Raw genomic sequence first — 461,373 nt, 5'->3', positions numbered from 1 at the left:
GGGGCGGTAGCTGCGCTGATCATTATCATATTGGCGGTGTTTCTTGTCATGTCCGCCAGAGACGTCGTGGACCGGTTCAATCCGCTGGTCCCTCAGGAAGACGTCTTTGTCCGGATCGATAAGCCGGCAGAGAACGATAATGGCCGATATAAGTATGAGCTCACCGGCTACAATTCGGAGGGCAAGAAGAAAAAGGTTATTTTCACATCAAGCACACAGCTTCCGGAGGGAACTTATTTAAAGGTATCGGCCAAAGGAGCTTACACAGAGAGCTATACGAAGGTGAAGGAAGAAGACGTTCCTAGGAACATCACTTGGTGACTAGTCAATGTAGATATAGGATAGCGGGACGCTCACTTGGATGAAGTGGGCGTCCTTTAGCGTCGTCAAAACGATATAGGCGATACCAACAACGACCACCCATATGACATAAAATGAGGAATATAAACGAGGGTCTGGACGGCACGCTCGAATCTGCTGCTTTATGCCGTGAACGGGTGGATCTGCAGCGAATAGTCATCTGTTGCGCTCGTTGTTTCAGGTTGCGGTAACCTGCCAAAACGAAAAAAATCCCGTACAGTCGAATGACTGCACGGGATCGTTGTGCTCCTCCTGCAGGATGCTTACAGTGCGCGAGTTTGCGTTTTCCCCGATTCTTCCCGCCGGATGCGCAGCTGCGTGCGGCGGCCAAGCAGGAGTCCGACCAGAGACGCCATCATCTGCTGGAAGACCATGCCCAGAACGACGGGAACGGCGACCGGTGCGGGAAAATAGGAGACGGCCAGGACGGCGCCCGCGCTGATGTTGCGCATCCCGCCGTTGAAGACGAGGGCGACCTGCTCCGGCTCGCCCCAGCCCATCAGGGCGGAGATCGCAAAGCTCAGCAGGTACCCGGCCGCGGCCAAAAAGACGATAACCGCAGCGATGCCGACCAGCCGGGGGCTGATGTCGGACAGATAGGGGGCGACCACGGAGCCGTTGATCATGATGACCAGCGCCATGGCCAGTTTGGAGAACGGATTGAGGCGCGGTCCCCAGACCGGAACGATGGCGCCTTTGCTCCATTCGTTCAAGGCCATGCCGAGCAGGGAAGGGACTACGATCATGCCGAACAGGCTGCTGATCATCGGCAGGATGTCCATATGAACGCTCGTTCCAATCAGCAGCGACAGGATGCCGGGAACGGCGAAAGGCGCGATCAGCGTGTCGACCAGGATGATGGACAATGTCAGCGCGATATGGCCCTTGTACAGGCTTACCCATACGAAGCTGCTGACCCCCGTTGGGATGACGGCGGCAAGCACAAGCCCGGTGATCGTATAAGCGTCGAGCGGGAATAGAACCTTGCCCGTGCCGAGGGCGATCAGCGGCATGATCACATGCAAAACCAGCAGGCAGGCAAAGAGCGGAAGCGGCCTTTTCATGACACTGAGAAAATCCTTGAAGCTTAAGCTGATGCTTCCGGCAAATGTCATAAAAGCAAACAGCCAGGGAGACATGAACGTATACGAAGACAGCAAACCTCCGCATAAGACGCCGATGACGATGCTGGCTGGCGTAATCAAAGGCATGATTCGGTTGAGTCGGGCATTCAGTGATTGCAGCATAAGCAGTCCGTCCTTATGTTTTAGTATTCATACATTATACATGGCATGGCAGTATTGAAAAAGGCTGAATCTGCCAGTTGGGCACAGGCGAGCTGTTTGATTTCGGCATCAGGTCTGCTGATCAAGGGCATACCGCGGACGGCGTTCTCTATGAAAATATGGAGCTTCAGCCAACCATGTAATTGGAATTGGCCTTGAAATCTATGATAAAATGAAAGATAAACCCAATTGTACGGTGTAAAGGAGGGGCCTATTATATGAGACCCATACAGTTCGTGGCCAAGACGGCCGGCGTGTCCGTTGCGACCGTGTCCCGGGTGCTGAACAACAGTCCCCTCGTCAAGGAATCGACGCGCAAGAAAGTGATGGAAACGATCAAAGCGCTGGAGTATGAGCCCAATTCCCTCGGCAGGGAATTAAGAAGAGCGGAGACGCGCCGCATTATGGTGCTGACTCCGAGCCTCGTCTTTCCAATTATGGCGGACGTGTATAAGGGCATACAGGATGTAGCTCAGAAGAACGGATACCAGGTGCTGGTCTGCGCCTCTGAGGACGACCATGATAAGGAAGAAGAGCTGCTGCAGATGCTCAAGAAAAAAATCGTCGACGGCGTCATCATTGTGGCCTCCACCTTGAGCGCGGAGGAGCTGGATCAGCTGGCGAAAGATTACAGCATCGTGCAGTGCTCGGAATATGAGCAGGTGCAGCACGCTTACAGCGTTTCGGTCGATAATGAGCAGGCAGCCTTTGATGCGGTGTCCCACCTCCTGTCTTTGGGTCACCGGCGAATTGCCATGGTTAAAGGGGGAAACGCGAAGAGTTCTTCCGCCGCCCGGGAGCAGGGGTACCGGCGAGCGCTGGAATCGGCGGGGATCAAGGTGCGCCAGGAGTGGATCAGGGAGAGCGACTACGAGTACCAGAACGGGTACGACCTTGCCGTCGAATGGCTCCAAGCTGCGGAGCATCCGACCGCCATTTTCTGCTCCAGCGACGCTACAGCCATCGGCTGTGTCAACGGGGCGATATCGCTGGGCAAATCGGTGCCGGATGACGTCGCCGTCGTCGGATTCGACGATACGGTGGAATCGCTGATGAGCCGGCCGCCTATCACGACGGTACGCCAGCCCAAGTATGATCTCGGCCGTGCCGCGATGGAGGCGCTCCTGCAAAGCTTGCGCGGAGAAGCGGGCGAGAACAAGACGATCCTGCTGCCCCATGAAATCGTCATCCGGGAGTCGACGGCAAAGCGCTCCCGCTGACAGGTGAAAAATGGGGGTTGCGCTCTTCATAGAAATCGCTTACAATATCGCTTAAAGAAACGGTTACCAAGCAGCCGTTTTTTTAAAACCGCTGAAATGTAATGCGTTACATTTCTGGATCCGGATTCGCGCGAATCAAAGGTACCGCTTAGTAAAACCAACCAGCAAGGGCAATATCTCTTTTTCATACCTTAAAATGTAACGCATTACATTTTGCCGGAGGAAGGGTGACTTTCCGGATTCACCCGGGGGAAGAAAAGCAAGCATGTTCATCAGGATAGGAAACCGAGAAACCGCATTGTAAAACACAAAAAGTGGTGATGAGACATGGCTCAAGCGGCGGGAAAGCTGTCCTTAAGCGAAAAAATCAGTTACGGCTTTGGAGATTTGGCGTCCAACTTCGTCTGGGGGATGACGACAAGCTATCTGCTCTACTTTTACACGAATGTGTACGGCCTGGCCGCCACGGCCATCGGCACCTTGTTTCTGATTACAAGAATTCTTGACGCGGTGATCGACCCGGTGATCGGGGTCATGATCGACAAGACCAGCAGCCGGTTCGGCAAGGCGCGGCCGTTCATTCTCTTTTTGACGATCCCGTTCGCGATCTTCAGCGTCTTAACGTTCATTACGCCGGATTGGTCGGAAGGCGGGAAGCTGATCTACGCCTATTTGACCTACCTGATTCTTGGGATCCTGTATTCCGGCGTCAACCTTCCTTACGGCGCACTGATGCCGATGATGACCAAGGATCCGGAGGAGAAAAACCAGCTCAGCAGCTTCCGGATCATGGGGATGGCCATTGGGGCTATCGCGGTATCGGCGCTCACCAACCCGCTGGTGAAATGGATCGGCGGCGGGAACGACCGCTTGGGGTTCCCGGTTACGATGGGCATTTTCACAGTCGTCGCCGTCGTGATGTTTTATGTGGTGTTTCTCAAATGTAAAGAACGGTTCTCGGAGAGCGCCGAGAAAACCAAAGAGTTTAACACGCTCACATCGGCCAAGCATATGTTTGGCAATCAGCCTTGGGTGATGATCGCCCTGAACTCCCTCTTCATGTTTCTGCGGATCGGCGTCGTGTTCGGCGTGCTGGTGTATTTCGTTCAGTACGTTCTGGGCCAGCCCGAAATGATCCCGCTGTACCTGACACTCGCGAATGTCGCCAACTTTGCCGGAGGCGCACTCGCCCCGTTTGTACTCAGAAGGCTTGGTAAGCGTAACGGCAGCATCTTGGCCTTGACCGGCGCCGTGCTGCTGTACGGATTGCTGTTTTTCCTGGAGAGCAGTCCGCCATTTCTGTATCTCGTCATTTTCTTTATTGCCAACATAGGCATCGGCATTAACAGTCCGGCCAACTTCTCCATGCTCGCCGATACGGTGGATTACCATGAATGGAAGTTCGGCCACCGGTCCGAAGGCATGCTGTATTCGGCTTACAGCTTCGCCACCAAGTTCGGCATTGCCGTCGGCGGCTCCGTTGTCGCTTATGCACTTGGTTTCGCCGGATATGATCCCGATGCGGTTACGCCGCAGGCGACCGATATGATCCGCGTCCTGTTCTACCTGGGACCGATCCTGCTCACCATTCTGCAAATCGGTTGTCTGGTGCTGTATAAGCTCGACAAGGAGCATAAGCAGATTGTTCAAGATTTGGACCTGCGCACATCGTCGGTCAAAGCCTAAATTTTATAGAGGAGTGATTTTACATGATTCAAATTCCAGTCGGTCTGCAGCTGTTTTCGGTACGGGAAGCGCTGGCTAAAGATTTCGCCGGGACGCTGCAAAGCATAGCGGATATCGGATACAAAAACATCGAGTTCGCGTTTCATAACATCCGGGAAGACGGCACGTTCGAAGTCGACTACACGGCGGCGGAGCTGAAGGCCATGATGGACAAGCTGGGCCTGCAGGTGGTTACGAGCCACGTGGCCTATCATCCGAATCTGGATCTGGATGCGGTCATCCGCTATAACGCGGAGATCGGAAGCAAGGGCATCGTTATGCCATGCGCCTTTTTCCGTGACCGGGAGGATGCGGTGGAATTGGCCAAATGGCTCAATGCGTCCGGACGCAAGTCCAAAGAAGCAGGTATCCAGTTCTACTTCCATAACCATTTTCATGAGTTCCAGCAGTTTGACGGCCAGACCGTTATGGACATTCTGCTGGAGCATACCGATCCGGAGCTGGTTCAGATTGAATTCGACACGTTCTGGGCGCTGCGCGGCGGCGTGGATCCGATCGCTTTTATGGACAAGTACGGCAGCCGGATCGGGCTTCTTCACCAGAAGGATCTTGCCCCGTCGGCCAATCCGGTGAATCTGCTGGAGAAGGTTTCAGGGCATCTTACCGATGAAGTGGTGTTCTCAGCCGCAAACCAGGAGGATTTCACCGAGATCGGCGCAGGCGTCATGGACATTCCGTCGATTCTGAAAAAAGCGGAAGAGCTCGGAACGGTTCAATACATTATCGTGGAGCAGGATCAGACCGTAAAAGGCGAGCTGGCCAGCGTGAAGGAAAGCTTCGACAACATCCAGCGGCTGCTGGCACAGTAAGGCAGAACTTCGGATAGACATCCAACCGGGAGGGAACCAGATGACTACTTTGAAAATCGGCATTATCGGATGCGGCGGGATCGCTAAGGGCAAGCATTTGCCCGCGCTGGCCAAGCAGCGGCACAAGGCGGAAATGACGGCATTTTGCGACATCGAGCTGGATCGCGCGGAGCTTGCGGCCAAGGAGTATGGAACGGAAGAAGCCAAGGTATATACGGATTACAAGGAGCTGCTCAAGGACCCGTCGATCGACGTGGTGCATGTGCTTACCCCGAACAGCACGCATGCCGTCATTACGGTCGCCGCGCTGGAAGCCGGCAAGCATGTCATGTGCGAAAAACCGATGGCGATGAATACCGCCGAGGCGCAGCAAATGCTGGATGCGGCAAAACGCACGGGCAAAAAACTGACGATCGGCTACCAGAACCGGTTCCGTTCGGATTCGAGAGCGCTGTATGCGGCATGTGAACAAGGGGATCTTGGCGAGGTTTATTTTGCGAAGGCGCATGCCATCCGCAGACGCGGAGTTCCGACATGGGGCGTGTTTATGGATATCGAAAAGCAGGGCGGCGGCCCGTTGATCGACATCGGCACGCATGCCTTGGATCTGGCCCTGTGGACCATGGACAATTATAAGCCGAAGCTCGTCGTCGGGTCCGCGTTCCATAAGCTGAAGGATAAGATGGACGGCAACATGTTCGGTCCGTGGAATCCGGAGGAGTTCAAGGTGGAGGATTCGGCCTTTGGCTTCATTAAGATGGAAAATGGAGCGACGATTACGCTGGAAGCTTCGTGGGCGCTGAACATGATCAACGCGAAAGAAGCGCAGGTCACCCTGTGCGGTACCGAGGGAGGGGCCGAAATGTTCGGCGACGCCTGGGATAACAAGGGCACGGTGACGTTTAACCATACCCGGTATGGGCAGCTGGTCGAAACAAGCACTTCTGTAGGGGGCGGCATCGCCTTTTATGAAGGAGAATCGCTGAACGCCGGCGAACTCGAGGCGAAGCAGTGGATCGATGCCATTCTGGAAGATCGGGAGCCGCTGGTTAAGCCGGAGCAGGCGCTTGTGGTGACGCAGATCCTCGAGGCCATCTACAAATCGTCGGAAACCGGCAATGCGGTCGCATTGTAATCATCTATATATATGAAGAGAACTGCCTGTTCCCCGTGATGTGGACAGGCAGTTCTTCGTTTCGGGCAGGGACGTCAGATTAACATGCCTCCGGAAACCTCGATCCGCTGCGCGTTCACCCAGCGGTTGTCTTCGGAGAGGAGGGAAGCAATCATCGGCCCGATGTCATCCGGAAGTCCGGCACGTCCAAGCGCCGTCATGCCGGCGATCTGCTGATTCAGCTCGGCGTTGTCGCGCACCATGCCGCCGCTGAAGTCGGTCGCGATCGCTCCAGGTGCCACCGTATTGACGGCGATGCGGCGTTCGCCGAGCTCCTTGGCCAGGTACCGGGTAAGCACCTCGACCGCGCCCTTCATTGAAGCATAAGCGGCGCTTCCCGGGATGCTCATGCGCGTCAGCCCCGAGGAGATGTTCACGATGCGCCCGCCATCGTTGATGAGGGGGAGCAGCTTTTGCGTCAGGAAAAAGACGCCCTTAAAGTGGACGTTGTACAGCTGGTCCAGTTCTTCTTCGGTTGTCTGCTCGATGGAGTTGTGATGCGAGGTTCCGGCATTGTTAACCAGGTAATCGAACCGCTTCGCCCCAAGCTCTGCTAAAACTTGGCGGACGTTCTGGACGAAACCGTCAAAGGAAGAGGTGTCTGCCGTGTTCAGCTGCAGGGCGACAGCTTCCCGCCCCAGATCCCGGACGGACTGGACGACTTGCTGCGCTTCGGATTCATTGGTGTGATAGGTAAAGATCGAATCAACGCCGCGCTTGGCAAGCTGAAGAATCGTATTGCGGCCCAGACCGCGGCTTCCGCCGGTCACGAGTGCGATTTTTCGATCAGAGGTTTGTAAAGTCATTCAAAGGACCTTCTTTCCATTGATTTTTCCAGTGACGAGGTTTACTAACTAACTGGTTAGTTCATAATATATAACTAACTAACCGGTTTGTCAATGGCTTAAAAATCGTGATATAGTAAATCCTATGCAAAAACACGGGAGGAACCACTATGCGTAACGCCGAAGCTACGAAAGAGAAAATACTGGAGGCGGCCATGGCCGAGTTCTCCGCCTACGGAATTGCCGGCGCCCGGGTGGACCGGATCGCCAAGATGGCGAAGTGCAACAAGAACATGATTTATATTTATTTTGAAAATAAAGAGCAGCTCTTCTCGACCGTGCTGGAAATGCATTTGACGAGAGTGTACGAGGAGTTTGCCTTTACTCCGGAAGATCTTCCCGGGTATGCCGCACGGGTTTTTGATTTTATGATGGCCAATCCCGACCTGATGCGGCTGATGACATGGTTTACGCTGGAGCAGAAGACGGAGCAGCTGGATCAGAGGAAGGAAGCCCATAACCGCAAGATTGCGGAGCTGGCGAAAGCACAGGAGGCCGGGCACATCGGAACGGATTTTTCCCCTGCGTTTCTTCTGACCAGCATCATGGTTCTGGCCACGGCCTGGATGCCGACCAATCCGTTTGGTCCATCGATCGATCCGGCTAGTAGCGGCAAAACCGATGAGCTGCGGGAAGCGATCATGAGGGCGGTCGGACGGTTGGCAGGCGAACCTGCATCTAAGGAAAATCGCTGATCCAGGAAAAATGGGAACCCTCATTAGATATGTCCGAAAGGGAGGTTTTTGGATGAAGATCATGGCAGACTGCGTGCAGGGCTATAAAGACAGGAAAATATCTTATACCTTATTGTCTAAAGCAGAATCCAACTCCAGCGGCTTGGCGATCATTTTTCCGGGACAGGGGTACACCGCACAGGCACCTCTTTTGTACTACTCCATGGGGATTTATCTAAACCAAAATTACGACGTGCTGCAGGTGAACTATCAGTATAATGATCCGTTCTACCGGGAGTTCGGCTTTGATGAGATGGCCGAAGCGATCCGCATCGATGTCGGCGCCGTGATCGACCATGTACTGCAGAACGCATCCTACGACGACTACATTCTGATCGGCAAGTCCATTGGAACGATTGCGCTTGGGTTTGAGGTGCAGCGTGATCTGTTCCAAAAGGCCAAGGTCATCTGGTTTACTCCCCTGCTGGGCAGAGATTTCGTCTGGAACGCGATGATGCACAGTAAGCAGAGGAGCCTATGCTTCATCGGCGACAACGACAGCTGCTATATCGAGGAGAGATTTCAGCAGCTCCGGGCAAATCCGAATCTGCTGCTGCGCTTGATCCCCGGCGTGAATCACGGTCTGGAATACGAAACCGATCTTTTTGCGTCGATGGACGTGTTAAAACAGGTGATGAAGGAAGTCGAAGCATTTTAGTCCGGTATTTCATTCAAGCCCGCTCTAGGAGCGGGTTTTTTTGTAACGACTCCGGATTTATTGGCCCGCTGGTGGGGGCCTCACGGGTTCACGAATACGTTCCATGAAATCGACATCACGCCGGGCGGAGCCTGAAAATTCACCATGCACGGACCGGATGGCCGGGATTATCCAAACGAGAGCGTTTTGTAGAAATTGTCCCTATGGAGCGGGTCGTCCTGGAACATCTCTCCGAGCCCCAGTTCCGTGTTACGGCGACGTTTGAAGAAGAAAAGGGCTGGACTAAAGTTGTTTTTCGCCAGACGTTCAAAAAGGAAAAGCAGTTTGAGCAGATCAAACAAATGTGTATCAACGGCAATGAGGAAAATTTCGACCGGTTCGGCCAACTGCTGGAGGAAATGAAGTCCGGCACCGCGGGTTAAGCGCAGCTTAAGGGGAGCGGGATGTGACAGTCAAGGCAGGTGGCATTCACGATGTTACTGCCGTAATAAAAAAGGCCCAGGGGCATGATCCCTTGGGCCTATGTACGTTGAAATCAAATGGCAAATACATGACGTCCGATATTTACGGTACGGGCGCGCGTCCAAATCCACTTGTTCGTTGCCGTTTTCGGGTTATAGTAGTAGAGCGAGTTATTGGTCGGGTCCCATCCGCGCACCGCGTCGATGGCGGCACGGTAGGCAGTCCGGTTCGGCTTCATGCCGTACTGGCCGTCGCTGACGGCGGTGAATGCGTTCTTCTGAAAGACGACGCCTTGAATCGTGTCCGGGAACTCGTCCGACTGAATCCGGTTCATGATGACGGCACCGACGGCTACCTGTCCTTTATAGGACTCGCCGCGGGCTTCAGCGTAAATGATTTTCGCCATAATCTCCATATCGTTTTTGCTTAAGGTGTACTTCCGGAGCTGTCTCCATGTAGCGGGACCGACCGTGCCATCCGCAGCGGCGCCGTACTCCCTCTGGAATTCCTTGACGCTGGCTTCCGTGCCGGGGCCGTATTTTCCGTCAAGCGCACCGTCATAGAGACCGAGCACCTGCAGCCGGTACTGTAAATCAGAAACTTTGGGATCCTCGCTCCCTAATTTAAGGACGGGAGCCGCTTCGGCATGATCAGCCTTCCACGCGAAGCTTTGAATGACTAAGAGGACGACGAGGATCGAGGTAACTGCCCATTTTTTGGTTGTCATCGAAATCATCTCCTTCACGAGGCATTATAACGGGAGGAGGACGGACAAGGCAAAGCCATAAACTGGAAAATATGTGGTAAAACCTTGCGGCTCTAAGCGAAATTTTGGAAAATCGGCGGGATTAAAATGATGGTGTGGGGTCGTTTTTTTACACGTTATGCATTTGGAACTAATGAATTCGGGGCCGAGGGATGCTATAATTGAACAAAATTGAAAGCGTTTTACTAGAGTGGGAGACAGGAGCTTTAGGAGCCTTACATAAGGAGTGCAAGAACGGATGGGGAAACGGAATTGGTTTTACCGCCAGCTTTTTTCATATATGCCGGCTTTCTTAATCGTCATTTCGTTTATTTTTTTCGTTTTCTTTCAAATGCTGGGGGATCAGAGCCGCAAGGAAGCCGTAAAAGCCAATGAGACGCTGATGCTGCAGGCGATGAGCTCCATTGACTCTTCCCTGAAAACGATCGAGCAGATGCTGATGACGGAACTGCTGAATAATCCGGATTTGTCGACTTTTTACAAGAGCGGAACCGAAAACGACTATTACCTGAACATCCGCATCGTCAAGTTTATGAATAACTTCAGAAATGCGTATCCCTTGGTGGATTCCATTTATCTCGTCCGGTCCAGCGACGGATTTGTGCTGAGCAATGCGACCAGCTCCGGCCTGGAAGATTATCCGGATGCGCCTTTTATCAAGCCGTATATCGAGCAGGCGAAGAAGGATGAGGGCTGGAGTGGTGTCCGCCCTTTCGAGGAGTTCAGCATCAAAGGGCCGAAGCGGGTCGTGAGCCTTGCGCTGAAGGCGCCTTTCCTGAAGACCGGGCAGGGATTCCTGGTTGTGAACGTAACGGCGGATGGGCTGAGCCAGTTGATCGAAGGTATGTACAGCCGGGATGTCAGCTACATCCATATCATCGACAAATCGGGGGCAGACGTGCTTCCGAACGGTACATCGGAGCAGGAGCGCAGCATCGTGTCGAGCGCGATTTCGCCCGTGACCGGCTGGGATTACCAAAGCGGACTGATTAACGGAAAATGGGTGGACGTAGCCAGCCAGCTCTATAACGTCTGGTTCATCCTCGGTATCGTTATGATCGCCGCAGGCGGCTTGTGGATCGTCTATGCCGCACGGAAAAATTACAAGCCGATCGAAAGGATCGTCACCCAGGTTCAGAAGTTATCCCAGACGAAGGCGGCGGCCTTGATGCAGGGCAGCGGCCAGGACGAGTTTACCTTTTTACAGTCCGCCATTAACCAGATGCTGGAGCAGTCCAACACCTATCAGCGCCAGTTCCGCGAGGATCTGCACGTCAAGAAGGCGTATTTGTTCCAGCAGCTGGTCGAAGGGCAGCATTTACCGAAATCCGAAGAATGGGAAGCCCTGCGGGACACGATGCAGCTCAACGATCTCGACATGCCGCAGGTCTTGTGCGTCGTAGAAATCGACAAGTTTGCTTCGTTCTGCAGCCAGTTCACCCAAGAGGACCAGTACTTGATGAAGTTCGCCCTGAAGAGCGTTATCCAGGAAACCGCCCAGGAGCACGGAGGGATCGTGTGGACGGAATGGATTTCCGGCGACGGGCTAGGAGTGCTGGTGCAGATCGAGGAGACGGACGATCCCCGCGGCCGGGTCACGGATATGCTGGACCATGCAAGGAGATGGGTGCAGGAGCATTTGAAGCTTACCGTTACGGTCGGTGCGGGGGCGGCAGCCCGGTGCCCGGCGGAAATTCCGGAATCTTACGCCCAAGCCCAGCAGGCTCTGAAATATAAAATGGTTCTCGGCAGCAACCGGATCATTTTCTACGATTCGCTGGCCAAAGAGGATCAGGGAGCCATGTTCGACTATTTTCAGCTGGTCCACTCGATCGCCCAATCGTTCCGGCTCGGCAAGCCGGACTGGAAGGACAAGTACGGCCAGTTGATTCAAGGCATCGGGCAGCATCTGCTGAGCCGCGACCATATCGTCAGCCTGGCGGATTATTTGATCTATTCCATCGGGCGGGAAATGGGCAAATTGACGAAGGAATACCAGGAGCTGTGGGAGGAGACCGGGCACCGTCCCCTGCAGCAGGCGCTGCACGCGTCCGATACCTTTGAGCAGGTGGAAGAGAGCTTCATGAAGACGCTGGAACGGTGTTATGAACAGCTGCTGCAAATTCAGGTCACCCGAAATCATTCGGATACGATCCGCAAGGTCCGCGAAACGATGGAGCGGGAATTCGCCAATCCGGATTTGTCGCTTGATTTTCTCAGTGAACGGTTCGATCTTCCCTCCAAAACGCTCAGCAAATTGTTCAAGGAGGAAACCGGGCAGAAGTTCGTGGACTATCTGATCGAGCTTCGGGTCGGCCGCGCGCGGACGCTGCTGGAGAATACGGACCATGCCGTCCAGGAAATCGCCGAAGAGGTCGGGTATGTGAACGTTATTTCGTTTGGTCGGATGTTTAAAAAAATCGTGGGCCTGTCCCCGGGGGAATACCGTGAACACATCACCCGGGCAGAGCGGGATTCAGCCGCTCTCTGACAGGCCGTTTGCGCCGGTTCCTCAAGGTGCCGTATCCCGCCGGGACAGATCCCTGCGGGATTTTTTGTGGGTATGGACCAAGCCGGAAAGAAAAAAGTTGCACGGAGAAAAAGGTTTAGCCCTTCAGATTGTTCCTATGGGAACGCCGATTCAGTAACATGGCGGAAATAAGTTGACCGGGCGAAAGTTGTATATTGAACGCATCCGTGCCGTGCCGATAACATGAAGGCAACACAAGCGCAAAGGAGAGTCGGCAGGTATGGAAGCAACTCGCAGCAAGGCGGCTTCGCCGCATCCCCCCGGATTGGCCGCCCGCCGGAAGAGGGCGGGGTCACAGGCCGGCCGGAAAATCAGGAAGCACTGGCAGTTTTATTTGCTCGTCTTTCTTCCTCTGCTTTATATCGTCATTTTCAAGTACGTGCCGATGTTCGGCGTCATCATCGCATTTAAGGAGTACAACGTCGTACAGGGCATCCTCGGCAGCCCGTGGGCCGGGCTGAAGTACTTCAAGCAGCTGTTCGATACCCCGTTCTTCTGGCAGTACTTTAAGAACACGCTCGAAATTTCGCTGTACGGCATGGCGATCGGATTTCCGGCGCCGATCATTCTGGCGCTGGCGCTGAACGAAATTCGCAACGGCTTGTTCAAGAAATCGGTCCAAATGATTACCTATGCCCCTTACTTCATATCAACGGTCGTGATCGTCTCGATTCTGATCGTCAACTTGTCGCCAAACGTCGGGCTCCTCAGCAACATCTTCAGGTCGCTCGGGATGGAGCCGATCGATTTTATGGGCAAGGCGGGGTACTTCAAAACGATTTACGTCCTCTCGGATGTGTGGCAGTTCACCGGCTACGGGGCCATCATTTATATCGCGGCGCTGTCCGGGGTCAATCCCGATTTATACGAGGCTGCCAAGGTGGACGGAGCTTCCCGGTTTCAGAAAATTGTCCATATCGACCTTCCCAGCCTCGTTCCGGTCATCGTCATTATGCTGATTCTGAACCTGGGACAGATCATGGGACTGGGCTTCGAGAAGATCTACTTAATGCAAAATCCGTTGAACCTGAACACGTCGGAGGTCATTTCGACTTACGTCTACAAGATCGGCTTGCTGGGTGCCAATTTCAGCTTCTCGGCCGCGATCGGGCTGTTCAACTCGGTCATTAACTTTGTGCTGCTGATCCTTGTCAATTTCATCGCCAAAAAGATCTCGTCCAACAGTTTATGGTAGGAGGTGCGAAAACCGTGCAATCAACGAAAATACGCGAAGCGGTAGCGGACCGGCTGTTTCTGGGCATCGTCTACCTGTTTTTATCGCTGGTGCTGATCGTCATTTTATTTCCATTGCTGCATGTGCTGAGCGCATCCTTCAGCTCGCCGGCGGCGGTGACGTCCGGGAAGGTGTGGCTCTGGCCCGTGAATTTCAGCCTGGTCGGCTACAAGGCGGTATTCCAAAATTCCGATATTTTGATCGGATTCGGCAATTCGCTTTTTTATTCGGTCGTGGGTACGCTCATTAACGTTTCGTTCACGGTGATGCTGGCCTATCCGCTGGCACGCAAAACGTTTTACGGCCGCGGGCTGATTATGGTGCTGATCGTGTTTACGATGTTTTTCGACGGCGGGCTGATTCCGAACTATCTGCTCGTCAAATCCCTGGGTATGGTCAATACGAGATGGGCTATGATCATCCCTGGCGCGCTGGCCGTGTTTCAGGTCATTATCGCCAGGACGTTCTTCCAGTCGCTTCCCGACGAGCTGGCCGAGGCCGCTGAAATGGACGGGTGCAGTGACATGAGATTTTTTCTGCAGGTTGTACTGCCGTTATCCAAGCCCATCCTTGCGGTATTGTTCCTGATGTATGCCATCGGGCATTGGAACGCTTACTTTAATGCACTCATTTACCTGAAGGACAACAGTATGTTCCCTCTGCAAATCTTCCTGCGGAACATTCTCATCCTGAACTCGGAAAATTCCGACATGATGACCAATGTGAACAGCCTGCTCGTGCAGCAGGGGCTGAAGGATTTGCTGAAATATTCGCTTATCGTCGTCTCCAGCGCGCCGGTGCTGATCATTTATCCGTTTGTCCAGAAGCATTTTGTTAAAGGAGTCATGATCGGATCGCTGAAGGGATGATGGCGGTGAACGGAATTTCGTAAGGGGGGTGTGACCGGGTTAACGCTGCAGGATGTTTTGAAGTGGTCATTTGTAAGGGGGCATGGATATGAGCCATTCAACCAAAGGAGGAGTTTCTTTGAAAAAACGGGCATTTATCGGCTTAAGCGTGTTGTTGGTATTATCCCTTCTGCTGTCGGCATGCGGAGGCTCCAAGCAGGAGCAGAATGACGCAGGGGCTGCCGCCTCGGATCCCAGTAAACCGGTGGAGCTGTCGGTATTCGCGCCGCAGCAGGCGGGGATCGAAAACATGGACGTCAACAAGTTCTCCAAGTACATCGAGGACAAGCTCGGCATCAAGTTTAATTGGAGCACGGTGCCGGACGCCGGCTTCAGCGACAAAAAGCTGCTGCTTCTGGCGAGCGGCGACTACCCGGCTGTCATTATGAACGCGGGCATATCCAAAGCGGACCAAATCAAATATGGCCAGCAGGGAGCCTTCATCCCGCTGAACGATCTGATCGACCAGTACGCCCCCAACATTAAAAAGGCGATGGAGGACGTGTCTTACCTGAAGCAGGGCATGGTCGCCCCGGACGGCAAAATTTACGCGCTGCCGAAGCTGAACGAATGCCTGCACTGCACCTATGGGCAGCGGATGTGGATCAATACTTCCTGGCTGGAGAAGCTGGGCCTGTCGATGCCGACGACGACCGATGAGTTTTACAACGTGCTGAAGGCATTTAAGGAGAAAGACCCGAACGGCAACGGCAAAGCCGACGAAATTCCGTTCACCACCTCGTCCGATGGCGTGTGGGGGGGCGGCGTGGATTCGTTCCTGATGAACGCTTTTATCTATGACAACACCTCGGATTACTTAAGCATCAAAGACGGCCAGGTTATCTATTCACCGGCGCAGCCCGAATGGAAGGAAGGCCTGAAGTATTTGCGGAAGCTGTTTGCCGAAGGCTTGATGGATAAAGCCGTTTTTACGCAGAACAACGATGCGGTGAAGCAGCTGGCCAACAAGCCGGACGCCGCCGTGGGCACTGTAGGTTACGCGCTGCTTAGCAGTGCCTTCAGCGTGGACGACTCGAACCCGAGACATAAAGATTACGACGTCGTTCCGCCGCTGAAAGGACCAAACGGAGTCCAGCTGACAGGCTACAGCATTGGCGCGGGCGACGGATCGTTTGTGATCACGAACAAGGCGACGAAAGAAGAGCAGGTCGCTGCCATCAAACTGGCGGACTACCTCTGGTCCGAAGAAGGAACGGTCATGACCTCCTGGGGCTTTGAAGGGGAAGGCTGGAAAAAAGCCGACAGCGGCAAGCTGGATTACAACGGCAAACCGGCGAAGTATGATGTGGTTCCGAAGGCTCCGTCCGCGAACGGGGAAACGACGCTGGACAATTTCTGGTGGCAGCTCGGCACGATGCAGATGCTGAACTCCATCCGCGAATCCTTTGCCGCTCCAAGCGATCCGCTGGGCAACGGTGCCTATGAATACCGCTTATGGCTGGCCGCCAAAAAATACGAGCCTTTCGCCAAGCCGGAAGTCGTCTATCCTGCGGATACGTTCATTGACCCGGCGGACGCCATGACGGTTGCGCAAATGCAGAAGTCGCTGACCGATTATGTGAAATCGAGCCTGGCGCAGTTCGTGACGGGCAACAAAGACATCGACAAGGATTGGGACAGCTACATCGCCGGCTTCAAGGGATTGCAGCTGGATCAATACTTGGCGATCTACCAAAAAGCGTTAAAGAAATAAGGGACGGCAGCCGGATATCTGATGTGTAAAGCAGGTATCCGGCTTTTACAAGGAGAACAAGGTAGGCATACCTGTAATCAAAACCAGGATGGAGGGCATTTCATGATGATAACGACCGAAAGGATCCGCTACGCCGCACAGGTTCAGCCGACCGAACGGCAGCTGGCCGTGCAGGAGATGGAGTTCTACGCGTTCATTCATTTTACGGTCAATACGTTTACGGACCGGGAGTGGGGGGACGGGAAGGAGGATCCGGCTATCTTTAATCCGGCGGAGCTGGATGCCGGCCAATGGGTGGCGGCGATCAAGTCAGCCGGGATGAAGGGGCTGATTCTGACCTGCAAGCACCACGACGGTTTCTGCCTCTGGCCGAGCCGGTATACGGAGCACTCGGTCAAGAACAGCCCGTGGAAGGACGGGCAGGGCGATGTGGTCCGGGAAGTGTCGGAGGCGTGTCGGAGGGAAGGGATCCGCTTCGGCATTTACCTGTCCCCCTGGGACCGGCATGAGCCTACATACGGCGATTCACCGGCGTATAACGAATATTTTACCAATCAGCTGAGAGAACTGCTGACCAATTACGGCGACGTGTTTTGCGTCTGGTTCGACGGCGCCTGCGGTGAAGGGCCGAACGGCAAGCGCCAGGTGTACGACTGGGACGCTTACTACGCGCTGATTCGCGAGCTGCAGCCGGAGGCGGCGATTTCGGTCTGCGGTCCGGACATCCGCTGGTGCGGCAACGAAGCCGGCCACTGCCGGGAATCGGAGTGGAGCGTCGTGCCTGCGTCGCTGCGGGATAACGAGAAGATCCAGGCAAAATCCCAGCAGGAGGACGATCCGTCGTTTGCCCGGAGCTACCGGTCGGAGGACGAGGACTTGGGCAGCCGGGCGGTCATCGAGCACGAGCAGGATCTGGTCTGGTACCCGGCGGAGGTCAACACGTCGATCCGTCCGGGCTGGTTCTACCACGCCTCCGAAGATGACAAGGTCAAATCGCTGGATGAGCTGATGAACGTATATTATGGATCGGTCGGCGGCAACGCGACCTTCCTTCTTAACCTTCCGCCGGACCGGCGCGGCCTCATTCATGAGCGGGACGTCCAGCGCCTGCAGGAGCTGGGGGACCGGATCCGCAGCACGTTTGGCACCGACTTGGCTGAAGGGGCCGCGGTAGAGGCATCCGTCCAGGCAGAAGGCCATCAAGCAGACCATGTTCTTGACGGACAACCGGACACGTACTGGGCGCCGCCCGAAGGCACGGAGCAGGCTTCACTCACGCTGGATCTGCAGAGGGAGACCGCCTTTGACCACGTCGTGCTGCAGGAATACCGGTACAGCCAGCGGGTAGAGCGCTTTGAGCTCGAGTATCTGGATGGGGACACGTGGAAAACAGCTTACACGGGTACGGTGATCGGCCACAAGCGGATCTGCCGTTTTCCCGCCGTCAAGAGCCGTTATATCCGGCTTCAAATCCGGGAGTCCCGGTGGTGTCCGCAGATTTCCTCCATTCGGATTTATCTGCAGCCATAGAGCGGAACCATTATAGCTTCTTTTCAATTGTATACTATGCACACTTATTAAACTCCTCGCTGAGGCGGCCCGTTTAGGGTCTGTCCATCGGGGAGTTTTTTTGCGGTTATCCGACATTCCCGCCTCAGTATAATGTTAATGAACTTCGAACCAACAATTTCAAATTATGGAAGGTGGGATATTCGTATTGGATAGATCTTCACTGTACACCGATCTCGTAACGTACCCTTCCGGATGGAAAATGGGCACGCATGTGCATCCCCATTTCGAAATCTGCGTGGTCACTTTCGGACGAGGTGAGTTCTATGCTGAAGACCAGGTCTTTTCGATTCAGGAGGGGGATGTCATCCTGATCACCCCCGGCGTACCCCACGACTACAGCTCCGTTACACCGATCCGCTTCGCCGTCCTGCAGGTTGACCATTTGTCGCATGAGTTAGAACGGTTATTTTTTCAAATGACAAATGAAGAGTCGCTGCACCTGTTTCCCCTGGCCCATTATGCATTGGAGCGTTTTGAGAAGTTGTTCAGCGTGTGGCTCCACATGACCTCCGTCCGTCCGAATCAGCTGTTTAACCGGTTGTTAAAAACGTGGGTCGAGTTATTTATGCTGTTTTTATTGGACCGTATCGAACAACAGGATTCCAGAATTACCTTGGATGCCATAGCCGAGTATATCCGCACCAACCTGGACAAAGAAATGAGGGTGACCGATCTGGCGCGGATGATCCGCATGTCGGAGAGCGGGCTGCGCTCCTGTTTCAAAAAGACTTACGGTCTCTCACCCAAGCAATATCTGCAGCAGTACCGGATGTCCGAGGCCAAAATGCTGCTTACCTTCTCCGACAAGACGGTTCAGCAAATCGCGAGCGGGGTCGGATTCCCCAATATTCATGCCTTCTCCGCCTGGTTTCAAAAACAGACGGGGATGTCTCCCACCGCCTGGAGGAAAGAGCAGCGAAGAAGGGGCGGGTGAGAAGTCGAAGGCTGTCTTCGGAAAATGTTCAGCGATAATCGTAAAACTTGTGAAGTTTTTTATAAATACAGCGAAGGCGTCCCTTTATAAAATAGGCTTGCACGTTTAAGAAAACGCTGTCAAAGGAGGGGGAATCTGCTAAGTCCGCAAAAATCGGCTAGGAGGTGTCTGCTTGTCCCGTTCAAGTGCAGAGGTTGGGCCGTCTGTTCAGGTCCGTTCATCCAAGGGAACCATGAGCAAAATCGCAAAAGTGAATCTTCGGAACGGTCTGCTGTTCGTTTCACCCTGGCTGGCAGGGTTTGCCGCCTTTTCGCTGCTGCCGTTTCTGCTATCCCTGTATTACAGCTTTACGACCTACGATGTGGTCAGTTCGCCCGTATGGGTAGGGTTGGATAATTTTGTGCAGTTATTCAAAGACCCGTTATTCTGGAAATCGATTACCAACACGATGTACTATACATTATTTTCGGTTCCGCTCGGCATCGTCTTCGGCGTGGCTCTGGCGCTGCTGCTGAACATGAAGGTCAAAGGAATGGCTTTGTACCGGACGATTTTTTACCTGCCCAGCATCGTTCCGGTTGTGGCGTCTTCCGTACTGTGGCTGTGGCTGTTCGACCCGCAGTTCGGACTGATCAACGGCCTGCTGGATGCCATCGGCATTGCAGGTCCCGGGTGGCTGGTCGACCCGGCATGGTCGAAACCTGCCCTGATCGTGATGGGACTGTGGGGCGTCGGCGGCGCGATGATCATCTACCTCGCAGGGCTGCAGGATATTCCGCAGGAAATGTACGAGTCGGCGCAGATCGACGGGGCGGTATGGTGGCAAAAAATCGTCTATATTACACTGCCGATGCTGAGTCCGGTCATTTTCTTCAATTTAATTATGGGCCTGATCGGTTCCTTTCAGTATTTCACGCAGGCCTACATTATTACGTCCGGCGGACCCAACGATTCTACGCTGTTCTATTCGCTGTATCTGTACAAGAACGCCTTTTCTTACTTCCATATGGGGTATGCCTCGGCTATGGCATGGATTTTGTTCCTGCTGATTATGGCCGTCACGCTGCTGGTATTTAAGAGCTCCGCACGATGGGTTTTCTACGGCGGGGAAAGGTAAAACGATATCGGAGGTGCATGGAATGAAGTCAACGCTCAAACCGTTCTTATCGATGGTGCTGATCATGCTGATGCTTGCCGGCCTAATAGCATGTTCCTCACCGGGTACTCCGGCGGCCGGGCAGGATGGCAAGAAGGAAGATACGTCCGCCCCGTCTTCCGATTCCGGAAAGAAAGGCGACGGAAAAGCCGTAGAAGTTACATATTGGCATATGTGGACGAGTGACTGGAAGAAGCTGATCGACAGCCTGGTCGATGAGTTCAATCAGACGCATCCCGGCATTCACGTGACCGCGCTCTCCATTACCGGCGATGCCAACGCCAAATTTTTGACGGCACAGGCCGGCGGGGATCCGCCCGACGTTATGACGCAGTGGAACCAGATCATTCCCTCGTGGGCGGAAAAGGGAGCCATCGCTTCACTGGACCCGTACATCCAGGCCGACGCGCCGGATTTGGGCGAGTGGATGTACCCTACGGTAAAAGAAATCGGAACTTACAAGGGAAAAATGTATGCGATCCCATTTTCGATGAATACGCTGGCGATGTATTACAACAAAGATATTTTGAAAGAGGAAGGGTTCGATCCGGAAAAACCGCCCACCACGATCCAGGAGCTGGATGCAATGCAGGACAAATTGTGGAAACTGGATAAACGCGGATTCATCCAGCGGGTCGGCTATATGCCGAGCGGGCTTACCCAGTGGAGCACCGCTTTCGGCGGAAAATGGGCGGATGAGGACGGCAAGCCGACGGCAACCGATCCGAACAACCTTGCAACATTGGAATGGTTTCAGTCTTACGCGAAAAAATACGATCCGACCAAAGTCGCCGCTTTTAACAAAAGCATGTCTTCCAACGTGAACTCGGCGTGGTCTTTCCTCAGCGGCAAGCAGGTGTTCGCGATGGACGGCATGTGGAGGCTGGAGGACCTGAAAAATTATGCTCCGGACCTTCAGTATGGCGTCATGACGCTGCCCTACCCGGAAGGAACCGGAAAACCGGACGCGACCTGGGTCAATGGAAACTTTAACATTATTCCGGAAAAAGCCAAGCATCCGAAAGAGGCGTGGGAATTCATCCTGTGGCTGACCGGCTATCATAACGAAGATTGGGCGGCGCAAATGCTGACCAAGGGCGGATGGATCCCGCCATCGCCAAAGATTACGGAGAAGCAGGCTTACCAGGACTTCATGAATGAAATTCCGGCCAGAAAAACGTTCGTCGACCTGCTCGGCAGCCCCAATGCGAAGATCACACCTGTCATTCCGGTGCAGCAGTATTATTGGGACCGGGCGGCAAAAGCCGAAGAGTCGGTCATGACGGGGAACAAAGATCCGAAGCAGGCCTTAGAAAACTTGCAGAAAGAAGTCGAAGAAGAGATCGCCAAAGCCGGAGGCAAATAACGGATAAGGGCAGGGAGGAAAGGAATCCAAATCGGTTACCCCTTCCTCCTGCCTTCATAACCGTGAAAGGAGAGGCCCAAGATGCTTGAAATCAAGACTCAGTCTACCACGAAATTAAGCAGAACAAAGAAAGGCGTGTTTCAACAGCTGATCGCCCATGTTTGCTTGATCTTGCTGGGCATCACCTTTCTTTTTCCTTTTGTCTGGATGCTGTCCACCGCGCTCAAACCGGAGGCGCAAATTTTCAAATGGCCGCCGGAGTGGATTCCGGATCAGTTCCTATGGTCGAACTTTCCGGAGGCGCTGACGTTTGTCCCGTTCGGTACTTACGTCCTCAATACGTTAACGATTTGCATATGGGCAATGGTCGGCACCTGCGTTTCCTCCGCCCTCGTGGCTTACGGGTTTGCCAAAATCCAATGGCCGGGACGGAACGTACTGTTCATGATTATGCTCAGCACAATGATGCTGCCTTCCCAGGTCACGATGATTCCGATTTTCGTCATTTTCAAAAAGATCGGCTGGGTGGGAAGCTACAAACCGCTCATTATCCCGGCATTTTTAGGCGGTGCGTTTTTTATTTTTCTGCTGAGGCAGTTTTTTCTGACGATTCCGCAGGAACTATCCGAGGCAGCCAAGATCGACGGCTGTTCGGAATTCCGGACCTTCTGGCAGATTATCCTCCCGCTCGCCCGTCCGGCATTCGCCACAGTGGCGTTATTTACGTTCATGAACAACTGGAATGACTTCATGGGACCGTTAATTTATTTGAGCGACGAGAAAATGTACACCGTATCGCTGGGGTTGCAGCAGTTTATCGGTCAATACGGCACGCGCTGGGGGATGCTGATGGCGGCTTCCACCGTTGCGACGCTGCCTATTATCATTTTGTTCTTTTTTGCCCAAAAGACCTTTATTCAGGGGATTTCGACGACAGGCATCAAAGGCTGACAGCTGACTGGCCGGGGTTTCGGCCGCACGCAGCTTGATCAAAGGGAGGAATTCGGCAGTGAAGAAGATCGTATTTATCGGGGCAGGCAGTCTCGTGTTCACCAAAAACCTCGTTCGCGACCTGCTTACGTTCCCTGCGCTCGCTGACAGCATCATCGCTTTGGTTGACATTGACGAGGAGCGCCTCGGATTTGCGAAGAAGACGGTGGAGAAAATCATTTCGGCCGGAGGCTATCCGGCGAAAGTCGAGGCGCATACCGACAGGACCAGAGCGCTCGACGGGGCGGACGGAGTCGTCTGCACGATCTTGGCGGGAAGCCTGGACGTATGGCGGAAAGACATCGAGATTCCGAAACAATACGGCGTGGACATTAATGTTGGAGATACGCGCGGGCCATCCGGCATATTCAGGGCGCTCCGCACGATTCCGGTGATGCTGGACATTTGCCGCGATATCGAGCGGTACTGTCCACAGGCGGTATTTCTGAATTATACGAACCCGATGGCGATGCTGTGCAGGGCGATGCAGAGCGAAACGAACGTGATCGTGACAGGTCTGTGCCACAGCGTGCAGGGAACGGCATCGATGCTGGCCCGGTGGATCGGGGCGCCTAAAGACGAGATCACGTATCTCTGCGCAGGCATCAATCATCAGGCGTTCTACCTGGATTTTCGCTGGAACGGCCAAGACGCGTATCCGCTCATTCGGGAGGCGATGAATCATCCGGATATTTACAACGAGGAGCAGGTCCGAAATGAAATGTTCCTTCATCTGGATTATTACGTCACGGAATCCAGCGGCCATAACTCTGAATACAATGCCTGGTTCCGAAAGCGGCCGGATTTGATTGAAAAGTACTGCACGAACGGCACGGGCTGGAATCCCGGTGAATACGCGTATATTATCAAAGGCTACGAACAGAGGCAGGGCAGCTGGAAGGAACAGATGCGGCGCTGGATGGAAGAGCCTGTCGATTTAAACCGGGGCGAAGAGTACGCTGCGTATATCTTTAACGCCACGATCGGGGACGGTACCCTGTTTAAATTCAACGGCAACGTCCGTAATCATGGCCTTATCGATAATTTGCCGGACGGCTGCTGCGTTGAAGTCCCGGTATTGGCTTCGAAAAGAGGGCTGGAGCCGATTCATGTGGGAGCCTTGCCGGATCAGCTGGCGGCCCTGACCAATATAAGCGCCCGCTGCGAAGAAATGGCTGTGGAAGGCGCGCTTACTGGCGATCCGCGGAAAGTATTCCATGCGGTATGCTTCGATCCGCTGACTTCCGCGGTCCTTAGCCTGGCTGAGATCAAATCGATGGTTGATGAGATGTTTGAAGCCAATCGCGAATATTTGCCGCAGTTTAAACATTTCAAATCATAGCTTATCGTTTCCTGGATGAAACTTTTTCCATCCTGATTTCGTTTAACAGGGTGGAGGCGATAATACAAGATGAAACTTAATCGAAAAATTGGATTTACACTAGCAACCGGTTTGATGGGAGCAAGTCTGCTGGCCGCTGCGGCCGGAGCGGCTCCGGCGGGGAGCGTGACTGCTCCGGCGCAGGTGCCGGCACAAACGGTAGAGAAGGTTGTCGTGACCGACGCGACCAAGATCAGCAAGCTGAACCATACCAGCGTGGCGCCATTAATCATAGAAGCCGAAAAGCGGTATTTTTATGCCCTGGGCGGCGGCAAGGGATTAGGGGACACATTCGAGGTCGGTGGCCGGCAGTATCGGTACTTATCCGATGATATAGGAACCCGGGAGAAGCTGATGAACTATTTGAAGTCTGTGTATACGGAGAAGGCAGCTGCCTATTTTGTGGACAAATATTTCATTTCTCATGATGGTCGTTTGGCCCAGCTGAACGCCGACGGCGGCAACATTCTGGAGTTCGACAAGGCGACGGCCAAACTGCTCAGCATGACGGATACGCAGCGCGTGTATAAGCTGAGCGTTCCTTACCCGGAGCATCTTCAGGGTCCGGCATACGTGACGGTCAAGTTTGAGAAAGTCGGGCAATTTTGGAGAGTGGGCACCGCCCCGCATGCGATTTTCTAGTAGGGATTCCTACTTCTGCAGCTTCTCGGATCGCCGGGCAGATGCGCTTGAAAACCGAAAAGCATATGGGCAAAAGCTGCGTATTTTTACGCAGCTTTTTTATTTGCGATTCGGGAATCGCGGCCCATCGATCCACCTCCTGAGCCATCTCCTTGAAATCGGGTCAATGCCGCCCGGTTGAAAATGGCATTTTTATAAATCCGATTGGCGTTTTTGTTCATATTCAAACCGGGTCTGGCGTCTTTACAATCAAAGAGAAAGATGCAGCGCATCTTGCTTAAATACCTTGAATGGAGGGAGGTTGGACTGAATCTTGTAACCGCTGTCAAAATAAAAGTTCATCAAAGGAGGATGTTGAAGTGATGCGCAAGAAGCTGCCCGTTATCCTATTGGCCGTTACGATGATGCTAGGAGGCGCCGCGCCGGGAATGGACACCGTCAGGGCCGCCGCCAAGGAGCCCCAAACGCTGAATCCTGCGGATGAATATCTGCCGCTGAGTCCGGATGGACGAAGCCGCCTGTACCCGAAGGATTGGTTCCCGGGTTACCAGGATGAGCAGGGGAGATACGTACACGATTTTTCCTATGCGGGTTATCACCGCGGGTTGGAGGATATTCCTTCCGTAAAGAAAAACAAAAGTATTGATGTTACGAAGGCGCCATATCACGCCGACTCCACAGGAAACACGGATGCGACGGCTGCCATTCAGCAGGCCATCGACGATGCGGCTTCCAGGGGAGGGGGCGTCGTCTATCTTCCGAAGGGAACCTATCGGGTGGCGCCGCAGGCAGGCAAGGATTATGCCTTGAACATCCACGCGAGCCGCATCGTGCTGAAAGGCGACGGCATAGACAAGACCCAGATATATAACGCCCAGGAAAACATGAAGAACAAGGATATTATCCGGGTCGGCGGCGGAGATTGGAAAAAGACCGATGTCTCCACTGCCTTAACGAAGTCGGTTTCCGAACCGACCGTGCTGTTTCCTGTAGCGGATGCAAGCAGGTTTGCCGTTGGCGACTATGTAGTCATTTCGTTCGAGACGACGGAAGGATTTCTGAAAGAGCTGGGTATGCAAAATAAATGGTCGTCCCGTCTGGGCAAGGTGGAGCCGCTGTTCTACCGGCAGATCGTCGGAGTGGATCCGGTTCACCATACATTAACGCTTGATATTCCTACCCGATATCCTATGAAGCTGAGGGACCATATCACGATTGCGAAGACCGCACGTCCGATGGAAGAGATCGGGCTGGAAGACTTTTCCATTGCCAACGTGCAAAACTCCAAATCCGGTCTGGGCGAAGACGATTTTAAAGTGGTCGGCACAGCCGGCTATGAAAGCGATAACGCCAAGGCTGTCAATATGGTGGCCGTCGCCAACAGCTGGATCCGCAACATCAGCACTTATAAACCGCCGGGGAATCAGGATTACCATATTTTATCCAAAGGCATTATTCTCGATCGAACCAAAAATGTTACCGTTGAGAATGTCTCAATGCAGTATCCGCAGTACCGGGGGGCGAACGGCAACGGATATTTGTACCAGCTGATCGGAAACGACAATCTGATCGTGGACAGCAAGGCTGTGGGAGCAAGGCACAGCTATACCTTCGCCAATTTTTCTTCCAACGGAAACGTGCTTTACCGGGATTACTCGGAGAATCCGTCGCTGCTCACGGATTTCCACATGTATTTAAGCATGGCCAACCTGATTGACAATCTCGTAGTCAACGGGGACACCATTTCCGCCATTACCCGGGATTACGGTTCGTCGCCTACCAACCGTCACGGTGTCGTGACCACCGAAAGCGTGTTCTGGAACACGACCGGAGAAGCGTCGCATCCCAGCAAGCCCGGTGTGATCGTGGAATCGGAACAATTCGGGAACGGATACGTGATTGGCACCCAGGGGAAGGACAATGGGGTCAATGTACATATCACCGGATCGATTCCCGATGCGAACACGCAGCCTTTTGACATGGCCGAAGGGATCGGCGAAGGAAAGCGGCTGTCGCCCCAAAGCTTGTACGCCGACCAGAGCAAGCGCCGGCTGCAGCGTCTGGGCGCCGGACTCAAGTCGCTTCTGATCGAAGGGCAGCCGATTGCCGGCATGCAGTTTTTAAGAACGGAATACGACTATACGCTGCCATATGGGACGACGAAACCTCCGGTTATGACGGCCGAACCGTTGGAAAATGGTGCGAAAGTATCCGTGTCCCAGCCCCAGGATGTCAACGGTACAGGGGAGATCAAGGTGTCTTACCGCGGTAACGTCCAGAACATCCGGGTTCGTTTTCATGTCGCTGACACGCCGGTTCTTCCCGAAAATATAACGGTCACGGCGGATAAAAGTGTTCCGGGCTGGAGAGTGACCGGCAATGCGATCAGCGCTGGCAGAAGCGGACAGCTTGCCTCGTACCTGACGCTGGACAATGGCGATATGGTCAATGTCAATGACTTGAACGTTCCCGTCAGCTACTGGGTGAGCGATGACACCGTAGGGATGGTGGTAGGGAACACCTTCCATGCCTTGAAGCCCGGAACGGTGGATATTATCGCGAGCTGCGTTTTCGAAGGGGTGACCGTAGAGGCCAGGGAGACATTTGTGGTCAAGGATGCCATTCAGGAGCCGCCGGGGGAACTGGCAGAAATTGTAAAGGTTACAGCCAGCGCCGATGACGGAAATGTTCCGGTCAACACCATCGACCGGGACCCGGATTCCAGATGGTCGGCAGACGGCAAAGGTCAGTACCTGCAGCTGGAGCTTGCCAAGGAAACGCAGATCGATCAGGTTAACATTTGGTTCTATAACGGCCATACCCGGTCCAATGATTTCGATCTGGAGGTTTCGGTGGACGGCATTCATTATGAGAAGGTTCTAAGCGGCATATCCAGCCAAAAGCTTGCCGGATACGAAACGTTCGCGTTTCCGCCGGTTCAGGCGAAGTATGTCCGCTATGTCGGACAAGGAAATGAGCTGAATACCTGGAACAGCATCACGGAGTTTTGGGTACATGCATCTTAAAAAGCCGGCTGAAAGAAAGAGCGATATGGATTCTCGGTGAGAAAAAACCAGCCTGGACCATCTGTCCAGGCTGGTTTTCGACTTTTCTATTCATTTTTTCACGTGAACTTCGTTCGAGCATTCGATATCCGTTGTCTCAGGGACATCATCCGGCTCTCCATCCCTTGTATGATGTTGATCCGTATCGGAGCGCCCGGATGACCATTAAAACGTTGGACGGTCGTATGTACCTCCAGTTACCCGAATGATGTATGGACGCTTCGTTCGACGATTTCCCTTAGTTCAGCCTTGTGCGCCGAATATTGATCGATGCTGATGCTTCCTTTGCGAAGGCGCTCATCCAGCTGGCGGGTCAGCTGCGATACTTGCAGATCGATGACTCTCTGGATGTCCGCTCCTTGATCAGCAGCGATGTCATGAAGGGACTTGCCCTCATACAACGCTTCATACAGTTCCTCGTCGGAGTCCTGATGGAGAGCTTCCAGCAGTTCGTCTTTATCCTTTACGCCGGTGGCGGCCCATTTGGCTGCCGGGCTTGCGCTTGTGATGGAGGCGCTTAACGCGGTGCTTCCAAAGGACATGATCACGACCATCGTTCCGACAATCATCACTCGCTTTATGTTCATGGTTAAAAATCCTCTTTTCGTGTATTTTGTTACGGGTCATCTGTGTGAACAGGATGTGGTATGTGAGATCTTCAGCCTAAGGTCATTATAGACAGCAAACCTGAGGAAAACCTTAAAGATTCTATAACCGTACCTAAAGTTTTACGGATTCATTGCGGTTCAGGTTTCATTTATCGGAATTAATAAAAAAACAACGGAAAGCTCAAGGGCTCTCCGTTGTTTTCTTTGTTAAACGATAACTGGTGGTTCCGAGTATGCTTCGGCATTGAAGCTTTCCGGACCGGTCCGCGTCGGGAACACGATGACGGTTGCAGGCACGCTGATGATCGCTTGATACACGATGAATCCCGGGTTTGTTGGATGGTAGTCGATGCCGACTCCAGACAAAACCGTGGTTGTCAGCACGCCAGCCACAAGCGGCAACGTTTCCGTTACGGAATAAATCGTAGTGGCTACGCCATCGATAACCCGGTTAACCGTAACTGTGACGGGCGTCAGAACCGTTACCAAAGAGCTGAGCGTTACCGTGTAATCGAACACGACACGCAGATCGGGTCCGGCTGTGGACGTATTCAGTCCAAGCGTACCGAACAGCGCAGATGCAGGCGGAGCAAGGATGTTAAGAACAGGACCCAGTGGAACGGCAATGGCTCCCGCCGTACTGGCATTTTGGGAGACCTGTGTGTCAACTAAAAATTCTGGCATCTGTAAAAACCTCCTTCTTAAAAAGATAATAAAGGATATGCCTGAGGTGAAAGATAAGATTGGACGGGCTTGGGTTTCTACCGCGGTCTGTAAGAAAAAAGGCGAATATATTAATTTTCAAGAACGACCACATTTGAAAAGCGCAACGTCGCCCTTTTAAGGCGGGTCATGTCCTTGGTTTGCCGGAAGTTGCAGTGTTCCTATTAAATAGATACATGAGAGCGAATCGGATATTGGCAAGTTCTTTCGCTTCCCAAAAATCTGCCTTGTGCTATAATGTAACCGATTCCATAGAGTTCAGCAGACTGTGACAAGGGGAAACGCAGATGAAAAAGATGATGATGGTTTACCTGGTACTAATCATTGCGTTTGGCGTCTATGTATTTATGTACCGGATGGATGACAAGCGTTCTTCTGCATGGCCGGACGGCGGGCTGCACGGCAGCATCGGGGAGAACTATGTGATGGTGACCTTCCAATCCGGAATGGAATATTGGAAAAACATTGTGAAAGGCTTCGAGGATGGAGGCGACGCCCTCGGCGTGTCCGTCGAATACCACGGAGCCACTCAGTACGACGTGCAGGAGCAGATCACCGTGCTTGAGCAGGTCATTGCCAAAAAGCCTGCCGGCATCGCACTGTCGGCCATCGATTCCGACGCTTTGACCGCAACGATCAACAAGGCGGTGGACGCAGGCATTCCTGTCGTCCTGTTCGACTCGGATGCTCCGGACAGCAAGGCGTACTCTTTTCTTGCGACCAATAACTACGATGCGGGTGTGGCGGCTGCCGATAAAATGGCGCAAATCGTCGGCCGGCAGGGCGAGGTCGGCATCATCACGCAGTCCGGCCAGCAAAACCACAGCGACCGCACATCAGGGTTCAAGGAAACGATCGCGAGCCGGTATCCGGCGATGTCGGTGGTTGAGGTGAAGGAAGGAAAAGGCGACGCTATGATCGCCAAAGCCGCGGCCGCGGACATGCTGGGCAAGCATCCGGCCCTTAAAGGCATTTTCGTGACGGAAGCCAGCGGCGGCACAGGGGCAGCGGATGCGGTGATCGCTGCGAATCGGACCGGGAAGGTGAAGATCATCGGGTTTGATACCAATAAAGAGACGCTGGACCGGATATCCGACGGCACGATTTCAGCGACGATCGCGCAGGGGACGTGGAACATGGGCTACTGGTCGCTGCAGTATTTATTCCACCTTCATCACGGGCTGACCGTTCCCGCACCGACGCTGGGCAACGACGTATCCCCGCTGCCGCCGCGGGTGGATACCGGTATTACAATCGTTACCCGTGAGAATGTGAAGGATTATTATGCGAAATAAGCTGCGTAACAATTGGCGGCAGCGTTTGCTGCAGTGGACCCGGTTCGGTGATCTGCCGCTGCGGTACAAGCTGATCATCCTTTTTCTGATGGTAGGCATCCTTCCGTCGATTGCGCTCGGCGCATTGGTCAACTGGACGGTCAATCGGATCGTCGACGGGCAGGTCACGGCGAACACGGTGCAGCTCATCGGCAAAGTCAATCAGACGCTTGATAACGATATGGAAAACTTGCAGAACATTACGTATTTGATCGGCTTCGACCCGGCCATTAACAAGTTCCTGAATGGGCAGATTGCCGCTGAAGGGGCGGGTGCCGCCGGAGGAGTTGCCGGACAAGCGCAGCGCCCACAGATTAATGACCAAAACGGGGAAGTGTACGCCTTGAAGAAGTATCTGCAGGGCTTTACGACGCTGTATCCGGAAATTGCCGCCATCCTGGTCGTGAACCAGAACGGCGATTACATCAGCAACGAAATGTATGCCCGGACGCCGGGCAATTTGACCCGGGATTCGTGGTATGAGGAGGCTGCGGGACACGAAGGGATTTTTACAGTGCTGGGGCATCCTTCTGAGCGAAACGTCACGACGCATGTGCATTATGCCAACGATGAGCTGATCTCGGTCGTGCGGTCCTTTGTCGATCCGGATACGCGTAAAGTCACCGGAGCTGTGCTGATCGACTTGAAGCTGCGGGCGGTGGCCAGCACAGTCCGAAACGTCACCCTTGGTAAAAACGGGTATTTGATGGTAACCGATGCCGGCGGCTCGGCCATTTACACCCCGGATGAACCGTTGGTTCGGGACATTCCTTCATCCTGGATTCCCCGGGAAGACAGCGGCATGTTCAGGCATGAGGTCGACGGCAGGCGGCTGCAGTTTATTTACGGCACCTCGTCTTTTACAGGCTGGCGGACCATTGGCGTGTTCGACAGCGGCGAAGCGGTCCGCGAAGTGCGGGAGATCCGCTTCTATGTGATCTGCTTCCTGTTTGTCGTCTGCATGTTCGGCCTGACGGCCTCGTATACGCTGTCGCAGTCCGTGTCCCGGCCGATCCGCCAGCTGATGGCCTTCATGCAGAAGGCCGAATCCGGGGATTTGACGATCCGGTATTGGGGCGGAAGGCAGGACGAGGTTGGCATGCTGGGCCGCAGCTTTAACCGGATGCTGGCCGAAATCCGCAAGCTGCTGAAGCTGAGCGAGCTTCGGGAACGGCAGAAGCGCGAAGCGGAGCTGCGCAGCCTGCAGGCGCATATCAAGCCGCATTTTTTATACAATACCCTGGATACGATCCATTGGATGGCTAAGAAAAAAGGGGCCGACGATGTGTCCGATATGGTAGAGTCGCTGTCCAGGCTGTTCCGGATCGGGCTCAGCAAAGGGGATGACATTATTCCGATGACCGACGAATGGACGCATATCTCCAGCTATTTGCAGATTCAGAAGACGCGCTACCGGGACCGGCTCACCTACGAGCTGGATCTGCCCAAGGAAGCGGAAGGGCTGTACGTTTTAAAGCTTGTGCTTCAGCCAATCGTTGAAAATGCCATCTATCATGGCATTAAGGCACGCCGAGGCCCGGGCATCATACGGGTGTACGCTGAGGTGGAGGGCGGCGTCCTGCGCCTCCTTGTTAAGGACAACGGGGCGGGGATGTCCCAGGAGCGGCTAGATGCGCTCCGCCGCCAGCTTCAAGATCCTTTGGCGGCCATGGATCATCCACCGGAAGAAGGCGGACCGGCCAGCCGCAGCTACGGCATGCTGAACGTCCAGGCGCGGCTTGCACTGACTTTTGGGGAAAAATACGGAATTAGCATCGAGAGTACGGAAGGCACGGGCACGAGCGTGATGATCGAGCATCCGCTGCTGCATTCGGTCCCGGCGCAACGTGTACAAGATGGGAGAGATCGTTAATGAAGAAGCGATATCAGGTACTGATTGCGGACGATGAACCGATTATCCGGGAAGGCATCATGGATTCGGTGGACTGGGAGACGCTTGGCATGGAGGTCGCCGGCGAAGCGGAGGACGGGGAGCAAGCGCTTGAGTTCGCCCTGCGCGAAGCGGTCGACATCGTTCTGGTCGATATGAACATGCCGATCATGGACGGCTTGACGCTGATGAAGCGGTTGAAGGCCGAACGCCCGGCGTGCCGGTTTGTCATCATTACCGGGCATGACGAATTTGCCTATGCACAGGAAGCGATCCGCCTCGGCGTCAAGGATTATATTTTGAAGCCGGTCAACAGCGGCCATTTGCAAGAGGTGCTGCAGAGCGTCAAGCAGGAGCTCGATGAGCAGCAGGTGCAGAGCCACTATTTGAAGCAGGCGTCGGAGCAGATTGAGCGGAACATCCCGCTCCTGCGGCAGCGCTTCTGTCAGGAGTGGATTCAGGGGCTGGTGGATGACGGGAACGCGCTCGAGCAGCTGGAGTTTCTCGGCCTGCCTGCCGGTTTCCCGGTAGAGCTGGGGATTGTCAGATGGCCGGAGACGGCCTCCAACCAGACGCTGATGAAAGAGAGCGAGAGGCAGCTGTATTTGTTCGCGATCGAGAACATCGTCTCGGAGCTGCTGCAGCATACGCCCCATCAGGTATTCCGCGAACATACGGAATTAATCGGTATCTGCTTGTGGAATAACGCGCCGCTGGAAATGGCCGCGAATATTGAATCGGCGGTGCAGAAATATTTGAAAATCACCGTCCACTGCCAGATCGAGGCGGTGCCGGAAGGCCTGGGTGCTATGGCGGCCGCGTATGACGCCTGCCGGGAGGCGGTGTTCCGGGACGCGCAGCTGTCCCCGCTGGTGCGGCGGGCCCGGCAGCTCATCCACGACAATTACGACCGGCCGGAACTTACGCTGGAGTCGTTTGCGGAGAGCCTGCAGGTATCGCCGGTTTATTTGAGCCGGATGCTGAAAAAAGAGCTGGGGACTTCCTTCGTCGGGTTCCTGACGCAGACGAGGATCCGCAAAGCGATCCAGCTGCTGAACGCGACGAACCTGACCATCTACGAAATTGCCGAGCAGGTCGGCTACGACAGCCAGCATTACTTCAGCACAGCGTTCAAGAAGGTGATGGGCGTCTCTCCCAACCGGTACCGGCGCGGCGACGCGTATCAGGAAGTGTAGAGGCGGCATCATAATAAACCTAACGACCGACGACCGAAATCTTTCGGTCGTTTTTTATTTGCTCTCATAGCCATCCCCCACGTCTTACCCAAGCATGACCCTCCGGCAACGATCCCAACAAAGGTTTGAAATTTATAAAAAAGGTTCGATCCGTGGAAAGACCCCGGCCTGGGTCAGCATGTATCCTTTGAAGTACAGAGAGGCTTTACGATCCATTGGATGTAAGCGCTCTCGACCTTGGGCATACCGGAAAGGAGAACGTACCGATGAAGAAAGCAATGTTAGCGCTCCTGATGGTCGCGATGCTGATGGCCCTGACGGCCTGCAATCTGGCCGAGAGCGGAGCCGGTGATAAAAGCAAGGGCTATGTCGGGCTGGCGATGCCGACCAAATCGTCCGAGCGCTGGGTAAACGACGGCAAAAACATGGAGCGGCTGTTCCAGGAAAAAGGCTACAAGACCGATTTGCAGTTTGCGGAGGATGTGGTCGAGAACCAGATTTCGCAAATCGAGAACATGATTACCAAGGGGGTTGACGTCATTGTCGTCGCCTCGATTGACGGAAACACGCTGACCGACGTCATCAAGAAGGCGCATGATCAGGGGATTAAAGTCATCTCCTATGACCGGCTGATCCGGAACACGCCGTATTTGTCCTACTACGCGACGTTCGACAATTTCAAAGTCGGCGTGCTGCAGGCTTCTTACATCGAGCAGAAGCTCGGTCTTAAGGAAGGCAAAGGCCCCTTCAATATCGAGCTGTTCGGCGGATCGCCGGACGATAACAACTCTTACTTCTTCTTCGACGGCGCGATGTCGATTTTGAAGCCGTATATCGACTCCGGCAAGCTGGTCGTCCGCAGCAAGCAGACGACGATGGCCCAGATCGCCACCCTCCGCTGGGACGGCGCCTTGGCGCAATCCCGGATGGATAACCTGCTCAGCGCGAACTACTCGAACGCGAATCTGGACGCGGTGCTGTCGCCATACGACGGCATCAGCATCGGGATCATTTCTTCGCTGAAGGGCGTCGGCTACGGCACGGCCAAAAAGCCGATGCCGATCATCACCGGCCAGGATGGGGAGCTTGCTTCCATCAAGTCCATCGTCGCCGGGGAGCAGACGCAGACGGTGTTTAAAGATACCCGTAAGCTGGCGGAGCAGGCGGTTAAGATGGCCGAGAGCATCCTGAAGGGCCAGGAGGCGGAAGTCAACGATACGAAGTCTTACGATAACGGCATCAAAGTCGTGCCGGCCTATCTGCTGCCGCCGGTATCGGTCGATGCGACGAACGTCGAGAAAGAGATGGTGGAATCCGGTTATTATACCAAGGCGGAAATCGGCCTGAAGTAGTCCGAAGTTCGGAATCAACATAAGCGAAGCGAGGGGAAGGTGAAGCTCACATGTCGGAATACATTTTGGAAATGCGGAACATTACGAAGGAGTTTCCCGGCGTCAAGGCGCTGAGCAACGTGAACCTTAAAATCCGGGAAGGCGAAATTCACTCCCTGTGCGGGGAGAACGGGGCGGGCAAATCGACGCTGATGAAGGTGCTGAGCGGGGTCTATCCGCACGGTACCTATGACGGAGAGATTTTATTCAAAGGGAAAACCTGCGAATTTAAAAATATCAAGCACAGCGAGGAGCTCGGTATCGTTATCATCCACCAGGAGCTCGCGCTGATCCCGTATCTGTCGATTGCAGAAAATATATTCCTCGGCAATGAACGGTCGAGCCGCGGCATCATGAACTGGAATGAAACGATCACGGGAGCGAAAGAGCTGCTGGACAAAGTCGGACTGAAGGAAAACCCGAACACGCCTGTGGGCAATATCGGGGTCGGCAAGCAGCAGCTGGTCGAAATAGCGAAAGCGCTCTCCAAAAAGGTGAAGCTGCTCATCCTAGATGAGCCGACCGCGGCCCTGAACGAGGACGACAGCGAAAACCTGCTTCAGCTGATGCTGGAATTCAAGCGGCAGGGCATCTCCTGTATTCTCATCTCCCACAAGCTGAACGAGGTGTCGAAAGTATCCGATTCGATCACGATTTTGCGCGACGGCCAAACGATCGAGACGCTTGACATGAAGGGCGGGGACGTGAACGAGGACCGGATTATCCGCGGCATGGTCGGACGGGACTTGACGAACCGTTATCCGGAGCGCACGCCGAAGATCGGCGATACGATTCTGGAGGTCAAGGACTGGACCGTGTACGACGAACAGCGGAGCGACCGCAAAATGCTGGACCAGGTCAATCTTCATATCCGGCGCGGGGAGATCGTCGGCATTGCCGGGCTGATGGGGGCCGGGCGGACGGAGCTGGCGATGAGCATTTTCGGCAAAGCTTATGGGCGCAACATCTCCGGAACGCTGATCAAGGACGGAAAGCCGATCCAGAACAACACGATCACGCAGGCGATCGACAACGGCTTTGCGTACGTGACAGAGGACCGCAAGCATTACGGCCTGATCCTGATCGACGATATCAAGCGCAACATTTCGCTGACGGGGCTGCCCAAGCTGGCCAAGGGCACGGTGATCGACGACAAGCAGGAGGTTCTGGTGGCGGAGGAAATGCGGAAGAAGCTGAAAATCAAGACGCCGAACATTTTGCAGAAAACGGGGAATCTCAGCGGAGGCAACCAACAGAAGGTGGTGCTGAGCAAATGGATTTTTTCCGAGCCGGATATCCTCATTCTCGACGAACCGACGCGCGGAATCGACGTGGGAGCCAAATACGAAATTTATACGATTATCAATCAGCTGGCCGATGAGGGCAAAGGCGTCCTCGTAATTTCTTCCGAGCTCCCGGAAATTCTAGGGATCTGCGACCGCATTTATGTGATGAACGCTGGCCGGATCACGGGCGAAGTGAGCCGTGAAGAAGCTTCGCAGGAGACGCTGATGAGATATATGACCAAGACTGGAGGGGCCAAGCATGGAAACGTTGGTTAAACTGTTTAAAAATAATATCCGGCAGTACGGGATGATCATTGCCCTTGTCGTCATCATGATTTTGTTCGAAATTATAACGGGCGGCCTGCTGCTCAAGCCGATTAACATTACCAATCTCATTTTGCAAAACAGCTACATTCTCGTCCTGGCGATCGGGATGGTGCTGGTCATTATTACCGGGCATATCGACCTGTCGGTCGGCTCGATCGCCGCATTCGTCGGTGCGGTGGCCGCCATTATGATGGTGGACCTGCACTGGCATCCGGTTGTCGCCGTGATCGCCTCCCTGGTTGTCGGTGCGCTGATCGGCGCCTGGCAGGGCTTTTGGGTCGCTTATGTAAAAATCCCGGCATTTATCGTTACGCTGGCCGGCATGCTGCTGTTCCGCGGTCTGACGATGATCGTGCTGAAAGGGCAGTCCATCGCGCCGTTTCCGAACGGATTTCAGAAGATCAGCTCCGGCTTCATTCCGGATTTCGGCAGCGCCGGAACGAATATCGTGGCGGTGCTGGCGGGAATTCTTTTCACCGTCATCTATATCGTCAATGAGCTTCGTGACCGCAGAGCACAAAAGAAATATAACTTTGAAGTGGTTTCCGGCGGACTGTTCATCCTGAAGCTCGTCGTCATTGCGGCCATTATCAACGCATTTACCTTTATGCTTGCGATCTACGCCGGGCTGCCGAACATTCTGATTCTGCTGCTGGTGCTCATTATCATCTACTCGTTCGTCATGAACAAAACTGTGATGGGACGCCATATTTACGCTCTCGGCGGCAACGAAAAAGCGGCGGACCTGTCCGGCGTGAAGACGAAAAAGGTGACGTTCTGGGTCTTCGTCAACATGGGCGTGCTGGCCGCCATCTCGGGCCTCATCTTTGCGGCACGCCTGAACGCGGCCACGCCTAGAGCCGGCACCAACTTTGAGCTGGACGCGATCGCCGCAAGCTTCATCGGCGGGGCATCGGCGACGGGTGGTATCGGAACGGTCTTCGGCGCCATTATCGGCGGCCTCGTCATGGGCGTGCTCAACAACGGGATGTCGCTCATCGGTCTGGGGGTCGACTGGCAGCAGGGGATTAAGGGTCTTGTCCTTTTGGCGGCCGTAGCCTTCGATATATATAATAAGAAGAAAGTGACTTTTCTGAAGTGATCGTTTTGAAGCAGCTTAACGGAAAAGGCTGGCATCCCCCGGATGCCAGCCTTTTTTAATAGCGGTTCATTTACTTCCATGCAGAATACACATTTTCGGTATACTTTGAAATGGCTTCGTCATAATCGGGATACGGATATCCGAGACGGCTAGACACCGCTTTGGAATATTTTCTGAACAGCTCGTAACAGGTGAATAAAGACTTCCACATGTGCCCGTACCCGTTCTCCGCGTAGGTTGACAGCAGAGTCTCCCAATCTTCATCGGGAAGGTAACGGTCGATAAATTTATAATTTTTTCCTACGCTAAAGGTAAACCCGTGCTCAGAGCCAATTTTCCAAGCCATCATTCTCAGCAGATTGGGCCGGGCGATCTCGTTCAAGTGGTCGATGGCAAACAGAATTTCTTTTCGCGCCAATCCCTTCACTACGTAAGTGGATACCATCCAGAACTCATTGCAGCAATCGTCGAATTCCCTGGCCGTAGGCTTCTTAATCCAATACTGGCGGTCATCCGCGATCACCTCATTTGTCATGACAGCATCCTTATCCAGCAACACCTCGACCAAACCGTCGCTTTGGGTGAAATAATTCTCCACCTCATTGATTGGAATAAGGGTCAAGTCGACTTTGTTGCCGTCTTCCAGGTGAATTAGATAGGAAAACCAATTGCCCAGTTCCGGCGGAAACAGCTCCATATCCTCAGGTTTTTGCATCATGATGCGCTTCCCTAAAAAGTCGAGCCACCCGTCATGCTCCTTGAACGAATCCATTTCGGTTACAAAATAAGAAATGTCATAATCCTGAAATGCATCCGGAGGGATATTTTTGTTGGTGCGCGATCCTTCCAGGGTCACCAATCGAATGCGCTCATCGTGTTTTGCATAATCCAAAAGCAGTCTCATCATTTCTTGCTCACTTCGCATTTTGCCTTCAACCTCCCTCTTTTCTAGGTCTGCAATTGTCATTCCTTGAAGGAAGGCGGTCCGCGAATCCGAAGGAAACAGCGTTCCCGGCCTGAGGCACGTTATAACTTATCCAGCCGCTTTTCCATAAGTCATAGCCCTCCGTTTCTTGAACGATAATGTTTTATTTTACCATAAATAAAAGGCATGCCTCAGCAAAAAACATAACGTTTGCACTCCGGGAGGCGTTTATAATAATAGACGAGTCGAAGGAGGCGGGAGAATGGCCTTATTACGAGACAGTTCGCAGCGAGAAGAGCTAAAAGAGCAATATGATCGTCTTTGGATCGAATTTCAGCATATGGAGGATCGAAAGGTAGAGGCACTTTTAAACGAGGTAGAGTACAAGCTGTTATCTAGGAAAGAGAAGCTGTTTGACATGCTGCAGCCTTTTAGAACGCACACGATCTGGGTGATTCCAGTCAGTGTCATTTCCGTAATGGTCACGCTGTATTCCTTGTTTATCTGGGCTGCGTTATGGGTTGAATAATGTGGAAGGAAGTGAACGGATGTTTTACCGCAGAAAATATTACATTGTGAAAAATGAATTCGTGGACGTTTTCAACCGCCATTTTAATGAAACCAATTTACCGAATCAAATGAAGCACGGCACCCGCCTGATCGGAAGATGGATGGTGCCTCGTGATGAATCCACAACCGAAATTTTTGCGATTTGGGAATATGACAGCCGCGATCAATATGAGGAAATTGAGGCTAAAATAAGAAGCGACAAGGAACACGTACAGCGGATACAGGATTGGTACGACCAGTATGGCGGAAGGGACCGCGTGTATAAGGAGTATCTGTTAGAGGTCCGAAATGAAGAGCTGTTATCTACGGTTGAACATGACGGATTGGAGGATTCGAAATCGGCCGGGCGGCAGCAGGAAAGAGCGACATGAGGAAAGTACCATTACCGATGGCATCGTTGTTGTTATTCGGTTTCCTGCTCGCCTGTAATCAGAGCGACGCTTGTGTATTCGGAAATAGAGCCTTCTCCGCACATCGAAAACGACCGCTTGGTGGTCCATCCCCCGATCGTAGCCGGGACTCCCGAAGAAGACACCCGCGACGTGTTATACCGGTTGGATTTGGCCAATAAGCGGTTAGTGGCCATCGATAATAAAAATTAATTATAGCGATGCTGTACATTGCCGCCCCCTTCCCGAGGTGATACGCTGAAGATGTTAAATCCAGGAAGGCGGTGCTTCCATTGGTAAGAGTATGAGGTTGCTGACAACAGAATACAAATATTCGATCCATGGAGGCTTTAGGATGCCAAACATAGAGCAAATAACGAAGCGGCTGGACCAGCTGCTGAATGATTATATCGCGCAGGATGGCGCGGCGGCGGGCATGGCTGTAGGCATCGTGTACAATCGCGAGCCTGTCTACGCCAAAGGATTTGGTGTGAAAAGTAAGGAGACCGGAGACCCGGTGGATGAGAACACGCTGTTTCACATGGCCTCGATTTCCAAAACCTATGTGGCTACGGCGGTTATGCAGCTCGTGGAACGCGGACAAATCATGCTGGATGAGAAAGTGACGGCGTACCTGCCTTACTTCAGGCTGGAGGACACGCGTTATCGGGATATCACGATCAGGCACATGCTCACCCATACCTCCGGCATGCCGGATGAGGATGATTATGAATGGGATCGGCCTCAGTTGGATGCAGGAGCGCTGGAGCGTTAAGTTCGCAGCGTATCGAACCGAGAGCTGTTATGGGAACCCGGTCAGGGAACATATGCTTACAGCAACATAGCTTTTGAGGTTCTCGGTGATGTCATCGCGAAGGTCTCGGGGGTTTCCTTTGAACAGTACATGCAGGAGCATATTTTGGATGTGCTTGGCATGGAAACGAGCACCTATACGATGCCGGAGGCAGACCAGGGCCGGCTTGCCGCCCCGCACATTATGGGGACGGGCTCTTCCTTTGGAGCGAAGGTCAGTCGCATCTATCCGTATAACCGGGCGCATGGGCCAAGCTCCACCTTGCTGACGAGTGCGGCGGAATCGTGCAGCTACGCGGCGGCTTACTTAAACGGGGGAAAATGGGGCACTGCACCTGTTCTGCAGCCGTCCAGCATTGAGGAGCTGTGGCAAAGCCATGCACCGGCTGACGATTTTGGTTATTACCGGAACATTGGCCTGGGCTGGTTCATGGGACCGTATAAGGGGCTGGAAGCGAAAGCGCATGGCGGATCGGACACGGGATTTCGTTCCAATCTGGTCGTCTTGCCCGAACCGGGTATCGCGGTAACTCTCATGTTCAATACCGATTACCTTGGACTCCATCAGGTCAACAACGCCATCTTGGATGTGCTGCTTGGGGAGCAGGTCGAAGTGATTCCGCGTTCGCTGACGATGCATGCAGCCGGCATATTGGCCACGAAAGGAATAGACTCGGCCCTGAGTGTATACAAGGCGGGCAGCGAGCAGCGCTCCAAGCTCGGTTATGTACCGTACGAGTTCGACTTCGGCTTTCAGGGCATTGCCGGCAGACTGCTTCGAGGCGGGGAACCGGACGGAGCCGCGGCCATCGTTAATTTGGCGTTAGCACTGGATCCGGACGATGAAGAGCTGCGTTTGATGAAGGATCAGCTTGCCGATTCTATTGCGCGATCCTGATCGTCAGCGCGGCCGCGGCCGCCATCAGGTTTTGAACACAAGCCGGCGAAACAGGAACGCAGCGGCGGCCGAAATCACGAGAGAGATCAACCACACCGTTATTTTTTGCGGCGTAATCCACGGACGGTCGGACCCGAATTCAACCGTGGACGGCAGGGGTTCCGCACCGTTTGGATCATAGGCTTCCATCATGTTCGCCGCATGTTTTTGGGTCATATATATGCCGAGGCCTGTCTGAATGCCGGTTTGAATAAGAACAAAACAAACGGCAAAGATGATAGGTAAAGCGATGTACTTTAGCATAGATTGGTGAAATCCTCCGATTCTATTTTTGTTAAATGTTACCACAATTAAACTAGAATTGTCTCTAGTTCGATAAGCCTTTAACAAGCAAAAATCTGCTGAACCTGTGAAACCTGAGGGAGCAGTGGATAAAAAGATCCTGGCGATCATGCCAAGGATCTTTTTAGTGCTTATGCCGGCAATACGGCGGCCGTTCGGGGGCAAAGCTGATAGGATCGATTTTTTTCATAGATTCCGTGTGCCATAGAGCTCGTCTACGATTATAATAGTTTCAAGATGGCGGCTTGCAGCCGTCACAGACGTTAACCTTTCGTAAATGGAGAGTAGTCATGATCCCAAAAGTCTTTACCTTGATACTGATTTGCGCCCTTTGGCTTCCGGCAAACTCGGAGGCGGTTCAAGCTTCGGGGTTATCGTCATGGGAAGGGCCTATACTTACGAAACGCGAACTCATATCCGTTGTCACAAGCCCGGCTGTATCCCCCAAGCTTTCAAATGAGAAAGCGAAGCGGCTGAGGGAGGCCTACGGTCTCGAGCAGCCCGGAATGGAGCCGCGGCAGAGCATCGGCGATTTCGGCGCCAGCTTCCGTATTCAAGAGCTGTTGGCATGGATATGCATTTTATTCCCGGGTTGGGTGTAATTTGGACATACATGATTTACGATCTAAAAATGACAACTCTGTCGAAAAGCCCAGGGAAACTCCAATTCCCCGGGCTCTTGCATTTTACGGGAAGCTGACTTCTACCGGATCCGCATTCATGCGATTGCCGGCGGAACGAATGACAAATTCGTAATTGCCGGATGCCTTGATATTGCTGACTGTCAGGCTGTACTCTGTCTTACCGGGCTGGGCGGTCACATAAGCGTTCCAGTACGGCTTGATTTTGCCGTTCTTCTCATAGATCCAAAAACCTTTGACGGGCTCGCCGCTTCCAGCCGGCATGTTCCAGCGGATAACCGCTTTGCCGCCGCTGGCCTGAACGCTCGCGTCTTCGACCCTCGAAGGCTTGGTGTCCGTGCGCTTGATGCTGTATTGGTCGTAGAGCTTGACGCCGCTGCCCCCGGAGGCTTCGTCTTTTTTGGCTGCGGTATAAGCCTTGATCTGAAGAACATCGGACGAGACCGACACATCAGTAAACATTTTTTTGTTCGGCTGGGTATTTTTTGCCGCAAAATAGTCGTTGTACCCCGGATATTTCGTATAGAACTTATCCCCGAAAGCGTTGGACATCAGGTAGACCGTTCCTTTGGGATTGACCGCGTTCCCTTGCTCATCATAGGTGATCTGGCTTGCTGGGACGACTTTGTCGTTCAGCATTTGGTAGGACCTCATGTACATATGGTCATGCGCTTCGAAAACCATGTCGATTCCCATTTGATCGAAGGCGGGAACGAGGACCTTTTTGTAAAATTGGACCCGGTCGTCCTCCCATTCCCCCGCATTGTCCCCGGCGGAATAGGGGCCTTTATGGAAAGCGACGAATTTCCACTTGGCGTCGCTTTGGGCCACAACATATTTCATCCATTCCACCTGTTCGGCAAACTGCTGATCCTGCTCCTTAATGCTGCCGCTGCTTGTCAGTTCCCCGGCGTACTGGGAGTTGAAGATGAGGAAAAGGGCATTTCCGTACTCAAAAGAGTACACCGACCCGTCATGCGTATTGGCGACCACCTGTTTCGGCAGATGGAAATGATAATAGAAGTTGGAGTTCGGCGTCGTCTCGTCGCCGTCATAATCCTGAACCTCATGTCCGCCGACGACAGGCACGATCGGAACATGGAGCAGTTGATCCTGCGCAAGTCCGAGCATCCATTGCCACTGCTCTTCGAGGTCGCCGTTATCCACAAGATCCCCGGCATTGATCAGAAACTTCGGATCGCCGATCGTCTGAACAGCTTTTTTGAAAGTATCCGCCCAAGGTTCAAAATCCCCCTTGCTGGAGGCCTGGGAATCCGATCCGGCGATAAAATGGAACGGCTGATTCCCTGCATCCGTCGTGAAACTTCCAACAGAACTCCAGCTGTCCGCTGAGCCGCTGCCGACCCGATATTGATAGGATGTTCCCGGAAGCAGTCCGGTCGCCGTCACTTTATGGCTGTAAAATTTCTTTTTCTTGTTCGCTTTCCGGTCCCCTTTGGTGACATAAGTTTGGATTTCTTCCGTCGTGCCCTGGAAGGTCATCGTCCCGCTTACCGGAAAAGGACCTCCCGATCCATTGGAGCCTTCAGCAATCTGCACGACGGACGGGGACGGAGCATCCGTATACCATGCAAACGACCGGGTAGTTTTGGTATCGCCCGTCAAAGTCATATTGATCAGCTTCGGAACGGTAGGGGTGTCTTGGGGATTCCGGACGGTAAAGCTCCAGGAGATGTCCTGTCCCAGCGGGACCCGATCGTCCCTGCCCGTTATGAGCTCTTTGGGCACGCGTACCGTATAGGTCTTGCCGCCTGACAATGCCGGATGCTTGATGCTCAGCGTGACGGGGTCAAGGACTTCCGCCGCGACGGATCCGACCGGCGTTCCCTGAGGATCCGTCAAAATGACGGAGAGGTCCGGGTTGATCAAGACGGGCTTGTTGAACGTTACGCTGATTAAAGCCGAAGGGTCTACCCCGACGGCACCCGGCTGAGGGGAAACGGACCGCATTTCTGTGGGCGTTTCGACCGGGCCGCCGCCGTCCATGGGGAACCCCGTGATCCGAATATCCTTGATCAAGCTCGAGCCTGTGCTGCCGATTCCTTGAGTTCCCTTGGTATTTGTGTTGGAATTGACGATCCAACGGATATACAGGACATCCTGATCATTCGCTGCCTCGGGAAGGGGAGCATCCGTCAGCTTGCATGCATCTGCAGGGCAGTTGAAACGGTTTAAAGTCATTTTAAGCTCAGCTCCCGGAACATCCTCCCAGTGCTGATTGTCGCTGCTGAGTTGAACCTTGAAATCACGAGGTCCCGTGCCGGTGGAGGTCTGCTCCGATGACAGCGCAATGTGTTTGTATCCTTTCGTTGACAAGACAGCGTGCCAATATTTTTTTCCGCTGCCGCTGTCCCAGCCCTGATAGCTCAAGGAATGCTGCCCGCTGTCATAATCTTCGAAGTAGCCGCCGACGTTCCGGAAGCTGGAAACGGTCTGAAATAGGCCGCCCGTAGCCGGAAATACGCCGCTATCTCCTGAATCATCAAAAATCCATTCCGACAGAACGACGGAGTCGTGAGCGGGTTGCTCTGCCCGGACCGTCCCATAAAAAGGAAACATCAGCACGATAAAGAACAGCGGCCAAATCCATGAGGGAAATTTCCTCTTGCCTAAAATTGCAGCCATGTAACTCTCCTTTCGGAACTAAAAATTAAAGCGTTTTAACTTTTGGGTGAGCCATCATGAAGGCGGCCGGCCTGCCATTCCCTGTAAATATACGGAAAGGATATCGGAAACAGAACTTAAAAATGCGGTCTGATCAATAAGCGCGATCAAACGGCAAATGACTGTAGATCTTTCCGTATTGGCTGTGATGCAGATTACAGAAGCTGATCCAGCCCTGTGCTATGATGGGTTCGGTAAAGTTAGTGATTGTTTTCACAAAACGGACGGGGGAGATTGGACATGGCTCTGGCTCATCTATCGCTGATAGGCATTTTGCTGCGGTTCCTTCTGGGAGGCGCAGCTGTGGTGGCGGCATCGCTTATTGCCAAACGCGCGGGAGGAGCTGTCGGTGGTATTTTTGCCGCGTTTCCCGCCGTTTTTCTGGCGGCGCTGCTGACGATGAGGTTTGATTACGGGGCCCGAGAACTGGTCGCCCATTCGATTGATTTGTCCCAAGGCGCTTTGATCGGTATGGCGATTAATGTAGCGTGCGCCGCGGCGGCAGGTTACTTGTGCACCAGCAGAGGATGGAAGAAGGGGCTGACCTTGTCCGTAGGCGGCTGGCTGCTCGTTTCGTTCACGATATCCTATGTGCTGTTCAGCTTGTAAAGGGGGAAACAGGAAATGAAATTACGGGAGCTGCTGCTTCGGTTCGTGTTGGGCGGCCTGGCGGTCGTATTGAGCTATATGGCGTCGGTCCTGCTGCCGTGGAAGGCGCTTGGCGGGATTTTTGCGGCGTTTCCCGCGGTGATGGTCGTCGCCGTGCTGATGATCGGCCTCAGCCAGGGCTCGGAAAAGGCGGCCGCGGTTGCCAGAGGTTCGGTATACGGGATGACCGGCTGCGCTGTCTGCGTCGTGACGGTCTGGTATGCCCTGAAAATAACCGGCGCCTGGTGGCCCAGCCTGATGCTGGGACTTATAGGCTGGTTTGCCGGCTCGTTTGCGCTGCTGAAGGTGAAGGAGAAAGTGCAAAAAATCCAGCACATGCACCGGCTGCCGCGAAAACAGACCAAGCATGTGTAAATGGCCAACTTGCGTCAAGGATCAGTCATGCGCCGGGATGCATGACGTTTCCGGGTTGGTGTGATATTTTTCACAGCGCAGAGTGCCCAGCTGTTTTACAATAAAGTCATGCAAGAGTCCTTTCCCGTTGAAGGAGGCAGATCCCATGGCTACACACATTTATGGCAAACATTTTGAAGTGACACCGGCACTCCAGGCGTATGCCGAGCAGAAGATCGGTTCGGCCCAATCCTGGTTTGACGAGACGGTGACCATCCATGTTACCCTGCTGCTGCAGGCCCGAAAACAGGAGCATGTCGTTGAAGCTACCATTCCCTATCACGGCATGGTCTTTCGGGTCGAAGTGAAGGATGCGGACATGTATGCCGCCATTGACCAGGCCGCGGATAAGCTGGACCGCAAGCTCCGTAAGTACAAGGAGCGGGCGCGCCGCAAGCTGCGCAGCCAAGGCCGCGCGGTCGGCCCCGGCATTCAGGACGGCGGACAGCCGGAACTGGAAGCGCCGGAGGAAGCCTTTGTCATTGCAAAAGAAAAGCGGCTCGTGATGAAGCCGGTGGATCTGCAGGAGGCCGTGCTGCAGATGAATTTGCTGGACCACAGCTTCCATCTGTTCTTGAACCGGGATACCAACCGTGAGGAAGTCGTTTACCGCAGGGCGGACGGCACTTACGGGCACCTCTTTGCTGATTAAGCCAGGTTTGTTGTCTTCAAGTCTTGATGACTCCTAACTGCTATTCCTTTGCGCCGAATGGAGAGCCATAGCTCCATTCGGTATTTTTTTGTTTAGACGATAGAATTTCGGAAAAAGCGCCTAAGCACCGCATTTTTCGGACCTTAAAAATTTTATAGTTCGATGTGAGTAATGTCATAGTTAGCCCCCTGGGGTTCCAGTAGGATGAACTCATCAAGGAGATGAGGGACCGGCAAAGGTCTCCAAGGAGGAGAAAACGATGGCTGTTAAAGAAAGCAAGCTGGAAACAAAGAACTCCGCCCAAGAAGAAGTGAACCGATTGGTCGCCCGCGCCAGGAAGGCGCAGGAAGCGTACCTGAACATGAATCAAGAGGAAATTGACGAAATCGTACAGGCGATGGCTTTGGCCGGTTTGGACCGGCACATGCCGCTCGCGAAGATGGCGGTCGAGGAGACCGGCCGGGGCGTCTACGAGGACAAAATCACCAAGAATATATTCGCGACGGAATACATCTATCACAGCATCAAGCATGACAAGACGGTCGGCGTTATCGAGGAAAACGCGTTTGAGAGCTACAAGAAGGTCGCCGAGCCGGTCGGCATCATCGCCGGTGTTACACCGGTGACGAACCCGACGTCCACGACCATGTTCAAGACGCTGATCGCAACGAAGACGCGCAATCCGATCATCTTTGCCTTCCACCCTTCCGCCCAAAAGTGCAGCGCAGTAGCAGCCCGCACGCTGCGTGACGCCGGAATGGCGGCCGGCGCGCCGGAGCACTGCGTGCAGTGGATTGAAACGCCGTCCCTGGAAGCGACGCAGCTGCTGATGAACCACCCCGACGTGGCGCTCGTGCTGGCAACCGGAGGCTCGGCGATGGTGAAATCCGCCTACAGCACGGGCAAACCCGCGCTTGGCGTCGGACCGGGCAACGTTCCATGCTTCATTGAGCAGTCTGCGGATTTGAAGCAGGCCGTGACCGACTTGATTCTCTCGAAGACGTTCGACAACGGCATGATCTGCGCTTCCGAGCAGGCCGTCATTATCGAGGAGCAGGTGTACGACCAGGTCCGGAAGCTGATGAAGGACAGCGGCTGCTACTTCCTGAACAAGGCCGAAACCGAGGCCGTGTCCAAGCTGGTCATCAACAGCGAGAAGTGCGCGGTGAACGGGGTCATCGTCGGCCAGTCGGCGGTAAAAATCGCCGAAATGTCCGGCATTCAGGTGCCGCAGGACACCAAGATCCTCGTGGCCGAGCTGGCGGGCGTCGGTCCGGCCTACCCGCTGTCCGCTGAGAAGCTGAGCCCGGTGCTGGCCTGCTATAAGGTCAAGACGGCGGCGCAGGGCATCGAGCGCGCGGCCGAAGTGGTCCAATTCGGCGGCATGGGACACTCGTCCGTCATCCATTCGAACGATGACGCCGTCATCCAGGCGTTCGCCAACCGCCTGCAGACCGGGCGCGTGATCGTCAACTCGCCTTCGACGCACGGGGCGATCGGCGACATCTACAACACGAACCTGCCGTCGCTGACGCTCGGCTGCGGTTCGTACGGACACAACTCGACGACGTCCAATGTCACGTCGGTGAATCTGATCAATGTGAAGCGCGTGGCCTACCGGACGGTCAACATGCAGTGGTTCAAGGTTCCGCCGAAGGTCTATTTTGAGAAGGGCGCGACGCAGTACCTTGAGAAAATGCCGAACATTTCCCGTGTGCTGGTCGTCACCGACGAGATGATGGTCAAGCTGGGATACGTCGAAAAGGTGGAGTACTACCTGCGCAAACGCGTCAACCCGGTAGCGATCGAAGTGTTCTCCGACGTGGAGCCGGATCCGTCCGTCGAGACGGTAGAGCGAGGCACGAAGCTGATGGAGAGCTTTAAGCCCGACTGCATTATCGCACTTGGCGGCGGCTCCCCGATGGATGCGGCCAAGGCGATGTGGCTCTTCTACGAATATCCGGACACCAGCTTCCATTCGCTGAAGCAGAAGTTCATGGATATCCGCAAGCGGGTTTATAAGTATCCGCGGCTTGGCGAAAAGGCCCAGTTTGTCGCCATCCCGACCACTTCGGGCACCGGCTCGGAAGTAACCTCTTTTGCGGTCATCACGGACAAGAAGGAAGGGAATACGAAGTATCCGCTCGCCGATTACGAGCTGACGCCGGACGTGGCGATCATCGACCCGGAATTCGTGTACAGCCTGCCGAAAACGGCCGTGGCCGACACCGGAATGGACGTCCTCACGCATGCCATCGAGGCGTACGTTTCCGTCATGGCGAGTGATTATACCGACGGGCTTGCGCTTCATGCGATCCGGCTGGTGTTTGAAAATCTGGAAAAGTCCTTCCACACGGCGGATCCGATGGCCAGGGAGAAGATGCATAACGCGTCGACGATTGCCGGCATGGCGTTTGCCAACGCCTTCCTCGGCATCAACCACAGCCTGGCCCACAAGTGGGGCGGCCAGTATCATACGGCCCACGGGCGGACGAATGCGATCCTGATGCCGCATGTCATCCGGTACAATGCGCAGAAACCGACGAAGTTCGCATCGTTTCCAAAATACAACCATTTCGTGGCCGACTTGCGCTATGCGGAAATCGCCCGGATGCTCGGCCTACCGTCCCGGAATACAGAGGAAGGCGTCAACAGCCTGATCGAGGCGGTGCGCAAGCTGAACCAGTCGCTGGGCATTCCGGAGAAATTCCAGGATCTCGGCTTTGATCCGGCCGATTTCGAGGCCAAAGTGGATTATTTGGCCGACCGTGCGTTCGAAGACCAGTGCACGACGGCCAACCCGCGGATGCCGCTAGTCAGTGAACTGGCGGACGTTTACCGGAACGCCTTCTACGGCAAATTCTAGGAGCTGCGCCGCATGATCCAGCCGGCTGCCGACCGAAAGCGTCGGCAGCCTTCTTGTCTCAGAATCGTGATGTGCGTTGATCGCAGTGGAAAGGAGTGATTCATATGCTGTCCGGCGTTATTTTGGCAGGCGGCAATCATGGTTCTACGGAAGGCGCATCTACCCTATTCCGGATGATTCAAGGAGAAACGCTGCTGCAGCGGCAGATCCGTGAAATGCGAAAGTGCTGTGGCGAGATTACGATCGTGACGGACGATCCCCGGCCGCTGCTTCGCCAGGTGGACCGGGATATCCGGATCATTACGGATTATTATGTCGGAAAAGGATTGCTCGGCGGCATGCACGCGGGCCTCTCCCTGTCTAAACACCGGGCCGTGTGGATCATCGGGTGTCACATGCCGTATCCCTCGGCCGACGCCGCTGAGCTGATGGCGCTGAGGCTGGAGGACGGGCTCGACGCCGTCCTGCCGATGATCGGCGGCAGGCTCCATCCGCTTCACGGTATTTATGAACGCTCCTGCGCCGTGTATTTTGGGCAGTTTCTGGAGAGCGGCCATACGGAAGCTGATGGTCTGGTTCAACAGCTTCGTTATCTGACGGTTGCGGAAACGGATTTCGGATATCAAGGCATGGACGGCGGCTTTGTTCGCACACTTGAAGATGCTTGGGGAGATGCGCTGACCGAATTTTTGGCTGACGAAGGGAAAGCATCAAAATCGTTCAAATAAAAATAAGTGGCAGCGAAGATGGTGAGAAAAGTGAAAAGAGTGAGAAAAATCACTGTCTTTAACCTGTGAAAAAAGTAACATGAAAGCATAGAAAACGGAGGTGCTTGATCATGGCGATGAAAGAGAGCGAAGTAAAGAACCGGGCTGGATTCGAGGAGGCATGGCGCGGTTTTGCGGGAGGCAGCTGGCAGAAAAATATTGACGTCAATTCATTTATCGGGCGCAACCTCACACCGTATGAGGGCGATGAGCAGTTCCTTGCGCCGCCAACGGAGAACACGCTGGAGCTGTGGAAGCAGGTCAGCCAGCTGTTGAAGGAAGAGCGGGACCGGGGCGGCGTTCACGACGTGGACGTGAACACGGTCTCCACCATAACCTCGCATGCACCGGGATACATCGACCAAGACAAGGAAACCATCGTCGGATTGCAGACCGACGCACCGCTTAAGCGTGCCGTTCAGCCGTTCGGCGGTATCCGGATGGTCGTCGATGCCTGCAATGCGTACGGGTATCAATTGAACCCGGAGCTGGAGCGCATTTTTACCGATCTGCGCAAGACGCATAACCAAGGCGTGTTTGACGCCTATACGTCCGAGATGCGAGCAGCCCGCAAGGCCGGCATCATCACGGGCCTTCCGGATGCCTACGGACGGGGCCGGATTATCGGCGACTACCGCCGCGTGGCGCTGTACGGTGTCGACCGCCTCATCCAGGGCAAGAAGGAGGAGCTGCTCCAGCTCGAAGTCGACGCGATGAGCGAAGACGTCATCCGGCTGCGCGAAGAGCTGTCCGAACAGATCCGAAGCCTCGGCGAGCTGAAGGCGATGGCGGCATCTTACGGACATGATATCTCGAGACCCGCGATGAACGCCAAAGAGGCGGTGCAGTGGCTCTACTTCGCTTATCTGGCAGCCATTAAGGAGCAGAACGGAGCGGCGATGAGCCTTGGCCGGGTATCCAGCTTCCTGGACATTTATATCGAGCGCGACCTCGAGGAAGGCACGCTGACGGAGAGCCTGGCGCAGGAGATCGTCGACCATTTCGTCATGAAGCTGCGGATCGTCAAATTTTTGCGCACACCTGACTACAACGAGCTGTTCAGCGGCGATCCGACATGGGTGACCGAGTCGGTCGGCGGCATGGGGCTTGACGGCAAGACGCGCGTGACGCGGAACTCCTTCCGCTTCCTGCATACCCTCTACAACCTGGGACCTGCGCCCGAGCCGAACCTGACGGTGCTGTGGTCGACGCAGCTGCCGGAGAACTTCAAGAAGTTCTGCGCCAAAGTGTCGGCTGAGACCAGCTCGATCCAGTACGAGAACGACGACCTGATGCGTCCGCACTTCGGCGACGATTACGGCATCGCCTGCTGCGTATCCGCGATGCGGATCGGCAAGCAGATGCAGTTCTTCGGAGCCCGGGCCAATCTGGCCAAGGCGCTCTTGTACGCCGTCAACGGCGGCGTCGACGAGAAGAGCGGCGCCCAGGTCGGACCGGCCATCGCGCCAATCACGTCCGAGGTGCTGGACTATGAGGAAGTGAAAGCGAAGTTCGACGTCATCCAGGATTGGCTGGCGAAATTGTATATCAACACGCTGAACGTGATCCATTACATGCATGACAAATACTGCTACGAGCGCATCGAAATGGCCCTTCATGACCGGGATATTGTCCGGACGATGGCCTGCGGTATTGCCGGCCTGTCGGTCGTAGCCGACAGCCTGAGCGCCATTCGTTACGCGAAGGTTCGCCCGATCCGCAATGAAAAAGGGATCGCGGTTGATTTTGAAATCGAAGGCGAGTATCCGCAATACGGCAACAACGACGACCGGGTCGACCAGCTCGCCGTGGAGCTGGCGGAAGGGTTCATGAACCGGCTGCGCAAGCATAAAACGTACCGCGGCGCGATTCCGACCATGTCGGTTCTGACGATTACGTCAAACGTCGTATACGGCAAGAAGACGGGCAGCACGCCGGACGGCCGTAAGGCGGGACAGCCGTTTGCACCGGGGGCGAACCCGATGCACGGACGCGACCGCAAAGGCGCGCTCGCTTCGCTGGCTTCGGTCGCCAAAATCCCTTACGAGCACAGCCTGGACGGCATTTCCAATACATTCTCGATCATTCCGAAGGCGCTCGGCAAAGAGGACGCAGCCAGACACAGCAACCTGGCGGCGCTGCTGGACGGCTATACCGCAAGCGGCGGACATCATCTGAACGTCAACGTCTTTAACCGCGAGCAACTGCTGGATGCAATGGAGCATCCGGAGAACTATCCGCAGCTGACCATCCGGGTATCCGGGTATGCGGTCAACTTCATCAAGCTGACGCGGGAGCAGCAGCTGGATGTCATCAGCCGCACGTTCCACGGAGAGATCTGAACGTTACCGTTACGATTCGCAAAGCAATAAAGCAATGAAATCAAAAGTTGTCATCAAGAGAGGAGCGTGGCCCGCATGAAAGGCAGAATACATTCCATGGACACCTTCGGTACGGTGGACGGACCGGGCATCCGCTTCGTCCTGTTCATGCAGGGCTGCGCGCTGCAGTGCCAATTTTGCCATAACCCCGATACATGGGATACGAAGGGAGGACGCCAAGTTACCGTCGAGGAGGTTCTCCGGGAAATCGAGCCCTATGTGACTTACTATAAAAGCTCGGGTGGCGGCATCACGGTGACGGGAGGCGAACCGACGCTTCAGGCGCCTTTTGTGGCGCAGCTGTTCAAGGCTTGCAAAGAGCGGTTCGGCCTGCATACGGCGCTCGACAGCTCGGGTTTCTGCGAACCGTCTCATGCAGGCGAGCTGATGCAGTATACGGATCTGGTCCTGCTCGATCTGAAGCAGCTGAACAACGAGAAGCATGAGCGGCTGACCTCGCAGCCGAATGACCGGATCCTGAAATTTGCGGCATGGCTGTCCGCCATCGTGAAGCCGGTATGGATCAGGCACGTGCTGATTCCCGGGATCACTGATCAGGCAGGAGATCTGACGCTGCTTGGGGAATTTATCGGACACCTGCGCAATGTGGAGCGAGTCGAGCTGCTGCCCTATCACCGGATGGGTGTATACAAATGGCAGCAGTTAGGCCGCCCGTACGCGCTGGAAGGCGTGCCTACTCCAACGGACCGCGAGGTGGAGCGCGCAAGAGAGCTGATCGAAGCGGCGCGGAGGGCTGCGGCGTCCCAGCCATAATAGCGAGAAGCGTGTCGGGGATAGGATGCGGCAGCCCATAGCCCCGGCGCTATCGCCGAATCGTTCGCCGGAATTCTCTCTGCCCCTCGGTTCCATCCGAATCCGTCCGGGTATTTCCTGAGCACTGCTTCGTTCCTTTTAAGGGACTGACCTAAGGGATTTACCACGGTAGGTGTGATTTTTCTCATAGGATCAGGGGGTCACCCCTATGAAAAATCAGTGCATCCCCCGATAGGTTAATCCATCCTGAAGGGTTATGATAAAGGCAAAGATGTGCGGAAGGGGAAATGAACGATGGGGCAGACCGTGACGGGGACACAGGCGAAGCATCGCCGGGAGGGCTTGGAGCCGCTGCTGTCGCAAGAAAGCTTCGAGAAGCTGGAGAGCATCATGTATAAGCGCAGCGCGGAAAAGGGCAGCTGCCTGTTCTGGGAAGGTGATCCGGCCGACAAGCTGTATTTCATCATCGAGGGCCGGGTCAGAACGACGAAGACCTCGGACAGCGGGCGGGCTTTGATGCTGTACCTGCATCATGAAGGGGATCTGGTCGGACAGATGGATCCGTTTCAGGATTCGGTGCACAGCTTCAGCGCCGAGGTCATGGAGGATGCCAAGGTCGGGGTCATTCAGCGCAAAGACCTTGAGGTTCTGCTCTGGCAGCACGGCGATCTGGCCGTCGAGTTCATGAAATGGATGGGCCTGATGCATCGTTTGACGCAAACCAAATTCCGCGATCTGATGATGTTCGGCAAGACGGGAGCGCTCTGTTCGCTGTTGATTCGGCTTGGGAATTCGTATGGAACGGAGCGGGAAGAAGGCGTCTATATCGATTTGAAAATCAACAATTCCGAAATGGCCGACATGATCGGGGCCACGCGCGAAAGCGTGAACCGGATGCTGAGCGATTTGAAAAAGGAAGACGTGATCGAAACAGTGGACGGCCATATCATCATCAAGGACCTTCACTATCTGCGGGATATTTGCCGGTGCGAGAACTGTCCGAAAGAAATATGCCGTATGTAATCCGGACCGGCGTGGGGAAGACCGGGCAGCTGCTGCCTGGTCTTCCTTTTGCTGCGCAGCAGGCATTCCGTACGGAGTGAGCCCACATTACAAACCAAGCTGGCCGTTTTGCATATATAGGTGGCAGCTCCCTGAGCGGGGAATCGGGGGATCCCCTTACATCAAACAGGCGGGGTTTTTTAGAAATCAGAAAATATAAACGGACGAGGCTAAACATCCGGATCTCGCAAAAAAACTTCAACTAAACGCGGTCCGGATTCATAGAATGTACGTCGCTAGACGTTTCTATTTTCAATAGAACTATTGGGAAAATAAGAATAACGATGTTCATGAAGCGCACGACTCGATAGAGGGGGATATGCATGGAAAGGGCAGTGACAGACGACGAATTCGACCGCCGGCTGGAATGGATTCGCCTGAAAAGCGGAAGCGATTTCATCGCTTATGCGCAGCCGGCCGGCAGCTCCCGCAGGATGGGATGGGACCGCGTCCTGGGGGGCAGCAATGTCCGGGTGCGGCAGATGATGATCAAGCCCGGCGTTGGTTTGGGCGGCATGGTGATGCGCCATGGCACGGTATATACGGCTCACGAAGGGGAGAACCCGTTCATGCGTGAAGAATGTCCGGTCATGCTCGCCGAAAAGCTGCTCTCCGGTATGGCATTTCCGGTAACCACTGGCCATTCCACTGCAAGCAGCGGTATTCTATTGCTAGGGAGACGGGATGGCAGGGCATATGCCAAGACGGAGACGGCATGGATCAAGTCCGCGTTATCCGGAAGAAGCGCCTGTGAACCCGGCAAGAAATGATATGATTAGATCATAAAAGCAAAAGGAGGACGCCATGATCAAAATTATCATTGTGGACGACCATGCCATGGTCCGGTCCGGGCTTCGCATGCTGCTGAGCGCGGCGCCCGACATTGAGGTGGCGGCTGAAGCATCCGAAGGGGATGAAGGCATCCGCATGGCCCTTGAGCATCAGCCGAACGTTGTCCTGATGGACTTAAGCATGCCTCACGGGAAGGACGGATTAACAGCGGCGACCGAGCTGAAGCAGCAGCTGCCGGACGTGGCGGTTCTCATTCTGACCATGCATGACGACGACGAATACTTGTTCCGGGCGATTCATGCCGGTGCCGCGGGATATGTGCTCAAGAGCGCGCCCCATGAAGAGCTGCTTACCGCGATCCGCACGGTCGCCGGAGGCGACGCCTATTTGTACCCGACGGCGACGAAGCGGCTGATGAACGAGTATGTGGATCAGATGCGGAGGGGCGAGAGCACCGATTTGTTCGACGGCCTTTCGGAACGCGAGAAGGAGGTCTTGTCGCTGACGGCGATGGGTTATGCCAACAAAGAAATCGCCGAGCAGCTCGTGATCAGCGTCAAAACCGTCGAGACGCATAAGAGCAATCTGATGGAAAAGCTGGGGCTGAAAACCCGGCCGGAGCTGATTAAATACGCCATGAAGAAGGGGCTGCTGCAATTTGAGTAAACTACCTGAACCCGGCAGGAAGATTATCGCCGAGCATGTCGAGTCGCTTCTGTCCCAGCTCGATGAGCAGCTCCCGGAATCCCGGTTCCGCACCGACTTAAGGGAATCGCTGAAACAGCTGGCGGACGTCAAATTCGCCCTGGACGAGTCTTCGATCGTGGCGGTGACCGACCGCCGGGGGAAGATCCAATACGTCAACGATAAATTTTGTGAAATCTCAAAATACGACCGCTCCGAGCTCTTGGGCCAAGACCATCGGATCATCAACTCAGGGACGCATTCCAAAGCGTTTATGCGTGACTTGTGGAGCACCATCTCCTCCGGGCGGGTCTGGACCGGAGATATCCGGAACCGGGCCAAAGACGGGACTTATTATTGGGTGAATACGACGATCGTCCCGTTCATAGGCGAGGACGGGAAGCCTTATCAATATTTGGCCATCCGCAACGAAGTCACCCGCCTGAAGAAGGTGGAGGAAGAGCTGCAGGAGACGCTTGCCAAGGTTATGACCATTCAGGAAGAAGAGCGGCGCAAATTTTCGCGCGAGCTCCATGACGGCATCGGGCAGAGCTTATTTTCCCTGTTGATCCAGCTGGACCGGGCTATTACCTCCCCTGAGCCTGAGAAAGAAGACCTTCGCGGGATCCGCGAGCATGTCGCGGGGGTGATCGAGGAAGTCCGGGGGCTCGCCTGGGAACTGCGGCCGTCCGTTTTGGATGACCTCGGCATCGTCCCTGCGATCCGTACTTATATCGAAAACTATGCATCCCATTATGGGATCAAGGTTGCGTTTGAATGCAATTTGCGGAAGCGTCTGGATATCCAGAAGGAAACCGTGATCTACCGGGTCATTCAGGAGGCGCTGACCAATATCGCCAAATATGCCGACGTTTCCGAGGCTGAGGTGGAGATCAGGGAGCAAGAAGAGGAGGTTGCCGTGCGCATCAGCGACCAGGGGGCCGGTTTCGAGCCGTCTCTGCCAACCCAAGGGGTGGGACGTTTCAGTATGGCAGAGCGGGCCCGGATTGCCGGCGGCCGTCTCCGGATCGACTCCGCGCCGGGAAGCGGGACGGCGGTAACGTTGACACTGCCGAAATCAACGGCGAAACTGTGAGAAAGCTCACTTCTTTTTTTCGGCCTAACCCGTAAGATGGGGGCAAGAAGGAGATGACAACGATGAGCGAAAAAGCATTCGTCATGATTAAACCCGACGGCGTCCGGCGGGGGCTGGTCGGCGAAATCGTCAGCCGCTTTGAGAAGAAGGGACTCCGTCTGCTGCGCGGCGAAATCATGGAAATTTCCCGGGAAACGGCGCGCGTGCATTACGGCCATCTTCAGGACAAGCCATTCTTTGAAGAACTGGTCGATTACATTACGTCCGGACCGGTTTTTGCCATGATCGTGGAAGGGAAGGAAGCGGTGGCTAACGCGCGTTCCCTCATCGGTCCCACCAATCCGGCTGAGGCGCCTCCCGGCACGATCCGCGGCGACTTCGGGCTGGCCGTTGAAGAGAATGTCATCCACGGATCCGATTCGCCGGAGCACGCGCGCAGGGAAATCCGGTTATTTTTCGAAAAATAGCGTTTGATCGCCGCAAGTGTAAAATAGGTCACAGTTTCAGCTCATGTTCGGATATATAATGAAACTGCAGGGGGAAGCCGAAAAGAGCATGGTATGCCGGACTTTCAAGCATTGTAACTTTGGAGGCCCGGCCTCTTCCGCCCGATGATGTGAAGTGTTTCACAACTCTGGCAGTCTTTCGCATCATGACCTGGATGAGCAGTCCTATCACGAGAAGAGGTGAACGGTGATGACCGAGATCAATCGACTCCGCGACCTGACGACGTTTATGATCCACTGCTGCTATACTTGTCCGAAAGCTTACGAGTGCACGACCGAAGAGCAATGCCTGGCCTGCTGGAAGGCGCAGCATACGGGTGTTGAAGAGAAGCCGGATGCCGAAACGACGGAAAAGCTTTTGAAGGAATACGCACTTTAGGCCGAGCATGGCGGGTGAACACCCTGAGAAAGCTATTGCTCTAAAATTAAGGTTTATCCCAAATAGGCTAGATCATTGGGTCGTCGTTTTCGGCGGCCTTTTTTTGTTTGGATTTAAATTTTGCATGCGCGAATTGGATTTTTCTATTACACAAGCCGCTGGAGTTCCCCTATATTTATAATTACTACTTTTCTTATAGGATTTATAGAAAATTCCGTTGGTGGCATGGCGGAAAAAATCAGTGGGAGGCGAAGTCCAATATGGCTGATCTGAATGAGTATTTGAAGCAAAAGAGGAATGCGCTGCTGCTCCGGCGAGCAAAGGCCGAAGCGGAGCCGGCGCAGGCCGTCAACACGCTGCGTGCCAAAGTGTCGGCCAAGGGAAGAAGCGGGGTGCGCGAAATCCGGATCCGGGATTACCGGGTGATCAGCGACAGTCCGCCTGACTTCGCCGGCTATGACCTGGGGCCTTCGTCACCTGAGCTTCAGCTCGGCGTGCTCGGCAGCTGCCTGACGCATATTACGCTCATTCAAGCCGCGGAACGCGAGGTGTCCCTGCACAGCCTGGAAGTTGAAGTGGAGGCGCAGATGCATCCGCTGGCGGGAAGACCCGGATACGAGCATATTCCTATCTACCCGCATGACATCCGCTACCGGCTGATCATTGAATCGGACGAAAGCGAGGAGACGCTGCAGGCGCTGCACGAGGCTGTCGAACGGGTCTGCCCGATTTTCAATTTGCTCCGCGATCCCCAGGCGATCGAAGGCGAGCTGGTCCTCAGCCGGCCGGAGGAGGCTGTACGATGACCAAAAGGCAATTAAAGCTGGGTGCAAATCTCAATGGTGTCGGCAACAGCATTTCTTTCTGGAGGCATCCCTCTATCCCCACCGATGCGAGCGTAAGCCTGGAGTTTTACAAGCAGCAGGCGCTGAAGGCGGAAGAGGGGAAATTCGATTTGCTGTTCATCGCAGACGGTTTGTACATTAACGAGAAATCCAATCCTCATTTTCTGAACCGGTTCGAGCCGCTGACCCTGTTGTCCGCCCTGTCGGCCGTGACGACGAATATCGGCCTCGTAGCCACCCTGTCCACGTCCTACAGCGAGCCGTTTACCGTAGCCCGGCAGTTCGCTTCCATCGATAAATTAAGCGGGGGTAGAGCGGGTTGGAATGTGGTCACCTCGCCGCTGGAGGGCTCTGCGCTCAATTTCGGCAAGGGAGAGCACCCCCAGCATTCCCTGCGGTACGAAATCGCCGAGGAACATGTGGAGGTCGTCAAAGGGCTGTGGGATTCCTGGGAGGATGACGCGTTTGTCGGGGATAAGGCGGCAGGGGTATTTTTCGACCCGTCCAAGCTGCATACGCTGCACCATCAAGGCAAGCACTTTTCCGTGCAGGGGCCGCTCAACATCGCACGGTCAAAGCAGGGGCATCCGGTCATCTTTCAAGCCGGATCCTCCGAGTCCGGCAGGGATTTGGCGGCCCGCACAGCGGATGCGATTTATACCGCGCACGAGACGCTGGAGGAGGCACGCGCTTTCTACCAGGACGTCAAAGGGCGAGCCGCATCGTACGGCCGCAAGCCGGAGGAGCTGCTGATCTTCCCGGGAATCGGGCCGATCGTCGGCCGCACTGAGGAGGAGGCGGAGCGGAAATACCGCGAGATTGCGGAGCTCGTTTCGATCGATCAGGCGCTGAATTACTTGGGACGTTATTTCGACCATTTCGACTTTTCGCAATTCCCCTTGGACGAGCCGTTCCCGGACATCGGCGATTTGGGCAGCAACAGCTTCCGCAGCACGACGGACAAAATCAAGCTAGAAGCCAGGGAGCAGGGGCTCACGCTCCGCGAAGTGGCGCTGCGGGCTTCGACCCCGCGCACCTCGTTTATCGGTACGCCGGAGCGGGTCGCCGACCTGATTCAGGAATGGTTTGAAGAAGGGGCGGCCGACGGCTTCAATGTCCGAACCGTCGTACCGAACGGATTGGCCGATTTCGTCGATCTCGTGGTGCCGATCCTTCAAGCGCGGGGGCTGTACCGGACGGAGTACGAAAGCGATACGCTGCGCGGGAATCTCGGACTGCCTGTCCCGGCCAACCGGTACGCGGCTCAAAACCTCGCCAAGGCAGTCCACGAAGATTAGTCGTCATTGCACACCGCTAGGCTTGACTGCCATTTGCGCACTGATAGTACCTTCCACCGTTTGCAGCCGTTTCATTGCAGGATATCTACTGCCGATTCGTTCGGTTCACCGCCATGGGCTTAGGAGAAGAAGATGCTTTCTTCTCCTTTTTTGCCGTTCCTTCTAAATCCATAACAAAACACCTGTATCGTCCCCAGAAGCGGGTTTATGCTATTAAACGAACCTTAAACCTACGGATGAAGGGGGATGAGCATGGATCCGAATCACCAGCAATTCATGAGCCGGCAGCTGGCCCAGCTGCGCGTTCAGCTGCTCCTTGCCAAGAGGTCCGTCTGCCATGCCGGTTGGCAGCGGCTCCGGTTTACCCCAACGTACGACAAGCTGTATTACATATGCGACGGGGAAGGGTGGCTTCAGGTCGGCCGCAAGCAGCTTCGGCCCAAGCCGGGGGAGCTGGTGCTGATCCCGGGCGGATTGGAACAATCGTATTCGGTGACCGCCGGACCGCCGTATACGAAGTATTGGTGCCATTTTCGGTCTAATGTCCCTTTGAGGCGGTTGTTCCATTTGTACGGCCTTCCGCATGCCGTTTGGGCAGGGGATTCCGCCGATCTGAGCAGCAGCTTCCAAGAGCTGGTAGAGCACCGGGCGAATCCTGGACCCGCCGGGCCTCTCCGGATTCAATCCGCACTGCTGGCGATCATCGCCTTCTTTATGGAACGGGCCCTGCGGTTTCAGCGGGCGAAATACGCCTCCGTCTCGCCAAGGGAACTGATGGAGACGCTCCATTTTATCGACCAGCATCTGTCGGGGGAGCTTACGATCGACGAGCTGTCCCGCCAGGCGCATTTCCACCCCAACTACTTTATCCGGATGTTCAAAAGGCACCTCGGCATGACGCCGATGCGCTATATTCAGGAGCGAAGGCTGGAGCATGCGCAGCAGCTGCTGGAGACGCACGATTTGGCGATTACCAAAATCGCCGGCCTGAGCGGCTTTAAGGACTTGTCCCACTTCTCCGCGGCCTTCAAAAAAAAGTACGGCGCTTCCCCTACCGAATACCGGAATCTGCTGATGAACGGCCATGCCGACCTCATGCCTGCAGGACAGTCTGACGTGCCCGAACCAAGTTGTTTGTTTGAGAACAATTCAGGTTAGGCTGATCCCTTTCGGCTCCTCTTGTAAGCGCTGTATGATGAGGAGAACCGCCGGCAACCGGCGGAATCCGGGCAAATGTGAGGTGGAGTTCATGAGAATGGTCGCCGGCTTGAAAATGTTGATGGCGATTGGCGTGATGTTCGGCAGCGGCGTGTCTGTTCCTTTGGTACATACAGCAGCTGCCCCTGCTCCTGCGAAGCATCCGGCCATGCTGTATGTGGCCAAAAATGGCAGCGATGCCAATGACGGATCGAAGCAGAAGCCTTTTGCGACACTGGAAAAAGCCAGGGATGTCATCCGCGGAATGATCCGGAATCACACGCTCCCCGCAGGCGGGGCTTCTGTCCTGATCCGCGGCGGAGAGTACCGTCTCAGCCAGACGTTTGAGCTGAACGAGCAGGATTCGGGCACGACGGATGGGCCGATTACGTACCAGGCCTACAATGGTGAGAAGGTGAGCCTCGTCGGCGGGGATACGCTGAATCCGTCGCAGTTCCGCCCGGTATCCGATCCTGAGGTGCTGGGCAGAATTCCGCAGGAGGGCCGGGGCAAAATCGTCCAGCTGGACCTGAAGTCCCTTGGCATTACGGATTACGGTGAGCTGGGGAACAATCTGGCCGTCGCCCCGGAATTATGGGTGAACGGCAATGCCATGACGCTGGCGCGGTGGCCGAACGCGGGTTTCACAACAGTCGATCAGGTCGTCGGCAAAGCGGACGAAGCGGCCGGCAAGGGCTACACCTTTACGTTCAAGGATGAGATGCCGCATGCCTGGCAGTCGTTCCGGGATGCCTGGATGCTTGGGTATTGGGGGAATGACTGGTTCACCAACGACCTGCAGATCAAATTGATCGACCAGGCGCAGAAGCGGATCGAAACGTTCAAGGGCAGCAGCTATGCGATGAAAGCCGGACAGCGTTTCTATTTCTACAACGTCCTCGAAGAGCTCGACCGCCCGGGTGAGTGGTATTTGAACCGGGAGATCGGCATGCTGTACTTGTATCCGCCGGCCCCGCTGAATAGCATCAAAATCCAGCTGTCCGCTTTCACGCAGGATATGATCCGGATGGATCACGTATCGAACGTGACGTTAAAAGGGATGACTCTGGAAGTAAGCCGGGGCAACGCGATCACGATGACCGGCGGCGGCAGCAACCTCATCTCTCATATGGAAATCAGCAAAATGGGCGGCTACGCAGTCAAAATCGACGGCGGGCAAAATAACGGCGTATCCGGCTGCAGCATTTACAGCATGGGGAACGGGGGCGTCATCCTGAACGGGGGAGATGCCGCCACGTTGACGGCTGCCGGGAATTACGCGGACAACAACGACATCAGCAACTATGCGCGGATCAAATTGACGTACGCCTCGGCCGTGGAAATCAACGGGGTCGGCAACCGCGTGACGCATAACAAGATGCATAATGCTCCCCATTTTGCCATTCAGTTCCGGGGGAACGACCATACGATCGCGTACAATGAGATTTACGACGTGGTCAAGGAAACGGCCGACGCCTCAGCCATCTACTCGGGCAGAAGCTTTGTATGGCGCGGCAATGCCATCAATTACAATTACATCCACGACATCAAGGCCAGCAATCTGCGGGTGTCCACCGCGGCCATTTATCTGGACGACTATATGAGCGGTGTGGAAATGCGCGGCAACGTCATCGCCGATATCGGCAAGCAGGCGTTCAAGCTGGCCAATGGGCGGGAAAACGTCGTTGAAAACAACCTTGTCATCAACGCCGGAAATGCGATTGCATTTATGGCGCGGAACTATAAGCCGGGAGAAAAGAATTACGACTCGCTGATGGGCAAGTTCGATCAGGTCCCTTATCAAGGCGAGATCTGGAGCAAACGCTACCCGACGCTCCCGGACATCTTGAACGATGAGCCGCTCCTTCCGAAGCGGAACGTGGTGCGGAATAATGTTTTTGTGGGCAGTGGGCCAATCACGGGAGAGGTCGAGCAGAACATGGCACTGGGGACATTTGAGAACAACATCTCAGTTGGCAAGCTGACTGAACTGGTTCCGGTGGACGGAACGGCAGGCGGCCTGCAGCTGAAGCGGAATGCCGAGACGCTCAGTCGGATTCCGGAGCTTAAAAGCATTCCATTCAGCGAAATGGGGCTTCAGGCATCAGGCCTGCCTCCGGCGCAGTCGGCTGTATCGGCAGCGACCGCGGCTTACGTCCGGGGCGGAGACCAGGCTGAATTTCAGATGAGCCTGAACGGCAACCGGCTGGTATCGGTCCAGGATGAATCCGGGAAGTTACGTAAAGGGACGGATTACACACTTGAAGGATCTGCCCTTGTGCTGCAAAAGGCTTATCTGTCGCAGATTCCCGACGGACCGCAGCCGCTCCGGCTGACCTTCAGCGCAGGCAACGATGCGTTTGTGACGGTGGACGTCCACCCGCAGCCGTGAGGCATTCCAAGAGAATGCAGAAATGAACTGCTGAATCCTTTTGCACATTCCCTGAGGTTTATCATGCGATGGAAAGCCCTCCACATGGAGGGCTTTCGGCATGTTACGGCAGGGTAGGCTTCCCGGAAGGGGACCCGGGAAGCCTGCGCCGGCGCTTATGGTTTGCATGCCTGCCGGTTTGCTTGATCGACGACCGCGATCTCCTTTTCGCTAAAGAGCTTCGCGGGACGGCGGTTTTTTTAAGCGGGGCTGCGGATGAAACTCCGTCATCGGATAAAACGGGGCGCTCCCTCACGGCGTTAAAATTCACCGGTTCAATGGAACAGGCTTGCATCGTCCAAGCAATTTCGGGATTGGTAAATACCCGAAGCTCGCGCTCCCGGATCTCTGTCCATTCGGACAAGCCCCGCAGTACGTCATCCACGTAACCGGGATGACACATAATCTCGGTAATCCCATCCGGAGCAGAGCGGATATAGCGCAGCAGCCGCTGCAGGCCTTCGCTGTCGCCATAGGTGTCCAGGAGGACCCGGTCTGTCATCTTCAGAGCAGGCGGGGAAAGATGAGGATGTTCAATCTGCGATCTCCGGAGCGGGATCCGGTGCCTGCACGCCAGCTCAGCCATCACTCGGTAGATCACAGGGTCGTCCTGATGCAGCAGCTGATGTGAATCCAGGTGTGTGGGGAACAGGGACGTCTCCAGGAACCGGTTCCACTGGGCATCCAGTTCGGCGGCAACATCGGCGGCATTCCGGCTGCGTCTGATTTTACCGTCAAGAAATACCCCATTCTCTCTCACCAGCGAAGGGACGGCAGCCGGGTCCGACAAGGGCCGTCCATATGTCAGGTTAAAATGCAGCCCGACGCCGAGACCGGGCAGCGAGCGTGCTGCATGCACAGCGTCCGCCAAACCGGGCATATTGACCATCATCGAGGTGCTGGTGATTCCACCGGCCCGGTATGCCTCAATAATGCCGCGGTTCACGGCAGGTGACAGGCCAAAATCGTCCGCATTGATAATGACTTGCCGGTTCATCGCAGCGCACTCCCTCCATCGTTCATAGAATCTGGCCATAAATAACCGATGATACAGCTTAATGCGGTACGCAGGCGTTTGGAAACGTACGGACGCCCGGCCGGGAAGGTTTTCCCGCATCGTGCCGGGACAGCGGTGACCGGGAGCATTTTTATACTTTTTTTAGATTTGGTTTAGAGGCGTTTTAGAGACGGGGGATAAGATGGTGATTAGAGGGCCAGGGCGAGTCCGCTCCGAAGGCGGACGGCAGCTGCCATCCCGGGACCTGGGCTTTCTAATTCTTGAAACATTGGAGGATATGATGAGAAAAAAATGGTTGTCGGCTGGAGCGGTTGTCGGGCTGGGCGCGGTTATGCTGTTCGCAAGCGGGTATTCCGTCATGGCGAACACATCCGGATATGAAGCTTACAAATCAGCGTTTACGCATACGAAGGGCGCTGACAGCATGGCTTCCCATGTCGTATGGAGTTTGAGCGATAACGGTACGGAGGTGCTGTCCGGTACGGCGGACATGAAGATCAATCACGCCAAGCAGGCGATGAGCATGACGGCGGTGGTAAACGACGGTACACGGACACATACGATGCAGACTTACAGACAGGACGGCAAGATGATTCTAAAGAGCAGTGATTCGGAAGTATATCGGGTGATGGACCAGGCGCCAGAGTGGCAGCATGACGGTAAAGCGGCCCAAATGCCGCAAGCCGCGGAGCAGGTAATGGAAGCGCTGATGGGGAACATCAAGGATTTGGCGACAGTGGAGACGGGCAGCGACGGTACGAAGGAGGCGGAGCTCCATTTATCGGGCAGCCAGATTCCGGCCGTGGTGAATGCCGTAGGCTCACTCATCGCTTCCAAGGCCGGCAGCGCGGATGGCTGGAATCACGGTGCGGCGGTTCAGGGTCATCTGCCGGCCGGAAATTCGGAATGGAAGGTGAATCTGCCGAAGCTGACGGATGAGATCAAGGTGGAGCAGGTCGATCTGGATGCCAAAATCGGCAAAAACGCTGCCTTGGAAAACCAATCGGCGGAAATCCGGGTTACGGGGAAGGATGCGGCAGGAGCAGCGCATGTGCTTACCTTCCAGCTGAACGCAGGCTTCTCGGGGTATGACGCAACGACGCCCGACCGGGTCGATCTCGCGGGTAAACAGACCGAGAAGGTCGATAACCGTTGGGAACGAAACGGCTGGCATCGTCACTAAGCAGGAAGGCGGCCGGACAGGAGAAGGTCCGGCCGCCCTTTTTTAGAAGGAGGGATTGAACGCATGAACAGCGTACTTGAAGTGGAGGGAATCACCAAGCTTTTCCGTAACCACCGCGGGGTCAAGGATGTGTCATTTACCGCCTCGGAGGGCGAAGTATTCGGATTCATCGGACCCAACGGCGCGGGTAAGACGACGGTGCTCAAAATCATCACGGGCTTAATCCAACCGGATCGGGGAAACGTCCGGATCATGGGGTATGATATCGCGGAGCGTTTTGAACAGGCCGTCAGCCATGCCGGGTGTATCATTGAGACCCCGGAAGCTTATGAATACATGAGCGCCCGCGATAATTTGAAGCTGTCGGCACGGTTTTACAGGGATCTGCCGGCAAACCGGATTGACGAAGTATTGGAGAAGGTCGGTCTCAAGCCATACCGCCATGAACGGGTGCGCGGCTTTTCGCTGGGAATGAAGCAGCGGCTGGGGCTGGCTTCGGCGCTGCTGTCCGCTCCGCGGCTGGTGCTGCTTGACGAACCGACGAACGGTCTGGATATCGAAGGGATGGCCGATTTTCGCAGCACGGTCCGGCAGCTGGCAGACCAAGGAATCACCTTCCTCATTTCCAGCCACCTGATCCACGATCTGAGCTTGATCGCGGACCGCGTCGGCGTGATGCGTGAGGGTCATCTGATCAGCCTGGGAAGGGAAGACGAGTGGAACGGGGCAGGCCTGTCGCTGGAACAATACGTCACCTTTAAATTGCTGGAGTCCAAGGAGGGGGAGCGCGATGCACAGCTTATACGCCAATCTGCTGAATGAAACGGAGAAGCTCTGGCGGCAGCGCCGGACGAAGGGTTTCCTGCTGTTGGCTTTGATCCTTCCGGTCGTTACTGTGCTGCTGTCCAGCCTTCTGAAAATGAGGGCGGGCATGCTGTTTGGACTGGAGGGAAGCCTCCCGGTGGCCATGCTTCACTTGTTCACCTTTGCGATCATTCCGCTCTACATGGCGGCTGCGGCGGCCCACTCGTTTGCCGGGGAGGTGGCGGCCCGCACGATGAAGCTGGTTCTGCTGCGGCCCGTTACGCGTGCCCGGGCGTACGCGTCTAAAGTGATCGCCATCGCGGTGTTTGCCGCCCTATGCCTTGGCGTGCTCTGGATCGCCTCAACCGTATCGGCGTGGGCGGTCGGGGGAACGGCAGGCGGCATGGCGGACAGCCTGAAGGCGTACGCCGCTTCCTTTGTGCCGATGATGGCCATCGGCCTGGTGTGCGTATTTATTGCGCAGCTGTTTTCGTCCGGAACCAGCGCCTTAATGACCATCGTGCTGATCTATGCCGCGGCCAAAGCACTGCCTTTGCTGCTGCCACAGCTGTCTGCCTGGTCCGTCTTTTCCTACACACGCTGGGATGTGCTGTGGACCGGCAGCGGGGCGCCGGCGGGTATATTGCTCAATACGTTTCTCCTGCTGCTGTCTTATATTATAATGGCTTATGCGGCGGGACTCATGATGTTCGCGAGAAAACAGCTCTAAGGAGATTGGCCCATGTCCATCAAAACAAGACTTTTGCTTTCTTATATTGCGATGACCTTCATCCCGGTCTTTCTGTTCGCTGTGATTGCCGGAGGGCTGTATACGGTATTGTTCAAAAACATCGGGGAAGGCCGCGGCACCCCTGCCATTTGGGAAAAGGCAAGCCTTCGCGGCGAAATGGCCGCCGGCCTCAAGTTTATGATCCAGACCGAACCCGATCGGTTCGCCGATCCTTCCTTCGTAGCCAAAGCGGACGAACAGCTGACCCGATTGGATGCGGGAATCGTCGTAACGGAAGACGGCCGGATCACATATGCCTCCGATCTGCTCCGCGGCGTCGATGTGGAGAAGGAAATCCAGAAGTGGCAGCCGGCGATGTCCTGGCACCGCTGGGGAGCGAAAGGAAGCGGCCGGTTCTCCGTGGAGAAATTCGATGTCGCGTTCAGCGGCCAGCATACGGGAGCGGTCTACGTCTTGACGGATATGAGCACATTTTTTGCGGAAGCCAAAAAGTTATTCCCGCTGATGATGCTAACCCTGCTTCTGGTCATCGGATTGACCAACGGGCTTCTGACCTACTCGGTCTCCCGGAGCCTGATCAAGCCGCTGTATGCATTAAAGCATGCCGCAGAGCAGATCAAGGACGGGGATCTGAGCCACGAAATCGCGCTGAAGCGCAAGGATGAGATCGGGGAGCTGGGGGAGGCGTTTGAAGAAATGCGAAGCCGTCTGAGCGAATCAATCCGCCTTCAGCTGCAGTACGAGGATAACCGCAAGGAACTGATCGCGAGCATCTCCCATGACCTGAAGACGCCGATTACCGGCATCAAGGCTTGCGTGGAGGGCCTTCAGGACGGGATTGCCGATACCGACGCGATGCGGGATAAGTATATGGGGATGATCGCGAAAAAGACGGAGGATATGGACCGGCTGATTGAAGAACTGCTGCTGTTCTCGAAGCTGGATCTGAAGAAGCTGCCTTTTCATATGGAGCCGACCGATCTGAAGGGATATGTTACGGACTGTGTTCAGGAGCTGCGGCTCGATCCCCGGATGTCCGGCGTGAAGATCGAGTGTGAGCTGCCTGATAGGGAGCACGTTCAGGTGAAGGCGGACCGCGAGAAGCTGCGCAGAGTGATCCTGAATATTATCGATAACAGCCTGAAGTATTTGGATAAGGCGGACAAGGAGCTGTCCGTAAACCTGAGCGACGGGCCGGATGAGGCTGTGATCCGGATCAAGGATAACGGCTCCGGGATTGATGAAGCGGCGCTGCCGCATATTTTCGACCGTTTCTACCGCGCCGAGCCGTCGCGAAATACGGATACCGGCGGGAGCGGCCTCGGACTTGCGATCGTTAAGCAAATGGTCGAGGGCATGGGAGGCAGAGTCTGGGCAGAGAGCCGTACCGGCGAAGGAACGAGCATTTATTTTGCGTTGCCAAAGATGACAAGAGATGGCGGTGAGCGGGCGTGAAGCGCATTTTGATCATTGAGGATGAGCTGGTCATTGCGGAAGTGGAAAAGGATTATTTGGAGGCGGGCGGATATGCCGTCGACGTCGCGGCAAGCGGGGATACCGGCCTGAAGATGGCGCTGGAAGAGGAGTACGATTTGATCATCCTCGATTTGATGCTGCCGAAGGTGGACGGATTCGAAATCTGCCGCCAGGTCCGCGAGGCGAGGAACATTCCGATCCTGATGGTGACCGCCCGCAAGGAGGATATCGATAAAATCCGGGGACTCGGCCTCGGTGCGGACGATTATATTACGAAGCCCTTCAGCGTAGGCGAGCTTGTGGCACGCGTCAAAGCGCATTTGTCCCGCTATGACCGGCTGACGTCGGAGCACCGGCGGGAGCCGAAGAGCGAGCTGCGGCTGCGGGGAATCCGGATCGACCAGCTGTCCCGCAAGGTGTTCGTGAACGAACAGGAAGTGCTGCTGACCTCCAAAGAGTATGATCTTCTGCTGTTCCTGTGCAACCACCCGAACCGGGTATTCAGCAAGGACGATCTGTTCGAACGAATTTGGGGACTGGATGCGATGGGGGATAACGCCACCGTCACGGTGTATATCAGCAAATTAAGGGAGAAAATCGAAGCGAACCCCTCCAAGCCGCAATATATCGAGACGATTTGGGGCGTGGGTTACCGCTTTAATGTATAGATGAAGATGCGCAATGGACCCTAATAACGCGTTTTGGGAAGGCCTTTACTATCGGTAAAGGTCTTTTTGCGTTTTCGAAGCCTGGAGAACCGAGCGCGTTTTTATACTTTTTTTAGATTCGGTTTAGAGCCGGTTTAGAAACAGGATCTATGCTGAAGAAGGAGGTGAATCGGATGAAAAAAATGACGGTGAAGCAGCGGAAATGGCTGCTGACCCTGCACTTGCTGTTTTCGGCCGTCATGCTGGGCACGGCTGTTATTTTCTTGTTCTTGAGCATTACGGCAGCCGTCACAGAGGATGAGGGCATATTTCGCGCATGCTACAGCATCATGCATCGGCTGTCCGAAAAAACAGTGCGCGTATCCACGATCGCAACGCTCGTAACCGGCATCATGCTGTCGGTCTGGACGCCGTGGGGATTGTTCAAATATTACTGGATCATCGTCAAGGAAATCCTGACGCTGCTTCTGGTCATCCTCGGCCCCGTCGGCATGTATTTCTGGACGCTGCAAGCGGTCCAATACGTCTCCGAGCCGGGAATGCAGGGTATCCCCAGCCCGGAATTTACGGTGAACAACGTACAGCTGTGGACCGGGATCATTCTGCAGATCGTTTCGCTGGCAGGGTTATTTATCATTTCGGTATTCAAACCGTGGGGAGCAAGGCGGGACAGAGCGAGACTCAATTTTAAAAGATGAAAGGGAGCGGTAAGGAATGGGTGGCAGGAACGAAAAGCAGGGGGATAATGAAGCAAAAGGAGGATTCGGCCCTAAGTCAGAGCCTGTGCGGCAGTTCAACTCCGGTGATGCAGGAGCTGCAACGATGCCGGTCCGGATCCGAACCGTAAGGTGGATTTACGGATTGTTGGCGGCGGGTTACCTCGCTTGTGTTGTTGTGCAGGTGTTTTTCGCCGGCCTCGGCATTTTGGTGGATCCCGGCGACTTGCAGCTGCATCGTGTCTTTGCGAACGTTTTTGAGTTTGTTCCTATTGTAATGTTTGTCCTGTCCTTCCTGGGGGATATCCGGGGTGGTCTAAGATGGTGGCCGCTCGCGCTGTTCGCCTTGACTGCGCTGCAGCACATCACCATTCAAAATGTGACAGGTTCGCTGCGTGCGCTTCACGCGGTGGATGCGCTGCTGCTGTTCGGATTGTCGGTGCATTTGGCCAGACGTTCCTGGCCTTGGCTGCTGGGTACGAACCGAGCCGGGAAGGCCAGTGCGGCAAGGTCTGAAGATATGAAAGGCTAGTATATGTGATGTTTTCTGACGCAATAAAAAATATTAAGCGCTTGCATGAACTTGGTATTTACAAAAATGTGGATCCCTTGTTAGAATAAATAACAAACCAGCTTGTCCTTGCGGCTTATAGGTCGTCCGATGCCGCCCATCGAACATCCCTATGGGTTCAGCAGGAGAGCGAGGAGACGGGGGATGCGTCAATTGTACGATAAAGACACGATCTACATCGTCGGCGATGCACAGACCTCGGTGAATAATCCGATAACCCAGCAGTACAGCGCCTTTTTTATCGGACTGGTCGTGGACACCGTCAGCCACAAAATCGTGGATGCCGCCTGTTCCTCCACGATTCCACTCACGTCGCAGTTTGTACGCTCCATCTTTCTCGGGAAGAGCATGCTTTCCCTTGAGCCGGTAGCGGAAGAGATCCGGACGAGGTATTACGGCTCTTCGCAGAAGGCGATCATCGTGGCGTTCAAGGATGCGCAGAAGAAGTACAAATCGGCGCTTTCGTCGAGGGAAACTTCGCCGGATTCATGAACAGAGCTATTCAGAACGATTCATTACCGTGTTTTTCCGTGATCCACCAATTGCATACCGCTGCTTTGTTTATCAGTATGGCGACATACGCGTAAATAAAACCCAGCAAATGACATATGCACGCCCGGGCAGCGCAGGCATATGACGTTTGCCGGGTTTTTTTCATAATATCAGAAAGTATAAACCCCAGAGCCGAAGCTTCCTGATATTGCAAGAAAAATTACCTTTAAACGCGGTCTGTCTTCTGTGAAGGTACGTCGATAGATCGTTTTCTTATAATATCAGAAAGTATTAACTCCAGAGCTATAGCTTCCTGATATTGCAAGAAAAATTACCTTGAAACGCGGTCTGTCCTCTGTGAAGGTACGTCGATCGACGTTTTTCTTATAATATCAGAAAGTATTAACTCCAGAGCCGAAGCTTCCTGATATTGCAAGAAAAATTACCTTTAAACGCGGTCTGTCTTCTTTGAAGTTACGTCGATAGACGTTTTTCTAATACCCAAATACGACAATCGGAGGGACTTGAAGATGAAATTGTACATATCCATTGATATGGAGGGCATAACCGGTCTGGTGGACGCGACATTCGTCGATTCCAGCCGCTACAACTACACCCGGGGCCAGCATATCATGACGGCCGAGGCGAATCACGTCATCGAAACCGCTTTTGAAGAAGGGTTCAGCGAGGTGATCGTCAATGACAGCCACTCGAAAATGAACAACCTGATCATCGAAAATCTCCACCCGGACAGCAAATTGATTTCCGGCGACGTCAAACCGTTTTCGATGATGCAGGGGCTTGACGGAAGTTATGCGGGAGCCGTCTTTCTCGGCTATCACGCGATGGCGGCCCGAAAGGGCGTCCTCAGCCATACGATGATTTTCGGCGTCCGGAACATGTATATCAACGACGTCTCCGTAGGCGAATTGGGATTTAACGCTTACGTGGCGGGACATTACGGCGTGCCGGTACTGATGGTGGCCGGTGACGACGAGACGGCTATCGAGGCTGAAAGTCTGCTGCCCGGCGTGACGACGGCGATCGTCAAGGAGCGTATTTCCCGCACGTCGGCGCTGTGCCTGTCACCGGAGAAGAGCGGACGGCTGCTCCGGCAGAAGATGGCTGAAGCCATTGCCGGCCGAGACCGCGTCAAGCCGCTCGTTCCGCCGGAACGCCCGCAGCTGACGATCGAATTCGCGAATTACGGGCAGGCGGAATGGGCCCATCTGATGCCAGGCACCACGATCGAACAGGGATCGCCTGTCGTCTCGTTCCAGGCCAAAGATATTCTTGAAGCGTACCAGGCTATGCTGGTCATGACCGAGTTGGCTATGCGAACATCCTTCTGCTGACGAAGGCCGCCTGTTTTCCGAAAATACGCTGTCAGGTTTATCCGAGGTAGATGGGCCCGAAAGAATGCACCATATGCCGAGTAAAGAGAGGGTGAGATTCATGGCGCAATACATTTTGAAGCGTTTCTTATCCATGCTGGTCACGCTGTGGCTGATCGTCACGGTCACCTTTTTCCTGATGCACTCGATTCCCGGCTCTCCGTTTGACCGCGACGGGAAGGAAGCAAGCGCAGCGGTCGTGCAGAACATGATGTCGTTCTACCATCTGGACAAGCCGCTGGGCGTCCAGTATTTGCTGTATCTCAAATCGCTGCTGACCTTCGATCTCGGGCCATCGATATCCCATTACCCGACAACGGTGAACACGATGATCGACCGCGGCTTCCCGGTATCCTTCCAGCTCGGCGCGGCGGCCATTCTGCTGGCGATTGCAGCCGGAATAGCGCTGGGTACGGTGGCCGCCCTGAAGCAGAACGGCATCATCGACTATATCGCCATGGTGCTGGCCGTCATCGGCATCGCGGTGCCAAGCTTCGTTATCGCTCCGCTCCTGATCAAGTATGTCGCCGTCAAATGGGGGCTGCTGCCGGTCGCTTCGTGGGGAACGTGGAAGCATGTCGTGCTTCCGGCTTTTGCTCTCTCGGTTGGGCCCATCGCCACGATCGCGCGTCTGACCCGGGCCAACCTGATTGAGGTGCTGACCCAGGACTATATGGAGACGGCTCGCTCCAAAGGGCTGTCGCCGGCGAGGATGATCGTCAAGCATGCGCTGCGCAATGCGGTGCTGCCCGTGGTGACGCTGCTCGGCGCGCTGCTGGCCAACGTGCTGACGGGGAGCTTCGTCATCGAGAAAATCTTCGCGATCCCCGGCATGGGGAAATACTTCGTGGACGGCATCAACAACCGGGATTACGCCGTCATCATGGGCACGACGGTCTTTTACAGCGCACTCCTCATCTTCATGATGTTTATTGTGGATATCGTGTACGGATTCATCGATCCCCGTATCAAGCTGCATAGAAAGGGGGCCTGACGCATGCAGGTACCGGACCATTTGTTTACCCCGATGTACAGAACGGCCGGAGAACAGGAGCGGATCGTCAGGCCGCGCCAGTCGTTATGGCAGCAGGCCGTCCGCAGCTTGCTCCGCAACAAGCTGGCCTGCTGCGGACTCTTCCTGATCGTGCTGCTGGCACTGCTGGCCGTGTTCGGCCCGCTTCTGACGGATCAGAGCTACTCCAGCCAGAATCTGCTCAGCGCGAACCAGCCTCCGTCCGGCGCGCACTGGTTCGGAACGGATGACCTTGGGCGGGACGTCTTCGCCCGGATTTTGTACGGTTCGCGCATCTCGCTTACGGTCGGTTTGGCCGCCGCCTTGATCGATTTTTTCATCGGTATCATTTACGGCGGCATCGCCGGATATTTCGGCGGGCGTGTCGATAACGCGATGATGCGTTTCGTAGATATGCTGTACGGCATACCTTATCTGCTCGTGGTCATTCTGCTCATGGTCGTAATGGGCCCCGGGCTGCTGACCATTATTCTGGCCTTGACGGCAACGGGGTGGATCGGGATGGCGCGGATTGTCCGCGGGCAGGTGCTTCAGCTGAAATCGTCGGAGTACGTCCTGGCCGCCCGGACCTTAGGGGCGGGGTCATGGTACATCATCCGCAGGCATATGCTTCCCAACGCCGTCGGGGTCATCATCGTGCAGGTGACGTTTTCCGTGCCGTCGGCCATTTTCGCCGAAGCGTTCCTCAGCTTCCTCGGTCTCGGCATCCAGCCGCCGCTGGCGAGCTGGGGAACGATGGCCAACGATGCCCTGCCGACCATTCTGTCCGGCAACTGGTGGCGGCTGTTCTTCCCGGCCTTTTTCATTTCGGTGACGATGCTCGCCTTCAACCTGTTGGGAGATGGACTCTTGAACGCCTTTAATCCGAAGCAAAGGAGGTAACGGAAGATGAACAACGACGCGCTGCTCGAAGTGGACAATTTGCATGTTTCGTTCTCCACCTACGGAGGGGAGGTGAAGGCCGTCAGGGGCGTCAGCCTCCGCCTGCACCGGGGAGAGACACTGGCGATCGTCGGCGAATCCGGCTGCGGCAAAAGCGTCACCGCCCGCAGCATCATGCGACTCCTGCCCAAGAACAACTCGAAAATTACGGAGGGCAGCATCCGTTTTAACGGACGCGAGCTGACGCGTTTGAGCGAAAAGCAGATGCGCGACGTGCGCGGCTCGGACATCGCGATCATCTTTCAGGACGCGATGACCGCGCTGAATCCGACGATGACGATCGGGGAGCAGCTGATGGAGGGCGTCATCCGCCACCAGCGGCTGTCCCGGACGGAGGCGAGGAAGCGGGCGGTCGAGATGCTGCAGTTTGTGGGCATCCGCGACCCGGAGCTCCGGCTGAAGCAGCACCTGCATCAGTTCAGCGGGGGCATGAGGCAGCGGATCATGATCGCGATGGCGGCGATCTGCAGTCCCGCCGTCCTGATCGCGGACGAACCGACCACCGCGCTGGACGTCACGATCCAGGCGCAAATCCTGGATTTGTTCCGCATGCTGCAGCGCACGACCCAGGCTTCGCTGATCATGATTACGCACGACCTCGGCGTCGTCGCCAGCATCGCCGACCGCGTCAATGTCATGTATGCCGGTCAGGTCGTGGAATCCGCACCGGTCAAGGAGCTGTTCCGGAATCCGCAGCATCCGTATACGCGGGGGCTGCTCGATTCCATCCCGCGCCTGGACCGGCCAAGAGGGGCGAAGCTCGACGCGATCCCGGGCACGCCGCCGGACCTGTTCGCACCTCCGAAGGGATGTGCGTTTGCCGCCCGGTGTCCTCACGCGATGGAGGTATGCGGCCTGTTCCCGCCGGACAGCGTGAAGCTGGACGGAGAGCACACCGTAGCTTGCTGGCTGCAGGACGCCCGGGCCAGAACGATGCCGCCGCGAGGGCCGGCGCAGGTTGAAACCGCATCGGCCAGCCAGGGATAAGGCATGGAGAGCATAGTTTTATCATTTTGCGGGAACAGGATCCTGCTTCAGGTTTGCTCTGCAAGCCGTGGGACTTGACCATAGATTAGCGTCTTGAATAGCGCAAGCTCATGAATAACGGAATAGCTTGTATTTGCAGCAACCAACCAATTCGGGATTAAGGGAGAGGGTCTCATGGAAAAGGCTGTCGTGAACAAGGCTGTGAAAAGAAGGTTAATACTGGTGCTGCTGACGTGCATGCTGCTCAGTCTGCTGCTGGCCGCATGCGGCGGCGGAACCGAAGGAGCAAGCGGCGGTGGAGGAGATACGGGAAGTAAAATCCTCCTGTACAACAACGTTCGCGAGCCCACTTCACTCGATCCGCCGATCGGCTTTGACCAGGTTTCCTATGACATTTTGAACAATGCGATGGAGGGCATGACGCGTCTCGGCAAGGACCAGTCTCCGGAGCCGGCCGTGGCGTCCGAGTGGAAGGTATCCGAAGACGGACTCAAATACACGTTCACGCTGCGCGACGGCGTACAGTGGAGCAATGGCGAGCCGGTAAAGGCGAGCGACTTCGAGTTTGCCTGGAAAAGAATGCTCGATCCGAAAACGGCGTCTTCGGCCGCGACGCTGGCCTATGTGTTCAAAGGAGCGGAGGCTTTTAACTCCGGCAAAGGGACGGCGGACGATGTGCAGGTCAAAGCCGCTGACGACAAGACGCTGGAAGTGACGTTGGCCCAGCCGGCCCCCTGGCTGCTGAGCATGCTGGCGAATCCGGCCTTCTTCCCGGTGCCGCAAAAGACCGTGGAGTCCAATCCGAACTGGACGGCGGAGGCCGATACGTTCGTCAGCAACGGCCCGTTCCGCATCTCCCAGTGGAATCACGATTCCGAGCTGAAAATGGTGAAGAACGATAAATATTGGGATGCGGCGAACGTGAAGCTGGACGGCGTCACGTTCAAAATGATCAACGATTCCAACACGGAATACCAGCTGTACCAAAGCGGCGAGCTGCACATTGCCGGGGTTCCCGCCGATATGAGCGACCAGCTGTTTTCGGAAGGCAAGGTGAACGTTCAGGATTCGGCAGGTACGTATTTTTACCGCTTCAATACGACCATGAAGCCGTTCGACAACGCCAAAATCCGCAAAGCCTTTGCGCTAGCGGTGGACCGTCAGAAAATCGTGGACCTGGTGGTCAAGCAGAAGCAAAAGCCGGCCGGGGGTTTCGTATCCTACGGACTCAAGGAGCCGGACGGACGCGATTTCCGCGAGGTGGGCGGCGACCTGATTACATTTGACGCGGCGCAGGCCAAGAGCCTGCTTGCGGAAGGCATGAAAGAAGCGGGATACAGCACGCTGCCCGAAGTGACGCTGACCTACAACACGAACGATTTGCATCAGAAAATCGCCGAAACGCTGCAGGCCATGTTCAAGGAAAACCTGGGTGTCGACGTCAAGCTCGCGGGCAAAGAAGGCAAAGTCCTCACCGCGGAGCAGAAGCAGCTTCAGCTGCAGTTTTCCCGGTCGTCCTGGCTGCCGGATTTCGCCGATCCGATCAACTTCCTGGACATCTTCCAAAGCAAAAGTCCGAACAACCGTACGGGCTGGAGCAATGCCGAATACGACAAGCTGATCCAGGCCGCTTACCAAGAGACGGACGAGGCGAAGCGCTATGACCTGATGCACCAGGCCGAAAAAATTCTGATGGACGAGGCGCCGATCATGCCGATGTATTTCTATGATTCCGCTTATCTGCAAAGCGACAAGCTCGTCGACGTGGTACGCCATCCATACGGCTACATGGACTTTAAGTGGGCTGATTTGAAATGAGAAGGCTGAGACCGTTCATGCATGCTGCCGATTCGGGCATCGAAGGGGCGCAGGCCGGTGCCGGGAGAAGGCCGATCCGGCCGGCCCGGTTGAATCCGGGGGACACGGTGGGCATCACCGCCCCGGCGAGCCGCGGGGACGCGGAGGCGATCCGCCGTTCGGCCGAAGTGTTTGAAGAGCTTGGCCTGAAGGTCCGGTTTGGCGATTCGCTGAACCGCAGCCACGGCTACCTCGCCGGAACCGACGCCGAGCGGGCCGCCGAGCTGAACGCCATGTTTGCGGATCCCGGCATTCAGGCCATCGTTTGCGCCCGGGGAGGCTATGGCACCGCCAGGATTGCGGAGAAGCTCGATTACGATCAGATCCGCCGGCATCCCAAAATTTTGTGGGGGTACAGCGACATCACCTTCCTGCACGCCGCCATCTGGAAGATGACCGGATTGATCACGGTGCATGGGCCGATGATGATTTGCCTGGGAGACAAGGATGTGCACCCGTTGACCCGGCAGAGCTTCGCCCAACTGGTCCGGCCCGAACCGTTCCGCTACACCGGGGACATCACCCCGCTGCATATCTTGGTGGAAGGCAAAGCCAAGGGCCCGCTCGTCGGAGGCAACCTGACTTTGCTGACGAGTACGCTCGGTACACCTTACGAGATCGATACCAGGGGCTGCCTTCTGTTTATCGAGGATATCGGAGAGGAGCCATACCGGATCGACCGTATGCTGAATCAGCTGCGGATGGCGGGCAAGCTGGAGCAGGCGGCCGGTATCCTGGTGGGCGACTTCCGCGATTGCGAGCCGGTCAAGCGCCCAGTCTCCTTTACCTTAGTGGAGGTCATCCAACACTATGTGACCGAAGCGGGCAGACCTTCCCTGATGGGCTTCGGGATCGGGCACGGCTCGCCCAACGTCGCGGTTCCGCACGGGATGGAAGCCGAGCTGAGCACGGCTGACAAAAAGGTGGAAGCGCTGGAGTCAGCCATTATATAGAGGAGGCAACCGGCAAATGCGAATACATGATATCGAAGTGCTGCGCAAGTACACGCCGCTGACCAAACCGTTCAAGACGGCGCTGCGCACGGTTCATCAAGCCGAATCGATTGTGGTGAAAATGACGGCCGACGACGGAAAAGTGGGCTGGGGCGAGGCGCCGGCCACTGTCGTCATCACAGGCGACAGCCTTGAGGCGATCCAGTCCGCCATTGTGCATACATTCAGGCCGCTTCTGATCGGCCAAAGCCTGCTCGCCTACGAGCAGATCCTGCAGTCGGTCCACCAGGCCATGGTCGGCTGTACCAGTGCCAAAGCGGCCATCGACATGGCCGTGTACGACTTGGTTGCCCAGCACGGGCGGATGCCGCTGTACCAATTTCTCGGCGGGTACCGCGACCGGATCGAAACGGATTTTACGGTCAGCGTCAACTCGCCTGAGGAAATGGGAGAAGACGCGGCCCAATACGTTCAGGCGGGATTTACCGTGCTGAAGATCAAGGTCGGCAAGGATGACATCGAGCATGATATCCGCCGCATCCGGGAAATCCGCCAGCGCATCGGCAGCGACGTCAAGATCCGGCTGGACGCCAATCAGGGCTGGCAGGCCAAGGAGGCGATCCGCTCCATTCGGAAGATGGAGGACATGGGGTTGAACATCGAACTGGTGGAGCAGCCGGTCCGGGCCGGGGATATTTACGGGCTGCAGCAGGTGACCGCCGCGGTGGATACGTTGATTATGGCCGACGAAAGCGTCTTTTCTCCGGTGCAGGCGCTGGAGGTGCTGCAGCGGCACGCGGCCGACCTGATCAACATCAAGCTGATGAAGGCAGGCGGCATTTACAAGGCGCAGCTGATTAACCAGCTGGCTGAAGAATACGGCGTCGAGTGCATGGTGGGCAGCATGATCGAATCCCGATTGGCAGTGACCGCCGCTGCCCATTTCGCCGCCAGCAAAAAGAACGTCACCCGCTACGACTTCGACGCGCCGTTGATGCTGCATCAGGATGATGTCGTCGGCGGTGTAATGTACGACGGCCGGGTGATGACCTTCTCGGATGCGCCGGGTCTGGGCATAACCGACGTGCGCACGACGGACGAAGTGGGGGTATGGTGATGGCGGATCGAGACAATCTGGCCGTATCCCCGGCATGGCGGGTGGTCAGCGTTCCGGTAGCCACCGTCTGGACCAGCCCGTCCTCACCGCGGGCGCTGGACGCGCCGGCACTGGCCGGGTTCGCCCCTAGCGAACCTGGAGGTGGCAAGCGGGAGGCCATGGGCCAATCTGACTCGGGGAATGCGTTGGAGATGGAAAACGATCCGGGGATTGCGCGGGGGAGCGGTATCGAGGCATGGCTCGCCGCCATGACGGTACCGGATAAGCTCGACCTGTGCGCGGGCAACCGTGTGCAGACCCAGGCGCTGTACGGCACGCCCGTCCTTGCCTACGAAGAGCAGGACGGCTGGAGCCGGGTCGCCATTCCGGGCCAGCTCTCGCCCAAGGATGAGAATGGATACCCCGGCTGGATTCCGACGGAGCAGCTGCTGCCATTGAGTGAGGAGCAAGCGCTTCGGCTGCTGGACAGCGGCGGAAGCGTTCCCGGCGCCGCTGCTGTTTCAGCTTCTGTAATCGTTACGGCACCTATGACGGACTTGGAGCTGTTGTCCTCATCGGCGAAAATGCGTATCAGCTTCCTGACAAGGCTGCCGCTGGCAACCGAGGAAGAGCGGGGTACGGTGCTTGAGGTAGAATCCGGCGATGAAGCTCAAGCCGAAACGGATTTTCAAGCCGAATCGGTAGCGGGACCCGATGCTGGAGCATTTCCCCAAGCAGGGAGTGTTCCGATAGATGGCTTTGGGGCAGGGGCAAATTCTCGTGGGGATTCCTTTGTCGTTGTACAGACCCCGCACGGTCTTGCCCGGATCAGACGGGCAGACGTACAGGTGGTGGCTGAGCCAGGGGAATACCCGGCGGTTCATCCGGATGGGCAGAATAAGGGCCAGGCCATCGTGGCGCAGGCCAAGCGCTTTCTGGGACTGCCTTACTTGTGGGGGGGCATGTCCGCCTGGGGCTACGACTGCTCCGGGTTTGCCCACTCCATGCATCTCGCCTGCGGCATCGTCATCCCAAGGGACGCCTCTGCCCAGGCGCTGCACGGAGCCAGCATCCCGCCGGAGGAGCTGCAGCCGGGGGATCTGCTGTTCTTTGCCTATGAGCAGGGCAAGGGACGAGTCCATCATGTCGGCATCTACGCCGGGGACGGGCACATGATCCATTCGCCGGATTCGGCCAGCTCTGTGGAGCTGATTCCACTGAAAGGGTATAAGCTTGCTGACGAGCACTGCGTCTCCCGCCGTTATTGGACGTAACGAGGCAAGGCTTTGCCCGGGCATCGCATTCAAATCGAAAAGTTCTGTAAGCTGCTCCCAGTTTACAGATTCCAGAGAATCACAATGAACACATTACCGCAGCAAAAACTCCCGGCTGGTTCTATGACGCCGGGAGTTTTTGCTGATATCCCCCGAATGGAGCAGAGGCCGTGCAGGCTCATTCAGGTATATTTTAATGGGAACCACCCATATTAAGGGAATCAAGCGCAGAAGCTGCTCGCAGGGTGGGGGAATGATGACTGTGGAAAGGCATGAGGAAAAGCATTTTAACGCACCGGATTTGATCAGGGATATTGTGATCGGAATGTCGGACGGTTTAACGGTTCCGTTTGCCCTTGCCGCCGGCTTGTCCGGGACCGTACCAAATACGAGCCTGGTCGTTGTGGCGGGGATGGCTGAAATCGCTGCGGGTGCTATCGCGATGGGGCTCGGCGGATATCTTGCCGCCCGGACGGACCGGGAGCATTATGCATCCGAACTCGTGCGGGAGCAGGAGGAAATCAGGGAAATACCGGATCAGGAAAGGGAGGAAGTGGCCGATATCCTGAGAGAGTGGCATTTTCCCGAAGAAATTGTGGAATCGGCGGTGGATGCCATCTGCCAGGACTCGGACCGATGGGTTCAATTTATGATGAAATATGAACTCGGGCTCGAAGAGCCCGAGCCTAAGAGGGCGCGCAACAGCTCGCTCACGATCGGACTGTCCTACATTATAGGAGGTGTGATTCCGCTGTCCCCTTACATGCTGATCAGGCAGTCGGACACAGCTTTATCCGTTTCGGTGATCGTCACGCTGATTGCCTTATTCGTGTTTGGCTACGTAAAAGGAAGGTTCACCGGTACCCGTCCGTTCCGTAGTGCCTGGCAAACAACCATTGTAGGCGGAGCGGCCGCCGGAATCGCATTTTTCATTGCGAGACTGATCTCTTAAAGGATTACTCGTCAATGACTGTTTTCAGCGGATGAATCCGAGATGTTCTCTAGTAAAACGACAAATACTTCATCACATTTTCCACCTTATCCTTACCCAGCAGCTGCACCAGCTTCGGCCTGACTTCCTCCACAAAGGCAGCCTCGATTTCAAACGTTTCTTCGTTGGTTACGTTCCCCTCCATTGCGAAAGCGGCTTCGATCAAGAGGGCCAGGGCCGAAAAAAAGTCGGCCAGCGAGTCTGCAAGGAGGAATGCTTCAGATCCATCGATCCGCCCATACACCGGGGACGCCGGCGAGGCGGTGTCGACGATCAGCGGGTCGTCGTTGTAATTGGCAATGACCACATGCTCCGGAGGCCAGGAAGGGGATGCTTGATACGGCTCCCCCGTTCCCAGCCAACGGTATCCCAGCTGCTGGCGAAACAAATGCTCCGGCTTCGGAAAGAAAAGAACGGCCGCATCTCCGATTTCCACGGCGGCGCTTTTCATTCCGAGCGATGTTTTATGATCAGCACCACTTCTTATTTCATACCTGGTGTAAAAATGCTGCAGTTCCGGCGAAAGCGGAATACGTATATCCACGCCGGGGTCACAGAACTCCGCCAACGGGCGGATGTCCTGCTCTTTGAAAAGTCCACATGCCTCGTTATATTGATCCTGCCATTTTAGAAAAGATGCCATGGCTTGGTCCAGCACGTCCATCAAAGTTTCACTCCCCATAGATTCTTTAATAAAAATCGAAGTAGCCGCGCCAGGTGCCGTTCTTTTTATGCTTGGCAAAATAAAAATTGCCGTCATCCACGATGTTGAGCCCGGCTTTGGCGTCTGAGGCGATTTGGAAGACAAAAGCGTATCCATCTCCAAAGTCAACGCCAGGCTGGGTGAAGGCGGCATATCCGCCAAGCTTGTGGACACGATATATTTTCCCGGCAATATCCTCGAAATAATTCAGCCCTTCCAGCTCTTCCAGTCGGAGAATCTCTTGTCTGTATGCTTCGGGTATATCATCGCTGTCCCATTGCGGGGAGTCATCTTGACAAAGCTCTGGGAACAGCGGGAAAGGTTTGATCGACATAAAGGCAGGCCCGAAGTCTTTCAAGATCAATTTTCCGGTATCGCTGTACTCTCGGATGCACATATATCCGCTCATATCATCGTGATCCAGGACGTTAGGTGACAAAAATACGGTCAGCAGTTCGGTTTCCTTCAGTTCGTCCGGAACATAGGGCAGCGCGGGCAGATATAGCTGAAGGATGGGAGCCATCGCCTCTCCGTCCACATCGACGGGCAGTTCCTCATTGGGCAATGCCAGGTTGACTTGTCCGATCCAGCACTGCTCCACCGAGGGGCTAGGCCTGCTTCCACCTGTTTGAAAAAGGGTCGCCGTGCGCTGCAGGGCACTTTGAAGCTCTACGATCCGTTCGTTACTCATTTTTGCCTCCTTCTTGAAGGGTTCACCCGCAGGTCACCCTTGCGTCAATCTTAAAAAACGAAGATCATCCATATATCATCCTGTATGTAGACGAAGCATCTTTGCCGCTTCTTTACAAACCCTCCTCGAGTAGGTCTTTGTTCGATCCCCTCTGCTTAACGCTCGGCAAATATGCCGTTGTTCGGATCCCGCTGCCTACCCTCTCGGAAAGTAGTAACCCATATTCCTTTCACCCTACGTATCCGTCCGCACATCGTCCCATTCCTGGCCCATATATCCGGTCAGCCAGTTCAAGGCACGGTGACGCTCATACACGACGCCTGCGTTCAGGCCGCCGGGAGCCGGCTGTCCTTGAATCCGGCTGTCGACGCAGAGCCAGTCGTACCGGTAGATCAAATCGGCGGCGTCGAGAATTTCCATACTGCTCCGCAGCCGTGAGCCCGCTAAAAAGGCATCAAACGAATCATACTGCTGCAGCTTGGAGACAGCTTCGGGGACATCGCAAATATCTGTCGGGCTCCCCAAGGCGTCCACATGGCCCAAGGCCCACAGCAGCACCCAAAAGCCTTCATACCGCCAGGAGAACGGGACCGCTTCGGATTCATCCGCTTGGCCGTTTTGGATAAATGCCTTCTCCTCGGGGGAAAAGAACCCGTCCGCCCCGTACTGGGCCGTAATTCTCGAGATCAGCTCCCGGGTATCCTCGGGGCTTTCGCCCGCACCGATGCATTCGCCCTTGACGGCCGTAATGCAGAGGGCGACGGCGCGCTGCGCGGTTTCCGCAAGCGTCCGGATTCGTCCCGCGGCTTCATCGCCGAGCTGTCCGGGCATTGGCGGCATCTTCTGGAAGCCTTGCGCCGACAGAATCGCTTCGGAACGCCCTTTGCGCTCTGTCCCGGACGCTGTCTCCGGCTCTTCGCCATGGAGAAAGCTAGTATGGGCGGTGACAGTATAATCTTCCACTTCCGAGCGGCCGTCCGTACCCAGCAGCAGCCGTCCTTCCGGGTTCAGCAGCTGCCCGCCGCCCCAGAACATCAGCCCGTCCAGCGGCCGGATAATCGACAGCAGCTGGGTGAACAAGGATTCCGAAATGTCATCCTCCGTTTCGACGCCGATGACCATATTGAGCGTGCTGATCTTGATCAGCAGCTTTTGCTGCAGCGGCTCGTTCTCCGCCGGGATCTGGGCAAAAAATTGCTCCATGCCGCTTCGCATGCTTGCAAACTCATCCGGGTGCGTTTTGCTGGTCATGATGTTAAAAGCGGTAGCCTTTCGGCGAAGCCAGCTCTTGCTGACGATTTCAATCCGGGTTTTGCTTTCATTGACGCTCATTTTTCCATTCGGGTCGACCGCCTTCATCAGGTCCACGATCTGATCCAGATCGAAGGTTGAGCTGTACAGCGCACAATTCTTCACAACGATTCTCCTCCCACGTGTAAAAAAACAACCAGTAACAGTGTACAAAAAGCACACATCAACCATTTTATACCGAATTCGTGCATGACTTCCAGGCTTGAACTCAATCAGCAGCAATGTCCTCGAAAACCTCCCACCTTCGGCTTGAAAAATGTACACCAACAACCTTCGGCAGATGGTGCTGTACATGAGCTATAACGTCAACTCGGCGCTGATCAAATACGACGACATTTCCAAGCTGATGTACACCGGCCCGGTTTGATGTACATCGATAGACCTTTTTTACTGAGGTTGTGCGATAAACCCGAATACTAGGGACAATGCATTTCCCATATAAATAGGAAGTAGAGGATGTGCATCTATCACAACTATAGGGATGAAAGGAGGGAGCCGAAATCGCCTCGTCCATCGGAAAAGAAGTTCTGAGAAAGGAATCCGGGCAGAAAGTGACCGGGGCGGCCCGTTACACGGGAGATACCTCGAAGCCGGGTCTGCTTCACGCCGCCTTGGCTGTCAGCTCGCATGCCCATGCCCGGATGCTGTCGATCGATACCTCCGCGGCCCGGAGTATTCCGGGCGTCCGTGCGGTCATCACAGGAGAGGATTTCCCGGTGCTCACCGGTTCTCCGCTGGAAGACCGGCCGCCGCTGGCCTTAGAAAAGGTGAGATATTTCGGCGAGCCGGTCGCCGTGGTGGTGGCGGATGCGGAATATATCGCGGAAATGGCGGCGCTGCAGGTCCGCGTGGAATACGAGACGCTGCCGCTTGTTCAGTCCCCGCTTGAGGCCTATAAGCCGGGCGCACCGCTCATTCATGAACGTCTGGCCGAGTATAAGCACTATGAAGAGGTGTATCCGGAGCCAGGCACCAACGTTGCAAGCCGCAACCGGATCCGCAAAGGAAACATGGAGGAAGGATGGAGCCGCAGCGTCCACACGATCGAGGTCCGGGTGAGCATGCCGCAATCCGACCATGCCGCGATGGAACCGCGCTGCAGTACGGCGGAGCTGCTGCCGGACGGCAAAGTCGTCATCCATTCCGCGTCGCAGTCCCCCTACATCATCCGCAGCCAAATCAACAGATACTTTCATATCCCGCTGCAGCAAATCATCGTTCACACCCCGCTCGTTGGCGGTGGGTTTGGCGGGAAGGCGGCCGTTCAGCTGGAATTTCTCGCTTTTCTGGCTTCCCGGGCCGTAGGGGGAAAAGCGGTCAAGCTGGTCAATTCAAGGGAGCGGGACATGGTCTCTTCCCCGGTGCATATCGGGCTGGAGTCGAGAGTCAAGCTGGGCTGTACCACCGATGGAAAAATCGCTGCCGCGGAAATTACGCACTGGTTTGACGGGGGAGCCTACTCGGACCGGGGACCGATCATGAGCAAGGCGGGAGCCAGCGACTGCTCGGGTCCGTACCGAATCGACAATCTGCAGTGCGATTCGCTCTGCATGTATACGAATCATCCGTATTCCACTTCATTTCGCGGGTTTGGACATCCCGAGCTGACGTTTGCCATAGAGCGGGCAATGGATGTCATGGCCGCACGCCTCAGCATGGATCCGCTGGAGTTCCGCTTTCTGAATGCTATCGGGCCCGGTGACACGACGCCGACGCAAACGCTGCTGGACCGGAGTACGGTAGGCAATCTCCCGATGTGTATCGCTAAGCTGAAAGATATGATCCGATGGGATGAGCAGCCCTTGATTGAAGCAAAAGGCCACTTTGTCAAAGCCAGAGGCGTTTGCTGTATGTGGAAAAATTCCAATACCCCAGCCGATGCTGGTGCGGGGGCGGTCATCATTTTCAATGCCGATGGCAGCGTGAATTTGCTCTGCGGCGCTGTGGAGATCGGGCAGGGCACGCGGACGTCCCTCACTCAAATGGTAGCCGAGCTGCTCCGAATGGATGTGCACAAAGTATCGATCAGCACTGACGTCAATACAGAGACCGAGCCGCAGCTGTGGAAAACCGTCGCAAGCCGCAGTACTTTTCTGGTCGGCAACGCGATTCGGGCGGCGGCGCACGATGCCATCGTACAGCTGAAGAACACGGCCGCCTGGGTACTTCAGCTTCCGCCGGCCGAGCTGGAAATCGGAGGCGGAAGGGTTTACAGCAAGCGGGATCCGGGGATCGGCATAGAGATCACCAAGATTGCCCTTGGATACAAACTTCCGGAAGGGGGAACGATCGGAAGCCAGGTCATCGGCCGGGGCAGCTACGCGATGCGGGATATTAAGGAGCTGGATCCGATGACCGGCAAAGGAAAACCGGGCCCGGAATGGACAGTCGGCGCACAGATGGTGGAAGTGGAGCTGGATACGAGAGATTTTAGCTACCGAATCCTGCAGGCGGCAACCGTTATTGATGCCGGGAGGGTGATCAATCCCGTTTTCGCCCGCGGCCAAATCACCGGAGGCATGAGCATGGGGCTGGGCCTTGCCAGCAGGGAGGCCTTTGCGTTCAATGAAGAGGCCCGGGTGCTGAATCCGCAGTTCCGGACTTATCACATGTTGCGATACGGAGAGCAGCCAGCGTATTTCGTCGATTTCGTCGAAACGCCGAACGCGGAGGCGCCCTTCGGCCTGCGGGGCATCGGCGAGCATGGCGTGATCGGCATGCCTGCTGCTCTGGCAAACGCTTTGTCGGCAGCAACGGGCATCGCGCTAAATCGGCTTCCGCTTACCCCGGAGCGGATCTGGAGGACGGCCCATGATACCCTTTGACTTTGATTATTACCGGCCGTCTTCGGTGAAAGAGGCGGTCAACGCCTTTCAGGCGCTGCAAGCCCAGGGCAAGCATCCGATGTATTGGTCCGGAGGGACGGAAATCATTACGATGGCCAGGCTGAACAAGGATCGCCCGGGTGCGGTCGTCGATTTAAAAGCGATCCCTGAATGCAATGTGATGGAGTTCCGCGAAAATGACCTGATCATCGGCGGCTGTGTCACGTTGTCCGCCGTTACTGGCGCGAACCTCTTCCCGCTGCTCGGCAGGGCGGCCCAGGGCGTCGCCGACCAGACGTCCCGCAACAAAATTACGCTCGGCGGCAACCTGTGCGGCCGGATCTATTACAGGGAAGCGGTACTCCCGCTGCTTGTGGCCGACAGCCGCCTGGTCATCGCAGGGAAAGGCGGAGTCAGGGAGGCTGCGATCCACGAAGTCTTCCGCGGGCAGATCCGTCTGGAGCCCGGAGAATTTCTGCTGCAGACCGTGACGGACAGTGGATTCGTATCTTTGCCGTCCGTCCATGTGAAGAAGCGGCAGATCGGTAATGTCGGTTACCCCTTGGTGACCTTGGTCGCCGTGAGAAAGGGAAGCCGCATCCGAGCGGCATTCAGCGGGGTCTGCGGGTTCCCGTTCCGTTCAGCCGCCATCGAGCAGGTGCTGAACACCCCCGGGCTTTCTGCGGAAGAGCGGGCACGCCAGGCAGCGGGACAGCTCCCGGCCCCGCCGCTGACCAATACGGAAGGCACGGCCGATTACCGGCTCTTTTTATTTAAGCAAACCGTCAAAGACGCCATTCATGCTTTGGAAGGAAGGTGAACGTCCTGGAAAGCGCAAGCTCGAACTCGAATGCGATCTATCCGCTGGAGCTGGAGGTCAACGGGGAGCGCAGGTGGCTCTGGGTCCGTGCGGCGGAGACGCTGCTGCTTACCCTCCGGGACCACCTTGGCTTAACCGGGTGCAAGCCAGGCTGCGAGAATGGGGACTGCGGCGCCTGTACCGTTATCCTGAACGGGCTGCCGATGAAGTCCTGCCTGATGCTCGCCGTTGAGGCGGACGGACAGCGCATCACCACGATCGAAGGGTTGAAGCATTCGCCGGTCCAGGAACAATTTGTCCTGAAGCAGGCGTTTCAATGCGGCTACTGCACGTCGGGATTTATCATGAACGGTCACGGGCTGCTGAGCGCCCATCCGGACGCGGATCCGGAGACTATCCGGCTGTGGCTGGAATCGAACATATGCCGCTGCACCTCGTATGAAGAAATTCACGGGGCGATCATGGCGGCGCTGGCAGCGAACAAGGAAGGCGGCCCGGCAGCCGGCAGCAGCTAAAAGGAGGAACGCGCTTGGAAGACATTCATCGGATTCTGGAAGCACTTCAGCAGTGCAGAGAGCGCAGCGTGCTGGCGACCATTACCCGGGTGGAGGGCAGCGCCTACCGTAAAGAGGGCGCATCCATGCTGCTGTTCGAGAACGGAACGCAGGTCGGCGTGCTGAGCGCCGGCTGCATGGAAGCGGATATCGCTGCCCGCGTCCCAGAGCTTTTGGCAGCCGAGGGACCGCGCACCTATACTTTCGACCTGGATGCTGCCGATCCGCTGTCCTGGGGGGAAGGACCGGGCTGTGGAGGCGTGATCCAGGTTACGGCTGTGGCCGTCGGCGACTCGCTGCGGAGGCATCTGCTGATGCTGAAGGATTATTTGGACGATCAGACCGAAGTCATGCTGATTCTAAAAAATAGCGCGGACCCCCTGGCTGTGGGATACAGCTTTGTCACCAGCTCCAGGCACCGGTTCGGCGAATGGCCGGGAGCGTTTCCCGAGGCTCTACTGGATTGGGCCGCTGCCCGGATGGGGCGGCGGAGCGGGATGCAGATCGTGCCGGGAGAGACGGAGGAAGTATTCGTCCACACGTATTTCCCCAAACCCCGGCTGACCCTGTTCGGTGCCGGGCCGGATGCCAGGCCATTGGCCTCCTTTGCGGCCGCTGCCGGATTCACGGTCGCCGTCGCCGATTGGAGGGCAGCCCTGTGCGACCGAAGCTTTTTTCCGGATGCCCACACGCTGCTTGACGGCTTCCCGGAGGAAACGGCCGGGCGGATGCAGTGGACGCCAAACGATTACGTGGTCATCATGACGCATCACTTCCGGAGGGACCGGGAGCTCATCCGGATCCTCTCCAGCCATAACCTGGCTTATGTCGGTCTCCTGGGCTCGAAACGCAGAACAGAGCGGATTCTCGAAGGCGGCTCCCTGCCGGAACATTGGCACGCCCCCGTAGGTTTGCCGATCGGAGCAGAAGGTCCGGAAGAGATCGCCTTCAGCATCGTGGCTGAATTAATTCAGGTGTACCGAACTTCCCGAAAGAGGCGCTTATCTTATGAAGCAACATAGCATCCAAGGCATTTATTTGGCGGCGGGACAAAGCAGCCGGATGGGAACGAATAAGCTTGGTCTGCCGCTGAGGGGGATTGCGCTTGGCAATCATGCTCTGCTTGCCGCCCTGCAGGCCGGTTTGGCGCATGTATGGATCGTGACCGCTGAAGGGAAGGCGGATTGGTTGGGCGCAGCCCTTGGCAGTGACAGCTTTCGAGCGAAATGGACGCTTGTCCGCTGTCCGGATGCGCATTCAGGACAGGCGCATTCGATCCGGTGCGGAGTGGAGGCGGCGATGACCGCGGGGGCCGAAGCGGTTATGATCTTGCTCGCCGACCAGCCCTTCGTTACGGCTGCAATGATCAACGAACTGCTCTGCCGCTACGATCAGGCATCGGAACGGGAAGAGATTCATTTCGCCGCCGCGGAGTTCGGCGGTCTGGCGGGACCGCCGGTCATTTGCCACCGGCGGATGTTTCCGGAGCTGCTCCGGCTGCAAGGAGACCAGGGAGCCCGGCAGCTGATCCGTCACGGAAGGCCGGGGATCTCCGTCCCTTTCGGATCGCCGGATCTGTTCCTCGACGTGGACACACCGGAGGACTACGGACTGCTGCGGGACAAGGAGAACGCGGATTCCCCGCCAAAATCCTGAAGCAGCTGCCCGGCATTCATATACAGGGCGAGAGGGTACTGCTCCTGCTCCCAATGCGCCGGGGCCTGAAGGCTCAAGCTGACCTTGCCGGCGCTGCCGTCTGTGGAGATATCGGGGCCTGTATGCCACCTCTTGATCACCTGGGCGAGTTCTTGCAGGTGAGCGGCCCATTGCTGCTGGTGCTCCCGGGTAAAATGGCCGGTCCGCGACCACTGCCCCAGCACCCGGATCATATCCGACAGATTGGCGTAGCCCGAACGCAGCTGCTCCATCTGCCGGGTCAGGCGGTTCAGCAGATCGCGCTTCTTGGTGGCAAAAGGGTGGTACCGCAAGCTCTGGGCCGCCTTGTCCAGCTCGGTGGTCGCTTGGTGCAGCTCCTGAAACAGCGCTTGCCAAGTCCATTTCAGCGTTTGCGCTTCACTTGGAGGACATCCCTTCTCCACCCATTGCCCGGCTTTGATAAAATGACTTGCCAAATGGTCCGCGAAGCGGGTCATTTTTTGCTTGGCGGATGGGATGGAATCCGGCGGGAACAGCAGCGCCTGGACCAGTACCGCTAACACGGCGCCGATGATCGTATCCCGGATCCGGTCGAGCGAATAGCTGGGCATTTTGTGCTGAAAGAACAGCACGAGCAGAATGCTGAGGGCCACCTGTGTGACCATGGTGTGGTCCAGCTTCAGGCGCTGGATGGCAAAAGCTGCGACAAACAGGCACGCCCCGATGCTCCATCCGTTCAGGGGGAGCCAGGGCGTTACGCAGAGCGTCAGCAGGACGCCGGCAACCGTTCCCAGAACTCGCTGCCAGGCGAACTGCATCGATTGGCTGACTGTGGCCTGTACGGACAAAATCGCGGTCAGCGGGGCGAGATAAGGATGTGAAGAGCCCGCCCACTTTGCAGCCTCCCATGACAGCGCCGCAGCCAGCGGCATTTTCCAGACGACACCGCTGTTTTTGATCGTATTCCATAGATTGTTACTCATTCGTTGTGCAGCCCCATTTTCCTTATTGTTGCTGCTATTGTTCCCATGGAATCAGGGGAGTAAACTCGCAAGGCAGGTGCGCTACTTTCTTTTCCGATAGCCGCTCGGAGTGGCTGATACGAATTTTTTGAACTGCCGCATGAAGTGGGTTTCGTTCTCGTATCCGCACATTTTGGCGATGCCGCCAATGGAGAGGGAGCTGTTATCCAGCAAATACTTCGCATACTCCAGCCTGCTGTTGATCATGTCGGACGAGACGGAGCATCCGAACAAATCCTTGTACAAATGCTGAAAATAAGATTTGCTCAGGTTGACGCTTGCTGCGAGCTCATCCAAGGAGTAGGACGTCTGCGGTGAACGGTACAGCTCGCTGCGGATTTCCGACAGCTGGTGCAAATACCGGCCGGCATTTCCCTGGGCAGGGGGCAGATGCCGCCAATTGGCGAGCTTCATCAGCAGGCTGCGCAGGTCCAGGTCGATAATTTCCAAACGGTGGGGCCCGCCCAGCCAGTTCACGTTTTGAAGCTCCATGATGCCCCGGGACACGGACGCCGGGTAAGCCGCTTCGGCCGGACGGTCAAGCGGAAGCTGAAGCTGCTGCAGATATGCGCCTAGCTCCGTTCCTTCGCAGTGGAACCAGTCGTTGACAAAAGGCTTCTCCAAGTCCCGGTACATGTAAGGCGTGCTGGGCTGCATCAAGATGTAGGCATTGTTATCCACGGTATAAGCCGTGCCGTCAATCACCACTTCCGCCTTGCTCCGAAAAAGGACAAAAGCGTAATTCCCGGCTCCGCTGCTGCGGTCGATCCGGATCCCGTCCGAGTGAACGAAGTTGTGCCCGCAGCTGACTAATTGAATCATAAATGCCTCCTCCATAAAAAGCACGATAGGTCAGTTTTTGGCCAGTATAAATCATTGTGGCAGAACGTACAAGCTACTATACTGTGTGGGAGAAAACCGGGAAAGAGGAGGCTATTGGATGAGCAGCGTATTAAACGCAGACACGATTAAAGGCAAAATCAATAAAAACATTTACGGACACTTCTCGGAGCATTTGGGGCGGTGCATTTACGAAGGAATCTGGGTCGGGGAGGATTCGCCGATTCCGAACACGAACGGCATCCGCAATGACGTCGTGGAGGCGCTGAAGCAAATCCGGGTACCGGTGCTGCGCTGGCCGGGCGGCTGTTTTGCGGACGAGTACCATTGGAAGGACGGCATCGGACCGCGGGAAAACCGCAAACGGATGATTAATACCCACTGGGGCGGCGTGGTGGAGAACAATCACTTCGGCACGCATGAATTCATGGAATTATGTGCCCAAATCGGCTGTGAGCCTTATATTAACGGCAATGTTGGAAGCGGTACCGTGCAGGAAATGTCGGAATGGGTGGAGTACCTGACCTTCGGAGGCGTATCGCCGATGGCAGAGCTGCGCGAAGAGAACGGGCGCGAACAGCCTTGGTCGGTCACCTATTTTGGCGTAGGCAATGAAAACTGGGGCTGCGGCGGCAACATGCGGCCGGAATACTATGCGGATTTGTACCGCCAGTACCAGACGTACGTCCGCAACTACGGGGACAACCGGATTCACCGCATCGCCTGCGGCCCGAACTCGGACGATTACAACTGGATGGACGTGCTGATGCGCGAGGCCGCACGGTATATGGATTCCATTACGCTGCACTATTATACCGTCCCGGGAACATGGGGGAACAAGGGGCCGGCTACCGGATTCAGCCGCGAAGAATGGTTCACCACGCTGGAAAAGGCGCTGTTTATGGATGAGCTCATCACCAAACACAGCACGATTATGGACAAATATGACCCTGACCAACGGATCGGACTGATCGTCGACGAATGGGGAACCTGGTATGACGTGGAACCGGGAACCAATCCGGGATTCCTGTATCAGCAAAACTCGCTGCGGGACGCGCTCGTGGCGGGATTGACCCTGAACATTTTCCATAAGCACTGCAACCGGGTGCGGATGGCCAACATCGCCCAGACGATCAACGTGCTGCAGGCGGTCATTTTGACCGAAGGCGAAAAAATCGCCCTGACCCCGACGTACCATGTGTTCGATATGTATAAAGTGCATCAGGATGCGGAGCTGCTGGATCTGAATCTGGAGAGCGGTACATACAGCGCCTTCGGCCGGTCCATTCCGGAAGTGACGGGAACCGCCTCGCGGGACGCCGAAGGAAAAATCCATATCAGCCTGTGCAATTTGAACGACGAGAGCGCTTCGACCGTAACGATCGACCTGCGCGGCATTTCGGCGGCATCGCTGACGGTGACCGGAACGACGTTGACCTCGGAGGAGCTGGATGCGCATAACACGTTTGAACAGCCCGACCGGATCGCGCCGAAGCCGTTCGATGCGTTCAAGACGGATGGGACGCACCTGGTCGTCGAGCTGCCTTCCAAGTCGGTGACTGTGCTCGAACTGGTCTAAGTAAATCTGCTTTGGGCTTGCCGCGAATAAAGGGTCCAAGCGGACCAATAACGACATTCAAAATTAAAATCAAGGCCGATATTTCCGAAATGTTCGGAAATTCGGCCTTTTTTGCATTGCAGGGAGCCCTGGCGGCTGGGTTCAGGGATGTGGATGAAATCCGTTTCATCGGTGTCATGGATCTGTTATGATTACATAGATTGAACTAAAGTTAAGCATGGAGCTTCCCTTTTATAACGGACCATTACGGGCAATATCATTCATTTCTTTAGTTCATTCTATCTAGCAATGACTATTTCAGAAAGAGGAAGGTTCGCATATGACACCTATCACCATTTACGATATCGCCAAAGAAGCCAACGTATCGGTATCCACCGTATCCCGGGTGCTTAACGATACCGCGCCGGTGCGTGCCAGCACACGGGAAAAGGTGATGGCGATCATCGAGAAGCATCAGTTTCAGCCGAACGCGCTTGCCCGCAGCTTGATCAAGAAAGAGACCGGAACGATTGCGATCATTCTGCCGGACATCACGAACCCGTTTTTTCCGGAAGTGTTCTGGGGAGCGGAGAACGAGGCGCGGGACAAAGGGTATACGTTCTTCCTGTGCAATACCGGCGGGGATCACAGCAGGGAATCCGAGTATTTGACGATTCTCCGGGAAAAGCGGGTCGACGGCATCATCTTTCTCGGCGGCAGGATCAATTTGCAGCACTGTCCTGAAGAGATGGCGCAGGAATTGATCGAAGCCGGCAAGCATCTGCCGATTGTGCTCGTGAACGGAAACATTGCCAAGAGCGGCTTGCACCGTATATACACCGACGAAGCGGCTGGAGCCGTCCTGGCTACCCAGCATCTGCTTGACCTCGGGCACCGGGAAATCGCCTTTGTAGGCGGGCTGAAAGAAATGGCTACCACCATGGTCAAAGTGAAGGCCATCCAGAAAAAGCTGAAGGAGCACGGGCTGGAAATCCCGAAAGAGCGGCTGCTGCTTGGCGACTTTTCCATCGATTCGGGAAAAGAGCAAATGGCCAGGCTGCTGGAACAGCAAAATCCGCCGACGGCGGTCATTTGCGTCAACGACTATACAGCCATCGGAGCAATCAAGGCGACGATTGAACACGGGCTGTCCATCCCGGGCGACATATCCATCGTCGGATATGACGACACGCCGCTGGCGAGCGCAGTCATACCGGAGCTGACAACCGTCTCTCAAAACACGTATCAGCTGGGTAAGCTGGCGGTCGATCTGCTTCATGACCTCATAGGCGGAGGTAAGACCAAAAAGCAGACAGCGCTTCAGCCGGAATTGATCATCAGACAAAGCACCGGACCGGCCCGCCGGTAACGCTCGCGAATGGCCCTCAAAAAGAAAGCGTTGACATCCGGGGAAATGCTGGAATATAATGATCGAGGAATGAAACCCCTTTCATTAAATTGGATCGGGTTTTCTATTCAGGCTTTATGAAACCCATTTCATGAAATGGGTTTCAATGTGGTCATTTGTTCCGTCTGTTGTCGTTGAACTTTATTTGAGGGGGAGTAACGGGTGAAAAGAAGAAGCTTTGGAATCATTTCTTTATTGGTGTTGTCGATGCTGATCGGTCTGACCGCGTGCGGAAGCAAGGACAGCGGGACTTCGGCGGAGGGCGGGGCTGGGACAAGCGGCAAGAAGGTCGATTTGTCCATGACGATCTGGGGCTCCGAGGATGAGAAGAAGATTTATCAGGAACGCCTCGATATCGTGAAGAAAACCTATCCCGACATTAACGTCAAGCTGAATCTCGTGGCCGGGGATTACGACCAGAAGGTCCAGACGATGATTGCGGGCGGAACCGCACCGGACATCATGATGATCGCGGAGAACTACCAGGCCTATGCCTCCAAGAATCAAATCATTCCGCTGGATGAGCTGATTCAGAAACACAACGTCAATATGTCCGAGCGGTACACGGACGATATTGCGAACCTGATGAAATACGACGGCAAGCAGTACGGCATGCCGGACCGGGCAGGGGCCATGGTTCTCTTTTATAACAAAGACATGTTCGATAAAGCTGGCGTCTCCTATCCAACGAAGGATTGGAAACAGGAAGACCTTCTGAACGCCGCCCAGAAGCTTACCATCAAGGAAAACGGCAAAACCGTGCAGTGGGGCTACTACCCGGGCTCCTGGTGGCCGCAGTGGATGCAGCTGATTTACCAGAATGGAGGCTCGCTGCTGGATGCCGACAACAAGCCGACCTTTGACACCGAACCGGTACGCAAGGCGCTGCAATTCCTGAACGACCTGACCTTCAAGTACGGCGCCGGCCCGACGCCGACCGAGATCGCCGACATGGGCAACATCGGTGCAGATCCGCTGTTCGCCCAAGGCAAAATCGCCATGGAAACGACCGGCTTCTGGAACATCGGCTCGCTGGCCAAGGTGCAGGGCATCAACTGGGATATCGCGCCGATCTGGGGCGAGACCAACGCCTTCTTCAATGGCTTTACGATTACGAACGCATCCAAGCATAAGGAAGAAGCTTTCAAAGTGATCGAGGCGCTGACCACGCTCGATGCGCAAATGCCGATGATCGAAAAAGGCCAGGATGCTCCGGCTACGAAGGCGGGACTGTCCAGCGACAAATTCCTGAACGCCGAATACGGCGGCAAGAAGATCAACATGGCGGCCTTCAGCGAATCCAAAATTTACGCGGAGCCTCTCAATCCGCAGTGGAACGAAATGATGAAGGTCATTAACGACAAGCTTGGCGTGTACTTTAACAACAAAGCTTCGCTGGACGACACGGTGACTTCGATTCAGAGCGGCCTTGAGAAAATTTACAAGTAGGATGACAGCTGGGGAGCAGGCAAGTTCCGGCAGCCGCCGGGGCGGCCTTCTCCCTTCATCACAGGAGGGCTTGACGTGGGAAAACGGGAAGGAAAATGGTTTTACCTGTTCATTTCGCCATGGCTGATCGGGTTCATCGGACTTACCCTGGGCCCGATTTTATTTTCCATTTACATGAGCTTCGCGGATTGGGACCTGTTCCAGTCGCCACATTTTATCGGTTTCGGCAACTACAAGACGCTGCTGACCGACGATCCGCTGTTCTGGAAATCGGTAGGGAACACCTTCTTCTACGCGCTGATCTCGATTCCGGTCGGGATGGCCATCTCACTGTGGATTGCTTATTACCTCAACAAAAAGCTGAAAGGCATTACGTTCTTCCGCATCTTGTTCTATCTCCCGTCCGTCGTGCCAGTGGTAGCGAGCTCGCTGCTCTTCATCCATCTGCTTGCGCCGACCGAAGGGTTGATCAACAAGGGGCTGGCGATCTTCGGCATCCACGGTCCGGCCTGGCTGCTGGACCCGCATTGGGTCAAGCCCGCGCTGATCGTGATGTCGCTGTGGGGCGTGGGCGGCGGCGTGGTGCTGCTGCTGGCTGGCATGAAAGGAGTGCCCCAGGAGCTGTACGAGGCGGCCGCGATCGACGGGGCGCGCAGCACGCAGTCCTTTTTCCACATTACGTTCCCCATGCTGACGCCGGTGATTTTCTTCAACCTGGTGACCGGGATCATCGGGGCGCTGCAGACCTTTGCCCAGGTGTTCATCACGACCGCCGGGGGACCGGACAACTCAAGCCAGATGGTGGTGCCGTACCTGTTCCAGAACGCCTTTCAGTTCTACAAAATGGGCTACGCTTCGTCCATCGCCTGGGTGCTGTTCATCATGATCATGGCGCTGACGTTGCTCGTCTTCCGCTCATCGGCGCTGTGGGTGCATTACGAGGAGGGGAAAGCCAATGAGTAAGATATCCCATATAGAAAAAGCGATAGCCTACGTTTTTCTAATCGTTGTGGGCGTCCTGCTGGCCTCTCCGTTTCTGTACATGATTTCGATTGCGCTGGCGAGCGACGAGACGACGGTCAAATCGGCTTTTACGTTCGTCCCGGCCGAGTTCGAATGGTCGAACTTCGTGACGATCTTTTCCAATAACAATCTGGGCTTATATCTGAAAAACTCCCTCATTATTACGGTCATTACGATCATCGGCTCTGTGCTGTCCGCCTCGGTCGTATCCTACGGCTTTGCGCGGATCAAGGCGAAGGGGAGCAAAATCCTGTTCGTGGTGCTGCTGAGCACGATGATGATTCCGGGCGAAGTGACGATGGTCCCGCAGTTTATCATTTTCCGCAACCTGGGCTGGGTTAACACGTTCTATCCGCTGATCGTACCGAGCTTTTTCGCCGGGGCGTTTAATGTGTTCCTGATCCGGCAGTTCGTGATGGGCATTCCCAAATCGCTGGACGAAGCGGCGATGATCGACGGTATGGGCCATCCGGGCATTTACTGGAAAATCATTATGCCGCTGACCTACCCGATCCTGGCGGCCATCGCCATTTTCTCGTTCTCCTGGAACTGGGGCAATTTCATGGGCCCGCTCATTTATATCAACGATCCGGAAAAAATGCCGCTCGCGCTGGGCGTGCAGCTGCTGACGACGGTTGGCGGCGGGCAGATGCCGCCGTGGAACCTGGTCATGGTCGCCTCGCTGTTTCTGACGATTCCGATGGTGCTGGTGTACTTGTTCGGCCAGCGGTTCGTGTACGAGGCTAACATCAGCGGCGGCAGCAGCGGCATCAAGTAAGGGGGAAGGCGTGTGCCACAGCCCGGCTGGAAAAGAAAACGAATGATAGGATTGGCAGCCGCCGGCCTGGTGCTGGCGGTCATCGCGGGAGGAGGCATGCTGATGAAGTCGGCAAAGGAAATCGGCAGCACGCAGCCGGCAGCGTTTGAAAGCGAGCCGGTGCATCTGAAGCCGGAGGAAGCATACGAAGGTTTTGAAGGCTGGGGAACGTCGCTGGCCTGGTGGGCCAACGTGCTCGGCGGCTGGAAGGACAAACAGAAGGAAAACGAGGTGATGGACCTGCTCTTCGATCCGGATCGGGGGCTTGGCCTCACAATCGTTCGTTATAACATCGGCGGCGGAGAGAATCCGGAATTGAAGGAGCTTCGCCCAGGGGGCGACGTGCCTGGTTTTCAGCCGGAAAAGGGGCAGTGGGACTGGGAGGCCGACGCCAACCAGCGGTCGGTGCTGCAGGGAGCGCTGAAGCGCGGGGTGACGATCGCCGAGGCGTTCTCCAATTCGCCGCCTTACTGGATGACGGTCAGCGGATCAGTGACCGGAGCCGTCGACGGGGGCAACAATCTGAAGGATGATCAGTACGACGCCTTTGCGGACTATTTGACCGAAGTGGTGAAAAGGTACCGCGACGAGTGGGGCATTACGTTCCGGACGCTCGACCCGCTGAACGAGCCATCTTCGAACTGGTGGAAAAAAGGGAACATTCAGGAAGGTGCCCATTTCACAACCGACAAGCAGGCGCTGCTTATCCGCAAAGTCGCGGCGTCCCTGGCAAGCAAAGGGCTGACCGGGACCGGCGTCAGCGCCGCCGACGACAACAGCATCGACGAAACGGTAGAAAATCTGCTGGCCTATGATCCGGAGACGCTGGATGCCATCTCGCAGATCAACACCCACTCCTATAACGGGAGCCGGATGGAGGAGCTGCGGGAGCTTGCCGGCAAGCTGGGCAAACCGCTATGGATGTCCGAATACGGGACCGGGGGCAGCGAGCCGCACAGCCATGAGGATATGTCTTCGGTGCAGGAGCTGGCGGAGCGCATCATGTTCGACTTGAAAGTAATGAAGCCTGCAGCCTGGGTGTACTGGCAGGCGGTCGAGGACGAAGGGGCGGGCAATAACTGGGGATTTATCCATGCAGGCTTCACCGGCAAAGAGCAGTATGCGATGACCAAACAGTATTATGGCATGGCCCAATTCAGTAAGTTTATCCGGCCGGGAGCAGCGGTCATTCCGACGGACGACGGCCGGACGCTGGCCGCCTACGACGCTGAGCACGGCAGGCTGGTGCTTGTCATCCGCAACGAGCTTTCGGAGAAGAACTTAGTATTTGACTTGAGCGGATACTCCTATCCGGCATCAGCGGTGGCGGAAGTATACCAAACCTCGGCGGACAGCAATTTGGAGCGGCTTGATGACCTGAAGACATCAGCCGCCGGTCTGGAAATCACCGCAGCGGATAACTCCGTTACCACCGTCGTGATTGACGGCGTTTCACCCAAGCTGAACCCGTAACGGATATTTCCGGCCCGAACGAATTGCCGCGGAGGATGCCGGGGGACTTCATCATGCGAAAAGAAACCCGGCTAGCGTCAGAACAGTGACAGCATCTATAGAAGAGAAGCTAGAAGAAAGAAGGGGTTTATGGTGGCAGAACAATCGACCGCATGGTTGACCGATCCGCGGCGCAAAGCGGCTGCGCCGGAGCTGGTGTATGACCGGCGCAGCTTTATGCTGAACGGGGAGAGGATATTTGTAAACAGCGCGTCCGTGCATTATTTCCGCATGCCCCGCAGCGAATGGCGGGAGGTGCTGATGAAGGCGAAGCTCGCCGGCATGAACTGTATCGATACGTATTTCGCCTGGAATGTGCATGAGCCGCAGGAAGGGGTATGGGATTTTGCGGGCGACCGCGACTGCGGGGCATTTTTGGACCTGTGCGCCGAGCTTGGACTGTGGGTCATTGCACGGCCGGGTCCTTTTATTTGCGCCGAATGGGACTTCGGCGGATATCCGTGGTGGCTCGGCACGAAGGAAGGGATAAGGTTCCGCCAGGTTAACGAAACCTATTTGCACTACACCGACCTGTACTTCGACCGCATCGTACCGGTCATCCGGGACCGTCAGATCAGCCGCAGCGGAACGGTAATTCTGGTGCAGGTGGAGAATGAATACGGCTACTTGGCGGACGATGAGCAGGGCAGGGCACACATGCAGTATTTGCGAAATGGCCTGCTCAAACGGGGCATAGACGTGCCGCTGATCACCTGCGTGGGCGGGACGGAAGGCACGGTCGAGGGAGCCAATTTCTGGTCGGGAGCGGACCGGCATTATGCGGAACTGCGGGCAAAGCAGCCCGATACACCGAAGCTGGTGACGGAGTTCTGGACAGGCTGGTTCGAGCATTGGGGCGGGCCGTCGGCCACGCAGAAAACCGCTCCGCTGCTCGAAAAGCGGATAATGGAAATTGTCCGCGCCGGCTTTACGGGAATCAGCCATTACATGTTTTTCGGCGGAACCAACTTCGGCGGATATGGCGGAAGAACGGTAGGTGCCAGCGATATTTATATGGTTACTTCGTACGACTATGATGCCCCGCTGAATGAGTACGGCAGAATCACGGAGAAGTATGCCTCGGTCAAAAAGCTATCTTACTTTTTGCACGCCTTCCGCGCATTTCTGCTGCAGGCCGAAGCATTGACGGAGCAGGAGGTTACGTTTCCGCGGCATCCCGGCGGGTATTTGGTCCGGGGACGGGGTTCCAGCAAGGGGAACATGTGGTTTGTGGAAAGCCATCAGGAAGAGCGGGAAACGGTACATATGACGCTGGAAGGAGGCGTCACTGTCCCGGTTTCTGTCCATCCTGGAGAAATCGCCCCAGTGCTGGACCGGATCCCGATTGGCGAGGCGATTCATCTCACGTCGGGTTCCCTCATCATAGGAAACGAAATCGTAGGGAAGGAGCTGACCTTGTTCGTTGCGGCGGACCGGGGGCAGCGCTCCTGTGTCGTGATTGAGGCGGCCGAACCCGTCGCCATCACGGATAACGGTGCTAACGCCCTGAGCGAAAGCACTGCCGACGGCAGAGGGCTGCGGCTCGATATGTGCCATTTCGAAGAGCCTGGCATCATCCGCATCTCGGCGGGGGAACAAAGCATCCGCTTTGTTGTGCTGACCGGCGATGTTCTCGACCGGACGTGGCGGATCGAGGGGCGTTCCGGCGAAGGTGTTCGTTATGCCGTCGGCCTTGACGATATCGATGTTGGCAAGGACGGCCGGGTTCAAGGCACCGCAGCCGATCCGGAAAGCAGCGTGCTGCTGCTGGGGCATTGGGCCGGTGGCGAGCGCTGTGTCACCGCCGGTGAGCTCCAGATGCGGGAGCCGTCCGGGTCCGGTCTGCCCCAGCTCCCTGCTGCTGTATGGGAGAGTTCGCCGATTGAGCTGCAGACGGTGGTGGCAGAGGAGGGCGCTGTCCTTACGGGGGATCCGCTGGATTTTGGACGGTTTGGGCAGGACTACGGCTACCTGTTGTATGCCTGCGATTTTGACAGTGAACAGGCGGGCGAAGACTGCCTGATCCTGCCGGACATTCAGGACACGGCGCGGGTGTACAACAACGGGGAGGAGCAGGCGCTCGTTCGCCAGGTCGGGGCTGCGGCCGTCCCGTTGAAGACGGTCCAAGGGTCCAACCGGCTGCAGATTCTGGTGCAGCACATGGGACGGTTAAACTTCTCGCCTTATCTTGGCGAAACCAAAGGGCTCACCGGCCCGGTGTATCGGGGCGGCCGCGTATTGGACCTTCGCCGGGATTGGCGCGGCAAAGACGGGGCAGCTGTCCACCTGGACGAAGTGAGCCATCCGTCCGGCGCCCCCCTGTTGCGGAAGGAATTCGAGCCCGGCGCCATGGATCGGGCCATCATCGCCGGCGCGGTCAGCCAAGGGCTGCGCATCAATGGTACTCCGGTTGAGCTGGAAGGTTACCATGACTGGTTCGCGTTTTGTACCGTCGACATCTCCAGGTATTTAAAGCCGGGGGAAGTCAATGTGATCGAGATGCCTTATGTGTCTTCTCCACTAAACCGTTTGGAACTGATCATGTTCCGGAATGCGGAACGCTTGGAGGACTGGTCCATGGCCGGCGCCGGCTTGCTTGGACCGGGTGCCTGGAAGGCGGTCGATGCAGCCGCGGAAACGGGGACGGCAGGAGGGCCGGTTTGGTACCGGTGGCGATTCCGCCGGCCATTGTGGCCAAGCGGATACAGCATTCGCTTGAAGCTGCGGTTAACGGGCATGAGCAAGGGGCTTATTGTACTAAACGGGCATGATCTGGGACGCTTCTGGCAGATCGGTCCCCAGGAGGATTACAAAGTTCCAACGGATTGGCTGCGGGAAGAAAACGAGCTGCTTCTGTTCGATGAGGAAGGCAGGCACCCCGGGCAGGTCAGGCTGATGTATGACGGGCCGTCCCGGCAGCCGTGGTTCGCGTTGGAATAACATAAAAAAGCAATCTCCACAGCGCTGTTGTGAACAGCCCCGGAGATTGCTTTTGTTATAGTTTCGTCGTTATTTCAGCTTCAGAATGCCCGTTGTGTCGAGCAGTACGAGCAGCACCAGAATCGGCGCCACATAGCGGAGCATGAACAGCCATACCCGGAACCATCCCGATTTGAGGCCGGCCGCTTCGGCAGCACCTTTCCAGAAGTACCCGGCGAAAATGGTGGTGATCAGCCCGCCGACCGGCAGCAAGATGTTGGACGTAATGAAGTCGAGCCAGTCAAAGAAATTTTTGCTGCCCATTTCCGACAGACCCGGCACGATGCCGAAGGACAGCGCGGACGGAAGACCGATCAGCAGCACGAGCACGCTGATGATGACCACCGATTTCGTACGGCCCCATTTCCAGCGGTCCATCAGGTACGTTACCGGCACTTCCAGCAGCGATACCGCCGACGTCAAAGCGGCGATTGCCAGCAGGACGAAGAACAGACCCCCGAAGAACGCACCAAACGGCATGGCCGAGAACGCGGCCGGCAGGGCGATGAACACCAGACTTGGCCCGGAGTCGGGCTCGATACCGAACGAAGCGGTCGTCGGGAAAATGATCAGCCCGGCAACGAACGCATAGATCAGGTCACCAACGCCGATGGCGATTGTGGCGGACCCCAGAGACTGGCGCTTGTCCACATAAGCACCATACGTAAGCAGGATGCCCATTCCCAACGAAAGGGAGAAAAAGGCATGTCCCAAAGCGACTAGTGCCGATTCCGGGGTCAGCTTGGAGAAGTCTGGATTCAAGAAAAACGATACGCCTTCACCCGCGCCAGGCAGGGATACGGCACGGATCATCAGGACGATGAGCAGGATGATCAATCCCGGGATCAGCACTTTGTTAAACTTTTCGATGCCGCCGGAAATCCCTTTGACTACGACAAAGCCGGTAATCAGGATGGCGACAGCTTGCCATACGATCGGCATATAGCCGCCGATAAACGAATTGAACTGTCCTTTGAAATCCGGATTGCTGTACAGGTGTCCGCTGAAAGACTGCACGGCGTAATGCAGCGTCCAACCCGCGACGATGACGTAGAAGGTCAGAATCAGAAAAGGCGCGATAACCTGCAGCAGGCCGAGACGGCCGAACACTTTGCTGCCGCCCGCTTTCACAAACGAAGTGGCCGCACTGCCTCTGCCCGCGCGTCCGATGGCAAGCTCAGCGAGCAAAACAGGTAAACCAATGACGATCAAGCACACAATAAAGAGCAGAAAGAAGGCTGCGCCGCCGTTTTGTCCGGTGATGTACGGAAATTTCCACATATTCCCGAGACCCACAGAGCTCCCGATGGCGGCCAGGATAAAGCCTGCGGATGAAAACTGGTCTTTTTTTCCTGATGCCGCTGGGTTTTTAGGTGGTGTAGTCATAGAAGTTCCCCCAGTTTATTTTTGAAAGTTCATTCTATTATAATTTAACGTCCCCGTAAAGGCATAGGAAATTTAATTTCACCCAATTAAAACAGCACGATTCCCGCAACGCCCGAACACACGATGACGGTCACCGGATGCAGTTTGTATCTGGTGATTGCTACAAACGCCAGCACGCCGATCAGCAGCGTGGCGAAGGTCGTCCAGTGATAGATGGCTTCCGACGGATTGGGGAAACCGAAGTGGATGGCCGCATAGACGATAAGTCCGGTAATGATCGGCCGGAGGCCGTAAAAGGAGGATTTGACCCAGGGGTTAGCATTCATTCGATAAAAGAAAGCCGCAATCAGGATCACAATGAGCAGGGAAGGCAGAACGATGCCGGCGGTTGCGGTAACGGCTCCAGCCAGGCCCGCTGTCTGGTAACCGATCAGCGTCGCGCTGTTGGTGGCGATCGGGCCGGGCGACATGCCCGCGATCGATACGGTCCGCTGAAATTCCCCGGTGCTCAGCCACCCGTGCTGCTGCACTTCGTACTGGATCATCGGGATAACCGCATAACCCCCGCCAAAGGAGAGAAACCCGATTTTTAAAAATGAGACAAATAACTGCCAGAACAGCATGGGACCCCTCCTAGATGTAATATTCGATGACCGGCTCGTTCTCCTGGCGTGCCCTTTCGGTGTGAACCGGAAGCCCCAGCCGCTTCTTCAGCCGGATGACGGTGATGCCGAGCACCAGCCCGACCGCAATCAGAACCATGGGGTTCAGTCCGGTCAGCAGAAGCAGGGCCAGGGAGCCGGCGGCGGTGATGACGGTCGTCCGGTCAAACAGCGCATTTTTGCCCATTTTGAACGCGGCCACTGCGATCAGTCCGATGACAGCGCCGTGAATGCCTTTGAAGGCGGCCTGGACTTTGGGCTCTTCGCGGAACATCGAGTAGAACACGCTCAGCAGAAAAACGATGATGAACGTAGGGAGCGTTATGCCCAGCGTGGCTGCCAGAGCGCCGGGGATTTTGCCCAGCCGGTACCCCAGAAAGGCCGAAGCGTTTACCCCGACGCCGCCGGGCGCCGAACCTGCGAGCGACATTAAATCGCTCATTTCCTGGCGGTCCATCCATTTGCGTTTATCGACGAATTCCTTCTCGATCATCGGCATCATGGCGTATCCGCCGCCAAACGTCGCCGGACCGATTTTGAAAAAAATCCAAAATAATTGAAGCAGCAGGTACGCTTTCGATGTCTTGTCGGTATGCACAACACGTCACCTCGAGTTAAATTCTGTCTGTATTATAACATCTTTTATCCAAAATGAAATTAACTTATTTGAAAATAGGCTGGAAGATATCGAAAGGGAAGGGAAGTAGGTGGTAACCGGGGATTGGGATCTCGGCTGCGGGATGTTTGCTAGGCCAGTGTAATGGCGAGGGGTTTAGTAGGTTTTTTGCATTTCGTATAGAAGAACATCCAATCGGAGTTAGTATCCAAAAAAAGGATTTAAACCAAGCGGACTGCTCGACTTTATTTCATAATAGAATTAACTTGAGAGCGGATAACAAGCCGGCCGCCGATTTTGACGAGTCTTACTGGGATCGGTTGATCTCAGTAGATTTGACGGGCACAGCCTTGTGCATGAAGGATAATCTTCACATGAAGGATAATCTTCAGCAGATGCTCAAACACGGGAACGACGATTCACGTCGACGCTGGAAATATTATCCGATAATCGTTCCTGAATAAATCAGTCGCTGGACAATTTAAAGATGCTGGTGCCATGGGAACTGGGGGGACTCCCCTTTGGTTCGAGGCAGCCGGTACCCCATGAAGAATTGGGAAATGGCTGCTTTTTTTGAATACCCATAAATGAAAAAATCCCTTGCTGGCCGGACAAAACACCCGTTTTTTGGGAAAAGTGTACGCCGGAACACCCAGATGTACCTGTTCAGAAAATGAGGAAGTCCCTATCATCAGCAGTATAGAAAGCGCTGTCATTTAGCGTTCGGTGACCGGTCGACTGTGGCCAGCATCCGTCAAGCGGCCCGAAATAAGGTCATCCGTAAAACGCGAAGGCGCCTCTAAGTTTTTCATGCTGGGAGGAGATGATGGAATGATGATGAAGCGGTTGGGAAGGAAGATGGGGCTTATCCTGCTGGTGATGCTGGTACTGGTGCAGACCGGATGGGCTGGACAAAAGCTGAACGTAGCCGAAGCGGCCAACAAGGAGCTTGCCCAAAAGCCGTATATGGGCTGGAGCAGCTACAGTATGCAGGTGTATGATTCTGCGGGCAACTGGACGTCGGCGGAGAGCATCAAGAAGCAGTCCGACGCGATGCGTGACAAGCTGCAGTCCCACGGATACAACTACATCAATATTGATGCGGGCTGGAATGGAGACATGGACGAGTACGGCAGGCCGATTCCGAGCACGAAACTGTATCCGAACGGATTTCAGGAAGTTATCGATTACGTGCACCATAACGGGCAGAAAATCGGTATTTATCTGATTCCCGGCCTGTCGATTGATGCCTATAAGAAAGATCTCGAAGTTTATGGGACAGGCGGTGCCTGCCGGGTCCGCGACATTGCGGCACAGCCGCTCAAGATTGTCGATGCCTGGAACTCGTACACGTACAAAATCGACTTCAGCAACCCGTGTGCGCAAAAGTATGTGGACTCCATTGCCGACATGCTCGGGGATTGGGGGATCGATTTCGTCAAATTCGACAGCGTCACGCCAGGATCAGGCAACAACAACCTGAACCTCGACTCCCGCGGGGACGTGAAGGCCTGGTCCGAGGCGCTGGCGCGCCACGACATTTGGTTCGAGATCTCGTGGGCGCTGGACCACAACTATGTGGACTTTTGGAAAAAGTATGCCAACGGCTGGCGCATTCAATGGGATGTGGAAGCCTATGACAGCAATGTCGGGCTGACGCAGTGGGCCAATATCGCACGCCTGTTCCCGGATGCGGCGGTGTGGTGGAGGGACGCCGGGCCGGCCACCGGCTGGAACGACTTTGACTCCCTGAACGTCGGCAACGGCTCGATGGACGGCTTGACCAAAGACGAGCGCCAGACGGCCATGACCTTCTGGGCGATATCGGCGGCGCCGCTCTATATCGGCAACGATATGACCCGGCTGGACGACTACGGACTCAAGCTGCTGACCAACGACGAGGTGATCGCCGTCAATCAGGCGGGACGCCCGGCCCACCCGGTGTCGATGGACACCCAGCAGCAAGTGTGGTACGCGAACAATGGGGACGGCACTTACAGCGTCGCCTTGTTCAATCTGGGCAGCCGCAGTGCCGAAGTCAAGGTTAACTGGAAGGACATCGGTCTGACCGGCTCGGCCAAGGTAAGGGACTTGTGGAGCCATTCGGAGCTGGGAACTTTTGATGACGGGTACGCAGCAGTATTGGAGCCGCATGCTTCCCGAATGTTCAAAGTAACGGCTGTCCAAGGAACGTCGGCGGTCAATGACGACGATACGGGCATCCGATATACCGGGGACTGGCAGCGGAACGGTGGCTATGAGCAGACGCCTGCCGTGCAAAATCTGGCTGTGACGATTAAAGACTCCGCATCCGTACAGGGTGTAGGGCCCGAGCAAGACACAGGCAGCGTTCAGCCGGTGGAAGCGGGTGACGGTCAGCCGGAATACGCAGGCGGTGTTCAGTTGGATGCAGCGAGTGATGTTCAACCGGATGGCGCCGGCCAATCCGCCGCCGAGCAGCCTGATGCAGCCGCGGGCAGCCAGACTTCTGACTCCGGCGAGGCGATTTCCGGCTCCTCGGACAAGAGCGAAGCAGAGGTCCCTGCTTCCGCAGAAGCGACGGTCACTCATTCGGTGTATATCAACGATGATGATCCAGGGATTACATACAGCGGCAGCTGGTCGTCACAGGGAGACCGGTCGGTCGGGGACTTTAAAGGGGATGTTCATTTTACCGAAACGGACGGTGACTTCTTCGAGTATGCCTTTACCGGCAGCGGCATTGACCTGATTACGGAGAAGGATCCGGAGCAAGGGGATGTGGACGTCTACTTGGATGGAGCGGCTGATCGGGAAACGGTCAGCACGTATACGGAAGGCAGCAAGCAGGCACAGCAGGTTGTGTACACCGTATCGGGGCTTACGGAAGGTCCGCATACGATCAAGGCGGTCAAAAGAACGGGCACATACATGCTGCTGGACGCGCTGAAGGTGACGACAAGCCATCTGATCGACCCGGTGTCCGCCAGCTATGACAGGGAGGCGGCTAATCCGTCCGACCTTACCGTGAATCTGACGCTGGGGAGCGGTTCGCTTGCGGCCATTCAGAACGGCGCCGATGTGCTGAAGAACGGCAGTGATTATACGGTAGGCGGCGGCACGGTAACCATCAGCAAAGCTTATCTTGCCAAGCAGCCGGAGGGTCCGGCAGCACTGAGCTTTATGTTTGAAGGCGGGGACAGCGAGGTGCTGAGCGTGGACATCCGCGGCAAAGCGGCGCAGAACAGCTCGATCAACCCGAAGGAGGCCAGCTTCGACAAAAGCGACGGCCAGCAGCAGGACTTGTCCGTGAAGCTGGGGCTTAACGGCAACACCTTGACCGCCGTTGAATACAACGGGCAGCCTTTAACGGAGAATGAGTATGCCGTTGACCAGGACACGGTGACGATCAAAAAGGAATTTTTGGCGGGGCTGCCGGGTGACGACATCACGCTCAAATTTATGTTCAGCGCTGGTGATCCCCAGACGCTGACCGTCCATATGACCGGTGCGGAGACGGTGCGCTATACGACTCTGAACGATGACGATCCGGGTATCGTCTATCATGGAGCCTGGAACCGCAGCACCGGAAGGAATTTCGGTGACTACAAGGACGATGTGCACTATACGGAAGCCAACGGCGATTCTTTTGAGCATACGTTCCGGGGAACGGGCATCCAGTTCTTTACCGAGATCGACCCGTCGCAGGGAGACATGGATATTTACCTGGACGGCGAGTTTCAGAAAACCGTCAGCTCATACAGCGAGCAGCGCCAGCCGCAGCAGAAGCTGTACAGCGTAAGTGGGCTGAAGGATGGGTTTCATACGCTGAAAGTTGTGAAGAAATCCGGCCGCTTCATGCTGGTGGATATGCTCAAGGTCGAAATCCCCGACTTGATCAGCCCGGTATCGGCCGTGTTTGACAAGTCCGCCGCGAACCAGAAGGATGTGGCGGTCACCTTGCTGCAGCAGCCGCAATTGTTCAGCGGCATAGCGAACGGGAAGAACCGGCTCGTCGAAGGAACCGATTATACAGTGGATGGCAGCCGGGTGATTCTAAGCAAAGCTTATTTGGCCGCCCAGCCGGTTGGAACGCTGCAGCTGGCGTTCGCGTTCGATGGAGATTTTCAGAACGACGTCCATTATACGGCAGCAAACGGTGATGAACTCGCCTATACGTTCAAAGGGACGGGAGTGGAGCTGCTGGGTCCCGGTGGACCGGCTCTGGGAGACATCGACGTGTACGTGGATGGCGTGCTGAAGAAGACCGTCAGCGCCCACAGCGATCAGCGCCTGGTATTACAGCCTTTATACCGTATTTCCGGTTTGGCTGACGGAACACATACGTTGAGGGCGGTGAAAAGATCGGGCGATCTGATGCTCGTAGATCAGCTGAAATTCACCGTGCCTGCGGCGGGCACCGGCCCGGTAGATCCCGGCACGCCGAACCCGCCAACAGGGCCGTCCGGTCCAACAGCACCTGGCCCGGGATCAAGCTCGGGGGGATCATCGTCAGGAGCGGCAGCGCCTCCGTCCAAACCTGAATCCGGTGCTCAGGACGATACTCCGAATGAGCGGCATACCGCATATATTCAAGGATATCCGGACGGCACATTCCGGCCGGATCAGCCGGTTACGCGCGCCGAGATGGCGGCCATTCTGTCCAAAGCGGCCCCGCAGGCAGCAGGCGACACGGCCGGCACGGCAGCAAGCGCGTTTCGCGACGTGAAGGACGGCTTCTGGGCCGGGAAGGCTATCGCTGCCGTAACGGGTGCAGGCCTGATGAAGGGCTATGAAGACGGCACCTTCAAGCCGGATCAGGCCATCACGCGCGCCGAAATGGCCACGCTGGCCAGCCGGTTGAAGCCAGGTCCTTCCGCGGCGGGCAGCGGCTTCCGCGATACCGCGGGCCACTGGGCGGAGAGCGCTATTGCGAAGGTGCAGGGAGCCGGCATTCTGAACGGCTACCCGGACGGCACCTTCCGCCCGTCCAAGGCGCTGACGCGCGCGGAGGCGGTAACGGCACTGAACCGCGCGCTCGGCCGCGGGCCGCTCTATGGAACGGCCGCGCTGCCTTGGAGCGATGTGCCTGCTGAATATTGGGCGTATAAGGATATCGCTGAAGCCTCGCTGGATCATCCGGTGAAGGCAAGAAAAGCAGGCGGGGAAGATTGGGCAGAGGAGACGGTTAAGCAGCCGTAAAAATACATCATCCAGGGGTCTGTATCCCAGATCCCTTGGTAAATGATCTGTTGAATGCAGCAGGCCGCCGAAACACCGGCGGTCTGCATGTTGTGAGGACGCTGCTAAAAAATACTGGACTACTCGTTCCAGTTCATATATACTTGTGCTCAAAGGGAGGTGGCGCCGATGGGACGCACCAAAGAATTTGACCGGGATCAAGTGCTCCGCAAAGCTATGATGGTGTTCTGGGAGAAAGGTTACGAAGCGACAAGCATACCGGATTTGCTGGAAGCGATGGGTCTTAGCCGTTCCAGTTTGTATGAAACGTTCCAGGATAAGCAGTCCCTGTATTATGAGGCGATCCAGCACTACAAAAAGATGTCGCAAAGAAAGCGGGATGTGTTAATCGCTGCTCCTACCACCATTGAGGGCATCCGGCAGTATTTCGAGATCCATATCACGAGCGCTTTTGTCGCGCAGGACGAAGTCCTTCCCAATGGGTGCATGATTACGAACGCAGCTCTTAGTATCGACGCCATGGACGAACCGCTGCAGAACATGGTCAAGAAGAGCTTTGATGAACTGGAACAGTTGTTTTACGAAAAATTAAAGAGAGGACAGGAGACCGGAGAAATTTCTCCCGACAAAGACATTCGTCTCCTATCGTTCATGCTGCTCAATCTCAACCACAGCGTTAACGTGATGGCGAAAATTCAGCAGGACAGCGCCAAGGCGCGGGAGATGATGGAAATGGTGCTGGGCATGCTGTAACGGTGCCTTCGCTTCCTGATCTCGCAACAATAACTTCCGCTAGCGGTCTGACTTCTGCGAAGAAACGTCGGCAGGCATTTTTTTAGCTATATTGGAACGAATGTTCCGAAAAATGAATTTCTGAGAAAAATATTTTTTGTTAAAAAACATGGGGCGGACTGTTCCTAAACTGGAACGATTGTTCCGAAAAAGGGATGCCTTACAAACAAAGGAGAAATGTTATGAGTACCATCGCAAAAGAAAAGCCTCACGCCGCTGCCGTTTCATCCTGGATCAACCTGATCCTCGCCGTCGCTTGCGGCATCATCGCTGCCAACCTGTATTATGCCCAGCCTCTCGTTGGATCGATCAGCTCAGCCTTGGGATTATCCTCCGGGGCGGCGGGATTGATCGTCACCTTAACTCAAATCGGTTACGGAATCGGCCTGTTATTGATCGTGCCCTTAGGAGATTTGCTCGAAAACCGCAAGCTTGTGGTCACCCTGCTGATCTTTAACGTGGTCGTGCTTCTCCTCGCTGCTGAAGTCCGGAACGCGGCTTTGTTTCTTGCGGCATCGCTGTTTATCGGCGTAGGGTCCGTTGCCGCCCAGATCCTGGTTCCGTACGCAGCTCATCTGTCTCCTGAGGAAACGCGGGGGCGCAATGTGGGGAATGTCATGAGCGGCCTGCTCCTTGGCATCATGCTCGCCCGTCCGGCTGCCAGCTTGGTGGAAGACTTCCTGGGATGGCACGCCATCTTTATTCTGTCCGCCGTTCTGATTCTCGTGCTTGTGCTGGTGCTGGCCAAGGCGCTTCCGGCAAGACGTCCGCAAACATCCATCAGCTACCCGGAGATCCTGTCGTCGATGCTGAAGCTGCTGAAAACGACGCCGGTTTTGCGGCGCAGAGCTCTTTACCATGCGTTTCTGTTTGCTTCCTTCAGCCTGTTTTGGACAACGGTTCCTATGCTGCTGGTCAGCCCGGCATTTCATTTTTCCCAGACAGGGGTCGCCCTGTTCGCTTTGGTAGGGGTAGCCGGAGCGGCGGCTGCGCCGGTTGCCGGCCGCCTTGCCGATAAAGGATGGATCCGTCCCGGTACAGGGATCGCCCTTGGGCTTGCGGCCGTTTCCATGCTCCTGCCTATTGTGATCCATGGCGGTTCCCTGCTATCGATCATCAGCCTGGTCGTGGCCGCCATTGTACTGGATATGGCCGTTTCCGCCAATCTGGTGCTCGGACAGCGCTCCATTTTCGCACTGGGTGCAGAGCTTCGCAGCCGGCTGAACGGCTTGTTCATGGCTATCTTTTTCGCCGGCGGGGCTATTGGTTCCGCAGTAGGTGGATGGGCGTATGCCCAAGGCGGATGGGAAGCAGCCATATGGCTTGGCGTGCTTTTTCCGGTGTTGGCTCTGCTCTACTTCTTAACGGAGAAAAAAGAAGCGAGATAACAAGTTTGGTATCATCCGGAAGATCGCTGCTGGATTTCTCAAAAAAAAGCAACCGTACAAGGGGACTGACCCCGTTTATAAGACAGGGGTCAAAACACTTTGCACGTTTAAGCAGCCAGTCGTCGATAATGAATCGGCGACTGGCTATTTAGTTTCGCTTTTATACGTCCCTGAGAGGAATTCCCTATCCTACCGCCTATTTCTCGGACAACTGAATGTTAATCTCAGCTTCTGGTGACACTGGCGTGGCGAGAAGCTGCTGTCCTTCAGGCCAGTGATAATGAACCGTTTCTGTTACAGGATCGATTTCGACGGTATAAAGTGTGCCGAAATGATTCGAAAACTTGCGATGATACAACGGCTCTGTATGAAAATCCTGAGGCGATACGGCACCGCCCATTCTGAGAAGATGGTCGAACCGCTCCACGGTCCGGTGTTCGTCGTGCGTGGAATCCTGAACTCGTCGCTGATGATTTGTGCAGCAAATGAGACCGTCGGCTTCGCTCACGCCTTCCGGCGAGGTGTAGACGACGCTGAAACGGCCTTCTCGATCCAAAAGCGAGATGTTTTGAACAAGCCGGTGGGGGATCGAGTACAGCCGTTCCACTGCCTCAGGAACCGTTGCCGAAGTGGTCAAGAGATAGCGGACAATGAGCGGAATGCTGAACCCGTTGCCTACCGAGAAGTCCCCGCCAAACGTAATAGCTGCTGCGAGGCCGTGATGGTTCAGGCCATCGAGATAGCCCCAGCCGCCTTCGGCGGAACCCATGATCCACCCTCCATCAGGCAATGGCTCGTAACGGAATACGCCGCTGAACCCGTCCAAGCTGAAGTCGTAATTTCGGATCAAGGTTGGGTGGCCTAATCGGTGGGATATTGAGTTGCTGCAGCCGGAGAAGAAGGGAGGGAGGTTATACATAGCAAGCAGCTGAGCTTCGCCGGGACGGTCTGGTGAAACGGACAGCAAGGCCTCGTATTCGGGGAGCAGTTCGGGCATGAAATCGCTGAGAGCAAGCCGCACTTTCTCGGGATCTATGGGGTTTTGGGGACGAAACGCCTCCATATTCCAGTGCTGGGCGATATGGGATGCCCATACCGCAGGATGCGATGCAAGGGCCGGCAGCCGCTTAAACCAAAACGGCTTCGTTTCATTTACCATCTCTGAGTCTCCTTTTCATGAATCAAGTTTGAAGAAACCTTCACCTGCTACGTTAACGCAATCGAGTCCGTTCCGCCTGTTCATTTGTGCGGTCTTTGGATAGCCCAGCTGCCGATAGGATCAAATGAATGGCTTTCATCAGAAAAAAGCCCGGCTGCTGTACTGCGAAGCGCCGGACTGCGGATATTCGTATGATGTAACCGGATTGGTTTTTCGATTGAGGCATTTAAGGAAACAGCCTGCTTTCATAACTCGTTCTTGTACCATGCTGCCTGGAGCCTGGATTATCGGGCGGCTTGCGTCGACTCCCGGAACAGCGGCTTGGTCTGGATATGCGTGACCTGGTAAGGCTGCTCCGGCTCCTTGATGCGGGAGAGCAGCATATTGGCGGCGGTGATGCCCATCTCGTCACTATAGATGTGCACGGTCGTCAAACGAGGCTCGACAATGCGCGACTCGGGCGCGTCGTCGAATCCGGCCACGACGATGTCCTCCGGAATGGCGATCTGGCGGTTCTTCAAAGCCTTCATCACGTTGACCGCGATAAAGTCATTCGCGCATACAAAGCCCGAGGGCGTGCCTTGCATCTTGTCCAAGCGCTGCTCCATCCAGTCGGACTCCGAGAAAAATTCGCGGTCCGGTTCCAGAACGCACTGCCTGCGGTCCAGCGGAATTCCCGCTTCTACAAGGGCCCGATTAAAGCCGGCCCAGCGCTCGTTGAAGCTTTTGCAGTGATTGTAGTCGCCGATAAAACCGAGCGAGCCGCAGCCGTCCTCAATAAGCCGTTTGGTCATGAAATAGGTGCTGTGTTCGTTTTCCATCAGAAGCAGGTCGGCTTCAAGGTCGGGATAAGACATGTCCGCCGCGCAGTCGATGAATATGGTCGGGAGCCCCAGGCTCGTGATGAGCTTGCTGTATGCCATGTCGAACAGTTCAATGCAGATGATGCCGTCCACCTTGGACGCTTCAAAATTGTTTGGAAGCTGGAGGGAGCTTCGCTCGATGTCTCTTACGATATGGATGGATAAATTGTACCCTTCGCCGCTGATGCGTTTCTCCAGTCCGCTGATCAGCTTGGCCCCGAAATGCGACATGCTGGGCATGTTTTGCGTCAGCAGGGCGATATTGCCCGGGTTTTTCGGCATCAGGCTTTCGGTTTCCATGTAAGCAAACTGCTTGTACTTCAGCTCGATCGCTTTCTTAATGACCCGGTTACGCGTCTCGTCCGGTATGCTGTCACTGCCGTTCAGCGCTTTGGACGCCGTGTTCCGGGAAATACCCAGCGCATCGGCGATATCCTGAATGGTGACTTTCTCTTTCCCCATGTATTCGATGTTCACCTCTAACGATTATTTGTACGGAAGCAAGTTCCTCTCATAAACCTGCATGTATTCGATCTCAGGTATCCTATGACCAATGTATACCAGATTGCTTCAAATAGCAACGTCAACTTTACAAATGCACAAATATATAATACTTTCACTGTGCAAAATGATACGTAACCGCCGTGGGTGACTTTACATAAGCAATCTTTATACTCAAATCACCATCGGAACCGACAGACCACGCTTGGGAAAGAAACCGCTGGTCCCTGAATTGACGGAAAAAGTGACATTTCAACAAAACAATGGACCTCTATGAACAAATTATATTGGTCAATTGCACAAATAAATATTTACAAAAGTTATTGACGAAGATTACATCGTCTGCTAAATTGTAAAAGCAGCGATACGGTGCAGGTGCGAATGTAAGCCCTTACGGTATGCTGCATGTAAACTTTTTGTGCAAAGAACGGAGGTCACGGTTTTGGAAAATACGGTAGAAGTGGATCCAAGGGCGGCGGCAATGAGGAGGAAGAGCTCTGCGGGGCGGGTGCTGCAGACGGTCAGAAAGCATTATTTTCTTTACGTGCTGTTGGCTCCGGCGCTTATTCTGACCCTGATTTTCAAATATGTCCCGATGTACGGGGCGATTATCGCCTTTAAGGACTTCAGCCCGATCAAGGGCATCATGGGCAGCGAATGGGTCGGCCTGAAGCATTTTGAGAAGTTTCTCTCCTCGCCCAATTTCGACGTCATATTTATGAATACGCTTAAACTCAGCTTCTTCGGCCTGATTTTCAGCTTTCCCGTGCCGATCCTGCTGGCGCTCATGCTCAATCAGGTCCGGAGGGCGGGCGTAAAGAAGAACGTTCAGCTGTTTCTGTACGCGCCGAACTTCATTTCGGCGGTTGTCATCGTGGGCATGCTGTTCATCTTTTTGTCCCCGACGGGACCGGTCAACCATCTGCTGACATGGATCACGGGAGAGCCGCTGATGTTTATGTCCGAGCCGAAATATTTCCGCTGGATCTACATCCTCTCCGACATCTGGCAGGGCGCCGGCTGGGCATCGATCATTTACGTGGCTGCTCTGGCGAACGTCGACCCGGAGCTGCACAATGCGGCAAGCCTGGACGGGGCGAACCTGCTCCAGCGCATCCGCCACATCGACCTGCCGACGATCCGGCCGATCATGGCTATCGTGTTCATTTTGGCGGCGGGAGGCATCATGTCGATCGGGTTTGAAAAAGCGTACCTGATGCAGACCTCGATGAACCTCCCGGCTTCCGAGATCATCGCCACCTACGTGTACAAGGTCGGTTTGCAGTCCGGCGACTATGCGTATTCCGCGGCGGTCGGTCTGTTCAACTCGGTGATCAACGTCGTGCTGCTGCTCACGGTCAACTTTATCGTCAAAAAGCTTAATGAGGGCGAAGGACTTTATTAGGAAGGAGCTTATCAACTATGGCTGTTAAACATTCGCCGTTCGACCGGTTTCTGCTGATTCTGAACGGCCTGTTCCTGACGGTGGCGGTGCTGCTGATCGTCGTGCCGCTCGTTTACGTCGTGGTGGCGTCATTTATGGATCCGACCGTGCTGCTGAATCAGGGCCTGTCGTTTCGCATCTCGGATTGGAGCCTGGAGGGCTACCGGAAAATATGGTCCAACCCGGCTATGCTGCGGGGCTTCGGCAATTCCGTATTTTACTCCGCTGCATTTGCCCTCGTTACCGTAACTGTATCGGTATGCGCAGGCTATGCCTTGTCTGATTCGCGGCTGGCGGGCCGGAAGATTTTCATGACGCTGTTTGTGATCACGATGTTTTTCGGCGGGGGCCTGATTCCTACATATCTGCTGGTCAAGCAGCTTGGCATGCTGGATACAGTATGGGCCATCATCATTCCGGGGGCGGTCAATGTCTGGAACATCATCCTGTCCCGAACCTTTTTCAAAGGCGTGCCGAATGAGCTGAGGGAAGCGGCCAACGTCGACGGCGCGACGGAGGCGGGCATTTTTTTCCGGATCGTGCTGCCGCTCTCCAAACCGATTATTTTTGTGCTGGCTCTCTATGCCTTTGTCGGGCAGTGGAATTCCTATTTCGACGCGATGATTTATCTCGAGGATGCGAAGCTTCATCCGCTGCAGCTCGTGCTGCGCTCGATCCTGATCCAGAACCAGGCGGCGCCGGGCATGATCAGCGACCAGCTGGCGATGAACGAGCTCAAGCGCCTCTCGGAAATGATCAAATACTCGGCGATCGTCATTTCCAGTCTGCCGCTGCTCGTCATGTATCCGTTTTTCCAAAAGTATTTCGAAAAAGGTGTGATGGTCGGTTCCCTGAAATAGGGACGGCCTGAACATACATGGCACTGATCCATTCTAATCCTTTGGAGGTCATAACGATGAACAAAAAGAGAAATCGCAAGGCTGCTGCCGTGACGGCATCCGTTTCAGCGCTCGCGGCGCTGCTGCTCCTGTCCGGCTGCGGAGGAAGCGGCGGAGACGCCAAGGAGTCGCCTGACGGGAAAGTCACCCTCAATTTTCTGACGCAGAGCTCGCCGCTGGCACCCGCGGACCCGAATGACAAGCTCATCAATAAGCGGCTGGAGGAGAAGACCGGCATTCATATCAATTGGAAAAATTACACGAACGACGTTTTTGCGGAGAAAAGAAACCTGGCCGTGGCGAGCGGCGATCTGCCGGATGCGATTTTTGACGCCGGGTATGGTGATTATGACCTGCTGAAGCTGGCCAAGGACGGGGTCATCATTCCCCTCGACGATCTGATCGAGCAGCATATGCCGAACTTCAAAAAGGTGCTGGAGCAGGCGCCGGAATATAAAAAGATGATTACCGCGCCTGACGGCCACATCTATTCTTTCCCTTGGATCGAGGAGCTGGGCTCCGGCAAGGAACGGATTCAGTCCGTTGACGACCTGCCGTGGATCAATGTGGAGTGGCTGAAAAAGCTGGGGCTGTCTATGCCGAAGACCACCGAGGAGCTGAAGAAGGTGCTGATCGCCTTCAAAACGCAGGACCCGAACGGCAACGGCAAGGCGGACGAAATTCCGCTCACCTTTATCAACAAGCCGGGCGGGGAAGACCTGGCCTTCCTGTTCGGTTCTTTCGGGCTCGGGGAGAACTGGGACCACACCGTCGTGACCGATGACGGCAAGGTTGTCTTCACTGCGGCGGAAGAAGGTTATAAGGAAGCGATCAAATACATTCACGAGCTGTACCAGGAGGGGCTGATCGATATCGAGTCCTTCCAGCAGGACTGGAACACCTATTTGGCGAAAGGCAAGGATAACCGGTACGGACTGTATTTTACATGGGATAAGGCCAACATCACCGGCATGAACGATACGTATGACGTGATGCCTCCGCTGGCAGGACCAAGCGGCGAAGTCAACGTGACCCGCACGAACGGCATCGGGCTGGACCGCGGTCGGATGGTCATCACAAGCAGCAACAAACATTTGGAGGAGACGGCCAAATGGGTCGATCAGCTTTACGATCCGCTGCAGTCCGTCCAGGATAACTGGGGGACGTACGGGGATCAGACGCAGCAGAACATCTTCGAATTCGACGAAGCCAAGGGCATGCTGAAGCATCTGCCGCTGGAAGGCACAGCCCCTGTGGAGCTCCGGCAAAAGACGAGCATCGCCGGTCCGCTGGCCATCCTCGACGAGTACTACGGAAAATACACGACGATGCCGGACGACGCGGCATGGCGTCTTAAACTGCTGAAGGACGTGATGGTGCCGCACATGAAGGCGAAAAATACGTATCCGAACGTCTTCTTCTCCATCGATGAGCTGGACCGGCTGTCCACCATCCAGACCGACATGTTCGCCTACCTCGAGCGGAAGCGCACCGAGTGGTACCAGAACGGCAAAGTCGATCAGGAGTGGGATGCCTACCTCAAAGAGCTGAACCGGCTGGGGCTGCAGGATTGGCTGAAGATCAAGCAGGCGGGGTATGACCGCAGCGCGCAATAAAGGTTGAATAAAAAATCAAAAACCACATATCCGCACTTGCTTGGCGCATAAACGTTAGCAGTGCAGAATCCGGATGCGGCCGCCAGAAGCCTTTGGGCAAAGATGTGGCCGGGTCCGCTGCAAATAAAACATGTAATTCAAAGGAGCACAGCTGATGTCCACATTCATATCGCACAACTACCGGGGGGCGTATCACTTTTCCCCGAAAGAACACTGGATGAACGACCCCAACGGAATGGTTTATTTCCAGGGGGAATACCACCTGTTTTACCAGCATCATCCCTTCGGGAACACCTGGGGACCGATGCATTGGGGACACGCGGTCAGCCGGGACCTGGTCGTCTGGGAAGAACTCCCGATCGCCTTGGCGCCGGACGAGTTTGGCACGATTTTCTCCGGCAGCGCCGTGGTCGACTGGAACAACACGACCGGCTTTTTCGGCGGGGAGCCGGGGCTTGTCGCCATTTTTACGCAGCATGCCGAAGGGCCGGAGGGCGGAGCGCCGGTGCAGCGCCAGAGCCTGGCATACAGCACGGATGCGGGACGGACCTGGACGAAGTATGCCGGCAACCCGGTGCTGTCGCATGATACCTTCGTGGACTTCCGCGATCCGAAAGTATTCTGGCATGAGGCTTCCTCGCAGTGGGTGATGATTGTTGCCTGCGGCCAGACCGTCTGCTTGTACCGTTCGCCGAATCTGATCGACTGGACGCTGTCCAGCGAATTCGGAGAAGGGATCGGCAGCCATGACGGTGTGTGGGAGTGTCCCGACCTGTTTCCGCTGCCGGTGGACGGGGACCCGGGCCAGACGAAGTGGGTGATGCTCGTCAGCATCGGCGATCATCCGGAGTTGGCGGAAGGGTCACGCACGCAATATTTTACCGGTGACTTCGACGGGGAACGCTTTACGCCGGATGCCGTATCGCAGACCCGCGTGAGATGGATCGATTACGGCCGGGACAACTACGCTGGCGTCAGCTGGTCGGACGTGCCGGCCGGGGACGGCAGGCGCCTGTTCGTCGGCTGGATGAGCAACTGGAAATATGCCAATCAGACGCCGACCGGCGTGTGGCGGGGCGCGATGACCGTGCCGCGGGAGCTCAAGCTGGAGCTGCGCCAAGGTTCGGCCGAGCTGATTCAGCAGCCCGCCCGGGAATTGGAGGGATACCGCAAGGAACTTCTGTCCTTGAAGCGGGTAACGGCTGCTCAGGCCTCCGGGCAGCTGGCCGATTTACAGCTGGAGAGCGGAGAGATTCGGATCCGCCTAGGATCCGGCCAATCGCTGGAGCTGAAGGTGCGGGTAGGCCGCGGTCAGGAGACGGTGATCGGTTACAGCGGTAAGGCAGGCGAAGTTTATATTGACCGGACCCTGGCGGGCGCGGCGGATTTTCATCCGCTGTTTGCCGGCAGGCATGCGGCAGCTCTCGATGCGGCGGACGGAACGGTGGAACTGCGAATCCTGATCGACCGGTCTTCGGTGGAAGTGTTCGCGGGCGGCGGCCGTGCGGTTCTTACCGACCTGATCTATCCGGATCAGGCATCCACCGGATTGTCCCTCAAGGCAGACGATGAGGAGGCGCTCATCGAATCGCTTGACATTTACGATCTTTCTATTTAAATAACAACCTTTTAAATAAGTACTTTTAAATACGAACCTTGATCCAATGGAGAACCCTAATCGATCGACCGATAAAAATTTGAAAAGAGAGGCACATCATCATGCGCATCGGAGCCATTGAAGCGGGCGGAACGAAATTCGTCTGCGGCATCGGAAACGAACACGGGCAAATCAGCGAGAGCATCAGCTTTCCGACGGGACGGCCTGAGGAAACGATGCCCCGGGTCATCGCTTATTTCAAGGATCGCCGGCCTGAAGCGCTCGGAATCGGATCGTTTGGCCCGATCGACCTTCACCCCGGCAGCCCCGGGTATGGAAGCATAACGACCACCCCTAAGCCGGGATGGGCGCATTATCCCTTGCTCGCGGAGCTGAAGCGGCACTTCGACGTCCCCTATGGCTGGGACACGGATGTGAATGCCGCCGCCTGCGGCGAGGCGCTGTGGGGAGCGGCCCGCGGGCTGGGCAGCTGCGCGTACTTCACGATCGGCACCGGCGTCGGTGTCGGCGTGTACGCCGGCGGCCGGCCCGTTCACGGGCTCGTCCATCCGGAAGGCGGGCATATTCCGGTCCGCCGTCATCCGGAGGACGGCTTCCCGGGCACGTGCCCGTATCACGGGGACTGCCTGGAGGGGATGGCCGCCGGGCCGGCGCTTGAAGCGCGGTGGGGAGTGAAGGGGCCGCTGCTGGCCGCGGATCACGCGGCCTGGACCTTCGAGGCGTATTATGTCGCCCAGGCGGTCACGGCGGCGGTCCTGATGCTCTCGCCGGAGAAGGTCATCCTGGGCGGGGGCGTCATGCAGCAGCCGCAGCTCTTCCCGCTGATCCGCCAAGAGGTTCAGCGGAGCCTGAACGGCTACGTGGACGCCTTGGAGCTCACGGACGATATCGATGGTTACATCGTCCCGCCCGGACTCGGCGGCCAAGCCGGATTATACGGCGCACTTGCGCTTGGGCTTCAGGCGCTGGAGGCATCCGGTCAGAAGGTGTAGGAGCCTGCAGCAAAACTTTGGTTCAATCCCGCCTTCGCTTGGGGGCAGCCAGCCGCAGTACAGACCGGCTGCCCGAAAGCGGGCGATGGTACAAACGGTATACATATCGTGCTGAGCCGAATTAGGCTGGGAGGAACAACTGAGATGATGCTGGACAGGTTTTGGAGAGACAGGGGCAAGAATAAGCCAAGAACAAGCCAAGAACAAGCCAAGAACAAGCCAAGAACAAGCCAAGAACAAGCCAAGGACTAACCTTGAATATACTCGGCATATCCTGTTCGGTTTCTCTCTAAGCCAAGTCCAGCCCAGCTCAGTTCAGACATCGTTCATGTCCGATTTGAGTGCACTGCACTGTTTGTTTATAAGGAAAACGCCAGTTTAACGCCGCATATTGTAAGCGGTTACAAGACATTGTTTTCATGCATCAGGCTTGTCTTCATTCACCGCTTTGTTTTCATGCACAGGTTTGTTTTTATGCACAGATTTGTTTCATGTATAAGCTTGTCTTTGTTTATATGTCATTTCTACATATTGTTCTGATGATAAGGAGGAGTGTTGATGAGATCAGCAAGAAAGATGCTGTCCGCGTGCCTGGCCGGAATTTTGGCATGTGCGTCCATCCTGCTGTATGAGTCTGACGAAGGCCGGGGATGGGCGATGCCTGCAGATTCCGAAGTTGAAGTTAACGGCGCGGCAGCTGCATTAACAAAGGAGGCGGACACGATGGCGGCGGGCGTCAATACGAACCTGGAAGGCTGGCAGGTCCAGGGCAAGGGCAAGCTTGAGCAGACGGCGGAGGGGATGAAGCTGGCTTCCGATCCGCAGGAGAACGTGATGGCGGTCTCCAGCACGAAGGCGGACGATTTTATCTACGAAGCCGATGTCATGATCCAAAACGCCGAGGCTGATGCTTCGCTGCTTTTCCGCTCTAGCAGCGACGGCTGGTCCTCATACATGCTGCAAATCGTGCCGTCGTCGGGCATCATCCGCTTGAAAAACGCAGCCGGAGGAGGGCTCAAGGAAGAACGTCAGGTGCCGCTGAAGGTCGGCGAAATCTATCACCTGAAAGTGAAGGCTGAGGGAACGAGCCTGCAGGTGTATTGGGGCAGCCAATATCAGCCGGTCATCCGTGCGGTTGATACCGCCTATGCTTCCGGATATCTTGGGCTTCATGTGTGGAACGGTTCCGCCGTATTTCAGAATGTGAAGGTCGGAAGCCTTGCTGGCAATCTGGACGGCGTGCTCGCTTCAACCGGAAGCTGGCAGCCCGATCTCAAAGGGCTTAAAGGAACGGGAACGACGGGACAAACCGCGTTACGGGTATACCGGAACATTGCTGCAGACGCCGTCTATGAAGGCAATGTCACACTGGGTGAAGCCTCATCCGCGGGACTGCTGATTCGGACAAATGCGGAGGGAACCGCAGGATATGAAGCTGTGCTGCGGCACCAAGGAAGCGGGGTGCAAGTACTGCTGCGGAAAATGGACGGATCTCTCATCAGCGCCTCGACTAGCGTTTACCCCGATTCGCCAAACGCCAAGCATCATCTGGAGATTCAGGCCGTCGGGCCGAGGATTCAGGTGTTTGTGGACGGATATGCTCCCGCCGCCGTGGACGTGACGGACGACAGTTATTCGGCCGGATATACCGGACTGGTTGTAAGAGAAGGCACGGCATACGTCCAGGATGCCTATGTCACGCTTGACTCCGAATACTATACGGAAACGTATCGGCCGGAGTACCATTACAGCCCGATCCGGGGGTCGGCAAGCGACCCGAACGGTCTCGTTTATTTTGAAGGAGAATACCATCTGTTCCATCAGGATGGGGGACAGTGGGCGCATGCCGTCAGCCGTGACCTGCTGCACTGGAAGCAGCTGCCGATCGCCCTGCCCTGGAACGATCTGGGGCATGTCTGGTCAGGCTCGGCAGTGGCCGACACGACGAACGCTTCCGGATTGTTCGGAAGTTCAGGCGGCAAGGGGCTGATCGCGTACTATACTTCCTATTCGCCGGATCTGCCGAACGGCAACCAAAAGATCGGGCTGGCCTACAGCACCGACCAGGGACGGACCTGGCAGTACTCGGCGGAGCACCCGGTCGTGATCGATAATCCCGGCAAAAACGGTGCCGACCCGGGCGGCTGGGACTTCCGCGATCCGAAGGTCGTCCGGGATGAGGCGAACGGCCGCTGGGTGATGGTCGTCTCAGGCGGAGATCACATCCGTTTCTTTACCTCCCGCAATTTGATCGACTGGACGCTGACCGACAATTTCGGATACGGGGAGTACGTACGCGGCGGGGTGTGGGAGTGCCCGGACCTGTTTCAGCTTCCGGTAGACGGCACGGACCGGCGCAAATGGGTGCTGATGATCAGCACCGGCGCGAATCCGAAAACGCAGGGCTCGGACGCGGAGTATTTTATCGGGGAGCTGACACCGGAAGGGAAATTCGTGAACGACAATCCGGCCGGAACCGTGCTGAAGACGGATTGGGGCAAAGAATTTTATGCCTCAATGTCTTTCTACGGCACGCCGGACGGGCGGCGGATTCTGCTGGCCTGGATGACGAACTGGGATTACCCGTTCAGCTTTCCGACGGAAGGCTGGAAGGGGCAAATGACCGTACCGCGGGAGGTCACGCTGCATACGACGGACAACGGCATCCGGCTGTTCCAGTCGCCAATCCGGGAGCTTGCCGGGCTGCGCAGCACCTTGTTCAGCGTGAAAAACCGTGAGGTTAGCGAATCGGCAGCGAACGTGCTTGGAGGAATTTCAGCAGGCGCCTATGAAATCGAAGCCGACATCGAGCTGCCGCAAAGCGGAGCCGCAGCTGAATTCGGATTTACGGTCCGCGAAGGCGGCGGGCAGAAGACGATGATCGGGTACAAGACTGCCGAACAGAAACTATTTGTGGACCGCTCGTCATCCGGCGTTACCGATTACTCGAGCCTGCTGCAGATGAGGCATGAGGCCGCGCTCCAGCCGGACGGCAGCCGCATCCGCCTGCGGATCCTTGTGGATGAATCCTCGGTGGAAGTGTTCGGCAATGACGGCAGGGTCGTCTTTTCCGACCTGATTTTTCCGGATCCGGCCCGGCGGGGCATGAGCTTCTATACCAAGGGAGGTAAAGTGAAGCTCGTGTCCTTGCAGGTGCATGCGCTGGACAATGTATGGCGTGAAGGGCGGAAGACGGGCTCCTCGATCGTCCTGGATCGGAAAGAGATGGAATTGTCTAAGGGGGATGAGGAGAAATTGTATGCATCTTACTTGGAATCCTCTGGAGCAAGCCATCCGCCGATGGTATGGAAGTCCAGCAATCCCGGCGTCGTGCAGGTGACTTCCTCCAATCAGGGGGAATTTCCGGGGAAAGCGGTGCTTCGGGCGAATAAGGCGGGAACCGCCGTCATTACGGCCGTGTCGCCGAACGGGAAGGCTTCGGCCCGCTGCGTAGTGACTGTCACCGACGGGACGTTTACGACGAACCTGACAGGCTGGAAGCCGGATTTGTCGGCATCGCGGTGGGTCGTGACCGAACGCGGTATCCGGGGCAGCTATGCAAGCGATGCGAACTACATGGCGCAGGAGCAGGCCGGGGATTTTGCTTTGGAAGCCGACATGACGCTGGGGGAGACAGGAGGCGCCGGCTCGATCCTGTTCCGGGCGAGCGCAGATGGCCGCAGCGGGTATTATTTCAATCTCGATCCGAACCTGAAGGCCATTCGACTCTTCTATAAAGTAGACGGGCGGTTTGAGGACAGGCAGGTGCTGGCCAAGATCCCCAGGTTCATCCAGCCTGGAAAAACGTACCATATCCGCATTGAGGCGAAGGGGCCGCAGATCCGGGCGGAAGTGGACGGGGTGCAAGTCTTCGACGTGAAGGACGGCACGTTTGCTGAGGGGCACTTCGGCGTGAACGTGTTCGGCGGGCAGGCGTTTTACCAGCAGGTGACGGTGAGCGGGATGTCTGATGCCAAGCTGGCCGAAACGACGCTGGTGAACGCAGCCTCCGGCCTTGCACTGTTTGCTGCGGAATCGCAAAACGGCGAACCGGTAACGGTGGGCGGCCCTGAAGGGGCTTCCCCGCAGGTATGGGTTTTCGTTCCTAACGGGGACGGGACATGGTCTATCCGGACCCAAGCGGGCAAAGCGCTGGACCTCGACACGGGGCAGGGCCGGCTGCAGCTGTACGACTACCTCGGCTACAACAACCAGCGCTGGCGAGTGGAGTACCAAGAAGACGCTGTCGTCAAGATATACTCTGTGCATAACGGCCAGGCGCTGGAGGTATCGGCCGATGGGACAAAGCTGCAGCTTGGCGGCCCGGACGCCGGCGAACCGCGGCAGCGCTGGAAGGTCCTGCCGGATGCCGATCTTCATCCGGGTAAATAAAATGCAGCAGCAAATGGGCTTATCGACTGCCCACGCAGAACAGACAGGGCAAATAGGGGCAACGCTGAGCTGATATTCCATCAAGCAACCGCAACCCGATGTACGGGGTGCGGTTGCTTTGTTCTCTAGGCTAATAGATTTTCAGCCGAGGGAACATTCTATAGCCGCGCCAGAATAACTCCTAATAAAAGGCGGTCATCCTTCTATGACATTACGTCGATAGACTCTTTTATGAGCGATGCAGTTTCTACCAACTTGCACGTCAAATTGAGGTTTGTTATTATTTAGATATAAAATTATTAGATAACTAAATATATAACGAAAAGAGGAAGCAGCATGAAATTACAAGGGAAAGTCGGTATCATTACCGGCAGTGCATCAGGCATCGGCAAAGGCATGGCGCTGGCTATGGCTAAGGAAGGCGCGCATATCGCGATCGTCGATGTGAACGAAGAGAAAGGGAAAGATACCCTCGCCGAGATTAACCAATATACAGAGGGAATGCTGTTCATCAAGGATATTTCCAAGCAGGAGAGCGCGCATGAAATCGTGGCCGACGTGGTCAAGCGCTTCGGCAGGCTGGATATTTTGGTGAATAATGCGCATGTATCGAGACAGGCCCCTTTTATGGAAACAACGCAGGAGCTTTTTGATTTATCCTTCGGAACAGGTTTTTATCCTACTGTTCATTTCATGCAGGCGGCGTATCCGGAACTGAAGAAAACGAAAGGCAAGGTCATCAACTTTGCGTCCGGTGCGGGCATTGACGGGCAGGTCACGCAGACGTCGTATGCTGCCGCCAAAGAAGCGATCCGGGGCGTGTCGCGCGTTGCGGCCAATGAATGGGGTCCGGAAGGAATCAACGTCAATCTGATTTCCCCGATCGCACTGACGCCGGGCGTGGAACAGTGGCGCGAGAATGCTTCGGAGCTATACGAAGCGATGCTGAATAAAATTCCTCTGCGCCGGCTCGGCGATCCCGAGCAGGACATCGGCCGTGTCGCGGTGTTTCTTGCCAGCAGTGACGCCGACTATATCACAGGTCAAACCTTTATGGTGGACGGGGGCTCCATTAAATTGCGTTAAAAGCGGGATCGTCCTACGCCGCAGGCTTCACGGGCTGCCAGGAGCGGTGGATTCCCGGCTGAAAAGCATGTATGATAATGAAGGCCTCTAATGCAGATTAGAGGCTTTGACTTGCAGAAAGCGGGGATTTGCCTGATGGAAGAACAGACGATTTTTGAAATCATTCACAATATGGATAAAGTGACGAACAACCTCATCATCCAGTGGGGCAAATTGTTCAACGAGGACCTTGGAATTTCCCATATTCTCGTTCTGGCTCACCTGCAGCACCACGGGAACAGCCGGCCTTCGGATATCGCCAAGGCTCTGGGGTTGACCCCGCCGACGCTGACCCATCTATCGGAAAAACTCGTGCAGAAGCAGTTAGCCGTTCGAATCGTCGATGAGAAGGATCGCCGTATCATCTATTTGGGGATTACGGACAAGGGGCTCGACATCGTTCACAAGGCGAATCAGGACGGGCAAATTTTGCGCAGAAATCTTTTTGAAAAATTGACCGAGGAAGAAAGGCAGCAGCTGCTGAAAATCTATGAAAAGCTGACCGGGTTTTTATGAGAATCCCCGAGGCGAAACGTGACACCTTCATGTGATGACAGCCATGTCGTGAGATATGGACATCACTTGGAGGTGTTTTTTGCTTTATTAAAACTATGACGTATAGTTGTCAGCTTTTGCCTCCTATAATGGCCTTAGAAGATGAGGGAACAAACGAAGGAGGAAAATGAACATGAGCGAAAAACAAACGTTAAGAGGCATGGCGACGATTAATTATTGGGCAGACGATATGGAGGCAGCGGTGTCGTGGTATTCGGAGGTGCTCGGCATCTCCCCGTACTTCAAACGCACCGGACCGTCTGGCGAGCTTGCTTATGCCGAGTTCCGGGTTGGGGACTACCAGCATGAGCTGGGTCTGATCAGCCGCCGTTATGCTCCTTCGCAAGCGGTGCCGGGTCCAGGCGGTGCCATCATGTACTGGCATGTTGATGATGTGGAAGCCACATTTACGAAATTGCTGGAGATGGGCGCGAAGCAATACGAACTAATTACTCCGCGTGGCGAGGGATTTGTTACGGCTTCGGTGACGGACCCCTTTGGCAATGTGCTGGGGATTATGTATAACCGGCATTATTTGGAGATGGTGGAATGGAAGAAGAGAGGTAACGAGGTTACGAATGATTGATATTGTTTAGAGAAAAATAATAGGCGAATTAAAACTCACAAAACGAGTACGAGTTAAATAGAATCATACTCGCATGGATTAATGCTTATCGAAATATAAAGCATCCCTTCCTGGAATTTTATCGGTCTTGAGGACGTGTCCTCAAGGCCATTTCTTTTACTAATTGACCGAAATCAGACGTCTTTTAAAAAAATTCAATCGATTTTCCAATCTCGCGCGTCTATATTATAGAGCGGCCGCCAAGAGGCCCGTCGGTGAGCGGGTTGTAGAGATACAGAGGGGGGAGTGGGGACGCTGAATGCTGATAGTACATGGAGCGAGATCCATATGAATAGAACCACGCTGACGGAAGCAGAAGCGTTTTTTGAGCGTCTGACCGCCGAGCAGCGAAAATTGTATTCCATCGCCTACAGTTATTTGCGCAGTGAAGCCGATGCGCTGGAAGCCGTGCAGGAGGCGTCATACCGGGCGTGGGTGAAGCGGAAGAAGCTGAAGGACCCGCAGTCCTTCACCCCGTGGCTCATCCGCATCACGATCAACTGCTGCATGGACGAGCTGCGGCGGAAGAAACGGGTGTTTCCGGTGGAGGAGCCGCAGGAAGGGGCCGTGCAGGAGATGAAAAGCAGCGAGCGGATCGACCTGCAGCGTGCGCTGGAGCGGATGAAGCCGAAGTACCGGCATGTCGTCATGCTGAAATATTACCAGGACATGACATCTGTTGAAATCGCGAAGGTGCTGGGCAAGCCGGAAGGAACGATCAAGACCTGGCTGCGGGAAGGCCTGAAGCAGCTCCGGAAATATATGTAGAGGCTGAGCAGAAGGGAGGGACAGGTTATGCCCGAAAAAGAACAGCGCATCCTGCTGCAGGATGCCTATGAAGTAAACAAGCATGCGGAAACGTTGCCTGAGATGAAATTGACTCTGGCTATGCGTAAAGGAATGGAGAGAGGAAAAATGCGTGAAAAGCGGCGTTTCTATTTTTGGAGTACGGGGACGGTTATGGCGCTCGCGGCGGCCCTGCTAATTATCAATTACTCGATCGGCAGCTTGGCCCATCGGGAGGAGCCGGCGCCGAAGCAGACGGCGGGGATACCAAGTCAGTCCGCCTTAGATCCGTACCGCTCTACCTATCTGAAGGGTCTGGCGAGCGCAATGGACCGGGGGCTCGTCAAGCCGATTGCCGAAAGCGTCGAACAAAAAGGGTATCGCGTAGAGGTGGACGGTGCCGTCACGGATGGCCGGATGGCTTATGTGCTGTTCGGTGTCCGCAACCAAACGGATAAAGAGGTCATCAACGCCGACGTATCCCTTGAGCTTGGCGGCGTGGAAGCCCCGTCCAAAGGAGCGTCGGTCGAATTAGCGGGAAGCAACAGCAACATAATTTCGGCGAATGGAGCCAATCATTTTATTTACACCGTGCCCCTGAACCCGTCCGTTCAATATACCAAGGATGCCAAGTTTCATGTGACCTTGACGGAGACGTCAAACGAAGCACTGATGTCCAGCTCCAATAAATACCGCACGGCGTTCGACATTTCGTTTGAGCTCGATCCCGGCATGTTCAAGGACAAAGAGCGCGTGCTGCGCCCAGACCGGACCCTGACAGTAGACGGCCAGCAGGTTCGTGTGACTCAGGTCATCTATACGCCGCTGCACACGTACGTCGACCTGGACTATGATCAGGCGAATGGGAAACAAGTATTCCGTCTGCTCAGTCCGGTGCTCATCGGGAAAGTCGGGGACGAAGTCGAAAAGCTGTATTATCCGAAGTGGTACTCTCGGGACAATTCAGAGGCCCTCACGGAGGGTACAGATGCTATGCTGATGTACGGCAGCGGCCAGGAATACGCCGAGTATGATTCCATTAGGCTCAAGACGGAGGGCACGGCTGCGGTGGACAAGGACCAGCTGCAAATCGTGATCGACCTGAAGAAGAAGCAGATCGTGGAGGCGCCGGACGACCGGTTTACCCTGATTTCATACACCCGGACGGCTGGGCCCGGCGAGGTGCTGATTCACCGTGAGCTCGAAAACGCCTATGCCGGCGAGAGCCTGTCGCTGTCGCTGGATGACAGCTTCACCGATGCCGACGGCAACGTCCACAAAAGGCAGTCTCCTGAAGGATACTCCCAAGGTGGACATAGCTGGTCCAACAAGAAGGACACGATGGGAGACGATTACGATTACAACTTCGGCAAGGATGCGGTAAACTATCCGCAGCCGCTGACCATTAAGGTGAAGCAGATATGGATGCCGATTCAGGATACACAGGCAGTGGAGCTGCTGAAGTAGTTGGCGTAACAAACGCGTACAACCGAAAAATATACAGACAGGCAGTCTGAAGGCTGAAGGGGCCCGAAGGCTGCCTTTTTGTTCCCTTCAGAAAAGCCCGGCCAGTGGGATTGAAATGCGCCAGCAAAATTTGTATGTTGGATGCATACTATTTTTTCAACTGAACAAAAGGGGCTATGTCCGGTGAAATTGGCAGAAGATTACCTTCGGCTGCGAAACGCTTATTCCGGTGAAAAGGAAGGGGAGCCGTTCCGGGTGACGATCGACGGGCTGGCCGAGGCCCTGTACTGCACGCCCCGTAACGCCAGGCTGATCCTGCGCAAAATGGCCGACGCCGGCCTGATCCGGTATGCAGCCGGGCAGGGCAGGGGCCATCGGTCGGAGCTGACGTTCCTCACGGACAGCCGGGAACTCGTGATCCGGGAAGCGCAGCAATACGTGAAGCAGGGGGACGTACAGGGCGCGCTGCTCTGGGTAAAAGAGCAGGCGGGCGAACCCGAAGTGATGCAGCGGTTTGTGGACTGGCTCACCGGATATTTCGGATACCGGACAGAAACGACCGGGGAGGGCCGTATGGTGGAGACGCTCCGCCTGCCGGTATACCGGCCGATCGTGACGCTGGATCCGGCGGACGCAATGTATGCTTTCGATACCCATCTGATCCGCCAAATCCATGCGACTCTGGTTGAGCTGGAAATGGACACCGGCAAGGTTATTCCGGGCGTCGCACATCATTGGGAATCTAGTGCTGATGCCTGTTGTTGGACGTTCTATTTGCGAAAAGGCGTGACGTTTCACGACGGCGCGGAGCTTACGGCCGATGACGTCAAATACAGCCTGCTGCGCGTGCAGCAGGAATCCAACAATCATTCCTGGCTGTGCAGGGACATCGTTGAGATCAATGCGGAATCGCGTTACACCATCCGTATGGAGCTGCGTCAGCCCAACGTCCTGTTTGCGTTATTTATGTCGCATACGGCGGCAGCCATCCTTTCCCGCGCCAGCGGGGAGTCCGGGGCCGGAACGGTTCCCGGCAGCCTGCCCGTCGGGGCAGGGCCTTACCGGATCGCTAAGCTTTCGCCGGGAATGTGCTTGCTGGAGGTTTTCCCGGATTATTATGCAGCCCGGGGCCTGATCGATCGAATCGAAGTGATGATCATCCCGGACACCGGCAGAGAATGGACGGTGGAGACCAATCCGGGCGTACTGGTCGTCGAGACGGGAGAAGCGCGCCGTCAAGAGCTGAAAACATGGCGGCGCAGCCGTCTCGTCACCGGATGCAGTATGCTGACGATAAACCTTGCGAAACCGGGGATTTTGCAAACCGGCTCCTTCCGCAGGGCGCTTGCACTTGCGGTTGACCGGAGCCGTATGGTCCGGGAGCTGGGGTACCCGCATGCTTCCCCTTGCCTCGGTTTTCATCTTGAGCCGCAGCCGTCTGCCACTGATCCGCTGTATGATCCGGAAGAGGCATCCAGGGAATTGAAACGGTCCGGGTACAGCGGAGAGGCGCTGAAGCTGTATGCGTACCGTCGCCATGAGCAGGCGGCTTACTGGCTTCAGCAGCAATATGGCCAGGCGGGAATTCGGCTTGACGTTCATATTCTGCCCTGGGAGGAATTAATGAAGGAAGAGCGGATCCGGGAGGCGGACCTGATCCTGTTCGAAGCGCTGCTGAGCGAGGGGCTGCTCCGGCAGATCGAATATTTGCTGTCCCGGTACAGCTTCATTCGCAGCATGCTGGATCCCGGAACGCAGGCGGAAGTAGACCGGCTTGTGGGGCAGCTGCTTCAAGAGGCGGAACCGGAAGTCCGGGACGAGGCGTTTCAGCGGCTGGAAACCTGGCTGATCGAGCGCAGCACGGCCGTCTATTTGACATACAACGAAGCCCGGGTGCTGTCCCATCCGGCCCAGCAGGGCGTTCGGTTGAATGCCGCCGGGTGGGTGGATTTTAAAGACATCTGGTTTAAAGGGGAAGGTTAACAGCAGGAGATCAACCGCGATTGCGGTACGGGAAAACATGACATCTGGCGAAAGGGGAAAGGTTTCCCGGAAAGATTGCCTTTTTCTAAGGGCTCGTCCGGCTGTACAATGATCACAGCACATGATAAGAAACTTACCAACAGAGTGAAGGTGAACGGTATGGAAATTATGCTGGACGATTTAAGCGGGCCGGAAATAGCCGCGTTGATCCGCGAGCATCTTCAAGGCATGGCGGAGGAGTCGCCGCCGGAGAGTGTTCACGCCCTAGATCTGGACGGGCTGCGGCGGCCGGATGTGACGTTCTGGAGCGCATGGGAACAGGGAGAGCTGCTTGGCTGCGGGGCGCTGAAGGAGCTTGATCCCAGCCACGGCGAGATCAAATCGATGCGGACCTCATCCGCCCACTTGCGTAAAGGCGTGGCCCGATCCATCCTGGCGCACATCATTGAGGAGGCCCGGCGGCGGGGATACCGGCGGCTGAGCCTGGAGACGGGCTCAATGGCGTCGTTCGAGCCGGCCCGACGGCTGTACGCAGCCTTTGGATTTGAGGAGTGCGGCCCATTTGCGGATTATACGCTCGATCCTTACAGCACTTTTATGACCCGAGAGCTGTAACCTAATTATGCAATGACGTGAAAAAAGGACATGCTTCCTGTCATCGACAGGGTGGGCATGTCCTTTTACTTCATGTGCCGGAAAACTTAGCAAGGAATGACAGCGGTGAAGGTACTGCCTTGGCCGGGCGTGCTCTGCACACTCAAAGTGCCGCCGTGGGCTTCGGTAATCCATCTGCCGATGGACAGCCCGAGGCCGTGGCCGCCCAGCTCCCGGGCGCGGGATTTGTCCACGCGGTAAAAGCGTTCGAAGATGTGCGGCAGTTCCTCCGGCGGTATACCGATTCCGTTATCGCTGACGGTCATGTGCAGCATTCTCCGTTTGTCCTCCCGGATCTCCAGGGCAAGGGAGACGGTGCCGCCCTCCGGCGTATACTTGATGGCATTGTCCAACAGGATGACCATCAGCTGCTGCAGGCGCTGGACATCGCCATGAACGGTCATGCCGTCTTCCGCATGAAGCTTCAGCGTAATTTGCTTGGCCTGCGCCAAAGGAAGCAGGGATGCCACCGTCCGAGAGGCTTCGGCTGCCAGATCAAAGTCGGTTATGCTCAGCTGAACCTCATCCGAGTCGGAGCGTGCCAGCGTCAGGAGGTGGCTGGAGAGGTCGGTCATCCGCTTGGCTTCTTCCCGCATGTTGTCCAGCACCCTCCGGCTGAACGGATCGTCCTTCAGGCTGTTTTCCATTTCGAGCACCTCGATGGAGGACAGGATGACGCTGAGCGGCGTGCGCAGCTCATGTGAGGCGTCCGCGACGAACTCGCGCTGCCTCGTATACGAGCGGGCGATCGGAACCATCGCCTTGACCGACATGTTCCGGCTGAGAAACACGGCCAGGACGCAGAACAGCAGCGCGAGCCCGATCAGCACGAGCAGGAGCCAGCCGAACAGCCGGTACTGGCTGCCTACCTCTTTGGCCACGTACAGCGTGCCTATAAAGACTCCGTTATCGTAAACGGCCTTGCCGGCCAGAAGCATGCGGACATTTCCGGGAGCAACCTTGCGGGGATCGTTCCCGTGTCTTGGCGGCCCTGCATCTGCATCCCGGCCGGTTTCCTTGATCGTAACGGTCTTGTACTCCGTCTGATCGCCTTCGGGCGTCCACTCCGCCACCGCGCTGCCGACCGCTGCGCTCAGTCCCATCCGCTGCTGTGCTTCGTACAGAAAATTCCCATGAGGGTCCTTGAAGCAGCCCACCGTCTGGTTCGCTAACGACGGATAGCTGCTGCCGAGATTACCTTCAATATTATAGGAGCCGGTATGCTCCATCGATTCATGAAACGCATAGGACATATCCTGAATCCAGTCGTTCAGCTGATTTTTCTGGTCGTTGATCAGCAGAAAATACAGCAGCCCGTACACCGTTCCGATGAACAGGGCGAGGAAAGCGATAAGCACTGCGGTGTACTGCAGCGTCAATCGGTTCTGGGTTCTTTTGAACAGGTCACTCCCCTGCCGGGGCCAGACGAAGGGGGATTTCCATTTCCTTTTAGGCTTCAATTTTATAGCCGACCCCCCGGATGCTCTGAATCAGCTCTTGATCCAGTCCGCTGAGCTTTTTGCGGAGCAGCTTGATCATGGCGTCGATCGCTTTGGGGCCGACATCGGCGTCGAGTCCCCAAATCCGGTCCAAAATGACTTCCCGGGTCAAAGTGATGCCCTTGTTCTGAATCAGCAGGTCCAGCAGCTGAAACTCCCGCGGCGTCAGCTGGACGAGCTCTCCCGCGATGCTTGCCGTCTGGTTGGTCCGGTTTAGGATAAGGCCGGGGACTTGAACTTCCTCACCTTGAATGGGCGCAAAATTCCGCCGCGACAAGGCGCGGAGCCGGGCGAGCAGCTCCTCGATTTCAAACGGCTTGACCAAATAGTCGTCGGCGCCCGCGTCCAGCCCATTGATCCGGTCCCGCAGTCCGTCCTTGGCGGTCAGCATCAGGATGGCGCCCATGTATCCTTCCTTCCGCAGCTGCCGGCAAGCCCAGACGCCGTCGCCTTCCGGCATCATCCAGTCGAGAATCAGAACGTCGTAATTGGTGGCCTCGGCATACTCGCAGGCTTCCCTGCCGGTAGTGACCCAATCCGCGGTATGGCCGCCTTTTTTCTTCAGCATGTGCACGACCAGCTCTCCCAGCCGCATATCGTCTTCTGCCAGCAATATTTTCATCCATATTCGATCCTTTCCCGCATCTATATAGATTGAACTAAAGTTTTGCATCATTTAGTTCATTCGATCTAGCTCCTGAAATCGTGCCGGAGTTAAAGTTTAATAAGAGCATACTTCCGGCGGACAAACCGAGTCAAGAATCGGGGGCTGGCGGGTGCTTCAACCTTCCCTTCCAGCTTGGGTGCAAGCCATGGTTTGGGGGCTAGGCACGATTTGGAGAAATCTGCATATCACAAAAACCCCAAAACCCAAGGCTTTGGAGCTCTTGAAGGTTTGGGGCTGATGACGAAGGCTGCATACCCCCGCTATACAACGGAGAGATGCGCTTTTTGATGATACGACGGGTTATGTAGTTAACTTCGCGTAGACGATGAAAAAAATCATGATCTCTCCGACGATGGCGTAATCGGGGACGGGGAAGATCAGGTCAATCACGAAGCAGCAAGCAAGAATCCCCAGCATAATAGCCAGATGATAGGGCTTCAGCCGCAAATGTTTGTGTCTGTACCGGTGAAACACCACAGAGGTTGATAAGAAATACAGGAGCACGGACCCAAACACGAATGCCAGCAAGAAGGAGTAATCCATCTGGTCTTTGTATAACAGCTGAATGGCTGCCGCAATCATACTCATCGACAAATACACGAATAAATGGCCGTAAATAATCATTTGGCCGGCCGTGTGGATTTCCCGGCTTACCTTTTTGTCGATGTTATCAAAGTACTGCCACCACATGGCGATGACCAGCAGGCTGGTAAAGGCGACGAACAAGACGGACGGTAGGTCCCAGTGATTAAATTGCAGCACGGCCAGAATACTGACGACCGATTCGCCTAGGAGAATCAAGGTAAACAGGGCGAAGCGTTCGAACAAGTGATGCGTATTGATGGGGGTTCTGACCAAGTGCCGGCGCCCCATTAAGGGAAGCAGAATATCTACGGCGATCCCCGCGTACAAGACGGCATACCGGATCCAGGAGTCGAAGAACAGCGAGCAGGCCGAGATCAGGATGCCGATCAAAAAGTGGGTGCCTAAATAGGAGGCGGTCACTTGCTGATGCGCCGCTTTGGCCCGATGGACGAAAAGATACTGCAGGGCCGTCAGCACCCTTGAGCCAATGTATCCTACAAAGAAGGGGACATAGTATTGGTCAAAATCTGGGGACAAACTCGCCGTCATGACGAGAACGAACAACAGCTGAAGGATCATGAAAACCCTGTGAATTAAAATATCCTGGCCGAATCGGTTCACAAAGAGCGTTTGTCCTACCCAACCCCACCAGATCGGGATAAAAATCAACACGAATTTGCTCAGGTACTCCAAGGGAATGGTTCCGTGTTCCGCATGCAGCAGGACATGCGTTGCTTTGGACACGGCTGCGACTAAGAGAAGATCGTAAAACAGCTCCAGCCAGGTCACCTTTTTTTCAATCATAGCCTTATAGATCCCCTCCTTGATGTGATGAATGCCGTCAAATGAGTCAAAAGCGAATCCGCCGCTCATCCGAAGAATCAATTTATTATATCAATTTTCAAATCCCGGTCTACTACATTTTCGGAAATAGGACTGCAGGCTGTAACCGAAGTCCCGGATTGTTAAGCAGGGGTAAATACAACGGCCTTTTTTACTGATTTTTTGTACATTAAGGAAAAAAATATAGTTAATATAATTTTATATACACGAATAACATTATGTGCTATTCTAACGTTGCCAAAGAGATGTTATGCGTCAAGTATCGTTTATCGATTGCCACTACGCTTCTGGCTGCACGGAGCACCGGATCAACATTGGACGGTCCTTAGCTTGATGGACGGGCATCATGGGATGCCGTGGTCCTTACCGGGTGATTTCATGCTTTTTGAAACTACGCATTGTAGTATAAATAATGGGAGGGAATACATATGGCAAAGAAGGTTGTTTTGGAACCCGCTGCTTTGAAATTTGCACAAGATACCGCCAATCCGCCGTATTTGTTTGATCTTGGACCGGAAAAAGGGCGCGAAGCCGTAGACGAGGTTCAATCGGGCGACGTCCCGAAGCTGCCGGTTGAAATTCAGGATATCACCGTTGAGGGAGGGCCGAGCGGACAGGTTTCGGTCAGACTGCTTCGTCCGGAAAACGTTACAAATAAGCTGCCGGTCATTCTGTATATCCATGGCGCCGGCTGGGTGTTCGGAAATGCGCATACCCATGATCGCCTGATCCGGGAGCTTGCAGTCGGTGCCGAGGCCTGCGTCGTATTCCCGAATTACAGCCTGTCTCCGGAAGCAAAATATCCGACGGCGATCGAGGAAATCTACGCGGTTCTGACCTGGATTGCGGAACATGGGGAGGCATACGGCCTGGATACAGACCGCCTTACCGTGGCTGGGGACAGCGTCGGGGGAAATATGACCGCTGCGATAACGCTGATGGCGAAAGAGCGCAAGGGTCCCGCCATTCAGAAACAGTTGCTGTTCTACCCGGTGACGGATTCAGGCAACGACACGGAGTCCTATCATCAGTTTGCGGAAGGTTATTTCCTGCGCCGGGACGCCATGGCCTGGTTCTGGGAGCAGTATATTACGAAGCCGGGCGATAAAGAGGAGATCTATGCTTCCCCGCTGCGGGCAACGCGCGAGCAGCTCGAAGGCTTGCCTCCTGCACTGGTCATTACCGCTGAAGCGGACGTTCTTCGCGATGAAGGCGAAGCTTACGCCAACAAACTGCGCGAAGCCGGCGTCCGGGTGACCGCTGCCCGTTTCCAGGGGGCCATTCATGACTTTGTCATGCTGAATGCCCTTGCGGACACAGCGGCGGCTAGAGGCGCGATCGCGCTGGCGAACGCTTGGCTCAAAGAATAGCAGGGGCGGTGAAAATAGCAAATGGCGACAACCATAGGCATTATGGTGGGGAGTTTAAGGGAGCATTCGTATAACCGGATGATTGCGGATACGATCCCGGAGCTTGTAGATTCCGCACAATATAAATTCATCTCGATTGCGGATCTGCCCTTGTACAACGCGGATTTGGACCGGGAGGAAAGCCCGGAGTCGGTCAAACGCTACCGCGAAGCGGTTCAACAGGCGGACGGAATCATCATCGTGAGCCCGGAATATAACTCGGGCATCCCGGGTGTGCTGAAAAATGCGCTGGACTGGGCCTCAACCCCGACCAAAACCGCGGTCCTCATTCATAAACCGGCCGGGGTCATCGGTGCGACGCCGGGCGTTAAAGGGACGATTTTGTCCCAGCAGCAAATCCGGCAAACCTTGGACGCCGTTCAGTCTTATGTGATGCCGTTTCAAAAAATGTATATATCGCAGGCGATGGAGAAGGTTGATCCGGAGAGTGGTAAGCTGACCGATGAAACGACCCGCAAGTATGTACAGCGTTATGTGCGGTCGTTCATCCAGTGGGTCGATCAGGTACAGCAGATGAACGGGCAATAACCATTTTAATCAGGAGCTGAGGCTATTATGGGTAACATTGCAATTTATGGATTCGGTCGGATCGGAAGACAGCTGCTTCGGGCGGCGTTGGAACAAAATTGGTTTGTTCCTTACTCCATCTCCGATATTAAAGACGAAGCGACGCTGGCTGCGCTGTTTGAAGTGGACACGAATTACAAGCGCTGGCATGAGAGCGTATCGGGCGGCGAAGGCGCGATCGTGATCGGCGGCCGGGATATCCGGTATTTGAATTCGGCCAAGGAAGTGCCTCATTGGGGTGAGCTCGGCGTCGACCTGGTCGTCGACTGCACCGGGCGGGCCGTGACGCGGCCTGTGGCCGAACAGCACCTGGAGCGGGGCGCCAAACGGGTGCTGGTCAGCGGACCAAGCAAAACGCTTGATGACTGCGACGCCGTTCTGCTGAAAGGAATCAACCTCGACAGCTTCGATCCGGAAAAGCATAAAATCATCAGTATGGCGAGCTGCACGACGAATGCGCTGGCTCCGGTCGTCAAATTGGTCCGGGAAAACTACGGGATCAAATACGGCTTATTCTCCACGGTACACTCGTATACGAACACGCAATCGTTAACCGATCAGCCGATGAAGGACCGCCGGGACTCTTGGGCTGCAGCAGAAAACATCATTCCATCGTCTTCCGGCGCCGCCAAAGCGCTCAAGTTCATCTGGAACGATCTGCAGATTACCGGCAAAGCGTACCGCATTCCGACGCGTACAGGCAGCATTGCCGAGCTGAACCTGATCACGGAGAAGCCCTGCACCGTTCAGGAGATCAATGATATGTTCCGGCAGGCCGCAAGCGAAGGCGATCTGAAGGGTGTGCTTGACGTTTTGGAAGGGGAATGGGCATCGTCACGCATCGTTGCCGATCCGCATTCCTCGATTATCGACCTGCCGTTAACCCAGGTGCAGGGAGAAATGCTGTCTGTCGCCACCTGGTACGATAACGAATGGGGTTATGCCTCCAGATTGGCGGAAGTTGCTGCTTATTTGGCAGGGAAATAGGATTGCAGTTACAGAAGACAGGGGCTGCCGGGGAGTGCCGGCGGCCCTAATCTGCTTGAGAAAGGGATGGATCGGATTCGCTCCGAAAAAATGGATTGACAATAAGCAGAACATCATTTATCTTTAATTTAAGATAAATGAATTCGAAATAAAATCTTGGATCCAAAAATCCTAAAGGAGCGATACAGATGTTCACACGCACGGCAGGTATTCATCACATTACGGCATTTTCAAGAAATCCCCAGGAAACGATTGATTTCTACAGCGGTATCCTCGGACTCAGCTTGGTGAAGAAGACGGTCAACTTCGATGATCCTACGGTGTATCACCTGTATTTCGCCGACCCGGCGGGATCTCCGGGAACGATCCTGACCTTTTTCCCCTTTCCTCGGGCCCGGCAAGGGCAGATTGGGGGCGGTCAGGTGGGCATCGTAACCTTTGTCATTCCGCCCGGGTCCATCGATTTTTGGCAGGAACGGCTGGCTTGGTTCGGACGGGATGCAGCAAGCAGCAAGCGGTTTGGCGAGAGCTATCTGCAGTTCTCGGATCCGGACGGACTGCGCCTGGAACTGGTGGAGCGGGAAGACGGAGCCGGGGGCGCAAGCCCGCTTGAAAGCATTCCGGACGACCAGGCCATCAAGGGATTAGGCGGTGCGGTTCTGTTAAGCGAGGCTTATACCGATACGATCGACGTGCTTGAGAACCTTCTCGGACTGGCCAAAATCGGGGAAGACGACGGATACGCCCGTTTTCAAGCGACGGCTGAACTCGGCAACCTGATCGATGTTCGTATGGAGAATATGGAAGCGGGACATGGCACTGCCGGAACCGTACATCACATCGCCTGGCGGGCAAGCGATAACGCGGAGCATGAAGCGTGGAGGGAACGCGTGTCGGTCAATGGCTTTGACGTCACTCCGATTAAGGACCGCCAGTATTTTAACGCCATCTATTTCAGGGAACACGGCGGAATCCTGTTCGAGATTGCGACGGATCCTCCCGGATTCGCCCGGGACGAAGCCCCGGATGCGCTGGGACGCAAGCTGATGCTGCCGGAATGGTTTGAACCGCTGCGAGGAGACATTGAGGCCCGGTTAGAGCCGGTTACGACCGAGAAAGTATGGAATTGACCGCGAAACAGGCGGTGTGCGATATCGTGAGACAATCAGCATTTGGATATGAGGCGGTTTAGAGCCGCCCGCCGGCCATTGATGATCCCTGCAAGGACAGGGGTCATCTTTTTTTTGCAATCTACTGCCTGAACGCTAGACTTTATTGTGAGACTTTGGCTTTTCACCATCTTTTCACCATCGCCCCTTACAATGACAGCATAACGGAAATGAACATACTGAAACAAGGTGGTCTGTATATGGCAAATTCCAAATGGATCAAATGGACGGCAGGCATGGCGGGTGTGGTCATGTTTACAGGTTTCGTAGGATATATCTCCAAATTTAATCCGGCTGACACTGCTACAGGGAATGTGGCGAGCGCTTCCCCGATCTTCGGGGCGGGACAAGACGACTTAAGCGGCGACGTCGAGAACCAATGGCGGGACGAAGCTTCCGGCGGGGACGCAGGGTTCTCCGGGCAGGAACGCGGATTTATGGGCGGCCGCTCCCGGTCGGGCATGGACTTCGGTTCCGGGCAAAGCAGCAGCGGGGAAGGCTCCATGCGCACCCACGCTTCCTAGCGGCAGGCGCTGGACGGAGGTGATTGAAGATGCATACATTCAGAGCGATGAACACCGATTTTGTCACGCATGGACTGCCTGAGGCGGAGCAGAGGGAAGCGGAGTCCTGGTTTGCTTTTGTGGAAAAGCATTTGACCCGTTTCGATCCGGGCAGCGAGCTGTCCCGGCTGAACCGTTCGGCAGGCAGGCCGTTTATGGCGACGCCGATCCTGTTTGAAGCCGTCAGCGTGGCGGTGGATTATTACCATAGAGCAGACGGGTTGTTTAACCCTTTTCTCGGACAGCTCCTGTCTGATCTGGGCTACGGCCGAAGTTTCAGAGAGAAAGCCGAGGAAGAGGAGGTTTCTTCACAGGCACCCGACCGAACGGAGGCTATTGCAAGGCTGCTGGGCGCTTTTGGCCCGGAGATCGGGGCCAAGCTGAACCCGCTGCATCGCAGCATCGAGCTGCCTCCTGCATGGTCGGTGGATCTCGGCGGCATCGCCAAGGGCTGGAGCGCCGAGAAGTTCGCGGGCATGATGCGCAGAAAGGGCATTGCGCACGGGGCGGTCAGCGCCGGCGGGGACATGATGCTGTGGGGCGGGGAGGACCGCCCGCAGCAGGTTAACATAGCGGATCCATTCGTCTTGGACCGCGACATTGAGTCGCTCGTCATCCGCAGGAACGCGGGCGTTGCCACAAGCAGCCGGCTAAAGCGGAAATGGCTGGACAGGGAGGGACAAGAGCGGCATCACATCCTCGATCCCCGCACGATGATCCCGAGCCTGACGGACGTGGCGCAGGCGACGGTCATCCATCCGTCGCTGACGGCGGCCGAGGTCTATGCCAAATGCCTGCTGATCCTTGGCCTGCAGGCCGGGACGGCGTGGCTTGAAAGCAAACATCCCGCCGCGGCGGCTGTATTCGTCTGCGAAGACGGCTCCGTCTGTACGGCGGGATTCATCGAAGCATATCGACAGGAGAATGGAAAGGAGGCGGGATGATGGCGGTCTTTCATCATTTCGGCAGCGTCATCAGTCAAATTTTATCGGTGTGGGTCACGACGAGGGCGGCGGGGCTGACCTCTTATATGCTCCTGTTCGCTTCCATCGCGGCAGGGCTGCTGCAGGGCAGTGCGTGGGCCAAAGGGCCGGTGAAAGCGAAGCTGAACATGGTGCATCAATGGTGCGGCTGGTTCGGTTTGTTATTCGGTATGGCTCACGGGCTTGTTCTCCTGTTCGACCGGTATGTCGGGTATTCCTTGGCGGATCTTTTGATCCCCTTTAAGGCGAGCGGCGACCGGTTGTGGATGGGGCTGGGGATTTTGTCGCTGTACTTGATGCTGCTGCTGATCATCAGCTCGGATCTGATGAAGAAGCTCGGCAAAAAGGCTTGGCGCTTGATTCATTTTCTGGCGATGCCCACCTATTTGATGGCGCTTGTCCACGGAATCATGCTGGGAACGGACAGCCGGCAGGCTCCCGTGATTGTGCTCTATGCAGTGACCGGCGTGACGGTGCTTATCCTGCTATTGAACCGGATCGCCGCTACCCGCAGAAAGGGCGGAGGGAGAATGATCGTGGTGCAGGAAGGCGGGAAACCCCGCATTAAACAAATTCCTTCTTCACGCTAATAGGGCAGGCGGAGTGCTTCTGCGCTCCGCCTGTTAAGCATGATCAAGCGTTATTCGGATGTTATCAAGAGTTCATATTCGCGGGGTCCGGGCCATTTTAGCGGCTGTTCTCCTGCCGTCCGGCGTAGTAGGGGGCGCCTGGATCGATGTCGATCACGACGCGCTGCGGCTCGGCCAGTGCATATTGATGCTCGCAGCGCCAGCGCATCTCTTCGGTGAAGCCGATCGTTTCGCCGTCTTCGATCACGTCTCCCTGCCGGAATAAATAGTACGCCACATCCATCAGCTGGCCGGCCAGCTCGGAAGGGTCGAGGTCAAAGAAGTGGCATTGGACGTCGGGAATCCCGAGCGCCGCCAGCCCAAGCGAATCCATCAGCCCTTCATTGCGCCCGCTCCCGGTCCCTTCCACGTTATAAAAGCGGATGTTCATCGCGCCGTACAGCAGCTCGCCTTGTTCCAACGCCGCCAGGTACGCCTGCGGCTCGACAAGCTTGTCGCTGGCCCGGAATTAGACGGCGTCGCATGGAGCCGCCTCCAGCACGGCCCGCAGGGCGCCGGTCATCAGCTGCAATCTGTCTTGGGGCATAAGGCCGGAAGCCATCAGGTCGGTAAGCAGCAGCGTATAACCGCATCCGCTGACGACTTCTCCGGCTTCTCTCCAGTGCCAGGACTGCTGAACGGCGGTGGCGTATTCGTCTACCGGGCGGTTGTGGACCGGCATCAGGCTGGTTTGCGCCGGCATCTCGCCTTCCGAATAGGCAACCTTATAATCCAGGTGAAAAAAGTGCAGCAGATCATCCGGACCGGACTCATCCGGCTCCCACACCGCAAGGCCGGCATGTTCGCGTTCTCCGGCTTGCTGGGTGGAGCCGGTGTAACGCTCCATGCTTGCATACAAACGGTTTCGGTCGATTTCCGGCTTGTGCCGATATTTCAGTTCGACTGCATATACCCGCGAGAAGCCAAAGCTTTGTTCTTCCTGAGCTACCTCACTCGTCATGTTCCTCTTCTCCTATCGCTGTACTGTTCTCCATTCCTTATTGTAACGAATCTTTCCAATGCGTTCCAGCTCGTCCCTGTATCCCGCCGGACAGAGAGACGGAAATTTATTGATTTCGGCGAATCGCTGGATGTCATAAATCCGCAGGCCGGCAATAAGTTATAAAAGGCCCGGCTGAAATCGGAGTGCTTCGAAAATGCATCGGTCCCGGGACGTAGTTTTATGTCGAAAAAAGTACAATTAAAGAAGGGATTTGAGGAAACGCATCGAATAAAGAGAAGTGCATTTTTACCTCAATACCCAATTTTCAGGAGGATGTTTAATGATCGTTGTATTGAGTTTGCTGTACCTGGCTATTTATATCGCCATTTGCGGAGCGTTTTTCCAGCTTGCCAAAAAGGCGGGAAGAGACGACATCGCGTGGTTTGCGTTTGTCCCGATTTTGAATTATATTCTCCAGCTGAAGCTGATCAAGGAGAGTGCATGGTGGATCCTGATCACGCTGGTGCCGATTGCCAATATCGTGTTCGGCATTATCTGGCAGGTGAGGCTGCTGAACGCGTTCGGCAAAAACGGAGCCTATGTCCTTTTCGGCGTTTTCCTGGCTCCGGTGTATGTGATTTTGTGGATGGTTTGGGGCTACTCCAGCAAGACGACTTACCAGCTGTACAATCCGCCGGTTCCTCCAGGGCCAACAGCCGCTTTTTAAGCAGAAATCGCTCTTGGGCTCTGACTGGATCTGGATCTTTGCTTACATAACGACAGAACTGAAGCGTGATTCTAAGCTTTAACAACGAGGGCATGATTCGTCATCGGGTCGGCCCAAATCATCGAGGTAAAAATGCACACAATGACCGTGGCCGCTCCCGTTATAGGGGGCGGTTTTGCGTTTTCGGATATCGGAGGTGTTACCGGGCAAGGGAACCTGATGCATAAAAAACAGGGGAAACAGCAAAATAATGGTAATCATTTCTCGAAGGAGTTTTCCCATTGTTTATTCAGCGGCTGAAAAAGTTTCTGTATACCTATCCCCGGCCTGAGCGGGAGCAAGAACATCAGGATTCTCCTAAGGGGAAGCCCCTGAGCAAAGAACTATCCGACAGTCTAGAGCTGCTCCAACAATCCATGGGCAAAAATACGGATTTTGTCATCCATCATCTCGCAGCCGATCAAGAATCGGACTATAAAGTCATCGTCAGCTATATCGACGGCCTGGTAGATTCGCTGCTCCTTTCCAAATTGCTGGAAAACCTGAACCGCTTGAAGTTAGATAATTTGCTTCGGGCGGACAAGGCATCTGCCGATTGGCTCAAAAACCAGCTGGCCATGGGGAATGTTCGGGTCATCTGCACGCAGGAAGATTTAATCCATTCGGTCCTGGACGGGAGGGCAGTTATTGTCGTTCAAGGCATGCGGGAAGCTTTCGCCGTCTATATCGATGGAGGTTCCCGGCGATCCGTAGAGGAGCCTTCCTCCCAGACGGTGATCCGGGGCCCGAAAGAAGGGTTTACGGAAGATATCACGACCAATATCGCCCTGCTCCGGCGAAAAATCAAATCCCCGCACTTGACCATTGAATCCCATGTCATCGGAACCTATACGCGCACCAACGTATCCATCGCCTATATCGAAGGGATCGCAAACCCGGAGGTCGTCAAGGAAATGACATTGCGGATCCAGAGTATTGAAATCGACGGGATTCTGGAGAGCGGGTACATTGAAGAAATGATACAGGACGGCGTTCAGTCGCCCTTCCCAACTATATATAATACCGAGCGGCCCGACACGGTCGCCGGCGGGCTGCTGGAGGGACTGGTCGCCGTCTTTGTGGACGGCACGCCTTTTGTTTTAGTGGCTCCCGTCACTTTTTACCGTTTCCTGACCTCCAGCGAAGATTATTATCAACGATTCGATATTTCTTCCTTTCTTCGCATTGTCCGGATGATCTCGTTTTTCACCGCCCTGCTTCTCCCATCGATTTTTATTTCCTTAACCACCTTCCATCAGGAACTGCTTCCCATGCCGCTTTTGATTTCATTGGCCGCACAGCGGGAAATTACGCCGCTGCCGACGCTGGTCGAAGCGCTGCTGATGGAGCTGACCTTTGAAGTCATTCGTGAAGCAGGCGTCCGGATGCCGAGAGCGATCGGCCCGGCCATTTCTATCGTCGGCGCATTAGTGCTCGGTCAGGCCGCGGTCCAGGCGGGACTGGTATCGGCAGCCGTCGTGATTGTCGTCTCCTTTACAGCGATTTCCAATTTTGCACTTCCGGCGATTAACTTTGCTTCGTCCGTCCGCCTGCTCCGATTTGTACTGATGATATTTTCCGGAAGCTTCGGGCTGGTCGGTGTGCTTGGGGTATTGATTCCGCTGATGGCGCATCTGGCCTCACTCGAATCGTTTGGCGTACCTTATCTCATGCCGTCATCGCCTTTTAACAAAACGAACCAAAAGGACCAGATGATTCGGGCGCCCTGGTGGAAGCTGCGCACGCGTCCAGTAGGCATCGGGGACCAGAACCGGATGCGCCAGCCCAAAGACAAGAAGTCGTTCGCAGAACGTGAGGTCGGGCGTCCAAGGGATCCATTGGCCTAGGAAGGGGGGATGGAGATGAAGAGAGGGATTGCCTGCTTGGTGCTGTTGGCTTGCCTGCTGCTTACGACAGGCTGCTGGAACCGGGCTGAGCTGAACGATCTGAGAATTACGGTAGCCGGCGGCATCGACCGAGTAGGGGACAAATGGGAAATCAGCTATCAGACGATCATCCCGTCCTCCATGGCCTCCGGTACGGGCGGCTCGGCAGGGATGGGCTCACAGCCGGCCATTTATGTGTTTTCCATGGTTTCCGATACCATTTTCGGCGCCCGAATGAAGAGTAATTTGGAAGCCTCCCGAAAGCTGTATGTCGCTCACGCCAAAGTGATTGTGGTCGGCAGGGAAGCGGCAGAGAGGGGGCTTGGCGAGCTGGTTGATTTGTTCCTGCGAAATTCGGAATCGCGTGAAAGCGTAGAGCTGCTGATCACCGACGGTACGGCGAAGGATCTGCTGAAGAAAATGGTTCCTCCCGAAAAGCTGCCGGGTGCGAGCTACAGCGATATTATGGGAAAAGAATCAAAATTCATATCGATTTTTCCGAAAAAAACGATCTTTGATTTGGCGCTCAGCCTGCATTCGGATGCCAAAAGCATCGGCATACCGGTAGCTACTTTTGTGGGTGAGGATACGGAGGAGAACAAGGCAAAACTGCATTCGCTCGATGTCCTCAAAGATACCTCCCCTCCGCTTTCCTTGAGGCTGACCCGCCTTGGTGTATTCAGCGGGGACCGGTTGGCGGGATATCTGAGCGGCAGAGAAAGCATGGGACTGTCGTGGCTGACCGATCAAGTGAAGGGGACCGAGCTATCCTTTCCTTGTCCCCAAGCGAAAAACAAGCATAATTCGATCATCATCACCTCTGCGAAAACGAAGCTCAGGCCCGTCCATGCCGGCACGCATTATACGATGCTGGTCAGCGTCAAGCTGAACGGGAATTTGATGGAATCCACGTGCAACAAGGACTTGTCCAAACCGGAGGTCATCCGTGAAATGGAGAGGAGCATCGAAGCGGAAGTCCGCGACCAGATGTTTACCGGTTGGGATGCCGTGCGGCAGATGGGGATTGACGTGACCGGCTACGCCGACATTATCCACCGCAGTTTTCCTAAGGAGTGGAGGAAGATGCAGACCACATGGCCTGAACAATTCAAGCGCATGGATATTCAGGTTCAGGTCAAGGCAACCATCCGCCGGCCGGGCTTGATCCAGAAGACGATACAACAGATGAAATAACGTTTGCCGTAGGCAGCCCTAGAGAAACTGGGTATGCAGAAGGAGTATCCTATGATTCGAACGACCCGTGCTTCTGAAATTGCCATATCGTTATCTTTGTATGAAGTAGGAAGCACTACCCTGTTCCTGATAGGGGGAGAGGCGAAGCAGGACGCCTGGCTCGCTATGCTGCTGGGCGCCGGGGCAGGGCTGCTGCTGCTTCTGGTATATTTGCTGATGTACCGCCTTGATCCGGAAAGGGATCTGTTCGAGATGTGCCGGCATTACTTGGGCAGCATATTCGGCTGGATTGCTGCGTTTGCACTTACCGCTTATTTTGCTTATGAAGCCTCCCGAAATTTTCGCGATATCGGCGAATTGGCCATTCAAACGATGCTGAACCGGACACCGATGTCGATCATTATTTTCATTTCGGTGCTTATCGGGTCGTACATCACCTATCTTGGGCCACGGGCGGCTTTCAGACTGAGCGTGATTTATGCCTATGTCATGGCGTTCGGATATGTATTGATTTTAGTCATGGTCCCTTTGACGGGGCTGCTGCACACTAAATTTATGTTTCCTGTCCTGGAGAACGGATTCGCTCCAGTGTGGCGGGCGGCCATGCCTAACATCGTATCGTTTCCGTTCGGGCAGACGGTCCTGTTTCTGGTTTATTTTAAATATGCTCAGAAGGGCAAACATCTCGGCAGGCTCACCATCGTATCCTATCTGGCTACCGCTGTTTTTTTGACCGTTCTAAACCAGCTGGTTATTCTCGTTCTCGGTCCCGAGATTGCCACCATCGGCACGTATCCGCTGTTTATGGTCGTACAGATGATGGAGGTGGCCAACGTGATTGAGAGAGCCGACGCGCTGTTTGTCCTGCTCTTGTTCATGGGCATCGGCATGAAGGCTAATTTCTTACTGATCGGGGCAGGCATCGGCCTTCAGCGCATCACCGGAATCCGCTACAAGCTGTGGATCATCCCGCTGGCATTGACGGTATTTGGCCTCACGTATTTATCACCCACGTTTACGGAATATTTCAGGACAGGCCTCAAGCTGACCGTAGAGCAGCTGATGCCGATTACGCAGCTGGTGATTCCCGGGATACTGGTCATTGCGATGCTGATTGGCAAAAAGAAGCGGAAGCCGGCCTAGGCGAAGATTTCATCGGGAAATTCACATAATTCCGCTGCGAAGGTGGATACCCTATCCGTATCTATCCTAAAGGGGGATGAAATGTGGAACAACTGCTGCAATCGGAATCTTCAGCCCGGCGAATCCACCGCGAGGCCATGCCTTACCACAGCCCGGAAGATTTAAACCGGGTGGTCGAAGCCGCCAAGGATGCGAGGTTAGTATTGCTCGGCGAGGCTTCGCATGGGACGTCCGAATTTTATACGACCCGCGCCGAGATAACCAAACAGCTGATCGCAAGCAAGGCGATCCGGTTTATAGCTGTGGAGGGCGACTGGCCTTCCTGCTATGAAGTCAACAAGTATGTCAAGGATTTGGAGGATAACGAAGCCAAATCGGCGGCAGAGGCGCTGCGGGCATTTCACAGATGGCCGTCCTGGATGTGGGCCAACCGGGAAATGGAAGCGTTCATCGAATGGCTCAGAAGCTATAACTTGGAGCGGCCCGCCGGGGAACGGATCGGCTTTTACGGCCTCGACGTATACAGCCTTTGGGAATCCATGCAGCATATCGTCGATTATTTGAAGCAAACGGAGTCGCCTCTCCTGGATACGGCGCTGCAGGCGTTCGGCTGCTTTGAGCCTTATGGGGACGACTCGCAGTCCTATGGCATTTCCGCCGGACTGATCGGGGAAGGCTGTGAGGAGGAGATCGTGGCGCTGCTGCATGAAATGCAGCGCACCAGGCTCGGCCATCCGCAAAGCGAAGCGGAGCTGAACGCCATGATGAACACGATGGCGGCCGCCGACGCGGAGCACTATTACCGGACCATGGTCCGCGGAGGACCTGATTCCTGGAACGTCCGGGACCGTCATATGGTTCGGGCGCTCCGGCAGCTGCTCGATTATCACGGGCCGGATGCCCAGGCTGTGCTGTGGGAGCATAATACCCATATCGGGGACGCCCGCGCAACGGACATGGCGGCTGACGGCATGGTCAACGTCGGTCAGCTCGTACGTGAATATTACCGTCCGGCCCAGACGTTCAGCGTCGGCTTCGGTACCCATCACGGGCAGGTGCTGGCAGGCTCGGCCTGGGGAGCCCCCGTGGAGGTCTTGGAAGTTCCGCCCGCCATCCGGGGCAGCTGGGAAGACCTGCTGGCCCGTGCAGGCGGAGGCGAGAACATGCTATTGCTGTTCGACGCCGATGCTCAGCCGGAGCTGCGGGAGGTATTCGGTCACCGGGCGATCGGCGTCGTCTATGACCCCGGGTATGAGCTGGGGAATTACGTTCCCTCGCGTATGCCGATGCGTTACGATGCGTTCGTCTTTATCCATGAGACCCATGCCTTAGAACCGCTGGCTCTGCCGCTGATGGTTTGAAGGTTCATTGTTAAATGAACAAAAGCCGCCTGAGGATTATAGGCGGCTTATTTATCGTTTGTTATTTTGAAATGTCGATGATATAAGAAGTAATCTCCTTAATTTTTGTTTTGTTTAAACTGCTGTTGAAACGAAAAATATTACAGAAAGCGTAGCTCATATTATTTTCAAGGTTGAGAATGCCATTTAAAGAGCCGGAATATCCGTGCGTGATGATATTGCTAATGATTAACTCCGTCGGTGTTTTGTCCATCAGCTTTCTGAGCATTCCGAAAACCTGATCCTTACCTTGCAATGTATTACGGCCGATAATATTCCAATGGATATCTTCTATCGTCTTCTCATGAATAAAGTCAATATCGTTGCAAACAAAGGCAGCATTAAACGCTCTGAGGAACTCTTTTTTGGGTGCGTTTCCGCAATCTTCTCCGCAAACCATTTTCACCTGTTCGTACCGGGTATTGTCCTCTGCCATATTGATTCCCCCCTCATTCAGTTTCTATGATTTTGTTATTCGACATCGTATTTTCATACTCCTTGTTGTCTATGGAACGAAAGCGCGCCAGATCGTTTTGGAAAATTCAGGTCAGACAAGCGGCTCAAGGGATTTTCCCGGCGGCTGCTTTAGCGTGCAAAAAGAGGAATTCCCTAAGGTTCTAGGAATCGGCAGCACTCCGTGAACAGGGGAGGAAATCAGGCATACGCTGCCGAAAACAATTAGGCGTCCAAGATCCAACCTAAGGGTGATTATATCCGGAAAGGGAAGGAAGCACTGAACAGCTTGTGTTGAAAACTTTTTTTGAAGATATGTCGATCCGGGTTTCGTCCATTCGTCGTCTATATAGAAACCATAAAAAAGGAGATCATTCTCATGCACACTGTCCTTTCAAAAGACGGAACCAAGATCGCTTACGACCGGACCGGGAGGGGGCCTGCGCTCATCCTGGTGCATGTTTGAACGATCCAGACCAAAAGAAATAATAAATTTTTAAAAAAATGAAGCGCTGATGTCGATTTCAGCCTCTCCGTTCGTCGAAATGATAGAAGCTGAATTAGGGAAGCTGTGAAGAGCACGGCGGCGGCTTCATCCAATCCAAGGAGGTATAAAACATGAGATTTATGATGATCGTCAAAGCTACAACGGATTCCGAGGCGGGAGTTCTGCCAAGTCCGGAGTTAATCGAAGCCATGCACCGCTACAACGAGGAGCTGGCCAGAGCCGGCGTCCTGCTGGGAGGCGATGGCCTGCACCCGAGCTCCAGCGCAATCCGCATCTCTTATCCGGAGCCCGGCGGCAAACCGAAAGTGGTCGACGGCCCGTTCACCGAAGCCAAGGAGATGATCGCGGGATACACCCTGATCGAAGTCAAATCGAGAGAGGAAGCGATCGAGTGGGCGCTGCGGATGCCGGATCCCCACGGATTTGGCCAGGGTCAAATTGAGCTGAGACAGGTGTTTGAGGTGGAGGACCTGACGGATAATCCGGAAGCGATCGCCAAGGAGAACGCGCTGAGACAGCAGCTGGAGGAGCAAAGAAAAGCGTGACTTCATCCCAAACGCACCGGACCATTGACGCCATCTGGCGGATTGAATCCCCAAAGCTGATCGCCGGCCTGACACGAATGGTCCGGGATGTGGGCCTGGCCGAGGATTTGGCCCAGGACGCCCTGGTGATCGCCCTTCAGCGGTGGCCGGAAAGCGGCATTCCCGACAATCCCGGCGCCTGGCTGATAACGGCGGCCAAACGGCGGGCCATCGATCTGCTCCGAAGAAACAAGCTTCGGGATGAGAAGTACGCGGAGATGGCACAGACAACGGAATTGTATACCGAAGATGACCTGGAGCGGAATATGGACGGGGAGATCGGCGACGATCTCCTCCGTCTGATCTTTATGACCTGCCATCCGGTCCTGTCGCAGGATGCCAGGGTTGCGCTGACGCTTCGCCTGTTATGCGGCCTGACCACGGATGAAATCGCCCGTTCTTTTCTGACGGCAGAATCGACCATCGCCCAGCGGATCGTCCGCGCCAAACGAACCTTAAGCAGCCGCAAGGTTCCTTTTGAGGTTCCGGAAGGAGAGGAGCTGCAGGAGCGCTTGAGCGCCGTGCTTGAGGTCATCTACCTGATGTTTAATGAAGGATATTCGGCGACGACCGGAGACCATTGGCTCCGCCCGCTGCTCTGCCAGGAAGCGCTGCGGCTTGGACGCGTTCTGGCAGAGATTGCCCCGGAGGAGCCGGAGGTTCACGGATTGGTGGCTTTGATGGAAATCCAGTCCTCCCGTTTCAAGACCCGGGTCAGCGCTTCCGGCGAGCCGGTGCTGCTGATGGACCAGAATCGGGCGCAGTGGGACAGGCTGCTCATCCGCCGCGGGCTGGCGGCGCTGGAGCGGTGCCGGAAGCTGGGCCGCCCGCTCGGACCTTACGCGCTTCAGGCGGCGATATCCGCCTGTCATGCGCAGGCGCCCGCTGCAGCGGACACGGATTGGGCCCGCATCGCTGCCCTCTACGAGGCGCTCTCCAGGGTGGCGCCCTCCCCGATCGTCGAGCTGAACCGGGCAGTGGCCATTTCGATGGCCTTCGGTCCGGCATTCGGACTGCAGCTCGTCGATGAACTGATGCACGAGCCCGCCCTGACAGAGTATCACCTGCTGCCGAGCGTCCGCGGCGACCTTTTGGCCAAGCTCGGAAGGATGGACGAAGCCCGCTCCGAATTCGAACGGGCGGCCGCCATGACCCGCAACAGCCGTGAGCAGCAGCTGCTCTTGAAGCGGGCTGCGGAGTGCGGCGGTTCCGCAAATTAATTATTTTTGCTGCCGGATGTCGATGAAGGACGTCCCCATTCGTCGTCATAGCAGGTGGAAGAATGAGGAGGGCAGGAAATCGCGGCCTTCGGTCTTCCTCCAACAAGGAGGGAAACGTTCATGAGATTTATGTTGATCGTCAGGGCAAACGGGTTGTCCGAAGCAGGTATTTTACACACGCGCCGGTTCGAAGAAGGAATGGCTGAATATCGCAAGGCGCTGGCGCAGGCAGGCAAGCTCCTCGCTGCCGAGGAGCTCCAGCCCAGTTCAAGCGGGATCCGGATCCGGCTTGCCGGCCGGGACGCTAGTCCGGAGGTCTGCCCAGGTCCATTCCCGCTGGATCATCGGCTCATCGCGGGATACGTAGTCATTGAGGCGGAAACGGCGGACGAGGCGGTGGAATGGGCGATGAAGATGCCGGTACCCGCAGGCTGTGAGGGCAGCGAAGTAGACGTTCGCGAGCTCAGGGAATGGGCACAGGAAGACCGGAATCCAAGGGTGTTGGCCCTGGAAGCCGACCTGCAGGAGCAGGTCCGTATGCTGAATCAGATGCAGAAATTTTTATAAGCAACCCATCCATCGTTGACAAAGGAGCGAATTATAAATGAGTCAGGAAGTCGTCGATTATATTGAGGCGTTGAAAGAACCGTGGCAAAACGAGCTGTCCACCCGTCTGCGTGAAGTGGTCCATCAGGCCTTGCCGGACGTGAGCGAGCGCATCCAGTACAAGAAACCCCATTTTTTGAAAAATGGAAAATACGCCGCTGTCATCTCCGCCTCGAAGGATGCGGTCAGCTTTACGATCTTTAATGCGGACGGGCTGAACCTTCCGGAAGGCATGTTTGAGGGACCGGCGGAAAGAAAAACGATGAAGCTGCGCAAAGGGGACTCATTTGATGCCGGCCAGCTGTCGGCTTGGCTCAGCCAGGCTGCCGAAACGCTGTAAATGTTATCCTTAGACCCGACACGATATGGAAATCCAAACCCTTGAATGCCAAGGGTTTTTTTGTTTTTTTTCGCAGAACCGGGAATCATTCGGGCAGGATGGGACACCCTATAACAGGTCCAGGATTGACCGCCATATTATGCTTCTTGGAGTGGTTAAAGAGCTGATGAACCGATTCAAGTCTCGTTATGCCCGTTATATTGCCGCCGCCCTGTCGACTGCATTGATTGCAGGCGCGGTCCTGCTCTACCGGAACCTTCCGGGCCAGCTGCAGCCCGAAACCAAACCGCATTCGATGACACAAAAAGTGGCTAAGCCTCAGCGCGAAAAAACGATTCCCGAAAAACTCGAGGAGCTCGACCGGACTTATCCGTTTGGGGAGCCTCCCGCGGGCAGTACCAGATCCTATTGGGGGGCCGGAAAGGGCAAAAATCTCATTATCGTTCAGCTGGAATCCTTTCAAAATTTTGTGCTGAATGCGTCGATTCATGGGGAGCAGGTAGCACCGGTTATGAAAAAGCTGTCCAAAGAAAGCTTGTATTTTCCATACATATTCCAGCAAATCGGAGTAGGCAATACGTCAGACGCCGAGTTTGCCGCCAGCACGTCGATCTACCCCATCGGGTTTTCGGCCATGTCTACTACGTATGCCGACCGAAAGCTGCCGAGCCTTGCCAAGCTGATGGGCAGGAATAATTACGTTACGGCGACGTTCCATGTCAATGATGTGACCTTCTGGAACCGGGACCAAATGTATCCGGCGCTGGGGTTTCACGCGTATTATGACAAGCCCTATTTCAGCAAGGTCAAATTCAGCCGGTTCGGGGCGTCGGATGAGGAATTGTTCCGGGTCGGTATCCGTAAAATGAAAACGATGCGAAAGCTGGACAAGCGGTTCTACGCCCAATTCGTCACCGTGACGAGCCATTCCCCCTATAAAATTAAAGAAACCGACAAGCGTCTTCATCTTCCCGACGACTTCGCCGATCGGCGCCTCGGGGACTACTTGACGGCCGTTAACTATACCGATTATGCCTTGGGGACTTTTATCGACAAGCTGAAAAGATCGGGGCTCTGGGATACCAGCGTAGTCGTGATCTATGGAGACCATTTCGGCCTTCACAAAAGGTATCATCGCCCCGCAACCGTCAGCAAAGCGCTCGGCATTCCGTACCATAAGCACATCAGCACGTACAACGTGCCGCTGATCATCCACCTGCCCGGCCAGCACGAAGGCAAGAGGATCGAGCGGACCGGTGGGCAAATCGATATTTTGCCCACTGTGGCCAATGTGATGGGCATTGATTTGAAACAGGAGAAGTTTACCGCATTCGGCCACGATTTGGCCAACGTTGATCACAATATTGTCGGATCGCGGTATTACATGCCGGCCGGCTCCTTTTTTAATGACGATATTGTGTTTGTCGCTGGAAAAAACGGATTTGAGGACGGAAAAGCATACGATCTCCGAACGCTGCTGCCGGTGCAGAACGTCGAGCGGTACCGACCGGACTTTGAATTTATTCAAAAGCGGATGGGGCTGTCGGACCGGTACGTGAAGCGTCTGCCCGCCAGGCCCGGCGTCAAGCTGGAATCCCAGTCGAAGCAGGAGCCTGCGGGGGCCAAAGCGCCGCCTAAAGCGGAAACCGGGCCGGGAGCAAAGCCGGTTGAAAAGCAGGCGGGCAATGATGGGCCAGCCGGCCCCCGTTCCAAGCCGAGTCCAAACGGAAAAGTGGGGAAGGACGGAAGCAAAGAGCGCATCAAGCAGCCAGCATCGGATCATCCGGCACGGTGAGCGGATCATTCAACGGCATGGATCGTCATACCAAAAAACAGCGGCCCCAACCGGATGTACCGGGGACCGCTGTTTTGCCGTTAAGGGGAGTGCAGCCTGGCGGAAATAGGAACTTACTCCGCCGAATCCGATCCGGAAGCGCCGGAGCTTCCTTCTGCCGGCGGCTGGCCGCCCTGGTCCCCGGGCACACCCTGCCCGCCCGGCATCCCGGCTGAGGCTCCTTGGCCTTGACCGCCGCCCATCTGCCCTTGAGGGAACTGCCCGGGCTCGAACGGACGGTGCACCATCTCTCCTCCGAGGTGAGCGGTATACATCACCAGGACGACGGCTGCGAGGGTCACCACGAGGTACAGCGGGTTTCTGCCGATATCCCGCTTTTTCCAGAGCCCAATCGCTCCGCGGACGATGCACAGCGCGATCGCCAAATACATCGTATAGACGCCGTACATTGCATGAGTTTCCACGTTCGGATTGCGCATCATTTTCGGTCCGGTCAGTACCGCAGCGACCGTGCTGACCGTGCCGATGATGAGGCAGATGAGGGCTGCGGAATGCCACTCCCGTTTTTTCCAGATCAGTGCAGCCAGATCAAACAGCAAGCTGAACAGCAGGAGCACGATCGGAAAATGCGTAATGATAAAATGCTTGTTATCCCATAAATAATTCATCACCATTCCTCCTCAAGATCAATTAACACTACATAACGTAGTTTTAAATTTGCGAAAAAACGCCGCTGCCTGATATGAAACGGCAAGGCGTTGTTTTACCGCATTATCCAATGCCAAATACGACGAATACGAATGCGATCAGTGAGACGATGCAGGGGATGAGCGGCGGACGCAGCGGCGGCTTAAAGTGCGGATCCACCAGCAGCTTCAAGCGCAGATTGATCGCATTGTCGGCAAACGACGCGCTGCTCGGTACCAGCGTGGCGGATGTCCCCCGCTTCAGCATCACGAGCAGGGCACTGCCAAGATCTGCGACGCTCCCGGTGGCGCGAACGGCCTGCCGGTCGGCCATCAGCTCGATCAGCATCTTGTATTTGCCGATCAGCCAGCGGTAGATCGGTATGTACCAGAACGTGGTGCCGACCAGCGTCAGCAGAAAAATTTTAAGCGGATGCCTCTCGCTCAAATGGTACTTCTCGTGAGCCATGACGGCCGCAAGTTCATTCTCGCTCAGCTCGCATATGAGGCCTGTCGACAGGACGATGCGGGGCCGCAGCAGTCCCACCGTCATGGCTACCTGATCCGGATGATCGATCACAGTTAAAGCTTGGGGACCAAGACCGTGCTCTTCGCCGATCGCCTGCGATAAGTCGGGATCCAGGCAGCGGTGCAGAAGCTTCCTCCAGCGGAACGAAGCGATGCCTTCCCGGAGCCAGACGGCAAGCGACAGCAGGAGCGAGGTAAGCAGCAAAAACAGCATGACATTGATCCGGACCGGGAACCCGATGAACCGCAAAAATTCAATGCAGACATTAAAGAGGTTCGCCGGCATACGGACATGGAAAATAAACTGAACCACAAACAGCGTCATCTGCACGTAGACCAAGCCGGCCGTCAGCATGACAAAGGCGAGCATCCCTTTCGATCGCTTTTCCCACATGGCTTACCGATCCTTTTTCCATTGTTTGATTTGCTTCTCCAGCTGGTCGAGCAGGTCGGGGTCCACCTGTTCCATCGCATCGATCATATGGGCGACGGCCCGGGAACCGAACTCCTTAACCAGATCGTAGGACAGCTCTTTCGATTGTTCCTCCAGAAACTGCTCCTTCGTCAGAACGGGGCTGTACACGTAAGATTTCCCCTGAAGCTTCTTCTGCAGAATCCCCTTGTCAACAAGCCGGTTCATGACCGTCATGATCGTGTTGAAGCTCATGGGCTTGTCTTCGCTGATCTTGGCGTTCACTTCCTTGATGGTCACCGCCTCCAGGCGGCTCCAGATCACGTCCATGACCTTGGCTTCAAGCGGGCCGAAGAATCGCTCCAATCCCCGTCCTTGATAATTGAACTTGTTCATCTTCATACAGCGCACTCCCTTTACACTACAAATTATAGTGTTATGTCGGCATGCCCGTCAACCAGGACCGGAGCACTGGCTCTCCAGGCCTTCAACGCCTGCATAACCTGTGCAGCTAAAGGATATGATTTCAAGAAAAGTTCTTCTAGCAAACGGACGATGCTGTGATACAATAGGTAAGTCGTTTTTTTTTGGCATACCGTAGGGAGGGAGTCACACCATTCATGAAACAGGTGCCGTTTATCGCCGTGGAAGGGCCCATTGGAGCGGGGAAAACCACGCTGGCTGCGATGCTGGCTAACAGACTGGGCTTTCCGGTGGTGAAGGAAATTGTGGAGGAAAATCCGTTCATCGAGTCATTTTACGAGAATATGGAGGACTGGAGCTTTCAGCTCGAAATGTTCTTTTTGTGCAGCCGGTACAAGCAGCTCACCCATACGGTGAACGGCTATATCGGCAAGGGACAACCGGTGATCTCCGATTATCATATGTATAAAAATTTAATTTTCAGCGAAAGAACGCTGCACGGCGTCGAGCGGGAGAAGTACCGGCAAATCTACCAGGTGCTGACCGGCGATCTGACAAAGCCGAACGTCATTATTTATATCAGGGCCAGCCTGGATACGCTGCTGCAGCGGATCGCCCGGCGGGGCCGCCCTTTTGAAGAAGGAATGGATCCCGCCTATCTCAAGCAGCTGATCGAAGACTATGATGCCGCGATGGGCAAGCTCAGTGAAGGCACAGATGGTTCATCGACGGTGCTGCTGACGATTAATGGGGACGAAGTTGATTTCGTCAAGAATGAGGAACAATTTGAAACGATAGCCTCGCAAATAAAGGAGCTTGTGTATGAATCCATATAATATCCCGGATAATGCGGTCATTACGGTGGCGGGCACGGTGGGTGTCGGCAAATCGACGCTGACGGCGGCGCTGGCCGGTTCGCTCGGCTTTAAAACCTCGCTGGAGCAGGTGGACGACAATCCATACCTGGAGAAGTTCTACCACGATTTTGAGCGCTGGAGCTTCCATCTTCAAATCTATTTCCTGGCCGAGCGGTTTAAAGAGCAGAAGCGGATGTTCGAACTCGGCGGTGGCTTTGTCCAGGACCGTTCCATCTATGAGGATACCGGCATTTTCGCCAAAATGCATGCGGATAAAGGGACGATGTCGGAAACGGACTTCCGTACATATACCAGCCTCTTCGAGGCGATGGTAATGACGCCTTATTTTCCGCATCCCGACGTTCTGATCTATATCGAAGGGAGCCTGCCGTCCATTCTGTCCCGAATCCGGGAACGCGGCCGTGAGATGGAAATCCAGACCGACGTGTCTTATTGGGAAGAAATGCATGAACGGTATACGGTCTGGATTAACGGATTTCATGCCTGCCCGGTGCTGCGCCTGAACATCGAGGATTATGATGTGCACGACGAGCGGTCCATGTCCGACATTTTGACGCAGGTGGGCCGAACGATCGCAAGCGCGCCAGCAAAAATATAACGATTAAGGAAGACGGATCATGCCGATGGGCGTGGTCCGTTTTTTAGATTATGAACGATCAGCGGAGCTGTCCAGCTCTGTCAACGGTTAACGGACGAAAGTACCGGCGGGAACATCATGAAGCGCTCGTCTCCCCCGGTTTAGCAGCAGGAACACGATATACAGCAGGATCATTCCGTTCGGGATCAGAACCAATGCGGGATACGGCGGCTCCGGGACGTTCCACCATGGGTCCGGAACCAGAACGATCAGATGGGTCAGCTCCCACGGCAGCAGCTTGAAGCAGGTCCGGCCGGCGGCCTGGATGAAGGAAATGCGCCCTCCGTCCCTACGGGTCACCGAGAGCCGCAGCAGCTTTTTGCCTAACGTCGCGCCGAAAAAATACTCCGACACGATAAAATACAACCACACGGGGAAGGACATGGTGGCGAGCACCCAGCATTCGATCTGATAGCCTTTGACCAGCCTGTCAAACGGGAATCCTCCGGTCAGATGATAGGCCGCCAGCTGGAGACCGACGAGCACAAGCGCAAGCATGATAAAATCCAGCCCGTAGGCGGTAAGTCTTACCAAGGTCAGCTTCATGGCCGTTTCCCCTTTCCGTATCGTACGGAGCTGATGATGGCGGTTCTGCTTCTTCCGATGTACGTCGAATGCGGTTTGTCTAATCCTATTATCTATGACGGCGGGCTGCGGATCTACAACCTTTCATGCTGATTTTTTGGATAACGTCGCTTCCTTGAAACATTATAACGTTATATTTACTTGTGAGTGGTTCCATGCTATCTTAAACATTATAACGTTATAATAAAAAGACAGGTGATGACATGGAACAAACGACCGTACTCCGCCAAGTGAAGCTTGTAAGCGGAGAAGAGATCGACATCGTCATAACCAAGGGCGTCATCACCGGCATAACGGCTGCCGGCGAGGGAAAAGGCGAAGCGGTATGGGACGGCCGGGGCACTTACGTGTCGAGCGGCTGGATCGATATGCACGTCCACGCCTTTCCCGAATTTGACCCTTACGGCGATGACATTGACGAAATCGGCGTCAAGCAGGGCGTCACGACGATCGTCGACGCGGGAAGCTGCGGGGCCGACCGGATCGCCGATCTGGCCGCCAGCGGACGTGCAGCCAAGACGAATCTGCTCGCCTTCATGAACATTTCGCGGATCGGCTTGCAGCGGGTGGATGAGCTGTCCCGGCTGGAATGGATCGACCGCGGCAAAGCGATCGAGGCGGTGCAGGCGTATCCGGAGCTGATCGTCGGGCTGAAGGCGCGCATCAGCCGGAGCGTTGTCAAGGAGAGCGGGCTCGAGCCGCTGCGCCTTGTCCGGGGCTTGTCGGCCGATACCGGCCTGCCGCTGATGGTGCATATCGGCTCGGCGCCGCCGGATATCCGGGACGTGATTCCCCTTCTGGAGAAGGGCGACATCATCACCCATTATTTAAACGGCAAGAGCAACAATCTGTTTGACGCGGACGGCCGTCCGCTGAACGTGCTCACCGATGCCGTGCGGCGCGGCGTCCATCTGGATGTTGGGCATGGGACGGCAAGCTTTTCCTTCCGGGTGGCTGAAGACGCGAAACGGCACGGCATTCATCCGGATACGATCAGCACGGATATTTACCGGGGCAACCGGCTGAACGGTCCGGTATACAGCTTGGCAAATGTACTTTCCAAGTTCCTCAGCCTGGGGTATTCTCTAGAGGAAACGATCAGCAGGGTCACGGTCCGTGCGGCGCAGTGGCTTGGCAGACCCGAGCTCGGGCGGATACAGGTCGGGGATGCGGCGAATTTGAGCCTCTTTACGGTGAGCGGCGAATCCGCGCAGCTTGTAGATTCCGAGGGTGTGCACAGAACGGCCGAGCAAGTCATTACTACCAAAGGAGTGGTCATTCATGGGGAATTCATTATTTTCTAAGTATGGGCTCAAGCGGGTCATCAATGCCAGCGGACGGATGAGCATTCTCGGCGTGTCCGCGCCGACGGACACGGTCATGGAAGCGATGAAGCAGGGCGGGCAGAGCTATGTGGAAATCGCCGACCTGGTGGATAAGGCGGGCGATTACATTGCCGGAGTTCTCGGCTCGGAGGCTGCGGTCATCGTCAACTCGGCGTCCAGCGGCATCGCCTTGTCGGTGGCCGGTATCGTTACGCAGGGAAACCGCCGCCGGAGCGAACAGCTGCATAAAGAGCCAATCGCGAAAAACGAAATTATCATTCTTAAAGGTCATAACGTGCAGTACGGCGCTCCGGTGGAAACGATGGTCTACCTCGGCGGAGGCAAGCTGGTCGAGGTCGGATATGCCAATGAGGGGCGCACGGAGCATATCGAAGACGCGGTGACGGACAAGACGGCTGCCATCTTGTACGTAAAATCGCATCATGCCGTACAAAAGAACATGATCTCTGTTGAAGAAGCGTGGGAAGCCGCCAAGCGGGCAGGCGTCCCGCTGATCGTCGACGCTGCGGCGGAAGAAGACCTCCAGAAGTACGTGAAGTGCTCGGATCTGGCCATTTACAGCGGCTCCAAGGCGATCGAAGGACCGACCTCCGGCATTGTGGCCGGTAAACGGGAATATATCGAGTGGGTGAAGGTCCAGCTGCACGGTATCGGACGAAGCATGAAGGTGGGCAAGGAAACGTCGTTCGGCCTGCTGCAGGCGCTGGACGAATATAGGGTCAAAGTCGACCGGAGCGAAGAGGAGAAGGCTTCGCTGCAGGCGCTGATGCCGCTGAACGACATTCCCGGGGTCCGGGTAACGATCGTGCAGGATGAGGCCGGCCGTGCCATTTACCGGGCGCGGGTGCAGATCGATCCGCAGCAGGCGGGAACGACCGCCAAGGATGTGAACTACGGCTTGAGGCAGGGTGCCATCGCGATATATACCCGGGATTACGGCGTAAAACAGGGGTATTTTGACATCGATCCAAGGCCGTTGATGGGCGATGATATGACGGTGATTGAATCGCGAATCCGTGAATTGACAGGAGGAAAATAAAATGTCCCACATAGAGAAAAGATGGTACAAGGGCCGCGTCGCCCTGAACGTGCTGGCGAAGGATATCGCCAACGCCAAGGAGATTTTTGAAGCGGCCGAAGGCCATGTGCTTGTCGGCGTCCTGTCGAAGAACTACGCCAGCGTGGAAGAAGCTGTGGCGGCGATGAAGCAGTACGGCGAGGCGATCGACGAGGCGGTGTCGATCGGGCTTGGGGCCGGGGACAACCGCCAGGCCGCGGTGGTGGCAGAGATCGCCAAGCATTATCCCGGCAGCCACATCAATCAGGTTTTCCCGGCGGTCGGCGCGACCCGGGCGAACCTCGGGGCGAAGGACAGCTGGATCAACAGCCTTGTATCGCCATGCGGCCGTCCGGGCTATGTTAACATTTCGACCGGCCCGTTCAGTGCGGCGCAGTCCGAGCCCGCCATCATTCCCGTAGCGGCAGCAATCGCGCTGGTGCGTGATATGGGCGGGAATGCGCTCAAGTATTTCCCGATGCAGGGGCTTTCGCGCGAGGATGAGTACCGTGAAGTCGTGAAGGCATGCGCCGCGGAAGGCTTTGCCCTGGAGCCGACCGGCGGCATCGACATGGACAATTTCGAAGCTATTCTCCGCATTGCGCTGGAAGGCGGCGTGCCGCAGGTCATTCCGCATGTGTATTCTTCCATCATCGACAAAGATACAGGCAATACCAACATCATGCACGTCCGGACGCTGACCGGAATCATGAAGAAGCTGGCGGACGATTATGCCTAAGCGCATCGCGGCTTTCGGGGAAGTGATGATGCGCCTGACGGTTCCGGGAGTTGAACTGCTGTCCCAGTCCGGGACGCTGCATTACACGTTCTCCGGCACCGGAGTCAACGTGGCTTCCGCGCTGTCTCGTATGGGCCACGAAGGGATGCTTGTGACCCGCCTGCCGGACAATCCGTTGGGCGATGCGGCGGCAGCCTATCTCCGCAAGCTCGGCATCGGCCTCTCCTTTGCCGGCCGCGGTGGAAAGTACCTCGGGATGTACTTTCTCGAGAACGGCTTTGGTGTCCGGCCGAGCCGGGTCACGTATACGAACCGGCTGGAGAGCAGCTTTAACACCGCTCCGGTAGGAACGTACGATTTCGCCGATATTGCAAGCCGAGTGGACGCCGTTCACTTCTGCGGGATCGCCTTGGCCATGAACGACGGGGTGCGCGCCCATATGAAGGCGCTCGCCCGGGCGGTGAAGCAGCAGGGCGGCACGGTCATTTTTGACTGCAACTACCGTCCTTCCCTGTGGGGGGAAGACGGATATGACCAGGCAAGACCGCATTACGAGGAGATGCTCCGCCTGTCGGACGTCGTCCTGATGAACGAGCGGGACGCCATGCTGACGCTTGGCCTCCATACGGAGAAGGAGGCGCGCCGGGAGCAGCTGGAAGAGCTGATCCCGCAGGCCGCGCGGACGTTCGGCATCCGCACGGTCGCCGGGACCCACCGCTTCGTGAACGGCGACAATTCCCATTCGCTGCAAGGATTTATGTTCACCAGCGGACAATTTGCGTTTTCGGACCTGCTGACGTTCGCCGTCTATGATAGAATAGGGGCTGGAGATGCTTTTGCCAGCGGAATCATCCATGGCGAGCTGGAAGGTCTGCCGCCGGAGACGACGGTGCGTTATGCGGCGGCCGCAGGCATGCTGGCCCATACGGTGGCGGGCGATACGCCGATGTCCACCGCGCAGGACATTCTCAAGGCGATGACGGCATCCGCAGGTGACGTAGAAAGGTAGTGGAGCTGCTGTGAGCTTATCCCGCAAAGATAGGCCGTTGTACATACAAATCAAGCATATTTTGAAGGAACGGATTTTGCACGGCGTGTACCCCAAAGGCGAAAATATCCCTTCGGAGCCGCAGCTGGAGAAGGAATTTGCGGTCAGCAAAATTACGATCCGGGCCGCCGTTTCGGAGCTGGTCAGCGAGGGCTTTCTGGAGAAGGGCAGCGGCCGGGGAACGAAGGTTATCCGCAATACATCGGTATCCAAGCTGGCCAAGTGGAAGCATTTCACGGAAGTGCTGGTGGAGGAAGGGCATCAGATCCGGAAGCTGTGGCTTCAGGTCAAGCACGTGACCAATGACGAATCGTCCGAAGCTTGGCGGCTGCTGGGAGAGACCAGCTTACTGCTGGAACGGGTATATTTCCTGGATGACCGGCCGTACATTTATTACACGCATTATGTGACCCCGGATGCCGGCGAGGTGGATATGGACGACCTGAACGCCATGTCCCTGTATGAATGGCTCGAAGGGCGGGATATTCCCCTCGGCAATCTGCGGGATGAGTTTACGGTGGCCGTCCCTCCGGAACATGTGCAGAAGACGCTCGGCCTGGACGGGGGTACCCCGGTCCTCAAAAGGCTGCGTTACTCCTATGACGAGCTGGGCCAGGTGATCGAATACAGCATCGGTTACTATCATACCGGCCTTCAAAATTATGTGGTCACCTACGACAGATAGCGGCAGTACGGGCTGTTCCCGGAGCGGATTCATCCGTTTTTCGGAACAGCCTTTTTTGTTTTTGGTTCTTTTTTTGGCGGAACCGCCGCCGCAGAATTTTGACGCCACGCAATCGCAGGTTTATGATATGATCAATTTACGGTTGTAAAATTTGGAGCCAAAATTTGCAGAGGAGGGACTTGGATTGGCGAAGCTAAAAGATATTGCCGAACGGGTGGGCGTGTCCATTTCTACCGTATCCCGGGCGATCAGCAATGACACCAGCCGGCCGGTCAGTGAGGAAACGAAGCAGAAGATCCGGGAAGCGGCCCAAGAGCTGGGGTACAAATGGCACGGATCGCCGAAAGGCGCGCCGCAGCAGGTTGTCGAGACCAAGCGGATCGCCTGTATCGTTCCCCAGCATCTGATGGACGATCATCCGTATTTCTCCAAGGTGCTGGCCGGCTTCCATGAAAAGATGGAAGAGATGGGACAGCCCCCGGCGATGGTCCGTACATCGGAGGAAGTGTCGGATGCCGAGAGGCTGAAGCAGATGCTGAGGGAAACCGGGGCGCAGGGCGTCGTGGCCATCAGCTGGTATGACGAGGAGCTGTTCGGGCTGATTCAGAAGGAAGGGATCGCCATCCTGGGCGTGAGTCTGAACGATGACAGGCTGTCGGTGCCCGTCGTGGACTGCGACCGGATCTTCTCCTCACGGGCGGCCGTGCGCCACTTGATCGAACAGGGACATACGCGGATCGGATTTGTTGGTGGTCCTGCCTATTCCAGGCAGATGGAGAGCGAGGAGCGTTTTGTCGGGTACAAATTCGCCATGCTGGAGGAGGGACTTGCCCTGCGCCAGGACTGGCTGATCAATACGGGCTGGAACGTGGACCGCAGCTACAGCGGGGTGAGCGATTTGCTGAGCCGGCTTCCGAAAACGGAATGGCCGACGGCGATCTTCTGCGCCAGCGACATGCTGGCGATCCCGGCGATGCGGGCCGTTGTGGAGCATGAAGGCCGGATCCCGCAGGATATCGCGATCGTCGGCATGGACAATATTGATGTCGCCCAATATACAACGCCTCCGTTAACTTCAGTTTCGGTGCCAAAGCACGAAATCGGACGGGTTGCCGCCAAATCGATTGTCGACTATTTGGACGGGCACTATCCGGCAGGGACCAAGATTTTGCTGTCCTGTGCATTGATCGTCAGAGAGTCGTCCAGTTACAGCAGAAAATAACTTTATATGTTCGATAATATTACATAATAATAACGCATTTTTGAGAGCAGCATCGGCTGGGAGCAGATTCCGGCGGATGCTTTTTTGCATTTTTAAGCAAAATTTGAGCGGTTTTGAAACCAAAACAATCCAAAATAATGTTTGACATCCCCAAAAAGCTATATTATGATGAGGAAAAATTAAACAACGTTTGGATTGGTTTTCATCCTTTTGGAGTGATCGAAATCCAAACTTCCCGCGAACCGCATGCTATATGATTGCGTTTTCATTTACTTTAAATAAAGGAATTATGAAAATGAGGTCATTCCTCCCTTTAACTATAACTCCCCGGGATACCCCGGTTTTGTCTTATAGATGATTGTTTATATCCAAAATCAATCCAAATCAAATCCGAATTTTTATCCAAAATTAATCCAAACTACTCCATTCCTGTAAGCGACACATCTCCAAGCTCCGTTCCAATTGCTGTTATGTCATTTTATATTACATATAAACCGGGGCGTTTGTTTGCGATCCCCAGTCATGACAGGGTTTGCGCTTATCCTATCCTTCATTCGAGGTGATGTCGTATGGCTGACATTCAAGTACAACCCGCCGTGCAGGCGGCAGCCGGCAAAAAACGCAAGGCGTTGAAGTGGAACCGGATCTACCGGAACTGGCAGCTCTATTTGCTGATTTCCCCGGTGATCGCTTATTACATCCTGTTCCAATACGTTCCGATGTACGGCATCCAGATCGCCTTCAAGGACTTTATTGCGACCAAAGGCATTTGGGGCAGCCCGTGGGTCGGCTTTGACCACTTTGAGCGTTTCTTTCACAGCTACTTTTTCTGGCGGCTGATGAAAAATACGCTAGGCATCGGCCTGTACAGCCTGGCCGTCGGTTTTCCGATCCCGATCCTCCTCGCTCTCCTGATGAACGAGGTAAGGGCCGAGAAATTCAAAAAATTCGTACAGACCGTTACCTACGCGCCGCATTTCCTGTCTACCGTCGTTGTCGTCGGCATGATGATGATTTTTCTGTCGCCACGCTACGGGATGGTCAATCATGCCATCCAGCTGTTCGGGGGCCAGCCGATCAATTTCATGACCGAGCCCGCCTGGTTCAAATCGCTGTATGTGCTCTCCGACGTATGGCAGACGATGGGCTGGAGCTCGATCATTTATTTGGCCGCCCTGGCCGGGATTGACAACCAGCTGCATGAAGCGGCCCGCGTCGACGGCGCCACCCGGCTCCAGCGGATCTGGCACATCAACATCCCCGGCATTATGCCGACGATCGTCATCCTGCTCATTTTGAACATCGGCAGCATCATGGGCGTCGGGTTTGAGAAGGTGCTGCTGATGCAGAACAATCTGAATCTGGAATCCTCCGACATCATCGCCACCTATGTGTACCGCAGCGGGATCCAGAACGCCGAATACAGCTTTTCCGCCGCGATCGGTTTGTTCAATTCCGTCATCAACTTCGTGCTGCTGGTCGTCGTGAATCAGATTTCCCGGCGCATCAGCGAGACAAGTCTATGGTAAGGGAGGCGTGAGGCATGCTTATCGAATCCAAAGGAGACCGCATTTTTAACGTCATCAACTACGTCGTTCTGATCCTGGTTACGCTGGTGGTGCTGTACCCGCTCGTGTTTGTGCTCAGCGCTTCGTTCAGCGACCCGCAGACGGTGCTGCGCGGCGAAATGCTGCTGTGGCCCAAGGGCATCAACCTGAACTCATACGAGAAAATTTTCCAGAACAAGGACATCATCAGCGGCTTTACCAACACGCTTATTTACACGACGCTGGGGACGGCGATCAATCTCGTCATGACGATTTTGGCGGCCTATCCGTTGTCCCGCAGAGACTTTGTGGGACGAAACGGCATTATGGCTCTGCTGGTGTTCACGATGTTTTTCAGCGGCGGCCTGATCCCTACATACCTGCTGATCAAAAACCTCGGCATGCTGAACACCCTCTGGGTCATGATCATTCCGAACGCCGTCTCCATTTGGAACATCATCATTATGCGAACCTTCTTCCAGCAGTCCATCCCGCATGAGCTGCAGGAGGCGGCGACGATCGACGGCTGCTCCAACATTCAGATTCTGACGCGCATTATACTGCCGCTCTCGATGCCGATCATCGCGGTCACGATCCTGTTTTATGCGGTCGGCCATTGGAACGCGTTTTTTAACGCGCTGCTCTACCTGACGGACAAGGACAAGTTCCCGCTGCAGCTGGTACTCCGCGAAATTTTGATCCAGGGGCAGACGAACGACATGGTCAAAATGTCGACCGAATCGGCGATCAAGCAGCAGCGCGAGGTGGAAGGCATCAAATACGCCGTGCTGGTGGTGGCCAACATTCCGGTGCTTGTGCTGTACCCGTTCCTGCAGCGTTATTTTGTCAAAGGCGTCATGATCGGAGCCATCAAAGGATAATTCCTTGCATGGATAAATGATGGAATCGTGGTTGGAATCAGAACAAAGGGAGGAATCTTGGATGAAGCTGAAGCAATGGGGGAGTCTGCTGCTGACCTGCGTGCTGACGGTATCGCTGGCGGCGGGCTGCAGCTCGGGGGACAAGGAAGGCGGCGCAGCCGCGGAATCGAAGGGCGGGGGATCGGCCGGGGGACAGGTTAATGAGACCGGGATGCCGATCGTAACCGACAAGCTGACGGTGACCGCTTTTGCGGGAAAGTTTTTCGCCAATGCCGACTGGAACAACATCAAGCTGTGGCAGGAATACGAGAAAATGACCAACATTCACGTCCAGTGGGATACGGTCCAGAAGGACAATCTGGCGGAGAAGCGCAATCTGCTGCTGGCCGGCGGCGATTACCCGGAAATGTTCTACGCTTCGGCGTTTCCCCGGGCCGACCTGCTCAAATACGGCAAACAGGGCGCCTTTCTTCCGCTGAACGACCTGATCGACAAATACGCGCCCAACTTTAAAGCGCTGATGGAGAAGTATCCGATCATCGAAAAGGGCATCACGATGCCGGACGGCAACATTTACGGTCTGCCGACGCTGTACGATCCGGAATTCAAATCCGTGCTGTACGGGACACCATGGGTAAAAAGCGAGTGGCTCACCAAGCTGGGCTTGAAGGAGCCGCAGACGCTGGATGAGTTTTATAACATGCTGAAGGCGTTCAAGGAGAATGATCCGAACGGTAACGGACAGAAGGATGAAATCGCATGGGGCGCGGTCGGAGCGGCTGGCCTGGTCAATTACCTTCGCGGATCTTTCGGCCTGAACAACCACGGAACGTCAAATATTTATGTCGATACCGATCCGGACAGCGGGAAAGTCCGATTTATCCCGACCGATCCGCGCTACAAAGAGCTGCTTCAGTACGTCAACAAGCTCTACAAGGACGGGCTGCTGGAACAGGACATCATGTCGGTCAAGAGCACCGAAGTCGATGCGAAAGGGATGGAAGGGCTGATCGGGGTAGTGGATAATGTCGACCCGGTGGCGATTTACAACCAGAAGGGCTATGTCGGGCTGCCGGTGCTCAAGGGGCCGCATGGCGACCAGATGTTCAGCGCGACCGGATCGCCGCTTGGCAACATCGGGATGTTTGTCCTGACCGATAAAGCGAAAAATCCCGAGGCGTTGATGCGCTGGATGGACTATTTTTACGGCGACGAAGGCATCAAAATGTTCTTTATGGGCTGGAAAGATGAGACCTATAAAGAAAACGCGGACGGCAGCGTGGATTATGTGGACGACATCAAAAACAACCCGAACGGCCTGAATCTGGACCAGGCGGTAGGACAGTACCTGATTTGGCCAGGCGGCTATTATCCCGGCTTTGTCACCCAGAAATATTTCAAAGGAGCCGAAGGGCTGCCGACGTCCGTCGACAATGCCAAAAAAGCGGAGCCGCATGTCGTGCCGCAGGATCAAATCTGGCCGCCGTTCAACTTCACCGCCGAGGAGCAGGCCGACCTGACGGGCATCCAGACGGATATTACGACCTATGTCGACGAAATGCGCGACAAATTCATATCCGGCAACGCCTCCTTTGACGAGTGGGATGCGTACGTGTCCACGCTGCAAAAAATGGGCCTGGACCGCTACATCGCCATCTATCAGTCGGCGGCGGACCGTTATTCCAAATAATTGCAATGGATAGTTTGAACCCAGTTCAATGGTTCAACTGATATAGCGACTTCGAAGGAGCGAACAAGATATGACGCAACTGAAAGCGATTCTGATCGGCGCTGGCGCCCGCGGAGCCGGAGGCTATGCCCCATACGCGCTGGACTATCCGCATGAGCTGGAATTCGTGGCCGTGGCCGAGGCGGATCCGGTGCGGCGGCTCCGTTTTGCCGAGAAGCACGGCATTGACCCGGAGCGGTGCTACGAATCCTGGGAGCCGCTCCTCGCCGCGGAGCGGATGGCGGACATCGCCGTCATCTGCACGCAGGACCGGATGCATTACGCTCCCACCATGCAGGCATTGAGGCAAAAGTATCATGTCCTGCTGGAAAAGCCGATGTCTCCGGATCCCGGCGAATGCCTGGACATGGAGCAGGCGGCCAGGGACCACGACCGGCTGCTGACGATCTGCCACGTACTGCGGTACACGCCGTTCTGGAGCACAATCAAGCGGGTGATCGACAGCGGGGTGATCGGCGAAATTGCGTCGATCCAGCTGAACGAAAACGTGGGCTACTGGCATATCGCCCACAGCTTCGTCCGCGGCAACTGGAATCACTCGGACAAGGCAAGCCCGATGATTCTGGCCAAATCCTGCCACGACATGGATGTGCTGTCCTGGCTTATGGATAAACCGTGCCTGCGTGTGAGCTCGTACGGCTCGCTGATGCACTTCCATGAAGGCCGCGCGCCGGAAGGCTCGGCGGACCGCTGCCTGGACTGCGCCGTCGAGCCGGACTGCCCGTATTCGGCGCCGAGGTTCTACCTCAGCGACCAATACAAAGGCTGGGCCGGACATTTCACGCCGGAGCTGACGAAGGCGAGCATCATCCAGGGTCTGCGCGAGACGGACTACGGCCGCTGCGTCTACCGCAGCGACAACAACGTCGTTGACCACCAGGTGGTCAACATGGAATTTGAAGGCGGAGCGACGGCGATGTTCAGCATGTGCGGCTTTACCTATGAGCAGGAGCGCCGGATTCAGATCATGGGCACGCGCGGCGAGCTCCGCGGCGAGGAAGGGAAGGTCACCGTATTCGATTTTCTGACCCATCAGCAGACGGAAATCGCCATCCCGTCCCAGGCGAGCGGCCACGGCGGCGGGGACAGCGGCATCGTCCGCAGCTTCCTCAAGGAAGTCCGCGGCTACAGCGGCCAGGAAAGCCTGACATCGGCAAGCGCATCGGTGCGCAGCCATTTGATGGCGTTTGCGGCAGAGGAATCGCGACTACACCAAGGAAAATCGATCGATTTGAATGAATTTGCAAAAGCATGGACGACCAGGAAGCAAACGGCCGAGCAGCCGAAATAGGGCGATGAAGCAAGCGGACGGAAACAAGGCATCGCTGTCCTGTTTTCCAGTGGAACGGCAAGCCCCAGAAAACAACTAAACTCCGAATGCCTCGGGTTTAGTTGTTTTTCATTTCCGCTGTTCATCGGCCCGGCCAGCGCTTTGCCCCATAAAAAATCCAAAATATTTTTGTCCTCAGTGGATGTACAAAACGAATAAAAGGTGATACATTAAAAATTAAATAAAGCCTTTAACCACAAGGGATATAACGGATTTTAAATGTCTACTATGAAAGGACACTTGTATATTGAGGAGGGATTGATATGGCAAGTCAGGCATTGGACTTGTTTCTTAGCACGAACATAGAAGATCTGAAAGCCAAGGGATTGTATAACGTGATTGATACGGTGCAGGGACCGAACGGCCCGGTGATCCAAATTGACGGAAAGTCCTTGATTAACCTTTCCTCCAACAACTACCTGGGTCTCGCCACCGATTCCCGGCTGGTCGACGCGGCGGTGCAGGCAGCCAAGACGCACGGTGCGGGTGCCGGCGCCGTCAGAACGATCAACGGAACGCTGGATTTGCACAACCAGCTGGAGGAGAAGCTGGCCGGGTTCAAGCACACGGAAGCTGTCATTGTGTACCAATCGGGCTTTAACTGCAATATGGCCGCCATTTCTGCGGTGATGGACGCAAACGACGCCATCTTGTCCGATGAGCTGAATCACGCTTCCATTATCGACGGCTGCCGCCTGTCAAAGGCGAAAGTGATCCGCTACAAGCATTCGGACATGGAAGATCTGAGAAGCCAGGCGAAAGCAGCCAAGGAATCTGGCTTGTACAACAAAATTATGGTGATCACGGACGGCGTGTTCTCGATGGACGGCGATATCGCCAAGCTGCCGGAAATCGTAAAGATTGCCGAGGAATTCGACCTCATTACGTATGTTGACGATGCGCACGGCTCCGGCGTTTTGGGCGAAGGAGCGGGTACCGTCAAGCATTTCGGCTTGTCCGACCGGATCGATTTTCAAATCGGTACGTTGTCGAAGGCGATTGGCGTTGTAGGGGGCTATGTCGCCGGTTCGAAGCAGCTGATCGAGTGGCTGAAGCTGAGAAGCCGTCCGTTCCTGTTCTCGACCTCCCAGCCTCCGGCGGTCATTGCAGCCTGCATCGCGGCGGTGGACATTCTGATGAACGACAAGGAGCTTATCGACAAGCTGTGGGAGAACGGCCGTTTTCTGAAAGACGGTCTGCGCGCGCTCGGTTATGACATCGGGCACAGCGAAACGCCGATCACCCCTTGCATCATCGGGGACGAAGTGAAGACGCAGCAGTTCAGCAAGCGGCTGATTGAGGAAGGCGTCTATGCGAAATCGATCGTATTCCCGACGGTGCCGAAGGGAACGGGCCGGATTCGCAACATGCCGACAGCAGCGCATACAAAAGAAATGCTGGAGCAGGTCATCGGTGTATACGAAAAGGTCGGCAAAGAAATGAACCTGATCGGGTAAATTTTTAATGAATTTTCCAAGGAGGAATGACGCGTGAAAAGGATTCTGGTGACAGGGGCGCTTGGGCAAATCGGCTCCGAGCTGGTTGCCAAGCTGCGTGAAATATACGGCAACGACGCGGTCGTTGCGACAGATCTGCGTTCATCCGCCCACGAAATTACCCGGACGGGTCCTTTCGAGCTGCTGGACGTAACCAATGACAAGGCGATGCATGAAATTGCCAAGCGATATCAAGTCGATACGATCATTCATTTGGCGGCGCTGCTGTCGGCAACAGCCGAAGAGAAGCCGCTCCTGGCCTGGAATCTGAACATGGGCGGGCTGATGAATGCGCTGGAGGTGGCCAGAGAGCTGAAATGCCAGTTCTTTACGCCAAGCTCCATCGGGGCGTTCGGGCCGTCGACGCCGAAGGACAACACGCCGCAGGACACGATTCAGCGCCCCAACACGATGTACGGCGTGAATAAGGTGTCCGGTGAGCTGCTGTGCGATTACTATTTCCACAAATATGGGCTGGATACGCGTGGCCTCCGTTTTCCCGGGCTGATTTCCTATGTGACGCCTCCCGGCGGAGGGACGACGGATTATGCGGTGGAGATTTATTATGCGGCCGTCACTCAAGGCAAATACACGTCTTATATCGCCAAGGGCACCAACATGGATATGATGTACATGCCGGACGCCCTGACCGCCATCATTGATCTGATGGAAGCCGACTCGTCGCGGCTGACGCACCGCAATTCCTTTAACGTAACGGCCATGAGCGTAGATCCCGAAGCGATCGCCGCGGCGATCCGCAAAGAAATCCCAGGCTTCACGCTGGACTACAATGTCGATCCGAAGCGGCAGGCGATTGCAGACAGCTGGCCGCACTCCATCGACGCTTCGGCGGCGAAGGCCGAATGGGGATTCCGGGCGCGTTACGACCTGAACGCGATGACGAAGGATATGCTGGCCCATCTTGGCGGGAGACAACTGCTCCGTAAAGCATGATTCGAGGGATACGAACATTTATTGAAGCTGGAAAGCTGTAACGGGAAAAAGCTGTACGCTCAAGGAAGGATGCAATGGGATGCATGGACCTTGGGGGTGCGGCTTTTTTGGTTTTATAGCGGAAAAAAGTAGGGATGATCTCCCTTCCGCAGACCGTTTTTTCGATATAATGGGTAAGAAAGCGTACAGGCGCAGCCAACACGAAGCTGCACTGCAGCAGCAAGTATACAAGCGCCTAATCACACCCGCATGGTAGAGTTCATGAACCGCTGCCAGTAGGGAGTGGAGGGGCTTTTGTAAGCCCGCGCGAATACGGTGCTTTCATCCAACTTAGGGCCGGCCGTGAAGCCGGGAGAGGAGACACAGGAATGTCGGAACGAACAGAACATGCTGGCAGGGAAGAGCGGCTGTATTGGCTTCATCATTTGGAACGCTGGGCGCGCCCGGTGCTGACGCGGCTTGCGGAGGGAAGGCTGCGTGCAGAGATGCCGGTGGAGAGCAGCGGGGAAGGCCGGGAGGCTTACACCCATCTGGAGGCCTTTGGCCGCCTCCTGGACGGCATCGCTCCTTGGCTCGGAGCCGAGGGTGGAAGCGCGGAGGAGCAGCGGCTGCGCACAGAGCTGCTGGGACTGACACACCAAGCGCTGGAACAGGCCAGCGACCCGGCCTCCCCGGACGTGCTGAATTTTGGCGAAGGGCATCAGCCCATCGTGGACACGGCCTTCTTGTGCCAAGCTTTTCTCCGTGCGCCCCATGTTTTATGGGATCCGTTAACGGACGAGCAAAAGCAAAGATGGCTATCTACCTGGAAGCTGACCCGCACGCGCAAGCCGTTCTTCAACAACTGGCTGCTGTTCTCGGCGGTCATCGAGACGGCTCTGGCCCGGTTTGGCGACCGGGACTGGGATCCGATGCGGATCGATTACGCCTTGAAGCAGCTGGAGCAGTGGTACGCCGGTGACGGAGTGTACGGTGACGGGCCGGCGTACCACGCCGACTACTACAACAGCTTCGTCATCCACCCGATGCTGCTGGACGTGCTGGATCACGCCGGCGCGCTGCAGCCGGACTGGGAGGCGCATAAGGGACCAGCGCTCGTCCGGGCGCAGCGTTACGCGGAGCAGCTGGAGCGTATGATCGCCCCGGACGGCAGCTTTCCGGTGGTCGGCCGGTCCATCAGCTACCGGACGGGCGCCTTCCATCTGCTGGCCCAATTGGCCTGGCAGCGGCGGCTGCCGGAAGGGCTGGACGCGGCGCAAGTGCGCTGCGCACTGACGGCCGTCATGAAGCGCTGCTTCGAGCCGGCCGGAACGTACGACGCCGAAGGCTGGCTGCGCATTGGCCTCAGCGGTCACCAGCCGGAACTGGGCGAGGGTTATATTTCTACGGGCAGCTTGTATCTATGCGCGACCGTCCTGCTGCCTCTCGCGCTGCCGGAGAACGATCCGTTCTGGCAGGGCGAAGCCGAGTGGACGTCCAAGCGGATTTGGAGCGGCGGGCATGGCCGTATCGACCATGCGCTGGGACATTAAGCACCGAATGATGGGACCGGTGCTGTCACAAACCAAGAGGCTGTCCCCCAGGCTACTTCGGCCTGGCGGGGACAGCCTCTTGTCCGTCATCGTACCATGGGTTCAGGTGCACCATGACGTCGGCCACCTGCTTCATACGCTCCATGATCGTTTTTTTCACTTCCCGGCTGACGTCATGCCCTTCCTGTACGGTGAGATGGTTGGGGACGCTGACTTTGACGTCGACGATGATGGCGTTGCCGAGCTCTCGGGCCCGAATACTGTCAACGCGCTTCACGTTGGGAACGGAGTAGATGATCGAGCTCAGCATGGCGAGCTGCTCGTTCGTGATGTTTTTGTCCATCAGAATGTCAACGGACTCCCGTCCCATTTTGTACCCGAGCCGGATCACCAGGTACGATACGATAATTCCGGCCACCGGGTCGCCGTATTCCGTATAGGGGATATGATAGGCTTCGCCAATCAGCGAAATGCCGATCCCGATGGACGCGGCTGCGGAAGCGTAGACGTCTGCGATATGGTCGTAGGCCGTGGCGATCAGGCTGCGGCTGTTCTCGGCTTTGCCGATCCGGATGCAGTACATGTACAGGATCTGCTTCCAGATCAGGGAAACCAGCGCGGCCGCAAGCGCGATCCAGCTGGCTTCGGCTGGAGGAACGAACAACGATTCGATCGATTTATACACCATCAGCAGCGCGGCCATGACGAGAATGATCGCCACGATGCCCGATGCGATCGCTTCGGCTTTCCCATGCCCGTAGGGATGATCTTCATCCGCCGGCTTGCGGGATACCATGGCCGAGGTAAGTGCCGCGATCGTCGCCACGACATCGCCTGCATTATGAATCCCGTCGGCTACGAGAACTTTACTGCCGAATAACAGCCCGACGATGATTTTGAGAAGGGTCAGCAAGACGTTGCTGATGAGGCTGACCCATACCGCCAATATTGATTTGCTGGCCACGGACTCCAGTCTCCTCGCTCCATTCTTGGGTTTATTTCTTTTTATATAACCAAAAATAAACATTTCTTATTACGCCAAAACATGCCTCGCGGACAAAGATAACCCCCGCATGACACGACAAATCGCGCCTCGGGAGTTCTCCGAGTTAAAAGTATTCGGAAAAAGGTGGAATCGTATACATCATATTCCCACTTTCCGGCTCAAGCGACAGAACAAAAGCCTCCCGTGACATTTGTCTTCTCCGCATAACATGAGGTGCAGGAGGCTGACAAATAACAGGAAGCTTATGCCGGTTATGAGGCCAAAATTGACGCTGCTTGGTTGATGAAACAGAAGCTTTTCCGGTACAAGGCTGGATCGTCTAACTGCGGAGGCTATTTAAACGGAAGTTTAAAGGATTTCCTGTAGAGCGGATACAGCCACTTCACACCGCTTGGCGTCATCGAATCGGCGATCAGATGGGACAAGTACCCGGCGGTGGATACGAGCATGATCCCTTCCAGATTGAGGTATGCCTCCAGTCCGGAACTGATCCATGCCCAGAGCCACACCGCCCAGACGGTATGAGTCATGCCGCGGTGCTTGAGCCAAGGGGCGATACCCACAAATGCACCCAGTCCGGACATCCAGACCATGGCGTTATGTATTCCGGCGTAAATCAATATGCAGCCAATCAGGCTGACGAGCACGTTACGAATCATGCCGTCTTTAATGATCAGTCCGAGCAGAAACAGAACGAGCGCCAAGATGGAATATTCGAGATAAAAGCTCCCCTTAGCGATATACAGGTACCCCAGGACGATTACGAGCAGCAGCCCGGACCAATACAGCCATTCTCTGAGCCATTTCGAGAACCGGCCGAGGGTAGAACTGAGCATGCTGGGGCCGTCCAGGTCTGCGCTTAGCGCTGATAAGGCGGAAACCGCGATATACATCGCTGCATGCTTCAGCGTAAACGGATAATGGGCTGCGGCGGCAGCACCGATCACTACGCCTATAGCGAGATGTGTCGAACCCTTCATTTCTCCTCCTCTGACTGACATCAGGATGATTGCGGGCAAACATATGTTTGCTATCGTATTATACACGTTTTGGTGTCACGTGTATATGCTTGTCAGAGAGGATAGGACTAAAGTTCGTGTAACCATCAGGTCCGTTAATCAGCCGGATTGGCTGTATCCGAATTTTCGTTCGCCGCGGCTGCCTCTGTTCGTCCAAGCAAATAATCTATGGAGACTTGAAAATAATCAGCCAGCTTCGACAGCGTATCAAAATCCGGTTTCCTGCGGTTCTTCTCATAGTGGGACAAGGCCGCCCGGCTGATCCCAAGGGTTATGGACAATGCCTCTTGAGTCAATTTCCTCTGCTCCCTGAGCTCTGATATTCGGTTGCCGTAATTCATTTCTTTCCCCCCTTGGATACCCGGGTATGCGTGAGCAATTGGACCTGCTAAATAACGCTTGACATGATACAAAATGTATCGTAAATTAACAGTGTCGTCAATAGTGCAAGCTGTTTTTGAACCGATTTACCCAAAAAATCAGGTTCATTCTCCTCTTGGAAAGTCAATCTTTATTCATGGAATAAGCCAATTTCAGGAATAAAGACGCAATTCGTCACCATCGGTTACACCAGGAAGACGGAACCAGTGCATATTCTGTCGAGCTTCCGTATTTAATGATACATAATGTTGCATTGTTTTTCAAAAATCAAAGGGATGGATGCTGATACGTATGATCGATACACACTGCCATATCCTGCCGGCTGTGGACGACGGGCCGAAAACGATCGATGGAGCACTTCGCTTGGCTGCGGCTGCAGTGGAAGAAGGGATTACGACGGTCATCGCCACCCCGCACCACCGAGAGAGACATTATTTAAACTCCGCCAAAAAAATCAACCGCCGCGTGAAGCTGTTTAACGCCAAGCTCAAGCGCGTCGGGATCCCCCTGAAGGTGCTCCCCGGACAGGAGTACCACCTTACCGAACGTTATCCCACCGAATTCCGGCGCGGCCGGATCCAGACGCTTGCCGGCAGCCGCTATTTACTCGTAGAGCTTCCCTCCCGCAAGGTACCCGGGTATTTTACAGATTTTCTTACCTTCATGAAGCGGGCCGATATTCGGGTCGTCATTGCCCATCCGGAACGGAACCTGGGGATTATCGATCAGCCCGACCAAGTGGCGGGATGGATTCGGGACTCCGGCGTCCTGCTGCAGGTAACAACCCAGTCTCTTGCCGGATTTTTTGGGGAATCGGTTCAGAGCACCGCTGCATATTTGTGCACACATAAGCTGGTCCATTTGATTGGAACGGATGCGCACAACACGGTCCGGCGGAAATTTTACGCACAGGAAGGGCTCGGCATCATCGACAAGCTGTGTGGAGCAGGCTTTCGGAAGAGCCTGGAGGACCATGCGGTGCAGCTCATCAGCGGAAAGGAGATCGGAACGTTTCATCAGCCCACCGTCTAGAGCGGAGGCAACCGTTCGATGAAATTGGGGGGAAGGATTATGGAATTCAAGCTGCTGCTGCACATGTTAAGAAAGCGTCTTTGGCTGATCGTATTGGTGGTGGTCTTGTGCTCGGCTGGCACCGGTGCCTACAGCATCTATGTCATGAAGCCGGTTTATGAAGCAAGCAGCACGATGATCGTCAATAAGTCCAATTTGGACAGCGAGGGAAAACCGACGCTCGATATTAATGAAATCAATTCTAACATTATGCTGATCAACTCCTATAAGGTCATTATCAGCTCCGCTTCCATCATGGAAAAGGTCGTCGCCCAATACCCCGGTCTGCATGAGACCGCGCAGGACTTGATGGACCGGGTCGAAGTCGTGACGACCCAAAACTCGCAAATCATCGAATTGAAAATCCGCGATGCCTCCTACCAGCATGCCAAAGAGATCGTGAGCGCCGTATCGCTCGTGTTCAAGCATGAAATCCCCCAAATCATGAAAGTGGACAATATTTCGATTCTGGATAGCACCTTGTCAACGAGTGCTCCCGATCCGGTCAGTCCGAATGTTGTCCTTAACATCGCCATCGCTTTTGCCGCCTCGTTCATGATCATCGTTGGCGTAGTGCTGTTTATCGAGTACTTGGATGACACGATCAAGTCCGATGAGGACGTGGAGCAGTATCTTGAGCTCACAACCCTGGGCGCGATCCGGAAAATGAAAAAGCGGGACTTGCGAACGCGGGCGACCGCCCGATCCAAACAACAGGCAGGTGAAAAATATGCGTCAGTCAGCCAATAGAAACAAGCTGATCATGAACGTCAACCGCAGGTCGTCGATCTCGGAAGGGTACCGCAGCATCCGGACCAACATCCAATTTTCCGGCTGGAATCAAAAGCTGCAGGTACTTGCCGTGACCTCGACCCAGGCGGGGGAAGGGAAATCGACGACGATCAGCAATCTGGCGGTTGCCTATGCCCAGGAAGGAAAAAACGTGCTGCTGATCGACGCCGATCTCAGGCACCCGTCGCTGCAGAGCATTTTTAACGTGCCGAACCGGCTTGGGCTCTCGAACCTTCTCGCCGAACAATGCGCTTTCGGTGATGTCGTGCAGACGACCGTGGTGGAGAACCTGTCGCTGGTCACCGCCGGACCGGTTCCTCCGAATCCGACGGAGCTGTTATCTTCGGACCGGCTGCAGGAAGTGATCGACGGCTGGAAGCCCGTATACGACATCATCCTCATCGACACGTCACCGGTGATGGCTGTCGCCGACGGCTTGATCGTCTCCTCCGTGTGCGACGGGGTGATCCTCGTTGTTCTATCGGGCAAGGTCAAGCGGGAGTACATCCAGAAAACGAAAGAGAAGCTGGAGCTGGCGAAGGCAACGATTCTCGGCGTCGTTCTAAATCAGAAAAAATACAGTAAGTCCGAGGCGAACCAGTACCGATATTACGGTCATCAATAGTTTTTCGGGTATCAAGGAAACCACTTGTTCATGAAACATGTCTTTACAGGTCATGTCTACTGTACCTTTATCACGGGTAGGCACTCGGTCATGCTGTGGGTATTCGGATACCTTAGACGTTTATCGTCGAGAGTGTGATGTGAGGTCGGGTTCAATGCCCGAGTAACGCTCATGCGTCGGATGGAAGCATGAGCTATGCTGCCTGCAGGCGGTATAGCTCATCCTTTCATCCTGATAAACAGAAGAAAACATAAAACCGAAGGATACAACATTATGAAGTTGGGGGTTTATTCAAGTGAAAAAAGTGAAAAAGGCCATTATCCCGGCTGCCGGACTCGGTACCCGTTTCCTACCGGCAACCAAAGCGATGCCCAAAGAAATGCTGCCTATCGTCGACAAGCCGACCATTCAATACATCGTGGAGGAAGCGATCGAGGCGGGAATCGAGGACATCATTATCGTCACGGGCAAGGGAAAACGGTCGATTGAGGATCATTTCGATTACTCCTTCGAGCTGGAGCTCAGCCTGCTGGAAAAAGGGAAGCTGGACGTGCTTGAGATGGTTCGGCGTTCGTCGGCCGTAGAGATCCATTATATCCGGCAAAAGGAAGCCAAAGGCCTCGGCCATGCGATATGGTGCGCGCGGAATTTTATCGGTGACGAGCCCTTCGCCGTGCTTCTCGGTGATGACATCGTCCGCGCGGAAGCGCCTTGCATTGGGCAGCTCGTCCGCCAGTACGAAAAGCACGGCTGCTCCGTCGTCGGCGTCGGGCAGGTGTCGTCCGAGCACACCTCGCGGTACGGCATCATTGACCCGAGTGCGATTCACGACACGGACAAACGGACCTTTGAGCTGCGGAAAGTGGTGGAAAAGCCCGCTCCGGGAGAGGCGCCGTCAAATTTGGCCATTATGGGCCGTTATGTGCTCACCCCGGAAATATTCAGCCTGCTGGAACACCAGGAAGCCGGGTATGGCGGAGAGATCCAGCTTACAGATGCCATCCAGCAGCTGATCGTCAAGCATCGCTGTCTGGCCTATGAATTCGAAGGGGAGCGCTTCGACGTCGGCGAGAAGCTCGGGTACATTCTGACCACCATTCAGTTTGCGCTTCGCCAGGGAGAACTTCGGACGCCCCTCTTAAGGGAACTGGACCGGATTCTGCAAATCGAGAACGTGGAACCGAAGATTTGACCGGGATCAGCGTGCCTGATCAGCCGTGTGTGCGGTGAAAGAAAGGTCATTACCATTTGAAATGAAGGCAGGGGCGGACATATGGTCAAAAAAATTTGCGTCGTGGGGCTCGGTTATATCGGACTGCCGACAGCCAGTCTGCTTGCGATTAAAGGCTTTGAAGTGCATGGCGTGGACACGAACCGGCATGCGGTTGAGCTGATTAACCAGGGCGAGGTTCATATCGTGGAACCGGATTTGGACATTATGGTCAAGGCGGCCGTCCAGAGCGGACAGCTGCATGTCTCGGAAGAACCGGAGGAGGCAGATGTATTTATTCTGGCTGTTCCAACCCCGTTCGAGGAGAACCAGAAGCCGGATTTGTCTTACGTCAGACAGGCGGCTGCTTCCGTGGCTCCTTACCTCCGGCCGGGCAACATCGTCATCCTGGAATCTACGAGTCCGGTGGGGACGACCGAGATGGTTGCGCGCTCGATTTTGGACGCCCGGACGGACCTGACCGTGTCCGGATCACCACAGCAGGCCGCCCGGCGGATCTACGTCGCCCATTGCCCCGAGAGGGTGATGCCCGGGCAAATCCTCCGCGAGCTCGTGGAAAACGACCGGATTATCGGTGGGATCGATATCGAGTCGACCCAGCGAACCGTGGCCTTTTACAAGCAGTTCGTCAGCGGGAAAATCCTTGAAACCAACGCCAAAACGGCGGAGATGGCCAAGCTGACCGAAAATTCCTTCCGCGATGTCAACATCGCATTCGCCAACGAGCTGTCTCTCATCTGCGACCAGCTGGACATTAACGTGTGGGAATTGATCCGGCTGGCAAACCACCATCCCAGGGTGAACATTCTTCAGCCGGGACCGGGCGTGGGAGGACACTGCATCGCGGTCGATCCTTGGTTTATCGTCCACGCCGCGCCGGAACAGGCCAAGCTGATTCATACCGCCAGAATCGTTAACGACTATAAGCCCGGTTACGTGGTGAATAAGGTGACGGAGCGGGCCAAACGGTTGAAGTCACCCGTCATCGCCTGCCTGGGACTTTCTTTTAAGGCGAACATCGATGACCTGAGGGAGAGCCCCGCCCTTGCGATCGTGGAGCATTTGGCGAAGGCCCGGATCGGGGACATTTATGCGGTAGAGCCGCACATCCAGCTTCTGCCGGCCTCGCTTGCGGAAGCCGGGGTTCAGCTGCTTGAAACGGTGGAGGCGGTCCGCAAGGCGGATATCGTGCTGCTGCTCGTGAATCACGACGCTTTCTCCCATATGGACCGCAACCTGCTTCAGGAAAAAATCGTGATCGATACAAGGGGCTTCTTCAGCGAATCGCCCCGGGAACGGGTCGGGGTGCACTGATGTCCACGCTGATGATGAAAGTAAAAAAGCTGCGCAGAATGCCGCTGCATGCGGCAGCGGCCAAGGTCGCGGTAAAAGCGCTTGATGAAACGCGCACCGCCTATCTCAGCATCCGGCACAGGCTGGCTCCGGCCGTGCTGAAGCCGAGCCTGTTCAGCGGATTCCGAAGCCGCGGCCGCTTCCTGTTCGATCCGCAGGATAAGGAGCGGTATACGGAGCTGCTGCGCGAAGGGCGGTCCGATACGGAGATTATCCGGCAGGCGGACCGGATCTGCGCCCATGAGTTCGATCTGCTGGGATCGGGTCCCGTGACCCTTGGAGAGCGGCTTCCCTGGCATGAAGATTTCAAGACAGGATTCCGCTGGGAGCCCCGGTATTATAAACGAATCCGAACGGTCGATTTATCGAACCGCGCTGACGTGAAGGTTCCCTGGGAGCTTTCGCGTTTTCAGCATGTCTTTACGTTGGGAAAAGCTTATTGGCTGACAGGCAGAGAGGCGTATGCGCTTGAATTTCAAGCCCAGCTGGATGACTGGATCCGGGAGAATCCACCCGAAATGTCGGTAAACTGGACCTGCGCGATGGATGCGGCAATCCGTGCCGTCAACTGGATTGCGGGCATTTATTTTTTCAGGGACAGCCCTTCGCTGCCCGAAGCGTTCTGGGACCGGCTTCATGCGTCGCTGTACAGGCACGGCGGTTTCATTATGGACAATTTGGAAAACACGGGCGAGCATACGGGAAACCACTATTTGTCCAATCTCGCCGGGCTGATCGGATTGGGCCTTTATTTTGGGGATATAGAGGTGTGCGGCAAAGGAATAAGCGGCTCAAGCCCCAAGGAATGGCTCGCTTACGGCATCCGGGAAACCGAGCGGGAAATGTTCGTGCAGGTGAACGCGGACGGATCGAACTACGAGGCTTCCACTTCCTATCACCGGCTCGTCGCCGAGCTGTTTGTCCTGGCCTCGGTCTGGTGCCGCAGCAACGGGATTGAATTCACGCCGGAATACATGAAGCGGCTCGAGAAGATGCACGAGTTCATGCTGGACCTCATGAAGCAGGATGGGCGAACGCCGGTCGTCGGCGACGCGGACGACGGACGCGTGATGATCGCGTCCGGTTACGGCCGGTGGGCGCCGGCGGATTGCCGCCATATGCTTGCCGTGGCCGGCGAGCTGTTCAACCGCGACGATTTCCGCAGGGCCGGACGTCTGCACCGTGAGGAAGCGCTGTGGATTGCCGGGCTGCCCGCGCTCCGGCCTTATGCAGCGCCTGAAAGAGCGTCCGCGAGCCGGCCCTGCGCAGCATATCCGGACGGCGGGTATTATGTGCTGCGCAGCAGCTCGGCGTACTGCCTGGTGCGCTGCGGCGAGCTGTCTTTTCGCGGCCATGGGGCCCACAGCCACAACGACCAGCTGAGCTTTGAGCTTCAGGTGTCCGGCCAGGACATCTTTGTCGATCCGGGCGCCTATATTTACTCTGCCGATTACCGGCTGCGCAACCTGTTCCGCAGTACAGGCATGCACAACACCGTTCAAGTGGGCGGGTATGAGCAAAACGATTTTGATGAACACGATCTGTTTCTGATGCGGGAGCAGACATTCGCGCGTTGCGATGCGTTCAGGGAAGGCTTGTTTGCAGGCAGCCATTCAGGTTATGCCGGCAAGTGCGGCGTCATCCATCGGCGCGTGTTTGATTTTCATGAGGGGGAACTGATGCTGTCCGACCGTCTGGATTCGGTGTCACTCGGAGCGGAAGAGATCAGGGAATTTACGGCTTCATTCATGCTGGCACCGGGTGCCGCTGCAGCCCAAAGGGATGGCATCGTCCTCATACGCCAAGCTGGAGTAACGATACATATGAATTTTGAGGGGGCGTCCGCCATCCAGCTGGAAGATTCCTGGGTTTCGGAACGATATGGCGTGCGGCGCCCAAGCCGGCTGATCCGGGTGCGAAGCAGCCATCCGGAAGGGCTTAGCACCCGCATCCGTTGGAAATAAAATCGCAGCAGATGCACATGTTGACTTCGTAATCAAACGCAGCAGCTCAAGTGAACGAGGTGATCCTTCCATGAAAGTCGTATTCATCGGTCCGCTTCCGCCTCCGCGCGGCGGCGTATCCGTCCATCTCAGCCGTCTGTCCGCCGTCATGGAACAGCAGGGCATCGATTATGAGATATATAACGAAGCCAAGGGCGAGGCCCGCAGTCCGCACGTCCATCCTTTGAACCGGTACCGGCGGTTTCTGTTCAAGATCCCTTTTCTGAAGGGGGACATTCTTCATTTCCATACGATCGACCCACGGCTTCGCAGTCTGCTTGGGCTGTATAAGCGGCTTGGCCAAAAAATCATCCTCACGGTTCACGGCGTCAACCTGGAGGATCAGATCCGGCATGCCGGTCCGCTGAGGCGGCGGATTCTTCTCCGCAGCCTGAAGAGCATCGACCTGATCATATGCGTCAATGAAGATACGACCCGGTTCTTGCGCGAACTGGGATTTCGTCATGACCGGGTCGTAACGATCCCGGCATATATTCACCCGCCGGAACGAGCAGAGGAGGCCAGGGCCATCCCGGCCGAAGTGTACACGTTTTTGGAAGAAGCGGATTTTGCGATTTGTGCCAACGGCTATGTGCGGTTTTACCGCGGGGAGGAATTGTACGGCTTCGATTTGTTGATCCAGCTGATGAAGGAACTGCGCGGACGAGGCAGGCGGATCCGGCTGCTGATTGCGGTCATGGGGGTTTCCGCGCAAACCGGGGAGGAACGAAGCCACTACATGAAGCTTCAACGGGAGCTCGACGCGTACGGCCTCAGCGGCGATGTCATGTTCTATGAAGTGGACGATACGGAGTTCTACCCGATTCTGAAGAAGAGCCACTTATTCATCCGGCCGACGAACACGGACGGCTACGGCATGTCCATTGCGGAGTCGCTGCACGAACGCATTCCTTGCGCGGCGAGCGACGTATGCAGACGGCCGGAGGGGACGGTTCTGTTCCGCTCCCGGGACTTGGCGGACCTTGCCGCCAAAGTGAGCGACATCATTGACCGCTATCCGCATTACAAGGATCAGCTGCAGAACCTTCAAGTCGGGGACTACGCAGCGGAGCTCATCCAGGTGTATTCCAGCATCGCAGGAAAGGAATCGCCGAGCGGCAAGCCGGCTGTGGAGGTCTATGGAAAATAAAAAAATTCTCTCCAACGGCGTCGCCTATTTCTGCTCCTCCCTGATGACCCAAATGGTGAATCTGATCCTCATCCCGCTGTACACCCGCAACTTAAGCCAGCAGCAGTACGGACAATATGACATCATTCTGAGCATTCAGCAGCTGCTGGCGCTCGGGATTACGCTGGGCGTATATTCGGGCATGGTCCGGTTTTACCATGAATACGACAACAAGCTGGAGCTGAGAAATACGGCGGTGAATTTTTCCCTGCTGTGGGGGCTGGCATTTATCCTCGTGACATGGGCCGTAAATCCCTGGATCTATCCCCATGTGTTCGTTCAGCTCTCGGACTCCAGCCATCTGTTTATTCCCTATGTCGTGATGAGCTCGGTGCTGGCCTGTCATAACTTGATCTATACCAGCTACTACACGATGCAGTTTAAGGCGCTGCTCGCCAGCAGCATCCAAATCGCCACCGTAGTGTTCACGCTGGTCTACGCGCTGTACTTTTTTCTGGTGCTGAAGATGGGGGTTCTCGGTATTTTGCAGGCCCAGCTCTTCGGTCACTTGACGGTATTCGTCCTGCTTTTTCTCATTCATATCCGGCAGTACCGCTTCAGGCTGAGTATCCGGAAGCTGCGGATGATGCTCGGCTACGGCACGGGTTTGATGATCGGTGATGTCTCCGCATGGGTTCTGTCCCTCAGCGACCGGTTTCTGATCCAGGGCTTTCTGAATCTGTCTTCGGTAGCGGTGTATTCCATCGGTTACAAAATCGGCATGCTGATCAATCCGGTGTTCATCAACCCGTTCATGTCCGTATTCACGCCGTTCAAATATGCCATGTACAAGGAAACGGCCGGACCGGAGCAGATCCGTAAAATGTTCAGGCTGTACAACTTCGTAGGCTGGCTGTGCGTGCTCGGGCTCTCGCTGTTTGCCAACCTTGCCACGCAGCTGGTCGCCACCGAGGCATACCGGGATGCGAACTACATTATCCCGATCGTGGCGATTTCGTATTTTTTGGCGGGTGCGGCGGATTTCTATGCGTTGGGGCTCCATATCGCCAGAAAAATGAAGCTGTACTCGATCATTATCATTACGGCCGCCCTGATCAACGTCGGCTGCAACCTGGCCCTTATTCCGCTTCTTGGGCTGTACGGATCGGCCATATCCACCGTGATCGCTTATATGGCCTCGAATTATTTGTTTTACCGGTTTGGCACCAAGTATTATTCGATTGGGCTCGGCCTGCTGTTTCCGTACAAGTACTTGACCGTTACCCTGCCGATTTACGGCATTTATTTCGTCTCGATGCAGGTCATCCATTCCGTGCTGCTGGAGATTCTGTTTAATGGAATTCTCTGCTGCGGGTTCGTTTATTTATGCCTGCTGTGCAAGCTGGTGACCCGGGCGGAGCTGGGCGGGATGATCCGGCAGGTGCTCAAGCAGAAGTCCAATATGTCCATGAAAGGAGTCCAATCCGAGCTATGAATATCCGAATTGTGACCGATATGGAGGGGTTTCAAAGCCTTCAGGAAGACTGGGAGCGGTTGGAGCTTCAGGATCCGGATGCGACCTATTACAGTACGTTTCAGTTCAATTATTTTTGGTGGAAAACCCACTCCAAGGACCCGGGCAAACGGCTTTTTATCGTGTGTTGCCTCCTGGACAACAGGGTTGTGGGGATCGCACCGCTCATGATCCGCCGTGACCGGAGCAAGCTGTTCAGCTGCAGCACGCTTTGCTTTATCGGTCAGGGGGATTATTTCACCTTTTTGCTCGAAAGGGGGAGCGGAAGCGAGATCAAAATTCTGAAGGAGCTGTTCGGCGCTTTTCATGCCCATGACAGCCTCTGGGACAAATTCGAGCTGACCCATCTGACGCAGGAATCGCAGCTGCTCCACTACCTGCTTCGCCATGAGCAGTATAACGAACATGTGCAGTACCTTACATCCTGTCCGGTGATTCCGATCAGGGAGCATGAGACCTACGAGCGGTTGAGCCAAACGAAGGATTTTATCAAAATGAAAAAGACGCGGGATAAGCTCCGCAAACAGGTGAACTACCGGTTCAAGGTCGTCACCGGTGAGCAGAACGCGGAAATCTACGACCGGGTAGCCCGGGTTCACCGGCTGCTGAAGGAGTACCTGCAGACCGAAAAAGGCAGGACCGAAAGGCGGAGCCTGTTTGAAAACGAGTACACGGACGAGTTTCTCAGGCGGCTTTTCCGCAATAACGAGCAGGTGGTCGTCTTTATGCTTGAGGATGAACGCGGGGAGATTATCAACTACAGCATCTGCTATCTTTACAAAGATGTTCTGTACGATTGGAATTCGGGTTACGCCCCCGAATATTCGACTTTTCACGGCCTAGCCAACGTGCTCATGATCGAAACGCTGGAGCATTTGTTCAAGGAGAAGCTCGGCAAGCGGCTCGACTGCGGGGCGGGCAGCTATGCCTGGAAGTTTAAATGGACCAGCCGGTTCAACGTAAACTATACGTTCAAGATGTGGAATCTGCTGAAAGCCAGGGGCCGGTTGTACCGGTTTTTGTCCGGATTCAAAACGATGCTTCAGACCGCTTTCATCATGACCGGAATGATCGAAATCATGCTGTAATGTCTACCGGCAGCCGAGCTGACTCAAGGATAAAGGAGTTTAACTGGAACCATGAGTATAAAAATTGTTACCGATACCGATGGATTCCTTAGCATACAAGAGGATTGGGAGCGCTTGCAGGAGCTGGACGACGAATTGACCTACTACAGCACCTTTCAATATAACTACGCATGGTGGCTGACCTTTGGAGAGGACCGGAACAACAAGCTGTTCATTATTTGCTGCAGCCGGGACAACGAAATGGTCGGCATCGCTCCGCTTGTCATCCGTACGGTGGATAAAAAAATTGTGAAATGCCATGTGCTCGGCTTTATGGGGAAGGGCGATTATTTCAATTTTATCCTCCATTCCCAGAAGGGCAGTCCGGTTGCGATTATCAAGGAAATTTTCAAAGCCATCGAGGACCATTCCGACCTGTGGGACAAAATCGAATTGACGCACCTTGCAACCGACACGTCGCTGCTTCACTTTTTACTGCGCCATGACAGGTACAATCCGAGCATCAAGTACCTCACCTCCTGTCCGAGCATCCGGATCGGCGGATGGGATACCGCAGCCGGGTGGGATACGAGCGGAATCAATGTCAAGGCGAAAAAGAAGCTGAGAAAGCTCCAGCAGGAGACCGATTATCAGTTCAAAATGGTGGACTGCCGGCAAAGCGGTGATATTTATGACCGGATCTCCAATGTTCACAAGCAGGAGAAGGCATATCTGCACGAGCAGAGGGGAAGGATCGACCGCAGAAGCCTGTTTGAAGACCAAAAGAATGAGGAGTTTTACAAGCGGGTATTTATGAACAACGACCAGGTCATTGCGTCCTTCCTCGAGCTTAAGGATTCGAACGTGATGATCGCCTACCAGCTGTTTTTTCTGCACAGGGGAAAGCTGTACGGCTGGAATACCGGGTATTCCCCCGATTATGCGAAATACGGCGTCTTCGACGTGCTGATGCTGGAAACGATCCGCCGGCTGATCGAGCAGGGGCAGGTGACGGACATCGATCTGGGCGCCGGTTCGTACCCGTGGAAGTTCCGGTGGACCAATCAATTTACCGTCATGTATTCGCTGCAAATGTGGAACAATGACCGCCTTCACACGAGGCTGTACCGAATGCTGGTAAAGGGGAAGGGAATCTTGAAGTACCTGAACCGGAAAACCGCTGTGCATTCCTGATGCAGCAGGGTGAAGGAAAGGGATAAGGGGAAAATCGTCATGCACTTGGAGAAATGCAAATGGTTTAACGGCGCCGATTCGCCTGTTTTCTTTATGATCGATGATCTGGCCAATACGTGGGTGGACGTCAACCATAACGGAATTCCCGATCTGGAGGAGGATTGGGGATACTGCAAAAATGGAGAAAACTCATCCTTCCGGTACTTGAATGAGCAAATCCTGCGGCATTTTCCGCAGGTCAAGGTCACCTTCTTTGTTCCGGTAGGGGTCCGGGCCGGTATGTCCGATCATCCGGTGTGCAGGCAAACCTCACGCCCGATCAACGCCGACGAGGAGAGCAGGGCTTTCTTCCGCGGCATTCACCGGCACCCGGGCTATGAACTCGCCTATCATGGTACGACCCATGGCCGGACGGGACCAAATCCGGAGGATTTTGTACAGGAATGGGAGCTGTTCGAAAGCGCCGAAGAAGCATTGGAACGTACCTTGGAAGGGATATCGGTCTATGCCGATGCCGTCGGCGAAAGGCCGAAAGGCGGCAAATACTGCGGGTACGCCGGCAACGATTGCTCGGATGAAAGCATTGATCGGGCGGGGTTCATTTGGTGGTGCAGATACTGGAACCGGGGGGCGGGAGACCCTGCGATGAAACGGATCAGCGGCGGGGATCCTGATCCGCTCACCAACTACGATATTAAACGCTTTGGCGTAGGCGGCGTCATCGACATTCCCTCGACGGTGGACGGAGGGCTGCTGAATGGGATTTACCGGCCGGAAGCTTCCTTGAAGGGGATGGCCAAACGGTTCTTAAAGACGCCGCTTCGCCGCTGGAAGCTCCTTGAGCTGGATTATTTGCTGGAGAACAGGCTGGTCATCGGGATTCAGGAGCATATTTCCCCCGCTCGCGACGACGGGAAGAGGCAGTCCCCCAACATTTTTGACGACTGCGGCAGCCTGCAGGCGATCTTTCGTTATTTGGAAGGGAAAAACGTATGGTACTGCACCGGGTCGGAGCTTGCCGATTACGTGAACCTCCGGGATCACGTGCAGGTCGTGACTTATCCGGGGGAGGAAAGGATGTTTACCCTCGAACACGAATCCAGATACGGAAACGGCGGCATGCTCTCGCTGAAGCTGGATCCGTCCAATCCTGCAAGCATCCTGCTGCCTGACGGCACGACAGTCCGGGTAACGGCCGGGATTGCGAACCTTCCGGTCATGAAAGGAGAATATTTCATTCGGGAAGGTGAAATCTGATGAAGCAGACGATGATCGTCATCTCGGATTATATCGAAGGCGCGCCGGTGGTCGCATCGGTCCGGTATGCCGGATTAATGAAGCATTTTATGGAACAATACCGCCTGATCGTCGTGAACGACCGGAAATGCGGTCCGGCGCCGAGCCGATTTGCCGCTATCAATTACAAATACGATACGCCCAGCAGTACCTTTACGCAGACGATGGTTGGCGGGGAGCCTTCCGGCCGGGGAATCAAGCAGCTTATTGAAGGTGTACTCAGAAACAAATGGACGATCACGGCATGGAGGAACTATAAGTACAGCTCCTATGCTTTCAGGCGCATGAACATCCGCCTCTTCCGCGAGCTGGACGCATGCCTGGAGCAGAACGAGGTATCAGCCGTATTTTTAACGATACCGGATGTGTACGGACTGTATATCATTGACCACATCAAACGCATCGCGCCGGGAATTCCGGTTGTGATCGAGATCAGGGATATCATCAACCATAACATCGGGGAAGGTCAGCCCCGTCAGGCCTACCGCAGGGCGGAGAGGATGATCCCCCGGCTGGCCGACGCAATCGTGGCCGTGTCCCAGGGGATCCGGCAGCATTATGAACTTGAGCAAGAACGGCCGTCTATACGGCTGATCCGCAACGGATACGACGAGGAACCGTTCCGAAACTGCGTATATCAACGTGTTTCCGACAATGTTCGCGAGCTGACCATGGCTCATATTGGGTCCATCTATAAAGGACGAAATATACATGCATTGATCGAGGGGCTGCAGCTGTTTCACGAGAGGACCGGCATACGGATCAAGCTGAAAGTTGCAGGGCTGCTTGACCAGCAGGCGGCCAGGGATCTATCCAATGTGAATATGACAGGTGACGGGGTAACGGTGGAGATCGTAGGAAGCGTCAGGCATGAGGCGGCTGCGTCTCTGCTGAAAGAAGCGGACGTTGCGGTCATTCTTACGCATACCAAGGGCAGCGATTATGCCATCCCGGGCAAAACCTATGAATATATCGGGGCGTGCAAGCCGATCCTGGCCGTTACGGCCGACCGGGAGCTGGTGGAATTGGTCCACGGCCGGTACGGCATCTGCGCGGGCCATCACCGGGACAGCGTGGCCGATGGTTTGGCGGACTTGATCGCCAGGGAGTTCGATTTCTCCGGCCGGTCAGCCTTTTCCCGTACGAACCAGGCGGAGCAGATTCTGGCCATGATCGGGGAGCACATTCGTGGAGCGACGCAAAAAAGAGTAAAGAGGGTATAAAATGGCGCTGATTTTGTCGTGTTCCTACGTGCTGCATGAACTGCTGTCCGCCAATTTGGACCTGCTGTACTTACTCAGCCTTGTCCTGATTTTCGCGGATATCTATAAAAACAAACGGCTGACGGTCAAAGCACTGGGTTACATCTACCTTGTCGTCCTGTATGCGCTGCTGCAGATCGTGCTGAACGACCAGATCGAGATTCCAAGACTGGTGATTAACGTCGCGAAAATCTTTCTGAACGTCTTTTTATTCATCCAAATCAAGGAATCGAAAATTCCATTACCGGTATGGAGAAAAATGGCCGTCTATTCCTCCCTGCTTCATGTATTCCTTCTTGCCGTCAGCCTGGCGTTTAAAACGCAGTGGCTGTGGAGATTGGACGAAACGGTCAATATTTATCAAAAAACGAGGCTGTCGCTTCTGTACTTCGAACCGAGCGAAGCCTCTTTTCATGCCGCCTTGCTGGTTCTGCTGCTCGTTTTCTTTGCCCTGCGGGAGAAATCAGGTTCCAGGAATCTTCTCCACTTTGCGCTGATCGGCGCGAATCTGGTTATCGTGGTGCTCTCGGCCGGCATGGGAGGGATGTTCAGCCTGTCCCTGGCCTGTGTCGTGATGTACTTATTTTATTTAAAGGAAAACTTCAGCACGGTCCGGGTGCTCGGGCTGATTGCCCTGATCTTTCTGGCGGCTCTTAGTGTGCTGGCGGTCGTGAACAGCAATAACAGCTTCTATCTCCGCTTTAACGATATCGTGAACGGAAATGACGGGTCGGTCGTCTACCGGTTTAACGTCAGCTTTCGCGTCATGAAACAGATGCTGCTGGACACGCATTATTTCGGCATCGGCTTCGGCAATCTGAACACGGACACGATCCATAACACCTATGCCGGCTTCGGGCTGGTGGATGTCATCTCCAACTCCTTCATGTACGCCTTAGCCGAGGGAGGGTGGCTGATGCTCCTTCTCCTCGCTGTCTTCTTCCTCTCATTGGTTCTTCCGGTTCGTCCGGAAGAAAAAATATTGAAATACGCGCTTCTCTTCTTTATTGTCAGCTACCAAATCGCCGGAGGATATTTTACGAACCCGGTCAATTGGATTGTGTATGGCATCATAGCCAATCCCTATTTGCTTCGGCACAGCCGCAGCCCAAATCCTATTCCCGCTGAGAATCTGCCCGCCGCAGGCATTCAGAGCACGGGGACCTTGGAGTTGAAGTCATGAAACTGCTGCATGTCACCCTCGGATTGCCCCCATACCGAACAGGCGGACTGACGAAATACAGCGTCGATCTCATGCTGTCCCAGCTGCAGCAGGGGCATGAAGTCAGCTTGCTGTATCCGGGGCGTTATACATGGTCCGGAAAAATGAAAACAAAGCCAAACCCTCCGTATGAGGGCATCGGCGTATACGAGATCATCAATCCGCTTCCGGTTCCCCTTCTCGGAGGGATCGGCCGCCCACCCGCATTTTCCCGAGCCGGAGATCCTGAGGTATTCCTTAAGCTGCTCCGGGAAGTACAGCCGGATCTGATCCATTTTCACACTTTGATGGGAATCCATAAAGAACTCTTGGAGGCGGCCAAAGCGCTGAGAATCCGGACGGTGTATACGTCGCACGACTACTTCGGCATCTGCCCCAAGGTCAACCTCCTGAATGCGGCAGGAGACCACTGCGACGATTTTGACCAGGGAAAGAGCTGCATTTCCTGCAACCAGCATGCGTATTCGCCGCACATGATCTACATGATGCAGTCCTACAGCTACAGGCGCTTGAAAAACAGCCGGATTTTGCAAAAGGCCCGCAGGGCCGTGAAAAAACGAACTTCCAGCACTTCCAGCACTTCCAGCCAAATGCCTAGGAAAGCGGGGGATTCCAAGCCTATGATTCATCCGGAACGGGCCAACGAATACAAAGAGCTCAGAAGCTATTACTTGGAAATGTATCAAATGATCGACGAGTTTCATTTCAACAGCCAGGTGGCCAAGGAGATTTTTACGGCTTACCTGAACGTGAAAGGAAAAGTCCTGTCCATCCGCCACCGCCATATGGCCGACCGGAGAGTCTTAAAATCATTTCCTTCCGCGGATGAACCCCTGCGCATCGCTTATTTGGGTCCGGTTGACCGCTATAAAGGATTTTTCCTGCTGCAGGAGGCGCTGGATCAACTGCCGGATACCCAAGCGGGCCAATGGCACCTTCACGTTTACGGAAATGACGGCATCCCGGCATCGGCACCCCCTGCCGAACACTGCACCTTTCATGGCCGCTACGAACCGGATCAGCTTGCCGGTATTTTTGCGGAAACCGATCTGCTGATCGTCCCCAGCGTATGGAAGGAAACGTTCGGTTTCGTCGGGCTGGAAGGGCTGTCGCACGGGGTACCGGTGCTGGTCTCCAGACAGGCGGGCGTGAAGGATATGATCGCAGACGGAGTCAACGGATGGATTTTTGAGCCTGATCCCGCGGATCTGGCGCAGCGTCTTACGCACCTGCTGACCAATCGGCATTTGCTCGCCGCGGCGAACCGCAGCATCGTGAACAGCGAACTGGACTTGTCCATGAAGCGCCATGCCCAGGATATCTATGAATGGTATCTTCAAATCGGAGAAGAGGTCGTGGTCAAATGAAGCACGTGTTTATCGTTGGCTCGAAAGGAATACCGGCGAAGTACGGCGGGTTTGAGACCTTCGTCGACCAGCTGACCGGAAGAAAGACCGACGGGGATACAAAGTATCATGTCGCCTGCCTGTCCGACCGCAAAGCAGAGGAATTTGTGTATCAGGATGCGCGCTGCTTTCCGGTGCATACACCGAGGATGGGAAGTGCAAGGGCGGTCGTCTACGATGTGCTCAGCTTGCTGGAGTGCGTGAAATATATCAAAACCCATCGGCTTGAGAACAGCATCGTTTATGTATTGGCCTGCCGGATCGGCCCTGTTTTCTATATTCTAAAAAGGCAGCTCGAAAAGCTGGGGGTGCCTGTGTTCGTCAATCCTGACGGTCATGAATGGAAGCGGGGAAAATGGAGCGCACCCGTCAAACGCTACTGGAAGTGGTCCGAGCGGCTAATGGTGAAGCACGCGGATCTTCTCGTTTGCGATTCCCGCGGGATCGAGCAGTACATTCATGACATGTACGCCCGGTATGAGCCGAATACCACCTTTATCGCCTACGGGGCGGACGTGACGCCGTCGCCGCTGGACGATGAGGATCACCGGTTTACGGATTGGATGAACCGGTTCGGATTGTCCAAATACGGCTATTATTTGGTCATCGGCCGCTTTGTTCCGGAGAACAACTATGAATTGATGATCCGCGAGTTTATGAAGTCGGGCACCGCCAAAGACCTGGTCATTGTGACGGGGGCCCAGCAGCAGCCGTTTTATGACGAGCTGAGGCTGAGAACGGGTTTCGATTCGGATCCGCGGATCAAATTTGTAGGAACCGTCTACGAGCAGCCGCTCTTGAAAAAGATCCGGGAGCAGGCATACGGATACTGCCATGGTCATGAAGTGGGCGGAACGAACCCGTCCCTGTTGGAATCGCTGGCATCGACACGTCTGAACCTTTTGTTTGACGTCGTATTCAACCGGGAAGTCGGCGGGGAGAGCTGTCACTATTTTTCGAGTGAATCCGGCGCCTTGAGCAGGCTGATTGATGAGGCTGAATCGTGGAGTCATGAAGAGCTGGAGGAGCTTGGAGAACGGGCGAAGCACCGGATCCGGAGCTTATATTCGTGGGATCTTATCGTGCAATCCTACGAAACGCTGTTTCAAGGGAACGATTATGTGCCGGCGAAGCAGGCGGGCGGACGCCGGCTGGCGCGCACCAAAGGGACGACCACACCTTTGTGAAGTAAATTGTGAAGTAAACTGGGCCCATTCGTCAGGGTACAGCGCTTGGCTAAATGGAACTTGCGGCAAGTAAAATAGGCAAGCGGCCCTAGGGAAATGTCCAAAGCTAAGCAAGTCTGCCCCGAATACAATAGCATTGGACTTGACATTCGTTGATGGGGAGGTTTTGCCTATGGGTCGTCTTTTTGATAGGCATCGGCAGAAGAAGGGGATAGGGCAGCGGGGAAACAGGGGCCGCGCCAAGCCGGAGAAGAAAATCGCTTCCATATCGGCGGCTGAAGCGACAAGCGGGAATCTTCCGCTGAACTCGGTGGGGACGTCCAATCTGGTGGATGGGGCTGTGGTGACGACCAAAATCGCCGAACATTCGGTCACTGCCGACAAGCTCGGTTTATCCTGGCTGAGCGTCCCTGCCGCCGCAGGCTTCGCTGATGCCCTGAGCCGGTTGAAGGCCCAAGGGGGTGGCGTGCTCGTAGTCCCCGCGGGAGATTATCCGATCCCGGCCGATACGGTGGTGGATCCGGGCATTACCCTTCGCTTGATGAACGGGGCCCGGCTGAACATCGCACAAGGAAAAGTGCTGACCATTAACGGCGGCGTGGAGGCCGGATTGTACCCCATCTTTACAGGTTCAGGCATCGTGAAAGGGGCGCTGGCCGAATATTATCCGCAGTGGTTCGGAGCGGCTGCCGACGGGAACGCGGACGATTCAGCCGGCATTCAGGCCGCCGTCAACGCAGCGGACGGTTCGGGGGCGACCGTGGTCCTGCCTGCAGGAACGTACAAAATCAGGGAGATCAAGCTTCAGAGCCGTATGAAGCTGAGAGGAGAGAAGGGTGCAGTACTGGAGCCGTTTACCGCGGGTCAGGATGCAAAACTGACCGCTTCCGGAGCAGCCGGATTCGAGGTAGCCGACCTTGAAGGACCCATCAGCTTGAACATCCTATCCAGTTCGGATTTCGTCATCCGGAACCTCCGGGTTCGTCAAAATGTGGAGGGATGGCATATCTACCAGTCCGAAGACGGACAGCTTATGGATAACCGCATCGTGGAGTCCGCCAACAAGGACGAACGATTCATATACCTTAACGATTGTACCCGTATGCTCGTTCAGGGCAACCAGATCCGAAATCAGACCTTGTTCAACGGCGCAGATCCGAACAGCAATACGGGAATCAATATTTCCTCCTCCAGCTACTGCCAAATCGTCAATAACTATGTGGAAAACTGCGGCGGTCAGGGCATCTGCTTCGACACCAATACAGGGATTGCGGACGCTGCGTCCCGGGCCTGCTTCAGCAACATTGCCGCAGGCAATATCGTGATCGGGAACGGGCAGGAAGGGATTACGGCGTTTGCTTCCAAACAATACGAAACCTATGATATAACGGTCGTAAACAATATTTGCATCAATAACCGGTATAACGGGATCGAATTTTGGGGTGTCAGGCAGGGCGTGATCGAGGGGAACAGCATCAGTGCGCCCGCGATGAAGGAGTACAGCTTCGGGGCGATCAACATTTTTGCGACGAAGGACGTCATTATCGACGGCAATTCGATCGAGAATGTGCCTACCTCCGGGATTGCACTGGTCAACGGACCGAAATATCCAGAGTCCCGGTGCCAGAATATCATCATCACGAGCAACCGGATCTTGAACTGGAACAACCTTGACCTGAGCCCCGCGACCAATCATGACCAGATCTGCGGGATTAATTTGTTCAATGCCGACTGCTGCCTGATTCAAGGGAATCTGCTCATGGACACGAGACCCGGTCGAAAAAATATCGTAAAAGCCATCTCTGTAGTGGAAGGCCGCCATCTGATCCGGGGCAATATCAATCCCCAAAATTTATTGATTGACGACCATGTGGAAGCCGATTTGACCTGGGCCGGGCACCAAATTGCCGAACGGACCCCTTTCGTACGGTTTTCGTCCTTGCCGGGCGACGTCAACAACGGTGTCATGACAGGGGTGGACCCCGGAACCGTATGGTATAACCACAGCAAGCGGGCGTTGTTTTATAAAGGATACGATAAAACGATGCTGACCCCGCTCGTTCTGGATGAGAAGAGCACCTCCGGGTTCCCGTCCGGTGACTATGCGCCGGGATTTTTCAGCTATCAGACCCAAACGGGAAGGCTGTTCTACCGCGGTAAACCGAATAATTCCAACGGCAAGTACGCGGAGGTCGTGCTGAAGGATAAGTTCATCAATTTGAAAAGAAGTACCGAAGTGTCGAAAATCCCGGTCGAAGGCGACACATACTACGATACCGTTCGGAAAAAGCCGGTCTATTACGACGGCGCAAACTGGAGAGATTTCAGCGGTAATATCGTTAGCGTGAACCCGTAATCAAGGGATGTCCTGTGGTGTGCAGATCATATGATGGTAGAGAGAGGGGTTGTTCGCAAGTGAAAGGCATCATTTTGGCAGGGGGCAGCGGCACCAGGCTGTATCCGCTCACCAGAATTATTTCCAAGCAGCTGCTGCCGATTTATGACAAACCGATGATATATTACCCGTTGTCCGTTCTTATGCTTGCGGGGATCCGGGATATTCTGATCATATCGACGCCGCAGGACACTCCCCGGTTTGAAGAGCTGTTCGGCACAGGTGAGCAGCTCGGAATCCGGCTGTCTTATGCAGTGCAGGAACAGCCGAACGGGCTTGCGGAGTCGTTCATCATCGGCGAGAAGTTCATCGGCGGGGACAGCGTGGCTTTGATCCTGGGAGATAATTTGTTCCACGGCCATGGACTGACCGAAATGCTGCAGACGGCGGTCCAGCGGGAGCAGGGTGCCACGATCTTCGGCTACCATGTGCAGGATCCCGGCCGATTCGGCGTAGTGGAGTTCGATGCAGACGGGCGGGCCGTTTCCATTCAAGAGAAGCCGGCAGAGCCGAGGTCCAATTACGCGGTGACCGGGCTGTATTTTTATGACCGGAACGTTGTGGATTACGCCAAGCAAATCGTACCATCAGACAGGGGAGAGCTGGAAATTACCGATATTAACCGGATGTATCTGGAGCGTGGACAGCTGCGTGTGGAAATATTGGGCCGCGGTTTTTCGTGGTTTGATTCGGGAACGCATGAGTCGCTGCTGGAGGCTTCCCAATATATTGAGACGATTGAGAAAAGGCAAAGTCTGAAGGTGGCCTGCCTTGAGGAAATTTCCTATTCCAAAGGGTATATCAACCGGGAGCAGCTGACTCTGCTTGCCGAGCGGATGAACAAAAATGCATACGGGGCCTATCTCATGCAGCTTGCCGCCGGTAACGTCCAAGCCATCTATCAATGATGGATCGGCTGGATACATACGAAAAGCCGGCACCTCTGCGGCAGAGGGCCGGCTGTGAATGGGGAGCAGGCCCAGCAGCTCTGCTGTTTCCTTGCTTCCTCAGTAAACTTTATGGATCACATCCTCAAACGCCGGCTCTTCCGTATGGATGTCGGCTGCTTCGCCCCATGCGGACATTTCGCGCAGAATGTCCACCGCACGGATCTGCTGGCGGTTCGCTTCAACCCGGACGTAATCGGGTCCGGTCTCGACAACGCGGAACGCTTCCCCGGTGGGGAGGAGAACTTCAAGCGGGAGCCGGAGGCTCTCACCTGGCGGTAGCGGGATGGACCAAGCTCCTGCGAAAGTTACCCGGATCGTCGTCGGAAGACCGATCTTCTCCCGGAGTTCATCGATCGTCCCGTCATAGCTGAGCTGCCCGTGATTGATGACCATGACGCGCTCGCAGAGCTGCTCGATGTCGTCCATGTCATGGGTGGTCAGCAGGATCGTCTTGCCGAACTCGGTATTCAGCGTCTTCAGAAAATCGCGGATGCTGCGCTTGGCGGTGACGTCGAGGCCGATCGTCGGTTCATCCATGAACAGGACGTCCGGATCATGCAGCATCGAGGCCGCGATGTCGGCCCGCATCCGCTGTCCGAGGGACAGCTTGCGCACCGGCGTCGTCCAAAATTCCCCCAGGCCGAGCAGCTCGGACAGCTGTCCGAGACGCAGGTCTCGCTCCTCGTCCCCAACTTTATACATATGGGCCAATATTTCGTATGAGTCTTTGACCGGCAGATCCCACCACAGCTGGCTTCGCTGCCCGAAGACGACGCCAAGCCGGCTGACGACGCGGCGCCTGTGCCGATGAGGATCGACCCCGCCGATGCGGACTTCCCCCGATGACGGATGAAGGATGCCGGTCAGCATTTTGATCGTCGTCGATTTGCCCGCACCGTTCGGCCCGATATAACCGATAAAATCCCCCTCGTTGATCGTAAAGCTGATATCTTTCACCGCTTCCTTGACGCGGTATTCCCGCGTAAACAAGGTTCGGATGCCCGCGAAGCTCCCCTCCTTGACCACAGGCGTTTTAAACTGCTTGTGCAGCCCCCTGGCTTCAATCATCGGCTGGGGCCGATCCTTATCCGCCGACCGTTCCAACTCCGTTCGTACGGCTGCTTCTGTCATGATTCCCATATCGATCTTCTCCTTTCTAGCTTCCGGTACTTTGGTAACGGGACATGCCGAATGTCCACAATTTCATGCTGGCGAAGAGGCAGACTGCCGCCACCAGGACGATGCCAAGCAGGACCCAGGCGCCCAGCTCCCTGCGCAGGATAAACAGCGAAGGTACATAATTGACAAAACCGACGGGAATGACGACGAGCAGGATGGACCGGAGCCAGACAGGATACAAGACCAGCGGGTAACGGACCGCGGTCTGGGAGGCGTCCTCCGTCAGCGTCTGCAGCTCGTTGATTCGGGTCAGCCAGAACCCGGCGGTAGCGGTGGCGAGACCGATGGCGAACAGGATGACTGCTCCTGTAAAGATCACCAGAAAAGTGAAGGGAACCGCTATCCAGGTAATTTGCCCGGCCTGCAGCATCCCGTGCAGCGCCCAGCTCAGAATAAATCCGCCCTGCAGCAGTTCCCCCGGCATCATCCGGAAGTTTTGCGACATCAGGGCTAGCAGAACAGGGACCGGCCGGGTCAGGAGCTGATCCAGGTCGCCTGACGTCAGGTAGTTCTCGAGATGATGAACATCATTGGCAAAGCTGCGGTACAGCGCCTTGGACAGCGTCATGACGGCAAACAGGTAGCCGACTTCATAGAGCGACCAGCCTTTCACCGCGCCGAACTTGTTCAGCACGATGGCAATCATGAGAAACTCGGCGATCTGGATCCCGGCGGCCAGAAACATCCCAAGCAGAAAGTTCATTTTATACTGCATCCCGCTGCGGACACTGGACCGGATCAATACGAAATACAGATGAAGCCAATACCGTATGTTCATCCGCCCTGCACCTCCACCTTGCGGCGAACGACCGCCGTTACGCCAAGACAAGCCAGAGTCATCAGTACGCACCATACGAGAGAGCCCAGCAGCCGGGAGGCATCCTCAAACCCGAGGTAAATCCGGGTCGGTACGTACAGCAGGTAAGGATAGGGGGAGAGCCAGGAAACCGTTTGCAGCCAGCGCGGCAGCCATTCCACCGGAATGAAGAAGCCTGCCAGCAGGTTGATCAGGGCATGGTTCATCCAATACAGCCAGCTGGATTCCGTGGTCCACAAGGCCGTAGCCCCGATGATGTAATTCATGCAGATCGATAAATAGGCGGCCGCGGCCAAACCGGCCAGTGCCAGAAGCAGGGTGGTGACTTGCTGCGGAAGCGACAGGGAGAATACGAGGACGTACAGCAGATAGATCGGAACGGACTTGTACACAAACTGGTACGCGATTTGACCCCATTCCCGGCACATCAAATGAACGAACAGATGAACCGGGCGCATCAGATCCAACGAGATCTGGCCTGTCCTGACCGATTGGGGAATGCCCAGCCCATTGGTCGTAAATCCGGAAATCCACAGCGATGCCTGGGTAAAAGCGATGTAGCCGATCATCCCTTGCACGTCGTATTCGCCGAGCGGCCTGTCCTGGCCGATGCCGATCCAGATGCAGGCATACAGGTAGCCGAACAGGGCGCTTGCAACGTTGTGCAGCATATGGGCCCCGCGATACTGCAGGTTGCGCGCATACGCTTTTGAAGCAAGTGAGAAATAAAGCATTACACACCTCCGATAAGTTTTGTGGCGACGAGAACCGTCAACTTCAGTCAAGGCGGGTGAGTGAGAAGGATTTCCATCATACCAAAAATAGGATAGTGCGACAAGGAAAAGTTTTAGGTCGGAGGCGGATACATCCTTGCCTGCTGCCATGCGCATGCAGCGTCATGACATTCCACTATAACGCTTTCTTGCCGCTTTTACCACGTGATTTCCCACAATTATTTTTGTAAACAGAGGCGGTCCGGCGCATATTGACTTGCCCTTCCTTCCGAGTAGAATGGGAGCAAAGACGAAGTGAAAACGACAAAATGATTCGGTTTGAAGGCACCGGAGGAGAGTACCCGATGATATCATTCAAGACGCGGCCGCAGCACCGCCGCAAGACTTCCATGCAGCGCAGAAACCTGAGGGTAGCCAGCCTGGAAGGCATCCCGGCCGTGATGTTTATGACCCTGCTCGGCGGGCAGTTTTTGACCGGTTATCTGCTGTACCTAGGCGCAAGCTCGGGTGAGATTGGATTCGTGCTGGCGATCACGACTTTTGTCAATATCGTCCAAATTTTTGCCGCGTATCTGATCCAGAGGCTGCGCAGCCGGAAGTGGACGCTGGTGCTGTTCGTAGCCGTGCACCGGGTCATTTGGGGGAGCACCGGTCTCGTGCCGTTTATTGTCCCGAAGCCATACTGGGTGCCCGCGTTTATCGTATTGTACACGGTGGCCTTCATGTTCAATACGCTGGGGGGCATTCTGTGGAACTCGCTTATCAGCGATATGGTCCACCCCAAAGTCAGAGGACGGTACTTCGGCATCCGGAACACGATTCTGAATGCGCTCGGAACGCTGGTGATGTACGGGGGTGGAGTCATCCTCGATCATGAGCCGGGCGGAAAGGGATTTCTGCTGCTCTATATCATCGTCTGGGTCTGCATTGCGGCCAATATCGCCGTGTTCTTCTTCTATCCGGACATTCCGTTTGAGCGGTCCTCGGAGAAGCGTTTTATCCCGATGCTGAAAAAACCGCTGCGCGACGCTTCTTTTCTGAAGGCGACGCTCTTCCTGGCCGGATTCCTGTTTCTGCAAAACCTGGTTGTGCCGCTGTATTCGTACGTCATGCTGGAAATGCTGCACATCAACTACCAGACGCTGTCGCTGCTGAACGTGCTGCAAACGGTGTCCATGATGGCCAGCTTCTATGTGTGGGGGAATCTGAACGTTCGGCACAGCAACCGCAGGCTGCTGTTCTGGACGCTGCCGATCATCGCATTATCCTGCCTGTGCTGGGGGCTGCTGTCGGTGCTGCCGATGCTGCCTGTACTGATTGCGGCACATATGATTTTTGGCATCGGTGTCGGCGGATTCAACCAGCTGGCGTTCAATTTCATGATCGGTGACACGCCGAAGGCGGAGCGCCCGATGTATATGGCGATGTACGCGGCGATTACGGGTGTCGCAGCGTTCTTTGGCCCGCTGATCGGGGGCAATCTTTACGAGCTCATCGGCCACTGGCCGGAATGGACCCGGATCTATGGCGTGCAGATCGTCGTCGGCCTGAGCATGCTGCTGCTGACGGTCAGTCTCGGCCGGAAAATTCTGCGGAATTCGTGAGGGCTCGAGAAAAAGAGGTCAATGTTCATCCTAATCGAATGAGAGTGGTTGAGGGTACCTCCCATAAGAAGACGGCAAATTGAGCTTCCGTCTTCTTGAGGGAGTTTTTTTGTTGCTTGAAGCTATGCAAACGGGCGGAGCGTCCTCACAACAGCAAGGCGAATGTCTCTCTATGGCCTTGCGCAAAGCCGGCTTTTCGCGTGAACCTTCCGACTGGGTGGAAGTTGTTATTGCTTTAGCTAGGCGGACGCACGAAGCAGCGGAGAGATCGAAGCCATTCCGGAAAAGCGAAGCGGTCGCCTTTGTCCCCGAATATCCACCATTGAAATGGATTCAAGGATATTCGGGGGCAACAGCGATTGAAGGAAGGATTCGAGCGCAGAGCGTCCTCACAACCGCCAAACACAGCGCGTCACAACAGCAAAGCGAACGACTCGATGGCCTGGTGCAAAGCCGGCTTTTCGCTTGAACCTTCCGATTGGGTGGAAGTTGTTATTGCTTTAGCTAGGCGGACGCACGCAGAAGCGGAGAGATCGAAGCCATTCCGGAAAAGCGAAGCGGTCGCCTTTGTCCCCGAATATCCACCATTGAAATAGATTCAAGGATATTCGGGGGCAACAGCGATTGGAGGAAGGATTCGAGCGCGGAGCGTCCTCACAACCGCCAAACGAGGCACCCGGGTAACGATTTAGCATGGCCTCAAGGCTAAACCAAAGTCCGTCTTTTCGCGTGAACCTTCCATTCGGGGGTATAATGAATAAGTAGAGGTGAATTTAGGAGCAAGGAGGAATCATTTATGTTTATCAACCAAATGTATATAAATGGCGCCTGGAAGGATGCCGCGGAGCACATCGACGTCCTGAACCCGGCCACCGGTGACGTGATCGGCACCGTACCGAACGGCGGCGCGAAGGAGGCTGGCGAAGCCGCGGATGCGGCTTATGAAGCGTTTCCGGCATGGTCTGCGCTGACGGCGGACGAGCGGGGGGCGCTGCTGATGAAATGGCACGGCCTGATCGCAGAGCATGCGGACGAGCTCGCCCGGATTATGACGACAGAGCAGGGCAAACCTCTGAAGGAAGCCGCCGGAGAAATCGGCTACGCGAACAGCTTTATTTCCTGGTACGCGGAGGAGGGCAAGCGCGTCTATGGGCAGAGCATACCGGCCTCGTCCGCTTCGCAGCGGATCTGGGTGCAGAAGCAGCCGGTCGGCGTCGTTGCGGCGATCACGCCATGGAACTTCCCGGCGTCGATGATTACCCGCAAGGTTGCGCCGGCGCTGGCCGCCGGCTGCACCGTCGTGATCAAGCCGTCCGAGGAGACGCCGTACACGGCCTTGAAGCTCGCTGAGCTCGCACACCAGGCCGGACTTCCGGCTGGCGTGATCAACGTGGTGACCGGCGAGGCGGCAGCGATCGCCGGCCGCTGGCAGCAGGACGAGCGGGTGCGCAAAATTTCCTTCACCGGCTCGACCGCCGTAGGCAAGGAGCTGATGAAGGGAGCGGCCGAAACCGTCAAGAAGATTTCCTTGGAGCTTGGCGGCCACGCCCCGTTTATCGTGACCGCCGCGGCGGATCTGGACAAAGCGGTGGACGGGCTGATCAAGTCCAAGTTCCGCAACGGCGGCCAGACCTGCGTCTGCACCAACCGGGTGTATGTGGATGAACGGATCGCCGGCGAGTTCACCCGCAAAGCGGCGGAACGGACAGCCGCGCTTCAGGTAGGCAACGGCATGGAGGAAGGCGTGGATATCGGTCCGCTCATCAATGCCAAAGCGGTGGACAAAGTGCTGCGGCAAATTGAGGACGCCAAAGCTAAGGGCGGGATCATCGTGACGGGCGGCGAGGCGCTACAGCATTCCGGCGGACACTTCGTGCAGCCAACCGTGATTGAACAGGCGACGGACGACATGGAATGCATGGTACACGAAACGTTTGGACCGCTTGCTCCGATTACGACCTTCCGTACGCTGGAGGAAGCTGTGCAGCGGGCCAACCGCAGTCCTTACGGGCTGGCCGCTTACGTCTTCACGGAGCGGATCCAGGAGGCGCTGTACGCCGCCGAAGCACTCGAATACGGAATTGTCGGCGTAAACGATCCGCTGCCTTCCACGGCGCAGGCTCCGTTTGGCGGATTCAAGCAGAGCGGACTCGGACGGGAAGGCGGCCATTTCGGCATCGAGGAATACCTCGAGGTCAAATATGTATCGCTCCGGCTCTAACCGGAGGAGCGGCCGAAAACGCGCGGTGACTGGGCGCTGGCCCCACATCCGGGAAATGCACCAGGCAGAGCTCTGACCAAGATTTCATGCAAGCCGCCCATTCAAAAACAAAGAAGAAGCCCGAGGATAATTATCCTCGGGCTTCTTCGATAACAAGCTGTTATTTCGTTGTATTTGCTGCTGTATCGGCTGCGCCTGCGCCTGCAGCTGTATCGGTTGCCGCGTTAGCCGAATCATCCAGCGAGTTGGTGATTTTGGCTTTAGACTTGAGGTCGGCAATCCAGGTCGACGCTTTGGAAGAAATGCCTTGCGTGATCAGCGTTTCCTTGATGTCAGCCTTCTTCTCGTCAAGTGTAGCCGTGTGAGCCGCTTTGCGGTCGGTAACCTTGATGATATGGTAGCCGTTGCTGGACTGCACGATGCCGCTCATTTCGCCCTTTTGCAGCTTGAACGCTGCTTCTTCAAACGGTGCTTCCATTACACCTTTGGCAAAGAAGCCAAGGTCGCCGCCGTTGTCCTTGGAGCCTGGGTCGATCGATTTCTCTTTTGCCAGCGTGGCGAAATCGGCGCCTCCCTTGAGCTGCTTCAGGATGCCTTCGGCTTCTTCCTTCGTTTTCACCAGAATGTGGGAAGCTTTGACTTCTTCCGGCGTGTTGAAGGATGCTTTATTTTCATCAAAATATTTCTTGATATCGTCGTCGGTCACTTTTACTTCCGGTTCGAGCAGCTTGCGGATTTGCACCTGCATGTTCATTTGCTTCTTCAGGTCTTCCACAGACATGCCCGACTGCTGCAGAGCCATCTGGAATTCCTCGTCGCTGCTGAAGCCCTTCTTGATATCGTCCATTTCCTTGGTAACATCGGCATCGGTTACTTTAATGCCTTTTTTGCTGGCTTCCTGGTTGACCAGCTCTTCCGTGATGAGGCTGTCCAGCGTCTGTTTGCCGCCGGCGTCCACCAGTGCGTCATAGAGCTTGTCCTTTTTAATGTCCGTGCCGTTGACCGTCGCTACCGTCGGGTTGCTACCCGAATTAAAAGGAGGCTTGATCAGCACAATGACGAGAATGACGGCAAGCACGAGCGATACGGCCATCCATACCTTGCCAGTTCCGCCGGACCATGCTTTCGGAGCAGGACCGGACGCCGCAGCAGACGCTTTGGGAGCAGGCGTCTTCTCTTTATTTGGCTTGGCCGGCGTCTCGCCGTCGCGCTTCATTTCGCTGAGGACCGGTGCGCCGCTCTCGGAAGGGGCTGCCGGTTTGCTGGTCCGTTCAGATGATTCCCCCGTTGTTTCGGTATTGTTCAGCTCTTCGTTGTTTAACGATTCTCTTTCTTTGTCTGTCATTAAATCTTGTCCTCCTTTAATATATGCAAAACGCTTATGGGTTCACTTTACCAGATTTGCCGTAAATAATCCTTAAGAAGACATAAATTGTGACAGATTTTTTTTAATCCTGTTTTAAGATTCGGCTGTTTGCGGCGGTTTTAATCAGGAAGCAGACGATGTGTCCAAATAAAAGACCGCTCCGGGCGGGAATGCCCATGGAGCGGCCTTAGCTACATGCTTTATTTTTGCCGTTCGATCGATACGGCGTGCGCAATACAAGGAATGCTCTCCTTCTGCTGATAGGAGAGGGGGGATAGCAGGGCGCCCGTTGCTACGACGAGGATGCGGTTCAGCTCGCCGCGCTGCATCCGGTTCAGCAGGTGGCCGTACGTCACGACCGCCGAGCAGCCGCAGCCGCTGGCCCCGGCCTGAACATTCTGTTTACCGTAATCGTAAATCATCATGCCGCAGTCCGAATAGGTCGTCTGATGAATCGGAATGTTATGCTTCTTCAGCAGATCGTTGGCGATTTGATACCCGACCTTGGACAGGTCGCCGGTAACGATCAGGTCGTAGTAACCCGGCTCGATCTGCAGGTCGCGGAAATGCGCTTCCATGGTGTCTACCGCTGCCGGCGCCATTGCCGCGCCCATATTGAACGGGTCGCTGATGCCCATGTCGACCACCCGGCCGATCGTGGCGGAAGTGACGTATGGCCCGTCCCCGTCCTGCGACAGGACGACCGCTCCGGCCCCGGTCACCGTAAACTGAGCCGTGGGGGGCTTTTGGGAGCCGTACTCGGTCGGATACCGGAACTGCTTCTCCACGCTGGCATTATGGCTGCACGTTCCGGAGAGCACGTATTTTGCCCCGCCCGAGTTGACGATATAAGAGGCCAGCGCGAGGCTCTCCATCGACGTGGAGCATGCGCCGAACAGGCCGAGATAAGGAATGGCCAGCGTTCTCGCGGAAAAGCTGCTGCTGATAATCTGGTTCATCAGGTCGCCGGCGAGAAAAAACTGGATTTGCCCCTCGGTCAGTCCGGCGTGCTGCACCGCCATTTTGGCCGCTTCCTCCATTAAAGCCTTTTCGGCTTTCTCCCAGCTGTCCTGTCCCAAATACATGTCGCCGTGGATAATATCGAAGTCGTCGGCCAGCGGACCCTGACCCTCAAACGGGCCGACGATCGCCGCTTTCGACTTGATGGAAGGCTTGTTCTCGAACACCCAGCTTTGATGGCCTTTCAGCATATGAATCCTTACCCCCCTACAATATTAGGATCAAAAATGATGTAGGCGATGCCGACGCAAAAGGCTGCGACCGAACCGAACACGATGACGGGTCCGGCAACCTTGAAGATGCTGCCGCCGAGGCCGAGCACGAGCCCTTCCCGGCGGTACTCGATCGCCGCCGAAGCCATGGCGTTGGCGAAGCCGGTGACCGGGACGGCGGTTCCAGCGCCCGCCCACTGGGCAATTTTGTCATATACCCCCAAGCTGGTGAGAATGACGGAGATGATGATCATGACGCCTACGGTCGGACTCGAGGCCGCCTTTTCCTCAAAGCCCCACCAGTGGATAAACATCTGCTGCACCGCCTGCCCGAGCAGGCAGATCAGGCCGCCGACGAGAAAGGCCCTGTATAAATTTTTGAACGTAAACTTGCTGGGCTCGCGCTTTTTGGCCAATTCCTGGTATTCCTGCTGGACAGGCGTCAGTTTCTTTTTCTTTTTGCTGACCATGATGCTTCACTCCTAACGGGTTAATAATGGCTTGACGTCCGAGATAACCTGCTCCAGCTGGGCGGACACCTGCTCGTACATCGCCTTGTTCTGCTCGTTTTTGGTTGAAAGTCCGTACATCTCCAGGTCCGCCTGGCATTTTTTGAGATCCGCAAACAGCATCGCTTTCTGCTGCGGCTCGGGAACCTTGATCTGATCGTCGAAGAGGTCGACGTACAGCTGTCCGTACGCATCCACCTGCCCGATAAAGACGTTGTCCAGCGATACGCCCAGTTTTTCGAGCTCGGTATGTACCCAGCGCCGGTTCAGGCCCCTTGTAGCCAACGGCTCGTCCATGATTTTGCCGTCCAGTATGACCGTCTGAGGCTCGCTCTCCGGCCCGACCTTGATGCCGAGATGGGTGGGGGTCAGCGGTTGATTTTCTTTTTTCATCAGCACGTTGATCTGTCCGTTCGGCTCCATGATCGCAAACTCAACCTCCGCCGCTTTAAAGGCGTTTTTCCCGCGGAGCTGCTCCATCAGCTCTTCGTTTGTCAGCCGCTCCTTCTTCAGATTGTCCTCCATAATCTTGCCGTCCTTGATCAGCACGGTACTGGTGCTGTCAATGAAATCCCTGGCTTTCTTGCTCTTTAACTGCAAAAATTCAATCATGAGCGAAACGGCTACCCACACGGCGAGGGAAATGACGCCAAGGTACCAGGTGGCTTTCAAATCAAGCGAGATGGAGGCCGCCAGGTCACCGATCGTGATCCCCGTAATGTACTCGAAGAAGGACAGCTGGGAGATTTGTCTTTTGCCCAAGAGACGGGTCAAGGCAAACAGAAAGACCACAGAAGCCAAAGTCCGAACGATAACCTCTATCCAATCCGGCATATCTATAAATACCTCCATTCCAGATCTTTGCTTTAAACGCGGATAACAAAATTATTTGCAGCATCTTCTCGTTTTATGAATTTTTTGATTTCAGGCAGGTTAGATTATGTTTCGTACTTATCCTGTAAAGGAGGTGAAAGTAACAATGACCGTTGCATCCCAAGTCAAAACGACACTTGCATCCCTGAAAAGCGCCCAAGCCAGCTTGGAGACGTTTGCTCTCAGCACGCAAAACCAGGAAGCTAAAAACCTGTTCACTCAAGCTGCCCAACAAACCCAGCAAATCGTGCAGCAGGTGGAAAGCCGGGTACAACAGCTTGAAAACGAGGAGCCTCAATATAAAGGATTCTAATTCTTTAATTGAACCCCCATATCAGGCCATACCGCTCCAGTCCAATAACGTTTTGCCTTAAGCACCGGTTTTGCCGGTGCTTTTTGCTTATGCTGCAGCTGACAAATTCTGCTTCCGGATAAGCGTGACAAAGGCCGGGTCTTCATGGATAATATTAAAGTCATACCGCATGGCAGAAGCGGGGGTTTATAGAGAGAGGAGTACATATAGATATGAGAGCAAATCAAGGACGGCTGAATAAGCTGCTAGTTATGAGCCTGGTGCTGGGCGTACTGTTCGTGATCATGATGGTCCTGGTCGGAGCGGACCGGATCGCCTGGTTTGACCAATCAATCATCGATGCAGTTCAGGGGATGGAGAATGAGGGGTTGACCCGAATCATGAAGGGCTTCACCTTCCTTGGGTCATCGCTCGTGGCGACGCTGCTGAGCGTGATCGCATTCCTGTTTCTGTGGCTGGTTTTGCGGCACCGCAAGGAGCTGCTGATGTTTCTCTTGTCCGTGGGAGGATCGGAAATTTGGAATATCATCATCAAAAATTGGATGCAGCGGCAGCGCCCCGACACACACAGGCTGATCGAAATCAGCGGATTCAGCTTTCCGAGCGGGCACTCGATGGCTGCGTTCGCCCTGTACGGGACGCTGACCTACTTGCTGTGGAGGCATATTCCCGCGCTGGCCGGAAGAATTGCAATGATCGTTATCGGGGTGGCCCTGACGCTGCTGATCGGGATCAGCCGGATCTATCTCGGGGTGCATTATCCGAGCGACGTCTTCGGCGGGTATTTGGCGAGCGCAACGTGGCTGATGCTGTCCATTTATATCTTTGAAAAGTACTGGAAGCCAAGGCCATAGGCGCCAGGAAATGAAAACCGTACATCAGGCGGCAGAAACTTGCATGAAAACGCCTCGCTCGCGTAATATGATTGCATAAAGATCTTTTAAAGGAAAGGGTGTATGGCTTCGGTCCGATGACGTCGCTAAGAGATTTTGTTCAACTGCCTGCCGTTAAAAAAGTGATGGTCCTCATTTTGCTCGTGCTGTTTTTGTATGTCTTCCGGAGCATGATGAACCTCATTCTGATTACCTTCATCATTACGTACCTGGTAAACCGGATTCATTCGTCGCTCACCCGGCGGTTTACGAACCGAATGGGAATCAGCAAGAAGATTGCCGTACTAATTATCTATGCCATCTTTCTTGGAGCCCTGTCGATCGGAACCTATCAATATGCTCCGAAGCTGCTGGGTGAACTGAACGTGCTGATCAACCAGGTGATTTCGTTCTACAGCAAGCCGCTGGAGCTTACCGACAATAAAGTCATCGACTACGTGCTGGAGTACATCCATAAGATTGATATTTCGCAGTACGTCAAGCAGGGCTACAACCTGCTGACCGGAACGATCTCCAACATCGGCAAGGTCGGCATCAATTTTGCCATCGCGATCATCATGAGCTTGTTCTTTATGCTGGAGAAAGAGAAAGTGACCCATTTCACGGATAAGTTCAGAAGCAGCAAATTTGCCTACTTTTATGATGAATTAGCTTATTTCGGGAAAAAATTTACGTTTTCTTTCGGAAAAGTGATCGAGGTCCAGTTTTTGATTTCCATTATTAACGCAGCGGCTTCCACGCTGTTTCTGTGGATCCTCGGATTTCCCAACCTGTTCGCTCTCGGGCTGATGATCTTCCTGCTCGGCCTCGTGCCGGTCATGGGGGTGATCGTCTCACTGGTGCCTCTGTGTGCCATCGCGTTCAGCATCGGCGGAGTGATGAAGGTCGTTTACGTCCTGATCATGGTGGCCGTCCTGCACGCGTTCGAGGCATACGTCATGAATCCGAAGTTTATGTCGGATAAAACGCATCTGCCGATATTTTATACGTTTGCTGTACTGATCATCTCCGAGCACTTCTTTGGGGTGTGGGGGCTTATTCTCGGCGTGCCGGTGTTCATGTTCCTGCTGGATCTGCTGGAGGTGCCGGTCAACGGGCCGAAAGATGAACCCGCTGGAGCCGCCAAGAAGAACAAAAAAATACCACACAAAAAATCCTAACGGTTGAAGTTAGGATTTTATTGTGCGGATATCGTTGCGTTAGATGTGCGAGTAGGAACCCGGCTGCGTGCGGTCCGAGTGCGGGCGGTACGTCCGCTCGGTAAACCGCTTCAAGGAAGCGGGCAGCTTCTGCTTGAGCTGATCGGCACGCTCCTGGGTCATTTTGCCGGCTTTGACGGCGGCATCGATTTTGGAGCTTTGGACGGCTGTCATCTTCTTGACGAGCTCGTCGCCGCTCCAGCCTTTTTTCTCCTTGGCGATCTGCTGCAGCGTTTTGCCCTGCTTCCATTCCTTGCTGAGATCCTGGACGCTCATGCCGAGCAGATCCGCAGCGTCTTTAAGCAGAATGTACTTACGGCCGTGATGTCCATGGCGGATGTGATGGCCGTTCTCCTTCCGGTCCTGATCCGGCGTAGCTATATGGGCAGATGGGGAGTCGTCCGTTTGGGGAGTAACAGGCGCCGGGTCGGCGAATGCCATGCCGTGGGATCCTGCGAACACGATGCAGGCCAGCGTACCGGCCAGCAGCGCGTTTTTGATTGGATTCATGTGTCAGTTCACCTCTTGGTTGAATTGGGTCATGCTTTATTTTTTCTGTCCTATTATGCGCCTGATTTGGAAAAACATACATGTATATTCAAAGATGCTGGGCCCTCGGCCCCGGCTGTAATATTTGGTTTGGTATCACAAAGGGCTTCACCGGGTAATTAATTCGGGAAGACGATACAATATGTACTATATAGAACAATGAAAACTTTAGTTCAATCTATACATCGATGGAATTAGGAGGGGTGAGCGTGACTTTTGGCGCGAGGATGTTAAAGACGGGAATCGCGGTTACCCTCGCTTTATATATCAGCATTTGGCTTAACTTGTCTTCGCCGGTGATGGCGGCTGTGGCGGCCATCTTTGCCATGCAGCCGTCGATTTACCGCTCATGGCGGTACTTTCTGGACCAGCTCCAGACCAATACACTGGGAGCCGTTCTGGCACTGCTGGCAGGCCAGGTGTTCTCGAACGAGCCGATTGCCGTCGGCCTGGTGTGCATCCTGGTCATCATGATATGTCTTAAACTGAAGATGGGCGATACGATCGGCCTGACGCTGGTTACGGTCATTGCCGTGATGGAGGCCTCCGGGCAATGGCAGTTTGCGCTGACCCGGTTTTCACTCAGCTTGATCGGCATCGTTTCGGCCTTTTTAATTAATATTTTGCTGTTTCCGCCGAAGCCCAAGCAGCAGTTTATCGGGCAGATCCAAAATACGTTCGACCGGATGTCGCTGCTCATGCGGACGGCCATTTCGGACGAAATCAAGGAAAATGTGTTCCGTGATAAAAAGCGCGAGCTGGAGGATGCCATCAAATCGCTGTCGAGCAAATATCAGCTGTTTGAAGAGGAGCAGAAGAAGATGAAGCGGGCCTCCTTCAGCCAAACCCGGCTGCTGGTCGTCTATAAGCAGATGCTGAATGCTCTGCGGAAAGGGCTCGAAGTGCTGGACGCGGTGGAGGAGCATTATTTCCAGTCGGACCGGGAAGCCGGCATTGACCGGATCTTTGACGAACAGCTGGAGCGGCTGATCAAGTTTCACGAGCACATCCTGCTCAAATTCGAGGAGAAACTCAAGCCGAACTGCCTGGAAGCGTCGCAGCTGGACCAGGAAAACACCGCGTTTATCCAGGGCGTGCTGAGCCTGGCCATCGAGGAACCCGAAGGCAGACTGCGTTTGTCCATCGTGGGGGCCACGATGTACGATTACGGGTATCAGCTGGAGCGGCTTAACCGTTTGGTTGAGCATTATCACAAAACCGATGACGATGAATCCGGATTTTGGGCATCGTGGATTAAAAAATAAAAGGAATGCATAAACCCCGGTCATCTGCGGCAGAAAAGCAGTTGACCGGGGTTTTAAATTTCAAGCCTTCAGATCGATCAGCGGCAGCTTCACGATAAACGCCGTTTCCGCCGTGCTGCTCGAAGCATAAATCTGTCCGTCATGCAGCTCGATGATGCTTTTGACGATGGCCAGCCCCAAACCGGCGCCGCCGGTGTCCAGGGAACGCGATTTCTCGACGCGGTAGAAGCGTTCGAAAATATAAGGGAGGTCCATCGGCGGGATCGGCGGTCCGTAGTTGATGACCCGGACCTCGGCCTCCTGCTCCGACTTCTTGGCCTCGACCCGGATCTGCTTCCCGTCATTACCATAGCGCATCGCATTGGTAATGAGGTTCTCAAACGCCTGCATGATCTTGTCGCCATCGGCCTGGATCATCAGCTTCTCCTGTGGCGGCGAGAAGACGATCTCCATGTCCTGGTTGCGCAGCTGGAGCGAAAATTCCGCGGTCAGCTGACCGATCAGCTGCACGAGATCGATAGGGGTGCGGTGCAGCGGAATTTGGCCGAAGCCCATCCGGGTATAGTCGAACAGATCGTTCACGAGCCGATTCATCCGTTTGGATTTCTCATAGGCGATATTGACATAGTACCGCAGCTCCACCTCGTCCTTGTATTTGTCTTCCTCAATCAGCCGGAGATAGCCGATGATCGACGTCAGGGGCGTGCGGAGATCGTGGGAAACGTTGGTGATCAGATCGTTTTTGGCCTGGGTCGCCAGACGCTCCTCCTCCCTGGAGGCTTCCAGCTGGGAGACCAGCGCGTTGATCTGCCCGGCGAGCAGCCCGAGCTCATCCTTGGAGCGAACCGGAATCTGGACATCCGTATTGCCGGAAGACATGCGCTGAACTCCGCGGATGATATTGGTCAAATTCCGGGTCGTGCCCCAGCTTAGAATCATGCAGTAAAAAATGAACAGCATAATGACGACGACGGCCTGCCACACGGAAAACCCGAAAATCCGGTTGACCCGGATGATCGCTTCCACAAAGGGATACAGCGCTTTGAAATGATCGTCGTACACCGCCTGCAGGATCGGCTTGACGATCACCAGCGTAGCGAACGTCAGGGCGACGCTGAGGAAAAATAACGTGACGATTTTCCACTGCAGCTTGTTAAATATGCTACGCATCGATTTTATAGCCAACTCCCCACATGGTTTGGATCAGCTTGTAGCCCAGTTCTTTCTCCAGCTTGTCGCGGAGGTTGCTGATGTGAACCATGACCGTATTGTTGGAGACGTAATACTTCTCCTTCCAGACCCGCTGGAAAATTTCCTCGGCGCTGAACACTCTTCCCGGATGGGAGGCGAGGAGGTGGAGAATATCGAATTCACGGCCGGTGAGCTGTACGTCGGTCCCGCGGGCAGTTACCTTATGGGAAGTCCGGTTGATCTCCACATCGTGAATCCGAAGGGTGGAATCCGTCTGTTCTTTCGCTTCATTATATTGAAAAGAACGCCGGAGGAGCGTTTTGACCCTCACGGTCAGTTCCAGCGGATTAAACGGCTTGATCATGTAATCGTCGGCGCCCGTCATCAGGCCGAGGATTTTGTCCATATCTTCGGTCTTGGCGCTGAGCATCAGAATCGGAATGGTCGACTCATTCTCCCGAACCTGGCGGCAGACCTCAAGGCCGTTCAGTTTGGGCATCATCACGTCCAGCACGATGAGGTCGACCGGCTGCTCGTTCAGCAGCTGGAGCGCCTCCTCGCCATGATAGGCGCAGATGACGTGAAAACCTTCATTTTGCAAATAAATCGAAATCAGATTGGCGATTTCCTTGTCGTCGTCGACGACCATAATGTTGCGCATGCATAAACCTCCATCAGTGCTTGTCTATAAGTTCGAGACGGCATGGACCGTTCGGGTCAGCCAGCTGCGGGCAGGATGGTCCGCATGCTCAAAGGCGTAATCGAACATGGCCGCGGCGTCCTGGAACCGGGTCTCGGTGTCGGGCGCTCCCATAACAACGGCAATGACCCGCTTGCCGTCCTTTTCGGTCGTTCCGGTAAAGCAGTACCCGGCCCGCTCCGTATACCCGGTTTTGAAGCCGTCGTTGCCCGGATAGGCGTAAGGCTCGCCGGGGAGCATCGCGTTGGTCGTATGCAGCGTAATTCGTTTCTCGGGGATGCTGACATCGGCCTTCTGCGTAATATTTAAAATTTCGGGGTAGGAATCAATGAGGCACTTCGCCAGTTTGGCCACATCCTGCGCGCTCAGCATCGTCTCTCCCCGCGAAGACGCCGACTTGAACTGCCGCAGATCGCTTGAAGTCAGTCCGGTCGCATTAGCGAAAACGGCTTGGGGGGACAGGCCGATGTCCTTGGCCCTGGCGTTCATCCGTTTGACGAACTCTTTCTCGCTGCCGCCGATATGTTCGGAAATGGCCACCGCCGCATCGTTGGCGGAGTGCACGACCATCGCTTCAAACAGCTGGCGCAGCGTCAGCGTCTCGCCTTCGCGGAGTCCGATCTCGGAACCCGTCACGTTCGCGGCATACCGGCTGGCGGTGACGGGTTCATCCCAGGTGCTTCGCCCCTGATGGATGCTGTCCAGCACGAGCAGCTCCGTCATCATTTTGGACATGCTGGCCGGCGGGAGTGATTGAGACCCGTTATGCTCATAATATACCTTTCCGCTCTCCGCATCCATAAGAACGGCTGCCTGCGCCTTGATCGTAATCATGGGAAACCGGATCAGGCTGACGGCCGCGGCGACCGTCAAGCTCGACAGCAGCGCCAGCGCAATCAGTTTTCTTTTTTGCTTTTGCTTTGATTTCATGGCAACATACCTCGTTTATCCGTTTTGAATACCTTTCATTCTTTTACCAGTCTAACCATCAAACTTTAATTGCCCTACAAGAAAATCTTAAGAAATGTAAAGTTTTCGTCCCTGTTCGGATATATAATATGACTAACCTAATGCCGTCCGGCAGAATGGATAAAGCTACAGACATCGATCGAGATAGAGAGAATGGAGGGTTTACAATGCACAACAACACTTGGAAAAGACTCCCGATGGCCGACTGCGTCCGGGATTTGGTCGCCACCGCCCGCGGGGACCGCAAAGCAAGCCTCGTCATTCTGAACGTGAGACTGGTCAACGTCTTGTCAGGCGAAATCGTGCCGGAGATGTCCATTGCGGTGCAGGGGCCGCGGATCGCTTATGTAGGCAAGGACGTGAGCCATACCATCGGCGAAGGGACCGTGGTCATTGATGCCGGAGGCAAATATGCAGCACCCGGACTGCTGGACGGACATTGTCATATTGAGAGCACGCAGCTTACGGCAACCGAATTCGCCAGAGCGGTGCTTCCGCTGGGCACGACCGGCGGGTTTTTCGATGCGCATGAAATTTCGAACGTCCTCGGACTGCCGGGCCTTCGCTTCATGCTGGAGGAAGCCAGAACGACGCCTCTGGCCGCCTATATGCAGGTCGCATCCTGCGTGCCGTCGACCCACCCCGGGCTGGAAACCACCGGGGCTTACATCGGGCCAGAAGAAGTGGCGGAAGCGCTCAGCTGGGGGCCGGATATGATCGGATTGGGCGAAGTGATGAACTTTCCCGGCGTCGTATACGGCGACGACAAAATGATCGGGGAGATCGAGGCGACGCTGCGGGCCGGGAAATACGCGGACGGCCACTTTACATGGAGCTCCGGGGATTGGAGGCTTCCGGTGTATGCGGCAAGCGGCATTAACGGAGACCATGAATGCGTGAGTGCGGAGGATGTCATCGAGCGCGTCCGGCTCGGCATGTACGCCAAGATGCGGCAGGGCTCGGCCTGGCATGACGTTGCGGCCACCATCAAGGCGCATACCGAAGGCGGCCTGGATACCCGGCGCATGATTCTGGTCACGGACGACCGTAGCTCTGAGTCGCTGATGAACGAAGGGCATATGAATTTTGTCGTCCGCCACGCCATTGCGCAGGGCGTCAAGCCGGTAACGGCCTTCCAGATGGCCACGATCAATACGGCCGAACGGTTCGGGGTGGCCAGAGACATCGGGGCGATCGCTCCCGGGCTCTGCGCGGACATCATTTTGCTGGACGGGAATTTGGCCGACGTGAACGTCACGATGACGATCGCGGCCGGACAGGTTGTGGCGGAGGAAGGCCGGATGACCGCCGAGTGGGAGCCCTATGCCATACCGGCAGAGGCGTACGGGACCGTCAAATTGGGGCGTCCGATAGAAGAACGGGATTTGGTCATCGCCGCGCCGCAGACGGGCGGAACGGTTGAGGTCCGGGCGATTGGGGTCGTGGAGAACCATGTGGAGACGAAGGAAACGTGGGTGAACGTGCCGGTGGAAGATTCGACGCTTCGCGTTACGCCGGAGAGCGGCCTCTGCAAAATGGCGGTATTTGAACGCCACGGTCAAGGCGGAGGCCATGCGCTCGGCATCGTGGCGGGGATCGGCTTTGAAGAACCGGCAGCCATCGCAATGACCGTGGCCCATGACAGCCATAACGTAACGGTCATCGGCAATGATGACCGGCTGATGGCGCAGGCGGGAAACCGCGTGGCCGAGATGCAGGGCGGCGTCGTGATGCTCACGCGCACGGGCCGGACGGAGTTTCCGCTGCCGGTCGGCGGCCTGATGTCCGATCAGCCGTTTGAAACGGTCGCGAGCCAGTCCGAAGCGATCAGCCAGGCGCTGATTCAGTCCGGCTGCCTGCTGAACAACGCGTTCATGACGCTGTCGCTTCTGGCGCTGGTCGTCATTCCGGAGCTGCGGCTGTCGGATAAAGGGCTGGTCCGAATTTCGGCGGAAGGCATTGAGATTGTGCCGCTGTTCCGGAGCTAAGCAAGGAATTTGATGAGGGGCAGACAACATACGAACCGGCGGGCGCCATATATGGCCCGCCGGTCTTTTTTGGCGAGGCAAAGATTGGGTGAAGTAAAAGGAAACGGACGGGCTGTCCGCGAATTATAATAAGATACAGGTTGAGTCACGAAGAAAATCGGGGCGATGCCACAGCCCTCCTGGAAGAACGAGGTACGCCAAAAAGGGGAGCCTTCGGCTCCCCTTATCCTGCATTGATTTACAATTCAAAAGTTGGTAATATAGAACTTGTGACTCTAAAACGAAACAAATAAAAATAATAATCCTATACGGATTTTATCACATTGGGATGGGTTTGTCAAACATAAAAAAGGGGATGGATATCGGCATGGATTTAAACGATCAGGACTGGCAGCAGAAGCAGGAGCGGGTTACTCAGGTCACCGGGAAAATCGCCCGCCGCAAAAAAGCGCTTGAAGCGGAGGTCGGGACGGTCCGGGGAGATGTCGTGGAGCTGAGAAAGGATTTCTGGGATGAGGTCCGCGTCAACTTCAGCAGCGCCGACGACCTCGGAGAGACCTCGACCAGCTTGCGGCAGCAGTCCCAGGTGCTGTCGGAGCGCGAGCGCAGCCATCTGCAGGCTTTTGAATCCTTGAAGAAGCTGCGGCTGCTGGAGAAATCGCCGTATTTCGGCCGGATAGATTTTACGGAAAACGGTCAGAAGCAGACGGAACAGATTTACCTTGGCATCGCTTCGTTCCTGGATGACGACCAGGAGACCTTCCTCGTGTACGACTGGCGGGCTCCCGTCTCCAGCCTGTACTACGACGGTGCGCCCGGGGCGGCTTCCTACCAAACACCCGGCGGCGAAATTGAAGGGACGATGGAGCTGAAGCGTCAGTTCGTCATTAAGGACGGCAGGATCGACGTCATGTTCGACACCGGCGTCACCATCGGCGACGAGCTGCTGCAGCAGGTGCTCAGCCACAGCTCCGACAGCCAGATGAAAAGCATCGTGGCGACGATTCAGAAGGAGCAGAACGCCGTGATCCGGAACGACAAGAGCCGGATGCTGGTCGTGCAGGGGGCGGCCGGGAGCGGCAAGACGTCTGCGGCCCTGCAGCGCGTCGCCTATCTGCTCTACAAATACAGGGAAATTCTGAAGGCCGATCAGGTGCTTCTGTTTTCCCCCAACCCGCTGTTTAACAGCTATGTCTCCACCGTCCTGCCGGAGCTGGGCGAGGAGAACATGATGCAGACGACGTTCCAGGCGTACCTGGAACACCGGCTCAGCAAGGAATACGACCTGGAAGACGTGTTTTCGCAAATGGAGTCGATTCTGAATGCGGAGGAAGGGGAATGGCTCGAGAATAAAAAGGCGTCGATTGCCTTCAAGGCCTCGCCGGCGTTTCTGAATATCATCCGCAGCTACAAGGATTATCTGGAGCATGACGGCATGATCTTTAAGCCGATCCGCTTCAAGGGGCATCTTATCGTTTCGGCTGAAGCGATGAAGGAGAAATTTTACAGCTATGACCCTGCGGTTCGCCTGGCCAACCGGATCGAGCTGATGCGGGAGTGGCTGCAGAAGGAGCTTGCCGCCTTTGCGAAGCAGGAGCGGAAGGCGGCCTGGGTCGATGACCAGATTGAGCTGCTCAGCGCGGAGGAATACCAAAAGGCGTACACTCATGTCCGCAGAAAGCTTGCGTCCAAAAAAGACACCTTCGACGATCACGAGCGCGAACGGAACCTGCTGGCCAAAATGATCGTCAACGAGTGGCTGAAGCCGGTTCGCAAATGGATCAAGCGCAAGCGGTTCGTCGACGTCAAGGCGCTGTACCGTGAGCTGTTCGTCAATGAGGAGCTGTTTACCAGGGTCAGCGGTACAGGCGATCTGCCGGAGCGGTATCATGAGATCGGCGCCCAGACAGTTCAGGATCTCATGGAGGGAAGGCTGTCCTACGAGGATGCGACGCCATATCTGTACATGCAGGAGCTGATGAAAGGCTTCCAGGTCAACAGCTTGATCCGGCATGTGTTCATCGACGAAGTTCAGGATTATTCTCCGTTCCAGCTGGAATACCTCAAGCGGCTGTTTCCGCGGGCGCGCATGACAGCGCTGGGCGACCTGAATCAGGGAATCTACCCGCATACCGGTGTACTCGGCGGGAGTTTGGCGTCGCTGCAAGAGCTGTATGGCCCGGAAGAGACGGAGGTCATTTCGCTGACCCGCAGCTACCGTTCGACGTATGAGATCGTGGATTTTACCCGGAGCATGATGCCGGGCGGGGAAGCGATCGTGCCGTTTAACCGGAACGGGGAGAAGCCGCTCGTACGGGTTCAACAGGACCGGGAAGAGCTTCATGACCGGATCGTCACGGACATTATGGAGCTGAACGCCAAAGGCTACGAGCACACGGCCATCATCTGCAAAACGGCGGAGGAGTCCGAGACGGTCTACGAAGCGCTGAAGGACCGCCTGCCACTGAAAAAGATCACGAAAACGACCCCTTCCTTCGCTAACGGGACGCTGGTCATTCCATCCTACTTGGCAAAAGGGGTCGAGTTTGATGCGGTCATCATCTATGACGCGTCGGAAGGCCAATACAGCCGGGAGTCCGAGCGGAAGCTGTTCTATACGGCCTGTACCCGGGCGATGCACCAGCTCCATGTATACAGCCTGGGCGAGCCCAGCCGCTTCATCACGGATGTGGCGGAGAATAAATACGTTTTGGCATAGAATCAGGCATGGACCGGTAGTTCCGCCATATCCGGCGGGTTCATACCGGTTCCGTCAGCACGTAAGCCTGTTCCTCGAACGGCTTGCGGTATTTGGACGGGGTACAGCCTTTATGATGCTTGAAGACGGTAATGAAGTAGCTGAGGTTGTCAAACCCGACATCCATGGCGACCTCGACGATTTTTTTGTCGGTGTTCTCCAGCAGCTTACACGCCTTGAGCACCCGGTAGTGGTTGACGTATTCCACCGGGCTCTTCTGGGTCATCTGTTTGAAAAAGCGGCAGAAATGCCCTTCGCTCATGTTGATCTGTCCAGCCAGCTCTTTGAGCTTAAGCGGCTCGGCGTAATGATCATGTATATAATGAAGCGCGGTCTTCAGCCGCTCCACCTTGTCATGGCTTCCGGTGGGGCGGCTTTTGCTGTTTTCACCCAGCGGAGCCTGGGCCGACAGCAGGGCGAAGATCCGGAGCAGATGTGCTTTCGTCGACAGCTCGTAAGCCGGCACTTTGGCTTCGTTTTCGAGGATAATCCGGTGCAGCGCTTCCAAAATATCCTTTTCCCATTCCGAGTTTCCGGTGATGTGCTGTCGCGGCATAAAGCTTTTTTTCATCAAGGGATCGATATATTTCTCCTGAATGATGTCAAAGTCCCGGCTGCTGAGCAGATCGGCGCTGAACACGACCGCTGAAAAGATGCACGGTTCTTCCGAGGCCAGCATCCCGGAGTGAATTTCCCCGCTGTTGACGAATAATGCTTCGCCTGCCCGGACCTTCACATACGTCATATCGAGCTGAAAGACGGCGCTGCCTTGATGCAGCACGATGAATTCCATCTCGTCATGCCAGTGGCAGTCCAGAATGCTCTGCCCGTTGAGCTGCTCGACTCTGGGGTAGATGCTGACGGGATACAGAGGATGTCCGTGCACGCGATTTTCCCTGAGTGTTTCTCGATTCATATGATGTCACTTCCATTTCTAGCAAATATCAATATATTAATATATTTGGTCAAAATAACGTAAGAAATCTCTTCATTAGATCAATATTATTATAGTATAAACTCTAGGAGGGACGAAACATGAAATTCACGGACGGTTACTGGTTGATCCGGGAAGGCTACAACGTACAAAACCCTGCGGACATCCGCGATATTACCCATACAAGCGACTCCATGACGGTTTTCGCGGCGACAAAAATCATTGCGACCAAGGGCGACACGCTGAACGGTACGCTGCTCAAGGCCGACTTCAGCTCCCCGATGCCGGATGTGATCCGCGTCAAGCTGTTTCATCATAAAGGGAAAATAAACAAAGGACCTGCGTTCGAATTGTTCCCAAGCGAGACCGATGTGCAAATTTCGGTGGACGAAGAGACCGCGGTGCTGACCAGCGGCCAGCTGAGCGTGCAGGTCAACCGCAAGCAGGGCTGGAACATCGATTTCAACTATGCCGGCAAGCGGATTACCGGCAGCGGCTGGAGAGCGCCTGCCTATATCCAGGATCCGGATAAAAAAGCGTACTACCGCGAGCAGCTTGACCTGGGCGTCGGTGAGTACATCTACGGCCTCGGCGAACGCTTCACCCCGTTTGTGAAGAATGGCCAAGTGGTGGAAATCTGGAACGAGGACGGCGGCACGAGCAGCGAGCAGTCGTACAAAAACATTCCGTTTTATTTGTCCAGCAAGGGCTACGGCGTGTTCGTCAACCATCCGGAAAAGGTATCTTATGAGATTGCTTCTGAAAACGTATCCAGAGTGCAGTTCAGCGTCGAAGGCGAATATCTGGAATACTTCATCATCGGCGGCTCCACGCCGAAGGACGTGCTGGACAACTATACGAAGCTGACGGGCAAGCCTGCGCTTCCGCCGGCCTGGACATTCGGATTATGGCTGACGACATCCTTTACGACGGATTACGATGAAGCGACCGTCAACCACTTCGTGGACGGCATGGCCGAACGCGATCTGCCGCTCTCCGTCTTTCATTTCGACTGCTTCTGGATGAAGGAATACCAGTGGTGCGATTTTGAGTGGGACAAGGATATGTTCCCGGATCCGGAAGGCATGCTGAGACGGCTGAAAGACAAGGGGCTGAAGATCTGCGCCTGGATCAACCCGTACATCGCGGAAAAATCGCACCTGTTCGATGAAGGCATGGAGAACGGTTACCTGGTGAAAACGCCGGACGGTTCTGTATGGCAGTGGGATTTGTGGCAGGCCGGCATGGGTCTGGTGGACTTCACGAATCCCGACGCGGTGAAATGGTACAAGAGCAAGCTCGAAATGCTGATCGACCAGGGTGTCGACTGCTTCAAAACCGACTTCGGCGAAAGAATTCCGACCAACGTCGTTTATTTCGACGGATCCGATCCGGTTAAAATGCACAACTACTATACCTTCCTGTACAACAAGGCGGTATTTGAAGTGCTGGAAGATAAGCTGGGCAAAGGGGAAGCTGCTTTGTTCGCCCGTTCGGCCACGGTCGGCGGCCAGCAGTTCCCGGTTCACTGGGGCGGCGACTGCTCCGCAACGTACGAATCGATGGCGGAGACGGTCCGCGGCGGCCTGTCGCTCGGCCTGTCCGGCTTCGGCTTCTGGAGCCATGATATCAGCGGCTTCGAAAATACGGCTCCGCCGGATATTTACAAGCGCTGGGTACAGTTCGGCCTGCTCTCGTCCCACAGCCGCCTGCACGGCAGCACATCGTACCGGGTGCCTTGGCTGTTTGACGAAGAGGCGGTCGACGTGGTGCGCAAGTTCACGAAGCTGAAATGCAGCATTATGCCTTACCTCTACAACTCGGCGGTGGAATCCACGGTACGTGGCCTGCCGATGATGAGAGCCATGGTGCTGGAGTATCCGCAGGATCCGACCTGCTTCACGCTGGATACGCAGTACATGCTGGGCGATTCGATTCTGGTGGCGCCGATCTTCAATAAAGAAGGCGACGTCCAATATTACCTGCCGGAAGGCAAGTGGACGAACTACCTGACAGGCGAGGTGCTGGAAGGTAACCGGTGGTACAGCGAGAACCACGGGTACATGACCCTGCCGATGATGATTAAGCCGAACACCCTCCTTGCGGTGGGCAAAGAAGACAGCAGACCGGACTACGACTATGCCGACGGCGTCTCGCTGCATCTGTTCGAGCTCGGCGACGGCGCTTCGGCGCAGGCCGACATCGTGAACACGCTGGCCGAACAAGAGCTCAGCGTAACCGCATCCCGCAGCGGCAATGTCATCGAAGTGAAGGCCTCCGGGGCCGGCAAGCCTTGGACGCTCGTGCTCCGCGGTATCAGCGAAGTGGCGTCCGAAGTGGCGTCCGTAGATCAGGGTACGGCGGCAAGCGGCGAACACGGTGCAGTTATTACACCTGCGGCCGGCGCTTCTTCCGTCACAATCACATTAAAGTAACGGGCTGCTGAGGCAGCTTAGGGATAGAACCGGACCGCAGATGGCTGCGGTCCGGTTTTTTTAGATATCAGAGCATTAGTCGTGTTTTAAGCCGAATCGAGGGGATGTAATTACCAAGCCTGAACTGGGAGCGCATGCATATCCGTGACTGAAAAGAACCACAATAAAACATGATTTATCATCGAACGTAAAGGTGGTTTTGTCATGGAAGACAAAAAATGGGATCTGGTGGCACTTGCCTCGATACCGCTTATTATGACGCTTGGCAATTCCATGTTAATTCCCATTTTGCCCGAGATATCGCAAAAGCTGCACGTCAGCGCCTTTCAGGTCAGCATGCTGATCACGGTGTTTGGCGTTGTGGCGATCGTGCTGATTCCGATTGCGGGTTATTTATCGGACCGGTTCGGACGCAAAACCGTCATTATCCCCAGCTTGATTATTGCCGCGGCGGGAGGAGCGATATCGGGGGCAGCCGCCTGGTGGACGGACGGAGCCACCGCTTACTGGGTCATTCTTGCGGGCAGATTCCTGCAGGGTATCGGTGCAGCGGGCGCTTTCCCGATCGTGCTTCCGCTTGTAGGCGATATGTTTGATGATGAAGACGATGTCAGCAAAAGCTTGGGGATCATCGAAACTTCGAATACGTTCGGCAAAGTGGTCAGTCCGATTCTCGGATCCGCGCTGGCTCTGCTCGTTTGGTTTTTGCCTTTTCTCGCGATCCCCGTGCTGTGCATCATCTCGCTGATCATGGTCGCTTTTTTAGTGAAAACGCCTAAGAAGAAAAACGAAAACAAAACGTCAATCAAGGAATTTCTGTCTGACACCAAGGATATTTTGCGTGAAAAAGGGCGCTGGCTGTACGCCATTTTCGCCATTGGCGGAATCAGCATGTTTATAACGTTCGGCGTGCTGTTTTTTTTATCGGAGACGCTGGAAACGAAGTACGGCATGCACGGCATCGTTAAAGGCCTCGTGCTGGCAATTCCGCTCGCGGTGTTATGTCTGTGCTCGTTTATCGCCGGGAAAGTCATCGGCAAAAACAAAAAGCGTATGAAGTGGACCGGCTTTGCAGGCATGGTGCTGCTGACGGCCGGACTGGTTATTGCCGGTTTCAGCAGCCAGATTACGTTTCTTCTGATCTTTTTTTCGGTCTGCGGAGCAGGCATCGGTACTACCCTCCCCTGCATGGACGCACTGATCACCGAAGGGATTGAGGAAAAGCAGCGCGGAACGATTACTTCTCTATACAGCAGCATGAGGTATATCGGGGTATCTCTCGGCCCTCCGGTCGTGTCCCTGCTTATGAAGAGCACCCACTGGATTCTGTTTGGTACGATGGCTGTGGTAGCGGCGATTGGCGTTCTGCTGACCCTGCTGGCCGTGAAGCCGAAGGAAAACAGCAGCAAGCCGGAGGATTCGGGCCGCAGCTCCCGAAGCAAGGGGCGGCGCGGAATCGGGTTGAGCAGACGGGTTGGTGCCCGCTGACGGTGATCTTGGAATAACAAATGAATATGGATGAGGCCTGGCCGAATGAACGCGGCAGGTTCGGAAAATGTTTGCATTTTTCGGATCTGCTGCGTTTTTATTTGTTTTTCGATGAAAAGGGGGTATAAAAACAAAGCATAGTCTGCTATAATCAAACCAATACAAATACAAACAAACAAAAACAAAAGAACTTATTGGAGGTTGTCCTTATCATGGTACAAAATCAATGGAATTCCGATGAAGCTTCCCGGCAGAAAGCCGGCGTCGACCAGCTGGTGTACCGGTCCAACCTGATCGGCAGCGACCGCAGTGTCTGCAACTGGGGCGGCGGCAACACGTCGCTGAAGACGGTGGAGCAGGACTTTCGCGGCCGTGATGTGGAGGTCATGTGGGTAAAAGGAAGCGGTTCGGACCTGGCGACGATGAAAGCGCAGCATTTTACCGGCCTGCGGCTTGAGGATATTCGTCCGCTAATTGAACGTGATGAAATGTCGGATGAGGAGATGGTGGCTTACCTGTCCCACTGCATGATCGACAGCAAGCATCCGAGAGCGTCGATCGAGACGCTGCTGCATGCATTCCTTCCGTATCCGCACGTCGACCATACCCACCCGGATGCGATTATCAGCTTGTGCTGCGCGGATAACGGCAAAGAAATCGCCCAAGAAATTTACGGCGATACGTTCGTATGGGTACCGTATATCCGTCCCGGGTTTACGCTGTCCAAAATGATCGCTGAGGGCGTCCGGAACAATCCGAATGCCCAGCTGGTGCTGATGGAGAAGCACGGTCTGGTGACATGGGGCCAGACGTCCGAGGAATCTTACAACCAGACGATCGCCATGATCCAAAAAGCGGAAGCGTATATTGCCGCAAAAGTACAGGAAGAGAAGGTGTTTGGCGGGCAAAAGACGGCGGCGCTGGCGCCTGAGAAGCGCAAAGCCCTTCTGGCCGAAGTGCTGCCTGTGATCCGCGGCGCGGTCAGCGACAGCAAAAAAATGATCGTCACCTACGACGATGCCGAAGACGTGCTGCAGTTCGTCAACAGCCGGGACGCGAAGGAGCTCTCCCAGGTGGGAGCGGCCTGTCCGGATCATTTGGTGCACACGAAGCGGGTTCCGCTGTATATCGACTGGGATCCGGCAAACGGTGATACCGATTCCCTCAAAGCGGCGGTGCGTCATGGCGTCGAAGCCTATAAGGAAGAGTACAAGGCCTATTTTGAACGGAACAAAAATGAGGGCGATGTCATGTCCGAAGCGGCTCCGCGCGTCATCCTCATTCCGGGGATCGGCATGGTCAACACCGGCAAGAGCCTGGATATGGCAGGGGTCAGCGGAGCTCTGTACCATCGGGCGATCGCGGTGATGAAAGGTTCTACGGCCCTGGGACAATTCGTATCCTTAAGCGAGAACGAATCCTACAACGTGGAATATTGGCCGCTTGAGCTTTACAAGCTGTCCCTGGCTCCGGCGGAAGCGGAATTCTCCCGCAAGATCGCCTTTATTACCGGCGGCGCAGGCGGCATCGGAAGCGAAACGGCGCGCCGCTTCGTGTCCGAGGGAGCTCATGTCGTCCTGGCCGACCTGAACCTGGAAGGCGCCGAACAGGTGGCCGCCGAGATCAATGCCAAATACGGCGAGGGCCGGGCAAAGGCGGTCAAGATGGACGTAACCCAGGAGGACATGGTCAGGGAAGCTTTGGCCGAAACGGCTTTGACCTATGGCGGCGTGGACATCATCGTCAACAATGCCGGGCTTGCCACTTCGAGTCCGTTTGACGAAACCTCCCTGAAGGAATGGAATCTGAACATGAACGTGCTCGGCACGGGTTACTTCCTGGTAGCCAGAGAAGCGTTCAAGCAGATGAAGGAGCAGGGGATCGGCGGCAGCATGGTGTTTGTCGGCTCCAAAAATTCGGTGTACGCCGGCAAGAACGTGACGGCCTACAGCTCCGTCAAGGCGCTTGAAGCCCACCTGGCCCGCTGCATCGCGGCTGAGGGCGGAGAATACGGCATCCGTGTCAACACGATTTTACCGGATGCGATCCTGCAGGGATCGGCCATCTGGAACTCCAACTGGCGGAACGAGCGGGCCGCGGCCTACGGCATCGAGCCGGATCAGCTGGAAGAGCATTACCGCAAGAGAACGACGCTGCTGGTCAACATTTATCCGAAGGACGTGGCCGAAGGGATTGCCTACTTCGCTTCCTCCAAGTCGGAGAAGACGACCGGCTGCATGCTGACGATCGACGGCGGCGTACCGGCAGCGTTTACCCGGTAGGCGGTCGGTCTTACAGGGGAAACTGGCGCAGATTGCACGTCTGATAGAAGGGAGCAGGTACCAGCTGAACAGGCATGTTTGGCGGGAGCCGCTCCCTCTCTTGCCATAACACACGGCAGACACCGGCTCGCTGCCGGCGCTCTGCCAGACTTTTAAGGTTAACCGCAAAGGAGGTATTACACCGTGAAGGTTTCGCTATTCATTACCTGCATCAGCGACGCGCTGTTTCCGCCCATCGGCGAAGCGATGGCCCGCCTGCTGGCGCGGTACGGCGTCCGGCTCGATTTTCCGCAGGTGCAGACCTGCTGCGGCCAGCCGGCCTTTAACAGCGGCTATTGGGATGAAGCCAGAGCCTCGGCGAGGACGATTTTGGAAGCGTTTGACGACAGCGATTTTGTGATCGCCCCTTCGGGCTCCTGCACCGGTATGATCCATCATTATTACCCCAAGCTGTTTGAACATGAGCCTCTGCTTCAGCAGAAAGCGCTGGCGTTGAAGGAGAAGACGTACGAGTTCACCCAATTTCTCGTTCAGGTGCTTGGTGTGACGGATGTGGGGGCCGTTTTTCCCCATAGAGTTACCTATCATCCGTCCTGCCACGGCTCCCGGCTGCTCGGCATCAAAGACGAACCGATGCAGCTGATGGCCAGCGTGCAGGGCATGGAGCTGATTCCGCTGCCTTATGCGGAAGACTGCTGCGGCTTCGGCGGAACGTTCGCCATCAAGATGAGCGACATCTCGGGCGCGATGGTCGAAGAGAAAACCCAGCACGTGCTGGAGACGGAGGCCGAGGTGCTGGTCGGGCTGGACATGGGCTGCCTGCTGAACATCGGCGGCAATCTGCATTATCAGGGCAAGCCGGTCCGGGTCATGCATCTGGCGGAACTGCTGTATGAGGGAGTGAAGCACCGTGAGCAAACCGCAGGGGTCTAGCGTTAAGGAGCGGGCGGAGACCGCCCTGAAGGACGAATTTCTCGTTAATGCCGTCAAGTTTACGACCGAAAAGCTGAAAAACGGCAAGAAGGCGGCGACGGCGGAACACGGCAACTGGGAGGAATGGAGGGAGCGGGGAAGGCAGATCCGGGCCCATACGATCGCCCACCTCGACTATTATTTGAACGAGTTTGTGAATAATGCCAGGGAGCAGGGCGTGCATGTGCATTTTGCTCCCGAGGCGAAGGACGCCGCCCGGATCGCGGTGGAGATTGCCAAGCACAAGCAGGCCAAATCGGTCGTCAAGTCCAAATCGATGGTATCCGAGGAAGTGCATATCAACGAAGCGTTTGAGGGCATCGGCATTGAGTCCATTGAAAGCGACCTGGGCGAGTACATTATCCAGCTGGCGAATGAACCGCCATCCCATATCATTATCCCGGCCATTCACAAAAACCGGTATCAAATCGCCGAGCTGCTGTCGAAGGAAGCGGGAGAAACGCTGGCGCCGGACACGAAAATTTTGGCGGGATTTGCGCGGCGGAAGCTCCGCGACAAGTTTCTGGAAGCCGACATCGGGCTAACCGGAGCCAACTTTGGCATTGCCGAGAGCGGATCGATCGTCATTTTTGAAAACGAGGGTAACGCCCGCATGGTGAGCACGGTACCGAAAACGCAAATTACGCTGATGGGGATGGAGCGGCTTATTCCGACCTGGGATGACCTCGAAGTGATGGCGACGCTCCTACCGCGCTCGGCGACCGGCCAGAAGCTGACCGTGTACATGTCGGGCATCACGGGTCCGCGCCGGACGGCGGATGGAGACGGCCCGGAGGAGATGCATATCATCATCGTCGACAACGGCCGCTCGCTGCAGCTCGGAGATCCGGATTTCCAGGAGCTCTTGAACTGCATCCGGTGCGGGGCATGCCTGAACGCCTGCCCGGTGTACCGCCATATCGGGGGACATTCATACCCCGGAACGTACAGCGGGCCGATCGGTGCGGTGCTGACGCCGGCGCTGAACAAGAATACCGAGGAGTGGCAGGACATTGCTAACGCCTCCAGTCTATGCGGCGCCTGTTATGAAGCCTGTCCGGTCAAAATTCCGCTGCACGACATGCTTGTCTATTTGCGCAACCGGAAGGTCGAAAGGGGTTATACCGCAGCCGGCGAAAAGCTGGCGATGAAAGGCTTCAAGATGCTGATGAAAAGCTCCGGCCGCTTTAAACAGGCGGTGAAGCTTGGACAGACGGGCCAGAAGCTGCTGGTCCGGGACGGATATATCCGTTCCCAATTCGGCCCCCTCAAGGGCTGGACGGCGTACAGGCACATTCCTGCACTGCCTAATAAATCGTTCCGGGAACGCTGGCCGCAGCTGGACGCCGAGGTCGGGGCCAGCCTCCCGCCGATGCCGGAAGCGATGAAGTCCCGCATGGAGAGCATCGTGGCCGGCCGGAAGGAAAGGGGGATGAAGCGATGAGCACATCCGATCCGTCATTTTTGGAGAAAATGGAGCGGGAATCCCGGGAGCAGCAGAAGCGGTTCATCGGCCATATCGCCAGCCGTCTCGGTCGCGGGGGCGCTTCTGCATCCCGCAAGCCGGAGCATCCGTATCGGGGCGCACCGGATTTTTGGAACCGCTACGAGCTGACGCATGAAGAGCGGATCGAGCGCTTTATGGGGAACTGGCGTGCCGCCGGCGGCCATACCGAGTGGGTGGCCGGCTGGGATGAACTGTCCGGTGTCGTGACCCGCATCCTGCAGGAGCACGGGGCACAGTCAACGATCCGCCAGGACCTTCCGGAGCTGGCCGGGCTCCGGCTGGAACAGCATTTGCCGGAGCTTGCGCACCGGGTGTGGAACGGGCAGGATCCAGACGCCTCCCTGGCCGCTGCAGCCTATACGGATGCCGGGATCGCGCTTGTTGATGACGCCGTGGCGTATACCGGCTCGCTCGTGGTCACATCATCGGCGGAGAAGGGACGGTCGGTGTCCCTCCTGCCTAATCTGCTGATCGCCATCGTTCCGGCGGAGCGCATGAAGACGCGGCTCGGCGAGGTCATGGGCCGCATGTCCCGCAGCGCCGGGGAGGGGCTGCCGGCTGGGGTGCATTTTATTTCGGGGCCGAGCCGCTCCTCGGACATCGAAAACGACCTGACCATCGGCGTTCACGGGCCGGGGATCGCCTACGCTTTGATTGTCGGATAATCTGCTTCGGAATGTCCCCGCTGAAAGGGACATGGGGATAACACGTTGTCCGGGAACGGGCAAATCTATATAATGGGTGTACGATAGAACGAAAGAGGGAAGCTATGTTAGTTGCGGAACGTTATGATACCATCGTGCGGCTGGTCAATGAGCGAGGCAGCATCCGGGTGTCGGAGCTGAGCGAGCTGTGCGGCGTGACCGAGGAGACGATCCGCCGCGACCTGGACCGGCTGGAGCAGCAGGGCAAGCTGCGGCGGAGCCATGGCGGCGCCGTCAGCGTCAAGGAGACCCAGGCGGAGACCCCGTATTTCGAGCGGGAGGTCATCCATCAGGACGAGAAGAGGCGGATTGCCGAAGAGGCGGTGCGGCGGATCGAGCCGCGGGACCGCATCGCCCTGGATGCCAGCTCGACGGCGTGGTATATGGCTTCGATCCTGCCGGACATTCCTTTGACCGTGGTTACCAATTCCATCAAGGTTGCCCTGGAGCTGTCCTCCAAGGAGAAGATCGAGGTCATTTCGACGGGCGGCATGCTGGCAGCCCATTCCTTGTCTTACGTCGGCCCGCTCGCCGAACGCGGCCTGGAATCCTATTATGTGGATAAGGCGTTTATTTCCTGCAAGGGCGTGCACTTGGACCGCGGAATCAGCGAATCCAACGAGCTGCAGGCGATGGTCAAGCACCGGATGATCCGGCAGGCGAAGACCGTGTACATCCTGGCCGACGCGAGCAAAATCGGTGTGCAGGCGTTCACCCATCTTGCCGATTGGACCGAGGTGGACGTGCTGATTACCGACGGCCATGTTGACGGGAAGGACGCTTCGCTGCTCCGGGAGAAATCGATCGAGCTGATCATTGCGGGGCAGACAGATAGCGCTGCAGGTTAATCCGTACACGCCGCCAATCACCAATACAGCAGTAAGAACCCTCCCGCAGTGCTGGCTTCCAGCGATTGTGGGAGGGTTTGATTTTGATAAAGAAAAAAGAAGCAGCTGAAATAATGGCGGCGAAAATCGCATAAGAATCCTACGTTAAAAACAGCCCTGCCGGGAAACTCCCAGCGGGGCTGTTTATATAGGTGTGCTGTTCGGCGTTACTCGCCAGCCTTCGCCTGGCTTTTTGCTGCTTGCGGCACTTTCTCCCAGTCGATCAGGAAGCGCTCGATCCCGCTGTCGGTCAGCGGATGCTTCCACAGGGACGGCAGCAGCGAGCCCGGAATGGTCGCGATGTGGGCGCCGGCGATGGCCGCGTCCTCCACATGCTTGATGTTGCGGATGCTGGCCGCGATGATTTCGGACGTCATTCGATAGTTTTCGAGGATTTGCTTCAGCTCGCGAATCAGCTTCATGCCCTCGACCCCGATATCGTCCAGGCGTCCGACGAACGGGCTGACGTACGTAGCCCCGGCCTTGGCGGCCATCAGGCCCTGCGCGGCGGAAAAGATCAGCGTCACATTCGTTTTAATGCCCTTTTTGGTCAGCTCATGACATGCGTACAAGCCGTCTTCGGTCATCGGCACCTTGATGACGACGTTTGGCGCCCATTCGGCAATCTCGTAAGCTTCCTTCAGCATGTCTTCGGCTTTGGTGCCGATGACTTCGGCGCTGACCGGGCCGGAGACGATGCTGCAAATCTCCTGAATGACCTCTTTGAAATCCCGGCCTTCTTTGGCGATCAGGGAAGGGTTGGTCGTTACCCCGTCCACCAGTCCCAGGCGGGAGATCCGTTTGATTTCGTCGATGTTGCCCGTATCCAGGAAAAACTTCATATCACCAATTCCTCCTTCGTTATGAAAAGATATAGCTATCGGTTAAAATAAAATTTATAATAGTGTGTATCATAACTGATTTATGACACAATAATTATTTAAACCATGCTGCCCGTGATATAACAATGAAATTGCAGCTTCAGGTGATTTTTCTCAAAGGAGAGGATTCCCATTCAACTAACTCCGAGACAGCTGGATATCGTGGAACTTGTGCGGGAGCATGCTCCCGTTACAGGCGATCAGATCGCTGAGATGATCGGCCTCAGCCGCCCGACCCTGCGCGCGGACCTGTCCCTGCTCACGATGCTGGGCTTGATCAGCGCCAAGCCGAAGGTGGGGTATTTTCCCGGCGATACGCCAAGCTCCCAAGGTGAGTTTGAACAAAGATTGCAGCAAATATACGTGAAGGATATATACAGCACTCCCGTGACCATCTCCGAGCATGCGACGGCCTACGATGCCGTAGTGCAGCTGCTGTGCGAGAATACGGGCACGCTGATGGTGACCGGAGAGTCCGGTGAGCTTAAAGGGGTCGTCTCCCGCAAGGACGTGCTGAAGCTGACGATGGGGCATGCGGATTTGAGCACGATTCCCGTCGGTCTGGCGATGACCCGCCGGGCGCACATGGCGGCCCTGACGCCCGAGGAGACGGTACTGGATGCGGCTGACAAGCTGGTGAAGCATCAGGTGAACTGCCTGCCCGTCGTTTCCGGCGAGGGAGACAGCATGATGGTCGGCCGGGTCACCAAAACGGATATTTTGCGCGTATTGATCGGTCTCGCGGGTAAAGGCGGTTCGCCGGCCCCGAATTAAAGGGTCTCTTGAACATATAACTACAAGTCACAGCAACTAAAAAAGCCGGCTGCTCCCATCCCATATGGAATGGAAGCAGCCGGCTTTTGCCATTGGCCGTTACCGTCTTGGAAGCAGCCTTACGTATTCGTCCGACAGCTTCATCAGGTTCAAAATATAGTCGTAATCCTTCCGGTATTTCGAGAAGTCGGCGACAGGCTGCATCGTTTTCAGAGAGATGGCGGTGCCATCCTCAAAGCTTTTGCCCGGCACAAACAAAATGTCATTGTTGAAGAAGGAGCCTGTCGGCAGATAATACCGCATACCGACGACGTTCTTGTCGATGTTGAGCAGGTCGTGGCCAAATGCGGTAAAGTGCTTGTCCTTGAGCGAAATGCCCAGCAGGTTCGCCAGCGTCGGCATGATGTCGAGCTGACCGCCGACCTGGTCGACGACCTTCCCCTGTTTGCCAGGAATATGCATGATCAGCGGGATGTTGAAGCGGGTAATCCGCTGGTCATAAGGGATACCAAGCGCCTGCTTGATGACCGCCGGATCGTTGTCCTGCGGCTGTAGCCCGAAATGGTCGCCGTAAATGACGAGCACGGTGTCGTCCCACATGCCTTTTGCTTTCAGACCGTCGATCAGGGTGCCGATCGCATAGTCGGTGTAATTCACAGCCGTCAGGTAGTCCCCCAACTGGGTTCCCTGGATGGAATCGGGGACCTTGATTTTTTTGCGGTCCTCCGGCACCTTGAACGGAAAATGGCTGGAAGCCGTGACGAACTGGGCGTAAAACGGCTTGCCCTGCTCATGCAGCTCGGACAGCTTGTCCAGACCGACCCGGTACAGCTCCTCGTCCGAAGCGCCAAAATCGTTGAAGTGATCGTTTTTGTACGACTTTTTGTCGTAATAATTCGTAAAGTTCAGCGCCGGGTAAAGCTGGTCCCGGTCCCAGAATTTCACGTCGTTAACGTGAAACGTATCAGCCGTGTAACCGAGCTGCTCGAGCAGACGCGGCATGCTCGGGAGCTCCCGGTCGCCGAAGCCGCTCGACATCGCGACGGTGCCGGTCGGGTAAATCGACGTATTGCTCATAAATTCGGCGTCCGACGTATTGCCTTGCCCGATCTGCTGGAAGACATGCGGAAAGTACAGGCCGCCGTCAGCCAGTTGGTTCAGCACGGGGGTCAGCTCTTGGCCGCCTGTCGACAAATGGATCGGGAAGTTCTGGAACGCCTCCATTTGAATGACGATGACGTTTTTGCCCTTGGCAGCTCCAAACATCGCCGGTTTGTCTTGTGCAGTCTTACTGGTGTACGGGTATGACTGCTCGGCCTGGCTGACCTTTTGCACAGTTTCGTCCAGATTGCCGGAGGCGATCATGCTGTTCTCCTCGCTGGCGCGGATCCCGGCGGCAACCTGGTAATCCAGGAAGCCGAGATGCTCCGCCTGCATCAGCTCATTGGTGATGGAGCGGTCGGCATGAATGTACAGCGCCGAGACGATCACGCCGATGACGCCGAGGGCTGCCGGCCAAATTTTACGAAGCCGCGTGCGCAGCGAAATCCGCAGCGGTACCCAGCGGCCGATCAGCCACAAGAGCGCGACGATCACGACGTCAGCAAAAAATAAATAGTTCTCCGTTTCGATCGTTGACTGAACGCTTTCCTTAATCTGCAGCACCTGCTTCAGCTCGGACAGCGCCGTATAGGTCGGCACCGAATTGAAATGCTGAAAATACAGCGCCGACGCAAACATGAGAATTGAGAAAATGGCGTTAAAAATCCAATAGACCCATGCTTTCGCTTTCGCGGGGGTAATCAGCTCAATGATGCACAGCAGCACCAGCAGTGCAGCGGCGTCGGCGGTGATCCGGCTCCACAAAATATCATGGAAGAAAAAGTACCGGAGGAGCAGCAGCTTGAGCAGCAGGACGACGAAAACGGCGATAAAGGGCGTCTTCGGTCTGGAATAAGTGGAACGGAAGTCGATCATACCTGCTCCTTTCTGTTTCATTACAGTGTTCGTTGGTATTTACAAGTATAGTCATGTTAAACCTGATTTTACATACCGCGAACACTAAATTAACACAAAAAGGGCGCGCTGTTAATCATTTTTGGTATTGCGGACCACAAATGCCATAAAAGAACACATGAATCATATCCTCTGTAAACGCTTCGGGATCCTCACTCTGATTGACCAGATCCAGCAGTTTTTCGTACTGCTCCGTCATCATACCCACATATAGAAGCACCATCTGGACGGACACTTTCTCTGAAATTTCTCCGCGCTGCTTGCCCTTCTGCACAAAATCGGTGATCAAGGGGATGGCACGTTCCTCATACTGCTGCTGGATAAACCGGTTGATTTCCGGGTCGGCTTCGATCAGCTGCTTGAGCGCGGATGGGGTGAAGGGCAGCTTTAACCGGCTTTTTTGAAAAATAATGTATTCGATTTTTTCCTTCAGCGGCGCATCGCCCGTCAGCACGCTTTCATACTCCTCCATCAGCATGTCGACAAATTCCTTAAACACTTCGCGGAGCAGCGCTTCTTTGCTGCCAAAATAGTTGTATATGGTGACCTGCGACACTTCCGCCTTGGCTGCGATATCCTTGATGCGGATTTGCCGGGGTTCCCATTCGCCCAGCATTTCCAATACCGTTTGTTTGATCTTTTGTTTAATCTGCACTGCCCGCTTCTCAAATCCATTCATTTCTTACGAACCATCCTAACTATTTTAAAATAGGTCATCGGCTTGATCGAATGAACGAAGAACATCGGCTCTCGCCGTTCGATCTAATTAATGAAATTATAACACAAAAATATTTCATAAAATGTATTGACGGTGGAAAGCGGCAGGCGTATGATCCAATTATGAAATATAGGAACAAGAATATTTCATAAATTTAAATATGCATTGGAGGCGCTGGCATGCTGAGCGTTGAACATGTAACCAAAATTTTTTCGAACGGGAGAGGCATCCGTGACGTCACCTTTTCGGTCCGCCGCGGCGAGGTGTTCGGTTTCCTGGGACCGAATGGAGCCGGCAAATCGACGACGATCCGGCATATCATGGGCTTTTTGAAGCCGGATCAAGGCTCCGTAAAGGTATGCGGCTACGACACGTGGAAGGAACAGGGGCGGTTTCAAAAATATATCGGCTACCTTCCCGGCGAAATCGCGTTTATCGAGGGGATGACCGGCAAGGCGTTTCTGGATTTTATGGCAGGCATGCAGGGCGGCGTCGATCCGGCTTGGCGCGACGAGCTCATCCGCCGGCTGCAGTTTGACGTCCGGACGCCGATCCGGAAAATGTCCAAGGGAATGAAGCAGAAGGTCGGGATCGTTGCCGCCTTCATGCATCGGCCGGAGGTCATTATCCTGGATGAGCCGACATCAGGGCTGGATCCGCTCATGCAAAAAGTGTTCATCGAGCTCGTGCTGGAGGAGAAGGCAAGGGGGACGACCTTCCTGATGTCCTCGCATAATTTTCCGGAAATCGAACGGACCTGCGACAGGGCGGCGATCATCAAGGACGGCGTGATTATTGCGGTCAAGGATATCCATGAGCTGCAGTCGATGCAGCGCAAGCTGTTCGAAGTGACGTTCGAGACGGAGCAGGAGCTGGACGATTTCATGAAATGCGGCCTGAAGATCGATTCCCGGGAAGGAAACCGCGTGCGGGTGGCCGTTCAGGGCGACGTGGACCGGTTTATTCGCGAAACCGCCCGCTTTCACGTCCGCAATATCGATGTGTTCACGCAGAACCTGGAGGACATTTTTATGGATTATTACGATCGGGAGGGTCAAACGCCATGAATATGCCGCTGTACAGACAAATGCTTGCGATTAACCTCAAAATGTTCATGAATTATGCCTTCGGATCGGCCTTTTATATATTGTTGATGTTTTGGATTTATCCGGGAATCGCCAAAAACAGCAGCAGCTTGAATTCGCTGATCGATGGGATGCCGGAGGGCTTGGGCAAGGCGTTCGGCCTGGAAAACGGCTTCGGCAGCGTCGGCGCGTTTATATCCGGTGAGTATTACGGCCTGTTGTATCTGCTGATTCTGTCCATCTTCTGCATTCTCGTATCCACGCAGCTGATCGCCAAGCTTGTCGACCAGGGCTCGATGGCGTACCTGTTGTCGGCGCCCACCACCCGCACGAAGGTAGCCCTGACCCAGGCGGCCGTGCTGCTCTCCGGGCTGGTGCTGATTTGCGCGGTCACGACACTGGCCGGGTTTGCCGGGTACGCCTGGTTTATCGGGGAACTGGGGGATTTCGACGGCACCGGCTTTGTGCTGCTGAATGCAGGCGCCCTGCTGCTGTTCTTCTGCATCGGAGGCATTTCTTACCTGATTTCCGCCTGCTGCAATGACGAGAAGCGGGCGCTGACGCTCTCAGGCGTGATCATCATCGGATTTTTCAGCCTGAACCTGATCGGCAAAATCAGCGGGGAGCTCAGCTGGATGCGGCATATTTCGGTCTTTTCCTTATTTGATCCCGGTGAGATCGTCGGCAAAACGGCGGATTGGCCGGTGTCTATCGCGGTTCTGGCCGGCCTGGGCGCGGTCGCCTTCGCCGCCGGCATGATTATTTTCCGGAAAAGAAGCCTGCCGCTGTAAATCAAGCTATACTAGGGGGAGCAGGTACACCGATCAAGGAGGTCACGATGAAAGCACTCATATTGGCGGCTGGCTACGCCACGAGGCTGTACCCGCTGACGCGGGATGTGCCCAAAGCCCTGCTCCCCCTAGGGCCTGGCACCATCCTCGACCATATTGTCCGCAAGGTGGAGCGGGTCAGCGGCATTTCGGAAATCGTACTGGTCAGCAACCACAGGTTTGCCTCCGCGTTTCGGTCATGGGCCGAGTCGCGCGAATTCTGTGTACCGGTGCGCGTACTCGACGATGGTTCCACATATGAAGGGAACCGGCTCGGAGCGGTCGGCGACATGGAGTTTGCCGTGAAGGAAATGGGAATGGAAGAAGACCTTCTGGTCATGGCAGGGGACAACGTGTTTACGTTCGAACTGCAGGGGTATGTCGACTTTTATCACAAACGGCAGCGCGACTGCATCCTCGTCCAGCCGATGGAACGTACGGAGGATTTGCAGCGGGTCGGCGTCGTCCAGCTTGATGAGGGGGACACCGTCCTGTCTTTCGAGGAAAAGCCGGCGCATCCCCGGACGAATCTCGGCGTGCTCGCCGTGTACATTTACCGCAAAGACACACTTCCTCTCATTGGCGAATATCTGAATGAAGGGAATCAGCCGGATGCTCCGGGATATTTCCCTGAGTGGCTGTGCCAGCGCAAGGAGATGGCCGCATACCGGGCACGGGGAACGAGTTATGACATCGGGACGCCGGAGGCTTACCGCGAGGTGACGGAGAATTATGCAGCTTTGTTTGGGAATTGAATATTTATGAGTTTGAATGTATATTTATCCGTATGATGCTGAAGGAGCGATATACATGTATAAGTTTTTGGAGGAAATCACGATCAACACGTGGCCGGCCAAGTATTCCGCTCAGATGAACGGTTGGCTGGTCCGCTATGCGGACGGGTACACGAAGCGGGCGAATTCTGTCAGTCCGATTTACCTGGACCCGGGCTGCGATGTGGAAGGAAGCATCGCCGCCGCCGAAAGGTTTTACCGGGATGCCGGTCAGCCGGTCATTTTCAAGATGACTCCTTATGTTATGCCGTCCGATCTGGATGAACGTCTCGCCGGGCGGGGGTATGTTCAGGTGGATCTATCCAGCGTGCGGATTCTGGATCTTCAGCGAGAAACGGCGCCGGCGGTTGACCCCGGGCTTCACGTTGTGTTCCGGGACCGGCTGGATACCGGCTGGCTCGAGCAGATGTCCCTCATGAACGGAATACCGGGCCACGGACAATCGGTCCTGGCGCACACGCTGGCCTCGACTCCGCTCCAGCAGGGATTTTTCCTGTTACAGCAAGGGCGTGAGACGGTAGCCGCCGGACTCGGCGTCATTCAACAGGGATGGCTGGGCCTGTACGATATCGTGACACATCCTCATTTCCGGCAGCGGGGGATGGGATTTCAGCTGATCCAGCGCATGCTGGCATGGGGCCGGGAGCAGGGCGCGCATTCGTCGTTTCTTCAGGTCGTTCAGGCCAATGAGGCGGCATGCCGGTTATACGACAAGCTTGGTTATCGCCATATTTACTCCTATTGGTACAGAGTGCTTAAATAATGGAATAAGGCGAATGTTTGTTCTTGTATCAAATGCCATTCCCAGGTATCATAGAGTGGCATGGCCAGCGCCATGACAGATTGACTTGGGTTGGGAGAGATGAGGATGAACGACATGCCGGAGAAACTTGCGCCGATGTGCGAACTGATCGATGAGGTGAAGGCACTGGCGGATATTCCGGAAGATCAGTGGACGGGAGCGATTGCCGAAGGCAAGTGGTCGCCGCAGGAAATCATCGGGCACATCATGCTGTGGGACAAGCATTTCCTGGAGCACGCGATCCGGCCGATGGCGGCCAAAGAACCGATGGATATGCCGAAGGTGGAGCTTGATGAATTCAACCGGGAAGCGGCCGCGTATGCGCGCAGCCAAGGACGCCAGGAGCTGATCGATCAGACGGTGCACTGGCGGGAGCAGATCATCGGAGAACTGAAACGGATACCTGAAGAAGAGTATGCCACCGAATACAGTACCGGAAGCGGCAAGCTGTCCGTTGACGAGTATCTTGCCGATTTTTACTGGCATGACCGCCATCATATGAATCAGATCCACCATTACATAGCAAACGGGCACAAATAGAACAGCTCTTCTAACAAGAGGACCGTAACGAGGTGAAAACTTACTTCGGGCGGTCTTTTTTTAAGCACGCAACTTATATCGGATAGGAAGAGGAGGAACGTGATGAGCAGCATCATGAATGGGAAGGTCAAAAATAAAGCATGAGGTAACGTTTAAGCTCCGGGGAATTTCTCCGGGGCTGATCTGGCATGAAATCGGATGGCCGGACCGTAGACTAATAGAAAATCTATCTGTCTGAGCCCAAGGAGGTCTGGCATGAACAGAGAAGACCGGCTGGTAGCAAGCCCACATGGGGGGGCGGCTGAATCCGTAAGCATAAGTGAAGCCGAGCCGGCAGAGTGGGAGTGGTACCTGCGCATTTATGATAAACAGATGGCTGCAGGGATCAAGCCGCCGCTTCATACCGATTCATTTCTTGCTGCGGGTTTCATGCCTTATTGGTTGAAAAAAAACGGAAAGGTGATCGGCGGTGCTGCTCTTTCGGGCTGTGCGATCCGGGATTTGTTCACGATTCCACCCCATCAGGTGGATAAAGGATTAATCCTTGCTGTCGTCAAGTCGATCCGGGAGACGGAAGCAGGAGGGGGAACGCGTACGATCCGGGCCTATGAAGTCTTTGCGGATCAGGAAGATGCCTATATGCGAGCAGGCTTTTTCCCGGCACCCCATAGGCATCGCTGGATGCAGCGGCCAACGGCCGAATATGACTCCAACGTAAACAGCGGCTCAGCTTTTCAATCCGTAGAAATCCAACATGAGGGCGGAGAACGGCGGCTCGTGCTTGAACGGGAGATCGGTTTGTTTTTGTTCAAGCATGCATGGCATGAAGAGGGCAGTAAGCTGGAGGACGCTTCTTTTCCTGGCGTGCTGTCCAAGCTCAGGCTCGATGCTGCGCATATGACAGAGGAAACAACGCTGGCTTCAAGCCTGTTGTATGATACATCGACCCGCGCATTGATCGGGGTCTGTATCATTGGGATGCTGGCAGGCTGTCCCACGATTCAGGAACTCACCGTCATGAAGGCTTACAGAGGCCGTGGGCTGGCGACCCAGATGGTGCAAAAAGCGCTGACGATGTTAAAAAAACAGGGGCTGCCGCTGCTGCGGATTCGTGCCATCCATGGACATCCGCATGAGTCCTTGTGCTTTCAACTTGGTTTTATGCCTGGTCCTCTGTTTATATCGACCATGACCATGTATGGCTGAGAAGCCGCAACCAGCGCATCCGGAAGCAAAGCATGGGGAACTGGGAAGAAGCGTCCGGCAAATTTTCCAAAACTTGATCGGGCCATCTGCTTTATCCTGCTACCGTAACTCATTGACGCTCACAGCATAATGATTTAGAATTTCTTTTCGAAAGGTTCAGTTCAACATTTCAACATCAAGTTCGTGCAGCATCCGCTTTTAAACTCCGATTCGTTCGGAGTGGCGAAATTTTAACGAAGACTTCGTAGTGTCATCGGTTTCGTTCGCCCCCTGTCCTAACCGACAGGGGGCTTTTGGTTGTTGCGCGGGTACTGGCATCAGGAGGTTATCCATTTGAACAAGCTCAAATACTCGCTGCTGATACTGATCGGTGCATGCAGCTACGGCGTGCTTTCCTCCATTATGAAGGTCGGCATGAAGGAAGGTTTTACCGTCAGCCAAATGCTTGGGGGCCAATATATTTTCGGTTGGTCATTGCTGCTGGTGCTGATGCTTATTTTTTCCCGGAAAAAGATTGCACCAAAGCAGTGGCTTGCATTGCTGGCGGTCGGAATTACCATGAGCGGCACGTCGGTCTTTTACGGCAAGGCCGTAGAGCGGCTGCCCGCATCGATTGCCGTTGTGCTGCTGTTCCAGTTCACATGGATCGGCGTATTAATGGAAGCCGCCGCGGATCGTCGCATTCCAAGCCGCAGCAAGATCATTTCGATCGTGATTTTGATCCTGGGGACCCTGCTCGCTGGAGGCGTCATCGGCGAAAGTACCGGACCGCTGGACACAAGAGGCGTCGTATACGGTCTGCTGTCCGCTTTTACGTTTGCGCTATATATGTTTGTCAGCGGACGCGTCGGTACGACGGTTCCTGCCTTTAATAAAAGCTTCTTCATGACCACGGGCTCGGGCGTCATCGTATTGTCCGTCTTCTCTCCCGCTTTTTTGTGGGATGGGGCTTTGGTGGCCGGATTATGGAAATACGGTCTGATTCTTGGCATTCTAGGCATCTTGATCCCGGTGCTCTTTTTCGCGATCGGTATGCCGAAGGTGGGCTCCGGCACAGGGGCAATCCTGGGAGCTGCCGAATTGCCTGCAGCGGTCGTCGCTTCCGTCCTGCTGGTTCACGAGCATGTGAGCAGCCTGCAGTGGCTCGGGATCGTGCTTATTTTCATCGGCATCGCCATCCCGCAAATCCGCTTTTCAAGGAAGCAAAGCCCGCCGATATATGAACGACCGGAAAGCGCTGCACATCTTTAGCTTTTTGACGGGCTGCGAGATTAAGCATTACGGTACAGGGTAATGTAAACATGTAGACATCTCTTCTTATTTTAGCCTCGGCGCGTAGCCGCAGGCTGTTTTTTTTGTATAATGGAATCAGTAAGAAGGGGGTTGATTTGCAATTATTCATGCAATGACTGCATTTTCTGTTTAGGGTAATCAAAGAAAGCTTCGATTTCATTAAAAATATGGAGGTCATTTCTTATGATTATCAGACAAATGCATGTGAACGAGGCGGACAAGATCCGCCAAATCGACCGGTCCGAACAGATCGACCGGATTTACAAAATGAACGGCGGGCAGCTTGAAACCGTTCCGATGGGACATGAATGTCCGACCTGGGATGAGGAACACACGGATGAAATGGTCAACCGCTTCCGGTGTGAGCTGGAGCAGGGAGGCACGGCATACGGGGCGTTCGACGGCGAAGTGCTCGCCGGCTTTGGCGTGCTCGGACACCGGTTCAGAGGCCGCAACCAAGACCAGCTGCAGGTGGATCTGATGTATGTCAGCCGGCCATACCGGAGACAAGGGCTGGCTACCCGGATCATGAACGAGCTGAGCCGCGTGGCCAAGGAGCGCGGAGCAAGCTATTTATACATATCCTCGACGGAAACGGAATCGGCGGTCGGCTTCTACCGTGCCAACGGCGGAAACCTCACCGAGGAAGTGGATGAGGAGCTGTATCAGCAGGAGCCGGAAGACATTCATATGCTCAAGAAGCTGTAAGACAGAGGAAATAGAGGTGAACGGGCAGTGTTCGTGTATTTTGCATTCGGAATAGGTATTCTCATCATGATCGGAGCGGGCGTGCTCGCTTGGAAAAATTCCAAAATCATCGCAGAACAGAAGAAGCAGCCCGGCCCCAGACCGATTCACTACACCTATACGGTGCAGGTGACAAGCCGCTTAGATGAAGAGGAGAACAGCCGTTTCACCCCGATTTATCGAATTTCGTATGAGGATCCTCAAGGAACGATGTATGCGTACTTAGGCAGGGTAACCGGGGAAAGGGAGCTGAAGCTGTCCGAAGCAGCCGGCATCATGGAGACTAAGCTGGCGGACGTGCTCGCGAAGGGCCGGCTCAAGACGGCGTCTCCTGTCATGGAAGCGGTCATCGGCGAAGAGGAGAAAGAGGCTGTCGCCCGTTTGGAACACAAGTTAAACGCGTCAGGGGGGCTGGTCAGTGGATGACTTGACAAAGCGGCCGATTCGGGCGGTGTTGTTTGATTTCGACGGCACGCTGGCGGATACGCTGCCGTTGTCTTTTTATGCGTTTCAGGAAGTATTCCGCAAGTATACCGCGAAGGAGTACAGCAACGAAGAGATCATGGCCTGGTTTGGACCGACAGAGGAAGGCATTATCAGCCAGGTTTTGAAATCTCACGAGTCACTTCCTGAAGCTATTGATGACTACTATCGGATCTACGACGCATATCACGACCGGATGCTCACGCTTTCGGAAGAAATCCGCGGCATGCTGAACCGGCTGCAGGACATGTCCATTCCGATGGGCATCATCACAGGCAAAAGCCGCAGATCGCTCGACATTTCTTCGGCAAAGCTCGCTATGGGGTCTTATTTCACCGTAGGCTTTGCCGGGGATGAGCTTACCCGTCCCAAGCCGGATCGGGAGGGCATCGATAGGGCGATGGCCGTGCTCGGCGTAATGCCGGAAGATATGCTGTTTATCGGGGACAGCAACGCCGATATGGCAGCCGGACGGGCGGCAGGCACCCGGATTGGCGGTGCGATATGGTTTGAAACGATTCAGAGCAGCAATCTTCTCCCGGTTCCCGATTATCGGTTCACCTCGCCGCTTCAAGTGGCGGAGCTGATCGGCAGGTTAAATCAGGGCAAAGGATAAACAAGAGGCGAAGGAGGGAAGGCGAATGCACGTCGTTCAATTTCAGGATCCGGAAGCATTTTTGGAGCATACGGAGCCGGTGCTGCTTGAGAATGAACTGCTGAACAATCTTCCGCTTGGCATTCTGTACCGGTTGGTAGACACGATGAAAGAAGAAGGCGGCATTCCGCGGCATGGGGAGGGAAGCAGCCGGCTGTTTCTGGCGACGGTTCAAAGCGGAGAGCAGCCCCTGCTCATACTCATCCAGACGCTGTCGCATCTGATTCTGTACGCAAGCGATGAAGTCGGCGGCCCGGAACAGCTTCGGGCTTGCTGCAGCGAGGCGGTGGACTATATCATCCGTCAGGGTGAGGTATCCCAAATCCCCAGCATTATCGGGTTAACGTCAACCGCTCAAATGTTTGTGGAGGTGTGGCGCGACAAGACCGGCATCTCCTACCATGTCGGAATGAATCAGCGGATATACCGCTGTACGAATGTTAACCCTATTCCTGAAAGCGGAGGACATTTGAGGGAAGCGGGACCTGACGATATACCGCTCATTACGAATTGGGTGCTGGACTTCAGCCGCGAAGCGCTGGAGCCGATCCCGCAGGAGGACGCCGAGCGGATTGCCAGAAGGGGAGTCACCTTGTCTTCCCTCTATATTTGGGATGATGGGGGACCGGTCTCCATGGTCCAAAAATCGCGCCCGACCCGGCGCGGTATCGTGGTAGCGCTGGTTTACACGCCACCCGAGCTGCGCGGCAGGGGTTATGCAAGCTCATCCGTAGCCGAACTGACCCGGCGGCTCCTGAGCAGTGATTACGAGTTTACGTGCCTGTACACGGATCTCAGCAATCCGGTGTCCAACCATATTTACATGAATATCGGCTACGAGCCGGCGGCGGATTCCATCGTGTATGTATTCGACCGGGCGGGCGAATAGTTACATATGATAGCTGCCTGTGGGTTCGTTTAAGACCCATTCCAGCATGGTCAGCATGTCTTCGACGCGGAGCAGCTGGGCAGACAGCGAGGCGTGGACCGGCGTGTCCGGTTCAGCCGATTGGATGCGGGAGAGCAGCGACTTTTTTTGCATCAGCAGTTCGTTCATTTTGGATTTAATCTGGTTTTCGGTTCTCATTGATAACCCTCCATGTGCAGTTGTTACGGTACCATGATGATTATACCAGTCTTGAAGGGCAGGTCCATAACCGAATCGGCCCATCCACTATACCAAGGAGATGATGAGGAATATGAATCTGAAGAAAATGGCTGCGGAAAAAGCGGTTGAATACGTTGAGGACGGCATGCGTGTCGGTCTGGGGACAGGCTCCACCGCTTACTGGGCGATCAAGAGAATCGGTGAACGCGTCAGGGAAGGGATGACGATACAGGCCGTGGCGACCTCCAAGGCTTCGGAGAAGCTGGCGGCCGAGGAAGGGATTCCGCTGGTGCCTTTTCACCAATTGGACGGGCTGGACCTGACTATTGACGGTGCAGACGAAGTCAATCCGGAACTGAGCCTGATTAAAGGCGGGGGCGGGGCTCTGCTGCGGGAAAAAATCGTTGCCTACCACAGCAAGCAGCTGATCATTATTGCCGATGAGCACAAAGTAGTGAATACGCTGGGCGCTTTTCCCCTCCCGGTGGAGATCATCCCGTTTGCGCATGAATGGACGCTGGGATCGCTGGAGAAGCTCGGATGCAGCCCGCAGCTGCGCACCGATAACGACCAGCTGTACGTTACCGACAACGGAAACTATATCGCCGATTGCCGCTTCGGGGAAATTGCCGACCCTGCGAAGCTTCATCAGCAGCTGTTATACATTCCGGGCGTGGTGGACAACGGGTTGTTCATCGGAATGGCGGACCGGGCGGTCATCGCCGGCAGCGACGGAACGGTTAAAATCATGGAGCGTCCGTTAAACCGGTAGGTCAGGCGCATTTCATGAAACAACCGGTATTGTCCGCTGCATGGCGAAATTTGCTAACCGTGTTGATCGTCGTTTATACGCTTCTTCTCCTCTATTGGATGTTCCTGGGGTTCGGACGGAGCCCGGGTTCATCCTTTCATTATAATGTGATTCCTTTGCGGACGATCCGGCTGTACATTCAGTATGGCTGGACCATGTCCCCGAAAATATGGATCATCAATTTGTTCGGCAATATGGCGGTGTTCGTTCCTTTCGGCCTCCTGCTGCCGCTGCTGATCCAGAAGCTGCAGTCGTGGCTTGTGCTTACGGTCGTCTTCGTTTCGTCCATCCTGGTCGTGGAATGGGCGCAGATGCTGCTGCGGGTCGGCAGCTTTGACGTGGATGACGTGATCCTGAATACGGCGGGCGTGTGGATCGGATGGATGATCTCCAGCATTTGGCGGGAACGGATCGGTACAAAAAGAGGAACAAAGGTTTGACATCATCGCGTCTTTCGATTATCTTAGCATTAAGATAGCGCGTTTGGAGGTTTTTACATGGCTGGTAAAACTAGCAACGATGAATTGTCCCTGGATTTATTTATTGTCCTTGCCCGCGCCTATAATTCAGTAGTTGCCCACTCCATTCGTGATATTCAAAGCCACGGTTTGAATTCAACGGAATTTGGAGTCCTGGATCTGCTGTATCACAAAGGGCCCCAACCACTGCAAAAAATCGGGGAGAAGGTATTGATATCCAGCGGGAACATTACGTACGTGGCGGATAAGCTGCAGAAAAAGAATCTGCTTGTCCGCAAGGCGTCGCCGGACGACCGGCGGGTCATATTTGCAGATCTGACGGATGAGGGGAGAGCATTCTTCCAGAGTATTTTTCCTCAGCATCAGCAGGTTTTGGTCCGCGCGGTGGAAGATCTGGACAGCGAAGAGAAGATGCAGGCGATTCAGCTTCTGCGTAAGCTCGGATTGTCGGCAGAGCGGAAATTCAAGGAGAGTGGGGCTATATGAACGGACAGCTTCGCGCAAACATCAGGCCCGGACTCGAGGTCGATATCGTACTGAAGCAGGACCAGCGTACAGGCAAAAGGACACGCGGCATCGTGAAGGATATCCTCACCAATTCCGCCCAGCATCCGCACGGCATTAAGGTCAGGCTGACAGACGGGCAGGTCGGCCGGGTGCAGGAAATTATCACGCCATAAAGTGTTAGGAACGGAACAATCTTGGCAGTCGTGCTGAAGCATGAAAAACAGCCGCTGCCCGCCGGAAGGGCGGGAGCGGCTGTTTTTCTTTATATTGGTGACCGTTATTCCTCGGACGGTCACAGATGAAACCGTTCAACCTGATCCCACTGCTTTTCTTTGCGCAAAATTTCGCGCTGTTTTGGCCCGAGCAGGTCAAAATGGGGAAAAGGAGAGCGGTTGTGTATATATTTCGGTGAAAGTCCGTGGCTGACGCACCAGCCGGCGAGCCGGTCCAAATCCGAGCAGCCGACCTTGGTAACCGTCGTCATCCCTGGAAAACGCGGGTCCAGCCAGTAGTGCGTCAAATACGCGATTTCTCCCCGGCTGACCGCCTCCTTCCACCGGTTCAGTTCCATGCGGTTAATTCCAAAAGCCATCCTGTATTCATCCCCATCTATTTCGTCATTCGTCTTCGGATATGATTCGTACGTCTTCGCACATTTCCAGTTATTAGCCTGGCAAATTCCTGCTTGCCGATTAAGCGTCTGCCGTACGCTGCATCAGGCGCTTCAGCTTGGTTTCGGTCGGAGATCCGGCGCACGGCGTATAGATGCTGCAGCGCAAATCGCTGCCGCCCTGTACCTGCAGCGACGTTAAATCGAACAGCATCTTTCCGGCTTTGGCATGCCTGAACTCAATCAGCACCTCCGGCGCCGAGCTGACCTGGCTCTGTTTCCACAGCGTCAGGAATTCGGGGTCGGTATTCTCCATTTCCCGAAGAAACTGCTCATACCATTCATCATCGACGTACTGGCCGTAGTACGCGCGAAAAATCGACAGAAACCCCATAATAAAATGCTCCCAGTTAACCGCCAGCCTCCGCATCTCCTTACGGGTAAACAGAAGGCGGATCAGGTTCCGCTCCTCGGGCGGAATCTGGGTAAAGTCGAGAAACACGTGGGCGGCCGCTTCATTCCAGCCGACAATCTGGAAACGCCGGTCGGAGATGATCGTTGGACAGTAGTGGAGCTCGTCCACGATTTTTTGCAGCGCCGGGCTGATCTGCGGGTGCTCCTGCTGAATCGGGGCGGCAGCAGAGCCGCTCTCCAGGGCGAGCGAAAACAAATACTTCCGCTCGTCCGCTGTCAGCCGGAGCGCGGACGCGACGCAGTCGAGCACCGAAGCGGACACTTTGATGTCCCGTCCCTGTTCAAGCCAAGTATACCAGGTGCTGCTGACCCCGGCGAGCTGTGCCACTTCTTCCCGCCGGAGTCCGGGCGTCCGCCGGCGGGTGCCCTGCGGAAGTCCGACTGTTTCCGGCTGCAGCTTGGCCCGCTGGTTTTTCAGAAAAGCGGAAAGCGCATTAAGCCGTGCCTGCTGATTCATCTGTTCTTGCACCTCTTTCAAAGTTAAGACCCATTTGCAGATCCATTTGTAGATCTAGATTCAGTTCTATTTGCACATCTATTTGCACATCCAATGATAAGTTCCATCGTAGGTTCCTTCCCATTCGGGTGTTTCTTATGATGGTGTTCATTATGATGGTGTTGCTTATACTAGGATAAACTATAACTTGTAATAGGATAAATGCTATGGAAAGATAATATCATAATTTGAGTTTGGGAGGAATACCAGATGGAGAAGGTTGTCGTTACAGGAATGGGGCTGGTTTCACCGCTGGGCAGCACGGTACCCGGCTTTTGGAATGCCATGATTCGAGGCGAGTCGGGAATATCCCGGATCGATGCGTTTGATACGTCCCGCATGAAGGCTTCCGTCGCCGGCATCGTACGGGACTTTGATGCGGAGGCAAGGTTCGGCCGCAAGGAAGCCCGACGGATGGACCGCTTCTGCCAGTTTGCGCTGGCAGCGGCTGAAGATGCGCTCAAGGATGCGGAACTGGACCTGGACCGCCTGGATAAGGAGCGGACGGGTGTGTACGTCGGCTCCGGTATCGGAGGCATTGGGACATTGATGGAGCAGGGGGACGTTCTTCGTTCCCGGGGACCGGAACGAGTCAGCCCGGTGCTCGTCCCGATGATCATCTCGAATATGGCCGCGGCAACGATCAGCATCCGGTTCGGCTTCACCGGACCTACGATGTCGCCGGTTACGGCATGCTCGATCGGCAATACAAGCATCGGAGAGGCGTTCCGGCTGATCCGCTCGGGCGGTGCGGACGTCATGATCGTCGGCGGAACGGAAGCGGCCATTTCCGAAATTTCGATGGCGAGCTTCGGCAATGCTACGGCCCTATCGGCATGGGACGGGGATCCGAAGCTGGCAAGCCGACCGTTCGATGCTGGCCGCGACGGGTTCGTCATGGGCGAAGGCGCGGGCATCCTGGTGCTGGAGTCACTGTCCCACGCCCGCCGCCGGAATGCTCGCATATATGCGGAGGTAGCCGGGTATGGGGCGACTTCGGATGCCTATCATATTGTCGCTTCCCATCCGGAAGGTATCGGAGCCTACAATGCGATGAGGCTTGCTCTTCAGGAAGCCGCCGTCCGTCCGGAGGACGTCGATGTGGTCAGCGCTCATGCCACGAGTACGGAAGTCGGGGACAAGTCCGAGACGCAGGCCATCAAGCGCTTGTTCGGCGAAGCGGCTTACCGTGTGCCGGTGACGGCGAACAAATCGATGCTCGGGCATATGTTTGGGGCTTCCGGCGGCGCTCAGGCCATCGCTTTGGTACAGATGCTGCTGGAAGGCGTGATTCCGCCGACGATCAATCTGCGGGAAGCGGACCCGGAATGCGATCTGGATTATGTTCCGAATACCGCGCGCACCGCTGAAGTCAAGATCGGCATATCCAATTCCTTCGGTTTTGGCGGTCATAACGCCGTTATCGTTTTGAAGCGATTCGAAGCTTAACCAAGGGCGTATCCCTTCCCGGGCTTCTCTTTAGCGGCCAATCCCTCGAGTCCCGGTCCTCTGGACCGATATGGTATGATGGGGATATCTATCCATAAGTCAGAAACCCATAATTGGAGGGGATGAGAATTGGCCGTCAAAATTTGTCCGAAGTGCGGGGAATCCAATCCGGAGCAGGCGTGGACCTGCGTACGCTGCGGCAGTTCCCTGCAGAATGCCGAAGTGGCCGGAACTCCGGATGCCGACAAAGGGGCGGACATATCGCTCGGACGCGATGAGAGCATCTGCCCTGCATGCGGTGAACAGCTCGAACCGGGGGCGAGAAAGTGCAAGTTTTGCGGGACGATGATCTATAAAAAGCCCGCTGCTCCGATTTATGAAGAGCCGGAAGAAGATCCGTATAGACCAAGCGCGGTGTCCATCATTTTGCTGATTCTGGCGACGGTGGTGTTTCCTCCGGCCGGTCTCATCGTAGGAGGGGTGGCCGTCGTTCTCGGCGATCCGGATAAACGGATCGCCGGGCAGCTTTTGATGGTTCTCGGTCTGATCGTGATTGCCGTGAAGTACTTTCTTTAATGCGTGTCGCCATCATTTTCTAGAAGAAATTCGGCTGCCAGCCTGGTCGGGGGCTCCTTCCTTGGGTATATCTTAAGTAGAAGCTTGTTAACTAAGGAGGCTGGCCGATGACCAAAGAACATTTTGAAGCAGCGAGGGCTTCGGAAGCGGAGTACCATCAGCGCTTTTACGAAGATAACGATCTGTTTGAACAGGGTACCTGGATGGCTCAGCCGGGACCGGTCGTCATGGAAATGCTGGAGCGGCTGCTCCAGCATCGCGAGGATGCGCAGGTGCTGGATCTCGGCTGCGGCGTTGGCCGCAACTCGATTCCGGTCGCCGAGCGGTTGCGCGGAACCCGGAGCCGGGTGGTCGGGGTGGATCTATTGGAGGATGCCGCTGCCAAGCTTAAGGAAAACGCAGTGGAATTCGGTGTACAGGAGCTGGTTGAATCTGAGGCCGCCGATGTGGAGCATTACGCGATCGAGGCGAATGCCTACGATTACATCATTGCGTGCTCGGCACTGGAGCATACGTCATCGCGTGACGCCCTGGAACGGGTGCTGGACCGGATGAAGCGCGGGACGCGGACCGGCGGGATCCACTGTATCACCATGAGCACGGACGTAGAGGAAGTCGACCGGGTAACCGGGGAAGTTCGGAAGGGATTAATCGAAACCAATTTGGCGCAGCAGGACGCTATGGCGTTACTTCAGCAGCATTACCGGGATTGGAATATGCTGATCGAACGCGTGGTACCGCAGAGCATCGAGGAAATGAAGGATGGGCGAAGCATCGACTTTCGCTGTTCCCTGATCACGTTTGCCGCACAGAAGATCCGATAAAACCGATGTGCGTGCAGCGGCAGCCCTCATACGCCAATTAACTGTTTGATCAAGATATGAGATCTATCAAATGCCCCATGACAGCCAGCGGCTGACGGGGCTTTTTTTCGCGCAAATACGCTAGGGTTGGAAACGCGATGACATGGAGACGTCAGGAGGGGTTCTGCTTGATCCTGGCCCACCCTGCAGTTTCGGTCCGGTTGAAATTTACGCGCAGACAAGGTACAGTAACGAAACAGAATTCTTTTTGCCATGATAGGGCAGAGCAGTGAATGTGAATTTACAGGAGGCAGAATTTATGCTGTTAAATATCAAAAATTACATACGCAAGCCGGAGACGATGGAGCTCATCTCCTATGCGGTTTTTCCCGATGACCGGTCGATTGAGCAGGCGATCCAGCAGTACGAGGCCAACGACGCCTGGCAGCTGTACGGTTTTGAAGACGGGGAACTTCTTGTCGGGTTGATCGGTTTTGAAAAGATGGATGATACCTTGCTGATCCGCCATATTTCGGTCATCCCCGAAAACCGCGGGCTCGGGTACGGAAGGGGCATGATCCTGGAAGTGCTGGCGCAGGAAAAGCCCGCCAGGGTCGTAGCGGAGACGGATGAGGAGGCGGTCGACTTTTACCGCAGCATCGGATTTGAGGTGCACAGCCTGGGCGAACTGTTTCCGGGAGTGGAGCGTTTCCGCTGCGTTTACGAAGCCGAAGAGGAAGAGGAATAAAACTGCATATCGAATGAAAATAACGAGAGCCGGTTCCGGAAAGGGACCGGTTTTTAAAATCAAAATTCCCGCGCATGGTCCCGTTTCGCTCCCGGGCCCGGATACATATACTGCAGTAAGCAGCTTATGAGTCAGAAGGGGGGCGAAGGCTTTGGTGTATTCATACACTGCGATAGGGGATTCATTGACCGTCGGTTTTGGAGCCTTGCCGGGAAACGGTTTTGTTCCAGTGTATCGGGGGATGGCGGAGCAGCATGTAAGAGCTTTTGTAGCTTATGAAAATTTTGGTGTAAACGGGTTGACGACGTCAGGCTTGTATGAGCACATCTCCAGAAATGGAGCGATGCGGCAGGCGATCAAGCAGGCGGAGATCATTACGATTTCAATTGGTGGCAACGATCTGATCCGGGCGGCCAAAAGCGCACCGTTCGGCTCGAAGGCTTCCCAGCATTTCAACCAAGCGCTGAGCCAGTGCAAAACGAATGTGTCGGGAATTCTTCGCACGATCAACCAATTAAAAGGCGGGGGCCAGGGCCCTTACATTATTCGCGCCGTAGGCTTGTACAACCCGTACCCGCAGGTTGAAGAGGCGGGTTACTGGGTACAGCAGTATAACCGTTTTTTAAACGGATACGCCGGCGGAAACTTGGGGGTGGCCAACATTTACGGTTCCTTTCAGGGAAGGGAAAGGGAACTGCTGTCGCTTGACCATCTGCATCCCAACGGCAGGGGGTACCGAGTGATTGCGGAACAGCTTAACGGGTTGGGGTACCGGCCTTTGGCCTAAAGCAGCCCGGCACCAAAAAACAGACCCGGCAATCGGGTCTGTTTTTTTGCTGCTCCGGCCCCGCACTCACTTGCGAAGCATGCTGAGGACGGCCCACTTGCGTTCCTGGCGCTTTTTGTACTTGGGCAGCGCCCGGTACAGATCGATCGATTCCTGGAACGCCGCTTTGGCATCCTGGATCCGGCCAAGGGATTTGTACATCATTCCGAGCAGGTAGTAGCCCTCGCAGGAGGAGGACTGGATCTGCTGGAATTCCTGCACGTAGCTCACGGCCTTGGCCTGGTCGGTGCTCTTATAAATATCCGCCAGCCTCAGATAAGGGCGGCCGTATTTGACGCGGGGGTTCAGCTCAAGCGCGCGCAGGATGTGCTGCTCACCCTCCTGGATGCGCCCGAGCTTGAGCTTGACGGTACCGAGGTCATCCCAATATTCGGCAGAATCCTCAGACTGGGTTTCGATGGATTCCAGCAGGCGGAGCGCCTCAGGATACTTTTTCCGTTCGATCAGCAGGCGGGCGAGCTCGTGCTTGGAGGAGACATCACTGGGGCTCATCGTCACGTGGGCTCTCAGCTTGGATATCCGGTTCATCCGTTTAAAGGGCTTGGTCACGCTCGGAAAAATGCCCACAAATTTTCTGTCCAGCAAGTAGACGATGATCAGCAGGACAAGGATGGCCAGGAAGGGGTTTCCGAGCAGCCGGGCCAGTATGAAAAACAGGGCGATTTTAATAAACATAAATCCTCCTTATGAAAAACGCCGGGCCAGGCTGCAGCGAGCAGCCTATTGGCTCGACAGTGCGCTTCGTACGCTTAAAATGTATTTCGATTGATCCAGCGGATTGACGCCCCGTCTCTGGCGGGCGGCATTGGTTTCCGGCGGGGCTTCCTGATATCCGGCAAAAGAGGAAGCCATCACGCCGCGGCCGCCGGTCATGGACCGCAGCTTCACCGGAAATTCGAGCGAAGTCGCCGCCGGAATGATGCCTTCGACCATAAAGCGTCCGTGCAGGATGGAAGGCGGCTCAAATTCCGCGCGCATCTGCACCAGGTCGCTGAGAATTTTGCCCCCGTATTCCTCAGGGGTGGTGATGCGGAACCGAAGCATCGGCTCCAGCAGGGTCGTGCCCGTCGCGGCCAAGCCGTTCATGATGCCCATCGGCGTGGCGACGACAAAATCGAGCGGGTGCGTATGCCATACATGATGCTCTCCTTCAACGAGGGTTACCCTGAGGTCGGTGACCTCCCAACCTAGCAGCCCCTGCTGCAGGGCCTCCGGCACACGCCGTTCCACCTCGTTCTGGTAGCTCGTTAGCAGATCTTCGCTCCGTACCTGGGAGCTGTATACGAGGCCGCTCCCGCGGGGGAGCGGTTCGATCGTGAACCGGAGCACGGCCCAGCACGGCTTGGGCATCGTATAGGCGATAAAGCCTTCACCGGATTGACTCGGCGTTTCCTTATAAATTACGGAAGGCTGACCAAACCGGACCTTCAGGCCGAAACGGCTCTCCAGCTGGCTGGACAAAATTTCGAGCTGGATGGAGCCCATCACTTTAAGATGGAGCTCCCGCTCGCTAGGAAGCCACTGCAGATCAAGCAGCGGATCCTCGTCGGTGAGCTCCTGTAGCGCCTCTACCAAGTCCTGATAGCGCGCTTCTTCCTCGGGCTGCACCTGAACGGTTAGCAGCGGTACGGCGATGGAAGGGGAAGGGGGGATGAGCTCGCTGCTGCCCAGTATATCGCCGATCTTGGATTGGGACAGGCCGTATACCGCGGCGATATCTCCGGCATGAAGCTCTCCCAAATCTGCGAATTTGCGCCCGTCCATTTTCCGGATTTGGGTTACCTTTTCCTGAACGTCCTGCGTCAGATTACGGACGGCGTCTCTGTTTCTCAGAGTGCCATTATAGAGCCGGACGTAGGCGGCGCGTCCCATCGTTTTGTCCCGTTCGATTTTGAACACGACGCCCGACAGCTCTCCTTCATTATCGCCGGTTGGCCCGGGCAAATATGTTGCGGCATGATCAAGCAGCTCCCGGATGTCGATGCCCCTCTGTGATGAGCCGAAGAGGACGGGGAATAACCGGCCCAGACGGGTCAGCCGGGCGAGCATACTCCGCAGCTCTTCCGGTGCAACCGGCTCCCCTTCGATAACCCGCAAAAGCAGCTCTTCATCCACATCTGCGCAGGCCTCCACCAACTGTACGTACTCCGGACGTTCAAGTTCCCCATCCTTGGCGGGGTCCAGAATGGAATGCATGCCGGCAAAGTCCTCTGCTTCACCTATCGGAATTTGAAGCGGGACGGCGTGAGGAGAGAGGAGCCGTTTGATTTCATCCAGGACGGAAGCGGCGGACACGCCGGTCCGGTCCATTTTGTTTACGTAAATTAACGTCGGGATGTTTAAGGATTGGAGCGCATGCCACACCGTTTCCGTCTGGGATTGAACGCCCTCGGCCGCAGATACGATGAGGATGGCCCCATCCATAACGCGCATCGACCGCTCCACCTCGGATAGAAAATCGACGTGGCCCGGCGTGTCGATGACGTTGATATGTATGCCTTTCCAATGGAGCGTGGTCGCGGCGGCACGCACGGAGATGCCCCGCTCCCGCTCGACTTCGAGCGAATCAGTCAGCGCCGTTCCTTGATCCACGCTGCCCAATGTGCGGATCGTGCCGCTCTCAAAGAGCATATGCTCGGTCGTGGTCGTTTTACCCGCGTCGATATGGGCAAAAATGCCGATGTTTCTCGTTTCTTTGGTCGTCATAGCGCTGATGCCACCCCGTATGCTTCGGATTATAGTGACTCTATTATAGCATGGGGGGACGATCCGCAGCCTTTTTCGTACGAATTCAAGGACTCCGAAAGATTGCAAACCGTTTTATTTTTTCGAGAGTTGAAAGGTGAATTTCCATACGGCCTGGTTTCCCGAATATCGGCCCCGGTTCTCCGTGACCGTCACTTTCATCTCCACCAGCTGGGTTTTCTTTGTCAGCGTGCTGACTTTAATCGATTTCTGAGCTTTGCCTTCGTCCGGGATCTTGTCCTGTTCTTCGGCGTAGGCGTACAGGTTGATCGAACTCACGTTTTTGACGGTTACGGAACTGCCCTCCTCCACTTCCTTACCATTCACAGAAGCCGTGTAGTACCACTCATTGCCAACATGCTCGTTCTTAACCAACTGAACGCTCACCAGTTTGACATTCCAGCCGGAAGCGGATGCAGCCAAGGCAGGTGTGGCGCCGGCAACCACGATCAACAAAACGGCAGTGATCCATAAGCCTAATTTTTTGATGAATGAATCCATTGTGTACCGCCTTTCGCACTAGTCCATATAGAACTTCTTTTAATAAGGTAGACCCCTATCGTACTATAACCTCTTTTGTTAAATTGTTCCATATGCAATTTGGGAAATCAGCGGATAACGGTTTACACGCTGTTTCGTTATAGGCCGCCCTGGTTGGGGTAAGCATAAAAGGATGGAATTCTGCTGCCGCGAGTATGGCATTGGCGGTGTATATGCAAAATGGGAGGAGTGACGAATATGGAACGCACGTGGTGGAAAGAAGCCGTCGTGTATCAGATCTATCCCCGCAGCTTTAAAGACAGTGACGGCGACGGGGTCGGCGATATTCAAGGGATCGTGTCGAAGCTGGACTATTTGCAGGAGCTCGGGGTAGACGTCATCTGGCTCTCTCCGGTCTACAAGTCGCCGAATGACGATAACGGTTATGATATCAGCGACTACTTCGAGATCATGGACGAATTCGGCACGATGCAGGATTGGACGCAGCTGCTGGACGGCTTGCACGAACGCGGAATGAAGCTGCTTATGGATCTGGTCGTCAACCATACCTCGGATGAGCATGCCTGGTTTGCGGAGTCCCGCTCATCCCGGGACAACCCATACCGCGACTATTATATCTGGCGCCCAGGTAAAGGCGGGAATATGCCGCCGAACAACTGGAGGTCCTTTTTCAGCGGGTCGGCCTGGAAGTATGATGACACGACCGGAGAATACTATTTACACCTGTTTTCAAAGAAACAGCCCGACCTGAACTGGGACAATCCGAAGCTCAGGCAGTCGGTGTACGAGATGATGACCTTTTGGCTGGATAAAGGCGTGGATGGCTTCCGCATGGACGTCATCAACCTGATTTCCAAAGTTCCGGGACTTCCAGACGACGGGGAGGACGGACTTGGAGACGGCAGCCCTTATTTTATGAACGGCCCGTATGTGCATGACTATTTGCGGGAGATGAACGAGCAGGTGCTGTCGAAATACGATGTGATGACGGTTGGAGAGACACCGGGCGTATCGGTGGAAGAAGCTCTGAAATATACCGGAGCGGACAGGAAAGAGCTGCAAATGGTGTTTCAATTTGAGCATATGGACGTCGATGCGGGCGACGGCGACAAATGGACCGTGGTCCCATGGACGCTGCAGAAGCTGCGCGGCGTGCTGCATAAATGGCAGACCGGGCTGGCGGAGGACGGGTGGAACAGCCTGTATCTCAACAATCATGACCAGCCGCGGATGGTGTCGAGATTCGGCAATGACGGTGAATATCGGGTTCCTTCGGCTAAAATGCTCGCTACGCTGCTTCACACCCTTAAAGGCACGCCTTACATTTATCAGGGCGAGGAGCTCGGCATGACGAATATCCAATTTAACAGTATTGAGGACTACCGGGATATTGAAATTTTGAACATGTACGAGGAACGGGTCACGCAGGGAAATGCGGATCCGGGAACGATCATGGAGGCGATTCATGCCAAGGGAAGGGACAATGCGAGAACGCCGATGCAGTGGAACGCCGGGCCTAACGCTGGGTTTACGACAGGTACGCCTTGGATCCGGATCAATCCCAATTACAAGGAAATCAACGCGGAAGCGTCGATGAGCGATCCGGATTCGGTCTTCCGCTATTATCAGCGGCTGATCGCTTTGCGCAAGCAGAATCCCGTGATGGTATACGGGGATTACCAGCTCCTGCTGCAGGATCACGAGCAGATTTATGCGTATACCCGTACTTTGGGCGAGGTGATATGGCTTATCGCTTTGAATTTTTCGGAAGCGGCTGCGATCCTTGAATTTGACGACAGGTACAGCGGCATGAAACGGGAGCTGATCATCGGCAACTATCCCGAAGACGGAATGGAACCCGAGCAGCTGCGCCCTTATGAGGCAAGAGTCTACCGGATGTTCACGTAATGAAAGAACTAACTTCTCAAAATATACTCTCGCGATGAAGGAAAGCGTCCCGGCCATGGCCGGGTCTTTCTTTGTTAAAGGGAGAAAAGAATTGCCGGGAATGCCCGAAGCGTGTCCGTTTTGTCATGGACTGTTGGATATGATATGTTCGTCCTAACGTATAGGAGGTTGTTATTCATGAATGAACGTTTGAACCGGCAGATCGAATTTATCAGGGAAATCGACAAGCTGAAGACGATCTACCGCCAGTCGTACCTGATGGACAAATCCCGGCACGAAAATGATGCGGAGCACACCTGGCATATTACGCTCATGGCGTGGCTGCTCGAGGAGCATTTGGATCAGCGCAAGGTAAACCTGCTTCGGGTCATGAAAATGCTTCTGGTGCACGATTTGGTTGAAATCGATGCTGGTGACACCTTCGCTTATGACGAGCGGGGCCAAGAGGGGAAATTCGAGCGGGAAATGGTCGCGGCCAAGCGGATTTTCGGGCTTCTGCCCGTGGATCAGCGTGATGAAATGCTGGCCCTGTGGCTCGAATTCGAGCAGCGGGAAACCCTGGAATCGGGCTATGCGGCGGCCATGGACCGGATTCAGCCGCTGCTTCACAATTATTTTACCGGGGGAAAAGCGTGGCAGGAACACGGAGTTACGGCAGACCGCGTCCGGGCGCGGATCGTTTTTTTGCAGGAGGACCTCCCGGACCTGTATTCGCTGGTTCAGCACTTGATCGACGATGCGGTCAAACAGGGGTATCTCCGCCCCTGATACCGAATAGAATAAGGGACTTTTCGGTATAGACGGTCCCCGCCAATGTGATAGAATGATAGTAACTGCTAAGCGAACTGCGATCTACATATTACTTGCCTGAACGCAAAAAGGAGAGGGACTAAAGCGATGAAGCTGAGCCAAAATGATACATTACTCTTTATTGGGGATTCCATTACGGATTGCGGCCGCGTCCGGCCGGTCGGGGAAGGCGGCTTCGGCCAGCTGGGCAGCGGTTACGTCGCACAAGTCGACGCGCTGCTGAGCGCGGTATACCCGCAGCTTAACATCCGGGTGCTGAATACGGGAATCGGCGGGAATACCGTCCGCCATTTGAAGGAGCGCTGGGAGAGCGACGTGCTCGACCTGAAGCCGGACTGGCTTTCGATCATGATTGGAACCAACGATGTGTGGCGCCAATTCGACCGTCCGCAGAATCCGGATCAGCATGTGTATTTGGACGAATATGAAGCGACCCTGCGGGAACTGGTACAAACGACACGGCCGAAGCTGAAGGGGCTCGTCCTGATGACTCCATATTACCTCGATCCGAACGTGAACGACCCGATGCGGGCAACGATGGACGTCTATGGTGCCGTTGTCAAAAAAGTTGCCGAGGAATTTGACGCCATCTTCGTCGATACGCAGGCTGCTTTCGACGCGTTGTCGGAGCATGTCTACCTGTCTTCGCTGGCTACGAACTGGGACCGTGTCCACCCGGGATCCCGCGGACATATGACGCTGGCCAGAGAATTTTTGAAAGCGGTCGGCTTCAGCTGGTAAGTTAATATTGAAAAAGTTGCCCTGCCTTCCGATATATAGGTTGAGGTGATACGGATGGCCAAGAAGGGGCAAGTTTTTAGCTCATACAGCCTGGATACTAAACGGAAGGCCGTACATATGCGTCTTCAGGGGATGACCAAAAAAGAAGTGGCGGCCGCATTAGGCATCGCCGACATCGGCCGGTTAAAGGTATGGATGAGGAAATACCGCGAGCACGGGGAATCCGGGCTCATGGATCAACGAGGCCGCTCAAGGGAAACGCTGACGATCGATCGGCCCTTGGCGGAACCGATTCAGCATTAAATTTCGGGGAAGAAGCTCTGATTTAACGGGGCTTCTTTTTTTTTACGGGAAGGGCTGGAGCACATTTTGCAAATGGGTCTGGATTGTCCATACGTTTGTGCATTTATGACATATGGATAAAATAACCTTACAATCAGCCATATATGCCGCAAAGGTAATCCGAATGGAGGTGTTGTCAGTGCAAAGCCGGAGCGCAACCCACGCCAAAGGCATAGATGTGTCGCATTGGCAGGGCATCATCGATTGGAAGAAGGTCCGCGGCGCGGGATATTCGTTTGCCTTTCTTAAAGCGACGGAGGGATCACGGATCGTCGACGACCGCTTCCGGGCTAACGTGCAGGATGCCAAAAACGAGGGGCTTCTCGTCGGGGCATACCATTTTACCCGTGCGGCCTCACCGGATGATGTCAAGAACGAAGTGGATCATTTTCTTCAGGTGATCGAAAGTGCCGGAGGGCTGTCCGCGTTCAAGCTGCCGTTTGTGCTGGATATCGAAACGAAGGAAGGCCAGACCAAGGCGCGGATCAGCCAGATCGTGAATACGTGGGGAACCCAATTCAAGCAGCGGACTGGCCGAACCCTGATGATCTATACGTTTCCAAGCTTTATCGATTCTTACCTGGATTCGTCGCTCGGTTCTTACCCGCTGTGGTATGCCTATTACAGCAGTGGTACGCCAGCCAACAAGGCGGGCTGGAAAGCTTGGGAATTTATCCAGTATACCAACAAGGGCAAAGTGCCGGGGATCAGCGGCGACGTTGACCTGAATGAGTATAAAGGAAGCGAGGCGGAATTAATGGCAGCATACAGCAATCCAACGCCGAACACCAGCGAAACGGCTCCGCAGTGGAAAGAGTCGGGAAGACAATGGCTGATCGACCAGGTGGGAATCAGTTCCGACTGGAAGGCCGAAGATCCGGTTGATATCGGGACGCTGGGCAGCATTTTGCTCAAGTATACCCAGAATGTCCTGGGCAAGAAGCAATCCTGATTGGTTTAACGTACCCTTCGCGTAAAATAGGCTGTGCTCTCGCCATGAAAATTGGGTCTTTGACCAGACCATGGGGAGCGGGCTTTCATACTATAAGAGTATGAACCCGGAGGGAGGGAATGAAATGAGCGGAGTCGTTGGAGGTTATGGCTGCGGCGTAAATCCTTTCGCATCGACAGGTGCAATTTTGGTCCTCTTTATTTTGTTGGTCATCATTACCCGTTCTTTCTGGATATAACGTCAACTGAAATATAGTTCGCTCACCTGTTTTCGGCGTCCTGCCGTAGACAGGTGGCTTTCTTTGGATGCTATAGCCTGTACATACTTTCAGGCGTGATTCATTTTTGGGCAGCCGGGTATTTGTACTCCAAGAGGTGATGAAACATGGACAAGGAGTACAAGGACCGGCAGGAGCCCGTGAATCGTGATGAAAAGGAAAAACATGCACGCATGGATCATCCGGAACAGTATGCCACCGAGCGCGAAAGCCTGTTCGACCGCTTCGAAAGCGAACGCAACGTGGATCCGATCCCCGTGGAGGATTTAACCGAAAATATGAAGGACGAGCAGAATAAAGAGCACACCAAAGATTCCTCCTCCAGCGAAAAGAAATACCGGCCGTAACAGTCCGGCTTTCCTTACGGACAGGATCAGAAAAAGAAAAAAGCGCAGGTTCCTCCCCTATAAATGGGACAAGCCTGCGCTTTGCTATGCTCTCGGCTGCAGTCATTTGCTCATGGTGCCTGGTGTTGGCTGATCTGGCTTTTATTTTTTAGGAAGAAAAAACAAGAACTTAAGTTGATTGTAACAAGGACTGTTCTAAGGTACGCGGATCCGCGGCTTTTCTGCTTCGGGTTTAATCTTTGGCACCCATCGTGATCAAATTGAGAAGCACCGTTACGGCACCAAGAATAATACTGGTCCATAATGCGCTTGTATCTACGGAATAAACGAAAGGGAATACGATGAACCAAACTCCGGCAAGAAGCGAAATCCAGTTTTGCCAGGAGCCCCATCCCGAACTGGAGAACGCCCACAATGAGGCGATCAGCTGAACGGCACCGATAATGACGCTGGTCCACAATGCGCCGTTATCGTCAGAGAACCCGAAAATCCAGGGAGCGATAATAAACCAAATGCCAATCAGAGCGACAATCGTGTTGTCTACGCTTCTGAGCTTCATACACACACCTCCGGTTATATATTGCCAACATCAGGATACGTAAAAATCATATGCAAATAATTCCAGTTCATGACCCGCTGCACAAATTAACATCTGGAGTCAATTGGATCCTGGAAAATGGTATCCTTACCCCGGACTCGTTCATTGGCTGAAAGGCGGGATGAAGGAATCGCTATCATCCTGCACACTGCCGAATGGTTCGCGATGGCCGCCAGGTCCCCCGCCGTGTCCTCCACCGGGGCCGCCATAGCCTCCGCCACCGTGATAACCTCCATGACCTCCAATGCCCGGGTAGCCTCCATGGCCGCCAAAACCGTCGTAGTGCCCGCCATGCCCGTATCCCCCGTACCCTCCGTATCCTCCGTATCCGCCAAAATAGGGATATCCGGCATAAGGATAGGGATATGGATAAGGAGAGTAGTATGGATAAGGATAGGGATAAGAATAAGGATAATAGGAATAAGGATAAGGATAATAGGAATAAGGGGATCCAGTAGTTAAAGACATTCTAACGCCTCCCATTTTCAACTATGGAAACAGCGTATGCCGGAAGGCGAAAATCGTGATAAGTGCCCTGTAAAAATAGGCGCATGCCCCGTAACCAAACAGTCATCAAAAATTAATACTGGCATAATGCTGTTTTAATGTTTCATTCACAAATGGTTTGTATATTTATATATATAACCCCCTTTGATATATATTGTACGGAATGGACCCTGACAGCCTTGGCGCTGTGACAGGGTCATTTTTTTGCGTAAAACGGGAAATACAAAATATTCCATGGGATGAAATAGATACGGGCTGCGGACTGCATAGGTGATATCTCATTTGGGAAACTTACGATTGAAGTCTTATACCTGGAGGTGAAAATGATGAAGAAGCGTATCGCTGCAGCCCTGCTCACAGCTTGCATTTCCATGAGTGTTGCCGTACCTGCATTTGCGTATGGCAATGGTACTGGCACTGGCACTACGGGAACTACAGGAACATACAGCACCAACAACACAAACGGAACCTATGGCACCAACGGTATGAACAATACTTACGGCACCTACGGTACCAACAACGGATATAACAATACGATCCGTACCAACGCAGCTAATGACAACAACGACATGGACTGGGGATGGCTTGGACTTCTTGGCCTGCTTGGATTGATTGGACTCCGCGGAAGAAACCGCGAGCACTCCTAAGCGACTCGGCATCCCATAATCAAGCAAAAGCACCCTTGCAGATTCTGTGATCTGACGGGGTGCTTTTTTTGATTAGGAACAAACCGCACAAGTGCAGCGCGTTCTGATACAAATACAATCGGAAGTTAACCAAATAAAATTGGGCGCCCCTTGCGGGACGCCCTCATGGGAGAGGAGAAACCGGACGAAGAGCTTATGGGGAAACGTAAGCTTACTCCGCGGTTGTCTACGACATTCGTTTGATGTCGATAATTTAAGCATTCCCAGGCAGATTGTTTTTATACATTGCTTTTCCAAAAAAGATGAAAAATCCCTCAAGGGCCATTTTTCAAACTTGCGGGGATTGTGGTACGATATCGTCATAATTTCGTATTCCGCAAAATTCGATATCCCTCGCGAAATTTGGGCATGATATGACGCCATAGGATGAAGAATAACGGAATACGGACAGATCAAGTGAAACTGCGGTTTCATCGATAGAATGGGTGAAAAGCAAGTGAGAGTTGTTTCGGGAAGCGCAAAGGGCAGACCGCTGAAGGCGGTGCCGGGCATGGGTACCCGCCCGACGACCGACAAGGTCAAGGAAGCGATTTTCAGCATGATCGGGCCTTATTTTGACGGAGGGACCGTTCTCGATTTATTTGCGGGAACCGGGGGACTGGCGATCGAGGCGCTCAGCCGGGGCATGGAACGAGCGGTGCTCGTCGACATGGACCCGAAGAGCATTGAGACGATTCGGGCGAACCTCAAGGCGACCAAGATGGAGGGACAAGCGGAAGTGTACCGGAACGATGCGGTCCGGGCGCTGAAGGCGTTGGAAAAGCGGGGGCTGGTCCTGGATGCTGTTTTTCTGGATCCGCCGTACCGGATGAAGAACGGGGACGAGCTCATGCTCCTTATGCAGGACAAGCATATGCTGCGGCAAGGCGCGGTCATTGTTCTGGAGCATGAGTCAGGCTACGAATACCCCGCCGAGTTCGGCTCGTTTACCTGCATCCGGCATGCGGTGTACGGTGAAACGGCCGTATCGATCTATAGATACGAAGAACATACAGCAGATTCGTCAGACGACGATCCGCGGGCAGGAGGGCAAGATGAGCGAAACGAATAGCAAGCAGCGCATTGCCGTATATCCGGGCAGCTTCGATCCGGTGACCATGGGGCATCTCGACATCATCCAGCGGGCCGCAAAGCAGTTTGACGTGCTGATCGTTGCTGTGCTCAACAACCGGAGCAAAAACCCGCTGTTTACGGTAGAAGAGCGGATGGATTTGATCCGGCAGGTAACCGGGCATATCCAGAATATCGAAGTGGACAGCTTCCGCGACCTGACGGCCAACTATGTGCGGCAGAAGAATGCCCAGGCTATCATGCGCGGCATTCGCTCCGTCACCGATTTTGAATACGAGATGCAGATGGCGTCGACCAATCATAAGCTGAACCCGGAGGCGGAGACCGTCTTTATGATGACGAATCCGAAGTACTCCTATCTCAGCTCAAGCATCGTCAAGGAGATCGCAGCCTATCATGGAGACGTGACGGATCTGGTTCCGCCGGAAGTGGAGAAGGCGCTGCGCAGTAAATTTTAACGCCGGACCGTTTTGGAACGACGGGGAACCACAATCAGAAGGACGATTAAGGCGCCGAGGATGGAGGCGAGCAGGAGTCCCTGCCACTTCAGCACCTGGGGCATCAGCACCCACAGATCCTCGATCGGGCCGCGGCTGCCGCTGAACGGGCCGCTCTCGGAATAGACGGGATGAATACGGCCCAACAATGCGGCGAGCGGAGCCCAGGCCAACCATGTCAGGGCAAAGGCATACGCCCCGTGTAGAAGCCGGGTCCAGACCATGGGCATAAGCGGAGCCCCGGTTTTGCGGATCAGGGACATGGACTGCAGCAGGGCGCTGATGCCGCTGAATCCGAGGAGAGCGGACAGAACGGACCACTGCAGCCCACCGGAAGCAAACGCGGCGGCACTGATGTCCCGGGCGCCCAAATGGACTTCGAAGAGGCTTGATAATGCGTAATCCGGAATCGGAAGACGGGCGGTCGTCACCCGGCCGGCAATTTGGATGACAACGGAGAAAATAATGATGTAGCCGCCGATCATCATCAGCACCTGGACGGCATGCGTGACGGAGTCGCCCAGCAGCCGGCCGAAGCTGCGTCCGTCTTTGGCGCGCGCTTCCTCCGCCGCTTGAAGAACGCGGGCAGGCAGCGGGGCAGGGTTGCCTTCCAGCCGCTGCTGCCTGGGCTTGTCTGACGCAGCGGCGGCTCCTTTCGTTCTGACGCGCCGGTGGACGGTCAGATAGGCCAGGATGCCGGCGATCCAATGAACGGCGATCAAGCCGTAGCCCAGGGCCGGATCGTGCATCAGACCGGTGGCTACCACGACGAGAATCATCACCGGGTTGCAGAAGTGGGATAAGGCGGCGAGCTTGCCCGCTTCTTCGGCCTGAAGATTGCCTTGGGCGTGAAGCTGCTGAACCGCCTGGGCACCGCCCGGAAAACCGGTCGTCAGCCCCATGGCCATGACCCAGCCGCCGGTGCCGGGCAGTCGGAACAGCTTCTTCATCAGCGGCTCCAGAAAAGCGCCAAGGGCGCTCACCCAGCCGTACGCGATCAGAATTTCCGACAGGACGAGAAAAGGCAAAAGCCCGGGAAACACGATTTTCCACCATAGGTTCAGACCTTGAAGGGAAGCCTGAAAAGCGGGGGCAGGGGAACTGACGATACCGGCCACGAGAGCTGCTGCGCACGCTCCCAGCATAAGCGTCATGGCTTTGGGAGAAGGACGATGCGTCGTTTTTTTCATGATTTTCACCTCTTAAGAGTAAACATAGCTAGTACCCAATCTATGCGGGGAAGACAACCATAAGACCAGGGAGCAGGGATGGGAATGAAAGATGGCAACAATATGAGACGGCCGCGCAGAAGAGAGGGCTTGCGCCTTCTGCTGTACATTTTCGTGGTGGCGGTCATGGTGTATCTGTGCGTATATATGCCGACACCATACATTATTTATCAGCCGGGCAGCGCCAACGAGGTGAAGCCGATGCTGTCGATTGCCAAAGGGGATACGGAGGAGCGCGGAACCTTCATGATGACGACGGTGGCGGCAAGTTACGCCAATATCGCCATGCTCGTCATGTCGGTGTTCAACCCGAACGATGAGGTAGCCAAGAAGCAGGCGAGACTCGGGGATATGAGCGAGGATGAATATGCGGCGGAGCAGGTCTACATGATGAGCGACTCCCAGTCCTCCGCGATGGAGGCGGCTTACCGGGAAGCCAAGGTGCCGTTCAGCATCGTTCCTGAGTATTTGTTTGTGTTCTCGACGCCGGACGATTCGGTGAACAACAAATACTTCAAGCCCGGAGACCGCATTGAGGAAGTCAACGGCAAGCCGGTCCCAGACAATACGGCGCTCGCCGACATTCTGAAACCGATGAACGTGGGCGATGAGGTCACTGTCAAGCTGCTTCGGAGCGGCAAAACGCTGGAGCAGAAGCTGAAGCTGATTCCGATCAAGGATCAGAAAACGGGAAGCACCCGGGCCGGCCTCGGGGTCACCATAGCGACGATGCAGACGGTCAAGACGAAGGATCCGGGCCATCAGGTCCAGTTCAAGGATACGCGGATCGGAGGGCCTTCCGCCGGCCTCATGTTCTCGATGGAAATCGTCAACCAGCTGACGCCCGGGGATCTGACCAAGGGCTATCGGGTCGCAGGCACAGGCACGATCGACAAGAACGGTACCGTCGGGGCGATCGGAGGCGTCCAGCATAAGATTGTGGCGGCGGACCGGGAGAATGCTGATATTTTCTTCGTTCCGAAGGATAACTATAACGAGGCGAAAGCCAAAGCGGATCAGATTAAAACGAAAATGAAGCTGGTTCAGGTCAGCACCCTCGAGCAGGCGATGGACTATATGAACCAGCTGCAGGCTAAATCATGACCGGCGGCTGCATATAGTCGCGGTACCAATCGTCCGGCGACGGCGCGGCGTACGCGTTCGCATATGCCGCCGCCGCGCGGAGGTCCAGGTCCAGCTGGTCATGGGAGAAGGCGGACGGCTTCATTACCACCGGTAGGGAGGCCGTCTTTTTCATTTGCTTGAGCAGAGCCTGTCCCGTCTTGTTGAATCCCAGGATCCTTAAATAGCCGGGGCCTTCCGCAAGACGCGCAGGAGCGAGCTGCTCCTTCGAGTGCCGAAGCAAAATATGAACCAGCATCCGCTGCAGCTTCGTATGGGTGTAGCGCTTTGTCTTTAAGGCGGCGAGCAGGCCGGCCACATCGGCTCCCGTCAGGGCCGGCAGCAGCTTGCCTAGGCGATGCTCGAGCCCTTCCGTCACTTCGTGCAGGGCTGCGAGCTGCTCGGGAGGCGTGGTGAGCAGCAGATGCAGAAGCGGCTGCCGGAACGATTCCCAGGTGATCGGCCCGCGTCCGGCGGCAAATTCTCGCTTCAAAATGGCGAGCGTCGTTGCCGGCACATACGGAGCGGCCTCGTCAGGGGCCGGGCCGAGCAGCATGCGGCGCACCGCGGTAGCGCTGGCTATATACGTATGCCCCGGCACTTCATCGTGATATCCCGCGTGGATGCGCGGGATGGTGTAGGGACGCATACGGCTGCCAAGGCGCTCGAGCGCGATCAAATAATGCAGGCCGAGCGTATGGTTCGGCTTGTGGAGCAGCTGGAGAATATCCTCCTTCCAGCCGCCGCTCCCCGCCAGAGCTTCGGCGGCTGCCGCGTAGGCGGAAGGGTAGCTCATCCCCTGGCCCAAGTAGTGCGCGATATGGCCTTGAAGCTCTTCGCTTTCATGCGCCAGCATGCGGGCCAGCGGCTGCAGCACTTCCAGTGTCCCGCTTTCGGTTCCGAAGCAGACGCTGTCGACGACACCGGTGGCGTTCAGCAGCGCGACGGCCCCGTAGGCGAACCATTCGGCGGGCTGAACGGCATATGCGGCCGGCAGCTCGATGACCAGGTCGGCACCCATGGCCAGCGCCATTTCGGCGCGGGCGTATTTGCTGACGATCCCCGGCTCACCCCGCTGCAGGAACGGCCCGCTCAGCACCGCGACGGCATGCTCGGCACCCGTCACTTCCTTGGCTCTGGTATAATGGTGGACGTGGCCGTTATGTAAAGGATTATATTCGACAATCAGGCCGACTGCGGACATGGTCTTCAGCTCCATCGTTTCATTTTGGGCACCCGTGGTTAACGGCTGTTATAAAATATATCATAAAACGAATGGCATCCAGTCACAATAAGGGGGAACGTAAGGTCAAGGTGAAACTATTGACAAAGTTCCCCGGAAATCGGTATAATAATTTTTGTTTGTTTGGAGTGATGTATATGCACTTTCAATTCAGGAAAATGGCAGCCAGCAGCGAGCCGCTGCAGCTCCGTCAGCAAGTGGATGTAAGTCCGCTGCTTAAAGGACTGGGTGACATCAAGGCCGACGGGCCGCTCACAGCGGAACTTACAGCCTCGTATGTCGGTCCCGATACAGTGGATGTTCAAGGCGAGTTATCCGTACAGCTGGACATGTCCTGTTCACGCTGTCTGACACCGGTGCATGAGCATTTGGATATTCCATTCCACGAGCAGTTCAAGCTTAAGAAGCAGCCTGAGGAAGCCGAGGACGAAGAAGATGAAACCATTTATGTGGACAACGAGACTGTGGAGCTCGTCCCTTACGTGGAGGAATCCTTTATCCTGAATCTTCCGATGACCGTCGTGTGCAAGGAATCCTGCAAAGGCCTGTGCCCTACGTGCGGAAGAGACTTGAACGAAGGTGCCTGCGGCTGTAACAATGAAGTGGTAGATCCACGGCTTGCAGCGCTAAAAGACTTTTTCAAATGAGCATGAATGCATTCCTCCGGGCCCTTCGGGACCCCGGTTGATTGAAATAAGGAGGTGGGAACATGGCAGTACCTCAACGGAGAACGTCCAAGACACGTCGTGACAAGCGTCGTACTCACTTTAAACTGGCAGTGCCGGGCATGGTGAAATGTGAACAATGCGGAGAATTGAAGCTTGCTCACCACGTATGCAAAGTGTGCGGAACGTATAAATCAAGAGAAATCATTTCGCAGTAATGCCAAAAACAATCAAGTAGTACTTCATCTTTGGTGAGGTGCTATTTTTTTTGTCACTTTCTTTTTAACCCGTCATGCTTTATACTACATTAGTACCAGGTTCTAATGAAAACTGTCCGGATTGATTCTTTTTTCCTGTGAATTCTATTGACGAACTTCATAGACTGTTTGTGTTCCACATTCATGGACGGACAAGACATGACAGGGAGGTGCCTCACATCGAACGGTTGCCCAAGAAGCAGCGGCATCAGCAGCTTTTGAAGATTATCGAACAAAATCCGTTTGTGACCGACCGCGAACTGACGCGGGAGCTGAAGGTCAGCATTCAGACGATCCGGCTTGACCGGATGGAGCTAGGCATCCCGGAACTGCGGGAACGAATGAAGCAGATGGCAGAGCACTCCTATGATCAAGTTCGCTCCTTGCAGCTTGATGAGGTTGTCGGGGATGTCGTGGATCTGCAGCTGGATAAGAGCGGCATTTCCATTTTTGAAATACGGGAAGAGCATGTGTTCACCCGAAACCATATCGCCCGCGGACATTATGTGTTCGCCCAGGCCAACTCGCTGGCAGTTGCTCTCATTAACGACGAGATTGCCTTGACCGCATCGGCAGACATCCGGTTTCTGCGGCAGGTTCATCTGGGTGAGAAGTGCATCGCCAAAGCTTATGTCCGGTCTATGGCCGGCCAGAAGGGTAAGGCCAAGGTTGAGGTGTTCACGTATGTGGGCGAGGAAATGGTATTCCAGGGGAACTTTCTGATATACAGATCGACGGGCGAGGATAACAGCGAAGGAGGAGTACAGTATGCGGATCGCCATTGATGCCATGGGCGGTGACCATGCGCCGGAGTGCAACGTGGAAGGAGCTTTGGCTGCCGCCGCCGAATGGAAAGATACGCAGATCGTTCTGGTCGGGGACGAGCAGCGGTTGCTGCCGCTCCTGAAGCAAGGCGGAGGGACGGTTCCCTCCAATCTGACGGTCCATCATGCGGGTGAAGTGATCGAAGCCGAGGATGAACCGGTCAAGGCCGTCCGGCGCAAGAAGGATGCTTCCATGGTCGTGGCGGGACGGATGCTGAAGGAGAAGCAGGCGGAAGCCATGATTTCGGCAGGCAACACGGGAGCGCTGATGACGACCGGATTGCTGGTTGTCGGACGGATGGAAGGGATTGAGCGTCCGGCTCTGGCTCCCATGATCCCGACGCTTGACGAAGCCGGCGTGCTGGCCCTGGATCTGGGCGCGAATATGGACGCAAAGCCCGAGCATTTGGCGCAGTATGCGCTGATGGGCAGCCTTTATCGCGAGAAAGTGATGGGCGTGAAGAATCCACGGGTCGGCCTGCTGAACGTGGGCACCGAGCCAGGGAAGGGGAACGAGCTCACCAAGCTGGCGTTCCCGCTGCTGCAGGAGCTTCCGATCAACTTCATCGGCAACGTGGAAGCCCGGGATATTATGCTCGGGAGCTGCGACGTCCTCGTGTGCGACGGATTTGCCGGCAATATCTTGCTGAAGGCTGTGGAAGGAACGGCCGGCGCGATGTTCAAGCTGCTGAAGGAGCAGTTCACCCAAAATATGCGCAGCAAGCTTGGGGCCGCCCTGCTTATGCCTCAGCTGCGTAATTTGAAAGGAAAGCTGGACTACAAGGAGCACGGGGGCGCCCCTCTGCTCGGCCTGAGCGGACTTGTCGTCAAGAGTCACGGCTCGGCGGACGGCAACGCCATCAAGAACGCGGTCCGGCAGGCCCGTGTTGCACTGCAGAATCAACTGGTTGAGAGTATATCCAAGGAAATCAGCGGGAAGTGAGTGACAAGAGAATGGAAAAATTACGTTCAGTAGGCATCATCGGCACAGGCAAATATGTTCCTGAGAAAATATTAACCAACAGCGATCTGGAAAAGATGGTGGAGACGAACGACGAATGGATCGTCTCCCGCACCGGGATCCGCGAGCGGCATATCGCTTCTCCGGAACAAGCGACTTCGGACCTGTGTTATGAAGCGGCCCTGAAGGCGCTGGAGTCCGCCGGGATGTCGGCTGAAGAGCTGGACCTGATCGTTGTCGCAACCATCACCCCGGATACGTTCTTTCCGTCAACGGCCTGCATTCTGCAGGACAAGCTCGGCGCCAAGCAAGCCGCCGCGTTCGACCTGTCCGCTGCCTGCTCCGGCTTCGTCTACGGACTTGCGACGGCGAGCAATTTTATCAAGACCGGCATGTACAACAACGCTTTGGTCATCGGCGCCGACACGCTGTCGCGGATTACGGATTATACCGACCGCAACACCTGCGTGCTGTTCGGTGACGGCGCGGGAGCCGTCATCCTGGGCGAAGTTCCCGAAGGCCGGGGATTTCAGTCCTTTGACCTCGGAGCCGAAGGGGCCGGCGGTACGCTGCTGAAACTGGAAGCTGGCGGTTCCAGACTGCCGGCGTCCCAGGAGACGCTCGAAGGCAAGAAGCACTACATTTATATGAACGGGCGCGAAGTGTTCAAATTTGCGGTCCGTGTTATGAATACGGCAACGGAAGACGTCCTGCGCAAGGCCGGCAAAACGAAGGCCGATATCGACCTGTTCGTGCCGCACCAGGCGAACATCCGTATCATTCAGTCCGCCATGGAGCGCCTCGACCTTTCGCCGGATAAATGCGTCATCAACGTAGATAAGTACGCCAATACGTCGGCGGCTTCCATTCCACTCGCGCTGGTGGAAGCGGCAGAGGAAGGCCGGATGAAGGAAGGCGACTGCGTGCTGATGGTCGGCTTCGGCGGAGGATTGACCTGGGGCGCATCCGTGCTGATCTGGTAATCATATGATTCATCTTATGTGAATGATCAATCGATAGCTTACGAAGTGAATTGGCTTAGTCAAGCCATACAATAGAAGCTTTGCATCAAGAAGTATACGAGAGGAGCCTGAGCAATGGGGAAAGTTGCGTTTGTGTTTCCCGGACAAGGGGCCCAATCCGTCGGAATGGGTAAAGATTTCTATGATGCGGTTCCCGCTTCCCGCCGGATTTTCGAAAGTGCGGACGAGGTGTTGGGATTCCCGATGACGAATATGATTTTTGATGGTCCGGACAGTGAGCTGAAGAAGACCTTCAATACGCAGCCTGCGCTCCTGACGGCCAGCGTTGCGGCGTTCGAGGCGGTTCGCGAACAAGGCGTTACTCCTGACTTTGTCGCCGGACACAGCCTGGGCGAATACAGCGCCCTGGTGGCTTCCGGCGTGCTGAGATTTGAGGATGCGGTAGGAACGGTCCGGGCGCGCGGCGAATTTATGGAGCAGGCGGTTCCGGGCGGACAAGGGGCTATGGCCGCCGTGCTCGGTGCCGAACGTGAAGCACTGGCCGAGCTGTGCCGCAGCATCACGGCCGAAGGACGTCTTGTGGAGCTGGCCAACCTGAACTGCCCGGGGCAGATCGTCGTCTCCGGCTCGAAGGAGGGCGTCGCCCTTGTGGGCGAGCGCGTGAAAGAAGCCGGAGGCAAAAGAGCGATTCCGCTTGAGGTAAGCGGACCTTTCCATTCCTCGCTGATGAAATCGGCTGCCGAGAAGCTGGGCGGGAAGCTTCAGCCGCTTCACTTCGATGAACCGGCCATTCCCGTGATTGCGAACGTGACGGCCCGTCCGGCCGCATCTGCGGAAGAAATCCGCGGGTTGCTGGTGGAGCAGGTATACTCTCCCGTGCTGTGGGAGGATACGGTGACCTATCTCATCTCCCAAGGGGTGGATACGTTTGTCGAGATCGGTCCCGGAAACGTGCTGACCGGCTTGATCAAAAAGACGGATAAATCCGTCAAGCTGATTAACGTAAGCAGCCTGGACAGCCTGGAGACGCTCAAGGCCAGTCTTGAACAATGATTACGCAATAAACTTTGGGTATACTCTAGGAAAGGAGGAATGGGCATGTCTAAGCCTTTACAGGGACAGACAGCACTCGTTACCGGCGGCTCCCGCGGGATCGGCCGCAGCATCGCGCTTGCGCTGGCCGAAGCCGGGGCTAACGTAGCCGTCAACTATTCAGGCAGCGAAGCCGCCGCCAAGGAGGTTGCGGAGCAGATCCGTGCGCTTGGCGTGGAGGCGATCACCGTTCAAGGAAATGTCGGTAAAAGCGAACAGGCCGAGGATCTCGTTAAAGAGGTCGTTGCAGCGTGGGGCAAAATCGATATTTTGGTCAACAATGCGGGGATTACCCGGGATAACTTGCTGATGCGCATGAAAGAGGAAGAATTCGATCAGGTGATCGAAACGAATCTGAAGGGCGTGTTCAACTGCCTGAAAGCGGTCAGCCGTCCGATGATGAAGCAGCGCTACGGCCGGATCATCAACATTTCATCGGTCGTCGGCGTTCTGGGCAACACCGGGCAGGCCAATTACGTCGCCGCCAAAGCGGGGGTAATTGGCCTAACCAAATCGTCTGCGCGTGAGCTCGCCTCGCGTGGCATCACCGTTAACTGTGTCGCACCAGGTTTTATTGATACCGATATGACACGAGAGCTGCCTGAGGATCTCCGGGCGAAGATGCTGGAAGACATTCCGCTCGCCCGCCTCGGACAGCCTGAAGAAATTGCCAAAGTCGTGGTTTTCCTAGCGACGGAAGGGGCATCCTACATGACAGGGCAGACGCTTCATGTGGATGGCGGTATGTACATGTAATACCGGAAATCTAGGAAAAACAGCGAGATAACCGTTTTCATTGCCTCTATGGCATTTTGAAAACTTTTCTCGTATAATACCAAAGAGGAGGTGAACCGGATGTCCGATGTATTGGAGCGTGTAAAACGCATTGTCGTCGATCGCTTGGGTGCTGACGAAGCCGAGGTTACACTGGAAGCATCTTTTAAAGATGATCTTGGTGCTGATTCTCTCGACGTTGTTGAACTGGTGATGGAATTGGAAGATGAATTCGATCTGGAAATCTCTGATGAAGATGCAGAGAAAATTACGACCGTAGGTGAAGTTGTAAACTACATACAATCTCATACCTAAGTCATTTGATAAGTCCCGTACTGCTCTTACAGGCGGGACTTCTCCTCATTTTCCAAGTGAATCGGCTTTACAAATAGGATAATTGATTTTGCAGATGCTGTTTATATAGAGGTGAACTTATTGATGCACAGAGTGGTTGTTACCGGGATGGGTGTTGTTACGTCACTGGGCCACGATTTGGACACTTTCTGGAATAACCTGATGGAAGGCAAATCCGGTGTGTCTCAGATCGAATCCTTTGATGTCAGCGACTACCCAACACAGATTGCCGCTTCGGTGAAAGACTTTAATCCCGAGGCGTTTATGGACCGGAAGGATGCGCGCAAGATGGACCGATTTGTCCAGTTTGCCGTTGCCGCCGGCAAATCGGCCCTTGAGCACAGCGGGCTGGATATTCAGAAGCACTCCGATCCGAACCGGGTGGGCGTATCCATCGGTTCCGGCATCGGCGGCCTCGGAACATGGGAAGACCAGCATAACGTTTTGCTGGAGAAGGGACCGAAGCGGGTCAGCCCGTTCTTCATCCCGATGATGATTGCGAACATGGCCTCCGGCCAATTGTCGATCATGCTGGGCGCCAAAGGCCCGAACACGACGCCTGTGACGGCATGTGCGACCGGATCGCACGCTATCGGCGACTCGTACAAGCTGATCCAGCGCGGCGATGCCGACGTGATGATCTGCGGCGGAGCTGAAGCGACCATTCGGCCGACGGGAATGGCCGGCTTTTGCGCTATGCGCGCCATGTCCACCCGCAATGACGAACCGGAGAAAGCGAGCCGTCCGTTTGACACCGGCCGTGACGGATTCGTCATGGGTGAAGGTGCAGGGATTCTCGTTCTGGAATCGCTGGAGCACGCGCAAAAACGCGGGGCCAACATTATCGCCGAAGTGATCGGCTATGGGCTGAGCGGCGACGCTCACCACATGACCGAGCCCGATCCGGACGGACCGGCGCGCTGCATGTCTATGGCGATGCGCGATGCGGGCATTCAGCCGGAGGACGTGGACTACATCAACGCGCATGGCACGTCGACGCCGGTTGGAGACCGTTCCGAGACGATCGCGATCAAGAAAGCGCTGGGAGACCATGCATACAAGGTTGCGGTCAGCTCGACGAAATCGATGACGGGCCACCTGCTGGGAGCCGCTGGCGGCGTTGAAGCGGTCATTTGCGGCCTGTCGCTGCAGAACCAGATGCTGGCGCCAACCATTAACTTGGACAACCCGGATCCGGAATGCGATCTGGATTATGTTCCGAACGTTGCACGAAAGGCTGATTTGGACGTTGTCATGTCTAACTCTTTTGGATTCGGCGGCCACAACGCCACTGTAATCCTGAAGAAATTCGAGCAGTAAGGGGACGATTTGTTGAGTGGAGATCTGAAGCAGTTACAACAGAAACTTCAAATCCAATTTCACAATCGGCTGCTGTTGAAGCAGGCTTTTACCCACGCTTCCTACGTCAATGAGCACCGTTTCAGCCAGCAGCAGGATAACGAGCGCCTGGAATTTCTGGGCGACGCCGTGCTGGAGCTGACGGTTTCCGAGTATTTGTACAACCTGTTTCCGAATCGGCCCGAAGGAGAGCTGACCAAGCTGCGTGCGGCGATCGTCTGCGAACCGTCGCTGGTGAAATTTGCCGAGCAGCTGGAGTTCGGGCAGTACGTTCTGCTGGGAAAAGGTGAAGAGCTGACCGGCGGGAGAACCCGCCCGGCCCTGCTTGCGGATGTGTTTGAATCGTTTGTAGGAGCGCTGTACCTTGACCAAGGCCTGGAAGCGGCGCGGGCGTTTCTGGACCGCTACGTGTTCCCGCTGCTGGAAGAGGGCGGCAAAGTGCACATGAGCGATTTCAAGACAGAGCTGCAGGAGCTGACGCAGCACCATAACATGGGCGTTCTGGAGTACCGGATTGTGGAGGAACGCGGTCCGGCGCATGAACGCGAGTTTGTCTCCGAGGTGTATATGGGGAATGAGCGTGTGGGAAGAGGATCGGGCCGCTCGAAGAAAGAGGCGGAGCAGCAGGCTGCGGCCGAAGCGCTGAAGCAGCTGAAGCTGGCCGGTAACGGCTCCCTGTAAAGCATGGACAAACAAAGAGCAAAGAGCAGTCGCCTTTCGGATGGATGGCAGGAAGAGCCTTCAGACTGCTTTTTGCTCTTTATTCATTGGGAATATGCTTGTCCTCGCAAGCTGCAATGATGTGGTATTATTAGGTTTAGAGGTGATTGAGGGAATATGTTTTTAAAACGGATCGAATTAGCCGGTTTCAAATCGTTTGCCGACAAAACGGAAATGGAATTTGTCCGCGGGATTACGGCTGTCGTCGGTCCCAACGGCAGCGGCAAGAGCAACATTTCCGACGGCATCCGCTGGGTGCTCGGGGAACAGAGCGCCAAGTCGCTGCGCGGGGGCAAGATGGAGGATATTATCTTTGCGGGAAGCGATGCGCGCAAAGCCGTCAATTTCGGCGAGGTGTCGCTGACCCTGGATAATGAGGATCATGCCCTGTCCCTCGATTTCAACGAGGTGACTGTGACGCGCCGTGTGCACCGCAGCGGAGACAGCGAATATTTTATCAACAAGCAGTCCTGCCGCCTGAAGGACATCACAGAGCTGTTCATGGACACAGGCATCGGCAAAGAGGCATATTCCATTATCGGTCAGGGCCGGATTGAGGAGATTTTGAGCACCCGGTCCGAAGACCGCAGAGGTATTTTTGAAGAGGCATCGGGCATCGTTAAATATAAATCCCGCAAAAAGGACGCCGTCCGCAAGCTGGATGAGACCGAGCAGAATCTGGTTCGGATCCACGACCTGGTCGTTGAGCTGGAAGATCAGATCGGCCCGCTGAAGGAGCAGTCCGAGAAGGCGATCCACTATAAGCAGCTGCGGGAGCAGCTGAAGCATAAGGAAATTTCGCTCTACGTGTACCAGATCGAGCAGATTCATGCTGCCTGGAGCGAAGCGAACGCCAAGCTCGCCGTGCTGCAGGAAGAACAGCTTCAGCTGTCCACCGTCGTGTCGGCGCATGACGCCAAGCTCGAGAGCGACCGCGCCCAGCTCCGCAAGCTGGAGGAAGAAGTGGAGACGCTGCAGGGTGAGCTGCTTCAGTACAGCGAAGCTTATGAGAAAAGCGAAGGCTATGCAGAGGTGCTCCGCGAACGCAAGCGGAACCTGGAAGCGAACCGGGAGCAGCTGGCCGGGTCGCTGACGGCAGGGGACGAGAGATTCGAAGACCGCAAAGCGGAAATCGACCTGCTGAAGTCCAAGCTGGAAGCTTCGCGGGACGAGCTGAAGGCGCTTCGGGATCAGCTGTCGGCCGAAGAATCGAAGCTGGCCGGCGTGACTGGAGGCATCAGCCAGCAGCAGGAAGAAACGTTAAAGGGTACGCTGCTGGAGCTGATGAACCAGATGGCGCAGACCCGCAACGAGATCCGCTATGCGGACCAGCAGCAGGAGGCGCTCTCCCGCCGGATGAACCGCGCCGCGGAGGAAACCGGCAAGTGGGAAACTCAGAAGGAGGAGCTGCTGAAGCGCAAGCAGCAGCTGGATTCGGCCATCGAGAAGCTGGGCGGGGAAATCCGCGAGCTGCGCGGCGGGTACATAAGCGAGAGCGAGCGGTATCAGTCGCTGCAGCGGCTTCTGGACGAGAGCCAGGGCACGCTCCGCAAATGGGAGCAAAAGCGCGAAGCTCAGGTATCCCGCCGGGATACGATGAAAGAGATGGCCGATGATTTTGACGGCTTCATGCTGGGCGTCAAGGAAGTGCTGAAAGCTTCCCGGCGCTCCATTCTGTCCGGCGTGCACGGGGCTGTGGCCGAGCTGATCCGCGTGCCTGAGAAGCTGGAGCTGGCGATGGAAACCGCGCTCGGCGCATCCCTTCAGCATATCGTCATGGATAATGAAGCGGTCTCGCGCCAGGCGATCTCCTTCCTGAAGCAGCGGCAGCTCGGCCGCGCGACCTTCCTGCCGCTTGACGTCATCCGGCCCCGCAACATTTCGGGGGGTGACCGCTCGATGGTGGAAGGCGTGGAAGGCTTCGTCGGTATCGGGGCCGACCTGGTGCAGTTCGACGGCCGGTATGCACCGGTCGTCGGCAGCCTGCTCGGCAACGTTATCATCGCGGAAAGCCTGGAAGTGGCGAACCGGATTGCGGCCAGATGCCAATACCGCTACCGGGTCGTCACGCTGGAAGGCGACGTCGTCAATGCCGGCGGTTCGATGACAGGCGGCAGCCAGCATAAGAAGAACAGCAGCCTGCTTGGCCGCAAGCGCCAGCTGGACCAGCTCGATCAGGAGATCAACGATACGGAGGTTCAGCTGCGCAAGCTCCGCCAGAGCATTCAGGAGGTCAAGGTTCAGCTGACCGAAACACAGGCCAAGCTGGACGAGCTGCGCCAGTCCGGCGACGAGAAGCGCATCGAGGAGCAGCGCTTGTCCAGCGACCTGAAGCAGCTGGAGCATGAGCTGCGGCATGTGCTGGAGCAGGTGGAAGTGGCCGATCAGGAGAAGACCGGCTTTAACGAGGAGAACAAGGAGCTTGAGGAAGCCCGGGCGAATGCTGTCAAGAAGCTGGCCGAGCTGGAGGAAGAAGAAAAGGCGACGCATCAAGCCATCCAGGCTGCCGAATTTGCCCGCAAGGCGAGCGAATCGGCGAAGGAGGAGCTGCAGAGCCAGCTTACCCAGCTTAAAGTCAGGGAAGGCAAGCTGGATCAGGAATGCTTCTCCTTGGAAGAGCAGTTAAAACGAATGCAGAGCGAATTCAATTCGCATGATAAAGAGCTGCGCCAGACGAAGACGCTGCTCGCTTCGATCGAGGCAGATCTGGAGACGAACGCGAAGGAATCCATTCAGCAGATCGAAGATTTGAACCGGTACCGGCTCAAGAAGGAGCAGGCATCCGAGCAGCTGGACTTCAAGCGGGCGGCCCGGACGCAGCTGTCTAAGAAGCTGGAGCTGGAAGAGAGCGAAACGAAAGAGCAGCGGACGCGCCTCAAGGCCGTGGAGGATCAGCTGCGCCAGACCGAAATCGGCGTGAACCGGCTTGACGTGGAGCTGGAGAACATTCTGAAGAAGCTCAGCGACGATTACGAGCTGAGCTACGAGCTGGCCAAGCAGCGCTATCCGATTCCGGAGGACGTGCCTGCGGTCCAGACCGAGGTGCGCGAGCTCAAGCGGGGCATCACTGCGCTGGGCGATGTCAACCTTGGCGCGATCGAGGAATATCAGCGGGTCAACGAGCGGTACGAATTCCTGAATGAGCAGAAGCAGGACCTGGTTGAAGCGAAGACGACGCTCTATGAGGTCATCCGTGAGATGGATGAGGAAATGTCGAAGCGGTTCAAGCAGACCTTTGACGCCATCCGCCGCGAGTTCGGCACCGTCTTCGTGAAGCTGTTTGGCGGCGGCCGGGCGGATCTGGTGCTGCTGGATCCGGAGCATTTGCTCGAGACCGGCATCGACATCGTGGCCCAGCCCCCGGGCAAAAAGCTGCAGAACCTGCAGCTGCTCTCCGGCGGGGAAAGGGCGCTGACGGCGATGGCGCTGCTGTTTGCGATTTTGCAGGTCAAGCCGGTGCCGTTCTGCGTGCTGGACGAGGTCGAAGCCGCGCTCGACGAAGCGAACGTGACGCGGTTCGCGCAGTATCTCCGTGAGTTTTCCGAGCAGACCCAGTTTATCGTCGTGACCCACCGCAAGGGAACGATGGAAGAGGCCGACGTCCTGTACGGAGTTACGATGGAAGAGGGCGGCGTATCGAAGCTGGTGTCCGTGCGGCTGGAAGACGACGAAGCGGAAATTGCTTAAGCATATTCAACCTTAGAGATGGAGGAGACCTATGAGCTTTTTCAGAAAGCTGAGAGAGAGCATTTCAAGCAAGACCGAATCCGTGACGAAGCAGTTCCGGGACGGATTGGAAAAAACGCGCAAAGGATTCGTGGAACGGGTCACCGACCTGATGACGCGCCGCAAAAAGATCGACGAGGAGTTCTATGAGGAGCTCGAGGAAATTCTGATCGGCGCGGACGTGGGCGTGAACACGGTCATGGAGCTGATCGACGATCTTCGTGCCGAAGTGAAGAAACAGCGGATCGAAGACGCGGTGGAGCTGCAGCCGATCCTTTCGCAGAAATTGATGGAGCTGCTGCGCGGCGATGACGACAACGCGCTCCGGATGAACGAAGACGGCATTACCGTCATTCTGTTTGTTGGGGTCAACGGCGTCGGCAAGACGACGACCATCGGCAAGCTCGCTCACCGCTTCAAGCAGGAAGGCAAAAAGGTGCTTCTTGCCGCCGGCGATACTTTCCGTGCCGGGGCGATCGAGCAGCTCGAAGTGTGGGGCGAACGCGCAGGCGTAGAGGTCATCAAGCAGCATGCCGGCTCCGATCCGGCCGCAGTCATGTTTGACGCGGTTCAGGCTGCCAAGCAGCGCCAGGCAGATGTGCTGATCTGCGACACGGCGGGACGCCTGCAGAACAAAACGAACCTGATGGAGGAGCTGAACAAAATTTTCCGCGTCATTCAGCGGGAAATTCCGGGTGCTCCGCATGAAGTGCTGATGGTGCTTGACGCAACGACGGGACAGAACGCCCTCAGCCAGGCCAAGCTGTTCGGGGAGAAGAGCGGGGTCACCGGCCTTGTTCTGACGAAGCTTGACGGTACGGCGAAGGGCGGCATCGTCGTGGCGATCCGCCAGGAACTCAACCTTCCAGTGAAACTCGTGGGCCTTGGTGAGAAAATGGAGGATTTGCAGCCGTTTGATTCCCAGCAGTTTGTACATGCCCTGTTCGCCGGACTGATCCAGGAGCAGGAGGCGGAAGGCGCAGCGCAGGATGAAACGCAGCACTGATCTGTATTGCGCGGATGTACGCCTAACAATAGAACGTAAAAAAAGAAGGATGGCATGCAGCCACCCTTCTTTTTTTGCCTTGGGCCGAGCAAAATGCCTTCAGCCTTGCCGCATTTTTAATCCGTCAGCACTCTGACAAACTCGACCGACCGGAGCGGCACGATGGCCACATCCCCCGGTGGGCCGTACATAACCGGCGGCACCTTCAGCATCAATGAAGCGTCGTTAACCGAGATGAGCGTGCCGGTGATCATGTCGCCGGGCGTCATGACTTCGACTTCCGAGCCTGTGAAGCCGCGAACCAATTCTTTGAAATCCATGGTCGTTCTCCTTTCGAATGGTATTGATTGTCATAGGTTACTGAACCGAAGTAATCCGGCTGAACGGAATGATCAGCAGGTCGCCGCCGCTCTCGCGGAGTTCGACGGCGTCTTCGGCTACCGTCAGCACGACGCCCTGCAGGGTAGCGCTGGCCGTATCCACCCGGACCTCGCTGCCGATCTTGCCTGCAAAGTAGGCATGCAGCTCGGGATTGTCCGTGATGCCCGTCATGACTTCTTCTTCCAGTCTCGCAACGCGGTCCGCCAGCGACTCCAATTCTTCGATCCGTCGGGCCAGCCGTCTGATTTCCTCCTTAAGCTCCTTCCATTCCCACAAGTGCTCATTCAGTTTTGTTTCAATCTGACGCACGTCATCCTTCACATGATGCAGCTCATGGCTCAGATGCAGAATCTGATCATGCAGCTGTCGGATCCGGATTTTCCAATGCTTATGATTCCAAAAAAACGTCATGGCTCCCATTCTCCTCCTTTAATTCATTGGCAGTTGCTTTCCCGAAAGAGACTATGATCGGTAAGACTCGATTTCTTCCTTCAGCCGACGCAGCTGATGCAGGCTTTCACGCTCCGCGCGGCGGATCGCCTTTTCCTGCAGTTTTATTTCTTTGGGACTTTCCTCCAGAAACGCGTCGACCCTGTTTTGCAGATCTTCATAAGGCAGCTTGTAATCGCAGTAGTATTTTTTCATCCCGAACGCATCCAGCAGGCTCTCAACCTTGCGCATCTGGCTCAGGGCGAATACCGGTTTCCCGGCGCGCAGGGCGACCAGGGCGGGGTGGAGCTTGTAGGTGATCAAATAATCGACCGACTGGATATAGCTGTACGTCAGATCTAATTCCATCAGCATAGGCAGCGTTTCAGCGGATGCCCCCGGGAGGGCCTCCTTGATCCGGTTGAGCATTTGCTGGCAGACCGTTAGGTCGGAGTAAATATTAGTGGGGTGGTTGATCACGGGGATAAACACAAGGTGGTAACCCTGCCGGATCAGGTGGAGCGACAGCTGGAGCATATGTTCAAACGGGAACGAAGGGTAAGCAAACAGGCACAGGCCGATGGTCGGCCGGCTGGAGAATCGTTTGACTGGGTAGTCAGGCTGCCTGTACGCAAATACGATATCGTGGGCCTGCTGAACATGCTGATGGAATCCGGCTCTTTGGGCGATATCGGCCGAACGGCTGTCCCGGAATACGGCCATTTGCGCCGTGCGGATATAATTCCTGTATTTCGCAACCTGGTCCGCAGGCCAGCTGGATTCCGGGTAGTTGTCCACGATGCCTACGCCGTACAGCCATTTGGGGTGGTTCTTGAGCACATCCGGAAAATAATAAGGGTTAAACGAATACGGCGTGATCAAGTCCCCGCCCCCGATAATGACGTGGTCGGTTTGCGCCGGATCGAGACGGCTGGTCCACGGGTACACCACATGGCCTTCGAATACCTGCTGCAGCGTTCTCAGAAAAAGATCGTCACCGAAGTTGCCCATGCCGTAATAACCGCACACTCCAATGTTCAACGATAAACGCCTCCTTTCATTAAGACTTCGGCTCGCTCTTGCGCCGCAGCGTGTCCATAATGACCTGGTGCGCGGCTTCGCCCCGGTCTTCCCAACGGTTGCTCCGCGCATATTCGATCCGAGCCATCCGCTGTTCACGGGAGTCGGGCTCTTCCAGCATCCGGCCCAGCTTGGCGATAAAATCGTCGTGTGTGGTCGCCGTCGTGACATGGGGTTCCATGCGGATGCATTCCGGAAGCGCCGTCGACAGTACAGGCACACCTGATGCCATATATTCATAAGCTTTTACAGGATTGGTTGCCAGGGTAATGGGGTGATACTGAAAAGGGATTAACGCGACGTCGATATGCTGAAGATATTTTTTGAGCTCGGTGTGAGGCTTCTCGCCCAGCACATGAACATTCGGAAGCTTCGCATAGTCGGGGATATCGCCGTAGGCTGCACCGATGGACACGAAATGCACGTCCGTATAGTGCGACGCCATTTTCGCGAACAGATCGTGATCAAGCCAGTAGGCCCAGGCGCCGATATAGGCGGCGACTTTCCCCTGCGGCAGGTCATGAGGGCGCTGGGACGGGACGGGATCGAAGAAGGAAGCATCAGCTCCGTTCGGGATCAGCGTTACCGGTTTATCAGGATAGGCCAGCTCCAGGCGCATCCGGATGGATTCGGCTGTGCAGACCAAATGGTCGGAAGCATCCACCATCTTGACTTCATATTTGGCCCAGTGCGGAAACTCATCACAGCAATCATAAATGATGGCATCCGGACGGTAGAGGGAAGTCAGACGTGTGCGCTGTTTGGCCCAGGTGGTCCAGCCCACGACCGCATGGTCTTCGCGAAGCTTCTTCAGCTTCTTCATAAATGCGTGATGGTCGGTGAACAAAAACACGTTCGGCTCCACTTCTATGAATTCACGGTCCAGCGGCGCCAGGTTTTCAAAGAATACGAGGTGGCCCCTGGCCCCAAGCTGAGTCATGAGCTGCTGCGGCCGCTGCTTCATGTACTTCCAGTTCATCGTTTTCGGATAAATAATGATTGCCATAGTTTACATACCTCCTTTCAACCAGCCGCTTACAATATATGCTTTGATAGCTTTATAGAATTGGATGAAAGGACCAATTACAGCCGAAATGGGGAAAGAGCCCGGCCGACACGGATAGCATGTCAGTCCATCATGAGCCCCGCCATGGGATAAGCCCAGGGAAAGTGGAAATGCGGGCGGCTTGGAGGTTATAATGGTGAAAATAAAAGGATTGATGAAAGGGTTGTTTATGGCTAATACACACACTTACACCCGGAAGGAAGAAGTGGCGAACGCCATTACCCACGGCATCGGGGCACTGCTCAGCGTTGCCGCATTGGTGCTGCTGATCGTATTTTCCACCATGAAGGGGACGGCATGGCATATCGCCAGCTTTTCGATCTACGGGACGACGATGCTGATTTTGTACATCAACTCCACATTGGTACACAGCTTTAAGGAGGGCAGGGTCAAGGATCTGTTCGAAATTTTTGACCATTCCTCGATTTATTTGTTCATTGCGGGCTCGTATACGCCGTTTATGCTGGTTGCGATCCGGGGACCGCTGGGGTGGTCGCTGTTCGCTACCGTATGGGGGATTGCACTGCTCGGCTGCGTGTTCAAGGCATTTTTTACGAAGCGATTTCTGTTTATGTCCACGATTTTCTACATTATTATGGGGTGGATGGTCGTGGTTGCCTGGGGGCCGCTGACGGCTGCCGTGGCTTCGGGAGGCATCTGGCTGCTGGCTGCCGGCGGGATCCTGTACACGCTCGGCACCATTTTTTACGTGTGGAGGGGCTTTCCGTATCACCATGCGATCTGGCATTTGTTCGTGCTGGGCGGGAGCGTGATGCATTTCTTTGCGGTGCTGATCTATCTGCTTCCTTGGTCGTAAAGATAGAAACAAGAAACTTTTCAAGATGACAAGGATATTTGCTTGACATCTTTCTTTGTTTTCTGTATGATAAGGAACGTTAAAGAACTGTAAAGTGTTTTTCCTTGACGAAGGGAGTGTCCCTCAGTGAGTCAGGAGAATCGGCTCGAGAAGACGAATCGAATCAACCTTTTGTTTGATTTCTATGAACAGCTGCTGACAGAGAAGCAGCAGACGTTCCTTAAATATTACTTTCATGACGATTTCTCCCTCGGGGAGATTGCAGCCGAGTTCGACATCAGCCGTCAGGCCGTCTATGAGCATATCAAGCGGGCTGAACAGGTGCTGGACATGTATGAAGAGAAGCTGGGACTGCTGCAGAAGCATGAGCAGCGCAGCCATGAACTTGAGCGGCTGCAGAGCTTTACGGAGTCCAGCAGCATGTCTGAATCCGATAAAACGAGAATATATCAAATCATAAATCAATTGCAGCAATTGGAATAAAGCGTTAGAAGGAGGTGGCGGTTCATGGCATTTGAAGGATTGACGAGCCGGCTGCAGAACGTATTCAGCAAGCTGCGCGGCAAAGGCAAGGTGTCCGAGGATGACGTTAACGAAGCGATGCGCGAGGTGCGTCTTGCGCTCCTGGAAGCTGACGTTAACTTTAAGGTCGTCAAGGATTTCGTCGCCAAGGTGAAAGAGAAGGCTGTCGGTACCGAAGTGATGGAGAGCTTCACGCCGGGCATGGTCATCATCGACATCGTTAATAAAGAACTGACCGAGCTGATGGGCGGGAGCCAGGCGAAGCTGGCAAAGGCGAACAAGCCTCCGACCGTCATTATGATGGTAGGTTTGCAAGGGGCCGGTAAGACGACGACATCAGGCAAGCTGGCGAAGCTGCTGCAGAAGCAGAACCACCGTCCGCTGATGGCGGCGGGCGATATTTACCGCCCTGCGGCGATCAAGCAGCTTCAGGTGCTGGGTGACCAGATCGGCGTACCGGTATTTACACTCGGCGACAAGACAAGCCCGGTGGAAATCGCGAAGCAGGCTTATCAGCATGCCAAGGATAACGGGAACGATTATCTGATCATCGATACGGCGGGCCGCCTGCATATCGATGAAGAGCTGATGGAAGAGCTGCGCCAAATCCACAGCGAGGTGAAGCCGGACGAGGTGCTACTGGTTGTGGATGCGATGACAGGCCAGGATGCCGTCAACGTCGCGGATCACTTCAACAAGCAGCTAGATCTGACGGGCGTCGTGCTGACCAAGCTCGACGGCGATACCCGCGGCGGTGCCGCGCTGTCTGTTAAGGCCGTAACCGGCTGTCCGATCAAGTTTGCGGCGCTCGGCGAGAAGATCGATGCGCTGGAGCCGTTCCATCCGGAGCGGATGGCTTCCCGGATCCTCGGTATGGGCGACATGCTCTCGCTGATCGAGAAAGCCCAGTCGAATATCGACACGGAGAAAGCCAAGGAAATGGAACGTAAAATGCGCAACGCTGAGTTTACGTTCGACGATTTCCTGGAGCAGATGGAGCAGGTGAAGAAGCTTGGCCCGATCGACCAGATCATGGACATGATCCCGGGGATGGGCAAGCTGAAGCAGACCAAGGATCTGAAGGTCGACGAGAAGCAGATGGGCCGCATTGAGGCGATCGTCTTTTCGATGACGAAGGCAGAGAAACAGAATCCGGATATCATCAACCACAACCGCCGCAAGCGGATTGCGACCGGCAGCGGCACATCGCTCGCCGAGGTCAACCGGCTGATCAAGCAGTTTGACGAGATGCGCCGGATGATGAAGCAGTTCTCGGATATGATGGGTCCGAAGGGTCCGAAGGGCAAGGCTTTAAAGCAGCTGAAAGGATTGGCCGGCAAAGGCGGCATGAAGTTTCCTTTCCGTTAATCACTGCATTTCTATATAGACAGCTTCCCTCCGCCAAGGCGGGAGGCTGTCCCCACACTTATTTTGTTGAAGGAGGTGAATTTCGTGGCAGTACGTATTCGTCTGAAACGCATGGGTGCTCATAAAGCTCCTTTCTACCGTATCGTGGTATCGGATTCCCGTTCCCCACGTGACGGCCGTTTTATCGAAGAAATCGGTTACTACAATCCGGTCAACCAACCGGCTGACGTAAGAATCGATGAAGATAAAGCACTGGCGTGGCTGCAAAACGGTGCGCAAGCATCCGACACAGTCCGCAACCTGCTGAGCAAAGCAGGCGTGCTTAAAAAGTTCCATGAGCTCAAGCAGCAGAAATAATGACTGATCGTGAGGGTTATCTATGGAAGAATTAGTTGGTGTTATTGCTAAGGCTTTGGTGGATCATCCTGAAGAGGTGGCTGTGAAGACGGTAGAGAAGGATCACCTGATTGTCTATGAGCTAACCGTACATCCCGAGGATGTAGGAAAGGTCATCGGCAAGCAGGGCCGGATCGCCAAGGCGCTTCGAACAGTCGTAACTTCTGCAGCAGTCAAAATGGATAAACGCGTGACCGTGGATATCATATCTTAAAGATATACGAAAGGGGGTTAGGATGCATGTCCTAGCCCTTTTTCGTACATGCTGAAGATTATATAATAGATCCGTGCAATACAAGCGCGCCGATGCGCCGGCGCCACGAAGCTAGGAGGAGAACATGCCGGAAACACTTTATAAGGTTGGCAAAATCGTCAACACCCATGGCATCAAGGGAGAAATCAAAGTGTTGTCGTACACGGATTTTCCCGAGGTCCGTTTCGCCAAGGGGAGCGAGCTCATGATCGTTCCGGAGGACGGGGGCAAGCCGGTCGACGTGACCGTCCATTCTTCCCGCCTTCATAAAAATATGTACATCATCAAATTGGACGGCTACGACAATATTAATGATGTAGAGAAATTTAAGGGCAGCATGCTGAAAGTCGGCAAGGAACATCTCGTGGAGCTGCCGGAAGACGAGTATTACTTCCATGAAATTATCGGCTGCACCGTCGTGACCGATGAAGACAAGGAGCTTGGGGTCGTGACGGAAATTTTGACACCCGGTGCGAACGACGTATGGGTAGTCCAGCCTAAGGGCGGCAAGAGCATCCTCATTCCCGTCATTGATGATGTCGTCCTTGACGTAGATATTCCGAACCAAAAAATACTCGTTCATATTATGGAAGGACTGCTGGACTAATGAGAGTGGATGTGCTGACCCTGTTCCCGGAAATGCTGGATGGGGTTTTCCGGACAAGCATTCTCGGCAAGGCCCAGGAGAAAGGAATCATCTCGCTTCATACCGTCAATTTCCGGGATTACTCCGGGAATAAGCACGGTACGGTTGACGATACGCCTTATGGCGGAGGCGGGGGGATGGTTCTGAAGCCGGAGCCGATCTTTGCGGCTGTCGAGGATCTGCTGGAGAAAGCGGGACATCAGGCCAAGCCAAGAGTCATCCTGATGTGTCCGCAGGGGGAAACCTTTTCCCAGAAAAAAGCGGAGGAACTCGCGAAGGAAGAGCATTTGATTTTCATTTGCGGCCACTACGAGGGATACGATGAGCGGATTCGTGAGCACCTCATCACCGATGAGCTGTCGATCGGCGACTACGTCCTGACCGGAGGCGAGCTTCCGGCGGCGGTCGTGATCGATGCGGTCTCCCGGCTGCTGCCCGGCGTGCTGGGCAACGAAACGTCGGCCGTGACCGACTCCTTTAGCACCGGGCTGCTGGAGTACCCGCACTATACCCGCCCGGTGGAGTTCCGGGGCTGGAAAGTGCCGGACATGCTGCTGAGCGGCCACCACGCGAACATCGAGGCTTGGCGCCGGGAGCAGGCGCTGAAGCGGACGCTGGAGCGGCGGCCGGACCTGCTGGATGAGGTGGAGCTGACCGACCGGGACCGCAAGACACTGGAAAAGCTCCGCAGGCTGAAAGATACCGATCGCGGACTTGAATAACCGAGCTGTAAACCACGGCCCCTGGGTTCTGCTAGGGAGTGGTTTTTTAGCGTCAGATGCGTTAGTCTGGATATAAGGTTGTCTGAATGTTGAGCATCAAGAACACGAGCACCAAAGAAAATTTTGAACATGACAGGAGGATATTATGGATTATAAAGCATATTTTCAAACCCATCGCGATCAGCATCTGAACGAACTGAAGGAATGGTTGTCCATTCCGAGCATTTCCGCATTGTCCGAGCATAAGCCGGATGTTAAGCGAGCGGCAGAATGGCTGGCGGAGACACTCCAAAAGGCCGGCCTTGAAAACGTGAAAATCCACGAAACAAACGGCCACCCGATCGTCTACGCGGACCATCTGCATGCACCGGGACAGCCGACGGTTCTCGTCTATGGGCACTATGACGTGCAGCCGGTAGACCCGCTGAACTTGTGGGATACCCCGCCATTCGAGCCGGCCGAACGCGACGGCAAGCTGTACGCCAGAGGGGCAACGGACGATAAGGGGCAGATCTTTTTACATATTAAGGCGGTGGAAGCGATTCTTCAGCAGGAGAAGCAGCTTCCGGTCAACATCAAGTTTTGCGTGGAGGGCGAGGAGGAAGTCGGAAGCCCGAACCTTCCGAAGTTCCTGGAGGCTCAGCAGGAGCTGCTGAAGGCCGATGCGGTCCTGATCTCGGATACGTCCCTGCTGGAAAAAGGAAAACCGGCGATCTGCACCGGTCTTCGCGGTCTGTGCTCACTGGAAGTTCATGTCCAAACGGCCAATACAGATCTGCACTCCGGCAGCTACGGCGGCGGCGTGCCGAATGCGCTGCATGCGATGGTCAGCCTGCTCGATTCCCTGCATGATGCGAAGGGCCGCGTGACTGTGGAAGGCTTCTACGAAGGCGTTCCGGAGCTTACGGAGGCGGATCATGCCGAGTTTGCGAAGCAGTCCGGAGACGAGAACAAGCTGAAGCGCGACCTTGGCCTTGACGAGCTGTACGGGGAAGAGGGATACACGTTCGCTGAAAGAACGGGCGCCCGCCCGACCCTTGAGCTGAACGGCGTCTACGGCGGATTCCAGGGCGAAGGCAGCAAAACGGTCATCCCGAAGGAAGCCCATGCGAAGATTACATGCCGTCTGGTGGGACATCAGGATCCGCAGGACATCTTGAACAAAATCGAAAAGCATATCTACAGCCACGTCCCGACGGGCGCCAAAGCAACCGTCGTCCAGTTCGAGAAGGGCAATGCATTTACGATCGATCCGTCCACACCGATTCTGCAAAAGGCGGCGGAAGCCTACGAGGAAGTATACGGCACGCGTCCCGTATTTACGAGAGACGGGGGCTCCATCCCGATCGTGGAGACGTTCTCCCGTGTACTGGCCGCTCCGGTCGTATGCATGGGCTTTGGCCTTCCGGATGAAAACCTGCATGCGCCTAACGAGCACTTTAACCTGGAAAACTTCGATCTTGGCCTGCTGACCATCGTCGATTTTCTGAAAAGAGTGTAACGACTTCCTGAATAAGGAGTCCTGAAAAGGATCATTAATGAATGAAATCGCCGGATCGAGAGCTGTCAGCTCGGATCCGGCGATTTTTATATTAGCCTTCAATAAGGAATGGTCTGGATCGAACCGTATGCTGATAAATTCCATGGTAATCCCAAATCACTATGGGACAGGGGAACCTAATTATTCTCTATTGAAATTTTATAACACAATAAATATAATCATTATGTAATAATATTTTATAATGAGACGTATGAGTCTTTTTGCTACAATCCTTATCCCGCTTGAAGAGCAGCAGCTAAAGACGGGTCGAGCTGGCATGAAATATCCCGATGGACAACATTTTTTGCAGAACTCGTTTGCACGTACGATCCACTGTAGAAGGAGGAGTTATTTTGAAGATCATTCCGATGGATGCCGAATGGCTTGATGCGATGTGTTACCTTTGGAACGGGGAACTGGGCGGCCATTTTCCGATGCGCAGGGAACTGATGAAGCAAAATACTTTTGAAGATGTGAACGTGTATGTCCCCGCTTCCGGGCTGGCCGTTGACGGGGAGGGCCGTCTGCTTGGGTTCGTGATCGCCAAGAAGTGGCAGGAGCCGGAGCGCGAAATGCAGCTGGGTGACGGCGGCGGATGGATACAAGCCATCGTCGTCCGCCGCGATGCTCAGGGTCAGGGCATAGGGTCAGGTCTGCTCAGTCATGCCGAGAGCGCATTGCGCAAAGCCGGAGCGGTATCGGTCAGCATCGGGCGTGACCCGTGGCACTATTTTCCGGGGGTGCCGCTCGCACTGCCGGAGGTTAAGTCATGGTTCGCGCGCCGCGGGTACGAATACCTGTACGAGGTGTTCGACCTGGTGAACGAAACCTCGGACGATGGTCTAGAGCGGCCCGAGTATCGGGATGGTGCCTTCGCCCGCCTGCTTGTTCCGGGAGACCGCGAAGAGATGCTCCGTTTCTTCAAGCGGTGCTTTCCGGGACGCTGGTATTACGAGGCGCAGTGCTATTGGAAACGGGGAGGGCAGGGACGGGAATTCGTCGGCTTGTTCCTGGGAGACGAAATGATCGGCTTTTGCCGCGTGAACGACGGCGAGTCCCCGCTGATTGCCCAGAATACATACTGGGCGCCTCTATTCAGTGAACCTCTTGGCGGTATCGGGCCGCTCGGCGTGGACGACCGGTTCCGCGGAAAAGGCTACGGGCTGGCAATCGTTCAGGACGGGGTCGCGGAGCTGACGGCCAGAGGCGTGAAGCACCTGGTGATTGATTGGACGGAATATGTGGATTTTTATGCCAAACTTGGTTTTCGGACATGGAAAGGATATAATATCGGCAAAAAAGCACTGGTGTAGCTTCGAGAAGGAGGATGATGCATGAATCCGGCAAAAGCAATTTGGCGGTTCTTTTTTCCCAAGGAGCGGATCCTGATCTTCACATCTTTCGACGCAGACAGCTATGCAAGGGCCAAGTCCAGACTGCTGAGCGGAGGGATCCGCCACCGCTCGCGCATCGTGAGCCAGACGACCGGCCGGGGTGCCTTTACCGGCCGGGGGATGACGCAGTACGACTTGTACGTGGCCCAGGAGGATGAACATGCCGCAAGGCAGCTCTTGTAGCCCCAACGGATGGCCAGAGCTGCGAAGAAGCGGTAACTTCCATCTTCGCAGCTTGGAGCCAGATAGCCCCCGGCACAGTGGCCGGGGGCTATCTGGCGCTGCAAGCGCATGGGCAGCTATTCGTCCAGCTTGGCAATCGTGGTAAATACGTCGTACAGCTTCTGATCCGGGTGTTGGCGCTCGGTGTGCTTTCCCACAAACTCGGTAATTTGGTCAAAAAATGCTTTGGCTTCCTCTTCCGTCAAATAAACCTCGGAATGGGACAGGTTCCCGGCAGGCTCCTCCTGGTTCTGGGCCTTCAGAAACTTACGCTTGCTCTCCTCATACAAATCCTCCAGCAGCTTTTGCGTTTCGGAACGGAAGATTTTCTGGGCCGCCTCATCAATGTCCTTGCTGCGCTTAATCCGTACGGATCCTTTGAAGGCTTGATAATATTTGGCCGTGATTCCGTTGATTTGCTTGGTGTGCACGAGGACAATTAATCCGATGCTCTCCAGCTTTTTGGCGTGATAGTAGACCTTGGCCGGAACCTCGCCGAGTTTGTCAGCGATATCTTTGATCGTCATTGGCTGGTCGGCCTTCTGAAAGCAGCTTAATATTTTCAAACGGTATGGATCGGAATAAATCCGGATCTCCTCGATCGTGCTCAGTTCTTTGGTCTCCAATGTTGTGCACCTCTACATTTCCCGTATCTTGTTTTCCGGATCGTTTATCCCCATTATAAGCCGAGATGGCTTCCGAGCACAAAATGTTTCCATCGCTCTAGATTTTCATAAACCCTTTCTGGCTCCACAGATAGACCCCCGGTATCAGCATCAGCAGCCCAAAAACGAGGTACAACACGTGGACTCCGACGAATGCTCCGGCCCAACCGGCCAGCAGGCTTCCGACGGGAATGGCGCAGGTGCAGATCGTGCTCGACAGCGCCCCGACCCGGCCAAGCATCGCTTTGGGGGTGACTTCCATCATATAGGTGGATACCGGCGTGTTGATAAACGAAATGGCGAATCCCATGCCAAAGCAAAAGGCGGCCGCGGCATAGAGAGGATATTCCCTTAGAAGGGCGGGGACGTAGAGAAGGCTGTACGTAACCCCGAGCAGCAAAAATCCGAACACGATCAGACTGCTTTTGCGGTAAGCGGAGCCCTTCTGGCTGATCCACAGGCCGCTGATAATCATGCCGGTAATCAGGGCGATGCCGATCAAACTGAGGCCGTATGGGCCCGAGTGGAGTATTTGTTTGACATAAACGGGCTCAAGCACGTTTTTAGGCGTGAGGCACAGATTCACGAATGCGGCTGAAAGCATGGTCATCATCATCAGCTTGTGGCCTTTAACGAACTTCAGGCCGGTTTTAAACTGGCTCCAGTAGGACGGGCTTTCCTCTGCCTGCATAAGATCTGCGTCGTTATCGTCTTCCTGCCCGTGATCCCGGTCGATGCGGATCCAGACGTACAACAGGGCGGCCAGCAGAAAAGACAAGGCGTCGATCAGCATCGCTCCGGAAATGCCAAGCATGGCGATCAGGCCGCCGGCTGCGGCCAGACCGGCAAGCTCGGCGGTGCGGGAGGCAGACGACGTCAGCGAGTTGCCGCTGAGCAGCAGCTCCTTGGGCAAAATGCGGGGAACGAGGGACATCTCCGCCGGCGTGGAGAAGCATTCGAGCGTAGAGTTGATGAACGTAAAAATAAACAGGTGCCACGGCTGCAAGTCTCCTATGAAATAGAGCAGCGCCGTCACGGTTACCGTGATGCCTCGGCCGGCATTCGTCACGATCACGACCTTTTTCTTGGACCAGCGGTCGACCAGGACGCCGGTAAACATACTGAAAGCAATGCCTGGAACGAAGTTGATGGCGTACAGCGTTCCCATTAACAGCTCGGAGCCGGTAAGCAGGTAGACCATCCAGCTGTAGGCGATGGAATCCACGGAATCCCCGCATCGTGAAATGATTTTGGCGGTGATCATCATTAGATACAACTTGTGTTTCGCCAGCCTGCACACACCTTGATTCTGCTGAAGCAATACGGTTTCGCTCATGAAAGGACATCTCCATTCAATTTTTATTAACGTTAAAATTATTTTAATGATAAATTTATTTTAACGTCAAATCCGATTTTGGCAAGAAGTTTTTTAAGATTATAGAATTAATAAATTTCAGCGAAGCTGAACCATTCTATAATCGCAAGAAAAACTTCCTTTTAAACGCGGTCTGTCTTCTTTGAAGGTACGTCGATAGACGTTTTTCTTACAATTGGGTCAGCCTATTTTTCGGTGTGAAGGATCTGGTTTTGGGAGAGCGAGATTTTGCTATTTTTTCAACCGAGGGGCAGCGCAACAACTGAAAGATTTATAGTTGCAAAGGATGAAACATATATGCTACAATAAATGCTGTTGTGTGGAATACGGTGGTCCGCTGCGGATGATGAAGGAAAACAGAGGGTTTTCCGGAAGAGGCAAGAACACCTGTACGGAAGGAGGAGTCCTAAATGAACATCCTACAAGAGATTACCAAAGAACAGCTTCGCACCGACATCCCTAGCTTTCGTCCTGGCGACACTTTGAAAGTGCACGTTAAGGTTATCGAGGGATCCCGCGAGCGTATCCAGTTGTTCGAAGGTGTTGTGATTAAGCGTCGCGGAGGCGGCATCGCTGAGACTTTTACTGTGCGTAAAATCTCTTACGGTGTTGGGGTAGAAAGAACTTTCCCAATCAACTCGCCAAAAATCGAGAAGATCGAAGTGGCTCGTTACGGTAAAGTACGTCGCGCCAAACTGTACTATCTTCGTGAACTGCGCGGTAAAGCAGCAAGAATTAAAGAGATTCGCCGTTAATCAGCGAACAACGCTAAAGGGCTTGATTTCAAGCCCTTTTCGTTTTAGGATTAAAAAGGCGTCAATAGATGAACGAACCAAGTTGACAAACCGCGAGAAGCGGAGATTTTTCTGGCGATCACGAATGCCTTTTCGCTTCGCTGGTCCCAAAGAAAGCATACACGGCTCCGTAATGGGAGCTTTTCTTTTCGGCAAAACTAGGAGAGGGCGGTGGATATATGCAGCAGGACATTCAGAGCGATGCGGTGGAACTGAAGGAAGAAGATCATAAACCACCTAAAAAAGGGAAAAATGAAGTCGTAGAATGGCTGAAAGCGATCATCATTGCCCTGATTTTGGTGGCACTGATCCGCTGGCTTCTCTTCAAACCGTTTATTGTGGACGGACCCTCCATGCAGCCAAACTTTCATACAGGCGAGCGGTTGATCGTCAATGAAATATTGTACGACATCCGGGCTCCGCATCGTGGAGAAGTTATCGTGTTCCATGTTCCGTCTGAAGGCAAGGATTTTATCAAACGCGTGATTGCCGTCGCAGGCGATACCGTCAAGGTGGAAGGCGACACGGTGACCGTGAACGGCAAAAAAGTCAATGAAACCTACATACAGGGTGCCATCGATGCAAGCCATAAAGCGGGCCAGATGTATAATGACAAAGATTTTCCAAACAGCGCGTTTCCGGATGGCAAGGTTCCCGAAGGTCATGTGTTCGTGATGGGGGATAACCGGTCCGACAGTACGGACAGCCGGATGATCGGTTATGTGCCGCTCGGGGATATCGTCGGACGGGCTGACCTCATCTTCTGGCCGGTGAAGGACATCCATTTGATCAACCATTAATGAACGCGGAATAAGGCTGTTTGCGGACAAGAGAATGAGGTGATGACGGTGACGATTCAATGGTTTCCTGGTCATATGACCAAAGCGCGCCGCCAAATACAGGATAAGTTAAAGCTGATTGACGTCGTAATCGAGCTGATCGATTCGCGTCTTCCGCTGTCCAGCCGCAATCCGATGATTGACGAGATTTTGCAGGGGAAGCCCCGGCTGATCATTATGAACAAGGCGGATTTGGCAGACCCTTCGGTAACGAAGCAGTGGCAGGATTATTTTAAAGAGGAAGGCCATACGGCATTTCCGGTCGATGCGGCTACAGGCACGGGCGTGAAAGAGATTCCTGGACAGCTGAAGCTGCTCCTGAAGGAGAAGATCGATCGCCAAATCGCCAAGGGGATGAACCCGAGGGCGATCCGTGCGCTGATCGTCGGCATCCCGAACGTAGGCAAGTCGACGCTGATCAACCGGCTCGCCGGGCGCAGCATTGCCGCAACGGGGGACCGGCCGGGCGTGACGAAAGGCCAGCAGTGGATTAAGGTAGGCGGAGAAATCGAGCTTCTGGATACTCCGGGGATTTTGTGGCCCAAATTTGAAGACGAGAACGTTGGCTACCGCCTCGCGGTAACCGGCGCGATCAAGGAAGAGATCCTGAACGTGGAGGATGTCGCCTTTTTTGCGGTCAAATACCTGGTCCAGTATTACTGGGACGCCTTCCGGGAGCGCTTCGAGATCGATGCGGACATGCCGCACAACCCTGACGAGAGCGACGAAATCGTCTCCATCATGGAAGCGGTGGGGCGTAAGCGCGGCTGCTTGATGAGCGGCGGACGGGTGGATCTGGAGAAAGCGTCGAAGACGCTGCTGCGGGAGCTTCGCGCCGGCAAAATGGGTCGGTTCTCGATGGAGGCCCCTTACTAATCGGAAAAGAACGCCGGATACGATCCAAGTGTCCCGCGTGTATCAAAGCGAGATGTACAGTATCATAGTGAACGAACAAGCCCAGTTCCGTTATAGGTACTGGGCTTTTTTTGCGTGTTGATTTATGGGAGAGGAAGGCCGTCATATGAAAAAAAGAATGATGGAAATCATGACGATCATCGCGGGGGCATTTATTTTTGCGCTCGATATCAATCTGTTTGTCATTCCCCACGACCTTGGCGAAGGCGGTGTGACCGGGATTACGATCATCCTGTACTACCTGTTTGCATGGTCGCCTGGATTGGTCAACCTGATTTTGAACGCCATCCTGCTGATCGTGGGTTATAAGTTTTTGGACAAAATGACGACGGTGTACACCATCGTTGCTGTCGTGTTTAACTCCTTGTTCCTCCATTTGACCGAAAACTGGACACTTACATCGAACGAACCGATCGTCAATGCGATTTTTGGCGGTGTATTGGCCGGTGTCGGCATCGGGTTGATCGTGAGGGCCGGAGGCACCACCGCCGGTACGGTCATTTTGGCGCGGATTGCCCATAAATACTGGGACTGGAACATCAGTTACGCCCTGCTGTTCTTTGATCTGATCGTCGCGTTCTCCTCCTACTTTATCATTGGCGCGGAAAGCCTGATGCTGACGATTATTATGCTGTTCGTCGGTACGAAGGTGATGGAATTCATCATCGAGGGCCTGAACCCGAAGAAGGCGGTGATGATCGTATCGGAGCAGCATGCGGAGATCGCCGAGAAGGTTAACCGGGTTATGGACCGGGGAGTCACCGTGTTTAAAGGGTACGGCTATTATAGCAAGTCGGCCAAGGAAGTGCTGTACATCGTCATCAGCAAGCAGGAGGTGCCTGTCCTGAAAAAGATCGTCAAGGTAGCGGACAAGCAGGCGTTTATTACGATCCATGACGTTCGGGACGTGTTTGGGGAAGGATTTATCGACATATCGAAATAGGGTTGCAGCAGAAAATAGACTTAGAATAGAGAAGAGGAAAGCTCATGACCTGGGGTCATGGGCTTTTTTTGTCGGGATCAAGCGTAAGTACGGGCGGCCGCGCATGAAAATACAGCATCGAGGCAAAATAGGTGAAAACGGTTAGAGGAGGAAAAATGTGAGAAGCTGGCGGATTTATTGGGCAATCGTGCTGACGTTGATGCTGGCCGTGACGACAGCGTGCGGTGGAAATACGGGAACGAAGCCGCAGGAGGGGCAAACCGGGGGCTCCAAGACGGGTAAAAACCTGCTTGAGACGATCAAGCAAAGCGGCAAGCTGCGTATCGGCACGGAAGGAACGTATGCACCTTTTACCTATCATGATGATAAAGGAACGCTGACCGGTTTTGACGTTGACCTGGGCCGGGAGATTGCCAAAAGGCTCGGCGTGAAGCCGGAGTTTATCGAAACGAAATGGGACGGTATGATCGCCGGCTTGGACGCCAAGCGTTTCGACGTAGTGATGAACGAAGTATCCATTAATGCGGAGCGGAAGGCTAAATACGACTTTTCGGACCCCTACATCGCCTCCAAGGCGGTATTGATTGTGAAGGACAACAATCAGGACATTAAAAAGCTGGCCGACCTCAAAGGCAAAAAAGCAGGTCAGTCGCTGACGAGCAATCTGAATCAAATTGCTAAAGACAACGGTGCCACGATCGTGCAGGTCGACGGATTCAACCAAGCGATCGACTTGCTGCTGTCCGGGCGCATCGATGCTACGGTGAACGACAAACTGTCCTATCTCGACTTCAAAACAAGACGTCCCGACGCGCCGATCAAGGTGGTGGACGAAACCGATACGGGCAGCACCAGCGCCGTACTGATGAACAAAAACAACAACGAGCTGCGGGACGCCATTAACCAGGCGCTGGCCGGCATGAAGAAGGATGGAACGTACCTTGCCATCTCCAAAAAATACTTTGGTACGGATGTATCGAAATAAGCGGCAAAAAGGGGGTTAACCGATGAATGACAGAACCGCCCATCTCACCGATATTTTTATCGACTCCTTTGTGCCGCTGCTCATGGCGGGGATCAAGTTCACGATTCCCCTGACGATCATTTCCTTCATTCTCGGTTTCGTGCTGGCGTTCCTTACCGCGCTGGCCCGATTGTCGCGCTGGAGCATTCTCCAGCGGGTCGCCTGGTTTTATGTGTGGATCATCCGGGGGACTCCGCTGCTTGTCCAGCTGTTTATCATTTTCTACGGGCTTCCGAGCATCGGCGTTGTCATCGACGCATTCACCGCTGCGGTGATCGGGTTCTCGATCAGTGTCGGAGCCTATGGTTCCGAAATTATGCGCGCCGCGATCCAATCCATCGCCAAGGGGCAGTGGGAGGCGGCGTACTCGGTCGGGATGACCCGTTCCCAGGCGCTGCGCCGGATTGTTCTGCCGCAGGCGGCAAGGGTATCGCTGCCTCCGCTGGCCAACTCTTTTATCAGCCTGTTGAAGGATACGTCGCTGGCAGCGACGGTGACACTCACAGAGCTGTTCCAAAAGGGGCAGCAAATTACGGCGGTCGTGTATGAGCCTTTGCTGCTGTACTGCGAGGTAGCCATGATCTACCTGATCTTCAGCACCGTCCTGTCGGCGCTCCAGCATCAGCTCGAACACCGGTTTGACCGTTATGCCGCAAGATAGCGAAACGAGGGATGCATCATGATTGAAATCAACGACCTGAGATTAAGCTTTGGCAGCAATGAAGTGCTCAAGGGAATCGACCTGTCGATCGAAAAAGGACAAGTGACGGTCATTATCGGGCCCTCCGGTTCCGGAAAAACGACGCTGCTCCGGTGCATCAACCTGCTGGAAATCCCGACGGAGGGAACGCTGCGGATCGGAGACTCAGCCTTGTCGTTCAGGGAAGGATCCAAGCCGGGCAGGGGAGACATCTTGGCTTTCCGGAGGAAAACCGGCATGGTTTTTCAATCGTATAATCTGTTTCCCCATATGACGGCTCTGCAGAACGTGATGGAGGCACAGGTCATCGTGCAGAAAAAGAGCAGAGCGGAGGCCAAGGCCAGATCGCTGGAGCTTCTGGGCAAGGTGGGACTTGCCGCCAAAGCGGACTCCTATCCGCACCAGCTGTCCGGTGGACAGCAGCAGCGGGTCGGTATTGCCCGGGCAATGGGCATCGATCCGGAACTGCTTTTATTTGATGAACCGACGTCCGCCCTGGACCCGGAGCTGGTCGGTGAAGTGCTGAAGGTCATCAAAGAGCTGGCTGTAGAAGGCATGACGATGGCCATAGTGACCCATGAAATGAAATTCGCGAGCCAGGTGGCAGACCGGATCGTGTTTATGGACGAAGGAATCATCATGGAGCAGGGCAGTCCGAATGAGGTGCTAAACCATCCGGCGCAGGAGCGGACAAGGCAGTTTTTGTCGCTGCTCAGCGAGCCGGTGTAAAATACTTTGTAGGTGCTTGCGGGCACGGCGACGATAGCTGCATTGATGCAGCTATTTTTTTGTGTGGGAATCGTGTTGCGCAGGTGTTTAACGTTGTAGTGCCTTCTCAAGCAGCTGAATAACCGCATTTGGAAATTTACGGAAATGTGGTTGATTGCTGTGGTGTCAAAAAGCTTGTATAAGGTAGAAGTTCTTCATAGGGTGTGTTGGCTGTGGATACCCTCCATACCCGTTGGCACCATCATTCTTCATTGGTTGGGTAACACTTTTCAAAAAGTTTGGCCAGTTCACGGCGGACTCCGGGATTGCCAAAACCGGGATGACCCATATTCAAGTCGTTCGATATAGCTGGATCCATGCTCACTCCTCGAAGTACATCCATCTCAATTACAGCACATTCACCTCTTGGCCGAACACTCTTCTTTTTCAGTACAATCATCTCTTTGCAATTACATTCTTCTCATTACAACACATTCTCCTCCTAGCCTCGTGAGGCCAGGTTTTTTTCGCCGGTGAATGCTTTCGGACATATCGGCTCGGCGCATCTTCTGCACTCCAGCAGTCCACACCCCGATTTTTGGAAGCGTGCCAGAGTCGTTTTTCGTTGGAATCCGCCGCCCGAACATAGTACAATAAAAAGGATAGATTGCGAGTTTGATAGACTTGCCAGGGGAATGAGCGGGAACACCCCTTGGCTCTTGCAGCACGGAGGAGGAAAGACAGCATGGATACGGAAGAGATCGAGCAATCCCCGAGGGACCTGCTAAAATATGAACGCGAATACATAGAAAAAGATTACCGGTACATAGCGGGTGTGGACGAGGTTGGAAGAGGCTGTTTATTTGGCGACGTAGTGGCGGCGGCCGTGATCCTGCCGGAAGGACTCGTTCTGGAGGGCGTCGACGATTCGAAAAAATTGAGCGCTAAAAAACGGGACCTTCTGTACGACGTGATTATGGAGCAGGCGCTTGCCGTCAGCGTAGGGTACGTAGATGCCCGAACGATTGATGAAATCAATATTAAGCAGGCGGCCCGCCTGGCGATGAAAAAGGCGGTGCTTGGCCTGACGATCGCCGCGGATTTTTTGCTGGTGGATGCGGAGCATGTGGACGTGCCCGTTCCACAGCTGGCGATCATCAAGGGGGACGCAAACAGCCAATCGATTGCCGCGGCTTCAATCGTAGCCAAGGTTAGCCGGGACCGGCTGTGTGAAGGTGAATGGGAGGCGAAGTATCCCGAGTACGGCATCGCGATCCATAAGGGCTATGCAACCAAACTGCACCGTGAGCAGCTGGCAGCTCTGGGACCGACACTGATGCATCGCCGCAGTTTTTTGAAAAATATGGAAGTCGTGCAGCAGACCCTGTTCTAGGGCTGCTGTTTTTTTGCCAGGTAAAATGGGAATTCGGGTGTCGCGATGTAAATTTTTATAAGGGAAAAGTTTGGCTGATCAGACTTTTGGAAAGTGGGTTTTCCTGGATAAGCAATTTCAAGCTTTGATTCAGAAAACAGACCAACCTTAGGTGCAGGCTCGCCGTTTCGCGTCGTCTCTGTTCATCGCGGACCAAACAGGACGTAACGATGACCCCGGCATCCGAAAAGCTTTTTTTCCAGATTCGTATTTTGTTGGACGGTATTATAAATTTCATGTTTGAAGAGCCTGAGCATTTGCAGCAATTATGAAGATAAAGGACGATCTTGGATGAAAAGAAACAACGGAGATCGTGATCGCAGATAGTGGGACTACAGCCCTTGGCTCTTTCGGCCGATAAATAAATAAACGAAGGAATACGAAAGGGGGAGAGGGACATTGAATATCGGTTCACTGCTGCGCGGCATGATGGGAGATACCAAAGCGGGCGATACCAAGCAGCTGGATTTGAAGGAAGGGCAAGTCGTGCGCGGCGTTGTACTGAGCGTCTCTGAGGACGGACAGGAGGCCGTCCTGCAGATCCAAGGCGTCAAAGTACGGGCGGCGCTGGAAACGCCGCTTCAGCCCGGCCAGGCAGCGGTCCTGCAGGTACAGCCGGACAATGGCGGCGGTCTTCCGGTATTGAAAGCGATGGAGGGTTCCCCCTATGGGTCCGGGACTCCGATGTCGCTTGCGGATGTGCTGCAATCGCTCGATCTGCCGGATACGCCGGAGAATCGGGCCATGCTGGAGGCGCTGCGGTCTTCGGGCGTATACGTGACAAAAGAAAACGCAGCCGTTTTCAAAGACGCGCTGGCGTTAAAACCTGCCGGTGTCCGCACAGAGCAGTGGCTTGGCGCCGCATCGATTGCCAATCAGCGCGGACTGCCGCTGACGGCCGAAAGCGTCCGCGGGCTGCAGCAGGCGGTATTCGGCCCGCCGGTGCACCAGCTGCTTCAAGTGCTGGAGGAACAGCTGAATGCGTTCACAGCGCAGGCTGGAGCGGGTTCGGAGGAAGCGGGGGCTGCAGTCAAAAGCGGACAGGGCGTCATTACGCCGCAGGCTCCAGGACAGCAGTCACCGGCTTCGTTACCCGGAGCGGCTACGCAGCCGGGGGCTGGCAGCATAGCGGCACCCGAAGCGGAGCCAACGGCTGGTGCCCGCAGCCCAAAGAGCACCGAGGCAGAGGGGCATGCGGGGAAGGCGGCGGGGCGCGCGGCTGACAGCACATCCGCGGCCGGTACGGCTGCCGCGGCGTCCCATCCAGCGGCGGCACTTCAGCCGCTGGCCGCCAGGCTGCAGGCGCTGCTGCAGCAGCTGCGCGCGGCACCGCTCACGGGTGCCGCCGCACCAACGCCCGCCCCGGCTGAGCCGGCGGGCGGGCCTGCGGCCGGCGGCTTCGCCGCGCCGGCCGCGGAACCTGCGCCGCAGCAAGCGGCGCAGGGAGGCGAAGGCCCCGCAGGCACGGGGCCTTCGACCAAGACGCCCCTGTCCCACGGTGCGGAGCCGTGGGTGGGGCGTCTCTTGAAGCTGCTCGGTGCGGAGCACGAGCAGCAGGGCGTGCGCGCGGCGCTGCTGCAGCCCGCGCAGGAGGCCCCGCAGGGGCAGGGTGCCGCGGCGGGGAACGCGCGGCAGCCCTTGGCTGCACCGGCCGCAGGCCAGGGTGCAGCGGCAGAGGCAGGCCCGGCACAGCCGGGGCCTGCGCCGGGAGCGGCGAGCGCGGCAGGGGCCGCCGCCGCGCAGCCCGCTCCCCAAGCCGCGGACGGTCCGGAGCTGACCGTCCGGCCGCATGCGGTTCAGCAGCAGCCTCCCGGCCCGGCGCATCACGCCGTCCGGCCGGAGCAGCTGGCTGAGCCCGCTGCGCGGATGGAGCAGGCGCTGCAGGAAACCGGGCAGCGCGACACGCTGAAGGGGCTCCTCCTTCAGCTCGTCCAGGACGACGCTGCGCCGCCGGCCTTGAAGGAGGCGGCGCAGCAGGTCATCTCGCAGCTGACCGGCCAGCAGCTGCTCCTGAACACGGACCGGACGGCGCCGTTCGCCCAGGTCACGTTGTTCCTGCCCTTGAACGGGCCGGACGGCCAGGAGACGGCGTCGGTGCATGTCCAGTCCAGGCGCGGCCCCAAGGGTGAACTGGATGCATCCAACTGCCGCCTGTGGTTCGACCTTCAGATGAAGCATCTCGGGCAGACGCTGATCGACGTCCAGATCGTCGAACGGATCGTCAGCCTGAAGGTCCATAATGATCAGGAATGGGCTCAGTCCCTGGTGGAAGACAGACGGCCTGAAATCGCAGACGCCCTATCTTCCATCGGCTATCAGCTTCTGACGCTTAAAGCCGCTCCGCTACCGTTTCCGGCCGCTGAACTGCCAGCTGGCTTGAGTGCGGCCATGGGCGGCCACCGCGTGGCGGACTTCGTGCCGCAGAGCTACAAGGGGGTGGATATGAGGGTATGAGCAGCAAGCCGCAGGATCCGTCTCCAAGTTTGAAAAAGGCCGTCGCCCTCAAATACGCGCCCGGTGACAACGATGCCCCGGTCGTCGTGGCGAAGGGCCGGGGAAAAGTGGCGGATACGATTCTCGAGACGGCGAAGGAACACGGGGTTCCCGTTCAGGAAGACGCCGCGCTGGTGGAGGTTCTCTCCAAGCTGGACCTGGACCAGCAGATTCCGCCGGAGCTGTATCACCTTGTCGCGGAGGTTCTCAGCTATATTTACCGGGCGGACCGGCTCGCTCGGGAAAGGCCGTTCGAATGAACGGACGGGAAGGAAAAATGAAGGATAACCGCCGCCAAAAAGGAGCAGCCGCTGAGCAGGCGGCTGCCGACCTGCTGCTCTCCGCAGGTTACCGCATCCGCGACCGGAACTGGCGCTGCCGCAGCGGCGAACTGGACGTGGTCGCCGAGGACGGCGGCGTCATTGTTTTTGTGGAGGTGCGCAGCCGGACCGCCGGCACCTCCTTCGGCACAGCCGCAGAATCTGTTAATTTCCGCAAAATCCGCCAGGTCCGCAGCACGGCCGAAGTGTATCTTCACGCACACCGGCTGGAGGGCCGCGAGGTACGCTTTGACGTCGTCGCCGTGGAGCTGGGGCGCGATCTAAGCATTACCGCGATTAATCATATACAGGGGGCGTTCTAAGACGAGCCCCTAATCAAAAACTTCCAATACCATGCGATTGGAAGTTTTTTTTATTACCCCATTTTCACTGAGCTAGCTCGATCCTCTCAATAGACAACTAACAGCGGCAGTGCATCCAGATCGGCGGCTTTATCGGAGAGGTGGAAAAGCGGATGTATATTTACCTTATGGTGAAGGTGATTTGAACTCGTCATAGAATAAGCTAAGTAAGAGGGATGTGTGAACTTGCCTAAAAGAGAATTTTTCCTAGGAATCAACATCAGAGGATGACAGTATCTTTTTTTGAGCTTACTTCAACCCGTTCTTCATCGAAAGGGGAAACGACGATTTCGTGGGAGGTATCATGAGGAATATTCTGAATTTTCTTGTTACCTTTTTGGTGTTCTGGATAGGCAATGAGTACTTTAATCCATATCTTTCGATAACAGATACTAAAACTTTGCTGATTGCATCCCTTCTGATGTTCCTCATTAGTCTTTTATTCAGTTTAGCCATGGTAATGTCGGTGATGCTGATCACTGTAGGGATTGGGTGTTTAACCACTCCGGTTTTAATGTTGGCTTCCATCGTGCTGACACCCATTAAACTTTGGCTTCTGGACAAATACCTGTACGGATTTGAAATACATGGATTGTGGACATATGTCATTCTTACTTTGGTTCTTAGCCTATTCACAGTAAAAGTAAAAGAGAGGCGTGATTGACGATATGGCAAAAAGCCTGTGAGAACATTTACGAATTGAGGAGGAACCTGTGTTTAAAAATAGACACTGGAAAAAGTATCTCATTCTACTTGCCATTACGCTGCCCGTTTTTATTGTTTTTATATTTATGCTGCCACATGATAAACAGCCTATTGCACTAGGTATTTGTCCATCCATATTCTGGATATTGTATTATTCATGGATCGCAATGGAGAATAGAAAAAAAGATAGATAGAACAATTATTGAATTAGATAATGCGAAGTTCTATCCTGCCAATAGGGGCGTTTGGCTGCCCGATGATTTACCTGCCAAGTTTTAAATTAGATCCAGAAGAGATGACTGGGTTTTAAAAAGAGAATGGATTGACGGAAATAACCTGCCGCAAACGGCAGGTTATTTTTTGTTGTGTACCCCAGTGTCCAGTTTCTTCAGCTGATTTAAAATAAGGCGCCTTATATCCCTGTAACGTCTGACGCTGCGCATCTATCTGCTGATAGAGCTCAACGTTTGTTTTCTGGAGTTTAGTTATCGTTGCCTTTATCTCTTCGGCTTAGAGCATAGATCAAGAAGCAGGATGGCCGAAGGGGTCGAAGGGCAATCTGCATCATTTTATTTTCGTAATAGTACACAAATTATTGACTTAAACCGTGAATCACATCACTAGGGTTAATACCGCAAATTCCTTTCACCCCACCCCCGTAATCTGCGGCCGGTCCAAATTCCGGTACTGGATCGCTTCCGCCACATGGTTGAAGGCGATATTCTCCTGGCCGTCCAGGTCGGCGATCGTCCGGGCCAGTTTCAGGATGCGGTCATATGCCCGCATGCTGAGGCCCAGCGTTTCGATCGTCTGATGGAGCATATCGGCTGAAGCGGAGTCGAGCCTGGCAAAGCGCCGGAGCGCACTGCCGGTCAGCTCGCTGTTCCAGCCGCCGTAACCGCTGCCGTATCGTTGTTGCTGACGGGCATGAGCTTCGAGCACCTGACTGCGCATTTCAGCCGATGACAGGCTCGGTGCATCGGTGGACCATTCCTTAGGGCGTGGGACTTCGACTTGAAGATCGATCCGGTCGAGCAGCGGACCGGAGATTTTGGCGCGGTATTGGGCGATCCGGCTGAAGCTGCATGTGCATTGATGTTCCGGATGATCGCTTCCGAGGTATCCGCACGGACACGGATTCATCGAAGCCGCCAGCATGAAGTGCGCCGGGAAGGTGTGCACGGCACGGGCCCTGCTGATCGTCACCGTTTTGTCCTCCAGCGGCTGCCGCAGCACTTCGAGCACCTGGCGGTTGAATTCCGGCAGCTCGTCCAGAAACAGGATACCCCGGTGAGCTAGGCTGACTTCGCCCGGCTTGGGTATCGTTCCTCCACCGATCAGTCCTCCGGAAGAGATGGTGTGGTGCGGGGAACGAAAAGGACGTCTGCGGATGAGGCCGGAGCCGGGTTCCTTTAATTTCCCGGCTGCGCTGAATATTTTGGTCGTTTCGAGCGCTTCCTGCTCGGTCATCAAGGGCAGGATGGTCGGCAGGCGTTTGATGAGCATCGTTTTGCCGGTTCCAGGCGGTCCGATCAGCATAATGTTGTGCATGCCGGCGGCAGCAATCGTGAGCGCCCTTTTGACATGGAGCTGGCCGAGCACGTCGGCATAATCTTCTGCAGGAAGGTGATCGGATACGGAATCAGCGGCAGTACCCGGTGCTTTCAGCAGCGGGGACAAGCTTTGAATCCGGAGGGGCTGGTCTTTGCCGGGCACGTCAGCAGCCGAGTGTTCTGCGGCCAGCTCTCGCAGCTCGTTCAAATGCCGGATGGCATAAATATTCATTTGATCGATTAAGGCGGCCTCACCGGCATTTTCTTCAGGCAGCAGAACGGCGGTGAATCCCTCGCGCTTCGCCCTGTCCACCATGGACAGGACGCCGTTAACGGGCCTCAGGCTGCCGTCGAGCGCCATTTCTCCGATGAGAAGCAACTTCTCATCCTGCGGCAGCAGAAGCTGTCCGCTCGTTACGAGAATGCCGAGGGCAATGGCCAGATCAAACGCGGAGCCTTCCTTTTTCAGATCGGCCGGTGCGAGATTGATCGTGACGCGCTGAAGGGGGAAGGTGAAGCCGCAATTTTTGATGCCCGCCCGGACACGTTCCACCGCTTCCCGGATGGCGGAGTCCGGCAGTCCGATAATGCTCGTCTGCGGCAGTCCGTTCGAAATGTCGACCTCCACCTGAATGATCACCCCGTCAATTCCGTATAAACATGTACTGTGCATTTTTCCATACATACAATAAAGCACCCCTATTCCCCGGCGGTTTCCCTGGACAAACGAGAACGGGATCGCCGTAGTTGACGGAAAAAAGGTGCTTCCTTATTTTCGCTTAAGTTTACAAAAATTGTAGGACCGTAAGCAGTAAAAGTCAAGATGGGAGGCATCGGGGATAGGAAATAGAGGTATGCTTGTAAGGGAGTGATTCAAGACCGATTTGTTGTTTAAAATTTAAAAGTATACAATATAATTGGACGGCATCAGTTGCCCCTGAAGAAGATATCGCGCAATTACTATGATAATGTGACAAAATTATGATAATATTATGACAAGAAGGCAGGTGAAGACGAAAGTGATGAAACCAAGTGAAATGAATCCGCAGCTGCAGCTGGAAAATCAGCTGTGCTTTACCATCTATGCCTGTTCGCGAGAAATCACCAAGCTGTATCAGCCCCATCTGGAGAAGCTCGGTGTGACATATTCCCAGTATTTGGTCCTGCTTGTGCTTTGGGAGCGGGGACAGTGTACCGTGAAGGAGCTTGGGGAGGCTCTTTTCCTGGACTCCGGCACCTTGACGCCCCTGCTGAAGAGACTTCAGGCCGCTGGTCTGATTCACCGTGAGCGCTCTGCCCAGGACGAACGGAAGGTCATCATCACGTTGACGGATGAAGGAAACAAGCTGAAGGAGAAGGCGCTGAACGTTCCGGCCGCCATGCAGCAGGAGCTGTGCCTGAACGAGAGCGAATTCGGGCATTTGCTGGGCCAGTTCAAGAGTCTGCTGAACCGTGTCCATCACAACAACGAACAGCAAGAGGGCAAGATGTGAAGTGAAGAGCGATTTTTGCAGACCAACATCTGCAAATTTGTCGCTCTTTTTCCCTGTTATCCATGAAACCTTGTTGGAACGATGCAAGGCTCCAGGTGGAATTATATCGGACCTAAGACGTTACTTAGAGGGCGGATTTTACCATCAAATCCCAAATATTCTCTCAAACGGATTAAACCGATATCAAAAAGCTGTCGATGGAAACACAGTTTCTTAAGGTAAGCGTTTTAAAAACATGTTACAATAGCTTGGGTTTATATTATTTTCCAAGAGATATCAGAACCCGCCTTGTAGCAGTCATGTTGATAGGAGGATACCGTAAATGAATATCCATGAATATCAAGGAAAGCAAGTGTTAAAGCAGTACGGCGTTACCGTTCCGAACGGAAAGGTGGCCTACACCGTGGAAGAGGCGGTTGAAGCCGCTAAATCCCTGGGCAGCCAAGTCACGGTTGTCAAAGCGCAAATCCATGCAGGTGGCCGCGGTAAAGCCGGCGGCGTCAAAGTGGCCAAGAACCTGGACGAGGTTCGTGCTTACGCGGAGGAAATCCTCGGCAAAGTGCTCGTTACGCATCAGACAGGCCCGGAAGGTAAAGAAGTCAAGCGGCTTCTGATCGAAGAGGGCTGCGATATCCGCAAGGAATATTACGTCGGCGTCGTCGTTGACCGCGCTACCGGACGTGTCGTGATGATGGCATCGGAAGAAGGCGGAACGGAAATCGAAGAGGTTGCCGCTGCAACGCCTGAGAAAATTTTCAAAGAAGTGGTGGATCCGGCCGTAGGCCTGCAGGTTTTCCAAGCACGCAGACTGGCTTATGCGATCAACATCCCTAACGAACTGGTCAACAAGGCGGTTCAGTTTATGATCGCCCTGTACACCGCTTTTGTTGACAAGGACTGCTCCATTGCAGAAATCAACCCTCTGGTTGTAACGGGTGACGGCAATGTCATGGCACTCGATGCCAAGCTGAACTTTGACTCCAACGCACTGTTCCGGCACAAAGACATTCAAGAGCTTCGCGACCTGGACGAAGAGAATGAAAAAGAAATCGAAGCTTCCAAATACGACCTGAGCTACATAGCTCTCGACGGCAACATCGGCTGTATGGTCAACGGCGCAGGCCTTGCCATGGCCACGATGGATATTATCAAGTACTACGGCGGAGACCCGGCCAACTTCCTCGACGTAGGGGGCGGTGCCACGAAAGAGAAGGTTACCGAGGCGTTCAAGATCATCCTGTCGGATGAGCAGGTCAAAGGCATTTTCGTCAACATCTTTGGCGGAATTATGCGCTGCGACGTCATCGCCGAAGGCGTGGTTGAAGCTGCCAAGCAGCTCGGTTTGACCCGTCCGCTGGTTGTGCGTCTTGAAGGAACCAACGTGGATCTGGGCAAGAAAATTTTGGCCGAATCCGGCCTGAACATCGTGCCTGCCGACTCCATGGCTGACGGCGCCCAAAAAATTGTCTCACTCGTAAAATAGAATCTTTAAAATACGATAGGGGATGTGAACAAACGTGAGTATTTTGGTCGATAAAAATACAAAAGTCATCACACAGGGCATCACCGGCAAAACCGCCCTTTTCCATGCGAAAGGCGCCCTCGACTACGGCACGCAAATGGTCGGAGGAACTTCTCCGGGCAAAGGCGGCACCAAGGTTGACATTACGCTGGAGAACGGCCAAACGGTCAGCCTGCCCGTATATAACACGGTTGTAGAAGCCAAGGAAGCGACTGGCGCAACTGCAAGCGTTATCTACGTACCGCCGGCATTTGCGGCCGACTCCATCATGGAAGCCGTCGATGCGGAAATGGAACTGGTCATCTGTATTACAGAAGGCATTCCGGTGCTGGACATGGTCAAAGTGTCCCGTTACATGGAAGGCAAGAAAACCGTCCTGATCGGACCAAACTGCCCAGGGGTCATTACACCTGGAGAATGCAAAATCGGTATCATGCCTGGGTACATCCATACTCCCGGACATGTGGGCGTTGTATCCCGCAGCGGAACGCTGACCTACGAAGCGGTTCATCAATTGACGACCCGCGGGATCGGCCAGTCCTCTGCGGTAGGCATTGGCGGCGACCCGGTAAAAGGCTCGGAATTCATCGATATTTTGAGCCGCTTTAACGATGATCCGAACACTTATGCTGTGATCATGATCGGCGAAATCGGCGGAACGGCGGAAGAAGAGGCGGCGGAATGGATCCGCGCCAACATGACCAAGCCGGTCGTCGGCTTCATCGGCGGCGTTACTGCGCCTCCAGGCAAGCGCATGGGACATGCGGGCGCTATTATTTCCGGCGGTAAAGGCACGGCGAAAGAAAAGATCGCCAAGCTCGAGGAATGCGGCATCAAAGTCGCTCCGACGCCTTCGGAAATGGGATCTACGCTGGTAAGTGTTCTGGAAGAACGCGGCCTGCTGGAAAAATGCACGACTCACTAATATAAACCGGCGTTATTTACGGTTCAAAGGTAAGCAACCTTTTATTTCTCCATCCGGGGGATAAAGGGTTGCTTTTTTGTGTTTTCAACACCAAAAAACTGGAAAATATAAGGAAGGGCGGGATTGGCGTGAAGGACGAACGGTGGCTGTTGATCGCACTGCACGAGACTGAGGGGGTTGGGAGGAAGAGTATTGCCAGGCTGCGCGGGCAGCGTATGTTCTCCGGGGACATGCTCCATTATAATAGTAGAGATTGGGAAGAAGCAGGTTTTCCCGAGGAAAAGGCGAAGCTTTTATCTGAACGAATCACAACCGATTTGATCGAAGAGCTGAAATCCCGTAAGCTTGAGGGAGGCGCCGGCATCCTGACTTTTTTGGATGAGGATTACCCTGCGTACTTAAGAGAGATTTCGGAGCCTCCATGGGTATTGTACTGCACTGGAAAACGGGGATTGCTGCAAACGCCCGGCGTCGCCATGGTCGGGACAAGGGTACCGACGGCCTATGGCCGTAAGGTCGGCCAGGAGCTGGCGGAGGGCATCAGTGCGGCTGGGTTCACGATCGTCAGCGGCATGGCCAGAGGCATCGACAGCGTGTGCCATGAAGCCGCTCTAGCACGCGGCGGAAATACGATTGCGGTGATGGGGACCGGACACGGCGTGATCTATCCGCCGGAGAACAGAGGATTGTATGAGCGGATCGCCGAGGATGGACTCATTCTGACGGAGTATCCTTCCGGGACCAAATCGCATCCCGGCCTGTTTCCGCAGCGCAACCGTATCATCGCCGGTTTGACGCTTGGGACGCTGGTCGTCGAAGCGGACTCGCGCAGCGGTTCTTTGATTACCGCGGATTTGGCGCTCGAAGCCGGCAGGGATGTGTTCGCCGTGCCTGGGCCGGTCACCTCGCCCAAGAGCCGCGGGGCGCTGAACTTGATTAAACAAGGCGCCAAAATGGTGCTGAATGCCGAAGACGTCGTCGAAGAATATGATTCATGGTTGCCAAAAGGGTTTGAAGATACATACAATAGGGAGCGTCAGATGTTGGAGGACACGCGGCTGCCTGCAGATCATTTGACAATGGATGAGCTTGGGATATACCATATATTGGAACAAGGGCCGTCTACATTGGATGAGCTGCTGCAGCAGACCGGATGGGATTTTGGACATTTGCATTCAGTTCTGTTATCTTTAATCATAAAAAAGCAGATTACCCAATTATCTGGTGCTATATACAAGCTTATATAACAAGAGTCTATTGACTAACATTCACAGAATTGTTCGGAAAGGGGGATGAACCTATGGCTGACTCACTTGTCATCGTAGAATCGCCGGCCAAGGCGAAAACGATCGGCAAATATTTAGGCAGCAAGTATATCGTAAAAGCTTCGATGGGTCACGTGCGTGATCTCCCGAAGAGCCAAATCGGGGTTGAGGTCGAGAATGACTTTAATCCGAAATATATTACGATCCGCGGAAAAGGCTCCGTATTAAAGGAACTCAAGGACGCCAGCAAAAAAGTGAAAAAGGTTTATCTCGCAGCTGACCCCGATCGCGAGGGTGAAGCGATTGCCTGGCATCTTGCCCATGCCCTGGAGCTCGACGATACGGATAGCTGCCGCGTCGTGTTTAACGAAATTACGAAGCAAGCGGTCAAGGATGCATTTAAAACGCCGCGCAAGATCAATATGGACCTGGTCAACGCACAGCAGGCCAGACGTATTCTGGACCGGCTCGTCGGTTACAAGATCAGTCCGCTTTTGTGGAAAAAGGTTAAGAAAGGTTTGTCCGCGGGTCGCGTTCAATCGGTGGCGGTCAAGATCATCATCGACCGGGAGAACGAAATCAACGCGTTTATTCCGGAGGAATACTGGTCCATCACGGCCCAGCTCGCCAAGGGAGATTCCGTTTTCGAAGCGAAATTCCAGCAGCTGAACGGCCAGAAAAAAGAACTGTCGCGCGAGGATGAAGTAAACGAAGTGCTCGCTGCCATTAAGGGAGCCACCTTTAAAGTCAGCGAAGTAAAGGAAAAGGAGCGCCAGCGGCATCCTTCGCCTCCGTTTACGACAAGCTCCCTGCAGCAGGAAGCTGCCCGGAAGCTTAATTTTCGTGCCGCCAAAACGATGTCCGTTGCCCAGCAGCTGTACGAAGGCGTAGAGCTCGGGAAAGAAGGGACCGTCGGCCTCATTACTTATATGCGTACGGATTCCACCCGGATTGCCGGATCGGCCCAGGAAGAAGCCAAGGAATTTATCAGCGGGAAGTACGGGGAACCGTTTGTCCCTGAAACACCGCGGGAGTATTCGAAAAAATCGGCGAACGCCCAGGACGCCCACGAAGCGATCCGCCCGACCTCGGTCATGCGCGATCCCGACTCGGTGAAGTCGTTCATGAGCCGTGACCAATACCGTCTTTACAAGCTGATTTGGGAACGTTTCGTTGCCAGCCAGATGGCTTCCGCCATACTGGATACGCTTTCCGTTGATATTGCGGCCGGGCCTGCCGTATTCCGCGCATCCGGTTCGAAAGTCCGCTTCCAGGGCTTTATGAAGGTATACGTGGAAGGCAACGACGACGGCACGACGGAAGAAGAGAAGTTTTTGCCTGCCTTGGCCGTAGGGGATAAGCTGAAGAAGGAAGATATCGAGCCGAAGCAGCACTTCACGCAGCCGCCTCCGCGCTACACCGAAGCCCGGTTGGTCCGGGCGATGGAGGAGCTCGGCATCGGACGGCCAAGTACGTATGCGCCGACGCTGGAGACGATCCAAAAGCGCGGTTACGTCGCGATCGAAGAGAAAAAGTTCGTTCCGACAGAATTGGGTGAATTGATCATCGAGCAAATGGAACAATTTTTCCCGGAAATTCTTGATGTGGAATTTACGGCCCACATGGAAGACGATCTCGACCATGTCGAGGAAGGCTCGGAGGATTGGGTCAAGGTGCTTGCCGAGTTCTATTCTTCCTTTGAAAAGCGCCTGGAAGTAGCCGAGGAAGAAATGAAGGAAATCGAAATCGAGGACGAGGTATCGGACGAGATTTGCGACAAATGCGGCCGACCGATGGTATACAAATTGGGGCGGTTTGGCAAATTCCTCGCCTGCTCCGGATTTCCGGACTGCCGGAACACGAAGCCGATCGTCAAAGATATCGGCGTCACTTGTCCGAAATGCAAGGAAGGGCATGTGGTCGAGCGCCGCAGCAAGAAGGGGCGGATTTTCTATGGCTGCGACCGTTATCCGGAATGCGATTTCGTATCCTGGGATAAACCGTCGCCGAAGCCTTGTCCGAAATGCGGCTCTCTGATGGTTGAGAAGCGCAACAAGCAGGGAGCACGTCTCCAATGCACGGCATGCGACCATACCGAGCCCCTGGAAGAGAACGAAGACAACGAAGAAATGATGTAATTGTAAACAGCAGGGGGTAATGAAGTTGACAGAAGTACAGCAGGTAACCGTCATCGGCGCGGGTCTGGCAGGCAGCGAGGCTGCCTGGCAGATCGCAAGCCGGGGGGTTCCCGTGAAATTATACGAAATGCGCCCGGTCGTGAAGACGCCCGCGCACCATACGGACAAGTTCGCCGAGCTCGTCTGCACCAATTCGCTGCGCGCCAACGGACTTACGAACGCAGTCGGCGTCATCAAAGAAGAAATGCGGATGCTGGATTCGCTGATCCTGAAGTCCGCCGATAAAAATGCGGTTCCTGCCGGAGGCGCTCTGGCGGTGGACCGCGACGGTTTTTCCGGGGATATTACGAGCACTCTCCATAACCATCCGCTGATTGAAGTCGTAAACGAAGAAATTCAGCATATACCAGAAGAAGGGATTGTCGTCATCGCCACAGGCCCGCTGACCTCGCCTGCACTCTCCGCCGAGATCAAAGCACTTATGGGCGAAGAGTATTTCTACTTCTACGATGCTGCGGCTCCAATCGTCGAGAAAGACTCCATCGATATGAGCAAAGTATACCTGGCTTCCCGTTATGATAAAGGCGAAGCGGCTTACTTGAACTGTCCGATGACCGAAGAGGAATTCAACGCGTTTTATGACGCGCTGGTCAATGCGGAAGTCGCGCAGTTGAAAGAGTTTGAGAAGGAAGTATACTTCGAGGGCTGCATGCCGATCGAGGTCATGATGAAGCGCGGCAAGCAGACGGCGCTGTTCGGGCCGATGAAGCCGGTAGGGCTGGTCAACCCGCACACGGGTGAACTGCCTTATGCGGTCGTGCAGCTGCGTCAAGATAATGCCGCCGGTACGCTGTACAATCTGGTCGGCTTCCAAACCCATCTCAAATGGGGAGAGCAAAAGCGCGTATTCTCTATGATTCCGGGATTGGAAAACGCGGAATATGTGCGCTACGGCGTCATGCACCGCAATACGTTCATCAACTCTCCGAAGCTGCTCCAACCGACCTATCAGTTGAAAACGAATGAGAACCTGTTTTTTGCCGGTCAAATGACAGGGGTAGAGGGATATGTGGAATCTGCCGCATCCGGGCTTATAGCGGGCATTAATGCAGCGAGAAAGGCGCTTGGACAGGACCTTGTCGTGTTCCCTGACACAAGCACACTCGGCAGCATGGCTCATTATATTACGACCGCGGATTCGGAGCACTTCCAGCCGATGAACGCCAACTTCGGCCTGCTGCCGAAATTGGAGAAGAAGATCCGCAACAAAAAGGAAAAGAACGAGGCGCTGGCCAATCGGGCTTTGGAGACGATTGCCGCGTTTATCAAGGAAGCCGGTCTGGCAACCGAACATCAGGAAGTATAGATTAGGAGGTCTGTAGGTATGGATTTATCTTTTCATGCGACAACCATTTGTGCTGTACGCCATAACGGAAAAGCGGCGATCGCCGGTGACGGCCAGGTGACCTTCGGTGAAAATGTCATTATGAAGCAGACCGCCAAAAAGGTGCGCCGCCTGTACAGAGGCCAGGTCGTTGCCGGCTTTGCAGGCTCCGTGGCGGACGCCATTACTCTTTTTGAAAAATTCGAAAGCAAACTGGAGGAGCATCACGGCAATCTGCAGCGTGCCGCCGTGGAGCTCGCCAAGGACTGGCGCCAGGATCGCGTTCTCCGCAAGCTTGAGGCACTCATGATCGTTATGGATAAAACCGGCATGCTGCTCATTTCCGGTGGCGGTGAAATCATCGAACCGGACGACGACGTGCTGGCCATTGGCTCGGGAGGCAATTTTGCGCTCTCCGCCGGACGGGCGCTGAAGCGTCACGCCCAGGACTTGGAAGCGAAGGATATCGCGCGGGAAGCTTTGAAAATTGCTTCGGAAATTTGCGTATACACCAATGGAAATATCATTGTGGAAGAGCTGTAAGGGTGGAGGAATGCATATGGATAACCAAAGTTTGACGCCAAGACAAATCGTGGCCGAACTGGATAAATACATTGTAGGCCAGAAGCAGGCGAAGAAATCCGTCGCCGTCGCACTGCGCAACCGTTACCGCCGCAACCGGCTTCCCGAGGATGTTCGGGATGAGATTGTACCGAAGAACATCCTGATGATCGGTCCGACGGGTGTGGGCAAGACCGAAATTGCCAGACGTTTGGCGAAGCTGGTCAATGCGCCGTTTGTGAAGATCGAAGCCACCAAATTTACGGAAGTGGGATACGTCGGCCGCGACGTGGAATCCATGGTTCGCGATTTGATCGAAACGTCCATCCGCATGGTCAAAGCGGAGCGTACGGAAAAAGTAAAAGACCGCGCCGAGGAGCTCGCCAACGAACGAATCGTGCAAATTCTCGTTCCGCCGGCTGGCAAAAACAAGGCGCAGCGCAACCCGTTTGAAATGCTGTTCGGCAATGGCAACCAGAACGCACAGGATACGGAAGAGGATAAGGAGCAGGACAGCACCGTGACCGAACGCCGGCGCCAGGTGAAGTTTAAGCTTCAGTCCGGCAGCCTGGAAGACGACATGATCGAAATCGACGTGGAGGACAACTCGCCGACGATGATGGATATGCTGGCCGGGCAGGGGAATGACCAAATGGGCATGAACATGCAGGAAATGTTCGGCAGCCTGCTGCCGCGCCGGACGAAGAAGCGGAAGCTGCCGATCCGGGAGGCGCGCAAAGTGCTGACGCAGGAGGAAGCGACCAAGCTGATCGACATGGACGACGTCATCGCCGAGTCGATTCTTCGCGCTGAGCAGTCGGGCATTATCTTTATCGACGAAATCGATAAAGTTGCCAGCCAGGGCAAAGGCTCTGGGCCTGACGTGTCCCGTGAAGGCGTCCAGAGGGATATTCTGCCGATCGTGGAAGGGTCGACGGTCATGACCAAATACGGCCCCGTGAAGACGGACTTTATTTTGTTTATTGCAGCAGGTGCATTCCATATCGCCAAACCGTCGGACCTCATTCCCGAGCTTCAAGGCCGGTTCCCGATCCGCGTGGAGCTGAGCAGCTTGTCTCTCGACGACTTTGTGTCGATTCTGACCGAGCCGAAGAACGCCTTGACCAAGCAGTATACCGAGCTGCTCAAAACCGAGGACATCGAGGTCGAATTCTCATCTGAAGCGATCCGGGAAATTGCCAAAATTGCCGCGACCGTCAATCAGAATACCGAGAACATCGGTGCGCGCAGGCTGCATACGATTCTGGAGAAGCTGCTCGAGGATTTGTCGTTTGAGGCTCCTGAATTGACCTTGGAGAATATGACTATCACGCCGGAATACGTGCGCGAAAAGCTGGGCGACATCGCCCAAGACCGCGATTTGAGTCAATATATATTGTAAACCGACAACCGTCACAGCGGGGACATGTCAGAAGGATGAAGATCCTTCGGGCATGTCTTTTTTTGTTGTGCTGAGGAAGGGACCACAGGAAAGACAGTGCCGACATCGTAAGAACCTCTCTGGGAGGTATAACTATAATCCTGCGCTCGTATGCAAGGGAGGGGTTATTTTACGACACTTTCGCAAATCTGAAATTCTAGGACTATTCAAGCTGAGTTTTTATCGAAATGTGACAACAGGCCTGTCCTATGTAAGCCCACAAACCCTTATCCTGCAAAGATTTAGCAAAAATTTCAGAGAAATTAAGAACAAAGACCTTCTTTCTGGTAAAAGATAGGGCTTTTTTCTTATTGTAATATGTCCCAATCTTTAAGAAACTTAGGATATACGACAATATAGTAATTTTTTCTACTTTAGACCTAGAATAAGCAATATTTCTAAGGACTTTTGTCGAAAAAAAGTGAAATTGGGAAGAAAGTTCCCCACGGACAAATAGTAAAGTTATGGAAAATAAGGGGGATACGGAATGGATTTGCTGAACAGCGTCAGCTTTCAACGTTTGGAAGGCGGACTACAGGCCGCAAACGCGCGCCAGAGAGTCATTGCGAACAACATTGCCAATGTCGACACGCCTTATTTCAAACGGTCCGAAGTGTCATTTGAAAGCCTGCTCCAGCAGGAAATTAATGGATCTGCACCTCAGCTTCGCGGCAGGGTCACCGATCCCCGGCACTTCGCCATTGGACCTACGAATTCGGTCCCGGATCCAGTTGTAACGGAGGACCAATCGACAGCGATGAACAACAATATGAACAATGTGGATATTGACCGGGAGATGTCCGCACTGGCTGACAACCAGCTTCAGTACAACGCCTACATCCAGCAGATGAACGACCAGATCAAAATGATGCGGACAGCCATTGAAGGGAGATAATCGCGGGTGAACATGAACAGCAGCTTTGGGATCAGCGCTTCGGCGCTGACGGCACAGCGTTTGCGGATGGACGTCATTTCGTCCAACATTGCGAATGCGGAAACGACGAGAGCGTCGGTGGTTGACGGCAAAGCAGTGCCGTACCGCCGCAAAATGGTTGTGCTTTCGCCGAATGAATCGGATTTCTCCAGCATGCTGGAAGCACAAATGAACGGACAAAGTGCGGGGAAAGGTGTGAAAGTGGCTGCAATCCAGGAGGATCAGACGCCGCTGAAGCCGGTATACAATCCGACTCATCCGGATGCAGATGCACAAGGGTATGTCTACATGCCTAACGTGGATATCGCCAAAGAAATGATCGATATGATTTCGGCCACGAGATCCTACGAAGCGAACGTCACAGCACTGAATTCCTCAAAAGCGATGATCACGAAGGCCTTGGAAATAGGTCGATAAGCCTAGTCTGAATAAATAAATGCAGGTAAGGAGGGACATTGATGATTCAAAACTCGATGTTTTCGACACAAAGCATCCAACCGCTCGACATGAAGCAAAGCGCATCAAGCGCAAGCAAGACGCCAGCCCAATCCCTTAGCGATTTCGGATCTTATCTGGAAAATGCGCTGAACCAGGTGGCCGGGCAAGAGAAAGCCGCCGAAGAAATGAGCAATCAGTTCATGCTCGGACAAGTTGATGTGGACCAGGTGATGGTTTCTTCGCAAAAAGCGCTTCTCAGCCTGGAGCTGACGACGCAGATTCGGAACAAAGCGATCGAAGCGTACCAGGAGATCATGCGGACGCAAATTTAAAGGCTGCAGACAAAAGAGTGAACGAAGGATTTGGCGGATCGCCTGAACCTATTCATTCATAGATTTATGCTAAGTTTTCGGGTGGGGTGGGTGACGTTGTGAACGAAAGAATCGTCCAGTATAAGGACAAGGTCGTTCAGTACTGGAATCAATTCAGCAAAAAACAGAAAATTTTATTCATTTCTACGATCGCTTTTATTATCATCGCCATTGTCGTGCTGACCATGCAGTTTTCCAAAACGGAGTATGAAGTGGCCTTCAAGGACTTGAATGCCAGCGACTCCGCAGGCATTATGAACTATCTCGATACGAACAACATCCCGTATAAATTGAGTCCTAACGGAACATCCATTTCAGTACCGAGTACGGAGGCGGCCCGCATCAAGGTCGATGTCGGCTCACAGGGACTCATTCAGAACGGATCCATCGGTTTCAAAACGTTCGATCAATCATCATCGATCGGCACAACCGACAGCGAGTTTAACGTCAAGTACAACAACGCATTGAACGGAGAAGTTGAGCAGCTGCTCACGAGCATGAACGGCATAAGTAAGGCTAAAGTCCTAGTAAACCTGCCGAAAGAAAGCGTGTTTGCAAGCGAAGAAGACCAGGAGAAAGCAAGCGCCTCAGTCGTGCTTACCTTTAAGCCGGGTTATCATCCAAGCCAGCAAACGATCGACGGGTACTTCAACTTGGTCAAGACCGCCGTACCGAATCTGCCGGTAGAGAATATCACCATCACCGAATCAGAGGGCAATACGGAGCTGCTGTCGTCGGCCCAAGGCGGTTCGGGAACGCTGTCCTCGTCCGTCGAAGAAAATTTTGCGCTTCAGAAAAAGTTCGAAAGCGAAGTTCGCCAGAACGTCAAAGAATTTCTGAGCCAGTTCATGGGACCGAATAAAGTCGATGTCCTCGTCGTCTCCAAGCTGAATTTCGATAAAGTTCAGAGCAAGGAAAACATGGTGACACCGGTAGATACGGAGAACATGAAAGGCATTGAAATCAGCGTTCAGGAAATTTCGAAGAATTATACGGGTAAGAGCAATCCGGATAGCGGAGTGGCAGGCACGGGCCAAACCCAGGTGCCGGGGTATCCAAGTAACTCGTCCACAGGTGACGTAACTTCCGAGGATTTGTCCAAGACGATCAATTACGAGGTTAACCATATTACCAAAGACATCGTTGCCAGTCCGTATACCGTAAAAGATTTAACCATAAACGTAGCAGTTGAACCACCAACGGGACAAACCAGTGTAGATCAACAAACCAGAGATGCCATTCAGAATATCTTGGTAAATATCGTAAGGGCATCGCTTGCCGATTCCGGTATTACATATACAGACGCTGATTTGGCTAAAAAAGTTTCGGTCTATTCGCAACCTTTCAGTGGTAATGTTACCCAGCCGAGCGGAATCAAGCTTTCCCAAGGCATGCTGTGGGGAATCGGCCTTGCCGCGCTTGCGCTGCTTGCGGGTGGAGGTTACCTGATTTACCGCCGCCGCAAGAACAAAGAGGAAATCGAAGAAGATCTTCCGCTGCCGCCTGCAGCAGAGTTTCCTTCCATTAATCTGGAGAGCGTGACGAACGAAAGTCAGGTGCGCAAACAGCTGGAGACATTGGCGAAGAGAAAGCCGGATGAATTCGTCAACCTGCTGCGCACATGGCTCGCGGATGAATAGGGGGTGGATTTATGGCAAAAGCAAACAGCCAGGCACTGAGCGGGCGCCAAAAAGCGGCCATCCTGCTCATTACGCTGGGACCGGAAGTGTCCGCACAAATTTTCAAGCACTTGCGTGACGACGAGATCGAGCAGCTGACGCTGGAAATCGCCAATGTGCGCAAAGTGGACAGTGTGGAAAAGGACCTGATTATGTCCGAGTTTCATCAAATCTGTCTGGCCCAGGAATATATTTCGCAGGGCGGCATCAACTACGCCAAGGAAATTCTTGAAAAGGCGCTCGGCTCGCAAAAAGCGCTGGAGGTCATCAACCGTCTGACGGCGACGCTGCAGGTGCGCCCGTTCGATTTTGCCCGCAAAGCGGATCCGAACCAGATTTTGAACTTTATACAGAACGAAAATGCTCAGACGATCGCCCTGGTGCTGTCCTACCTGCAATTTGAGCAGGCGGCGGCGATTCTGTCCTCCCTGCCGCAGGAAAAGCAGGCGGATGTGGCAAGAAGAATCGCGGTTATGGACAGCACATCACCTGAAGTTATCGCCCAGGTAGAGCGCGTGCTGGAGCAGAAACTGTCGGCGACCGTGACACAGGATTACACGAATGCCGGCGGCATCGAATCGATCGTCCAGATTTTGAACGGGGTCGACCGGGGAACCGAACGAACGATCCTCGATTCGCTCGAAATTCAGGATCCGGAGCTGGCCGAAGAAATCAAGAAGAGAATGTTCGTATTCGAGGATATCGTCAACGTCGACAACCGTTCCATTCAGCGGATCATCCGCGACATCGAGAACGCCGACCTTCAGCTTGCCCTCAAGGTGGCGAGCGAAGAGGTGCGGGACGTCATTTTCCGCAACATGTCCAAGCGGATGGCCGAAACCTTCAAGGAAGAGATGGAATATATGGGGCCAGTGCGGCTGCGTGACGTCGAAGAAGCTCAGACCCGCATCGTAGGCACCATCCGCAGACTGGAAGAAGCCGGGGAGATCATCATCGCCCGCGGCGGAGGAGATGACATCATTGTCTAATTTGATTAAATCTTCGCAGTACGTACCGGTGGAAGCCCTCAAACGGCTGGATCTGGCAAGGCACTATGCGCTTCCGGAGCAGGATGAGGTAAACAATGAAGTGAAGATTGAAGAGATCCGGGCCCAGGCGGATGAAGAGAGCAAACGGCTCAGCCAGGAAATGCTGCAGGATGCCAAGGAGTTCGCGGAGCGACACATCCGTGAGGCGTCTGAAGAGGCGCAGCGGATACTGGCCGAGAACGAGGAGAAGATCAATGCGTGGTGGCAGGAACGCAGGGAGCAGGACGAGCACCTGATCGAGGCCGTGAAGTCGGAAGGCTACGCGGAAGGATACCGGGAAGGCGCTGAGAAAGCGGAAGCGGATCTTGCGGCCAAGCTTCAGGAAATGATGGCCGAAGCCCAGTCGGTTTTGCGGCATGCCTATATGATCAAGGAGCAGATCATTCAGGAAGCCGAGCCCTTTCTCGTAGATCTGAGCTGTGCCATCGCCGAAAAGGTGATCGACAAGCAGCTGACCGTGGACCGGGATTATGCGATCGATCTTATCCGGAAGAACTTGTCCCGCAAACGGGAGCAGGGTGTGATTACGCTTTGCGTGGCGCCGGAGCATTTCGCTTTTGTCCAGGCAGCCCGGGAAGAGCTGAGCGTGGCGATCGATTCGCAAGCGGAGCTGCAGATCCTGCCGGATGCTACGGTCCATGATCACGGCTGCGTCATCCGCTCTTCGTTCGGCAGCGTCGACGCACGCGTGGAAACTCAGCTGACCGAAATCAAAAAAGAGCTGATACGTATCGCTCTGGACGAAGGGGAACGGAGAGACCAAAATGAAGGTGCTTGACAGCGGACGGTATATGGAGCATTTGCGGAACATTGATCCAGTCCGGATCAACGGAAAAGTCACCCAGGTCATCGGACTGATGGTCGAGTCGGAAGGCCCGGACGCCAGCGTCGGAGACGTCTGCTACATTTATCCGAGCAAAGGCGCCAAGCCGCTGCAGGCGGAGGTTGTCGGTTTCCGCGACAACAAGGTTCTGCTCATGCCGCTCGGCGAGCTGCAGTCGATCGGACCAGGGTGCGATGTGGTCGGCACGGGCAAGCCGCTAAGCGTTCAGGTAGGCTCCGAGCTGCTTGGCAAAGTGCTAGACGGTTTGGGGCAGCCGCTCGACGGCTCCCTGATTCCGACCCGAATGCCGCACAGCTCGACGTATAACACGCCGCCGAACCCGCTGAACCGGCCCCGGGTGCTGGAGCCGATCAGCATCGGCGTACGGGCGATCGACGGTCTGCTGACCATCGGCAAAGGGCAGCGGGTCGGGATCTTCGCCGGATCCGGCGTCGGGAAAAGTACGCTGATGGGCATGATCGCGCGCAACACCGCAGCAGATGTCAACGTGATCGCGCTCATCGGCGAGCGGGGACGGGAAGTGCTCGATTTTATCGAGCGCGACCTGGGCCCTGAAGGGCTGCAGCGATCGGTGGTCATCGTGGCCACCTCCGACCAGCCTGCGCTGATCCGGATCAAGGGAGCGCTGATCGCGACGACCATCGCCGAGTATTTCCGGGACCGGGGCATGAACGTCATGCTGATGATGGATTCCGTGACGCGGTATGCGATGGCGCAGCGTGAAGTGGGACTGGCGATCGGCGAACCGCCGGCGATGCGCGGTTATACGCCGTCGGTGTTCGCGAGCCTGCCGAAGCTGCTGGAACGGGCGGGGACAGGGCCGCAAGGTTCCATTACCGCCTTTTACACCGTGCTCGTCGACGGCGACGACATGAATGAGCCGATCGCGGATGCGGTGCGGGGAATCCTGGACGGGCACATCGTGCTGAACCGGGGTATCGCGAACAAGGGCCATTTTCCCGCGATCGACGTGCTTGCCAGCATCAGCCGGGTGATGAAGGATATTGCGCCGCGCGAGCAGACGGACGCTGCGGATAATTTGAAGCGGCTGATGGCTGTCTATAAAGAGTCCGAGGATCTGATCAACATCGGCGCTTACCAAAAAGGCTCGAATGAGCAAATCGATGAAGCCATCGATTCCATCCAGGCCATCTGGGATTTTACCAAGCAGCGCGTAGACGAAAAAGTGACGCTGGAGCAGGTTCAAGAACGTTTGATTTCCGAATTTTCAAGGAGATGACCATAAGGGATGAGATTTCAGTACGCGTTCCAAAAAATTGTCGACCTCAAAAGCAACGAACGTACCCAGGCGGAATGGATGCTGTCCAGCGCCATCGGCAAGCTTCAGGCGGAAGAAAAGTCGCTGGGGGAGCTGCTGGATATCCGGGAGAGCATGGTCAAGCAGCTTCAGGAAGCTGCCGGCCAATGCGTTCCTGTCTCCATGATTCAGGAAATTCAGGCGTATGTCGAATATTTGGACCAATGCATACGGATGAAGCATGTGGATGTGAACAGAGCCAATATGAAGGTTCAGATACAGCAGAAGCATTTGTCCACAAAGATGCTGGATGAAAACGTCTGGTTAAAAGCGCGGGACAAAGCAAAGACGGCATTTCAGCAGCAGGCGCTCCTGCATGAGCAGAACGAGCTTGACGAGATGGCGACCGTACGGTTTGCCATGGGCGCTAGGGCGAGATGAGTGAACGTGATATAGAGCTGCTGGCTTGGGGGTGGAACAACTGTGGCAAGAACAGGTTTTGAAGAATTAGAGAAAGAATCAACAGGGGGATTTGAACGGTTTTTGTTTCTTGTTATACCAATCATCTTTACGGTGGTGCTCCTGGGCGTGCTTCTGATGCTGCTGAACACCAACGTTCGGAACGAAGTGCTCGGTGTTGCCAACAAAATTCCGGTTGTGAAAAACTGGGTTCCTGACCCGGTCAAGGATCCGGCAGCGGCCAAGCTGGACAAAACGAAAGCACAGGTGGAGAGCGCGACCGCTACGATCAAGGAGCTGAAAAGCCAGCTGGAAGCCAAGGAAGCGGACCTTCAGAAGGCTAAGGAAGACCAGAAGCAGCAGGACAGTAAAATCAAATCGCTGCAGACGCAGATCGATCAGCTCCAAGAGAGCAGCGCGCAGTCTGCGGATGCACAGGCGGGAAATACCGCCGACGATTACGAGAAGCAGGTCAAAAACTTGGCGAAAATGTACGCCGGCATGAGCCCGAGCAAAGCGGCGCCAATTCTGCAGAATATGACCACGGAAGAGGTCGTTCAGCTGCTTAGCGCTATGGATGCGGACAGCCGGATGAACATCCTCGCCAAGATGGATCCAAAGATGGCGGCGGATATCACGCTGAAAATGAAGGATTCCGTATCGTCCAGCGATTTGGCGATCGCGGCGCTTCAGTCCAGAGTGAACAAGGACAGCGCCGCGCAGACGACACCGTCGTCAACCGGGCTCGACAAGGCTCAAATCAGCCAGACGTTCGGGTCGATGAACGCGGACAGCGCGGCCAATCTGCTGCTGGCCATGTACAAGATCAGTCCGGACAAAGTACTGACGATTTTAGGCGCCGTGGCAGATTCGACACGGTCAAGCATTTTGGATTCGATGAGCAAAACAGACCAGAAGACGAGCGCTGTCATTCTCAACAAGCTGCTAAGCAGCAAGTAGTGATTCTTTTCAACCAGAGCTTCTTTTCAACAGAGTACTTGAATGTAGTACTGCACGCGAAAGGAGGTGAAAACAAAGATGAGCCTGATATTTCAAAACATTTCCGCAGGTGCGTCAGCCGGAGCGAAGACAGCGGGAACAAGCGGTGGTGCGGCAAACGCCTCGGCGGGAACGGCACTGGTACCGGCATTTGGAGTCTCGTTGACTCAGCTGATGACAGGTACAGCAGGCGGTTCGCAGGAAGCTTCGGCCATGAACGGCGTGGCGTCACTTTTGGAAGGACTGCTGAAAAATGCTCAAACGACGGCGGTTCAAGGGAACGGGGACAGTGATGAGCAGAATACCGCAGCCCTGCTGCAAAGCCTTCTTCTGGATGCCGATCAGCTGGATGAAGCGATTGCCGAAGACCCTGAAGTGCTGAGCGCCCTGCAAAGCTGGATTCAGCAGGTAACCACCTTGCTGTTGAACGTTCAAGGAAACGGCGAAGCACAGTCTGAAGACACCCCGGCTAATGAGGGAGATCAAGCCTTGACGGCACTGGCCAGCCACCCGGCGACGGCACGGTTTGCCGCACAGGATGCGTTGGCCCAGCTGATCACGGTGCTGCAGCAGCCCAATACGGGGGCGGACACCGCGGCGCAGGCTGCAGAACTGCTGGAAACGTTCCATAACCTGGTTCAGAACGCCGCAGCTCCTGGGAAAAGCAAACCGGCGGCTCTGGTCAAGGACTCGGAATCGGCAGCGCAACAGGATACGGCACCAATGTTCCAGCCTAAAGCGGAAGGACAAGCCAGCCGCATCTCCGCGTTGTTGGAAGCGATCCGGCAGCAGCCGGCAGGCGATACTGCATCCGCTGCAAGCGGCAAGGCCGTGCTGAGTACGATCTTGACGAGACAGCAGCCGAATGCCGATGCGCAAACAGCAGCATCCGCTGCAAGCCCTTCTTCCGGAGAAGAGGTGGAAGCGGCGGCGAAGCCGGAGGATCCGCTTACCAGCCAGACAACGGTAACGGCAGGGCATCTCGTGATGAAAGAAGGCATTCAGTCGCCTCATAAAGCAGCGGCGCAAGCGGTGCCCGTTACGCAGTTTGCCAAAGAAATGAGCACATTTGTCGTAAACAAGCTGGAAATCGTGAAGCAAGAAGGCATCTCGGAAGCGAAAATATCGCTGTACCCGGAACACCTGGGCCAGGTCGACATTAAGCTGACGATGCAAAACGGACAGCTCGTTGCCCAATTTACGACCGAGCACGCCGGAGCCAAGGATTTGCTGGAACAGCAGATGAGTCAGCTCCGCAGTACGCTGCAATCGCAGGGTGTGCAGGTTGAGAAACTTGTGGTAACGCAAAACCCTTCGCTGCAGTCCCAAATGTATCACGACGGCCGTCAATCCCAATCGGGTCAGCAGCAGCCGAACCGCCGGCAAAAGGACAAGGACGCTTCCTCCGAAGATGCCTTGGCCGTGGCTGAGCTGGGAGACGAGCTGAATGAATGGCTTGCCCGGCAGCAGGCGGACCAAGGAAATACGTTTACAGCCAAAGCGTAAAAACGGAGGTGAACAACCATGTCAGATATCGTATCGACAAGCAACATTTGGCCTAACTACTCGGCTTCCAACGTGCAGAAGGCCAGCACGAAGACGCAGACGCTCGGCAAGGACCAGTTTCTGAGCATTCTGGTGACCCAGCTTAAAAACCAGGATCCGATGCAGCCGATGGAGGACAAGGAATTTATCGCCCAGATGGCCCAATTCACCTCGGTCGAGCAGCTGATGAACATATCCAGCCAGCTGAACGCCATGAGTCAGTCCCTTGGCAACGTATCGGGACTGATCGGCAAACAGATCAGCTGGGTCGATAGCGGAAGCAGCTCCGATCAATCAGGCGAAAGTACGTCTGAGATCAAAACGGGCATCGTGGATTCGATTATCGTCAAGGACGGCGTTCAGTACGCTTCCGTCGGGTCGGTAGCGATTCCGATTACGAAGATCGTCGAAATCATGAATGCCAAGCAGGAAGAGAGTACTCCGCCGGCAGATACCGAAACGCCATCAACTGACGGTGCGTCGAATGCGGACGGCACGGCAGAAGGTTCTGCGGGCAGGGCCTCTGAAACCGGAGAGACAGGCGCCGAGGCAGCAAGCGCAGCGGCAGGAGAGGGCACGACAGGCGGGAACGGGGAATCGGCATGAACGAACGGATGACGATCGGACAGCTCTATCCCGGAAGGATATATCCGGCCGCACCCGTCAAGACTTCGAAACCGGCCGCAACGCCGGACGCCTCGTCCCAGACGTCATTTGATGAACTGCTGCAGGGAAGCCTGCTCAAGTTCAGCAATCATGCGGCCAAGCGGCTGGAGCAAAGAGGGATCGAGATCAAAGGGGAGCAGCTGGACAAGCTGAACCAAGCCGTTGAAAAGGCTGCCGCCAAAGGCAGCAAGGAATCGCTGATCCTGATGAAGGATATGGCGCTCATCGTCAACGTTCCTAACCGGACGGTCGTGACGGCGATGGACGGCAAATCCATGAAAGACAACGTGTTTACCCAAATTGACAGCGCGGTTGTGCTGTCGTAAGCTGGCTGGCCCGAACCGGAAAGCCAGGGAACTGCTGACCGACTGACGCAGTTCATTTCACAAACCTAGGAGGAAACAGACCCATGTTGAGATCGATGTATTCAGGCGTTTCAGGGATGCGCGGATTCCAAACCAAGCTCGACGTAATCGGCAACAATATCGCCAACGTTAACACGACCGGCTTCAAGGCAGGCCGGGTCATGTTTAAGGATGTTATGAGCCAGACCGTATCTGGCGTGACAGCGCCGGACGGAACAGACCAAGCCGGAGTTAATGCCAAGCAGATTGGTCTCGGCGTGTCCATCGGTTCGATTGATACCGTTCATACGGCTGGAAGCGCGATGACCACCAACGTTCCTACAGACCTGCGGATCGACGGAGACGGATTCTTTCTTATTAAACTGTCAGGCGATCAGGAAACACCATTTCTGACCCGCGCCGGTGACTTCCATGTGGATGCGCAAAAAAATCTGGTGACTTCAGATGGGATGTTCGTCTGTGATTCCGATGGAACTCCTATTACGCTTCAAGCGGAGACCGTTTCATTCTCGATTTCCCAAGATGGAACCATTATTCAGAAACTGGCTGACGGGACTACCGATAATGGAACGATTATAGGTGTGGGTAAGGTGACGAACCCGGAAGGTCTAGAGAAAATCGGCGGTAACCTGTACCGGATGACTTTGAACGCCAACGATGGTGGAACGCTTACCCCTACAACGGGGAATGACGCAGATGCAGGAACTGGCGCAATCGTAGCCGGGCAGTTGGAAATGTCCAACGTTGACCTGACCGGCGAATTCACCGAAATGATCGTCGCCCAGCGCGGCTTCCAGGCGAATTCCCGGATCATTACGACCTCTGACGAAGTTCTGCAGGAAATTGTCAATCTGAAGCGTTAGTAGAGTGAAGTGACGGGGGAGGCCTGTCCTCCTCCGATTTCCATAGGAGGCCTGCTATGATTTTAGTTACCCGGTTAAACGGCTCACCATTATGGCTGAATGCCCTGCTTATCGAAACAGTGGAAGAAACGCCGGACACGTATATTACCCTGGTTACGGGCAAACGAATGATTGTTTTGGAAAAAGCGGCGGAAGTCATTTCCCTGGTGAAGCAATACAATCAGGAAATCGGCGTTCACAACGCAACTATTAAAGTGCAACAAACGGAGGAATCCCCATGAAAAAGATGCTGCCCTGGCTAATAACGATACTGCTGGCGATTACACTGATCGTGCTTGCCGCATTTTTGCTGATGGATAAATATTTCGGGAGCAGTTCAAACGAAACGAAATCGGCCGCCCAAACGATCGAGGCTCCAAAATTATCGGCAGACGAGCTTGTGGAAATCACTTCGGAGATTACGGATATCAAGACCAATCTCGCGGATCAGGATTATATCGTATTGATGAATTTTGCGTTCCAATTGAACGACAAAAAATCGAAGGAAGAATTCGATAAGATCAAAGAATTCGAGATCAAGCCCATCATTATTAAGACGCTCGCCGATACGAGACCCGAGGAACTGAAGGGCTCCAAAGGAAAAGACCAATTAAGCGCAAAATTGATCAATCTGATCAATAAAACCTTGACACGAGGGAAACTGACGCAAATCTCCATCACGAACTTTGTTTTGACGCCGCTGTAACATAACGACCGGAAACCGTAAGGGGGTGAGATGATTGGTTGATGTATTATCGCAAAATGAGATTGACGCCCTGCTCGCCGCACTGTCGTCCGGTGAAATGGATGCGGAGGAACTTAAAAAAGAAGAGACCCAGAAAAAAATCCGTTCCTATGATTTCAAGCGGGCCGTCCGCTTTTCCAAGGATCATATCCGAAGTCTGACACGGATTCATGAAAATTTCGCGCGTTATCTGACGACCTATTTTTCCGCACAGCTGCGGACGTTTGTTCAAATTAACGTGGTTCAGGTCGAGCAGCTTCCTTATGACGAATTTATCCGCTCGATTCCGAAGATGACGATTCTCAATATTTTTGAGGCGGAACCTTTGAAAGGAAGAATGGTGCTGGAAGTACACCCGAACGTGGCTTATGCCATGCTGGACCGGCTGCTGGGCGGAGTCGGAAACGCTCCTTCCAAAATCAACTCGCTCACCGAAATCGAAACGACGATCATGGAGCGGATTTTCAGCCGGGCGTTCGAGAGCTTGGCGGAAGCGTGGAAAACGGTGCTCGATATCTCTCCGCGGATGGAAGCGATGGAGACGAATCCGCAGTTTATGCAGATCGTCTCACCGAACGAAACCATCGCCCTGATTTCGCTCAGCACCAAAATCGGCGATACGACGGGCATGATCAACCTCTGTATTCCGCATGTAGTGCTGGAGCCGATCATGTCGAAGCTCTCGGCCCATCAGTGGTTTGTATCGGAGAAGAAGTCCAGCGTGCCGGAGGAAGCCGAGTCGCTCAAAAACCGGATCAGCCAAGCCAAGCTGAGCATGATCGCCGAGCTTGGGGAGTCTTATATCTCCGTATCCGAGTTTTTGGGATTGAATGTAGGGGACGTCATCAGTCTGGCCAAGCCGGTACATTCGGGACTGAAAATCAAGGTTGGTGACCGGTTGAAGTTTATAGGAAGCCCGGGTACCGTCAAAGACCGCGTGGCCGTGCAAATCGACGAAATTGTCAGCGAAGGAGCTGAGGAACTTGACGAGTAAAGATTATTTATCCCAGGAAGAGATCGACGCCCTGCTGAAACAGACCGAAGCGGCCGACTTCTCCCGAAATGCGGGTTCGACGGTAGACGATTATTTAACGCCTCTGGAGCAGGATGCACTGGGAGAGATCGGCAACATTACGTTTGGCAGTGCAGCCACTGCACTTTCGACGCTGCTGGGCAAGAAGGTGGACATTACGACGCCGAAGGTGTCCATCATTACCCGCAGCCAGTTTGAGGAAGAGTTCCCCAAGCCCCATGTGGCTGTTCATGTCACGTATGTGGACGGTTTTGAAGGGATCAACTCTTTGGTTATTAAAACGCGTGACGCGCAGGTCATCGCCGACCTGATGCTGGGCGGAGAAGGTGATCCGCAGGATGCGGAGCTGAACGAAATCCATATCAGCGCGGTTCAGGAAGCGATGAACCAAATGATGGGATCTTCGGCCACTTCGATGTCGACGATATTTAACCGGTTCGTCAATATTTCGCCGCCAGGCATCGACATTCTGGACATGGCCAACGGCGACGGGGTCAACAGCCTGCCTTCCGAGCAGACGCTGATCAAGATCTCTTTCCGGCTCAAAATCGGAGAATTGATCGATTCCACGATCATGCAGCTTCTTCCGGTCCAGTTCGCCAAGGATATGGTCAGCATGCTGATTCATGGTTCGGACGAGGCGGAACAGTCGATGCAGCAGGCGGCTCCAGCGGTTGAAGCGCCTGAGCGGCCGGCATCTCAGCCTGAGGCCTCTTACCCGCCTCCGACAGCCAGTCAGCCGGCTCCGCAGCAGCAGGATTACGGAATGCCGTCCGGCGCGCCGGGCTACGGTGCTCCAGCTGCCGGGATGCCCGCTTCCATGCCGGGGCAAGCGTACGATCCGAACATGCAGAATCCTTATGCGGCCATGCCGCAGCATTACGGGTCTATGCCTAACCGCAACGTCAACGTGCAGCCCGTGCAATTTGCGAATTTACAAGGTGGCTCGTTCGGCCAGGTCGATCAAAATAATTTAAACTTATTGATGGACATTCCTCTTAAAGTCACCGTAGAATTAGGAAGGACCCAGAAGCAAATTAAGGATATCCTGGAAATGTCTCAAGGTTCAATCATCGAACTGGACAAGCTGGCGGGCGAGCCGGTTGACATCCTGATCAACAACAAGCTGATCGCCAAAGGCGAGGTTGTCGTTATCGATGAAAATTTCGGGGTGCGTGTCACGGATATTCTCAGCCAGTGGGACCGAATACAAAAATTACAATAGCAAAATTTAGGGAGGATTTTTAATCAATGGCAAATCGAATTCTTATCGTGGATGACGCTGCATTTATGAGAATGATGATCCGTGATATTTTGACTAAAAACGGTTTTGAGGTAGTCGGAGAGGCCCAGGACGGATCCCAGGCGATCGAGAAGTTTAAAGAGCTTCGTCCGGACCTGATTACGATGGATATTACGATGCCGGAAATGGACGGGATCGCCGCGCTGAAAGAAATCAAAAAGATCGACCCGGCCGCGAAGGTCATCATGTGCTCCGCCATGGGGCAGCAGGCGATGGTCATCGACGCCATCCAAGCAGGCGCGAAGGATTTTATCGTCAAACCGTTCCAGACCGACCGCGTTATTGAAGCTATCAATAAGACGCTGGGAGTTTAGGACTTTAGATGAGTAATCCAGATACGCCGCTTCCTGGCTCCGGTAATTACGCCCTCAGCCTGGTTTATGTCATCATCGTCCTGGCGGTGATTATTGCACTCATTATTCTTCTGATCCGTTTTCTCGGCCGGAAAAATAAAACTTGGTTCAGCAGCCGTTCGATCCGGACGCTGGGGGCTGTCGGGCTGGGGCCGAACAAATCACTCCAGGTCATTGAAATCGGCAGCAGCGTATATTTGGTCGGCGTAGGCGAAGACATTCGCCTCGTCGATAAAATTACCGACCCTGACGAGGTCGCCGTCATCCTGGCATCGTTTGAACAGGATCCGGCATACTCGCAGAACGGGTTATCACCTTTGGTGGCCAAGCTTGCTGCAAAGCTGCGCAAAACGGGACCGGTATCCGAGGAGATCAGCCTGGAGGAAACGCCGGAATTTCATGAAGTATTTGACGAGAAGCTGCGCCGGATGTCAAACCGTAAAGAGAAGATGGAAGAGCTCCTGCGGGAAGACAATACTACAGATCGGTTGAGGGAGCCATGAAAAAGAAGGTTTTGTTCGTTTGTATCATCGTTACATTGATCAGCCTGCTCTCGGTGACGGCCGCCTTTGCGGATCCGATACCGAATATCGATATCCAGGTAGGGGACTCCGGAGGGAAGCCAAGCACCAGCTCGCTCTCGATTCTGCTTCTCATCACGGTCATCAGCATCGCGCCGGCGCTGCTTGTGCTGATGACCAGTTTTACGCGGATCGTGATCGTGCTCGGTTTTGTCAGAACGTCGCTTGGAACTCAGCAGATGCCCCCTAACCAGGTCATCGTAGGGCTGGCTCTTTTTTTGACGCTGTTTGTCATGACGCCAACCTTTTCCTCCATCAATGATGTGGCCCTGCAGCCGTATTTAAAAGGAGAACTGACACAGACGCAGGCTTTGGATAAAGCAGCGGAACCGATGAAAAAATTCATGTTCTCCAACACAAGGGAGAAGGACCTGCTGCTGTTTATGAAATATACCAAGATCGAAAAGCCGAATACCTACAAGGACATTCCGCTCACGGTCATGGTGCCGGCGTTCGCGATCAGCGAGCTCAAAACGGCCTTCCAGATGGGATTCATGATCTTTATTCCATTTCTCATTATAGATATCGTCGTATCCAGTACCTTGATGGCGATGGGCATGATGATGCTTCCGCCGGTCATGATCTCGCTGCCGTTTAAAATTTTGCTGTTTGTGCTGGTGGACGGTTGGTATTTGGTCGTCAAGTCGCTGCTGATGAGCTTTAATACCTGAATGAGTATGAAGAAGGGGCGGGATGCTCAGCCATGAATTCGGAATTTATTATCGGTCTCGCCGGCCAGGCGGTATATACCGTGCTGAAGGTCAGTGCGCCCATGCTGCTGCTGGGACTCATCGTCGGTCTGGTGATCAGCATTTTCCAGGCGACAACCCAAATTCAGGAGCAGACGCTGGCATTTGTGCCAAAGATCGTGGCCGTACTGCTGGCGATTCTTTTCTTTGGGCCATGGATTCTGACGACGCTGGTGGATTTCACTTTTAACATTTTGGACAACTTGTACAAATATATCGGATAGGCGGACTTATTCATGAACATGCTGCTGGAAAGTCTGCCGGTTTTTATGCTTATTTTTTGTCGAATTACAGCCTTTTTTGTTGTCGTTCCGGTGCTTTCTTCCAAAGGAGTCCCGAATATTTTCAAAATAGGCATCGCTTTTTTCGTATCTGCGCTTGTGTACCTAACTTATGGCGTGCATCAGAGCGTTCCGGCAGATGTGACGTACGTCCTCTTGATCATCAGGGAAGTGCTGATCGGGCTGCTGCTCGGATTCGTCGCCTATGTGCTGTTTATGGTGATCCAGACGGCCGGCTCCTTCATCGACATCCAGATCGGCTTCGGGATCGCGAACGTGCTGGACCCAATGACGGGCACCTCAGCGCCCATGCTGGGCAACTTCAAGTACATGTTCGCCCTGCTGCTGTTTTTGACGATGAACGGGCACCACTATTTGCTGGACGGCATCATCCGGAGCTATGACTGGGTTCCGCTTTCCAACGACTTGTTTATGAGAATGGCGGACGGCAGCTTGTCGGAATTTTTGATCAAGACGTTCGGCCAGTCGTTTGTCCTTGCCTTTCAAATGTCGGCTCCGCTCGTCACGGCGCTGTTCCTGACAGACATCGGGCTGGGGTTTCTGGCACGCACCGCACCGCAGTTTAACGTATTTGCCGTCGGGATGCCGCTGAAAATTATTGTCGGACTGATGATTCTGTTTTTGCTGGTACCGAGCTTTTCCTATATTTTCGGCGATTTGTTCGGAATCATGTTTGAGTCGATGCAGACGCTTCTGGGGATTATCGGTCACAAGCCTGCGTAATGTGAGGATGGAGGGAAGGAACGTGTCCTACAGGTATCCCCTGGATCTGCAGCTGTTTGGCGGAGAAAAAACCGAAAAAGCGACCCCGAAAAAACGGCAGGATACCCGGAAAAAGGGCCAGGTCGCCAAAAGCCAGGATTTAACCGGCGCGGTCGTTCTGCTGGCTTCCTTTTTCAGCCTTCTCATGTTCGGCTCATCGTTCAAGGAGCGGCTTGTCGGACTGTTCAAGGACATTTTTCTGAACCGCCTGACCATGGATTTGTCGATTAACAACGTCATGAGCCTCGCCGTGGAATACGGTATCGACATTTTGCTGCTGCTGGCTCCGGTGTTTCTTACCGTCGTCGTTATGGCGCTCGCCGCCAATTTGATGCAGGTCGGTTTCATGCTGACGGGGGAATCGCTGAAGCCCAAATTCAGTAAGCTGGACCCGATCAAAGGGTTTAAAAATATTTTCTCGGTCCGTTCTCTGGTCGAGTTCGCGAAATCGATCTTAAAGCTGGTGATCATCGGCTTTCTCGTTTATCAAACGCTAAGAGGAGCGATAGCGGATATCGGCAAGCTGTCCGAGGTTAATATTGAGAAGACGTTTCATTTTGTGGCCAGTTTGACGATGACGCTCGGCCTAAAAATAGGGGCCGCCCTGTTTGTGATGGCTGCACTGGATTTTTTGTATCAAAAGTATGAGTTCGAGAAAAGCATCCGGATGTCGAAACAGGACATTAAAGACGAGTATAAAAAAATGGAGGGGGATCCGCTGATCAAGGGGAAGATCAGGGAGCGGCAGCGCCGGATGGCGATGCAGCGGATGATGCAGGAAGTGCCGAAGGCCGACGTCGTCATCACGAACCCGACCCACTTCGCGGTGGCCCTGAAGTACGAGGGCTCGAACATGGAAGCCCCGCAAATCGTAGCCAAAGGGCAGGATTTTGTGGCTCTGCGGATCAAGGAGATCGCCAAGGAAAACGGCGTGATTACGATGGAAAACAAGCCGCTGGCCCGTGCGCTGTTTCAAAGGGCGGAGATTGGGGACTCGATTCCCGCCGATTTGTTTCAAGCCGTGGCTGAAGTACTGGCTTATGTATATAAATTAAAAGGCAAAGTGAGATAAGGGATCGGAGGTAAGGAAGCTTTGAAATTAAAAGAGATAACGATACTGACCGGCGTCATCGGCATTGTAATGATGATGATTCTTCCGATCCCGTCCTGGCTGCTCGACGTGCTGCTGGTCATCAATATTTCGCTCGCGCTCATTATTTTGCTCGTCGCGATGAATACGCAGGAAGCGCTGCAGTTTTCCATTTTCCCTTCGCTTCTGCTCATTACGACGCTGTTCCGGCTGGCGCTGAACATTTCGACGACCAAGCTCATCCTGTCCGAGGGCTTTGCCGGCGACGTCGTCAAAACGTTCGGCAGCTGGATCGCCAGAGGGGAAATCGCCGTCGGCTTTATCGTCTTTCTGATTCTGGTCGTCGTGCAGTTTATCGTCATCACGAAGGGATCGGAACGCGTGGCGGAAGTCGCCGCCCGGTTCACACTCGATGCGATGCCCGGCAAGCAGATGAGCATTGACGCCGACCTGAACGCCGGCATGATCAATGAGCAGCAGGCCAGGGAGCGGCGCCGCAAAGTAGAACGCGAAGCGGACTTTTACGGCGCGATGGACGGTGCGAGCAAGTTCGTCAAAGGGGACGCGATTGCGAGCATCATCATCCTGCTGATCAACCTGGTCGGCGGTTTTATTATCGGGATCGCCATGCGGGGCCTGTCCTTCCAGGATGCGATGTCCACCTACTCGGTATTAACTATCGGGGATGGTCTGGTCAGTCAAATTCCCGCACTCTTAATTTCAACGGCTTCCGGTTTGATCGTGACGCGTTCTTCTTCGGAAGGCAATTTGGCGAACGATCTGACCAAACAGCTGCTGTCGTACCCGAAGCTGCTGTACATTGTGGCAGCGACGATTGCCCTCCTCGGGCTGTTTACTCCGATTCATCTCATCACGACGCTTCCGCTGGCCGGGCTGCTCGCTTTTGCCGCTTACCGGATGCAGCGGAACATGGACAAAAAGCAGATCGAGGTAGAACAGCTGGAAGAGGAACAGCAGATCGAAGAGGTGCGCAGTCCGGAAAGTGTCATCAACCTGCTGCAGGTGGACCCGATCGAATTCGAATTCGGTTACGGATTGATTCCTTTGGCGGATACACAGCAGGGCGGAGATTTGCTTGACCGGATCATTATGATCCGCAGGCAGTGCGCCTTGGAGCTGGGACTTGTGGTCCCGGTGATCCGGATCCGCGACAATATTCAACTAAAACCGAACGAATATGTCATTAAAATTAAAGGGAATACCGTCGGAAGCGGTGAATTACTATTAAATCACTACCTGGCCATGAGTCCCGGGTACGATGACGAATCGATCACAGGAATTGAAACTTTGGAACCAGCTTTCGGACTCCCGGCCTTGTGGATTGACGAAGCGACGAAGGATCGCGCGGAGCTTTCGGGCTATACGGTAGTGGATCCGCCGTCCGTTGTGGCGACCCATTTGACCGAGCTGATCAAAAAGCATGCCCACGAGCTGCTTGGACGGCAGGAGACGAAAACGCTGGTCGACAATTTGCGCGAAAATTATCCGGTTCTCGTCGACGAGCTCATTCCGTCGGTGCTGTCGATCGGAGATGTTCAGAAAGTATTGGGCAAGCTGCTTCGTGAGAAAATTTCGATTCGGGATTTGGTGTCGATCTTTGAAACGCTGGCCGATTACGGCCAATATACGAAAGACCCCGATGTGCTGACCGAGTATGTGCGGCAGGCATTGTCCCGCCAAATTACGCAGCAGTTCTCAAGGGAAGGCGAGACGCTCAAGGTCATTACGGTAGGGCCGACGCTGGAGAAAAAGATTGCCGACAGCGTCCAGCAGACGGATCAGGGGAGCTACCTGGCGATGGACCCGGTATCTACCCAGACGGTGTACCAGAAACTCAGCGAGCAGATCAACCGCCTGCTTCAATCGGGACAACAGCCCATTTTGCTTGCCTCGCCGACCATCCGGATGTATTTGCGTCAGGTGATCGAGCGGACCATGCAGGATATTCCGGTTCTTTCTTACAGCGAGCTTGAACCCAATGTAGAAATTCAAAGTGTCGGAGTGGTGAACTTATGAGAGTAAAGCGATATGTGGTCGATACGATGCCTGAAGCTATGCTCCAAATCCGCAATGACCTGGGCAGCGATGCCGTCATTCTGAGCACGAAGGAGACCAAGCTGGGCGGCTTCCTGGGCATGTTTAAGAAGAAAAAAATCGAGGTCATCGCCGCGGTGGAAGCAGACGAACAGGCGAATACAGCAACGAAACAGCGGCAGGCGCAGGCCCCGGCTCCTCAAAAGGCGGCCGTCCCACAGAAGGCCGTGCCGCAGGCATACAAGAAGACCGCCGAGCTGACCCTTGCCGCAACCGGCGCCAAGGTTTCTGCTGATCAAGCCCAGCCGGAGGCCGCTCCTGCTCGTCCGGAGCCTCGGGGGGCGGAGATGACATCCGTTCAAGCCGGCCAGTTCGTGACCCAGACGGCAGGTTATGGGGAATCAGCAGCTGCGAACGAGACGCCGCCTTCCAACGTAACGTTCCCTCTTTCGGAACGGGGGCAGATCACCGGAGGGCTCAGGCGCTCTGAACAGCCTCAGCCGGCAGAGGATAGAGAGCCGGAGGCCAGAAACAGCGTAGAGGCCAAGCTGCTGGAAGAGCTGCAGGAAATGAAGGCGTGGATGGCCAAAATTTCCCGCCAGTCGATGATGAAGCAGCAGCTGCCGGCTGTGCTGGAGAAGCTGCAGGAGCGGTTGATCCAGCAGGAGGTCGATTTCGACCTGATCGAGGAGTGGATTACCTCCTCCTTCGATCATTGGGAAGAGAGCGGCCGGACGCTCGGGGATGCGGAATTGTTTGCACATGTACGCAGCCAGGTGCTGGCGTTCCTTTCGGAGCGGTTTGGCGGAGGCATTGCCAATCGCACTCGGATCGTCTATGTCGCAGGTCCTACGGGGGTCGGCAAAACGACGACCATCGCCAAGCTGGCTGCGGAACAGCTGCTGCGTTTTCACCGCAAAGTTGGCCTGATCACATCCGACACCTACCGGATATCCGCGGTTGACCAGCTTCGGACGTACGCCTCCATTCTGAATGTCCCGCTGGAGGTGGTGCAGTCGCCCGGTGATATGCAGCGGGCGTTTCAGCGCCTTCAGGACTGCGACATCATCCTGATGGACACGGCCGGCCGCAACTATCGTAACGAACTGCTCGTCTCGGAGCTGCAGAGCCTGTTTTCCGCCATAACGGACCACAGCGAAACCTATCTGGTGCTCAGCCTGACATCCAAGAGCCAGGATATGAAGAAGATCACAGAACACTTCAGCAAGTATGGGCTGGACAAGGTGGTCTTCACCAAGCTGGATGAGACCGGAAGCTGCGGCTCCGTCTTTAACCTGATCCGGGAATACCCGCTGTACCTGTCCTACATGACCAACGGCCAGAACGTGCCTGAAGACCTTCTGCTCCCTGACAGCAAGAAGCTGTGCGGTATGCTGCTTGGAGAAGAGGCGCCATGATGGATCAGGCACAAGCATTAAGGGATTTAATCCGGCAGCAGGGATCCGGCGGGAGAGGAGCCGAAGCCGGAATGGAACCGAGGCTGCCCGGGAAGGGGAAAACCGCCAAGCTGATCACTGTCACGAGCGGAAAGGGAGGCGTAGGCAAATCGAACTTTACGCTTAACTTTGCCCTTGCCCTGCAGGCGATGGGACGGAAAGTGCTGGTGTTTGACGCCGATATCGGTATGGCCAATATCGATGTGCTGATGGGCATCTCGCCTCAATTCAACCTGTACCATTTACTCCAGCGTGAGAAGTCGGCGAGCGAAATCATCGAGAAGGGACCGCATTCGTTGTCTTTTATCGCCGGCGGCTCCGGGTTATCCGAGCTGCTGTCACTCTCCGAGCAGGATCTGGCTTATTTTACGGAGCAGATTGAAGGACTGGCAGACGAGATGGACTATATCATCTTCGATACCGGGGCGGGGCTTTCCAAGGAGAACCTGAATTTTATCCGTTCGGCGGATGAATGCCTGGTTGTGACCACCCCGGAGCCGACCTCGATCACCGACGCCTACGCTTTAATCAAGGTGGTCAGCGGCGCGGAACCGGGCGTTACCTTCAAGCTGATCATTAATCGGGCGGGAGATGAGAAGGAAGCGGCTCAAACCGCCGACAAAATCGCCATGGCGGCCCGGCGTTTTCTGGGCGTGGAAACGACCATGCTGGGTTACATCGCAGATGACAGTCATGTTGTACAAGCTGTGAAGAAGCAGGTTCCCTTTTCCCTTGCATACCCGAACTGCAATGCAGCGAAGGATCTGCAGCGGATCGCATACCGTTACTTGCTCGTACCGGCTCCCCCGGAACCAAGTGCCTTGACAGGAATCAAAGGGTTTATGCATAAATGGCTTCGTCGTACAAAATGATTTTCTGTACTAAGGAACAGAGGTGAACAAACGGCATGACGCCATACAAAGTCATAGTAGTGGACGACTCGGCTTTCATGCGGAAGATCGTATCCGATCTCATTGAAAAGGATCCCGCATTTCGGGTCGTTGATACGGCCGTTAATGGAAAGGAAGCCGTAGACAAAATTTTAAGCCAGCAGCCGGACATCGTCACGATGGATGTGGAGATGCCGGTGATGAACGGGCTCGAAGCGCTTACGGTCATTATGCAGGCGCATCCGCTGCCGGTAATCATGCTGTCCGGCATCAATGAGGCCGGCATGAGGGAGACGATCAAGGCGCTTGAAGCCGGAGCGTTTGATTTTATCCGCAAGCCGTCCGTAGCGCATGCGCAGCAGATCGATGACGTTCGGGATGCCCTGCTTGAGCAGATGAAGGCAGCTATGGCGGCCAAGGAACGGAGAGCGCTTTGGAAAGCGGAGGAAGAGAAGCGGAAGAACAAGCCCGCTGCGGCAGCACCGGTGTCAACGCCAGTCCTGCCAAAGCTTGGGCGGAAGCGTCCGCTCCCGGACCTTGCGAAAGAACCCGGCGCTCGTAACGGGGCAGCCGCGCAGGAGAGCGCTCCCGATAAGGAGGTTGTCCTGAGGCAGCCTGACAAGCCCAAGGCGACGAAGCTTTCCAAGCCTGGAGTTGGAAAGAAACATCAGGACTCCCCGAATAGCAGGACAACGCGCGAACTGACGCACCAGGTGCTGGAATCCGCTCCTTCGGCGGAAGAAGCGAAAACAACCAAGCCGGCGGGAACGGATGCCGCCAAGCCCAGCCGGACAGCGGAGGGCAGGGCAGCAACCGCGTATACGCAGCTTGTTGCGGTCGGCTGCTCCACGGGCGGACCGCGGGCGCTGAAGACGCTGCTTGAGGGCATACCGGCCGATTTTCCGGCACCCGTTGTCATCGTGCAGCATATGCCGCCCAATTTTACGAAATCCCTCGCCCAACGGCTGAATACGTTCAGCCCGCTGACCGTGGTTGAAGCCGAGCAGGGAATGGCATTGGAGCCAGGGTTCGCTTATATTGCCCCGGGCGGCTATCATACGAAAATCGTGCCGGATCCGAGCCGGGGCTTAATGATCTCGCTGACAGAGGAGAGTCCGGTGGGCGGCCACCGTCCGTCGGTGGATGTCATGTTCGAATCCCTGCTTGAGCTTCCATCCCTGAAACGCCATGTGGTGCTGATGACCGGGATGGGAAGCGACGGGGCAAAGATGATGAAGCGGCTGTACGATGCCGGGGTTACCAGTACGTTCGCGGAGAGCGAGGAGACCTGTATCGTATACGGCATGCCGCGTTCCGCAGTGGAACTTGGCTGCGTGAGTCATGTGTTACCGCTTCACAATATTGCCGCAGGGCTCGTCCAGGCTGTAGGCAACGGAAAGCAAACTTATTAGGAGGTGTCTCATAATGGACATGAATCAGTATTTATCCATGTTTATCGATGAGTCCAATGATCATCTGCAATCCTTGAATGAAAACATGCTGCTGCTCGAACAGACACCGAATGATCTCTCCATCGTCCAGATTATTTTTCGCTCGGCTCATACGCTGAAAGGGATGGCGGCTACGATGGGCTTCGAGGACCTTGCATCGCTGACCCACCAAATGGAGAACGTGCTCGACCTGGTACGGAACGAAAAGCTGGTGATGCAGGACTTTATCTTCGACACGCTGTTTAAAGGGCTTGATGCACTTGAGGCCATGGTGGAGGATATTACCCAGGGCGGCGAAGGGAAAGCCGACGTGTCGGCAATCGTTGCCGACCTTCAGGCGATCGTTCGCGGAGAAGCCCCTTCCGCCGGCAGCGCGAAGTCCGCAGGTTCCGCTCCGGCCAAGCAAGAAACCAATACAGCCATCCAGCTTGATGAATTTCAATACTCCGTTTTACAGCAGTCCATAGGGGAAGGGCACCGCGTGCTGTATATTGACGTCGCCATTCGGGACGATTGCCAGCTGAAGGCGGTCCGCGCCTATATGGTGTTTGATTTGCTGGAGAAGTCCGGCGAAGTCATTAAGTCCCATCCAACCGTGCAGGATATTGAGCAGGAAAAATTCGAAAAAAGCTTCTCACTCTACTACATAACACAAAAAGATCCTGCCGAACTCAAACAGCAAATTTTGAACGTTTCGGAGATTGACCAAGCCTCAGTAGTAGAACTCGATCACGAATCCCTGCAGCAAATGGCCGAGATGGGGGCGGCATCCGCTCAATCCGCGGCGGCTGTGGCCGAAGAAACGAAACCTGACACTGCCGCTCCGGTAGCCGCTGCGCCGGCGGCAGAGAGCAAGGAAAACAAGCCTGCGGCAGCCGCCAAGCCGGCCGCCAAAACCGGCGGTGCCCCGGCCCGCACGATCCGGGTTGATATCGAACGGCTCGATGTGCTGATGAACCTGTTCAGCGAGCTGCTGATCGACCGGGTACGCCTGGAACAGCTGGCTTCAGAGGTGCAGAACCATGCTTTGACCGAGACCGTAGAACACATGAGCCGCGTCAGCTCCGATTTGCAAAATATCGTCCTGAAGCTGCGAATGGTCCCGGTCGATACAGTGTTCAGCCGGTTTCCGAGGATGGTCCGCGACCTGGCCAAATCGCTGGATAAAAAGCTGGAGCTGGTCATTACCGGCGCAGAAACAGAGCTTGACCGGACCGTTATCGATGAGATCGGGGATCCGCTCGTTCACCTTTTGCGCAATGCGGTCGACCACGGCATCGAGTCGCCCCAGGACCGGGTTGCCGCGGGCAAACCGGAGACGGGTACCGTACACCTCCGGGCTTTCCACAGCGGGAATCACGTCTTCATCGAAATTGAAGAAGACGGGCGCGGCATCTATCGCGACAACGTCCTGAAATCCGCGCTGAAGAAAGGCATCGTCACCGAGGAGGAAGCCAAGGGCATGTCGGACGAGCAGGTGCACCAGCTGCTGTTCGCGCCGGGCTTCAGCACCGCCGAAAAAATCTCCGACGTATCGGGCCGGGGAGTCGGACTGGATGTCGTGAAGGCAAAGATCACTTCGCTCGGCGGGCAGGTGACCATTTATTCGACACCGGGGAAAGGAACGAATTTCTCGGTGCAGCTGCCGCTTACCCTGTCGATCATCGCCGCGATGCTCGTGAAGATGGGATCCGAGAAATATGCCATCCCACTCAGCTCGATCGTGGAAACCGGCATCGTCAAGAAGGAGCAAATCCGCCAGGTGCATGGCAACAAAATGGTGGATTTCCGCGGATCGATGATCCCGCTCATATCGCTGAGCCGCATTTTTGAAGTTCCTGACTTTAATGAAGAGGACGAAAGCGAAACCGAGATCATCGTCATCCATAAGGGAGACCGTTTGGCGGCTTTGGCTGTCGACGAATTTATCGGACAAAACGAAATCGTTCTGAAAAACCTTGGCAAGTATTTGCCGCAAATCAAAGGGATTTCGGGAGCAACGATTCTGGGCGACGGCCAGGTGGCCTTGATTCTGGATCCGAACGTCTTCATTAAATAGGTAGGTTTGCGGTAAAGGAAGGCTTGCGGCGACGATACAGAGCAAATACGCCGCATTTAAATAAGGAGGTTTAGGGCATGGGAGAAGATATCAAAGTCATTGTATTTAAGCTGGGCAGTGAAGAGTACGGAATCGAAGTCGACAAAGTCCAAACGATTGAGCGCATGCTTCCCATTACACGCGTTCCGAAGACTTACACGTTTGTTAGGGGCGTCATCAATCTGCGGGGCGTCGTCATTCCGGTGATCGACCTGCGGGGGCGCTTCGGCCTTCCGGAAACCGAATATACGGACCAAACGCGGATCATTATCGTGGTGGTAGGAGAAATGGAAGTCGGCTTTATCGTCGATTCGGCCAATGATGTCATCGATCTGAACAGAGACCGGATCGAGACTCCGCCGGAAGTCGTCGGAGGCATTAAAGCCAGATACCTGGACGGCGTGGCAAAAATCGGCGATGACCGTCTGCTCATCATGCTGAACTTGTCCGAGGTGCTGAAGAAGAGCGAAATCATTCAGCTGGAAAGCCTAGAGGAGTAGTTCGTGGAGGTCTTTAAGCATTTTAAGGAATTCAAAATGGATGTCCTGAAGGAAGTCGGCAATATCGGGGCGGGTAATGCGGCAACGGCGCTGTCCCGCCTGCTCGATAAGCCGGTCGATATGGCGGTTCCCAAAGTGCAGCTGCTTCCCTTTGAAGAGATTGCCGACAGGGTCGGCGGGGCCGAGCGAATCGTCATTGCTATTTTTCTGAGGGTGGAAGGCGACGCTCCGGGCAATTTGTTCTTTATTCTAAGCCCGGAAGCAGCCAAAAGCCTGCTGAAGAGGCTGGCCGGCATGCAGGTCGACCAGGACGGGATGTTCGATGAGATGGAGCAATCGGCACTCTGCGAGATCGGCAATATTTTGGCCGGCTCGTACCTGTCCTCGCTCGCCGACTTTACGAAGCTGGATTTGTCCCCTACGGTCCCTGGCCTGGCGATGGACATGGCCGGCGCCGTTCTGAGCTACGGACTGCTCCAGTTTGGCCAAATGGGTGACGACGCGCTGCTGATCGATACGACTTTTCTCGAGGGCGATCATGAGGTGGAAGGGAAGTTCTTTCTGATCCCCGATCCGGACTCGTTCGCGAAAATTTTTCAAGCCCTGGGAGTGCCTCTAGAGAATGATTGAAGAGCAAAGCATCGTTAAAGTAGGCATGGCCGACATGAACGTCGTGCGCGATCCCGGGGTCATCCGCACGCTGGGCCTCGGATCATGCGTCGGAATTACCCTTCACGACCCTCTGCTCAAAATTGCGGGTATGGCTCATATTATGCTGCCGTCCTCAGACATTGCCCGTGAAGGGCAGCTGAATATCGCCAAATATGCGGATACCGCAGTGCCTGCTTTGCTGGAGCGGCTGGTGGCCATGGGTGCCTCGCCTTCCAGAATTGTCGCCAAGATGGCCGGAGGATCGCAAATGTTCCTGATGGCCGGTACCGGGGATACGATGAGAATCGGCCCCAGGAATGTGGAATCATGCAAAATGATGCTGTCAAATCTTCATATCCCGTTAATCGCCGAAGACACGGGCGGAAGTCACGGACGAACCATTGAACTGGATTCAGGCAGCGGAATCCTGTCCGTGCGCAGTGTACAAATGGGTATAAAGGAATTGTAGCCATGAAAGGAAATTTGTTGTTTAACCTTGTGTTTGGTGCTGTCGGATTCGTGCTGACGCTGCTGATCTCGATGGGAAACAACCTGTTTATGACCAGCTTGATCAGAGGACTGATATCCTTTGTCATCTGGTTTCTGCTCGCCTTTTTGCTCCGCTGGGTATGGGGTGTGGTCAGCGTTCCCGATGCGGAGCAGGAGGCAGCAGACGAACAGGAGCGGGGTGCCCGGTTCGATGTGACGACCCCGGATGAGAGCGATGAGTTAAATGATCTGTTGACGCCGAAGCCCGCCTCCGTTCAAGAAGATGGGGGAGGCTTTACACCACTCAATCCGCCGAAGCTGGTTTCGGCGAAAGATCCGGAAGAACTGGCGAAAGCCGTTCGACACCTGTCAGAAAAATAGGGGGTGGGGGAAATGAGCGAGCGCAAAGCTTCTCACCTGAATCATGCCGAGCTCTGGGAGCAATGGAAAGAACATGGAAATATTGAAGCAAAAAAGTCCCTGATTGAGAAACACCTCCACATTGTGGATTATGTTTCCAGCCGCCTTGCCATCGGCCTTCCAAGGAATGTTTCCAAGGATGATCTGGCCAGCAACGGCGTCATGGGGCTGATCGATGCTATTGACAAATTTGACTATAAACGCGGATTGCAGTTTGAGACCTACGCTTCTTTCCGGGTAAGGGGAGCTATTCTTGATTCTCTGCGGCAGGGGGACTGGGTGCCCCGTTCCGTCCGGGAGAAGGCAAAACGGATTGAGGACGCCTATCAGCAGCTCGAACAGAGGCACCTTCGGACGGTGACGGACTCGGAGATGAGCGAATATTTAAACGTGTCCGAGAAAGATTTTCACCAAATGCTCCAGGAAGTTGCAGTGATGTCGCTCTGCTCGCTGGAAGACCCGATTCGCGAGGAGGAATCCGAGACGCGTCTCTCCGTGATGGTCGACGACAAGGCCAAAAATCCGGATTACAAAGTGAACGAGTTTTATTTGCGGGAGTCTCTCATTAAAGGAATTGAGAAGCTTACCGAGAAAGAAAGAACCGTCGTATCCTTGCTGTATTATGAGGACTTATCTTTAAGCGAAATCGCCGAAGTCATGTCACTTTCACCTTCAAGAATATCCCAGCTTCATTCCAAGGCCATTTTGCGGCTGCGCGCAACGCTGGAGAAGAACAGGGATTTACTGATGCAAAACGATTAACCGTTGCACGAGTAGAAAGGAGGAAAACGATTGACAGCTCCAATCGCGCTTGAAACCTATTTGGATATTACCTTTTCGGAGGATAAAAGCGTCGCCTATCTGCAGTTCTCCAAGCGTTCCGAGGATTTTGAGGTGACAGAGGAAGAGCTTCAGCTCTTTTTGAGGAGCCATCAAGTCCAGTTCGGCATGGACCAGGCAGTCCTGAGCCGGATTTGCAGCCATCCTCAGGAGTACATGTTTGGACGGACCGCGATTGCCTTCGGTGAGCAGCCGGTCAGCGGCAAGGACGGCCGGATCGAGTTTGCCTTCAACCTCAGAGATGACAAGGAGCACAGGCCGCTCGAGACCGAAGACGGCAGAGTGGACTATAAAGAACTGATCAGTCTCAACAATGTCATGAAGGGCCAGCTGATCGCCAAACGGATTCCGCCCGAGCCAGGCAAACCGGGACTCAGCGTTACCGGGGAAATGATTCCGTTCAAGCCCGGCAAAGAAGCCTATTTTAAGGTAGGAAAAAATGTGGTGGTCGACCCGGAAAACACAGCCATGTATGCCGCCATCGACGGCCTGATCGCCACGACGGATAAAGGAAAAATCAACGTTTTTCCCGTCTATGAGGTGAATGGGGACGTGGATTACAGCGTGGGCAACATCGACTTTGTCGGTACCGTGGTCATCCGTGGGAACGTTCTGACCGGATTCCGTGTGAAAGCGGCAGGGGATATCCGCGTGGTCGGCGGCGTAGAGGGCGCGGAGCTGGAAGCGGAAGGGTCCATTGAAATTACGAGCGGGATCATCGGTTACAACAAAGGTTATGTGAAAGCGGGCCAACATGTAAAAAGCTCTTTCATCCAGGACGGCAACGTCATCGCCGGGGAAGATGTCATCGTCTCGCAGAGCATCATGCACTCCAACATTCGGGCAGGAAGAAACGTATTGTGCAACGCTACCAAAGGGCTGATCGTCGGCGGCGTCATTCAGGCGGGAGAGCGGGTCATCGCCAGAACCATCGGCAACAGCATGTCCACCATGACGACGATTGAGGTGGGGGTTCTGCCGGAGCTTAGAAACGAGCTGGCCGACCTGCGGGGCAAGATCAGGCAGCTGGTGGAGGCGCAGGACAAGACGGACAAGGCATTGTATTTGTTGAATCAGCTGGCTGCTTCAGGACAGCTACCGCCCGACAAGATGGCGCTTAGGCTCAAACTGAACGCCACCAAGAAATCGAATGACCGTGAGCAGATGGAAGCGAAAGAACGTATACTGGAAATCGAGAAAACTTTGGAAGATTCGGTGCGGGCCCGTATAGACGTCGTGAAAGTGGTCTACGGAGGCTCTAAAATAGTTATCGGCAGATACACCAGATTTATTAAGGACCCGGCGGAACGGGTTTCATTTTATTACCATGATGGCGATATTACGATGGCTCCGTACATTTAATATAAAGTGCGAGTTCAAAAAGGTGTCAAAAGCGGTCTTTTTGAACAATCTCTAAAAAGAAGCAAAGTACTCTGGATACGATTCCTATCGATAAGAGGGGGAAGACGAATGAGTATGAAGGCGGTTGAAATGCAAATTGCGATCCCACGGACCAGCGAGGCCGGGAAGGTGCAAAACGAGCTCCAGCACCGGCCTGCACAGGATCAGCAGTTTTTGGCCGAACAGCAGCTTAAGAAAACGGCGGAAATGAGCAAGCGCAGTGAATCGGTGGACGAAGCGGCGGACGCCGCCGTTCGGGATGAAGGCGGACGGAACAGGCAACGGCGAAATCAAACCGCAAGCACATCGGCAGAGGAGCATGAAGACCTGCAAAATGCGCAGCACCCTTTCAAGGGACATCATCTGGACGTGTCCCTATGATCCGCTGCCCCGTCATGAATATTACAGTCAAAGGAGAGCCGTTACTTGGAACCTTGGTTAATCGTCGTTATATTGGGCGCTGCCGCGTTGGTATATGCCATGATGCTTCCTAAACGGAAGGAGGAGCAGAGCCAGCAGGGCAGCGTGGTCAAGCAGGTCGAGGCTACACTGGAGCAATACATGGCCGAAATTGAAAATGAAAACGTCGAGCTTGTCGAGCTGGTTTCCCAAATGAAGCAGGATATGGCGGCCAAGCAGCTGTCCCAGCAGGAACAGCTGTCGGAGATGCGTCGGCGGCTCGTTTCGCTTGAACAGCAGGTTGCGCAGCAGGATGCCAGGCTTTTGCGAATGGAGAGCCTGCCTGCCGGACAGGCCACGGTTAGCCGTGAAACGGCCGCGGCCGTGGAGCCGGAAGTTTTCCTGGAGTCAGCAGCTGCGGCTGGTGCAGATTCAGAGGGCCAGGATGGAACGGAATCAACGCTGCCTGAGCAGCAGCCATCGATCAAGGACAGGTACCCGGAGCTGTTCGAGTTGTACAGCACAGGCAAATCCATTGATGCGATCGGAAAAATGACCGGCATGCACCGCGGCGAAATCCAGTTGATTCTTCAGCTTGCGAAACAGGAGGAGACGCTGTGATCAGAAATCGGACATTCATGATGGGACTTGGCCTCGGTCTCCTGCTTGGAGCCCTCCTGCTGCAGCTGATGATCCTTGGGCAGGGTACCGGCCGCCCGGCCGGAGAGGCTCCGTCAGCTGCCAGCCTGACGAAGGAAGAGCTTGAGCAGCAGGCGGAGAAGATGGACCTGAAGGTCGTCGGCAAGGAGGATAAGCTGATGACCGAGGAGGAATGGAAGCAGCAGATGGTTGAGCAGAGCTCGGTTCCCAAAGGTGACGCAGCGAAGGCGCCGAAGGCCGCGGACTCGGGTAAACAGCCGGCCCAGCCGGATAAGCCGCAGCAGCCTGCCGCTTCTAAGCAGCCGAAGTCAGTCACTCCGGGATCCGGCGAGGCTTCAGCAGCCAAGCAGCCGCAAACGCCTTCTGTGCCGGCGGCCAAAGCGGTTGAAGTGAAAATCGCCAGCGGGAACAACTTGGAAGACGTCGCAGGCAAGCTGGAGAAGGCGGGGGTCATCGCCGACGCCGACCAATTCGTGCAAAAAGGCCGATCGCTCAAGATCAGCACGAAAATCCAGACCGGCCAATACACGTTTTCACCCGGCGAGGAATTCAGTTCCATCATCGCTAAAATTACGACAAAACCGTCACGCTAACGACAATCGGCTGGACGGTTTTTTGCATGTGAAAAAAGCCGTCCCTTAGGCGTTGCATCGAGCTTTTAGATATGGTATATTAAATGACGGTGTTAAAACACACGCTGTCGGATTTCGTAAAGGGTGCTTTCCATATGGAGAGTCTTGACGGGAAATGAAAGCAGCGGAGGACACAATAAAAAACCAAACTTAGGAGGTGTGTGAAGATGGCAGTTATCTCCATGAAGCAGCTTCTCGAAGCTGGCGTTCACTTCGGTCACCAGACACGTCGCTGGAACCCGAAAATGGATAAATATATCTTCACTGAAAGAAACGGAATTTACATTATCGACCTGCAAAAGACAGTTAAAAAGGTCGAAGAAGCTTTTAACTTCGTGAAAAGCGTGGCAGAAGAGAACGGAACAATTCTTTTCGTCGGCACGAAGAAACAAGCCCAAGACTCCGTCAAAGAAGAAGCAGAACGTTGCGGTATGTACTACATCAACCAACGTTGGCTCGGCGGAACGCTGACTAACTTTGAAACGATCCAAAAACGGATCAACCGTTTGAAAGAACTCGAAAAATGGGAAGAAGACGGCACATTCTCCGTTCTTCCTAAGAAAGAAGTCATCCTTCTACGCAAAGAGAAAGATCGTCTTGAGAAATTCCTGGGCGGCATCAAGAACATGAGAGGCCTGCCAAGCGCCCTGTTCATCATCGATCCGCGCAAAGAGCGCATCGCGGTTGCCGAAGCCCGCAAATTGGGTATCCCAATCGTAGGTATCGTTGACACGAACTGCGATCCGGACGAAATCGACTACGTTATTCCTGGTAATGACGACGCGATCCGTGCCGTTAAGCTGTTGACTGGCAAAATGGCTGACGCTGTGGTGGAAGCTCACCAAGGCGAAGAAACTTCTGCCTAAGTTACAGTTACGTAATATAGACATGAATTAAATGAAAAGGGTGGTTGGTAGGTGGATAACCTCTCACTGCCCTTTTTTTAAGATGAAAACCAAGATCAGGTGTGACGCCTGGCTGAAAAATTAGCATCCTATTTGGAGGGAATATTCGATGGCAGTAAGTGCTAGTGCGGTAAAAGAACTTCGTGAAAAAACAGGCGCAGGTATGCTCGATTGCAAAAAAGCGCTGGAAGAAGCAAACGGTGATATCACCAAAGCAACAGAACTCCTTCGTGAAAAAGGTCTGGCTGCAGCAGCAAACAAAGCCGGACGCGCAGCTACGGAAGGCGTTGTAGAAGCTTATATCCATGCCGGCGGAAGAATCGGCGTTCTGGTTGAAATCAACTGTGAAACCGACTTTGTTGGTAAAACAGACCAGTTCAAAGAGTTCGCTCGCGACATCGCGATGCACATCGCAGCTTCGAACCCGCGTTACGTTTCCCGCGAAGAAGTGCCTCAAGCAGAAGTAGAGAAAGAAAAAGAAATTTTGAAAGCTCAAGCTTTGAACGAAGGCAAGCCTGAAAAAATCGTTGAAAAAATGGTTGAAGGCCGCATCGGTAAATACTACGAAGAGTTCTGCCTTCTGGAGCAATCCTTCATTAAGGATCCGGACAAAACGATTTCTCAGCTGCTGAACGAAAAAATCAGCACCATCGGCGAAAACATCTCCATCCGCCGCTTTGTTCGTTACGAACTGGGCGAAGGTCTTGAGAAAAAAGTCGACAACTTCGTTGAAGAAGTTATGGCGCAAGTTAAACAATAAGAGCCCTTTTTTTGCGGCATCTATAACTAGAACAAGAGAAGAGCGGAACACGCAGTGTTCCCTCTTTTTTAAAAGAGCAGACGTTTTTTCTGAAGAGAATGACATCGGTTTGGTGTGGTGTTTACCGGATAGGGCCCGCCGAACGTTAGTTGCAGCAACTGGCGCCATATGGTGATGTCTTTAAAGTGGAGGGTAAACATTTGGAACAGCCTGTATTTAAACGAGTTGTCTTGAAGGTCAGCGGGGAATCCCTCGCAGGTCAGAACGGTTATGGTATCGATGCGGAAACGATCGGATCCATTGCAGAGCAAGTCAAAGAAGTGGTGGATCTTGGCGTTCAGGTTGCAATCGTCTGCGGCGGCGGCAACATCTGGCGCGGCATCGCCGGCAGTTCCAGCGGGATTGACCGCGCGACAGCCGACTACATGGGGATGCTCGCGACGGTCATGAATTCGCTGGCGCTTCAGGATGCCCTGGAGCAAATCGACGTGCCGACGCGCGTACAGACATCGATTGCCATGCAGCAAATTGCAGAGCCTTATATCCGCCGCAGAGCGATCCGCCACCTGGAGAAAGGCCGCGTGGTCATTTTTGCCGCAGGAACGGGTAACCCGTTCTTCTCGACCGATACAACCGCTGCCCTGCGTGCGGCTGAAATCGAGGCCGAAGTGATTCTGATGGCCAAAAACAAAGTGGATGGCGTGTACTCCGCCGATCCGTTCAAAGACAGTACGGCCGAGAAGTATGAACAGCTTACTTACATGGACGTGCTGAACAAGAATCTGGGTGTGATGGATTCCACGGCATCATCCCTCTGCATGGACAACAACATTCCGCTGATCGTATTTGCTGTTACCGAGCAAGGGAACATCAAACGGGTCGTTTTGGGTGAAAAAATCGGAACGATTGTTAAAGGGAGCGTAGACTAATGCCAGAAACGGTAAAAAAACACGCAGAAGAACGCATGGAAAAAGCTATCGGCGCTTTGAAGAGAGACCTCGCCACACTGCGCGCCGGCCGCGCCGCCCCGGCACTGCTTGACCGGATCCAAGTGGAGTATTATGGAGCGATGACACCGGTGAACCAGCTGGCCAACATCAGCACGCCGGATCCGCGCACGCTGCTTATCCAGCCTTGGGACAAATCTTCGCTGGCCGATATCGAAAGAGCGATTATGAAGTCCGACCTCGGACTTACGCCAGCCAATGACGGCAACATCATTCGTCTTTCGATTCCGCCGCTGACCGAAGAACGCCGCACGGAACTCGTGAAATTGACGAAGAAGTTCGGCGAAGAGGCGAAAGTGGCGATCCGCAACATTCGCAGAGATGCCAACGACGACATCAAAAAGATGGAGAAAACCGATATTTCTGAGGATGAATCGCACCGTCATCAGGAAGACATCCAGAAGACGACGGATAAATTTATTGCGGAAGTCGACAAGGTGCTCGTAGCTAAAGAAAAAGAGATCATGGAAGTATAAGAGACTTGCGGCCCCTCCTTTTATGGTGGGGTTTGTGTCTTTTTTGCAGAAACCCGCTTGGAGGAACTAGAATGATCAAACGAGTTCGATCGTGGTGGAAACAGAAGGACCCGCAGCTTTTGCCAGAGCGATCCATGGACAACGTTCCTGAGCATGTGGCCATCATTATGGACGGCAACGGGCGTTGGGCCAAAAGTCGCGGGCTGCCGCGAATCGTCGGGCACCAGACCGGGATGAAGGCAGTGAAGCGGGCAACCATTGCTGCCGACGAGCTGGGCATTAAATATTTAACGCTGTATGCTTTCTCTACGGAAAACTGGAAGCGTCCCAAAGACGAAGTCGACTTTCTGATGCGTCTGCCGCAGGAATTTCTGGCGATCGAGTTGGACGAATTGATCCAAAAAAATGTGCAGGTCCGCATGATGGGTGACCGCGATGGTCTGCCGCAGCACACGCTGAATGCCATGGAGGAAGCGATGCGCCGGACGGCCGGCAATGACGGGCTTGTCCTCAATTTCGCCCTCAACTACGGCAGCCGCAAGGAAATGACGGATTGCATGAAAGAGCTGGGCAAGCAGATTCAGGAAGGCGCGCTGTCGCCTGACGAGATTTCCCCGGAGCTGATTGAACGTCATTTGCTGTCGGGAGGCATGCCGGATCCGGACCTCATTATCCGGACGAGCGGCGAAATGCGGCTCAGCAACTTCATGCTGTGGCAGCTCGCGTACAGCGAAATGTGGTTTACCGATATTTACTGGCCTGAATTTAACCGAAATCATTTATACGAAGCGGTTGCTGAATACCAGCGCAGAACGCGTCGATACGGCGGACTGACTTAGCCTGATGGGGGATGAATACCGTTGAAACAACGACTGATCACAGGAATTGTTGCGGGTGTCGTTTTTCTGGGATTTTGCCTGCTTGGCGGCCTGCCGTACCACATTCTAGTCCTGGCGATGGCAATGATCGGATATTATGAATTTGTAAAAATGAACCGGGTATCCCCGTTTAGCGGTACGGCCATGCTGGGATACCTGGGCGTGCTTGTGTTTATGTTCCCATGGAAGCTGCTGGATATCAGCTTTCCGCTTCCTCTCGGGCACGTCATCTGGCTGCTTCTGTTCCTGTTCCTGCTGGTGACCGTCGTTACCAAAAACAAGGTGGGCATTCAGATGACCTCTCTGCTCTTTCTGGGAGCCGTTTATGTGGGCGTCGGCTTTTCATATATTGCCGAATCCCGCAGCGCCCCGGACGGGCACGGGGTGTTTTGGACGTTTTTGCTGCTGGTGTCGATCTGGGCGAGCGATGCGGGAGCGTACTTCGTGGGCAAATGGATCGGCAGCCACAAGCTGTGGCCGGCGATCAGCCCGAATAAAACGACCGAAGGCGCCCTTGGCGGTGTCGTGATCGCCATGTTGACATCGGCGGTCTTTGCGCTTCTGTCGGGCGGTCTCCTCACGTTTGGACGAGCGCTGGCGATCGGCCTGGCATGCGCGGTGGCCGGTCAGCTTGGGGATCTGGTCCAATCGGCGTACAAGCGTGTATACGGCATCAAAGATTCGGGAAATCTGCTGCCGGGTCATGGGGGAATCCTGGACCGCTGCGACAGCTGGATTATCGTATTTCCGTTCGTACATATCATGATGCTGATGCCTTATTAATACGAGAGAAGGTTCAATATGAAGAAATTAAGCGTTCTCGGCTCTACCGGCTCGATCGGCACGCAGACGCTGGATGTCGTATCGAAGCATCCGGAGCATTTTCAAATCGAAGGGCTTGCGGCCGGGTCGAACGTGGAGCTGCTGCTCCGGCAGGTTCATCAGTTCAGACCGAAGAAGGTTTCGGTCGCGACCAAAGAACTGGCTGAACAGGTGAAGACGCAGGTTTCGCCGGGTACGGAAATTTTCTATGGAAATGAAGGGCTGGTGGAGGTAGCGGCCGGCACGGACGCCGATACGGTAGTAACGGCAGTGGTAGGCAGCATGGGGCTGCATTCCACGCTGGCGGCGATCGAAGCCGGGAAGCACATTGGACTGGCCAACAAGGAGACGCTTGTAACCGCAGGGCATCTTGTCACTGAGGCCATTAAGCGAAAAGGCGTAAATATGCTGCCGATCGACAGCGAGCACTCGGCTATATTTCAATGCCTGAACGGTGAACGCCGCGATGACCTAGCCGGCATCACGCTGACCGCTTCCGGCGGTTCGTTCCGGGATTTGACCCGGGAGCAGCTCCAATCGGTGACGGTGGAGGATGCTTTGAAGCATCCTAACTGGTCGATGGGGGCGAAAATCACCATCGACTCGGCGACGATGGTCAACAAGGGGCTGGAAGTGATTGAAGCCCATTGGCTGTTCGGCCTACCGTATGAGCAGATCCACGTGCTGCTTCACCCCGAGAGCATCATTCATTCTTTCGTGGAATTCCGCGATACGAGTATCATCGCCCAGCTGGGCAATCCGGACATGCGCGTACCGATCCAGTACGCACTGACCTACCCGGAACGCTGGGATTCGCCTGCCAAACGGCTGTCGCTGGCCGAAGTGGGCAGGCTGCATTTTAAAGAAATGGACATGGAGCGGTTCCCTTGTTTAAGACTTGCCTTTGAATGTGGTAAAATGGGTGGTACAGCAACCACCGCTTTTAACGCAGCCAACGAAGTGGCGGTAGGCCGGTTTCTAAACAGGGAGATTTCGTTTTTACAAATAGAGGATATTATTGAGGAAGTGCTTGACCGGCACGCCAACATTTCGAATCCGCAGCTGGCGGACATTGAGGAGTGCGACCGGAATACGCGGCTGCTTGCTGCCAAACTGTAAGCGGGCACGCAAGCGGCATAACAATACATCACTCTACTCCCCTGATTTTAAAAAATGACGAGAATGTGATTCTCTTGTGCGGGACCGGAGAATAATGATAATCTATATAGACTGAATTAAAGACGAGCTTCTTTTCGCGCTGTGGGCTTTAATCCATCTGATGATATAGATGCGACAGAAACTTCGGTCTCAGACAAATTAAGGGGGATGCGACGCTTGGAAATGGTGCAGGTAGTATTTTTGACGGTACTCATGTTTTTCGTCATCGTGACGGTGCATGAATGGGGCCATTTTTACTTTGCCAGACGCGCCGGCATACTGGTACGGGAATTTGCGATCGGTTTCGGTCCGAAACTGTTTTCTTATAAACGGAATGAAACGCAGTTTACGCTGCGGCTGCTGCCTTTTGGCGGTTATGCCCGGATGGCGGGGGAAGATCCTGAAATCGTGGAAATTCACCCCGGCCAAACCATCGCGGTCCGCGTCAGCGGCGGCGAAGTTAAGAAGATATATCTGGATCAGCTGGACAACCGAAAGAACGTCATCCGCGGAGAAGTGGAATTCATCGATATGGTCGATGATTTGAAGGTCCGCCTGAACGTGGACGGCGAGAGCCAGCAGTATCCGATTTATCCGAAGGCGATGCTGGTCGCCAAATCCCATGAGACGCAAATAGCCCCGAGAGACCGCCAGTTTGCCAGCAAGACGGTGGGGCAGCGCGCGCTTTCGATTTTTGCGGGGCCGCTGATGAATTTTATTCTGGCCTTCGTACTCTTCGGGGTCCATTTGCAGATGGCGGGGATTCCGCTGGAAAATCCGACGTACGTGCAGATCGGCGACATCTCCAAAGGAATGCCTGCCTATGAAGCGAACCTGAAGAAGGGCGACATCATCGAATCGATCGATGGCGTGAAGATCGGCGCGGATTATCAGAAAATGATCGATCTGACCTCCAAATCCAAGGACAAGCCGATGGAATGGACGATCCGCCGGGGAGACGAGGTATTTAATGTGACGCTGACTCCGCGTGCAATGGAAGGCCAGGAAGGCGGCAAGGTAGGCATTACGCCGCAGCTGCCAAGCCGCAAGGCGTCGATCGGCGAAACGTTCAGCGGAGCGGGAGTCGCGATGGTCGATACGACCAAGATCATTTTCCAGGGCTTCGGCCAGCTGATCAAGCAGTTTAACATGGACGATCTGGGCGGACCTGTCCGGACGTTCGAGGTGACGGGCCAGATCGCGAAGCAGGGCATCGTGCAGCTGACGTATTGGGCGGCGATTCTCAGCCTCTACCTGGGGATCTTCAACCTGCTGCCGATCCCGGCGATGGACGGAAGCCGGCTGGTGTTCCTCGGCGTCGAAGCGCTGCGGGGCAAGCCGATCGATCCGAGCCGGGAAGGCATGGTCCATTTTGTGGGCTTCGCCATGCTGTTCCTATTAATGATTGCCGTAACCTACAATGATATATTACGATTGATTAACGGATAACTAATGATGTCCCCGGCTAGAACGGGGTGAACTTGGGAGGAAGTCCATTTTTATGTCAAACGATAAACAATTTGTGACGGAGATTACGCCGCAGGGAGAAGATTTCTCCCGCTGGTATATTGATGTAATCAAGAAAGCCGATCTGATGGATTATTCGCCGGTTCGCGGCTGCATCGTCTTCCGTCCGGACGGCTACGAAATCTGGGAGCACATCCAGCGTGATCTGGACCGCCGTTTCAAGGAAACGGGTCATCGCAACGCCTATTTTCCGCTCTTTATTCCGGAGAGCTTTTTCCAGAAAGAAAAAGAGCATGTCGAGGGCTTTAATCCCGAGCTTCCTTGGGTAACTGAGGCAGGCGGAGACAAGCTGGAGGAGCGTCTGGCGATCCGTCCGACGTCCGAGACGATGTTTGGGCACATGTACGCCAAATGGATCCAATCCTACCGCGACCTGCCGGTGCTCATTAACCAGTGGGCCAACGTCGTCCGCTGGGAGAAGCGCACGCTGCCGTTCCTCCGCACGAGCGAGTTTTTGTGGCAGGAAGGCCATACCGCTCATGAGACGGAAGAAGAAGCGCGCGAAGAAACGATGAAGATGCTGGAAGTGTACCGTCAATTCGTGGAAGAGTTTTTGGCGATTCCGGTCATTACCGGCCAGAAAACGCCTTCCGAGAAATTCGCCGGTGCGGTGGAGACGTTCTCCATCGAGGCGATGATGAAGGACGGCCGCGCGGTTCAGGCGGGGACCTCCCACTACCTGGGCACGAACTTTGCGGTGGCGTTTGACATTCAATACTTAAGCAGAGACAACAAGCAGGAATACGTGCATACGACATCCTGGGGCACAAGCACGCGCCTGATCGGCTCGATGATTATGGTGCACGGCGATGACCGTGGACTGGCGCTGCCGCCTAAGGTCGCTCCGACGCAGGTGATCATGATTCCGATCGGCCCGCCGAAAACATGGGATGCCGTCGTTGGCCGCACGGACGAGTTGTTCGCCGAGCTGAAACAGGCAGGCATCCGCGTGCGCGTGGACGACCGCAGCGACCTTCGTCCGGGATGGAAATTCAACGAATACGAAATGCGCGGCGTTCCGGTCCGTTTGGAAATCGGCCCACGTGACATGGAGAACGGCGTCTGCGTCCTCGTCTCCCGGATTACCGGCGAGAAGAAGGTTGTCCAGCAGGCCAACCTGGTCGAAGAAGTTCAGACGATGCTGGATCAGGTCCAGAAGGAAATGTTTGATCGTGCGAAGCAGTTTATGAACGACCATTTCTATTCGGTGGATACGCTGGAGGAAATGAAGAGCAGCATGGAACAGCAGCGCGGATTTACACTGGCAGGATGGTGCGGTTCGGAAGCCTGCGAGAGCAAGGTGAAGGAAGAGACCGGGGCAACCAGCCGGAACATTCCTTTCGAGCCTGCGGAAGAGAAGCATACCTGTCTGGTATGCGGGCAGCCTGCCAAGCACACCGTCGTTTTTGCCAGAGCGTATTAATACTGCGGCAGCCAAGCTGCGAGTTTGATTCGTTTCCCGCATAAGCAGGGAAGAACCCGGCGGATCGGTAGAGAGGCCGGATGAAATAATGAATGAGGAGCTTCTGCCAGAAATGAGTCGGTGCACCAGATCGAGACATTTTTGTGAACAGAGGCTCTTCATGTTTATGGATTAGCGCTTTAAAGGGGGAGGAGAGCATGGAAAACGTGGGGGAAAAGAGAAAACGGTTCGAGCTGCTGATGAAGCAGGGGGAAATACCGCCCGCGATCGTGGATCCCTATTTTCTGGATGGTCATATCGAACAGGTGGAGATCAGCCGGAGCAATCAGGAATGGAGAATCACCATCTGGAAGGAAACCTTGGTCCCCGGTGAGGTGTACCGGACGTTCTGTCTGAGGCTTCAGGAGAAAATGCAGCATATTGCAAAGCTGTCGTTTGTGTTTAGATATGCGGAAGAAGTAGACCGCAAAGACATCGTCGGCGCATACTGGAACCTTTTCCTGGAGTGGGTTCACCGCGAAATCCCTTCCGTCAACGGCTGGATGGCCCGGGCTAAGCATGAGCTGGACGGGGAGACCTTGATGGTCACGATGTCCGATAATACGTCGCTGGAGCTGGCGAGAAAGAAGCAGATCGACCAGGCGCTCACCCGTTTCTTCGCGCATTACTTCGAGGTTCCTCTCCGCGTCAAAATTCAAGTTGGCGAAATCCAGCGGGAAATGTACGAGGAGTTCGAGCAGAAGAAGCTCGAGGAAGAGCGTGAGGTTATCCAGAAGATGATTTCCAGCATGGAGGCGGAATCACGCGCAGCCGAGGGTGACGATGAGGAAGTCTTTCTTCAGGTCGGTTACGATATTAAGGAGCAGCCGGTTCCGATTCAGGAAATCCAGGACGAAGAGAAGAAAATTACGGTTCAGGGCACGATTTTTGGCCTGGACCGCAAAGAGCTGCGCAACGGCAGCACGCTGTTCATGTTTAACCTGACGGACTTTACGGATTCCCTGCAGATGAAAATGTTTGCCAAGACGAAGGAAGACGTCAAAGTTCTGAGCCTGCTCGCCAACGGCAAATGGGTGAAAGCCCGCGGACGCGTCGAGATGGACCGCTTTATGACGATTCCCGAGCTGGTCATGATCCCTTCGGATTTGATCGAAGTCCAGGCGCCACCTACCCGCAAGGATAATGCTCCGGAGAAGCGGGTGGAATTCCATTTGCATACAACGATGAGCACGATGGACGCCGTGACGCCAATCGACCAGTACATCAAGACAGCTGCCAAGTGGGGCCACAAAGCGATTGCCGTGTCCGATCACGGTGGCGTGCAGTGTTATCCCGAAGCGGCGAAAGCCGCGAAGAAAAACGGCATCAAGATGATTTATGGCGTCGAGGCCAACGTGGTGAACGATTCCGTTCCGGTCGTCATGCAGCCGAAGCCGATGGATTTGAAGACTGCGACTTACATCGTATTCGATATCGAGACCACCGGCCTGTCGATCACGAACAACAAAATCATCGAGCTTGCGGCCGTCAAAATGCATGAAGGCAAGGAAGTCGACCGCTACGCTACGTTTGTTAACCCGCATGAAAAAATACCGTATCACATCCAGCAGCTGACGAACATTAACGACGAGATGGTCAAGGATGCGCCGGAGCTTGAGCCCGTCATCCAGGACTTCGTCAAGTTTGTCGGTGACGGCGTACTTGTGGCACACAACGCACGGTTCGACGTGGGCTTCATACAGGCTGCCCTGAAGGGGCTCGGTATGCCGGAACTGGACAACCCGGCGCTGGATACGCTGGAGCTGGCCAGATTGCTTCACCCGACGATGAAAAACCACCGCCTCAACACGTTGGCGGATAAGTATAAAGTGGCGCTGGAAAGCCACCACCGGGCGATTGACGATACGATTGCCCTGGCCGGCATACTGGACGGACTGCTGGCTGATGCCGAGAAGATCAAAGGGCTGACCCGCCTGGAACGCCTGAACGATTACGTCGGCAAGGATCTGTCCAATTCTCGTCCGTTCCACTGCGGAATCTACGCGCTGAACCCGGTCGGCAAGAAAAACTTGTACAAGCTGGTATCGATGTCGCACACCGAGTATTTCAAGCGGGTGCCATGCATCCCGAAATCGAAGCTGGAGGAGATGCGCGAAGGGCTGCTGGTCATCTCCGGCTGCGAGAAGGGCGAGTTCTTCGAAACCGTGCTGAACAAGACGGTGGAGGAGGCGACCGAGGTGGCGGAGTTCTATGATATTTTGGAAATTCAGCCGCTGACGATGTACATGCACCTTGTAGAAAAAGGGCTCGTCGGAAGCACGATTGAGCTGAAGAACGCCATCAAAACCGTGTGCGAGATCGGGGAAAAGCTGAACAAGCCCGTGATTGCCACCGGCAATGTGCACTATCTGGAGCCGCGGGACAAGCTGTTCCGGGACATTACGATTCACGGCATCACAGGCTTCAGCCCGCTGAAGGATATCCGCAAGCCGGATGCCCATTTCCGGACAACAGAAGAGATGCTGGAGGAATTCGAGTTCCTTGGTCCGGAGAAAGCGATGGAAGTGGTTGTAAAGAATACCAACGATCTTGCCGACCGCTTTGAGGAATACGAGCTGTTCCCGGATAAGCTGTTTACGCCGATTATCGAGGGGGCGGATGAGGAAATCCGCAACACTTGCTATGCCACGGCGCGGTCGATTTATGGCGAAGACCTGCCGGAAGTTGTCGTCGCACGGCTGGAGAAGGAGCTGGAGCCGATTATCAAATACGGCTTCTCCGCCAACTATCTCATTTCCGAGCGGCTGGTGAAAAAGTCGAACCAGGACGGCTACCTTGTCGGTTCACGGGGTTCCGTCGGATCGTCTGTCGTCGCGACCTTCCTCGGCATTTCCGAGGTTAACCCGCTGCCCGCGCATTATATTTGCAAAAATCCGGAATGCAAGCACAGCGAATGGTTCCTGGACGGCAGCGTGCCGAGCGGATTTGACCTTCCGGACAAGCAATGCCCGAACTGCGGCCAAATGCTGAAGGGCGAAGGACAGGATATCCCGTTCGAAACGTTCCTTGGCTTTAAGGGCGACAAGGTTCCCGATATCGACTTGAACTTTTCCGGGGAATATCAGCCGACGGCACACAACTATACAAAAGAGATTTTTGGCGAAAAATGTGTGTTCCGTGCAGGAACGATAGGTACCGTGGCGGAAAAAACGGCATTCGGTTATACAAAGAAATACGAAGAGGAATATCATAAAAAGTGGCGCGGAGCGGAGCTGAACCGGCTCGCCGCCGGATGCACCGGCGTCAAGCGGAGCACGGGCCAGCACCCGGGCGGTATCGTCGTCGTCCCTGACTACATGGAAGTGGAAGACATCACGCCGGTTCAATACCCGGCTGACGATACGAGCGCGGAATGGAAGACGACCCACTTCGATTATCACGCCTTCGACGCGAACCTGCTCAAGCTCGATATTCTGGGGCACGATGATCCGACCATGATGCGGATGCTGCAGGATTTGACAGGGGTCGATCCGACGACGATTCCGATGAACGATCCGAAGGTCATGAGCATGTTCAACTCAACGGAGGCGCTCGGGGTAACGCCCGAACAAATCCGGACACCGGTGGCCACCTACGGCGTGCCGGAGATGGGGACGAAGTTCGTCCGCCAGATGCTGATTGAGTCGAAGCCATCCTCCTTTGCCGACTTGCTGCAGATTTCGGGCCTGTCCCACGGAACGGGTGTATGGCTTGGCAATGCGCAGGAGCTGATCAAGAACGGCACCTGCAACATCAAAACGGTGATCGGCTGCCGTGACGACATCATGCTGTTCCTGATTTATAAAGCCGGCATGGATGCGAGCCTGGCGTTTAAAATTACGGAAAGTGTGCGTAAGGGCAAGGGCTTGACGCCAGAGTGGATCGAGGAGATGAAGCGGTGCAAGGTGCCGCAGTGGTATATCGATTCCTGTCTCAAAATCCAGTACATGTTCCCGAAAGCGCACGCCGCTGCATATGTTATCTCTGCGGTGCGCACGGCTTACTTCAAGCTGTACCATCCGATCGAATATTATGCCACTTACTTCTCGGTCCGGGCAGAAGACTTCGATATCGAGCTGTGCTGCCAGGGCTATGAGGCCATCTACCGGCAAATCGAAGAGATCGAGCAGAAGGGCTTCCAGGCGACAACCAAGGAAAAAAGCATGCTCTCGATCCTCGAGATGGCGCTGGAAATGACTGCACGCGGCTTTACGTTCAAGCCGATCGATCTGTACCGTTCCGATGCGACCCGGTTTACGGTGGACGGAGAATCGTTGATTCCACCGTTCTCGGCGCTGGCCGGTATCGGGGATAACGCGGCCAAGAACATCGCCGCCGCCCGCGAATACGGGGAGTTTCTCTCCATTGAGGATTTCCAGCAGAAATCCAAAGCGAGCAAGACGATCATCGAGCTGCTCACGGGAATGGGCTGCTTCAGGGGGCTTCCTGAGAGCAACCAGCTTTCGTTATTTTAATTCCGTCTTTTGCGTGCAACGCCCTAACCCCTTGCTGCACAAGGTTTAGTCAAGGCATCATACTTGTCAGTACTGCCAGACTATGTTATAATTTTTTTGGTAATCATGTAGATAAAACCGTTGTTTAAAGAGTGGGGCGACCCACTCTTTACTCTTTGGTATATAGGATATTTGAAGCCTTGGAGGTTATAATCTTTGAGCACACCGAAGATCAAAGGAATTGTGGAACAAATGGTACAGCCCTATTTGGATGAGCATAACTTCGAGCTTGTCGACGTCGAATACGTGAAGGAAGGCAGCAACTACTTTCTTCGCGTCTTTGTTGACAAGGAAGGCGGCATCGACATTGATGACTGCGGGATGATCAGCGAGTATCTGAGCGGGAAGCTGGACGAGAACGATCCGATTCCCGAAGCTTACTTTCTGGAAGTCTCCTCCCCTGGCGCCGAACGTCCGCTCAAGAAGAAGGAAGACGTAGCCAAAGCCGTCGGCAAGGATGTTTTTGTAACGGTTTACGAGCAGGTAGAAGGCCAGAAGGAATTTGAAGGCCGGCTTCTTTCGTTCGAGGACGACGTTCTTGTCATTTCTGCGGGCAAGAAGGAATACAGCATCCCGTATGCAAAAGTTGCCAGCGCCAGACTGGCGATTATTTTTTAAATACAAGGCTGCACTTTGAAAGGGGGAATTGATTTCCAATGAGTATGGATTTTATTGAAGCGATGAATGAGTTGGAAAGAGAGAAAGGAATCAGCAAGGACATTTTGTTCGAAGCCATTGAGGCGGCGCTGATCTCCAGCTACAAACGGAATTTTAACACGGCGCAGAACGTTCGCGTCGACATGAACCGGAATACCGGGGTTATCAAAGTGTTTGCCCGCAAGCTGATCGTGGAAGAGGTGCTGGATCCCCGCACCGAAATTTCCCTGCCTGCCGCCCGCGAGATCAATCCGCATTTCCAAATTGACGATATTGCGGAAATCGAGGTCACTCCCCGGGATTTCGGCCGGATTGCCGCCCAGACGGCCAAACAGGTCGTTACGCAGCGGATCCGCGAGGCGGAGCGCGGCCTGATTTATAACGCCTTTGTCGACAAAGAAGAGGATATCGTGACCGGTACGGTCCAGCGCCAGGATCCGCGTAACTTTTACGTGGATCTGGGCAAGGTGGAAGCGGTGCTGCCGCTCAACGAGCTGATGCCGAACGAAAAGTTCAAGCACGGCGACCGGATCAAAGCTTACATCACGAAGGTGGAGAATACGACCAAGGGGCCGCAAATTATGCTGTCCCGGACGCATCCGGGGCTCTTGAAGCGATTGTTCGAGCTGGAGGTTCCGGAAATTTTTGACGGTGTCGTGGAAATTCGCTCCGTCGCCCGTGAAGCCGGATTCCGCTCGAAGATCGCGGTGTATTCCCGCAACCCGGAAGTGGATCCTGTCGGCTCCTGCGTCGGGCCGAAGGGCTTGCGTGTGCAGACCATTGTCAATGAGCTGCGCGGTGAAAAAATCGACATCGTCCGTTATTCCGAACAGGTGGAAGAGTATGTGGCCAATGCCCTCAGCCCTTCCAAGGTTCTGGAAGTGATTGTATTTGAAGACGAGAAGATGGCACGTGTCATCGTGCCGGATTATCAATTGTCTCTCGCCATCGGGATCAAAGGGCAAAACGCCCGCCTTGCAGCCAAGCTGACAGGATGGAAGATCGATATTAAGAGTGAGAGCCAGGCGGAACAGGAATTCGGCAGACCGAAAACATCCTCGGGTGAAATGCATCAAGATTCCGTCTCCGTCGATTAATTCCAAACAGGACGGGGGTCGCGGCATGAAACAAAGAAAAGTCCCGCTGCGCAAATGCGTGGCATGCCAGGAAATGATGCCCAAGAAGGAACTGATCCGTATTGTCAAAACGCCGGAAGATGAAGTGCTGATCGACCTGACTGGCAAGAAGTCGGGCCGGGGGGCTTACCTCTGCGGCAAAGTATCTTGCTTTAAACTGGCACAGAAGAACAAATCACTGGATCGGGCTCTGAAGCATCATGTCAAACCGGAAATTTACGAACAGCTCGCAGATGACTTTGTGCTCGTGGAAGACGAATTTTTGGCCGTAAAGGAACGTTCGGTTGATGAGTAAAACTTTATCCCGCCTGGGTCTTGCCATGCGGGCGGGGAAAGTGGTCACCGGCGACGAAATCGTCCTGAAAGCGATCCGGTCTTCCGAAGCGAAACTGGTCATGCTGGCGGCTGACGCCTCAGCCAATACACAAAAAAAGTTCCGCGACAAATGCGGAACATACAACATTCCTCTGGTGATCGGATTTGACCGGGAAAGCCTGGGCACAAGCATTGGAAAGCCCGAAAGGGTTGTGCTCGCCATTACGGATCAAGGATTCGCAGAAATGATCTCCAAAAGTCTTGGAGATAATTCGGAGGTGGAGTATATTGAGTAAACAGGACAGTAAAGATAAACTGCGCGTGTACGAATATGCAAAATCACTTAATATGAGCAGTAAGGAAATCATAACCATTTTGAAAAGGCTTGATATTCCCGTTAACAATCATATGAGCGTTATGGAGAATGATGCGGTCTCGAAGGTGGAACAATTTTTCAAGGATATTAAGTCGAATGCGGCCGCCAAGCGGGAAGGCGGAGACCGCCAGACCGTGGCGAGCACTTCCGCGGTCAGAAACGAGTCAGGCACTCAGCGTAACCAGGGCGGCCGGGCAGCCGGATCGGACCCATCACAAAAACAACAGGAAAAGCAGGTAGGTATGAATAATAAATTGAATAACACCACACAAACAGGGTCGCAAAGACCGCAGGGCGGGCAAGATTCCCGCAGAAGTCACTCAGGATCTCAGCAAAGCAGACCGCAAGGTCAATCGAATGGATCGGGCAACCGTCCGCAAGGCGCGGGTGCCGGATCGAATAACCGGAATCAAGGTTCCCAAGGAGGCCGTCCGCAAGGATCCGGCCAGGGCGGCAATCGCCCCCAAGGATCCGGTCAAGGCAGCAATCGTCCTCAAGGATCGCAACAGGGTGGCGGCCAGCGCTCGGGCGCAGGACGCCCGCAGCAGCAATCCACCGGAAACCGCGGTCCGCAAGGAAACGCCGGCGGCGACAACAGCTTCTCCAGAAGCAACGATAACCGCGGCGGCGGCAATCGCGGTCAGAACCGCGGCAATAGCAACGGTTCGAAACGCTTTGACGACAACCGTCAGGGCGGAGGATTTAACCGGAACAATCGCGGCGGTAAGAACAACCGCGGCAGACAACAGTCTCAGCAGCCGCCGCGCGAGAAGATCGACAACACGCCGAAGAAGATTATCGTCCGCGGCAACATGACCGTTGGCGAAACGGCCAAACTGCTTCATAAGGATGCTTCCGAAGTCATTAAGAAGCTGATCCAGATGGGCGTCATGGCAACGATCAACCAGGAACTCGACATCGATACGATTTTGCTGCTTGCCGGCGAATTCGGCGTCGAAGTCGAAGTGAAGATCGTGGTCGAGGACGATCGCTTCGAGACCGTCGAAGAGAACGACGATCCGGCTGATCTGAAGTCGCGTCCGCCGGTTGTCACTATTATGGGTCACGTCGACCATGGTAAAACGACGCTGCTGGATGCCATCCGTTCCACGAACGTAACCGGCGGCGAAGCCGGAGGCATCACCCAGCACATCGGTGCTTATCAGGTGGAAATCAACAACAAGAAGATCACGTTCCTGGATACGCCGGGCCACGAAGCGTTTACAGCCATGCGTGCGCGCGGTGCGCAAATTACCGATATTACGATCATTGTGGTCGCTGCCGATGACGGCGTCATGCCGCAGACGGTGGAAGCGATCAACCACGCGAAGGCGGCCGAGCTGCCGATCATCGTGGCGGTGAACAAAATCGACAAACCGGATGCTAATCCGGATAAAGTGAAGCAGGAGCTGACCGAATACGGTCTCGTTCCGGAAGAGTGGGGCGGAGACACGATTTTCGTCAACGTATCCGCGAAGCAAAGAATGGGGCTTGAGGATCTGCTTGAGATGATCCTTCTGGTCGCCGAAGTGAACGAATACAAAGCGAATCCGGACAAACGCGCCCGCGGTGCGGTGATCGAGGCCGAGCTGGATAAAGGCCGCGGACCGGTAGCCCGTGTGCTGGTACAGCACGGTACGCTGAAAGTCGGGGATGCGTTTGTGGCAGGCAACTGCTTTGGCCGCGTCCGGGCGATGGTCAACGACAAGGGACGCCGTTTGAAGGAAGCCGGACCGTCTACGCCGGTGGAAATCACTGGTCTGACCGAAGTTCCGCTTGCCGGCGATCCGTTCATGGTATTTGAAGACGAGCGCAAGGCCCGTTCGATTGCCGAGAAACGCGCCATCACCCAGCGTCAGTCCGATCTTGGCAGCAACGTCCGCGTCACGCTGGACGATCTGTTCAAGCACATCAAGGACGGCGAGATCAAGGACCTGAACGTCATCATCAAAGGCGACGTGCAGGGTTCGGTCGAAGCGCTGAAAGGCTCGCTCTCGAAGATTGAAGTGGAAGGCGTTCGCGTCAAAATCATCCACAGCGGCGCAGGGGCAATTACCGAGTCCGATATCATTCTGGCAGCGGCGTCCAATGCGATCGTCATCGGCTTTAACGTCCGTCCAGATCCGCAGGCTGGCGCAACCGCCGAGCAGGAGAAAGTGGATATCCGCCTGCATCGCGTCATTTACAACGTCATTGAAGAAATCGAGCAGGCCATGAAGGGCATGCTGGATCCGGAATATAAAGAAGTGGTTATCGGCCACGCGGAAGTGCGCAACCTCTTCAAAATCAGCAAAGTGGGTACGATTGCCGGATGTATGGTTACATCAGGCAAGATCGCGCGTAACGCCGAAGTCCGCCTGATCCGCGACGGCATCGTCATCCATGAAGGTAAGATCGATACGCTCAAACGTTTCAAGGACGACGCTAAAGAAGTGGCACAGGGTTATGAATGTGGCATTACTTTGGAAAGCTATAATGACGTCAAGGAAGGCGACGTTATTGAAGCGTTCATCATGGAAACGGTGGAGCGCAAGTAGAGAGGTGAACAGGCATGGCTAAAATTCGGGCTGGACGGGTTGGAGAACAGATCAAGAAAGAGCTGAGCCAACTTATCCAAAGCGAACTGAAGGACCCGCGCATCGGTTTCGTTACCGTAACCGGTGTGGATGTGACGAACGATTTGTCGCAGGCGAAAGTTTATTTAAGCGTTCTGGGGGATAACGAGCAGAAGAACAACACGCTGAAGGCTCTGGAGAAGGCGAACGGCTTTCTCCGCTCGGAGCTCGGCAAGCGAGTCCGGCTGCGCCATACCCCGGAGCTGATTTTTAAGTTTGACGAATCCATCGCGTATGGCAGTCACATCGAGAAGCTCCTCGGTGAAATCGGAAAAAACGAAGATAACTAAATAAAAGATTTAAAGGAGACGGCCAATGCAGACCTATGAACAATCGCTTGAGCAGGCAAAGGAGTTTTTGCTGACGCATGATGATTATCTTGTAGTGTCTCATATTCAGCCGGACGGAGATGCAGTCAGTTCCACAGTTGCCGTGGGCTGGCTTCTCTCATGTCTGGGCAAAAAATTTACTCTGATCAATGAAGGGCCGATTCCTGAACGGATGAAATTTTTATGCCTGTCAGAGCAGATCGTGAATATGGAGCTTCATCCACCGGAACGTTCATTCAAGCATGTCATTTGTGTGGATTGCGCCGATTTTGGGAGAGTGGGATTGACGCAGCAATGCTTCGCTCCGGATGCCTTGATCTTGAACATCGATCACCACCCGACCAACAACGGTTACGGGAGCGCGACGCTGATCAAGCCGGACGCTGCGGCGACGGCCGAAATTTTGTATGATCTGATCCATGCTTTCGGATTTCAATGGACGAAGGAGATTGCGACCGCGATCTACACCGGGCTGCTGACGGACACCGGCGGTTTCCGTTATTCCAATACGTCCCCTAGAGTAATGGCGGCGGCTTCCGAGCTGCTCGGCTATGGGGTCAACGGGCCGGAGCTGTCGGAGACCCTGCTTGAGGCAATGACCCTGCCCCAGATGAAGGTGCTGGTCAAAGCGTTGAACACACTCGAGATGACGCCGGACGGCAAAATCAGCTGGGTATACGTCACTCCCGAGCATATGGTGGAAGCCGGCGCGGCCAACGATGACCTGGAAGGAATCGTGAACTATCCGCGGAATATTCAGGGCGTCGAGGTCGGCATTTTATTCAAAGTGATCAATGACCAAGCAGTCAAAGTAAGCCTGCGTTCTGCAGGCAAAGTTGACGTGGCCGCCCTGGCGCAGACGTTTGGTGGCGGCGGGCATGTCCGCGCAGCGGGGTGCCGGATCGAAGGAACACTGGATTCGATTATTCCTCAGGTTATAGAACGGGTGAGACAATTTTTATGAGCAGCTTAGAAGGTGTATTGGCCATCGATAAGCCGGCGGGGATGACTTCCCACGATGTCGTTGCCAAGGCGCGCCGTATATTGAAAATGAAGCGGATTGGGCACACCGGAACCTTGGATCCCGAAGTTACCGGTGTTCTGCCGCTCTGCCTTGGCCGGGCGACCCGGGTGGTGGAGTATATGCAGGAGCTACCGAAGGAATATGCAGCTACCCTGCGGCTGGGCATTGCCACTGACACCGAGGATTTGACCGGTACGGTCACGGAATCTGTGGACGAGGTCCATGTCACGCCGGAAGATGTGGAGAAGGTGCTCCACTCTTTTGAAGGGACGATTTCCCAGGTGCCCCCAATGTACTCTGCGGTCAAGGTCGGAGGCAAACGGCTCTACGAGCTAGCCCGGGAGGGCAAGACGGTTGAGCGCAAAAGCCGCGAGGTGACGATTCACGAAATTGAAATGACCGGTTCGGCCTGGCAAGGGCCTTATCTGGACATTTCCTTTCGGGTTCTGTGCTCCAAGGGGACGTACATTCGGACGTTATGCGTAGATATCGGGCGGGCTCTGCATCTGCCGTCAACGATGGTGAAGCTGGAGCGCACGATGTCGGCAGGAATTCCCGCTTCGAAGTGCCTCACGCTCGAAGATATCGAGCGCCTGACGGCGACGGGGGAGCTGGACGAGCATTTGATTCCGGTCGACGAAGCGGTCCGGCATCTTCCGGCACATACCGTGGCCGAGGACAAGGCGGCTGCCGCCTTGCAGGGTCAGAGGCTCTCGGGCAGAGCGGTAACGCCGGAGGTCATGCTGCCCGGATGCATACGACTGTATGATCCAAAGGGAACGTTTCTAGGCATTTTCGAAAAACAGGCAGAGACGGGGGCCATCGCTCCGGTCAAAGTATTTCTGCCTGAGTCATAATGATTATCTATGGAATTGCAGGTGAAAGAACAGTGAAGACCGTATATTTATCGTACCCGCTGCCTGCGGAGGTCATCCGGGAGCATACCCAGCCGCAGGTCGCAGCCATCGGACAGTTCGACGGAGTGCACCTTGGTCATGCCAGCGTCATCTCTTCTGCGGTGAATCTGGCAAAGGGCAAGCACATCCCTTCGGCCGTCATGACATTCCATCCGCATCCGAAGGACGTGATGAAGAAAGGGGACTACGAGGGCAGCCTGACGCCCCTGCAGGAGAAGCAGGAGCTGCTGGCCGGCCTGGGGGTCGATATCGTATACGTCGTTGAGTTTAACGATTCCTTTTCCCATGTAAGTCCGCAGGAATTTGTGGAAGGTATGCTGTTTCCCTTGGGCATCGAGGCCGCCGTGGTCGGTTTCGATTTCCGCTTTGGCCACAAGGGGGAAGGCAATGCTGAGATGCTCCGCCTGCTGGGGAACGGCCGGCTGGACGTCGAAGTCATCCCGCCGTTCGAGCTGGAAGGCGGCAAGGTCAGCAGTACGGAGATTCGCAAAGCGCTGCAAAGGGGTGACCTGGAGCGGGCCGGCCGTCTGCTCGGCCGCAGCTACCGGCTGCGCGGAACCGTTGTCGGCGGAGAAAAACGCGGCCGCACCATCGGTTTTCCGACGGCCAACCTGAAACTGGACGATAAGTTCGTCATTCCGGTTAAGGGTGTCTACGCGGTACGAGCCTTTTTGAACGGAAGGATTTTTCCCGGCGTCATGAATGTGGGGGTCAAACCGACGTTTCATGAGAACGAAACGGTGCCAAGCTTTGAGGTTCACTTGTTTGACTTTGACCGGGAGATTTATGGCGAGCATGTCACGGTGGAGCTGGTCCATTTTATCCGGAATGAGCGGAAGTTCCCTTCCGTACCGGAACTCATCGCCCAGATCCAGGCGGACGCGGATCGCGCCAGAGAACTTTTGAAGTCGGGCCGCTAAAGCTTACGCGCTGGCGAACATTTACTTTTGCCGGTGAAGTATGCTATACTGATAAACGTTGCTGGATGCCCATGGGCTGAAGGAAACCTTAGCTTGGATACACGATCTCACCGACGGTTTCTAGGCTAACGGCGATTATTTATGTTAAGGAGGTGAACAGGATGGCATTGACTCAAGAACGCAAACAACAACTGATCGAAGAGCACAAAACTCATGAGTCCGATACAGGATCTCCTGAAGTGCAAATTGCTATCCTTACGGAGAACATCGTTAATTTGACAGACCACCTGCGTACGCACAAGAAGGATCATCATTCCCGTCGCGGTCTTTTGAAAATGGTCGGTCAACGCCGTAAGCTGTTGGCATACTTGAAAAACAAGGATGTTAAACGCTATAGCGCTCTGATTGAAAAACTTGGATTGCGTCGTTAATAATCCATATTGTTCTACGGAAAGCAGCCTGGTTGTTCACCGTTTGTCCTTCTAGGAGTGACAGCGGGGCAACCGGGTTGCTTTTTATGCAGGACTATATGAATTATCCCCATCTGGGGAATACTGATTGAGTAATAAAGGAGGGATTTCATGGAAAGTCGTGTTGAAATGCAGTTGGGCGGCAGAACCCTGGTCATGGAGACCGGACGCCTCGCGAAGCAGGCTAACGCCGCCGTGATGGTCCGCTACGGGGAAACGGCCGTACTTTGTACAGTGACCGCCTCCAGCGAACCGAAGGATCTGGACTTTTTTCCGCTGACTGTAAACTATGAAGAAAGATTGTATGCCGTAGGTAAAATCCCGGGGGGCTTTATCAAACGGGAAGGCAGACCGAGCGAGAAGGCCATTCTGGCCAGCCGTCTGACTGACCGTCCGATTCGTCCGCTGTTCCCGGAAGGCTTCCGTAACGATGTGCAGGTGCTGAACCTTGTCATGAGCGTGGATCAGGACTGCTCGCCGGATATTGCGGCCATGATCGGTACTTCCGCAGCGCTGAGCATTTCGGACGTGCCGTTTGACGGACCGATCGGCGGTGTCATCGTAGGACGCGTAGACGGACAATTTATTATTAATCCGGACATCGCGCAGCAGGAGAAAAGTGACATTTACCTGGTCGTTGCAGGCACTAGAGACGCCATCATGATGGTTGAAGCCGAGGCGAACGAGGTTCCTGAGGAAACGATGCTGGAAGCGATTATGTTCGGTCACGAGGAGATCAAAAAGATCGTGTCCGTCATTGACGAACTGACGCAAAAAGCCGGCAAACCGAAAATGGAAGTGAAGCTTCATGCGGTTGACGCTCAGGTTAATGCCGAAGTACGCGAATTCGCTGCACAGCGCCTCGTAGAAGCGGTACGCATTGCCGAGAAGCATGCCCGCCAGGATGCGATCGATGCGATCAACGAAGAAACGGTAACTTTCTTTGAACAAAAATACATAGAGACGCCTGAGCTCTTGAAAGATGTCAAAGAAGTGCTGCATGATATTGTCAAAGAAGAAGTAAGACGCCTGATCACCCACGATAAAGTCCGTCCTGACGGCCGGGGTCTGGACGAGATCCGTCCGATCGAATGCGATACGGGCATTCTGCCGCGCACGCATGGTACAGGCTTGTTCACTCGTGGTCAAACCCAGGCTCTCAGCGTATGTACGTTGGGTGCGCTCGGTGACGTGCAAATTCTGGACGGCATCGATTTGCAGGAAACCAAACGCTTTATGCACCATTATAACTTCCCTCCGTTCAGCGTAGGCGAAGCCCGTCCGCTTCGTGCACCGGGACGCCGCGAAATCGGCCACGGCGCGCTGGGTGAACGCGCTCTGTCGAAGGTCATTCCATCGGAGACCGAGTTCCCGTACACGATTCGTCTCGTTTCCGAAGTGCTGGAGTCGAACGGTTCCACATCCCAGGCAAGTATTTGCGCAAGCACGCTGGCCATGATGGATGCTGGGGTACCGATCAAGGCGCCGGTTGCCGGTGTAGCCATGGGTCTGATTAAAGACGGAGAGCATGTATCCATTCTGACGGATATTCAAGGGATGGAAGATCATCTGGGCGATATGGACTTCAAAGTGGCCGGTACGGCTGAAGGGGTAACCGCCATTCAGATGGACATCAAAATTGCCGGCATTGACCGCCAGATTTTGAACGACGCTCTGAAGCAGGCCAAAGAAGGCCGGATGTTTATCCTGAGCAAAATGATGGAAGCGATCCAGAAGCCAAGAGAGACGTTGTCTCCTTATGCTCCGAAGATCATCGTCATGAACATCAATCCGGACAAGATCCGCGACGTGATCGGCGCAGGCGGCAAGATCATCAACAAGATCATCGAGGAAACCGGCGTGAAGATCGACATCGAGCAGGACGGACGCGTCTTCATCGCATCGTCCAATGAGGAAATGAACCAGAAAGCCCGCTCTATTATTGAAGGCATCGTCCGTGAAGTCGAAGTCGGCGAAATTTATGTCGGCACCGTCAAACGGGTCGAGAAATTCGGCGCTTTCGTCGAAGTGCTTCCGAATAAAGAGGGACTTGTGCACATTTCCCAGCTCTCGACCGAGCGTGTCGGCAAAGTTGAGGACGTCGTGAATGTCGGGGATACGATTACCGTCAAAGTGACCGAGATCGACCAGCAGGGACGTATCAACCTGTCGCGCAAAGCGGTATTGGTTGCAGAATCCAAGGCTTAAATCAAGCGGAGCGGCTTCGTCAAGAAGCCACGCTTGCTACCATATGCAGTCTAAGAGACAGAAAGTACTCACTTCTGGCTCTTTTTTTATAATATCAGAATGTATAAACTCCAGAGCCATTGCTTCCTGATATTGCAAGAAAAATCACCTTTGAAGGCGGTCTGTCTTCTATGAAGGTACATCGATAGACACTTTTCTTATGAGATCAGAGATAAACTCCAGAGCCATGGCTTCCTGATATTGCAAGAAAAATTACCTTTGAATGCGGTCTGTCTTCTCTGAAGGTACATCGATAGACACTTTTCTTATGAGATCAGAATGTATAAACTCCAGAGCCATGGCTTCCTGCGGCCTCTCATTCATAATCCCGCTCGTCCCTTCATATGATGGGACAAAGTATGTTAAGGGAGATGAGCGGAAAAATGAACGGGAGACGGACAGCCATCGTGCTTGCCTGTTTTGCCACCATCGTCGGGCTCGCGCAGACCGGTGCGGTCGGGGACTATTTTCAGGATGTACGGCACCACCTGACTGCTCAAACCGCGTTTGAGCCCCAGACGGACGAGAAGCAGCTGGATCCGCTGTACAAGCAGATTCAGGAGAAGGCCGAGGCCACACGGATTCCGCCGGTAGATGCGGTCGTGGACCGCGTCTGGAAGGCCATTCCGGGGTACAACGGCCTGGAGATCGACATAGACGAGACCTATAAGCGGGCTAAGGCCCAGGGAGCCACGGCTCCGATTACATATGTGTACCGTCAAATTCCCCCCAAGGTGAACCTCGGTGATTTGGCGGCAGAACCGATTTATAAAGGGAACCCGAAAAAGCCGATGGTTTCCCTGATGATTAACGTCGCATGGGGGGACGAGTACATCGTTCCGATGCTCGATACGCTGGATGCGGAGAACGTAAAGGCAACCTTCTTTTTTGACGGGAGCTGGTTGAAGAAAAACCCGGAGATGGCCAAGGAGATTCAGAAGCGGGGGCATGAGCTGGAGAACCACGCGTATACGCATCCCAACATGAGCCAGCTGAGCCGCGAACGGGCAACACTAGAAATCAGCAAAACCCAGCAGCTGTTGAAGGATACGCTGGGTGTGACGAACAAGTGGTTTGCGCCTCCTTCCGGAGACTTTAATCAGCAGACCGTCCAAATCGCCGCCAGCCTCGGCCTGAAGACGGTGCTGTGGACGCTGGACACGGTGGATTGGCGGAAGCCTTCACCTGATTCCATCGTCAACAAGATCTCGGCCAAGGTGGAGCCGGGCACCTTGATTCTGATGCATCCGACCTCCTCTTCCTCCCAGGCGCTGAAGGGCATGATCCGGGTGATCAAGGCGAAAGGCCTTGTACTGGGTACGGTCAGCCAGACGCTGTCCCCCGAGAGGGTGACGGCGCCCAAGGTTGAGTGAGACGGTTTTTTTTGATAGGATAGGGATTGCGCTGGCTGTAGTCAGGAAAGTTACGGCTCGGCCATCATTTGCATGAAACGGATTACTAGTTAGAACTGGACAGGGGCAGCCTGGAGGTTCATTGGATTAATTTTAGGAGGGCCTCTCGCGTGAAAAAAATAAACTTAAGCAACGGCCTTAGAGTAGTTATGGAGAAAATTCCGACGATGCGGTCGGTGTCCTTTGGCATTTGGGTAAAGACGGGCTCCCGCCACGAAACCTTGGCCAACAACGGTATTTCCCATTTTATCGAGCACATGCTGTTTAAAGGGACTGAACGGTTTGACGCCAAAGCGATTGCCGAGGAATTCGATGCCATTGGCGGCAATGTGAATGCCTTTACTTCTAAGGAATATACCTGTTTTTATGCCAAGGTGCTGGATGAGCATCTGCCGATCGCCGTAGACGTGCTCGCCGATATGTTCTTCCGTTCCAAGCTGGACAGCCAGGAGCTGGCCAAGGAGAAGAACGTCATTCTGGAAGAGATTTCGATGTACGAAGATACGCCGGACGACATGGTGCACGACCTGATGGCTAAGGCGGTCTATGGGGATCATCCGCTCGCCTATCCGATTCTGGGAACGAAGGAACAGCTGGAAAGCATGGGATCTTCTGACCTTCGGGCCTACATGGATGAGCACTATACGATCGAGAACACCGTCATCAGCGTGGCAGGTAACATTGACGATAACATTGTGGAGCTGCTGGAACGCCATTTCGGCGGTTTCCAAACCAGCGGGCGGGTGAGCGAATTGACCGTGCCTTCATTCCAGAGCGGGATCTTGTATCATAAAAAGAAGACGGAGCAGAATCATATCTGCCTGTCCTTCCCGGGGTGCTCGATCCACGACCCGCTTCAGTACGCCATGATTCTGCTCAATAACAGCATCGGCGGCGGGATGAGTTCGCGGTTGTTCCAGGAAATCCGGGAAAAGCGGGGGCTCGCTTATTCGGTCTACTCGTACCACAGCTCCAACGAAGACAGCGGTTTGTTCACGATCTATGCCGGAACCGCGCCGAAGCAAACCAATGAGGTCATGGGCTTGACCAAAGAGGTACTGGCAGATGTGGCCGTTCATGGGATGACCGAGGACGAACTCCGCAAAGGGAAGGAGCAGCTGAAGGGCAGCCTGATCCTGAGCCTTGAGGGGACTGGAAGCCGCATGAACCGGCTCGGCAAAAACGAGCTGATGCTGGGTAAGCATTTTTCGCTCGATGACATGATCGAAAAGATCGAAAACGTGACGATGAACGATGTGAACGCCGTGCTGGACCGGATGTTCAGCCAGCCGTTCGCGCTGGCGATGGTCGGATCGACGGACCGCGCCATTGCAGGGTTAAGGAGGGACGATTTTGTCACACTACGTACAAATTTATAAATTGCCGGGTCACGAGGATGTGCGGCTGCCGGAGAAAATGTCCGGCTCCGCCTCCGGCTATGACCTGTACGCCGCCGTTGAAGAAGAAGTCGTCCTTCAACCGGGGGAGCGCAGGCTCATCCCGACCGGGTTTGCCATCGCCATGCCCGACGGGCTCGAAGCACAAATCCGCCCGAGAAGCGGGCTGGCGCTGAAGCACGGTATCACCTGCCTTAATACCCCGGGAACGATCGACGCCGACTACCGCGGGGAAATCAAGGTGCTGCTGATCAACCTCGGCCAGGAGCCTTTTGCGATAACCCGAAACGAGCGCATCGCCCAAATGGTGTTCATGGAAGTGCCGCAGGTGACGTTTGAGCAGGTGGACGTGCTGTCCGAAACCGTTCGCGGTGAGGGCGGATTCGGACACACCGGCAAATAATTTATAGTTCAATACAGCCTGGAGTTCGTTCCCGAAAGGGTTCGTTCTCCAGGCTTTTTTACATAGAAGGAAATATAAGCTTCATAGCCCCTTCTTCCTATATCGCAAGGGAAATTGCTGCTCCATGTGGTCCGGCTTCCTGAACAGTGCGCCTACAGACGGTTATTATTTGACGGGCGTCTTTCACCCCTCCTTAGGCAGCGGCATATGATGGATTCATAACAGTGTTTTTGAAAGGAGTGACATCCTTGTGCTGACTGGAGTTCATATTGTGTTCCTAGGCGGGGATGCACGGCAGATCGAGGTGATCCGTAAATGTTCGGAGATGGATGCCACCGTCAGCGTGGTCGGATTCGACAAGCTGAATGAAAGGGTCCTGGGAGTCTCGTGGGAACGCCTCTCTTCTGAACTGCTTTCTGCGGCAGACGTTCTCGTGCTGCCTGTTGTCGGGTGTGATGATACAGGAGCGATCCAGACGCCATATTCTGGAGAGTCCTTAAAGCTGCTGGATGAGCATTTGGCCGCTCTTCCGTCGCATTGTACCGTTTATACGGGAATGGCCAAACCCTATCTGCGCAGCCTATGCGCAAGCCACGAGGTACGCCTGTTGGAACTGCTGGACCGGGATGACGTTGCCATTTTTAATTCGATCCCAACGGCGGAAGGCGCACTGGTGATGGCAATCCAGAATACACCATTTACGATCCACGGTTCGGATTGTATTGTGCTGGGATTGGGGAGAACCGGGTTTACGATGGCGAAAAGCCTGCAGGGACTCGGGGCGAAGGTGAGGGCCGGCGTCAGGTCGGAAAAGGATTTTGCCAGAGCGGAGGTCATGGGCTGGGAGCCTTTCCTGACAAGGGATTTGGAGGATCACGTGCGAAGTGTCGACTTGATTTTTAACACGATTCCGACTATGATAGTCACAGCGCAAATCCTGTCAAGAATGCCCCAAAGCGCCGTCATTATTGACCTTGCTTCGGCTCCCGGAGGTTGTGATTTCCGGTATGCGGAGAAGCGGGGAATTAAGGCCTTGCTGGCTCCCGGATTACCTGGAATCGTAGCTCCCAAAACAGCTGGAATGATTATTGCCAATGCTTTGGTACAGTTGATTTCGGACGAGATCAAGATTCGGGGGGATGGGGAATGAACTTGCAGGGAAAAACGGTAGGTTATGCGATTACGGGTTCACATTGTACGCTTGCTGAAATTATGCCGCAGATTCAACGATTTATGGACGCCGGTGCCAAAGTGGTGCCGATTGTCTCCAATTCGGTGCAGGTAACGGACACCCGCTTCGGCACATCCGCGAGCTGGCTTGAACAGCTGAAGAACATCACAGGGAGCGAGATCATCACCTCAATTGTGGATGCGGAGCCTCTGGGACCGTCCAAACTGCTCGACGTGCTGGTCATTGCGCCTTGCACGGGCAATACGACAAGCAAGCTGGCCAATGCCATTACGGACAGTCCTGTCTTGATGGCCGCCAAGGCACAAATGCGGAATTTGCGTCCGCTGGTGCTGGCGATTTCCACCAATGACGGATTGGGATTAAACGCAGCGAATATCGCCAAGCTGCTTGTGACCAAGAACATTTATTTTGTTCCGTTCGGTCAGGATAATCCGGTGCAGAAGCCCAATTCGCTGGTTGCGAACATGGAGCTGATCCCCGAAGCGTGCGATGCGGCTCTTGAAGGAAGACAACTGCAGCCTATGCTGATTCAACGCATGTTTTCCGCGTAATCCAGATCGGCTGCATTCGTTTCGAGTTCCGGCACCCGAAACTGCATTGTCCAGCCCCTAGCAGATGCTGCGGGCGGTAATTTTGCGCCCCATGCCGTAAGACACGGGGCTGTTTGCATCGTTTATTCCGGGCCGCCGTAATCGGATAAATATCAGTGTACAGGACATAAGTTGAATGATCCAAATGGTCGTAGAGACCAAATAGTAAATGTAGGACGACTCGATCGAAGTGATCGCAGCCTGTTTTGCTTATCCCGGTTGGATGCGGCACCGGATCTTGTTAGGATGCCGATTCGGGCGGGAACAGGAAACTAGGCTGCGATTACGAACTGCTGGCCAAAGCGATGTGTTCATGCTTTGGTTCTGAGGAAGGGTACAGCCGTCATGGCTGTACACGTCACAGGAAATCGACGCAGCTAAACGTTCTGCCGTTCTTATCTAGCATGGGGGAATTGAAATGAGCATCTTAGTACAGAAATTCGGCGGTACATCTTTGTCGACTCCGCAAGCAAGGGAACTCGTCATCAAGCACATCAGACGCGAGCTGGACAACGGTTATCAGCTTGTTGTCGTTGTTTCCGCCATGGGACGCAAGGGGGAGCCGTATGCGACCGACACGCTCCTGGACTGGGTCTCCCAGAACGGGAACGCTCTTCCGTCGCGGGAGCGGGATTTACTGCTGTGCTGCGGTGAAATCATATCGGCTGCCACGCTGTGCAGCCTGCTGGGGGATGAAGGCATCACCTCCACGGTGCTGACCGGGGCTCAGGCCGGATTTGTCACCGATGATCAATACGGCAACGCGCGGATTAAGGACGTGCGTCCGGAGCGGATTGTGAAGGAGCTCGAAACGCATCAGGTCGTCGTCGTCACCGGTTTTCAGGGTCAGACCGAAACCGGGGACTTCACCACTTTGGGGCGGGGCGGAAGCGATACTTCGGCGACGGCGCTGGGTGCGGCGCTGCGTGCCGAAATGGTTGACATCTACACGGACGTCAACGGGATTCTGACAGCGGATCCCCGGATCGTCGAAGACGCCAAACCGCTCTCCGTCGTAAGCTACGCTGAAATTTGCAACATGGCCCAATACGGAGCCAAGGTTATCCACCCGAGAGCCGTTGAAATCGCGATGCAGGCGCATGTGCCGGTGCGGGTGCGGTCCACCTTTTCGGAAGATGAAGGAACGCTGGTTACCCAGCCGGAAGGCTTCAGGGACGTTCAGCTGGGCTTCATGGACCGGTATGTGACGGGAATCGCCTACGTGAGCAACGTCACTCAAATCACGGTGGAATGCGAAAACGAAGGAGATAATCTTCAGCTCAGAGTGTTTAAAGCTATGGCTGAAAATTCCATCAGCGTCGATTTTATTAATGTTACCCCGACAGGGGCGGTCTATACCGTTTTTGACCATGATTCGGAGAAAGCGATCCGGGTGCTTCAGGATTTGGGATTCCGGCCTAAGAGCCTTTCTGGCTGCGCCAAGGTTTCCGTCATCGGGGGCGGGATCAACGGAGTGCCGGGTATCATGGCCAAAATCGTCGAATCCCTCAGTGAACAAAATATCCAAATTCTGCAGTCGGCAGATTCGAATACGACCATATGGGTGCTGGTGAAAAAAGAGGACATGGTACAGTCTCTTCGGGCGCTGCACGCCAAATTCGAGCTGCATCGGTAGTCATAAATCTGGAAAACGCACTTTTACGTCCTATTAGGAGGTTGTACAAGATGGATTTCGGTAGGTTGATTACGGCCATGGTGACTCCCTTTGATGAGCAGGGGAATGTGAACTGGACAGAAACCGCCAAGCTGATCGATTACTTAATTGAGGACCAGCGGTCCGAATCACTGGTTGTCTGCGGAACGACCGGTGAGTCCCCGACGCTGACGGAAGAAGAAAAGCTCAAGCTGTTCGAATTTGCGGTGGACCATGCCAAAGGGCGCTGCAAAATTATTGCCGGTACCGGCAGCAACAGCACCGCGCATTCAATCCATCTGACCCAGGAAGCCGAAAAGCTCGGGGTCGATGGCGTTTTGCTCGTTGTGCCTTATTACAACAAGCCGAACCAGGAGGGGTTGTACCGTCATTTCGAAGCCATTGCCCGCAGCACGAAGCTGCCGGTTATGCTGTATAACGTCCCTGGACGGACCGTCGTAGGCTTGAGCACCGAGACGACGCTTAGACTGGCTGAGATTCCGAACGTGGTCGCTACCAAGGAATGCGCTTCGCTCGAGCAGGTAACCCAGATCGCGGCCGGCGCGCCGGCGCATTTCCGGGTTTATTCCGGTGACGATGGAGCGGGTCTGCCAGCCATGGCCGTAGGAGCATACGGTATCGTGAGCGTGGCCGGACATATCATCGGCGCTTCCATGAAGGACATGATTACGGCCTATCTGGAAGGTGAGCAGGCGCAGGCCGCACGGCTTCACCAGAAGCTGTTTCCTGTATTCAAGGGCCTGTTTGAGTCCCCGACTCCGCTGCCGAATCCGGCTGCTGTCAAGTATGCGCTCAATTTGTTGGGTCATTCCGTCGGAGGCGTACGGCTTCCGCTCATCGGACCGAATGAGAAGGAAGCGGAGTTTATCGAACGGTTGGTTCATTCGCTTACGGAATAATTGAATCCTCTTATAAGCTGACAGAAACAGCGTCCTTACCAGGGCGCTGTTTTTTTGTGTTTAGGATGCATGCCTTTGGGTTAAGGCCTAAGCAGGGACGCTGCTTTCGAACGGGCTTTTTGTCCATAAGGATATTTCAAATAAACAGCATGGATTTGGGGAACTCTAATGCCTACTTTCAGGGTGACTTGTGTTTTGACTTTTTTATCATGTATAATGAGGTCAAGTGACTGGGTGCGGTATATTTTTGAAATATAAATATTAAATGGTACGACGTCCAAAACCATAGGAGGGTTAGATTCATTTGTCTAAAAAAAATAATAACGATAAATTGGCGATTTTCGCGTTGGGCGGCGTCGGTGAAATCGGGAAAAACATGTATGTCATCCAATACGGCAATGACATCGTAGTCGTAGATGCCGGATTGAAATTTCCAGAGGAGGACATGCTCGGGATCGATATCGTCATTCCCGATATTTCCTACCTGACGGAGAATCGTGATAAGGTGAGAGGCATTTTGCTGACGCACGGACACGAGGATCACATCGGTGGATTGCCTTACGTGCTGAAGCATCTGAACGTTCCTGTATACGGAACCAAGCTGACGCTTGGCCTGGTGGAGAACAAGCTTAAGGAAGCCAATCTCCTTGGCGAAACGAAGCGGATTCTGATTCACGAAGATTCCGAAGTGGCGCTCGGCTCCACGCTGAAAGCAACGTTCTTCAGAACCAACCACAGTATTCCGGATTCGGTCGGGATTTGCATCTCAACGCCGGAAGGCAACGTGGTTCATACAGGCGACTTCAAGTTCGATCATACGCCGGTTAACGGACAATATGCGAACTTGCAGCGGATGGCCGCTATTGGAGAAGAAGGCGTATTGGCGCTTCTGTCGGATAGTACCAATGCTGAGAAACCGGGCTTCACGCCATCGGAGAAAAACGTGGGTGTTGTCCTTGAAGATATTTTCCGGAAATCATCCCAGCGCGTAGTTATCGCTACTTTTGCTTCGAATGTTCACCGGATTCAGCAGGTGGTCAATGCGGCGGAATCCACAGGACGGAAAATTACCGTCATCGGACGCAGCATGGTAAACGTCGTTTCCATCGCAGCCGAGCTTGGATACCTTCACGTGCCGGACGGCATGCTGATCGAGCCTGAAGAAGTTAACAAAATGGCTGCTGACCGCGTCGTCGTATTGTGCACAGGCAGCCAGGGAGAGCCGATGTCCGCGTTGACGCGGATGGCCCGTTCCACACACCGCAAGGTTGATATTCTGCCGGGTGATACCGTTATCATTGCCGCGACACCGGTACCGGGAAATGAGAAATATGTCGGCCGTACGATCGACGAGCTGTTCCGTCTCGGAGCGGATGTCATCTACAGCGGTTCGAATTCCGGAGTACACGTATCGGGTCACGGCAGTCAGGAAGAATTGAAACTCATGCTGAATTTAATGAAGCCGAAATTCTTCATCCCGATCCACGGCGAGTACCGCATGCAGCGCCGTCACGCACTGCTGGCCGAGTCTGTCGGCGTAGATCCGGACAATATCTTTATTACGGATATCGGCGAGATCGTCGAAATCCAGAACGGATCTGCCCGTAAAGCCGGTAAAGTAACGGCTGGCAACGTGCTGATTGACGGATTAGGCGTTGGAGACGTTGGCAACATCGTCCTCCGCGACCGTAAACTGCTGTCACAGGACGGAATTCTGGTTGTAGTCGTTACGCTGAGCAAACAAGACGGCACGATCATGTCCGGACCGGACATTATCTCCAGAGGATTCGTATATGTTCGCGAATCGGAAGGGCTGTTGGATGAAGCGAACCGCATTGTTTCCAGTACACTGCAGAAATTGATGAGTGAAAATGTTAATGAATGGGCTTCCTTGAAGACAGGCGTGAAGGATGCACTGGGCCGGTTCCTCTATGAACAGACCCGCCGCAGACCGATGATTCTGCCGATCATCATGGAAGTGTAATCAATTGAATAAACCAGCGTCTTGAACAGCACACAGTCGCCCCCTTTCCGCAGGCAATATTGGACGGTTTCCTGCGGAAGGGGGCTTTTTGTCGTTTAATGACGATGTGATAGGAGATTCTGAAAGGAACTGGAACCTGAAGAGACGGCCGGGCATAGGCTCTGTGAATAGGGTTATTTTTTCGGAATAATTCATGTCTTTCCTCCACCATACTACAATGACAGGAAATTATATGGTTAGGAAAGGACGAGGACATGATGACACAAAATACACGCCGTTCGCCGATGAGCGAAACCGAGGCACCGGAACAAGCCCCAGCTGTAAACCCGGAACCGACGGCATTGGATACGCTGAAGCAGTTGGGACAAATGAACGTTCCGCAGGGGACCGAGTCGAACATTTTTTGCCTGACGATCATCGGGCAAATCGAAGGGCATCTGGTCCTTCCGCCGCAGAACAAAACGACGAAATACGAGCACATTATTCCCCAGCTGGTCGCTGCGGAGCAAAGCAAACAGGTGGACGGAATTATGATTATTCTCAATACAGTAGGCGGTGATGTGGAGGCTGGACTGGCCATCGCCGAAATGATCACGTCCCTTACCAAGCCTACCGTCACCGTCGTCGTCGGGGGCGGGCACAGCATCGGTGTGCCGATCGCCGTAGCTTCGACGTACTCGCTTATCGCCGAGAGCGCCACCATGACCATTCACCCGATCCGCCTGAACGGACTTGTGATCGGTGTGCCGCAGACGTTCGAATATATGGAGAAAATGCAGGAGCGCGTCGTCCGCTTCGTCACTTCCCATTCGCGGATTACGGAGGAGCGGTTTAAGGAATTAATGTTCCGCACCGGCGAGCTGAACCGGGATATCGGTACGGCGGTGGGCGGACTGGATGCCGTTAAATACGGCTTGATGGACGAAGTAGGAGGCATAGGCCAGGCTCTGGCCAAGCTGAACAAGCTGATCGATGAGCGCAAACAACCGGTTGAGGCGGAGGGGATTACTCAATGATGCTTCATACGATTATGCCGCTTGATGCTGTGTGGGAGGAAGGCTTTACCCCTGTCCAAACGGCGGAGGTAAGGCTGCAGGGCGTCCTGATGGAAGTCAAACCGCTTGATGCGGGCCGTGCCGAAATCGTCCGGCTGCTCGACTGCCCGCTTGAATCGTACCTCAACCCGGCGTTTGCCCCAGGACAGGTGATACGCTACATTCCGACACTGTAAAATGGACCTTTAGCAGCAGAAACAGAACATAGGTGCCCCACGGTATTATATGGTATAATATTGGCCGGGGGTGACATTTTGGCTAAGCGAAGAAAGAAGAAGAAGGCAGTACTGACCAATGTGCTGAAATACGAAATATACGGAATTATACTGATCACCCTTTCCGTTATCGCCTTATCCGGTGAAGCGACGGTAGGGTGGTCATTATCCAAAATGTTCGGACTGCTGTTAGGGCGGTTTTATTTTGTGATCCCCCTGGTGGGAATCTACTTGGGCCTCAGCGTCATGATTCAGCGAAAATGGCCGAAACGGTGGAATACGCGGAGAAGCGGAATTCTGCTGTTGGTACTGGCCTTGGTACTTATGAGCAGCATTTCTTCATTGGAAAAGAAACTGGGTCCGGTTGGCGCATTGAGCACCGGGAACATATTATCCCAGGTACATACGGACTTGCAGGGAGCGCTGCTGTCGTCATCGGCCCGCGGCGACCATTCCATGCTGAATAAGGACATCAGCGGAGGCTACATCGGCGCCATCGAGTTTGCGGCGCTGTATTGGCTGTTTGGGACCTTGGGCTCGAAGCTGATGATGATCGTTATGTTTATTATCAGTTTTATGCTGATTACGAATCTGTCGTATGTCGACCTGATGCGAATCTTCCGCAGCAGGCTGGTGAAGGCCGGCGAGAATGTCCAGAAGCGGATGGACAACCGCCGCCAGTCGGCCAAGGTCGCTTCCAAACGGGCGGCTTCGTCCAGGCAGAAGAAACCGCAGCCGCTCCCGGCTGACGACGATGAGGATGAATTGGACGAGGATTTCGTGCCGCCGAAGCCGAAGCGGAGCGCCCCGGTGTTCTTCCAGCTGTTCGGCAGCAAGTTTGCCAAGAACGAAGCGCAGCCGCCGCTTGCTGATGATGAGCTGGACGGCAGCGATATTCTTGAACCGGTCAGGGACACCCGTTCCGCGGCAGGCGGGCGGTTCAGCGAGGCGGTGGAGCCGGAGGAGAACGATGCATTCGACCTGCACGAGGAGCCGCTGTGGGCGGAACCGAAGCGGAACGAATCTTCGCCGATCATCCGCGACTTTTTCGAGCACGTGAAATCCGAAGGCAACGTCGATCCGGAGGAATCGGACGAAGCTTACGCCGGAGCTGCCGGAGCCGCTTTTCCGCCTGAAGGCATCAGTGCGGAATTCCATGAGGATACCGCTGGGACGCCGGACGGCGGGGCGCCGGTAACCGCTGCGGATCTCCAGGGAGAATCCGCGGGAAGTCCGGCTGAGCCGGCGGAGGCGCTGGAGCTTGCGATGACCCCGCCTGCGCCTCCGCCGAAGCCGTACAAGCTCCCGCCCTTCAGGCTGCTCTCCAAGCCCCAGAATGGCGGCAAGGCAGGCGATCAGAACGATTATAAGCAAACCGCCCGCAAGCTCGAAGCGACGATGGAGAGCTTCGGCGTACGGGCGAAAGTGCTTGAGGTCGTTCGCGGCCCAGCGGTGACGCGGTACGAAATCCAGCCGGATATCGGCGTGAAGGTCAGCCGGATTGTCGGGCTGACGGACGATATCGCGCTGGCTTTGGCCGCGAAGGATATCCGGATGGAGGCGCCGATCCCGGGCAAATCGGCCATCGGCATCGAGGTGCCGAACAATGAGGTTTCGCTCGTGACGATGCGCGAAGTTATGGAAACACCGGTCTTTCAAGACGCCTCGTCGAAGTTGTCGATCGCTTTCGGCCGGGACATTTCGGGACAGACGATCGTCGGCAATCTGGCAAAAATGCCCCATTTGCTCGTAGCCGGTGCGACCGGTTCCGGTAAATCGGTCTGTATTAACGGCATCATTACGAGCATCCTGTATAAGGCGAAGCCGGATGAAGTGAAATTTCTGATGGTCGATCCGAAGATGGTCGAGCTGAATGTGTATAACGGTATTCCGCATCTGATGGCGCCTGTCGTGACCGATCCGAAGCGTGCTTCCCTGGCGCTGAAGAAGATCGTGGTCGAGATGGAAAAGCGCTATGAGCTGTTTTCCAAATCCGGCACGCGTAATATAGAAGGCTATAACAACCTGATGAAGGACAATCCGGCAGCGGTGCTGCCTTATATCGTGGTCATCGTCGACGAGCTGGCCGACCTGATGATGGTCGCCGCGCATGACGTCGAGGAAGCGATCACCCGCCTCGCCCAAATGGCGCGGGCCGCGGGCATTCACCTGATCATCGCCACCCAGCGGCCGTCTGTCGACGTCATTACGGGTGTCATTAAGGCGAATATCCCGTCGCGGATCGCTTTCGGGGTATCGTCCCAGGTCGACTCCCGGACGATTCTCGACATGGCAGGCGCCGAGAAGCTGCTGGGCCGCGGGGATATGCTCTTCATGCCGATGGGAGCGTCCAAGCCGATCCGCGTGCAGGGGGCATTTATGACCGATCAGGAAGTCGAGATCATCGTTAACTATGTCCGCGACCAAGGGGAAGCCAAATACGATGAAAGTCTCGTTCCCGAAGTGGAGGAAACGTCGCAGGATGCCGACGACCAGCTGGACGAGCTGTACGATCAGGCCGTTCAGATCGTGCTGGAATCCAAACAGGCATCCGTGTCGCTGCTGCAGCGCCGGATGCGGGTGGGGTATACCCGTGCGGCCCGCTTGATCGATTCGATGGAAGCACGGGGGATTATCGGACCTTACGAGGGAAGCAAACCGCGTGAGGTGCTCGTCTCCCTGGAGCAGTATCAGCAGCAGAACCGCATCAGCTCATAGTCCGGTAATTATTGCCGGATGTGCTATATCTTCCTTGGAGGCCTCTCATGATCGTTCATGAGGGGCCTTTTTGGCGGTGATTTGCATAGGAATACGCTTGAAAGCTTACATCGGCGGTACACATTCTTTCTCTTGGGCAGGGTGTATAGGAAATGGGGCCTGTTGTCATAATAACCGTAGCCATCCTGTCAAACCCACAAGAGAAAGGTAGAGCTAACCCATGAAAAACGCAAAATTATGGATCATCATCGGTTTGGTGTTTCTATTGTCTGCGGCGGTCTATGCAGGTTTAAGACCCCATACGGATTCCAAAGCTTCGTCCAAAGCGGCGGTGGAGCCTGCGGAACAAACCATACCTACATTCGGATCAACGGTTTTGAAGTATGGATCCTCAGGCCAGGATGTGTATGAACTGCAGGGGCGCCTGAAATTTTTGGGCTTTTATAACGGAAAGATTGACGGACAATACGGATGGAGCACGCTAAAATCCGTCAAATGGTTCCAGTCCGAATTCGGGATGAAGGTGGACGGAACGGTCGGAGCCAAAACCAAGCTGAAGCTGTACAATGCCACCAAAAATTGGCAGCCATCTGCAGCCGAGTCCGGAAACGCCGCCGGCAAACAACCGAGCACAAGCGGCAATCAGAAAAACACAAGCGAACCTATGGCCTCGGCCAACACGATGGGCCTGTCCGAAAACGATCTGAAAATTATGGCTAATGCGGTGTACGGTGAATCCCGCGGTGAACCGTTTGAAGGACAGGTTGCCGTGGCTGCGGTCATTCTGAACCGTGTCAAATCGCCGAGCTTCCCGAATACGCCCCATGGCGTTATATTTCAGCCGGGTGCATTCACGGCGGTAGCCGACGGACAAATTTATCTCACGCCGAACGAAACGGCCCGCAAAGCGGTGCAGCAGGCGTTAAACGGCTGGGATCCGACCGGCGGATGCCTGTATTACTTTAACCCGAAAACAGCCACTTCGAAGTGGATCTGGTCCCGGCCTCAAGTCTTGACGATCGGGCAGCATATTTTCTGCATGTAAAGGATTGAACGTAAGTTTGGCACCGTAACTTCGTTCGTTCCTTGGAGCAGATTGCGCATGAGGGAAAACAGCAACCGGAGGGTTTGTCTTCGGTTGCTTCTTCACTTTCCAATGGTATAGAATGGAACTTAATCAAAAGCGTGACGCTTTATAAATTCATGGCTAAAGGAGTTTTGGACCTTGAATACAACTGCTTTTCAACATGGAAACGCCAAGCGGATCCGGATTCACGTTCTGCCGACGAAACGCTTTAAGACGTTTGCAATATCGCTCTACGCAGGCATTCCGCTTGCAGAGGACACCGTAACGCCTACGGCCTTGACTCCTTTTGTACTCCGCCGGGGTACCGTTACATATCCGGAGACCCGCCAGTTCCGCGAGCAGCTGGAGCAAATGTACGGGGCCGGCTTCGGTTTTGATGTGTATAAAAGAGGCAACTACCAGATGGTGCACTTCCGGATGGACACAATTAACGATTCGTTCGTAAAGAGCCAGGAGAGCCTGCTTGCATCCTCATTCGCTTTTCTCGGCGAAGTGGTGACGCGTCCCGTTTTGGAGGGCGGCCGTTTCCGCAGTTCTTACGTTCAGGCGGAGAAGGAGAACGTCCGCAAGAAGCTGGAATCCATCGTCAACGATAAGATCCGCTACGCCTCCGAGCGCTGCATTGAGGAGATGTGCCGCAACGAGCCTTATCGTCTTCACGCGCTTGGACAGCGTCAGGACCTGGAGAAAATTACGCCGGAGAGCCTGCACGACGGGTACCGCAAATGGCTGAGCGAAGCCAGCATGGACCTGTATGTGGTCGGGGACACGACGCTCGAGGAAGTAGAGAAGCTCGTCAACGCGCACTTTGATCTCGGTTCTGAACCTGGTATTACGTACAAGACCGAGACGCCGGTGCGCCAGTCTGGCGAGCCTCGTACCGTAGTGGAGAAAATGGAAGTGAGTCAGGGCAAGCTGAATCTCGGGCTGCGCACTTCCATCACTTATGGGGATGATCATTATGCGGCAGCATTGATGTACAACGGCATTTTGGGCGGATACCCGCATTCCAAGCTGTTCATGAACGTAAGGGAAAAAGCAAGCCTCGCCTACTACTGTTCTTCCCGCTATGACGGGCACAAGGGAATCGGAACGATCCAGTCCGGCATTGAAGTGCAGAACTACGAAAAAGCGCTAGACATTATCAAGAGCCAGCTCGAGGAAATGCGCTCCGGGCGCATCACCGATCTGGAAATGTCGCAGACGAAGGCGATGATCCGAAATCTGCTTCTTGAAATTGAGGATTCGGCTTTTGAAATGATCGCTTACGACTTCAACCGTCAGTTCTCCGGCAAAGACCGGTCAAGAGAAGAGCTGCTGCAGCAGGTGGAAGATATTCAAGTCGCGGATGTTCAGGCGGCCGCGTCGACTTTTGATTTGGATACGATTTATTTTCTGAAGGGTCAGAAGGAGGAATAGCCGGTGGAAAAACTTCAGTACGACAATTTGCAGGAGACTCTCTATTATGAAGTGATGGATAACGGCCTTCACGTCTACGTGCTTCCGAAGCCGGGTTTCCAGAAAACCTATGCGACGTTTGCCACTAAATACGGTTCTGTCGACAACCACTTCCGGGTGGAGGGACAGGACGAAATATCGGTTCCGGACGGGATCGCCCATTTCCTGGAGCATAAAATGTTCGAGGAGCCGGAAGGCGACATTTTCGCCACATTCGCCTCTCACGGCGCATCCGCCAACGCATTTACGAGCTTTGACCAGACCGTGTACCTGTTTTCGGCAACCGAGCACATTCCCGAGAATCTGGAGACGCTCGTGAATTTTGTGCAAAATCCTTATTTCACCAACCAGAACGTCGACAAGGAAAAGGGGATTATCGGGCAGGAAATCAACATGTACCAGGATAACGCCGACTGGCGCGTCTATTTTGGCCTGATCGAAGCGATGTATAAAATCCATCCGGTGCATATCGATATTGCCGGTACGGTGGAATCCATCAGCACGATTACGAAGGAGACGCTGTACACCTGCTATAACGCCTTTTATCATCCGAGCAACATGCTGCTGTTCGTCGTCGGCGGAGTAAAGCCGGAAGAAGTGTTCGACCTCGTCCGCGCCAACCAGGCGAAGAAAGATTATCCGCCTCAAGGCAAAATCGAGCGTATCTTTGAGCCGGAGACGGTCGGTGTTGCGGAAAAACGCCGGGTTAACAAGCTGCAGGTGTCCATGCCGAAATGCTTGTTCGGTTTTAAGGAAAAAGAAGTGGGGCTGACCGGCAAGGAACTGCTGAAGCGCGACCTGACAACAAAGCTCATGCTTGATCTGCTGTTCGGGTCAAGTACGGAGCTGTACCAAAAGCTGTACGACGAGGACCTGATCTCCGACAGCTTCTCGCATGAATACAGCAGTTCTCCGCAGTATGCCTTTTCGGCCGCGGGCGGAGACACCCGTGATCCCGATCAGCTTCTTGCCCGGATCCGCGAAGAGGTCGACGGCATTCTGGCATCCGGCTTCAAGGAAGAAGATTTCGAGCGCGCCCGCAAGAAAAAAATCGGCGGATACCTGCGTATGCTGAATTCTCCGGAAAATATCGCGCATGAATTCACCCGCTACCAGTTCCGCGGCGGCGACTTCTTCAGCGTGATTCAGCTGTATGAGTCCATTACGCTAAGCGATGTGAACAATCGCCTGAAAGAGCATGTGGACTGGGATCAGCTGGCGGTATCGGTCGTGGTGAATCCTTAATGCAGCCTAGGGGAGAGGAGAGCCTGCACAAGCCGATCGGAGAGACGACGGTGCTCGTCACCGGGGCGAGCCGCGGCATCGGTGCCGCCATCGCCGAGCGTTTTGCAGCGGTAGGGATGAACGTAGTGATCCACTACGGATCATCGCACGAAGCCGCCAATGACGTGGCCCGGCGCTGCATGCAGTCCGGAGCCAGGGTCATGACGGTCTCCGCCGATTTGCGGGATAAAGACCAGATTCTGCGCATGCGCGACAAGCTGGACACCCACGGTTTGCTGCCGGACATTTTGGTGAACAATGCGGGCGTCTCTCACTACGGCCTTCTTTCGGACGTGACCGAGGAAGATTGGGACGAAGTGATGTCCGTTAATTTAAAAGGCATGTTTCTGTGTACACAAGCTTTTATGCCGTATATGATTTCTCAGCGTAGCGGCCGCATTATCAACATATCCTCCGTCTGGGGGATTTCGGGCGCTTCCTGCGAAGTGCTGTATTCGACCACAAAAGGCGGTATTAACGCTTTTACCAAAGCGCTTGCCAAAGAGCTCGGCCCTTCTGGCGTCACGGTGAACGCGGTAGCTCCGGGCGCGGTGGATACCGAGATGCTCAACCATTTGGACGACGAGGAAAAACGGATGCTCGAGGATGAAATTCCGGCCGGACGGCTGGCCAGACCCGACGAAATTTCGTCCCTCGTTTATTTTCTCGCGCTTCCCGAATCCGGCTACATCAACGGTCAGGTAATAAGCCCCAACGGTGGATGGATTACCTGAGCTGCTAGGACGGTCTTCCCTGCATAGGCGCGCCCCAAACAGGTTATATTACAACTGTTGATTTCAAATCTCATGCGCCACAGCAAAGGGAGGACTTATCAATATGTCAACAGTAGTAAAGAACTTTGATGCCTGGAAAAAGTTTCTTGGGGAACGCGTCGCACAAGCCGAAAAAATGGGGATGAGCGAAGACACCATCGCCAAGCTGGCTTACGAGATCGGTGATTTTCTCGATGAGAAAGTCGATCCGGCCAACGCTTCCAACCGTGCGCTGAAGGAGCTGTGGGAAGTGGGCAACCGTGAAGAGCGCCAGACGATTGCCCGGCTGATGGTTAAATTAGCCAAGAAAAACGCTTAACTTTAGGAAAAAGCCCCCATTTGGGGGCTTTTCTCTAATGTTTACAGAGTTGACCTTGTTTTTCATATGTATTTTATATATCATTAACGTGACCCATGAAATAAAGGCGATTTTTTGAAGCCTCACCCGAAAGGGCTGCAGGTTTATTTTATTGGAAAACATGGGAAAAGGTCAGATGGGGTGTCGAAGTGGAAGCGAAACAATGGTACATGGAGTATAAGATACATAAGAACCGTCCGGGTCTGCTCGGGGATATTGCATCCCTGCTCGGTATGCTGGAGGTTAACATATTGACAATTAACGGGGTTGAAGGCAAAACGCGGGGAATGCTGCTGGAAACCAATGATGACGAGAAGATCCAATTGATGGGTGCCATGCTGAAAAAGGTCGACAGCATAACGGTCTCTGCGCTGCGGACGCCGAAGCTTGTCGATATTTTGGCTGTGCGCCACGGCCGGTACATCGACCGCGATTCCGATGACCGGAAAACATTCCGTTTTACGCGTGACGAACTTGGGTTACTGGTTGACTTTTTGGGTGAAATATTTAAGAAGGAAGGAAATCAGGTCATCGGCCTTCGCGGGATGCCCCGTGTAGGCAAAACCGAGTCCATCATCGCGGGCAGCGTGTGCGCCATGAAGCGCTGGACGTTCGTATCCTCGACGCTCCTGCGCCAGACGGTCCGAAGCCAGCTCTCTGAAGACGAAATGAACCGGAACAACGTGTTTATTATCGATGGAATCGTCAGCACGATCCGTTCCAACGAACGCCACTACAACCTGCTGCAGGATATCATGAGCATGCCGAGCACGAAAGTGATCGAGCATCCCGATGTTTTCGTGCAGGAGTCCGAGTATACGTACGATCATTTCGATATTATTATCGAGCTGCGCAACAATCCGAATGAAGAAATTATTTATGACACTTTCACAAGCACATACAACGACGATCTGTAAGTAATTTGATGAGGAGGTGATGGTGTTGTCTGAACTGGGTCAACAGTTAAGAGAAGCCAGACTGCAGAAGGGCATGAGCCTGGACGACGTGCAGGAAATGACAAAAATCCGCAAAAGATACTTGGAAGCCATCGAAGCAGGGGATTACAAGGTGCTCCCCGGCAGTTTTTATGTGAGGGCTTTTATTAAAACATATGCCGAAACCGTGGGACTCGATCCGGACGTTCTGCTCGAAGGCCACAAGAAGGAAGCTCCTCCGGAGCCGGAAGCGACGATGGAGCCGGTCATTCAGAAGCGGTCCAGCAGCCGCTCTTCGTCGCCTGAACGAAACGTGAAGTGGCTTTCGACTGTGCTGATGTGGACGTTCCCGATTCTGATCATAGTCGTTATTTATTTGTATGCGAACAATGCAAGTTCGACAAAGAAAGACAACAGCATCGATCCGGCCAAGGTTACGGAGCAGCAGGATCCGGCAACGGCGCAGAATCAGGATCCGCCCGCTACAACAACTACGCCGCCGGACAATGCTACCAATTCGGGGGATGACGGCAATAAGGACAATTCCGGTAATTCGGATACCACCACGACGGAAAACACGAATACCGACAGCGGAAACACCGGAGGCCAAGACACAACCACGCCGCCGGATCAAAATGGCACGGACCCTTCAGGCACCGGGACAGATACGACGGGAACCGGTACGGACTCGACGGATACGACGAACCAAGGCAATCAAGGCGTAACCGTAGCTCAGGACGGCAAGAGGGGCAAAACGACGATCTTTAAGGTTGCAGCAGCCCAAGGAACACCGGTTCAGGTGGAAATCAAAGCGACGGGCAAGAGCTGGCTTGAAGTATACAGGGGGGAAAATACATCCGGCGAGAAGCTTTCCTACGGCAATACGGAAGAAGGGAATACGCTGACCTTTACGCTGGATTCTTCCGGTATGTACATTAAATCGGGATATTCTCCCGCAACGACGATTACAGTAGCAGGGCAGACGGTGGAGGACGGTAAATCGACTTCGCGCATTCTGCTGAAGCTGGACGACTCCAGTACGGGCGGTAAATCGACTGGTAATAATTCGTCGACAGGGGATTCCTCCGATCAATCGGATAACAGCAACGGCTAAACGGCGGGACAGGCTCGACTGAATAATGCCATACACTCCAGGGGACAATAGTTCTAGCTTCAAGTCCTTCTTATTCCGGATAGAAATGAGGTGTATGGTTATGACAGTCAGCTGGATCACCACAATTGTGGGGATTATCGTCAGCCTGCTCGGTTATTACCTCACTCCCAGCGCTTGGGGGTACGGCATTCTTGGATTTGGACTGGCATGGATCGTATTGGGCATTTTGGATATGTTCCGCCAGCCAACCCGTGACCGCAGCCGATCTTAAAATAAGAACAAGGCATTCCCGGAACCATGTACCGGCGAATGTCTTTTTTTTGAAGTCTGTGTTCATTGCTTGTAAGCTTCCGCTCATCGCGTCCTGTCTTCTGCCTAAGCTGTGCCGAACGCCGTGAGATAATTTCCGTGAACGGAAGGAACGCTGTTTAGGATTAGACTTGTCCCGGTTAATTTCATATAATATGACATGAAAAGGAACTGAAAGGGCGTGTAATGATGAGTTCGGAAAATTCGTTTGACATTGTTTCCAAATTGGACTTCCAGGAAATGATCAACGCGATCAACCAAACGGAGCGTGAAATCGAAACCCGTTTTGATTTTAAAGGGAGCAAGAGCAGCCTGAAGCTGGAAAAGGAGACGCTGGTCATCACCTCCGATGACGAGTACAAGCTCAATGCGGTGATTGACATTTTGCAGTCCAAAATGATCAAGCGCGGTTTGTCGCTCAAAAACGTGGATTACGGCAAGGTCGAGCCAGCTTCGATGGGAACCGTCCGCCAGCGGATCACCCTGAAGCAGGGAATCGATCAGGACAACGCCAAGAAAATCAACGTGCTGATCCGGGACTCCAAGCTGAAGGTCAAAAGCCAAATCCAAGGCGATCAGATCCGGGTGACGGGGAAGAGCAAAAACGATCTGCAGGCGGTCATGCAGCTGCTCCGCAAGGCGGATCTGCCGCTGGACCTGCAGTTTACCAATCTGAAGTAATGCGGGCGTATACCGCACGGCAAACGGGCGGGAAGAGGAGCTTACTCCTCTTTTGACAGTGTATAAATTGATATATTATACTGTAACTTGTCCCGCTGTCTTAGCGGGGTTGCCGGCCTGTCGCAAGCTGTGCCTGCTGCCCCCAAGTAAAGGATTCATACATAATGGATGGTCCGGGTGCATTATTATTCATTTTCGGCCTGCCGTGCATGTGAATGTCGTTTCTTAGTTTGATTTATCCGGGGAGGGTTTACAGTGAATCTGCCCAACCGTATTACCATTTCAAGAATCTGTTTGATTCCGGTCATGATGGTGTTTCTTCTGGTCGACTTCAAGTTCTATCCGGAACCGATTACCTGGAATTCATTCGAGCTGCCGTATAATCAGCTGATCGCTGTAATTATTTTTATTCTGGCAGCAAGCACAGACGGTATAGACGGTTATTTGGCGCGCAAAAACAACTTGGTTACAAATCTCGGAAAACTGCTGGACCCGCTGGCCGACAAGCTGCTCATTACGGCGGTGCTGGTTTCGCTCGTCGAAATGGGGAAATGCGACTCCTGGATCGCTGTGGTTATTATCAGCCGCGAGTTTGCCGTTACCGGCCTGCGCCAGATTGCGCTGCTTGACGGGGCTGTCGTGGCGGCCAGCAAATGGGGCAAGGTGAAGACAGTTATTCAGATTGTCGCCATCGTGGCAATTCTGATCAACAACTTCCCGTTCGAGATGATCGGCCTGCCGTTCGACGATATTGCCATCTGGGCAGCGGCTTTGATCACGATTTACTCGGGGATCGATTATTTTGTCAAAAATAAAAAACTGCTTCAGCTTTCCAATGTGTAAGGCAATAGGGATATCCTATTGCTTTTTCTTTCCACCAAACGCTGTGGTACGGATAGGCTAAAAACGTGTAAAGTGTTCAATATAGGTATATCCATTCTACTTTACGATAACAGGGAGGCCAATCAAGGATGAAAGCAGAAATCATTGCAGTCGGTACGGAGCTGCTGCTTGGACAAATCGTGAATACCAACGCGCAGTACTTGTCGCAGGAGCTTGCGGCAATGGGAATAGACGTCTATTACCAGACGGTCGTCGGCGATAACGCCTCGCGGCTTCAGGGTGCCATTGAGCTTGCTTCGCAGCGCGCGGATATCCTGATCCTGACCGGAGGCATCGGCCCGACCCAGGACGACCTGACCAAGGATGCCCTGGCCGCGCATGTCGGCCGCTCCCTGCACATTGACCGGCTGGCGATGGATCAAATCGAAAGGTTCTTCGCAGGGCGGGGGATCAACATGACGGAGAACAACCGCCGCCAGGCGCTCGTCATCGACGGCAGCACGCCGCTTCCGAATGAAACGGGATTGGCCGTTGGACTTGCGCTTGCCCAGGAGGATAACTTCTACATCGTTCTGCCTGGTCCTCCAAAAGAGATGAAGCCGATGTTCGACCAGCAGGCGAAGCCGTGGCTCCTTCAGCACGCCTTGACCGACGAAATGCCGATTTACTCCAAAATGCTGAAGTTTGCCGGTATCGGCGAATCGCTGCTGGAGGATCGGCTTCTGGACCTGATCGACGGGCAGACCGATCCAACGATCGCTCCTTATGCGAAGGAGGGAGAAGTGACCGTACGCATCTCCACCAAAGCGCCTACAGAGCTGGAAGCCATGGAGAAACTGAATGCGATGCAGGGGCAAATTCAAAGCCGGCTCGCAGATCATATGTACGCCAGCATGGACGTGCCGATCGAACGGATCATCGTTGACATGATGGCGGACCGCGGGATTACGCTGAGCGCCGCTGAGAGCTGCACAGGAGGCATGCTGATGGAGAGCATTACGTCCATTCCGGGCAGCGCCACCATGTTCCTGGGAGGGATCGTCTGCTACTCCAACGAGATGAAGGAGAAGCTGCTGCATGTCCCGCATGCGCTGCTGGAGGGAGACGACGCACCGGGAGCGGTGAGCGCCGAAGTGGCCGAGGTGCTTGCCGAGAACGTGCGGATGATCACGGACAGCGACTTCGGCTTATCCGTCACGGGTGTAGCGGGGCCGGGGTATTCCGAACGCAAACCGGTCGGCCTCGTGTACGTCGGGATCGCCCAGCGCGGACAGAAGACCGAAGTGTTTGAGCTGAAGCTGAACGGCAACCGCGAAACGATCCGGGTCCGCTCGGTCAAAACGCTGCTGTACCGGTTGTGGCAAAGACTGGTATCTACCGATCCGGCCACCGGGGAGTCCAAGGATCAGGTTTGAAGTTGTGCAGCCGTCCGCCAGGCGGTATAATATAACCATACGGAAGAACCGTGCAAAAATAAGTTTGCCGCGGTTCTTTTTCTTATGGTTGGAGGAGGGTGGAAGCCTGTTCCAGTTCGGACTCTAGCATCCGATCATCATAGAAGAACAAACGCCTTCGGGGGACCCACACATTTGGCGGGCTTTCCTTGCGGCGGTTGGTTTAAGGTACGGCGGCATGATGATGAGAGGAGAATGCCCGGCAAAAAAACGAATGTATGTTCGAAAAAATGCTTGGCAAACGTTCCAAAACAAGGTATCATAATAGTATAAACGGTGAAGGATGTGAGTTTATTGTCAGATCGTCGTGCTGCGCTTGAAATGGCGCTTCGTCAAATAGAGAAACAATTCGGTAAAGGTTCGATCATGAAACTCGGTGAGTCGACACATATGCAGGTGGAAGTTGTTCCCAGTGGCTCCCTGGCTCTAGATATAGCACTTGGTATTGGCGGACTTCCAAGAGGCCGCGTTATTGAAGTATATGGACCGGAATCTTCCGGTAAGACGACGGTGGCCCTCCATGCCATCGCTGAAGTACAGAAAGTCGGTGGACAAGCTGCTTTCATCGATGCGGAGCATGCGCTTGATCCTTCGTATGCCAACAAGCTTGGCGTCAACATTGACGAGCTGCTGCTGTCTCAACCGGACACCGGTGAGCAGGCGTTGGAAATTGCGGAAGCCCTCGTACGCAGCGGCGCCGTTGATATTATCGTCGTGGACTCGGTTGCCGCGCTCGTACCGAAAGCGGAAATCGAAGGCGAAATGGGTGATTCCCACGTAGGTCTGCAGGCTCGTCTGATGTCCCAGGCACTGCGTAAGTTGTCCGGTGCGATTGCGAAGTCGAAGACGATTGCGATCTTTATCAACCAGCTTCGTGAGAAAGTCGGCGTCATGTTCGGGAATCCGGAGACGACTCCGGGTGGCCGTGCGCTGAAGTTCTATTCTTCCGTTCGTCTGGATGTACGCCGTATTGAGAGCATCAAGATGGGCAATGATGTCGTGGGTAACCGTACGCGGATCAAGGTCGTCAAGAACAAGGTGGCGCCTCCGTTCAAGCAGGCGGAGATCGACATCATGTACGGCGAAGGCATTTCCAAGGAAGGCAGCATTATCGATATCGGTACGGAATTGGATATCGTCAATAAGAGCGGTGCCTGGTACTCCTATGAAGGTGAGCGCCTGGGTCAGGGCCGCGAGAATGCGAAGCAGTTCCTGAAAGAAAATCAGCCTATTTCGGAAGCGATCGAGAACAAGATCCGTGAGGCAAGCAATTTGACGACGACGGTGAGCGCGCCGACCGCAGAGGAAGCGGCGGCTGAGGAACGCGAAGAACAGGAATTGTTAGAACTGGAATAGGGTTGTCGTTTGAAGTCGTATTGTGAATAAAGACTATAATGAGGACGCTCCGTGATGACCTGTCACTGGGCGTCTTTTCTCATATAGAGGGTGCGGTGCTGTTACAGGATGACATTGAACACGTGATGGGATGTGAGAGAGATGCGAAAAGGAAATAGCCATGAACATCAGGAAGGGCAAGGGATTCATAAAGAGCAGGGAATCCATGAAGGACAGGGAATTCATGAAGAACAGGGAATTCATGAAGGACTGGCCGGGTTCCCGGACGATGAAACCCTTTGGATCACGGAGGTAGAGCGTCTGGCCAAGCCGAGAGGGCGTTATTTGATATCGTTCGGACCCTACACCCTTTCCGTCCACGAAGACGTCCTCGTGAAGTACCGGATGGTCAAGGGGAACGCCTTTACGAAGCAGGAGCTGGAGGAAATCGTCGTAGCGGACGAGCGGCAGCAGGCTTATGTCGAAGGCTTAAAGGCGCTGGAGCGGAAGCCGCGGACACGCAAGGAAATTGAAATGAAACTGCGGCAGAAAGGCATCGAAACGGGATCGATTGAGTATGCGCTGAACCGGCTGGTGGAAGAAAGGCTGGTGGACGACGAAAGCTATGCCAGGCAGTGGGCGCAGCAGCGAATCAGGAACCACCGCAAAGGCAAGGCCTGGATCAGACAGGAGCTTCAGCAGAAAGGCGTCGATAAGTCGATTATATCCGAGGCGCTGGCCGAAGTCAGTTCCGATCAGGAATTTGAAGCAGCCCTGGCAGCCGGCCGAAAGAAATGGAACCAGACGAAGGGTGAAGCCGCCGATCGCAAGCGCAAAACGGGGGCATATTTGATGAGGCGGGGATACTCCGGAGAGCAGGTCCGAAAGGTCATCAATCAGCTGCTCAAGGAAGACGCTTATCCCGATGATGAAGAGGAATATTTTTCATTCGACTGAGGAAGAAGTTGACACAATATGAAATGCCCTCTCTTGACAATATCTTTTCACAAATACTAAAATGAAGAGGAATCTATTCCTGTAAAAAGCTCTTTTTTCCTTCCAAAAAAAGGTTTTTTATTGAAAGATTCTAATTTCTCTCCAATTCATATGAACTACCCCCGCCTTATCCCGCCTCTAGGGTAGCACGGGTTTTGTACAACCTTCCCATGGGGAAGTTGTGCAGATGAAAAATGATTGAAGTACGTATGATGAATTGAAATGAATGGACAACTGTAGAAGATCCCAAGGAATACCTTGGAGGAACCAACGAGGAGGTGAACTGAATGCCTATATGGCTATGGGTCGTTCTCGTTGTTGCCGCATTGTTCTTGGGGTTCGTGATTGGATATTTTATTCGCAAATCTCTTGCAGAGGCTAAAATTTCTAGTGCTGAAGAAGCTGCTGTACAAATCGTGGAAAACGCGCGTAAGGAAGCAGAAGCACTGAAGAAGGAAACGGTACTGGAGGCTAAAGACGAAGTACACAGAATCCGGACCGAAGCTGAAAAAGACACTCGTGAGCGTCGAAATGAAATTCAACGGCAGGAAAGACGATTGTTGCAAAAAGAAGAGTCGCTGGATAAAAAAATTGAATCGCTTGAACGTAAAGAAGAGCAAGTGGCCAACAAGGAGAAACGCATCGAAGAAACTCAACAGCAGATCGATTTGATTTACAAAAGCCAGGTCACGGAGCTGGAACGCATTTCCAGTTTGACCATGGAAGACGCACGAAGCATTATTTTGAGCAATGTAGAGCAGGAAGTTCGCCATGAAACCGCTCAAATGATTAAAGATATTGAGCAGCAGGCGAAAGAAGAAGCTGACAAGAAATCCCGTGAAATCGTAACGCTCGCCATCCAGCGCTGCGCTGCAGATCATGTGGCGGAGACCACCGTATCTGTGGTGACGCTGCCGAATGAGGAGATGAAGGGACGGATTATCGGGCGTGAAGGCCGTAACATCCGTGCACTGGAAACTCTGACCGGTATTGACCTCATTATTGATGATACGCCTGAAGCTGTAATTTTGTCGGGGTTTGATCCGATCCGCCGGGAAATTGCCCGGACCGCTTTGGAGAAATTGGTAGCAGACGGACGCATTCATCCCGCTCGGATTGAAGAGATGGTGGAGAAATCCCGTAAAGAGGTTGATGAGCGGATTCGCGAGTATGGCGAACAAGCGACATTTGAAGTGGGAGTGCATGGTCTGCATCCGGATCTGATCAAAATTTTGGGACGGCTCAAATTCCGTACCAGTTATGGTCAGAACGTGCTGAAGCATTCCATGGAAGTGGCTTATCTGTCCGGTCTGATGGCCGGAGAGCTCGGCGAAGATATCGTATTGGCCAAGCGTGCAGGCTTGCTGCACGACATCGGTAAAGCGCTGGATCATGAAGTGGAAGGCTCACATGTTGAAATCGGCGTGGAGCTGGCCAAGAAATACAAGGAACATCCGGTGGTTATCAACAGTATCGCATCCCACCATGGCGATGTAGAGGCAACTTCGGTCATCGCGATGCTGGTTGGCGCAGCCGACGCCTTGTCAGCTGCTAGACCGGGAGCGCGCCGCGAAACGCTCGAAACGTATATCAAGCGTTTGGAGAAGCTGGAGGAAATCTCCGAATCGTTCGAAGGCGTCGAGAAATCGTTCGCGATTCAGGCAGGACGCGAGGTCCGCGTTATGGTTCAGCCTGAGAAGATCGATGATGCCGAAGCATTCCGGCTGGCTCGGGATATTACGAAGACGATTGAGAACGAACTGGATTATCCGGGACATATCAAAGTGACGGTCATCCGCGAGACACGCGCGGTTGAATACGCGAAATAATGTAAATGATGAAAAGTGGCCGCTTTGGGGGCCACTTTTCATATTTGTTCATCTTAAGGAGGAGACCAACATTAACGTATTATTTATTGGAGATATCGTAGGCAGTGTAGGCAGAAAGGCGCTTAAAGCGACGCTGCCGTCGTTAAAAACGAAGTATAACCCTCATATCATCATTGCGAACGGCGAAAATGCCGCTTCCGGCCGAGGGATTACGCAGTCGATAGCCAAAGACTTTTTCGATTGGGGTGTCCATGGGATTACGCTGGGCAACCATACGTGGGATAACAAGGAGATTTTTGACTTTATCGACGACGAACCGCGCATGGTGAGACCGGCCAATTTTCCGCCGGGGACGCCGGGATTGGGACATACGATCATTAAAGCGAACGGCAAAGAACTGGCCATTGTGAATTTGCAGGGACGTACGTTTCTGCCGGCTATTGACTGTCCGTTTCGGGCCAGCGACGACATTGTCGACCAGCTCCGCAAGAAGCACAAGCATATTCTTGTTGATTTTCATGCCGAAGCCACATCCGAGAAAATCGCCATGGGCTGGCATCTGGACGGCCGTGCTTCGATCGTCGTAGGAACACATACCCACGTGCAGAGCAATGATGATACTATTTTACCGAACGGAACGGCCTATCTCACGGATGCCGGCATGGTCGGTCCTAGAGAAGGCATTTTAGGCATGGAACGCGATGCGGTACTCCGCAAATTCAAAACACAGCTGCCGGTCCGGTTCCAGGTCGACAACGGAAAATGGCACTTCCACGGCGTATTTGTCCAGCTGGACGATGCAACCGGCAAGGCGCTGAAAATGGAAAAAATTCGGATTCTCGAAGACGATTGGATCATGGATTGACCGAGTTTTCCTCTGAGACTATTGGCGGATTTATGGCTGAAAAATTGTCAGAAAGAAGGAATTATTTCCGGACTCCCGAATAACATCTAGTAAGTGGAAGCTTATCATCATTCCCAGGGGAGGTACTTACCATGGAAGTATTAAAAGTTTCAGCAAAGTCCAATCCAAATTCTGTTGCCGGTGCTCTGGCAGGCGTGCTTCGTGAACGCGGGGCGGCTGAACTGCAAGCCATCGGAGCAGGCGCACTCAATCAAGCGATTAAAGCGGTAGCCATTGCCCGGGGATTTGTAGCACCCAGCGGAGTAGACTTGATTTGTATTCCAGCCTTTACGGATATCGTTATTGACGGGGAAGACCGAACGGCGATCAAGCTGATCGTAGAGCCCAGATAAGGGAAATGGCAGCATATGCCATCATTTGATGAAACCTGTTTATTGATATAAGCTGAATGAAGCCGGATTAGAGGTGCTCGGCGAGCACCCGGACTTTGATTCAGTTTATATGGGATAGACAGGTTTTTTTGCTTGCGTACCGCGGAAAGGAGAGGCATTAGCATGACAATTCCGGTGGTGGATTATCATTGTGATGTATTAAGTAAAATGGTGAAGGATAAAAGCATCTCCTTTGCAGACGATCCGAAGCTGGATGTGACCTACAACCGTTTGCAGGAAGGAGGGGTGGCGCTGCAAACCTTCGCCATCTTTTTGTCCGAGGAACGGGGGATTCCCCGCTTTGAGCATATATTGGATCAGATCGACGTGTTTACCTCCCGCGTCGTTCCCGCGCAGAAAGGCGTCCGGTGGATGAAATGGAGAGAAGACGCAGCCTCGCTGGAGCATGCCGTGAAGGCGGCGGAGCAGCTCCCGCTTCAAAGCCACGCCCTTCAGCCGTGGGGGCTGCTGTCCGTGGAGGGCGCCGACGGATTCGAGGGAAACTTGTTTTATGTCAAAGTGTGTTATGATCTGGGCGTGAGGTTCCTTGGGATTACGTGGAATCATGCGAACTGGGCTGCCGACGGCGTTATGGAGAAGCGCAAGGGAGGCTTTACCGAAAAAGGGAAACAGCTGATTGAGCTGTGCAATGAAACCGGTTTGCTGCTGGACGTATCCCATTTATCGGAGGCCGGGTTTTGGGAGCTGGCCGAACGATCGAAACGGCCGTTTATCGCTTCCCATTCCAACGCAAAGACGGTGTGCCCGCACCCCCGCAATTTGAACGATGAGCAGATTCGGGCGATCGCAGCGATGGACGGGCGCATCGGAATTACGTTTGTGCCGTATTTTGTAAAAGAAGGTCCAGGGCCGGTCGTTCCTGCAGATGTTCTTCCCCATATTGAGCGGATGTGCGAGCAGGGAGCGGGTAACATGCTCATGTTCGGCTCCGATTTTGACGGCATCGAAACTTGGATTCAGAATTTGGAGCATCCCGGACGCTATCCGGCGTTTATCGATCTGTTGCTTGCCCGCTATCCTGAGGATTTGGTCAAAGGATGGATGTCGGGCAATGCGCTCTCTTTTCTGAGCAGGCATCTTCCAGCTAAACCGGTTTGATTCGGGTGGAATTAAACCATGTTTTGGCAATACGAAGCAGACATTTTGACAATCTTGTAGCAGAATGGCAGGAAATGCATGAAAGTTGGAATGAAAGCGGTGACGTCTTTTTCTTTTTTGGGTAAAAGGATGTATAATGAGTCTGGCCTGTACAGAACATAGAGAAAATTTAAGGAGTGATCCACGTGAGTAAAACTGTACCTGTAGGCGTGTCCGCACGACATATCCATCTTACCCAAGAACATATTGAAGCTTTGTTTGGTCAAGGCTATCAGCTGACCGAATTTAAACCGCTATCCCAACCCGGACAATTCGCCGCCAATGAAACGGTGGCCGTTATCGGTCCGAAGGGTCAATTTGATAAGGTTAGAATTTTAGGGCCTGCCCGTTCGGCAAGCCAGCTGGAAATTTCCCGTACGGATTCTTTCGCCATCGGCGTGAAAGCTCCGGTCCGTGAGTCCGGAAATATTGAAGGAACCCCAGGCATTAAGGTAAAAGGCCCGCAAGGCGAGATCGAGCTGGAGCAGGGCGTGATCGTTGCTGCTCGTCATATCCATTTTCACACGAGCGACGCACAAAGCTGGGGCATTGCCGACAAGCAGCAGCTGAAAGTGCGCATCGGCGGCGAGCGCGGTCTGGTGTTTGAAAACGTCATTGCACGCGTATCCGATTCGTTTGCGCTCGACATGCACATCGATACCGATGAGGCCAACGCAGCCGGTGCCAAAACCGGAGATACGGCTGAAATCATTGACTAACAACGACTGACCAGGCCGGCAGGCCTGTAGAACGGGGGAGCGATCCTCCGTTTTTTTGTTGTTTAACCAGCGGCGTGATGCACGAAAGATGTCTTTCGATTCAACGATTCGGCTATGCTTATACATAGATGGAAGTCCCGGCAATCAGTAGATATGCCATTAGGTTCATGCTATAATTTATTAGAATGTCGTTTAACAGGGGTTCCCTGGGTTAAAGGAGTGGTCAACAGCATGGCGAAGGAAACGAAGGATTACTCCAAATATTTTGATTTCTCCGATGCCAAAGTTCTGTCAGAGGACGAATTCGGAAAGAAGATCCGGATCAAGGGCCGTGAGATTCATATTATTTCGGAGCCTAACCATAGACAAAGCAAGAAACGGCGCAAGGAAGACGTTCAAGTGCTGTATGAGAACGCGGTGCCGGAAGAGCTTCAAGGGATTGGAGCAGGGAAGCATTATATCGTGTACACGTTCGGCTGCCAGATGAACGAGCATGACTCCGAGACGATCAAGGGCATGCTGGAGATGATGGGCTACACCGCTACCGAAGACCGCAAGGAAGCTGACATCATTCTGCTGAACACATGCGCCATCCGTGAGAATGCAGAAGACAAAGTGTTCGGCGAGCTCGGCCATCTCAAGCATCTGAAGACGGAGAAGCCCGATATGCTGCTTGGCGTTTGCGGCTGTATGTCTCAGGAAGAAGGCGTCGTCAACCGGATTATGCAGAAGCACGGCTTCGTGGACATGATCTTCGGTACGCACAATATTCACCGGCTGCCGATGCTCATCAAGGAAGCGCTGTTCAGCAAAGAGATGGTCGTGGAAGTGTGGTCCAAAGAAGGCGACATCATTGAGAACCTGCCGAAGAAGCGTGAAGGACTGCGGGCGTGGGTCAATATTATGTACGGCTGCGACAAGTTCTGTACATACTGCATCGTTCCGTTTACACGAGGGAAAGAGCGCTCCCGCCGGCCGGAAGACGTGATCGCCGAGGTTCGCGATTTGGCGCGCCAGGGCTTCAAGGAGGTTACCCTTCTCGGCCAGAACGTGAACGCTTACGGAAAGGATTTTGACGATATCCGGTACACGTTTGCCGACCTGATGGACGATATCCGCAAAATCGATATCCCGCGCGTCCGGTTTACAACGTCACATCCGCGCGACTTCGACGATCATCTGGTGGAGGTCCTCGGCAAAGGGGGCAACCTCGTTGAGCATATCCATTTGCCGGTGCAGTCGGGCAACAACGAAATTCTCAAAATCATGGGCCGGAAGTACACCCGCGAAATTTACCTGGAGCTGGTTCGCAAGCTGAAGGCAACCGTGCCAGGATTGGTGCTGACGACCGACATCATCGTCGGCTTCCCGGGCGAAACCGAAGAGCAGTTCGAGGATACGCTGAGCCTGGTGCGCGAAGTCGGTTTTGACTCGGCTTACACCTTTATTTATTCCCCTCGGGAAGGTACGCCGGCGGCCGTCATGGAAGACAATGTGTCCATGGAAGCGAAGAGCGAGCGCCTGCAGCGCCTGAACCGGACGATTGAGGAGTACAGCCGCAAGAGCCACGAAAATCTTCGCGGGCAGATCGTCGAGGTGCTGGTGGAAGGCGAGAGCAAAAACAACGCCTCCATCCTGGCGGGAAGAACGCGCACCAGCAAGCTCGTCCATTTTGAAGGCGGCAAGGAATTGATCGGCAGCTTCGTAAACGTCAAAATTACGGATGCGATGACGTGGTACATCAAAGGCGAAGTCGTGGATGTACCGCAGGCCGAGGCAGCGATAACTCAGTAAATTCCATAACAGAATAGGGGTATTGAACCAAGATGGAGAAGGGTCATATCAATAAATACGGCATGATGTCTTATGATACGAAGGATCTTGTGATCCGCGACGATATTATGTCCAAGGCCAAGGAACTGGCCGAACTGATTTCCGGAAGTGAAGAAGTGCAGCAATTCCAGAAGGCGGAGGAGAAAATCCGCAATCATGAGCGCGTACAAAGCCTCATTGCCACTATCAAGAAGAAGCAGAAAGAGATCGTGGCCTTTGAATCCTTCCAAAATCAGGAAATGGTTGCCAAAATCGAGAAAGAAATCGAAGCGCTGCAGGATGAGATCGATGCGATTCCTCTCGTGAACGAATTTCAGCAAAGCCAAAGCGATATTAACTATTTGCTGCAGCTGGTCATTTCCGTCATCCATGATACGGTATCGGAAAAGGTCAACGTGGAAGCGGGAACGGAAGCGCCTCCTTCCAGCTGCGGCTAACCTTTACAAGGCTGCGGACGAGACGTCCGCGCCTTTTTTTCAAATGCAGATCGCATGGCTTTCGTGGTTTCGCTGAGTACCAGAATAACATCGGAGCGAAGGCCCCACGCCGCTGTGGGGTTCTTTTTCGTCATCGGAAAACGCGGGAATTCAAGCCCGGCTGCAGGTTATTCAGCCGAGTCATGGGATAGAGCAGACGAATTTGGTTAAACATGAACGTAAACAGTTATCGCTGACAACATAGAGCCACGAAGGCGGCTCCTCCAGCAAGGGATGCTGGGGGAATACGCGAAAAATGACAGCATGGGGGAGACGACAATGAACGCATTGGAACAAATGGTTGCCCGGGGACAGGATTCGTTCTGGGCGTATCTCGGCTGCGAGCTGGTATCCGCAAACAAGGAAGAAGTGGTCATTGCGCTGGATGCCAAGCAGCACCACACCAATTCTATGGGCATCATCCATGGGGGCGTGCTGACATCCTTGATGGACCAGGCGATGGGGATGGTAGCGACGGCGGCTAAAAATATCGACAGCTGTGTTACTACCGACATTAACGTGCACTTTATGAACGCGATGGTTCCGGGGAGATTAACGGTGACGGCCAAGGTGCTGCACGAAGCGGGCCGGTCTCTCGTCACCGAAGCAAAAATTAATGACAGTGAAGGCACTTTGGCTTGTATGGCGACGGCTACGTTTCGGGTAGTAAACCGCAAGTAGCCATTAACGGGGGATCCTTGCTTTCTTATGCAGGACCAAACAAACAGAACGCGGCTTACACAACATAGACAGAATGACTTGACTTTTTTTATCTATAGCTCATAATGAAAGTATCAAAAAGATGTTATGTGGTGATAAGATGACTGAAAATGAGAAAGCAAGCGGCAGACCGAAAGAGAAGACCGCCGAGGAGATGGGGTACTCCCCGAAGAAGTACCGCACGCCTGACGGTGTACCCGCGGACATTGTCATGTTTACGCTGACCAAGCGCGAGCGCAAGACCGTGACCAAAACACTGCCGATCCGGGAGCTCAAGGTCATGCTGATCCGCCGGAAGTCGTGGCCGTTCGCGGGGATGTGGGCGCTGCCCGGAGGATTCTGCCAGGAAAGCGAATCGATCTATGACGCGGCAAAGCGTGAGCTTAAGGAAGAAACCGGCGTCGACGGCGGACACCTCGAGTATTTAGGCGTATACAGCAAGCCGGGAAGAGACCCGCGCGGCTGGATTATCAGCAATGCCTTCTTCGCCCTGGTGGAAGAATGGATGCTGGAGAGCAGACAGGCGGCGGACGATGCCGGCGAGGTTGGCCTGTTCGGCATCGATGAGGTGCTAAACGAACTGGAGCTGGCCTTTGACCACCGGGAAATCATCCAGGATGCGTACCACCGGATTCAGCAGCAGATGCTGCATTCCACGATTGCGCGCCAATTTTTGCCCGAGCAGTTTACGTTAAGCGAGCTGTACCAGGTCATCCAGACGGTCGTTCCGGAATTCAGCGAGCCGAATTTTATCCGTAAAATAACGTCTACGCGCAGCCGGCAGGGGATCCTCGAAGAAGTACGCGACGAGAACGGAAAGCCGCTGAGCTCCAACCAGTATTCCCAGCGACCGGCACAGCTGTACCGGTTCACCGATTACGTGCCGCTGCTGTCCATTTATACCTAAGGGAGTGAAGGTAGATGAAAGCACTGATCGTTATCGATTTTACGAATGATTTTGTCGACGGAAGCCTGCCAGTAGGCCAGCCTGCGGTAGATATCGCGCCGGCGGTAGCCGCCATCACGAAAGACTTCATTGATCGCGGCGACTGGGTCGTCATGGCTGTGGATCTGCATGAGAAGGACGATCCTCATCATCCGGAGACGAAGCTGTTTCCTCCCCACAACCTTCGCGGCACGCAGGGAAGGGAACTGTACGGCCCGCTGGAGAAGGTATACAACGACCATCGCGATGCGATTTACTGGATGGACAAAACGCGGTACAGCGCTTTTTGCGGAACGGATCTCGAACTCAAATTGAGGGAGCGCGGCATCACCGAAGTGCATCTGATCGGGGTATGCACCGATATTTGCGTGCTGCACACCGCTGTTGAGGCGTACAATAAGAGCTTCGGCATTACGGTGTACGAAGACGCTGTAGCCAGCTTCAACCCGGATGGGCATACGTGGGCATTGCAGCATTTTAAAAACAGTTTGGGTGCGCAGGTTGTCAAAGGAGCAGAGCAGTAAAGACGATGGCCCGGGACACCGGGCCTGCCTGATATGACAGGCGTACCAGCAAGGAGGAACTCGGGATGCAGACGATGGGTCTGGCCTTACACACGGATAAATACCAAATCAACATGATGTACGCGCATTGGGTGAACGGCTCGCACCGGCAAAAGGCGGTGTTCGAGGCGTACTTCCGCAAGCTTCCCTTCGGAAACGGGTATGCGGTTTTTGCCGGCCTGGAGCGTATCGTGCATTACATAGCCAATCTCCGGTTTACCGATGAGGATATTAAGTATTTGTCCGAGCAGGAAGAGAATTACGATTCGGCGTTTTTGGAGGAACTCAAGCAGTTCCGGTTTTGCGGCACGCTGCACTCGATGAAGGAAGGCGCGCTCGTCTTTCCTAACGAACCGTTGGTCCGCGTGGAAGGCACCATTATGGAAGCCCAGCTGGTGGAAACGGCGCTGCTCAATTTCATGAATTTCCAGACGCTGATTGCCACCAAGGCGTCGCGAATCAAGCAGGTTGCGGGCGATGATATTTTGCTCGAATTCGGTACGCGCCGGGCGCAGGAAGCCGATGCGGCGGTATGGGGGGCACGGGCCGCTTATGTGGCTGGTTTTCACGCAACCTCCAATATGCTCGCTGGAGAGAAATTCGGCATCCCGACAAAAGGAACGCATGCCCATTCATGGGTTCAGACCTTCGAAAGCGAACAGGCGGCCTTCGACGTTTATGCCAAGGTCATGCCGGATCAAGTGACGCTCCTCGTGGACACGTACGACACGCTCAAGAGCGGTGTGCCGCATGCGATCGAAACGGCCAAGAAGCTGGAGGCCATGGGCAAGAAGATGAACGCCATTCGTCTGGACAGCGGTGACCTTGCGTATCTGTCGATCAAAGCGCGCGAAATGCTCGATCAGGCCGGATTGAACTATGTGAAGATCGTGGCCTCAAATGACCTCGACGAGAATACCATTTTCAACTTGAAGGCGCAGGGGGCACGGATTGATACCTGGGGCGTAGGCACTCAGCTGATTACGGCAGCCGACCAGCCGGCGCTGGGCGGCGTTTATAAGCTGGTGGAACGCGAAATTAAGGGCGAGATGGTTCCGACGATCAAAATATCGGGCAATCCCGAAAAAGTATCGACACCGGGCAAAAAGAACGTCTACCGGATCGTGGACCGGGTCAGCGGGAAAGCAACGGCGGATTACATCGCCTTCCCTGGCGAGGAGAAGCCGCATGACGGCCTCCGTCTGAAGCTGTTTAATCCGCAGCACCCGTATTTGCAGAAATATGTAAAAAACTACGATGCCATTGAAATGCTCACACCGGTGTTTGAGAACGGCCTGCTGGTGTATAAACTGCCTTCGCTGGATGAAATCCGCGAATACCACCGGGAGCAGATGGATTTATTTTGGCCGGAATACTTACGCAAGCTGAACCCGGAAATTTACCGCATCAATATCAGCGAGAAAGTATGGGACTTGAAGCAAAAGATGGTGGCCGAATATATGCAGCAGGATGAGTAGCTGCGCAACGAGCCGATGAGGGGGGGACCAAGGGTCGCCCCTTTTTTATATATGAGACTGTATTAGTCTCTGGATACCGTCAGACTTACCGCTTAACCAATAATAATATCGAGACGGGTTCTTCTTGTGCGGATATTTAGGGTGGGAAGCAGGACATTATTTCTCGGGAAAGCGCAGAATCAGGCATACTCCGATGCACTTCCCGATCATTCGACAGCTGTGGAAATTGCACGGTAGTTGATGACTGGCTTGGCCATGCCAAGCTCCCAACATTTCATGCCGTGAACTATTTGGCACCGGGAGGACAGGGCATCGGGTTTCGACCTTAGACCGTATTTTGAAAGGGACCACGGACAGCGGTATAATATGGACAATCTTAAGGAGGGACGACGCATATGGAAAAGTTTCAGGCATTTATGGTCCGAAAAGATGATGATGGCGGATTCCGGAGCGGGATCGAAACGCTGACCGAGGGTCAGCTGCCGCCGGGTGATGTGACGATCCGCGTTCATTATTCGGGAGTGAATTACAAGGACGGATTGGCAAGCCTGCCCGATGGGAAGGTCGTCTCGAGGTATCCGATGGTGCCGGGCATTGACCTTGCTGGCGTAGTCACGCATTCGGAGCACCCGGCGTTTAAGCCCGGAGACCAGGTGCTGTGCACAGGGTACGGTGTAGGGACCGACCACTTTGGAGGATTCAGCGAATACGCCCGCCTTAAAGGTGAGTGGCTGGTACATCTTCCGGAGGGACTCAGCATGCGTGATGTTATGGGAATCGGGACGGCCGGGTTTACCGCCGCCTTGTCGGTAGATGCGTTGATCCGGAGCGGCCTCACGCCGGACAGCGGAGAGGTGCTGGTGACCGGAGCTACGGGCGGTGTTGGCAGCTTTGCCGTCAGCATATTGTCCCGGCTCGGATATCAAGTGACTGCCAGCACAGGCAAGCTGGAGGCCCAGAAGGATTGGCTCACCGGGCTTGGGGCGAGCGCCGTGGTCGGGAGGGAAGAGATTTCCGCCCCGGTTCAAGGCGTGCTGTCCAAGAGTCGCTGGGCCGGCGTGGTCGACCCTGTCGGGGGTCCACAGCTGGGGACGCTGCTGAAAAGCGTGAAATACGGCGGCGGCATCGCCCTTTCCGGATTGACCGGAGGAACGGCGTTCGACAGTACGGTTCATCCTTTTATCCTGCGCGGCATCAACCTGCTCGGGATCGATTCCGTGTTCTGTCCGATGGAAACCCGGAGCCGGGTCTGGAAGCTGCTCGGATCGGCGTGGAAGCCGGAGACGGCTTTGTCCCAAGGATTAACCGAATGCGGATTGAGCGACCTTCCGGGCGTCTTGGAGGCTATTCTGCGCGGAAAAGCTGTGGGGCGGACGCTGCTCCGCTTGGAATCTTTGTCCGAGTGAACCGCGCTGCATAAACCGTTTGCTTTGATGGCATTCTAACCCTATATCATCTTAGTGCCGCTACAATCGGCAACAGGAATCTGGAAGGGATGAACCATCATGAAGAAACGGGTAGCGGGAGTTCTGGCCGGTGTGCTGGTTACAGCCGCCATGGCCGGATGCGATTCGCATGAAGTCGTCAAAAAAGAAACGAAACTATATAATATGCAGTCTTATTCGGAGGGAAACCTTCGTGCGCAATCCCAAGGCAAAGGGCTGAACGGCAAGTTTCTGAAGGAGATGCAGATTCAGTTCGGGCATGAAGGGGTCCCTCTGACCCATGAGATGTACGCGGAGGACGGGAGAGGCAATATCAGTTATATGTACATGATCGCCGGCAATCCGCTGCAGTATATTACGCTGCATGTCTTTTCAAACGAAGCGGAGCGGATCGAGCGGATTCATAACTGGTACGGTGACCAAAAATTGATCGATACGCCGCGATCCCGGACGGTCATCTATAACTATTCTACCGCTTCGCTGATTTACACGTCCTCCGGCAAAGAGAAGGGCAAATACGACCCGGAAGTGAAAAAGGTGTTTAATTCCCTGATCGAACGGATGAAATAATTTAGGGAAAAAAAACGAAATGCCGGACTCATCGCAGATGAGCCGGCATTTTTGTATTTACGTTCACCAGCAGTCTATTCCTTCTTGTAAATTTCCCGCATGACATGCCGGAGCTCCGGCACGATGATCTTTTCTAATGCCAGCTTGACGGCCCCTCTGGATCCCGGCATGGAAAAGACGGCCGTCTTACCGACCGTACCGGCGATGGCCCGGCTCAGAATCGCTGCCGCCCCGATATCCTCTGTATAACTCAGGTACCGGAATATTTCTCCAAAGCCGGGCATTTCCTTGTCCAGCAGGGAAGAGACCGCCTCGTACGTCGTGTCTCTCGGCGAAATGCCGGTTCCCCCGGTGAGCAGCAGAGCCTCGACATCCGGCCGCGCTGACGCTGCGTGCACCAGCTCGCGGATGCCCTCGTAATCGTCCGCCACTATGGTATAATCGGCAATCCGGTAGCCTGCTTCCTCCAGCAGGGAGATCATCAGCTGCCCGCCGGTATCGGTTTCTTTGGTACGGGTATCCGAGACGGTCACGACCATGCAGGACACCGTCGCGGGTGCCTGGCTTCGATGCTCGTCCACTGACTTCATGTTCATACGTTATCAACTCCTCGATCTTTTCTGGCTATTTCACTAGGATAGTCTTTTCCAGAATGCCTTGCAAGTTGAAGGCAACAACGGCAGTGACTGAGCAGTGGAAAGCTACAGGGGGCGGCAGGTGAGGGGAAAAGGAGTGCCTTGCGGCAGTGCTCGGTGCTGTAGTACACTGTGCTAGTCATGCAAGGAAGGATAACGGAGGAGATATCATATGAGCCAAACGACGCCAATTTACATACTGTCCGGATTTCTCGGTAGCGGAAAAACGACATTACTGCAGCAGCTGATAGACCATTGGCAGGGCGAGGGATTGCTGCCGGCGGTCATCATGAACGAGGTCGGTGACGTGAACCTCGACGGGCTGCAGGTGCAGGAGCAGGTCCCGATGACGGAAATGCTGAGCGGCTGCATCTGCTGCTCGATCCGCGGGGACTTGAGCGGGGAAATCGCCGGTCTGATCCAGCGCGAGGCACCGGATGTCATCGTGGTCGAAGCGACGGGCATCGCCAATCCAATGGAAATTTTGGAGGGGGTGTCCGAGGCAGCTCTCTATTTGCCGATCGACCTGAGGGGCATCATGACGGTCGTGGACTCCGCTCATTTGCTGGAGCTTTACAACGTTCAGAAGGGCAAAACCTACCGGCTCATGCAGGAACAGATCCGCTGTGCATCGGCATTGATCCTGAACAAAATGGACAGGGTCAAAGAAGAGGAGGAAGACCTGCTGCAAAGCATTGTTGAACGCTGGAACGGATACGCTGTTGTGTGGAAGGCGGTCCGGTGCCGGGTGGACATCCCGGCGCTGCTTGATGCTCTGGGAGGAGTCAAGGCAGACTGGACTCGCGCGGCGGACAATGAGAGCAAGCAGGCTTTGGGAGAGCTTGTACCGCAAAATGGCAGGGAGCAGAACGCCGAACCGCACGGTGAATCAGCTTCGGATCATGGCGGGGAATCGCAACCTTTGCATCACCGGCATCAAGCCCATAAATCGCACAACCATGAATCACATGCACATGAATCGCATGCACATGAATCGCATGATCATGTTATGGTTTACACCCATTATTTTAAAGGTCCCGTTGAGAGCCTGGCCTTTGAACGGTTGATCGCCAATCTTCCGCGGGACGTGTACCGGGCCAAAGGTGTGCTGACCTTCAGCGATACGGCCAGCCGCTTCCTATTCCAATATGCCTTCCGGGAGTCCGATTTTATGAAAATCACCCCGCAGGGAAATGTTCCGGATGTTGCGGTTTTCATCGGCGAGCACTTTTCGCGGAGTGAGCTCGAACAGGCTCTGCTCAGCCTCGAACAAGGCGGGCTGCGGGAGACAGACTGAATTTTCCTGGTTATAACGCCTCCCAAACGGTTAATAGATGTGCAGAGCAATCAATCACGGGAGGTAGATCGATCATGATGAATCAGGAACAACAGTACAAGGATTGTATCGAAGCCTGTTTGCAGTGCATGAATGCCTGTAATGTGTGTTATGTGTCCAGTCTGAAGGAGTATGAGCTCGCCATGCTGCGTGAATGCATCCGTCTGGACCGGGAATGCGCGGATATTTGCGATTTGGCGGCGCAGTCGATGCTTCGCCACAGCCCGTTTGTGACGCAGATCTGCGAGCTGTGTATCACGGCCTGCGAAGCGTGCGCCGAAGAATGCAGCAAGCACGAGCACGATCACTGCCAGGCCTGCGCCGAGGCCTGCCGCCGCTGCGCCGAAGCCTGCCGGCAAATGCTCGTCGCGGCCTGACCGATCATTATACAGCATTGAACGACTGCCTGATTGCCGGGGGATGACCCGGCGGTCAGGCTTTTTTCGTTTCAGGGTTACACCTCCGTCTATGCGATTGTTTTTCCATGGATCCGGGTAACATATGAATGGTTACTACAACCTGTATCGGCAGAAGGGAGAACAACATGGACAAGCAAAGCACCAAGGAATCTTCAAGCTTTATCCCCTACATACCTGCATCCAGAACACTGCCGGAACTTACGGTGCTGGCCGTCATTCTGGGCATCATCCTGGCGGTTGTTTTCGCAGCTGCCAACGCCTACCTGGGACTTAAAATCGGACTGACGGTCAGCGCATCCATTCCAGCCGCCGTCATATCGCTCGGTGTCCTGCGAGGATTGTTTAAGAGAAAATCGATTTTGGAAAACAATATCGTGCAAACGATGACGACAGCGGGCGAGGCGGTGGCAGCCGGGGCGATCTTTACTCTGCCCGCCCTGTATATGTGGAATCAAGTCCCGGGCATCGGAACCGTCAGCTTCATCGTGCTCGTCGGGGGATTTTTGGGCGTCGCGATGATGATCCCGCTGCGCCGGCTGCTGATCGTCAATGAGCATCAGACGCTGCCTTACCCGGAAGGCACCGCCTGCGCCGAAGTACTCATATCGGGAGAAACCGGCGGCAAGAGCGCAAAAATGGTGCTGTACGGATTTATCGCCGGCGGGCTGGTGAAAGCGCTGGGTGATGGCTTCAAGTGGTTCAAGACCGAGATCGAGACCGGCATTTCCCGGTTTAAAAACGCGGTCATCGGCATGGATACATACCCTGCGCTGCTTGGCGTTGGCTACATTATCGGTCCGGCGATTTCGGGGCAGATGCTTGCCGGCGGGATCATGGCCTGGCTCGTGATGATTCCGATGATCGGCTTTTTCGGCGGAGGCGCACAAGCTGTGCTGTCACCGGCCGAAGCGCCGATTTCGCAGCTGGACGCCTGGGGCATCTGGGAGGGTTACATCCGCTACATTGGCGCGGGCGCAGTGGCGGCAGGGGGATTGATCACGCTGGTCAAAACCCTGCCCATGCTGTTCAGTTCGCTGGCGGCAACTTTGTCCGGCTTGAGCAAACGAGACGGGCAGAAGGTGACGCTTGTCCGCACCCAGTTTGATATTCCCGGCTTTTGGGTGACGATCATGATTGCGCTTCTCGTCATTATCATCGCGTTTGCCCCGCTGACCGACGTGGGGATCATTGGCGCGATCGCCATCGCCATTTTCGGCTTTTTGTTCGTAACGGTCGCTTCCCGGATTGTTGGCCTGGTGGGGAGCTCCTCTTCACCCGTGTCCGGCATGACGATTGCGACGCTGCTCATCGTAACGTTTATTTTTAAGATGACCGGGTTATCAGGTATGGGCGGAATGATCGCCGCACTGACGGTTGGAGCGATCGTCTGCGTTGCGTTGGCTGTGGCCGGGGACATTTCCCAGGATTTGAAAACAGGTTACCTCGTGGGCGGGACGCCTTGGAAGCAGCAGGTGGCCATGATGATCGGGGTACTCGTATCCGGTCTGGTGATCGGCTTCATTCTGTCCGTGCTGAACGAAAGCTACGGACTCGGATCCGAGCAGCTCCCTGCGCCGAAGGCCGTATTGATGCGGCTGATCGTGGAGGGGATCATGTCGAACAATTTGCCGTGGGAGCTGATTTTTATCGGTGCGGCTTCGGCGGTTGTGTTCGAGTTCCTGGGTCTCAACTCGCTGACCGTAGCGGTCGGCATCTACCTGCCGATTCATGTCAGCACCCCGATCATGGTCGGCGGTATCGTTCGCTGGTTTGTGGAATGGCGATCGCGGAAGGACGCCGGATTGCTCAAAGCCAGGGTGGAAACGGGGACGCTGCTGGCTTCGGGCCTGATCGCCGGCGAATCGCTGATCGGGGTGATCATTGCGATCCTGATCTGGCTCGGCGTTCCGATTCCGGGAGAAGTTCTGGTCTCCAGCAATGTGCTTCCGCTGGTCGTTTTCCTGCTTGTCGTCTTGATGCTGGCCTGGATCTCTCTCCGGCAAAAGAAAGAGTCCGTCGTGACGAAGCGGGAGGTGTAGCAACATGCTGGGCTACCGGAAAAAGCGGAAGGACGCCGCGGGAATACCGATCAACTTGCTGGACTTGGTTCCGGTGCTGCATTCGAAGGTGAAGTGGGAGAAGACCGAAGGGATCGTGACGTTGTCCGTGCCGCGGGAGGGATGGTTGGCCCGCCAGTCGGTCAAATGGCTGAAGCAGCCGGCGGTCGTCCAGATCCGGCTGGATGCGCTGGGCAGTGAAGTGGCCGCCTGCTGCGACGGTTCCCACTCGATGGCGGATATCGCAGGCAAGCTCCATGCCCGGTTCGGCGAGCAGGCGGAGCCGCTGCTGCCAAGGCTGGCCAGGTTTATCGAGCTGCTGGAAATGAACGATTTGGCCGTATGCCGTCCCGGCGATTCCTGCCAACGGGCACAGGATGCATAAGAGGTAACATGAACAGGCAATCCTGCGGCAGGAAATTGGGGTGTTGCATTCTTTGCTGTCCCCCGTGTATACTATTGGAAAATTGAACGTCATGGAACGGGAGAGTAGTGAAGCGTAAGAGCATCAAGCGAGCCGGGGATGGTGGAAGCCGGTATGCCGCGCCTTCATGAAGCGCACCCGGGAGACGGCCTTTTGAACGATAACCGCAAGATGGGTGCGGAGTAGAGAGGTCCGGTTAGCCGCCGTTACAGGCTTCAAGGGAAACGGATGCCGTGCTGGCGCATGGGCCGTTTACTTAGAGTGGTACCGCGGGAATTCGGCTCTCGTCTCTATATTAGAGACGGGGGCTTTTTTAATTTCTGATAGTCGTTACGATATGGAAAGGATGATTGTTATGTTACAGGAATGGATCGCGTCGGCGCTCGAGCCGCACGTGCCGTGGACGAAGCAGCAAATCGAGGACCTGCTGGAAATCCCGCCGCAGCCGCAGATGGGGGATGTCGCTTTCCCATGCTTTACGCTGGCCAAAACGTTTAAAAAATCGCCTGCGGACATCGCCAAAGAGCTGGCTGCCCAATTTGACGGGCGAAACGGAATACAGGCGGAGGCCGCCGGCCCTTATGTCAACTTCAGGCTGGACCGGAAGCGTTATGAACAGCAAATCATGGACGAGTTGACGTCATCGCATCATAGACCGAACCTGGGAAAAGGAGAAAAAGTGCTCATCGACATGTCCTCGCCGAACATCGCGAAGCCGATGGGCATCGGGCATCTGCGCTCCACGATGATCGGTGCTGCCCTGTACAACATGTACAAATTGGCAGGGTACGACGTCGCCAGCATCAACCATCTGGGAGACTGGGGCACGCAGTTCGGCAAGCAAATCGCCGCTTACAAACGCTGGGGGAACGATGAAGCCATTGCGGCCAATCCGATCAAGGAATCGCTGAAGCTCTACGTTCGGTTTCATGAGGAAGCACCCCATGATGAGACGCTGGAGCCGGAGGCCAGGGACTGGTTCCGGAAGCTGGAATCCGGGGATGAGGAAGCTTACCGGCTGTGGAAATATTTCGTGGACGTCAGCTTGGAGGAGTTTCAGCGGATGTACGACCGCCTTGGCGTCAGCTTCGACTATACGCTCGGGGAAAGCTTTTACAACGACAAGATGGGTGCCGTCGTGGATCAGCTGCGCGACCAGCATCTGCTCGAAGAGAGCGAGGGCGCGCTGGTCGTGCGCCTGGATGAGGAGGGGATGCCGCCTTGCCTGATCATCAAAACGGACGGAACGACCATCTACCCGACGCGTGACCTGGCAACCGCCCTTTACCGGCACGATGTCTTGAAAGGCGACAAGCTGCTGTATGTCGTGGGCGGCGAGCAGAGGCTGCACTTTCAGCAGGTGTTTGCCGTGCTGCGCCGGATGGGGGCAGACTGGGTGGATCAATGCGAGCATGTGCCGTTTGGCCTGATGCGCTTTGAAGGAAAGAAAATGTCAACCCGCCGCGGCAAGATCGTCTATCTTGAGGAAGTGCTGGATGAGGCGGTTGCCCGGGCATTGCAAATCATCGAAGAGAAAAACAGCAGCCTCGAGCATAAGGAGGAGGTCGCGGAGGCGGTCGGCATCGGGGCGATTATTTTCGGGGACTTGAAAAACAACCGCCAGAACGAAGTGGATTTTTCCCTGGAGGAAGCGCTGAATTTCGACGGGGAGACAGGGCCGTATCTTCAGTACACGTATGCGCGTACCCAAAGCGTGCTGTCCAAAGGACGCACGGCCGGGGAACCGGAGAGTGGAACGGCCGGGCCTGCCCAAGCGGTTAACGGCCAGCTCGGAGATTCCGGATGGGAGCTGCTGAAGCTGCTGACCCGCTTCCCGGACCAGCTGAAGCGCGGGATTCAGAACAACGAGCCGTCGGTGATGGCGCGGTATGCGCTGGATGTAGCTCAAGCGTTCAACCATTTTTACAACAAGGAACGGATTGTCACCGAGGACAGCAGCCTGAGGGAAGCGAGACTGAAGCTGACGGAGCTGACGGGCTCTTCATTAGCGAGAACGATGCATCTGCTCGGATTAAAAACGCCGCAGCGGATGTGACGCCATTTGTTGAACGGGGGGAGAGTTGGTTGGCTGTACAGGAGCAAGAAAGCGGCCGGCGGAACACGCCGGCGGAGATCATCCTCCGGCTGGAGGATGTCAGCAAACGCTACGACCGCCGGGCAGTGATTGAGCATATGACGCTCGAAATCGCCAAAGGGGAGTGTACGGCGCTGGTCGGGAAAAACGGCTCGGGCAAAAGCACGCTGCTGCGCTTGCTGGCCGGATTATCCCGTCCTACCGAGGGAAGACGGCGGATGGAGGGCGTCCGAAGACCCACGATTGGACTTGTCGCCGAGAAGTTTCCGGCGCTGCCGTTTACGCCGGGCGAGTATTTGATGAGCATGGGCATTACGCGAGGGATGGACAAGCGGACCGTCCAGTCGGAAATATCCGAATGGCTCAAGAGACTGGGGATGGATTCGTACAGGGATGTTCGAATGTGCCATTTTTCGAAAGGCATGCTGCAGAAGATCAATCTGGTTCAGGCGGTGATGGGGAAACCAAGGCTTCTGCTGCTGGATGAGCCTTTGTCCGGGATCGACACCCCCTCGCAGAAAGAGGTGGTCCGCCTGCTGATGGACATCAAGGGGATGGGGACCGCGATGGTCATGTCCGTCCATGAGCCGGAGCTGATCAACCAAATGGCCGATCGTATCGTACTGCTTGAGAACGGAAAGATCGTTAAGGAGGAGCGCGGGTTCCGCATAGAAACGGTCCGGTATGCGACTATTGTTTTTCATGGAGATCCGATACGCGTCCGCCAGTCTTTAGAGGGGATCGGCGATAGGGAAGTGGCTTGGGTAAAAGAGGGGGCGGAATCCGAGATTCATGTAAGAACGGACTTGAGCGATCATGTGCTGCAGCGGATCCTTAACGGTGGCGGTCATATCGTATCCGTTTCGCAGCACGAACCGTCCGAAGTGGATCTAGGCGAGCTGCTCAAGACTGCGGCGGCTGCCTTAGAAGGAGGAACGCTATGATTCGTCTCGCTTCTTTTTTACTTGCCAGCTACATCCGGTCTTACCGATACTTTGCTCCTGTGGGGAGCATGCTGATTGCGATGATGCTTTTGTACTCCTACAAGCCGAATCCGGTGATGGACAGCTATGCGGTCACTTCCGCATTTCTGTTTGTTGGCGGGGCATGGTTGTCGTTCAGCTTCCTGAATCATGCGGGCGCCGTATTGGAACAGCTCAGCGTAATTCACGCAGGGAGCATGCGGAAATATGCTGCAAGCCAAATGCTGGCCCTGCTCGCCGTCATCGTCTTTTTAAGCGCATTTTTCCTGCTGTATCCTGTGGTGATGAACATGTTCGCCGAAACGGTCAGCGCACGGCAGTGGCTTATCGCGTCTTCCGGGCATCTGGCATTGGGCATGCTGGGCGCAGGCATCAGCTATTTCCTTCAAGCCGCTTACATCCGCAATATCAGCCGCGCGACGGCGATTTTGCTGATCATCGTCATTTTATCGATTGGGGCGAGGCAGTTTGCGGCCAAGCTGCCCGAAGGGTTATCCTGGATCCGCTGGGCCTTCCCTCCGGTGGCTGAAATGATCGACACCCTGATGCGAAGTGATACCGCTCTTCTTACAGGCGTATGGGGAGTCATCGGGTATACATACCTGTATGCTTTTGCTCTGGCCGCAGCCTATTGGATATTCTCCGCATACCGTGATGCCGGAACATAGGCTGATACATTGGGCTTTTCCCAGAACATTGGAACCGTTGATTTCCTTCTACCCCCGGGTTGTGATTGGGCCGTAAGCACGGTAACATGGAGATAGGTCTGTCCGATCAGGAATTTGTACATAAGAGGTTGAACCTCGGCAGCAGGAGTCAGGAGGAAAAGCATGAAATCAGTCGGTCTACAAGGTATCGAGCAGCAATCGAAGGAACTGTTCGCGTATTTCGGCTTGGCCGTATACTATTCGCAGGCATTGGAGCAGCAGCTGACCAATCTGCTGATGCTGATGAAGCTGTCGAAGGGGGAGGTTCCCTCCGAAGAGGAATTGACCGAGCTGTACCGCCGCAAGCTCAGCAGTTCCCTGGGCCAGCTCGTCAACGAAATCCGGCATCACTTTCCTTTTACGGAAGAAGAGACGCTTCTATTAAAAGAGGTATGGAAGCAGCGGAATTATATCGTTCACGATTATTTCAAGGAACGGATCAAGGAGACGTTCACGCCGGACGGGCGCGCACGGATGATCCGCGAGCTGACCGCTTTTCGGGATCAAGCCCAGGAGCTCGAGCAGAAGCTGCAGGGGTACACGAATGAATTATACGTCAAGCTGGGGCTGGAGAATGATCAGCCGGGAGTTTCCAATAAGCACTGACTCGTCATAAAATAGGCATTCCGGCCTACGGGCATATTGAAACATTTGCGGGAGGTTCCCCGTCTGAGAGGCTGAGGAGGTGATTTGGATGAAAATCACAAAGAAATGGGCTGCGTTCATGGTGGCGGCAGGCTGTCTGGTGTCGGCGTCTTCCGCGTATGCGTTCTCGGATCTGCCGAATAAGCAGCAGGAGGGTATCGCCGAAGCGCTGCAAACGCAAGGGGTCATTCACGGCATTTCCGCGGACCGGTTCGGTCCGGCCGAGCCGTTGACGGCAGCCCAAAGCGTGCAGATGCTGGTGAAAGCGATGAAGCTTCAGCCGGATGCAGGTGCAGCGAACGCCGGGACGCTGGCGGTTCCATCCACAGCCTGGTATGCTCAAGCAGCCGAAACGGCGCTGGATCACGGGATTGTGGCATCGACCATCGGCGGCTGGAACGACAAGGTCACGAAGGAAGAGTTCGCGCAGATGCTCTACAAAGCCGTTACCGCTACCGGCGACTACCCGCTGATCAAAATGTACGTCACGGTCCAGGATGAGAACGACATGGCTTCCGGATCGCGGGAAGCCGTCCAGTTTCTGCTCCTTACCCACATAGCCGAGCTAGATGCGCAGCAGAAGTTCCATCCAAGGGACAACATCACCCGGATGGAGGCGGCGGAGATGGTCTATCACGCCATGAATTTCGTTGCTTCGCATCAGCCGGTAAATCAGCCGGAGAACGATGACCAGGTCGCTGTCAGTGTTGAGAAGGTTAACGACCAGGTGAACCGGATCGTCCTTACCAAAGAGGACATGCCGAATCCGGGGTACGGCCTCAAGATCGACCGGATCGAATTCGTCTCGGAAGGAAAGGCGGTCGCCTATTACACCGTCACGAAACCCGCCCCCGGCATGATGTATCCGCAGGTCATTTCCACGGCCAAGGCTTCCTTTTACATGGACAGCAAAATTCAGGTCAGCGTCAAGCAAACCGGCGGCGGCCTCGGTGCGGGCATTTCCCTGAAGGGATCGCTCGAAGAGATGCCTTCCGTTACCCAATAAACAATGTATCGTATCGTCCGCACATCGCGGTGATACTGGATCCCCCTGCTTTCCGGAATACCGGAGACAGGGGGATTTTTTTGCGGCTGGATCAAGAATAGGAATATTCCGGTTAAAAGTATCATTTTTCGTTGACGAGGCAAATAGTATCGCGGCACCCATCCCGTTTACAATGTTGGCAAGGGGGGAAGAGGATGTCGCAGCTTGCGAACAGCGTGCCCATCACCGAGAGGAGGAAAAAGCGGGGATTGGCTTACCGGATGCTCAGGCAGTGGGATATTCAGCTGATGGTCATACCGGCGCTCATTTTGATTTTTATTTTTTCATACATACCGATGTACGGCGTACTGATGGCTTTTCAGGACTATAACATTTTTAACGGGTTTTGGAACAGTCCGTGGGTGGGATTCAAGCATTTCAGCATGTTTTTTCATGCACCGGAGTTTTGGACGATTCTGCGCAATACGATCATCATCAGCCTGCTGAAGTTTGGTATCGGGTTTCCCGCGCCGATCATTCTGGCCCTGATGCTGAACGAAGTCAGGCAAATGTTCTTCAAAAGGGTCGTTCAGACGATCAGCTACCTGCCACACTTTCTGTCCTGGGTGATCGTAGCCGGGTTTGCTATGTCGATCCTGTCCACGGATAACGGCAGCCTGAACATCCTGCTGCAGAAGCTGCATTTGATTAAGGAGCCGATCGGCTTTTTGGGACGGGCGGAGTATTTCTGGGGCATTATCGTCTCGACCAGCGTTTGGAAGGAGATCGGATTCAATTCGATCGTGTATCTGGCGGCGATCGCAGGGATCAACCCCAGCCTGTATGAGGCGGCGTCGATCGACGGAGCGGGAAGGGTCAAGCAGGTGTTCATGATCACGATCCCGTCCATCATGCCGGTGGTCGTCATCTTTATGATCCTGGCGATTGGCAATCTGCTGAGCGCCGGCTTTGAAGACATTCTCCTGCTCGGGGCAAATCCGGTGCTGCGGGATGTGGCCAGCGTCATCGATACCTATGTGTACCGGGTAGGCATCACGAACCAGCGCTACTCGTACGCCACGGCGGTGGGCTTGTTCAAGGCTGTGATCAGCGTCGGCCTGCTGACCTTTGCCAACTACTTTGCCCGCAGGTCGGGAAACAGCTTGTGGTAAGCGCGGGAGACACCGCAGGAAACAGGGAGGCTGCAGTATTGTGAAATATACAAGTACCGGTGACCGGATCATGATGGTCTTCATTTATTTGCTGCTTATTTTACTGGGATTCAGCACATTCTACCCGTTCTGGAACGGACTGGTCATTTCGCTGAACAACGGCATGGACACGGCACTCGGCGGGATCACGTTCTGGCCGCGGGTATGGTCGCTGGAAAATTACCGGGTCGTCTTTCAGGATGACCGGATTGCCAACGCGTTTCTGATCAGCGTGCTCCGGACGGTCGTCGGCACCATTCTGTCGGTGCTGTGCACCGCCATCTTCGCCTACGGCATGACGAAGAAGGAGCTGATCGGCCGCAAGTTTTACATGCTGATGTGCGTCGTGACGATGTATTTCGGCGGCGGGCTCATTCCGACGTTTCTCGTCGTCCGCGGTCTGGGCTTGATGAATTCGTTCTGGGTGTTTATCATCCCGGGTCTGATCAGCGTATGGAACATGATCATCTTCCGGACGTTTTTCATGGGGCTTCCCGGAGGCCTGGAGGAATCGGCCAAAATCGACGGCTGCGGCAACTGGGCCACTTTTTTCCGGATTATCCTGCCGCTGTCGGGACCGGTCATCGCCACGCTCGGGCTGTTCACCGCGGTCGCTCATTGGAATGAGTGGTTTCTGCCCAGCATTTACATCACCAACGAGAAGCTGCTGCCGATCCAATCCATGCTTCAGCAGATACTGAGCACGAATATTATGACCGAGCAGATGTCCAAGCTGGACTCGGCTGCCCAGAGCAGGCTCGAAACGATGAAAAGCGTGACGACCAAGTCGCTTTCAATGGCGACGATGATGGTGGCGACGCTGCCGATTATCGCTGTGTACCCGTTTGTGCAGAAGTATTTCGTGAAGGGCGTCATGGTGGGATCGTTGAAGGAGTAGGGTTTGGAGCGATTGCTGCTTTGAACATAAATTTGACAATAGGGAAAAGGGGTTATCACGCATGAAAAGTTGGAGAAGATCGCTGCTCGTGGCCTTGGTGTTCCTGTGCACGACAGCCACGGCACTGGCGGGCTGTTCAGGCGGCGGGGAGAAGACGACCGACGGAGCCGCACCGAAGGCAGAGAGTAAATCCGAAACGAAAGAAGGAAGCGGCAGCGCCTCGGAGCCCTTCCAGCTCGGCAGCGCACCAGTCGACTTTACGTTCTACGGCCACTATGACTGGTATACGATGCCGAACTGGGGCGGGGACGTTGCGAGCAAATGGATTCAGGATAACAAAAAGGTCAATGTCACGGCCATCAACTCCGGCGGCAATGCGGCCCAAAAGCTCAACACGATGATCGCATCCAAAGAGCTGCCTGACGTGATCTGGATGGAGCGCGGCGCCGATGTGGAGCGGCTGCGTGCGGCAGGCATGCTGGTGCCTTATGACGACTATCTGGACAAATATCCGAATTTGAAAAAATGGGCCGGTGACTCGACGCTCAACATGCTCCGCTCAAGTGACGGCAAGCTGTACCAATTCCCGAACTGGTATACCTCGCAGCCTGCGGGCAATGCCGGATACCTGATGAACAGCAAGGTGTACAAAGAGCTTGGCTCGCCAAAGCTGGAGACAACTGACGATCTGTATAACTACCTGAAGAGCGTGAAGGCCAAGTATCCGAACATGGTGCCGTTCGAGCCGGATTTGGCCAAGGACGGGCAGGGGCTTGATATTCTGTACGGGGCGTTCGGGGAAGACCATCCGCCGGTGTATTTGAAAGAGAGAGCCGTGCCGGTCGACAATAAGCTGACGTCCATTTTCCAGGATCCGGTCTACCGCGAGTCCATGCAGTTTGCTTCCAAGCTGTTCCGCGAAAAGCTGATGGCCCAGGACGCATTAACCCAAACGAAAGACCAGATTCTTGAAAAAGCGTACAACGGCCGTTTTGCCATCGCGGCCGGAGCGAGCCCGACGGAATACGGCAGCAAGGGTGACGTGGAGCTCAAGAAAAAGGACCCGACCTCCGGCTACGAAATGATCTGGCCTGTGCATAAGGAAGGGCTGGACAAAAACAAGATATGGACGGGAACCTACAATCAGCTGGGCTGGAACGTGGCCGTCATTACAAAGTCCGCCAAAGATCCGGAGAAGATCTTTGCGTTCCTTGACTGGCTGACCGGAGAAGAAGGAAGCCGGGTCATCATGTGGGGACCTGAAGGAACGCTGTGGCAGGGCACGGATGAAGAAGGATATCCGGTCTTTACCGACACATACACTAACGACATCCAAAAGCGCAGCGATATTATGGATGCGACGGTGAATCTCCAGTGGAACGGCAATACCGTCTATATCGACAAGTCGAAGATGAAATTCGAGAAGACGCTCCCGCCGGAAAAACAAAATTGGGAGAGCCGCTACCAATCCGAAATTACGTGGAAAACGCAGTATAACGCCACCGCCTTCGTCAACCTGAGCCCGCTGCCGGATACCGAAGAAGGTATCATTCAGCAGAGCGTGGACGAAATCTTCTCCGAATCCCGCGCCAAGGCGCTGTACGCGAAGAGCGACGACGAGGTGCTGGCAATTCTGGACCAGGCGCAGAAGGACGCATTGGCAGTCGGATACGACAAACTGCTCGAATACAAGACGCAGAAATGGCAGGAGAACCTGAAAAAAATCGGCGGTCAATAATCTAAATCTAGCATGTTCTAGTATAATGATACTAATTCTTCTATTCGCGAGGATGCCGTCCCGACCCGGGGCGGCTGCTCGCTTCTCCAGCGTCCGGGGCGTATTCAGGGTAGATGGCATGATCGCGTGGGACGGATGAACGGCTGTTTGTCTGAAGCCGGGATCTGACCATAGTATTCATTTTAATGATCAGGAGATGAGCTCATGTACAAGGTGTTGATCGTGGATGACGAGATTCTTGATCTGGACGGTATGCGCTCTTTTATTCCTTGGGCAGAACTGGGGCTGGAAGTGACAGGCGCGGTGAACAATGGGTTTGACGCCTTGGCACTGCTGGAATGCCAGCCGGTCGATATTTTAGTAACAGACGTACATATGCCTAGCATGACAGGCCTGGAGCTGGCCAGAAAGGCACGGGAGTTCGCGGGCCGGCTTCGGGTTATTTTCGTGAGCGGTTACCAGGATTTTCACTATGTTAAAGAGGCGATTGCCCTGAATGCGTTCAGCTACGTGCTGAAGCCGATGGACGATAAGGAGCTGACCGATGCGCTGCGCACCGTCGTGCAGCAGCTTGATCAGGAGAAACGGCGGCAGCAGAACGAACAAGCTTACCGGGAAATCGCCAAAAACGACTATCTATTGAAGCTTCTCGAAGGCGCGGAAGCCGAAGAGGCTGCCGGGGTGCTGCAGGAAAGCTACGGGTTTGACCGTTTAGGATGGCCGGTGCGTGCGGCCGCCGTCGAGCTGGACGACCTCAGCTGGAAGCTCGACCCGATGCCGGAACACCGCCAGCAGGAATGGTTCAACCGATTTTACGATTCGCTGGTTCCGCTGCTCGCCGAGGCCCGGATCCGGCATGTGTGCAAAACTTCGCGACGGCGGATTTTCGTGCTGATCGAGGACGGGGTGGACTTACAAGCGCTGTCGGCTCTGGCGGATCGGATTCAAGAGCTGCATCCCTTCTCCGTCACAGTCGGTGTAGGAGAAGAAGCGGTAAATCTGACCGGGCTGCGCCGTTCTTATGGTGAGGCTCTGGAGGCACTGTCGTGCAAGCTGATTGCCGGCAAGGGCCGGGTCATCCGCCATGGGGAACTGAAATGGGACGATGCCCTCGAGCAGCCTTCCCAAACCGCTCTGCCGCTCGAGCCGCTGTATACCGCTGTAGTGAACTTCGATCTCGTCACGGTCAGCGACGAAATCGACCGTCTGTTCGCCGCTGCGGCCGGGATGAGGTCGAAGCTGAAAATCCAATATTTCGTCATGCACATCCTGCTTGGGCTCGAGCATCACCTCCGGGCGATCAACGAGAGCCTTGCGAACGCCCTCCAAGAGGAAACGGGAGGCAGTCCGGATGTGATGCTGCAGCTCGAGACGATCGACGATATCCGTTCCTGGCTGCGAAAACGGCTCTTTGCCGCCGCTGAGGTTATTCAGCGCCGTAAGCAGAAGAAAAGCTCGAAGCTCGTTGACGAAATGATCCGGTACGTGAAAGAGCAGCTGCACGAAAATGTGACGCTGAAGGAGGTCGCCGACCACCTGTGCTTTTCCCCAAACTATTTGGGAACGCTCTTCAAGGAAGTGATGGGCACGAATTTCAGCGAATACGTCATTCACCTGCGGATGGAGAAAGCGGGCGAGCTCCTCAGGGACCCCAGAGTGAAGGTCTACGAAGTGGCCGACCGGGTCGGGTACCGGTATATGCCCTATTTCAGCCGGCAATTTAAAGAAGTGTTCGGCATGACGCCGGGCCAGTTCCGGAGAAACGTATAATGAGGCGCGCGGCAATGAGGCCGCCAGGCGGGAAGCTGTTCCTGCCCTTTGGCGTCAAACTGTTTATCTCTTATTTGGTGCTGATCATCGTGCCGATTTTTATGTTCGGTTATATCGCCAATACAATCCTCGTCAACTCCTACCGCGAGCAAATGAACACGAATTTGACCGGGACGCTGAAGCAGATCCGCGACAACATCGCCTATAAAATGGAGGACACGCAGCGGCTGTCGGACTTGCTGTACTTTGACGAAAGCATGCCCTTGGAGCTGATGCGATACGAGGAGGGCTGGGTCAGCTACCAGACAACAAAAAAGCTTCTGATTCCGAAGTTCCGCCAGGTCACGGATTCGAGCAACCTGCGGATCTGGATGAGCATTTATTTAAAAAACGAAACGCTGCCCGAAATCTACAACGCCGACCCGCCGGGAACGGACCCTTTGACCAGGGGGAATCATTGGGATTTGTACCATTTGAACCGGATTCAGAACAAACCGTGGTACGCTGACTTTCCTCCGGAGGAATACGGCAAAACCGTCGTGTGGAGGCAGGTGGAGGACGACGGCGTGTTCGGGAGAATCTCGCTGCTGCGGCGGCTGGTCGATACCCGCGATCCAATGAAGCTGGAAACGATCGGGTTTATCCGGATCAGCGTTTATTTGTCCGAAATTTTCCGGAGCGTCGATGCGGGCAAAATCGGCAGCGGCAGCATGCTGTCGGTCAGCGGGGAGGGCGGCCGGCGAATGTACGCTTCCGGCGAAAGCGGTCTGCTGCAGGCTTCCGAACCCGGGAGCAAGATGGAGATCGATCCGGGCCGCTATACGATGCTGGAGGAAACGCTGCCGGAGCTCGGCTGGAATTTGGCTGCCTACGTACCGAACAGCGTGGTAGAGCAGGACACGCGCAAGGTGAACCTGCTCACGTTGATCATTTGTCTGCTCAGCGTAGGCCTGATCTCGATCGTCGCCTACGGGGTGTCCCGCTTCTTTTCCAGGCGGGTGTCCAAGGTCGTATCGGTGCTGCAGCGGTTTCAGCAGGGGGATTTCCACAAGCGGATCCATTACCGGGGGAACGACGAGTTTACGATCATCGCCGGCTCGCTGAACAAGCTGGGCGAGCAGACGGAGCATTTGATCCAGGAAGTGTACGTCACAAATTTAAAGAAAAAGGAAGCGGAGCTCGAGACGCTGCAGGCCCAGATCAACCCGCACTTCCTGTACAATACGCTCTCATCGATCAGCCGGCTGGCCAAGTTCGGGCAAGTGGATAAGCAGCACCAGATGGTGATGAACCTGGCGAAGTTTTACCGGCTGTCGCTGAATGAAGGGCAGACCGTCATTTCGATTTATCACGAAATTGAGCAGGCGCAGGCATACATCGATATCCAGCAGGTCAAGTACGGTGAGCGGATGGAGGTTCATTTTGACATCGACCCGCAGATCGTCAAGTTTATGACGGTGAAGCTGATTCTTCAGCCGTTCATCGAGAACGCGCTGCAGCATGCCTGGCGCGGGGACCGGATTTATATCCGGGTTGTCGGGCGGATGGACGCCGGGACCGGCTCGATCGTTTTCCAGATCATTGACGATGGCAGCGGGATGACTCGGGAGCGAGTGGAGGAACTGTCCGGCTCAGGCTCGGGTGCGGGCACGGCCGGGTCAGGCACCTCGCAGCAGCGCAAAGGTTACGGCATCCGGAACGTAAACGACCGGATCAAGCTGTATTTCGGCAGCGATTACGGCGTCTCCCTGTACAGCCGGCCGGGGATCGGAACCTGCGTGACGATCCGGATTCCGGTGCAGCCGCGCAGCCGGGGCGAACAACGGCAGAACGGTCATGACCATATCGGGAGGACCGGATGAGCAGGAGAGAAACGGGAGATGCAGCTGAGGAAACCGCTGTAACAATCTTGCATAACAGCCGTAAGCCGTATGGGGATGATGGCGGAGCCGGATAAGCGCAACGCCGAAACGACCGAGCAGAGGCATAGTGGTGTAAGGTGTAACAGCATGTCCGTCCATTATCAGCGAAACAGAAGTAGTAATAGAATGGTTACTAAGTGTATGCTCATGGCATTAAAAAGGGAGCGATCCGATCACGGATTCGCTCCCTTTTTAGTGTTTTTCGTATACGTTCTTTTAATGTTAACCCCATAGTGGTCACATGGCCGTGGGATGACCACGGTCAAGAATCGCTGGATGCAGTCTGTATGGTGTCACCCGGCGAATTACACCGGTGAAGGCGCCTGAACCGGTGGCTGTGCCTTGATCCCGCTGTCCGGGGCAGGTGCGGCTGCACCCGAGCCCTGCTGAAGCTGATACATTTGATAGTATCTGCCGCCGAGCTTCATCAGCTCGTCATGGCTGCCCTTCTCGACAATCTCGCCCCGGTGCAGCACCAGAATCTGATCGGCGCTGCGGATGGTCGAAAGACGGTGCGCGATGATGAACGTAGTACGGCCTTTCTTCAGCACCTCCAGCGCGGATTGGATCAGGCTCTCCGTCTCGGTATCGATGTTGGCCGTGGCCTCGTCGAGAATGAGGATCGCCGGATCGAAGGCGAGAGCGCGCGCAAACGAGATCAGCTGGCGCTGTCCCGCCGAGAGCGTGCTGCCCTTCTCGACGACAGGCTCATCGAAGCCCTGCGGCAGATGCGCCAGGATCCGCTCGGCGCCGACATCGCGCAGCGCCTTTTCGATTTGCTCGCGCGATATTTTGGCGTCGCCCAGGCTGACGTTCGAGGCGATCGTACCTGTGAAGAGGTACGGATCCTGGAGGACGATGCCCATATGATGGCGCAGCCACTGCTTCGGCAGTGCGGTCACATCCTGGCCGTCGATGGTGATCGTCCCTTTTTGCGGGTCATAGAACCGGAACAGCAGGTTGATAATCGAGCTTTTGCCGGAACCGGTATGGCCGACCAAAGCAACCGTCTGCCCCTGCTTCGCTTCAAAATTGATGTTCTTCAGGACATAATGGTCTTCCTTGTAGGCAAAGGAGACGTTTTTGAACTCAACGTTGCCTTTGTACCGCGGCATACTTCCGTCCGTCACGTCTTCGCCCGGCTCATCCATCAGCGTAAATACGCGGCCGGCCGAGACCATGGAAGAGTCCAGGGCGGCGAGCTGATTGACCATACCGGTGATCGGCTGGAACAGGCGCCCCAGCACGTCGACGAAGGCGTACAGCACGCCGAGCGACACGGCGCTGCCTCCGGTCAGCGTGCCAAAGCCGAAGTACCAAAGGATCACGGCAAAGGAGAAGCTGCGCAGCACGTTGACCAGATTGTGTGTCGTTAGCGCATTCAAATTGAGCATTTTGTTCTGATGCTTCATATAGTCGTCGTTCAAGGCTTCAAACTCTTCGGATGTCTGCTTCTGCCGGCGGAATACGCGGATAATGGACATCCCTTGAATGGACTCATTGATAATGGCGTTAATTTCGCTTAAGCGCGACCGGATGATCGTGTTGTACTTGGTCGCGAATTTCCGGTAGAGCACGATCCATACGATCAGCAGCGGGACGACGAACAAGCAGACGAGGCCGAGCCGGACATCCAGCAGGAACAAGGCGATATACACCCCGGTAATGTAGATGATCCCCGAGCTGAAGTTCGACAGCACCGCAACGAATAGGTCCTTGACCGCTTCGGTGTCATTGGTAATTCGGGAGACCACCTTACCGGCAGGCAGTGTATCGAAGAAATATACCGGCAGCCGCTGCATGTGCGCATAGACGTCAGTCCGCAGCTTCTGGATGACTTTATTGGCGGAAGACTGCAGCCAGTACGTTTTGCCGAATTCCGTAAAGATGCTGATCACCAGGAAAATACAGTACAGTCCGACGAGCTTCAAAATACCCGGTATTTCCAGCTTGTAGAAGGAATACAGCTCACTCGCGGACAGCTTGGCGGCCGGATAGGTCTCCACAGCGCCGCCGCGGCTGATCGTCAGCTGTCCGTTCTCGAATTTGCGCTCCCCGTCCGGATTGGCTACGGGCTGGTTGACAAAATAAAAGTCCCGTCCGGTTTGCAGCAGCCGGACTTCCTGGCCTTTGGCTTCTCCTTCACCGAAGCGGTCGCCGCGCTTGTAATAATGGCCGTTGTAGGATACGGCGTTTTCAGATGATGTCGTTTCAAAATATGGCTTTTCAATGCCCAGCATATGATCGTCGATCATCGTCTTGGCGATGAACGGGCCGGCAAGCTCGGCGCCGACGCCGATCGCCAGGGCGATGATGGCCGCGATAAAGATGCCTTTGGCGCATAGGGCGTACTGGAACAGCCGCTTGCCTACGCTAGCTTTAGAATTCATAGGTTTACACCTCATTTTTAAGTGGACAAATTGTTTTCGACCTGCTGCCGTTCAAACTGCTCGCGGTACCAGCCGCCCTTGGAGAGCAGCTGCGTGTGGGTTCCTTGTTCGACGATGGCTCCTTCATCCAGCACCACGATCCAGTCTGCATGTTCGATGGCGGACAGGCGGTGCGTGGAGATCAGCGTCGTTTTGCCGGAGCGCTGCTTGCGGATATTTTCGATGATCCGCGCCTCGGTCCGGGCGTCGACCGCGGAGAGGGCGTCATCGAGAATCAGGATCTCCGGATCGGAGATGAACGCCCTGGCAAGCGATACGCGCTGCTTCTGGCCGCCGGAAAGGGATACGCCTTTCTCGCCGACGAGGGTGTCAAGTCCGGCTGCGAGCGTGTGCAGATCGTTGTCAAACGCAGCTGTCGCGATCGCTTCCATAATGATGTCGTCTTCAGCCTGGAATTTGCCGAACTGGATATTTTGCCGGACCGATTTAGAGAACAGGATTTGTTCCTGCGGAACATAGCCGATCCAGCTGTGAAGCTGGTTTTGGGTAATGCGCTCGATCGGAACCTCCGAGATCAGAATATCGCCTGTTCCCGTCGGATACTCGTGCAGCAGCTGCTTCAAGAGCGTCGACTTACCGCTACCGGTGCGTCCCACGACGCCGAGCGTCTGGCCCTTATGCAAGGTCAGGTTAATGTGCTTCAGATTGTCGACCGATGAGGTCGGATACCGGAACGTGACATCCCGCAGCTCAATCGTGTCGGGACGCTCCACCCGAACCGGATCGGGCGCATCCTGAACGTCCGGCACGACCGATAACGTCTCATTAACCCGGTCGAGGGAGGCGCTGCCCCGCTGCATGACGTTGATCAGCTCACCGATCGCAAACATCGGCCAGATCATCATCCCAAGGTACATATTGAACGATACGAGATCCCCCAGGGTAATTTGATTTTTAAAAACGAGATAAATGCCGAAAGCCAGGCCGATCACGTAGCTTGCGCCTACGCACAAGCGGATGGTCGGCTCGAACAGGGCGTCCAGCTTGGCGACCCGCATATTTTTGCGGTACACATCGTCCGTAATTTCCTTGAACCGGCGCTGGTCCTCACGCTCCTGAACGTACGCCCGGATGACACGCACCCCGGCGACCGACTCCAGCACTTGGTCGTTCATATCGCCGAACGCGTCCTGAGCGGCCGTATACCGCTCGTGGATGACCTTGCCGTAAATTTTCATGGCCAAGGCGATAAACGGCAGCGGCAGGATGGCGGCGAGCGTCAGCTTCCAGCTGATGAGAAAGCCCATCGCCAGCAGCACGACGCTGAGGTACACCGTCGAGTCTGTCATCACAAGCATGCCGAAGCCCGCCGTGTTGGCGACGGAACGAAGGTCGTTGGTGGCTCTAGCCATCAAATCACCCGTCCGGTTCCGTTCGAAGAACGGAGGGACCATGCGCAGCAGCTGGTTCATGTAGCGGGAACGCAGGATGCGCTCCACGAGGTTAGCCCCGCCGAACAGCTTGTGCATCCATATGTAGGTGATGATGTAAATCACGGTGAGCGTACCGAGAATCAGCACAATATACCGTGTCAGCGAAGTCCAGGTAATCGAGCCGCGGACGATTTCGTCGATGGCGTTTCCGAGAAAACGCGGGGGAAACAACTCGCCGATTCCGCAGAGGATCAGCATGATCAAACCGATCAGGTAACGCTTCTTTTCCTGGCGGAAAAACCAGCCCAGGTTTTTAAGTACGGAAAACAAAACTTTCACTTCCTCTCATGTCTAAAATGCCGGCAGTTCTTGCTTGCGGAGTTCATGGAAAATTAAAAAAGGCATACCATCCGTAAACGGACGATATGCCTTGCAATCCTACATTTATCATGCGTACGGTTGAGTGTGAGCAGCCGTACCGCGGAAGGTTAATATTCAATGGCTCCAAGAGGCACGACGTCGTCGCGCTCCTTAAGAAGGCCTCACCAGCAGAGCTGCTCCAGTATTCAATTGATAAAGATCTTGATGATGGTTGCGTGGATGAAAATTTATCATATTGAACACAGAACTCACCCTTTCTTGTTGATGTTGGTCTTGAGCCCGAGCAGGGAGCACTTGCGTATCAAGGACACGACCTTGCCGGGTTCATTTGGGAATAAATTGAAAACGGATCTCGTATGCAGAAAATTTTATCATCGCGTCAAGAGAGCTGTCAATTTATATTTTCAGGAATCAGCAAAAAAATGTTATGATGTACTTATGAACATACAGATTAGAGAGAGGGAGTGAAACCAGATGGAACTGCGGATCAGCCCAGACGCTGCACGCTGGTACAAACGAGAATTGAATTTGGCAGAGGGCGCGGCGCTTCGCTTTTTTCCCCGCTACAGCTCGGGCGGCGGACTGCATCCCGGATTTTCGCTCGGCATTTCCGTGGAGAACCCGGAGCATCCGGTGCTGAAGGAAGAGCTTGAGGGTGTCGCCTTTTTTATAGAGGAACAGGACACCTGGTATCTGCAAGGATACGATCTGGTCGTCAATTATTTGGCAGCTTACGATGACATTGAATATGTATATGAAGCGGAGCGGGAACATAACACTTCCGCCACTTCATAATGATGCTGAACCGGCCGCATCCGCTAAACCAAGCGAATGCGGCTTTTTCTATTTGAAGGCTGCAAGGCATGGGGCCATTTACGTCACTACTTGGTGAAGCCGGAGGGAAGGCGATCATGCGGTATTCATAGCGGCCCACTTCCATCCGGTCTGCGGCGACACGCTCGCCGCTCAGCTTGTCAAATCCTTCGCGAGGCAGCGTCACGCTCCCACCTTCTCCGTTCATGTTGACGATGACCCATAACTCCTCCGTCTCCGATTCGCGCGGCGCCACGATCGTGCCGGTCGTCACTTCCGCCATCCGCGTTACGTTGGTTTCTTTCCCGTAATGGATCAGCATCCGCTCCAGCATCTCGCTGCCTTCGTCTCCTGCAGGCAGCGTGCCGAGCAGCACGATTCTGCCTTGCCCCCGCTTCATTTCCGTCAGGAAGGACAAGCCTGGCGATGGACCGCCGATGAGCGTGCCGACGCTTTTCGCCTCCGCCGGATATCTTCCCGGACGATTTCGCCGCTCCACAATTCCGGATAAAAAGCCGCGCCGTGATAAAGCTTATTCATCATTTGCGTTCCACTCCATTCCGCTGTATGTTACCAACCCCACTTTAGGAGGGGGCAGCGGTGAAGGCAATCGGATATTTTTGCAGCGCGAATATGGCGGTATAACACTCTTTTGCCGGCTTTGCACTTTTTTAAAACATGCCGTAAACCCGCACTCCGGGAGTCTTCAAAAATGTCTCATTGCCGGAAAAGAAACTGCTGACTCATAATTAGGCCACAACGCTCGCGAGGCGATGAACACATATGGAGGTGGAAAGCGATGGAGCAGGCGACGGCCCAAGGGAATCTTCCACAAGCGTCCAAGCCGGCGTTTTACCGCACGAGCATCGTGGCCAGGCTGCGCAGGGACAAATGGTTATACCTGTTAATGCTCCCCGGCTTGCTTTATTTTTTGATATTCAAATATGTGCCTATGTGGGGCGTGCTGCTGGCCTTCCAAAACTATCAGCCGTTCACCGGGTTCTGGAAAAGCGAATGGGTGGGCTTCGAGCATTTCCGCCTGTTTTTTGAAAACCCCGAGTTTTTTATGCTGCTGCGCAATACACTGCTGCTGTCGTTCTACAATCTGATCTTCTTTTTCCCGGCTCCGATCATATTGGCGCTCCTGCTGAACGAAGTCAGGCTTGCGTTCTTCAAGCGGACCATTCAAACGATGATCTACGTTCCGCATTTTATTTCGATGGTTATCGTGGCGAGCTTGACTTACGTGTTTCTGACGACGGAGGGCGGCACCGTCAATGAGCTGCTCTTCCAATATACGGGCAACAAAATCCAGTTTCTGTCCGATCCGTCATGGTTCAGGCCGATGATCATCCTGCAAACGATCTGGAAGGAATGCGGCTGGGGAACGATTATTTTCCTGGCGGCGCTGGCGGCCGTTGACGTGGAGCAGTATGAGGCCGCGACGATCGACGGAGCGAACCGCTGGCGGCAAATTTGGCATGTGACGCTGCCGGCGATCCGCAGCACGATCGTGATCCTGCTGATCCTGCGGATGGGCAGCGTGCTGGATAACGGCTTTGAGCAAATCTATTTGATGCTGAATCCGCTCAACCGCACGGTGGGCGAAGTGTTCGACACTTACGTGTATGCGATGGGCATTACGCAGGGCGCGTTCAGCTACAGTACGGCCGTCGGGCTGTTCAAATCGATCGTCGGCGTCACGCTCGTGCTCGGCACGAACTGGCTGGCGAAAAAATTCGGCGAGTCCGGACTGTACTAACCCATTCAGAAAGGGGAAATCCATCCATGGCCAAGCAATACAGGACCGCGGCCGGCGCTACGTTTGACGTGGCTAACTATATCGTCCTGACGCTGTTCGGGCTGGCCGCCGTGCTACCTTTCGTCTACGTCATTGCGGGTTCCTTCGCCTCGGACGCGGAGCTGACGCAGAGGGCGGTGTTTTTTATCCCGAAAACCTTTACGCTGGCAGCCTATGAGTTTATTTTTTCGACGGGGACGATCGTCAAGAGCATCGGCGTTTCCATTTACATCACCGTCATCGGTACGCTCGTCAATCTGTTTTTTACGGTCACGATGGCCTATTCCTTGGCCAAGAGGGGACTTTACGGCCGCAATCTGGTGCTCAATCTCGTCATCTTCTCCATGCTGTTCGGCGGAGGGATGATTCCGACGTACCTGGTCGTCAAAGAGCTGCACCTGCTCGATTCGCTGTGGGCGCTCATGCTGCCTGGTGCAATCAGTGCGTTTAACCTGATCATCGTCAAAAACTTTTTTCAGGAGATTCCGAAGGAAATTGAGGAGGCGGGCCGCATCGACGGCTGCTCGGAGCTGGGGCTGTTATGGCGGATTGTGCTGCCGCTCTCGATGCCGGTTCTCGCCACCTTTACCCTGTTTTACGCCGTGGGGCATTGGAACGATTTCTTTGCAGCTCTGCTGTATATTAACGATCCGGAAAAATGGCCGCTGCAGGTCATGCTGCGCCAGATCGTCCTGCTGTCACAGGCGGCTGCGGGCGATTTGAACTCGATGGACCCGAATTTTGTGAAACCGCCGGACCAATCGATCAAAATGGCCGTCATCGTCGTCGGCACCATTCCGATTCTGTGCGTGTACCCGTTCCTGCAAAAGCATTTCGCCAAAGGGGTTCTGTTGGGCTCGGTCAAAGGTTAAAGGTAAAAGTCAGACTGTTCACCGTGTAATCCCGCCGAAATGCTCCGAAATTTATACACATCAACACTGATTTTTCACTTGGAGCCCGGGTGGTTTTGCAATATGATCTAACGTTAAAGGGAGGCTATTTTCGTGAAGAAAAAGAAAAAGCAAGCGAAACGCGTGTCCGCATTTCTCATATTGAGCACGGTTTGCGCCGCAGCGCTCGCAGGCTGCTCATCCGGCAGCGGCAGCAGTGAGGGCGCCTCGGGCGGCTCGTCTGCAGCTCCTTCTGCAAACGCTTCCGCGGAGGCGGAGAAGCCGCTTAAGCTGAACATTATGCTCCCGATTTTTAAAACGAACTATCCGAAGGATGACAGCCCCGTCGCCGCCGAGCTGGAGAAGCTGACGAACACGGACATCCATTTCGAATGGGTGCCGAACGCTTCATACGGCGATAAATTCAACATTACGCTTGCTTCCGGAAATCTGCCGAAAATTATTTACGTGCCCGATTCGAAGGGTCCCAGTTTCGTGAGTGCTGTAAAATCAGGGGCTTTTTGGGACCTGACCGACAAACTGAAAAATTATCCGAACCTCAGCCAGGCCAATGAAGTCATCCTGAACAACTCCTCGATTAACGGCAAAACGTACGGTATTTACCGCGGGCGCGAGCTTGGCCGCAACGGCGTATATTACCGCCAGGATTGGCTGGAGAAGGTGGGCCTGCAGCAGCCGAAAACGATCGACGACTTCTATAACATGCTGAAGGCGTTTAAGGAGAAGGATCCGGACGGCAACGGCAAGGACGACACGTACGGCCTGGTGATGGTCAAATGGACGGCAGGCTGGGGAGCCGGTTTTGACCAGATCAAGCTGTGGTTCGGCGCGCCAAACGTGTGGGGCGAAAAGGACGGCAAGCTGGTGCCGGAATTCGAATACGACGAATATTTCGAAGCGCTCAAGTTTATGAAGAAGCTGTACGAAGAGAAGCTCGTCAATCAGGATTTTGCCGTGATGGATTCGGCCAAGTGGACGGATCCGCTGGTGAATGGCCAAGCCGGCGCCATTATCGACGTCGTGGACGGAGCGGCCCGCGCCGACGACAAAATTCATGCCGCGCTTAAGGACGCGGGCAAAGAAGATTCCAGGGAGCAGTACGTGGACGTGTTCGGCGCCGTCACCGGTCCGGACGGACAAATTCATACGCTGCCGACTTCCGGTTTTGCCGGCCTGCTGGCCATCCCGAAATCGAGCGTAAAGAGCGAAGAAGAGGTCGACCGCATCCTGAAATTCCTCGACCAGCTGAACGAACCGGACCTGCAGACGCTGACCAGCTTCGGGCTTGAAGGCAAACATTACAAGAAGATCGACGACAAGACGCTGGAGAGAAGCTCGGATTCGGTGCTGCTCGAGTCGGAAGTCGAAGGGCTGAATCAGATGGTGCCGTACATTCCGGAAGGCAAAGGGCTCCAGGTGGCCCAAACGCCGCTTCGCTTGAAGCAGACGGAGGTTCAATTGAAAAACCGGGACACGATCGTCGCCAATCCGGCGGAGCCGTTCATTTCCGAAGTGTATGCGCAAAAAGGGCAGCAGCTTGGCAACATCATTAACGATGCCCGGATCAAATTTATCGTCGGCCAGATCGACGAGAAGGGCTGGCGCGATGCGATCGAGCTGTGGAAAAAATCGGGCGGCGACGATTATGTGAAAGAAATCAACGAGCTGTACGCCGCCTCGAAGTCCTGACCGGCCCCAGCATAAAAGACCAGTGCGGCTGGTCCAAGACGGCCGCCTGGGATACGTTGGTCGAGCAGTGGCCGGCGGAGGGGCCGCAGCTGTACTCTTTAGCCGGGGCCACGAACCTGATGGAGAGGCTCCGGCCTCTTTTTTTCGAACATCATTTTTATATTCGGAGTCCCGTAAAACACCTGATTTCACAGCAAGCAGAAAGCCCCACGTCGTGGGGTTATTTCCCTATCCCCGGTTATTTGAACGATTTTCTCGGATTTCATGCTGGACATACCCGTGGAGCAGAGGGTACTGTTTCCTAAAGGGTTTTTTTAAGTATGATTAATTGTATACGCTTTCATATTTAAAGGGCATAATGCTCGCTATAAAGGCGGGGACGACAAATTTTGGATATGGTTGGTGAGCTGACGATGAATGGATGGAAGTCGCTAATGGCCCGCTTATCTGGCGGCGGATCGGGCAGCTTTTACAGAAAAAGCCTGATTATGTTCTTGGTTGTGGCTGGCATCCCCGGGATCATCACCGGGATTTTTGTGTACTCCATGGCTGGCGGAAGGCTGGAGAAGGAACTGCTGAAGCTCCATAATGACCAGATCGAACAGCGGTCGCTGAACATGGATAAGCAGCTGTCCAACCTGGAAATGATGCTGGCGCACTGGGCGTTCGACTCGCGCTTTGATGAATCGCTGAGGGGCCACGACTTCGTGCGCGACTTTGAAAAAACGCGCGACATCACGAACACGCTGCTGGTGATGCAGGGCTCCAATACGATGATCCATAACGTCAGCCTTTATTTGCGCGGAGACCAGCCGATATTGTTTTATCCGGAATACTCCGCCATGAATGACCGGCAGCTCATCTCCCGGTACGAACGTCTGATGGATGCGGGAAAGACGACGTATTGGACACAGCAGGCGCTTGACCCCGATCAGCAGGGGAAGACGGAATTGACGTTTGTGCATCTCATCCCGGGTGGCAGCTCCAATCCGCTTGGGGCTTTGGTCGTCAGGCTGGACAACGATCAAGTCGCAGAGGTGCTGAGGACGTTGACTCCTTATGCTGACGGGGAGAACTTTCTGATGGAAGCGGGAGGCGGCCTCTACGTTTCCGCTAACGGCAACCGGATGGATTCGCCTTTTGTCAAGGCGGTCCGCGGTGATGTGGAATCCGATGGGAAGGCCCGAGGGTCCTTTCTCTTTGAATGGAACGGCAAAACCTATGCGGTTACGTACGGTTATTTCGCACGCATCATGGACAACTGGCTGTACGTGTCGGCCCCGCCGATTACGAACATTACGGCCCCGGTCGTGCTGATATCCAAAGTCATTCTGGCGGTCAGCGCGAGTGCTCTCCTGCTGGCGGTGCTGCTGGCGTGGCTTGCCTCGAAGCGGATGTATTCGCCGGTCAAACGGCTGATGGCGAATTTACAGCCGCACGCTTCTTTAGCGGGAATGGGCAGCGTCGACGAATTTGCCATCATCGAGCGGCAGTGGCAGCACTTAAGCCGGGAGAGCCGGGAGCTGAACGCCAAGCTGCTCGAACAGCTGCCCCATGTGAAGGAAAGCTTTCTCCATCAGCTGCTGCAGGGGTATTTGTACGCCTATTCGGAGGAGGATCTGCGCTCGCGTATGGAACGATACAGATGGCAGGTGCACGGCAAGCAGTTCGTCGTGCTGTACGTTCAATTGACGGGCATCGCCGCCATGGAGGGGAAATTCAAGTTCGGGGACGAGGGACTGGTCACTTTTGCGTCGGTCAACATGATTGAAGAGCTGGCAGCCGCCCATTTCGACCAGAGCAGTACGATCAATTTCCACGATCTCGGATCGGGCGTGCTGCTGATCCTGCCGGAAGGCGAGCCGTGTACAGAGCCGATCAAGGTGTTCAGTGAGGAGCTGACGCAAGCGGTCAATCGGCTGCTCAACATGCGCGTCACTATCGCCGTCAGCCGGACCATGAACCGCATCAGCGACATTCCGCTCGCCTTTGAAGGGGTGAAGCATGCCGCAAGCTTCCGCAACTTCGAGCATGACAATCAGATCATCAAGATGGAACAGCTGAACTACGAAGACGGGGCCGAGCCTCCGTATCCGTTTACGCTGGAGCGGGAGTTCCTGCAGGCGCTTCGCACCGGACAGGAAGCGGATGCCCGGGCTCTGCTCGCCGACTTTCAGGATGCGCTGTCCGTACAAGGAGCGAAGGCGATCGATGTCCAGCAGGGAATGCTCCATCTGCTCGGATCCGTACAACATGCAATCCTTGTATCCGGCATCCAGCCGAACCGGCTGTTCAAAGGCGCCAACTTGTATGAGCAGCTCTCGCAGATGAAAGAGCCGGCCGCCTTCCGGGACTGGTTCGAGGCGAAGGTCATCGCTCCGTTCATGCAGGAGCTGACGAACCGGTCGGACTGCCAGGTCAAACAGCTGATGGAGCAGGCGATGATCTATATGCAGCAGAACTACATGCTCGATATTTCGCTCGATAACTGTGCCGACCATATCGGCACGAATCCTTTTTTTCTGAGCAAGTCGTTTAAGCGGGTTACCGGCAAAAACTTTATCGATTATCTGACCGAGCTGCGCCTGGAAAAAGCGAAGGAGCTGCTGCGGGAATCGGAGCTGAAGATCAACACCGTCGCCGAGCAGGTCGGCTACCAGCACAGCTATTTTAACCGGATCTTTAAAAAGCTTGAAGGGATGACGCCAACCCGCTACCGTGAGCTGAGCCGGGCGGAATAGGCGTCAGCGATACAGTTACGGAAAAAGCCGGAAGCGGTTCAACAGGAAACCGCTTCCGGCTTTTTGTACGCTGACAGTTCGCGGAACCCCGCCAAGCACACTATTCAGGATGTATTCCACGGTTGCCCGCCCTCCTGCAAGAATGTGCAAGCCTGGTGAAAACGTGCAATGATGCCGCATCGGGCCCGCCAAGAAAGTGTCATTGCCGGGAAAACGGCCGTTCTCTACACTGAAGGCGTGATGACAAAAGCGGAAGCAAACGAATTGCCAAAAGGAGATGAGTCCATGAACGAAACCCGAGTAAACGTACGGTGGCTGAAGGACGCCCCGACGGTTCCGGCCGGGGTGACCTGGGGGATGCCGTGGAAGGAAGGACAGCTGCAGAGAGACGAGCCGCTGGCGCTGCATATGCAGGAGGGCGGTGAGTCTCCCATCCTGCAGAGCTGGCCGGCCGCGTATTGGCCTGACGGCAGTGTCAAATGGACGGCGCATGCGGCCGTTTTTCCAGCAGGAGTATCCTCTAGGTATGCCGTCGAGAAAGGCGAAGCCGCACGTACAGCACCAGCGTCCTCGTTGTCCGTTAGCGAGACGGATGAAGGCATCCATGTGGACACGGGGGGTTTTTCTTTTCATATTCCGAAGAGCGGCGGCCGGATTATAGGCAGCATACACCGAGGCGGAATGCTCGTCTGCTCCGGCGGCGAACTGGTCGCCATGAAGGAAAGCGTGAGCGAGCTGACCGGCGTGCGCACGATCCGGGAGGAGCGGTATCAATCGCGGATTTATTCAGCGAAGGTGGAGCAGGCTGGTCCGGTGAGAGCGGTCGTCAAGTTGACGGGCCGGCACCGCGCTGTGAACGGGACCGGGGAGTGGCTGCCTTTTTCGCTGCGGCTATACGCTTACGCGGGGCTGGAGTCCATCCGGATCGTGCACACGTTTTTTTACGACGGCAATCCGAACGAAGACTTCGTGAAGGGGCTCGGAATCCGATTCGCGCTGCCGATGCGGGAGAATCTCTACAACCGCCACGTCCGGTTCGCCGGCGATACCGGCTTTTTGAGCGAATCGCCGAAGACGCTGCATACGCGCCGGACGAAAGGCAAATATATGGAGCTGTTCAAGCGTCAGCTGGATGCCGAGACGCTGACCGACGAACAAATGAACGACGATTATTTTATGAACCTGCTGGACGAGTCGGCTTGCTGGGACGGCTTTAAGCTGGCACAGCTCTCGGCCGATCATTACCGGATGGCCAAGCGGACGCAGCCCGGCTGCAGCTGGGTCAAAGCCGCCGAAGGCCGCAGAGCGCGAGGCGTCGCCTACGTCGGCGGTCCAGGCGGGGGGCTGGCGCTGGCCATGCGCCATTTTTGGCAAAAGCACCCCGCCGGCATGGAAGCGCACGGGCTGACGGGAGACGAGGCGCAGCTAACCGCCTGGTTCTGGTCGCCGGAAGCTCCCGCCATGGACATGCGCCATTACGATACGAAGACACATGTCGAATCGTCGTACGAAGGCGCGGAGGAGATGAGGGCGACCCCTTACGGCGTCGCGAACACGAGTGAGCTGACGATTTGGTGCCGTGAATCGACTCCTTCGCCGGCGGAACTGGAGGCTTACGCGGCGTATAACGAATCACCTCCGCAGCTTGCGTGCGACCCCGACTACCTGCACAGTCAGGGTGCATTCGGCATTTGGAGCCTGCCGGACCGGGGGACACCGGTCAAAGCACGTCTGGAAGAGAGGCTGGACGGCATCATCGCTTTCTACCAAAGGGAGGTGGAACAGCGGCGTTGGTACGGGTTCTGGGATTACGGCGATTTCATGCACAGCTACGATCCGGCCCGCCACGTCTGGAACTACGACCTGGGCGGCTGCGCGTGGCAGAATACGGAGCTGGTTCCGAACATGTGGCTGTGGCTGATGTTTTTACGCTCGGGACGCGAAGATATTTTCCGGATGGCGGAAGCGATGACGCGGCATACGAGCGAGGTCGACGTATACCATTTCGGCGAATACGCCGGGCTTGGCTCCCGGCACAACGTCGTCCATTGGGGATGCGGCTGCAAGGAAGCCCGGATCGGCATGGCCGGCCTGCATCGGTACTACTACTATTTGACGGGGGACGAACGGATCGGAGACATGATGGACGAGGCGAAGGACGCCGATTATACGACTGTTCACATCGACCCGATGCGGGCCTATTTTCCGAAAGACGAGCACAAGACGCATATCCGGGTCGGCCCGGACTGGGCGGCATTCAGTTCAAACTGGATGACCCGCTGGGAGCGGCAGGAGGATTCATTCTACCGCGATAAGCTGCTGACCGGCATTGCATGCATCAAGCAGGCCAATTACGGCCTGATTTCCGGTCCGACCTACGGCTACGATCCGCAAACCGGCGTGCTGACGCCGATGGGCGACGACAACTGGGGCCGCCATTTGGCCCTCTGCATGGGCGCGCCGCAGGTGTGGTTCGAACTGTCCGCCATGCTGAAGGATGAAGAGTGGAACGAAATGATGGCCGATTTCGGCATTTTTTATAACCTCTCACAGGAAGAAAAGGACCAGATCACAGGCGGGGCCATCAGCGCGCAGCGGTTTGAGCATCCGGTGCTGACATTGGCGCTCGTTGCGTATGGGGCATGGTACCGGAAAGATCGACGGACGGCCGATTTTGCCTGGTCGACGCTCCTTGGGCACCGGTTTGCCTGTACGGACCTTGAGAAAGACGCCGCGGCCGTCACTTACGTTAACGAGCTGCGCGAGTTTGACTGGATGAACACAAACGAGGCGTCGCAGTGGTCGCTGAATACGATCATCAGCCTGGCGCTGATCCCGGACGCCCTGCCGGAAGAGACGGTATCGGCCGGACAGAAAGCGCAGGTATGACGCTCGATGAGGAGGCCATTCCGGCCTCCCTGGGAAGGAGGTAAGCATATCCGATGCAGACAGATCCATCCACCGGGGGCGGGTACACGCAGGACACCCGCAGCCCGCTTATTCCTAAAGGGTGGGACAGGATTTACGCGAATCCGCTCGCGAGGCCGGAGCATGCTGCCGGTTTTCGAATGGAAGGAGAGGCTGCCGTCACGTTTCCTTTGGGCCGGATGCGGCTCGAAAGCGTTCTGGACGAGGCCGAGGGGCAGCGCGCCAATTTTGTGCTGTGGTGCCCGCAGGATTTTCCGGCGGAGGCCGCCGTGTCCTGGGATTTTTGGCCGGTGCGCGAGCCGGGTCTCGCAATCATGTTTTTCAGCGCAAGCGGCAGGGAGGGCATGGATTTATTCGACCCTTCGTTCAAGCCGCGAACGGGAGAATACGATCAGTATCATCATGGCGATATGAACGCCTTTCACGTGTCTTACTTCCGGAGGAAATGGACGGAGGAGCGGAGGTTTCAGACATGCCATTTGCGCAAAAGCTACGGCTTTCATCTGGTGGCGCAAGGGGCCGACCCCATTCCAGGCGTGATGGATGCGTCAGGCCCTTACCGGATGCTGATCGTCAAGGAGGGGAGGCGCATTACCTTTGCCGTCAACGATCTCCCCTTGTTTGTGTGGGAAGAGGACGGAGTATCCTACGGACCGCCGCTTGGAGGCGGCAAGCTTGGCTTCCGCCAGATGGCGCCGCTGATTGCCGAGTATGCCAATTTAACTGTATATGCCAAAAGCGATCCTTAACCGGCGCATCCTGATAGATCAGGCCGATGGATGCTTATGGATTCGGCTTTGTGGAGGGCTGTCCGCAAAAATTGGGGCGGTCCAAATCCGAGACAAAACAAAAACTCCTTTCCGCCTGGAAAGGAGTTTTTGCTGCTGATCAAGACTTTATTAAATGTGCTGCGTATAGTTATCGGTTTCCACCGCAAACTGAAAATCCTCGATATCAAAAACATGCACAGGCACAGCAGCCTCGACGATCCGCTGGATCAGCTCGATCTGATCGGTGAGCACCGGGGCTTCCTCCCGCTGCGAGGACAGCAGCAGCTCTGTCTCAACCGGGTCGAACAGCTCGCCATAGGGAGCGGTGTCCATCGCGTTGATGACCGTAATCCGCGCCGATTCGCCTAGGAGGATCGAAGGACTCTTGGCCCAAGGCATATGGAGCGCTTTCTGAATTTTTTTCTTGTTCAGCGGTTCCTCGAAATAGGCGGTCAGCTCCTTGATTCTGGCCTTCACGTACCTGTCATCCTCCGCAGAGCTCATCAGCGGCTCGTCGCTGTCCTGAAGCTCATACAGCTCCAGCAGGCTGGTGTAAGGCACGATATATTCAACCGGGACGCTCGTCTGGAGCAATTCTCCATAGATCGCCACCATGACCGCTTCTGTAACGAATTGTCTAGACATCAAGAACCTCCTGAATCCTAAGTATCTAACCCAAGCTGACCTTGCCGGGATAATGTATAATGATCGATACAGGAACAAAGTCCGATCTTACATTTAAGGATATCTAATCATTGAAGGGGGGAAATGTCAACTCATGAGCGTTAGGAAAAGGCAATTCAGCCCGGATCGGACCGATTATAGCCGCTGCTCTCCCGCCGGACGGGGAGGAGTGCAGCGGTTTGCCGCATGCCGCGGCCGGGCGGATGGGATCCTGCGCCAAGCAGCGGATGTGGCTGACCTGAACAAGGTATGATATGAGAGGCGTCCGGATTGCCGGCGCATATTCGCCTCTACCCACGCCATTAGCCTGATTGACAGCCAGAAAGGAGAGGGAATGTTTTTTGGAATATTGGAAAGCTTATTACCGGTTTGTTAAACCTTATACGAAATGGATTATTTGTACGCTGATCATCGGCATGATCAAATTCGGCATCCCTTTGACGCTGCCGATGATTCTCAAATATGTAGTGGATGACCTGCTGCTTAACCCGAAAATGACGGTATCGGAGCAGGTTACCCGGCTGTTTCTTATTTTAGGGGGCGCGCTCGTCCTGTTTATTATCGTGCGGGGGCCGGTCGAATATTTACGGCAGTATTTTGCCCAACTGATCACGAGCCGAATTTTGTTCGACATGCGGAACCGCTTGTATGCTCACCTGCAGCGCCTGTCGCTCCGCTATTACCAGAATACGAAGGTAGGCGAGGCCATCTCTCGTTTTATCAACGACGTGGAGCAGACGAAAAATATCGTTGAGGTCGGCATGATGAACATTTGGCTGGACATGTTTACACTGCTGATTGTGCTGGGGGTGATGCTGTACCTGAACCCGGTGCTGACCCTGGTGTCCATCGCCATTCTTCCGCTTTACGGGATCGCGGTCAATGTGCTGTATAAGCGTCTCAAGAAGCTCACCAAGGACCGTTCTCAGGCGCTTGCCGGCATTCAGGCGTATTTGCATGAACGGATCCAGGGGATTTCCGTGATCCGTAGCTTTACCCTCGAGCGCTTCGATCATAAGCAGTTTACGGGCATCAACCAGAATTTCCTGAACAAAGCGCTGGCGCAGACGAGATGGAACGCGCTGACGTTCTCGATCATCAACACACTGACGGATATCGCCCCGCTGCTTGTGATCGGGTACGGCGGCTACCGGGTGATCCATCATGATTTGACCCTGGGCACGTTTGTCGCCTTTTTCGGCTATCTGGACAGGCTGTATGCGCCTCTCAAGCGTTTGATCAACTCTTCCTCGGTGCTTACGCAGGCCTCCGCCTCGCTGGAAAGAGTGATGGAATTGCTGAAGGAGCCGTACGATATTGTCGATGCGCCGGACGCGAAAACCCTTCAGGGGCCGGTTCAGCATATTTCGTTTGACGAGGTGTGGTTTAAATACAACGAGGGCAGCGACTGGGTGCTCAAGGATATCAGTCTCGAAATCAAGCACGGGCAGACCGTCGCTTTCGTCGGTATGAGCGGAGGCGGCAAATCGAGCCTCATTTCACTGATCCCGAGGTTTTATGACATTCAGCAGGGCAGCGTGTCCATTAACGGGCAGGATATCCGGAAGCTGACCCTTGAAAGCCTGCGAGGTTCAATCGGTATGGTGCTGCAGGATAACTTCCTGTTCAGCGGGTCAGTGAAGGACAACATTCTGATCGGCAACCCCGAGGCGAGCATGGACGAGATTCAAGCGGCTGCGGTTTCAGCCAACGCCCATGACTTTATCATGAATCTGCCGGACGGGTATGATACGGAAGTCGGGGAACGGGGCGTCAAGCTGTCCGGTGGGCAGAAGCAGCGCCTGGCCATCGCCCGCGTTTTTTTGAAAAATCCGGAAATTCTTGTGCTGGACGAGGCAACCTCCGCACTGGACCTGGAGTCCGAGCATCTCATTCAGCAGGCACTGCAATCGCTGGCTTCAAACCGGACGACGCTGATCGTCGCCCACCGGCTCTCCACGATCACCCACGCGGACCAAATTGTCGTGATGGAGCACGGGATGATTACGGAACAGGGAACGCATGCCGAACTGATGGCTTTGGACGGAAGTTATGCACGGCTGTATAATGTGCAGCACCTGGAGGTTTAAACAAAAAAAGAAGAAACCCGCGTCTTCAAAAGACCGGGTCTCTTAACATTTTGAAGAGGTGTCCATAGCGGGCGCCTCTTTTTTTAACTTTTGCCGATCAGCAGGGACAACAGCCCCGCCGCAATCAAGGGCCCTACCGGAACGCCCTTGAACAAGGCGACGCCAAGTACCGTTCCGACGAGCAGTCCGGCAACGATGGTCGGATTGGCTGACATCAGGGAGGCACCGCGGCCGCCAAGATAAGCGACCAGCATCCCGATGGCGATCGCCAGCAGGGACTTCCAGTTCAGAAAGGAGCTTCCGAGCATTTGCAGGCTCATTTTTCCGCTGGCCACCGGTGTCATGACGCCGATGGTCAGGATAATGATACCCAGTGTCAAGCCGTACTTCTCCAGCCAGGGAAACGCCTGCTGTAAATGCAGCACCCGCAGCAGCAGCAGGATGGTCATCGCCACGGTGATGGTCGTGTTGCTGCTGATAATGCCGAGGGCGGCGAGAATCAGCAGGATCAGTGATGTAAAATCCGTACGGAACATCTCCTTTCTTTGACAGCCGAAAGTACCGCCGCATTGTGATGTGTATGTCGACGCGGACTTATTGCTGCGAAGCCCGAACGGCGGCGATATGCTCGGCAATCAGCCCGCCGTGCTTGCGGCCGGTTTCGATAAAGACCTCGTTCGCATTGCGGCCGGACGCGATGACGCCTGCCACATAAAGTCCCGGTACATTGCTCTCCATCGTTTCCGGGTTGAACAGCGGCTTCTCCATATCCCCGTCCAGCTCGACGCCACAGGAAGCCAGCAGCTTCCGGTCCGGCCGGAATCCGGTTAAGGCAAGCACAAAATCGTTATCGATTTCGGTCGTATGCCCGTCTTTATCCTGGATGGTGATGGACGATTCCCGAATTTCGGTGACCTTGGATTGCACGTGGACCTCTATTTTCCCCTTTTTCACCATCGCTTCAAACACCGGGCGCACCCACGGCTTGATGTTCTCGGAAACCTCCTCGCCCCGGTAGACCATATGGATGTTCGCCCCAACGCGAATCAGTTCCATGGCCGCGTCAACCGCCGAGTTGCTGCCGCCGATGATCGCCACGTTCATCCCGGTATAAGGATGGGCCTCACGGAAGTAATGCGTAACTTTATCCAGATCTTCGCCGGGGATGCCTATGTAATTCGGGTGGTCGAAATAACCGGTGGAAATCACGACGTTTCTGGCTTCATATTGATGTTTTTGTCCGCTGCGGTCAACGGTATGTACCACAAAGGAATGATCCGGCTGCCGCTCCACGGACAGCGCTTCTTCGTACTGGGAGATGGACAAGTCGTAATGATCCGCTACCTTGCGGTAGTAGGACAGGGCCTCGTACCGAAAAGGCTTCTCGTTCGGGGAAGGGAACGGCACATCACCGATCTCCAGCAGCTCCGCCGTACTGAAAAACTGCATGTGGGTCGGATACAGGTAAATGGAGTGGACCAAGCAGTGCTTCTCAATAATATGTGTCGATAGTCCGCGGCGTCCGCATTCGATGGCGGCCGATAGTCCGCATGGACCGGCTCCGATAATAATGACGTCTTGCATGAATTTCTCCTCCTCTGTCTATAAACCACTCACGTTTTATCGTATCGCAAATTTCCGCTAAAAACCACCATGGACAGCCAATAGAGATCCGCACATGGCGGCTCGCGGCTGACCTTTTTACGTGAACATGCTGCATATACGGTGATTTTTACATATGCCGTTGACAAATTGGTTTGATCGACATAATATTAGATACATATCAAATTAGATGTTTATTAAAATTATTGATTTTAGTATTTCGGCGGGCTATCCGGCTTGATGGCAGGAGATCATTTGCAGCCTGGTTCCTTCCGGAAAGCGCTCGGTATATTTTACCCAACCTTTCACGGGATTTATCAAAGGTGGTCCGGCCGAACATCGAATGAGCAATGAAGGGAGCTGGCATGTATATGAGTAAAGCAGACGAAAAGCAGAAGGGAACCTCCGATCCGGTGAACGTTGCCATGAAGGCGGCGGTGTTGAGAAACTTTTTTGCGGCGGACGGGAGGCTGGCGCAAATACCAGCCCAGTACAAGAAGAAATTGATCGCCATGCAGTATCTGGTGGAGAAGCTTGAGCCGGGACGCCGTTACACGGAGAAAGAAATCAACGCGTTTATACAGCAGTTTCATGATGATTACGCAACGATCCGGCGCGAGTTTATCATACACCGGTACATGTCGCGGGATAACGACATTTATGAAATGAACCCCCGGGACCAGTGGACGAAGTGGGAGCAGGTTTGATCCCGTCCGGAAATTAAGGCTTGACATGAAACAAGCATTCCGTATATGATGGCAGCAAATGACAGGAAAGGAGACGATATAAAATGATGAAGAGCATTGTATGGAACTTGACCCCTTTAACATTTTATATACGGTCTCCTTTGACGGCTGGATAATCGATCGGATTTGAGGACTCACGTCTGATCATACGGCATTTCATCAGCAGGCATCGTTTCATGTTTGCCGAATAAGCCGCGGAGACCCACATGGGTTGCCGCGGCTTTTTTGCGTTCGGTAACGTTTCGGTATGGCATTACAGAGTTGGTATGCCTTTCCGGACGTTTCGGTTTGCGCATAAAAGGGAAATGCTCTCTGATTGATTCAGAAGTCATGCCCCCGGAGCCTAAGCTTCGGGGGCTTTTTGTCATTCATTCACGAATTGGAGGGATTTTTACTTGAATTTAGAGCATTATGGATGGAATACGGATTGGCAGCAGAAATGGCTGCAGCGAGATCGCAAGCAGCACGTTCCCGGCCGCATCGTCAGCGACTTCGGTCAAATGTACCGGGTCTGGACCTCAGCGGGGGAAGTATGGGGAGAAATATCGGGCAGGCTGAAGCATGAGCATCAGGACCGGAGTGAGCTGCCGGCTGTGGGCGACTGGGTGGAAGTTCAGGTGCTGGAGCAGGAGGAGCGGGTGATCATTCACAGCGTCCTGGAACGTAAAACCTGCATCTCCCGGCAGGCCGCAGGAGTGGCCACCGTCAATGAGCAGATCATCGCCTCCAACGTCGATACGCTGTTCCTGGTCAGCTCACTCAATGACGATTTTAACGTCAGGCGCATGGAAAGGTATTTGATCATGGCCTGGAACAGCGGCGTGACCCCGGTTATACTGCTCAGCAAGGCCGATCTATGCCCGGACGCGGAGCTGAAGGTCGCTGAGATGGAAGGGGCGGCGCCGGGGGTACCGGTTCACGCCATCAGCGCGCTGGAAGATATCGGACGCGACATCGTCTCCGCTTACCTGGGGGAAGGGATCACCGTGGCGCTGACCGGCTCATCCGGCTGCGGCAAATCGACCATCGTCAACTGGTTGTCCGAAGCCGGCGTGCAGAAGACTCAAGGGATCCGCGAAGATGACAGCCGGGGGCGTCATACGACGACGCACCGGCAGCTGTTCCTGCTGCCCCAAGGGGGCATCATGGCTGATACGCCCGGCATGCGCGAACTGCGGCTGTTCGAAGACGAAGGAGGCCTGGCCCAAGCGTTTTCCGACATCGAGGAGATCGGCGGCCGGTGCCGCTTTGCGGACTGCAAGCATGAAGGCGAGGCGGGATGCGCCGTCCGGGAAGCGGTGGAAGCAGGCGTACTGGAGGAACGGCGGCTGTCCAATTACCATAAGACCCAGCGGGAGCTGAAGTTTCAAGCGGTAAAAGAAGCACGAAGCAGGCGCAAGGCTGATCCGAAGGGGCGGGGATCCAAAAGCGGGGCCCCGCGCAAATCCTCATCCTATTGGACGAAGCAGCTGATGGATGAATAAGTCAGCAAAAAACCACGATGGTATCCATCGTGGTTTTTTGGGCTGGAGATCGTTGTCCAGCTTCCGTGCAAATCATTTTATAAGCAGATAAGCAGGATTAGAAGTTCTTGGCGGCTTCGACAGCTTTGGCTACACCGGCTTCAACCAATGCGGCAGCCTGATCCGGAAGCTGGTTATGGCCTTCAACGATAATGGTGGTTACATCTTTGATGCCGAACAGACCCATGCTGCGCGAAACGAAGTTGACGGCCATTTCGCTGACAGCGGCAGGGCCTTCGGAATAGATGCCGCCTCTCGCATTGAGGATAGCGACCTTCTTGTCGCCAGCCAGACCTACAGGGCCCTCCGGCGTATATTTAAAGGTTTTGCCTGCGCGGTTCAGGTAGTCCAGGTACGAATGAAGCACGGCCGGAACGGTCATGTTCCACAGCGGGAAGCCGAAGACGATTTTGTCGGCGGCCAGGAACTGATCGAGGTAGCGGTCGGCGATCGCTGCCGCTTCACGTTCCTCAGGTGTCGTTTCGATGCCGTTAGCGGTTTTATACAGGCCGGTAATCGTCGTATGGTCGTAATAGCGCGGCTGCTCGGCGAACAGGTCCAGCTCCACGATTTCGTCCTCCGGATGAGCTGCCGTGTAGGAATCCTTGAAAGCATGATACAGCTTCACGCTGATCGCCTGGTCAATGGGACGGTTGTTTGCTTTGATAAAAAGTACAGTAGACATGGTGTAAACTCCTTTAAGTATAAAATAATCACTAACTATGATAAATATAGTAAAAGAAAATGTTTAAAAAGTCAAAAAAATATTTTTTGAGCAGAAACAGATGTCGAATGATGACGAAAATATTTTTATTGTAAAAGCGCTTTCTTTCCTGGTCATAATGGGACTAGTCATTCCAATATATAATAGTAAGGAATAGGGAGGTGGGGGAAGGATGGGCTTTTATCATCTGTTTTGGGGATTTTTGTTTTTGTTTGATTTCCAAATCTCCGGTTTTGACATTTTACCCGACGTGATCGGCTATCTGCTGTTCTATGTTGGGCTGGCCAAGTTGAACCGGCGCTCCGAGCATTTTCGCAAAGCCGGGAACACGGCGGCTGTCCTGCTTGGTGTGTCCGCTCTTGCCCTTGTTTTGTCGGTCTTGCCCCGGGCTTCCGCAGCGATCGGAATTCCGCTGGACCTGGTCATCCTCCTTCTGAATTTGTATATGGTATTTCATATTTGTCAGGGAATCGGCGCTCTGGCTGGAAGGAGAGGTCTGTATCAGTTTCAAAGCATGGCTCTCCAGCGCTGGCAGTGGTATTTGCTGCTCGTGCCCGCGATGTTCGTCGTCCTGCTCATCGCTGCCCTGCTTCCAGCTGCGGCGCTCATTCTCGGGCTCTTGCTGATTGTGGCGTCTTTTGTCATAAATGTTCTAATGATGCTGCTGATGAGGGAAGCCGAGCATCACCTGCGCCGCTAGGCGCTGATTAAAGGTGGAAACGGCTGGGTATATATTCAAAACAGGAAGAAACTCCCTGGGTTTATAAGGAAAATTCAATGACAAGGAGAGGATGGGCATGTCCATTGACCGCTTTATTTTAAAAAAATTGGACTCCTGCCAAGAAGAACATACGCGCGCCAATCTAGTGCAGCTGTTCAAAATCCGCATCCAGAAAGCAGAAAGAGCAACCGGTTTCCATACGGGCAGACACTAGTACATGACGATCAGGGGAGCCTTCACGGAATACTGGTTTACGATATCGAACTTTATCCTTTTGCAAGGTCCCCCGAAAATGCCGAAATAGCTTTCATGAAGGAGCCCCACTTTGTGGGGTTATTTTGTGCCTTTTACCCGTCTGTGCAACCTTTCGATCCACCAAGCCGTCAAACAGATCAGATTGGAAAATATTACGCATGGAGTGGATGCATCGTGAACAAATTGCTGCAGGGAGCCGTTGTGATCGCGGCGCTGATCGGCCTGGCCGCTTCACCGTCGCAAATCTACGCGGACGATTCCTTTAAGGATTTAACCGGAGTCCAGGAGAAAGAAAAAATTGAGAGCCTTCATGCCCGTGGATTGGTTCAGGGGATGACTGGCGACGAATTCCGGCCGCAAGCCGCGCTGACCGCGTCGCAAGGGGTGACGATGATCGTCAAGTCGCTGAAGCTGAATTTGGATGGCATCGCATTTATTAAGAAGCCGGAGGCAAAAGACGTGTTTACCCGCGTCGCCAATGACGCCTGGTACGCTCAGCCTTTTATCGTCGCCCATTATAATGAACTGGATATCCCGGCTAGCATCGAACCCGGCCGGACGCTGACCCGTGAAGAGTTTATTCACTATCTGGTTCAGGGCATCGAGCGCACCGGAGCATATCCTTTGCCCAAAATATACATTCAAATCAAAGACGAGGCGAGCATTACCCCATCGTACCAGGGAACGATTGAGCGTGCTTTGGTATATAAGGTTACGGCGTTAGACCCGGAAGGGAACATCCATCCAAAGGATCCGATATCCCGTGCCGAGGCGGCAGCCATGATCTATGAGGCGGTTGCTTTTGTGGAGTCCCATGAGCAGGTGAAGTCCCAGCCTTAATATAAAAAAAACACCATCCCTCTTAATAGAGGGACAGTGCGAGGGTGTCGTTTTCGCTCTTGCTGTGAAGGATGGCTTCGGAACCTTCGATTTCAATGCTGATCAGCGAATTCAAGCATTTTTGAAGTGCTCTTTTTCCGTTTTGAATTTTATTTTCCAAGGTGCCACTCAGCAGCTTCATTATTTTTGAAACAGGTTGTTTGCAGTCGGTTGTAAAATATACGGGTACTACTTTGTTTTGGAAGTTAATTAGTATTCTCATAGAAATCACCTCATTCGTGTTATTCCATACCTGTATTGTACCTGCCAAATATTAAAAAAACCTTAAAGAAAACTTATAAATAGTTAAATTGCACACAATTTTTCGGAAGTGAATATAATTAGAGGCTTCCGATTTTTTGTGTGCTTTCAAAACCTGCGGCCCTAAAAATACGCCAAGGCTATAAATCTTTTAAGAGGGAACTTGCTTATCTTGAATCTGCCTGTGAAACTGGGTATCAGGCATTATTTTCGGAGTGATAAAATAGGACCAGTATCTCCTTGAAAATGGATATAAAATCAGTTACATACAGATAAATCCATCTAAAAATAGTACATAAGAACTATAAAACTCTAGAAGGCCGAGAATTAAACTAGTTAAAATGTCACAAATTGACAGGATTATGCACTGATGTTACATTATCATAAGGTTACAAAGTTTTCATATTTTCGCTTGGGTGTGCTGAAAGTTGCTTCAATTACAATAAATGAGCTATTTCTACTATGGCAAGAAGGAGAGAACACCTTTGATTCTAACCGTGATGATCAGCGGCCAGGAAAGAGACTGGTTTGATGTCGAAGTGCCGGATGACTGCCCGGCGGCCCACCTAAAGGATATGCTGGGCGTTCGAATCTATGGGGAGGCTCCGCCTGAAGGGTCGCAATATATATTAGAAGGCAAATTTCCCGAGGGGCTCTGGTTCCCGGTAAAGGATGCCCAGGACGTAGCTGAAGCAGGACTTAGGGAAGGCTGTATGGTCCGAATCCAGCGGGCCTTTTCGACCACGACGGAAGAGGCGCCGAGCTTCGGCAGAAGAAATTTGTTTCAATGTGAATGGAATCGGGTAATGGAAAGTTAAAAATGTTTTTTTGAATTCCTGAACACTAGTACTTATTGCATGGGTAACCTGAAGGATTTTGGATGCCAAAAGAGGGGTTGACGCATTATGAATGTGTTATATCAACGTTCGCCCAGAATCAAACCGACGATCAAGGAACAGCGGCTGGACATCCTGAGGCCGCCGGGCGAGCCGAGTAAACCATCATTTTCTTTGGTTTCGATCATCCTCCCGGCAGTGATGACCATCTTCAGCATCGGTTTGTTTATCTACATGAACCTTACAGGGAATATAGCGAACAACACGTACGTCATGTTTCAAATGGTTTCTGTTGTCATGATGCTTACATCATATACGATCCCTTTCATCGCTTATCTGGGAAACAAAAGGAAATATAAAGAACAGCTGAACGAACGCATCACCATGTATTATGCGGAACTGGACAAGCTCAGGAAGGAGCTTGCCGCAGGGCAGAAGGAACAAGTGGACGTGCTGTACGATATCCATGGAGACCCCGATGTCTGCTTTCATATTGTAAAAAACCGGAACAGTTCCTTGTGGGAACGTTCACCGGAAGACGACGACTTTCTGCATACGCGGATTGGTACCGGCAGCCTGCCGTTTCATACAAAGGTAAAGGCGCCGAAGCCCGAAGGCTACGTCAAGGATCCGCTCCTCGAAGCGGCGCAGTCGCTCGAAGAAGAGTTTCAGACTGTGCCGGGATCCTCTATCGTATTGCCGCTGTTTCAGGCTAAAGTCGTCGGGATCGTCGGCGATCGCGAGTCCGTCATGAACGCGCTTCGGGTGGTCGCCGTCCAGCTGGCCGTGCGGCATTCGCCGGATGAGGTGAAGCTGGCGGCGTTTTATGAGGAAAAGGATGCCGGAGACTGGGATTGGATGAGATGGCTGCCCCATGTCTGGGACGAGGACAGATCATCGCGTTATATGGCGGACCGCCGCAGCAGCGCCCACCAGCTGGCGGATGAATTGTTTCAGCGGCTGGTAAGGCGCAAGACGTCCCGTGCTTTTTCCGGCCGGAAGATCGCAGCCCAGCTGCCGGCCTATGTCGTCGTTCTGGCGGGGAGCGGGCAGATCGAAGAAGAACCGCTCCTGCCGCTGCTGCTGGAGGACGCTGCCGAAGTCGATGCCT

At 54.7% G+C, this 461,373-nt stretch carries 426 protein-coding genes, 3 pseudogenes and 1 other annotated feature (2 of these 430 cut by a window edge); of the genes and pseudogenes, 356 read left to right on the top strand and 73 right to left on the bottom strand.

Annotation, left to right across the window (positions count from 1 at the left end):
- On the top strand, positions 1-321 hold the 3' portion of the coding sequence (locus tag C7820_RS14535; protein WP_116231475.1) for a YxeA family protein. The gene continues 12 nt to the left of window position 1, outside the view; the window shows 321 of its 333 coding nt (coding positions 13-333); its start codon lies beyond the left edge, outside the window; its stop codon occupies positions 319-321.
- Positions 322-623: 302 nt separating this feature from the next.
- Here C7820_RS14535 and C7820_RS14530 read toward each other — a convergent pair whose 3' ends face one another.
- Positions 624-1,607, bottom strand: coding sequence for a bile acid:sodium symporter family protein (locus C7820_RS14530; protein ID WP_116231474.1), 984 nt, complete (start codon positions 1,605-1,607; stop codon positions 624-626).
- A 257-nt stretch (positions 1,608-1,864) separates the two neighbouring features.
- On the opposite strand from C7820_RS14530, the gene C7820_RS14525 reads away from it, so the two are divergent.
- The 4 genes from C7820_RS14525 to C7820_RS14510 all read left to right on the top strand — a co-directional run bounded on the left by C7820_RS14525 (position 1,865) and on the right by C7820_RS14510 (position 6,556).
- The gene (locus C7820_RS14525) at positions 1,865-2,866 is read left to right on the top strand and encodes a LacI family DNA-binding transcriptional regulator (protein WP_116231473.1); all 1,002 of its coding nucleotides are present in this window, start codon (positions 1,865-1,867) and stop codon (positions 2,864-2,866) included.
- Between the two features lie 327 nt (positions 2,867-3,193).
- Positions 3,194-4,552 carry an MFS transporter gene (locus C7820_RS14520; protein ID WP_116231472.1) on the top strand — a complete coding sequence of 453 codons (1,359 nt, stop codon included), beginning with the start codon at positions 3,194-3,196 and terminating at the stop codon, positions 4,550-4,552.
- 23 nt (positions 4,553-4,575) lie between these two features.
- On the top strand, positions 4,576-5,421 hold the full coding sequence (locus C7820_RS14515) for a sugar phosphate isomerase/epimerase family protein (protein WP_116231471.1): 846 nt from the start codon (positions 4,576-4,578) through the stop codon (positions 5,419-5,421).
- A gap of 40 nt (positions 5,422-5,461) precedes the next feature.
- Positions 5,462-6,556 (top strand): Gfo/Idh/MocA family protein, encoded by a 1,095-nt coding sequence (locus C7820_RS14510; RefSeq protein ID WP_116231470.1) that lies wholly within the window; start codon positions 5,462-5,464, stop codon positions 6,554-6,556.
- 74 nt (positions 6,557-6,630) lie between these two features.
- On the opposite strand, the gene C7820_RS14505 is transcribed toward C7820_RS14510, so the two are convergent.
- Complete coding sequence (locus tag C7820_RS14505; RefSeq protein WP_116231469.1) at positions 6,631-7,401, bottom strand: SDR family NAD(P)-dependent oxidoreductase; 771 nt, start codon at positions 7,399-7,401, stop codon at positions 6,631-6,633.
- A 149-nt stretch (positions 7,402-7,550) separates the two neighbouring features.
- Between C7820_RS14505 and C7820_RS14500 the strand changes: the two genes are divergently transcribed.
- The 3 genes from C7820_RS14500 to C7820_RS33850 all read left to right on the top strand — a co-directional run bounded on the left by C7820_RS14500 (position 7,551) and on the right by C7820_RS33850 (position 9,254).
- Positions 7,551-8,135: a TetR/AcrR family transcriptional regulator gene (locus C7820_RS14500; RefSeq protein ID WP_076168866.1), complete on the top strand. Its 585-nt coding sequence runs from the start codon at positions 7,551-7,553 to the stop codon at positions 8,133-8,135.
- Positions 8,136-8,187: 52 nt separating this feature from the next.
- Positions 8,188-8,832, top strand: coding sequence for an alpha/beta hydrolase (locus tag C7820_RS14495; protein WP_116231468.1), 645 nt, complete (start codon positions 8,188-8,190; stop codon positions 8,830-8,832).
- Positions 8,833-9,035: 203 nt separating this feature from the next.
- Positions 9,036-9,254 carry an SRPBCC domain-containing protein gene (locus C7820_RS33850; RefSeq protein ID WP_258875237.1) on the top strand — a complete coding sequence of 73 codons (219 nt, stop codon included), beginning with the start codon at positions 9,036-9,038 and terminating at the stop codon, positions 9,252-9,254.
- 113 nt (positions 9,255-9,367) lie between these two features.
- Here the strand turns inward: C7820_RS33850 and C7820_RS14485 are convergent, their stop codons facing one another.
- Entirely contained in the window at positions 9,368-10,021 is a 654-nt protein-coding gene (locus tag C7820_RS14485; RefSeq protein ID WP_258875236.1) for a cell wall hydrolase, read from the bottom strand.
- Between the two features lie 277 nt (positions 10,022-10,298).
- Between C7820_RS14485 and C7820_RS14480 the strand changes: the two genes are divergently transcribed.
- From C7820_RS14480 to C7820_RS14425, 12 genes are all read left to right on the top strand, one after another.
- Positions 10,299-12,551, top strand: coding sequence for a helix-turn-helix domain-containing protein (locus tag C7820_RS14480; protein ID WP_116231466.1), 2,253 nt, complete (start codon positions 10,299-10,301; stop codon positions 12,549-12,551).
- A 259-nt stretch (positions 12,552-12,810) separates the two neighbouring features.
- On the top strand, positions 12,811-13,785 hold the full coding sequence (locus C7820_RS14475) for an ABC transporter permease (RefSeq protein ID WP_116231465.1): 975 nt from the start codon (positions 12,811-12,813) through the stop codon (positions 13,783-13,785).
- Entirely contained in the window at positions 13,779-14,693 is a 915-nt protein-coding gene (locus tag C7820_RS14470; RefSeq protein ID WP_397334142.1) for a carbohydrate ABC transporter permease, read from the top strand. The genes C7820_RS14475 and C7820_RS14470 overlap by 7 nt, the downstream gene beginning before the upstream one ends.
- Positions 14,694-14,781: 88 nt before the next feature.
- Entirely contained in the window at positions 14,782-16,446 is a 1,665-nt protein-coding gene (locus tag C7820_RS14465; protein ID WP_397334141.1) for an ABC transporter substrate-binding protein, read from the top strand.
- Positions 16,447-16,548: 102 nt separating this feature from the next.
- Complete coding sequence (locus C7820_RS14460) at positions 16,549-17,976, top strand: alpha-L-fucosidase (protein WP_116231462.1); 1,428 nt, start codon at positions 16,549-16,551, stop codon at positions 17,974-17,976.
- Positions 17,977-18,163: 187 nt separating this feature from the next.
- Entirely contained in the window at positions 18,164-18,952 is a 789-nt protein-coding gene (locus C7820_RS14455; protein WP_181909033.1) for a helix-turn-helix domain-containing protein, read from the top strand.
- Between the two features lie 172 nt (positions 18,953-19,124).
- Complete coding sequence (locus tag C7820_RS14450) at positions 19,125-20,069, top strand: carbohydrate ABC transporter permease (protein WP_258875235.1); 945 nt, start codon at positions 19,125-19,127, stop codon at positions 20,067-20,069.
- 22 nt (positions 20,070-20,091) lie between these two features.
- Complete coding sequence (locus tag C7820_RS14445; protein ID WP_116231460.1) at positions 20,092-21,474, top strand: ABC transporter substrate-binding protein; 1,383 nt, start codon at positions 20,092-20,094, stop codon at positions 21,472-21,474.
- 81 nt (positions 21,475-21,555) lie between these two features.
- Positions 21,556-22,425, top strand: a complete 870-nt coding sequence (locus tag C7820_RS14440; protein WP_116231459.1) for a carbohydrate ABC transporter permease — start codon at positions 21,556-21,558, stop codon at positions 22,423-22,425.
- Between the two features lie 58 nt (positions 22,426-22,483).
- Entirely contained in the window at positions 22,484-23,806 is a 1,323-nt protein-coding gene (melA, locus tag C7820_RS14435) for an alpha-galactosidase (protein ID WP_116231458.1), read from the top strand.
- Positions 23,807-23,875: 69 nt separating this feature from the next.
- On the top strand, positions 23,876-24,487 hold the full coding sequence (locus C7820_RS14430; RefSeq protein WP_116231457.1) for a DL-endopeptidase inhibitor IseA family protein: 612 nt from the start codon (positions 23,876-23,878) through the stop codon (positions 24,485-24,487).
- A gap of 362 nt (positions 24,488-24,849) precedes the next feature.
- A complete protein-coding gene (locus tag C7820_RS14425) occupies positions 24,850-27,513 on the top strand; it encodes a discoidin domain-containing protein (protein ID WP_116231456.1) in 2,664 nt (887 codons plus the stop codon).
- A gap of 236 nt (positions 27,514-27,749) precedes the next feature.
- On the opposite strand, the gene C7820_RS14420 is transcribed toward C7820_RS14425, so the two are convergent.
- Both C7820_RS14420 and C7820_RS14415 read right to left on the bottom strand, forming a co-directional pair.
- Entirely contained in the window at positions 27,750-28,139 is a 390-nt protein-coding gene (locus C7820_RS14420) for a hypothetical protein (protein WP_116231455.1), read from the bottom strand.
- Positions 28,140-28,367: 228 nt separating this feature from the next.
- On the bottom strand, positions 28,368-28,844 hold the full coding sequence (locus tag C7820_RS14415) for a hypothetical protein (protein WP_116231454.1): 477 nt from the start codon (positions 28,842-28,844) through the stop codon (positions 28,368-28,370).
- 326 nt (positions 28,845-29,170) lie between these two features.
- Here C7820_RS14415 and C7820_RS14410 point away from each other — a divergent pair, with 326 nt between their 5' ends.
- From C7820_RS14410 to mmsB, 6 genes are all read left to right on the top strand, one after another.
- Complete coding sequence (locus tag C7820_RS14410) at positions 29,171-30,178, top strand: substrate-binding domain-containing protein (protein WP_116231453.1); 1,008 nt, start codon at positions 29,171-29,173, stop codon at positions 30,176-30,178.
- Complete coding sequence (locus C7820_RS14405; RefSeq protein ID WP_116231452.1) at positions 30,168-32,090, top strand: cache domain-containing sensor histidine kinase; 1,923 nt, start codon at positions 30,168-30,170, stop codon at positions 32,088-32,090. The genes C7820_RS14410 and C7820_RS14405 overlap by 11 nt, the downstream gene beginning before the upstream one ends.
- Positions 32,090-33,304 carry a response regulator gene (locus C7820_RS14400; RefSeq protein ID WP_116231451.1) on the top strand — a complete coding sequence of 405 codons (1,215 nt, stop codon included), beginning with the start codon at positions 32,090-32,092 and terminating at the stop codon, positions 33,302-33,304. Before C7820_RS14405 ends, C7820_RS14400 begins: the two co-directional genes overlap by 1 nt.
- A gap of 266 nt (positions 33,305-33,570) precedes the next feature.
- Positions 33,571-34,656 carry a multiple monosaccharide ABC transporter substrate-binding protein gene (gene chvE / locus C7820_RS14395; RefSeq protein WP_116231450.1) on the top strand — a complete coding sequence of 362 codons (1,086 nt, stop codon included), beginning with the start codon at positions 33,571-33,573 and terminating at the stop codon, positions 34,654-34,656.
- Between the two features lie 50 nt (positions 34,657-34,706).
- On the top strand, positions 34,707-36,257 hold the full coding sequence (gene mmsA, locus C7820_RS14390; RefSeq protein ID WP_076168831.1) for a multiple monosaccharide ABC transporter ATP-binding protein: 1,551 nt from the start codon (positions 34,707-34,709) through the stop codon (positions 36,255-36,257).
- Positions 36,241-37,410 (top strand): multiple monosaccharide ABC transporter permease, encoded by a 1,170-nt coding sequence (mmsB, locus tag C7820_RS14385; protein ID WP_089546345.1) that lies wholly within the window; start codon positions 36,241-36,243, stop codon positions 37,408-37,410. Before mmsA ends, mmsB begins: the two co-directional genes overlap by 17 nt.
- Positions 37,411-37,480: 70 nt before the next feature.
- Here the strand turns inward: mmsB and ant(6) are convergent, their stop codons facing one another.
- Positions 37,481-38,335, bottom strand: a complete 855-nt coding sequence (gene ant(6), locus C7820_RS14380; protein WP_116231449.1) for an aminoglycoside 6-adenylyltransferase — start codon at positions 38,333-38,335, stop codon at positions 37,481-37,483.
- A 262-nt stretch (positions 38,336-38,597) separates the two neighbouring features.
- Here ant(6) and C7820_RS14375 point away from each other — a divergent pair, with 262 nt between their 5' ends.
- The 4 genes and pseudogenes from C7820_RS14375 (at position 38,598) to C7820_RS14360 (ending at position 41,005) form a co-directional block, all read left to right on the top strand.
- Positions 38,598-38,864 carry a hypothetical protein gene (locus C7820_RS14375; protein WP_116231448.1) on the top strand — a complete coding sequence of 89 codons (267 nt, stop codon included), beginning with the start codon at positions 38,598-38,600 and terminating at the stop codon, positions 38,862-38,864.
- Positions 38,865-38,883: 19 nt separating this feature from the next.
- On the top strand, positions 38,884-39,276 hold the full coding sequence (locus C7820_RS14370) for an NIPSNAP family protein (RefSeq protein WP_116231447.1): 393 nt from the start codon (positions 38,884-38,886) through the stop codon (positions 39,274-39,276).
- Positions 39,277-39,348: 72 nt separating this feature from the next.
- Positions 39,349-39,507: a hypothetical protein gene (locus C7820_RS33450; protein ID WP_181909032.1), complete on the top strand. Its 159-nt coding sequence runs from the start codon at positions 39,349-39,351 to the stop codon at positions 39,505-39,507.
- A gap of 91 nt (positions 39,508-39,598) precedes the next feature.
- A pseudogene (locus C7820_RS14360) lies at positions 39,599-41,005 on the top strand (serine hydrolase domain-containing protein).
- Positions 41,006-41,029: 24 nt separating this feature from the next.
- Here the strand turns inward: C7820_RS14360 and C7820_RS14355 are convergent.
- On the bottom strand, positions 41,030-41,308 hold the full coding sequence (locus C7820_RS14355) for a hypothetical protein (protein WP_116231444.1): 279 nt from the start codon (positions 41,306-41,308) through the stop codon (positions 41,030-41,032).
- 329 nt (positions 41,309-41,637) lie between these two features.
- Between C7820_RS14355 and C7820_RS14350 the strand changes: the two genes are divergently transcribed.
- Positions 41,638-41,949 (top strand): hypothetical protein, encoded by a 312-nt coding sequence (locus C7820_RS14350; protein WP_116231443.1) that lies wholly within the window; start codon positions 41,638-41,640, stop codon positions 41,947-41,949.
- Between the two features lie 84 nt (positions 41,950-42,033).
- On the opposite strand, the gene C7820_RS14345 is transcribed toward C7820_RS14350, so the two are convergent.
- The gene (locus tag C7820_RS14345) at positions 42,034-44,634 is read right to left on the bottom strand and encodes a fibronectin type III domain-containing protein (RefSeq protein WP_258875234.1); all 2,601 of its coding nucleotides are present in this window, start codon (positions 44,632-44,634) and stop codon (positions 42,034-42,036) included.
- A gap of 285 nt (positions 44,635-44,919) precedes the next feature.
- On the opposite strand from C7820_RS14345, the gene C7820_RS14340 reads away from it, so the two are divergent.
- From C7820_RS14340 to C7820_RS14260, 17 genes are all read left to right on the top strand, one after another.
- Positions 44,920-45,282, top strand: a complete 363-nt coding sequence (locus tag C7820_RS14340) for a DUF3147 family protein (RefSeq protein WP_105444128.1) — start codon at positions 44,920-44,922, stop codon at positions 45,280-45,282.
- 15 nt (positions 45,283-45,297) lie between these two features.
- A complete protein-coding gene (locus C7820_RS14335; RefSeq protein ID WP_116231442.1) occupies positions 45,298-45,696 on the top strand; it encodes a DUF3147 family protein in 399 nt (132 codons plus the stop codon).
- 145 nt (positions 45,697-45,841) lie between these two features.
- Positions 45,842-46,387, top strand: a complete 546-nt coding sequence (gene hpf / locus C7820_RS14330; protein WP_116231441.1) for a ribosome hibernation-promoting factor, HPF/YfiA family — start codon at positions 45,842-45,844, stop codon at positions 46,385-46,387.
- Between the two features lie 259 nt (positions 46,388-46,646).
- Complete coding sequence (gene adhE / locus C7820_RS14325; RefSeq protein ID WP_116231440.1) at positions 46,647-49,253, top strand: bifunctional acetaldehyde-CoA/alcohol dehydrogenase; 2,607 nt, start codon at positions 46,647-46,649, stop codon at positions 49,251-49,253.
- Between the two features lie 104 nt (positions 49,254-49,357).
- Positions 49,358-49,981 carry a molybdenum cofactor guanylyltransferase gene (gene mobA, locus C7820_RS14320; protein WP_116231439.1) on the top strand — a complete coding sequence of 208 codons (624 nt, stop codon included), beginning with the start codon at positions 49,358-49,360 and terminating at the stop codon, positions 49,979-49,981.
- Between the two features lie 110 nt (positions 49,982-50,091).
- Positions 50,092-52,362 carry a formate C-acetyltransferase gene (gene pflB / locus C7820_RS14315; protein ID WP_116231438.1) on the top strand — a complete coding sequence of 757 codons (2,271 nt, stop codon included), beginning with the start codon at positions 50,092-50,094 and terminating at the stop codon, positions 52,360-52,362.
- Between the two features lie 75 nt (positions 52,363-52,437).
- Positions 52,438-53,175, top strand: coding sequence for a pyruvate formate-lyase-activating protein (gene pflA, locus C7820_RS14310; protein ID WP_116231437.1), 738 nt, complete (start codon positions 52,438-52,440; stop codon positions 53,173-53,175).
- A gap of 294 nt (positions 53,176-53,469) precedes the next feature.
- Positions 53,470-54,198 (top strand): Crp/Fnr family transcriptional regulator, encoded by a 729-nt coding sequence (locus C7820_RS14305; protein WP_116231436.1) that lies wholly within the window; start codon positions 53,470-53,472, stop codon positions 54,196-54,198.
- A 362-nt stretch (positions 54,199-54,560) separates the two neighbouring features.
- Entirely contained in the window at positions 54,561-55,007 is a 447-nt protein-coding gene (locus C7820_RS14300; protein WP_116231435.1) for a hypothetical protein, read from the top strand.
- Positions 55,008-55,041: 34 nt separating this feature from the next.
- Positions 55,042-55,695 carry a response regulator transcription factor gene (locus tag C7820_RS14295; protein ID WP_116231434.1) on the top strand — a complete coding sequence of 218 codons (654 nt, stop codon included), beginning with the start codon at positions 55,042-55,044 and terminating at the stop codon, positions 55,693-55,695.
- Positions 55,688-56,809 (top strand): sensor histidine kinase, encoded by a 1,122-nt coding sequence (locus tag C7820_RS14290; RefSeq protein WP_116231433.1) that lies wholly within the window; start codon positions 55,688-55,690, stop codon positions 56,807-56,809. The genes C7820_RS14295 and C7820_RS14290 overlap by 8 nt, the downstream gene beginning before the upstream one ends.
- 62 nt (positions 56,810-56,871) lie before the next feature.
- Positions 56,872-57,276, top strand: coding sequence for a nucleoside-diphosphate kinase (ndk, locus tag C7820_RS14285; RefSeq protein WP_089546359.1), 405 nt, complete (start codon positions 56,872-56,874; stop codon positions 57,274-57,276).
- A gap of 229 nt (positions 57,277-57,505) precedes the next feature.
- Entirely contained in the window at positions 57,506-57,694 is a 189-nt protein-coding gene (locus tag C7820_RS14280) for a hypothetical protein (protein WP_116231432.1), read from the top strand.
- Positions 57,695-57,954: 260 nt separating this feature from the next.
- Positions 57,955-58,500, top strand: coding sequence for an OsmC family protein (locus tag C7820_RS14275; protein ID WP_076168781.1), 546 nt, complete (start codon positions 57,955-57,957; stop codon positions 58,498-58,500).
- Positions 58,497-59,837 (top strand): LLM class flavin-dependent oxidoreductase, encoded by a 1,341-nt coding sequence (locus C7820_RS14270; RefSeq protein ID WP_116231431.1) that lies wholly within the window; start codon positions 58,497-58,499, stop codon positions 59,835-59,837. Before C7820_RS14275 ends, C7820_RS14270 begins: the two co-directional genes overlap by 4 nt.
- Before the next feature lie 252 nt (positions 59,838-60,089).
- A complete protein-coding gene (locus C7820_RS14265) occupies positions 60,090-60,995 on the top strand; it encodes an AraC family transcriptional regulator (protein WP_181909030.1) in 906 nt (301 codons plus the stop codon).
- Positions 60,996-61,086: 91 nt separating this feature from the next.
- Positions 61,087-63,426 (top strand): X2-like carbohydrate binding domain-containing protein, encoded by a 2,340-nt coding sequence (locus C7820_RS14260; RefSeq protein ID WP_181909029.1) that lies wholly within the window; start codon positions 61,087-61,089, stop codon positions 63,424-63,426.
- Between the two features lie 103 nt (positions 63,427-63,529).
- Here C7820_RS14260 and C7820_RS14255 read toward each other — a convergent pair whose 3' ends face one another.
- Positions 63,530-64,462, bottom strand: coding sequence for a carbohydrate deacetylase (locus C7820_RS14255; RefSeq protein WP_181909028.1), 933 nt, complete (start codon positions 64,460-64,462; stop codon positions 63,530-63,532).
- Between the two features lie 301 nt (positions 64,463-64,763).
- Here C7820_RS14255 and C7820_RS14250 point away from each other — a divergent pair, with 301 nt between their 5' ends.
- From C7820_RS14250 to C7820_RS14170, 17 genes are all read left to right on the top strand, one after another.
- A complete protein-coding gene (locus C7820_RS14250; RefSeq protein ID WP_116231427.1) occupies positions 64,764-65,666 on the top strand; it encodes a hypothetical protein in 903 nt (300 codons plus the stop codon).
- 63 nt (positions 65,667-65,729) lie between these two features.
- Positions 65,730-66,488 (top strand): ABC transporter ATP-binding protein, encoded by a 759-nt coding sequence (locus C7820_RS14245; RefSeq protein WP_116231426.1) that lies wholly within the window; start codon positions 65,730-65,732, stop codon positions 66,486-66,488.
- Complete coding sequence (locus C7820_RS14240) at positions 66,457-67,200, top strand: ABC transporter permease (RefSeq protein ID WP_116231425.1); 744 nt, start codon at positions 66,457-66,459, stop codon at positions 67,198-67,200. Before C7820_RS14245 ends, C7820_RS14240 begins: the two co-directional genes overlap by 32 nt.
- A 12-nt stretch (positions 67,201-67,212) precedes the next feature.
- On the top strand, positions 67,213-68,676 hold the full coding sequence (locus C7820_RS14235) for a sensor histidine kinase (RefSeq protein ID WP_116231424.1): 1,464 nt from the start codon (positions 67,213-67,215) through the stop codon (positions 68,674-68,676).
- The gene (locus tag C7820_RS14230; protein ID WP_116231423.1) at positions 68,673-69,365 is read left to right on the top strand and encodes a response regulator transcription factor; all 693 of its coding nucleotides are present in this window, start codon (positions 68,673-68,675) and stop codon (positions 69,363-69,365) included. Before C7820_RS14235 ends, C7820_RS14230 begins: the two co-directional genes overlap by 4 nt.
- 173 nt (positions 69,366-69,538) lie before the next feature.
- A complete protein-coding gene (locus C7820_RS14225; protein WP_116231422.1) occupies positions 69,539-70,063 on the top strand; it encodes a DUF2269 family protein in 525 nt (174 codons plus the stop codon).
- Between the two features lie 16 nt (positions 70,064-70,079).
- Complete coding sequence (locus C7820_RS14220; RefSeq protein ID WP_116231421.1) at positions 70,080-70,613, top strand: DUF6220 domain-containing protein; 534 nt, start codon at positions 70,080-70,082, stop codon at positions 70,611-70,613.
- A gap of 192 nt (positions 70,614-70,805) precedes the next feature.
- Positions 70,806-71,144, top strand: a complete 339-nt coding sequence (locus C7820_RS14215; RefSeq protein WP_076169587.1) for a DUF3870 domain-containing protein — start codon at positions 70,806-70,808, stop codon at positions 71,142-71,144.
- Between the two features lie 530 nt (positions 71,145-71,674).
- The gene (locus tag C7820_RS14210) at positions 71,675-72,499 is read left to right on the top strand and encodes a M55 family metallopeptidase (RefSeq protein ID WP_116231420.1); all 825 of its coding nucleotides are present in this window, start codon (positions 71,675-71,677) and stop codon (positions 72,497-72,499) included.
- A 100-nt stretch (positions 72,500-72,599) separates the two neighbouring features.
- Complete coding sequence (locus C7820_RS14205) at positions 72,600-73,532, top strand: ABC transporter permease (protein WP_076168749.1); 933 nt, start codon at positions 72,600-72,602, stop codon at positions 73,530-73,532.
- A gap of 3 nt (positions 73,533-73,535) precedes the next feature.
- Positions 73,536-74,453 (top strand): ABC transporter permease, encoded by a 918-nt coding sequence (locus C7820_RS14200; RefSeq protein WP_116231419.1) that lies wholly within the window; start codon positions 73,536-73,538, stop codon positions 74,451-74,453.
- A gap of 6 nt (positions 74,454-74,459) precedes the next feature.
- Positions 74,460-75,500, top strand: coding sequence for an ABC transporter ATP-binding protein (locus C7820_RS14195; protein ID WP_116231418.1), 1,041 nt, complete (start codon positions 74,460-74,462; stop codon positions 75,498-75,500).
- A gap of 237 nt (positions 75,501-75,737) precedes the next feature.
- Positions 75,738-77,318, top strand: a complete 1,581-nt coding sequence (locus tag C7820_RS14190; RefSeq protein ID WP_397334163.1) for a peptide ABC transporter substrate-binding protein — start codon at positions 75,738-75,740, stop codon at positions 77,316-77,318.
- Between the two features lie 17 nt (positions 77,319-77,335).
- A complete protein-coding gene (locus C7820_RS14185) occupies positions 77,336-78,310 on the top strand; it encodes a S66 peptidase family protein (protein ID WP_116231417.1) in 975 nt (324 codons plus the stop codon).
- A gap of 16 nt (positions 78,311-78,326) precedes the next feature.
- On the top strand, positions 78,327-79,427 hold the full coding sequence (locus tag C7820_RS14180; RefSeq protein WP_116231416.1) for a mandelate racemase/muconate lactonizing enzyme family protein: 1,101 nt from the start codon (positions 78,327-78,329) through the stop codon (positions 79,425-79,427).
- Positions 79,427-80,680 (top strand): C40 family peptidase, encoded by a 1,254-nt coding sequence (locus C7820_RS33845; RefSeq protein ID WP_258875232.1) that lies wholly within the window; start codon positions 79,427-79,429, stop codon positions 80,678-80,680. The genes C7820_RS14180 and C7820_RS33845 overlap by 1 nt, the downstream gene beginning before the upstream one ends.
- 256 nt (positions 80,681-80,936) lie before the next feature.
- Positions 80,937-81,632, top strand: coding sequence for a VIT1/CCC1 transporter family protein (locus C7820_RS14170; protein WP_116231415.1), 696 nt, complete (start codon positions 80,937-80,939; stop codon positions 81,630-81,632).
- 49 nt (positions 81,633-81,681) lie between these two features.
- Here C7820_RS14170 and C7820_RS14165 read toward each other — a convergent pair whose 3' ends face one another.
- The 3 genes from C7820_RS14165 to C7820_RS14155 form a co-directional block, all read right to left on the bottom strand.
- The gene (locus C7820_RS14165; protein ID WP_116231414.1) at positions 81,682-82,335 is read right to left on the bottom strand and encodes a hypothetical protein; all 654 of its coding nucleotides are present in this window, start codon (positions 82,333-82,335) and stop codon (positions 81,682-81,684) included.
- 25 nt (positions 82,336-82,360) lie between these two features.
- A complete protein-coding gene (locus C7820_RS14160; protein ID WP_116231413.1) occupies positions 82,361-83,065 on the bottom strand; it encodes a YwqG family protein in 705 nt (234 codons plus the stop codon).
- A 234-nt stretch (positions 83,066-83,299) separates the two neighbouring features.
- Entirely contained in the window at positions 83,300-84,481 is a 1,182-nt protein-coding gene (locus tag C7820_RS14155; RefSeq protein WP_116231412.1) for a DUF4272 domain-containing protein, read from the bottom strand.
- Between the two features lie 446 nt (positions 84,482-84,927).
- Between C7820_RS14155 and C7820_RS14150 the strand changes: the two genes are divergently transcribed.
- From C7820_RS14150 to C7820_RS14130, 5 genes are read left to right on the top strand one after another with little or no spacing between them, the layout of a single operon-like run.
- Entirely contained in the window at positions 84,928-87,201 is a 2,274-nt protein-coding gene (locus C7820_RS14150) for a xanthine dehydrogenase family protein molybdopterin-binding subunit (protein ID WP_258875231.1), read from the top strand.
- On the top strand, positions 87,188-88,021 hold the full coding sequence (locus tag C7820_RS14145) for an FAD binding domain-containing protein (protein WP_116231410.1): 834 nt from the start codon (positions 87,188-87,190) through the stop codon (positions 88,019-88,021). Before C7820_RS14150 ends, C7820_RS14145 begins: the two co-directional genes overlap by 14 nt.
- The gene (locus C7820_RS14140) at positions 88,018-88,536 is read left to right on the top strand and encodes a (2Fe-2S)-binding protein (protein WP_309545755.1); all 519 of its coding nucleotides are present in this window, start codon (positions 88,018-88,020) and stop codon (positions 88,534-88,536) included. Before C7820_RS14145 ends, C7820_RS14140 begins: the two co-directional genes overlap by 4 nt.
- A gap of 14 nt (positions 88,537-88,550) precedes the next feature.
- On the top strand, positions 88,551-89,597 hold the full coding sequence (locus tag C7820_RS14135) for an XdhC family protein (RefSeq protein WP_116231409.1): 1,047 nt from the start codon (positions 88,551-88,553) through the stop codon (positions 89,595-89,597).
- Positions 89,584-90,231: a nucleotidyltransferase family protein gene (locus C7820_RS14130; RefSeq protein WP_116231408.1), complete on the top strand. Its 648-nt coding sequence runs from the start codon at positions 89,584-89,586 to the stop codon at positions 90,229-90,231. The genes C7820_RS14135 and C7820_RS14130 overlap by 14 nt, the downstream gene beginning before the upstream one ends.
- Here the strand turns inward: C7820_RS14130 and C7820_RS14125 are convergent.
- Positions 90,180-91,214 (bottom strand): FUSC family protein, encoded by a 1,035-nt coding sequence (locus C7820_RS14125; RefSeq protein WP_116231407.1) that lies wholly within the window; start codon positions 91,212-91,214, stop codon positions 90,180-90,182. The genes C7820_RS14130 and C7820_RS14125 overlap by 52 nt on opposite strands.
- Positions 91,215-91,295: 81 nt before the next feature.
- The gene (locus tag C7820_RS14120; protein WP_116231406.1) at positions 91,296-92,075 is read right to left on the bottom strand and encodes a helix-turn-helix domain-containing protein; all 780 of its coding nucleotides are present in this window, start codon (positions 92,073-92,075) and stop codon (positions 91,296-91,298) included.
- 118 nt (positions 92,076-92,193) lie between these two features.
- On the opposite strand from C7820_RS14120, the gene C7820_RS14115 reads away from it, so the two are divergent.
- From C7820_RS14115 to C7820_RS14080, 7 genes are all read left to right on the top strand, one after another.
- Positions 92,194-93,672 (top strand): alpha-N-arabinofuranosidase, encoded by a 1,479-nt coding sequence (locus C7820_RS14115; RefSeq protein WP_089546388.1) that lies wholly within the window; start codon positions 92,194-92,196, stop codon positions 93,670-93,672.
- Between the two features lie 319 nt (positions 93,673-93,991).
- Positions 93,992-95,020 carry a LacI family DNA-binding transcriptional regulator gene (locus C7820_RS14105; RefSeq protein ID WP_116231404.1) on the top strand — a complete coding sequence of 343 codons (1,029 nt, stop codon included), beginning with the start codon at positions 93,992-93,994 and terminating at the stop codon, positions 95,018-95,020.
- Between the two features lie 201 nt (positions 95,021-95,221).
- Positions 95,222-96,508, top strand: a complete 1,287-nt coding sequence (locus C7820_RS14100) for an ABC transporter substrate-binding protein (protein WP_258875230.1) — start codon at positions 95,222-95,224, stop codon at positions 96,506-96,508.
- Positions 96,509-96,583: 75 nt separating this feature from the next.
- The gene (locus C7820_RS14095; RefSeq protein ID WP_116231403.1) at positions 96,584-97,471 is read left to right on the top strand and encodes a carbohydrate ABC transporter permease; all 888 of its coding nucleotides are present in this window, start codon (positions 96,584-96,586) and stop codon (positions 97,469-97,471) included.
- Entirely contained in the window at positions 97,464-98,309 is an 846-nt protein-coding gene (locus C7820_RS14090; RefSeq protein ID WP_116231402.1) for a carbohydrate ABC transporter permease, read from the top strand. Before C7820_RS14095 ends, C7820_RS14090 begins: the two co-directional genes overlap by 8 nt.
- Before the next feature lie 42 nt (positions 98,310-98,351).
- Positions 98,352-99,821: a glycoside hydrolase family 30 protein gene (locus C7820_RS14085; protein ID WP_181909027.1), complete on the top strand. Its 1,470-nt coding sequence runs from the start codon at positions 98,352-98,354 to the stop codon at positions 99,819-99,821.
- Positions 99,822-99,950: 129 nt separating this feature from the next.
- Positions 99,951-102,800, top strand: a complete 2,850-nt coding sequence (locus C7820_RS14080) for a beta-galactosidase (RefSeq protein WP_116231401.1) — start codon at positions 99,951-99,953, stop codon at positions 102,798-102,800.
- 69 nt (positions 102,801-102,869) lie between these two features.
- Here C7820_RS14080 and C7820_RS14075 read toward each other — a convergent pair whose 3' ends face one another.
- The 3 genes from C7820_RS14075 to C7820_RS14065 form a co-directional block, all read right to left on the bottom strand.
- Positions 102,870-104,225, bottom strand: coding sequence for a sodium-dependent transporter (locus tag C7820_RS14075; protein WP_089546393.1), 1,356 nt, complete (start codon positions 104,223-104,225; stop codon positions 102,870-102,872).
- An 86-nt stretch (positions 104,226-104,311) separates the two neighbouring features.
- Complete coding sequence (locus C7820_RS14070) at positions 104,312-104,848, bottom strand: chromate transporter (RefSeq protein WP_084203786.1); 537 nt, start codon at positions 104,846-104,848, stop codon at positions 104,312-104,314.
- A gap of 10 nt (positions 104,849-104,858) precedes the next feature.
- Positions 104,859-105,485, bottom strand: coding sequence for a chromate transporter (locus C7820_RS14065; protein ID WP_116231400.1), 627 nt, complete (start codon positions 105,483-105,485; stop codon positions 104,859-104,861).
- An 849-nt stretch (positions 105,486-106,334) separates the two neighbouring features.
- Here C7820_RS14065 and C7820_RS14055 point away from each other — a divergent pair.
- From C7820_RS14055 to C7820_RS14045, 3 genes are all read left to right on the top strand, one after another.
- Complete coding sequence (locus C7820_RS14055; RefSeq protein WP_116231398.1) at positions 106,335-110,684, top strand: X2-like carbohydrate binding domain-containing protein; 4,350 nt, start codon at positions 106,335-106,337, stop codon at positions 110,682-110,684.
- A 168-nt stretch (positions 110,685-110,852) separates the two neighbouring features.
- The gene (locus C7820_RS14050) at positions 110,853-111,437 is read left to right on the top strand and encodes a TetR/AcrR family transcriptional regulator (RefSeq protein WP_116231397.1); all 585 of its coding nucleotides are present in this window, start codon (positions 110,853-110,855) and stop codon (positions 111,435-111,437) included.
- A 221-nt stretch (positions 111,438-111,658) separates the two neighbouring features.
- Positions 111,659-112,864 (top strand): MFS transporter, encoded by a 1,206-nt coding sequence (locus tag C7820_RS14045; protein WP_116231396.1) that lies wholly within the window; start codon positions 111,659-111,661, stop codon positions 112,862-112,864.
- 196 nt (positions 112,865-113,060) lie between these two features.
- Here C7820_RS14045 and C7820_RS14040 read toward each other — a convergent pair whose 3' ends face one another.
- Both C7820_RS14040 and C7820_RS14035 read right to left on the bottom strand, forming a co-directional pair.
- Positions 113,061-114,023, bottom strand: coding sequence for a C45 family autoproteolytic acyltransferase/hydrolase (locus C7820_RS14040; protein ID WP_116231395.1), 963 nt, complete (start codon positions 114,021-114,023; stop codon positions 113,061-113,063).
- Between the two features lie 284 nt (positions 114,024-114,307).
- On the bottom strand, positions 114,308-115,348 hold the full coding sequence (locus tag C7820_RS14035) for a LacI family DNA-binding transcriptional regulator (protein ID WP_116231394.1): 1,041 nt from the start codon (positions 115,346-115,348) through the stop codon (positions 114,308-114,310).
- A 520-nt stretch (positions 115,349-115,868) separates the two neighbouring features.
- On the opposite strand from C7820_RS14035, the gene C7820_RS14030 reads away from it, so the two are divergent.
- The 13 genes from C7820_RS14030 (at position 115,869) to C7820_RS13970 (ending at position 133,504) form a co-directional block, all read left to right on the top strand.
- Positions 115,869-116,792 carry an ABC transporter permease gene (locus C7820_RS14030; RefSeq protein ID WP_116231782.1) on the top strand — a complete coding sequence of 308 codons (924 nt, stop codon included), beginning with the start codon at positions 115,869-115,871 and terminating at the stop codon, positions 116,790-116,792.
- 17 nt (positions 116,793-116,809) lie between these two features.
- Positions 116,810-117,691, top strand: coding sequence for a carbohydrate ABC transporter permease (locus C7820_RS14025; protein ID WP_116231393.1), 882 nt, complete (start codon positions 116,810-116,812; stop codon positions 117,689-117,691).
- A gap of 56 nt (positions 117,692-117,747) precedes the next feature.
- Positions 117,748-119,346, top strand: coding sequence for an ABC transporter substrate-binding protein (locus C7820_RS14020; protein ID WP_116231392.1), 1,599 nt, complete (start codon positions 117,748-117,750; stop codon positions 119,344-119,346).
- 154 nt (positions 119,347-119,500) lie between these two features.
- Positions 119,501-120,964 carry a glycoside hydrolase family 32 protein gene (locus tag C7820_RS14015; RefSeq protein WP_116231391.1) on the top strand — a complete coding sequence of 488 codons (1,464 nt, stop codon included), beginning with the start codon at positions 119,501-119,503 and terminating at the stop codon, positions 120,962-120,964.
- 101 nt (positions 120,965-121,065) lie between these two features.
- Positions 121,066-121,956 carry an ROK family protein gene (locus C7820_RS14010; RefSeq protein ID WP_116231390.1) on the top strand — a complete coding sequence of 297 codons (891 nt, stop codon included), beginning with the start codon at positions 121,066-121,068 and terminating at the stop codon, positions 121,954-121,956.
- Between the two features lie 558 nt (positions 121,957-122,514).
- Positions 122,515-126,348 (top strand): GH32 C-terminal domain-containing protein, encoded by a 3,834-nt coding sequence (locus C7820_RS14005; protein WP_397334135.1) that lies wholly within the window; start codon positions 122,515-122,517, stop codon positions 126,346-126,348.
- 336 nt (positions 126,349-126,684) lie between these two features.
- Positions 126,685-127,434 carry an SDR family NAD(P)-dependent oxidoreductase gene (locus C7820_RS14000; protein ID WP_116231389.1) on the top strand — a complete coding sequence of 250 codons (750 nt, stop codon included), beginning with the start codon at positions 126,685-126,687 and terminating at the stop codon, positions 127,432-127,434.
- A gap of 90 nt (positions 127,435-127,524) precedes the next feature.
- Complete coding sequence (locus C7820_RS13995) at positions 127,525-127,989, top strand: MarR family winged helix-turn-helix transcriptional regulator (protein ID WP_309545754.1); 465 nt, start codon at positions 127,525-127,527, stop codon at positions 127,987-127,989.
- A gap of 172 nt (positions 127,990-128,161) precedes the next feature.
- Complete coding sequence (locus tag C7820_RS13990; protein WP_116231388.1) at positions 128,162-128,614, top strand: VOC family protein; 453 nt, start codon at positions 128,162-128,164, stop codon at positions 128,612-128,614.
- A 327-nt stretch (positions 128,615-128,941) separates the two neighbouring features.
- Positions 128,942-129,421, top strand: a complete 480-nt coding sequence (locus tag C7820_RS13985) for a sigma-70 family RNA polymerase sigma factor (protein ID WP_076168631.1) — start codon at positions 128,942-128,944, stop codon at positions 129,419-129,421.
- A 27-nt stretch (positions 129,422-129,448) separates the two neighbouring features.
- Positions 129,449-130,906, top strand: coding sequence for a DUF4179 domain-containing protein (locus C7820_RS13980; protein ID WP_116231387.1), 1,458 nt, complete (start codon positions 129,449-129,451; stop codon positions 130,904-130,906).
- Positions 130,907-131,089: 183 nt separating this feature from the next.
- The gene (locus C7820_RS13975; RefSeq protein WP_181909026.1) at positions 131,090-132,889 is read left to right on the top strand and encodes an ABC transporter substrate-binding protein; all 1,800 of its coding nucleotides are present in this window, start codon (positions 131,090-131,092) and stop codon (positions 132,887-132,889) included.
- Positions 132,890-133,048: 159 nt separating this feature from the next.
- The gene (locus C7820_RS13970; RefSeq protein WP_116231385.1) at positions 133,049-133,504 is read left to right on the top strand and encodes a GNAT family N-acetyltransferase; all 456 of its coding nucleotides are present in this window, start codon (positions 133,049-133,051) and stop codon (positions 133,502-133,504) included.
- 86 nt (positions 133,505-133,590) lie between these two features.
- Here C7820_RS13970 and C7820_RS13965 read toward each other — a convergent pair whose 3' ends face one another.
- From C7820_RS13965 to C7820_RS13955, 3 genes are all read right to left on the bottom strand, one after another.
- Positions 133,591-135,003, bottom strand: a complete 1,413-nt coding sequence (locus C7820_RS13965) for a sensor histidine kinase (RefSeq protein WP_116231384.1) — start codon at positions 135,001-135,003, stop codon at positions 133,591-133,593.
- Positions 134,993-135,664, bottom strand: coding sequence for a response regulator transcription factor (locus tag C7820_RS13960; RefSeq protein WP_116231383.1), 672 nt, complete (start codon positions 135,662-135,664; stop codon positions 134,993-134,995). The genes C7820_RS13965 and C7820_RS13960 overlap by 11 nt, the downstream gene beginning before the upstream one ends.
- A gap of 345 nt (positions 135,665-136,009) precedes the next feature.
- Positions 136,010-137,098, bottom strand: a complete 1,089-nt coding sequence (locus C7820_RS13955) for a low temperature requirement protein A (RefSeq protein WP_116231779.1) — start codon at positions 137,096-137,098, stop codon at positions 136,010-136,012.
- 467 nt (positions 137,099-137,565) lie between these two features.
- Between C7820_RS13955 and C7820_RS13950 the strand changes: the two genes are divergently transcribed.
- From C7820_RS13950 to C7820_RS13920, 7 genes are all read left to right on the top strand, one after another.
- On the top strand, positions 137,566-138,507 hold the full coding sequence (locus tag C7820_RS13950) for an alpha/beta hydrolase (RefSeq protein ID WP_116231382.1): 942 nt from the start codon (positions 137,566-137,568) through the stop codon (positions 138,505-138,507).
- A 21-nt stretch (positions 138,508-138,528) separates the two neighbouring features.
- Complete coding sequence (locus C7820_RS13945; RefSeq protein ID WP_116231381.1) at positions 138,529-139,095, top strand: NADPH-dependent FMN reductase; 567 nt, start codon at positions 138,529-138,531, stop codon at positions 139,093-139,095.
- Positions 139,096-139,122: 27 nt separating this feature from the next.
- Positions 139,123-140,121 (top strand): type I glyceraldehyde-3-phosphate dehydrogenase, encoded by a 999-nt coding sequence (locus C7820_RS13940; RefSeq protein WP_116231380.1) that lies wholly within the window; start codon positions 139,123-139,125, stop codon positions 140,119-140,121.
- Positions 140,122-140,309: 188 nt separating this feature from the next.
- Complete coding sequence (locus tag C7820_RS13935) at positions 140,310-141,251, top strand: ring-cleaving dioxygenase (RefSeq protein ID WP_116231379.1); 942 nt, start codon at positions 140,310-140,312, stop codon at positions 141,249-141,251.
- 239 nt (positions 141,252-141,490) lie between these two features.
- Positions 141,491-141,814: a hypothetical protein gene (locus C7820_RS13930; protein WP_116231378.1), complete on the top strand. Its 324-nt coding sequence runs from the start codon at positions 141,491-141,493 to the stop codon at positions 141,812-141,814.
- Positions 141,815-141,843: 29 nt separating this feature from the next.
- The gene (locus tag C7820_RS13925) at positions 141,844-142,797 is read left to right on the top strand and encodes an FAD:protein FMN transferase (protein WP_116231377.1); all 954 of its coding nucleotides are present in this window, start codon (positions 141,844-141,846) and stop codon (positions 142,795-142,797) included.
- Complete coding sequence (locus C7820_RS13920; protein ID WP_116231376.1) at positions 142,797-143,426, top strand: ferric reductase-like transmembrane domain-containing protein; 630 nt, start codon at positions 142,797-142,799, stop codon at positions 143,424-143,426. The genes C7820_RS13925 and C7820_RS13920 overlap by 1 nt, the downstream gene beginning before the upstream one ends.
- A 97-nt stretch (positions 143,427-143,523) precedes the next feature.
- Here the strand turns inward: C7820_RS13920 and C7820_RS34045 are convergent, their stop codons facing one another.
- Complete coding sequence (locus C7820_RS34045; protein WP_309545753.1) at positions 143,524-143,886, bottom strand: DUF4261 domain-containing protein; 363 nt, start codon at positions 143,884-143,886, stop codon at positions 143,524-143,526.
- A 48-nt stretch (positions 143,887-143,934) separates the two neighbouring features.
- On the bottom strand, positions 143,935-144,426 hold the full coding sequence (locus C7820_RS34040; protein WP_309545752.1) for a hypothetical protein: 492 nt from the start codon (positions 144,424-144,426) through the stop codon (positions 143,935-143,937).
- 322 nt (positions 144,427-144,748) lie between these two features.
- On the opposite strand from C7820_RS34040, the gene C7820_RS13910 reads away from it, so the two are divergent.
- The 5 genes from C7820_RS13910 (at position 144,749) to C7820_RS13890 (ending at position 150,758) form a co-directional block, all read left to right on the top strand.
- Positions 144,749-145,135 carry a DUF5684 domain-containing protein gene (locus C7820_RS13910; protein ID WP_116231375.1) on the top strand — a complete coding sequence of 129 codons (387 nt, stop codon included), beginning with the start codon at positions 144,749-144,751 and terminating at the stop codon, positions 145,133-145,135.
- 281 nt (positions 145,136-145,416) lie between these two features.
- Positions 145,417-147,021, top strand: coding sequence for a spore germination protein (locus C7820_RS13905; RefSeq protein ID WP_258875229.1), 1,605 nt, complete (start codon positions 145,417-145,419; stop codon positions 147,019-147,021).
- A 15-nt stretch (positions 147,022-147,036) separates the two neighbouring features.
- Complete coding sequence (locus tag C7820_RS13900) at positions 147,037-148,254, top strand: Ger(x)C family spore germination protein (protein WP_181909025.1); 1,218 nt, start codon at positions 147,037-147,039, stop codon at positions 148,252-148,254.
- A gap of 51 nt (positions 148,255-148,305) precedes the next feature.
- Positions 148,306-149,397: a GerAB/ArcD/ProY family transporter gene (locus tag C7820_RS13895; protein ID WP_116231373.1), complete on the top strand. Its 1,092-nt coding sequence runs from the start codon at positions 148,306-148,308 to the stop codon at positions 149,395-149,397.
- Positions 149,398-149,480: 83 nt separating this feature from the next.
- On the top strand, positions 149,481-150,758 hold the full coding sequence (locus tag C7820_RS13890; RefSeq protein ID WP_258875228.1) for an erythromycin esterase family protein: 1,278 nt from the start codon (positions 149,481-149,483) through the stop codon (positions 150,756-150,758).
- Positions 150,759-150,819: 61 nt separating this feature from the next.
- On the opposite strand, the gene C7820_RS13885 is transcribed toward C7820_RS13890, so the two are convergent.
- Positions 150,820-151,233, bottom strand: a complete 414-nt coding sequence (locus C7820_RS13885; RefSeq protein WP_116231372.1) for a nuclear transport factor 2-like protein — start codon at positions 151,231-151,233, stop codon at positions 150,820-150,822.
- A 635-nt stretch (positions 151,234-151,868) separates the two neighbouring features.
- Between C7820_RS13885 and C7820_RS13880 the strand changes: the two genes are divergently transcribed.
- The 5 genes from C7820_RS13880 to C7820_RS13860 all read left to right on the top strand — a co-directional run bounded on the left by C7820_RS13880 (position 151,869) and on the right by C7820_RS13860 (position 156,303).
- Positions 151,869-152,303, top strand: a complete 435-nt coding sequence (locus C7820_RS13880) for a YciI family protein (RefSeq protein WP_089546426.1) — start codon at positions 151,869-151,871, stop codon at positions 152,301-152,303.
- Entirely contained in the window at positions 152,300-153,562 is a 1,263-nt protein-coding gene (locus tag C7820_RS13875) for an RNA polymerase sigma factor (RefSeq protein ID WP_116231371.1), read from the top strand. Before C7820_RS13880 ends, C7820_RS13875 begins: the two co-directional genes overlap by 4 nt.
- A gap of 120 nt (positions 153,563-153,682) precedes the next feature.
- Positions 153,683-154,129 (top strand): YciI family protein, encoded by a 447-nt coding sequence (locus tag C7820_RS13870; protein WP_116231370.1) that lies wholly within the window; start codon positions 153,683-153,685, stop codon positions 154,127-154,129.
- A 37-nt stretch (positions 154,130-154,166) separates the two neighbouring features.
- The gene (locus tag C7820_RS13865; RefSeq protein WP_116231369.1) at positions 154,167-154,508 is read left to right on the top strand and encodes a DUF1801 domain-containing protein; all 342 of its coding nucleotides are present in this window, start codon (positions 154,167-154,169) and stop codon (positions 154,506-154,508) included.
- Positions 154,509-154,647: 139 nt separating this feature from the next.
- Positions 154,648-156,303, top strand: a complete 1,656-nt coding sequence (locus C7820_RS13860) for an LTA synthase family protein (RefSeq protein WP_181909024.1) — start codon at positions 154,648-154,650, stop codon at positions 156,301-156,303.
- 113 nt (positions 156,304-156,416) lie between these two features.
- Here the strand turns inward: C7820_RS13860 and C7820_RS13855 are convergent, their stop codons facing one another.
- The 3 genes from C7820_RS13855 to C7820_RS13845 all read right to left on the bottom strand — a co-directional run bounded on the left by C7820_RS13855 (position 156,417) and on the right by C7820_RS13845 (position 158,331).
- Positions 156,417-156,971, bottom strand: a complete 555-nt coding sequence (locus C7820_RS13855) for a DUF2231 domain-containing protein (protein ID WP_181909023.1) — start codon at positions 156,969-156,971, stop codon at positions 156,417-156,419.
- A gap of 103 nt (positions 156,972-157,074) precedes the next feature.
- A complete protein-coding gene (locus C7820_RS13850) occupies positions 157,075-157,911 on the bottom strand; it encodes a M56 family metallopeptidase (protein ID WP_116231366.1) in 837 nt (278 codons plus the stop codon).
- 3 nt (positions 157,912-157,914) lie between these two features.
- Positions 157,915-158,331 (bottom strand): BlaI/MecI/CopY family transcriptional regulator, encoded by a 417-nt coding sequence (locus C7820_RS13845; protein ID WP_089546433.1) that lies wholly within the window; start codon positions 158,329-158,331, stop codon positions 157,915-157,917.
- Positions 158,332-158,549: 218 nt separating this feature from the next.
- On the opposite strand from C7820_RS13845, the gene C7820_RS13840 reads away from it, so the two are divergent.
- Complete coding sequence (locus C7820_RS13840) at positions 158,550-159,188, top strand: deoxynucleoside kinase (protein WP_116231365.1); 639 nt, start codon at positions 158,550-158,552, stop codon at positions 159,186-159,188.
- Positions 159,175-159,828: a deoxynucleoside kinase gene (locus tag C7820_RS13835; RefSeq protein ID WP_116231364.1), complete on the top strand. Its 654-nt coding sequence runs from the start codon at positions 159,175-159,177 to the stop codon at positions 159,826-159,828. The genes C7820_RS13840 and C7820_RS13835 overlap by 14 nt, the downstream gene beginning before the upstream one ends.
- Before the next feature lie 87 nt (positions 159,829-159,915).
- On the opposite strand, the gene C7820_RS13830 is transcribed toward C7820_RS13835, so the two are convergent.
- A complete protein-coding gene (locus C7820_RS13830) occupies positions 159,916-160,413 on the bottom strand; it encodes an RDD family protein (protein WP_116231363.1) in 498 nt (165 codons plus the stop codon).
- A 242-nt stretch (positions 160,414-160,655) separates the two neighbouring features.
- Between C7820_RS13830 and C7820_RS13825 the strand changes: the two genes are divergently transcribed.
- The 13 genes from C7820_RS13825 (at position 160,656) to C7820_RS13765 (ending at position 176,039) form a co-directional block, all read left to right on the top strand.
- The gene (locus C7820_RS13825) at positions 160,656-161,756 is read left to right on the top strand and encodes an amidohydrolase/deacetylase family metallohydrolase (RefSeq protein WP_116231362.1); all 1,101 of its coding nucleotides are present in this window, start codon (positions 160,656-160,658) and stop codon (positions 161,754-161,756) included.
- Positions 161,734-162,837: a DgaE family pyridoxal phosphate-dependent ammonia lyase gene (locus C7820_RS13820; protein WP_116231361.1), complete on the top strand. Its 1,104-nt coding sequence runs from the start codon at positions 161,734-161,736 to the stop codon at positions 162,835-162,837. The genes C7820_RS13825 and C7820_RS13820 overlap by 23 nt, the downstream gene beginning before the upstream one ends.
- A 1-nt stretch (position 162,838) precedes the next feature.
- Entirely contained in the window at positions 162,839-163,594 is a 756-nt protein-coding gene (gene dagF / locus C7820_RS13815) for a 2-dehydro-3-deoxy-phosphogluconate aldolase (RefSeq protein WP_116231360.1), read from the top strand.
- A complete protein-coding gene (locus tag C7820_RS13810; protein WP_116231359.1) occupies positions 163,587-164,603 on the top strand; it encodes a sugar kinase in 1,017 nt (338 codons plus the stop codon). The genes dagF and C7820_RS13810 overlap by 8 nt, the downstream gene beginning before the upstream one ends.
- 10 nt (positions 164,604-164,613) lie before the next feature.
- A complete protein-coding gene (locus C7820_RS13805; protein WP_116231358.1) occupies positions 164,614-165,327 on the top strand; it encodes a GntR family transcriptional regulator in 714 nt (237 codons plus the stop codon).
- A 184-nt stretch (positions 165,328-165,511) separates the two neighbouring features.
- Complete coding sequence (locus C7820_RS13800; RefSeq protein WP_116231357.1) at positions 165,512-166,549, top strand: LacI family DNA-binding transcriptional regulator; 1,038 nt, start codon at positions 165,512-165,514, stop codon at positions 166,547-166,549.
- 569 nt (positions 166,550-167,118) lie between these two features.
- The gene (locus C7820_RS13795; protein ID WP_116231356.1) at positions 167,119-168,078 is read left to right on the top strand and encodes an ABC transporter permease; all 960 of its coding nucleotides are present in this window, start codon (positions 167,119-167,121) and stop codon (positions 168,076-168,078) included.
- A gap of 14 nt (positions 168,079-168,092) precedes the next feature.
- Positions 168,093-168,977: a carbohydrate ABC transporter permease gene (locus C7820_RS13790; protein WP_076168553.1), complete on the top strand. Its 885-nt coding sequence runs from the start codon at positions 168,093-168,095 to the stop codon at positions 168,975-168,977.
- A 61-nt stretch (positions 168,978-169,038) separates the two neighbouring features.
- Positions 169,039-170,667: an extracellular solute-binding protein gene (locus C7820_RS13785; RefSeq protein WP_116231355.1), complete on the top strand. Its 1,629-nt coding sequence runs from the start codon at positions 169,039-169,041 to the stop codon at positions 170,665-170,667.
- Between the two features lie 70 nt (positions 170,668-170,737).
- A complete protein-coding gene (locus C7820_RS13780) occupies positions 170,738-172,018 on the top strand; it encodes a Gfo/Idh/MocA family protein (RefSeq protein WP_116231354.1) in 1,281 nt (426 codons plus the stop codon).
- A 302-nt stretch (positions 172,019-172,320) separates the two neighbouring features.
- A complete protein-coding gene (locus C7820_RS13775; protein WP_105443752.1) occupies positions 172,321-173,514 on the top strand; it encodes a glycine C-acetyltransferase in 1,194 nt (397 codons plus the stop codon).
- A 33-nt stretch (positions 173,515-173,547) separates the two neighbouring features.
- Positions 173,548-174,507, top strand: a complete 960-nt coding sequence (locus tag C7820_RS13770) for an L-threonine 3-dehydrogenase (RefSeq protein WP_116231353.1) — start codon at positions 173,548-173,550, stop codon at positions 174,505-174,507.
- Positions 174,508-174,875: 368 nt separating this feature from the next.
- A complete protein-coding gene (locus C7820_RS13765) occupies positions 174,876-176,039 on the top strand; it encodes a DUF2264 domain-containing protein (protein ID WP_116231352.1) in 1,164 nt (387 codons plus the stop codon).
- 52 nt (positions 176,040-176,091) lie between these two features.
- Here C7820_RS13765 and C7820_RS13760 read toward each other — a convergent pair whose 3' ends face one another.
- From C7820_RS13760 to C7820_RS13750, 3 genes and pseudogenes are all read right to left on the bottom strand, one after another.
- A complete protein-coding gene (locus tag C7820_RS13760) occupies positions 176,092-177,012 on the bottom strand; it encodes a cation diffusion facilitator family transporter (protein ID WP_076169574.1) in 921 nt (306 codons plus the stop codon).
- 365 nt (positions 177,013-177,377) lie between these two features.
- A complete protein-coding gene (locus tag C7820_RS13755; RefSeq protein WP_076168532.1) occupies positions 177,378-178,025 on the bottom strand; it encodes a metal-dependent hydrolase in 648 nt (215 codons plus the stop codon).
- 176 nt (positions 178,026-178,201) lie between these two features.
- Positions 178,202-178,405 (bottom strand): annotated as a pseudogene (locus C7820_RS13750) (helix-turn-helix domain-containing protein); the annotation flags it as partial.
- A gap of 331 nt (positions 178,406-178,736) precedes the next feature.
- Here C7820_RS13750 and C7820_RS13745 point away from each other — a divergent pair.
- From C7820_RS13745 to rfbA, 17 genes are all read left to right on the top strand, one after another.
- Positions 178,737-179,477 (top strand): tyrosine-protein phosphatase, encoded by a 741-nt coding sequence (locus tag C7820_RS13745; RefSeq protein WP_181909022.1) that lies wholly within the window; start codon positions 178,737-178,739, stop codon positions 179,475-179,477.
- 39 nt (positions 179,478-179,516) lie between these two features.
- Positions 179,517-180,266 (top strand): YveK family protein, encoded by a 750-nt coding sequence (locus C7820_RS13740; protein WP_181909021.1) that lies wholly within the window; start codon positions 179,517-179,519, stop codon positions 180,264-180,266.
- Positions 180,247-180,933 carry a CpsD/CapB family tyrosine-protein kinase gene (locus C7820_RS13735; protein WP_116231349.1) on the top strand — a complete coding sequence of 229 codons (687 nt, stop codon included), beginning with the start codon at positions 180,247-180,249 and terminating at the stop codon, positions 180,931-180,933. Before C7820_RS13740 ends, C7820_RS13735 begins: the two co-directional genes overlap by 20 nt.
- 295 nt (positions 180,934-181,228) lie before the next feature.
- Positions 181,229-182,125 carry a UTP--glucose-1-phosphate uridylyltransferase GalU gene (gene galU, locus C7820_RS13730; protein ID WP_116231348.1) on the top strand — a complete coding sequence of 299 codons (897 nt, stop codon included), beginning with the start codon at positions 181,229-181,231 and terminating at the stop codon, positions 182,123-182,125.
- Between the two features lie 81 nt (positions 182,126-182,206).
- Positions 182,207-183,478, top strand: a complete 1,272-nt coding sequence (gene wecC / locus C7820_RS13725) for a UDP-N-acetyl-D-mannosamine dehydrogenase (RefSeq protein ID WP_116231347.1) — start codon at positions 182,207-182,209, stop codon at positions 183,476-183,478.
- The gene (locus C7820_RS13720) at positions 183,478-185,481 is read left to right on the top strand and encodes a heparinase II/III family protein (RefSeq protein WP_116231346.1); all 2,004 of its coding nucleotides are present in this window, start codon (positions 183,478-183,480) and stop codon (positions 185,479-185,481) included. The genes wecC and C7820_RS13720 overlap by 1 nt, the downstream gene beginning before the upstream one ends.
- A 70-nt stretch (positions 185,482-185,551) precedes the next feature.
- Complete coding sequence (locus C7820_RS13715) at positions 185,552-186,670, top strand: glycosyltransferase (RefSeq protein WP_116231345.1); 1,119 nt, start codon at positions 185,552-185,554, stop codon at positions 186,668-186,670.
- The gene (locus C7820_RS13710) at positions 186,660-188,144 is read left to right on the top strand and encodes a lipopolysaccharide biosynthesis protein (protein WP_116231344.1); all 1,485 of its coding nucleotides are present in this window, start codon (positions 186,660-186,662) and stop codon (positions 188,142-188,144) included. Before C7820_RS13715 ends, C7820_RS13710 begins: the two co-directional genes overlap by 11 nt.
- Complete coding sequence (locus C7820_RS13705; RefSeq protein WP_181909020.1) at positions 188,141-189,271, top strand: GNAT family N-acetyltransferase; 1,131 nt, start codon at positions 188,141-188,143, stop codon at positions 189,269-189,271. Before C7820_RS13710 ends, C7820_RS13705 begins: the two co-directional genes overlap by 4 nt.
- Positions 189,272-189,322: 51 nt before the next feature.
- Entirely contained in the window at positions 189,323-190,444 is a 1,122-nt protein-coding gene (locus C7820_RS13700) for a GNAT family N-acetyltransferase (RefSeq protein ID WP_076168505.1), read from the top strand.
- Positions 190,445-190,483: 39 nt separating this feature from the next.
- Complete coding sequence (locus C7820_RS13695) at positions 190,484-191,701, top strand: polysaccharide deacetylase family protein (protein WP_116231342.1); 1,218 nt, start codon at positions 190,484-190,486, stop codon at positions 191,699-191,701.
- Positions 191,701-192,963, top strand: coding sequence for a glycosyltransferase family protein (locus C7820_RS13690; protein ID WP_116231341.1), 1,263 nt, complete (start codon positions 191,701-191,703; stop codon positions 192,961-192,963). Before C7820_RS13695 ends, C7820_RS13690 begins: the two co-directional genes overlap by 1 nt.
- 1 nt (position 192,964) lies before the next feature.
- Positions 192,965-194,185: an O-antigen ligase family protein gene (locus tag C7820_RS13685; protein WP_116231340.1), complete on the top strand. Its 1,221-nt coding sequence runs from the start codon at positions 192,965-192,967 to the stop codon at positions 194,183-194,185.
- Complete coding sequence (locus C7820_RS13680; protein ID WP_116231339.1) at positions 194,182-195,591, top strand: glycosyltransferase; 1,410 nt, start codon at positions 194,182-194,184, stop codon at positions 195,589-195,591. Before C7820_RS13685 ends, C7820_RS13680 begins: the two co-directional genes overlap by 4 nt.
- Positions 195,588-196,817, top strand: a complete 1,230-nt coding sequence (cps2T, locus tag C7820_RS13675) for a beta 1-4 rhamnosyltransferase Cps2T (protein ID WP_116231338.1) — start codon at positions 195,588-195,590, stop codon at positions 196,815-196,817. The genes C7820_RS13680 and cps2T overlap by 4 nt, the downstream gene beginning before the upstream one ends.
- A 172-nt stretch (positions 196,818-196,989) precedes the next feature.
- A complete protein-coding gene (locus C7820_RS13670; RefSeq protein ID WP_116231337.1) occupies positions 196,990-199,173 on the top strand; it encodes a right-handed parallel beta-helix repeat-containing protein in 2,184 nt (727 codons plus the stop codon).
- A gap of 59 nt (positions 199,174-199,232) precedes the next feature.
- On the top strand, positions 199,233-200,120 hold the full coding sequence (gene rfbA, locus C7820_RS13665) for a glucose-1-phosphate thymidylyltransferase RfbA (RefSeq protein ID WP_116231336.1): 888 nt from the start codon (positions 199,233-199,235) through the stop codon (positions 200,118-200,120).
- Positions 200,121-200,219: 99 nt separating this feature from the next.
- Here the strand turns inward: rfbA and C7820_RS13660 are convergent, their stop codons facing one another.
- The 3 genes from C7820_RS13660 to C7820_RS13650 form a co-directional block, all read right to left on the bottom strand.
- Positions 200,220-201,230 (bottom strand): ABC transporter ATP-binding protein, encoded by a 1,011-nt coding sequence (locus C7820_RS13660; RefSeq protein ID WP_116231776.1) that lies wholly within the window; start codon positions 201,228-201,230, stop codon positions 200,220-200,222.
- A gap of 88 nt (positions 201,231-201,318) precedes the next feature.
- Positions 201,319-202,119 carry an ABC transporter permease gene (locus C7820_RS13655; RefSeq protein ID WP_116231335.1) on the bottom strand — a complete coding sequence of 267 codons (801 nt, stop codon included), beginning with the start codon at positions 202,117-202,119 and terminating at the stop codon, positions 201,319-201,321.
- Positions 202,116-202,892, bottom strand: coding sequence for an ABC transporter permease (locus tag C7820_RS13650; protein WP_116231334.1), 777 nt, complete (start codon positions 202,890-202,892; stop codon positions 202,116-202,118). The genes C7820_RS13655 and C7820_RS13650 overlap by 4 nt, the downstream gene beginning before the upstream one ends.
- A 344-nt stretch (positions 202,893-203,236) precedes the next feature.
- On the opposite strand from C7820_RS13650, the gene C7820_RS13645 reads away from it, so the two are divergent.
- The 3 genes from C7820_RS13645 (at position 203,237) to C7820_RS13635 (ending at position 206,717) form a co-directional block, all read left to right on the top strand.
- The gene (locus tag C7820_RS13645) at positions 203,237-204,496 is read left to right on the top strand and encodes an MFS transporter (protein WP_076168479.1); all 1,260 of its coding nucleotides are present in this window, start codon (positions 203,237-203,239) and stop codon (positions 204,494-204,496) included.
- Between the two features lie 79 nt (positions 204,497-204,575).
- The gene (locus tag C7820_RS13640; protein WP_116231333.1) at positions 204,576-204,965 is read left to right on the top strand and encodes a hypothetical protein; all 390 of its coding nucleotides are present in this window, start codon (positions 204,576-204,578) and stop codon (positions 204,963-204,965) included.
- Positions 204,966-205,292: 327 nt separating this feature from the next.
- The gene (locus tag C7820_RS13635; protein ID WP_116231332.1) at positions 205,293-206,717 is read left to right on the top strand and encodes an NAD-dependent succinate-semialdehyde dehydrogenase; all 1,425 of its coding nucleotides are present in this window, start codon (positions 205,293-205,295) and stop codon (positions 206,715-206,717) included.
- Between the two features lie 160 nt (positions 206,718-206,877).
- On the opposite strand, the gene C7820_RS13630 is transcribed toward C7820_RS13635, so the two are convergent.
- From C7820_RS13630 to C7820_RS13615, 4 genes are all read right to left on the bottom strand, one after another.
- Positions 206,878-208,062 carry a foldase protein PrsA gene (locus C7820_RS13630; RefSeq protein ID WP_116231331.1) on the bottom strand — a complete coding sequence of 395 codons (1,185 nt, stop codon included), beginning with the start codon at positions 208,060-208,062 and terminating at the stop codon, positions 206,878-206,880.
- A 221-nt stretch (positions 208,063-208,283) separates the two neighbouring features.
- Positions 208,284-209,294 carry a stage V sporulation protein AD gene (gene spoVAD, locus C7820_RS13625; protein ID WP_076168471.1) on the bottom strand — a complete coding sequence of 337 codons (1,011 nt, stop codon included), beginning with the start codon at positions 209,292-209,294 and terminating at the stop codon, positions 208,284-208,286.
- A gap of 8 nt (positions 209,295-209,302) precedes the next feature.
- The gene (gene spoVAC, locus C7820_RS13620) at positions 209,303-209,785 is read right to left on the bottom strand and encodes a stage V sporulation protein AC (RefSeq protein ID WP_116231330.1); all 483 of its coding nucleotides are present in this window, start codon (positions 209,783-209,785) and stop codon (positions 209,303-209,305) included.
- Positions 209,786-209,797: 12 nt separating this feature from the next.
- A complete protein-coding gene (locus tag C7820_RS13615; protein ID WP_116231329.1) occupies positions 209,798-210,658 on the bottom strand; it encodes a DUF421 domain-containing protein in 861 nt (286 codons plus the stop codon).
- Positions 210,659-210,803: 145 nt separating this feature from the next.
- Between C7820_RS13615 and C7820_RS13610 the strand changes: the two genes are divergently transcribed.
- The 3 genes from C7820_RS13610 (at position 210,804) to C7820_RS13600 (ending at position 213,063) form a co-directional block, all read left to right on the top strand.
- Complete coding sequence (locus C7820_RS13610) at positions 210,804-211,010, top strand: DUF1657 domain-containing protein (protein ID WP_116231328.1); 207 nt, start codon at positions 210,804-210,806, stop codon at positions 211,008-211,010.
- A 212-nt stretch (positions 211,011-211,222) separates the two neighbouring features.
- The gene (locus C7820_RS13605) at positions 211,223-211,864 is read left to right on the top strand and encodes a phosphatase PAP2 family protein (protein ID WP_258875227.1); all 642 of its coding nucleotides are present in this window, start codon (positions 211,223-211,225) and stop codon (positions 211,862-211,864) included.
- Between the two features lie 116 nt (positions 211,865-211,980).
- Complete coding sequence (locus tag C7820_RS13600; RefSeq protein WP_116231774.1) at positions 211,981-213,063, top strand: AI-2E family transporter; 1,083 nt, start codon at positions 211,981-211,983, stop codon at positions 213,061-213,063.
- A 39-nt stretch (positions 213,064-213,102) separates the two neighbouring features.
- Here C7820_RS13600 and C7820_RS13595 read toward each other — a convergent pair whose 3' ends face one another.
- Positions 213,103-213,612, bottom strand: a complete 510-nt coding sequence (locus C7820_RS13595) for a hypothetical protein (RefSeq protein ID WP_116231327.1) — start codon at positions 213,610-213,612, stop codon at positions 213,103-213,105.
- 248 nt (positions 213,613-213,860) lie between these two features.
- Between C7820_RS13595 and C7820_RS13590 the strand changes: the two genes are divergently transcribed.
- Positions 213,861-214,916, top strand: coding sequence for an aromatic acid exporter family protein (locus C7820_RS13590; protein ID WP_116231326.1), 1,056 nt, complete (start codon positions 213,861-213,863; stop codon positions 214,914-214,916).
- A gap of 60 nt (positions 214,917-214,976) precedes the next feature.
- Here the strand turns inward: C7820_RS13590 and C7820_RS13585 are convergent, their stop codons facing one another.
- From C7820_RS13585 to C7820_RS13575, 3 genes are read right to left on the bottom strand one after another with little or no spacing between them, the layout of a single operon-like run.
- Entirely contained in the window at positions 214,977-216,086 is a 1,110-nt protein-coding gene (locus C7820_RS13585; protein ID WP_116231325.1) for a sensor histidine kinase, read from the bottom strand.
- Positions 216,079-216,768, bottom strand: a complete 690-nt coding sequence (locus C7820_RS13580; protein WP_116231324.1) for a response regulator transcription factor — start codon at positions 216,766-216,768, stop codon at positions 216,079-216,081. Before C7820_RS13580 ends, C7820_RS13585 begins: the two co-directional genes overlap by 8 nt.
- A 24-nt stretch (positions 216,769-216,792) precedes the next feature.
- The gene (locus C7820_RS13575) at positions 216,793-217,737 is read right to left on the bottom strand and encodes a D-alanyl-D-alanine carboxypeptidase family protein (RefSeq protein WP_116231323.1); all 945 of its coding nucleotides are present in this window, start codon (positions 217,735-217,737) and stop codon (positions 216,793-216,795) included.
- Between the two features lie 206 nt (positions 217,738-217,943).
- Here C7820_RS13575 and C7820_RS13570 point away from each other — a divergent pair, with 206 nt between their 5' ends.
- The gene (locus tag C7820_RS13570; RefSeq protein ID WP_116231322.1) at positions 217,944-219,764 is read left to right on the top strand and encodes an adenine deaminase; all 1,821 of its coding nucleotides are present in this window, start codon (positions 217,944-217,946) and stop codon (positions 219,762-219,764) included.
- 367 nt (positions 219,765-220,131) lie between these two features.
- Positions 220,132-222,483: an RNA polymerase recycling motor HelD gene (helD, locus tag C7820_RS13565; RefSeq protein ID WP_116231321.1), complete on the top strand. Its 2,352-nt coding sequence runs from the start codon at positions 220,132-220,134 to the stop codon at positions 222,481-222,483.
- A gap of 40 nt (positions 222,484-222,523) precedes the next feature.
- Here the strand turns inward: helD and C7820_RS13560 are convergent, their stop codons facing one another.
- Entirely contained in the window at positions 222,524-223,438 is a 915-nt protein-coding gene (locus C7820_RS13560) for an AraC family transcriptional regulator (RefSeq protein ID WP_116231320.1), read from the bottom strand.
- Positions 223,439-223,557: 119 nt separating this feature from the next.
- Here C7820_RS13560 and yicI point away from each other — a divergent pair, with 119 nt between their 5' ends.
- The 7 genes from yicI to C7820_RS13525 all read left to right on the top strand — a co-directional run bounded on the left by yicI (position 223,558) and on the right by C7820_RS13525 (position 233,692).
- Entirely contained in the window at positions 223,558-225,891 is a 2,334-nt protein-coding gene (yicI, locus tag C7820_RS13555) for an alpha-xylosidase (protein ID WP_116231319.1), read from the top strand.
- A gap of 204 nt (positions 225,892-226,095) precedes the next feature.
- Positions 226,096-227,379: a bacillibactin exporter BcbE gene (bcbE, locus tag C7820_RS13550; protein ID WP_116231318.1), complete on the top strand. Its 1,284-nt coding sequence runs from the start codon at positions 226,096-226,098 to the stop codon at positions 227,377-227,379.
- Positions 227,380-227,591: 212 nt separating this feature from the next.
- Positions 227,592-229,661, top strand: a complete 2,070-nt coding sequence (locus C7820_RS13545; RefSeq protein ID WP_116231317.1) for a bifunctional aldolase/short-chain dehydrogenase — start codon at positions 227,592-227,594, stop codon at positions 229,659-229,661.
- 183 nt (positions 229,662-229,844) lie between these two features.
- Positions 229,845-230,594 carry a (Fe-S)-binding protein gene (locus tag C7820_RS13540; RefSeq protein ID WP_116231316.1) on the top strand — a complete coding sequence of 250 codons (750 nt, stop codon included), beginning with the start codon at positions 229,845-229,847 and terminating at the stop codon, positions 230,592-230,594.
- Complete coding sequence (locus C7820_RS13535) at positions 230,572-232,077, top strand: LutB/LldF family L-lactate oxidation iron-sulfur protein (RefSeq protein WP_116231315.1); 1,506 nt, start codon at positions 230,572-230,574, stop codon at positions 232,075-232,077. Before C7820_RS13540 ends, C7820_RS13535 begins: the two co-directional genes overlap by 23 nt.
- Positions 232,074-232,805 carry a LutC/YkgG family protein gene (locus C7820_RS13530; protein ID WP_116231314.1) on the top strand — a complete coding sequence of 244 codons (732 nt, stop codon included), beginning with the start codon at positions 232,074-232,076 and terminating at the stop codon, positions 232,803-232,805. The genes C7820_RS13535 and C7820_RS13530 overlap by 4 nt, the downstream gene beginning before the upstream one ends.
- 104 nt (positions 232,806-232,909) lie before the next feature.
- The gene (locus tag C7820_RS13525) at positions 232,910-233,692 is read left to right on the top strand and encodes a DeoR/GlpR family DNA-binding transcription regulator (RefSeq protein ID WP_116231313.1); all 783 of its coding nucleotides are present in this window, start codon (positions 232,910-232,912) and stop codon (positions 233,690-233,692) included.
- Positions 233,693-233,898: 206 nt separating this feature from the next.
- Here the strand turns inward: C7820_RS13525 and fsa are convergent, their stop codons facing one another.
- A complete protein-coding gene (fsa, locus tag C7820_RS13520; RefSeq protein WP_116231312.1) occupies positions 233,899-234,573 on the bottom strand; it encodes a fructose-6-phosphate aldolase in 675 nt (224 codons plus the stop codon).
- Between the two features lie 165 nt (positions 234,574-234,738).
- On the opposite strand from fsa, the gene C7820_RS13515 reads away from it, so the two are divergent.
- Complete coding sequence (locus C7820_RS13515) at positions 234,739-235,386, top strand: CBS domain-containing protein (protein WP_105443707.1); 648 nt, start codon at positions 234,739-234,741, stop codon at positions 235,384-235,386.
- A 99-nt stretch (positions 235,387-235,485) separates the two neighbouring features.
- Here the strand turns inward: C7820_RS13515 and C7820_RS13510 are convergent, their stop codons facing one another.
- Together C7820_RS13510 and C7820_RS13505 are read right to left on the bottom strand one after the other, a co-directional pair.
- Positions 235,486-237,363, bottom strand: a complete 1,878-nt coding sequence (locus C7820_RS13510; protein WP_116231311.1) for an LTA synthase family protein — start codon at positions 237,361-237,363, stop codon at positions 235,486-235,488.
- Positions 237,364-237,478: 115 nt separating this feature from the next.
- On the bottom strand, positions 237,479-238,081 hold the full coding sequence (locus C7820_RS13505) for a TetR/AcrR family transcriptional regulator (RefSeq protein ID WP_116231310.1): 603 nt from the start codon (positions 238,079-238,081) through the stop codon (positions 237,479-237,481).
- 218 nt (positions 238,082-238,299) lie between these two features.
- Between C7820_RS13505 and C7820_RS13500 the strand changes: the two genes are divergently transcribed.
- From C7820_RS13500 to C7820_RS13450, 11 genes are all read left to right on the top strand, one after another.
- Entirely contained in the window at positions 238,300-239,187 is an 888-nt protein-coding gene (locus C7820_RS13500; protein WP_116231309.1) for an ABC transporter ATP-binding protein, read from the top strand.
- On the top strand, positions 239,184-239,996 hold the full coding sequence (locus C7820_RS13495) for an ABC transporter permease subunit (protein ID WP_116231308.1): 813 nt from the start codon (positions 239,184-239,186) through the stop codon (positions 239,994-239,996). Before C7820_RS13500 ends, C7820_RS13495 begins: the two co-directional genes overlap by 4 nt.
- Before the next feature lie 47 nt (positions 239,997-240,043).
- Positions 240,044-240,790 (top strand): nucleotidyltransferase family protein, encoded by a 747-nt coding sequence (locus tag C7820_RS13490; protein WP_116231307.1) that lies wholly within the window; start codon positions 240,044-240,046, stop codon positions 240,788-240,790.
- 55 nt (positions 240,791-240,845) lie between these two features.
- Entirely contained in the window at positions 240,846-241,592 is a 747-nt protein-coding gene (locus C7820_RS13485; protein ID WP_181909019.1) for a GNAT family N-acetyltransferase, read from the top strand.
- A gap of 105 nt (positions 241,593-241,697) precedes the next feature.
- Positions 241,698-242,171, top strand: a complete 474-nt coding sequence (locus C7820_RS13480) for a DinB family protein (protein WP_181909018.1) — start codon at positions 241,698-241,700, stop codon at positions 242,169-242,171.
- A 255-nt stretch (positions 242,172-242,426) separates the two neighbouring features.
- On the top strand, positions 242,427-243,377 hold the full coding sequence (locus tag C7820_RS13475; protein WP_116231304.1) for a GNAT family N-acetyltransferase: 951 nt from the start codon (positions 242,427-242,429) through the stop codon (positions 243,375-243,377).
- Between the two features lie 333 nt (positions 243,378-243,710).
- Positions 243,711-244,628: an EamA family transporter gene (locus C7820_RS13470; RefSeq protein WP_116231773.1), complete on the top strand. Its 918-nt coding sequence runs from the start codon at positions 243,711-243,713 to the stop codon at positions 244,626-244,628.
- Between the two features lie 225 nt (positions 244,629-244,853).
- A complete protein-coding gene (locus C7820_RS13465) occupies positions 244,854-245,378 on the top strand; it encodes a GNAT family N-acetyltransferase (RefSeq protein WP_116231303.1) in 525 nt (174 codons plus the stop codon).
- 27 nt (positions 245,379-245,405) lie between these two features.
- Entirely contained in the window at positions 245,406-245,843 is a 438-nt protein-coding gene (locus C7820_RS13460; protein ID WP_116231302.1) for a hypothetical protein, read from the top strand.
- Entirely contained in the window at positions 245,836-246,516 is a 681-nt protein-coding gene (locus tag C7820_RS13455) for an HAD family hydrolase (RefSeq protein ID WP_116231301.1), read from the top strand. Before C7820_RS13460 ends, C7820_RS13455 begins: the two co-directional genes overlap by 8 nt.
- A gap of 25 nt (positions 246,517-246,541) precedes the next feature.
- A complete protein-coding gene (locus C7820_RS13450; RefSeq protein ID WP_116231300.1) occupies positions 246,542-247,444 on the top strand; it encodes a GNAT family N-acetyltransferase in 903 nt (300 codons plus the stop codon).
- Here the strand turns inward: C7820_RS13450 and C7820_RS13445 are convergent, their stop codons facing one another.
- Positions 247,445-247,642 carry a hypothetical protein gene (locus C7820_RS13445; RefSeq protein ID WP_116231299.1) on the bottom strand — a complete coding sequence of 66 codons (198 nt, stop codon included), beginning with the start codon at positions 247,640-247,642 and terminating at the stop codon, positions 247,445-247,447.
- Positions 247,643-247,754: 112 nt separating this feature from the next.
- Between C7820_RS13445 and rpiA the strand changes: the two genes are divergently transcribed.
- The 4 genes from rpiA to C7820_RS13425 are packed head-to-tail and all read left to right on the top strand — an operon-like array spanning position 247,755 to position 249,633.
- The gene (rpiA, locus tag C7820_RS13440) at positions 247,755-248,435 is read left to right on the top strand and encodes a ribose-5-phosphate isomerase RpiA (RefSeq protein ID WP_181909017.1); all 681 of its coding nucleotides are present in this window, start codon (positions 247,755-247,757) and stop codon (positions 248,433-248,435) included.
- 14 nt (positions 248,436-248,449) lie between these two features.
- The gene (locus tag C7820_RS13435) at positions 248,450-248,914 is read left to right on the top strand and encodes a VanZ family protein (RefSeq protein ID WP_116231297.1); all 465 of its coding nucleotides are present in this window, start codon (positions 248,450-248,452) and stop codon (positions 248,912-248,914) included.
- Positions 248,915-248,971: 57 nt separating this feature from the next.
- Complete coding sequence (locus C7820_RS13430) at positions 248,972-249,439, top strand: MarR family winged helix-turn-helix transcriptional regulator (protein ID WP_076168391.1); 468 nt, start codon at positions 248,972-248,974, stop codon at positions 249,437-249,439.
- Positions 249,436-249,633, top strand: a complete 198-nt coding sequence (locus C7820_RS13425) for a YwbE family protein (RefSeq protein WP_076168389.1) — start codon at positions 249,436-249,438, stop codon at positions 249,631-249,633. Before C7820_RS13430 ends, C7820_RS13425 begins: the two co-directional genes overlap by 4 nt.
- A gap of 119 nt (positions 249,634-249,752) precedes the next feature.
- Here the strand turns inward: C7820_RS13425 and C7820_RS13420 are convergent, their stop codons facing one another.
- Positions 249,753-250,052: a hypothetical protein gene (locus C7820_RS13420; protein ID WP_116231296.1), complete on the bottom strand. Its 300-nt coding sequence runs from the start codon at positions 250,050-250,052 to the stop codon at positions 249,753-249,755.
- Positions 250,053-250,152: 100 nt separating this feature from the next.
- Positions 250,153-251,001 (bottom strand): helix-turn-helix transcriptional regulator, encoded by an 849-nt coding sequence (locus tag C7820_RS13415; protein WP_076168387.1) that lies wholly within the window; start codon positions 250,999-251,001, stop codon positions 250,153-250,155.
- Positions 251,002-251,250: 249 nt separating this feature from the next.
- Between C7820_RS13415 and fabF (C7820_RS13410) the strand changes: the two genes are divergently transcribed.
- From fabF (C7820_RS13410) to C7820_RS13390, 5 genes are all read left to right on the top strand, one after another.
- On the top strand, positions 251,251-252,489 hold the full coding sequence (gene fabF, locus C7820_RS13410; RefSeq protein WP_116231295.1) for a beta-ketoacyl-ACP synthase II: 1,239 nt from the start codon (positions 251,251-251,253) through the stop codon (positions 252,487-252,489).
- Positions 252,490-252,618: 129 nt separating this feature from the next.
- Positions 252,619-253,065 carry a zinc ribbon domain-containing protein gene (locus C7820_RS13405; RefSeq protein ID WP_116231294.1) on the top strand — a complete coding sequence of 149 codons (447 nt, stop codon included), beginning with the start codon at positions 252,619-252,621 and terminating at the stop codon, positions 253,063-253,065.
- Between the two features lie 107 nt (positions 253,066-253,172).
- A complete protein-coding gene (locus tag C7820_RS13400; RefSeq protein WP_116231293.1) occupies positions 253,173-253,889 on the top strand; it encodes a class I SAM-dependent methyltransferase in 717 nt (238 codons plus the stop codon).
- A 298-nt stretch (positions 253,890-254,187) separates the two neighbouring features.
- Positions 254,188-254,616: a GNAT family N-acetyltransferase gene (locus C7820_RS13395; protein ID WP_116231292.1), complete on the top strand. Its 429-nt coding sequence runs from the start codon at positions 254,188-254,190 to the stop codon at positions 254,614-254,616.
- A 151-nt stretch (positions 254,617-254,767) separates the two neighbouring features.
- Positions 254,768-255,403 (top strand): GDSL-type esterase/lipase family protein, encoded by a 636-nt coding sequence (locus C7820_RS13390; RefSeq protein ID WP_076168370.1) that lies wholly within the window; start codon positions 254,768-254,770, stop codon positions 255,401-255,403.
- Between the two features lie 66 nt (positions 255,404-255,469).
- On the opposite strand, the gene C7820_RS13385 is transcribed toward C7820_RS13390, so the two are convergent.
- From C7820_RS13385 to C7820_RS13375, 3 genes are all read right to left on the bottom strand, one after another.
- Positions 255,470-256,138, bottom strand: a complete 669-nt coding sequence (locus tag C7820_RS13385) for a tetratricopeptide repeat protein (RefSeq protein WP_116231291.1) — start codon at positions 256,136-256,138, stop codon at positions 255,470-255,472.
- A gap of 45 nt (positions 256,139-256,183) precedes the next feature.
- A complete protein-coding gene (locus tag C7820_RS13380; protein WP_116231290.1) occupies positions 256,184-258,169 on the bottom strand; it encodes a GTP-binding protein in 1,986 nt (661 codons plus the stop codon).
- Positions 258,170-258,283: 114 nt separating this feature from the next.
- Positions 258,284-258,709: a hypothetical protein gene (locus tag C7820_RS13375; protein ID WP_076168358.1), complete on the bottom strand. Its 426-nt coding sequence runs from the start codon at positions 258,707-258,709 to the stop codon at positions 258,284-258,286.
- A 237-nt stretch (positions 258,710-258,946) separates the two neighbouring features.
- Here C7820_RS13375 and C7820_RS13370 point away from each other — a divergent pair, with 237 nt between their 5' ends.
- The 7 genes from C7820_RS13370 (at position 258,947) to C7820_RS13345 (ending at position 264,086) form a co-directional block, all read left to right on the top strand.
- On the top strand, positions 258,947-260,617 hold the full coding sequence (locus tag C7820_RS13370; protein ID WP_116231289.1) for a glycoside hydrolase family 13 protein: 1,671 nt from the start codon (positions 258,947-258,949) through the stop codon (positions 260,615-260,617).
- Positions 260,618-260,794: 177 nt separating this feature from the next.
- The gene (locus tag C7820_RS13365) at positions 260,795-261,385 is read left to right on the top strand and encodes an HD domain-containing protein (RefSeq protein ID WP_116231288.1); all 591 of its coding nucleotides are present in this window, start codon (positions 260,795-260,797) and stop codon (positions 261,383-261,385) included.
- Positions 261,386-261,514: 129 nt separating this feature from the next.
- Positions 261,515-262,168 carry an SGNH/GDSL hydrolase family protein gene (locus C7820_RS13360; protein ID WP_116231287.1) on the top strand — a complete coding sequence of 218 codons (654 nt, stop codon included), beginning with the start codon at positions 261,515-261,517 and terminating at the stop codon, positions 262,166-262,168.
- Positions 262,169-262,222: 54 nt separating this feature from the next.
- Entirely contained in the window at positions 262,223-262,471 is a 249-nt protein-coding gene (locus C7820_RS13355; protein WP_116231286.1) for a helix-turn-helix domain-containing protein, read from the top strand.
- 178 nt (positions 262,472-262,649) lie between these two features.
- Positions 262,650-263,462: a glycoside hydrolase family 25 protein gene (locus C7820_RS13350; RefSeq protein WP_181909016.1), complete on the top strand. Its 813-nt coding sequence runs from the start codon at positions 262,650-262,652 to the stop codon at positions 263,460-263,462.
- Between the two features lie 124 nt (positions 263,463-263,586).
- Positions 263,587-263,700 (top strand): sporulation protein YjcZ, encoded by a 114-nt coding sequence (locus C7820_RS33670; RefSeq protein ID WP_192714767.1) that lies wholly within the window; start codon positions 263,587-263,589, stop codon positions 263,698-263,700.
- A gap of 146 nt (positions 263,701-263,846) precedes the next feature.
- Positions 263,847-264,086: a hypothetical protein gene (locus tag C7820_RS13345; RefSeq protein WP_116231284.1), complete on the top strand. Its 240-nt coding sequence runs from the start codon at positions 263,847-263,849 to the stop codon at positions 264,084-264,086.
- Positions 264,087-264,318: 232 nt separating this feature from the next.
- Here C7820_RS13345 and C7820_RS13340 read toward each other — a convergent pair whose 3' ends face one another.
- Together C7820_RS13340 and C7820_RS13335 are read right to left on the bottom strand one after the other, a co-directional pair.
- The gene (locus tag C7820_RS13340) at positions 264,319-264,645 is read right to left on the bottom strand and encodes an SPW repeat protein (protein ID WP_105443685.1); all 327 of its coding nucleotides are present in this window, start codon (positions 264,643-264,645) and stop codon (positions 264,319-264,321) included.
- A gap of 141 nt (positions 264,646-264,786) precedes the next feature.
- Positions 264,787-265,152, bottom strand: a complete 366-nt coding sequence (locus C7820_RS13335) for a hypothetical protein (RefSeq protein ID WP_181909015.1) — start codon at positions 265,150-265,152, stop codon at positions 264,787-264,789.
- 362 nt (positions 265,153-265,514) lie between these two features.
- Between C7820_RS13335 and C7820_RS13330 the strand changes: the two genes are divergently transcribed.
- The 3 genes from C7820_RS13330 to coaD all read left to right on the top strand — a co-directional run bounded on the left by C7820_RS13330 (position 265,515) and on the right by coaD (position 267,427).
- Positions 265,515-265,838: a WGxxGxxG family protein gene (locus tag C7820_RS13330; protein ID WP_234489603.1), complete on the top strand. Its 324-nt coding sequence runs from the start codon at positions 265,515-265,517 to the stop codon at positions 265,836-265,838.
- Positions 265,839-266,334: 496 nt separating this feature from the next.
- Positions 266,335-266,949 carry a 16S rRNA (guanine(966)-N(2))-methyltransferase RsmD gene (rsmD, locus tag C7820_RS13325; RefSeq protein ID WP_116231282.1) on the top strand — a complete coding sequence of 205 codons (615 nt, stop codon included), beginning with the start codon at positions 266,335-266,337 and terminating at the stop codon, positions 266,947-266,949.
- Complete coding sequence (gene coaD, locus C7820_RS13320; RefSeq protein ID WP_116231281.1) at positions 266,933-267,427, top strand: pantetheine-phosphate adenylyltransferase; 495 nt, start codon at positions 266,933-266,935, stop codon at positions 267,425-267,427. The genes rsmD and coaD overlap by 17 nt, the downstream gene beginning before the upstream one ends.
- Here coaD and C7820_RS13315 read toward each other — a convergent pair.
- Positions 267,424-268,656, bottom strand: coding sequence for a nucleoside recognition domain-containing protein (locus C7820_RS13315; protein WP_116231280.1), 1,233 nt, complete (start codon positions 268,654-268,656; stop codon positions 267,424-267,426). The genes coaD and C7820_RS13315 overlap by 4 nt on opposite strands.
- 102 nt (positions 268,657-268,758) lie before the next feature.
- On the opposite strand from C7820_RS13315, the gene C7820_RS13310 reads away from it, so the two are divergent.
- Complete coding sequence (locus C7820_RS13310; RefSeq protein WP_116231772.1) at positions 268,759-269,799, top strand: SepM family pheromone-processing serine protease; 1,041 nt, start codon at positions 268,759-268,761, stop codon at positions 269,797-269,799.
- On the opposite strand, the gene C7820_RS13305 is transcribed toward C7820_RS13310, so the two are convergent.
- On the bottom strand, positions 269,789-271,021 hold the full coding sequence (locus C7820_RS13305) for a nucleotidyltransferase (RefSeq protein WP_116231279.1): 1,233 nt from the start codon (positions 271,019-271,021) through the stop codon (positions 269,789-269,791). The genes C7820_RS13310 and C7820_RS13305 overlap by 11 nt on opposite strands.
- A gap of 176 nt (positions 271,022-271,197) precedes the next feature.
- Between C7820_RS13305 and C7820_RS13300 the strand changes: the two genes are divergently transcribed.
- The 12 genes from C7820_RS13300 to ftsY all read left to right on the top strand — a co-directional run bounded on the left by C7820_RS13300 (position 271,198) and on the right by ftsY (position 283,781).
- On the top strand, positions 271,198-271,707 hold the full coding sequence (locus tag C7820_RS13300) for a YceD family protein (RefSeq protein WP_076168259.1): 510 nt from the start codon (positions 271,198-271,200) through the stop codon (positions 271,705-271,707).
- A 62-nt stretch (positions 271,708-271,769) separates the two neighbouring features.
- Entirely contained in the window at positions 271,770-271,943 is a 174-nt protein-coding gene (gene rpmF, locus C7820_RS13295) for a 50S ribosomal protein L32 (protein ID WP_036645943.1), read from the top strand.
- 227 nt (positions 271,944-272,170) lie between these two features.
- On the top strand, positions 272,171-272,767 hold the full coding sequence (gene fapR, locus C7820_RS13290) for a transcription factor FapR (protein WP_076168257.1): 597 nt from the start codon (positions 272,171-272,173) through the stop codon (positions 272,765-272,767).
- Positions 272,751-273,749, top strand: coding sequence for a phosphate acyltransferase PlsX (gene plsX / locus C7820_RS13285; protein WP_105443654.1), 999 nt, complete (start codon positions 272,751-272,753; stop codon positions 273,747-273,749). The genes fapR and plsX overlap by 17 nt, the downstream gene beginning before the upstream one ends.
- Before the next feature lie 11 nt (positions 273,750-273,760).
- Positions 273,761-274,750: a beta-ketoacyl-ACP synthase III gene (locus tag C7820_RS13280; RefSeq protein WP_144025357.1), complete on the top strand. Its 990-nt coding sequence runs from the start codon at positions 273,761-273,763 to the stop codon at positions 274,748-274,750.
- 114 nt (positions 274,751-274,864) lie between these two features.
- Positions 274,865-275,803, top strand: a complete 939-nt coding sequence (fabD, locus tag C7820_RS13275) for an ACP S-malonyltransferase (RefSeq protein ID WP_116231278.1) — start codon at positions 274,865-274,867, stop codon at positions 275,801-275,803.
- A 45-nt stretch (positions 275,804-275,848) separates the two neighbouring features.
- Positions 275,849-276,598 carry a 3-oxoacyl-[acyl-carrier-protein] reductase gene (gene fabG / locus C7820_RS13270; protein ID WP_116231277.1) on the top strand — a complete coding sequence of 250 codons (750 nt, stop codon included), beginning with the start codon at positions 275,849-275,851 and terminating at the stop codon, positions 276,596-276,598.
- Positions 276,599-276,697: 99 nt separating this feature from the next.
- Positions 276,698-276,931, top strand: a complete 234-nt coding sequence (acpP, locus tag C7820_RS13265; RefSeq protein WP_019638123.1) for an acyl carrier protein — start codon at positions 276,698-276,700, stop codon at positions 276,929-276,931.
- Between the two features lie 120 nt (positions 276,932-277,051).
- Positions 277,052-278,290, top strand: a complete 1,239-nt coding sequence (gene fabF / locus C7820_RS13260) for a beta-ketoacyl-ACP synthase II (RefSeq protein WP_116231276.1) — start codon at positions 277,052-277,054, stop codon at positions 278,288-278,290.
- Positions 278,291-278,302: 12 nt separating this feature from the next.
- On the top strand, positions 278,303-279,010 hold the full coding sequence (gene rnc / locus C7820_RS13255; protein ID WP_076168242.1) for a ribonuclease III: 708 nt from the start codon (positions 278,303-278,305) through the stop codon (positions 279,008-279,010).
- A 156-nt stretch (positions 279,011-279,166) separates the two neighbouring features.
- Positions 279,167-282,736 carry a chromosome segregation protein SMC gene (gene smc / locus C7820_RS13250; RefSeq protein WP_116231275.1) on the top strand — a complete coding sequence of 1,190 codons (3,570 nt, stop codon included), beginning with the start codon at positions 279,167-279,169 and terminating at the stop codon, positions 282,734-282,736.
- Positions 282,737-282,767: 31 nt separating this feature from the next.
- On the top strand, positions 282,768-283,781 hold the full coding sequence (gene ftsY, locus C7820_RS13245) for a signal recognition particle-docking protein FtsY (protein WP_116231274.1): 1,014 nt from the start codon (positions 282,768-282,770) through the stop codon (positions 283,779-283,781).
- A 116-nt stretch (positions 283,782-283,897) separates the two neighbouring features.
- Here the strand turns inward: ftsY and C7820_RS13240 are convergent, their stop codons facing one another.
- Genes C7820_RS13240 through C7820_RS13225 form a run of 4 tightly spaced genes read right to left on the bottom strand, consistent with a single transcriptional unit; the run spans position 283,898 to position 286,677 of the window.
- Positions 283,898-284,101, bottom strand: coding sequence for a hypothetical protein (locus tag C7820_RS13240; protein WP_116231273.1), 204 nt, complete (start codon positions 284,099-284,101; stop codon positions 283,898-283,900).
- 37 nt (positions 284,102-284,138) lie between these two features.
- The gene (locus tag C7820_RS13235) at positions 284,139-284,573 is read right to left on the bottom strand and encodes a hypothetical protein (protein ID WP_244867304.1); all 435 of its coding nucleotides are present in this window, start codon (positions 284,571-284,573) and stop codon (positions 284,139-284,141) included.
- Positions 284,574-284,624: 51 nt separating this feature from the next.
- Complete coding sequence (locus C7820_RS13230) at positions 284,625-285,632, bottom strand: polysaccharide pyruvyl transferase family protein (protein ID WP_116231272.1); 1,008 nt, start codon at positions 285,630-285,632, stop codon at positions 284,625-284,627.
- Between the two features lie 19 nt (positions 285,633-285,651).
- On the bottom strand, positions 285,652-286,677 hold the full coding sequence (locus tag C7820_RS13225; RefSeq protein WP_116231271.1) for a glycosyltransferase: 1,026 nt from the start codon (positions 286,675-286,677) through the stop codon (positions 285,652-285,654).
- A 229-nt stretch (positions 286,678-286,906) separates the two neighbouring features.
- On the opposite strand from C7820_RS13225, the gene trhA reads away from it, so the two are divergent.
- The 10 genes from trhA to C7820_RS13175 all read left to right on the top strand — a co-directional run bounded on the left by trhA (position 286,907) and on the right by C7820_RS13175 (position 294,578).
- Positions 286,907-287,554 carry a PAQR family membrane homeostasis protein TrhA gene (trhA, locus tag C7820_RS13220; RefSeq protein WP_116231771.1) on the top strand — a complete coding sequence of 216 codons (648 nt, stop codon included), beginning with the start codon at positions 286,907-286,909 and terminating at the stop codon, positions 287,552-287,554.
- Positions 287,555-287,680: 126 nt separating this feature from the next.
- Positions 287,681-288,037: a putative DNA-binding protein gene (locus C7820_RS13215; RefSeq protein WP_116231270.1), complete on the top strand. Its 357-nt coding sequence runs from the start codon at positions 287,681-287,683 to the stop codon at positions 288,035-288,037.
- A 24-nt stretch (positions 288,038-288,061) separates the two neighbouring features.
- Entirely contained in the window at positions 288,062-289,444 is a 1,383-nt protein-coding gene (ffh, locus tag C7820_RS13210) for a signal recognition particle protein (protein WP_116231269.1), read from the top strand.
- Between the two features lie 84 nt (positions 289,445-289,528).
- Positions 289,529-289,801 (top strand): 30S ribosomal protein S16, encoded by a 273-nt coding sequence (gene rpsP, locus C7820_RS13205; RefSeq protein ID WP_076168226.1) that lies wholly within the window; start codon positions 289,529-289,531, stop codon positions 289,799-289,801.
- A gap of 22 nt (positions 289,802-289,823) precedes the next feature.
- Positions 289,824-290,054: a KH domain-containing protein gene (locus C7820_RS13200; protein WP_076168224.1), complete on the top strand. Its 231-nt coding sequence runs from the start codon at positions 289,824-289,826 to the stop codon at positions 290,052-290,054.
- A gap of 124 nt (positions 290,055-290,178) precedes the next feature.
- Positions 290,179-290,700, top strand: coding sequence for a ribosome maturation factor RimM (gene rimM, locus C7820_RS13195; protein WP_116231268.1), 522 nt, complete (start codon positions 290,179-290,181; stop codon positions 290,698-290,700).
- The gene (gene trmD, locus C7820_RS13190) at positions 290,700-291,461 is read left to right on the top strand and encodes a tRNA (guanosine(37)-N1)-methyltransferase TrmD (RefSeq protein ID WP_116231267.1); all 762 of its coding nucleotides are present in this window, start codon (positions 290,700-290,702) and stop codon (positions 291,459-291,461) included. Before rimM ends, trmD begins: the two co-directional genes overlap by 1 nt.
- Positions 291,462-291,606: 145 nt before the next feature.
- On the top strand, positions 291,607-292,962 hold the full coding sequence (locus C7820_RS13185; RefSeq protein ID WP_116231266.1) for a dipeptidase: 1,356 nt from the start codon (positions 291,607-291,609) through the stop codon (positions 292,960-292,962).
- A gap of 392 nt (positions 292,963-293,354) precedes the next feature.
- Positions 293,355-294,314, top strand: coding sequence for a GNAT family N-acetyltransferase (locus C7820_RS13180; RefSeq protein ID WP_116231265.1), 960 nt, complete (start codon positions 293,355-293,357; stop codon positions 294,312-294,314).
- A gap of 21 nt (positions 294,315-294,335) precedes the next feature.
- Positions 294,336-294,578: a hypothetical protein gene (locus C7820_RS13175; RefSeq protein ID WP_116231264.1), complete on the top strand. Its 243-nt coding sequence runs from the start codon at positions 294,336-294,338 to the stop codon at positions 294,576-294,578.
- Positions 294,579-294,694: 116 nt separating this feature from the next.
- Here C7820_RS13175 and C7820_RS13170 read toward each other — a convergent pair whose 3' ends face one another.
- Both C7820_RS13170 and C7820_RS13165 read right to left on the bottom strand, forming a co-directional pair.
- Positions 294,695-295,243, bottom strand: a complete 549-nt coding sequence (locus C7820_RS13170) for a helix-turn-helix domain-containing protein (protein WP_116231263.1) — start codon at positions 295,241-295,243, stop codon at positions 294,695-294,697.
- Positions 295,244-295,340: 97 nt separating this feature from the next.
- Positions 295,341-296,618: an MFS transporter gene (locus C7820_RS13165; RefSeq protein WP_116231262.1), complete on the bottom strand. Its 1,278-nt coding sequence runs from the start codon at positions 296,616-296,618 to the stop codon at positions 295,341-295,343.
- Positions 296,619-297,067: 449 nt separating this feature from the next.
- On the opposite strand from C7820_RS13165, the gene rplS reads away from it, so the two are divergent.
- The 11 genes and pseudogenes from rplS (at position 297,068) to C7820_RS13110 (ending at position 307,148) form a co-directional block, all read left to right on the top strand.
- Complete coding sequence (gene rplS, locus C7820_RS13160) at positions 297,068-297,412, top strand: 50S ribosomal protein L19 (protein WP_076168209.1); 345 nt, start codon at positions 297,068-297,070, stop codon at positions 297,410-297,412.
- Positions 297,413-297,630: 218 nt separating this feature from the next.
- Positions 297,631-298,251, top strand: coding sequence for a signal peptidase I (gene lepB / locus C7820_RS13155; protein WP_076168207.1), 621 nt, complete (start codon positions 297,631-297,633; stop codon positions 298,249-298,251).
- Positions 298,252-298,299: 48 nt separating this feature from the next.
- Positions 298,300-299,166 (top strand): ribosome biogenesis GTPase YlqF, encoded by an 867-nt coding sequence (ylqF, locus tag C7820_RS13150; protein ID WP_116231770.1) that lies wholly within the window; start codon positions 298,300-298,302, stop codon positions 299,164-299,166.
- Between the two features lie 145 nt (positions 299,167-299,311).
- Positions 299,312-300,148, top strand: coding sequence for a YitT family protein (locus C7820_RS13145; RefSeq protein WP_076168205.1), 837 nt, complete (start codon positions 299,312-299,314; stop codon positions 300,146-300,148).
- Between the two features lie 199 nt (positions 300,149-300,347).
- Positions 300,348-301,133, top strand: coding sequence for an amino acid ABC transporter substrate-binding protein (locus tag C7820_RS13140; protein WP_116231769.1), 786 nt, complete (start codon positions 300,348-300,350; stop codon positions 301,131-301,133).
- A 22-nt stretch (positions 301,134-301,155) separates the two neighbouring features.
- On the top strand, positions 301,156-301,833 hold the full coding sequence (locus C7820_RS13135; RefSeq protein ID WP_116231261.1) for an amino acid ABC transporter permease: 678 nt from the start codon (positions 301,156-301,158) through the stop codon (positions 301,831-301,833).
- Positions 301,834-301,851: 18 nt separating this feature from the next.
- On the top strand, positions 301,852-302,601 hold the full coding sequence (locus C7820_RS13130) for an amino acid ABC transporter ATP-binding protein (RefSeq protein ID WP_116231260.1): 750 nt from the start codon (positions 301,852-301,854) through the stop codon (positions 302,599-302,601).
- 682 nt (positions 302,602-303,283) lie between these two features.
- Positions 303,284-303,973 (top strand): annotated as a pseudogene (locus C7820_RS13125) (ribonuclease HII); the annotation flags it as partial.
- A gap of 438 nt (positions 303,974-304,411) precedes the next feature.
- Positions 304,412-306,466 (top strand): hypothetical protein, encoded by a 2,055-nt coding sequence (locus C7820_RS13120; RefSeq protein ID WP_116231258.1) that lies wholly within the window; start codon positions 304,412-304,414, stop codon positions 306,464-306,466.
- On the top strand, positions 306,463-306,765 hold the full coding sequence (locus tag C7820_RS13115; RefSeq protein ID WP_116231257.1) for an EscU/YscU/HrcU family type III secretion system export apparatus switch protein: 303 nt from the start codon (positions 306,463-306,465) through the stop codon (positions 306,763-306,765). Before C7820_RS13120 ends, C7820_RS13115 begins: the two co-directional genes overlap by 4 nt.
- Positions 306,762-307,148, top strand: a complete 387-nt coding sequence (locus tag C7820_RS13110) for a YraN family protein (protein WP_258875225.1) — start codon at positions 306,762-306,764, stop codon at positions 307,146-307,148. The genes C7820_RS13115 and C7820_RS13110 overlap by 4 nt, the downstream gene beginning before the upstream one ends.
- 1,389 nt (positions 307,149-308,537) lie before the next feature.
- Here C7820_RS13110 and C7820_RS13095 read toward each other — a convergent pair.
- Positions 308,538-310,130 (bottom strand): YifB family Mg chelatase-like AAA ATPase, encoded by a 1,593-nt coding sequence (locus tag C7820_RS13095; protein WP_116231254.1) that lies wholly within the window; start codon positions 310,128-310,130, stop codon positions 308,538-308,540.
- Between the two features lie 337 nt (positions 310,131-310,467).
- Here C7820_RS13095 and C7820_RS13090 point away from each other — a divergent pair, with 337 nt between their 5' ends.
- From C7820_RS13090 to C7820_RS12580, 103 genes are all read left to right on the top strand, one after another.
- Positions 310,468-310,938, top strand: a complete 471-nt coding sequence (locus C7820_RS13090) for a MarR family winged helix-turn-helix transcriptional regulator (protein ID WP_089546539.1) — start codon at positions 310,468-310,470, stop codon at positions 310,936-310,938.
- A gap of 322 nt (positions 310,939-311,260) precedes the next feature.
- The gene (sucC, locus tag C7820_RS13085) at positions 311,261-312,421 is read left to right on the top strand and encodes an ADP-forming succinate--CoA ligase subunit beta (protein ID WP_076168179.1); all 1,161 of its coding nucleotides are present in this window, start codon (positions 311,261-311,263) and stop codon (positions 312,419-312,421) included.
- A gap of 34 nt (positions 312,422-312,455) precedes the next feature.
- A complete protein-coding gene (gene sucD, locus C7820_RS13080; protein WP_076168177.1) occupies positions 312,456-313,385 on the top strand; it encodes a succinate--CoA ligase subunit alpha in 930 nt (309 codons plus the stop codon).
- Positions 313,386-313,513: 128 nt separating this feature from the next.
- Entirely contained in the window at positions 313,514-314,632 is a 1,119-nt protein-coding gene (gene dprA, locus C7820_RS13075; RefSeq protein ID WP_116231767.1) for a DNA-processing protein DprA, read from the top strand.
- Between the two features lie 53 nt (positions 314,633-314,685).
- Entirely contained in the window at positions 314,686-316,788 is a 2,103-nt protein-coding gene (gene topA, locus C7820_RS13070; protein WP_116231253.1) for a type I DNA topoisomerase, read from the top strand.
- A gap of 25 nt (positions 316,789-316,813) precedes the next feature.
- Positions 316,814-318,154 carry an FADH(2)-oxidizing methylenetetrahydrofolate--tRNA-(uracil(54)-C(5))-methyltransferase TrmFO gene (trmFO, locus tag C7820_RS13065; RefSeq protein WP_089546541.1) on the top strand — a complete coding sequence of 447 codons (1,341 nt, stop codon included), beginning with the start codon at positions 316,814-316,816 and terminating at the stop codon, positions 318,152-318,154.
- 18 nt (positions 318,155-318,172) lie between these two features.
- Positions 318,173-318,715, top strand: coding sequence for an ATP-dependent protease subunit HslV (hslV, locus tag C7820_RS13060; RefSeq protein ID WP_076168171.1), 543 nt, complete (start codon positions 318,173-318,175; stop codon positions 318,713-318,715).
- Positions 318,716-318,731: 16 nt separating this feature from the next.
- Positions 318,732-320,135, top strand: coding sequence for an ATP-dependent protease ATPase subunit HslU (gene hslU / locus C7820_RS13055; protein WP_076168169.1), 1,404 nt, complete (start codon positions 318,732-318,734; stop codon positions 320,133-320,135).
- Between the two features lie 526 nt (positions 320,136-320,661).
- Positions 320,662-321,069: a flagellar basal body rod protein FlgB gene (flgB, locus tag C7820_RS13050; RefSeq protein WP_076168168.1), complete on the top strand. Its 408-nt coding sequence runs from the start codon at positions 320,662-320,664 to the stop codon at positions 321,067-321,069.
- 12 nt (positions 321,070-321,081) lie between these two features.
- Positions 321,082-321,525: a flagellar basal body rod protein FlgC gene (flgC, locus tag C7820_RS13045; RefSeq protein WP_234489631.1), complete on the top strand. Its 444-nt coding sequence runs from the start codon at positions 321,082-321,084 to the stop codon at positions 321,523-321,525.
- A 41-nt stretch (positions 321,526-321,566) separates the two neighbouring features.
- Complete coding sequence (fliE, locus tag C7820_RS13040) at positions 321,567-321,878, top strand: flagellar hook-basal body complex protein FliE (RefSeq protein ID WP_076168164.1); 312 nt, start codon at positions 321,567-321,569, stop codon at positions 321,876-321,878.
- A 98-nt stretch (positions 321,879-321,976) separates the two neighbouring features.
- A complete protein-coding gene (gene fliF / locus C7820_RS13035; protein ID WP_076168162.1) occupies positions 321,977-323,557 on the top strand; it encodes a flagellar basal-body MS-ring/collar protein FliF in 1,581 nt (526 codons plus the stop codon).
- Between the two features lie 11 nt (positions 323,558-323,568).
- Positions 323,569-324,585 (top strand): flagellar motor switch protein FliG, encoded by a 1,017-nt coding sequence (gene fliG, locus C7820_RS13030; RefSeq protein WP_076168160.1) that lies wholly within the window; start codon positions 323,569-323,571, stop codon positions 324,583-324,585.
- A complete protein-coding gene (locus C7820_RS13025) occupies positions 324,578-325,423 on the top strand; it encodes a FliH/SctL family protein (protein WP_076168158.1) in 846 nt (281 codons plus the stop codon). Before fliG ends, C7820_RS13025 begins: the two co-directional genes overlap by 8 nt.
- Positions 325,410-326,729, top strand: a complete 1,320-nt coding sequence (fliI, locus tag C7820_RS13020) for a flagellar protein export ATPase FliI (RefSeq protein WP_076168156.1) — start codon at positions 325,410-325,412, stop codon at positions 326,727-326,729. Before C7820_RS13025 ends, fliI begins: the two co-directional genes overlap by 14 nt.
- 9 nt (positions 326,730-326,738) lie before the next feature.
- Positions 326,739-327,188, top strand: coding sequence for a flagellar export protein FliJ (gene fliJ / locus C7820_RS13015; RefSeq protein WP_076168154.1), 450 nt, complete (start codon positions 326,739-326,741; stop codon positions 327,186-327,188).
- 42 nt (positions 327,189-327,230) lie between these two features.
- Positions 327,231-328,166: a MotE family protein gene (locus C7820_RS13010; RefSeq protein ID WP_076168152.1), complete on the top strand. Its 936-nt coding sequence runs from the start codon at positions 327,231-327,233 to the stop codon at positions 328,164-328,166.
- 78 nt (positions 328,167-328,244) lie between these two features.
- Positions 328,245-329,711, top strand: a complete 1,467-nt coding sequence (locus C7820_RS13005; RefSeq protein ID WP_116231252.1) for a flagellar hook-length control protein FliK — start codon at positions 328,245-328,247, stop codon at positions 329,709-329,711.
- An 18-nt stretch (positions 329,712-329,729) separates the two neighbouring features.
- On the top strand, positions 329,730-330,356 hold the full coding sequence (locus C7820_RS13000; protein ID WP_116231251.1) for a flagellar hook capping FlgD N-terminal domain-containing protein: 627 nt from the start codon (positions 329,730-329,732) through the stop codon (positions 330,354-330,356).
- The gene (locus tag C7820_RS12995) at positions 330,353-330,742 is read left to right on the top strand and encodes a TIGR02530 family flagellar biosynthesis protein (protein WP_116231250.1); all 390 of its coding nucleotides are present in this window, start codon (positions 330,353-330,355) and stop codon (positions 330,740-330,742) included. Before C7820_RS13000 ends, C7820_RS12995 begins: the two co-directional genes overlap by 4 nt.
- Positions 330,743-330,825: 83 nt before the next feature.
- Complete coding sequence (gene flgG, locus C7820_RS12990; protein ID WP_076168144.1) at positions 330,826-331,644, top strand: flagellar basal body rod protein FlgG; 819 nt, start codon at positions 330,826-330,828, stop codon at positions 331,642-331,644.
- Between the two features lie 56 nt (positions 331,645-331,700).
- A complete protein-coding gene (locus C7820_RS12985) occupies positions 331,701-331,925 on the top strand; it encodes a flagellar FlbD family protein (protein ID WP_076168142.1) in 225 nt (74 codons plus the stop codon).
- Complete coding sequence (locus C7820_RS12980) at positions 331,922-332,389, top strand: flagellar basal body-associated FliL family protein (RefSeq protein ID WP_076168140.1); 468 nt, start codon at positions 331,922-331,924, stop codon at positions 332,387-332,389. The genes C7820_RS12985 and C7820_RS12980 overlap by 4 nt, the downstream gene beginning before the upstream one ends.
- 34 nt (positions 332,390-332,423) lie before the next feature.
- On the top strand, positions 332,424-333,422 hold the full coding sequence (gene fliM, locus C7820_RS12975) for a flagellar motor switch protein FliM (protein ID WP_076168138.1): 999 nt from the start codon (positions 332,424-332,426) through the stop codon (positions 333,420-333,422).
- Positions 333,412-334,686, top strand: a complete 1,275-nt coding sequence (gene fliY / locus C7820_RS12970; protein WP_076168136.1) for a flagellar motor switch phosphatase FliY — start codon at positions 333,412-333,414, stop codon at positions 334,684-334,686. The genes fliM and fliY overlap by 11 nt, the downstream gene beginning before the upstream one ends.
- A gap of 26 nt (positions 334,687-334,712) precedes the next feature.
- Complete coding sequence (locus tag C7820_RS12965; protein ID WP_076168133.1) at positions 334,713-335,078, top strand: response regulator; 366 nt, start codon at positions 334,713-334,715, stop codon at positions 335,076-335,078.
- An 8-nt stretch (positions 335,079-335,086) separates the two neighbouring features.
- Entirely contained in the window at positions 335,087-335,620 is a 534-nt protein-coding gene (locus C7820_RS12960) for a flagellar biosynthetic protein FliO (RefSeq protein WP_076168131.1), read from the top strand.
- Positions 335,617-336,369 carry a flagellar type III secretion system pore protein FliP gene (fliP, locus tag C7820_RS12955; protein ID WP_089546549.1) on the top strand — a complete coding sequence of 251 codons (753 nt, stop codon included), beginning with the start codon at positions 335,617-335,619 and terminating at the stop codon, positions 336,367-336,369. Before C7820_RS12960 ends, fliP begins: the two co-directional genes overlap by 4 nt.
- A gap of 32 nt (positions 336,370-336,401) precedes the next feature.
- The gene (gene fliQ / locus C7820_RS12950) at positions 336,402-336,671 is read left to right on the top strand and encodes a flagellar biosynthesis protein FliQ (RefSeq protein ID WP_076168126.1); all 270 of its coding nucleotides are present in this window, start codon (positions 336,402-336,404) and stop codon (positions 336,669-336,671) included.
- A 12-nt stretch (positions 336,672-336,683) separates the two neighbouring features.
- A complete protein-coding gene (fliR, locus tag C7820_RS12945; RefSeq protein WP_116231249.1) occupies positions 336,684-337,472 on the top strand; it encodes a flagellar biosynthetic protein FliR in 789 nt (262 codons plus the stop codon).
- A gap of 22 nt (positions 337,473-337,494) precedes the next feature.
- Entirely contained in the window at positions 337,495-338,583 is a 1,089-nt protein-coding gene (gene flhB, locus C7820_RS12940) for a flagellar biosynthesis protein FlhB (protein WP_240913006.1), read from the top strand.
- Between the two features lie 21 nt (positions 338,584-338,604).
- Complete coding sequence (flhA, locus tag C7820_RS12935) at positions 338,605-340,638, top strand: flagellar biosynthesis protein FlhA (RefSeq protein WP_116231248.1); 2,034 nt, start codon at positions 338,605-338,607, stop codon at positions 340,636-340,638.
- Positions 340,635-342,074, top strand: coding sequence for a flagellar biosynthesis GTPase FlhF (gene flhF, locus C7820_RS12930; protein WP_116231247.1), 1,440 nt, complete (start codon positions 340,635-340,637; stop codon positions 342,072-342,074). The genes flhA and flhF overlap by 4 nt, the downstream gene beginning before the upstream one ends.
- Positions 342,071-342,985: a MinD/ParA family protein gene (locus tag C7820_RS12925; protein WP_116231246.1), complete on the top strand. Its 915-nt coding sequence runs from the start codon at positions 342,071-342,073 to the stop codon at positions 342,983-342,985. The genes flhF and C7820_RS12925 overlap by 4 nt, the downstream gene beginning before the upstream one ends.
- 35 nt (positions 342,986-343,020) lie before the next feature.
- A complete protein-coding gene (locus C7820_RS12920) occupies positions 343,021-344,415 on the top strand; it encodes a protein-glutamate methylesterase/protein-glutamine glutaminase (RefSeq protein WP_116231245.1) in 1,395 nt (464 codons plus the stop codon).
- A 13-nt stretch (positions 344,416-344,428) separates the two neighbouring features.
- On the top strand, positions 344,429-346,513 hold the full coding sequence (locus C7820_RS12915) for a chemotaxis protein CheA (RefSeq protein WP_116231244.1): 2,085 nt from the start codon (positions 344,429-344,431) through the stop codon (positions 346,511-346,513).
- 77 nt (positions 346,514-346,590) lie between these two features.
- Positions 346,591-347,052, top strand: a complete 462-nt coding sequence (locus tag C7820_RS12910) for a chemotaxis protein CheW (RefSeq protein WP_076168106.1) — start codon at positions 346,591-346,593, stop codon at positions 347,050-347,052.
- A gap of 36 nt (positions 347,053-347,088) precedes the next feature.
- The gene (locus tag C7820_RS12905) at positions 347,089-347,682 is read left to right on the top strand and encodes a chemotaxis protein CheC (protein ID WP_285855177.1); all 594 of its coding nucleotides are present in this window, start codon (positions 347,089-347,091) and stop codon (positions 347,680-347,682) included.
- On the top strand, positions 347,675-348,172 hold the full coding sequence (locus C7820_RS12900; RefSeq protein WP_076168100.1) for a chemotaxis protein CheD: 498 nt from the start codon (positions 347,675-347,677) through the stop codon (positions 348,170-348,172). The genes C7820_RS12905 and C7820_RS12900 overlap by 8 nt, the downstream gene beginning before the upstream one ends.
- Positions 348,173-348,174: 2 nt before the next feature.
- Complete coding sequence (locus C7820_RS12895) at positions 348,175-348,573, top strand: hypothetical protein (protein WP_116231243.1); 399 nt, start codon at positions 348,175-348,177, stop codon at positions 348,571-348,573.
- 12 nt (positions 348,574-348,585) lie between these two features.
- Positions 348,586-349,374 carry a FliA/WhiG family RNA polymerase sigma factor gene (locus tag C7820_RS12890; RefSeq protein ID WP_116231242.1) on the top strand — a complete coding sequence of 263 codons (789 nt, stop codon included), beginning with the start codon at positions 348,586-348,588 and terminating at the stop codon, positions 349,372-349,374.
- A 30-nt stretch (positions 349,375-349,404) separates the two neighbouring features.
- Positions 349,405-350,814 (top strand): flagellar assembly protein A, encoded by a 1,410-nt coding sequence (locus C7820_RS12885; protein ID WP_116231241.1) that lies wholly within the window; start codon positions 349,405-349,407, stop codon positions 350,812-350,814.
- Between the two features lie 108 nt (positions 350,815-350,922).
- Positions 350,923-351,234 carry a hypothetical protein gene (locus C7820_RS12880; protein WP_116231240.1) on the top strand — a complete coding sequence of 104 codons (312 nt, stop codon included), beginning with the start codon at positions 350,923-350,925 and terminating at the stop codon, positions 351,232-351,234.
- 45 nt (positions 351,235-351,279) lie between these two features.
- Entirely contained in the window at positions 351,280-351,873 is a 594-nt protein-coding gene (locus C7820_RS12875) for a hypothetical protein (protein WP_258875224.1), read from the top strand.
- Positions 351,870-352,505, top strand: a complete 636-nt coding sequence (locus C7820_RS12870; protein WP_116231239.1) for an endolytic transglycosylase MltG — start codon at positions 351,870-351,872, stop codon at positions 352,503-352,505. Before C7820_RS12875 ends, C7820_RS12870 begins: the two co-directional genes overlap by 4 nt.
- A 206-nt stretch (positions 352,506-352,711) precedes the next feature.
- Positions 352,712-353,410, top strand: a complete 699-nt coding sequence (gene rpsB / locus C7820_RS12865) for a 30S ribosomal protein S2 (protein WP_076168084.1) — start codon at positions 352,712-352,714, stop codon at positions 353,408-353,410.
- Positions 353,411-353,558: 148 nt separating this feature from the next.
- Positions 353,559-354,209, top strand: a complete 651-nt coding sequence (gene tsf, locus C7820_RS12860) for a translation elongation factor Ts (RefSeq protein ID WP_116231238.1) — start codon at positions 353,559-353,561, stop codon at positions 354,207-354,209.
- Between the two features lie 200 nt (positions 354,210-354,409).
- Positions 354,410-355,138 (top strand): UMP kinase, encoded by a 729-nt coding sequence (pyrH, locus tag C7820_RS12855; RefSeq protein ID WP_076168079.1) that lies wholly within the window; start codon positions 354,410-354,412, stop codon positions 355,136-355,138.
- Positions 355,138-355,692: a ribosome recycling factor gene (gene frr, locus C7820_RS12850; RefSeq protein WP_076168076.1), complete on the top strand. Its 555-nt coding sequence runs from the start codon at positions 355,138-355,140 to the stop codon at positions 355,690-355,692. The genes pyrH and frr overlap by 1 nt, the downstream gene beginning before the upstream one ends.
- A gap of 71 nt (positions 355,693-355,763) precedes the next feature.
- Positions 355,764-356,531 carry an undecaprenyl pyrophosphate synthase gene (locus tag C7820_RS12845; protein WP_116231237.1) on the top strand — a complete coding sequence of 256 codons (768 nt, stop codon included), beginning with the start codon at positions 355,764-355,766 and terminating at the stop codon, positions 356,529-356,531.
- A gap of 21 nt (positions 356,532-356,552) precedes the next feature.
- Positions 356,553-357,353: a phosphatidate cytidylyltransferase gene (locus C7820_RS12840; protein ID WP_116231236.1), complete on the top strand. Its 801-nt coding sequence runs from the start codon at positions 356,553-356,555 to the stop codon at positions 357,351-357,353.
- Between the two features lie 18 nt (positions 357,354-357,371).
- Positions 357,372-358,511: a 1-deoxy-D-xylulose-5-phosphate reductoisomerase gene (locus C7820_RS12835; protein ID WP_116231235.1), complete on the top strand. Its 1,140-nt coding sequence runs from the start codon at positions 357,372-357,374 to the stop codon at positions 358,509-358,511.
- A 216-nt stretch (positions 358,512-358,727) separates the two neighbouring features.
- Positions 358,728-359,999 (top strand): RIP metalloprotease RseP, encoded by a 1,272-nt coding sequence (gene rseP, locus C7820_RS12830; RefSeq protein ID WP_105443611.1) that lies wholly within the window; start codon positions 358,728-358,730, stop codon positions 359,997-359,999.
- Between the two features lie 52 nt (positions 360,000-360,051).
- Positions 360,052-361,500 (top strand): proline--tRNA ligase, encoded by a 1,449-nt coding sequence (gene proS / locus C7820_RS12825; protein ID WP_116231234.1) that lies wholly within the window; start codon positions 360,052-360,054, stop codon positions 361,498-361,500.
- A gap of 197 nt (positions 361,501-361,697) precedes the next feature.
- Positions 361,698-366,014 (top strand): PolC-type DNA polymerase III, encoded by a 4,317-nt coding sequence (locus C7820_RS12820; protein WP_116231233.1) that lies wholly within the window; start codon positions 361,698-361,700, stop codon positions 366,012-366,014.
- A gap of 195 nt (positions 366,015-366,209) precedes the next feature.
- On the top strand, positions 366,210-366,671 hold the full coding sequence (rimP, locus tag C7820_RS12815) for a ribosome maturation factor RimP (protein WP_116231232.1): 462 nt from the start codon (positions 366,210-366,212) through the stop codon (positions 366,669-366,671).
- Between the two features lie 38 nt (positions 366,672-366,709).
- Complete coding sequence (gene nusA, locus C7820_RS12810) at positions 366,710-367,807, top strand: transcription termination factor NusA (protein WP_076168058.1); 1,098 nt, start codon at positions 366,710-366,712, stop codon at positions 367,805-367,807.
- 25 nt (positions 367,808-367,832) lie between these two features.
- The gene (rnpM, locus tag C7820_RS12805) at positions 367,833-368,141 is read left to right on the top strand and encodes an RNase P modulator RnpM (protein ID WP_076168056.1); all 309 of its coding nucleotides are present in this window, start codon (positions 367,833-367,835) and stop codon (positions 368,139-368,141) included.
- The gene (locus C7820_RS12800; protein ID WP_076168054.1) at positions 368,134-368,457 is read left to right on the top strand and encodes a YlxQ family RNA-binding protein; all 324 of its coding nucleotides are present in this window, start codon (positions 368,134-368,136) and stop codon (positions 368,455-368,457) included. The genes rnpM and C7820_RS12800 overlap by 8 nt, the downstream gene beginning before the upstream one ends.
- On the top strand, positions 368,450-371,074 hold the full coding sequence (gene infB / locus C7820_RS12795) for a translation initiation factor IF-2 (RefSeq protein ID WP_116231231.1): 2,625 nt from the start codon (positions 368,450-368,452) through the stop codon (positions 371,072-371,074). Before C7820_RS12800 ends, infB begins: the two co-directional genes overlap by 8 nt.
- A gap of 14 nt (positions 371,075-371,088) precedes the next feature.
- Positions 371,089-371,442: a 30S ribosome-binding factor RbfA gene (gene rbfA / locus C7820_RS12790; protein ID WP_076168050.1), complete on the top strand. Its 354-nt coding sequence runs from the start codon at positions 371,089-371,091 to the stop codon at positions 371,440-371,442.
- A 25-nt stretch (positions 371,443-371,467) separates the two neighbouring features.
- The gene (locus C7820_RS12785) at positions 371,468-372,445 is read left to right on the top strand and encodes a DHH family phosphoesterase (RefSeq protein WP_116231230.1); all 978 of its coding nucleotides are present in this window, start codon (positions 371,468-371,470) and stop codon (positions 372,443-372,445) included.
- Entirely contained in the window at positions 372,442-373,362 is a 921-nt protein-coding gene (truB, locus tag C7820_RS12780) for a tRNA pseudouridine(55) synthase TruB (RefSeq protein ID WP_116231229.1), read from the top strand. The genes C7820_RS12785 and truB overlap by 4 nt, the downstream gene beginning before the upstream one ends.
- Positions 373,363-373,394: 32 nt before the next feature.
- Positions 373,395-374,342 (top strand): bifunctional riboflavin kinase/FAD synthetase, encoded by a 948-nt coding sequence (locus tag C7820_RS12775; RefSeq protein ID WP_116231228.1) that lies wholly within the window; start codon positions 373,395-373,397, stop codon positions 374,340-374,342.
- A 161-nt stretch (positions 374,343-374,503) separates the two neighbouring features.
- Positions 374,504-374,773 carry a 30S ribosomal protein S15 gene (gene rpsO / locus C7820_RS12770; RefSeq protein WP_076168040.1) on the top strand — a complete coding sequence of 90 codons (270 nt, stop codon included), beginning with the start codon at positions 374,504-374,506 and terminating at the stop codon, positions 374,771-374,773.
- 150 nt (positions 374,774-374,923) lie between these two features.
- The gene (gene pnp / locus C7820_RS12765; RefSeq protein ID WP_116231227.1) at positions 374,924-377,020 is read left to right on the top strand and encodes a polyribonucleotide nucleotidyltransferase; all 2,097 of its coding nucleotides are present in this window, start codon (positions 374,924-374,926) and stop codon (positions 377,018-377,020) included.
- A 422-nt stretch (positions 377,021-377,442) separates the two neighbouring features.
- The gene (locus C7820_RS12760; protein WP_116231226.1) at positions 377,443-378,432 is read left to right on the top strand and encodes a polysaccharide deacetylase family protein; all 990 of its coding nucleotides are present in this window, start codon (positions 377,443-377,445) and stop codon (positions 378,430-378,432) included.
- 188 nt (positions 378,433-378,620) lie between these two features.
- On the top strand, positions 378,621-379,850 hold the full coding sequence (locus C7820_RS12755; RefSeq protein ID WP_397334162.1) for a M16 family metallopeptidase: 1,230 nt from the start codon (positions 378,621-378,623) through the stop codon (positions 379,848-379,850).
- A complete protein-coding gene (gene dut, locus C7820_RS12750) occupies positions 379,825-380,271 on the top strand; it encodes a dUTP diphosphatase (protein ID WP_116231224.1) in 447 nt (148 codons plus the stop codon). The genes C7820_RS12755 and dut overlap by 26 nt, the downstream gene beginning before the upstream one ends.
- A 250-nt stretch (positions 380,272-380,521) precedes the next feature.
- A complete protein-coding gene (gene dpsA / locus C7820_RS12745) occupies positions 380,522-381,421 on the top strand; it encodes a dipicolinate synthase subunit DpsA (protein WP_076168027.1) in 900 nt (299 codons plus the stop codon).
- The gene (locus C7820_RS12740; protein WP_116231223.1) at positions 381,418-382,014 is read left to right on the top strand and encodes a dipicolinate synthase subunit B; all 597 of its coding nucleotides are present in this window, start codon (positions 381,418-381,420) and stop codon (positions 382,012-382,014) included. The genes dpsA and C7820_RS12740 overlap by 4 nt, the downstream gene beginning before the upstream one ends.
- A gap of 457 nt (positions 382,015-382,471) precedes the next feature.
- Entirely contained in the window at positions 382,472-383,689 is a 1,218-nt protein-coding gene (gene dapG, locus C7820_RS12735; protein WP_116231222.1) for an aspartate kinase, read from the top strand.
- A 50-nt stretch (positions 383,690-383,739) separates the two neighbouring features.
- Positions 383,740-384,627 (top strand): 4-hydroxy-tetrahydrodipicolinate synthase, encoded by an 888-nt coding sequence (gene dapA, locus C7820_RS12730; RefSeq protein WP_116231221.1) that lies wholly within the window; start codon positions 383,740-383,742, stop codon positions 384,625-384,627.
- A gap of 304 nt (positions 384,628-384,931) precedes the next feature.
- Positions 384,932-386,611: a ribonuclease J gene (locus tag C7820_RS12725; RefSeq protein WP_076168017.1), complete on the top strand. Its 1,680-nt coding sequence runs from the start codon at positions 384,932-384,934 to the stop codon at positions 386,609-386,611.
- A gap of 254 nt (positions 386,612-386,865) precedes the next feature.
- The gene (locus C7820_RS12715) at positions 386,866-387,627 is read left to right on the top strand and encodes a ClpP family protease (protein ID WP_116231219.1); all 762 of its coding nucleotides are present in this window, start codon (positions 386,866-386,868) and stop codon (positions 387,625-387,627) included.
- Entirely contained in the window at positions 387,624-387,842 is a 219-nt protein-coding gene (locus C7820_RS12710; RefSeq protein ID WP_116231218.1) for a YlzJ-like family protein, read from the top strand. The genes C7820_RS12715 and C7820_RS12710 overlap by 4 nt, the downstream gene beginning before the upstream one ends.
- A 78-nt stretch (positions 387,843-387,920) precedes the next feature.
- Complete coding sequence (locus C7820_RS12705) at positions 387,921-390,599, top strand: FtsK/SpoIIIE family DNA translocase (RefSeq protein ID WP_116231217.1); 2,679 nt, start codon at positions 387,921-387,923, stop codon at positions 390,597-390,599.
- A 220-nt stretch (positions 390,600-390,819) separates the two neighbouring features.
- On the top strand, positions 390,820-391,644 hold the full coding sequence (gene sleB, locus C7820_RS12700) for a spore cortex-lytic enzyme (protein WP_116231216.1): 825 nt from the start codon (positions 390,820-390,822) through the stop codon (positions 391,642-391,644).
- Between the two features lie 180 nt (positions 391,645-391,824).
- The gene (gene yfmF, locus C7820_RS12695) at positions 391,825-393,105 is read left to right on the top strand and encodes an EF-P 5-aminopentanol modification-associated protein YfmF (protein WP_116231215.1); all 1,281 of its coding nucleotides are present in this window, start codon (positions 391,825-391,827) and stop codon (positions 393,103-393,105) included.
- A 3-nt stretch (positions 393,106-393,108) separates the two neighbouring features.
- Positions 393,109-394,389: an EF-P 5-aminopentanol modification-associated protein YfmH gene (gene yfmH / locus C7820_RS12690; protein WP_116231214.1), complete on the top strand. Its 1,281-nt coding sequence runs from the start codon at positions 393,109-393,111 to the stop codon at positions 394,387-394,389.
- Entirely contained in the window at positions 394,389-395,162 is a 774-nt protein-coding gene (gene ymfI, locus C7820_RS12685; protein WP_116231213.1) for an elongation factor P 5-aminopentanone reductase, read from the top strand. The genes yfmH and ymfI overlap by 1 nt, the downstream gene beginning before the upstream one ends.
- A 103-nt stretch (positions 395,163-395,265) precedes the next feature.
- Positions 395,266-395,520: a DUF3243 domain-containing protein gene (locus tag C7820_RS12680; protein ID WP_076167995.1), complete on the top strand. Its 255-nt coding sequence runs from the start codon at positions 395,266-395,268 to the stop codon at positions 395,518-395,520.
- 188 nt (positions 395,521-395,708) lie between these two features.
- Positions 395,709-396,476: a DUF3388 domain-containing protein gene (locus C7820_RS12675; RefSeq protein ID WP_116231212.1), complete on the top strand. Its 768-nt coding sequence runs from the start codon at positions 395,709-395,711 to the stop codon at positions 396,474-396,476.
- A gap of 25 nt (positions 396,477-396,501) precedes the next feature.
- Positions 396,502-397,608 carry a helix-turn-helix domain-containing protein gene (locus tag C7820_RS12670; protein ID WP_116231211.1) on the top strand — a complete coding sequence of 369 codons (1,107 nt, stop codon included), beginning with the start codon at positions 396,502-396,504 and terminating at the stop codon, positions 397,606-397,608.
- Positions 397,609-397,708: 100 nt separating this feature from the next.
- On the top strand, positions 397,709-397,879 hold the full coding sequence (locus C7820_RS33440; RefSeq protein ID WP_163872676.1) for a hypothetical protein: 171 nt from the start codon (positions 397,709-397,711) through the stop codon (positions 397,877-397,879).
- Positions 397,880-398,106: 227 nt separating this feature from the next.
- On the top strand, positions 398,107-398,598 hold the full coding sequence (locus tag C7820_RS12665; protein WP_076169539.1) for a YajQ family cyclic di-GMP-binding protein: 492 nt from the start codon (positions 398,107-398,109) through the stop codon (positions 398,596-398,598).
- A gap of 255 nt (positions 398,599-398,853) precedes the next feature.
- Positions 398,854-399,441 (top strand): CDP-diacylglycerol--glycerol-3-phosphate 3-phosphatidyltransferase, encoded by a 588-nt coding sequence (pgsA, locus tag C7820_RS12660; protein WP_076167990.1) that lies wholly within the window; start codon positions 398,854-398,856, stop codon positions 399,439-399,441.
- A gap of 128 nt (positions 399,442-399,569) precedes the next feature.
- Positions 399,570-400,856: a competence/damage-inducible protein A gene (locus C7820_RS12655; protein ID WP_116231210.1), complete on the top strand. Its 1,287-nt coding sequence runs from the start codon at positions 399,570-399,572 to the stop codon at positions 400,854-400,856.
- Positions 400,857-401,189: 333 nt separating this feature from the next.
- Positions 401,190-402,251 carry a recombinase RecA gene (recA, locus tag C7820_RS12650; RefSeq protein ID WP_076167984.1) on the top strand — a complete coding sequence of 354 codons (1,062 nt, stop codon included), beginning with the start codon at positions 401,190-401,192 and terminating at the stop codon, positions 402,249-402,251.
- A gap of 141 nt (positions 402,252-402,392) precedes the next feature.
- On the top strand, positions 402,393-403,187 hold the full coding sequence (locus tag C7820_RS12645; RefSeq protein ID WP_116231209.1) for a regulatory protein RecX: 795 nt from the start codon (positions 402,393-402,395) through the stop codon (positions 403,185-403,187).
- A gap of 326 nt (positions 403,188-403,513) precedes the next feature.
- Complete coding sequence (gene rny / locus C7820_RS12640) at positions 403,514-405,055, top strand: ribonuclease Y (protein ID WP_076167981.1); 1,542 nt, start codon at positions 403,514-403,516, stop codon at positions 405,053-405,055.
- 70 nt (positions 405,056-405,125) lie between these two features.
- Positions 405,126-405,920: a TIGR00282 family metallophosphoesterase gene (locus C7820_RS12635; protein WP_089550131.1), complete on the top strand. Its 795-nt coding sequence runs from the start codon at positions 405,126-405,128 to the stop codon at positions 405,918-405,920.
- Between the two features lie 131 nt (positions 405,921-406,051).
- On the top strand, positions 406,052-406,312 hold the full coding sequence (locus C7820_RS12630; protein WP_006286829.1) for a stage V sporulation protein S: 261 nt from the start codon (positions 406,052-406,054) through the stop codon (positions 406,310-406,312).
- A gap of 162 nt (positions 406,313-406,474) precedes the next feature.
- On the top strand, positions 406,475-407,470 hold the full coding sequence (locus tag C7820_RS12625) for a dipeptidase (protein WP_116231208.1): 996 nt from the start codon (positions 406,475-406,477) through the stop codon (positions 407,468-407,470).
- A gap of 185 nt (positions 407,471-407,655) precedes the next feature.
- Positions 407,656-408,228 carry a phosphate propanoyltransferase gene (gene pduL / locus C7820_RS12620; RefSeq protein WP_116231207.1) on the top strand — a complete coding sequence of 191 codons (573 nt, stop codon included), beginning with the start codon at positions 407,656-407,658 and terminating at the stop codon, positions 408,226-408,228.
- Between the two features lie 231 nt (positions 408,229-408,459).
- A complete protein-coding gene (gene miaB / locus C7820_RS12615; protein WP_116231206.1) occupies positions 408,460-410,022 on the top strand; it encodes a tRNA (N6-isopentenyl adenosine(37)-C2)-methylthiotransferase MiaB in 1,563 nt (520 codons plus the stop codon).
- Between the two features lie 32 nt (positions 410,023-410,054).
- Positions 410,055-410,498: a YlbF/YmcA family competence regulator gene (locus C7820_RS12610; protein WP_076167971.1), complete on the top strand. Its 444-nt coding sequence runs from the start codon at positions 410,055-410,057 to the stop codon at positions 410,496-410,498.
- Positions 410,499-410,816: 318 nt separating this feature from the next.
- Positions 410,817-411,218, top strand: a complete 402-nt coding sequence (locus C7820_RS12605) for a PaaI family thioesterase (protein WP_116231765.1) — start codon at positions 410,817-410,819, stop codon at positions 411,216-411,218.
- A gap of 193 nt (positions 411,219-411,411) precedes the next feature.
- On the top strand, positions 411,412-412,164 hold the full coding sequence (locus tag C7820_RS12600) for an NUDIX hydrolase (protein ID WP_076169533.1): 753 nt from the start codon (positions 411,412-411,414) through the stop codon (positions 412,162-412,164).
- Positions 412,165-412,178: 14 nt separating this feature from the next.
- Positions 412,179-412,727 carry a cysteine hydrolase family protein gene (locus tag C7820_RS12595; protein ID WP_116231205.1) on the top strand — a complete coding sequence of 183 codons (549 nt, stop codon included), beginning with the start codon at positions 412,179-412,181 and terminating at the stop codon, positions 412,725-412,727.
- A gap of 65 nt (positions 412,728-412,792) precedes the next feature.
- Positions 412,793-414,244 carry a nicotinate phosphoribosyltransferase gene (locus tag C7820_RS12590; protein ID WP_116231204.1) on the top strand — a complete coding sequence of 484 codons (1,452 nt, stop codon included), beginning with the start codon at positions 412,793-412,795 and terminating at the stop codon, positions 414,242-414,244.
- Positions 414,245-414,639: 395 nt separating this feature from the next.
- The gene (locus C7820_RS12585) at positions 414,640-415,650 is read left to right on the top strand and encodes an acrylyl-CoA reductase family protein (protein WP_116231203.1); all 1,011 of its coding nucleotides are present in this window, start codon (positions 414,640-414,642) and stop codon (positions 415,648-415,650) included.
- Positions 415,651-415,749: 99 nt separating this feature from the next.
- A complete protein-coding gene (locus C7820_RS12580; RefSeq protein ID WP_076167956.1) occupies positions 415,750-416,259 on the top strand; it encodes a hypothetical protein in 510 nt (169 codons plus the stop codon).
- 74 nt (positions 416,260-416,333) lie between these two features.
- Here C7820_RS12580 and C7820_RS12575 read toward each other — a convergent pair whose 3' ends face one another.
- Positions 416,334-416,855, bottom strand: coding sequence for a MogA/MoaB family molybdenum cofactor biosynthesis protein (locus tag C7820_RS12575; protein WP_105443585.1), 522 nt, complete (start codon positions 416,853-416,855; stop codon positions 416,334-416,336).
- Positions 416,856-417,066: 211 nt separating this feature from the next.
- Here C7820_RS12575 and C7820_RS12570 point away from each other — a divergent pair, with 211 nt between their 5' ends.
- The 14 genes from C7820_RS12570 (at position 417,067) to C7820_RS12505 (ending at position 434,024) form a co-directional block, all read left to right on the top strand.
- Positions 417,067-418,191 carry a CobW family GTP-binding protein gene (locus C7820_RS12570; RefSeq protein ID WP_116231202.1) on the top strand — a complete coding sequence of 375 codons (1,125 nt, stop codon included), beginning with the start codon at positions 417,067-417,069 and terminating at the stop codon, positions 418,189-418,191.
- Positions 418,192-418,268: 77 nt separating this feature from the next.
- Positions 418,269-418,607: a four-helix bundle copper-binding protein gene (locus tag C7820_RS12565; protein ID WP_076169531.1), complete on the top strand. Its 339-nt coding sequence runs from the start codon at positions 418,269-418,271 to the stop codon at positions 418,605-418,607.
- A 167-nt stretch (positions 418,608-418,774) separates the two neighbouring features.
- Positions 418,775-420,688, top strand: a complete 1,914-nt coding sequence (locus C7820_RS12560) for an OPT family oligopeptide transporter (protein ID WP_116231201.1) — start codon at positions 418,775-418,777, stop codon at positions 420,686-420,688.
- A gap of 4 nt (positions 420,689-420,692) precedes the next feature.
- Positions 420,693-421,091 (top strand): PqqD family protein, encoded by a 399-nt coding sequence (locus C7820_RS12555; protein WP_116231200.1) that lies wholly within the window; start codon positions 420,693-420,695, stop codon positions 421,089-421,091.
- 83 nt (positions 421,092-421,174) lie between these two features.
- Positions 421,175-421,425 (top strand) — a binding site (T-box leader).
- A gap of 60 nt (positions 421,426-421,485) precedes the next feature.
- Complete coding sequence (argS, locus tag C7820_RS12550) at positions 421,486-423,186, top strand: arginine--tRNA ligase (protein ID WP_116231199.1); 1,701 nt, start codon at positions 421,486-421,488, stop codon at positions 423,184-423,186.
- Positions 423,187-423,215: 29 nt separating this feature from the next.
- Positions 423,216-424,169 carry an ABC transporter ATP-binding protein gene (locus tag C7820_RS12545; protein ID WP_116231198.1) on the top strand — a complete coding sequence of 318 codons (954 nt, stop codon included), beginning with the start codon at positions 423,216-423,218 and terminating at the stop codon, positions 424,167-424,169.
- Positions 424,166-424,876 (top strand): hypothetical protein, encoded by a 711-nt coding sequence (locus C7820_RS12540; RefSeq protein WP_116231197.1) that lies wholly within the window; start codon positions 424,166-424,168, stop codon positions 424,874-424,876. Before C7820_RS12545 ends, C7820_RS12540 begins: the two co-directional genes overlap by 4 nt.
- A 162-nt stretch (positions 424,877-425,038) precedes the next feature.
- Positions 425,039-425,521, top strand: coding sequence for a hypothetical protein (locus C7820_RS12535; protein WP_116231196.1), 483 nt, complete (start codon positions 425,039-425,041; stop codon positions 425,519-425,521).
- Between the two features lie 88 nt (positions 425,522-425,609).
- Entirely contained in the window at positions 425,610-426,566 is a 957-nt protein-coding gene (locus C7820_RS12530) for a protease complex subunit PrcB family protein (protein ID WP_116231195.1), read from the top strand.
- A 260-nt stretch (positions 426,567-426,826) separates the two neighbouring features.
- Entirely contained in the window at positions 426,827-427,717 is an 891-nt protein-coding gene (locus C7820_RS12525; RefSeq protein ID WP_244169236.1) for an ABC transporter permease, read from the top strand.
- A 70-nt stretch (positions 427,718-427,787) separates the two neighbouring features.
- Complete coding sequence (locus tag C7820_RS12520; protein ID WP_089550132.1) at positions 427,788-428,654, top strand: carbohydrate ABC transporter permease; 867 nt, start codon at positions 427,788-427,790, stop codon at positions 428,652-428,654.
- Positions 428,655-428,715: 61 nt separating this feature from the next.
- Positions 428,716-430,392 carry an extracellular solute-binding protein gene (locus C7820_RS12515; RefSeq protein ID WP_116231194.1) on the top strand — a complete coding sequence of 559 codons (1,677 nt, stop codon included), beginning with the start codon at positions 428,716-428,718 and terminating at the stop codon, positions 430,390-430,392.
- Between the two features lie 204 nt (positions 430,393-430,596).
- Complete coding sequence (locus C7820_RS12510) at positions 430,597-432,162, top strand: response regulator (RefSeq protein ID WP_116231193.1); 1,566 nt, start codon at positions 430,597-430,599, stop codon at positions 432,160-432,162.
- Entirely contained in the window at positions 432,162-434,024 is a 1,863-nt protein-coding gene (locus C7820_RS12505; RefSeq protein WP_258875223.1) for a sensor histidine kinase, read from the top strand. The genes C7820_RS12510 and C7820_RS12505 overlap by 1 nt, the downstream gene beginning before the upstream one ends.
- Positions 434,025-434,389: 365 nt before the next feature.
- On the opposite strand, the gene C7820_RS12500 is transcribed toward C7820_RS12505, so the two are convergent.
- Together C7820_RS12500 and C7820_RS12495 are read right to left on the bottom strand one after the other, a co-directional pair.
- Positions 434,390-436,474 (bottom strand): ABC transporter ATP-binding protein, encoded by a 2,085-nt coding sequence (locus tag C7820_RS12500; protein WP_181909014.1) that lies wholly within the window; start codon positions 436,472-436,474, stop codon positions 434,390-434,392.
- Positions 436,475-436,491: 17 nt separating this feature from the next.
- Complete coding sequence (locus tag C7820_RS12495) at positions 436,492-438,237, bottom strand: ABC transporter ATP-binding protein (protein ID WP_116231191.1); 1,746 nt, start codon at positions 438,235-438,237, stop codon at positions 436,492-436,494.
- Positions 438,238-438,762: 525 nt separating this feature from the next.
- Here C7820_RS12495 and C7820_RS12485 point away from each other — a divergent pair.
- On the top strand, positions 438,763-439,083 hold the full coding sequence (locus C7820_RS12485; RefSeq protein ID WP_089546594.1) for a HesB/YadR/YfhF family protein: 321 nt from the start codon (positions 438,763-438,765) through the stop codon (positions 439,081-439,083).
- On the opposite strand, the gene C7820_RS12480 is transcribed toward C7820_RS12485, so the two are convergent.
- On the bottom strand, positions 439,004-439,600 hold the full coding sequence (locus tag C7820_RS12480) for a Beta-galactosidase C-terminal domain (protein WP_116231189.1): 597 nt from the start codon (positions 439,598-439,600) through the stop codon (positions 439,004-439,006). The genes C7820_RS12485 and C7820_RS12480 overlap by 80 nt on opposite strands.
- A 300-nt stretch (positions 439,601-439,900) precedes the next feature.
- Between C7820_RS12480 and C7820_RS12475 the strand changes: the two genes are divergently transcribed.
- The 6 genes from C7820_RS12475 to C7820_RS12450 all read left to right on the top strand — a co-directional run bounded on the left by C7820_RS12475 (position 439,901) and on the right by C7820_RS12450 (position 449,920).
- Positions 439,901-440,863 carry an ABC transporter permease gene (locus tag C7820_RS12475; protein ID WP_116231188.1) on the top strand — a complete coding sequence of 321 codons (963 nt, stop codon included), beginning with the start codon at positions 439,901-439,903 and terminating at the stop codon, positions 440,861-440,863.
- A gap of 26 nt (positions 440,864-440,889) precedes the next feature.
- Positions 440,890-441,774: a carbohydrate ABC transporter permease gene (locus tag C7820_RS12470; protein ID WP_116231187.1), complete on the top strand. Its 885-nt coding sequence runs from the start codon at positions 440,890-440,892 to the stop codon at positions 441,772-441,774.
- A gap of 132 nt (positions 441,775-441,906) precedes the next feature.
- Positions 441,907-443,502 carry an extracellular solute-binding protein gene (locus tag C7820_RS12465; RefSeq protein WP_116231186.1) on the top strand — a complete coding sequence of 532 codons (1,596 nt, stop codon included), beginning with the start codon at positions 441,907-441,909 and terminating at the stop codon, positions 443,500-443,502.
- A 395-nt stretch (positions 443,503-443,897) separates the two neighbouring features.
- The gene (locus tag C7820_RS12460; RefSeq protein ID WP_258875260.1) at positions 443,898-446,243 is read left to right on the top strand and encodes a helix-turn-helix domain-containing protein; all 2,346 of its coding nucleotides are present in this window, start codon (positions 443,898-443,900) and stop codon (positions 446,241-446,243) included.
- Positions 446,244-446,528: 285 nt separating this feature from the next.
- Positions 446,529-449,132 (top strand): exo-rhamnogalacturonan lyase family protein, encoded by a 2,604-nt coding sequence (locus C7820_RS12455; protein ID WP_116231762.1) that lies wholly within the window; start codon positions 446,529-446,531, stop codon positions 449,130-449,132.
- Positions 449,133-449,185: 53 nt separating this feature from the next.
- Positions 449,186-449,920, top strand: coding sequence for a DUF1961 family protein (locus tag C7820_RS12450; RefSeq protein WP_116231185.1), 735 nt, complete (start codon positions 449,186-449,188; stop codon positions 449,918-449,920).
- Between the two features lie 150 nt (positions 449,921-450,070).
- Here the strand turns inward: C7820_RS12450 and C7820_RS12445 are convergent, their stop codons facing one another.
- Positions 450,071-450,586 carry an ADP-heptose synthase gene (locus tag C7820_RS12445; RefSeq protein WP_076167894.1) on the bottom strand — a complete coding sequence of 172 codons (516 nt, stop codon included), beginning with the start codon at positions 450,584-450,586 and terminating at the stop codon, positions 450,071-450,073.
- Between the two features lie 133 nt (positions 450,587-450,719).
- Between C7820_RS12445 and C7820_RS33435 the strand changes: the two genes are divergently transcribed.
- Together C7820_RS33435 and C7820_RS12440 are read left to right on the top strand one after the other, a co-directional pair.
- Positions 450,720-450,878: a hypothetical protein gene (locus C7820_RS33435; RefSeq protein ID WP_181909013.1), complete on the top strand. Its 159-nt coding sequence runs from the start codon at positions 450,720-450,722 to the stop codon at positions 450,876-450,878.
- Between the two features lie 88 nt (positions 450,879-450,966).
- The gene (locus tag C7820_RS12440; RefSeq protein WP_116231184.1) at positions 450,967-452,715 is read left to right on the top strand and encodes an ABC transporter ATP-binding protein; all 1,749 of its coding nucleotides are present in this window, start codon (positions 450,967-450,969) and stop codon (positions 452,713-452,715) included.
- Positions 452,716-452,798: 83 nt separating this feature from the next.
- On the opposite strand, the gene C7820_RS12435 is transcribed toward C7820_RS12440, so the two are convergent.
- Both C7820_RS12435 and C7820_RS12430 read right to left on the bottom strand, forming a co-directional pair.
- Positions 452,799-453,251, bottom strand: a complete 453-nt coding sequence (locus C7820_RS12435; protein ID WP_076167888.1) for a DUF441 domain-containing protein — start codon at positions 453,249-453,251, stop codon at positions 452,799-452,801.
- Positions 453,252-453,309: 58 nt separating this feature from the next.
- On the bottom strand, positions 453,310-454,299 hold the full coding sequence (locus C7820_RS12430; RefSeq protein ID WP_116231183.1) for a YpdA family putative bacillithiol disulfide reductase: 990 nt from the start codon (positions 454,297-454,299) through the stop codon (positions 453,310-453,312).
- A 389-nt stretch (positions 454,300-454,688) separates the two neighbouring features.
- Between C7820_RS12430 and C7820_RS12425 the strand changes: the two genes are divergently transcribed.
- Positions 454,689-455,024: a DUF2087 domain-containing protein gene (locus tag C7820_RS12425; protein WP_116231761.1), complete on the top strand. Its 336-nt coding sequence runs from the start codon at positions 454,689-454,691 to the stop codon at positions 455,022-455,024.
- Positions 455,025-455,458: 434 nt separating this feature from the next.
- A complete protein-coding gene (gene rsgA / locus C7820_RS12415; RefSeq protein WP_258875222.1) occupies positions 455,459-456,547 on the top strand; it encodes a ribosome small subunit-dependent GTPase A in 1,089 nt (362 codons plus the stop codon).
- A gap of 97 nt (positions 456,548-456,644) precedes the next feature.
- Here rsgA and C7820_RS12410 read toward each other — a convergent pair whose 3' ends face one another.
- Positions 456,645-457,271: an FMN-dependent NADH-azoreductase gene (locus tag C7820_RS12410; RefSeq protein ID WP_116231181.1), complete on the bottom strand. Its 627-nt coding sequence runs from the start codon at positions 457,269-457,271 to the stop codon at positions 456,645-456,647.
- 211 nt (positions 457,272-457,482) lie between these two features.
- On the opposite strand from C7820_RS12410, the gene C7820_RS12405 reads away from it, so the two are divergent.
- The 3 genes from C7820_RS12405 to C7820_RS12400 all read left to right on the top strand — a co-directional run bounded on the left by C7820_RS12405 (position 457,483) and on the right by C7820_RS12400 (position 459,126).
- On the top strand, positions 457,483-458,010 hold the full coding sequence (locus tag C7820_RS12405) for a hypothetical protein (protein ID WP_116231180.1): 528 nt from the start codon (positions 457,483-457,485) through the stop codon (positions 458,008-458,010).
- Between the two features lie 97 nt (positions 458,011-458,107).
- On the top strand, positions 458,108-458,245 hold the full coding sequence (locus C7820_RS33430) for a hypothetical protein (RefSeq protein ID WP_167527256.1): 138 nt from the start codon (positions 458,108-458,110) through the stop codon (positions 458,243-458,245).
- Between the two features lie 215 nt (positions 458,246-458,460).
- On the top strand, positions 458,461-459,126 hold the full coding sequence (locus C7820_RS12400) for an S-layer homology domain-containing protein (protein ID WP_258875221.1): 666 nt from the start codon (positions 458,461-458,463) through the stop codon (positions 459,124-459,126).
- Positions 459,127-459,148: 22 nt separating this feature from the next.
- Here C7820_RS12400 and C7820_RS12395 read toward each other — a convergent pair whose 3' ends face one another.
- Entirely contained in the window at positions 459,149-459,388 is a 240-nt protein-coding gene (locus C7820_RS12395) for a hypothetical protein (RefSeq protein WP_076167876.1), read from the bottom strand.
- A gap of 523 nt (positions 459,389-459,911) precedes the next feature.
- On the opposite strand from C7820_RS12395, the gene C7820_RS12390 reads away from it, so the two are divergent.
- Both C7820_RS12390 and essC read left to right on the top strand, forming a co-directional pair.
- Positions 459,912-460,244: a hypothetical protein gene (locus C7820_RS12390; protein ID WP_116231179.1), complete on the top strand. Its 333-nt coding sequence runs from the start codon at positions 459,912-459,914 to the stop codon at positions 460,242-460,244.
- Between the two features lie 87 nt (positions 460,245-460,331).
- Positions 460,332-461,373: the 5' end (the start) of a type VII secretion protein EssC gene (gene essC / locus C7820_RS12385; protein ID WP_116231178.1), read on the top strand. Its footprint extends 2,948 nt past the window's final position; the window shows 1,042 of its 3,990 coding nt (coding positions 1-1,042); it begins with the start codon at positions 460,332-460,334; its stop codon lies beyond the right edge, outside the window.

The sequence above is a fragment of the Paenibacillus sp. VMFN-D1 genome, from assembly GCF_003386155.1.
In the GTDB taxonomy this organism is placed as follows: domain Bacteria; phylum Bacillota; class Bacilli; order Paenibacillales; family Paenibacillaceae; genus Paenibacillus_AQ; species Paenibacillus_AQ favisporus.
This window is presented reverse-complemented; position numbering and strand designations above follow the sequence as displayed.

Bases quoted from the DNA above. Each gene is read 5' to 3' on its own strand.
- C7820_RS12995 (WP_116231250.1), top strand. From the start codon at position 330,353: ATGAACGAACGGATGACGATCGGACAGCTCTATCCCGGAAGGATATAT.
- C7820_RS13740 (WP_181909021.1), top strand. From the start codon at position 179,517: ATGGAATTCAAGCTGCTGCTGCACATGTTAAGAAAGCGTCTTTGGCTG.
- rbfA (WP_076168050.1), top strand. From the start codon at position 371,089: ATGGCTAAAATTCGGGCTGGACGGGTTGGAGAACAGATCAAGAAAGAG.
- flgB (WP_076168168.1), top strand. From the start codon at position 320,662: ATGGATTTGCTGAACAGCGTCAGCTTTCAACGTTTGGAAGGCGGACTA.
- C7820_RS14245 (WP_116231426.1), top strand. From the start codon at position 65,730: ATGAACAGCGTACTTGAAGTGGAGGGAATCACCAAGCTTTTCCGTAAC.
- C7820_RS14180 (WP_116231416.1), top strand. From the start codon at position 78,327: ATGCGAATACATGATATCGAAGTGCTGCGCAAGTACACGCCGCTGACC.
- C7820_RS13415 (WP_076168387.1), bottom strand. From the start codon at position 251,001: ATGAATCAGCAGGCACGGCTTAATGCGCTTTCCGCTTTTCTGAAAAAC.
- C7820_RS13505 (WP_116231310.1), bottom strand. From the start codon at position 238,081: ATGAATGGATTTGAGAAGCGGGCAGTGCAGATTAAACAAAAGATCAAA.
- C7820_RS12645 (WP_116231209.1), top strand. From the start codon at position 402,393: ATGCGAAAAGGAAATAGCCATGAACATCAGGAAGGGCAAGGGATTCAT.
- C7820_RS14055 (WP_116231398.1), top strand. From the start codon at position 106,335: ATGATGATGAAGCGGTTGGGAAGGAAGATGGGGCTTATCCTGCTGGTG.
- C7820_RS13655 (WP_116231335.1), bottom strand. From the start codon at position 202,119: ATGAACATACGGTATTGGCTTCATCTGTATTTCGTATTGATCCGGTCC.
- C7820_RS12535 (WP_116231196.1), top strand. From the start codon at position 425,039: ATGAAATCAGTCGGTCTACAAGGTATCGAGCAGCAATCGAAGGAACTG.
- ftsY (WP_116231274.1), top strand. From the start codon at position 282,768: ATGAGCTTTTTCAGAAAGCTGAGAGAGAGCATTTCAAGCAAGACCGAA.
- C7820_RS13635 (WP_116231332.1), top strand. From the start codon at position 205,293: ATGTTTATCAACCAAATGTATATAAATGGCGCCTGGAAGGATGCCGCG.
- C7820_RS13335 (WP_181909015.1), bottom strand. From the start codon at position 265,152: ATGTCTTTAACTACTGGATCCCCTTATTCCTATTATCCTTATCCTTAT.
- C7820_RS14465 (WP_397334141.1), top strand. From the start codon at position 14,782: ATGAGCCATTCAACCAAAGGAGGAGTTTCTTTGAAAAAACGGGCATTT.
- C7820_RS14275 (WP_076168781.1), top strand. From the start codon at position 57,955: ATGGCTGATCTGAATGAGTATTTGAAGCAAAAGAGGAATGCGCTGCTG.
- pnp (WP_116231227.1), top strand. From the start codon at position 374,924: ATGGAAAGTCGTGTTGAAATGCAGTTGGGCGGCAGAACCCTGGTCATG.
- C7820_RS13340 (WP_105443685.1), bottom strand. From the start codon at position 264,645: ATGAAGCTCAGAAGCGTAGACAACACGATTGTCGCTCTGATTGGCATT.
- C7820_RS14425 (WP_116231456.1), top strand. From the start codon at position 24,850: ATGCGCAAGAAGCTGCCCGTTATCCTATTGGCCGTTACGATGATGCTA.
- C7820_RS14410 (WP_116231453.1), top strand. From the start codon at position 29,171: ATGAAAAAGATGATGATGGTTTACCTGGTACTAATCATTGCGTTTGGC.
- C7820_RS12405 (WP_116231180.1), top strand. From the start codon at position 457,483: ATGGGCTTTTATCATCTGTTTTGGGGATTTTTGTTTTTGTTTGATTTC.
- rpiA (WP_181909017.1), top strand. From the start codon at position 247,755: ATGAATCTGAAGAAAATGGCTGCGGAAAAAGCGGTTGAATACGTTGAG.
- C7820_RS14345 (WP_258875234.1), bottom strand. From the start codon at position 44,634: ATGGCTGCAATTTTAGGCAAGAGGAAATTTCCCTCATGGATTTGGCCG.
- C7820_RS13330 (WP_234489603.1), top strand. From the start codon at position 265,515: ATGATGAAGAAGCGTATCGCTGCAGCCCTGCTCACAGCTTGCATTTCC.
- mmsB (WP_089546345.1), top strand. From the start codon at position 36,241: ATGGAAACGTTGGTTAAACTGTTTAAAAATAATATCCGGCAGTACGGG.
- C7820_RS13950 (WP_116231382.1), top strand. From the start codon at position 137,566: ATGGCAAAGAAGGTTGTTTTGGAACCCGCTGCTTTGAAATTTGCACAA.
- C7820_RS12515 (WP_116231194.1), top strand. From the start codon at position 428,716: ATGAAAAGTTGGAGAAGATCGCTGCTCGTGGCCTTGGTGTTCCTGTGC.
- C7820_RS14260 (WP_181909029.1), top strand. From the start codon at position 61,087: ATGAGAATGGTCGCCGGCTTGAAAATGTTGATGGCGATTGGCGTGATG.
- nusA (WP_076168058.1), top strand. From the start codon at position 366,710: ATGAGTATGGATTTTATTGAAGCGATGAATGAGTTGGAAAGAGAGAAA.
- C7820_RS13870 (WP_116231370.1), top strand. From the start codon at position 153,683: ATGAGATTTATGTTGATCGTCAGGGCAAACGGGTTGTCCGAAGCAGGT.
- C7820_RS13995 (WP_309545754.1), top strand. From the start codon at position 127,525: ATGCAGATTAGAGGCTTTGACTTGCAGAAAGCGGGGATTTGCCTGATG.
- C7820_RS12655 (WP_116231210.1), top strand. From the start codon at position 399,570: ATGAAAGCAGAAATCATTGCAGTCGGTACGGAGCTGCTGCTTGGACAA.
- C7820_RS13110 (WP_258875225.1), top strand. From the start codon at position 306,762: ATGAACGGACGGGAAGGAAAAATGAAGGATAACCGCCGCCAAAAAGGA.
- C7820_RS13745 (WP_181909022.1), top strand. From the start codon at position 178,737: ATGATCGATACACACTGCCATATCCTGCCGGCTGTGGACGACGGGCCG.
- C7820_RS12475 (WP_116231188.1), top strand. From the start codon at position 439,901: ATGGAGCAGGCGACGGCCCAAGGGAATCTTCCACAAGCGTCCAAGCCG.
- C7820_RS13945 (WP_116231381.1), top strand. From the start codon at position 138,529: ATGGCGACAACCATAGGCATTATGGTGGGGAGTTTAAGGGAGCATTCG.
- C7820_RS13660 (WP_116231776.1), bottom strand. From the start codon at position 201,230: ATGATTGAAGCCAGGGGGCTGCACAAGCAGTTTAAAACGCCTGTGGTC.
- C7820_RS12585 (WP_116231203.1), top strand. From the start codon at position 414,640: ATGGAAAAGTTTCAGGCATTTATGGTCCGAAAAGATGATGATGGCGGA.
- C7820_RS13375 (WP_076168358.1), bottom strand. From the start codon at position 258,709: ATGGATTCATTCATCAAAAAATTAGGCTTATGGATCACTGCCGTTTTG.
- dapG (WP_116231222.1), top strand. From the start codon at position 382,472: ATGAGCATCTTAGTACAGAAATTCGGCGGTACATCTTTGTCGACTCCG.
- flgG (WP_076168144.1), top strand. From the start codon at position 330,826: ATGTTGAGATCGATGTATTCAGGCGTTTCAGGGATGCGCGGATTCCAA.
- C7820_RS13315 (WP_116231280.1), bottom strand. From the start codon at position 268,656: ATGAAAAAAACGACGCATCGTCCTTCTCCCAAAGCCATGACGCTTATG.
- frr (WP_076168076.1), top strand. From the start codon at position 355,138: ATGCCAGAAACGGTAAAAAAACACGCAGAAGAACGCATGGAAAAAGCT.
- C7820_RS13490 (WP_116231307.1), top strand. From the start codon at position 240,044: ATGAAAGCACTCATATTGGCGGCTGGCTACGCCACGAGGCTGTACCCG.
- C7820_RS13005 (WP_116231252.1), top strand. From the start codon at position 328,245: ATGAGCCTGATATTTCAAAACATTTCCGCAGGTGCGTCAGCCGGAGCG.
- C7820_RS13925 (WP_116231377.1), top strand. From the start codon at position 141,844: ATGCATACATTCAGAGCGATGAACACCGATTTTGTCACGCATGGACTG.
- C7820_RS12485 (WP_089546594.1), top strand. From the start codon at position 438,763: ATGGAACTGCGGATCAGCCCAGACGCTGCACGCTGGTACAAACGAGAA.
- C7820_RS12520 (WP_089550132.1), top strand. From the start codon at position 427,788: ATGATGGTCTTCATTTATTTGCTGCTTATTTTACTGGGATTCAGCACA.
- C7820_RS14480 (WP_116231466.1), top strand. From the start codon at position 10,299: ATGGGGAAACGGAATTGGTTTTACCGCCAGCTTTTTTCATATATGCCG.
- fliI (WP_076168156.1), top strand. From the start codon at position 325,410: ATGAAGGTGCTTGACAGCGGACGGTATATGGAGCATTTGCGGAACATT.
- C7820_RS14430 (WP_116231457.1), top strand. From the start codon at position 23,876: ATGAAACTTAATCGAAAAATTGGATTTACACTAGCAACCGGTTTGATG.
- C7820_RS13225 (WP_116231271.1), bottom strand. From the start codon at position 286,677: ATGGCAATCATTATTTATCCGAAAACGATGAACTGGAAGTACATGAAG.
- plsX (WP_105443654.1), top strand. From the start codon at position 272,751: ATGCGGATCGCCATTGATGCCATGGGCGGTGACCATGCGCCGGAGTGC.
- C7820_RS14400 (WP_116231451.1), top strand. From the start codon at position 32,090: ATGAAGAAGCGATATCAGGTACTGATTGCGGACGATGAACCGATTATC.
- argS (WP_116231199.1), top strand. From the start codon at position 421,486: ATGTTACAGGAATGGATCGCGTCGGCGCTCGAGCCGCACGTGCCGTGG.
- C7820_RS12895 (WP_116231243.1), top strand. From the start codon at position 348,175: ATGAAAGGAAATTTGTTGTTTAACCTTGTGTTTGGTGCTGTCGGATTC.
- rimM (WP_116231268.1), top strand. From the start codon at position 290,179: ATGCCGGAAACACTTTATAAGGTTGGCAAAATCGTCAACACCCATGGC.
- C7820_RS14295 (WP_116231434.1), top strand. From the start codon at position 55,042: ATGATCAAAATTATCATTGTGGACGACCATGCCATGGTCCGGTCCGGG.
- pflB (WP_116231438.1), top strand. From the start codon at position 50,092: ATGGCGATGAAAGAGAGCGAAGTAAAGAACCGGGCTGGATTCGAGGAG.
- C7820_RS12680 (WP_076167995.1), top strand. From the start codon at position 395,266: ATGTCAACAGTAGTAAAGAACTTTGATGCCTGGAAAAAGTTTCTTGGG.
- C7820_RS13500 (WP_116231309.1), top strand. From the start codon at position 238,300: ATGCTGAGCGTTGAACATGTAACCAAAATTTTTTCGAACGGGAGAGGC.
- C7820_RS12965 (WP_076168133.1), top strand. From the start codon at position 334,713: ATGGCAAATCGAATTCTTATCGTGGATGACGCTGCATTTATGAGAATG.
- C7820_RS13095 (WP_116231254.1), bottom strand. From the start codon at position 310,130: ATGTATGGAAAAATGCACAGTACATGTTTATACGGAATTGACGGGGTG.
- C7820_RS14015 (WP_116231391.1), top strand. From the start codon at position 119,501: ATGTCCACATTCATATCGCACAACTACCGGGGGGCGTATCACTTTTCC.
- C7820_RS13960 (WP_116231383.1), bottom strand. From the start codon at position 135,664: ATGAAAATATTGCTGGCAGAAGACGATATGCGGCTGGGAGAGCTGGTC.
- dapA (WP_116231221.1), top strand. From the start codon at position 383,740: ATGGATTTCGGTAGGTTGATTACGGCCATGGTGACTCCCTTTGATGAG.
- wecC (WP_116231347.1), top strand. From the start codon at position 182,207: ATGGTCAAAAAAATTTGCGTCGTGGGGCTCGGTTATATCGGACTGCCG.
- C7820_RS13690 (WP_116231341.1), top strand. From the start codon at position 191,701: ATGAAGCAGACGATGATCGTCATCTCGGATTATATCGAAGGCGCGCCG.
- C7820_RS14105 (WP_116231404.1), top strand. From the start codon at position 93,992: ATGACACCTATCACCATTTACGATATCGCCAAAGAAGCCAACGTATCG.
- C7820_RS13710 (WP_116231344.1), top strand. From the start codon at position 186,660: ATGGAAAATAAAAAAATTCTCTCCAACGGCGTCGCCTATTTCTGCTCC.
- topA (WP_116231253.1), top strand. From the start codon at position 314,686: ATGGCTGACTCACTTGTCATCGTAGAATCGCCGGCCAAGGCGAAAACG.
- C7820_RS13790 (WP_076168553.1), top strand. From the start codon at position 168,093: ATGCTTATCGAATCCAAAGGAGACCGCATTTTTAACGTCATCAACTAC.
- C7820_RS14270 (WP_116231431.1), top strand. From the start codon at position 58,497: ATGACCAAAAGGCAATTAAAGCTGGGTGCAAATCTCAATGGTGTCGGC.
- C7820_RS14520 (WP_116231472.1), top strand. From the start codon at position 3,194: ATGGCTCAAGCGGCGGGAAAGCTGTCCTTAAGCGAAAAAATCAGTTAC.
- C7820_RS13910 (WP_116231375.1), top strand. From the start codon at position 144,749: ATGATCGTTGTATTGAGTTTGCTGTACCTGGCTATTTATATCGCCATT.
- C7820_RS13200 (WP_076168224.1), top strand. From the start codon at position 289,824: ATGGAAGAATTAGTTGGTGTTATTGCTAAGGCTTTGGTGGATCATCCT.
- C7820_RS12915 (WP_116231244.1), top strand. From the start codon at position 344,429: ATGGACATGAATCAGTATTTATCCATGTTTATCGATGAGTCCAATGAT.
- C7820_RS14355 (WP_116231444.1), bottom strand. From the start codon at position 41,308: ATGCTAAAGTACATCGCTTTACCTATCATCTTTGCCGTTTGTTTTGTT.
- C7820_RS13630 (WP_116231331.1), bottom strand. From the start codon at position 208,062: ATGACAGACAAAGAAAGAGAATCGTTAAACAACGAAGAGCTGAACAAT.
- C7820_RS12740 (WP_116231223.1), top strand. From the start codon at position 381,418: ATGAACTTGCAGGGAAAAACGGTAGGTTATGCGATTACGGGTTCACAT.
- C7820_RS13585 (WP_116231325.1), bottom strand. From the start codon at position 216,086: ATGCGTAGCATATTTAACAAGCTGCAGTGGAAAATCGTCACGTTATTT.
- pflA (WP_116231437.1), top strand. From the start codon at position 52,438: ATGAAAGGCAGAATACATTCCATGGACACCTTCGGTACGGTGGACGGA.
- C7820_RS13845 (WP_089546433.1), bottom strand. From the start codon at position 158,331: ATGAAGATGAACAAGTTCAATTATCAAGGACGGGGATTGGAGCGATTC.
- C7820_RS12395 (WP_076167876.1), bottom strand. From the start codon at position 459,388: ATGAGAATACTAATTAACTTCCAAAACAAAGTAGTACCCGTATATTTT.
- C7820_RS13175 (WP_116231264.1), top strand. From the start codon at position 294,336: ATGAATCCGGCAAAAGCAATTTGGCGGTTCTTTTTTCCCAAGGAGCGG.
- C7820_RS13985 (WP_076168631.1), top strand. From the start codon at position 128,942: ATGAATAGAACCACGCTGACGGAAGCAGAAGCGTTTTTTGAGCGTCTG.
- C7820_RS14415 (WP_116231454.1), bottom strand. From the start codon at position 28,844: ATGCCAGAATTTTTAGTTGACACACAGGTCTCCCAAAATGCCAGTACG.
- C7820_RS14515 (WP_116231471.1), top strand. From the start codon at position 4,576: ATGATTCAAATTCCAGTCGGTCTGCAGCTGTTTTCGGTACGGGAAGCG.
- C7820_RS13365 (WP_116231288.1), top strand. From the start codon at position 260,795: ATGAATGAACGTTTGAACCGGCAGATCGAATTTATCAGGGAAATCGAC.
- C7820_RS14020 (WP_116231392.1), top strand. From the start codon at position 117,748: ATGAACAAAAAGAGAAATCGCAAGGCTGCTGCCGTGACGGCATCCGTT.
- C7820_RS14405 (WP_116231452.1), top strand. From the start codon at position 30,168: ATGCGAAATAAGCTGCGTAACAATTGGCGGCAGCGTTTGCTGCAGTGG.
- C7820_RS13895 (WP_116231373.1), top strand. From the start codon at position 148,306: ATGATTCGAACGACCCGTGCTTCTGAAATTGCCATATCGTTATCTTTG.
- C7820_RS13705 (WP_181909020.1), top strand. From the start codon at position 188,141: ATGAATATCCGAATTGTGACCGATATGGAGGGGTTTCAAAGCCTTCAG.
- C7820_RS14010 (WP_116231390.1), top strand. From the start codon at position 121,066: ATGCGCATCGGAGCCATTGAAGCGGGCGGAACGAAATTCGTCTGCGGC.
- fliR (WP_116231249.1), top strand. From the start codon at position 336,684: ATGAACATGCTGCTGGAAAGTCTGCCGGTTTTTATGCTTATTTTTTGT.
- C7820_RS14080 (WP_116231401.1), top strand. From the start codon at position 99,951: ATGGTGGCAGAACAATCGACCGCATGGTTGACCGATCCGCGGCGCAAA.
- C7820_RS13400 (WP_116231293.1), top strand. From the start codon at position 253,173: ATGACCAAAGAACATTTTGAAGCAGCGAGGGCTTCGGAAGCGGAGTAC.
- coaD (WP_116231281.1), top strand. From the start codon at position 266,933: ATGAGCGAAACGAATAGCAAGCAGCGCATTGCCGTATATCCGGGCAGC.
- adhE (WP_116231440.1), top strand. From the start codon at position 46,647: ATGGCTGTTAAAGAAAGCAAGCTGGAAACAAAGAACTCCGCCCAAGAA.
- C7820_RS13345 (WP_116231284.1), top strand. From the start codon at position 263,847: ATGGACAAGGAGTACAAGGACCGGCAGGAGCCCGTGAATCGTGATGAA.
- C7820_RS13300 (WP_076168259.1), top strand. From the start codon at position 271,198: ATGCACTTTCAATTCAGGAAAATGGCAGCCAGCAGCGAGCCGCTGCAG.
- C7820_RS13570 (WP_116231322.1), top strand. From the start codon at position 217,944: ATGCACAACAACACTTGGAAAAGACTCCCGATGGCCGACTGCGTCCGG.
- fsa (WP_116231312.1), bottom strand. From the start codon at position 234,573: ATGAAGTTTTTCCTGGATACGGGCAACATCGACGAAATCAAACGGATC.
- C7820_RS12880 (WP_116231240.1), top strand. From the start codon at position 350,923: ATGAGTATGAAGGCGGTTGAAATGCAAATTGCGATCCCACGGACCAGC.
- C7820_RS13850 (WP_116231366.1), bottom strand. From the start codon at position 157,911: ATGTGGGAAAAGCGATCGAAAGGGATGCTCGCCTTTGTCATGCTGACG.
- rpmF (WP_036645943.1), top strand. From the start codon at position 271,770: ATGGCAGTACCTCAACGGAGAACGTCCAAGACACGTCGTGACAAGCGT.
- fliJ (WP_076168154.1), top strand. From the start codon at position 326,739: ATGAGATTTCAGTACGCGTTCCAAAAAATTGTCGACCTCAAAAGCAAC.
- C7820_RS13580 (WP_116231324.1), bottom strand. From the start codon at position 216,768: ATGCGCAACATTATGGTCGTCGACGACGACAAGGAAATCGCCAATCTG.
- C7820_RS12435 (WP_076167888.1), bottom strand. From the start codon at position 453,251: ATGTTCCGTACGGATTTTACATCACTGATCCTGCTGATTCTCGCCGCC.
- C7820_RS13810 (WP_116231359.1), top strand. From the start codon at position 163,587: ATGCCTAAGCGCATCGCGGCTTTCGGGGAAGTGATGATGCGCCTGACG.
- C7820_RS13600 (WP_116231774.1), top strand. From the start codon at position 211,981: ATGACGTCGCTAAGAGATTTTGTTCAACTGCCTGCCGTTAAAAAAGTG.
- C7820_RS14530 (WP_116231474.1), bottom strand. From the start codon at position 1,607: ATGCTGCAATCACTGAATGCCCGACTCAACCGAATCATGCCTTTGATT.
- C7820_RS14265 (WP_181909030.1), top strand. From the start codon at position 60,090: ATGGATCCGAATCACCAGCAATTCATGAGCCGGCAGCTGGCCCAGCTG.
- C7820_RS12580 (WP_076167956.1), top strand. From the start codon at position 415,750: ATGAAGAAACGGGTAGCGGGAGTTCTGGCCGGTGTGCTGGTTACAGCC.
- C7820_RS14505 (WP_116231469.1), bottom strand. From the start codon at position 7,401: ATGACTTTACAAACCTCTGATCGAAAAATCGCACTCGTGACCGGCGGA.
- helD (WP_116231321.1), top strand. From the start codon at position 220,132: ATGGATTTAAACGATCAGGACTGGCAGCAGAAGCAGGAGCGGGTTACT.
- C7820_RS12555 (WP_116231200.1), top strand. From the start codon at position 420,693: ATGCTGGGCTACCGGAAAAAGCGGAAGGACGCCGCGGGAATACCGATC.
- dagF (WP_116231360.1), top strand. From the start codon at position 162,839: ATGTCCCACATAGAGAAAAGATGGTACAAGGGCCGCGTCGCCCTGAAC.
- truB (WP_116231229.1), top strand. From the start codon at position 372,442: ATGAGCAGCTTAGAAGGTGTATTGGCCATCGATAAGCCGGCGGGGATG.
- fabF (WP_116231295.1), top strand. From the start codon at position 251,251: ATGGAGAAGGTTGTCGTTACAGGAATGGGGCTGGTTTCACCGCTGGGC.
- C7820_RS14190 (WP_397334163.1), top strand. From the start codon at position 75,738: ATGCTGCTCAGTCTGCTGCTGGCCGCATGCGGCGGCGGAACCGAAGGA.
- C7820_RS14005 (WP_397334135.1), top strand. From the start codon at position 122,515: ATGAGATCAGCAAGAAAGATGCTGTCCGCGTGCCTGGCCGGAATTTTG.
- C7820_RS13135 (WP_116231261.1), top strand. From the start codon at position 301,156: ATGAATGACAGAACCGCCCATCTCACCGATATTTTTATCGACTCCTTT.
- C7820_RS33845 (WP_258875232.1), top strand. From the start codon at position 79,427: ATGGCGGATCGAGACAATCTGGCCGTATCCCCGGCATGGCGGGTGGTC.
- C7820_RS13185 (WP_116231266.1), top strand. From the start codon at position 291,607: ATGGATTATAAAGCATATTTTCAAACCCATCGCGATCAGCATCTGAAC.
- sucC (WP_076168179.1), top strand. From the start codon at position 311,261: ATGAATATCCATGAATATCAAGGAAAGCAAGTGTTAAAGCAGTACGGC.
- C7820_RS12470 (WP_116231187.1), top strand. From the start codon at position 440,890: ATGGCCAAGCAATACAGGACCGCGGCCGGCGCTACGTTTGACGTGGCT.
- C7820_RS13485 (WP_181909019.1), top strand. From the start codon at position 240,846: ATGTATAAGTTTTTGGAGGAAATCACGATCAACACGTGGCCGGCCAAG.
- C7820_RS14280 (WP_116231432.1), top strand. From the start codon at position 57,506: ATGACCGAGATCAATCGACTCCGCGACCTGACGACGTTTATGATCCAC.
- spoVAD (WP_076168471.1), bottom strand. From the start codon at position 209,294: ATGCTGAAAGGCCATCAAAGCTGGGTGTTCGAGAACAAGCCTTCCATC.
- C7820_RS13855 (WP_181909023.1), bottom strand. From the start codon at position 156,971: ATGAATTATTTATGGGATAACAAGCATTTTATCATTACGCATTTTCCG.
- C7820_RS14445 (WP_116231460.1), top strand. From the start codon at position 20,092: ATGAAGTCAACGCTCAAACCGTTCTTATCGATGGTGCTGATCATGCTG.
- fabG (WP_116231277.1), top strand. From the start codon at position 275,849: ATGTCTAAGCCTTTACAGGGACAGACAGCACTCGTTACCGGCGGCTCC.
- C7820_RS14120 (WP_116231406.1), bottom strand. From the start codon at position 92,075: ATGATTCAATTAGTCAGCTGCGGGCACAACTTCGTTCACTCGGACGGG.
- C7820_RS13735 (WP_116231349.1), top strand. From the start codon at position 180,247: ATGCGTCAGTCAGCCAATAGAAACAAGCTGATCATGAACGTCAACCGC.
- C7820_RS33435 (WP_181909013.1), top strand. From the start codon at position 450,720: ATGAGCGTTAGGAAAAGGCAATTCAGCCCGGATCGGACCGATTATAGC.
- C7820_RS13450 (WP_116231300.1), top strand. From the start codon at position 246,542: ATGCACGTCGTTCAATTTCAGGATCCGGAAGCATTTTTGGAGCATACG.
- C7820_RS13425 (WP_076168389.1), top strand. From the start codon at position 249,436: ATGAACGGACAGCTTCGCGCAAACATCAGGCCCGGACTCGAGGTCGAT.
- flgC (WP_234489631.1), top strand. From the start codon at position 321,082: ATGAACAGCAGCTTTGGGATCAGCGCTTCGGCGCTGACGGCACAGCGT.
- C7820_RS14460 (WP_116231462.1), top strand. From the start codon at position 16,549: ATGATGATAACGACCGAAAGGATCCGCTACGCCGCACAGGTTCAGCCG.
- C7820_RS14305 (WP_116231436.1), top strand. From the start codon at position 53,470: ATGGGGCAGACCGTGACGGGGACACAGGCGAAGCATCGCCGGGAGGGC.
- rnpM (WP_076168056.1), top strand. From the start codon at position 367,833: ATGAAACAAAGAAAAGTCCCGCTGCGCAAATGCGTGGCATGCCAGGAA.
- C7820_RS13280 (WP_144025357.1), top strand. From the start codon at position 273,761: ATGGAAAAATTACGTTCAGTAGGCATCATCGGCACAGGCAAATATGTT.
- mobA (WP_116231439.1), top strand. From the start codon at position 49,358: ATGCTGTCCGGCGTTATTTTGGCAGGCGGCAATCATGGTTCTACGGAA.
- C7820_RS14250 (WP_116231427.1), top strand. From the start codon at position 64,764: ATGAGAAAAAAATGGTTGTCGGCTGGAGCGGTTGTCGGGCTGGGCGCG.
- C7820_RS12905 (WP_285855177.1), top strand. From the start codon at position 347,089: ATGGATGTCCTGAAGGAAGTCGGCAATATCGGGGCGGGTAATGCGGCA.
- C7820_RS13395 (WP_116231292.1), top strand. From the start codon at position 254,188: ATGCTGTTAAATATCAAAAATTACATACGCAAGCCGGAGACGATGGAG.
- C7820_RS12560 (WP_116231201.1), top strand. From the start codon at position 418,775: ATGGACAAGCAAAGCACCAAGGAATCTTCAAGCTTTATCCCCTACATA.
- C7820_RS12890 (WP_116231242.1), top strand. From the start codon at position 348,586: ATGAGCGAGCGCAAAGCTTCTCACCTGAATCATGCCGAGCTCTGGGAG.
- C7820_RS13380 (WP_116231290.1), bottom strand. From the start codon at position 258,169: ATGACGACCAAAGAAACGAGAAACATCGGCATTTTTGCCCATATCGAC.
- C7820_RS13445 (WP_116231299.1), bottom strand. From the start codon at position 247,642: ATGAGAACCGAAAACCAGATTAAATCCAAAATGAACGAACTGCTGATG.
- C7820_RS12630 (WP_006286829.1), top strand. From the start codon at position 406,052: ATGGAAGTATTAAAAGTTTCAGCAAAGTCCAATCCAAATTCTGTTGCC.
- C7820_RS13780 (WP_116231354.1), top strand. From the start codon at position 170,738: ATGACGCAACTGAAAGCGATTCTGATCGGCGCTGGCGCCCGCGGAGCC.
- C7820_RS14165 (WP_116231414.1), bottom strand. From the start codon at position 82,335: ATGGACGTGCTGGACCAAGCCATGGCATCTTTTCTAAAATGGCAGGAT.
- C7820_RS12665 (WP_076169539.1), top strand. From the start codon at position 398,107: ATGAGTTCGGAAAATTCGTTTGACATTGTTTCCAAATTGGACTTCCAG.
- C7820_RS14495 (WP_116231468.1), top strand. From the start codon at position 8,188: ATGAAGATCATGGCAGACTGCGTGCAGGGCTATAAAGACAGGAAAATA.
- C7820_RS13370 (WP_116231289.1), top strand. From the start codon at position 258,947: ATGGAACGCACGTGGTGGAAAGAAGCCGTCGTGTATCAGATCTATCCC.
- C7820_RS13930 (WP_116231378.1), top strand. From the start codon at position 141,491: ATGGCAAATTCCAAATGGATCAAATGGACGGCAGGCATGGCGGGTGTG.
- C7820_RS12910 (WP_076168106.1), top strand. From the start codon at position 346,591: ATGGGAGAAGATATCAAAGTCATTGTATTTAAGCTGGGCAGTGAAGAG.
- C7820_RS13775 (WP_105443752.1), top strand. From the start codon at position 172,321: ATGGCAAGTCAGGCATTGGACTTGTTTCTTAGCACGAACATAGAAGAT.
- C7820_RS14500 (WP_076168866.1), top strand. From the start codon at position 7,551: ATGCGTAACGCCGAAGCTACGAAAGAGAAAATACTGGAGGCGGCCATG.
- C7820_RS13130 (WP_116231260.1), top strand. From the start codon at position 301,852: ATGATTGAAATCAACGACCTGAGATTAAGCTTTGGCAGCAATGAAGTG.
- C7820_RS12425 (WP_116231761.1), top strand. From the start codon at position 454,689: ATGAGTAAAGCAGACGAAAAGCAGAAGGGAACCTCCGATCCGGTGAAC.
- rpsO (WP_076168040.1), top strand. From the start codon at position 374,504: ATGGCATTGACTCAAGAACGCAAACAACAACTGATCGAAGAGCACAAA.
- C7820_RS12460 (WP_258875260.1), top strand. From the start codon at position 443,898: ATGGTTGGTGAGCTGACGATGAATGGATGGAAGTCGCTAATGGCCCGC.
- C7820_RS13000 (WP_116231251.1), top strand. From the start codon at position 329,730: ATGTCAGATATCGTATCGACAAGCAACATTTGGCCTAACTACTCGGCT.
- trmD (WP_116231267.1), top strand. From the start codon at position 290,700: ATGAGAGTGGATGTGCTGACCCTGTTCCCGGAAATGCTGGATGGGGTT.
- C7820_RS13670 (WP_116231337.1), top strand. From the start codon at position 196,990: ATGGGTCGTCTTTTTGATAGGCATCGGCAGAAGAAGGGGATAGGGCAG.
- C7820_RS12715 (WP_116231219.1), top strand. From the start codon at position 386,866: ATGATGACACAAAATACACGCCGTTCGCCGATGAGCGAAACCGAGGCA.
- C7820_RS13970 (WP_116231385.1), top strand. From the start codon at position 133,049: ATGGAAATTATGCTGGACGATTTAAGCGGGCCGGAAATAGCCGCGTTG.
- C7820_RS12845 (WP_116231237.1), top strand. From the start codon at position 355,764: ATGATCAAACGAGTTCGATCGTGGTGGAAACAGAAGGACCCGCAGCTT.
- C7820_RS14220 (WP_116231421.1), top strand. From the start codon at position 70,080: ATGGGTGGCAGGAACGAAAAGCAGGGGGATAATGAAGCAAAAGGAGGA.
- C7820_RS13955 (WP_116231779.1), bottom strand. From the start codon at position 137,098: ATGATTGAAAAAAAGGTGACCTGGCTGGAGCTGTTTTACGATCTTCTC.
- C7820_RS13610 (WP_116231328.1), top strand. From the start codon at position 210,804: ATGACCGTTGCATCCCAAGTCAAAACGACACTTGCATCCCTGAAAAGC.
- C7820_RS13885 (WP_116231372.1), bottom strand. From the start codon at position 151,233: ATGGCAGAGGACAATACCCGGTACGAACAGGTGAAAATGGTTTGCGGA.
- C7820_RS13360 (WP_116231287.1), top strand. From the start codon at position 261,515: ATGAAGCTGAGCCAAAATGATACATTACTCTTTATTGGGGATTCCATT.
- C7820_RS14440 (WP_116231459.1), top strand. From the start codon at position 21,556: ATGCTTGAAATCAAGACTCAGTCTACCACGAAATTAAGCAGAACAAAG.
- C7820_RS14210 (WP_116231420.1), top strand. From the start codon at position 71,675: ATGAAATTGTACATATCCATTGATATGGAGGGCATAACCGGTCTGGTG.
- C7820_RS13525 (WP_116231313.1), top strand. From the start codon at position 232,910: ATGTTAGTTGCGGAACGTTATGATACCATCGTGCGGCTGGTCAATGAG.
- C7820_RS13545 (WP_116231317.1), top strand. From the start codon at position 227,592: ATGGTACAAAATCAATGGAATTCCGATGAAGCTTCCCGGCAGAAAGCC.
- tsf (WP_116231238.1), top strand. From the start codon at position 353,559: ATGGCAGTAAGTGCTAGTGCGGTAAAAGAACTTCGTGAAAAAACAGGC.
- C7820_RS13645 (WP_076168479.1), top strand. From the start codon at position 203,237: ATGATATCATTCAAGACGCGGCCGCAGCACCGCCGCAAGACTTCCATG.
- C7820_RS12600 (WP_076169533.1), top strand. From the start codon at position 411,412: ATGGGGTACTCCCCGAAGAAGTACCGCACGCCTGACGGTGTACCCGCG.
- C7820_RS13835 (WP_116231364.1), top strand. From the start codon at position 159,175: ATGAATCCATATAATATCCCGGATAATGCGGTCATTACGGTGGCGGGC.
- C7820_RS12820 (WP_116231233.1), top strand. From the start codon at position 361,698: ATGGAAAACGTGGGGGAAAAGAGAAAACGGTTCGAGCTGCTGATGAAG.
- C7820_RS13680 (WP_116231339.1), top strand. From the start codon at position 194,182: ATGAAACTGCTGCATGTCACCCTCGGATTGCCCCCATACCGAACAGGC.
- C7820_RS12980 (WP_076168140.1), top strand. From the start codon at position 331,922: ATGAAAAAGATGCTGCCCTGGCTAATAACGATACTGCTGGCGATTACA.
- C7820_RS34040 (WP_309545752.1), bottom strand. From the start codon at position 144,426: ATGACGAGTGAGGTAGCTCAGGAAGAACAAAGCTTTGGCTTCTCGCGG.
- C7820_RS13755 (WP_076168532.1), bottom strand. From the start codon at position 178,025: ATGAAGGGTTCGACACATCTCGCTATAGGCGTAGTGATCGGTGCTGCC.
- C7820_RS12455 (WP_116231762.1), top strand. From the start codon at position 446,529: ATGAACGAAACCCGAGTAAACGTACGGTGGCTGAAGGACGCCCCGACG.
- C7820_RS13310 (WP_116231772.1), top strand. From the start codon at position 268,759: ATGAGACGGCCGCGCAGAAGAGAGGGCTTGCGCCTTCTGCTGTACATT.
- C7820_RS12565 (WP_076169531.1), top strand. From the start codon at position 418,269: ATGAATCAGGAACAACAGTACAAGGATTGTATCGAAGCCTGTTTGCAG.
- C7820_RS14510 (WP_116231470.1), top strand. From the start codon at position 5,462: ATGACTACTTTGAAAATCGGCATTATCGGATGCGGCGGGATCGCTAAG.
- C7820_RS13615 (WP_116231329.1), bottom strand. From the start codon at position 210,658: ATGCCGGATTGGATAGAGGTTATCGTTCGGACTTTGGCTTCTGTGGTC.
- trhA (WP_116231771.1), top strand. From the start codon at position 286,907: ATGGCTAATACACACACTTACACCCGGAAGGAAGAAGTGGCGAACGCC.
- hslU (WP_076168169.1), top strand. From the start codon at position 318,732: ATGGATAACCAAAGTTTGACGCCAAGACAAATCGTGGCCGAACTGGAT.
- C7820_RS13385 (WP_116231291.1), bottom strand. From the start codon at position 256,138: ATGTTTATTAAAATCGCCCTGTTTTTCATACTGGCCCGGCTGCTCGGA.
- C7820_RS13240 (WP_116231273.1), bottom strand. From the start codon at position 284,101: ATGGATTTCAAAGAATTGGTTCGCGGCTTCACAGGCTCGGAAGTCGAA.
- C7820_RS33670 (WP_192714767.1), top strand. From the start codon at position 263,587: ATGAGCGGAGTCGTTGGAGGTTATGGCTGCGGCGTAAATCCTTTCGCA.
- C7820_RS13980 (WP_116231387.1), top strand. From the start codon at position 129,449: ATGCCCGAAAAAGAACAGCGCATCCTGCTGCAGGATGCCTATGAAGTA.
- C7820_RS12835 (WP_116231235.1), top strand. From the start codon at position 357,372: ATGAAGAAATTAAGCGTTCTCGGCTCTACCGGCTCGATCGGCACGCAG.
- C7820_RS12605 (WP_116231765.1), top strand. From the start codon at position 410,817: ATGAACGCATTGGAACAAATGGTTGCCCGGGGACAGGATTCGTTCTGG.
- C7820_RS12960 (WP_076168131.1), top strand. From the start codon at position 335,087: ATGAGTAATCCAGATACGCCGCTTCCTGGCTCCGGTAATTACGCCCTC.
- C7820_RS13165 (WP_116231262.1), bottom strand. From the start codon at position 296,618: ATGAGCGAAACCGTATTGCTTCAGCAGAATCAAGGTGTGTGCAGGCTG.
- fabD (WP_116231278.1), top strand. From the start codon at position 274,865: ATGGGGAAAGTTGCGTTTGTGTTTCCCGGACAAGGGGCCCAATCCGTC.
- C7820_RS13465 (WP_116231303.1), top strand. From the start codon at position 244,854: ATGATTATCAGACAAATGCATGTGAACGAGGCGGACAAGATCCGCCAA.
- C7820_RS14070 (WP_084203786.1), bottom strand. From the start codon at position 104,848: ATGCTGTTCTGGCAGTTATTTGTCTCATTTTTAAAAATCGGGTTTCTC.
- C7820_RS14525 (WP_116231473.1), top strand. From the start codon at position 1,865: ATGAGACCCATACAGTTCGTGGCCAAGACGGCCGGCGTGTCCGTTGCG.
- C7820_RS13900 (WP_181909025.1), top strand. From the start codon at position 147,037: ATGAAGAGAGGGATTGCCTGCTTGGTGCTGTTGGCTTGCCTGCTGCTT.
- C7820_RS14375 (WP_116231448.1), top strand. From the start codon at position 38,598: ATGGCCTTATTACGAGACAGTTCGCAGCGAGAAGAGCTAAAAGAGCAA.
- C7820_RS12590 (WP_116231204.1), top strand. From the start codon at position 412,793: ATGCAGACGATGGGTCTGGCCTTACACACGGATAAATACCAAATCAAC.
- smc (WP_116231275.1), top strand. From the start codon at position 279,167: ATGTTTTTAAAACGGATCGAATTAGCCGGTTTCAAATCGTTTGCCGAC.
- C7820_RS13650 (WP_116231334.1), bottom strand. From the start codon at position 202,892: ATGCTTTATTTCTCACTTGCTTCAAAAGCGTATGCGCGCAACCTGCAG.
- C7820_RS14050 (WP_116231397.1), top strand. From the start codon at position 110,853: ATGGGACGCACCAAAGAATTTGACCGGGATCAAGTGCTCCGCAAAGCT.
- C7820_RS14030 (WP_116231782.1), top strand. From the start codon at position 115,869: ATGAGGAGGAAGAGCTCTGCGGGGCGGGTGCTGCAGACGGTCAGAAAG.
- C7820_RS33440 (WP_163872676.1), top strand. From the start codon at position 397,709: ATGACAGTCAGCTGGATCACCACAATTGTGGGGATTATCGTCAGCCTG.
- C7820_RS14125 (WP_116231407.1), bottom strand. From the start codon at position 91,214: ATGAGTAACAATCTATGGAATACGATCAAAAACAGCGGTGTCGTCTGG.
- ndk (WP_089546359.1), top strand. From the start codon at position 56,872: ATGAGCGAAAAAGCATTCGTCATGATTAAACCCGACGGCGTCCGGCGG.
- C7820_RS13115 (WP_116231257.1), top strand. From the start codon at position 306,463: ATGAGCAGCAAGCCGCAGGATCCGTCTCCAAGTTTGAAAAAGGCCGTC.
- C7820_RS13305 (WP_116231279.1), bottom strand. From the start codon at position 271,021: ATGTCCGCAGTCGGCCTGATTGTCGAATATAATCCTTTACATAACGGC.
- C7820_RS12510 (WP_116231193.1), top strand. From the start codon at position 430,597: ATGTACAAGGTGTTGATCGTGGATGACGAGATTCTTGATCTGGACGGT.
- ffh (WP_116231269.1), top strand. From the start codon at position 288,062: ATGGCATTTGAAGGATTGACGAGCCGGCTGCAGAACGTATTCAGCAAG.
- proS (WP_116231234.1), top strand. From the start codon at position 360,052: ATGTCAAACGATAAACAATTTGTGACGGAGATTACGCCGCAGGGAGAA.
- C7820_RS13880 (WP_089546426.1), top strand. From the start codon at position 151,869: ATGAGATTTATGATGATCGTCAAAGCTACAACGGATTCCGAGGCGGGA.
- C7820_RS12410 (WP_116231181.1), bottom strand. From the start codon at position 457,271: ATGTCTACTGTACTTTTTATCAAAGCAAACAACCGTCCCATTGACCAG.
- C7820_RS13860 (WP_181909024.1), top strand. From the start codon at position 154,648: ATGCTTCTTGGAGTGGTTAAAGAGCTGATGAACCGATTCAAGTCTCGT.
- C7820_RS13795 (WP_116231356.1), top strand. From the start codon at position 167,119: ATGGCTGACATTCAAGTACAACCCGCCGTGCAGGCGGCAGCCGGCAAA.
- C7820_RS14130 (WP_116231408.1), top strand. From the start codon at position 89,584: ATGAAGCAACATAGCATCCAAGGCATTTATTTGGCGGCGGGACAAAGC.
- fliQ (WP_076168126.1), top strand. From the start codon at position 336,402: ATGAATTCGGAATTTATTATCGGTCTCGCCGGCCAGGCGGTATATACC.
- C7820_RS33850 (WP_258875237.1), top strand. From the start codon at position 9,036: ATGGAGCGGGTCGTCCTGGAACATCTCTCCGAGCCCCAGTTCCGTGTT.
- C7820_RS12985 (WP_076168142.1), top strand. From the start codon at position 331,701: ATGATTTTAGTTACCCGGTTAAACGGCTCACCATTATGGCTGAATGCC.
- C7820_RS14470 (WP_397334142.1), top strand. From the start codon at position 13,779: ATGGTAGGAGGTGCGAAAACCGTGCAATCAACGAAAATACGCGAAGCG.
- C7820_RS12525 (WP_244169236.1), top strand. From the start codon at position 426,827: ATGCTCAGGCAGTGGGATATTCAGCTGATGGTCATACCGGCGCTCATT.
- hslV (WP_076168171.1), top strand. From the start codon at position 318,173: ATGGATTTATCTTTTCATGCGACAACCATTTGTGCTGTACGCCATAAC.
- C7820_RS12575 (WP_105443585.1), bottom strand. From the start codon at position 416,855: ATGAACATGAAGTCAGTGGACGAGCATCGAAGCCAGGCACCCGCGACG.
- C7820_RS13235 (WP_244867304.1), bottom strand. From the start codon at position 284,573: ATGACGTTTTTTTGGAATCATAAGCATTGGAAAATCCGGATCCGACAG.
- C7820_RS13765 (WP_116231352.1), top strand. From the start codon at position 174,876: ATGTCGGAACGAACAGAACATGCTGGCAGGGAAGAGCGGCTGTATTGG.
- C7820_RS13785 (WP_116231355.1), top strand. From the start codon at position 169,039: ATGAAGCTGAAGCAATGGGGGAGTCTGCTGCTGACCTGCGTGCTGACG.
- C7820_RS13140 (WP_116231769.1), top strand. From the start codon at position 300,348: ATGCTGGCCGTGACGACAGCGTGCGGTGGAAATACGGGAACGAAGCCG.
- C7820_RS14335 (WP_116231442.1), top strand. From the start codon at position 45,298: ATGAAATTACGGGAGCTGCTGCTTCGGTTCGTGTTGGGCGGCCTGGCG.
- C7820_RS13530 (WP_116231314.1), top strand. From the start codon at position 232,074: ATGAGCACATCCGATCCGTCATTTTTGGAGAAAATGGAGCGGGAATCC.
- C7820_RS14225 (WP_116231422.1), top strand. From the start codon at position 69,539: ATGAAAAAAATGACGGTGAAGCAGCGGAAATGGCTGCTGACCCTGCAC.
- C7820_RS14025 (WP_116231393.1), top strand. From the start codon at position 116,810: ATGGCTGTTAAACATTCGCCGTTCGACCGGTTTCTGCTGATTCTGAAC.
- C7820_RS13090 (WP_089546539.1), top strand. From the start codon at position 310,468: ATGAAACCAAGTGAAATGAATCCGCAGCTGCAGCTGGAAAATCAGCTG.
- C7820_RS14000 (WP_116231389.1), top strand. From the start codon at position 126,685: ATGAAATTACAAGGGAAAGTCGGTATCATTACCGGCAGTGCATCAGGC.
- C7820_RS12505 (WP_258875223.1), top strand. From the start codon at position 432,162: ATGAGGCGCGCGGCAATGAGGCCGCCAGGCGGGAAGCTGTTCCTGCCC.
- C7820_RS12760 (WP_116231226.1), top strand. From the start codon at position 377,443: ATGAACGGGAGACGGACAGCCATCGTGCTTGCCTGTTTTGCCACCATC.
- C7820_RS14300 (WP_116231435.1), top strand. From the start codon at position 54,561: ATGGAAAGGGCAGTGACAGACGACGAATTCGACCGCCGGCTGGAATGG.
- chvE (WP_116231450.1), top strand. From the start codon at position 33,571: ATGAAGAAAGCAATGTTAGCGCTCCTGATGGTCGCGATGCTGATGGCC.
- C7820_RS14255 (WP_181909028.1), bottom strand. From the start codon at position 64,462: ATGAACCGGCAAGTCATTATCAATGCGGACGATTTTGGCCTGTCACCT.
- C7820_RS14090 (WP_116231402.1), top strand. From the start codon at position 97,464: ATGAGTAAGATATCCCATATAGAAAAAGCGATAGCCTACGTTTTTCTA.
- C7820_RS12450 (WP_116231185.1), top strand. From the start codon at position 449,186: ATGCAGACAGATCCATCCACCGGGGGCGGGTACACGCAGGACACCCGC.
- C7820_RS13685 (WP_116231340.1), top strand. From the start codon at position 192,965: ATGGCGCTGATTTTGTCGTGTTCCTACGTGCTGCATGAACTGCTGTCC.
- C7820_RS13430 (WP_076168391.1), top strand. From the start codon at position 248,972: ATGGCTGGTAAAACTAGCAACGATGAATTGTCCCTGGATTTATTTATT.
- C7820_RS12625 (WP_116231208.1), top strand. From the start codon at position 406,475: ATGACAATTCCGGTGGTGGATTATCATTGTGATGTATTAAGTAAAATG.
- C7820_RS14485 (WP_258875236.1), bottom strand. From the start codon at position 10,021: ATGACAACCAAAAAATGGGCAGTTACCTCGATCCTCGTCGTCCTCTTA.
- C7820_RS13990 (WP_116231388.1), top strand. From the start codon at position 128,162: ATGAGCGAAAAACAAACGTTAAGAGGCATGGCGACGATTAATTATTGG.
- C7820_RS14035 (WP_116231394.1), bottom strand. From the start codon at position 115,348: ATGGGGAAAGAGAAAGTCACCATTCAGGATATCGCCGATGCGCTGGGT.
- C7820_RS14200 (WP_116231419.1), top strand. From the start codon at position 73,536: ATGCAGGTACCGGACCATTTGTTTACCCCGATGTACAGAACGGCCGGA.
- C7820_RS14205 (WP_076168749.1), top strand. From the start codon at position 72,600: ATGGCGCAATACATTTTGAAGCGTTTCTTATCCATGCTGGTCACGCTG.
- C7820_RS13435 (WP_116231297.1), top strand. From the start codon at position 248,450: ATGAAACAACCGGTATTGTCCGCTGCATGGCGAAATTTGCTAACCGTG.
- C7820_RS33430 (WP_167527256.1), top strand. From the start codon at position 458,108: ATGTCCATTGACCGCTTTATTTTAAAAAAATTGGACTCCTGCCAAGAA.
- C7820_RS12900 (WP_076168100.1), top strand. From the start codon at position 347,675: ATGATTGAAGAGCAAAGCATCGTTAAAGTAGGCATGGCCGACATGAAC.
- C7820_RS13825 (WP_116231362.1), top strand. From the start codon at position 160,656: ATGGAACAAACGACCGTACTCCGCCAAGTGAAGCTTGTAAGCGGAGAA.
- C7820_RS14235 (WP_116231424.1), top strand. From the start codon at position 67,213: ATGTCCATCAAAACAAGACTTTTGCTTTCTTATATTGCGATGACCTTC.
- C7820_RS12595 (WP_116231205.1), top strand. From the start codon at position 412,179: ATGAAAGCACTGATCGTTATCGATTTTACGAATGATTTTGTCGACGGA.
- C7820_RS12920 (WP_116231245.1), top strand. From the start codon at position 343,021: ATGACGCCATACAAAGTCATAGTAGTGGACGACTCGGCTTTCATGCGG.
- C7820_RS14170 (WP_116231415.1), top strand. From the start codon at position 80,937: ATGACTGTGGAAAGGCATGAGGAAAAGCATTTTAACGCACCGGATTTG.
- rny (WP_076167981.1), top strand. From the start codon at position 403,514: ATGCCTATATGGCTATGGGTCGTTCTCGTTGTTGCCGCATTGTTCTTG.
- bcbE (WP_116231318.1), top strand. From the start codon at position 226,096: ATGGAAGACAAAAAATGGGATCTGGTGGCACTTGCCTCGATACCGCTT.
- C7820_RS14160 (WP_116231413.1), bottom strand. From the start codon at position 83,065: ATGAGTAACGAACGGATCGTAGAGCTTCAAAGTGCCCTGCAGCGCACG.
- cps2T (WP_116231338.1), top strand. From the start codon at position 195,588: ATGAAGCACGTGTTTATCGTTGGCTCGAAAGGAATACCGGCGAAGTAC.
- C7820_RS12500 (WP_181909014.1), bottom strand. From the start codon at position 436,474: ATGAATTCTAAAGCTAGCGTAGGCAAGCGGCTGTTCCAGTACGCCCTA.
- fliG (WP_076168160.1), top strand. From the start codon at position 323,569: ATGGCAAAAGCAAACAGCCAGGCACTGAGCGGGCGCCAAAAAGCGGCC.
- C7820_RS12800 (WP_076168054.1), top strand. From the start codon at position 368,134: ATGAGTAAAACTTTATCCCGCCTGGGTCTTGCCATGCGGGCGGGGAAA.
- fliE (WP_076168164.1), top strand. From the start codon at position 321,567: ATGATTCAAAACTCGATGTTTTCGACACAAAGCATCCAACCGCTCGAC.
- C7820_RS14185 (WP_116231417.1), top strand. From the start codon at position 77,336: ATGCATGCTGCCGATTCGGGCATCGAAGGGGCGCAGGCCGGTGCCGGG.
- ymfI (WP_116231213.1), top strand. From the start codon at position 394,389: ATGCAGCCTAGGGGAGAGGAGAGCCTGCACAAGCCGATCGGAGAGACG.
- yicI (WP_116231319.1), top strand. From the start codon at position 223,558: ATGAAATTCACGGACGGTTACTGGTTGATCCGGGAAGGCTACAACGTA.
- miaB (WP_116231206.1), top strand. From the start codon at position 408,460: ATGGCGAAGGAAACGAAGGATTACTCCAAATATTTTGATTTCTCCGAT.
- C7820_RS13720 (WP_116231346.1), top strand. From the start codon at position 183,478: ATGTCCACGCTGATGATGAAAGTAAAAAAGCTGCGCAGAATGCCGCTG.
- C7820_RS13420 (WP_116231296.1), bottom strand. From the start codon at position 250,052: ATGGCTTTTGGAATTAACCGCATGGAACTGAACCGGTGGAAGGAGGCG.
- C7820_RS13145 (WP_076168205.1), top strand. From the start codon at position 299,312: ATGAAAAAAAGAATGATGGAAATCATGACGATCATCGCGGGGGCATTT.
- lepB (WP_076168207.1), top strand. From the start codon at position 297,631: ATGCAGCAGGACATTCAGAGCGATGCGGTGGAACTGAAGGAAGAAGAT.
- C7820_RS12530 (WP_116231195.1), top strand. From the start codon at position 425,610: ATGAAAATCACAAAGAAATGGGCTGCGTTCATGGTGGCGGCAGGCTGT.
- hpf (WP_116231441.1), top strand. From the start codon at position 45,842: ATGGCTACACACATTTATGGCAAACATTTTGAAGTGACACCGGCACTC.
- C7820_RS13510 (WP_116231311.1), bottom strand. From the start codon at position 237,363: ATGATCGACTTCCGTTCCACTTATTCCAGACCGAAGACGCCCTTTATC.
- rpsB (WP_076168084.1), top strand. From the start codon at position 352,712: ATGGCAGTTATCTCCATGAAGCAGCTTCTCGAAGCTGGCGTTCACTTC.
- C7820_RS14085 (WP_181909027.1), top strand. From the start codon at position 98,352: ATGATAGGATTGGCAGCCGCCGGCCTGGTGCTGGCGGTCATCGCGGGA.
- C7820_RS14195 (WP_116231418.1), top strand. From the start codon at position 74,460: ATGAACAACGACGCGCTGCTCGAAGTGGACAATTTGCATGTTTCGTTC.
- C7820_RS13830 (WP_116231363.1), bottom strand. From the start codon at position 160,413: ATGAAGCTGACCTTGGTAAGACTTACCGCCTACGGGCTGGATTTTATC.
- C7820_RS12710 (WP_116231218.1), top strand. From the start codon at position 387,624: ATGATGCTTCATACGATTATGCCGCTTGATGCTGTGTGGGAGGAAGGC.
- C7820_RS13695 (WP_116231342.1), top strand. From the start codon at position 190,484: ATGCACTTGGAGAAATGCAAATGGTTTAACGGCGCCGATTCGCCTGTT.
- C7820_RS13560 (WP_116231320.1), bottom strand. From the start codon at position 223,438: ATGAATCGAGAAACACTCAGGGAAAATCGCGTGCACGGACATCCTCTG.
- C7820_RS12540 (WP_116231197.1), top strand. From the start codon at position 424,166: ATGATTCGTCTCGCTTCTTTTTTACTTGCCAGCTACATCCGGTCTTAC.
- sleB (WP_116231216.1), top strand. From the start codon at position 390,820: ATGAAAAACGCAAAATTATGGATCATCATCGGTTTGGTGTTTCTATTG.
- C7820_RS13820 (WP_116231361.1), top strand. From the start codon at position 161,734: ATGGGGAATTCATTATTTTCTAAGTATGGGCTCAAGCGGGTCATCAAT.
- C7820_RS13575 (WP_116231323.1), bottom strand. From the start codon at position 217,737: ATGAAATCAAAGCAAAAGCAAAAAAGAAAACTGATTGCGCTGGCGCTG.
- C7820_RS14475 (WP_116231465.1), top strand. From the start codon at position 12,811: ATGGAAGCAACTCGCAGCAAGGCGGCTTCGCCGCATCCCCCCGGATTG.
- C7820_RS13605 (WP_258875227.1), top strand. From the start codon at position 211,223: ATGAGAGCAAATCAAGGACGGCTGAATAAGCTGCTAGTTATGAGCCTG.
- acpP (WP_019638123.1), top strand. From the start codon at position 276,698: ATGTCCGATGTATTGGAGCGTGTAAAACGCATTGTCGTCGATCGCTTG.
- C7820_RS12430 (WP_116231183.1), bottom strand. From the start codon at position 454,299: ATGCAAGACGTCATTATTATCGGAGCCGGTCCATGCGGACTATCGGCC.
- C7820_RS13715 (WP_116231345.1), top strand. From the start codon at position 185,552: ATGAAAGTCGTATTCATCGGTCCGCTTCCGCCTCCGCGCGGCGGCGTA.
- C7820_RS13940 (WP_116231380.1), top strand. From the start codon at position 139,123: ATGGGTAACATTGCAATTTATGGATTCGGTCGGATCGGAAGACAGCTG.
- C7820_RS13495 (WP_116231308.1), top strand. From the start codon at position 239,184: ATGAATATGCCGCTGTACAGACAAATGCTTGCGATTAACCTCAAAATG.
- mmsA (WP_076168831.1), top strand. From the start codon at position 34,707: ATGTCGGAATACATTTTGGAAATGCGGAACATTACGAAGGAGTTTCCC.
- C7820_RS14350 (WP_116231443.1), top strand. From the start codon at position 41,638: ATGATCCCAAAAGTCTTTACCTTGATACTGATTTGCGCCCTTTGGCTT.
- C7820_RS13475 (WP_116231304.1), top strand. From the start codon at position 242,427: ATGAACAGAGAAGACCGGCTGGTAGCAAGCCCACATGGGGGGGCGGCT.
- C7820_RS14040 (WP_116231395.1), bottom strand. From the start codon at position 114,023: ATGGTAAATGAAACGAAGCCGTTTTGGTTTAAGCGGCTGCCGGCCCTT.
- C7820_RS12610 (WP_076167971.1), top strand. From the start codon at position 410,055: ATGGAGAAGGGTCATATCAATAAATACGGCATGATGTCTTATGATACG.
- C7820_RS12925 (WP_116231246.1), top strand. From the start codon at position 342,071: ATGATGGATCAGGCACAAGCATTAAGGGATTTAATCCGGCAGCAGGGA.
- C7820_RS13355 (WP_116231286.1), top strand. From the start codon at position 262,223: ATGGCCAAGAAGGGGCAAGTTTTTAGCTCATACAGCCTGGATACTAAA.
- C7820_RS14075 (WP_089546393.1), bottom strand. From the start codon at position 104,225: ATGACTACACCACCTAAAAACCCAGCGGCATCAGGAAAAAAAGACCAG.
- C7820_RS12445 (WP_076167894.1), bottom strand. From the start codon at position 450,586: ATGTCTAGACAATTCGTTACAGAAGCGGTCATGGTGGCGATCTATGGA.
- flhF (WP_116231247.1), top strand. From the start codon at position 340,635: ATGAGAGTAAAGCGATATGTGGTCGATACGATGCCTGAAGCTATGCTC.
- C7820_RS12755 (WP_397334162.1), top strand. From the start codon at position 378,621: ATGGAGAAAATTCCGACGATGCGGTCGGTGTCCTTTGGCATTTGGGTA.
- C7820_RS14045 (WP_116231396.1), top strand. From the start codon at position 111,659: ATGAGTACCATCGCAAAAGAAAAGCCTCACGCCGCTGCCGTTTCATCC.
- C7820_RS13480 (WP_181909018.1), top strand. From the start codon at position 241,698: ATGAACGACATGCCGGAGAAACTTGCGCCGATGTGCGAACTGATCGAT.
- C7820_RS14370 (WP_116231447.1), top strand. From the start codon at position 38,884: ATGTTTTACCGCAGAAAATATTACATTGTGAAAAATGAATTCGTGGAC.
- C7820_RS13935 (WP_116231379.1), top strand. From the start codon at position 140,310: ATGTTCACACGCACGGCAGGTATTCATCACATTACGGCATTTTCAAGA.
- rplS (WP_076168209.1), top strand. From the start codon at position 297,068: ATGAACATCCTACAAGAGATTACCAAAGAACAGCTTCGCACCGACATC.
- C7820_RS14115 (WP_089546388.1), top strand. From the start codon at position 92,194: ATGAGCAGCGTATTAAACGCAGACACGATTAAAGGCAAAATCAATAAA.
- C7820_RS12785 (WP_116231230.1), top strand. From the start codon at position 371,468: ATGCAGACCTATGAACAATCGCTTGAGCAGGCAAAGGAGTTTTTGCTG.
- C7820_RS14420 (WP_116231455.1), bottom strand. From the start codon at position 28,139: ATGAACATAAAGCGAGTGATGATTGTCGGAACGATGGTCGTGATCATG.
- C7820_RS13920 (WP_116231376.1), top strand. From the start codon at position 142,797: ATGGCGGTCTTTCATCATTTCGGCAGCGTCATCAGTCAAATTTTATCG.
- C7820_RS13865 (WP_116231369.1), top strand. From the start codon at position 154,167: ATGAGTCAGGAAGTCGTCGATTATATTGAGGCGTTGAAAGAACCGTGG.
- C7820_RS14240 (WP_116231425.1), top strand. From the start codon at position 66,457: ATGCACAGCTTATACGCCAATCTGCTGAATGAAACGGAGAAGCTCTGG.
- fliP (WP_089546549.1), top strand. From the start codon at position 335,617: ATGAAAAAGAAGGTTTTGTTCGTTTGTATCATCGTTACATTGATCAGC.
- C7820_RS13595 (WP_116231327.1), bottom strand. From the start codon at position 213,612: ATGAATCCAATCAAAAACGCGCTGCTGGCCGGTACGCTGGCCTGCATC.
- C7820_RS14145 (WP_116231410.1), top strand. From the start codon at position 87,188: ATGATACCCTTTGACTTTGATTATTACCGGCCGTCTTCGGTGAAAGAG.
- C7820_RS13700 (WP_076168505.1), top strand. From the start codon at position 189,323: ATGAGTATAAAAATTGTTACCGATACCGATGGATTCCTTAGCATACAA.
- C7820_RS12570 (WP_116231202.1), top strand. From the start codon at position 417,067: ATGAGCCAAACGACGCCAATTTACATACTGTCCGGATTTCTCGGTAGC.
- C7820_RS13840 (WP_116231365.1), top strand. From the start codon at position 158,550: ATGAAACAGGTGCCGTTTATCGCCGTGGAAGGGCCCATTGGAGCGGGG.
- spoVAC (WP_116231330.1), bottom strand. From the start codon at position 209,785: ATGGTCAGCAAAAAGAAAAAGAAACTGACGCCTGTCCAGCAGGAATAC.